This window comes from Roseateles sp. (assembly GCF_047654805.1).
In the GTDB taxonomy this organism is placed as follows: domain Bacteria; phylum Pseudomonadota; class Gammaproteobacteria; order Burkholderiales; family Burkholderiaceae_C; genus Pelomonas.
In genome coordinates this window covers 1,145,411-1,593,632 of record NZ_JASGIV010000001.1, presented here as the reverse complement: position 1 = coordinate 1,593,632, position 448,222 = coordinate 1,145,411, and the positions used below count along the sequence as shown (strand labels likewise).

425 protein-coding genes, 7 tRNA genes, 1 pseudogene and 1 riboswitch (2 of these 434 cut by a window edge) are annotated in these 448,222 nt (G+C 67.3%); of the genes and pseudogenes, 191 read left to right on the top strand and 242 right to left on the bottom strand.

The features are described from left to right. The 4 genes in view from rfaE1 to QM732_RS07275 are tightly spaced (at most 1 nt apart) and all read left to right on the top strand, a layout consistent with a single transcriptional unit that may run on beyond the window. Positions 1-424: the 3' portion of a D-glycero-beta-D-manno-heptose-7-phosphate kinase gene (rfaE1, locus tag QM732_RS07290; protein ID WP_415655513.1), read on the top strand. Its footprint begins 512 nt before the window's first position; the window shows 424 of its 936 coding nt (coding positions 513-936); its start codon lies beyond the left edge, outside the window; it ends in the stop codon at positions 422-424. After that, positions 421-915, top strand: coding sequence for an adenylyltransferase/cytidyltransferase family protein (locus QM732_RS07285; protein WP_415655512.1), 495 nt, complete (start codon positions 421-423; stop codon positions 913-915). Before rfaE1 ends, QM732_RS07285 begins: the two co-directional genes overlap by 4 nt. Continuing rightward, positions 915-1,451 (top strand): D-glycero-beta-D-manno-heptose 1,7-bisphosphate 7-phosphatase, encoded by a 537-nt coding sequence (gmhB, locus tag QM732_RS07280; protein WP_415655511.1) that lies wholly within the window; start codon positions 915-917, stop codon positions 1,449-1,451. The genes QM732_RS07285 and gmhB overlap by 1 nt, the downstream gene beginning before the upstream one ends. Before the next feature lies 1 nt (position 1,452). Continuing rightward, positions 1,453-2,553 carry a glycosyltransferase family 4 protein gene (locus tag QM732_RS07275; RefSeq protein ID WP_415655510.1) on the top strand — a complete coding sequence of 367 codons (1,101 nt, stop codon included), beginning with the start codon at positions 1,453-1,455 and terminating at the stop codon, positions 2,551-2,553. Here the strand turns inward: QM732_RS07275 and QM732_RS07270 are convergent. Together QM732_RS07270 and QM732_RS07265 are read right to left on the bottom strand one after the other, a co-directional pair. Continuing rightward, positions 2,550-3,563, bottom strand: a complete 1,014-nt coding sequence (locus QM732_RS07270) for a glycosyltransferase family 9 protein (RefSeq protein ID WP_415655509.1) — start codon at positions 3,561-3,563, stop codon at positions 2,550-2,552. The genes QM732_RS07275 and QM732_RS07270 overlap by 4 nt on opposite strands. Then, entirely contained in the window at positions 3,560-4,588 is a 1,029-nt protein-coding gene (locus QM732_RS07265; protein WP_415655508.1) for a glycosyltransferase family 9 protein, read from the bottom strand. Before QM732_RS07265 ends, QM732_RS07270 begins: the two co-directional genes overlap by 4 nt. Positions 4,589-4,714: 126 nt before the next feature. On the opposite strand from QM732_RS07265, the gene QM732_RS07260 reads away from it, so the two are divergent. After that, on the top strand, positions 4,715-6,448 hold the full coding sequence (locus QM732_RS07260; RefSeq protein WP_415655507.1) for an ABC transporter ATP-binding protein: 1,734 nt from the start codon (positions 4,715-4,717) through the stop codon (positions 6,446-6,448). 175 nt (positions 6,449-6,623) lie between these two features. Here the strand turns inward: QM732_RS07260 and QM732_RS07255 are convergent, their stop codons facing one another. Genes QM732_RS07255 through dnaE form a run of 3 tightly spaced genes read right to left on the bottom strand, consistent with a single transcriptional unit; the run spans position 6,624 to position 12,715 of the window. Next, complete coding sequence (locus QM732_RS07255) at positions 6,624-7,832, bottom strand: glycoside hydrolase family 5 protein (protein WP_415655506.1); 1,209 nt, start codon at positions 7,830-7,832, stop codon at positions 6,624-6,626. Continuing rightward, positions 7,832-9,133, bottom strand: a complete 1,302-nt coding sequence (locus tag QM732_RS07250; RefSeq protein ID WP_415655505.1) for a patatin-like phospholipase family protein — start codon at positions 9,131-9,133, stop codon at positions 7,832-7,834. Before QM732_RS07250 ends, QM732_RS07255 begins: the two co-directional genes overlap by 1 nt. A 27-nt stretch (positions 9,134-9,160) precedes the next feature. Continuing rightward, positions 9,161-12,715, bottom strand: coding sequence for a DNA polymerase III subunit alpha (gene dnaE, locus QM732_RS07245; RefSeq protein ID WP_415655504.1), 3,555 nt, complete (start codon positions 12,713-12,715; stop codon positions 9,161-9,163). 57 nt (positions 12,716-12,772) lie between these two features. On the opposite strand from dnaE, the gene QM732_RS07240 reads away from it, so the two are divergent. Continuing rightward, a complete protein-coding gene (locus tag QM732_RS07240; RefSeq protein ID WP_415655503.1) occupies positions 12,773-13,894 on the top strand; it encodes an HD-GYP domain-containing protein in 1,122 nt (373 codons plus the stop codon). Positions 13,895-13,909: 15 nt separating this feature from the next. Here QM732_RS07240 and QM732_RS07235 read toward each other — a convergent pair whose 3' ends face one another. Beyond that, positions 13,910-14,923: a GGDEF domain-containing protein gene (locus tag QM732_RS07235; RefSeq protein ID WP_415655502.1), complete on the bottom strand. Its 1,014-nt coding sequence runs from the start codon at positions 14,921-14,923 to the stop codon at positions 13,910-13,912. Positions 14,924-15,137: 214 nt separating this feature from the next. Here QM732_RS07235 and QM732_RS07230 point away from each other — a divergent pair, with 214 nt between their 5' ends. From QM732_RS07230 to QM732_RS07215, 4 genes are all read left to right on the top strand, one after another. After that, positions 15,138-16,358: an NAD(P)/FAD-dependent oxidoreductase gene (locus QM732_RS07230; RefSeq protein WP_415655501.1), complete on the top strand. Its 1,221-nt coding sequence runs from the start codon at positions 15,138-15,140 to the stop codon at positions 16,356-16,358. Positions 16,359-16,513: 155 nt separating this feature from the next. Then, positions 16,514-16,726, top strand: coding sequence for a 30S ribosomal protein S21 (gene rpsU, locus QM732_RS07225; protein WP_012346814.1), 213 nt, complete (start codon positions 16,514-16,516; stop codon positions 16,724-16,726). Positions 16,727-16,832: 106 nt separating this feature from the next. After that, entirely contained in the window at positions 16,833-17,279 is a 447-nt protein-coding gene (locus tag QM732_RS07220) for a GatB/YqeY domain-containing protein (RefSeq protein WP_415655500.1), read from the top strand. A gap of 10 nt (positions 17,280-17,289) precedes the next feature. Next, positions 17,290-17,637 carry a TIGR01244 family sulfur transferase gene (locus tag QM732_RS07215; protein ID WP_415655499.1) on the top strand — a complete coding sequence of 116 codons (348 nt, stop codon included), beginning with the start codon at positions 17,290-17,292 and terminating at the stop codon, positions 17,635-17,637. A 5-nt stretch (positions 17,638-17,642) separates the two neighbouring features. Here QM732_RS07215 and QM732_RS07210 read toward each other — a convergent pair whose 3' ends face one another. From QM732_RS07210 to pmbA, 6 genes are all read right to left on the bottom strand, one after another. Continuing rightward, positions 17,643-18,359, bottom strand: a complete 717-nt coding sequence (locus QM732_RS07210; RefSeq protein ID WP_415659347.1) for an ABC transporter ATP-binding protein — start codon at positions 18,357-18,359, stop codon at positions 17,643-17,645. Positions 18,360-18,361: 2 nt separating this feature from the next. After that, entirely contained in the window at positions 18,362-19,135 is a 774-nt protein-coding gene (locus QM732_RS07205; protein ID WP_415655498.1) for an ABC transporter ATP-binding protein, read from the bottom strand. A 1-nt stretch (position 19,136) separates the two neighbouring features. Next, positions 19,137-19,991, bottom strand: coding sequence for a branched-chain amino acid ABC transporter permease (locus QM732_RS07200; RefSeq protein WP_415655497.1), 855 nt, complete (start codon positions 19,989-19,991; stop codon positions 19,137-19,139). Positions 19,992-19,994: 3 nt separating this feature from the next. Beyond that, the gene (locus QM732_RS07195) at positions 19,995-20,876 is read right to left on the bottom strand and encodes a branched-chain amino acid ABC transporter permease (RefSeq protein WP_415655496.1); all 882 of its coding nucleotides are present in this window, start codon (positions 20,874-20,876) and stop codon (positions 19,995-19,997) included. Positions 20,877-20,941: 65 nt separating this feature from the next. Beyond that, positions 20,942-22,093 (bottom strand): ABC transporter substrate-binding protein, encoded by a 1,152-nt coding sequence (locus QM732_RS07190; protein ID WP_415655495.1) that lies wholly within the window; start codon positions 22,091-22,093, stop codon positions 20,942-20,944. Between the two features lie 34 nt (positions 22,094-22,127). Beyond that, complete coding sequence (pmbA, locus tag QM732_RS07185) at positions 22,128-23,495, bottom strand: metalloprotease PmbA (RefSeq protein WP_415655494.1); 1,368 nt, start codon at positions 23,493-23,495, stop codon at positions 22,128-22,130. Between the two features lie 273 nt (positions 23,496-23,768). Between pmbA and yjgA the strand changes: the two genes are divergently transcribed. The 3 genes from yjgA (at position 23,769) to QM732_RS07170 (ending at position 25,611) form a co-directional block, all read left to right on the top strand. After that, the gene (gene yjgA / locus QM732_RS07180; RefSeq protein ID WP_415655493.1) at positions 23,769-24,305 is read left to right on the top strand and encodes a ribosome biogenesis factor YjgA; all 537 of its coding nucleotides are present in this window, start codon (positions 23,769-23,771) and stop codon (positions 24,303-24,305) included. Then, complete coding sequence (gene mog, locus QM732_RS07175; RefSeq protein WP_415655492.1) at positions 24,298-24,867, top strand: molybdopterin adenylyltransferase; 570 nt, start codon at positions 24,298-24,300, stop codon at positions 24,865-24,867. The genes yjgA and mog overlap by 8 nt, the downstream gene beginning before the upstream one ends. Before the next feature lie 195 nt (positions 24,868-25,062). Continuing rightward, positions 25,063-25,611 carry a hypothetical protein gene (locus QM732_RS07170; RefSeq protein ID WP_415655491.1) on the top strand — a complete coding sequence of 183 codons (549 nt, stop codon included), beginning with the start codon at positions 25,063-25,065 and terminating at the stop codon, positions 25,609-25,611. Between the two features lie 77 nt (positions 25,612-25,688). On the opposite strand, the gene QM732_RS07165 is transcribed toward QM732_RS07170, so the two are convergent. Then, on the bottom strand, positions 25,689-26,315 hold the full coding sequence (locus tag QM732_RS07165; RefSeq protein WP_415655490.1) for a BON domain-containing protein: 627 nt from the start codon (positions 26,313-26,315) through the stop codon (positions 25,689-25,691). A gap of 193 nt (positions 26,316-26,508) precedes the next feature. On the opposite strand from QM732_RS07165, the gene QM732_RS07160 reads away from it, so the two are divergent. Then, entirely contained in the window at positions 26,509-27,039 is a 531-nt protein-coding gene (locus QM732_RS07160; protein ID WP_415655489.1) for a hypothetical protein, read from the top strand. Positions 27,040-27,065: 26 nt separating this feature from the next. Here QM732_RS07160 and QM732_RS07155 read toward each other — a convergent pair whose 3' ends face one another. Genes QM732_RS07155 through QM732_RS07145 form a run of 3 tightly spaced genes read right to left on the bottom strand, consistent with a single transcriptional unit; the run spans position 27,066 to position 28,483 of the window. After that, positions 27,066-27,497 (bottom strand): response regulator transcription factor, encoded by a 432-nt coding sequence (locus QM732_RS07155; protein ID WP_415655488.1) that lies wholly within the window; start codon positions 27,495-27,497, stop codon positions 27,066-27,068. Further along, complete coding sequence (locus tag QM732_RS07150) at positions 27,490-28,026, bottom strand: ferritin-like domain-containing protein (RefSeq protein WP_415655487.1); 537 nt, start codon at positions 28,024-28,026, stop codon at positions 27,490-27,492. The genes QM732_RS07155 and QM732_RS07150 overlap by 8 nt, the downstream gene beginning before the upstream one ends. Beyond that, entirely contained in the window at positions 28,019-28,483 is a 465-nt protein-coding gene (locus QM732_RS07145) for a BON domain-containing protein (protein ID WP_415655486.1), read from the bottom strand. The genes QM732_RS07150 and QM732_RS07145 overlap by 8 nt, the downstream gene beginning before the upstream one ends. Positions 28,484-28,805: 322 nt before the next feature. On the opposite strand from QM732_RS07145, the gene QM732_RS07140 reads away from it, so the two are divergent. Beyond that, the gene (locus QM732_RS07140) at positions 28,806-29,441 is read left to right on the top strand and encodes a response regulator (RefSeq protein WP_415655485.1); all 636 of its coding nucleotides are present in this window, start codon (positions 28,806-28,808) and stop codon (positions 29,439-29,441) included. Positions 29,442-29,703: 262 nt separating this feature from the next. Here the strand turns inward: QM732_RS07140 and QM732_RS07135 are convergent, their stop codons facing one another. Beyond that, on the bottom strand, positions 29,704-30,072 hold the full coding sequence (locus QM732_RS07135) for a DUF2970 domain-containing protein (RefSeq protein ID WP_415655484.1): 369 nt from the start codon (positions 30,070-30,072) through the stop codon (positions 29,704-29,706). Here QM732_RS07135 and QM732_RS07130 point away from each other — a divergent pair. After that, positions 30,071-31,507 carry a PLP-dependent aminotransferase family protein gene (locus QM732_RS07130; RefSeq protein WP_415655483.1) on the top strand — a complete coding sequence of 479 codons (1,437 nt, stop codon included), beginning with the start codon at positions 30,071-30,073 and terminating at the stop codon, positions 31,505-31,507. The genes QM732_RS07135 and QM732_RS07130 overlap by 2 nt on opposite strands. Before the next feature lie 266 nt (positions 31,508-31,773). On the opposite strand, the gene QM732_RS07125 is transcribed toward QM732_RS07130, so the two are convergent. After that, entirely contained in the window at positions 31,774-31,950 is a 177-nt protein-coding gene (locus tag QM732_RS07125; protein WP_331176587.1) for a hypothetical protein, read from the bottom strand. 92 nt (positions 31,951-32,042) lie between these two features. Next, on the bottom strand, positions 32,043-33,065 hold the full coding sequence (locus QM732_RS07120) for a VTT domain-containing protein (protein ID WP_415655482.1): 1,023 nt from the start codon (positions 33,063-33,065) through the stop codon (positions 32,043-32,045). Here QM732_RS07120 and modB point away from each other — a divergent pair. From modB to QM732_RS07075, 9 genes are all read left to right on the top strand, one after another. Continuing rightward, the gene (modB, locus tag QM732_RS07115; RefSeq protein WP_415655481.1) at positions 33,064-33,747 is read left to right on the top strand and encodes a molybdate ABC transporter permease subunit; all 684 of its coding nucleotides are present in this window, start codon (positions 33,064-33,066) and stop codon (positions 33,745-33,747) included. The genes QM732_RS07120 and modB overlap by 2 nt on opposite strands. Then, entirely contained in the window at positions 33,744-34,490 is a 747-nt protein-coding gene (modA, locus tag QM732_RS07110) for a molybdate ABC transporter substrate-binding protein (protein WP_415655480.1), read from the top strand. The genes modB and modA overlap by 4 nt, the downstream gene beginning before the upstream one ends. Beyond that, positions 34,487-35,245, top strand: coding sequence for an ABC transporter ATP-binding protein (locus QM732_RS07105; RefSeq protein ID WP_415655479.1), 759 nt, complete (start codon positions 34,487-34,489; stop codon positions 35,243-35,245). The genes modA and QM732_RS07105 overlap by 4 nt, the downstream gene beginning before the upstream one ends. After that, a complete protein-coding gene (locus QM732_RS07100; RefSeq protein WP_415655478.1) occupies positions 35,242-35,694 on the top strand; it encodes a hypothetical protein in 453 nt (150 codons plus the stop codon). The genes QM732_RS07105 and QM732_RS07100 overlap by 4 nt, the downstream gene beginning before the upstream one ends. After that, entirely contained in the window at positions 35,691-36,491 is an 801-nt protein-coding gene (locus QM732_RS07095; RefSeq protein WP_415655477.1) for a TOBE domain-containing protein, read from the top strand. The genes QM732_RS07100 and QM732_RS07095 overlap by 4 nt, the downstream gene beginning before the upstream one ends. Before the next feature lie 94 nt (positions 36,492-36,585). Beyond that, positions 36,586-37,596 (top strand): sulfate ABC transporter substrate-binding protein, encoded by a 1,011-nt coding sequence (locus tag QM732_RS07090; protein WP_415655476.1) that lies wholly within the window; start codon positions 36,586-36,588, stop codon positions 37,594-37,596. Positions 37,597-37,761: 165 nt separating this feature from the next. Next, positions 37,762-38,631, top strand: coding sequence for a sulfate ABC transporter permease subunit CysT (cysT, locus tag QM732_RS07085; RefSeq protein ID WP_415655475.1), 870 nt, complete (start codon positions 37,762-37,764; stop codon positions 38,629-38,631). After that, positions 38,628-39,509 carry a sulfate ABC transporter permease subunit CysW gene (gene cysW / locus QM732_RS07080; RefSeq protein ID WP_415655474.1) on the top strand — a complete coding sequence of 294 codons (882 nt, stop codon included), beginning with the start codon at positions 38,628-38,630 and terminating at the stop codon, positions 39,507-39,509. The genes cysT and cysW overlap by 4 nt, the downstream gene beginning before the upstream one ends. Further along, the gene (locus QM732_RS07075) at positions 39,509-40,567 is read left to right on the top strand and encodes a sulfate/molybdate ABC transporter ATP-binding protein (protein ID WP_415655473.1); all 1,059 of its coding nucleotides are present in this window, start codon (positions 39,509-39,511) and stop codon (positions 40,565-40,567) included. The genes cysW and QM732_RS07075 overlap by 1 nt, the downstream gene beginning before the upstream one ends. On the opposite strand, the gene QM732_RS07070 is transcribed toward QM732_RS07075, so the two are convergent. Next, complete coding sequence (locus QM732_RS07070; RefSeq protein ID WP_415655472.1) at positions 40,564-41,514, bottom strand: hypothetical protein; 951 nt, start codon at positions 41,512-41,514, stop codon at positions 40,564-40,566. The genes QM732_RS07075 and QM732_RS07070 overlap by 4 nt on opposite strands. A 385-nt stretch (positions 41,515-41,899) precedes the next feature. On the opposite strand from QM732_RS07070, the gene QM732_RS07065 reads away from it, so the two are divergent. The 3 genes from QM732_RS07065 to QM732_RS07055 all read left to right on the top strand — a co-directional run bounded on the left by QM732_RS07065 (position 41,900) and on the right by QM732_RS07055 (position 43,929). Further along, positions 41,900-42,838: a hypothetical protein gene (locus QM732_RS07065; protein WP_415655471.1), complete on the top strand. Its 939-nt coding sequence runs from the start codon at positions 41,900-41,902 to the stop codon at positions 42,836-42,838. Positions 42,839-42,850: 12 nt separating this feature from the next. After that, positions 42,851-43,384 (top strand): hypothetical protein, encoded by a 534-nt coding sequence (locus tag QM732_RS07060; RefSeq protein WP_415655470.1) that lies wholly within the window; start codon positions 42,851-42,853, stop codon positions 43,382-43,384. 209 nt (positions 43,385-43,593) lie between these two features. Further along, positions 43,594-43,929, top strand: coding sequence for a hypothetical protein (locus tag QM732_RS07055; RefSeq protein WP_415655469.1), 336 nt, complete (start codon positions 43,594-43,596; stop codon positions 43,927-43,929). Positions 43,930-43,972: 43 nt separating this feature from the next. Here QM732_RS07055 and QM732_RS07050 read toward each other — a convergent pair whose 3' ends face one another. The 16 genes from QM732_RS07050 to flgB form a co-directional block, all read right to left on the bottom strand. Beyond that, positions 43,973-44,404 carry an adenylyltransferase/cytidyltransferase family protein gene (locus tag QM732_RS07050; protein WP_415655468.1) on the bottom strand — a complete coding sequence of 144 codons (432 nt, stop codon included), beginning with the start codon at positions 44,402-44,404 and terminating at the stop codon, positions 43,973-43,975. Beyond that, complete coding sequence (locus QM732_RS07045) at positions 44,404-47,826, bottom strand: CDP-glycerol glycerophosphotransferase family protein (RefSeq protein ID WP_415655467.1); 3,423 nt, start codon at positions 47,824-47,826, stop codon at positions 44,404-44,406. The genes QM732_RS07050 and QM732_RS07045 overlap by 1 nt, the downstream gene beginning before the upstream one ends. 159 nt (positions 47,827-47,985) lie before the next feature. Beyond that, complete coding sequence (locus QM732_RS07040; protein ID WP_415655466.1) at positions 47,986-48,870, bottom strand: flagellin; 885 nt, start codon at positions 48,868-48,870, stop codon at positions 47,986-47,988. Between the two features lie 187 nt (positions 48,871-49,057). Then, positions 49,058-49,579, bottom strand: a complete 522-nt coding sequence (locus QM732_RS07035; RefSeq protein WP_415655465.1) for a hypothetical protein — start codon at positions 49,577-49,579, stop codon at positions 49,058-49,060. Positions 49,580-49,608: 29 nt separating this feature from the next. After that, positions 49,609-50,667 carry a hypothetical protein gene (locus QM732_RS07030; protein ID WP_415655464.1) on the bottom strand — a complete coding sequence of 353 codons (1,059 nt, stop codon included), beginning with the start codon at positions 50,665-50,667 and terminating at the stop codon, positions 49,609-49,611. Further along, positions 50,667-51,557: a flagellar hook-associated protein FlgL gene (gene flgL, locus QM732_RS07025; protein ID WP_415655463.1), complete on the bottom strand. Its 891-nt coding sequence runs from the start codon at positions 51,555-51,557 to the stop codon at positions 50,667-50,669. Before flgL ends, QM732_RS07030 begins: the two co-directional genes overlap by 1 nt. Before the next feature lie 23 nt (positions 51,558-51,580). Next, positions 51,581-52,951, bottom strand: a complete 1,371-nt coding sequence (gene flgK / locus QM732_RS07020; protein ID WP_415655462.1) for a flagellar hook-associated protein FlgK — start codon at positions 52,949-52,951, stop codon at positions 51,581-51,583. Between the two features lie 22 nt (positions 52,952-52,973). Next, positions 52,974-53,315, bottom strand: a complete 342-nt coding sequence (locus QM732_RS07015) for a hypothetical protein (RefSeq protein WP_415655461.1) — start codon at positions 53,313-53,315, stop codon at positions 52,974-52,976. A 2-nt stretch (positions 53,316-53,317) separates the two neighbouring features. Continuing rightward, on the bottom strand, positions 53,318-54,427 hold the full coding sequence (locus tag QM732_RS07010) for a flagellar basal body P-ring protein FlgI (RefSeq protein WP_415655460.1): 1,110 nt from the start codon (positions 54,425-54,427) through the stop codon (positions 53,318-53,320). An 11-nt stretch (positions 54,428-54,438) separates the two neighbouring features. Further along, positions 54,439-55,098 (bottom strand): flagellar basal body L-ring protein FlgH, encoded by a 660-nt coding sequence (gene flgH / locus QM732_RS07005; RefSeq protein ID WP_415655459.1) that lies wholly within the window; start codon positions 55,096-55,098, stop codon positions 54,439-54,441. Position 55,099: 1 nt separating this feature from the next. Continuing rightward, complete coding sequence (gene flgG, locus QM732_RS07000; protein ID WP_415655458.1) at positions 55,100-55,888, bottom strand: flagellar basal-body rod protein FlgG; 789 nt, start codon at positions 55,886-55,888, stop codon at positions 55,100-55,102. Between the two features lie 20 nt (positions 55,889-55,908). Further along, complete coding sequence (locus QM732_RS06995) at positions 55,909-56,646, bottom strand: flagellar basal body rod protein FlgF (RefSeq protein ID WP_415655457.1); 738 nt, start codon at positions 56,644-56,646, stop codon at positions 55,909-55,911. 12 nt (positions 56,647-56,658) lie between these two features. Further along, positions 56,659-57,864 (bottom strand): flagellar hook protein FlgE, encoded by a 1,206-nt coding sequence (locus tag QM732_RS06990; protein ID WP_415655456.1) that lies wholly within the window; start codon positions 57,862-57,864, stop codon positions 56,659-56,661. 33 nt (positions 57,865-57,897) lie between these two features. After that, on the bottom strand, positions 57,898-58,578 hold the full coding sequence (locus QM732_RS06985; protein WP_415655455.1) for a flagellar hook capping FlgD N-terminal domain-containing protein: 681 nt from the start codon (positions 58,576-58,578) through the stop codon (positions 57,898-57,900). Positions 58,579-58,580: 2 nt separating this feature from the next. Then, complete coding sequence (gene flgC / locus QM732_RS06980; protein WP_415655454.1) at positions 58,581-59,006, bottom strand: flagellar basal body rod protein FlgC; 426 nt, start codon at positions 59,004-59,006, stop codon at positions 58,581-58,583. A gap of 20 nt (positions 59,007-59,026) precedes the next feature. Then, entirely contained in the window at positions 59,027-59,389 is a 363-nt protein-coding gene (gene flgB, locus QM732_RS06975; protein ID WP_415655453.1) for a flagellar basal body rod protein FlgB, read from the bottom strand. Between flgB and flgA the strand changes: the two genes are divergently transcribed. Continuing rightward, the gene (flgA, locus tag QM732_RS06970; RefSeq protein ID WP_415655452.1) at positions 59,388-60,077 is read left to right on the top strand and encodes a flagellar basal body P-ring formation chaperone FlgA; all 690 of its coding nucleotides are present in this window, start codon (positions 59,388-59,390) and stop codon (positions 60,075-60,077) included. The genes flgB and flgA overlap by 2 nt on opposite strands. A 2-nt stretch (positions 60,078-60,079) precedes the next feature. Here the strand turns inward: flgA and QM732_RS06965 are convergent, their stop codons facing one another. From QM732_RS06965 to QM732_RS06885, 17 genes are all read right to left on the bottom strand, one after another. Continuing rightward, positions 60,080-60,769: a glucosaminidase domain-containing protein gene (locus QM732_RS06965; RefSeq protein ID WP_415655451.1), complete on the bottom strand. Its 690-nt coding sequence runs from the start codon at positions 60,767-60,769 to the stop codon at positions 60,080-60,082. Continuing rightward, positions 60,756-61,187 carry a flagellar export chaperone FlgN gene (gene flgN, locus QM732_RS06960; RefSeq protein ID WP_415655450.1) on the bottom strand — a complete coding sequence of 144 codons (432 nt, stop codon included), beginning with the start codon at positions 61,185-61,187 and terminating at the stop codon, positions 60,756-60,758. Before flgN ends, QM732_RS06965 begins: the two co-directional genes overlap by 14 nt. After that, complete coding sequence (gene flgM / locus QM732_RS06955) at positions 61,184-61,471, bottom strand: flagellar biosynthesis anti-sigma factor FlgM (protein ID WP_415655449.1); 288 nt, start codon at positions 61,469-61,471, stop codon at positions 61,184-61,186. The genes flgN and flgM overlap by 4 nt, the downstream gene beginning before the upstream one ends. A gap of 33 nt (positions 61,472-61,504) precedes the next feature. Further along, entirely contained in the window at positions 61,505-62,527 is a 1,023-nt protein-coding gene (locus tag QM732_RS06950; RefSeq protein WP_415655448.1) for a flagellar motor protein MotB, read from the bottom strand. Next, complete coding sequence (gene motA / locus QM732_RS06945; RefSeq protein WP_415655447.1) at positions 62,517-63,446, bottom strand: flagellar motor stator protein MotA; 930 nt, start codon at positions 63,444-63,446, stop codon at positions 62,517-62,519. The genes QM732_RS06950 and motA overlap by 11 nt, the downstream gene beginning before the upstream one ends. Positions 63,447-63,463: 17 nt before the next feature. Then, positions 63,464-64,195 (bottom strand): FliA/WhiG family RNA polymerase sigma factor, encoded by a 732-nt coding sequence (locus QM732_RS06940; protein ID WP_415655446.1) that lies wholly within the window; start codon positions 64,193-64,195, stop codon positions 63,464-63,466. Next, on the bottom strand, positions 64,192-64,671 hold the full coding sequence (locus QM732_RS06935) for a flagellar basal body protein (RefSeq protein WP_415655445.1): 480 nt from the start codon (positions 64,669-64,671) through the stop codon (positions 64,192-64,194). Before QM732_RS06935 ends, QM732_RS06940 begins: the two co-directional genes overlap by 4 nt. A 28-nt stretch (positions 64,672-64,699) precedes the next feature. Further along, positions 64,700-65,833: a flagellar hook-length control protein FliK gene (locus tag QM732_RS06930; RefSeq protein WP_415655444.1), complete on the bottom strand. Its 1,134-nt coding sequence runs from the start codon at positions 65,831-65,833 to the stop codon at positions 64,700-64,702. Next, the gene (locus QM732_RS06925; protein ID WP_415655443.1) at positions 65,830-66,132 is read right to left on the bottom strand and encodes a hypothetical protein; all 303 of its coding nucleotides are present in this window, start codon (positions 66,130-66,132) and stop codon (positions 65,830-65,832) included. Before QM732_RS06925 ends, QM732_RS06930 begins: the two co-directional genes overlap by 4 nt. A gap of 4 nt (positions 66,133-66,136) precedes the next feature. Next, entirely contained in the window at positions 66,137-66,523 is a 387-nt protein-coding gene (gene fliS, locus QM732_RS06920; protein ID WP_415655442.1) for a flagellar export chaperone FliS, read from the bottom strand. A gap of 2 nt (positions 66,524-66,525) precedes the next feature. Next, positions 66,526-67,902 (bottom strand): flagellar filament capping protein FliD, encoded by a 1,377-nt coding sequence (gene fliD / locus QM732_RS06915; RefSeq protein ID WP_415655441.1) that lies wholly within the window; start codon positions 67,900-67,902, stop codon positions 66,526-66,528. 76 nt (positions 67,903-67,978) lie between these two features. Next, positions 67,979-68,407, bottom strand: coding sequence for a flagellar FliJ family protein (locus QM732_RS06910; protein WP_415655440.1), 429 nt, complete (start codon positions 68,405-68,407; stop codon positions 67,979-67,981). Beyond that, the gene (gene fliI, locus QM732_RS06905) at positions 68,404-69,714 is read right to left on the bottom strand and encodes a flagellar protein export ATPase FliI (protein WP_415655439.1); all 1,311 of its coding nucleotides are present in this window, start codon (positions 69,712-69,714) and stop codon (positions 68,404-68,406) included. Before fliI ends, QM732_RS06910 begins: the two co-directional genes overlap by 4 nt. Then, complete coding sequence (gene fliH / locus QM732_RS06900; protein ID WP_415655438.1) at positions 69,711-70,385, bottom strand: flagellar assembly protein FliH; 675 nt, start codon at positions 70,383-70,385, stop codon at positions 69,711-69,713. The genes fliI and fliH overlap by 4 nt, the downstream gene beginning before the upstream one ends. Beyond that, positions 70,382-71,410, bottom strand: coding sequence for a flagellar motor switch protein FliG (locus QM732_RS06895; RefSeq protein ID WP_415655437.1), 1,029 nt, complete (start codon positions 71,408-71,410; stop codon positions 70,382-70,384). The genes fliH and QM732_RS06895 overlap by 4 nt, the downstream gene beginning before the upstream one ends. Further along, complete coding sequence (fliF, locus tag QM732_RS06890; protein WP_415659346.1) at positions 71,403-73,088, bottom strand: flagellar basal-body MS-ring/collar protein FliF; 1,686 nt, start codon at positions 73,086-73,088, stop codon at positions 71,403-71,405. The genes QM732_RS06895 and fliF overlap by 8 nt, the downstream gene beginning before the upstream one ends. A gap of 10 nt (positions 73,089-73,098) precedes the next feature. Continuing rightward, a complete protein-coding gene (locus QM732_RS06885; protein ID WP_415655436.1) occupies positions 73,099-73,452 on the bottom strand; it encodes a flagellar hook-basal body complex protein FliE in 354 nt (117 codons plus the stop codon). A 544-nt stretch (positions 73,453-73,996) separates the two neighbouring features. Then, positions 73,997-74,094: riboswitch (cyclic di-GMP riboswitch) on the bottom strand. Positions 74,095-74,492: 398 nt separating this feature from the next. Here QM732_RS06885 and QM732_RS06880 point away from each other — a divergent pair. From QM732_RS06880 to QM732_RS06840, 9 genes are all read left to right on the top strand, one after another. Next, positions 74,493-75,317: a FliM/FliN family flagellar motor switch protein gene (locus tag QM732_RS06880; RefSeq protein WP_415655435.1), complete on the top strand. Its 825-nt coding sequence runs from the start codon at positions 74,493-74,495 to the stop codon at positions 75,315-75,317. A 132-nt stretch (positions 75,318-75,449) separates the two neighbouring features. Further along, entirely contained in the window at positions 75,450-75,815 is a 366-nt protein-coding gene (locus tag QM732_RS06875) for a FliM/FliN family flagellar motor switch protein (RefSeq protein ID WP_415659345.1), read from the top strand. Beyond that, complete coding sequence (gene fliP / locus QM732_RS06870) at positions 75,812-76,567, top strand: flagellar type III secretion system pore protein FliP (RefSeq protein ID WP_415655434.1); 756 nt, start codon at positions 75,812-75,814, stop codon at positions 76,565-76,567. The genes QM732_RS06875 and fliP overlap by 4 nt, the downstream gene beginning before the upstream one ends. A gap of 106 nt (positions 76,568-76,673) precedes the next feature. Continuing rightward, entirely contained in the window at positions 76,674-76,943 is a 270-nt protein-coding gene (gene fliQ / locus QM732_RS06865; protein WP_415655433.1) for a flagellar biosynthesis protein FliQ, read from the top strand. Continuing rightward, positions 76,943-77,734, top strand: a complete 792-nt coding sequence (locus QM732_RS06860) for a flagellar biosynthetic protein FliR (protein ID WP_415655432.1) — start codon at positions 76,943-76,945, stop codon at positions 77,732-77,734. Before fliQ ends, QM732_RS06860 begins: the two co-directional genes overlap by 1 nt. Beyond that, positions 77,727-78,866, top strand: coding sequence for a flagellar type III secretion system protein FlhB (gene flhB / locus QM732_RS06855; RefSeq protein WP_415655431.1), 1,140 nt, complete (start codon positions 77,727-77,729; stop codon positions 78,864-78,866). Before QM732_RS06860 ends, flhB begins: the two co-directional genes overlap by 8 nt. Beyond that, positions 78,863-80,962 (top strand): flagellar biosynthesis protein FlhA, encoded by a 2,100-nt coding sequence (locus tag QM732_RS06850; RefSeq protein WP_415655430.1) that lies wholly within the window; start codon positions 78,863-78,865, stop codon positions 80,960-80,962. The genes flhB and QM732_RS06850 overlap by 4 nt, the downstream gene beginning before the upstream one ends. Positions 80,963-81,198: 236 nt before the next feature. Next, a complete protein-coding gene (locus QM732_RS06845) occupies positions 81,199-81,417 on the top strand; it encodes a TOBE domain-containing protein (RefSeq protein ID WP_293503888.1) in 219 nt (72 codons plus the stop codon). Between the two features lie 3 nt (positions 81,418-81,420). Then, complete coding sequence (locus tag QM732_RS06840) at positions 81,421-82,008, top strand: RBBP9/YdeN family alpha/beta hydrolase (protein WP_415655429.1); 588 nt, start codon at positions 81,421-81,423, stop codon at positions 82,006-82,008. Between the two features lie 27 nt (positions 82,009-82,035). Here QM732_RS06840 and QM732_RS06835 read toward each other — a convergent pair whose 3' ends face one another. Then, positions 82,036-82,917 carry a dienelactone hydrolase family protein gene (locus QM732_RS06835; RefSeq protein WP_415655428.1) on the bottom strand — a complete coding sequence of 294 codons (882 nt, stop codon included), beginning with the start codon at positions 82,915-82,917 and terminating at the stop codon, positions 82,036-82,038. 117 nt (positions 82,918-83,034) lie between these two features. Here QM732_RS06835 and QM732_RS06830 point away from each other — a divergent pair, with 117 nt between their 5' ends. The 4 genes from QM732_RS06830 to QM732_RS06815 all read left to right on the top strand — a co-directional run bounded on the left by QM732_RS06830 (position 83,035) and on the right by QM732_RS06815 (position 87,888). Further along, positions 83,035-83,994 carry a CysB family HTH-type transcriptional regulator gene (locus QM732_RS06830; RefSeq protein ID WP_415655427.1) on the top strand — a complete coding sequence of 320 codons (960 nt, stop codon included), beginning with the start codon at positions 83,035-83,037 and terminating at the stop codon, positions 83,992-83,994. A 76-nt stretch (positions 83,995-84,070) separates the two neighbouring features. Then, positions 84,071-85,075, top strand: a complete 1,005-nt coding sequence (locus QM732_RS06825) for a sulfate ABC transporter substrate-binding protein (protein WP_415655426.1) — start codon at positions 84,071-84,073, stop codon at positions 85,073-85,075. Between the two features lie 97 nt (positions 85,076-85,172). After that, on the top strand, positions 85,173-86,690 hold the full coding sequence (locus QM732_RS06820) for a DUF1800 domain-containing protein (RefSeq protein ID WP_415655425.1): 1,518 nt from the start codon (positions 85,173-85,175) through the stop codon (positions 86,688-86,690). A gap of 4 nt (positions 86,691-86,694) precedes the next feature. Then, positions 86,695-87,888: a DUF1501 domain-containing protein gene (locus QM732_RS06815; RefSeq protein WP_415655424.1), complete on the top strand. Its 1,194-nt coding sequence runs from the start codon at positions 86,695-86,697 to the stop codon at positions 87,886-87,888. Here QM732_RS06815 and QM732_RS06810 read toward each other — a convergent pair. Then, positions 87,885-88,445, bottom strand: a complete 561-nt coding sequence (locus tag QM732_RS06810) for a flavodoxin family protein (RefSeq protein WP_415655423.1) — start codon at positions 88,443-88,445, stop codon at positions 87,885-87,887. The genes QM732_RS06815 and QM732_RS06810 overlap by 4 nt on opposite strands. A 34-nt stretch (positions 88,446-88,479) precedes the next feature. Next, complete coding sequence (locus tag QM732_RS06805; protein WP_415655422.1) at positions 88,480-89,202, bottom strand: pirin family protein; 723 nt, start codon at positions 89,200-89,202, stop codon at positions 88,480-88,482. A gap of 99 nt (positions 89,203-89,301) precedes the next feature. Here QM732_RS06805 and QM732_RS06800 point away from each other — a divergent pair, with 99 nt between their 5' ends. The 8 genes and pseudogenes from QM732_RS06800 (at position 89,302) to QM732_RS06765 (ending at position 95,399) form a co-directional block, all read left to right on the top strand. Continuing rightward, positions 89,302-90,273 (top strand): LysR family transcriptional regulator, encoded by a 972-nt coding sequence (locus QM732_RS06800; protein WP_415655421.1) that lies wholly within the window; start codon positions 89,302-89,304, stop codon positions 90,271-90,273. A gap of 2 nt (positions 90,274-90,275) precedes the next feature. Next, positions 90,276-91,145: a tRNA glutamyl-Q(34) synthetase GluQRS gene (gluQRS, locus tag QM732_RS06795; RefSeq protein ID WP_415659344.1), complete on the top strand. Its 870-nt coding sequence runs from the start codon at positions 90,276-90,278 to the stop codon at positions 91,143-91,145. Next, a pseudogene (locus QM732_RS06790) lies at positions 91,142-91,486 on the top strand (FKBP-type peptidyl-prolyl cis-trans isomerase); the annotation flags it as partial. The gene gluQRS and the pseudogene QM732_RS06790, both read left to right, overlap by 4 nt. A gap of 30 nt (positions 91,487-91,516) precedes the next feature. Then, complete coding sequence (locus tag QM732_RS06785; RefSeq protein ID WP_415659343.1) at positions 91,517-91,864, top strand: FKBP-type peptidyl-prolyl cis-trans isomerase; 348 nt, start codon at positions 91,517-91,519, stop codon at positions 91,862-91,864. A 93-nt stretch (positions 91,865-91,957) separates the two neighbouring features. Further along, a complete protein-coding gene (locus tag QM732_RS06780; protein ID WP_415655420.1) occupies positions 91,958-92,374 on the top strand; it encodes a PilZ domain-containing protein in 417 nt (138 codons plus the stop codon). 89 nt (positions 92,375-92,463) lie between these two features. Further along, positions 92,464-93,213 (top strand): MgtC/SapB family protein, encoded by a 750-nt coding sequence (locus tag QM732_RS06775; protein WP_415655419.1) that lies wholly within the window; start codon positions 92,464-92,466, stop codon positions 93,211-93,213. 12 nt (positions 93,214-93,225) lie between these two features. Beyond that, complete coding sequence (locus QM732_RS06770) at positions 93,226-93,648, top strand: DUF1801 domain-containing protein (RefSeq protein ID WP_415655418.1); 423 nt, start codon at positions 93,226-93,228, stop codon at positions 93,646-93,648. Between the two features lie 101 nt (positions 93,649-93,749). Continuing rightward, positions 93,750-95,399: a peroxidase family protein gene (locus QM732_RS06765; RefSeq protein ID WP_415655417.1), complete on the top strand. Its 1,650-nt coding sequence runs from the start codon at positions 93,750-93,752 to the stop codon at positions 95,397-95,399. On the opposite strand, the gene map is transcribed toward QM732_RS06765, so the two are convergent. Beyond that, a complete protein-coding gene (gene map / locus QM732_RS06760) occupies positions 95,396-96,193 on the bottom strand; it encodes a type I methionyl aminopeptidase (protein ID WP_415655416.1) in 798 nt (265 codons plus the stop codon). The genes QM732_RS06765 and map overlap by 4 nt on opposite strands. Next, complete coding sequence (locus QM732_RS06755; protein ID WP_415655415.1) at positions 96,190-96,438, bottom strand: ParD-like family protein; 249 nt, start codon at positions 96,436-96,438, stop codon at positions 96,190-96,192. The genes map and QM732_RS06755 overlap by 4 nt, the downstream gene beginning before the upstream one ends. 84 nt (positions 96,439-96,522) lie before the next feature. Between QM732_RS06755 and QM732_RS06750 the strand changes: the two genes are divergently transcribed. Then, positions 96,523-97,032, top strand: coding sequence for a hypothetical protein (locus tag QM732_RS06750; protein WP_415655414.1), 510 nt, complete (start codon positions 96,523-96,525; stop codon positions 97,030-97,032). A 9-nt stretch (positions 97,033-97,041) separates the two neighbouring features. Here the strand turns inward: QM732_RS06750 and QM732_RS06745 are convergent, their stop codons facing one another. Genes QM732_RS06745 through QM732_RS06725 form a run of 5 tightly spaced genes read right to left on the bottom strand, consistent with a single transcriptional unit; the run spans position 97,042 to position 103,474 of the window. Continuing rightward, positions 97,042-97,479 (bottom strand): acyl-CoA thioesterase, encoded by a 438-nt coding sequence (locus QM732_RS06745; protein WP_415655413.1) that lies wholly within the window; start codon positions 97,477-97,479, stop codon positions 97,042-97,044. After that, positions 97,479-98,651, bottom strand: a complete 1,173-nt coding sequence (locus QM732_RS06740; protein ID WP_415655412.1) for a hypothetical protein — start codon at positions 98,649-98,651, stop codon at positions 97,479-97,481. Before QM732_RS06740 ends, QM732_RS06745 begins: the two co-directional genes overlap by 1 nt. Further along, entirely contained in the window at positions 98,638-101,463 is a 2,826-nt protein-coding gene (locus tag QM732_RS06735; protein ID WP_415655411.1) for an ATP-binding protein, read from the bottom strand. Before QM732_RS06735 ends, QM732_RS06740 begins: the two co-directional genes overlap by 14 nt. Beyond that, positions 101,463-102,173 carry a hypothetical protein gene (locus QM732_RS06730; RefSeq protein ID WP_415655410.1) on the bottom strand — a complete coding sequence of 237 codons (711 nt, stop codon included), beginning with the start codon at positions 102,171-102,173 and terminating at the stop codon, positions 101,463-101,465. The genes QM732_RS06735 and QM732_RS06730 overlap by 1 nt, the downstream gene beginning before the upstream one ends. After that, complete coding sequence (locus QM732_RS06725; protein ID WP_415655409.1) at positions 102,170-103,474, bottom strand: hypothetical protein; 1,305 nt, start codon at positions 103,472-103,474, stop codon at positions 102,170-102,172. The genes QM732_RS06730 and QM732_RS06725 overlap by 4 nt, the downstream gene beginning before the upstream one ends. Positions 103,475-103,638: 164 nt before the next feature. Between QM732_RS06725 and QM732_RS06720 the strand changes: the two genes are divergently transcribed. After that, positions 103,639-104,511 (top strand): lectin-like domain-containing protein, encoded by an 873-nt coding sequence (locus tag QM732_RS06720; protein ID WP_415655408.1) that lies wholly within the window; start codon positions 103,639-103,641, stop codon positions 104,509-104,511. A 74-nt stretch (positions 104,512-104,585) separates the two neighbouring features. Continuing rightward, positions 104,586-105,386 (top strand): DODA-type extradiol aromatic ring-opening family dioxygenase, encoded by an 801-nt coding sequence (locus QM732_RS06715; RefSeq protein ID WP_415655407.1) that lies wholly within the window; start codon positions 104,586-104,588, stop codon positions 105,384-105,386. 12 nt (positions 105,387-105,398) lie between these two features. Here the strand turns inward: QM732_RS06715 and QM732_RS06710 are convergent, their stop codons facing one another. After that, positions 105,399-106,328 (bottom strand): Gfo/Idh/MocA family protein, encoded by a 930-nt coding sequence (locus QM732_RS06710; RefSeq protein WP_415655406.1) that lies wholly within the window; start codon positions 106,326-106,328, stop codon positions 105,399-105,401. A 96-nt stretch (positions 106,329-106,424) separates the two neighbouring features. Between QM732_RS06710 and QM732_RS06705 the strand changes: the two genes are divergently transcribed. Beyond that, entirely contained in the window at positions 106,425-107,108 is a 684-nt protein-coding gene (locus tag QM732_RS06705) for a hypothetical protein (RefSeq protein ID WP_415655405.1), read from the top strand. Here QM732_RS06705 and QM732_RS06700 read toward each other — a convergent pair. Continuing rightward, complete coding sequence (locus tag QM732_RS06700; RefSeq protein WP_415655404.1) at positions 107,086-107,670, bottom strand: DUF1294 domain-containing protein; 585 nt, start codon at positions 107,668-107,670, stop codon at positions 107,086-107,088. The two genes, QM732_RS06705 and QM732_RS06700, sit on opposite strands and share 23 nt — an antisense overlap. Continuing rightward, positions 107,667-108,554: a LysR family transcriptional regulator gene (locus tag QM732_RS06695; protein ID WP_415655403.1), complete on the bottom strand. Its 888-nt coding sequence runs from the start codon at positions 108,552-108,554 to the stop codon at positions 107,667-107,669. Before QM732_RS06695 ends, QM732_RS06700 begins: the two co-directional genes overlap by 4 nt. Positions 108,555-108,654: 100 nt before the next feature. On the opposite strand from QM732_RS06695, the gene QM732_RS06690 reads away from it, so the two are divergent. After that, positions 108,655-109,296, top strand: a complete 642-nt coding sequence (locus QM732_RS06690; RefSeq protein ID WP_415655402.1) for an NAD(P)-dependent oxidoreductase — start codon at positions 108,655-108,657, stop codon at positions 109,294-109,296. Here the strand turns inward: QM732_RS06690 and QM732_RS06685 are convergent. Together QM732_RS06685 and QM732_RS06680 are read right to left on the bottom strand one after the other, a co-directional pair. Continuing rightward, positions 109,290-109,790 carry a GNAT family N-acetyltransferase gene (locus tag QM732_RS06685; protein ID WP_415655401.1) on the bottom strand — a complete coding sequence of 167 codons (501 nt, stop codon included), beginning with the start codon at positions 109,788-109,790 and terminating at the stop codon, positions 109,290-109,292. The genes QM732_RS06690 and QM732_RS06685 overlap by 7 nt on opposite strands. Before the next feature lie 29 nt (positions 109,791-109,819). Continuing rightward, complete coding sequence (locus tag QM732_RS06680) at positions 109,820-111,556, bottom strand: DEAD/DEAH box helicase (RefSeq protein WP_415655400.1); 1,737 nt, start codon at positions 111,554-111,556, stop codon at positions 109,820-109,822. A gap of 426 nt (positions 111,557-111,982) precedes the next feature. On the opposite strand from QM732_RS06680, the gene QM732_RS06675 reads away from it, so the two are divergent. Next, positions 111,983-112,600: a DUF2087 domain-containing protein gene (locus QM732_RS06675; RefSeq protein ID WP_415655399.1), complete on the top strand. Its 618-nt coding sequence runs from the start codon at positions 111,983-111,985 to the stop codon at positions 112,598-112,600. Here QM732_RS06675 and QM732_RS06670 read toward each other — a convergent pair. Together QM732_RS06670 and orn are read right to left on the bottom strand one after the other, a co-directional pair. After that, positions 112,580-114,367: a chorismate-binding protein gene (locus tag QM732_RS06670; protein ID WP_415655398.1), complete on the bottom strand. Its 1,788-nt coding sequence runs from the start codon at positions 114,365-114,367 to the stop codon at positions 112,580-112,582. The genes QM732_RS06675 and QM732_RS06670 overlap by 21 nt on opposite strands. A gap of 59 nt (positions 114,368-114,426) precedes the next feature. Next, positions 114,427-114,984, bottom strand: coding sequence for an oligoribonuclease (gene orn / locus QM732_RS06665; RefSeq protein ID WP_415655397.1), 558 nt, complete (start codon positions 114,982-114,984; stop codon positions 114,427-114,429). A 50-nt stretch (positions 114,985-115,034) separates the two neighbouring features. Between orn and QM732_RS06660 the strand changes: the two genes are divergently transcribed. The 4 genes from QM732_RS06660 to QM732_RS06645 all read left to right on the top strand — a co-directional run bounded on the left by QM732_RS06660 (position 115,035) and on the right by QM732_RS06645 (position 118,303). Further along, the gene (locus QM732_RS06660; protein ID WP_415655396.1) at positions 115,035-116,306 is read left to right on the top strand and encodes a M48 family metallopeptidase; all 1,272 of its coding nucleotides are present in this window, start codon (positions 115,035-115,037) and stop codon (positions 116,304-116,306) included. Beyond that, positions 116,303-116,638: a 4a-hydroxytetrahydrobiopterin dehydratase gene (locus QM732_RS06655; protein WP_415655395.1), complete on the top strand. Its 336-nt coding sequence runs from the start codon at positions 116,303-116,305 to the stop codon at positions 116,636-116,638. Before QM732_RS06660 ends, QM732_RS06655 begins: the two co-directional genes overlap by 4 nt. Positions 116,639-116,720: 82 nt before the next feature. Further along, the gene (gene rsgA / locus QM732_RS06650) at positions 116,721-117,626 is read left to right on the top strand and encodes a ribosome small subunit-dependent GTPase A (RefSeq protein WP_415655394.1); all 906 of its coding nucleotides are present in this window, start codon (positions 116,721-116,723) and stop codon (positions 117,624-117,626) included. Continuing rightward, a complete protein-coding gene (locus tag QM732_RS06645) occupies positions 117,626-118,303 on the top strand; it encodes a DUF3047 domain-containing protein (RefSeq protein WP_415655393.1) in 678 nt (225 codons plus the stop codon). The genes rsgA and QM732_RS06645 overlap by 1 nt, the downstream gene beginning before the upstream one ends. On the opposite strand, the gene QM732_RS06640 is transcribed toward QM732_RS06645, so the two are convergent. The 5 genes from QM732_RS06640 to QM732_RS06620 all read right to left on the bottom strand — a co-directional run bounded on the left by QM732_RS06640 (position 118,304) and on the right by QM732_RS06620 (position 123,772). Next, positions 118,304-118,570 (bottom strand): hypothetical protein, encoded by a 267-nt coding sequence (locus tag QM732_RS06640; protein WP_415655392.1) that lies wholly within the window; start codon positions 118,568-118,570, stop codon positions 118,304-118,306. A gap of 19 nt (positions 118,571-118,589) precedes the next feature. Next, entirely contained in the window at positions 118,590-119,315 is a 726-nt protein-coding gene (locus tag QM732_RS06635) for an SDR family oxidoreductase (protein ID WP_415655391.1), read from the bottom strand. A gap of 45 nt (positions 119,316-119,360) precedes the next feature. Further along, positions 119,361-121,730, bottom strand: coding sequence for a penicillin acylase family protein (locus tag QM732_RS06630; protein ID WP_415655390.1), 2,370 nt, complete (start codon positions 121,728-121,730; stop codon positions 119,361-119,363). Positions 121,731-121,749: 19 nt separating this feature from the next. Further along, positions 121,750-122,538 carry an SDR family oxidoreductase gene (locus QM732_RS06625; RefSeq protein WP_415655389.1) on the bottom strand — a complete coding sequence of 263 codons (789 nt, stop codon included), beginning with the start codon at positions 122,536-122,538 and terminating at the stop codon, positions 121,750-121,752. 121 nt (positions 122,539-122,659) lie between these two features. Then, complete coding sequence (locus tag QM732_RS06620; protein WP_415655388.1) at positions 122,660-123,772, bottom strand: ABC transporter substrate-binding protein; 1,113 nt, start codon at positions 123,770-123,772, stop codon at positions 122,660-122,662. A gap of 207 nt (positions 123,773-123,979) precedes the next feature. On the opposite strand from QM732_RS06620, the gene QM732_RS06615 reads away from it, so the two are divergent. Further along, a complete protein-coding gene (locus QM732_RS06615; RefSeq protein ID WP_415655387.1) occupies positions 123,980-125,599 on the top strand; it encodes a sensor histidine kinase in 1,620 nt (539 codons plus the stop codon). Here the strand turns inward: QM732_RS06615 and QM732_RS06610 are convergent. From QM732_RS06610 to QM732_RS06570, 9 genes are all read right to left on the bottom strand, one after another. After that, on the bottom strand, positions 125,593-125,805 hold the full coding sequence (locus tag QM732_RS06610) for a hypothetical protein (RefSeq protein ID WP_415655386.1): 213 nt from the start codon (positions 125,803-125,805) through the stop codon (positions 125,593-125,595). The genes QM732_RS06615 and QM732_RS06610 overlap by 7 nt on opposite strands. A gap of 190 nt (positions 125,806-125,995) precedes the next feature. Next, a complete protein-coding gene (locus tag QM732_RS06605) occupies positions 125,996-127,675 on the bottom strand; it encodes an MFS transporter (protein ID WP_415655385.1) in 1,680 nt (559 codons plus the stop codon). Between the two features lie 246 nt (positions 127,676-127,921). After that, entirely contained in the window at positions 127,922-128,581 is a 660-nt protein-coding gene (locus QM732_RS06600) for a 2-hydroxychromene-2-carboxylate isomerase (protein ID WP_415655384.1), read from the bottom strand. After that, a complete protein-coding gene (locus tag QM732_RS06595) occupies positions 128,578-128,805 on the bottom strand; it encodes a DUF1289 domain-containing protein (RefSeq protein ID WP_415655383.1) in 228 nt (75 codons plus the stop codon). The genes QM732_RS06600 and QM732_RS06595 overlap by 4 nt, the downstream gene beginning before the upstream one ends. Next, a complete protein-coding gene (locus QM732_RS06590) occupies positions 128,802-129,305 on the bottom strand; it encodes a YbaK/EbsC family protein (protein WP_415655382.1) in 504 nt (167 codons plus the stop codon). The genes QM732_RS06595 and QM732_RS06590 overlap by 4 nt, the downstream gene beginning before the upstream one ends. Positions 129,306-129,335: 30 nt before the next feature. Next, positions 129,336-129,731: a hypothetical protein gene (locus QM732_RS06585; protein ID WP_415655381.1), complete on the bottom strand. Its 396-nt coding sequence runs from the start codon at positions 129,729-129,731 to the stop codon at positions 129,336-129,338. Between the two features lie 13 nt (positions 129,732-129,744). Beyond that, a complete protein-coding gene (locus tag QM732_RS06580; protein ID WP_415655380.1) occupies positions 129,745-130,137 on the bottom strand; it encodes a DUF3224 domain-containing protein in 393 nt (130 codons plus the stop codon). Further along, complete coding sequence (locus QM732_RS06575) at positions 130,134-131,375, bottom strand: cyanophycinase (RefSeq protein ID WP_415655379.1); 1,242 nt, start codon at positions 131,373-131,375, stop codon at positions 130,134-130,136. The genes QM732_RS06580 and QM732_RS06575 overlap by 4 nt, the downstream gene beginning before the upstream one ends. A gap of 116 nt (positions 131,376-131,491) precedes the next feature. Further along, entirely contained in the window at positions 131,492-132,949 is a 1,458-nt protein-coding gene (locus QM732_RS06570) for a cyanophycinase (RefSeq protein WP_415655378.1), read from the bottom strand. A gap of 164 nt (positions 132,950-133,113) precedes the next feature. Between QM732_RS06570 and QM732_RS06565 the strand changes: the two genes are divergently transcribed. Then, positions 133,114-135,852, top strand: a complete 2,739-nt coding sequence (locus tag QM732_RS06565; RefSeq protein WP_415655377.1) for a TonB-dependent receptor — start codon at positions 133,114-133,116, stop codon at positions 135,850-135,852. On the opposite strand, the gene QM732_RS06560 is transcribed toward QM732_RS06565, so the two are convergent. From QM732_RS06560 to QM732_RS06550, 3 genes are read right to left on the bottom strand one after another with little or no spacing between them, the layout of a single operon-like run. Beyond that, on the bottom strand, positions 135,845-136,264 hold the full coding sequence (locus QM732_RS06560; protein WP_415655376.1) for an acyl-CoA thioesterase: 420 nt from the start codon (positions 136,262-136,264) through the stop codon (positions 135,845-135,847). The genes QM732_RS06565 and QM732_RS06560 overlap by 8 nt on opposite strands. Continuing rightward, a complete protein-coding gene (locus QM732_RS06555; RefSeq protein ID WP_415655375.1) occupies positions 136,261-136,905 on the bottom strand; it encodes a YceH family protein in 645 nt (214 codons plus the stop codon). Before QM732_RS06555 ends, QM732_RS06560 begins: the two co-directional genes overlap by 4 nt. Further along, the gene (locus QM732_RS06550; RefSeq protein WP_415655374.1) at positions 136,905-137,687 is read right to left on the bottom strand and encodes an SDR family oxidoreductase; all 783 of its coding nucleotides are present in this window, start codon (positions 137,685-137,687) and stop codon (positions 136,905-136,907) included. The genes QM732_RS06555 and QM732_RS06550 overlap by 1 nt, the downstream gene beginning before the upstream one ends. Positions 137,688-137,817: 130 nt before the next feature. Between QM732_RS06550 and QM732_RS06545 the strand changes: the two genes are divergently transcribed. The 4 genes from QM732_RS06545 to QM732_RS06530 all read left to right on the top strand — a co-directional run bounded on the left by QM732_RS06545 (position 137,818) and on the right by QM732_RS06530 (position 143,876). Next, on the top strand, positions 137,818-139,494 hold the full coding sequence (locus tag QM732_RS06545; protein WP_415655373.1) for an electron transfer flavoprotein-ubiquinone oxidoreductase: 1,677 nt from the start codon (positions 137,818-137,820) through the stop codon (positions 139,492-139,494). A 144-nt stretch (positions 139,495-139,638) separates the two neighbouring features. Continuing rightward, a complete protein-coding gene (locus QM732_RS06540) occupies positions 139,639-140,676 on the top strand; it encodes an IS110 family transposase (RefSeq protein ID WP_415654893.1) in 1,038 nt (345 codons plus the stop codon). A gap of 334 nt (positions 140,677-141,010) precedes the next feature. Continuing rightward, on the top strand, positions 141,011-143,026 hold the full coding sequence (locus tag QM732_RS06535) for an alpha/beta hydrolase family protein (protein WP_415655372.1): 2,016 nt from the start codon (positions 141,011-141,013) through the stop codon (positions 143,024-143,026). 37 nt (positions 143,027-143,063) lie between these two features. Further along, positions 143,064-143,876, top strand: coding sequence for a DUF72 domain-containing protein (locus QM732_RS06530; protein ID WP_415655371.1), 813 nt, complete (start codon positions 143,064-143,066; stop codon positions 143,874-143,876). Between the two features lie 28 nt (positions 143,877-143,904). Here QM732_RS06530 and QM732_RS06525 read toward each other — a convergent pair whose 3' ends face one another. Further along, on the bottom strand, positions 143,905-144,522 hold the full coding sequence (locus QM732_RS06525; protein ID WP_415655370.1) for an FMN-binding negative transcriptional regulator: 618 nt from the start codon (positions 144,520-144,522) through the stop codon (positions 143,905-143,907). Positions 144,523-144,719: 197 nt separating this feature from the next. Between QM732_RS06525 and QM732_RS06520 the strand changes: the two genes are divergently transcribed. Then, positions 144,720-147,296 (top strand): chemotaxis protein CheW, encoded by a 2,577-nt coding sequence (locus QM732_RS06520; RefSeq protein ID WP_415655369.1) that lies wholly within the window; start codon positions 144,720-144,722, stop codon positions 147,294-147,296. 30 nt (positions 147,297-147,326) lie between these two features. Continuing rightward, entirely contained in the window at positions 147,327-148,115 is a 789-nt protein-coding gene (gene fdhD / locus QM732_RS06515) for a formate dehydrogenase accessory sulfurtransferase FdhD (protein WP_415655368.1), read from the top strand. Here the strand turns inward: fdhD and QM732_RS06510 are convergent. The 3 genes from QM732_RS06510 to QM732_RS06500 all read right to left on the bottom strand — a co-directional run bounded on the left by QM732_RS06510 (position 148,106) and on the right by QM732_RS06500 (position 152,469). Next, entirely contained in the window at positions 148,106-150,151 is a 2,046-nt protein-coding gene (locus QM732_RS06510; protein ID WP_415655367.1) for a diguanylate cyclase domain-containing protein, read from the bottom strand. The genes fdhD and QM732_RS06510 overlap by 10 nt on opposite strands. Then, positions 150,148-151,110: a tripartite tricarboxylate transporter substrate binding protein gene (locus tag QM732_RS06505; protein WP_415655366.1), complete on the bottom strand. Its 963-nt coding sequence runs from the start codon at positions 151,108-151,110 to the stop codon at positions 150,148-150,150. The genes QM732_RS06510 and QM732_RS06505 overlap by 4 nt, the downstream gene beginning before the upstream one ends. Positions 151,111-151,548: 438 nt before the next feature. Beyond that, entirely contained in the window at positions 151,549-152,469 is a 921-nt protein-coding gene (locus tag QM732_RS06500; protein WP_415655365.1) for a LysR family transcriptional regulator, read from the bottom strand. A gap of 113 nt (positions 152,470-152,582) precedes the next feature. On the opposite strand from QM732_RS06500, the gene QM732_RS06495 reads away from it, so the two are divergent. From QM732_RS06495 to QM732_RS06465, 7 genes are all read left to right on the top strand, one after another. After that, positions 152,583-153,773 carry a serine hydrolase domain-containing protein gene (locus tag QM732_RS06495; protein ID WP_415655364.1) on the top strand — a complete coding sequence of 397 codons (1,191 nt, stop codon included), beginning with the start codon at positions 152,583-152,585 and terminating at the stop codon, positions 153,771-153,773. Beyond that, the gene (locus QM732_RS06490) at positions 153,770-154,942 is read left to right on the top strand and encodes an MFS transporter (protein ID WP_415655363.1); all 1,173 of its coding nucleotides are present in this window, start codon (positions 153,770-153,772) and stop codon (positions 154,940-154,942) included. The genes QM732_RS06495 and QM732_RS06490 overlap by 4 nt, the downstream gene beginning before the upstream one ends. A 206-nt stretch (positions 154,943-155,148) precedes the next feature. Next, positions 155,149-157,662 carry a family 20 glycosylhydrolase gene (locus tag QM732_RS06485; protein WP_415655362.1) on the top strand — a complete coding sequence of 838 codons (2,514 nt, stop codon included), beginning with the start codon at positions 155,149-155,151 and terminating at the stop codon, positions 157,660-157,662. After that, positions 157,659-160,424, top strand: a complete 2,766-nt coding sequence (locus QM732_RS06480; RefSeq protein WP_415655361.1) for a TonB-dependent receptor — start codon at positions 157,659-157,661, stop codon at positions 160,422-160,424. Before QM732_RS06485 ends, QM732_RS06480 begins: the two co-directional genes overlap by 4 nt. Before the next feature lie 2 nt (positions 160,425-160,426). Continuing rightward, positions 160,427-161,125: a GDSL-type esterase/lipase family protein gene (locus QM732_RS06475; RefSeq protein ID WP_415655360.1), complete on the top strand. Its 699-nt coding sequence runs from the start codon at positions 160,427-160,429 to the stop codon at positions 161,123-161,125. Further along, on the top strand, positions 161,118-162,215 hold the full coding sequence (locus QM732_RS06470) for an acyltransferase family protein (protein ID WP_415655359.1): 1,098 nt from the start codon (positions 161,118-161,120) through the stop codon (positions 162,213-162,215). The genes QM732_RS06475 and QM732_RS06470 overlap by 8 nt, the downstream gene beginning before the upstream one ends. A gap of 5 nt (positions 162,216-162,220) precedes the next feature. Next, positions 162,221-163,543 (top strand): sugar MFS transporter, encoded by a 1,323-nt coding sequence (locus QM732_RS06465; RefSeq protein ID WP_415655358.1) that lies wholly within the window; start codon positions 162,221-162,223, stop codon positions 163,541-163,543. Here the strand turns inward: QM732_RS06465 and QM732_RS06460 are convergent. From QM732_RS06460 to QM732_RS06450, 3 genes are read right to left on the bottom strand one after another with little or no spacing between them, the layout of a single operon-like run. Next, complete coding sequence (locus QM732_RS06460; protein WP_415655357.1) at positions 163,540-165,036, bottom strand: ATP-binding protein; 1,497 nt, start codon at positions 165,034-165,036, stop codon at positions 163,540-163,542. The genes QM732_RS06465 and QM732_RS06460 overlap by 4 nt on opposite strands. Further along, the gene (locus QM732_RS06455; RefSeq protein ID WP_415655356.1) at positions 165,026-165,742 is read right to left on the bottom strand and encodes a response regulator; all 717 of its coding nucleotides are present in this window, start codon (positions 165,740-165,742) and stop codon (positions 165,026-165,028) included. The genes QM732_RS06460 and QM732_RS06455 overlap by 11 nt, the downstream gene beginning before the upstream one ends. After that, positions 165,739-167,076 carry an ABC transporter substrate-binding protein gene (locus tag QM732_RS06450; RefSeq protein WP_415655355.1) on the bottom strand — a complete coding sequence of 446 codons (1,338 nt, stop codon included), beginning with the start codon at positions 167,074-167,076 and terminating at the stop codon, positions 165,739-165,741. Before QM732_RS06450 ends, QM732_RS06455 begins: the two co-directional genes overlap by 4 nt. 666 nt (positions 167,077-167,742) lie before the next feature. On the opposite strand from QM732_RS06450, the gene QM732_RS06445 reads away from it, so the two are divergent. The 13 genes from QM732_RS06445 (at position 167,743) to QM732_RS06385 (ending at position 181,670) form a co-directional block, all read left to right on the top strand. Then, complete coding sequence (locus tag QM732_RS06445) at positions 167,743-169,677, top strand: ATP-binding protein (RefSeq protein WP_415655354.1); 1,935 nt, start codon at positions 167,743-167,745, stop codon at positions 169,675-169,677. Next, positions 169,674-170,372: a response regulator gene (locus tag QM732_RS06440; RefSeq protein ID WP_415655353.1), complete on the top strand. Its 699-nt coding sequence runs from the start codon at positions 169,674-169,676 to the stop codon at positions 170,370-170,372. Before QM732_RS06445 ends, QM732_RS06440 begins: the two co-directional genes overlap by 4 nt. A 309-nt stretch (positions 170,373-170,681) precedes the next feature. Then, positions 170,682-171,377, top strand: a complete 696-nt coding sequence (locus QM732_RS06435; protein WP_415655352.1) for a response regulator — start codon at positions 170,682-170,684, stop codon at positions 171,375-171,377. A gap of 297 nt (positions 171,378-171,674) precedes the next feature. Further along, entirely contained in the window at positions 171,675-172,946 is a 1,272-nt protein-coding gene (locus tag QM732_RS06430) for a methyl-accepting chemotaxis protein (RefSeq protein ID WP_415655351.1), read from the top strand. 8 nt (positions 172,947-172,954) lie between these two features. Then, entirely contained in the window at positions 172,955-173,323 is a 369-nt protein-coding gene (locus QM732_RS06425; RefSeq protein ID WP_415655350.1) for a response regulator, read from the top strand. Beyond that, positions 173,320-173,616, top strand: coding sequence for an STAS domain-containing protein (locus QM732_RS06420; RefSeq protein ID WP_415655349.1), 297 nt, complete (start codon positions 173,320-173,322; stop codon positions 173,614-173,616). The genes QM732_RS06425 and QM732_RS06420 overlap by 4 nt, the downstream gene beginning before the upstream one ends. Beyond that, a complete protein-coding gene (locus tag QM732_RS06415) occupies positions 173,613-175,760 on the top strand; it encodes a chemotaxis protein CheW (RefSeq protein WP_415655348.1) in 2,148 nt (715 codons plus the stop codon). Before QM732_RS06420 ends, QM732_RS06415 begins: the two co-directional genes overlap by 4 nt. A gap of 30 nt (positions 175,761-175,790) precedes the next feature. Continuing rightward, positions 175,791-177,458, top strand: a complete 1,668-nt coding sequence (locus tag QM732_RS06410) for a methyl-accepting chemotaxis protein (RefSeq protein ID WP_415655347.1) — start codon at positions 175,791-175,793, stop codon at positions 177,456-177,458. A gap of 9 nt (positions 177,459-177,467) precedes the next feature. Next, positions 177,468-177,983 (top strand): chemotaxis protein CheW, encoded by a 516-nt coding sequence (locus QM732_RS06405; RefSeq protein ID WP_415655346.1) that lies wholly within the window; start codon positions 177,468-177,470, stop codon positions 177,981-177,983. Positions 177,984-177,995: 12 nt separating this feature from the next. Beyond that, entirely contained in the window at positions 177,996-178,811 is an 816-nt protein-coding gene (locus QM732_RS06400; RefSeq protein WP_415655345.1) for a CheR family methyltransferase, read from the top strand. Then, positions 178,808-179,335, top strand: a complete 528-nt coding sequence (locus tag QM732_RS06395; protein WP_415655344.1) for a chemotaxis protein CheD — start codon at positions 178,808-178,810, stop codon at positions 179,333-179,335. The genes QM732_RS06400 and QM732_RS06395 overlap by 4 nt, the downstream gene beginning before the upstream one ends. Further along, positions 179,302-180,597, top strand: coding sequence for an EAL domain-containing protein (locus QM732_RS06390; RefSeq protein ID WP_415655343.1), 1,296 nt, complete (start codon positions 179,302-179,304; stop codon positions 180,595-180,597). The genes QM732_RS06395 and QM732_RS06390 overlap by 34 nt, the downstream gene beginning before the upstream one ends. Further along, the gene (locus QM732_RS06385) at positions 180,594-181,670 is read left to right on the top strand and encodes a protein-glutamate methylesterase/protein-glutamine glutaminase (protein WP_415655342.1); all 1,077 of its coding nucleotides are present in this window, start codon (positions 180,594-180,596) and stop codon (positions 181,668-181,670) included. The genes QM732_RS06390 and QM732_RS06385 overlap by 4 nt, the downstream gene beginning before the upstream one ends. Before the next feature lie 590 nt (positions 181,671-182,260). Here QM732_RS06385 and QM732_RS06380 read toward each other — a convergent pair. Together QM732_RS06380 and QM732_RS06375 are read right to left on the bottom strand one after the other, a co-directional pair. After that, positions 182,261-183,400: an ABC transporter substrate-binding protein gene (locus QM732_RS06380; RefSeq protein WP_415655341.1), complete on the bottom strand. Its 1,140-nt coding sequence runs from the start codon at positions 183,398-183,400 to the stop codon at positions 182,261-182,263. Between the two features lie 125 nt (positions 183,401-183,525). Further along, a complete protein-coding gene (locus QM732_RS06375) occupies positions 183,526-183,984 on the bottom strand; it encodes a MarR family winged helix-turn-helix transcriptional regulator (RefSeq protein WP_415655340.1) in 459 nt (152 codons plus the stop codon). Positions 183,985-184,107: 123 nt separating this feature from the next. On the opposite strand from QM732_RS06375, the gene QM732_RS06370 reads away from it, so the two are divergent. Beyond that, complete coding sequence (locus QM732_RS06370; RefSeq protein ID WP_415655339.1) at positions 184,108-185,346, top strand: flavin-dependent oxidoreductase; 1,239 nt, start codon at positions 184,108-184,110, stop codon at positions 185,344-185,346. A 63-nt stretch (positions 185,347-185,409) separates the two neighbouring features. Here QM732_RS06370 and QM732_RS06365 read toward each other — a convergent pair whose 3' ends face one another. After that, positions 185,410-187,056: a sigma-54-dependent transcriptional regulator gene (locus QM732_RS06365; RefSeq protein WP_415655338.1), complete on the bottom strand. Its 1,647-nt coding sequence runs from the start codon at positions 187,054-187,056 to the stop codon at positions 185,410-185,412. 327 nt (positions 187,057-187,383) lie between these two features. Between QM732_RS06365 and QM732_RS06360 the strand changes: the two genes are divergently transcribed. The 3 genes from QM732_RS06360 (at position 187,384) to QM732_RS06350 (ending at position 188,856) form a co-directional block, all read left to right on the top strand. Further along, positions 187,384-187,698 (top strand): hypothetical protein, encoded by a 315-nt coding sequence (locus QM732_RS06360; protein WP_415655337.1) that lies wholly within the window; start codon positions 187,384-187,386, stop codon positions 187,696-187,698. Positions 187,699-187,705: 7 nt separating this feature from the next. Continuing rightward, positions 187,706-188,041 (top strand): hypothetical protein, encoded by a 336-nt coding sequence (locus QM732_RS06355; protein WP_415655336.1) that lies wholly within the window; start codon positions 187,706-187,708, stop codon positions 188,039-188,041. Positions 188,042-188,092: 51 nt separating this feature from the next. Beyond that, positions 188,093-188,856, top strand: a protein-coding gene (locus tag QM732_RS06350; protein WP_415654614.1) for an IS5 family transposase whose coding sequence is annotated in 2 segments (ribosomal slippage) — positions 188,093-188,408 and positions 188,408-188,856 — 765 coding nt in all. Because the reading frame shifts where the segments join, the coding sequence is not laid out codon by codon here. Here QM732_RS06350 and QM732_RS06345 read toward each other — a convergent pair. Then, positions 188,816-190,294, bottom strand: coding sequence for a protein kinase domain-containing protein (locus tag QM732_RS06345; protein ID WP_415655335.1), 1,479 nt, complete (start codon positions 190,292-190,294; stop codon positions 188,816-188,818). The genes QM732_RS06350 and QM732_RS06345 overlap by 41 nt on opposite strands. A gap of 432 nt (positions 190,295-190,726) precedes the next feature. On the opposite strand from QM732_RS06345, the gene QM732_RS06340 reads away from it, so the two are divergent. Beyond that, positions 190,727-191,002, top strand: coding sequence for a hypothetical protein (locus QM732_RS06340; protein ID WP_415655334.1), 276 nt, complete (start codon positions 190,727-190,729; stop codon positions 191,000-191,002). Here QM732_RS06340 and QM732_RS06335 read toward each other — a convergent pair. Both QM732_RS06335 and QM732_RS06330 read right to left on the bottom strand, forming a co-directional pair. Continuing rightward, on the bottom strand, positions 190,989-191,156 hold the full coding sequence (locus tag QM732_RS06335) for a hypothetical protein (RefSeq protein WP_415655333.1): 168 nt from the start codon (positions 191,154-191,156) through the stop codon (positions 190,989-190,991). The two genes, QM732_RS06340 and QM732_RS06335, sit on opposite strands and share 14 nt — an antisense overlap. Before the next feature lie 38 nt (positions 191,157-191,194). Then, a complete protein-coding gene (locus QM732_RS06330; protein WP_415655332.1) occupies positions 191,195-191,380 on the bottom strand; it encodes a hypothetical protein in 186 nt (61 codons plus the stop codon). A gap of 418 nt (positions 191,381-191,798) precedes the next feature. Here QM732_RS06330 and QM732_RS06325 point away from each other — a divergent pair, with 418 nt between their 5' ends. Further along, positions 191,799-192,026: a hypothetical protein gene (locus QM732_RS06325; protein ID WP_415655331.1), complete on the top strand. Its 228-nt coding sequence runs from the start codon at positions 191,799-191,801 to the stop codon at positions 192,024-192,026. Here the strand turns inward: QM732_RS06325 and QM732_RS06320 are convergent. Further along, a complete protein-coding gene (locus tag QM732_RS06320; protein ID WP_415655330.1) occupies positions 192,017-192,904 on the bottom strand; it encodes a LysR family transcriptional regulator in 888 nt (295 codons plus the stop codon). The two genes, QM732_RS06325 and QM732_RS06320, sit on opposite strands and share 10 nt — an antisense overlap. 70 nt (positions 192,905-192,974) lie before the next feature. On the opposite strand from QM732_RS06320, the gene QM732_RS06315 reads away from it, so the two are divergent. Beyond that, positions 192,975-193,175 (top strand): DUF1127 domain-containing protein, encoded by a 201-nt coding sequence (locus QM732_RS06315; RefSeq protein ID WP_415655329.1) that lies wholly within the window; start codon positions 192,975-192,977, stop codon positions 193,173-193,175. Positions 193,176-193,557: 382 nt separating this feature from the next. On the opposite strand, the gene QM732_RS06310 is transcribed toward QM732_RS06315, so the two are convergent. The 7 genes from QM732_RS06310 to QM732_RS06280 form a co-directional block, all read right to left on the bottom strand. Continuing rightward, positions 193,558-194,904 (bottom strand): heavy metal sensor histidine kinase, encoded by a 1,347-nt coding sequence (locus tag QM732_RS06310; RefSeq protein ID WP_415655328.1) that lies wholly within the window; start codon positions 194,902-194,904, stop codon positions 193,558-193,560. After that, positions 194,901-195,584 (bottom strand): heavy metal response regulator transcription factor, encoded by a 684-nt coding sequence (locus QM732_RS06305; protein WP_415655327.1) that lies wholly within the window; start codon positions 195,582-195,584, stop codon positions 194,901-194,903. Before QM732_RS06305 ends, QM732_RS06310 begins: the two co-directional genes overlap by 4 nt. 67 nt (positions 195,585-195,651) lie before the next feature. Beyond that, entirely contained in the window at positions 195,652-198,828 is a 3,177-nt protein-coding gene (locus QM732_RS06300) for a CusA/CzcA family heavy metal efflux RND transporter (protein WP_415655326.1), read from the bottom strand. A 14-nt stretch (positions 198,829-198,842) separates the two neighbouring features. Continuing rightward, a complete protein-coding gene (locus QM732_RS06295; RefSeq protein WP_415655325.1) occupies positions 198,843-200,456 on the bottom strand; it encodes an efflux RND transporter periplasmic adaptor subunit in 1,614 nt (537 codons plus the stop codon). A 26-nt stretch (positions 200,457-200,482) separates the two neighbouring features. Further along, entirely contained in the window at positions 200,483-201,787 is a 1,305-nt protein-coding gene (locus QM732_RS06290) for a TolC family protein (protein ID WP_415655324.1), read from the bottom strand. Between the two features lie 105 nt (positions 201,788-201,892). Continuing rightward, positions 201,893-202,273: a cation efflux protein, CzcI family gene (gene czcI, locus QM732_RS06285; protein WP_415655323.1), complete on the bottom strand. Its 381-nt coding sequence runs from the start codon at positions 202,271-202,273 to the stop codon at positions 201,893-201,895. Positions 202,274-202,418: 145 nt separating this feature from the next. After that, complete coding sequence (locus QM732_RS06280; protein WP_415655322.1) at positions 202,419-202,766, bottom strand: CzcE family metal-binding protein; 348 nt, start codon at positions 202,764-202,766, stop codon at positions 202,419-202,421. A gap of 365 nt (positions 202,767-203,131) precedes the next feature. Between QM732_RS06280 and QM732_RS06275 the strand changes: the two genes are divergently transcribed. Beyond that, positions 203,132-203,485, top strand: a complete 354-nt coding sequence (locus tag QM732_RS06275; RefSeq protein WP_415655321.1) for a cupin domain-containing protein — start codon at positions 203,132-203,134, stop codon at positions 203,483-203,485. On the opposite strand, the gene QM732_RS06270 is transcribed toward QM732_RS06275, so the two are convergent. The 5 genes from QM732_RS06270 to QM732_RS06250 form a co-directional block, all read right to left on the bottom strand. Further along, on the bottom strand, positions 203,475-204,662 hold the full coding sequence (locus QM732_RS06270) for a M20 aminoacylase family protein (RefSeq protein ID WP_415655320.1): 1,188 nt from the start codon (positions 204,660-204,662) through the stop codon (positions 203,475-203,477). The genes QM732_RS06275 and QM732_RS06270 overlap by 11 nt on opposite strands. Beyond that, complete coding sequence (locus tag QM732_RS06265) at positions 204,656-205,018, bottom strand: helix-turn-helix domain-containing protein (RefSeq protein ID WP_415655319.1); 363 nt, start codon at positions 205,016-205,018, stop codon at positions 204,656-204,658. Before QM732_RS06265 ends, QM732_RS06270 begins: the two co-directional genes overlap by 7 nt. A gap of 114 nt (positions 205,019-205,132) precedes the next feature. After that, positions 205,133-205,552 carry a RidA family protein gene (locus QM732_RS06260; RefSeq protein ID WP_415655318.1) on the bottom strand — a complete coding sequence of 140 codons (420 nt, stop codon included), beginning with the start codon at positions 205,550-205,552 and terminating at the stop codon, positions 205,133-205,135. Positions 205,553-205,595: 43 nt separating this feature from the next. Next, positions 205,596-206,921: an NAD(P)/FAD-dependent oxidoreductase gene (locus QM732_RS06255; RefSeq protein ID WP_415655317.1), complete on the bottom strand. Its 1,326-nt coding sequence runs from the start codon at positions 206,919-206,921 to the stop codon at positions 205,596-205,598. Between the two features lie 46 nt (positions 206,922-206,967). Beyond that, positions 206,968-208,050, bottom strand: a complete 1,083-nt coding sequence (locus QM732_RS06250) for an alanine racemase (RefSeq protein ID WP_415659342.1) — start codon at positions 208,048-208,050, stop codon at positions 206,968-206,970. 182 nt (positions 208,051-208,232) lie between these two features. On the opposite strand from QM732_RS06250, the gene QM732_RS06245 reads away from it, so the two are divergent. Beyond that, positions 208,233-209,138, top strand: a complete 906-nt coding sequence (locus tag QM732_RS06245; protein WP_415655316.1) for a LysR substrate-binding domain-containing protein — start codon at positions 208,233-208,235, stop codon at positions 209,136-209,138. A gap of 6 nt (positions 209,139-209,144) precedes the next feature. Here QM732_RS06245 and QM732_RS06240 read toward each other — a convergent pair whose 3' ends face one another. The 8 genes from QM732_RS06240 to QM732_RS06205 form a co-directional block, all read right to left on the bottom strand. Then, positions 209,145-210,563 carry an aldehyde dehydrogenase family protein gene (locus QM732_RS06240; RefSeq protein ID WP_415655315.1) on the bottom strand — a complete coding sequence of 473 codons (1,419 nt, stop codon included), beginning with the start codon at positions 210,561-210,563 and terminating at the stop codon, positions 209,145-209,147. Positions 210,564-210,601: 38 nt separating this feature from the next. Then, positions 210,602-211,792, bottom strand: a complete 1,191-nt coding sequence (locus QM732_RS06235; RefSeq protein WP_415655314.1) for a DUF1624 domain-containing protein — start codon at positions 211,790-211,792, stop codon at positions 210,602-210,604. Positions 211,793-212,047: 255 nt separating this feature from the next. Then, positions 212,048-214,189: a TonB-dependent siderophore receptor gene (locus QM732_RS06230; protein ID WP_415655313.1), complete on the bottom strand. Its 2,142-nt coding sequence runs from the start codon at positions 214,187-214,189 to the stop codon at positions 212,048-212,050. A 74-nt stretch (positions 214,190-214,263) separates the two neighbouring features. Continuing rightward, positions 214,264-217,410, bottom strand: coding sequence for an efflux RND transporter permease subunit (locus QM732_RS06225; RefSeq protein ID WP_415655312.1), 3,147 nt, complete (start codon positions 217,408-217,410; stop codon positions 214,264-214,266). Positions 217,411-217,425: 15 nt separating this feature from the next. Continuing rightward, the gene (locus QM732_RS06220) at positions 217,426-218,559 is read right to left on the bottom strand and encodes an efflux RND transporter periplasmic adaptor subunit (protein WP_415655311.1); all 1,134 of its coding nucleotides are present in this window, start codon (positions 218,557-218,559) and stop codon (positions 217,426-217,428) included. After that, positions 218,556-219,083: a hypothetical protein gene (locus QM732_RS06215; protein ID WP_415655310.1), complete on the bottom strand. Its 528-nt coding sequence runs from the start codon at positions 219,081-219,083 to the stop codon at positions 218,556-218,558. Before QM732_RS06215 ends, QM732_RS06220 begins: the two co-directional genes overlap by 4 nt. Positions 219,084-219,127: 44 nt before the next feature. After that, positions 219,128-220,342, bottom strand: coding sequence for a TolC family protein (locus tag QM732_RS06210; RefSeq protein ID WP_415655309.1), 1,215 nt, complete (start codon positions 220,340-220,342; stop codon positions 219,128-219,130). A gap of 86 nt (positions 220,343-220,428) precedes the next feature. Further along, the gene (locus QM732_RS06205) at positions 220,429-220,866 is read right to left on the bottom strand and encodes a hypothetical protein (protein ID WP_415655308.1); all 438 of its coding nucleotides are present in this window, start codon (positions 220,864-220,866) and stop codon (positions 220,429-220,431) included. A gap of 260 nt (positions 220,867-221,126) precedes the next feature. On the opposite strand from QM732_RS06205, the gene QM732_RS06200 reads away from it, so the two are divergent. Continuing rightward, entirely contained in the window at positions 221,127-222,452 is a 1,326-nt protein-coding gene (locus tag QM732_RS06200; protein ID WP_415655307.1) for an NAD(P)/FAD-dependent oxidoreductase, read from the top strand. Between the two features lie 123 nt (positions 222,453-222,575). Here QM732_RS06200 and QM732_RS06195 read toward each other — a convergent pair whose 3' ends face one another. From QM732_RS06195 to QM732_RS06165, 7 genes are all read right to left on the bottom strand, one after another. Next, complete coding sequence (locus QM732_RS06195; protein ID WP_415655306.1) at positions 222,576-222,947, bottom strand: hypothetical protein; 372 nt, start codon at positions 222,945-222,947, stop codon at positions 222,576-222,578. Positions 222,948-222,963: 16 nt separating this feature from the next. Further along, positions 222,964-223,836, bottom strand: coding sequence for a DUF4198 domain-containing protein (locus tag QM732_RS06190; protein ID WP_415655305.1), 873 nt, complete (start codon positions 223,834-223,836; stop codon positions 222,964-222,966). A 19-nt stretch (positions 223,837-223,855) separates the two neighbouring features. Beyond that, positions 223,856-224,350: an Lrp/AsnC family transcriptional regulator gene (locus tag QM732_RS06185; protein WP_415655304.1), complete on the bottom strand. Its 495-nt coding sequence runs from the start codon at positions 224,348-224,350 to the stop codon at positions 223,856-223,858. Positions 224,351-224,394: 44 nt separating this feature from the next. After that, positions 224,395-225,798 (bottom strand): aspartate aminotransferase family protein, encoded by a 1,404-nt coding sequence (locus tag QM732_RS06180; RefSeq protein ID WP_415659341.1) that lies wholly within the window; start codon positions 225,796-225,798, stop codon positions 224,395-224,397. A 409-nt stretch (positions 225,799-226,207) separates the two neighbouring features. After that, the gene (locus QM732_RS06175) at positions 226,208-227,245 is read right to left on the bottom strand and encodes an IS110 family transposase (protein WP_415654893.1); all 1,038 of its coding nucleotides are present in this window, start codon (positions 227,243-227,245) and stop codon (positions 226,208-226,210) included. Between the two features lie 147 nt (positions 227,246-227,392). Continuing rightward, positions 227,393-228,058 (bottom strand): haloacid dehalogenase type II, encoded by a 666-nt coding sequence (locus tag QM732_RS06170; RefSeq protein ID WP_415659340.1) that lies wholly within the window; start codon positions 228,056-228,058, stop codon positions 227,393-227,395. A gap of 151 nt (positions 228,059-228,209) precedes the next feature. Beyond that, positions 228,210-229,121 carry a GNAT family N-acetyltransferase gene (locus QM732_RS06165; RefSeq protein WP_415655303.1) on the bottom strand — a complete coding sequence of 304 codons (912 nt, stop codon included), beginning with the start codon at positions 229,119-229,121 and terminating at the stop codon, positions 228,210-228,212. 87 nt (positions 229,122-229,208) lie between these two features. Between QM732_RS06165 and QM732_RS06160 the strand changes: the two genes are divergently transcribed. From QM732_RS06160 to QM732_RS06125, 8 genes are all read left to right on the top strand, one after another. Then, the gene (locus QM732_RS06160; RefSeq protein ID WP_415655302.1) at positions 229,209-229,583 is read left to right on the top strand and encodes a hypothetical protein; all 375 of its coding nucleotides are present in this window, start codon (positions 229,209-229,211) and stop codon (positions 229,581-229,583) included. A 400-nt stretch (positions 229,584-229,983) separates the two neighbouring features. Beyond that, on the top strand, positions 229,984-231,273 hold the full coding sequence (locus QM732_RS06155; RefSeq protein ID WP_415655301.1) for an NAD(P)/FAD-dependent oxidoreductase: 1,290 nt from the start codon (positions 229,984-229,986) through the stop codon (positions 231,271-231,273). A 28-nt stretch (positions 231,274-231,301) separates the two neighbouring features. Continuing rightward, positions 231,302-232,921, top strand: a complete 1,620-nt coding sequence (locus QM732_RS06150) for an ABC transporter substrate-binding protein (RefSeq protein ID WP_415655300.1) — start codon at positions 231,302-231,304, stop codon at positions 232,919-232,921. Between the two features lie 3 nt (positions 232,922-232,924). Beyond that, a complete protein-coding gene (locus tag QM732_RS06145; protein ID WP_415655299.1) occupies positions 232,925-233,881 on the top strand; it encodes an ABC transporter permease in 957 nt (318 codons plus the stop codon). Positions 233,882-233,892: 11 nt separating this feature from the next. Next, positions 233,893-234,741, top strand: coding sequence for an ABC transporter permease (locus QM732_RS06140; protein WP_415655298.1), 849 nt, complete (start codon positions 233,893-233,895; stop codon positions 234,739-234,741). After that, positions 234,741-236,372 carry an ABC transporter ATP-binding protein gene (locus tag QM732_RS06135; RefSeq protein WP_415655297.1) on the top strand — a complete coding sequence of 544 codons (1,632 nt, stop codon included), beginning with the start codon at positions 234,741-234,743 and terminating at the stop codon, positions 236,370-236,372. The genes QM732_RS06140 and QM732_RS06135 overlap by 1 nt, the downstream gene beginning before the upstream one ends. Before the next feature lie 19 nt (positions 236,373-236,391). Next, positions 236,392-237,468: a tartrate dehydrogenase gene (locus QM732_RS06130; RefSeq protein WP_415655296.1), complete on the top strand. Its 1,077-nt coding sequence runs from the start codon at positions 236,392-236,394 to the stop codon at positions 237,466-237,468. Beyond that, the gene (locus tag QM732_RS06125) at positions 237,468-238,931 is read left to right on the top strand and encodes an NAD-dependent succinate-semialdehyde dehydrogenase (protein WP_415655295.1); all 1,464 of its coding nucleotides are present in this window, start codon (positions 237,468-237,470) and stop codon (positions 238,929-238,931) included. Before QM732_RS06130 ends, QM732_RS06125 begins: the two co-directional genes overlap by 1 nt. Before the next feature lie 143 nt (positions 238,932-239,074). Here the strand turns inward: QM732_RS06125 and QM732_RS06120 are convergent, their stop codons facing one another. From QM732_RS06120 to QM732_RS06100, 5 genes are all read right to left on the bottom strand, one after another. Beyond that, a complete protein-coding gene (locus QM732_RS06120) occupies positions 239,075-242,473 on the bottom strand; it encodes an EAL domain-containing protein (RefSeq protein WP_415655294.1) in 3,399 nt (1,132 codons plus the stop codon). Between the two features lie 113 nt (positions 242,474-242,586). Further along, positions 242,587-245,007 (bottom strand): PAS domain-containing protein, encoded by a 2,421-nt coding sequence (locus tag QM732_RS06115; RefSeq protein ID WP_415655293.1) that lies wholly within the window; start codon positions 245,005-245,007, stop codon positions 242,587-242,589. A gap of 89 nt (positions 245,008-245,096) precedes the next feature. Continuing rightward, complete coding sequence (locus tag QM732_RS06110; protein ID WP_415655292.1) at positions 245,097-245,924, bottom strand: ABC transporter substrate-binding protein; 828 nt, start codon at positions 245,922-245,924, stop codon at positions 245,097-245,099. Further along, positions 245,921-246,706 (bottom strand): HD-GYP domain-containing protein, encoded by a 786-nt coding sequence (locus QM732_RS06105; RefSeq protein WP_415655291.1) that lies wholly within the window; start codon positions 246,704-246,706, stop codon positions 245,921-245,923. The genes QM732_RS06110 and QM732_RS06105 overlap by 4 nt, the downstream gene beginning before the upstream one ends. Before the next feature lie 9 nt (positions 246,707-246,715). Then, positions 246,716-247,090, bottom strand: coding sequence for a response regulator transcription factor (locus QM732_RS06100; protein ID WP_415655290.1), 375 nt, complete (start codon positions 247,088-247,090; stop codon positions 246,716-246,718). A 99-nt stretch (positions 247,091-247,189) separates the two neighbouring features. Between QM732_RS06100 and QM732_RS06095 the strand changes: the two genes are divergently transcribed. The 5 genes from QM732_RS06095 (at position 247,190) to QM732_RS06075 (ending at position 251,973) form a co-directional block, all read left to right on the top strand. Next, the gene (locus QM732_RS06095; protein WP_415655289.1) at positions 247,190-247,819 is read left to right on the top strand and encodes an excisionase family DNA-binding protein; all 630 of its coding nucleotides are present in this window, start codon (positions 247,190-247,192) and stop codon (positions 247,817-247,819) included. Beyond that, on the top strand, positions 247,816-248,541 hold the full coding sequence (locus QM732_RS06090) for a response regulator (protein WP_415655288.1): 726 nt from the start codon (positions 247,816-247,818) through the stop codon (positions 248,539-248,541). The genes QM732_RS06095 and QM732_RS06090 overlap by 4 nt, the downstream gene beginning before the upstream one ends. A 118-nt stretch (positions 248,542-248,659) precedes the next feature. After that, positions 248,660-249,205 carry a chemotaxis protein CheW gene (locus QM732_RS06085; RefSeq protein WP_415655287.1) on the top strand — a complete coding sequence of 182 codons (546 nt, stop codon included), beginning with the start codon at positions 248,660-248,662 and terminating at the stop codon, positions 249,203-249,205. Between the two features lie 25 nt (positions 249,206-249,230). Further along, positions 249,231-250,919 (top strand): methyl-accepting chemotaxis protein, encoded by a 1,689-nt coding sequence (locus tag QM732_RS06080; RefSeq protein ID WP_415655286.1) that lies wholly within the window; start codon positions 249,231-249,233, stop codon positions 250,917-250,919. A 163-nt stretch (positions 250,920-251,082) separates the two neighbouring features. Then, on the top strand, positions 251,083-251,973 hold the full coding sequence (locus QM732_RS06075) for a diguanylate cyclase domain-containing protein (RefSeq protein WP_415655285.1): 891 nt from the start codon (positions 251,083-251,085) through the stop codon (positions 251,971-251,973). Positions 251,974-252,006: 33 nt separating this feature from the next. On the opposite strand, the gene QM732_RS06070 is transcribed toward QM732_RS06075, so the two are convergent. Then, positions 252,007-252,807 carry a response regulator gene (locus QM732_RS06070; RefSeq protein ID WP_415655284.1) on the bottom strand — a complete coding sequence of 267 codons (801 nt, stop codon included), beginning with the start codon at positions 252,805-252,807 and terminating at the stop codon, positions 252,007-252,009. A 4-nt stretch (positions 252,808-252,811) separates the two neighbouring features. Beyond that, positions 252,812-254,707, bottom strand: a complete 1,896-nt coding sequence (locus tag QM732_RS06065) for a PAS domain S-box protein (protein ID WP_415655283.1) — start codon at positions 254,705-254,707, stop codon at positions 252,812-252,814. Positions 254,708-254,954: 247 nt separating this feature from the next. Here QM732_RS06065 and QM732_RS06060 point away from each other — a divergent pair, with 247 nt between their 5' ends. Further along, the gene (locus QM732_RS06060; protein WP_415655282.1) at positions 254,955-255,215 is read left to right on the top strand and encodes a hypothetical protein; all 261 of its coding nucleotides are present in this window, start codon (positions 254,955-254,957) and stop codon (positions 255,213-255,215) included. 72 nt (positions 255,216-255,287) lie between these two features. Here QM732_RS06060 and QM732_RS06055 read toward each other — a convergent pair. The 33 genes from QM732_RS06055 to scpA form a co-directional block, all read right to left on the bottom strand. Next, positions 255,288-255,364 (bottom strand) — tRNA-Asp (locus tag QM732_RS06055). Positions 255,365-255,416: 52 nt separating this feature from the next. Further along, a tRNA-Glu gene (locus tag QM732_RS06050) sits at positions 255,417-255,492 on the bottom strand. A 51-nt stretch (positions 255,493-255,543) separates the two neighbouring features. Continuing rightward, positions 255,544-255,619, bottom strand: a tRNA-Ala gene (locus tag QM732_RS06045). Positions 255,620-255,694: 75 nt separating this feature from the next. Beyond that, a tRNA-Asp gene (locus tag QM732_RS06040) sits at positions 255,695-255,771 on the bottom strand. A gap of 52 nt (positions 255,772-255,823) precedes the next feature. Next, positions 255,824-255,899: transfer RNA gene (locus QM732_RS06035), tRNA-Glu, on the bottom strand. 50 nt (positions 255,900-255,949) lie between these two features. Beyond that, positions 255,950-256,025, bottom strand: a tRNA-Ala gene (locus tag QM732_RS06030). 76 nt (positions 256,026-256,101) lie between these two features. Then, positions 256,102-257,505, bottom strand: a complete 1,404-nt coding sequence (gene gltX, locus QM732_RS06025) for a glutamate--tRNA ligase (RefSeq protein ID WP_415655281.1) — start codon at positions 257,503-257,505, stop codon at positions 256,102-256,104. After that, complete coding sequence (locus tag QM732_RS06020) at positions 257,502-258,740, bottom strand: O-succinylhomoserine sulfhydrylase (protein WP_415655280.1); 1,239 nt, start codon at positions 258,738-258,740, stop codon at positions 257,502-257,504. The genes gltX and QM732_RS06020 overlap by 4 nt, the downstream gene beginning before the upstream one ends. Positions 258,741-258,753: 13 nt before the next feature. Next, positions 258,754-260,265, bottom strand: coding sequence for an amidophosphoribosyltransferase (gene purF / locus QM732_RS06015; protein ID WP_415655279.1), 1,512 nt, complete (start codon positions 260,263-260,265; stop codon positions 258,754-258,756). Positions 260,266-260,276: 11 nt separating this feature from the next. After that, complete coding sequence (locus tag QM732_RS06010; RefSeq protein WP_415655278.1) at positions 260,277-260,810, bottom strand: CvpA family protein; 534 nt, start codon at positions 260,808-260,810, stop codon at positions 260,277-260,279. Positions 260,811-260,820: 10 nt separating this feature from the next. Then, positions 260,821-261,630: an SPOR domain-containing protein gene (locus tag QM732_RS06005; protein WP_415655277.1), complete on the bottom strand. Its 810-nt coding sequence runs from the start codon at positions 261,628-261,630 to the stop codon at positions 260,821-260,823. A 15-nt stretch (positions 261,631-261,645) separates the two neighbouring features. Beyond that, positions 261,646-262,956, bottom strand: coding sequence for a bifunctional tetrahydrofolate synthase/dihydrofolate synthase (folC, locus tag QM732_RS06000; RefSeq protein ID WP_415655276.1), 1,311 nt, complete (start codon positions 262,954-262,956; stop codon positions 261,646-261,648). Positions 262,957-263,015: 59 nt separating this feature from the next. After that, the gene (accD, locus tag QM732_RS05995) at positions 263,016-263,888 is read right to left on the bottom strand and encodes an acetyl-CoA carboxylase, carboxyltransferase subunit beta (RefSeq protein WP_415655275.1); all 873 of its coding nucleotides are present in this window, start codon (positions 263,886-263,888) and stop codon (positions 263,016-263,018) included. Between the two features lie 2 nt (positions 263,889-263,890). Further along, on the bottom strand, positions 263,891-264,694 hold the full coding sequence (gene trpA / locus QM732_RS05990) for a tryptophan synthase subunit alpha (RefSeq protein WP_415655274.1): 804 nt from the start codon (positions 264,692-264,694) through the stop codon (positions 263,891-263,893). Continuing rightward, on the bottom strand, positions 264,691-265,953 hold the full coding sequence (gene trpB / locus QM732_RS05985; protein ID WP_415655273.1) for a tryptophan synthase subunit beta: 1,263 nt from the start codon (positions 265,951-265,953) through the stop codon (positions 264,691-264,693). The genes trpA and trpB overlap by 4 nt, the downstream gene beginning before the upstream one ends. 11 nt (positions 265,954-265,964) lie before the next feature. After that, on the bottom strand, positions 265,965-266,594 hold the full coding sequence (locus tag QM732_RS05980) for a phosphoribosylanthranilate isomerase (RefSeq protein ID WP_415655272.1): 630 nt from the start codon (positions 266,592-266,594) through the stop codon (positions 265,965-265,967). Beyond that, a complete protein-coding gene (truA, locus tag QM732_RS05975; RefSeq protein WP_415655271.1) occupies positions 266,591-267,373 on the bottom strand; it encodes a tRNA pseudouridine(38-40) synthase TruA in 783 nt (260 codons plus the stop codon). Before truA ends, QM732_RS05980 begins: the two co-directional genes overlap by 4 nt. A 57-nt stretch (positions 267,374-267,430) precedes the next feature. Beyond that, a complete protein-coding gene (locus QM732_RS05970) occupies positions 267,431-269,905 on the bottom strand; it encodes a FimV/HubP family polar landmark protein (RefSeq protein WP_415655270.1) in 2,475 nt (824 codons plus the stop codon). Between the two features lie 276 nt (positions 269,906-270,181). Continuing rightward, complete coding sequence (gene asd, locus QM732_RS05965; protein ID WP_415655269.1) at positions 270,182-271,294, bottom strand: aspartate-semialdehyde dehydrogenase; 1,113 nt, start codon at positions 271,292-271,294, stop codon at positions 270,182-270,184. A gap of 94 nt (positions 271,295-271,388) precedes the next feature. Beyond that, a complete protein-coding gene (leuB, locus tag QM732_RS05960) occupies positions 271,389-272,483 on the bottom strand; it encodes a 3-isopropylmalate dehydrogenase (protein ID WP_415655268.1) in 1,095 nt (364 codons plus the stop codon). Position 272,484: 1 nt separating this feature from the next. Beyond that, a complete protein-coding gene (gene leuD / locus QM732_RS05955) occupies positions 272,485-273,132 on the bottom strand; it encodes a 3-isopropylmalate dehydratase small subunit (RefSeq protein ID WP_415655267.1) in 648 nt (215 codons plus the stop codon). Positions 273,133-273,194: 62 nt separating this feature from the next. Then, complete coding sequence (gene leuC, locus QM732_RS05950; protein ID WP_415655266.1) at positions 273,195-274,607, bottom strand: 3-isopropylmalate dehydratase large subunit; 1,413 nt, start codon at positions 274,605-274,607, stop codon at positions 273,195-273,197. Continuing rightward, positions 274,604-275,497, bottom strand: coding sequence for a LysR family transcriptional regulator (locus QM732_RS05945; RefSeq protein WP_331174092.1), 894 nt, complete (start codon positions 275,495-275,497; stop codon positions 274,604-274,606). Before QM732_RS05945 ends, leuC begins: the two co-directional genes overlap by 4 nt. Positions 275,498-275,578: 81 nt before the next feature. Then, on the bottom strand, positions 275,579-276,919 hold the full coding sequence (locus QM732_RS05940; protein WP_415655265.1) for a hypothetical protein: 1,341 nt from the start codon (positions 276,917-276,919) through the stop codon (positions 275,579-275,581). A 207-nt stretch (positions 276,920-277,126) separates the two neighbouring features. After that, positions 277,127-277,597: a VOC family protein gene (locus tag QM732_RS05935; RefSeq protein WP_415655264.1), complete on the bottom strand. Its 471-nt coding sequence runs from the start codon at positions 277,595-277,597 to the stop codon at positions 277,127-277,129. 8 nt (positions 277,598-277,605) lie between these two features. Beyond that, entirely contained in the window at positions 277,606-278,802 is a 1,197-nt protein-coding gene (locus QM732_RS05930; protein ID WP_415655263.1) for an FAD-dependent oxidoreductase, read from the bottom strand. Further along, entirely contained in the window at positions 278,795-280,840 is a 2,046-nt protein-coding gene (accC, locus tag QM732_RS05925; protein ID WP_415655262.1) for an acetyl-CoA carboxylase biotin carboxylase subunit, read from the bottom strand. Before accC ends, QM732_RS05930 begins: the two co-directional genes overlap by 8 nt. Before the next feature lie 11 nt (positions 280,841-280,851). Continuing rightward, complete coding sequence (locus QM732_RS05920; protein WP_415655261.1) at positions 280,852-281,142, bottom strand: helix-hairpin-helix domain-containing protein; 291 nt, start codon at positions 281,140-281,142, stop codon at positions 280,852-280,854. Continuing rightward, positions 281,139-282,671, bottom strand: a complete 1,533-nt coding sequence (locus QM732_RS05915; RefSeq protein ID WP_415655260.1) for an acyl-CoA carboxylase subunit beta — start codon at positions 282,669-282,671, stop codon at positions 281,139-281,141. The genes QM732_RS05920 and QM732_RS05915 overlap by 4 nt, the downstream gene beginning before the upstream one ends. Positions 282,672-282,687: 16 nt before the next feature. Continuing rightward, on the bottom strand, positions 282,688-283,077 hold the full coding sequence (locus tag QM732_RS05910) for a VOC family protein (protein ID WP_415655259.1): 390 nt from the start codon (positions 283,075-283,077) through the stop codon (positions 282,688-282,690). After that, positions 283,074-284,042 (bottom strand): methylmalonyl Co-A mutase-associated GTPase MeaB, encoded by a 969-nt coding sequence (meaB, locus tag QM732_RS05905; RefSeq protein ID WP_415655258.1) that lies wholly within the window; start codon positions 284,040-284,042, stop codon positions 283,074-283,076. Before meaB ends, QM732_RS05910 begins: the two co-directional genes overlap by 4 nt. Then, positions 284,039-284,467: a GNAT family N-acetyltransferase gene (locus QM732_RS05900; protein WP_415655257.1), complete on the bottom strand. Its 429-nt coding sequence runs from the start codon at positions 284,465-284,467 to the stop codon at positions 284,039-284,041. Before QM732_RS05900 ends, meaB begins: the two co-directional genes overlap by 4 nt. Next, on the bottom strand, positions 284,467-286,650 hold the full coding sequence (gene scpA, locus QM732_RS05895; RefSeq protein ID WP_415655256.1) for a methylmalonyl-CoA mutase: 2,184 nt from the start codon (positions 286,648-286,650) through the stop codon (positions 284,467-284,469). The genes QM732_RS05900 and scpA overlap by 1 nt, the downstream gene beginning before the upstream one ends. Before the next feature lie 94 nt (positions 286,651-286,744). On the opposite strand from scpA, the gene QM732_RS05890 reads away from it, so the two are divergent. Further along, positions 286,745-287,395: a GntR family transcriptional regulator gene (locus QM732_RS05890; RefSeq protein ID WP_415655255.1), complete on the top strand. Its 651-nt coding sequence runs from the start codon at positions 286,745-286,747 to the stop codon at positions 287,393-287,395. A 27-nt stretch (positions 287,396-287,422) separates the two neighbouring features. Here QM732_RS05890 and QM732_RS05885 read toward each other — a convergent pair whose 3' ends face one another. Then, a complete protein-coding gene (locus QM732_RS05885; protein ID WP_415655254.1) occupies positions 287,423-287,932 on the bottom strand; it encodes a DUF1993 domain-containing protein in 510 nt (169 codons plus the stop codon). An 81-nt stretch (positions 287,933-288,013) separates the two neighbouring features. Here QM732_RS05885 and QM732_RS05880 point away from each other — a divergent pair, with 81 nt between their 5' ends. Genes QM732_RS05880 through QM732_RS05870 form a run of 3 tightly spaced genes read left to right on the top strand, consistent with a single transcriptional unit; the run spans position 288,014 to position 290,122 of the window. Continuing rightward, entirely contained in the window at positions 288,014-289,021 is a 1,008-nt protein-coding gene (locus QM732_RS05880) for a D-2-hydroxyacid dehydrogenase family protein (RefSeq protein ID WP_415655253.1), read from the top strand. 7 nt (positions 289,022-289,028) lie between these two features. Continuing rightward, complete coding sequence (locus QM732_RS05875; RefSeq protein WP_415655252.1) at positions 289,029-289,583, top strand: chromate transporter; 555 nt, start codon at positions 289,029-289,031, stop codon at positions 289,581-289,583. After that, on the top strand, positions 289,580-290,122 hold the full coding sequence (locus QM732_RS05870; protein WP_415655251.1) for a chromate transporter: 543 nt from the start codon (positions 289,580-289,582) through the stop codon (positions 290,120-290,122). Before QM732_RS05875 ends, QM732_RS05870 begins: the two co-directional genes overlap by 4 nt. Positions 290,123-290,131: 9 nt before the next feature. On the opposite strand, the gene QM732_RS05865 is transcribed toward QM732_RS05870, so the two are convergent. Beyond that, the gene (locus QM732_RS05865) at positions 290,132-291,127 is read right to left on the bottom strand and encodes a GlxA family transcriptional regulator (RefSeq protein WP_415655250.1); all 996 of its coding nucleotides are present in this window, start codon (positions 291,125-291,127) and stop codon (positions 290,132-290,134) included. 96 nt (positions 291,128-291,223) lie between these two features. On the opposite strand from QM732_RS05865, the gene QM732_RS05860 reads away from it, so the two are divergent. Next, a complete protein-coding gene (locus QM732_RS05860) occupies positions 291,224-291,826 on the top strand; it encodes a DJ-1/PfpI family protein (RefSeq protein WP_415655249.1) in 603 nt (200 codons plus the stop codon). Further along, a complete protein-coding gene (locus tag QM732_RS05855) occupies positions 291,823-293,001 on the top strand; it encodes an acetylornithine transaminase (protein ID WP_415655248.1) in 1,179 nt (392 codons plus the stop codon). Before QM732_RS05860 ends, QM732_RS05855 begins: the two co-directional genes overlap by 4 nt. Before the next feature lie 145 nt (positions 293,002-293,146). Here QM732_RS05855 and upp read toward each other — a convergent pair whose 3' ends face one another. From upp to QM732_RS05835, 4 genes are read right to left on the bottom strand one after another with little or no spacing between them, the layout of a single operon-like run. After that, on the bottom strand, positions 293,147-293,773 hold the full coding sequence (gene upp / locus QM732_RS05850) for a uracil phosphoribosyltransferase (protein ID WP_415655247.1): 627 nt from the start codon (positions 293,771-293,773) through the stop codon (positions 293,147-293,149). A gap of 33 nt (positions 293,774-293,806) precedes the next feature. Next, on the bottom strand, positions 293,807-294,571 hold the full coding sequence (gene rlmB / locus QM732_RS05845) for a 23S rRNA (guanosine(2251)-2'-O)-methyltransferase RlmB (protein WP_415655246.1): 765 nt from the start codon (positions 294,569-294,571) through the stop codon (positions 293,807-293,809). A gap of 16 nt (positions 294,572-294,587) precedes the next feature. Then, positions 294,588-295,379, bottom strand: a complete 792-nt coding sequence (locus QM732_RS05840; RefSeq protein WP_415655245.1) for a polysaccharide deacetylase family protein — start codon at positions 295,377-295,379, stop codon at positions 294,588-294,590. A 12-nt stretch (positions 295,380-295,391) separates the two neighbouring features. Further along, the gene (locus QM732_RS05835) at positions 295,392-296,093 is read right to left on the bottom strand and encodes a DUF1624 domain-containing protein (protein ID WP_415655244.1); all 702 of its coding nucleotides are present in this window, start codon (positions 296,091-296,093) and stop codon (positions 295,392-295,394) included. Positions 296,094-296,251: 158 nt separating this feature from the next. On the opposite strand from QM732_RS05835, the gene QM732_RS05830 reads away from it, so the two are divergent. Continuing rightward, positions 296,252-297,328: a S1C family serine protease gene (locus tag QM732_RS05830; RefSeq protein WP_415655243.1), complete on the top strand. Its 1,077-nt coding sequence runs from the start codon at positions 296,252-296,254 to the stop codon at positions 297,326-297,328. A 127-nt stretch (positions 297,329-297,455) separates the two neighbouring features. Then, a complete protein-coding gene (locus tag QM732_RS05825) occupies positions 297,456-298,169 on the top strand; it encodes a YebC/PmpR family DNA-binding transcriptional regulator (RefSeq protein ID WP_415655242.1) in 714 nt (237 codons plus the stop codon). Here the strand turns inward: QM732_RS05825 and gcvA are convergent. Continuing rightward, a complete protein-coding gene (gcvA, locus tag QM732_RS05820) occupies positions 298,166-299,098 on the bottom strand; it encodes a transcriptional regulator GcvA (protein ID WP_415655241.1) in 933 nt (310 codons plus the stop codon). The genes QM732_RS05825 and gcvA overlap by 4 nt on opposite strands. A 141-nt stretch (positions 299,099-299,239) precedes the next feature. Between gcvA and QM732_RS05815 the strand changes: the two genes are divergently transcribed. From QM732_RS05815 to QM732_RS05800, 4 genes are all read left to right on the top strand, one after another. Further along, positions 299,240-299,488 carry a DUF2917 domain-containing protein gene (locus QM732_RS05815; RefSeq protein ID WP_415655240.1) on the top strand — a complete coding sequence of 83 codons (249 nt, stop codon included), beginning with the start codon at positions 299,240-299,242 and terminating at the stop codon, positions 299,486-299,488. Beyond that, entirely contained in the window at positions 299,485-300,039 is a 555-nt protein-coding gene (locus tag QM732_RS05810) for a GNAT family N-acetyltransferase (protein ID WP_415655239.1), read from the top strand. The genes QM732_RS05815 and QM732_RS05810 overlap by 4 nt, the downstream gene beginning before the upstream one ends. A gap of 72 nt (positions 300,040-300,111) precedes the next feature. Then, complete coding sequence (locus QM732_RS05805; RefSeq protein WP_415655238.1) at positions 300,112-300,990, top strand: alpha/beta hydrolase; 879 nt, start codon at positions 300,112-300,114, stop codon at positions 300,988-300,990. 32 nt (positions 300,991-301,022) lie between these two features. Next, positions 301,023-302,015, top strand: a complete 993-nt coding sequence (locus QM732_RS05800; RefSeq protein WP_415655237.1) for an LLM class flavin-dependent oxidoreductase — start codon at positions 301,023-301,025, stop codon at positions 302,013-302,015. On the opposite strand, the gene QM732_RS05795 is transcribed toward QM732_RS05800, so the two are convergent. The 7 genes from QM732_RS05795 to cyoA are packed head-to-tail and all read right to left on the bottom strand — an operon-like array spanning position 302,008 to position 308,756. Beyond that, complete coding sequence (locus QM732_RS05795; RefSeq protein WP_415655236.1) at positions 302,008-302,571, bottom strand: response regulator transcription factor; 564 nt, start codon at positions 302,569-302,571, stop codon at positions 302,008-302,010. The genes QM732_RS05800 and QM732_RS05795 overlap by 8 nt on opposite strands. Further along, positions 302,555-303,919 carry an ATP-binding protein gene (locus QM732_RS05790; protein WP_415655235.1) on the bottom strand — a complete coding sequence of 455 codons (1,365 nt, stop codon included), beginning with the start codon at positions 303,917-303,919 and terminating at the stop codon, positions 302,555-302,557. The genes QM732_RS05795 and QM732_RS05790 overlap by 17 nt, the downstream gene beginning before the upstream one ends. Next, a complete protein-coding gene (locus tag QM732_RS05785) occupies positions 303,916-304,623 on the bottom strand; it encodes an SURF1 family protein (protein ID WP_415655234.1) in 708 nt (235 codons plus the stop codon). Before QM732_RS05785 ends, QM732_RS05790 begins: the two co-directional genes overlap by 4 nt. A gap of 10 nt (positions 304,624-304,633) precedes the next feature. Beyond that, complete coding sequence (gene cyoD, locus QM732_RS05780; protein WP_415655233.1) at positions 304,634-305,020, bottom strand: cytochrome o ubiquinol oxidase subunit IV; 387 nt, start codon at positions 305,018-305,020, stop codon at positions 304,634-304,636. Continuing rightward, positions 305,020-305,643: a cytochrome o ubiquinol oxidase subunit III gene (cyoC, locus tag QM732_RS05775; protein WP_415655232.1), complete on the bottom strand. Its 624-nt coding sequence runs from the start codon at positions 305,641-305,643 to the stop codon at positions 305,020-305,022. The genes cyoD and cyoC overlap by 1 nt, the downstream gene beginning before the upstream one ends. 15 nt (positions 305,644-305,658) lie before the next feature. Next, the gene (gene cyoB / locus QM732_RS05770) at positions 305,659-307,677 is read right to left on the bottom strand and encodes a cytochrome o ubiquinol oxidase subunit I (protein WP_415655231.1); all 2,019 of its coding nucleotides are present in this window, start codon (positions 307,675-307,677) and stop codon (positions 305,659-305,661) included. 8 nt (positions 307,678-307,685) lie between these two features. Beyond that, a complete protein-coding gene (gene cyoA, locus QM732_RS05765; protein ID WP_415655230.1) occupies positions 307,686-308,756 on the bottom strand; it encodes a ubiquinol oxidase subunit II in 1,071 nt (356 codons plus the stop codon). 114 nt (positions 308,757-308,870) lie between these two features. On the opposite strand from cyoA, the gene QM732_RS05760 reads away from it, so the two are divergent. The 4 genes from QM732_RS05760 (at position 308,871) to QM732_RS05745 (ending at position 311,762) form a co-directional block, all read left to right on the top strand. Continuing rightward, positions 308,871-310,202 carry an MFS transporter gene (locus QM732_RS05760; protein WP_415655229.1) on the top strand — a complete coding sequence of 444 codons (1,332 nt, stop codon included), beginning with the start codon at positions 308,871-308,873 and terminating at the stop codon, positions 310,200-310,202. 114 nt (positions 310,203-310,316) lie between these two features. Further along, positions 310,317-310,991, top strand: a complete 675-nt coding sequence (locus tag QM732_RS05755; protein WP_415655228.1) for a glutathione S-transferase family protein — start codon at positions 310,317-310,319, stop codon at positions 310,989-310,991. A 4-nt stretch (positions 310,992-310,995) separates the two neighbouring features. After that, a complete protein-coding gene (locus tag QM732_RS05750) occupies positions 310,996-311,307 on the top strand; it encodes an ArsR/SmtB family transcription factor (protein ID WP_415655227.1) in 312 nt (103 codons plus the stop codon). Next, positions 311,304-311,762 carry an SRPBCC family protein gene (locus QM732_RS05745; RefSeq protein WP_415655226.1) on the top strand — a complete coding sequence of 153 codons (459 nt, stop codon included), beginning with the start codon at positions 311,304-311,306 and terminating at the stop codon, positions 311,760-311,762. The genes QM732_RS05750 and QM732_RS05745 overlap by 4 nt, the downstream gene beginning before the upstream one ends. Here QM732_RS05745 and purL read toward each other — a convergent pair. Continuing rightward, positions 311,759-315,724 (bottom strand): phosphoribosylformylglycinamidine synthase, encoded by a 3,966-nt coding sequence (gene purL, locus QM732_RS05740; protein WP_415655225.1) that lies wholly within the window; start codon positions 315,722-315,724, stop codon positions 311,759-311,761. The two genes, QM732_RS05745 and purL, sit on opposite strands and share 4 nt — an antisense overlap. Positions 315,725-315,932: 208 nt before the next feature. Between purL and QM732_RS05735 the strand changes: the two genes are divergently transcribed. The 4 genes from QM732_RS05735 (at position 315,933) to QM732_RS05720 (ending at position 321,881) form a co-directional block, all read left to right on the top strand. Beyond that, on the top strand, positions 315,933-317,486 hold the full coding sequence (locus QM732_RS05735) for a sialate O-acetylesterase (protein WP_415655224.1): 1,554 nt from the start codon (positions 315,933-315,935) through the stop codon (positions 317,484-317,486). Between the two features lie 164 nt (positions 317,487-317,650). After that, positions 317,651-318,154, top strand: coding sequence for a gluconokinase (locus QM732_RS05730; RefSeq protein ID WP_415655223.1), 504 nt, complete (start codon positions 317,651-317,653; stop codon positions 318,152-318,154). Positions 318,155-318,157: 3 nt separating this feature from the next. Next, the gene (locus tag QM732_RS05725; protein ID WP_415655222.1) at positions 318,158-319,504 is read left to right on the top strand and encodes an MFS transporter; all 1,347 of its coding nucleotides are present in this window, start codon (positions 318,158-318,160) and stop codon (positions 319,502-319,504) included. Positions 319,505-319,508: 4 nt separating this feature from the next. After that, entirely contained in the window at positions 319,509-321,881 is a 2,373-nt protein-coding gene (locus QM732_RS05720) for a GH36-type glycosyl hydrolase domain-containing protein (protein ID WP_415655221.1), read from the top strand. Here the strand turns inward: QM732_RS05720 and QM732_RS05715 are convergent. From QM732_RS05715 to QM732_RS05665, 11 genes are all read right to left on the bottom strand, one after another. Next, positions 321,841-322,604, bottom strand: a protein-coding gene (locus QM732_RS05715) for an IS5 family transposase (RefSeq protein ID WP_415654614.1) whose coding sequence is annotated in 2 segments (ribosomal slippage) — positions 321,841-322,289 and positions 322,289-322,604 — 765 coding nt in all. Because the reading frame shifts where the segments join, the coding sequence is not laid out codon by codon here. The genes QM732_RS05720 and QM732_RS05715 overlap by 41 nt on opposite strands. Before the next feature lie 51 nt (positions 322,605-322,655). Then, complete coding sequence (locus QM732_RS05710) at positions 322,656-323,681, bottom strand: LacI family DNA-binding transcriptional regulator (RefSeq protein ID WP_415655220.1); 1,026 nt, start codon at positions 323,679-323,681, stop codon at positions 322,656-322,658. A gap of 10 nt (positions 323,682-323,691) precedes the next feature. Beyond that, positions 323,692-325,002 carry a TRZ/ATZ family hydrolase gene (locus QM732_RS05705; RefSeq protein WP_415655219.1) on the bottom strand — a complete coding sequence of 437 codons (1,311 nt, stop codon included), beginning with the start codon at positions 325,000-325,002 and terminating at the stop codon, positions 323,692-323,694. A gap of 21 nt (positions 325,003-325,023) precedes the next feature. After that, on the bottom strand, positions 325,024-325,944 hold the full coding sequence (locus QM732_RS05700; protein ID WP_415655218.1) for a ribokinase: 921 nt from the start codon (positions 325,942-325,944) through the stop codon (positions 325,024-325,026). 63 nt (positions 325,945-326,007) lie between these two features. Next, positions 326,008-327,318, bottom strand: a complete 1,311-nt coding sequence (locus QM732_RS05695; protein ID WP_415655217.1) for a citrate synthase — start codon at positions 327,316-327,318, stop codon at positions 326,008-326,010. A 28-nt stretch (positions 327,319-327,346) separates the two neighbouring features. Next, positions 327,347-327,622, bottom strand: a complete 276-nt coding sequence (locus tag QM732_RS05690) for a succinate dehydrogenase assembly factor 2 (RefSeq protein ID WP_415655216.1) — start codon at positions 327,620-327,622, stop codon at positions 327,347-327,349. An 11-nt stretch (positions 327,623-327,633) separates the two neighbouring features. Beyond that, positions 327,634-328,335, bottom strand: coding sequence for a succinate dehydrogenase iron-sulfur subunit (locus tag QM732_RS05685; RefSeq protein WP_415655215.1), 702 nt, complete (start codon positions 328,333-328,335; stop codon positions 327,634-327,636). Positions 328,336-328,352: 17 nt separating this feature from the next. After that, complete coding sequence (gene sdhA / locus QM732_RS05680; protein WP_415655214.1) at positions 328,353-330,122, bottom strand: succinate dehydrogenase flavoprotein subunit; 1,770 nt, start codon at positions 330,120-330,122, stop codon at positions 328,353-328,355. Continuing rightward, the gene (gene sdhD, locus QM732_RS05675; RefSeq protein WP_415655213.1) at positions 330,122-330,481 is read right to left on the bottom strand and encodes a succinate dehydrogenase, hydrophobic membrane anchor protein; all 360 of its coding nucleotides are present in this window, start codon (positions 330,479-330,481) and stop codon (positions 330,122-330,124) included. The genes sdhA and sdhD overlap by 1 nt, the downstream gene beginning before the upstream one ends. Positions 330,482-330,504: 23 nt before the next feature. Continuing rightward, positions 330,505-330,933 carry a succinate dehydrogenase, cytochrome b556 subunit gene (gene sdhC, locus QM732_RS05670; protein WP_415655212.1) on the bottom strand — a complete coding sequence of 143 codons (429 nt, stop codon included), beginning with the start codon at positions 330,931-330,933 and terminating at the stop codon, positions 330,505-330,507. Between the two features lie 93 nt (positions 330,934-331,026). Further along, positions 331,027-331,743, bottom strand: a complete 717-nt coding sequence (locus QM732_RS05665) for a GntR family transcriptional regulator (protein ID WP_415655211.1) — start codon at positions 331,741-331,743, stop codon at positions 331,027-331,029. 80 nt (positions 331,744-331,823) lie between these two features. Between QM732_RS05665 and QM732_RS05660 the strand changes: the two genes are divergently transcribed. The 9 genes from QM732_RS05660 to QM732_RS05620 all read left to right on the top strand — a co-directional run bounded on the left by QM732_RS05660 (position 331,824) and on the right by QM732_RS05620 (position 340,199). Next, on the top strand, positions 331,824-332,810 hold the full coding sequence (locus QM732_RS05660; protein ID WP_331175816.1) for a malate dehydrogenase: 987 nt from the start codon (positions 331,824-331,826) through the stop codon (positions 332,808-332,810). 19 nt (positions 332,811-332,829) lie between these two features. Continuing rightward, on the top strand, positions 332,830-333,609 hold the full coding sequence (tam, locus tag QM732_RS05655) for a trans-aconitate 2-methyltransferase (protein ID WP_415655210.1): 780 nt from the start codon (positions 332,830-332,832) through the stop codon (positions 333,607-333,609). Between the two features lie 154 nt (positions 333,610-333,763). Next, on the top strand, positions 333,764-334,765 hold the full coding sequence (locus tag QM732_RS05650; RefSeq protein ID WP_415655209.1) for an HpcH/HpaI aldolase/citrate lyase family protein: 1,002 nt from the start codon (positions 333,764-333,766) through the stop codon (positions 334,763-334,765). Between the two features lie 121 nt (positions 334,766-334,886). Beyond that, positions 334,887-335,468, top strand: a complete 582-nt coding sequence (locus QM732_RS05645; RefSeq protein WP_415655208.1) for a hypothetical protein — start codon at positions 334,887-334,889, stop codon at positions 335,466-335,468. A 137-nt stretch (positions 335,469-335,605) separates the two neighbouring features. Further along, the gene (locus QM732_RS05640) at positions 335,606-335,863 is read left to right on the top strand and encodes an AbrB/MazE/SpoVT family DNA-binding domain-containing protein (protein WP_415655207.1); all 258 of its coding nucleotides are present in this window, start codon (positions 335,606-335,608) and stop codon (positions 335,861-335,863) included. 76 nt (positions 335,864-335,939) lie between these two features. Then, positions 335,940-336,350, top strand: coding sequence for a type II toxin-antitoxin system VapC family toxin (locus QM732_RS05635; RefSeq protein WP_331175820.1), 411 nt, complete (start codon positions 335,940-335,942; stop codon positions 336,348-336,350). A 37-nt stretch (positions 336,351-336,387) separates the two neighbouring features. Then, entirely contained in the window at positions 336,388-338,979 is a 2,592-nt protein-coding gene (gene acnB / locus QM732_RS05630) for a bifunctional aconitate hydratase 2/2-methylisocitrate dehydratase (RefSeq protein WP_415655206.1), read from the top strand. A gap of 219 nt (positions 338,980-339,198) precedes the next feature. Further along, positions 339,199-339,777 carry a DJ-1/PfpI family protein gene (locus QM732_RS05625; protein ID WP_415655205.1) on the top strand — a complete coding sequence of 193 codons (579 nt, stop codon included), beginning with the start codon at positions 339,199-339,201 and terminating at the stop codon, positions 339,775-339,777. A 32-nt stretch (positions 339,778-339,809) separates the two neighbouring features. Further along, positions 339,810-340,199, top strand: a complete 390-nt coding sequence (locus QM732_RS05620; RefSeq protein WP_415655204.1) for a ribbon-helix-helix domain-containing protein — start codon at positions 339,810-339,812, stop codon at positions 340,197-340,199. Between the two features lie 62 nt (positions 340,200-340,261). Here the strand turns inward: QM732_RS05620 and gdhA are convergent, their stop codons facing one another. Beyond that, entirely contained in the window at positions 340,262-341,605 is a 1,344-nt protein-coding gene (gene gdhA / locus QM732_RS05615) for an NADP-specific glutamate dehydrogenase (RefSeq protein WP_415655203.1), read from the bottom strand. A gap of 551 nt (positions 341,606-342,156) precedes the next feature. Between gdhA and QM732_RS05610 the strand changes: the two genes are divergently transcribed. Next, the gene (locus QM732_RS05610) at positions 342,157-343,629 is read left to right on the top strand and encodes a Fic family protein (RefSeq protein ID WP_415655202.1); all 1,473 of its coding nucleotides are present in this window, start codon (positions 342,157-342,159) and stop codon (positions 343,627-343,629) included. A 304-nt stretch (positions 343,630-343,933) separates the two neighbouring features. On the opposite strand, the gene QM732_RS05605 is transcribed toward QM732_RS05610, so the two are convergent. The 3 genes from QM732_RS05605 to sbcB form a co-directional block, all read right to left on the bottom strand. Then, the gene (locus QM732_RS05605) at positions 343,934-344,206 is read right to left on the bottom strand and encodes a flagellar basal body rod protein (protein ID WP_415655201.1); all 273 of its coding nucleotides are present in this window, start codon (positions 344,204-344,206) and stop codon (positions 343,934-343,936) included. A gap of 112 nt (positions 344,207-344,318) precedes the next feature. Then, positions 344,319-345,251, bottom strand: a complete 933-nt coding sequence (locus QM732_RS05600; protein WP_415655200.1) for a GGDEF domain-containing protein — start codon at positions 345,249-345,251, stop codon at positions 344,319-344,321. 82 nt (positions 345,252-345,333) lie between these two features. After that, positions 345,334-346,767 (bottom strand): exodeoxyribonuclease I, encoded by a 1,434-nt coding sequence (gene sbcB, locus QM732_RS05595; protein ID WP_415655199.1) that lies wholly within the window; start codon positions 346,765-346,767, stop codon positions 345,334-345,336. A gap of 98 nt (positions 346,768-346,865) precedes the next feature. On the opposite strand from sbcB, the gene QM732_RS05590 reads away from it, so the two are divergent. Together QM732_RS05590 and QM732_RS05585 are read left to right on the top strand one after the other, a co-directional pair. Further along, entirely contained in the window at positions 346,866-347,681 is an 816-nt protein-coding gene (locus tag QM732_RS05590; protein ID WP_415655198.1) for a transporter, read from the top strand. 12 nt (positions 347,682-347,693) lie between these two features. Then, positions 347,694-349,232: a methyl-accepting chemotaxis protein gene (locus tag QM732_RS05585; protein ID WP_415655197.1), complete on the top strand. Its 1,539-nt coding sequence runs from the start codon at positions 347,694-347,696 to the stop codon at positions 349,230-349,232. 3 nt (positions 349,233-349,235) lie between these two features. On the opposite strand, the gene QM732_RS05580 is transcribed toward QM732_RS05585, so the two are convergent. After that, a complete protein-coding gene (locus QM732_RS05580) occupies positions 349,236-350,369 on the bottom strand; it encodes a beta-ketoacyl-ACP synthase III (protein ID WP_415655196.1) in 1,134 nt (377 codons plus the stop codon). 93 nt (positions 350,370-350,462) lie between these two features. Here QM732_RS05580 and QM732_RS05575 point away from each other — a divergent pair, with 93 nt between their 5' ends. Continuing rightward, on the top strand, positions 350,463-351,770 hold the full coding sequence (locus QM732_RS05575) for a DUF3422 family protein (protein WP_415655195.1): 1,308 nt from the start codon (positions 350,463-350,465) through the stop codon (positions 351,768-351,770). A 192-nt stretch (positions 351,771-351,962) separates the two neighbouring features. Next, positions 351,963-352,940, top strand: coding sequence for a GMP reductase (locus tag QM732_RS05570; protein ID WP_415655194.1), 978 nt, complete (start codon positions 351,963-351,965; stop codon positions 352,938-352,940). A 113-nt stretch (positions 352,941-353,053) separates the two neighbouring features. Here QM732_RS05570 and QM732_RS05565 read toward each other — a convergent pair whose 3' ends face one another. Then, on the bottom strand, positions 353,054-354,292 hold the full coding sequence (locus QM732_RS05565; RefSeq protein WP_415655193.1) for a phospholipase D-like domain-containing protein: 1,239 nt from the start codon (positions 354,290-354,292) through the stop codon (positions 353,054-353,056). A gap of 87 nt (positions 354,293-354,379) precedes the next feature. On the opposite strand from QM732_RS05565, the gene QM732_RS05560 reads away from it, so the two are divergent. Continuing rightward, entirely contained in the window at positions 354,380-355,870 is a 1,491-nt protein-coding gene (locus QM732_RS05560; RefSeq protein WP_415655192.1) for an amidase, read from the top strand. On the opposite strand, the gene QM732_RS05555 is transcribed toward QM732_RS05560, so the two are convergent. Genes QM732_RS05555 through QM732_RS05540 form a run of 4 tightly spaced genes read right to left on the bottom strand, consistent with a single transcriptional unit; the run spans position 355,867 to position 358,406 of the window. After that, a complete protein-coding gene (locus QM732_RS05555; RefSeq protein ID WP_415655191.1) occupies positions 355,867-356,946 on the bottom strand; it encodes an ATP-binding protein in 1,080 nt (359 codons plus the stop codon). The two genes, QM732_RS05560 and QM732_RS05555, sit on opposite strands and share 4 nt — an antisense overlap. Next, positions 356,943-357,659 carry a response regulator transcription factor gene (locus tag QM732_RS05550; RefSeq protein WP_415655190.1) on the bottom strand — a complete coding sequence of 239 codons (717 nt, stop codon included), beginning with the start codon at positions 357,657-357,659 and terminating at the stop codon, positions 356,943-356,945. The genes QM732_RS05555 and QM732_RS05550 overlap by 4 nt, the downstream gene beginning before the upstream one ends. Further along, on the bottom strand, positions 357,637-357,960 hold the full coding sequence (locus QM732_RS05545) for an ATP-binding protein (RefSeq protein ID WP_415655189.1): 324 nt from the start codon (positions 357,958-357,960) through the stop codon (positions 357,637-357,639). Before QM732_RS05545 ends, QM732_RS05550 begins: the two co-directional genes overlap by 23 nt. Beyond that, complete coding sequence (locus QM732_RS05540; RefSeq protein ID WP_415655188.1) at positions 357,960-358,406, bottom strand: hypothetical protein; 447 nt, start codon at positions 358,404-358,406, stop codon at positions 357,960-357,962. The genes QM732_RS05545 and QM732_RS05540 overlap by 1 nt, the downstream gene beginning before the upstream one ends. A gap of 200 nt (positions 358,407-358,606) precedes the next feature. Here QM732_RS05540 and QM732_RS05535 point away from each other — a divergent pair, with 200 nt between their 5' ends. Beyond that, complete coding sequence (locus QM732_RS05535; RefSeq protein WP_415655187.1) at positions 358,607-361,459, top strand: valine--tRNA ligase; 2,853 nt, start codon at positions 358,607-358,609, stop codon at positions 361,457-361,459. On the opposite strand, the gene QM732_RS05530 is transcribed toward QM732_RS05535, so the two are convergent. After that, positions 361,453-362,412, bottom strand: a complete 960-nt coding sequence (locus QM732_RS05530; protein ID WP_415655186.1) for an NAD(P)-dependent oxidoreductase — start codon at positions 362,410-362,412, stop codon at positions 361,453-361,455. The genes QM732_RS05535 and QM732_RS05530 overlap by 7 nt on opposite strands. 84 nt (positions 362,413-362,496) lie before the next feature. On the opposite strand from QM732_RS05530, the gene galU reads away from it, so the two are divergent. Further along, a complete protein-coding gene (gene galU / locus QM732_RS05525) occupies positions 362,497-363,381 on the top strand; it encodes a UTP--glucose-1-phosphate uridylyltransferase GalU (protein WP_415655185.1) in 885 nt (294 codons plus the stop codon). Between the two features lie 27 nt (positions 363,382-363,408). Here galU and QM732_RS05520 read toward each other — a convergent pair whose 3' ends face one another. The 3 genes from QM732_RS05520 to cysM are packed head-to-tail and all read right to left on the bottom strand — an operon-like array spanning position 363,409 to position 365,076. After that, entirely contained in the window at positions 363,409-363,636 is a 228-nt protein-coding gene (locus QM732_RS05520; RefSeq protein ID WP_331174970.1) for a sulfurtransferase TusA family protein, read from the bottom strand. Between the two features lie 4 nt (positions 363,637-363,640). Then, positions 363,641-364,183: an NUDIX domain-containing protein gene (locus QM732_RS05515; RefSeq protein WP_415655184.1), complete on the bottom strand. Its 543-nt coding sequence runs from the start codon at positions 364,181-364,183 to the stop codon at positions 363,641-363,643. Then, on the bottom strand, positions 364,180-365,076 hold the full coding sequence (gene cysM / locus QM732_RS05510) for a cysteine synthase CysM (protein WP_415655183.1): 897 nt from the start codon (positions 365,074-365,076) through the stop codon (positions 364,180-364,182). Before cysM ends, QM732_RS05515 begins: the two co-directional genes overlap by 4 nt. Before the next feature lie 91 nt (positions 365,077-365,167). On the opposite strand from cysM, the gene QM732_RS05505 reads away from it, so the two are divergent. Together QM732_RS05505 and QM732_RS05500 are read left to right on the top strand one after the other, a co-directional pair. Beyond that, positions 365,168-365,252, top strand: a tRNA-Leu gene (locus QM732_RS05505). Between the two features lie 57 nt (positions 365,253-365,309). After that, positions 365,310-365,891, top strand: coding sequence for a rhomboid family intramembrane serine protease (locus QM732_RS05500; RefSeq protein ID WP_415655182.1), 582 nt, complete (start codon positions 365,310-365,312; stop codon positions 365,889-365,891). Here the strand turns inward: QM732_RS05500 and QM732_RS05495 are convergent. Beyond that, positions 365,888-366,748 (bottom strand): NAD-dependent epimerase/dehydratase family protein, encoded by an 861-nt coding sequence (locus QM732_RS05495; RefSeq protein WP_415655181.1) that lies wholly within the window; start codon positions 366,746-366,748, stop codon positions 365,888-365,890. The two genes, QM732_RS05500 and QM732_RS05495, sit on opposite strands and share 4 nt — an antisense overlap. 64 nt (positions 366,749-366,812) lie before the next feature. Here QM732_RS05495 and QM732_RS05490 point away from each other — a divergent pair, with 64 nt between their 5' ends. From QM732_RS05490 to QM732_RS05470, 5 genes are all read left to right on the top strand, one after another. Then, a complete protein-coding gene (locus tag QM732_RS05490) occupies positions 366,813-367,841 on the top strand; it encodes a CDP-6-deoxy-delta-3,4-glucoseen reductase (protein WP_415655180.1) in 1,029 nt (342 codons plus the stop codon). Between the two features lie 16 nt (positions 367,842-367,857). Further along, positions 367,858-368,586, top strand: a complete 729-nt coding sequence (locus tag QM732_RS05485) for a 2OG-Fe dioxygenase family protein (RefSeq protein WP_415655179.1) — start codon at positions 367,858-367,860, stop codon at positions 368,584-368,586. Between the two features lie 70 nt (positions 368,587-368,656). Further along, positions 368,657-369,712 carry a Leu/Phe/Val dehydrogenase gene (locus tag QM732_RS05480; RefSeq protein ID WP_415655178.1) on the top strand — a complete coding sequence of 352 codons (1,056 nt, stop codon included), beginning with the start codon at positions 368,657-368,659 and terminating at the stop codon, positions 369,710-369,712. A gap of 136 nt (positions 369,713-369,848) precedes the next feature. Continuing rightward, the gene (locus QM732_RS05475) at positions 369,849-371,324 is read left to right on the top strand and encodes an OmpP1/FadL family transporter (RefSeq protein ID WP_415655177.1); all 1,476 of its coding nucleotides are present in this window, start codon (positions 369,849-369,851) and stop codon (positions 371,322-371,324) included. Between the two features lie 13 nt (positions 371,325-371,337). Continuing rightward, the gene (locus tag QM732_RS05470) at positions 371,338-373,662 is read left to right on the top strand and encodes an alkaline phosphatase D family protein (RefSeq protein WP_415655176.1); all 2,325 of its coding nucleotides are present in this window, start codon (positions 371,338-371,340) and stop codon (positions 373,660-373,662) included. Positions 373,663-373,898: 236 nt separating this feature from the next. Here QM732_RS05470 and QM732_RS05465 read toward each other — a convergent pair whose 3' ends face one another. From QM732_RS05465 to QM732_RS05450, 4 genes are read right to left on the bottom strand one after another with little or no spacing between them, the layout of a single operon-like run. Further along, a complete protein-coding gene (locus QM732_RS05465; protein ID WP_415655175.1) occupies positions 373,899-374,621 on the bottom strand; it encodes an ABC transporter ATP-binding protein in 723 nt (240 codons plus the stop codon). A 16-nt stretch (positions 374,622-374,637) separates the two neighbouring features. After that, a complete protein-coding gene (locus QM732_RS05460; RefSeq protein WP_415655174.1) occupies positions 374,638-375,423 on the bottom strand; it encodes an ABC transporter ATP-binding protein in 786 nt (261 codons plus the stop codon). A 13-nt stretch (positions 375,424-375,436) separates the two neighbouring features. Then, the gene (locus tag QM732_RS05455) at positions 375,437-376,519 is read right to left on the bottom strand and encodes a branched-chain amino acid ABC transporter permease (protein ID WP_415655173.1); all 1,083 of its coding nucleotides are present in this window, start codon (positions 376,517-376,519) and stop codon (positions 375,437-375,439) included. 12 nt (positions 376,520-376,531) lie between these two features. Continuing rightward, positions 376,532-377,455: a branched-chain amino acid ABC transporter permease gene (locus QM732_RS05450; protein WP_415655172.1), complete on the bottom strand. Its 924-nt coding sequence runs from the start codon at positions 377,453-377,455 to the stop codon at positions 376,532-376,534. 298 nt (positions 377,456-377,753) lie between these two features. Here QM732_RS05450 and QM732_RS05445 point away from each other — a divergent pair, with 298 nt between their 5' ends. Together QM732_RS05445 and QM732_RS05440 are read left to right on the top strand one after the other, a co-directional pair. Further along, the gene (locus QM732_RS05445) at positions 377,754-379,634 is read left to right on the top strand and encodes a sensor histidine kinase (RefSeq protein ID WP_415655171.1); all 1,881 of its coding nucleotides are present in this window, start codon (positions 377,754-377,756) and stop codon (positions 379,632-379,634) included. After that, positions 379,627-380,967 carry a sigma-54-dependent transcriptional regulator gene (locus QM732_RS05440; protein ID WP_415655170.1) on the top strand — a complete coding sequence of 447 codons (1,341 nt, stop codon included), beginning with the start codon at positions 379,627-379,629 and terminating at the stop codon, positions 380,965-380,967. Before QM732_RS05445 ends, QM732_RS05440 begins: the two co-directional genes overlap by 8 nt. 9 nt (positions 380,968-380,976) lie before the next feature. On the opposite strand, the gene QM732_RS05435 is transcribed toward QM732_RS05440, so the two are convergent. Beyond that, on the bottom strand, positions 380,977-381,894 hold the full coding sequence (locus QM732_RS05435) for an amino acid ABC transporter substrate-binding protein (RefSeq protein ID WP_415655169.1): 918 nt from the start codon (positions 381,892-381,894) through the stop codon (positions 380,977-380,979). An 88-nt stretch (positions 381,895-381,982) separates the two neighbouring features. Between QM732_RS05435 and QM732_RS05430 the strand changes: the two genes are divergently transcribed. Beyond that, positions 381,983-383,971 (top strand): cadherin-like beta sandwich domain-containing protein, encoded by a 1,989-nt coding sequence (locus QM732_RS05430; RefSeq protein WP_415655168.1) that lies wholly within the window; start codon positions 381,983-381,985, stop codon positions 383,969-383,971. Positions 383,972-383,980: 9 nt separating this feature from the next. Here QM732_RS05430 and QM732_RS05425 read toward each other — a convergent pair whose 3' ends face one another. From QM732_RS05425 to QM732_RS05410, 4 genes are read right to left on the bottom strand one after another with little or no spacing between them, the layout of a single operon-like run. Next, positions 383,981-385,330, bottom strand: coding sequence for a replication-associated recombination protein A (locus QM732_RS05425; RefSeq protein ID WP_415659339.1), 1,350 nt, complete (start codon positions 385,328-385,330; stop codon positions 383,981-383,983). 8 nt (positions 385,331-385,338) lie between these two features. Further along, a complete protein-coding gene (gene lolA / locus QM732_RS05420; protein WP_415655167.1) occupies positions 385,339-385,944 on the bottom strand; it encodes an outer membrane lipoprotein chaperone LolA in 606 nt (201 codons plus the stop codon). Positions 385,945-385,954: 10 nt separating this feature from the next. Next, the gene (locus QM732_RS05415) at positions 385,955-388,333 is read right to left on the bottom strand and encodes a DNA translocase FtsK (RefSeq protein WP_415655166.1); all 2,379 of its coding nucleotides are present in this window, start codon (positions 388,331-388,333) and stop codon (positions 385,955-385,957) included. 16 nt (positions 388,334-388,349) lie between these two features. After that, entirely contained in the window at positions 388,350-389,018 is a 669-nt protein-coding gene (locus tag QM732_RS05410) for a Crp/Fnr family transcriptional regulator (RefSeq protein WP_056196243.1), read from the bottom strand. Between the two features lie 163 nt (positions 389,019-389,181). On the opposite strand from QM732_RS05410, the gene trxB reads away from it, so the two are divergent. The 3 genes from trxB to rpmG all read left to right on the top strand — a co-directional run bounded on the left by trxB (position 389,182) and on the right by rpmG (position 390,758). After that, the gene (gene trxB / locus QM732_RS05405; protein WP_415655165.1) at positions 389,182-390,141 is read left to right on the top strand and encodes a thioredoxin-disulfide reductase; all 960 of its coding nucleotides are present in this window, start codon (positions 389,182-389,184) and stop codon (positions 390,139-390,141) included. Between the two features lie 181 nt (positions 390,142-390,322). After that, positions 390,323-390,556: a 50S ribosomal protein L28 gene (rpmB, locus tag QM732_RS05400; RefSeq protein WP_268153841.1), complete on the top strand. Its 234-nt coding sequence runs from the start codon at positions 390,323-390,325 to the stop codon at positions 390,554-390,556. Between the two features lie 31 nt (positions 390,557-390,587). Then, entirely contained in the window at positions 390,588-390,758 is a 171-nt protein-coding gene (gene rpmG / locus QM732_RS05395; protein WP_025564431.1) for a 50S ribosomal protein L33, read from the top strand. Between the two features lie 98 nt (positions 390,759-390,856). On the opposite strand, the gene QM732_RS05390 is transcribed toward rpmG, so the two are convergent. The 3 genes from QM732_RS05390 to QM732_RS05380 all read right to left on the bottom strand — a co-directional run bounded on the left by QM732_RS05390 (position 390,857) and on the right by QM732_RS05380 (position 394,067). Continuing rightward, on the bottom strand, positions 390,857-391,351 hold the full coding sequence (locus QM732_RS05390; protein ID WP_415655164.1) for a DUF3016 domain-containing protein: 495 nt from the start codon (positions 391,349-391,351) through the stop codon (positions 390,857-390,859). A 100-nt stretch (positions 391,352-391,451) separates the two neighbouring features. Next, positions 391,452-392,663, bottom strand: a complete 1,212-nt coding sequence (locus QM732_RS05385) for an acyl-CoA desaturase (protein WP_415655163.1) — start codon at positions 392,661-392,663, stop codon at positions 391,452-391,454. A gap of 141 nt (positions 392,664-392,804) precedes the next feature. Then, positions 392,805-394,067 carry an RsmB/NOP family class I SAM-dependent RNA methyltransferase gene (locus QM732_RS05380; protein WP_415655162.1) on the bottom strand — a complete coding sequence of 421 codons (1,263 nt, stop codon included), beginning with the start codon at positions 394,065-394,067 and terminating at the stop codon, positions 392,805-392,807. 35 nt (positions 394,068-394,102) lie between these two features. Between QM732_RS05380 and QM732_RS05375 the strand changes: the two genes are divergently transcribed. Then, positions 394,103-394,756, top strand: a complete 654-nt coding sequence (locus tag QM732_RS05375) for a DUF1345 domain-containing protein (protein ID WP_415655161.1) — start codon at positions 394,103-394,105, stop codon at positions 394,754-394,756. Positions 394,757-394,950: 194 nt separating this feature from the next. Here QM732_RS05375 and purN read toward each other — a convergent pair whose 3' ends face one another. After that, the gene (gene purN, locus QM732_RS05370; protein ID WP_415655160.1) at positions 394,951-395,583 is read right to left on the bottom strand and encodes a phosphoribosylglycinamide formyltransferase; all 633 of its coding nucleotides are present in this window, start codon (positions 395,581-395,583) and stop codon (positions 394,951-394,953) included. 71 nt (positions 395,584-395,654) lie between these two features. Here purN and trpS point away from each other — a divergent pair, with 71 nt between their 5' ends. The 3 genes from trpS to QM732_RS05355 are packed head-to-tail and all read left to right on the top strand — an operon-like array spanning position 395,655 to position 398,427. Beyond that, positions 395,655-396,656: a tryptophan--tRNA ligase gene (trpS, locus tag QM732_RS05365; RefSeq protein WP_415655159.1), complete on the top strand. Its 1,002-nt coding sequence runs from the start codon at positions 395,655-395,657 to the stop codon at positions 396,654-396,656. Continuing rightward, a complete protein-coding gene (locus QM732_RS05360) occupies positions 396,653-397,087 on the top strand; it encodes a DUF3717 domain-containing protein (protein ID WP_415655158.1) in 435 nt (144 codons plus the stop codon). Before trpS ends, QM732_RS05360 begins: the two co-directional genes overlap by 4 nt. After that, positions 397,084-398,427, top strand: a complete 1,344-nt coding sequence (locus tag QM732_RS05355) for an MATE family efflux transporter (protein WP_415655157.1) — start codon at positions 397,084-397,086, stop codon at positions 398,425-398,427. Before QM732_RS05360 ends, QM732_RS05355 begins: the two co-directional genes overlap by 4 nt. Positions 398,428-398,597: 170 nt before the next feature. Here the strand turns inward: QM732_RS05355 and QM732_RS05350 are convergent, their stop codons facing one another. The 5 genes from QM732_RS05350 to QM732_RS05330 all read right to left on the bottom strand — a co-directional run bounded on the left by QM732_RS05350 (position 398,598) and on the right by QM732_RS05330 (position 404,292). Then, on the bottom strand, positions 398,598-399,998 hold the full coding sequence (locus QM732_RS05350) for an ATP-binding protein (RefSeq protein ID WP_415655156.1): 1,401 nt from the start codon (positions 399,996-399,998) through the stop codon (positions 398,598-398,600). Between the two features lie 10 nt (positions 399,999-400,008). After that, the gene (locus QM732_RS05345; protein ID WP_415655155.1) at positions 400,009-400,728 is read right to left on the bottom strand and encodes a response regulator; all 720 of its coding nucleotides are present in this window, start codon (positions 400,726-400,728) and stop codon (positions 400,009-400,011) included. Positions 400,729-400,819: 91 nt separating this feature from the next. After that, the gene (locus QM732_RS05340) at positions 400,820-401,311 is read right to left on the bottom strand and encodes a Spy/CpxP family protein refolding chaperone (protein ID WP_415655154.1); all 492 of its coding nucleotides are present in this window, start codon (positions 401,309-401,311) and stop codon (positions 400,820-400,822) included. Positions 401,312-401,451: 140 nt separating this feature from the next. Then, on the bottom strand, positions 401,452-403,116 hold the full coding sequence (gene ettA, locus QM732_RS05335) for an energy-dependent translational throttle protein EttA (RefSeq protein ID WP_415655153.1): 1,665 nt from the start codon (positions 403,114-403,116) through the stop codon (positions 401,452-401,454). A gap of 96 nt (positions 403,117-403,212) precedes the next feature. Beyond that, the gene (locus QM732_RS05330; protein ID WP_415655152.1) at positions 403,213-404,292 is read right to left on the bottom strand and encodes a PEP-CTERM sorting domain-containing protein; all 1,080 of its coding nucleotides are present in this window, start codon (positions 404,290-404,292) and stop codon (positions 403,213-403,215) included. 106 nt (positions 404,293-404,398) lie between these two features. On the opposite strand from QM732_RS05330, the gene QM732_RS05325 reads away from it, so the two are divergent. The 7 genes from QM732_RS05325 (at position 404,399) to QM732_RS05295 (ending at position 416,212) form a co-directional block, all read left to right on the top strand. Next, a complete protein-coding gene (locus QM732_RS05325) occupies positions 404,399-405,970 on the top strand; it encodes an ABC transporter substrate-binding protein (protein ID WP_415655151.1) in 1,572 nt (523 codons plus the stop codon). A gap of 175 nt (positions 405,971-406,145) precedes the next feature. After that, the gene (locus QM732_RS05320) at positions 406,146-407,636 is read left to right on the top strand and encodes a DEAD/DEAH box helicase (RefSeq protein WP_415655150.1); all 1,491 of its coding nucleotides are present in this window, start codon (positions 406,146-406,148) and stop codon (positions 407,634-407,636) included. Positions 407,637-407,705: 69 nt separating this feature from the next. After that, positions 407,706-409,628, top strand: coding sequence for a DUF3482 domain-containing protein (locus QM732_RS05315; RefSeq protein WP_415655149.1), 1,923 nt, complete (start codon positions 407,706-407,708; stop codon positions 409,626-409,628). 89 nt (positions 409,629-409,717) lie between these two features. Further along, positions 409,718-411,088 (top strand): MBL fold metallo-hydrolase RNA specificity domain-containing protein, encoded by a 1,371-nt coding sequence (locus tag QM732_RS05310; protein WP_415655148.1) that lies wholly within the window; start codon positions 409,718-409,720, stop codon positions 411,086-411,088. Next, entirely contained in the window at positions 411,088-412,380 is a 1,293-nt protein-coding gene (locus tag QM732_RS05305) for an MgtC/SapB family protein (RefSeq protein ID WP_415655147.1), read from the top strand. The genes QM732_RS05310 and QM732_RS05305 overlap by 1 nt, the downstream gene beginning before the upstream one ends. Further along, positions 412,377-414,245, top strand: a complete 1,869-nt coding sequence (gene mnmC, locus QM732_RS05300; RefSeq protein WP_415655146.1) for an FAD-dependent 5-carboxymethylaminomethyl-2-thiouridine(34) oxidoreductase MnmC — start codon at positions 412,377-412,379, stop codon at positions 414,243-414,245. The genes QM732_RS05305 and mnmC overlap by 4 nt, the downstream gene beginning before the upstream one ends. A gap of 89 nt (positions 414,246-414,334) precedes the next feature. Continuing rightward, on the top strand, positions 414,335-416,212 hold the full coding sequence (locus QM732_RS05295; RefSeq protein ID WP_415655145.1) for a methyl-accepting chemotaxis protein: 1,878 nt from the start codon (positions 414,335-414,337) through the stop codon (positions 416,210-416,212). Positions 416,213-416,287: 75 nt separating this feature from the next. Here QM732_RS05295 and rpiA read toward each other — a convergent pair whose 3' ends face one another. The 5 genes from rpiA to QM732_RS05270 all read right to left on the bottom strand — a co-directional run bounded on the left by rpiA (position 416,288) and on the right by QM732_RS05270 (position 421,483). Continuing rightward, the gene (gene rpiA, locus QM732_RS05290) at positions 416,288-416,947 is read right to left on the bottom strand and encodes a ribose-5-phosphate isomerase RpiA (protein WP_415655144.1); all 660 of its coding nucleotides are present in this window, start codon (positions 416,945-416,947) and stop codon (positions 416,288-416,290) included. A 64-nt stretch (positions 416,948-417,011) separates the two neighbouring features. After that, entirely contained in the window at positions 417,012-418,772 is a 1,761-nt protein-coding gene (locus tag QM732_RS05285; protein ID WP_415655143.1) for a family 16 glycosylhydrolase, read from the bottom strand. 5 nt (positions 418,773-418,777) lie between these two features. Then, positions 418,778-419,398, bottom strand: a complete 621-nt coding sequence (locus QM732_RS05280; protein WP_415655142.1) for a PEP-CTERM sorting domain-containing protein — start codon at positions 419,396-419,398, stop codon at positions 418,778-418,780. Between the two features lie 18 nt (positions 419,399-419,416). Next, a complete protein-coding gene (locus QM732_RS05275; RefSeq protein WP_415655141.1) occupies positions 419,417-420,085 on the bottom strand; it encodes a PEP-CTERM sorting domain-containing protein in 669 nt (222 codons plus the stop codon). 276 nt (positions 420,086-420,361) lie between these two features. Next, on the bottom strand, positions 420,362-421,483 hold the full coding sequence (locus QM732_RS05270; RefSeq protein ID WP_415655140.1) for a 3-deoxy-7-phosphoheptulonate synthase: 1,122 nt from the start codon (positions 421,481-421,483) through the stop codon (positions 420,362-420,364). A gap of 88 nt (positions 421,484-421,571) precedes the next feature. Between QM732_RS05270 and QM732_RS05265 the strand changes: the two genes are divergently transcribed. From QM732_RS05265 to QM732_RS05255, 3 genes are all read left to right on the top strand, one after another. After that, positions 421,572-421,895 (top strand): hypothetical protein, encoded by a 324-nt coding sequence (locus tag QM732_RS05265; RefSeq protein ID WP_415655139.1) that lies wholly within the window; start codon positions 421,572-421,574, stop codon positions 421,893-421,895. 114 nt (positions 421,896-422,009) lie between these two features. Then, a complete protein-coding gene (locus QM732_RS05260; protein WP_415655138.1) occupies positions 422,010-423,323 on the top strand; it encodes a hemolysin family protein in 1,314 nt (437 codons plus the stop codon). A 4-nt stretch (positions 423,324-423,327) separates the two neighbouring features. Beyond that, positions 423,328-423,879: a hypothetical protein gene (locus tag QM732_RS05255; protein WP_415655137.1), complete on the top strand. Its 552-nt coding sequence runs from the start codon at positions 423,328-423,330 to the stop codon at positions 423,877-423,879. Here QM732_RS05255 and QM732_RS05250 read toward each other — a convergent pair. Beyond that, on the bottom strand, positions 423,785-424,711 hold the full coding sequence (locus tag QM732_RS05250; RefSeq protein WP_415655136.1) for a DMT family transporter: 927 nt from the start codon (positions 424,709-424,711) through the stop codon (positions 423,785-423,787). The genes QM732_RS05255 and QM732_RS05250 overlap by 95 nt on opposite strands. Positions 424,712-424,811: 100 nt before the next feature. On the opposite strand from QM732_RS05250, the gene QM732_RS05245 reads away from it, so the two are divergent. From QM732_RS05245 to QM732_RS05220, 6 genes are all read left to right on the top strand, one after another. Then, on the top strand, positions 424,812-425,783 hold the full coding sequence (locus QM732_RS05245; protein WP_415655135.1) for a LysR family transcriptional regulator: 972 nt from the start codon (positions 424,812-424,814) through the stop codon (positions 425,781-425,783). Positions 425,784-426,151: 368 nt separating this feature from the next. Further along, positions 426,152-427,384 (top strand): glycine betaine/L-proline ABC transporter ATP-binding protein ProV, encoded by a 1,233-nt coding sequence (gene proV, locus QM732_RS05240; RefSeq protein WP_415655134.1) that lies wholly within the window; start codon positions 426,152-426,154, stop codon positions 427,382-427,384. Positions 427,385-427,396: 12 nt separating this feature from the next. After that, complete coding sequence (proW, locus tag QM732_RS05235) at positions 427,397-428,554, top strand: glycine betaine/L-proline ABC transporter permease ProW (RefSeq protein WP_415655133.1); 1,158 nt, start codon at positions 427,397-427,399, stop codon at positions 428,552-428,554. Further along, positions 428,551-429,558 carry a glycine betaine/L-proline ABC transporter substrate-binding protein ProX gene (proX, locus tag QM732_RS05230; RefSeq protein ID WP_415655132.1) on the top strand — a complete coding sequence of 336 codons (1,008 nt, stop codon included), beginning with the start codon at positions 428,551-428,553 and terminating at the stop codon, positions 429,556-429,558. The genes proW and proX overlap by 4 nt, the downstream gene beginning before the upstream one ends. A 35-nt stretch (positions 429,559-429,593) precedes the next feature. Next, on the top strand, positions 429,594-430,634 hold the full coding sequence (locus QM732_RS05225) for a quinone-dependent dihydroorotate dehydrogenase (protein WP_415655131.1): 1,041 nt from the start codon (positions 429,594-429,596) through the stop codon (positions 430,632-430,634). A 7-nt stretch (positions 430,635-430,641) separates the two neighbouring features. Beyond that, the gene (locus tag QM732_RS05220; RefSeq protein ID WP_415655130.1) at positions 430,642-431,139 is read left to right on the top strand and encodes an outer membrane protein assembly factor BamE; all 498 of its coding nucleotides are present in this window, start codon (positions 430,642-430,644) and stop codon (positions 431,137-431,139) included. 102 nt (positions 431,140-431,241) lie between these two features. Here QM732_RS05220 and QM732_RS05215 read toward each other — a convergent pair whose 3' ends face one another. From QM732_RS05215 to QM732_RS05190, 6 genes are all read right to left on the bottom strand, one after another. Beyond that, complete coding sequence (locus QM732_RS05215) at positions 431,242-431,739, bottom strand: FxDxF family PEP-CTERM protein (RefSeq protein ID WP_415655129.1); 498 nt, start codon at positions 431,737-431,739, stop codon at positions 431,242-431,244. 199 nt (positions 431,740-431,938) lie between these two features. Then, the gene (gene parC / locus QM732_RS05210) at positions 431,939-434,272 is read right to left on the bottom strand and encodes a DNA topoisomerase IV subunit A (protein WP_415655128.1); all 2,334 of its coding nucleotides are present in this window, start codon (positions 434,270-434,272) and stop codon (positions 431,939-431,941) included. Beyond that, a complete protein-coding gene (locus QM732_RS05205; RefSeq protein WP_415655127.1) occupies positions 434,269-434,922 on the bottom strand; it encodes a lytic transglycosylase domain-containing protein in 654 nt (217 codons plus the stop codon). The genes parC and QM732_RS05205 overlap by 4 nt, the downstream gene beginning before the upstream one ends. After that, on the bottom strand, positions 434,919-435,443 hold the full coding sequence (locus QM732_RS05200) for a GNAT family N-acetyltransferase (protein ID WP_415655126.1): 525 nt from the start codon (positions 435,441-435,443) through the stop codon (positions 434,919-434,921). The genes QM732_RS05205 and QM732_RS05200 overlap by 4 nt, the downstream gene beginning before the upstream one ends. Beyond that, entirely contained in the window at positions 435,440-436,471 is a 1,032-nt protein-coding gene (locus tag QM732_RS05195; protein WP_415655125.1) for a histone deacetylase family protein, read from the bottom strand. Before QM732_RS05195 ends, QM732_RS05200 begins: the two co-directional genes overlap by 4 nt. Further along, positions 436,471-438,453: a DNA topoisomerase IV subunit B gene (locus QM732_RS05190; RefSeq protein ID WP_415655124.1), complete on the bottom strand. Its 1,983-nt coding sequence runs from the start codon at positions 438,451-438,453 to the stop codon at positions 436,471-436,473. The genes QM732_RS05195 and QM732_RS05190 overlap by 1 nt, the downstream gene beginning before the upstream one ends. Positions 438,454-438,606: 153 nt before the next feature. On the opposite strand from QM732_RS05190, the gene QM732_RS05185 reads away from it, so the two are divergent. The 8 genes from QM732_RS05185 (at position 438,607) to QM732_RS05150 (ending at position 445,909) form a co-directional block, all read left to right on the top strand. Beyond that, complete coding sequence (locus QM732_RS05185) at positions 438,607-439,575, top strand: hypothetical protein (RefSeq protein WP_415655123.1); 969 nt, start codon at positions 438,607-438,609, stop codon at positions 439,573-439,575. 116 nt (positions 439,576-439,691) lie between these two features. Continuing rightward, positions 439,692-441,086, top strand: a complete 1,395-nt coding sequence (locus QM732_RS05180) for an amidohydrolase family protein (protein ID WP_415655122.1) — start codon at positions 439,692-439,694, stop codon at positions 441,084-441,086. Positions 441,087-441,100: 14 nt separating this feature from the next. Continuing rightward, the gene (locus QM732_RS05175) at positions 441,101-442,324 is read left to right on the top strand and encodes an MFS transporter (protein WP_415655121.1); all 1,224 of its coding nucleotides are present in this window, start codon (positions 441,101-441,103) and stop codon (positions 442,322-442,324) included. Continuing rightward, a complete protein-coding gene (locus QM732_RS05170; RefSeq protein WP_415655120.1) occupies positions 442,321-442,446 on the top strand; it encodes a hypothetical protein in 126 nt (41 codons plus the stop codon). Before QM732_RS05175 ends, QM732_RS05170 begins: the two co-directional genes overlap by 4 nt. Further along, complete coding sequence (locus QM732_RS05165; RefSeq protein ID WP_415655119.1) at positions 442,446-442,949, top strand: class I SAM-dependent methyltransferase; 504 nt, start codon at positions 442,446-442,448, stop codon at positions 442,947-442,949. Before QM732_RS05170 ends, QM732_RS05165 begins: the two co-directional genes overlap by 1 nt. A 29-nt stretch (positions 442,950-442,978) precedes the next feature. Then, a complete protein-coding gene (dapA, locus tag QM732_RS05160; protein WP_415655118.1) occupies positions 442,979-443,860 on the top strand; it encodes a 4-hydroxy-tetrahydrodipicolinate synthase in 882 nt (293 codons plus the stop codon). A gap of 56 nt (positions 443,861-443,916) precedes the next feature. Further along, a complete protein-coding gene (gene bamC, locus QM732_RS05155; protein WP_415659338.1) occupies positions 443,917-445,095 on the top strand; it encodes an outer membrane protein assembly factor BamC in 1,179 nt (392 codons plus the stop codon). A gap of 34 nt (positions 445,096-445,129) precedes the next feature. Further along, positions 445,130-445,909 (top strand): MBL fold metallo-hydrolase, encoded by a 780-nt coding sequence (locus QM732_RS05150; protein ID WP_415655117.1) that lies wholly within the window; start codon positions 445,130-445,132, stop codon positions 445,907-445,909. A gap of 48 nt (positions 445,910-445,957) precedes the next feature. Here QM732_RS05150 and QM732_RS05145 read toward each other — a convergent pair whose 3' ends face one another. The 3 genes from QM732_RS05145 to QM732_RS05135 all read right to left on the bottom strand — a co-directional run bounded on the left by QM732_RS05145 (position 445,958) and on the right by QM732_RS05135 (position 448,006). Continuing rightward, positions 445,958-446,110: a hypothetical protein gene (locus QM732_RS05145; RefSeq protein ID WP_415655116.1), complete on the bottom strand. Its 153-nt coding sequence runs from the start codon at positions 446,108-446,110 to the stop codon at positions 445,958-445,960. 289 nt (positions 446,111-446,399) lie between these two features. After that, positions 446,400-446,894: a hypothetical protein gene (locus QM732_RS05140; RefSeq protein WP_415655115.1), complete on the bottom strand. Its 495-nt coding sequence runs from the start codon at positions 446,892-446,894 to the stop codon at positions 446,400-446,402. Next, entirely contained in the window at positions 446,891-448,006 is a 1,116-nt protein-coding gene (locus tag QM732_RS05135; protein WP_415655114.1) for a JmjC domain-containing protein, read from the bottom strand. The genes QM732_RS05140 and QM732_RS05135 overlap by 4 nt, the downstream gene beginning before the upstream one ends. Before the next feature lie 40 nt (positions 448,007-448,046). On the opposite strand from QM732_RS05135, the gene QM732_RS05130 reads away from it, so the two are divergent. After that, positions 448,047-448,222, top strand: the start of a protein-coding gene (locus QM732_RS05130) for an FKBP-type peptidyl-prolyl cis-trans isomerase (RefSeq protein WP_415655113.1). 346 nt of this gene lie beyond the right edge of the window; the window shows 176 of its 522 coding nt (coding positions 1-176); it begins with the start codon at positions 448,047-448,049; its stop codon lies off the right edge, out of view.

Below are 448,222 nucleotides of genomic sequence, written 5' to 3'. Positions count from 1 at the left end.
TGCAGGCAAGCCGGTGCTGGTTGATCCCAAGGGGAGCGACTACCGCCGCTACGCCGGTGCCAGCGTCATCACGCCCAACCGCGGTGAACTGGCCCAGGTGGCAGGCACGTGGAAGACCGATGCAGAACTGCGCGCCAAGGCCGAGGCGCTGCGCACCGACATCGACGTCGGTGCCGTGCTGCTGACGCGCTCGGAGGATGGCATGACGCTGTTCGATGACCACGGTGTCACGCACGAACCCGCGCGCGCGCGTGAGGTGTTCGACGTCACCGGCGCGGGCGACACGGTCATCGCGACACTGGCCGTCCTGACCGCCGCCGGCATGCCGCTGCCCGAGGCCATGCGCCTGGCCAACAAGGCCGGCGGCATCGTCGTTGGCAAGTTCGGCACGGCGACGGTCAGCTACGACGAGCTGGCCGCATGAGTTCGCTGCAGGACAAGCTCATCGATGCCGCCTCGCTCGACGATGCGGCGCTCACGGCGCGGCTCGCCACCCTATCCAGGCCAATGGTATTCACCAACGGCGTATTCGACGTCCTGCATCGCGGCCACGTGGCCTATCTACATGCAGCGCGTGAACTGGGGGGCAGCCTGGTCGTCGCCGTCAACTCCGACGCATCAGCCCGCATGCTCGGCAAGGGGCCTGACCGGCCGCTGAACCGCGATGTCGACCGCGCCCTTGTGCTCGCCGGCCTGGCATCCGTCGACGCCGTACTGTTCTTCGAAGAGCGCACGCCCTGCGAGCTGCTCAAGCGCGTGAAGCCGCAGCTCTATGTGAAGGGTGGCGACTACGACATGGAGACGCTCGAGGAAACGCGCCTCGCCAGGTCCTGGGGCGGCGACGCGCTCGCAATTCCTTTCGTCGATGGCTACTCGACGACGGCCCTCGTCAACCGCATCCGGGCGCCGAGTTGATGCGCCCCGCCGCCTTCCTCGACCGCGACGGCGTCATCAACATCGACCATGGCTACGTCTCCCGCTGGGAAGACTTCACCTACGTGCCTGGCGCCGTCGATGCGATGCGCCGGCTGCAGGAGGCGGGCTACGCACTTGTCATCGTGACCAACCAGTCCGGCGTCGCCCGCGGCTACTACGACGAAACCGCCGTGCTGGCGCTGCACGACCAATTGCGTGAAGACCTTGCCCGGCAGGGCGTGACGCTGGACGCCATCGAACACTGCCCTCACCTGCCCGATGGTTCGGTGGCCCGCTACGCCATCGACTGCGACTGCCGCAAGCCGGCGCCGGGCATGATCCTGCGCAGTGCACAGGCCCTGGGCATCGACCTCGCCCGCTCGCTGATGTTCGGCGACAAGCAGTCCGACATCGAAGCCGGCCAGGCGGCAGGCGTGGGACGCTGCATCCGGCTGGCGAAGAACGGCGAGCCGGGCACGTCCGTGGTTGACTTCGTCAGCCTGTCGCAGGCCCTGGACGCGCTCGGCATTGCCTGACATGAGTCGTCCACCCGTCTTTGCCATCGAGGCCACCAACCTCACCGACGAGCGCGGCACCGGCATCGGCCGGTACACGCGACAGCTCATCGAAGCGCTGTCGGCGCTGCAGGTGCAACCGCAGGACGAGTTCGAGGTGCTGCAGCTCTGCAAACGCTCGCGCTGGCCTCTGCGCGAACGGCTGGCACAGGGTCCGCGGCTGTCCAGCCGCATGTGGTGGGGCCCCGTCTGGCCCATCCCGCGCCCGGCCTGCTCATTGCTGCACGTTCCCGACGAACGCCAGCCGCCGTGGCGGGTTCCCGTCGTTGCAACAGTGCATGACCTCTACGCAGCGCTGAACATCAACACCGGCGACGAGAAGAAGCGCCAACGCAAGCTGCGCCACTACGAGCACCTGCGCGATGGCTGCGCGCGGCTGGTCTGCGTCAGCGAGAACACGCGACAGGATTTTCTGCGCCTCGTCGGCGGCGACCCGGCACGGCTCAAGGTCGTGCACCTGGGCGTGTCGCCCGACTTCTGCCCTCGCGAGGCTGCCGAGATCGATGCAGTGCGCACACGCCACGGCATTGCCGGCCCCTATCTGCTGTTCGTCGGCTCCACGCCAAACAAGAACCTCGCACGGACGCTGGAGGCCTTTGCTGCTGGCGGCTTCGCGCGGGACTTCACGCTGCTCGTCTGCGGCGAGCGCTCGCAAGCCCAAGGCGAGGCTCTTGCATCGCGCCTGGCTGCGCTGAACCTGACCGACCGTGTTCGGTTCGTCGGCTTCGTCAGCGACGCGAACCTGCCGGTGCTCTATGCAGGCGCGGCAGCCTACCTCTTCCCATCGCTGTATGAAGGCTATGGCCTGCCCATCCTGGAGGCCATGGCATGTGGCGTGCCGGTGCTGACAAGCAACCGCGGCAGTTGCCCCGAGGCCGCGGCGGGCCATGCCGTCATTGCGGATCCGGAAGACATAGCCGCACTGGCCGCTGGCATCGGCGAAGCGGTGGCCATGACGGAAAGCCGGCGCGCCGCCGCCTTGGCCTACGCGCGAACGCGCACCTGGGAAGCCACCGCCCGCGGCACGCTGGCCATCTGGCGTGAGGCACTGGCAGAGCGCTAGCCGAGCCGGGCCAGCACGCGCGCCTCGACGTCCGCCGCGCTGATGTCCGCCAACTGCGCGGCCTGCAGCAGGTGCACGTGCTCGGGGTCATGCTCCAGTGGCGGGCGCGGGCCGAGCACGACGAAGGCCGGCCGGCCCACCGCAGCGGCGAACTGCACGGCGCCTGTGTCATTGCCGATGCAGGACTGTGCCAGCGACACGGCCGCCACGCTCTCGGCCACCGTGCTGTCCGTCATCGCCAGGACCCGGTCGCGCAGCGCCGGCTCCACGCGCGAACGGATGGCCTGCGCCAGCTCGGCCTCAGCCGACCCGCCCAGCAGCAACACACCGTGGCCGCGCGCTGCCAGCCGGCTGGCCAGCTCGACAAAATTGCCTTCGCCCCATTGCTTGTATGGCTCCGACGCTCCGATGGCCAGCGCATGCAGGGGCTGCGGCAATGCGCCCAGGCGCTCGCGCATGCGGGCCAGCGCGTCCGCACGCACGCTGATGCGCGGCACGATAGGCGCGCGACAGAAGCCCTGCGCGATGGAGAAGTTGGTTGCGTCCTTGTAGCCGGCCACGGCGGGGCCGCGATAGCGGCTGATCCAGGGAGACTTCGTCAGCAACAGGCGCTGCAACCACGTTTCCCCGAAGCCCAGGATGGTGCGGATGCCGGCGCGCCAGCAGACAACGATGGCACGGCCCGGATGGTCGGAAAACAGCACCATGCGGTCGAAACGCTTGGGGGCCAACTCGGCGCCGAAGCGCAGCAGCCCGCCCCAGCCGCTGTGCCGCCCGCGCCGTCGCTCGCTCTTGCGCGGGCGCCGGTCGAAATCGATGACCTCGCGCACCCAGGGCTCGTGGCCGATCAGCTCGCGGGCCATCGTCGTCGGCGCGGCGATGAGACTGATCTGGCCGTCACGGCTTTGCTCGGCCACGCAGCGGAAGTACTGCGCGTGCCAGACCAGGTCGCCCATGCCGTTGAGCTGCAGCTGCACGGCCGTCAGGGGCCGGGTGTCCGGCGTGCTCATGCCGCCTGCGCCAGCGCGATGCGGGCGACGTCCGCTGGCCGGATGTCGCAGAGGCGGGGAGCCGTCAGCATGTGCAGCTTCTGCGGGTCGTGCTCCAGCCGCGGCCGCGGGCCGAGGATCACCCAGGTCGGCGTGCCGACGGCCGCGGCGATCTGCACGCCACCGGTGTCGTTGCCCAGGCACGTCCGCACCAGCGACATGGCCGCCACGGTGTCGGCCACGGAACCGTCGGTGGCGTCAAGGATGCTCGAGCGCAACGCCGGCTCCACGTGCTGCAAGATGGCCTGGGCCATCTCGCGCTCTGCCGGGCCGGCAATCAGCAGCACGCCGTGGCCGGCGCGCGCGAGCTCGGCGGCAAGCACCGCGAAGTTCTCCGTTCCCCATTGCTTGTACGGCTCCGACGAGCCGATACACAGCGCGTGCATGGGCCGGGGCAGCCTCTGCACACGCTCCTGCACGCGCGCTAGCGCCTCGGGACGTACGACGAGACTGGGCACGATGGGTGCATCGCACCAGCCGTTCGCCATGGCGAACATCGTCGCGTCCTCGTAGGCCCCGACGGCGGGGCCGGTGTAACGCTGTATCCAGGGCCCGTGCGACAGAAGTCGGCGCTGCAGCCAGGTCGTTCCGTAACCCAGCCGCTCGGGAATCTTGGCCGCAAGGGCCACCAGCGAGCGGTTCGTGTAGTTGGTGAACAGCACGATGCGGTCAAACTGCTGCTCGCGCAGCTCGACTCCCATGCGGAACAGCCCCAACACGCCGCGGTGGCGGCCCTGGCGACCTTCATGACGACGCGGGTGGCGGTCAAAGTCGATGATCTCGCGCACCCAGGCCTCGTGGCCCACCAACTGCCGCGCGAACACCGTCGGCGACGCGATCAGCGACACCTGGTCACCGAAGCTGGTCTGCGCGACGCGACGGAAGTACGGCACATGCCAGACCAGATCGCCCATGCCGACCCACTGCAGCAGCACCACGGTGCGGGGGCGGGTATCGACAGTGGCGGGCAACTGGGTTGGGGGCATCTGGCAAGGGGGCCGGGGGCGCGGCATTCTATGGCGGCGGCCCGGGCCGCCGCCCTCACGCAACCGGCCCGGACGCAATGTTTCGTGAAGCCGTGGCAGGCCGAACACCGACGACAATCGCGCCCCATGTCTCCCGACAACGTCTCTCCCGCCCGGCGCCTGTTCCAGTACGTCTACCCGCACCGCTGGGGTGCGGCGCTGACGGTGCTGGCCTACGTGGGCGCCGCGGGTACCGAGCTGCTGCTGCCTGAGCTGATCGGCTACGCCTTCGGCGAGGGCTTCGCGAAGAATGCCTTCCCGCTGTGGATGGTGCCCGTGGCGCTGATCGGGCTGTACCTCGTACGCGGCGTGTTGAACTTCGCCGGCCAGTACCTCTTCAACTGGACGGTCACGCGCAGCGTGCTGGACTTCCGTACCTCACTGGTCGACGCATTGCTGCGGCTGGACGCCCAGGTCTACACGCGCATGCAGCCGGGCACGGCGGTCACCAAGGTCGTCAACGATCCGCAGCAGATCCTGCAGTTGCTCGGCGACGTGGGCATGGCGCTGCTGCGCGATGGCCTGCCAGTCATCGGCCTGATGGCCTACCTCTTCCACCTGAACTGGCAGCTGACGCTGCTGAGCCTCATCGTCACGCCGCTGATGGCGCTGGTGATGAAGCAGCTCAACAAGCGCATGCGGCTGATGGCCTCGCGCTCGTACGACTCGCAGCTGGTGCTCGTCAACAAGGTGGACGACATCACCCGAGCGTGGAGAGTCGTGCGCCAGTTCGGCGCAGTGGACCATGAGCGCGCGCGCTTCACGGCCGCGGCACAGGAAGTGCGGCGCTACAACCTCAAGTCGGCCACGGCCGGCGCGCTGGCCCAGCCGGTGTCGCAACTGGTGGCCAGCGTGGGCCTGTCCATCATCATCTGCGTGGCACTGTGGCAGGCGCGTATGGACGGAACCGGCGTCGAGTCCTTCGCCAAGTTCGTCAGCGCACTGCTGCTGCTCACGTCGAGGCTGCGTCACCTGTCGGACCTGGCCGCGCCGCTGACGCGCGCCACCGTCATCGCGCGCAGTTGCTTCGAGCTCATGGACGCGGTCAAGGAAGTAGATGACGGCAGCCGTGAACTCAGCGCCCCCGCGGACGGGGGAATCGCCATGGAATCCGTCAGCCTGACCTACCCCGGCGCTGCCCAGCCGGCACTGGACGGCCTCAGCCTGGCTTTCCCCGCCGGCAAGACGACGGCCCTGGTGGGCGCTTCTGGCGCAGGCAAGAGTTCCATCATCCACCTGTTGCTCGGCTTCGGCCGCCCCGACAGCGGCCGCGTGCTGCTGGATGGCAGCGACATCGAGACACTGACCCGAGCCTCGCTGCGCCGGCAGTTCGCCGTCGTGTCGCAGGACATCGTGCTGTTCGACGACTCCATCGCCGCCAACATCGCCTACGCCCAGCCGCGCGACGAGGCGCGGCTGGAAGCCGCGCTGCGGGCCGCCCACCTGTGGGACTTCGTGCAGACGCTGCCGGAAGGCGTGGAAACAGCCGTGGGCGCCAACGGCAGCAAGCTTTCCGGAGGCCAGCGACAGCGCCTGGCCATCGCGCGGGCGCTGTACAAGGACGCACCCATCTGGATCTTCGACGAAGCCACGTCGGCGCTGGACACCGAAAGCGAGCGCGCCGTGCAGCAGGCCCTGGCCGCCTGGTCGGGCCGCAAGACGCTGATCGTCATCGCCCATCGCCTGTCCACCATCCGTGATGCCGACGCCATCCACGTGATGGGCGCCGGCAAGCTGCTGGAGACCGGCACGCATGCCGAGTTGATCGCACACGATGGCGCCTACGCGGCGATGGTCCGCGCCCAGGCCGGCGAAGCGTGATGAAACGCCGGGCACTGCTGCTGTAGGCGGCCCCGCTCGAATCCCTGCCCGGCATCGGCCCGACCCTTCGAGGACTGGGCCGATCTGGTCCGGCGCGTGCCGGGCATCCGCGCGGCGACGGCAAGGAAGCTGTCCAACACCGGCCTGCAGATGGCCGGCCAGGCCCATGCGCCCGTCAGCGCATCCGACGCCTGATGACGTCCATCAGTGGACTGTCCAGCGGCACCTTGTCGCCCTGGCCCTGCCTGCGCAGCTCATAGACCCGCCCTGCCGGAAAGGCCGGTGGGATCTCGTAGTCCATGCCCTCCCAGACATCCTCGCGGAAGCTGTAGAAGGCCCAGTGCGCACCGCGTCCGTTCAGCGTGTCCAGCACGTCGGCGAGGTAGGCGCCGCAATCCGTCCACACGCGCACGCAACCGAGCTCGCCGGCCACCAGACGGTTGGCTGGCACGCCGTTCGCCCGGGCCCAAGCGAAGGGCTCAGCGAGGAAACGCTGCAGGGCCGACCTGTCGAAGGTCAGCGACTGGCCGCCCCATCGCACCTTCGTGCCCGGATAGGGCAGTTGCGGCTTGCGTTCGATCTGCGGCGCACTGGTGATGGCCCACGGCTCGTACATGTGAAACGCGTACAGCACCTTGCCGTCCTTCAGCGGCGTCCAGTAGCTGAAGCTCCATGCATGCGCGTACCAGCCGCCATCGACCATGACGGGGGTGTCGGTGTCGACTTCCCGGATGGCCGCGATCACCTGCGCGTAGAAGGCCGGCAGATCCCGCGCCATGCCCCGGTGCCTGGCGTACCAGGCCTTGCGAACGTCGGGCGCGGCCTGCTCGTCCAGCCCGGCGTCCTTCTCCGGCGTCGGCTCGTTGAGCAGGTTGTAGCCGGCTAGGGCCGGGTGGTCCTTGACGGCGGCCGCCAGGTCGCGCCAGAAGGCGGCGGATTGCTCCCAGTACTGGCGCTCCCGCCACAGCCTGTCGTCCTGCCGGTCGCCGTTGTGCTGCACCCAGCGGTTGCCTGGCAGCGACAGCGGCACGAGCACCACCCGGATCCCGGCCGCCTGTGCCGCATCCATCGTGGCGCGCAACAGGGCCAGGTCTGGGGTCGGGATGCCCCGGTAGGCGTCGGCATCGCCGATCAGGAAATCCCGGCCCGCACCCTTCCATTTGGAAAACGTCAACCTGGCCCAGGTGGCACCGGTCGCCCTGAGCGCGTGGAAATAGGCCTCGTCGGGCGCCTTCCCGTTGAAGCTGTTGCCGCCGTGGCGCGGGATGTCCCAGAACGCGATGTCGGCCGCCGCGGCCGGCGCCGCCCCCAGCAAGGCGGCAGCGCCAAGCCCCAGCAGCAGCGCCCGCACGGGCCAGGTCATGGCAGCCAGGCCCATCGGCATCAGACTCCTGCGGCAAAACCGGCCGGGCGCGCGCGCCGCAGCGCCGCGGGGTCCATCTGCGGCGCGCGCGCCGGCCAGCCGAAGAAGCGCTGCACCTCGGCCCGCTTGGCCAGCGTGTCGCTCATGCCCAGGTTGATCAGCTCGTTGATGAAGCTGGGCTCGAACAGCAGGTAGCTGACCAGCGCCGAGCCGCTCATGGCCCGCCCCTTGCCGGAGACGCCGAAGGCCCGCAGCATCGCCCGCACCGAATGCGGCAGGCTGGCCTGGTGCTCGCCGGCCAAGTCGTCCAGCCGGCGGCTGGGCGCGACGACGAGCAGCTCGATGGGCCGCAGCGCCGTCGCGGTGCGTGCCTCCCTCGGCAGCAGCGCCAGCGTGCGGTTGATGCGGCGCAGGCGCTCGACGTCCACGGCCAGCGCGTCCAGGAAGATGTTGGACAGCGCATGACCGGCAATCTGGGCCATGCTGGGGTGGATGTCGTTGACGCCGACGCGCCGGCCCTCGGGCTCTTTCATTCGGCCCGCGCCGATGACGAGGACGCGCTCCGCGCCCAGGTGCACCGCTGGCGAGATCGGCGCGCTCTGGCGCATGGAACCGTCCCCGAACCACTCGGGCACCCCCTCCAGCTCCAGCGGCTCGGCGGGGAAGATGAAGGGAATGGCCGACGAGGCCATCAAGTGGGCCAGCGTCAGCCGCGTCTGCACGGCCATACGCTGTTCGCGCAGCCAGGGCACGACGTGGTGATGGGTCTGGAAGAACGTGACGTGCTGGCCCGAGGTGTAGCTTGAGCCGGTCAGCGCCAGTGCGTGCAGATGCTTGCCTTCGAGCATGGCCTCGACCCGGCCCATGTCCAGGTACTTTCCCAGCAGGTCACGCAGCGGCGCGTTGTCGAGCAGGCTCTTCGGGTGGCTGCGGCGCCAGCGTGCAATCGCCCAGCCCAGGCTGAGCATGCTGAGCCAGCGCGCGCCGCTCTTCACCGCCTCGAAGGCGTCCGCGCGATAGATGTTCTCGACATGCAGGCCCTGCCACAGGTGCAGCAGGCCGTCGACGGCACCGTCGAAATCGTCGGCATGGCAGGCAAGCGCGGCCGCGTTGATGGCGCCGGCCGAGGTGCCGCTGATGATGGGGAAAGGGCTGGTCTGCGTGGCGCCGGCATCGCGGCGCAGCTGCGCGATGGCAGCGAGCACACCCACCTGGTAGGCCGCGCGCGCACCGCCGCCGGTCAGGATCAAGCCCGTGACCGGCTGCGGACGGACAAGCCCCTGCAGTTGCGAAGGGGGCTGGAGCGGTGAGGCATGCAGCATCGGCGAAATCATCGCCGATGCCGGGCCTCAGCCAACCTCGTAAATGACCTCGGCCGCCGTGCCCAATTTGACGAGCGCCTCGTCGGCGGGCCAGAAGCGGCTGGCCTCGCCCAGCTCCACCAGCCAGCGCGCACCGACCTGATCGCCCTGCGGCTCGGCCCTGACCGAGACGCGCACCGGCAGGCCCAGCTTGCGCGTGCCGCCCTCCTCCGTCTCCACGTCGCGCGGCGGGAAACGCTCGACGAGATCCTTGACCAGCCCGGCCGCGCCGGCATTGCCCAGCAGCAGGTGGCGCCCGAAACGCGCCCGCGCCGCGGCCAGGCTCCACACTGCCTGCACGTTCATGCGCAGGCCGCCGGAGAAACGATCGTTTTGCACCTTGCCCTGGGCGATGATGAGCTCGTCCTCGGCCAGCAATTCCTTGTTGGCGTTCAGCAACTCCTCGTTGGCCACGGCCTCGATGGCGTCACTCTTGTCGTCGAGCTTGAAGATGGCGACGCGGCCGCGCTGGCCGTTGATGACGCGCATGCCGCTGACGATGCCGGCCACCAGCGTGGGCTCGCGGCTGTCCTGCAGGTCGGCGATCTGGCGCTTGACGATGCGGCGCACCTCGGTGCCGCTCTGGTCGAACAGATGGCCAGACAGATAGAAGCCAATGGCCGTCTTCTCCAGCGACAACCGCTCCTTGATGCTCCACGGCTCGGCGTGCACCAGTTCCGGCTCGGCGGTGGAGGAGGCATGCGAGTCACCGAAGTCGAACAGGCCGCCCTGGTCGGCATTCGCCTCGGTCGTCTCGGCATGCGTGTAGCCACGCCCGACGCTGGCCAGCAGCTTGGAGCGCTCTGGGTTGATGCTGTCGAACGCGCCGGCCTTGATGAGGGCCTCGACGACGCGCTTATTGACCGACTTTCGGTCCACGCGCAGGCAGAAGTCGTAGAAGCTGAGGAAGGGCCCGCCGGCCTCACGCGCCGCGATGATGGCCTCGATGGCACCGCGGCCCGTACCCTTGACGGCGCCCAGGCCGTAGTTGACGAGGCGGCTGGACAGCGGCTCGAAGCGGTACTGCCCTTTGTTGACGCAGGGAGACTGGAACTCGATGCCGAATATCTTGGCGTCATTGAGCAACACCTTGAGCTTGTCGGTGTCGTCCATTTCTATGGTCATGTTCGCGGCGTAGAACTCGGCCGTGTAGTGCGTCTTCAGCCAGGCTGTGTGGTACGACAGCAAGGCGTAGGCGGCGGCGTGGGACTTGTTGAAGCCGTAGCCCGCGAACTTCTCCATCAGGTCGAAGACCTCGTCGGCCTTGGCCTGGTCGATGCCCTTCTCCGCAGCCCCCTTGCGGAAGATCTCGCGGTGCATGGCCATCTCCTCGGCCTTCTTCTTGCCCATCGCACGGCGCAGCATGTCGGCGCCACCCAGGCTGTAGCCGCCCAGCACCTGGGCAGCCTGCATCACCTGCTCCTGGTAGACAAAGACGCCGTAGGTCTCCTCCAGGACCTGGCCCAGCAGCGGATGCGGGTACTCGATGGCCTCCTTGCCGTGCTTGCGCGCGACGAACGACGGGATCAGGTCCATCGGGCCGGGACGGTAAAGCGACACCAGCGCGATCAGGTCCTCGAAGCGCGAGGGCTTGGCATCCTTCAGCAGGCGCTGCATGCCGGGCGATTCAAACTGGAACACGCTCTCCGAGTAGCCCTTGCCGAAGAGGTCGAACACCTTCTTGTCGACCAGCGGCACATTGGCCCAGTCGAAATCCTTGCGGTCGGCGTGGCGGGCGACGATGAAGTCCTTGGCCAGCTCCAGGATGGTCAGCGTCGCCAGGCCCAGGAAGTCGAACTTCACGAGGCCGATGGCCTCCACGTCGTCCTTGTCGTACTGGCTGACCGCCGAGGTGGAGCCCGGCTGCTGATACTGGGGACAGAAGTCGGTGATCTTGCCCGGGGCGATCAGCACGCCGCCGGCGTGCATGCCGATGGAGCGAACCGTGCCCTCCACGCGCGCCGCCATCTCCAGCAGGCCGGCCACCTCCTCGTCGGACTTCTCGCGCTCCTCGATTTCCGGCGATTCGTGACGGGCGTAGACCATCTTCGCCTTGTCCGGGTCGAAGTTGGGTGGCAGCCTGGCCAGCGTCACCGTCTTGCCGGGCGGTGCCGGCACCAGCTTGGCAATGGAGTCCACATGGCCGAAACCCATGCCCAGGACACGCCCGATGTCACGCAGCGCACCCTTGGCGGCCATGGTGCCGAAGGTCGCGATCTGGCTGACGGCCGGCCGGCCGTACTTGTCCTTCACATACTCGATGACGCGGTCGCGGTTGCCCTGGCAAAAGTCGATGTCGAAGTCGGGCATGGAGACCCGCTCAGGGTTCAGGAAGCGCTCGAACAGGAGGTTGTAGCGCAGCGGATCCAGGTCCGTGATCAGCAGCGCATAGGCCACCAGCGAACCGGCGCCCGAGCCCCGGCCCGGGCCCACCGGGCAGCCGTTCTCCTTGGCCCAGCGGATGAAGTCCGACACGATGAGGAAGTAGCCCGGGAAGCCCATCTTGATGATGGTGTCCAGCTCGAAATCCAGGCGTTCGACGTAGCGCGGACGTTCCTTCTCGCGCTCGGCCTCGTTCGGGAACAGATGTACCAGCCTGTCCTTGAGGCCATCATGGCTGAGCTCGCGGAAGTACTGCTCCATGGGCATGGGCGTACCGTCCTCGAGCAGCGGCGTCGGGAAATTGGGTAGTTGCGGCTTGCCCAGCACCAGGGTCAGCGAGCAGCGCCGCGCGATCTCCGTCGTGTTCTGGATGGCACTGGGCACATCCTTGAACAGCTCGCGCATCTGCGCCTGGGTCTTGAAGTACTGGCTGGGCAGAAAGCGCTTGATGCGCTTGGGGTTGGCCAGCGTTTCGCCTTCGGCCACGCAGACGCGCGCCTCGTGGGCTTCGAAGTCGTCCTCGCCGAGGAACTGGATGGGGTGGGTCGCGACGACCGGCAGCCCCAATTCGGCCGCCAGCGGCACGCTGGCCTGTACCAGCGCCTCCTGGCCCGGCAGGCCGGCACGTTGCAGCTCGATGTAGAAACGGTCCGGGAACAGGGCCGACAGCTTCTGCGCCCATTCCAGAGCACGCGCCTTGTCGCCTTGCAGCAGCGCCTGGCCCAGGCCGCCATGCTGGGCGCCCGACAGGCAGATCAGTCCGCCACCCAACTCCTGCAGCCATTCCCACTTCAGGCAGGCCTGGTTGCGCTGCACATTCTGTATCCAGGCCCGCGACAGCAGCTCGCTGAGGTTCAGATAGCCCTGCTTGTCCTGCACCAGCAGCAGCAGCCGCGTCGGCGGCTTGTCGGTCGCGTCGCTCTCCAGCCAGCAGTCCGCGCCAAGGATGGGCTGCACGCCTTTCTTGCGCGCCGCCGAGTAGAACTTGATCCCGCCGAAGAGGTTGGCCAGGTCGGTGATGGCCGCCGCCACCTGCCCGTCCTTGGCGGCGGCATCGGCGGCATCGTCGGTGCGCAGCGTGCCATCCACCACCGAGAACTCGGTGTGCATGCGCAGGTGGACGAAGGGCAGGTCTTGTTGTGCGGTATTCACATCGGGCATCGACACATTCTAGAAAGCCCAGCCACCCGGGAAGATGGGCTACCCTCCCGGTCCGTCATGCGACTGTGTTCCCTGCAATCCGTCACAAGCCATATCGTCATCGGTGAACCGCTGTCCTTCAGCGTTCGCGATGCGAATCACCAGTTGCTGCTTGCGCGCGGCCAGATCATCCACGACGCCGCCCAGCTGGACGAGCTGTTCCAACGCGGCGCGCTCGTGGAGATCAGCGAACTGACGAATGCCGTTCAACCGCGAAGCCGCACGGCCCGGTCGCTGACCACGGCTCAACTCCCCGGTGAATGGGCGCGCCTGGGCGAGGAAGCCAGGCGCTCGCTGGCCGCGCCGGCCGATCGCCTGGCCTCCGGCGTCGACAGCACCACCGACGAGCTGCTTCGCCTCATCGACCAGGCTCCCGGTGTCGCCCTGGCCCAGATCCTGCGCCAGGGCGATGGCCATTACGGCGTCAACCACTCCATCCACGCGGCCACCGCCTGCCACGCCGCGGCGCGCTTCCTGGGCTGGTCACCGGCCGAGCAGCGCCGCGCCTTCCAGGCCGCGCTGACGATGAACATCTCCATGATCGACCTGCAGGCCCGGCTGGCTACGCAGGTCTCGCCACCTACTACGCTGCAGCGCGAGGCGATACAGCAGCACCCCAGGCTGAGCGTGGAGCTGCTTGAGAAGGCAGGCATCACCGACCCGCTCTGGCTGGACGCCGTGGGCCAGCACCACGAGCTGCCCGACGGCAGCGGCTACCCGCACGGGCTGACCGACGTGAGCGAGCTGGCTTCGCTGCTGCGTTTCGCCGACGTCTACACCGCCCGCCTCAGCGCCCGCGCCAACCGGCCGGCCATGTCCGCCCAGCAGGCGGGCCGCGAACTGCACCTGATGGCCGACGCCAGCCCGCTGGCCGCCGGCCTCATCAAGGCCTTCGGCGTCTTCCCACCCGGCTCGCTGGTGCGGCTGGCCTCCGGTGAACTGGCCCTCGTGGTGGGCAACGGCGAGAAGGCCTACCACCCCGTCGTGGCCTCGCTGACCGACGCCCGAGGCGAGCCACGGCTCACCCCGCTGCGCCGCGACACCTCGCGTCAAGGACTGGCCGTCGTCGGCCTGGTGTCATCGCAGTCGCTGCCGATGCGGCTGTCTGACGAGCGCATCGCCGAACTCATTTCAGCGTAGCCGTCGCGCCGGTAACTAGCCGAAGGCGATGGACGCCAGCACCACCTGGTTCCCGCCACGGCGCTGGGCCTCGTGCACAGCAGCTTCGCTGGCCGTCATCAATTCTTCCTGGCGCGACGCCGTGTGCGGGAAGCTGGACACGCCCATGGAGATCGACAGGCCCAGGTCCTGACCATTGAGCACGACGATCTGGGCCGCGCATTGCCGGCGCAGCTGTTCCATGCGCGCATGGGCCGTTGCCAGGCCCACGCCCGAGAGCAGCACGGCAAAGCGTTGCGCGCCAATGCGGCACGCAGAGTCCATGGCCCGCGTGTTGGCGCGCAGCATGCGGCCAATGCCTTCGAGCAGGCGCTGCTGGGCATCGTCGCCCAGCCCGGCGATGGCCGGCGATGCATCCAGCGCGATGACGACGAGCGCGAACTCGCGATGCTCACGCGAGGACAGGTCGATCTCACGCAACAACTGGTCGTCGAACTGCGCACGCATGTACAGGCCCGAGACTTCGTCCCGGCCCGAGCCTTGCTGCAATTCGCGGCGGATCTGCTCGAGGGCGCTCTGCTGCTGCTCGATCTGGGCCAGCGCACGCTGCAGGTGCGCCTCGCGGTGGCGTTCCTCGGTGCGCTCATGCCAGACGGAAAGCAGGAAGTCCGGACCCAGGGCCAGCCGCGTGACGCTGAACTCGCGCCGGCGACCGTTGATCTCCAGCTTGTGCTCGCTGACGACCGGAAAGCGCTGGGCCATGACGGTTTGCTCGACGCGGCGCAGCGCGGTCGTCTCATCGGGCTTGAGCAGTTCGGCGTCGGCATGGCCCACGACCGCCTCGCGTTCGAACATCTGGGCCAGGCCGGCGCTCGCGAACACATAGCGCCCGCTGGCCACCGCCTTGATGGCGGCCTGGCTGCCCAACGGCTCGATCAACGCCACCAGGCCGGCCAGCGCCTCGCTGCCGAGCTCTGCATGTCCGGCCAGCCAATGCGCCAGGCTGCCGGGTTGCGGCTCCATCGCGGTCTGGTCGGCAGTCATGTCCATGAAATCGTTTTGATGCGATCGTGCACTCGCAGCGGAAACCGCGATGCGCCCAGGGTGTCGAGGGAATGTAGTTGGGCCAAAGAGACGCCAGCAAGGCTGCGCCACCCCGCGAATCGGGACTCCCCCCTAGAAGTCCCCTTCGATGCCTGTCGTGAATCCTACCGAGTTTCGCCGTACCCACCCGCGACAATGCCGCCCCATTCACGGGAGGTCTATGCGGGGATTCGATGCGGTGGTGGTGGGCGCGGGCGCGGCAGGCCTGTTCTGCGCTGGGCGCGCGGGTCAGCGCGGGCTCAAGGTGCTGCTGATCGACCACGCGCCCAAGCTCGCCGAAAAAATCCGTATCTCGGGCGGTGGGCGGTGCAATTTCACGAATCGCGAAGCCGGGCCAGCCAATTTCCTGTCCGAGAACCCGGCCTTTTGCCGCTCGGCGCTGGCTCGCTACACGCCGCAGGACTTCATCAAGCTGGTGCAAGGCCACGGCATCGCCTTCCACGAGAAGCACAAGGGCCAGTTGTTCTGCGACGACTCCAGCGAACAGATCATCCAGATGCTGCTCAGGGAGTGCGAAGCCGGCGGCGTGACCCTGTGGCAGCCCTGCACCGTAGCCGATGTGCGCGCGCTGCCCGGGGGCGGCTTCGAGCTGGACACGAGCGGCGGCCTCGTGCGCGCGCCGCGCGTCGTGGTCGCGACCGGCGGCCTGCCAGTCCCCAAGATCGGCGCCAGCGACTGGGGCCTGCGCCTGGCCAAGCGCTTCGAGCATGCCGTCGTCGAACCTCGCCCTGCCCTGGTGCCGCTGACCTTCGACGCCGACACCTGGGCGCCCTTCGCCGCGCTTGCAGGGCTTTCACTGCCGGTCGAGGTGGCCTGCGGCGCTGGCAAGGCGCGCGGTCGCTTTCTGGAAGACCTGCTTTTCACCCACCGCGGCCTCAGCGGCCCGGCCATCCTGCAGATTTCCAGCTATCGCGCGGCCGATGACCAACCGCTGCAGATCAACCTGGCACCTGAGCTGAAACTCGACCGGGAACTCGTCGAGGCCAAGGCCACGTCGCGTCGTCAGCTGGGCAACGAACTGGCCGCACGGCTGCCGCAGCGGCTGGCCGCCGCATGGCTGGAGCGTACCAAGCTGGACGCGGCCCGGCCGCTGCCAGAATGCCGCGACGCCGACCTGCAGCGCCTGGGCCGCAGCGTGCACGACTGGCAGCTGATGCCCAGCGGCGACGAAGGCTGGCGCAAGGCGGAAGTGATGCGAGGCGGCGTCTCCACGCGGGACCTGAGCTCGCAGACGCTGGAGAGCAAGCGCGTTGCGGGCCTGCATTTCATCGGCGAAGTCGTCGACGTGACGGGTTGGCTGGGGGGCTACAACTTCCAATGGGCCTGGGCCAGCGCGGCCGCCTGCGCCGAGGCGCTGGCTACCGCTCCAGCCCCCGCCTGAGCAAATCTTGGCAAGTCCTTGATTTCCCGGCTACAATCCTCGGCTTTGCTGGCAAACCCGCGCGTCGATTCGCAGGCATCGCAAGTTGATGCAGCAATCCGGAACCTGCTGCTGAAGCCCAGCCGCGAACACCGAGCGCAATCTGAAGGAAATACATGACCACCATCCGCGTCAAGGAAAACGAGCCGTTCGACGTCGCCCTGCGCCGCTTCAAGCGCACCATCGAAAAGCTGGGCCTGCTGACCGAACTGCGCGCCCGCGAGTTCTACGAGAAGCCCACTGCCGAGCGCAAGCGCAAGAAGGCAGCTGCCGTGAAGCGCCACTACAAGCGCGTGCGCAGCATGCAGCTGCCCAAGAAGCTGTACTGATCGTCTCTGACGCGACCCGGAGGCTGTTTCAAAACAGTTCCGGTTGACCCCAAAACCCGCCACAGGACGCTGTCGCGGGTTTTTGTTTTTTCATTACTCTCCTGCCATGAGCCTCAAAGACCGCATCACCGAAGACATGAAGGCCGCGATGCGCGCCAAGGAAGCCGACCGGCTGCTGACCATCCGCGGCCTGCTGGCCGCCGTCAAGCAGAAGGAAGTGGATGAGCGCATCACCGTCGATGACGCCGGCCTCGTGGCCATCGTCGACAAGCTGATCAAGCAGCGCAAGGACTCCATCAGCCAGTTTGCCGCCGCCGGCCGAGACGACCTCGTCGCCAAGGAAACTGCCGAGCTGGCCGTGCTGCAGGTCTACCTGCCGGAGCGCCTGTCTGCCGAGGCCGTGGCCGAGAAGGTCGCCGCCATCGTCGCCGAGCTGGGGGCCAGCGGCCCCGGCGACATGGGCAAGGTCATGGCCGCTGCGAAGGCCGCGCTGGGCAACAGCGCCGAGATGAGCACCGTGTCGGCCGCCGTCAAGGCCGCGCTGGCCAAGTAAGGAAGCCACCATGAGCCTGCCCCTGCAAGCGCTGACGCCCGACGTCTGCGTCGCCCCGCAGCTGACGCCCGAGGCCATGGCCGAGGCCGCGGCCATGGGCTTCAAGAGCGTCGTCAACAATCGCCCCGACTTCGAGCACGGCCCCGACCAGCCGACCTCGGCCGCCATCGAAGCCGCAGCCAAGGCCGCCGGCCTGGAATATCGCCACCTGCCGGTGGCCGGCGGCTACCAGTCGCCCGAGGAGATCGCGGCGTTTGCCGACCTGCTGGCCGAGCTGCCTCGGCCGCTGCTGGCCTTCTGCCGCTCCGGAGCACGCTCCACGCGGCTGTTCGTGCAGGCGCAGCAACTGGGCGGCTGAGTTCGCTAGTGACCGAGGTAGGCGGCCTGCACGCGCGGGTCGCCCAGCAGTTCCCGGCCGCTGCCCTGCAACGCGATGCGGCCGTTCTCCAGCACGTAAGCGCGCTGCGCCAGCTTCAGCGCCTGCTTCACGTTCTGCTCGACAAGGAAGATGGTCAGCCCTTCGGCGTTGATCGTCTTCAGCGTGCGGAAGATGTCCTGCACGATGATGGGTGCCAGCCCCATCGACGGCTCGTCCAGCAGCAACAGCCGCGGCTTGGCCATCAGCGCGCGGCCGATGGCCAGCATTTGCTGTTCTCCGCCCGACAGGCTGCCGGCCATCTGGGTGGCACGCTCCGCCAGGCGCGGGAACAGGGTGTAGATGTGGTCGATGCTGCGCGCCCGCTCGGCGGCCCCATCGCGGCGCGTGTAGGCACCCAGCTCCAGGTTCTCGCGCACGCTCAGCGTCGTCAGCGTCGCGCGGCCTTCCGCCACCTGCACCAATCCGCTGGACACGATGCGGTGCGGCGCGACGGCGGAGATGTCCTGGCCATCGAACCGCACGATGCCAGCGGCCTTCTTCACGAGCCCGGACAACGCCATCAGCGTCGTCGACTTGCCCGCGCCGTTGGCGCCGACCAGCGTCGTGATCTGGCCTGCCTCCAGCTCGAGGTCGATGCCGCGCAGCGCCTCTACATGGCCGTAGTTGACGGTCAGGCCACGCACGCTCAGCAGCGGTTGCACGCTCATGCCGTCACCTCCTCGTCATCGTCACGGCCCAGGTAGGCTTCGATGACCTGCGGGTCGTTGCGGACCTGTTCTGGACCGCCCTGCGCAATGATGCGGCCGAAGTTGAGCACGGCGATGTGCTCGCACAGGCCCATGACGAAGTGCATGTCGTGCTCGATCATGAAGATGGTGTAGCCGCGGGCCTGGATGTTGCGGATCTCGTCCATCAGCTCCGCCTTCTCGGCGCCGTTCATGCCGGCCACCGGCTCGTCCAGCAGCAGCAGCCGCGGTTCGGTGGCCAGCGCGCGCGCCAGCTCCAGCTTGCGCTGCTCGCCGTAGCTGAGGTTGTCGGCGATGTCGTCGGCCTTGTGGTCCAGCTTCATCCAGGACAGCAGCTCGCGCGCACGCTCGCGCGCGCCGCGCTCGGCAGCGCGGAAGCCCGGCAGGCGCAGCAGCAGTCCGGCCGGACCATAGGGCAGCCGAGCGTGCATGCCAACGATGACGTTCTCCAGCAGCGTCATCTCCTTGAACACCCGGATGTTCTGGAAGGTGCGCGCAATACCTCCAGTCGTGATGCGGTGCGGCTTGCGGCCGACCAGGCTCGCGCCGTCGAACAGGATGTCACCCGACGTCGGTGGCAGCAGGCCCGTGATCAGGTTGACGACGGTGGTCTTGCCGGCGCCGTTGGGGCCGATGAGGCCGAAGATGCCGCCGGCTGGCACGTCGAAGCTGACGTCCTGGAGCACCTTGAGGCCGCCGAAATGGCGCGAGACGGATTGCAGCTTGAGCATCTCAGCGCCTCCGACCCAGCAGCGCGCGCAAGCGCGCCGGGTCCCACAGGCCGCGCGGCAGGAACAGCACGATGACGACCAGGATCAGCCCGTTGAAGACGTTGCGGAAGTCAGCCAGTCCACGCAGCAGTTCGGGCAGCAGCGTCAGGATGACCGCCCCCGAGATCGGGCCCATCAGACCGTTGATGCCACCGAGGATGGTCATGGTCAGGATCTCGACGCCGCGGTCGAAGCCGTACTCGTTGGGGCCGATGAAGAAGGTCAGGTGCGCGTTCAGCGCGCCCGCGAGTCCGGCCAGCATCGCGCCCAGCACGAAGGCGAGCATCTTGTGCGCGTTGACGTCGATGCCCATCAGGCCGGCTGCGGTCTCGTCCAGCTTGATGGCTTCGAACGCGCGACCGACCTTGGAGCGACGCAGCAGCGCCAGCACCAGGCAGGCCAGCATCAATGCAAGCAAGACATGCCACCATTCGGTGGACGGCGGGATGCCGTTCAGTCCCAGCGCGCCGCCGGTCCAGTCCTCTGTGTTCAGGATGAAGATGCGCACGACCTCGCCGAATGCCAGCGTGGCCATCGCGAGGTAGACGCCGGACAGCCGCAGCGTCGGCCCGCCGATCAGCAACGCCACCAGCGCCGGTGCCGCCATGCCGCCGGCCAGCGCAACCGGGAACGGCATGCCGGCGTTCATCGTCAGCAGGGCCGCGGCGTAGGCACCTATGCCCATGAAGGCGGCATTGGCCATCGCCAGCATGCCGCAGGACAAGGTGAGGTAGATGGACAGTGCCAGCAGCGAGTTGGTGCCCAGCGTGAGCACCAGGTTGCTGTAGACCGCCCAGAAATTGTCGAACGCTTCCATGGCTCAGACCTTGCGTTCGTTCGTGGTGCCGAAAAGGCCCTTGGGCCGCAGCAGCAGCACGGCGAACAGCAGCCCGAAGCCGACCGCGTCACGCATCGTCGAGCCGATATAGGCCACCGACAGCACCTCGGCGAAGCCTAGGAACAGCCCTGCCAGCATTGCGCCACGGATATCGCCCATCCCGCCCAGGATGATGACGGCGATGCCCTTGTGCAGGATGGGCTGGCCCATCAGAGGGAACAGCGCGTTGGAGTACAGGCCGATCAGCACGCCTGCAACGCCACCCAGGCCCGCGGCGAAGAAGCTGGTCAGCATGAACAGGCCGCCCACGTTGATGCCCAGCAGTGCCGCTGCCTTGGGTGACTCGGCAATGGCGCGCAGCGCGCGGCCCAGTTGCGTGCCGCGCAGCACCAGCAGCAGCACCGCCATCAGGCCGAAGGACAGCGCGATGATGCCCAGCTCCAGCACCGTCACGTGCAGGCCGGCGATGGTCAGCGTGTCGTGCGGCAGCACCTCGGCCGGGAAGCGCAGGTTCTCGGCACCGAAGATGCCCTGGGCCAGGCTGTTCAGTGCGATGGCCAGGCCGATGGTGGCGATCATCGGGATCAGGTGCGGCGCATTGCGCGCGCGCAGTGGCCGCAGCACCAGCACATCGATCAGCAGCCCGAGCAGGCCCGAGGCCAGGAAGGCCACCGCGAGCGCGCCGCCCAGCGGCAGGTGCAGTTTCAGCACCGCCTGCAATGCAGCGTAGGCGCCGACCATGAAGACGGCGCCGTGCGACAGGTTGACGACGCCAAGCACGCCGAACACCAGCGTGAAGCCGAGCGCGAACAGCGCATAGACGCTGCCGAGCGAGAGGGCATTGAAGAGTTGCTGTTCGAGCACGGGGCGTTCAGTACAAAAGACAAGGCCCGCGGTACGAGGCCGCGGGCCGCTGCGGCATGGGCCGTTTACTTCTCGATGGCGTAGCGGCCACCCTTGGTGACGCTGACGATGGCGGTCTGGTCGGCGTCGTAGCCTGCCGGCTTGCCGGCCTTGTCCAGCGCGCGGCGGAACGCGAAGCCACCGGTTGCACCGGTCCATTTCACGGCGGGCAGCGCCTCGCGCAACGCAGCACGGTCCTTGGCGAGATTGCCGCTGAGCTTGACCTTCTTCAGCGCCTGCGCGGTGATGTACATCGCGTCGTAGGCCTGGGCGGCAAACTGGTCAGGGGCCGACTTGTGCTGCTTGGTGTAGGCGACGATGAAGGCGCCGTTCTCCTTGGTCTGGTTCTCGATGGACCAGGGCGAACCGATCCACAGGCCGTCGGACGCGCCCTTGGCCAGCTCGAACACCTTCACGGAGTTCATGCCGTTGCCGCCGATGACCGGCACGTTCAGGCCCAGTTGGCGCGCCTGCACCATGACCGGCGCGCCTTCGGCGATCAGCGCTGACAGCACCAGCGCATCAGGGTTGCTGGCCTTGATCTTGGTCAGTTGCGCCTTGAAGTCCACATCGCCCTTGGCGAAGGTCTCGGTCGTCGTGACGGCGATCTTCTGCGCGTCCAGCGCCTTCTTGAAGTTGTCGTAGCCGCTCTTGGTGAAGACGTCGTCGTTGCCGTACAGCACGGCGACCTTCTTGATGCCCAGTTTCTTCACGGCGGTAGACAGCGTCACCGGCAGCACGTCGGCCTCGGTGACCGAGTTGCGGAAGACATGGTCGCCGATGGACGTGATGCCATCGGCCGTATTGGACGTGCCGAACACCACCGTCTTGGCTGCCTGCGCGATCGGGTCGGCGGCCTGTGCGGAATTGGACAGCGTGGGGCCGAACAGCATCAGCACCTTGTCCTGGAAGATCAGCTTCTTGAAGGCGTTGATCGCCTCTTCCTTCTTGCCCTGCTCGTCCTCGACGACCAGCACCAGCTTGTTGCCGTTGATGCCACCGGCCGCGTTGATCTCGTCAGCGGCCAGCTGGAAGCCGTTGCGGATGCTCTGGCCGTACTGGGCAGCCCCACCCGACAGGGCCTCCGCGACGCCAAGCTTGATATCGGCGGCCTGGGCGACGCCGGCCAGCGCGATGAAGGCGGCGGCGGCCAGCGGCTTGAGGGTGCGAATGATCATCTCCAGAGCTCCTGTTGTCGGTTTTCGATGATAGTCAGTTGCCGGCCAGCTTCATGCCCGTGACGAGCATGGAGCCGACTGTCTTGGTGCCCATCGTGTACTCGTCGGCACCGATGCCGACGATGTTGCGCAGCATGTCCTTCAGATTGCCGGCAATGGTCACTTCATGAACCGGATAGGCAATCTCGCCGTTCTCGACCCAGTAGCCGCTGGCGCCGCGCGAGTAGTCGCCGGTCACGTAGTTGACGCCCTGCCCCATCAGCTCGGTGACAAGCAGGCCGCGGCCCAGGCGCCTCACCATGGTGGCGAGATCGTCGCCGGGCGCCGTCGCCCGGCTGGTCATGCGCAGGTTGTGCGAGCCACCGGCGTGGCCGGTGGTCTGCATGCCCAGCTTGCGCGCCGAGTAGCTGGACAGGAAGTAGCCCTGCAGCACCCCGCCCTGCACGACCGAGCGGGCGCGCGTGACGACGCCTTCATCGTCGAACGGCGAACTGCCCTTGCCCTTCCTCACATGCGGGTCCTCGGCAATGTCGATGTGGGCCGCCGTGACCGGCTGGCCCAGGCTGTCGAGCAGGAAGCTGGTACGACGGTACAGCGCGCCGCCGCTGGTGGCCTGCACCAGCGCGCCCAGCAAGCCGATGGCAACTGTGCTCTCGAACAGCACCGGCACCTCGGCCGTGGCCACCTTGCGCGCCTTCAGGCGCGACAGCGCGCGTTCCGACGCATAGCGGCCTACCGCTTCAGCAGAAGCCAGGTCTGCCGCGTCGCGCATGGAGCTGTACCAGGCATCGCGCTGCATGTCGTTGCCCCGGCCGGCGATCGGCGCGACCGAGATCGAATGCCGCGAACTGGCGTAGCCGCCGCGAAAGCCACGCGTGTTGCCCATCCAGAAATGCGATTGCTGGGCCGACACGGCCGCGCCCTCGCTGTTGGTGATGCGCTTGTCCACGCCCAGCGCCGCTGCCTCGCAGCGCAGCGCGATCTCCGCAGCCTGGGCGGCATCGACGGCCCATGGGTGGAAGAGATCCAGTTCGGGCCGAGCGGCGGCATCAAGCGCCAGATCGGCCGCGTCAGGCAGACCGGCGAACTCGTCCTCGGCCGTGAAGCGGGCGATGTCATAGGCCGCCCGCACCGTGTCGCGGATGGCCTGGGGAGAGAAGTCCGACGTGCTGGCATTGCCGCGACGCTGCCCCAGATAGACCGAGATGCCCAGCGACTTGTCGCGGTTGCGCTCGACGTTCTCCAGTTGGCCCAGCCGGGCCGACACCGACAGGCCGCAGCCCTCGGACACCTCCGCGCCGGCGTCGCTCGCACCGAGCCTCTTCGCCTCGGACAAGGCGTCCTCTATCCATTGCTGGAATTGCTCGGGGCTATAGGCGAAACCGTCTTTGGCTTGGGACATGGAAAGCACTGAATTCGAGTGGGCGACAATCATAAGAGTCTGCTCACAGCCAGTTCATAGCGCCGTTGCCCCGCAAGGATGTTGGATGCGAGGCGCAAACCGCAGTCGGGTTCGCTGCCCGGTGACGATTTGCAACGCCGCAGACGCCGCACTGCGGGGCAGCCCGCAGGGCAAGGCACCCCTGGGCCACACTCGTTGTTGCCCGCGTGGGATGCGTTGCGGGCGCCATGAACTGGCTGTGAGCAGACACCCCTCGCCTGATCACGGCCCCCAATGCAAGAAAACATTCCCGAATTCGAAGACGACGACGACTTCGACCGCCCAAGCAAGAGCCAGCTCAAGCGCGACATGACCGCGCTGCAAAAGCTCGGCGAAGAGCTGCTCGCCCTGCCCGAGTCACGGTGGGAGCCGCTGGCCCTGCCCGAGATCCTGAGCGACGCCCTGAAGGCCGCAAAGAAGATCACCAACTTCGAGGGCAAGCGCCGCCAGATGCAGTACATCGGCAAGCTGATGCGCAAGATCGATCCCGAGCCCGTCCGCGAGGCCGTTGCCGCGTTCAAGCTGGGTCACGCGCAGGACAGCCTCAGGCTGCACCAGTCCGAGCGCTGGCGCGAGCGCCTGTTGTCCAGCGACGATGCTCTGCAGGAGTTCCTTGCAGAGCATGCCGACGTGGACATCCAGCAGTTGCGCAACCTCGTGCGCGCGGCGCGCAAGGATGCCTCCGGCGCCCCCGAGAAGCGCAACGGCCGCGCCTTTCGCGAGCTGTTCCAGTTCATCAAGGCCAGCGAGGCCGTTGCCGACAATGAGTGATCCGGTACGCATCGGCATCGTCTCCATCAGTGACCGCGCATCCAGCGGCGTCTATGAGGACAAGGGTCTGCCGGCGCTCAAGGACTGGCTGACGGGCGCGCTGCGCAATCCCATCACGTTCGTGCCGCGGCTGATCCCCGACGAGCAGGCCGGCATCTCGGCAGCCCTGGTTGAACTGGTCGACGCCGAGCGTTGCGACCTCGTGCTGACGACCGGCGGCACCGGCCCTGCGCCGCGCGACGTGACGCCGGAGGCAACACTGGCCGTGGCGGACCGGGTGATGCCAGGCTTCGGCGAACAGATGCGGCAGATCTCGCTGCATTTCGTGCCGACGGCCATCCTGTCGCGCCAGGTCGCCGTCATCCGCGGGCAGGCGTTGATCATCAACCTGCCCGGCCAGCCCAAGGCCATCGCCGAAACGCTTGCCGGCCACGAGAACGCAAGTGGCATCTTCGCAGCCGTGCCCTACTGCATCGACCTGATCGGTGGGCCCTATCTGGAAACCCACGACGACGTCTGCAAGGCCTTCCGGCCCAAGAGCGCGCAACGGCCCAGCACCTAGCCCAGCGCTTCAGGCGCGGCACGAGGCCTTGCATGAGCCGTCGGGACGGTGCTCCGGGCTGCTGAGGTGTTGTCCGACGTCGCCGAAGCCGTGATGCCGACATGGTCCCCATGAGCGGATTCCTAAGCTGAACAGCGTGGCAGCGGCCCCTTGGCGGGCGCAACGCGGCCACCCGTCAAGCCAAAGGAGATCCCCATGACGAAGCAAATCCGCACCTCTCGCCTGCTGTGCACCCTTGCGCTGATCGGCCTTGCCGGCAGCGCCTCGGCCAATCTCGCCAAGCCCGTCTACACGAGCGCCAAGGACGAGGTGAAGGCCATGTTCAAGGCCGATCGCGACAAGTGCGACTCGCTGGCGGGCAACGCCAAGGACGTCTGTGTCGAGCGCGCCAAGGGCCAGGAGACCGTGGCACTGGCCAACCTCGAGTACCAATACACCGGCAAGGAAAAGGATCGCAACCGCTACCTGGAGTCGCGCTTCGAGGCCCGCTACAAGCTGGCCAAGGAGATGTGTGACGACAAGTCAGGCAATGCCAAGGATGTCTGCATCGCCGAAGCCAAGGCCGAGCGCGACAAAGCCAAGGCCGACCTGAAGGCCAACAAGGCAGTCCTCGAAGCCGAGTCCGACGCGCTGGATGCCAAGCTCAAGGCCGACTACAAGGTCGCCAACGAGCGTTGCGATGCGCTGGCCGGCGACGCCAAGGACAGCTGCAGGGCCAGCGCCAAGGCGCGCTACTTCCAGTGACACCCGGTCGCCGGCCAGCCGCCGCCGATCGATGAACGCCGGCCCGTCTTCAGGCGGGCCGGCATTCTTCGGATGCCTCAGCGCGGTGCGGCAGCGGGCGTCTCGGCTTGCGGGCGCGGCACGCCATCGGCCACGGTGACCACGCGAGCCGGCTGAGGCAGCACCAGCCGGTTGTCCACGCCACGCACTCCCTGAGGGGCGCCGGCCAGTACGGTTGCGCGCTCCCGGGCGACGGTGTCTGGCGCCGGGCCATCCAGGCGCACGACACCTCGCTGGGTACTGACGTCGATGCGCACTGCGCTCAGCGCCGGGTCAGCAGCCAGTGCGGTCTTGACCTTGAGGCTGATCGCGCCGTCATCGATGGCCGTGCCGACGCCATCCAGCGCCTGACGCGATGCCTGGACGGCGGCCTGCCGAGAATCGACGACGCTGCGGCCCACCTGGCCGCCCATGCCACGGACCTGGTTCACCGCATCGTCCAGCTGGGTCCCCAGGCTGCGCGGGTCCTGCAGGTTGGCGATCGCCAGCACCGCGAGGGCCGCACCCAGGCCCAAGGCAATGAACCAGCTCCCCGCACGTGCGTGACGTCGCGGCCTGTCGCTGTCCAACTGGCGTGGGGGCGCAGGCGGCGGCTCCGCCGGCTGGCCGTAAGGAGGCAAGTGATCGCGCCAGTCTCCAGCGCGGGGGCTTGCAGCGGGTCTCATGTCGGTCTCCTGATCGGCCTGGCAGGCCTCGCGCAGCAAGTGTGGGCTGCCATCGCGCCATCGCCCGTCGGCGGGCGCAGGCCAGCGCTGTAGGAACACGCGCCGCGGCGCGGGCGCATACATGCGGCCCTCCCCTTGTCCGATAGGGACCGGCGGATCCCGCCGACACGGGCGGCGGCCTCAATCGACCAACATGTACTCCATCACGCTGAAGCTGCGTCGCGCCATGAAGTCCCGCCTGATCATCCCGCTTCTGATCCTGGTCACGGCAACTGAGGTCGATGCCCAGGGCCTGACCGCCTCGCACGGTGGCATGGGCCTGGCAGGCCAGGCCATCGGCCTCACCGCGGCCCCCGACCCCGATCTGAACTGGCGTGATCCGCTGTGGCTGGGCCGACAGCGCGATCGCTCACGCCTGCGCTACCAGTTGGGTCTTGAGCAGCAGCTTCGTTCGCCGGTGCAGTTCGGCCCGCAGGCAGCCGTGCGCGAGGCACTTTGGGCGGGGGTGAGCTACGACATCACGCGCAAGTTCAGCGGGGGCCTGGAGACGCCAGTCTGGCAGCGTGACACGGGATGGGCCTCCCGCATGTCCTTCGAGAAGCCCAAGGGCGAAGGCTTGGCGGGTTTGCGCGGCGCCTTCTCCTATCAGCTGACACCGCAAAGCCGCCTGACGTTGCGGCCCCAGGCGCGACGCGTCATGCTCAGCTACTCGGCGACCTGGTGAGCGCCTGGTGGGGATTTGATGAGCGGCTAGGCAGTCCGCGACTGCTCTTCGCAACCGCAGAGGCCGGAAAGAGCGGCGCAGTAGCTGATCAGCTCATCGAGCTGGCGAGACTTGTCGAACACGCGCTCGGCGCCCAGGCTCGCACAGCGCCGGCGCATCTCGGCGGTGGCGTAGCTGGTAAGCACAATACGCCGCGCTGCCACACCCAGGCGCTGGGCGGCGCTCAACACGCCAAGCCCGCTGCCGGCATCAAGCAAGACGTCGACGATGACCACGTCAGCATGACTGGCTGCCGCGCCGCTCATCCAGTCCACGGCCGATGCTTCGTCAGCCGCACAGCCGATGACCTCGACGCGGGCCAGTTCCTGCAGCGTGCCCGCGAGGTTCTCCCGGATCACCGGGCTGTTCTCGACGATGAACGTGCGCACTGCGGGCATGTCGGCCTCGGCTTCAGGCACGCGCCATCCAGTCCTTCAGCTCGTCAGCATGCTCTTCCTCGTCGGCCAGGATGTCCTCCAGCAGACGCCGGGTGGTGGAATCCTTGTCGCCAACGAGGCCGATCATCTGTCGGTAGCTCTCGACCGCCACGCGCTCGGCGATGAGGTTGGACTTGATCATGGCCTTGAGATCGCCGGCCTCGTCGTAGTCGGCGTGCCCACGCTCCAGCAGGCCAGCCGGATTGAAGTCCGGCTTGCCGCCGAGCTGCACGATGCGCTGGGCAAGACGGTCCGCATGGCCCAGCTCCGCATTGGCATGGACGAGGAACTCCTCGGCGATGCGCGGCGACTCCAGGCCATCGGCCATGAAGTGATGGCGTCGATAGCGCAGCACACAGATCAACTCGGTGGCCAGCGCGCCGTTGAGCAGTCCGACGATGTCGTCGCGCCAGGGCCCGTAGGCTGGCGTGACCGCACCCTCGTCGAGATGCTTGCGCGCCGCATCCAGCCCCGCCTCGTCCAGTGCCAGTGGGCTGCGGTTCTCATCCATTGCGCGCCACCACGAGCTGGTTGTCCACCGACTTGACGCCGTTCACGGCCGAGGCCAGGGTCGTCGCGCGAGCCTGGGAGCCGGCATCGGGCGCCGTGCCGGTCAAGGTCACGCGGCCGTCTTCGGCGCGGACATCGATCTTGGTCGCCTTGAGCCGGTCGTCCGCCATCAACGCGGCATTGATCTTCGTGACGATGGCCGCATCGCTCACGGCTTCCGAGGCCGCCGCGGTGGTGTCCTTCAGCTTGTTCTCGGCCTTGTCCACCGCCTGGCTGGCTTCAGCTTTGGCGTCGGCACCGGCCTGCTTGGCTTCCGCGATCGCACCGTCCAGCTTCTGGCCGGCCGTGCGGTCGTCCTGCTGCTTGCCGCATGCGGCCAGGGCGGCGGCCAGGGCCAGGGCGCCGATCAGCGGTGCGCGGGAGAGGTTGTTGCGGTTCATCATGCGTCCTTTCTTCATCGCGGGAAGCTCGGGGTTGTCGATGTACCAAGTGTTGCGGCTGCGCGCCCAGCATGGTGTTGGCCGCCACGCCGATCGCCTGTCGGACGGCGCCGACTCGCTGCTCCGGAGGCAGGGCGGGGTCTTGCACCGTCCCTCCACCGGCCCGGCAGTCCACATGAACGGAGTTCGCGGAACCCTCAGGCCGAGTGCTGCCGGACGGTCGGCCGAGATCACGTAGGACAAGACGCGGGACATGCCGCTTGTAGGACTGCGCTGATCGCGCGACGTACCTGCGGTTGCTAGGCTTTACCCATCCGCAGCAAATGATTCGGAGCGCAACATGATCCGTATTGGCATCGTCGACGATCACGCCATCGTTCGGTCCGGCCTGCGACAGTTCCTCAGCGAGAACGTCGACCTGCGTATTACCGGTGAGGCCGGCAACGGACGCGATGCGCTGGAGCTTGCGCGAGGGGGCGAGGTGGACGTGATGCTGATGGACATCTCCATGCCCGGCCAGAGCGGCGTGGATGCCTTGTCAGCCATCAAGACACGCTTCCCCGATCTGCCAGTCCTCATCCTCAGCGGCTTCCCGGAAACGCACTACGCGACCGCACTGCTGCGCCAGGGCGCAAGTGGCTACCTGAACAAGGAGTGCGACCCCGAAGAGATCGCCAACGCCATCCGTACCGTGGCGCGCGGGCGGCGCTACATCAGCCCCCAGGTGGCCGAACTGCTGGCCGACGGCGTGGCAGGCGGAGCCAGCGACCGCCCCCCGCACGAATCGCTGTCAGAGCGCGAACTGCAGGTCTTCCTTCGACTGGCCAAGGGCGAGACGGTGGGTGACATGGCCAAGGCCATGTTCCTGAGCGTCAAGACCGTCAGCACCTACCGCACCCGTGTGCTTGAGAAGATCAAGCTCGCCACCAACAGCGACCTGACCTATTACGCGCTCAAGAACGGCCTCATCCAATGACGCGGAGCGCCACGGCACGGCTTCAACCGGCCTGAAGCCCCCCTGCGGAGGCCCAACCGCCGAGCCATCCTGGCTTGAGGCTTCATTACTTCTTCTTATTCTTCGCCTTGTCGTAATGCCACTTGATGGCGAAGAACATGCCCACGCCGAACACGACTGCCTTGAACGTACCAAAGACTATAGGAACCCATTCCATCGTTCGAGTATTTCAGCTGTTACTAGACACCATCTATCGTGAGGATCGCGGCTGAACCGCCCGTCCTCAAGGGCTCAGGGCATGGACGGCGACACTGGCCAGCGTCCAGACCACAACACCGAACAGAGCCGCGATCAAAAGCCCTGCGGCAATCAAGGCACCTGGATTGACCCGCGCCTGTTCCTCGTCGGCACCTGCGCGCCGGCGAATGCCGAAAAAGCTCCACAAGATCATCCGGACGTAGCTCAACACGGGCATTGGCGGCCTCTCTTCCGAGTCGGCACTATGCGCTTGACGGCGCCACAAATACAGATCCAGTTTCTGATAAAAAAACCAGATCAGATCTCTGCGAGAGCGGGATTTCTCAGCAGCCTGGCTCATGCCAATACAGTGCGCCTGTTCCGCGTCGCAGACCATATCAGTGCCCCGCGTCATGAAGCGCTACGAAATCCTTGCCGATGATCTGGCTGCGTCCATCGCCGCGGGACAATTGCGCCCTGGAGATCGCCTCCCCTCGGTCCGAGGAGCTAGCAAGGATCGGGGCGTCAGCCCGTCGACCATCTTCGAGGCCTACTACCTGCTGGAGGCGCGTGGCCTGATCGAAGCCCGGCCGCGGTCCGGCTACTTCGTGAGCCAGGCGGCGATCCCGCACCCGGAACCCGGATCGTCGGCCCCGCGGGCAGAAGAGCGCAGCGTCGAAGTCTCGGAGCTGGTGTTCCAGGTGCTCGGGCTGTCGCGCAACCGGGCCGTCGTGCCGCTTGGCTCGGCATTCCCGAGCCCGACCCTGTTCCCCCTCGACAAGCTGGCACTGGCGCTGGGCAAAGCCGCGCGCGGACTCGACCCGTGGCGCACCGTCGAAGACTTGTCACCGGGCAGCGCCGAACTGAGGCGCCAGATCGGCCTGCGCTACCTCGGCGCCGGCTGCAAGGTCGATGTGGACGAGCTCGTCGTGACCAACGGCGCGATGGAGGCCTTGAACCTGTGCCTGGAGGCAGTCACGAAGCCCGGCGACCTGGTCGCCATCGAGTCGCCGACTTTCTATGGTGCCTTACAGGCGCTGGAGCGACGTGGGCTCAAGGCCGTCGAGGTGGCGACCCATGCGCGCACCGGCGTCGACGTGTCCGCGCTGGCGGCCGTCATCGAGCGCCATCCCGTCAAGGCGTGCTGGCTGATGCCGAATTTCCAGAACCCCTTGGGCAGCCTCATGCCCGACGCGGCAAGGGCAGCGCTGGTTACGCTGCTTGCCGAGCGCCAGATTCCGCTCATTGAAGATGACGTCTACGGCGAGCTGTACTTTGGCGCGCGCCCCCGGCCCGCCAAGGCCTGGGACAAAGCCGGCCTCGTACTGCACTGCAGCTCGTTCTCCAAGTCACTGGCACCGGGCTTCCGCGTCGGCTGGGCGGCAGCAGGCCGGTTTGCCCGCGACGTGAGCCGTCGCAAGCTCATGAGTTCATTGGCAACTCCCGTGCCGATGCAAGAAGGCCTGAGCGAGTACCTCCGGCGGGGCGGCTACGACCGGCACCTGCGGCAGCTTCGTCAGGCGCTCGTCACGAACCGTCAAGCCGTGCTGAGGACCATCGCCAAGTGCTTCCCTGAGGGCACTCGCGTCACCCAGCCTGAGGGCGGCTACTTCGTCTGGGTTGAGTTGCCATCGAACATCGACGCGCTAGAACTGCACAAGGTCGCCCTGTCGCACGAGATCAGTATCGCGCCAGGCCATCTGTTCTCGTCCGACCACCGTTTCACGCATCACCTGAGGCTCAACTTCGGGCACCCTGACAACCAGCAGGTTCAGAGCGCCCTGCGGACTCTAGGCCGGATTGCAAATGCGCTCGTGCACCAGGCAAGCGTCGATCAATGGCTGGTTTGAACGATGAGCACCCGCTCCTCTGCACGTCAGTTGCACGGCATTTCTTCCCGCGGCCTGCATGCAAGGCGAGGGTCGGGCGCAGGCGACGCCATCCGCGTGGGTCGCCCAGGCAAGCTGCCAGGCCGCCGGGTGCATGACCGCCGGTGTCATCGCGCCAAAAACGCACAAAACGCCTTGGATTGCTCCAAGGCGTTTTGTTCTGCAGCCCTCGTCAGCCGTTCCGAGCGGGCCGGCCACGGGAGCGTTGCGGCTCCGCTGGCCGGAGCTCAGCGGCCGATGTTCAACGGCGACATGGACATGTAGGCGCGCGACTGGACAGCGATGCGACGCTCCAGATCGGCGTGGTCGATGGCGTCGGACAGGTAGCGCTCTTCAATGTCGGTCTGGGTTTCCACGCTCAAAGCGCTACGCAGCGAATGCAGGAGGTTCTGGATCAGGCTCATGATGTTCCGGGCTCGTGGCCCATCTCTTTCACTAGGGCAAACCCGATTATAGGGTAAACACCCGTATCAACTCAAGACCCAGGCGAGCGGTCTCAGCCCGCCTCCAGCGCCAGCCCGGCCTCGGTCCAGGCATCGATGCCCCCGCGCAGCACGCGGGCCTGACGTCCCCGCTGCTTGAGCCATTGGGCGGCCCTGACCGCGGAGGCATCGTTGGGGCAGGCGCAGAACGTGATGTATTCGCCCGCCAGCGGCCATCCGTCCAGTGCCGCGTCGCCCAGGGCGGAAAGATCAAGATGGCGCGCACCAGGGATGCGGTTGCTCAGCGGCATGGCCTCCGACATGGCACGCACGTCGACGAGGAAAACGTCCTGGCGCTGGCGCAGCAGCGAGGCCACGTCGGCCGGCGCCAGCCGCTCGAACCGGTTCAGCTCGCGGCGCACCATGGCGCGCCGCCACAGCCGCCAGGCCAGGTATCCAGCCACGGCTGCAAGGGCCAGCAGCACGGCAGCGGCGCCCAGGCTGCTGAGCATGCGCAGCAGGGCGTCAATCTGCGCATGGAAGAGCCGGCCCACCGTGATTGCCACGCCGGCCCATAGCGCCGAACCGAGCAGGTTCCAGCCCAGGAAGCGCCGCACCGACATGCCCAGCGCCCCCGCCAGCGGAGGCGCCAGGATGGACAGGCCCGGCACGAACTTGGCGATCACCAGCGTCAACACGCCGCGGCGGGCGAAGCTGGCCTCGTTCTGCCGCACGCAACTGTCCGGCGAGATGGAGATGCGGCACAGCGTGGCCAGCACCCGCCGCCCAAGGCGGCGCCCGGCCCAGAACCACAGCGCATTGGCCGACTGCGCCGCCAGCGCGGCGGCCACGAACGCTTGCAGCGCAAAGCCCTGGCGCTGCGCCGACTCGACGCCCGCCAGCAGAAGCACGGGCGTCGACGGCAGCGGTGCGCCGAACTGCTCCAGCAGCACGGCCAGAGCCACGGCCAGCAGGCCGTGGCGGGAGAAGAGATCGGTCAGCAAGTCCATGGCGTCGTGTCGAGCCAGCATAGTGCGCCTGCCTTGGCCTCGCAGCGACATGCCCATCGTGATGTAGTCGAGTACATTGCGAATCATGCCCTCTGAACTCTGGACCCAGTTCGACGCCGCGCCACTGGCGCTGACGCTGCGCGTGGCCATCGTCGCCACGCTGCTGGCGCTGGTCCTGGGCCTGGCGCTGGGCTGGGTGTTCGCCCGTACCCGGCTGCCGGGCCGTGGGGTGCTGGAGGCCGTCTGCATGCTGCCGCTGGTGCTGCCGCCAACGGTGCTGGGCTACGGCATCCTGGTGCTGATGGGCAGGCGCAGCGCGCTGGGATCCTGGCTGCGCGAGCACTTCGACTACACGGTCATCTTCAACTGGCATGGCGCCGTCATCGCGTCCACGCTGGTCGCGCTGCCGCTGGTACTCAAGGGCGCCAGCAGCGCCTTCTCGCAGGTGGACCGCAACCTGGAGGCTGCGGCGAGAACGCTGCGCCAGTCAGGCTGGAGCACCTTCCTGCGCGTGACGCTGCCGCTGGCGTGGCCCGGCATCCTGGCCGGCACGCTGCTGGCCTTCGCCCGCGCCATGGGCGAGTTCGGCGCCTCGCTGATGGTGGCCGGCTCCATCCCCGGCCAGACGCAGACCGCGTCCATGGCCATCTACGACGCCGTACAGGCCGGCCGCGACGACCTGGCCCTCATGCTCGCCCTCATCGTGTCGGCCGTCTCGGTGGCCGTGCTCGTCCTGTCCAACCGCTATCTGCAACGTCCCACGCCATGAAAAAACGCCTGCTGCTCTCGCTCGCCCTCGCTGCCCTGCCGCTGCTCGCCTCGGCCCAGCAACTCACGGTCTCGGCCGCCGCCAGTCTGACGGACGCCTTCAAGGAGATCGCCCCGCGCTTCGAGGCGGCCAAGCCCGGCGCGACGCTGCGCTTCAACTTCGCCGCCTCCGGCGTACTGCTGCAGCAGATCGCGCAGGGTGCACCGGTGGACGTCTTCGTCAGCGCCGACCAGGAGACCATGAACCGAGGAGCGGACCAGAAGCTCGTCGCCGCCGACACGCGCCGCGACTTCGCGGCCAACTCGCTGGTACTGATCACGCCCGCTCAAGGAACACCGGCCGTCGCGGCGCTCGCGGACCTCGGCCGGGCCGAGGTCAAGCGCATCGCCGTCGGCAAGGTCGCCTCCGTGCCGGTCGGCCGCTACACCCAGCAGGCGCTGGAAAGCGCCCAGCTGTGGGCTGCCCTGAGCCCGAAGTTCGTCTTCGCGGACAACGTGCGCCAGGTGCTGGACTACGTCTCGCGCGGCGAAGTCGAGGCCGGCTTCGTCTACCGCACTGACGCCCAGTTGCTGAAGGACAAGGTGCGCATCGCGATGACGGTGGGCGGTCATGCGCCGGTCACCTATCCCGCCGCTGTCGTGGCTGACAGCAAGCAGGCCGCACTGGCGCGTGACTTCGTGGCCTTCCTCGGCAGTGCCGAGGCCCAGGCCATCCTGGCCAAGTACGGTTTCGGCAAGCCTTGATCGACGTCCGCCTCCAGCTCTCGGTCAGCGACGCCCGGCGCCGCTTCGACCTCGACATCGCCTTTGCGACGGAGGCCCCCTTCGTCGCACTCTACGGCCCGTCGGGCGCAGGCAAGTCGCTGACGCTGCAGGCGATGGCCGGGCTGCTGCCGGTGCAGGCAGGCCATGTGCGGCTGAATGGCCGCGCGCTGCTGGACACGGCGGCCGGCGTCAACCTGCCGCCCGAGGCCCGCGGTGTGGGCTACCTGTTCCAGCACTACGCCCTCTTTCCGCACCTCAGCGTGCGAGACAACATCGCCTTTGGCCTGACGAGCTGGCGCCGCCGCCTCAAGGCCCAGGACGCGGCGCGGGTGGACGAGCTGATCGATTCCTTCGGCCTGACGGCGCTGGCGCGCAGCCGGCCGACCACGCTGTCCGGCGGCCAGCAGCAGCGCGTGGCATTGGCGCGGGCGCTGGCTTGCAACCCGCAGGTGCTGCTGCTGGACGAACCCTTCGCTGCACTGCACCCGATGCTGCGCGAGCAGCTGCGCGACGAGTTGCGCGCAGTGCGTGAGCGCTGGGGCATTCCCGCCATCATGATCACGCACGACCTCGACGACGTGGTCGCCCTCGCCCACCGTGCCTATCTGGTCGATGGGGGCCGCGTCACGCGCGAAGTGGACCTCGGCGACAGCCGGGGTCGCGAGCTGCTGCAACCGCAACCGCGCCCCGAGGACGAGCGGCGCCGCCACTGGCTGAAGGCACAACTGACATGAAGATCCTGCTCACCGCATGCATCGCACTGCTGTGCGCCGCCGCCGCCCAGGCCCAGCTGCAGGTGCGGCGCCTGGACGGCAGCGTCGTCACGCTGGAGGCGACCCGCCTCGCCGCGCTGCCGCGCGAGACGATCAGGGCGCAGGCGCACGGCAAGGCCATCGAGGTCGACGCCGTGGATGTGCGCGAGGTGCTTCGCGCTGCAGGGATCGAACCGCCGCAGCAAATCCGTGGCGCAGCACTGCGACAGGTGCTGATGGCCGATGCGCGGGACGGCTATGCCGCGGCGTTCTCCTGGGCCGAGCTGGACCCGGCGCTGGGCGGGCGGCGCGTCTTCCTCGTGCAGGACGCGCATGCCGACGAAGGCCCGCTACGCCTGGTCGTGCCGGCCGACAACCGGCCCGCGCGATGGGTGCGCCAGCTCGACAGCCTGCGGCTCGTCGCGCCGTGAGCGCGCAGGACCGGCCGCTGCTGCAGGGCGAGCTGCGCCTCGCCGGCAGGCTTGACGGCCGCTTCTTCGACCTGCTGGCCGCGCTCGCGCTGACCGGCTCGCTGCAGAAGGCCGCCCGCGTGGCCGGCTACAGCTACAAAGGCGCCTGGCTGGTGCTGGACGCTGCTGCGCTGCTGACGCACACGCCACTGCTGGAGCGCACCACCGGCGGCCACGGAGGAGGAGGCTCGCGGCTGACTGCCGAGGGCCAGGCCCTGCTCGCCGCCTGGCGTGCGCTGCAGGCCCGCCACGAGGCCTTCCTGCGTGAACAGGAAACCTGGCTGGCAACCCAACCCGCGCTCGACGCGCTGCTGAAGAGGATGTCCATGAAAACCACCGCCCGCAACCAGTTCACCGGCACCGTCAAGGCCGTCCAGCCCGGCCCCTCCACCACCTTGGTGCGCATGGCACTGAGCGGCGGCGACCCGGACATCAGCATTTCACTGACGACGCCAGCGGCCGAGGAACTTGGCGTCGCCGTCGGCCAGGAGGCCCTGGCCCTGGTCAAGGCCTCGGAGATCGTGCTCGTCAGCGACTTCGCCGGCTATCGGCTGTCCGCCCGCAACCAGCTGGCCGGCACCATCGCCCGCGTCGAGCGCGGTGCAGTGTCCTCACTCGTCGGCCTGACGCTGCCGGGCGGCACCACAGTGACGGCCAGCGTCACCAACGACGCCGTGGACGCGCTGGGACTGGCTGTTGGTCAGCAGGCCAGTGCCTGCTTCAAGGCATATGCCGTCATGCTGGCCGTGCGGGGATGACGGCATGATTTGCATAAGGAAATAAGAAAACTGTACTTCCTTGAATAAGGGAGCTCGGGCAACCTCGCGGCTTTCGTTCATCCGACGGTCTGCCATGCCCATCTTTCTGCCCTCCCGCCGCACCGTTCTCGCGCTGATCGCCGCCAGCACCGCCCTGCCCGCGCTGGCCAGCGATGCCACATTGCTGAACGTGTCCTACGACGTGGCGCGTGAGCTCTACAAGCAGTTCAATCCGGCCTTCGTCGCCGCGCAGAAGGCCAAGGGCCAGACCGTTGTCGTCAACCAGAGCCACGGCGGCTCCAGCAAGCAGATCGGCGCCGTCATCGGCGGCCTGGAGGCCGACGTCGTGACGATGAACCAGGCCACCGACGTGGACCAGCTCGCCAGCGCCGGCCTGACGCCAGCCGACTGGCGCTCCCGTTTCCCCAACAGCGCCGCGCCCTACTCGTCAACCATGACCTTCCTGGTCCGCAAGGGCAACCCCAAGGGCATCAAGGACTGGAGCGACCTGGCCCGCCCCGGCGTGCAAGTCATCATCCCCAACCCCAAGGTCACCGGCAACGGCCGCTACAGCTACCTGGCCATCTGGGGCAGCGTCATCGCCACCGGCGGCAGCGAAGCCCAGGCCCGCGAACTGGTCACCAAGGTGCTGACCAACGTACCGGTGTTGGACGGCGGCGGCCGCGGCGCCACCACCACGTTCACGCAGCGCGGCATCGGTGACGTCCTCGTCACCTTCGAGGCCGAGGTGGAACTGATCGAGAACGAGTTCGGCAAGGGCCAGTTCGAGCAGGTCAACCCCAGCATTTCCATCGAGACCGACGCACCGGTGGCATTGGTCGACAGGGTCAACGCGAAGAAGGGCACGGCCACGCTGGCCAAGGCCTACCTGGACTTCCACTGGAGCCCGGAAGGCCAGGAGATCATCGCCCGCAACAACTTCCGTCCACGCGACCCAGCCGTGTTCAAGAAGCACGCTCAGCGTTTCGCCAACATCAAGCTGTTCACCGTCGACCAGACGCTGGGCGGCTGGGCCAAGGTCAGCAAGCAGCACTTCGCCGACGGCGGCTCGTTTGACCAAGTAATGGCGAGCATCAAGCGTTGACGCAATGCCCCTCGCACAGTTTCGCCAGCTGAACGCGGCGAACCTGATCGGTCCCCCGAGGGGATGGCGGTGCGAGCGGCATTGAGCCGCCCGCACATCGCCCAGGCCGGGCCGGCTTGGGAGCGGCCCGGCGCTCGGCCCGAAATGCAATACCAATAACTCGATATGGCTTCCTTTTCTCTTGGTCGACGGCGTGTGCTGCCCGGCTTCGCGCCGACGCTGGGCTTCACGCTGTTCTACCTGTCGCTCATCGTCCTCGTGCCACTGGCGGCGGTGTTCCTGAAGTCCTCGGGCCACGGCTTCGACGCCTTCTGGGCTGCCGCCACGTCACCGCGTGTGATGGCTTCGTACAAGCTCAGCTTCGGCGCCTCGCTGATCGCCGCCGCCATCAACCTCGTCTTCGGCCTCATCCTGGCCTGGTGCATCGTGCGCTATGAGTTCCCGGGCAAGAAGCTGGTCGACGCGCTCATCGACCTGCCCTTCGCCCTGCCCACCGCCGTCGCCGGCATCGCGCTGACGGCGCTGTACGCCCCCAACGGCTGGGTCGGCTCGCTGTTCGCGGCCGGCGGCCTGCTGGCGCCGCTGTTCGGCGAAGGCGGCGCCAAGATCGCCTTCACGCCGCTGGGCGTGCTGCTGGCGCTGATCTTCATCGGCCTGCCCTTCATCGTGCGCACGGTGCAGCCGGTGCTGGAGGACATGGAGACCGAACTGGAGGAGGCGGCTGCGTCGTTGGGCGCGCAGCGCTGGACCACCTTCCGGTTTGTGGTGCTGCCCACGCTGCTGCCTGCGCTGCTGACAGGCTTCGCGCTGGCCTTCGCACGCGCCGTCGGCGAGTACGGCTCCGTCATCTTCATCGCCGGCAACATCCCCATGGTCAGCGAGATCACGCCGCTGATGATCATCGCCAAGCTGGAGCAGTACGACTACGTCGGCGCCACCGCCATCGCAGCCGTCATGCTGATCTTCAGCTTCGTGCTGCTGCTGGCCATCAACGGCCTGCAGGCCTGGAGTTCGCGCCGGGGGAGCAAGCGATGAGCGCCGCACTGCATCTCGCGCCGGCGCGCGCCCGCGCCAAGTACCAGGACAACCCGGCCACGCGCGAGGCGCTCGGGGTGCGCTTCGCCCTGCTGGTGCTGGGCCTCGGGTTCTTCGCCATCTTCCTCGTGCTGCCACTGGTGGCCGTCTTCACCGAGGCGCTGCGCAAGGGCTGGGAGGTCTATTTCGCGTCGCTGGCCGACGAGGAGACCTTCTCGGCCATCAAGCTGACACTGATCGCCGCGGCCATCGCCGTGCCGCTGAACCTGGTGTTCGGCCTGAGCGCGTCCTGGCTCATCGCCAAGCACGAGTTCCGCGGCAAGCAGTTGCTGATCACGTTGATCGACCTGCCCTTCTCGGTGTCGCCCGTCGTGGCCGGCCTGATGTACGTCCTGATCTTCGGCGCCCAGGGCTGGTTCGGCCCTTGGCTGCAGGCACACGACGTGAAGATCATCTTCGCCGTGCCCGGCATCGTGCTCGCGACCGTGTTCGTCACCTTCCCCTTTGTCGCCCGCGAGCTGATCCCGCTGATGCAGGCCCAGGGACGCGACGAGGAGGAGGCCGCCACCGTGCTGGGCGCCAGCGGCTGGCAGACCTTCCGCCGTGTCACCCTGCCAAACATCAAGTGGGGCCTGCTGTACGGCGTCATCCTGTGCAATGCGCGGGCGATGGGCGAGTTCGGGGCCGTGTCAGTCGTGTCGGGCCACATCCGCGGCATGACGAACACGCTGCCGCTGCACGTCGAAATCCTCTACAACGAATACCAGTTCGCCGCGGCCTTCGCCGTCGCATCCGTGCTCGCGCTGCTGGCGCTGGTGACGCTGGTCATCAAGCAATTCATCGAATGGCGCGCATCGAGCGCGACAAAGGAAGAGTGATGGGCATCCAGGTCCAAAACATTCACAAGAGCTTCGGCAACTTCACGGCGCTGGGCGACGTGTCGCTGGACTTCCCACGCGGCGAACTGGTCGCGCTGCTGGGCCCGTCGGGCTGTGGCAAGACCACGCTGCTGCGCATCATCGCGGGCCTGGAACAGGCCGACTCCGGTCGCGTCCTGCTGGACGGCCAGGACGCCTCCGACACCCATGTGCGCGAGCGGCAGGTCGGCTTCGTGTTTCAGCACTACGCGCTGTTCCGCCACATGACCGTGTTCGACAACGTCGCCTTCGGCCTGCGCGTCAAGCCCAAGAAGCAGCGCCTGCCCGAGGCCGAGATCAGAAAGCGCGTCACCGAACTGCTCAAGCTCGTGCAGCTGGACTGGCTGGGCGACCGCTTCCCGCCCCAACTCTCCGGCGGCCAGCGCCAGCGCATCGCTCTGGCCCGGGCGCTCGCCGTGGAGCCGCGCGTGCTGCTGCTGGACGAGCCCTTCGGCGCGCTGGACGCCAAGGTGCGCAAGGAACTGCGCCGCTGGCTGCGCCGCCTGCACGACGAGCTGCACATCACCAGCATCTTCGTCACCCATGACCAGGACGAAGCCCTGGAAGTGGCGGACCGCATCGTGCTGATGGACCACGGCCGCGTCGAGCAGGTCGGCACGCCGCAGGAAGTTTACGAGCGCCCAGCCACGCCCTTCGTCTACGGCTTCCTCGGTGCGGTCAACCGCTTCGTGGGCCATGCCCGCGGCGGCGTGCTGCACATCGGCGAACACCAGTTGCCGCACCAGGGCGTGCACGGCGACGGCGAGGTGCAGGCCTATGCCCGCCCGCACGAACTGCAAATCGTCACCGACAAGTCGGCTCCCGGCCTGGACGCCACCGTGGAGCGCGTGCTGGCCTTCGGCGCCAGCGCCCGTGTCGAGCTGATCGGCCCGGACGGCCAGCCACTGGAAGCCGAGCTGACACGCGACCAGGCCGAGGAACTGCGCTTGCAGGGCGGCCAGCGCGTCAAGCTCAGTGCCGCCCGGCTGAGCCTGTTCGAGGCAGGCGCCGGCATCTAGCCGGCCTGGGCCTGCAGCACGCGGGCGATCTCGGCCGCCGCGCGGAACAGCGGCTGGCTGGCCGCAGAGGCGAGCCCCTGGGCGCGCTGTGCGGGGCCAGCGTCCGGCAGCGGCGGCGGGCGCAGGCCCAGGCTGCAATGGCGCAGTCGCAGCGGCACGGCGGCCAGCGCCCTCGCGACGGCCGGCAGCCGCGCGCGCAGCCAGGGCAAGGCCTCGGCACGTTCGACGCAGCAATGCAGCAGCAGGCCATGGCGCCACTGCAGCAGCACCAGCACCCACCCTTCGGGCGTGGACAGGTTCAGGCTCAGGCAGACACCCCCCTCGGCCACCTCCGCCTGCGCGCTGCTGCCGTCGTGGGCCGCGTCGTCGTGGCCGGCCGCAGCGGGCCAGAAGCCATTCAGCGGGCTCAGCAGGCGCAGCCACAGCATTTGGCCAAGCCAGCCCGTCAGCTGCACCGGCGCGGCATGGGCTGCCAGCAGGGATTCGGGACCGAGCGCATGCCCAACCGGGCTCTGCGGCGCGCGCAGCTGGTCGGCCAGCAGCTGGGCGCGCCATTGCACGGCCACCTGGGCCGGCAGCCGCGCGTCCTGGTTCAGATGCCAGCGCTGCAGCCGGCCCTGGTCCGGCCGCAAGGCCCGCCAGCCCCACTCGTCGCCCGGCGCCTCCTCGGGCGCGGCGTCGCGTGCCGGCTCGCGCTGCAGCAGCTGCAGCTCCAGCCGTGGTTCGCGCGACAGCACGCGCAACAGCAACGTGTCGCCCGGCCGGGCCAGGCCGGCAGGCAGGCCCAGCTGCAGGCCGTCCTGAGCATCGCCCAGCAGACCGCCATCGGCGGTCTGCGCGACGCGCAGGCGCAGCAGCTCGCCGACCTGCGCCTCACGCCCACCGGCCTGGCGGGGCCAGGCCTCGATGGGGCGCAAAGGCCTCAGGGCGGGAATGGGGGAGTTCATGGGCAGACGAGCTTGCCCAATGGAAAAGCGACCAAAGCCCGAGAAACTTAACTTCTGCACCGGACGCTGGTGCCGAAAGATGCGTCACCGGCACGATACGCGAGCCGCCATCAAGGCCTCCACGGCACGTGTCAGCGGGATGGGCATCGATCGGTACGAAGCCTCACCGTGGACTTGCCGCGCCGCAGTATGTCGTGGCTTGACGGCCGCACGTCCCAGAGGCCAACCGGCCTGCACCTCCACGCACGCCAGCAGTGATCGCAGCACCCCGGCCCGTGCCGGCACAACGCGATTTCATCGATAGTCTTAAGGAGGTGTCCCTTCGCCCACAGGAACATACTGCCTGCCGGATCGACGTCGTTAGCAAGTCCCGGGAGGTGTACGGATGACGACACGGAACCTGGTGCAGCTTGGTCCGACCGGCATCCGGCGCGCCACGGATGCGTTGCGGACAGCATGCCTGCGACTGGCGTGCGGGGTCCTCGCGGCTGTTGCGCTGCTGCTGCCCGTCCATGCCCTGGCCGCTCTGGTGTCGATCGGCCCTGATGCCGATTTCGTGCCGCGCAGCTTGCGATCGCTGTCCTCGCCAGCACCGATTGCGAGCCTCGGCAGCGGTGCCCTGGCATTCAACGGCGGCCTGGTTTTCGATGCCGGCAGCTCGCGCCTCTTTGGGATCGCCAACGACTCGTTCGGAAACTCGCAGCTCTACAGCTTCACCGCCGCCGGAGGCGGGCTGACGGCACTGGGAAGCAGGCTGGGCCAGGGGTTCTACGGCGGCTTGGCGCTGGACCCGCTGACAGGAAACTTCTACGGGGTGGCCGACGACATGCTCGGCGGCGCCACGCTATACGCCATCTCCGCGGCAGGTACCGCGACATCGCTTGGCGCCATCGGCAGCGGCTACTACGGTGGCTTGGCCTGGGCCGACGGCAAGCTCTACGCCATGGCCGGCGATGCGCTGGGCGTACAGCGCAGCGTCTATGCCATCGACATCGCCACCGCCTCGGCGTCGCTACTGTTCTCACTCGGCGATGGAAGCCTTGGGTTCAACGGCGGCCTGGCTTACGACGACGTGGCCGATCTGTTCTACACGATCGGCAACGATAGCTTCGGGAACTCCTCGCTCTACGCCTTCACGGCCGGTGGCGCGGGTGCAGATCTCGCGGAGCTCGGCTCCCCGTTCGGCCAGGGCTTCATCAATGCCGGGCTGGCGATCGTTCCGGCTGGCCTTGTGCAAGAGCCCCTGTCCGAGTCGCCGACATTGCCCCTTGTCGTGCTCGCACTGTTCATCGCCAGTCTCGGCCGACGCACGAAATCCACCTGAAAAGGAGACGCCATGCAGATCAGCCACGCAATCACGACCAGGCCATTGCTCCTGTTGCTTGCCATCGGCGCGGGTCCGGCTGCCGCGCAGTACTCCACGCCCATGCGCGACGTGGACAACCCCGACCGGGCGCCATATCAGGAGAGCGTGTCCTTCACGCTCGACCCGCCGTTCGTGAACGGCTTCGGGCTCTTTCCGACGCCACCGAACAAGCGCTACGTGATCGAGTACGTCACGATTTCCTGCACCAGCACGGGAGCCGGCGACATCTTTCCGCAGGCCTTCCTGGGCGTTCGCAAGATCTTGTCCGCCACGGTGACGACCGGAAACTCGCTGGCCCTGACACCACCGCAGTACTCCGGTCCTTCGCCCTTCGGCGGCAATGTGTATCGCGGCGCCACGCAGCTCAAGGCCTACAGCGACTGGGACCCCTTCGCCGCCGGAGGCCCGGGCGGAACCGCGATCTCCTTGAACGTGTTTCACACGGCTGCAAGCGTGGGGGCCTCCTGCTCCGCCACGATCACTGGCCACACGATCACTCCCTGAGGCACGCTGCAATGGATGCGAGGACTCCCGCACGACGCGGCCGCGCGACCTCTCGGCGGACGTGGGCGGCTGCCCTGATGGGCGTACTCGTCCATGGCAGCGCCTCGGCCCAGGTGGTTGCGCCTTCTCCGGCTGGTGCTGTCGTGCAGGCCGCGCCTCGATCAGCGGTTGCATCGGTTCGTGCGGTTCAGCTGTCCAGTGGCGGCTTCATGCTGGAGCGAACCGATGTGGTCACGCCCTTGCCCGGCATGCCATCTGCAGCAGCCAGTGCGCCAACCGTTAAGGCCGGCCTCGCCGCCAGCCGGCTTGACGCCGGCACCCACGTGCTGAACCCGGACGTGGCAGCGGAAGTACCAGCGAGCCCCGCGCTCCCCGCAGAGCGTCTGGCCCAGCGTGCCGGTGCCGCTGGGCAGCTCGTCCTCGTGCGGACGGACGAGACTCATGCCATGAGCACGCCGTCGGGCCCGAAGCGACGCATCATCGTCCTGCAGCAAGGCAAGTTGCCGAACGTGCCCGAACCCGACGTGCTCTATCGCATGCCCTGACGCCGACAGGCCGTCGGCCAGCGGCCGAGGCAGCCGCCCAGCTCTACGCCCGGATGTGCTGCTTGAGCTTGGAGCTCGACACGCCATGCGTGCGCGGCAGGCAAACCACCTCGCACAACGCCTTGAGCTCGTCAAAGCGGCCTTCCCAGTCGTCCCCCATGACGAAGGCTTGCGCGCCATAGCGCTGGATGTCCCGAGCCTTCTGCTCCCAGCCTTCCTCGGCGATGGCAAGGTCAACGTAGCGGCATGCACGCACGAGCTCGATTCGGTCGGCAAAAGGCACGGCCGAGCGCTTGCCTTTGACTGCGTTGAACTCGTCGGTGGAGACCGCCACCACGAGAAAGTCCCACTGCTCCTTGATGCGGCGGAACAGATTGACGTGTCCGACATGGAACAGGTCGTAGGTGCCGTAGGTGATGGCGACGCTGGGGGCGAGCCCGGCATGTCGGCGGCCGGGTGGCGGGGCGGGAGGCATTAGCGCACTCCGAGGGCTTCGTCGAGTTCCTCGGCGACGAGTGCCACGAGGCGTTCGCCGGCAGCGCCGTCCCTCTGGTCATGCAGCACCTCCAGCAGGCGTCGCCGTGCCTGGCCGGAGGCAGCGCTCTCCTTGGTGGCCTTCAGCAGCTTCAGCAACTCAGCTGTCGTGCTGGCCACGGCGCCCGGAGGGGTCTCCAGCTTGGCGTCGAAGAGCTGGCGGGACTGCGTCGTGTAGGCCGCATGGTCGGGACGGAACAACAGTACGGGGCGATCCAGCAGCAGGTAGTCGAACATGATGGACGAGTAGTCCGTGACAAGCAGGCTCGCCTGGCTCAGCAGCGGATAGACGTCGCTGCGCGCACGCACGAAGCTGACTTGCGGCATCACCTGTGCGAGCTTGGGCACGAGCGGCTGCTCGACCGGATGAAGGTTGACGACGAGCAGGTCGCCGCTCGCGGCGACGGCGGAGGCGAGCTCCGGCAGGCCGGCCTGCAGCAGCCAGCCGGGATTGCCGTCGCGGAACGTAGGCGCGTAGAGGATGACCTTGCGGCCACGGCGCAGGAAGTCCTGGGCGCGGCGGTAGACGTCCATGTCCACGTTGACGAGGTCATGTGCCGTGGGCTCGCGCAGCAGCACATCGTTGCGTGGGTAGCCGATGGGCGCGTACTGCCCGAACGCGAACCAGCGGCGGAACTCCTGCTCCTGTCCCGCCGAGGTGCCGACCAGCCGGCTGAAGGGGCCGCAGGTATGCAGCACGCGGGCGAAATGCGGGGACATGCGCCCTAGCCCGGCGAGGTTGCGCAGACCAATCTCCTTGATGGACACGCCATGCCACAACTGCACCTGGCGGGCGCCGGCCAGCAGCGCGGCTGCGTAGGGGTTGCTATTCAGCAGGTGGTCGTCGATGACGGCCACCGCTGCAGCCAACGCGGTGTGCAGGTGGCCGGCGGTCCAATCCGCAGGCGCCACCGGGAAACAGTTGCCCCCGGTCAGCGCCACCTGCTCTGCCTGCGCCGCATCCATCGGCAGGAACCAGCATTCGGCCCGCAGCGCTTCAGCCTGGGCCAACGCGGCCAGCCAGGCGTACTTCACGTTGTTGCCGAAGTAGGTGCCGCCCACGAAGACGACGATGCGCTCCTTGGGGTGCATGCGCGATACATCGGCCAGGTCGCGGTTGCTGCGCTCCAGGTTCAGCTGGGCCTGCAGTTCCTCGATCCTGGCGTCCTGCTCGCGGCCGCGCTGGTCCAGCCCTCGCAGTTCATCGTTGCGCAACTGCACGATGTTGTCCACCAACGCATCGATGGCGGCCAACAACTGTCCGTTGGATGCCTCCAGCTCGGCCACGCGCTGCCCCAGGCCGTCGATCGGTGCGGCGACGGGAGGTGCCAGCGCGGCGGCGATCTGCTGGTTCAGTGCATCGGTGAGCGAAGACGATGCTGGCGCCGAGGGCGATGCCACCGGCGCCGCGGCGACCGGTGGATGCTCGACCGCAGCCGCCAACGGTTCGGGTGGCAGCCCCGCCTCGGCTCGCGCCCACATGCGCTCCAGCAACGCCGCGAAGTCGCGTGCATAGCGTGGCGCGTCGAACAGCGGGAGCTCAGTGCGTCGGGCGCGCAGCCGGGTCTGCGCGGCGCGCAGCTCGCCCATGTCGCCCTGCGTCAGTGCGACGGCCCGCTCCACATACGCCTGCGCATCGACGCAGACGAAGTCAGGCAGCTCGCAGGCCTGGGCCAGGCTGGCCGCCACCCGCGACGCGAAGGTCTCGCCTGGCACGGTCAGGACCGGTACTCCGGCCCACAGCGCATCGCTGGCCGTGGTGTGCGCATTGCAGGGCCAGGTATCGAGGAACAGATCTGCGGCCTGCAGCCGCGCCACGTTGAGGTCCTCCGCCACTCGCGACGAGAAGATCAGGCGCTCGGCCGCGACGCCGCGCCGGTCCAGTTCGACCACAAGTGCCTTGCTCGCGCTCTCGTTCCAGTTCAGCAGCCACAGCACCGCCCGCGGGCTGCCATTCAGGATCTGTGCCCACAGGTCGGCCATCTCTGCCGTGATCTTGTAGGTCTGATTGAAGCAGCACAACACCGGCACACCCGCGGGCAGGCCCAGCGCGGCGCGGTCCACCGGCGGCAGCGGCGCGCGCTGTCGGTCGTTGGGCTGATAGCTGTGAGGCATCTGCGCGATGCACTCGGAGTAGCCGTCCTGGTGTGCCAGCGGCGTCACCACCGGGTCGCCAATGACGTAGTCCAGGAAGTCGGCGCCGGTGGTGCCCGGATAGCCGAGGAAGCTGAGCTGCACCGGCGCAGGGCGCTGGCTCAGCACCTGCATCCGGCCGTTCTCGGTATGTCCCTTGAGGTCGATGGCGATGTCGATGCCGTCCTCACGCATCAGTCGCGCCACCTCGGCATCGTTGACATTGTTGACGTCGCGGAACTGGTCAGCAGCAGCGCGCATGCGCCGCTGCTGGGCGGATCCATCGACCGGGCTGTGGCAATACAGGAAGACCTCGAACCGCTCGCGGTCCAGCAGCTCGACGAGCTCCACCAGCAATGTCACAGTCGCATGCTTGAAGAAGTCCGACGACAACAGGCCCAGGCGCAGCCTGGGCTTGTGCGTACCGGCTGCCGTGACGGGGGGCAAGGGCCGCAGGCCCCGCGCAAGGCGCTCGGCCTCCAGGCGGCCGGCGTGCAGGTGCTGCGCGCGGCTGGCCGGCAGCGACAGCAACGCGAACGGCGGGATGCCAATGTCCGAACGTGCCAGCCTCTCCAGCAAGCGTGCCCCCTGCTGCTCCAGTTCCTCCCAGCGCGCCAGACGGCCCAGCTGGTGGACCAGCAGGCTTTGCGCCAGCACGCCATATCCCTGCTTGCCGTCTGACGCGAGCAGGCTGGCCGTCTCGAAGCTGATCGCGGATTGCGCGTCCATGCCCAGCTGCTTCAGCGCCAGGCCGAGGCGGTAATGCGTCGCGGCCCGCTTGGGGTCGAGCTGCAGCGTGTCGATGCAGACCTGCACTGCGTCCTTGGGCCGGTGCGCACGAAACAGTGCCAGCGCCTGCTTCTCCAGCGCCTGCGGGTCGCGCCGCAGCGGCTCCGGAAGTTGCTCGCAGGCAGCAGCCAAACCGGCCCAGTTGGCCTGCAACTCCAGGCACTGCAGCAGCAGCAGGTGCGCCTGCGCGTGGGTGGGCGCGAGCGCGATCAGCTGCCTTGCGGCCTGCTCGGCACGCACCGCGTCCCCCATGGTCAGCCCCAGCTCCACCAGGTCCAGCCAGGATTCGGTCGCTTCAGGCGCGAGCTTGGCCGCAGACTCAAAAAACGCGGACGCCTTTTCCCACTGGCGCGCCGCCATCGCCTTGCGGCCGGCCTCGCCGGCTTGCCGGGCCTTCAGGCCCTGACGGGTCGGGGCGGACCGGGGTGCGACAACATTCATACGAGCATCCTGAGCAAATTGGGGCGTGCCGGCAGCGGCATGCCAATCGGCCGCCACTATCCCTGCAAAGCCGGTGCGCGCCACGCGAAGGCCAAAAAGGAAAACCGGGCCTGGGCCCGGTTTTTCACGCTTGCCGGCTTGTCGTGCCGGACCGAGCTATTACTGCAGCAGGGACATGACCATGCCGGACATGCTGTTGGCCTGCTTCAGCATCGACGTGCTGGCTTGCATCAGCATCTGCTTGGTCGTCATGTTGGACGTTTCGGTCGCGTAGTCCACGTCCATGATGCGACCCGTGGCAGCCTTGGTGTTGGTGCTCATGTTCTGCAGGTTGTTGTAGACGTGGTCCAGGCGGTTGGACGCAGCACCCAGGTCAGCACGCAGGGCACCGACCTTGTCCAGCGCGGTGGCCAGGTTGTCGATGACGGAGTTGGCGCCGGCGGTCAGCTCGGTACCCAGGGCCGTGCCGGTGGTGTCCGAATAGCTGGCGGAGATGGTGCTGATGGCGCCAGCCAGGTTGCTGATGCTGGTACCCAGGTCCACGTCCATCGTCTCGGCGGAAGCGGCGCCGATCTGGAAGGTCACGTTGCTGCTCAGCTGGCCGCTCGTGCCGTTCGTCGTCGTGCCGTCGCTGAACAGCTGCTTGCCGCCGAACGAGGTGTTCTTGACGATGTTGGCCAGTTCGCGACCCAGCGCGGCGTACTCGGCCTGCATGGCGGTCTTGTCGTCGGCCGTGGTCGAGGCCGTGAAGGCTTCGGTGGCCAGGTCCTTCATGCGGACCAGGATGTTGGAGACTTCGTCCAGCGCGCCTTCGGCGGTCTGCATCATCGAGATGCCGTTCTGGGTGTTCTTCATGGCCACGGCCATGCCGCTGGTCTGGGCCTTCAGGCGGGTGGCGATCTGCAGGCCGGCGGCGTCGTCCATGGCGGAGTTGACGCGGAAGCCGGTGCCCAGGCGGGACATCGACGTGGACAGGGCCGACTGGGTCTTGCTCAGCGAAGACTGGGTGGACAGGGCCGATGCGTTGGTGTTCAGGCTCAGCATGGGGGGCTCCAATAGGGTGGGTTGATCTGCTTGGCGGGGCAAGCTTTCCTGCCCTCAACAGCACAGGGCGGCAACCTCGGCGTGGAACTTAAGCGCCGTGCACAGCAAATTCGTTTTCTGTGCATTCGCAGCGCCCGACGTGCAATCCATCACGCCTGGCCGGGCCGCCCACGGCCCGTACGGGTTCTCAGCGGTCGGCGGTGGCGCCGCCGAACTCGCCGCGGAGCTCGGCCAGCTTGGCGAGCAGGTCCCGAAGCTCCAGCTCGCCCTGCAGGCCGAGGTTGACGAAGCGGCAGCCGACGTGCAGTTGCTCGCCGATCAGGAAGGAGCGGTGGAAGCGGTAGGAACGAACCTCGAGATCGGCCACCAGAGCCGCATGCCCGGCCAGCACCAACCTAACCTGCGCCAGCTTCTGGCCGACGAAGATGCCCTGCCCCTGGTCCACGGCACCGCGCAGGCCCAGCCCGCCCAGCGACAGGTCATCGACGTTGAAGCTGCGCGGCTTGGCCAGCAGCGTGAACTCGGCGCGGAAGGTCGGGCCGAGCGGCACGTCGCGGCGCGGCGCGGCGCGGCGCTCGCCCGCGGCGGCATCTGCGGCGGACGCGGGGGTTATGGCCTCGGCCTCGCTGCCCGACGGACCTTCCATCGGTCCAACGGCCGTGGCAGGCTTGGCGCGCAAACCGAGGCGGAACAGAGAGAGGCCTTTCACAGCCGGCCCGGATGGCGGTCGCGCCGGCCTCAGGCCGCGTCGACCGCCAGCAGTTGATCCACGCGGGCGCGGTGCACGCCGTACACGGCCGGCAGCAGGGCCGACAGCTGTTCGTAATCCAGCGGCGCGCCCTGCCCCGCCTCGGCGAAGTGCCGGGCCACGCGGGCGACGGCGGCGGTCTCGGCCGCGTCGGGCGCGGGTGCCGCGCTGGAAGCGGCCTCCAGCCGCTGGCCCAGCACCTGACGCACCTGGCCCAGCTGCTGCTGCGCCTGTACCACGCGGGTCAGGCTGGCGCGCTGGGCGTCGGCACCATCCACCTGCCAGCCGGCAGGCTGCATGGCGTCGGGCCGGGCATCCAGCGCGGCGCGCACGAGCTGGCCACTGGGGAATCGGCGGCCGTCGCCGCGCAGTTGCAGGCCGTCGCGCAGGACGGGCCAGCGGGTCTCGGCCACAGCCAGCACCACACCGCCGTCGGCCTGCACGCGGGTCTGCACGCCCAGGCCGGCCAGCCCCTGGGTGACAGCGCGCAGATGACTGTCCAGCCCCTGACCGTCGAGATGGATGCTGAGCGCGCGGCCCTGTCCGGGCAGGGTCAGGCGCAGCGTCTCGGCCCCGGCGGCGGCGAGGCTGTTGCTGTCCAGCCCACGCAGGCTGAACTCGCGCTGCGGCTCGCGGCCCTCGGGCACGGCCTGCATGCGGGCGTCGATCTGGCCCGCCGCCTCGGTCTGGCGGGCCTGCCAGAGGCGGGCGATGCCGTCCACGCGGGCCTGCAGGTCCAGCGCGGTGGCCGGCAGCCCGCGTGCCAGCGTCAGGCTCAGGCCGCTCTTGAGCTGCTGCAGGGAAGCGTCCAGCTTCTGCGCGTAGGCCAGGCCCTGTTGCAGCGCGCCGAGGCGCTGCTGGGCACCCGGCTCGCGCGCGGCTTCGCCGGATGCCGCGGGACGCAGCGGCTGCGCGGCGGCCGGCGCAGGCGCTGGTGCGAGCGCGCGCGGCGCCGTGGCGACAGGCAGCAGCGCCTTGCCGGAGGAGGCACGCCCGGCGGCTCGGGTCGGCTGGTTCTGGAGAGCTGGAATGGCCGGCAGTGCAGGCATCAGAGCACGTCGAACAGGCTCAGGTTGCTGACGCGGGCGTAGGCCTTCTGCGTAGCCTGCACGGCCAGCTCATAGCTGTTCAGCTGGATGGCAGCCTCGGCATAGTCCACCTTGCCCAGGGCCAGCGTGGCTTCCTTGTTGGACAGGCTGACCGCGGCGTGGTTGTCGTCAAGCGTGTTGATGACGTTCTGTCGCCCCCCTTGCTGGGCGATCTGGCTGCTGAGGAAGTTCAGCAGGCCGTCGGCAGCGTCAATCTGGCCACTGGCCGTGGCGCTCGTGTAGGTGCCGCTGCTGAAGGCCGTTATAGCGGCCTGCAGGTCATTCAGGAAAGTATCCAGCGGGTAGTCGCTCAGCGCCACGTTGGCGGCGACGGTCACGCCGTCGCCAACGGCCACCTGCTGGGTCTGGTTGTCGACGCCAGTGCCGAAGCCATAGACACCTGCCGTCAGCGTGAGCGTGGGCGCGCCCGACGCCGTGCCCGAGAACATGTACTGCCCCTCGGCATTGCGTGTATTGGCGCTGTAGAACAGGCTGTCGCGCAACGACTCCAGGGAGGTTGCCATGGCCTTCACGTCCTCCGGCGTGGAGGAGCCGTCTGCCGCCCAGACCATCAGGTCGCGCACCATCATCAGGTCCTCCTGCATGCTGGTCAGCGTGGTCTCGTTGTTCTGCAGCCGGGTGGTCAGCGCCGTGATGTTGCTGCGGTACTGGCTCAGCGCCGCCTCCTCGCGTGACAGGCGTGCCAGTCGCACGGTGGCGATGGTGTCGTCCGATGGCTTGAGGATGCGGCTGCCTGAGGCCATCTGGCTCATCACCTTGGTCAGGCCGGCGTTGGCCGTCTGCAAGGCGGTGTTCATGGTCTGGCTGTACTGGCTGGTGGCGATGCGCATGATGGCTCCGAGGGATCGCGGGCTTAGAAGGCGGCGAGCGTGCTGTCGAACAGCTTGCCGGCTGCGGCGATGACCTTCATGTTGGCCTGGTACATCTGTTGGTACTGCATCAGGTTGATCGCCTCCTCGTCGGTGTTGACACCGCTGGTAGAGGCCCAGTTGGCCTGGGACTGGTCGCGCACGGTCTGGGCGGTGGTCTGGGCTGCCTGGTTCTGCTGGCTGCGCACACCCAGCGTGCCAACGAGCTGGGTGTAAATGTCACCCAGCACCGTCTGCACCGGCGGGACGGCGGGAGGCAAAGCATTGCCCTGCGCGTCGAACTGGGTCAGGGTGATCTTGCTGTCCTTCAGCTTGATCAGCTCGCTCAGGTTGCCGCCACCACCGGCACCCTCGCCCGCCGCGGCGAACGCGAGCGTCCCGGCGGTGATGGTGGTGGAGAGCTCCAGCTGGCTGCCGTTGAGCACGAACAGCGGCGGCCCTCCGACCGCAGCCAGTTGGGTGTTGAACAGCGTGCCAATGCCCGCGGCCAGTTCCTTGACCGTGGTCTGCATGGGCTCAAGCACCTGCTTCTCGTAGTCGATGACGCCGCCAAGCTGGCCACCCAGGCCCTGGCTGGCAACGCCGAAGGTGGTGTTGGCGAAGCGCAGCTCCAGCTGACCATTGTTCTGGCTCATCACTGCGGCGTCGTTGCCCACGACCAGCGGCTGGCCATTGTTCAGAGAGACGTTGACCGTACCGTCGGCCTGGGCGACAACCTGTACTCCGACCAGGGAAGCCAGCGCGTCGATGCGCTGGTCGCGTGCATCCAGCAGGCCCGAGGTGTTCAGGCCACCGGCCTGGGCCGCGGCGATCTGGCGGTTCAGCAGCGCGATGTCGGTCGTGTAGCTGTTGATCTGGCTGACGGCCGCTCCGCGCTGGTCGTTCAACGCGTTGTGCTGCGTCGTGAAGAGCTGCTGCTGGCTGGCGATACGCTTGACCAGCGTGTCTGCGGAGGTGAGGACCTGGGAGCGCAGCGAGGCGGAGTCCGGTTGCACGCTGGCGGCGTTGAGTGACGCGAAGAAGCCGTCCAGGGCGTTGTTGATGTTGGCCGTGTCGTCCGACATCACCGACTCGAGCTGGTTCAGATAGGGTTGACCGGCGTCGTAGCGCCCCAGCTCGGAGGCCGCCTTCCACATCTGCAGCGACTTGTAGTTGTCGGCGAAGCGAATCAGCGAAGACACCTGCACGCCGTTGCCGGCCGCCGTCAGGCCGCCAGCAAGCGCCTGGCGCGACGTCAGCAGCACGCCCTGACGGGTGTAGCCCGGCGTGGCCGTATTGGCGATGTTCTGGCTGGTCGTGTTGAGCGCCGTCTGCGCTGCGATGGCGCCCGACAGGGCGTTGTGGATCATGCTCATGAGGGGTGCCTCGGGTCTGGGCCTACTTCTGTGAAGAAGGCGACGCGGCGGCGGCGGCACTTAAATCTGGTGCCGGAAGTAGCTGCTTGAGCAAAAGGTCGGCGATACCGAAGGCGCGCTGCACCGCCAGCGAATCAGCGACCAGGCCGTCGGCGAGATCGTTCATAGGCTCACTGGTTTTCTTCTTCAGTGGGCTGTCCTCGTCGGCCAGCTCGCGGGTGGCGGCGCGCATTTGCCCCAGCATCTGCTTGATGAACTGGGCTTCGAACTTGACGGCCGCGTCGGTGGCGCGCTGGCGCAACCTGGCATCGGCATCACTGGTCTGGGGCTGGACCTGAGACTGAAGGGCGTTGTCGAGCTTCATGTTCAGATCACCTGCAGTTCGCCGTCAATGGCACCGGCCTGGTCCAGCGCCTGCAGGATTGCCATGATGTCGTCGGGGTTCGCACCAATGCTGTTGATGGTGTCGACGATGGCCTGCAGGCTGGCGCCGGCCGGCCAGCGCAGCATGCGGCCATTGCCCTGGTCCACCGCCACGCGGGACTGAGGAACTACCTGGGTCTGGCCCTGGCCGAAGGCGTTGGGCTGGCTGACCTGGGGCCGTTCGCTGATGACCACCTTCAGCGCGCCGTGCGAGACCGCGGCGGGGCGCACGCGCACGCCCTCGGCGATGACGACCGTGCCGGTGCGGGAGTTGAACACCACCTTGGGCAGCGCGTTGCCTGCCTCGATGCCCAGGCCCTGCAGCTGGGCGATGAAGGCCACGCGCTGGGTGGGCTCGGGCGGCGCCTGTACCTCGACGCTGGTGGCGTCGCGGGTGCTGGCGATGTCGGCGCCGAAGCGCTGGTTGACGGCCTGCACGATGCGCGTGGCCGTCTCGAAACTGGGGCGCTTGAGGCTGAGCGTCACGCTGTTGCCGCTGGCGAGGTCGTTGTCGATCTCGCGCTCCACGGTGGCGCCGTTGGGAATGCGGCCCGTGGTGGGCGTGTTGACGGTAACGCTGGAGCCGCTCTGCCCTTGCGCCGACAGTCCACCGACCACCAGGTTGCCCTGGGCCAGCGCGTAGACCTCGCCATCGGCCGCCTGCAGCTGCGTCAGCAGCAGCACGCCGCCGCGCAGGCTCTTGGCGTCCCCCAGCGACGAGACAGTCACGTCGATGGTCTGGCCGCGCCGGTAGCCGCTCGGGAAGCTGGCGCTGATCATCACGGTGGCGACGTTCTTGGACTTGGGGTCCACGTTGGGCGCCTGCTTGATGCCGAACTGCTTGAGCAGGTTGTTGACAGACTGGCCCGAGAACTTGACCTGCGTGCTGTCGCCACTGCCGTTCAGGCCCACCACCAGGCCGTAGCCCAGCAACTGGTTCTCGCGCATGCCCTCAACGTGCACCAGCTGGCCCAATGCCTGGGCGGCCTGCACGGCAGGGGCCAGCAGCGCCAACAGCAGCGCGGCGGCCGCCGATGCGAAGAATTGCTTCATGGATCCGGTCCTCAGAAGGGCATCAGCGGGTTGACGAACCAGCGCGTCAGCCAGCCCGGCGTATTCGCGTTCGCCAGGTCGCCCTGGCCTGCATAGGCGATGCGGGCGTTGGCGATGCGCTGGGACGAGACGCGGTTGTCGCTGTCAACGTCGGAGGCGCGCACATAGCCACCCAGGCGGATCAGTTCTTCGCCTTGATTGATGTAGAGGCTCTTCTCACCCTGCACCTTCAGCAGGCCGTTGGGCAACACCTCGCCGACGACCACCGTGATGGCGCCGCTGAGCGTGTTCTGCTGGCTGCTGGCTGCACTGCCACTGAAGTCACGCCCGCTGCCGATGCTGCCGCTGCTGCCGATGTTGCGAATGCCCATGGCGAAGTCGGCGCTGCTCTGCTTGCCCAGCGTGGTGTCGGCCTTCTTGCTTGCCTGTGTGGTCTCCTGCAGCACCACGGTCAGCACGTCGCCAGGACGGAAGGCACGCGTGTCCGACGTCAGCGGCGTGGCGCGCTCGGCCACGAAAACACCGCCCGCCCGCGCCCGCGCCGGAGCGGCCGCTGGCATGGCACCCGTCAGGGCCGGCGGCTCCGCACTGGGCAACGGTGCAGGCTGGAACGCCGAGCAGCCGCCGAGCACCAACAAAGCCAACAGGACCGGGGCAAGCAGCAGCTTCATCTCAGCGCACCGCCTGCGCCAGGGTCTGCAGCATGTTGTCTGCCGCGGACAGCACCTTGGTGTTCATCTCGTAGGTGCGCTGCGCAGCGATCATGTCGACCATCTCCTCGACCACCTGCACGTTGGAACCTTCCAGCGCGCCCTGCTTGATCTTGCCCAGGCCGTCCGCACCCGGCACGCCTTCGGCGGGAGCCCCGCTGGCGCTGGTTTCCTGATACAGGTTGTCGCCCAGCGCGAGCAGGCCGGTTGGATTGATGAAGTTGGTGAGGCGCAGCTGTCCCAGCTCAGTCGGCGCGGCAGCGCCCGCCAGCGTTGCCGTGACGGTACCGTTCTCGCTGATCGTCAGCGCCGTCGCATTCGCCGGCACGGTGATCTCGGGCTGCAGCACCAGGCCTTGCGCGTTGGTCAGTTGGCCGTTGGTATTGACCTGGAGCTGGCCGGCGCGTGTGTACGCGGCGCGGCCGTTGGGACCGGCGACCTGCAGGAAACCCTGACCCACGATGGCCACGTCCAGGCTCTGGCCGGTGGTCTGCAGGCTGCCGTTGGTGAACACCTTCTGCGTGCCCACCATGCGCGTGCCGTTGCCGAGCTGAACGCCGGCCGGCGCGGCATTGCCATCGTCGCCCTGCGCGCCGGGCTGGCGCTCGACCTGGTAGAACAGGTCCTCAAACATCACGCGGTCGCGCTTGAAGCCGACGGTGTTGACGTTGGCGAGGTTGTTGGCAATGGCCTGCAGCTTGGCGTCTTGCGCCTGCACGCCGGTCTTGCTGATCCACATGGCGGGATTCATCGTGGGACTCCTTGGGTGAGTTATTCGCGGATGAGGCGATTGCCGGCCTCGGCCATGCCGTCTGCGGATTTGAACAAGCGCATCTGGATTTCGAAGTCGCGCGACAGGCTCATGGTCGTGACCATTTCCTCGACTGCGGACACATTGCTGCCTTCGAGACGCCCGTTGGCCACGCGCACGGTCTGGTCGGCATCCAGCGGCGCGCCGTCGCGAGCCACCAGCAGGCCTTGGTCATCCTTGCGCAGCTGGCTGAAATCGGGCTTGACCAGCTTGAGCCGATCCACGGCTTGCAGCTCCGCCGCGTCGCCGCTGCGCACCGAGATGACACCGTCGGCACTGACTTCCAGCTTCGCGTACGGCGGCAGCGTGATGGGGCCGCCCTCGCCAAGAACGGGGCGTTGGCCCAGCAGCAGGCGACCATCGGCGTCCAGCGTGAAGCCGCCTGCACGCGTGTAGGCCTCGCCGGTGGTGCCGCCCTGCTCCGTCTGCACGGCAAAGAGGCCGGGGCCCTGGATGGCGACATCGAGTTCGCGGCCCGTCTCGCGCTGGCCTCCTTCACGGGCGCTGACGGCGTCGCTGGCCAGCAGGTTGAGGTGGCGTGCGGCATAGCCGGCGCCGTCCACCGCACGGGCGCTGGACACCTCCAGGTTGGCACGGAAGCCCGCCGTATCGGCGTTCGCCAGGTTGTTGGCGTGCACCTGTTGAGCGCGCAGCACCCGCTCGGCGCCGCTCATGGCGGTGTAGATCAAGGCATCCATGGCTCAGCCGCCTCAGATGGCCTGCATCAGGGACTGCATCATCTGGCTCTCGGTCGAGATGACCTTGGTGTTGGCTTGGTAGTTGCGCTGGGCAGACATCAGGTCCACGAGCTGGCTGGTGACGTCGACGTTGGACTGCTCCACCGCACCGACGGACAACGTGCCGGTCATGGACGTGCCGGGACGGGCATACAGCGCGGTGCCGCTGTCCGGTGTGGCCTTCCAGCTGGTATCGCTGATAGCCTGCAGCGCGTAGGGATTGGCGAAGTTGGCCAGCGCCACGGTGCCCAGCGTTTGCTGCTTGCCATTGCTGTAGGTGGCGATGACGCTACCGTCCTGAGCCAGGCTGGTTCCGGTCAGCGTGCCGGCGGCATTGCCGTTGGCGGCGTTGGTCAGCGTCGTGGTGTCGCCAGCGTACTGCGTCGTCCCCTTGTAGTCGACGACCAGGTTGATCGGGTCGACACCAGTCGGCGTGAACGCGAGGGTGTTGGTCGGCGCGCTCGAGAGCGTGCCGTCGGTATTGAACGTCATCGGGAAGCCCGCTGCCGCCGGCACGCTGCCGTCGAAGCTGTAGTAGACGCTGACGGCGTTGCCGCCGGTCTTCACGAAGTACTGGCTCAGCGCGTGCTTGGCACCCTGCGAGTCGTAGACCACCGAGGTGACCGAGCTGTTGTAGCTCGTCGCGTCGGTCATGTCGAAGGGCGTGGTGGCCGGAACGCTCCAGTCCGCCGACAGGTTGCCGTTCAGGTTGAGCTTGTCGCTAGCGACGGCACCGACCTGGGTGCTGCCGACGCGCAAGTCGCCAAAGGCGCCAAGGCCCGCGCCTGCGACCGGCTGGCCGTTGGCGTCAAGCACGGCGTTGTTGCCCTGCAGCTTGCGGCCCAGCGTGTCGACCACGTAGCCGTCCTTGTCCACGTTGAACAAGCCCACCCGGGTGAACAGGGTTTCGCCAGCGGCATCGCGCACGGCGAAGAACCCGCTGCCCTGGATCATCGCGTCCATGCCGCCGCCTGTGTTCAGCGCGCCGCCAGACATGCCCATGCTCTGCGACACCGACGACACCTCGGCGCCGTTGGCGTGCGTACCGGCATACATGGCCGAGAAGTTGGCACGGCTGCTCTTGTAGCCATAGGTGCCGGTGTTGGCGATGTTGTGGCTGATGGTCTCCAGCGAACCGTTGACCGCGGCAATGCCCGAACGTGCGATTTCAAAACTCATGATGGGATCCTTGTCGCTTCTTGGGGGGTGGGGTTAGTGGGTCTCGGTCGCATCGGCGACCAAGCCCTTGAACTGGGTGATGAGGCGCGAGTTGAATTCGCCCAGGCCGCCGAGCTGCACCATGGCGCTTCCGTCGCTGCCCAGGCGCACGCCGCTGATGCGGCCGACGACTTCCGGCGTGACGCTTTGCTTGGATTCGTTCAGCACCGCGATGGAGTAGCTGCCTTCGGCCAGGCCGAGGGCCTTTGGATCCAGCGTGTAGCCATGGCTGCCGACGCCCAGCTGACCGAGGTCGATCTCACGCTTGCGGCCGACGGAGTCGGTCAGCTGCAGCGTTGCCGGCGAGGCGGTGTTCTCCAGCGTGAACACCAGCTCGACGGGGCTGTCTTTCAGCGTCAACTGGCCGGCACTGACATGCACCGTGCTGCCCACCTGGCTGCCCAGGTTCAGCATCTGCAGGCTGGAGAGGATGCTGTTGTTGTAGGCCGTCTGCGTGGTCAAGGCCTGCAGTGACTCGACCTGGCTGAGCTGCGACAGCTGGTTGACGAACTGGCTGGCGTCGGTGGGCTCCAGCGGGTCCTGATACTGGATCTGCGCGACCAGCAGCTTCGTGAACAGCTGCGAGATCTCGGCTGCGCCACCATTGGCGGCCACGGCATTGCTGCCGGCGGCCGTACCCGTGGTGCTACCGTTGGTGGAATTGACGGTGCTCATGTTCAGGACTCCCCGAGGCGCAGCAGGGCCTGCTGCATGGACTTGATCCGGCCCAGCACCTCGACGTTGGTCTCGAAGGCGCGCGAGGCGGACAGCATGTCGGTCATTTCGGCGACCGGATTGACGTTGGGATAGAAGACCTCGCCGTTCTCGTTGGCCAGCGGGTTCTCCGGTTCGTAGACGCGGCGCAGCGGCTCGTCGCTCTCCACCACGTCCAGCACCTGCACGCGGTTGCCGGCGAGCTGCTCGCCGGCCGAGCCGCCGCTGACGGGCAGCGCCGCAAACACGGGCTTCTTGGCGCGATAGGCGCCGTCCTCGCTGCCGGCTGCGGACTGCGCATTGGCCAGGTTGCTGGCGATGGTGTTGAGCCGCGTGGTCTGGGCCGCCATGGCCGAGCCCGCGATCTGGCTGATCTGCTTGAAGGACATCTCTGCGCTCCTGTGCTGGCTTACTGCCCGTTGATGGCCTTGGCCAAGCCCCTGAGCTTCATGTTCAGGAAGGTGAGGCTGGCGCCGAAGTCCTGGGCGTTCTGCGCGAACGCAGCCTGTTCCACACCCAGCTCCACGGTGTTGCCATCCTGTGCCGCATGGAAGGGCACGCGGTACTGCAACTCGCCAGCATCAGTGTCGGTCAGCAAACCGTCTCCGCCCTCGTTGAGCTGGCGCAAGGTCGCGGCAAAATCCACATCACGGGCCTGGTAGCCAGGCGTGTTTTCGTTCGCGATGTTCGAGGCCAGCACCTTGGTGCGCTCAGCACGCAGGCGCAGGGCGTCGGCGTGCTGGCCCATGGCCTTGCTGAAATCAATGCTCATGCTTCGCTCTCCAAGAAATCTGTTGTGGGGCCTGCTGGCCCTGCCCGTGCTGACGCTGGCTGCGGGCCTGGAGGCCCAAGTGCAGGACGCGGCTCGCCGCGCCGTGCTGGAAGCCGCCGACCGCGAGGGCTGGGTGGCCCCCGAACTGCAGTTCGCACCGCAAGCCACCCGGCCTGCTCCTGCGTGTAACGGCGGCTGGGACGTCACGGTGCAAGACGCGCGCAGCCTGTCGCGGCTGCGTCTGGCAGCGCGCTGCCCCGGCAGCCCGGCCGTACCCGCGCAGAGCTTCGTGCTGCGCGCAAGCCTCAGCGCCGAGGTGCTGGTGGCTCGCCAGGCTGTGGCCGTCGGCCAGGCGCTGGCCGATGGTGACGTCGAACTGCAGCGCCGCGACATCAGCCAGACCAGCGATGCGCTGGGCCGGCTGGAAGACGTGCTGGGCCAGGCTCCGCGCAGCAGCCTGCGGCCGGGCCAGATCCTGCAAAAGCGCCAGCTCGCTCCGGCTCAACTGGTGCGCCGCGGCGAGCGCGTTCGCATCGTTGCGCACAGCGAGGGCATCGAGGTCCAAGGCGCCGGCGAAGCCCTGGATGCCGGCGCGCGTGACGCCGTGATCCGCGTGCGCAACAGCGCCAGCGGCCGCGTCATCTCGGCGCGCGTGCTGGACGCTGGCCTGGTGGAACCCGTGCGCTGACATCAACGCCTCCCCTTGCCGATCTGCGCTGCCACTCGGGCCAGCTTGTCGGCGTAGGCCGGGTCGGTGGCATAGCCACCCTGCTGCAGCGCGCGGCCATAGGCCAGCGCGTCGCTACCGGTGCCCAGGGCAGCCTGGTAGCGCGGGCTGCCGCTAAGCAACTGCGAGAAATCGCGGAAGGCGCTGCCGGCGTCAGCATAGGCACGGAAGCCCGCGCGCTGCGACTGCGCCACGCCGCCCTCATATTCGGTGGTCTGCACCTCGGCCACATCGCCGCGCCAGGCCGGCGTAGCCTTCAACGCAAACAGGTTGTGGCTGTCGGTGCCGGATTCGGTGCGGATGGGGCGCTGGCCCCAGCCGGACTCCAGCGCTGCGTGCGCGGACAGCACCTCGGGCGCAACACCCAGCGCGCGGCTTGCCTCCTCGGCCAGCGGCGCGATGTGATCCAGCCAAGCTTGTTGCTCGGCGGAAGGCGCCTCCACGGCTGCGGTCTGCATGCGATGCACCTGCGCTTCGGGGCTGAGGGCGCCGGCCGCGTCACCGCGCTCAATGAAGTTGTTGACCTCGGCGTTGAGCTGACGGTAGAGATCGCCAAACCCGGCGGCAGCGCCCGCGCCGCCATTGGCGCGCGGCGCCTCCTGCAACGCCGGGAAGCCGTCAGCTCCACCGATGCGGAAATCAGGACTCAGCATAGAGCCCCTCCTCCACGCCCATCACGCGGCGCATCAGCGCCTGCTGTTCCGTGATGAGCTGGCAGTTGCGCTGGTTCAGCGCCTTGCATTCGCGCACCTGCTCCTCCAGCGCAGTCCAGATGTCGCCGAGAGCCTGCGAGGCCGTGCTCGGCAAGCGCTGCAGCAGGCGGCTCATGCTTGGCTCGCCCTGCGAACCCAGCAACTTGCGCAGCAACAGGGCACGCTGGCGGGTATGGGCATCCAGCTCGTCCACCAGCGCGACGATCTCGTCAGCCAGCCGCTGCAGTGGCTCCGCTTGGTGGCGCAGCGCCGCCTGGAACTGGGCCTCCAGCAGATCACGCAGCCGCGCGTAGGCCGACCGGTCGGCCTGCAGGTCGCGCAGCAGCGCTGCCAGCGCCTCGGTGCTCTTGCCTTTCACTGGCCAGCTCCGTGGAACCGCTGGATCAGGCGGGCCAGGCGATCGGCGTCGAAGCCGATCTCGCCACGCGCCAACGCCTCGCGCAGCGCGTCGACCTTGGCCTGGTCGATCTCGGGCAGCGCGGCCAGCGCCTCCTGGGCCGGGCCCAACACGCGCGACTCCAGCCCGGCATTGGCCGTGCCCAGCACCGCGGGCGCACCGCCGCCGGTCTTCGCAATGTCCAGCTGCTCGTTGCGGGCTGTGGGCTTGTCCACGGCATGGCCGTTGTTCGCGACGATCTTCATTCGGTCACCTCGTGTCTTGGTTCGCATGGCCGCTCACTCCTTCTCGCCGGGCAGCGCCCGGCGCAGCTCGCGCGCGGCTTCGGCGGACTCGGCGCTCAGCGCGGCCAGGCCCTGCCCACCCGATGCGCCCGGCGCCAGCGGCACGCTCTGCGGCGGCGCGCCGAACATCTGCGAAAGCTGCTGGGTCTGGCGTGGGGTCAGGATCATCAGTTCAATGCGCCGGTTCACCGCCGCGTAGCGGTCGTCCGGGTCCAGCGGTGCGCTGTCGGCCATGCCGCTGACCTGCATGACGCTGCTCTCGGGCATGCCGCCCTCCAGCAGATGCAGCCGGGCCGACATCGCGCGGTGGGTGGACAGCGCCCAGTTGGAGAAAGCGCTGGGGCCGCGGTCTACGTACTGGGACGCATCGGTGTGGCCCACGATGAGCAATTGGTTGCGCATCTGCGCGAACACCGGCCCGAGCTTCTGCAGCAGGGCCTTAAAGCGCGGCGACGGCGAGGCGCTGCCGCGCTCGAACATACCGCTGGAATCGGTGTCGTGCAGCATCACGCGCAGCCCCTGCGGCGTGACCGCCATGCGCAGGTTGCCGCCCAGGCCCTCTTCGGAGCTGACGCGCTCGATGACACGGGCCAGCGCGGCCATCTCGGCCGGACGCTCGTAGGTGGCGCGGCTGCCCGGCGCGACGGGGCCGGGGCTGTCGGGCGCCTTGTGGCTGTAGCTCGACTGGCCCTGGGCGGGCGCCTCGCCATAGGCCGGCACCGGGTGGCGGTCGATCAGGCTGCCACGCGAGCCCGAAGCCAGCGAATTCGTCATGCCGTTGCCATCGTCCAGCATGTTGGCGCCGGCGCTCTTGAGCACCACCTGCATGCGATCCGCATTGCGCGAGGCCAGCAGCCACATCACCAGGAACAGGCACAGCAGCGCCAGGCAAAAGTCGGCGAAGGCGACCTTCCAGGCGCCGCCGTGTGCTTCGTCGTGAGCCTTGCGCGAGACGCGCTTGACGACGGTGGGGTGGTGCTGCCCGTCCGAACGGCCGGGCTTGCCGTTAGGCTGCACTGCGCTCTCCCGACATGCGGTCGCCCGCGCGGCGGCGCGGCTCGTCATCCGGCTCGGCCGGGTCGTTGAGCTTGTTGATCCAGCCCTCCAGCAACGCGAAGCTGGGCTTGATGTTGAGCTGCACCAGGCGGCGGCCGGCGTCGATGGCCAGCAGCGGCGGCTTGCCGGCAACGTGCGTGACCAGCACCACCTTGACGGACTCCAGCGCAGCCATCTCCTCGTTGACCACCTGCTTCATCATGTTGGCCAGCGGATCGAAGAGGCCGTAGCAGAACAGGATGCCGATGAAGGTGCCGACCATGGCCGCTGCCACCATCAGCGCGATCTCGCCGGTGCCGGCACCTTCGGCCACCGAGCTCATCGCGGTCACGATGCCCAGCACCGCGGCCAGGATGCCGAAGCCGGGCATGGCCTCGGCGATCTTGCCCAGCGAGCGGGCCGGCTGGCTCATCTCCTCATGGATGGCCTCCAGCTCCTGCTCCAGCACGCCTTCCAGCTCGTGGGCGTTGATCTTTCCCATGGCCATCAGGCGGAAGTTGTCGACGATGAAGTGCAGCAGCTTGGGCTCGTCCAGGATCAGCGGGTAGCGCTTGAACAGCGCGCTCTCTTCGGGGGCCTCGACGTGAGCGTCCAGCGCCTTCAAGCCACCGGCTGCCGTCTGCAGCAGCTCGTACATCAGCAGCAGCAGCTGGCGCTGGAATTCCTCGCCGTCCTTCTTGCGGCCGACCACCTTCTTCAGCTGCAGCAACATCTCGGACAGCACGTGCTTGGGATTCCCCAGCAGGATGGCACCGAAGCCCGCGCCCAGGATGATCAGCAGCTCGATGGGCTGCCAGATCACGGCCATGTTGCCGCCGTGGATCAGGAAGCCGCCGAAGACGCACCCGATGACGATGATGATTCCGATAAAAGGCTGCATGGATTTCGTCCTCGGCTTCAGGCCTGCTGCAGGAAGGCTTTCATCTTCCCGAGCGCCGCCTTGTTGATCTGGGAAACGCGCGCCTCGGTGAGATCGAGCACGGCGGCGATCTCCTTCAGGCTGGCGTCGAATTCGTAATAGAGCTGGATGACCTTCTGCTCGCGCTCGTTGAGGCTTTGCAGCGCCTGGGTCAGCGAGCGCGTCACCATCAACTGGGCCTCAGGCGTGCGCGCATCGCTGGGCAGATTGCTCAGCTCGGCCACCATCTCGTCGAAGCTGGCCAGCTCCTCGGCCACCTCGTCCTGCTGGAAGGCCTGGTAGGCCTGCGGCGTGATCTTGAGGTTGGACAGGATCTCGGCCTCGGTCGGCTCGCGGCCCAGCTTGCGGGTCAGCGCGCGCAGAGCGTCGCGCAGCTTGTGGCTTTCCTGGCGCACCGAGCGCGGCCGCCAGTCCTGGCGGCGCAGCTCGTCGAGGATGGCACCGCGCACGCGCAACGCCGCGAAGGCGCCGAAGGCCTCGTCCGGCTGGCCGTAGCGGCGTAGCGCCTCCAGCAGACCCATCAGGCCGATCTGCTCCATGTCCTCGCGGTCCATCACGGCGCTGGCCTGGGTGCCGAGCTGACGCACGATGCGCTTGACCAGCGGCGCGTACTGGCGCAGCTGGGTGCGCTCGAAGTCCGGCCCCAGCAGGCTGGCGCCAGGCTGGGCGTACTCGGCGTAGGCGGCGGCGTGCATGGTCGTAGCCGTCACTCGATGATGAGCTTGCCGATCAGCGCCTCGGCGAACGGCGCCTCGCGCCGCTCGGCCGCGTAGCTGTCGCGGTAGGCCTTGTTCAGCACCTCGGCGAACTCAGGCACGGTCATGGTGCGCGCGCCCTCCAGCGTGTAGGCCGACAAGGCCTTCACCGCCACGGTGCGCAGCAGCGGCAGATGCTCCTTGGCGCGCTTCTCCTGCTCGGGCAGGGTCTTGAACACCACGTCCATCGCCAGGTAGTGCGGCACGCTGGCGCCTTCGTCGCTGCGCATCATCACCAGCACCTTCTCCAGCGTGACGTACTTGTAGTCCGGCGCGGGCTTGCCGTCATCGGCGGGGGCGGCGCTCTCGGCCTGTTCACCGCCCTGCGTGGCCCGGGCACCCAGGGTCCACCAAACGGCCCCGCCCGCAACGCCGGCGGCCAGCAGGCCTACCAGCGCGATCACGGCGATCAGTTTGAATTTCTGCTTCATGGTCTTGCTTCCGTTCGCTGGGCCCGCGTCAGGCCTTCATGGACGCGAAGTCGGCCGCGAAGCTGGCGGCCTCCCCGCCGTCCAGGCCGCGTCCCGGGCGACGCTGCTGCTGCTGCTCCTGGCGTTCCTGCTGCTGGCCGTCGCGCGCAGCCTGCTGCTGGGCACCGCCGCGGGCTTCCGCCTCGCGGCCGGCTGCGCTCTGCGCCACCACCTGCACGCTGACCTCGCCGACGTGGCGCTGCACCAGGCTCTGGCGCAGCGGCTCGCTGACCTGCTGGATCTGGCGCGTGACCTCCTCGTTGCTGGCGGCAATGCGCACCTGCAGATCGCCGGCCTGCTGGCGGATGGCGATCTCCACGCGGCCCAGCATGGGCGGCTCCAGCCGGATGACGGCCTGATCACTGCGCGCCGCGATCTGCAGCTGCAGCCGGTCACCCAGCGCCTGCAACAGCGGCTGCTGCCACTGCGTGGTGTCGCCCTTCAGCGCAACGGTGGGCAGAACCAGGGCCGGCGTCGCAACCGGGCGCAGCGGTGCGGCCGTGGGGGCGGCGGCGGGCAGCTCGGTGCCAGCGCTGCCGCGCTCGACCTTCTGCGGTGCAGCGCTCGTCGTCTCGTCCGATTCGGGCACGGGTTCTGCAGCCTTGACGGCGGCGATGGCCGGGGCCGCCGCCGCGGCCGTCTCGGCATCCGCTGCGGCCGGTGCCGACTGAGGCAGTGGCAAGTTTTGCGGCTGCACTGCCGGGGGCGGCCGGGAATCCCCGGGCACGGGCAGCGGCGCGAGCACGCCAGGCAGCACGGACTCTGCGGCCGGCGCGTCGACTTCGCCCGTGACGGCGGACGCCACTGTCTGCAGCGCAACCGGCGCCACAGGCGCCGCCGGCACGGGCAACAGACCCAACGCGGCCATCGCGAACGCGGATTGCGGGTCGAACGGCTCGGAGCCGTCCGCCGTGTCCGCGACGAGCGACGCTTCGGCCGGCTGCGCGGCGGGCGGCGTCGGGATGCTCAGCTGCGCATCGGCGTCCAGGCTGGCCACCAGTGCGGCGAAACCGTCATCCATGGTGGGCGCTGCGGTCTCGGCGGAGGCATCGGACACGCCCAGCGCGCCGCGCTGCGGGCGGGCCGTGGCGGCGGGCGTGGGCAGCAGGGCTGCGGTGTTCATGGCTGGTCCTCCAACTGCTGGCCGCCGTGGGCGGCATAGGCGCGCCAGCGCTCACGGCCCTCGCGCATCTGATTCAGGGTCTGCTCCAGCGACTGCATCTCATCGCGACAGAGCTGGCGGGCCTCGGCATGGGCCGCGCCCAGCGCCTGCAAGGCCTGGCGCTCCTGCTCACTGGGCGTGGCAGACGGCACCCAGTCGCGCAGCGCGGCTCCCAGGTCGAGGTCCAGACGCTGCAGCGCCCGCCAGTCGCGGTGGCGACCGGCCTGACGCAGGCCCTGGGCCAGGCGCAGCAGCTGCATGGCCTTATCCATGGCGGGCCTGCACGCCCTGCCAGCCGTCGCGGATCTGGCCCAGCAGGTTGCGGACCTCGTCGATGATGGCCACGTCGAGTTCAACGCCGGCGCGGTACAGGCGCTCGGCGCAGTAGTCGTAGAGGCGGGCGAGGTTGTTCACGACCTCGCCGCCCGCGTCCATGTCCAGTGCGCTGGACAGGCCGTTGATGATGCCGACGCACTTCTCCAAGCTGGCCGCCTTGAGCTCGAAGCGGCGAGCCTCGATGTGGCCGCGCGCACGCGCCAGCTCGTCGAGCAGGCCGTCCATCAGAACCAGCACCAGCTGCACCGGCGATGCCTGCGCGGTCTGGGCCTTCAGATTGACGGACTGGTAGCTTTGATAGGCGTCGTAGGTCATGACTACTTGGATGAGAAAAGGCTGTCCAGCAGCCCGGAGGTCTGGGACATCTGCTCCTGCATGGCCTGCAGGGCGGAGAACTGCTTCAGGTAGCGCTCGTACATTTGGTCGAAGCGCGCGTCGAGACGGGTCTGGCGGTCGTTCAGGGCACGCTGCTGCGTGGTGATGGCGTCCTGGCGCTTCTTCAGCAGACCGTTGGTGCTGCTGGTCCACTGTTCGGTGGCGTTGGCGAGGCTGCCCAGCAGGCCGCTGCGCGTGGTCAGCGTGGCCTTGCCGAGGAAGTCGTCCAGCGCCTCGGGGGTGCTGGCCAGGGCCTTGGAGAGCTTGGTGTCGTCCAGGCTGAGCTTGCCGGCGCGGTCCAGCGAGAAGCCCAGGTTGCGCAGGTTCACGCCACCGACGTCCTGGCGCAGCAGGCCGGCCAGGCGGTCACGCAGGGACTTCAGGCTGGAATCGCTGGCCAGCGGGCCGGCCGTGCTGCCCTCGCCGCCACTCTTGAGCAGGCTGTCCAGCGTGCTGCGCAGCGTGTTGTAGGCGTTGATGAAGCCGTTGATGTTGTCCTTGGTGGCGCTGGTGTCCTGCGCCACGGTCAGCGTCATGGGGGCACTGCCGGCAGCCTGGGCGGCCTTCAGCGTCAGCGTCACGCCGTCGATGGCGGTGATGGTGTTGCTGTTCTGCTCGATCTTCAGCCCGGTGCCCTGGGCACCCAGCCATACGACGGCGTTGCGGGCGGCGACCAGCTCCTTGGGCGGGGCATTCAGCACGGTGGCCAGGTCCGTGTCGACGCCGCTGTCGGCGCTGACGGTGATCTCGCCGTCGCTGCCGCCCACGCCGGAGCTGAACACCAGGCTGGACTTGCCGTTGACGGTGCTGACCATGGCGGTGACCTTGCCCGCGTTGCCACTGGCGCCGTTCACGGCGCGGGCAATCTCGGCATAGGACAGCGAACCGTTGCCATCCACGTCGGCCATGGCGAGGTCGACATCGAAGCTGTCGCCATTGCCCAGCGACAGCGTGATCTTGCCGGCGGCGTTGGCCGCCGCGGCCGGCAGGTCCTGGAACGCGATCTGCTGGTTGCTGGCCAGCTGTTCGACGAACAGCGAGTAGCTGCCCGGCGCGGCCTTGCTGCTCGCCGTGGCGCTGGCGACGGCGGCGTCGGACGGCGTCGCGCTCATCTTCAGCATGCTGCTGTTGCTGGAGACGGAGCTGAGGGAACTCAGCGAGATCTGGAAGTTCGACAGCGCGCTCTGCAGCTTGCTCAAGGCGCTGGAGGTGGTCGTCGCGGCGGTCTTCTGCGTGTCGATCAGCGACTGCGCGGCCGAGGTGTAGGCCTTGGCCAGCGAAGTGGCGGTGCTCGTCGGATCGTAGGTCGTGGTGGTCATCGGCTGCTCCTCAGGACGGGGATGGGACTACCACCGGACAAGACGACGCGCGCGGCCAACAACTTAAACAAGCCGTTCATGCCCGCCCCCGCAGCCAGACCTGGCCAGCCATATCGTCCTGGCCTTTCTGCTGGCGCCGCTCGTCCTCGACCCGCAGACGCTCGCCCACGCGGTCCAGCAGCTGGCCCACGGCCTCCTGCTTGCGCGCCACGGCCAGCACCGCCTGGCGCTGGGCGGCCACGTCGGCCTCGTGCGCGGCAAGGTTCTGGCGCTGCTGGTCCGCCCATTGCATGACGGCCTGTTTGTAGTCGGCGCCGTTGGCGGCCAGGCTTGGCGAGGACACGCCAGTGGGGCCCAGCTGAGCGTTAAGCGCCTCCAGCCGCTGCACCGTGGCGGCGCTGCGCGCGCGCAACTGCTCCTTGGTGGCCAGCTCGGCCTGGTGACGCTCCAGCTCGCGGCCACGCAGGTCGACGAGGCGGCGCAGGTTCAGCTGCAGTTGCTTCATTGCACGATCTCCGCGAGGCGCTGCAGGGTCTCGTCAAGCCGGGCCGGCTCGCTGACGCCCTGGTGCAGGAAGGCCTCGATCTGGGGGAAAAGCCGCACGGCGCGGTCGGTCTGTGGGTCGGCGCCGGGCACGTAGGCGCCCAGCGGCATCAGCTCGCGCACCTGCTCGAACTTGGCCGCCAGCGCCTTAAGCTCGCGCGCCGCCTGCAGGTGCTCCTTGGCCGCCACCAGGGCCATGCAGCGGCTGATGGACTGCGACACGTCGATGGCCGGATAGTGGCCACGCTCGGCCAGCGCGCGCGACAGCACGATGTGGCCGTCCAGGATGGCGCGCGCGGTGTCCACCACTGGATCCTGCTGGTCGTCGCCCTCGGCCAGCACGGTGTAGATGGCGCTCATGCTGCCTTGCGGGTTCTCGCCGTTGCCTGCGCTCTCCACCAGCTCGGGCAGCACCGAGAACACCGACGGCGGATAGCCGCGCGTTGCCGGCGGCTCGCCCAGCGCCAGCGCGACCTCGCGCTTGGCCATGGCGTAGCGGGTCAGCGAGTCCACCAGCAGCAGCACATGCTGCCCCTGGTCGCGGTAGTGGGCGGCGATGGTGTGGCACAGCTCGGTGGCACGCATGCGCATCAGCGGCGACTCGTCGGCCGGCGCGACGACGACGACGGCGCGCGCCAGGCCCGTCTCGCCCAAGCTGAGGTCGATGAACTCGCGCACCTCGCGGCCGCGCTCGCCAATCAGGCCGACCACCACCACGTCGGCGACGGTCTGGCGCGTGATCAGGCCCAACAGCACGCTCTTGCCCACGCCCGAGCCGGCCATCAGCCCGACGCGCTGGCCGCGACCCAGCGTCAGCAGGCCGTTGATGGCGCGCACACCCACGTCCAGCGGCTCGTGCACGGGCGTCTTCTTCAGCGGGTTGACCTTGGGCGGGCGGCTGGGCAGCGGGTGCTCGCCCGTCAGCCGGCCCAGGCCGTCGATGGGCTCGCCCAGACCGTTGACGATGCGGCCCAGCCAGGCCGGGCCGATCATGGGGGCCCGCTGCTCCGGCGCAGGCAGCACGCGCGCGCCGGTGCTCAGGCCCTCAGGCTTCTTGAACGGCATCAGGTAGGAGACCTCCTCGCGGAAGCCCACCACCTGCGCTGCGATCCATTCGTCGCCAGCACCTTCGATCATGCAGCGCTGGCCGGTGCGCAGCGCACAGCCGGCACTTTCCAGCAGCAGCCCGGAGGCACCCACCAGCCGGCCGGTGGGCGTGGCCACCGGCACCTCATCCAGTTCGACCTTGCGCAGCGCCGCGGCGATCACGACGCATCCTCCGCAGCCGCGTCCAGCAGCTGAGTCTTGACCTGATCCATGCAGGCCTCCAGACGCTGGCGGCAGCCGGCGTCCGCCTCGTGGCCGCCGGCCAGCAGCCGGCATTCACCGCTTTCCAGCTTGGCATCGGGCAGCAGCGTCCAGGCCTGGGCACGCTCGGGCGCCAGATCTTGGATGCGGCGCAGGTCCTCGGGATTCAGGAACACCTCGACGCCCTCGCGGCGCACCGGCATGCTGGCCAGCGTCTCATCGACCAGGGCCAGCAGCTGCGTGGGCTGCAGCGTCAGTTCGGCGCGGATGACCTGGCGCGCGACCTTCTCAACCAGGTCCACCACTTCCTTGCGCAGCGCCGACTGGTAGTCGTGCTGCAGCTGGCGCAGCTCGGCCAGCAGCGCGTCCACGGGGCGCGCCAGCGTGGCGAAGCGCTCCTGCGCCTCGCGCCGGCCCTGCTCGCGGCCCTCCTCCCGGCCGACGGCCTGGGCGGCCTCGCGACCCGCGGCCAGGCCGCTGGCGTGACCTTCCTCGTAGCCCTTGGCCAGGCCTTCCTGGAAGCCTTGGGCCAGCACCTGCTGCAACTGGGCCGGCGAGCTGCCGGCCAGCTCGCGCGCGGCGCTGAGCTGGGCCAGCGGCGGAAAGCGGTGGGGGCGGACGACGGGCTTCACTCGACGGTCGCCTCGGCAAACAGCTGTACCTGGATCTCGCCGGCGTCGACGAGCCCCTTGACCAGGGCCATGATCTCGTTGCGCGACTGCTCGGCGCGCGACAGCGGGATGGGGCCGCTGCGGCGGATCAGGTCCTCGAAGCTCTGCGCCTGGCGGCGCGGCATCGCCGTCAGGATGGCTTTGCGCACCGCGGGCTCGGCGCCCTTCAGCGCGACGGCCCACAGCTCGATCGGCACCTCTTCAATGATGCGGGTCAGCACCGTCTCGCTCTGGCGCGACAGGATGAAGAAGTCGTACATGCTGACCTCGATCTCGCTGACGACGTCGGGGTCCTGCGCGCGCAGCAGCTCCACCATCTGCTGGCGCTGGTCCGGCAGGCGGTTCAGGATCTCGGCAACCTGGCGCACGCCCTCGACGTTGGCACCCTGGTGGCCCAGGCCCGCCAGGCAGCGCTCGACCAGTTGCTCCAGCTCGGCCAGCAGGTCGGCGTCCACCTCGGACAGGCGGGCCACATTCAGCAGCACCTGGTCACGGCCGGCGGCCGGCAGCGCGGCCAGCACGTCGCTGGCCAGCGTGGGCGGCAGGAAGGCCAGGAACACGGCCTGCATCCGCACATGCTCGTCGGCGATGTGGTCGGCCAGCCATTTCGGCGAGGCCCACTGCAGGCGCTGCATCTTGGGGCGGATGGCGTCGCCGTAGATGTTGTTGAGCACGCTGTTGGCGATGTCGCCGCCCAGCGCCATGTCCAGCGAGCGCTTCAGGTAGCTGCGCGACGCACCGTGCACGCCGCTCTGCTCGCGATAGTCGTCGAAGAAGCCCTGCAGCGCGGTCTTGACCCAGTCGACCTTGATGCCGCTCATGCGCGACATGACCTGGGTCACGTCCAGCAGTTCCTCGCGCGACAGGCAGCGCAGCACCGCCGCGGCGGGCTCCTCGCCCATGCTCAGCAGCACGATGGCGGCGCGCTCCACTGGCGTCAGGCCTTCGGCCGTGGTGGCGGGGATGAATTCGGTGGCCTCAGGCATTTTTCTTCTGCACCCATTGCTTGACCACCTCGGCGACGCGCTCCGGCTCCTTGGAGGCGAGGATCTTCAGGTGGTCGACCAGGACATCCACCGGCGAGCCGGGGGGCGGCAGTTCATAGTTCTCCAGCAGCGGCACCACGGACATCGGGCGCTCGGCGGCCGTCTGTCCACCCGGTGCCGGCAGTGCGGCGCCGCTCGGCCCGGCCAGTTCGCCGGCCGCGGCACCACCGCCCAGGGCTGCGGGCTCCAGCGGGTTCAGCCGACCCGGCGCTGCGCCCTGACGCTGCAGCGACTGCTGGGCCAGGCGCAGCAGCGGGCGAGCCAGCAGCAGATAGCCCAGCAGCGCGGCCACCGCCCAGCCTATCCAGCCGCCAATGTCGATCAGGTTGTCGCGCTGCTCGTACCAGGGCGCGGCCGGCACAGGCACCGGGAAGTTCAGCGTCGAGACCACCAGCTTGTCGCCTCGCTGCGCGCTGATGCCCAGGCCGTTGCTCAGCAGGGTCTCGACCTTGCTGATGTCCTCCGGTGTCCAGGCCTTGGCGCCGCCCGGCGCCACCGCGTTGTTCAGCACGACGGCCACCGACAGCCGCGCCAGGCGGCCGCGGCTCTTCTTCACCTGCGTGATGCTGCGGTCGTAGGCGTACTGGCGGGTGGCGGCGTTCTTGCGCGCCTGCGTGGCGTTAGCGTCGCCACCGGCCGCCGACGCGGCAGGATTGGGCGCATTGACGGGCCGGTTGGACAGGGATCCGGGGATGCCCAGCGCCAGCTGGCCACGGTCCTGCTCCTCACGCATGGCCTCGTTGGTCAGCCGCGGCGCATCACCATACTGCTCGCGCGTCTCCTGCACGCGGTCGTTGTCGACCTCGGCGGTCACGGAGACGCGGTAGTTCTCGTCGCCCAGCACCGGCGCCAGCAGGTCACGGGCGTTGCGGCGCGCTTCGTCCTGGAAGTGTTTGGCAGCGTCGGTGACCTGGCTGCCTTCGAACCCTTCGCTGAGGTCCACGCGCGAAGACAGCAGATTGCCGGCCTGGTCCACCAGACTCACTCGCGCAGGGTCCAGGCTGGCGACACTGCCAGCCACCAGATTGATGGCCGCGGCGATCTGTTCGTTGCCCAGCGTGCGGCCGGGCTTGAGCGTCAGCACGACTGAGGCGGAGCTCTTCTGGCCATCCGACAGCACGAAGGACGACGACTTGGCGATGGACAGGTGCACGCGCGCCGACTCCACCGCGTCCAGGCTCATCATGCTCTGGGCCAGCTCACCCTCCAGGCCGCGACGGAAACGCACGTCCTGCACGAACTGGCTGACGCCCAATGGATCGTTCTTGTCCATCAGCTCGAGGCCGGCAGGCAGCTTGGCGACAACGCCCTTCGCCGCCAGCAGCATGCGTACCTTGCCCAGTTGGGCTTCGGGCACCAGCACCTGGCCGGTGTCGGGATGCAAGCGGTAGGCAACGCGCTCGGCATCCAGCACCGCCAGCATCTCGGCGGTGGCGACGCGCTCGCGCTGGCCGAACACCGGCTTGTAGCCAGCCTGGTCGCGCCACATCAGCATCAGCGCCAGTGCTGTACCGGCCAGGGCCAGTCCCACCACCGGCAGCAGGCCGCGGGCCAGCCCGCCCGGCAAGGCCGGAAGGCGGTTCCAGGTAGGCCCCAGCCGGGCCGTCAAGGCTTTCATCATGTCGGCCTCAGAGCGGCAGCTTGATCAGCTCGTCCACGGCGCCAACAACCTTGTTGCGCACCTGCATGAGCATGGAGAAGGACAGGCTGGCCTGCTGGCTGGCGAGCATGGCACCGACGAGGTCGTCGCTCTCACCCGTCTCGACCGCCGCCACACGCTGCGCCGCCTCCTGGTCCCGACCGTCCACGCCACGCAGCGCCTGCACCATGCTCTCGGCAAAGCCGCCGGCGCCGGCAGTGGCGCCGGCCGCCTGCGCCGGCTCGACGTTGGCGGCCAGGCGCTGCGCGTCCTGATCCAGACGGGCCATTTCGGCCAGCATGCCCGAGGTCAGCGGCGGTGCCATGGAGGCGTTGACGGCCATTTTCTATTCCTTCACATCAAAGGGCTGGCCTGCTGCAGGCAAAACCATCCCCTGCCCGGTCAAGGGCATATTCATTCAGCTTTGAATCAGATTGACCCGCCGGATCGCGACTGGATCCCGGCCGGGAATTCTCTTCAGGACAATCTTCGCGAGAAGCGTATCGTCATCTGCACTCCCTCTTTTGCCGATTTTGCTTTCATTGGATTATTTTTGGATATATCGGCAGTATTCACGACTTGAATTCAGGGCCGCGTCACGCAGACGGGCGCGACGGACCTGCGGCGCCTGGCGCGACAGATCCGGAAACGGTAACAACCGGAGGAGAAAGCCGGCCCGCACGGGCGGCGAACGGCCTGCAGCGCTGGCTCGACTTGGACGGCAGCGCAAGCAGGGTGAAGAGGTTCGGCTCGCTCATGGTTGCAATCTCCAACGGGTGAGTCGGTGGCGAGCCCGGCGATTGCTAACGGGTCACAACAGGCCGCTGTGAGCAGCCCGGCAGAAGAGAGCGCGGCACCCGCGCGGCGCGCAGTGCAGCAGACTCAGGTCTGGCAACCCCGCTATCGTGATGCGCAACATGCGCCGCGCACGGTAGACCGGAAGCTTTGCGACCCCGACTTTCGTTCGGGTGTGCCCTGGTGCAACGGACTGTAGCGAGCCCCGGCAGCTGGATACAAGTTCTTTTTGCTGCGCTGCAGTGAAGCGCCCCAGGAGGCGTGATTTTGTGCACATGCAGCATGACGCGAAAGACGTGCCGCGCATTTTTCGCAAGCGGCCGCATCATGTATGAGCGGGGCCGCCCACCAATTTCGGGCGGCTGCTCACCAAAACAGGGCGACTGGCACGGCCGTGGACTTAAATCCCGCCCGGGCCGCGGACACGTGATTTTTTTCGCGGCGATTCCCCTGGGAATTCCTTCGATAGCCGTCAGAGCTTTGCCGGATAATCAAAATTCGCCAAAATCCGCGCAGCCCCATACCCGACCGGCGCTGCCAGAATATGCGCAGAACCGCGCCGCCTCGATATTCACCCGCCACCTGCCCATGAGCACCCCCGCCTCCCCCACCCCCCCCGCCGTGCAGGACCCACGCACGCTGGGCCGGCCGGTGCACCTGCTGCCGCAGTTCACCGGGGAGCTGCGCGAGGCCCTGGGTGACCTGCTGCGCCAGCACAACCGTCGCTACCGCGCCCACTACCAGGTCGGCGACGTCAGCCTCGCCCCCGGACAAGGCGCGGGCGGCCGCTGGCTGATCTGCGATACCGACGTGGGCCGCATGAGCTGCCTGCTCGAACGCAACCTGGTGCTGAGCCTGATGGCCCACCGCTACGGCGGCAGTCTGGCCGACGTGGCCAATGCACAGCAAACCGCCACCGAGGAGCGCCTGCAGGCGCTGCTGTGCCGTCAGGTGCTGGGCTGCGTGCAGCAGGCACTGGGCCTGCCTGCCACGGACTTCACGCTGCAGCACCACCCGCTGTCGGGTCTGGCACCCGGCGGCTGGATGCTGCAGGCCGCCATCGGCGAACCCGAGCAGGGCCTGGCCAGCACCCTCTTCGTCGGTCTGGACGGCGCCTGCATGGACCGGCTGTTGAGGCGCCTGGCCGATGGCCAGCCCCCGCGCGCGCCGCGCCCGCGCACTACGCCGCCCCAGGCGCTGGCACGCCGGCTCGACGTGAAATTGCAGGCGCGGCTGCTGCAGCAGACCCTGTCGCTGGGTGAGCTGCTGGACCTGCGCCCCGGCGACCTCGTGCCCGTGCGCTTGAACCCCAAGGCGACGCAGGTACTGGTCGACGGCTCGTGCCTGTTCACCGCCTCGGTGGCCGAGCACCAAGGCAAGCTGTGCCTGACTTCTTTTGCGGACGCGGAATGATGAACCCCTCGTCCAAAGCCTGCCTTGGCCGGTCCCCCGAAGGGCGGCTCGGGAGTGGCTCGGCGCTCGGCCCGCAAGTTTTCTGCAGCGCGAGCCACGCGGTGCGGTGGAGCAATTGACATGAGCAACCCGATGAACATGAATGACAACCAGGCCATCGAGGCACTGCTGAACGAATTCCCCGAGCAGGACTTGGCGCTGCCGGCCGACGCCCAGCCCGCCGCCCATGCGTCACCGTCGCGCGATCTGCCCAAGCTGATGCGCAAGATCCCGGTCACGCTGACGCTGGAGGTGGGCGAGGCCAAGCTATCGCTGTACGACCTGGCCAACCTGCAGGCCGACAGCGTGGTGGAACTGGACAGCCTGGCGGGCGAGCCGCTGATCATCAAGGTCAACGGCACCGCCATCGGCCGCGCCGAGGTCGTCGTCAGCGGTGAGAACTACGGCCTGAAGATCATCGAGATCGACGGGCTGGACCTGGATTCGCTGCAGTCATGAAACCGTTCAAAGCCCTGGGCCTGACGGCCCTGGGCCTGGGCCTGACGCTGCTGCACCATCCGGTGTTCGCGCAGACCCTCAAGATCGCCGGCGCCCAGCCCGGTGGCGCCGCAGGCGACTTCACGGTCAAGACGCAAGTCCTGATCATCATGACCCTGCTGGGGCTGCTGCCCTCGCTGGTGCTCATGATGACCAGCTTCACGCGCTTCGTCATCGTGCTGTCGCTGCTGCGCCAGGCCCTGGGCCTTCAGCAGGGCCTGCCCAACCGGCTCATCACCGGGGTGGCGCTGATCCTCACCATTCTCGTCATGCGGCCCATCGGCACGCAGATCTGGAATGAGGCTTTCGTGCCCTACGACGCCGAGAAGATCACGCTGACACAGGCGCTGCAGGTGGCCGAGGCGCCGATGTCGCGCTTCATGCTCGCGCAGACCAGCAAGACCGCGCTCTCCCAGGTCGCCAAGCTGGCGGGTGAAGAAGGCGTCACTGAAGCCACGGCACACAGCTTCCCGGTCAAGCTCTCGGCCTTCGTGCTGTCCGAGCTGAAGACCGCCTTCCAGATCGGCTGCATGCTGTTCATCCCCTTCCTGGTCATCGACCTGGTCGTCGCCTCGGTGCTGATGGCCATGGGCATGATGATGCTCAGCCCGCTGGTCATTTCGCTGCCGCTGAAGCTGCTGCTGTTCGTGCTGGTGGATGGCTGGACGCTGACCGTCAACACCCTGGTGTCCAGCGTCAGGATGGTGAACTGATGCCGTTGCGCGAAGACTCGATGCAGCCCGAGCACCAGGCCGCCCCCAGGCCCGGTCGCATCACCCCGGGTGGCCACCTGGCATACCCGTCGGACGAGGGGCGAGCATGAGTCCGGAGATCGCCGTCGACCTGATGGGCGAGGCCGTGCACATCGTCATGCTGCTGGCCCTGGTTCTGGTGCTGCCCGGGCTTCTGGTGGGCTTGCTGGTGAGCTTGTTCCAGGCCGCCACCCAGATCAACGAGCAAACGCTGTCCTTCCTGCCCAAGCTGCTGGTGACGCTGCTGGCGGTGACGCTGACCGGACGCTGGATCGTTGGCTACCTGATGGATTTCTGCGTCTCGATCTTCGAGCGTGCCGCCTCGCTGGTGGGGTGATGGACGTCGTCTTTCCGCAGTTGCTGGCGCTTCTGAGCGGGCTGTGGTGGCCGTTCTGCCGCACGCTCGCGATGCTCAGCGCCGCGCCGCTGATCGGCGAGGCCATGGTGCCCGTCAGTGTGCGTGTGCTGCTGTCGCTGGTGCTGGCCGTGGTGCTGCTGCCGGTGTCGCAGAGCACTGCCATCGCCGGCATCAATCCCTGGTCGCTTCAAGGCGTGGCAGCGGCCGCCGAACAGGCTGTGCTGGGCTTCGTGCTGGGGCTGGCCTTCCATCTCGCAATGGCCGCGATCACGGTGCTGGGCTATCTGCTGTCGTCGCAACTGGGCCTGGCCATGGCAGTCATGAACGACCCTCTCAACGGTAGCTCGTCGGATGTGATCTCGGCGCTGCTCAGCGTGCTGTGCATGCTGGTGTTCTTCAGCGTCGACGGCCACCTTCTGCTGCTGGGCGTTCTAGGCCAGAGCTTCAAGGCGTGGCCGGTGGGTTCGGGTCTGCTGTCCATCTCGCTGGAGACCGTGGCCTACAACGTGGCATGGGTGTTCTCCGCCGCGTTGCTGCTGGCGCTGCCGGTAGTGCTGTCCACCTTCGTCGTGCAGATGGGCCTGGGCCTGCTGAACCGGGTAGCTCCGACGCTGAATCTGTTCTCGCTGGGTTTCGCGGTGGTGACGCTGTTCGGCCTCTTCATGCTGTCGCAGATGCTCAGCTTCGTGCCCGCGCACTACTTGCGCATGACGGAACGCGTGCTGGAGATGATCGGACAAGGCTTGCGAGGCGGAGCAGGCCATGTCTGACAGCAGCAGCGGCGACAAGACCGAGAAGCCATCAGACCAGAAGCTGCGCAAGGCACGCGAGAAGGGCCAGGTGCCGCGCTCGCGCGACCTGTCGATGGCGGTGGGCGTGCTGCTGGGCTTCAAACTGCTCACGCTGCTGATGCCGCTGTACCTGGAAGATTTCCGCCAGCTCTTCACGCTGGGCTTCGCGCTGCTGGACGCAGAGGGTGCGCAGGACAACGTCTGGTCGGCCAGCTTCCTCCACGTGATGAGTCTGCTAGCCAAGATCTGCCTGCCACTGCTGGTGCTGCCGGCAGTGGCGCTGCTGGCGTCCGTCATGCCCGGCGGCCTCGTGTTCAGCTCGTCGCGCTGGATGCCTGACTTCTCACGCATGTCGCCGCTGTCCAACCTGGGGCGGCTGTTCAGCGCCAAGCACTACAGCGAACTGGCCATCTCCATCGGCAAGGTCGCCTGCGTGCTGGCGCTGCTGGTGCACATGAGTCGCAGCATGGGCCCCGAGTACCTGGCGCTGCAGGGACGAAGCCTCGATGAGGCATTGATCGACGGCGCCGGCCTGATGCTGGACGCGCTGCTGTCGCTGGCTGGCGTCCTGCTGTTGTTCGCGCTAATCGATGCGCCCCTGCAGCATTTCTTCTTCATGCGCGGCCAGCGGATGAGCAAGCAAGAAGTCAAGGACGAGCACAAGCAGCAAGAAGGCAGTCCCGAAGTGCGCCAGCGCATCCGCCAGCTGCAGCGCGCGCTGGCACAGCGCGCCGTACGCAAGACCGTGCCGCAGGCCGACGTCGTCATCGTCAACCCCGAGCACTACGCCGTGGCGCTGCGCTATGACGACCAGCGTGCCGAGGCGCCCTTCGTGGTCGCCAAGGGCGTGGATGAGATGGCCTTCTACATCCGCGAGATCGCCCGCCAGCACGGCGTGCAGACACTCTCGCTGCCGCCGCTGGCGCGCGCCCTCTACAACAGCTCCCAGGTTCAGCAGCAGATCCCGGCATCGCTGTACCAGGCGGTGGCTCAGGTGCTGAGCTATGTGATGCAGCTCAAGGCCTTCCAGAACGGCAGGCGCCGCAGCGCCCCACCGCCGCCCACCGACTTGCCGGTGCCCACGCACCTCTCGGACCCGCAGACCCCATGAACTTCCTCAGCCGACTCCAGGCCCAGCTAGGCCCCTACCGCGTCGCCGCGCCGCTATTCCTGCTGGCCATCCTCGGCATGGTCATCCTGCCGTTGCCGCCGGTTCTGCTGGACGCGCTGTTCACCTTCAACATCGTGCTGGCGCTGGTGGTCATCCTCGTCAGCGTGAACAGCAAGCGGCCGCTGGACTTCTCGGTGTTCCCGAGCATCATCCTGGCAACGACACTGCTGCGGCTGTCACTGAACGTGGCGTCCACGCGAGTCGTGCTGCTGCACGGTCACGAGGGCACTCACGCGGCCGGCCAGGTCATCGAGAGCTTCGGCAACGTCGTCATCGGCGGCAACTTCGTCGTTGGCCTGGTGGTGTTCGTGATCCTGATGGTGGTGAACTTCATCGTCGTCACCAAGGGCGCGGAACGAATCTCCGAGGTCTCTGCCCGCTTCACGCTGGACGCCCTGCCCGGCAAGCAGATGGCCATCGATGCCGACCTGAACGCCGGTCTCATCAACCAGGAGAAGGCACAGCAGCGCCGCAAGGAAGTGGGCGACGAGGCTGACTTCTACGGCGCCATGGATGGCGCCAGCAAGTTCGTGCGCGGCGACGCAATCGCGTCCATCCTGATCCTGCTGATCAACATGATCGGCGGCGTCGCCATCGGCGCGTTGATGCACGACCTCAGCCTGGGCGAAGCCTTCCGCACCTATGCGCTGCTGACCATCGGTGACGGCCTGGTCGCGCAGATCCCGGCGCTGCTGCTGTCGGCTGCGGCGGCCATCATCGTCACCCGCGTCAGTGACTCGGGCGACGCCGACGGTGCCTTCGAGGCCCAGATCGGCCACCAACTGCTGGCCTCGCCGCAGGTGCTGTACAGCGCCGCCGGCGTGATGACGACGCTCGCGCTGATCCCGGGCATGCCCACCGTGCCCTTCCTGGGCTTTGCGGCGGTGCTGGCCTATGCCGGCTGGCGAATGACGCAGCGCACGGCCCCGGACGTCAAGCCCGCTCCCCCCATCGAGGCTGCGCTGCTGACCGGCCAGCCGCCTGAGCTGGACTGGCGCGCCCTGCCTGCCGTCGAGCCGCTGTCGGTGGCACTGGGCTACAAGCTGGTGGGCCTGATCTCTCCGGAGCACGGTGCGCCGCTGCAGCAGCGCGTGCGCGGCATGCGCCAGAGCCTCAGCGAAGGCATGGGCCTGCTGCTCCCGGCCATCAACGTACGCGACGACCTGACGCTCAAGCCCGGCCAGTACGCGCTGCTGCTGGACGGTCAGGTGCTGGCCCAGGCCGAAGTGCAGGCCGACCGACTGATGGCCATCGCCTCGCCGCAGGTCTACGGCGAGCTGGACGGAATCCCCGGCACCGACCCCGCCTACGGCCTTCCGGTCACCTGGATCGAGCCTCAACACAAGGCCCATGCGCTGGGAATGGGTTACCAGGTGGTGGACGTGGCCAGCACCATCGCCACCCACCTCTCCAAGGTCGTTCGCGAGCAATTGCCCGAACTGCTGCGCTTTGACGACATCACGGCCCTGCAAGAACGCCTGGCCGCCCAGGCGCCCAAGTTGGCCGCCGCGCTGGACAAGGCCTACAACCACGCCCAGCTGCTGAAGATCCTGCGCCTGCTGCTGGCCGAGGGCGTATCCATCAAGGACATCGTGCCGATTGCCAGCACGCTGGTGGAGCACGCGGAAACCACCAAGGATCCCATCTTGCTGGCCGCCGAAGTGCGCTGCACGCTGCGCCGCCAGCTGGTGGGCCAGCTCGGCGGCCCCACCGGCACGCTGCGCGTGTTCAACCTCGGCAGCGAGTTGGAGAACCTGCTGCTGGCCGCGTTGAACCAGGCCCGCCAGGGCAATGCCAAGGTGCCGCTGGACAGCTATCCCGTCGACCCGCAGCTGCTGGCACAGCTGCAGCTGCACATGCCAAGCGCTCGCGACCAGCTCAAGGCCCAGGGGGCGTCGCCGGTACTGTTGGTGATGCCGCAGATCCGCCCGCTACTGGCTCGCTACGCGCGGCTGTTCGCACCTGGGCTGGCCGTACTGTCCTACAACGAGGTGCCGGAGCAGCGCGAGATCTCGGTGCTGGGATCGTTGGGCTAGAGGGCTGACGCCCCTCGTCCATGGAAGGCCCCCGAACGCTCCCTCAGAGGGGACGGCGCTGTTCGCAGGCATGTCCCTCGCGCGCATCGCCATCGCTAGCCCGCCTTCGGGCGGCCCGGTGCCCAGCCCGAAGACGCGCTGGCCGATATGCGGCATGCGCATGCGCTGCTGCGAATCGCTTCGTTCCGCTGCGAGCGGCTGCCGAGCACACTGGCCTCTCCCAGACAGGAGAGCCCATGAGCATCACCGCCATCAACGTCCGCAACCAGTTCCGCGGCACCATCAAGGAAATCATCGAAGGCCCGGTCGTCTCGGAGGTCGACGTGGTCACGCGCCATGGCGACGTCGTCACCTCGGTCATCACGACGCGCTCGGTCAAGGACCTGGGCCTGGAGGTCGGTCGCGAGGTCGTCGCCCTCGTCAAGTCCACGGAAGTGTCGATCGCGACGCTCTGAGCCATGGCCTACAAGCCGCCGCGCGTCCTCATCATCCCGGGTCTGCACGATAGCGGCCCGGCGCACTGGCAGACCTGGCTTCAGGGCCAGTACCGCGACGCCCGCCGTGTCACGCAGCGCGACCCCAGTCGCCCCGAACTGGAGCGCTGGGCTGAGCGCATCCAGCGCACGCTGGAGGTCGCCGGCGACGGCGAGTGGCTGGCCGTTGCACACAGCTTTGGCTGCCTGGCCCTGGCGCGCCATCTGGCGGACAGGCCCGGATCACCCATCCGCGAGGCCCTGTTCGTCGCGCCGGCCGAGCCGGACAAGTTCGGCCTCGCCGAAGCCCTGCCCCACCAGCGTCTGCCACGCCGCTCGCGACTGATTGCCAGCAGCACCGACCCCTGGATGAGTGCCGCCAGCGCCGCTCGCTGGGCCCACCGCTGGGGTTCGAGCTACAGCAACCTGGGCCCGGTCGGCCACATCAATGCAGAAGCCGGCTTCGGCCCGCTGCCGCTGGCCAAGAGCTGGATCGAGGCGGCTCGCTCGCGCGCCGCCGCCGAGCAGCGGCCTCGCCACGCAGAGTTCCGCGAGTGGGCCTTCGCGGTATAGGGCCTGCCCAGACAGCGGCGGCAGGCGCTAGGACAGCGCCGTCTTGAACGCCGCCAGCGTGCGCTCCCACGCGAGCTGCGCCGCAGCCGGGTCGTAGCGCGGCGTCGTGTCGTTGTTGAAGCCGTGCTGGGTGCCGGCGTAGCTGAACATCTCGTAGCGCACGCCGGCCGCCTTCAGCGCGGCCTCGTAGGCCGGCCAGGCGGCGTTGATGCGCTCGTCGCTGGCCGCGTAATGCAGCAACAGCCGAGCCTTGATGCGCGGCACATCCTCTGCTGCTGGCGCGCCGCCGTAGAACGGCACGGCCACGGCCAGCTCGGGCAGTTGCGTGGCCACATGGTTGGCCAGGCTGCCGCCCCAGCAAAAACCCACCACGCCCAGCTTGCCGTTGGCGTCAGGCAGCGTCAGCAAGCCACGCGCAGCGGCCACGATGTCGGCGCGGGCCTTGGCCGGGTCGAGCTTGGCGAACAGCGCGCGTGCATCGTCCTCGTTCCCCGGATAGCCGCCCAGCGGCGTCAGAGCATCGGGCGCGTAGGCCACGTAGCCGGCGAGTGCGACGCGGCGAGCGATGTCCTCGATGTGGGGGTTCAGACCGCGGTTCTCGTGCACCACCAGCACGGCTGGCAACCGCCCCGCGACGCCAGCCGGCCTGGCCAGGTAGCCCTGCACCTGGCCGGTGCCCTGGGGTGATTCGAAGGCCTGGCGGCGCGCCAGCAGGCGCGCGTCGTCGGGCTTGACCTGCTGGGCCGCCGCGAAATCGGGGCTCAGTGCGGCCAAAAGGGCCGCAGCGCCGGCAGGGCCGCCTGCGAAGGTAGCCGCCTGTTCCAGAAAGCCGCGCCGGCTCAGGTCGCCATGCACGTAGCGATCGAACAGCGGCCAGGCCTGGGCGGGGATGTCGGTGGCGTGCTTCATCGCGGATTCCTTATATGTAGGAGAACCGACTTTAGTGCCCCACCCCTCAAGAACCGAATATCGATATCGCGAATGGTTCGACGACAGAAAGGGCCGTCCTTCGCAGAATCGCAGCGCATGAATTTCCAGCAGCTCCGCTCCGTCCGCGAGGCCCAACGCCGCGGCTTCAACCTGACCGAGGTGGCCCAGGCCCTGCACACGTCGCAGCCTGGCGTGAGCCGCCAGATCCGCGAACTGGAGGAGGAGCTCGGCATCGAGCTCTTCGTGCGCGTCGGCAAGCGGCTGACCGGGCTGACAGAGCCGGGCGAGCAGGTCCTGCCCGTCATCGAACGCCTGCTGCTGGAGGCCGAGAACCTCAAGCGCGCGGCGGACGATTTCGCCAGCGCCGGCAGCGGCCGGCTGCGCATCGCCGCCACGCACAGCCAGGCACGCTATGCGCTGCCGCCGGCCGTACGCGACTTCCGCGCCCACCATCCTGACGTCAGCCTGCACCTGCAGCAAGGCTCTCCCCAGCAGATCGCCCGCCTGCTGCTGGACGGCGAGGCCGACGTGGGCATCGCCACCGAGGCGCTGGCACAGTACCCTGAACTGGTCGCCCTGCCCTGCTACCGCTGGACACATTCGGTAGTCGTTCCACCCGGCCATCCGCTGCTGGACGGTCCGCTGACGCTGGCCCGCGTGGCCCAGTTCCCCATCGTCACCTACGAGCCCGGCTACACCGGCCGCTCCCACATCGACGATGCCTTCGCCGCAGCGCAGCTGACACCCCACATCGTGCTCAGCGCCATGGACGCCGACGTCATCAAGACCTACGTGGAGCTCGGCCTTGGCGTGGGCATCGTCGCGGCCATCGCCTTCGACGAGGAACGCGACCGTCACCTGCGCGCCATCGACGCCCGCCACCTGTTCGAGGACAACATGACGCGCCTGGCCGTGCGACGCAGCGCCTACCTGCGCGACTACGTCTACGAGTTCATCCAAACCTTCGCCTCGCCGCTAAAGCGCGAGGTCGTCGACGCCGCCCGCCACGAGCTGCCGCCGACCGAGCCCGTGCTGGCCTGGTCGAAGGCCGCATGAGCTCCAACGTTCTTCTTCTTTGCCCCCGTCGCCCCTCATCCCTAGAGTGAACCGCTCCCTCACCAACTCGAAAACCATGCGCCGCCTTCTCACCGCCCTCTCCCTCGCAGTTGCCGCCGCCGGCGCTTCCTTCCCGGCTCTGGCCCAGACCTCGCTGCTCAACGTCTCCTACGACCCGACGCGCGAGCTGTACCAGGACTTCAACAAGGCCTTCGCCGCGCAGTGGAAGGCCAAGACAGGCGAAACCCTCAGCATCAAGGCGTCGCACGGCGGCTCGGGCAAGCAGGCGCGTGCCGTGATCGACGGGCTGGAAGCCGACGTCGTCACGCTGGCCCTGGCTTACGACATCGACGCCGTGGCCGACCACAAGCTGCTGCCGCTGGACTGGCAGAAGAAACTGCCGCAGAACGCCTCGCCGTACACCTCCACCATCGTGTTCCTGGTGCGCAAGGGCAACCCCAAGAAGATCAACAACTGGCCGGACCTGGCCCGCAGCGGCGTCGAGGTCATCACGCCCAACCCCAAGACCAGCGGCGGCGCCCGCTGGAACTACCTGGCCGCCTGGGGCTATGCGCTGAAGAACGGCGGCACGCCGGCATCGGCCAAGGACTTCGTCAAGCGCATTTATGCCAACACCAAGGTGCTGGACTCTGGAGCCCGCGGCTCCACGACAACCTTCGTCGAGCGCGGCATCGGCGACGTCCTGATCGCCTGGGAGAACGAGGCTTTCCTGGCCGTCAAGGAACTCGGCCCGGAGAAGTTCGAGATCGTCACGCCCAGCATCTCCATCCTGGCCGAACCGCCCGTGGCCATCGTCGACAAGGTTGTCGACAAGCGCGGCACGCGCAAGCAGGCGCAGGCCTACCTGGACTACCTCTACAGCCCCGAGGGCCAGGAGATCGCGGCCAAGAACTACTATCGCCCCCGCGACGCCAAGGTCGCTGCGAAGTACGCCAAGCAGTTCGCCCCCGTGAAACTCTTCACCCTTGACGAGTACTTCGGTACCTGGCGCCAGGCCCAGAAGGCCCACTTCGACGACGGCGGCGTATTCGACCAGATCTACACCCCCGGCGCGAAGTAACGCCACAGTTGGCCGGCGCCCCAAAATGTGAAGTCTTGTTGCGCTTGTCATCCCGGCCTCGACAACTGGCGTTGAGCGGCCTCATCATGAGGCCGCCATGAGAATCCTCGCGCTCAGCTCCACCCTCCTCCTCGGCTTAGTCGGCTGCGCCAGCCCGCCGCCGCCCACGCCGGCCCACGGTCCAGCCCAAGACACGCTCTGGCTGGACCGTCTCACTTGGGGCGCCAGCAGCGCCGACCTTGCCGCCCTGCGCAGCAGGGGCCGTGAGGCCTGGCTAGATGCCCAGCTACAGCCTCCGTCCCCCGCGACGCTGCCAGTGGCCGCCCAGGCCCAGATCCAGGCCCTGTCCGTCACGCGGCAAGAGCTGCTGCCGCTGGTGCAGTCCATGGAGGCACAGCGCAAGGCGGCCGATGCGCTGAGCGACGACGCCGCCAAGGCCGAAGCGCAGAAGAACTACCAGCAAGCCCTGACTCGGCTGGCCCGCGAGGCCTCCACGCGACAGCTGCTGAACGCGCTGTACTCGCCCAACCAGCTCCAGGAGCAGATGACCTGGTTCTGGTTCAACCACTTCAACGTCCACCAATACAAGAACAACCTGCGCGCCATGGTCGGCGACTACGAGCAGGGCCTGCGCGAACGCTCCCTCGGCCGTTTCCGCGACCTGCTGGGCTACACGGCCCACCACCCGGCCATGCTGCGCTATCTCGACAACGAGCAGAACGCCGCCAACCGCATCAACGAGAACTACGCGCGGGAGCTGCTGGAGCTGCACACGTTGGGCGTGGGCGGCGGCTATGGTCAGCGCGACGTCCAGGAACTGGCTCGCGTGCTGACCGGGCTGGGAGTGAACCTGACTGACAACCGCCCCAAGCTCAAGCCGGCCCAGGAAGCCCAGTACCGCCGTGTGGGCCTGATGGAGTTCAACCCTGCGCGGCACGACTTCGGCGACAAGACGCTGCTGGGCATCACCGTCAAAGGCCAGGGCTATGCCGAGCTGGACGAGGTGCTGGACCTGCTGGCCCGCCACCCAAGCACAGCCCGCTTCGTGTCCCGCAAGCTGGCCCAGTACTTCGTCGCGGATGAGCCTCCGCCAGCACTGGTGGAGCGCATGGCCGAGCGCTGGCAGCAGAGCGATGGCCGCATCGCCGAGGTGCTGCGCGCGATGGTGGGTTCGCCCGAGTTCGAGGCATCGCTGGGCCGCAAGTTCAAGGACCCGACGCACTACGTCGTCTCGGCCGTGCGTCTGGCCTATGCCGACAAGGTGGTGCTGAACACCGGCCCGATGATCGGCTGGCTCTACCGCCTCGGCCAGGCTCCCTACAACCGCCAGACGCCCGACGGCTACCCACTGGACGAGAACGCCTGGGCCGGCCCTGGCCAGATGACCACGCGCTTCGAGATCGCGCGCGCCATCGGCAGCGGCAGCGCGGGCCTGTTCAAGGTCGAAGGCGAGGTCAAGGACAGGCCGGCCTTCCCGCAGGTTGCCCACCCGCTGTACTACGACGGCATCGCGCCGCGCCTGGCCTCCGCCACTCAGCAGGCCCTGGCGCAGGCCACTTCCCCGCAGGAATGGAACACCTACCTGCTCGCCTCCCCCGACTTCATGCACAGGTGATGCCATGAAACGCCGCCATCTGCTCCAACTCGGTCTCGCCGGCTTCGGGACGGCCACGCTGCCCATGCAGCTATGGGCTGCGCCATCGGAGGCACCACGCCTGCTGGTCGTCTTCCTGCGCGGCGCCTACGACGCCGCCAACCTGCTGGTGCCAACCTCGTCGAGCTTCTACTACGAGGCCCGTCCCAACATCGCCATCGCCAAGACAGCAGCCCTGCCACTGGATGCAAACTGGGGCCTTGCACCTGCTCTGGCCGACACCATCCACCCGTTGTGGCTGAAGAGCCAGGCTGCTTTCGTGCCCTTCGCCGGCACAAACGACATCTCTCGCAGCCATTTCGAGACCCAGGACCACATCGAGCTGGGCCAGCCCGACGAGGGCTCGCGCGACTTCCGCAGTGGCTTCATGAATCGGCTGGCCGGCGTGCTGGGCGCCGGAGGGGTTGCCAGCTCTCGGCTGGAAGCCATGGCCTTCACCGACCAGGTGCCGCTGATCTTGCGCGGCGACCTGCCGGTGGCCAACCAAGCATTGCGCGACCTCGGCAAGCCGGCCATCAGCGCGGCACAGGCCCAGGTCATCGCGGGCATGTACGCCAACACCCGCCTGGCTGGCACGGTCACGGGTGGCTTCGAAGTACGCGACGAGGTCTCGCGCGAAATGGCCGGCGAGATGGAGGCCGCCAGCCGAGGCGCCATTGCCGCCAAGGGCTTCGCGCTGGAGGCCCGCCGCGTCGCACGGCTGATGCGCGAGCGCGTGATGCTGGGTTTCATCGACGTTGGCGGCTGGGACACCCACGTGGGCCAGGGCGGTGCAACGGGCCAGCTCGCCAACCGCCTCGGCGAGTTGGGCAAGGGCCTGGCACTGTTCGCCGACGAGATGGGGCCGCAATGGAGCAACACCGTGGTGGTGGTGGTCAGCGAGTTCGGCCGGACGTTCCGCGAGAACGGCAACCGCGGCACCGACCATGGCCATGGCAGCGCCTACTGGGTGCTGGGCGGCAGTGTGAGGGGCGGTCGCATCGCTGGCGAGCAGGTGGAGGTCAAGGCCGCCACGCTGTTCCAGAACCGTGACTACCCGGTGCTCAATGAATACCGGGCGCTGTTCGGTGGCCTGATGCGCCGGATGTACGGCCTGAACGACGCGCAGCTGGCCAAGGTCTTCCCCGGAGCCAGCGCGCGCGATCTCGGCTTGGTTTAGGCGGACTTCACCCAGCGGTCGACGACCGCCTTCACGCGCTCACCGAAGTACTTGGCCGTGGCGATGTCGCCGGGCACCATTTCCTCGGCCGAGGCATCGCTGGGCGTCTGGGTGATGAGGCCTGCGTAACCGCCAAGGTTATTGATGTCGTCACGCGTGGCAGCCTTGTGGTTGGGCGCCTTCGAGCCCATACCCACCCAGATCATGCCGTGCTGCTGGCTCAGCGTGTGCAGGTACTGCATGCTGCCCTGCTTGTCGCCATTGAGCGTGGCCGAGTTGGTGAAGCCCGCTGCGATCTTGTCCTTCCACAGCTGGGCGTACCAGGGCTTGCTGCTGGCGTCTGCGACCTTCTTGAACTGCCAGCTCACGCCGCCCATGTAGGTGGGCGTACCGAAGATGATGGCGTCGGCAGCGGCCAGCGTGGCCCAGTCGGCTTCAGAGATGTTGCCCTCGGCATCGATGGGCATCAGTTGCGCGCCAGCCGTGCTGGCAACGGCCTCGGCGACCTTCTTGGTATGGCCGTAGCCGGAGTGGTACAGAACGACGATCTTGCTCATGGATGCTTCCTTGGGGTGGGGGTTGGAGAGATTCTCAGGCGGCCAGGTCAAACACCAGCACTTCGGCATCCTGCCCAGCCGTCAATGCGAGGCGCGATGTTTCGCGAAGCTGCAAGGCATCACCAGCCGTCAGGTCTTGCCCATTTGCGGTAAGCACGCCGCGCACCAGGTGGACATAGGCCATACGCCCCGGAGCCAGGTCCAGTTCGGCGGCCTCGTCACCATCGAACAGGCCGGCATAAAGCCGCGCATCGGCGTGAATGGTCACTGCTCCGCCAGCGCCATCGTTGGCCGCCAAGAGGCGCAATTGCCCGCGCTTGGAGGCGGTGTCGAAGTGCTTCTGCTCGTAGCTTGGCGCAATGCCACGCACATCCGGCTGGATCCATATCTGCAGGAAGTGCGTCGTCTGGTCCTTGGCATGGTTGAACTCGCTGTGCATCACGCCGGTGCCGGCGCTCATGCGCTGCACGTCTCCCGGGCGGATCACGCCCGAGTTGGCAGCGCCCTTTTCGCCATTGCCCATGCTGTCCTTATGCGCCAGCTCGCCGGAGAGCACGTAGCTGATGATCTCCATGTCGCGATGGCCGTGGGTGCCGAAGCCCGTGCCCGGTGCGATCTTGTCTTCGTTGATGACGCGCAGCGCGCCGAAACCCATGCGGGCAGGGTCGTAGTAGTCGGCAAAGGAGAAGCTGTGGAAAGACTTCAGCCAGCCATGGTCGGCGTAGCCTCGGTCGGCGGACTTGATCATCTGCAGCATGTTCGGTCTCCTTTGCGATTGCGGTGAAGTCAATGTAGGAGCGCTGAGCCTGGTCATCGATGAGCCGCCTGCTAGGCATCATTCAAATAGACTGAACACATGCCGACCTCCCAAGACAAGCGCCGTGCGCTGACCCCCGAGGCCCTGTCCATGATGGACACCATTGCCCGCACCGGCAGCTTCGCTGCCGCGGCGCGCGAGATGGGCCGCGTGCCCTCGGCGCTGACCTATTCCGTACGCCAGCTGGAGGATGCGCTCGACGTGCTGCTCTTCGATCGCAGCTCTCGACAGGCCGTACTGACCTCGGCCGGGCAGGAGCTGCTCCACGAGGGCCGGCGCCTGCTGCAGGAGCTGGATGCGGTCGCCAACCGCGTGCGCCGCATCGCCACTGGCTGGGAGAGCGAGCTGACGCTGGCCGTGGACGATGCCGTCGCCCGCCGAGCACTGTTCGACCTGATGGAGGCCTTCTACGCCGAGAGCATCGACGGCGGCGGGCCGCCGCCGACCCGGCTCAAGCTGCGCGTGGAGGTGCTGGCCGGCACCTGGGAAGCACTTCTGCATGGCCAGGCCGACGTGGCCATCGGCGTGCCGGCACAACAGCTGCCCAGCAGCAACATCCATTGCGAGGTCGGCGGCGAGCTGGAGTTCGCCTTCTGCATCGCGCCCCACCACCCACTGGCCGCTATGCCCGACCCGCTGAGCGCCAGCCAGATCGCGGAGCACCGCATCATCGCCGTCGCCGACAGCGCTCGGCTGCTGGCGCCTCTCACCGTCGGCCTGCTGCCGGGCCAGGACGTCCTGACCGTGCCGTCGCTGGCCACCAAGCTGGAAGCCATGATGCGCGGCCTGGGCTGCGGTTCATTGCCCGAGCCCATGGTGAGGCGCCATATCGAGGCCGGCCGACTGGTGCGCAAGGCCACCTACGAAGGCCGGCGCGCCAGCCTGATGCACTACGCCTGGCGCGACACGGGCCAGACACCCGGCAAGGCGCTGGCCTGGTGGATAGACAAGCTGCGTGGTCCCGCCACGCAGCGAGCCTTGCTGGAACAGCACGAAGGCCTGCTCCTGTGACGATGTACCGGGGCCGGTTCGCGCCATCGCCCACTGGCCCGCTGCATGCCGGCTCGCTGGTGGCCGCGCTGGCCAGCTGGCTGGATGCCCGCGCGCATGGCGGCCAGTGGCTGGTGCGCATCGAAGACGTCGACGGCCCACGCTGCCCGCCGGGCATGGACGAGGTCATCCTCGACCAGCTTGGGGCGCTGGGCCTGGCTCCGGACGAGCCGCCCGTCTGGCAGTCCCGCCGCGGCGACCGTTATCAAGCAGCGCTGGATCGGCTGGTCGCCTCAGGCCAGGCCTACGGTTGCGCCTGCACCAGAGCGGAGATCGCCGCCGCAATCGGCCCGCGCGCCAAGCATGGCGAACTGGTCTACCCGGGCACCTGCCGCCACGGCACGAACGGGCGACCCGTGCGCGCATGGCGCTTTCGCGTCGAAGGTCGAGTCGACTGGCAGGACCGCCGCCTTGGTGCTCAGTCCCAGGATCTGGAAACCGAGGTCGGCGACTTCGTGCTCCAACGCGCCGATGGCCTGTGGGCCTACCAGCTCGCCGTCGTCGTCGACGATGCCGAGCAGGGCATCACCGACGTCGTCCGCGGCGAGGACCTGGCCGACAACACGCCGCGCCAGATCGCTCTGCAACGCGCACTCGGCCTGCCCACGCCTCGCTACCTGCATACGCCGCTGGTGCTGGCGGCGGACGGACACAAGCTGTCCAAGCAGAACGGCGCGGCGGCACTGGACCTGGGCGCGCCGCTGGCTCGCCTGCGCGAGGCCGCGGCCCAGTTGGGCTTGCATCTGCACACGGCCGAACCACTGGCCGAAGCCGTCCCGCAATGGCGAGCAGCGACAATCCCCGCATTCACCAATCTTAAGGATTCCCCATGAACACCACGCCCAGCGGCCTGCAGTACGAAGACAGCATCGAAGGCGACGGCAAGCAGGCGGCAGCCGGCCACGACGTCACCGTCCACTACACCGGCTGGCTCTGGGTCGATGGCGCCCGCACGACCAAGTTCGACTCCAGCCTCGACCGCCGCGATCCCTTCGAGTTCGAGCTGGGCGCCGGCATGGTCATCCGTGGCTGGGACGAAGGCGTTCAGGGCATGAAGATCGGCGGCAAGCGAACGCTGATCATCCCGGCCCAGCTCGGCTACGGCGCGCGCGGCGCTGGCGGCGTCATCCCGCCCAACGCCACGCTGTGCTTCGAGGTCGAACTGCTGGGGCTGGCTGGCGGCCCCGAGCCCGTGGAGCTGAACCTGCACACCGCGTCCAGCGGCCTGCAGTACGAGGACCGTACCGTCGGTGAAGGCGCCGAGGCCGTCAAGGGCCAGCGCGTGTCGGTGCACTACACCGGCTGGCTCTACAAGGACGGCATGAAGGGCAAGAAATTCGACTCCAGCAAGGACCGCGGCCAGCCCTTCAAGTTCAAGCTGGGTGGCGGCGAGGTCATCGCAGGCTGGGACGAGGGCGTGCAGGGCATGAAGGTGGGAGGCACGCGCATGCTGGTGCTGCCGCCCGAGCTGGGCTACGGCGCCCATGGCGCCGGCGGCGTGATCCCGCCGAATGCGACGCTGCTGTTCGAGGTCGAACTGCTGGCGGTTTGACCGAAGTCAATTCCGGGGACGGCGCCGCTGCTGACAAGCGCCTGTCATTCGCGGATGCTCTGATCCGGCCCTTCAACGCACCGCGAGCACCTCATGTCGATTGACCAGCGCCGCTTCCCCCGCGTCGAATTCTTCCTCGTGCCTGACGAGCACGAGCAGTTGCCGGTGTGGGTCATCAAGCCCGAAGGCCTCTCGGCAGCGCGCGGCGGTGTCGTGGTCAACCTCAGCGAGGCCGGTCTGCAGATTCTGGCGGCGGCTGAACCGGCGCTGGATGCGCAGCACTACGAGATGCGCCTGCTGCTGGGTGAGGATGAAGGCGTACCGCTGTTCAGCGCTGACGTGCGCCGCGTCTGGACGCGGCCACTGAGCCGCATCGTGCAGCTCTGCGGCTTCGAGTTCGAGACCCCCAACTCGCAGGCCGAGGAGTTCCTGCTCGCGCAGACCGTGCAGATCACCGCCAGAAAATGGGTGCGCTGCGTGCTTGTCGAGCGCATGGCGGCACTCGCCTAGACGGTCGGGACCGGGGTAGCGCTGGCGCCCCGCAGGGAACTGGGTTAGCGTGCGCGCGGGGCCGACCGGGCCTCGTCTGCCACCCTTCCATGATCGAAACCGAGCAGTTACTGCGTTACTGGACCCTGCCGCAGTGGCAGGCCAATCTGCTGGTGCTGATGCACCTCGTCGGCGCCGGGCTGTTGGGCCTCATGCTGGGCTACGAGAGGGCCTTCCACGGCCGCGCGGCCGGCATGCGGACCTATGCCCTCGTCTGCATGGCGTCCGCTGCCGTCATCGTGCTGCTTGGCCTGCCCCACCAGTGGTTCGGCGGCAGCGGCGAAGCCATCGTCGCGCCGCTGATGGACCCGACTCGCGTCATCCAAGGTGTCGTCACAGGCATCGGCTTCCTGTGTGCGGGCGTCATCATGCGCGAGGGCATGAACATCTCCGGCCTGACCACGGCGGCCTCCCTCTGGGCCGCTTCGGCCATAGGCATCCTGGTGGGCATGGGTTTCTATTTCGCCGCCATCGCGCTGACGTTGCTGTGCGCTTCGCTGATGATGTGGGGCTCCAAGCTGGAGGCTGCCCTGCCCTCCCATCCGGCCATCGCCGTCCAGTTGCAGGGACGGCCGGGGCGCAGCTTCGAGCAGGCCGAACTGGTCGCCTTCACGGCGGCGCTGGGCTACGACTTCGCACCAGGTTCGGTCAGCATCGAATGCACGGCCGACTGCCAGGAATGGCGCTTTGTCTGCACCGCGCGGCGCAACTACCACGGCGAGACGCTGTCGCGCTTCGCGAGCCGGCTGCCCGAGCTGCCCGGCCTGGCAAGCTACCGCGTGACTCACGCTCGCAACTGAGGCGCGCCGGCCATGATGCGCCCGCTGATGCGTTTCCCCTCGGCGGTCCGACGGGACCCGGTCGTGCAGGCGTGGCTTGACGCCCATGCCGACGCGCTGGGTGCCATAGCCCGGCAGTGGTTCGAGGCGCTGCGCCGCTGCGGCGGCGATGTGCGGGAGTTGCTGCACGACGGCATGCCCACCGCCTGCGTGGGCGATGCGGCCTTCGCCTACGTCAACGCCTTCAGGGCCCACGTCAACGTCGGCTTCTTCTGCGGCGCCGAGCTGCCGGACCCTGCGGGGTTGCTGCAAGGCACAGGCAGGTTCATGCGCCACGTCAAGCTCAGGCCGGACACCGCCATCGACGAGGCGGCGCTGACCAGGCTGATCGAGGCCGCCCATGCCGACGCTAAGGCGCGCCTGCAGCTCGAGGACGCCATGCCGCACTCAGGCTGACCGCCAGCTGTCGCTCTCCATAACAGTTGGGATGCGAGCGACTTGTGCACCGAGCACATTGCTGACGTTGCAACGTGCAACGCATGCTCGGGAGAACCGCAATGGCAGGACATGGATCGCGGCCGCTGCGCGGCCTTGAAAGCACTGGACAGTCAAGTGCCGGCACGGCCAAGTTCGGCCGGATGTTCCGCTGGCTGGAGCCGGCCGCCTTGCCGCAGAGCCCGATGCAGGAGCAGGAGCTGCGCGAGACGCTGACCGAGCTGGCCGGGCTGATGGTGACCTCGGAGTTCCAGAACAACATCGACAAGGGCGAACCGCCAGACGCACCCATCACGGAACGGGAGCCCGAGGACGAAAGCCCTGACATCCCCGCCGGCTACACCTATCTTGGCCAGTTCGTCGACCACGACATCACCTTCGACCCTGCCTCCTCACTGCAGCGCACCAACGACCCGGATGCGCTGGAAGACTTCCGAACGCCACGGCTGGATCTGGACTGCCTCTATGGACGCGGCCCCGCCGACCAGCCCTATCTCTACGAAAAACCGAGGCGGGGCAAGTTCATCCTCGGCCGCAACGTCGGCGTCTCCGGGATGGAGCGCCCTGACCTGCAGCGAACTGCTGACAACACGGCGCTGATCGGCGACAAGCGCAACGACGAGAACAAGATCGTCTCGCAGATCCAGGCCCTGTTCCTGAGGTTCCACAACAAGGTCTACGACCGGATCGGCCCGAACTTCAAGCCCGGCGAGGAGGACGCGCACTTCAACGAAACCCAGCGCATCGTGCGCTGGTGCTACCAGTGGATCGTGCTGAACGACTTCCTGCCCAGGGTCTGCGACGCCGGGATCGTCGAGTCGCTGATGCCCCTCCCCGACAGGCGCGGGCCCCGTCTGCAGTTCTATCACCCGCATGAGGGCACCGCCTACATCCCGGTGGAGTTCTCGGTGGCGGCCTACCGCTTCGGCCACTCGATGGTGCGGCCGAGCTATTCGCTCAACGACCGGATCATCGCCGGCAGCAGCGGTGGCTTCGCGGGCAAGCAGTTCAGCCGGATTCCCATCTTCCCCTTCCCGCTGCGCGATCCAGCCACCGACAAGCCGCTGAAGCACCAGCCCACCGACTCGATGGCCGGCTTCGGCGAACCCCTGCCTGACGACTGGGGCATCGACTGGAAGTTCTTCTTCGGCACGCCCAATCAGCAAGCTCCCGGCCAGAAGCAGCTCCCGCAACCCAGCTACCGCATCGACGCCTTCCTGGTCGATCCGCTGAAGGACCTGCCCGAGTTCGCCGGCGAGCCCACGCCCTTCGGCTCCCTCGCCTTCCGCAACCTGCAGCGCGGCGTCAGCATGGGCTTGCCATCTGGGCAGAGCATCGCGCGCATGATGGGCGTCGCACGTGACCGCATCCTGAACGACGAACAGCTCTGGACCGTTCGCAACGAGGGTGACGAAATCTCGCCTTGGGCAGACGGCGCAGCCTTCTTTGCCAAGGCGCGCAGCCAACGCTGGCTCACCGGTGCCGCGCCGCTTTGGTACTACATCCTGAAGGAGGCCGAGATCATGGAGAACGGCCGCCACCTCGGCGAGGTGGGCAGCCGCATCGTCGCCGAGACGCTGATCGGCCTGGCATGGAACGACCACTACAGCTATCTGTTCCAGATGCCGCTCTGGAATCCCTCGGAGGAGCTGTTGGGCCTGCCCGCCAAGCTCGACATGCTGGCGCTGGCGGAGTGGATTGACGCGCCTTAAGCGTCGGCGATGGCCGGATAGTCCCCCAGGCCATCCGGCCACGGCGTGAGGATCTCGAAGCCATCCCTGGTGACGGCAACCATGTGCTCCCATTGGGCCGACAGCGAGTGGTCGCGCGTGACCACGGTCCAGCCATCACTGAGCTCGCGGATACCGGCCCCGCCCGCGTTGATCATGGGCTCGATCGTGAAGATCATGCCCTCCTGCAGCTTCAGGCCCTCACCAGGCCGGCCGAAGTGGTTGACGTGCGGATCGTCGTGATAGATGTCGCCGATACCGTGGCCGCCATACTCGCGCACGACACTGAAGCCGGCCGCGTGCGCCACCTTCTGGATGGCATGGCCCACGTCACCGAGCGTCGCACCCGGGCGCACCTGGCGTATGCCGGCCCGCAGGGCCTCGTAGGTCGTCATCACCAGCCGGCGCGCCAGCACGTTGGCCTCTCCGACGATGAACATGCGGCTGCTGTCGCCGAACCAGCCGTCCTTGGTGAGCGTCACGTCCACGTTGACGATGTCACCCTTCTTCAGCTTCTTGTCCCTGGACGGGATGCCGTGGCAGACGACATGGTTGGGCGAGATGCAGGCCGTCTTCGGGTAGCCGTGGTAGCCGACGTTGGACGGGATGCACTTCAGCGTGTTGACGATGTAGTCATGGCAGATGTCGTCCAGTTCCTCCGTCGTCACGCCGGGCACCACGTGGGGCTTCAGCATGGCCAGCACCTCGGCGATCAGATGCCCGGCGGCACGCGCCTTGGCGACTTCGTCGGGCGTGCGCAGCTTGATGCTCTTCATGCACGCGCTCCCTTGGCCTTGGGCAGTTGAACCCAGCCCGCCAGCCGCGCAAGGTCCAACCCGCCCTCCTGCTCGGCACGGATCAGCAACTGGCACAGCTCGCTGTGGCTCAGCTGCGGATGCAGCTCGGCCAGCATGCCGATGCGCATCCAGTGCTCGGCCTGGGCATTGATGGAGCGCGACAAGGCCTGACTGGCTACGCGCAGACTTTCGTGCAACGGATCGGAGATTTTGACGATTCCCATGCCGCCACTATATACGATTTGTATATGAAACGTATAACGGTCGCATCCATTGAACCGGACACCAAACCCCTTAGAGTCGCCATCATGCGTGCCGCCCCTGTCTTCACCATCTGCTTCGTACTGGCCTTGTCAAGCGCGCTCGCCGCGCAGCCCTTGCCCTCGCGGGTTCGCGCCATCGTCAATGCCATGAACGCAGACTGCCAGACCGCGGGAGGCAAGCCAGGCGCCTCACCCGGCATGGTGAGCATCGTTGATGTGGACGGTGACGGCCGGGACGATCACGTGATCTACACAGGAGCCTTCGAATGCGAAGGTGCGGAGTCCTTGTTCAGCGGCGCGGGTGGCGGATCGGTACAGGTCTTCCTCAGCGCGGCGGGCGCCGACGCCAAACCGGCGTTCGAGCATGGCGCCGAGGGCATCCGGCTGGAGCAGCGCAGACTTTGGCTGGCGGTGGGCGGCCCCCTCTGCGGCCAGAAGGTCACCGAGGACATGCCGCGCAGCGAGATGCAGGCCTGCTGGCGTCCTCTGCAGTGGAATGCCGGCCGCAAGACGCTCGACTTCGGCCCGCTGTCCAGCGTACGTCCCTACAAGTGACTGCCCGGCTCAACTCACCACAGCGGCCTCATAGACGGCCACGAACTCAGCCGGCATGCGCCGCGGCTTGCCGCTGCTGATCTCGATGCAAACCAGCGCCCAGCGCCCCCGCATCAGCGTGACGCCATCGCTTGCTCGACGCAACTGGAAGCGCCGCTCCATCGCCAGCCTGCCATCGCTGGCCGTCAGCCAGGTGCTCAGCAGCAAGGCCTCGCCCTCGAAGGACGGCAGCAGGTAGTCGTAATGCCCCTCGCGGATAGCCATCGCGCGGTCCAGCCGGCGGTAGTCGTCAAGCGACAGCCCCAGCGCCTCGGAATGCGCCCAGCCGGCCTGTTCGCACCACTGCACGTAGACGGCATTGTTGGTGTGGCCGAGCCCGTCGATATGCTCCGGCGCAGGCACCAGCGCCAGCGTGAATGGCGATGCATAGTCCCAGTCATCGGACATCACAGCCAGCCCTCCTGTTCTGCCTTGACGCCGCGTTCGATCAGCGCCTCGCGCAGTGCGACCAACGCGGGTGGCAAGGACTGCGTCGCCAGACGCTCCAGCACCGCACGGTCATAACGGCCCAATGGCAGCAGGCCAGCCCGCTCCAGCCGGACCGGTTCCATGGCGATCGCCTCCCAGGCCAGGCCAGTGTCCACCCAGGGGCGGGCTGCGGCCAGCGCGATCTCGATACCGGCGGGATCGGCATCCGCGCTGACGGCGGCCGGCGCCGGCGCGAACGTCAGCAACCGGGCCATGGCCTCCAGCCATGCCCGCGTGGGGCGGCCAGCGATCCAGACCAGCGCATCCCCAGGCGCGCGCCGCGCTGCCTGCTTCTCGAAGCTTGCGCGGTTCTCGATCAGCCACCACCGGACAGGCGGGGCCACAACCCCTTGCAGATTCTGCAAAGCCTGGGTCGGCAGCGTATGGAAGGCCGCCATGCCCAAATCCAGCCGTCGGCCACTCGCCCCCAGCAGGCTGACATCGCCGGCCATCGTCAGCGTAGGTGCAAAAGCCTCGATTCCAAGCGACGGCAGGTCGAAATGCCGCTCCAGCCACTGCCATTCGCCCTCGGAAACTGCCTTGGTATGGCCCCGGGACAGCGCAAAGTCGCGGCGCAGTCCTCGCTCGCCCGCGCGGACCCATCCGGACAAGGCTTCGAGCAGCGCTGTCCGCGCCTCAGCCGGCGCTGCGGCCATGCGCGACTCGGCGAGGATCTGAGCGGCTTCACCCACCACTGCATCGTCCATCAACGCCTCGAGCCGCGCCGCCAGCGCCTGGCGGCGCGCATCACGTTGGCTCTGCGTGGGCAGGCCAAGCGCCTGCTGCTGCGCCTCCAGTTCGACCCATTGCACCGCCACGCGCTGCCAGCGCCCACGGACGAACTGCTCGCCCACGGTGCACAGCCCAGCCGCCAGCGCCTTGTCGGCAAGGCGTTCCGCCAGCTCGATGCGCGCCGGCCCCGCCACTTCAAGCAACGCCTGCCAGCGACGGCTGTCGGCACTGCCGCGCAACCAGTCGGTCAGCAGCTCACGCTCATCTACATCAAGTCTCGGCAGAGCAGCAGGCCATGCGGGCTCGGCTGCTGCCAGTTGCCGACGTTTGCGGTCGGCGCTGAGCTCACGCGTACTCACTGACCTCAGGCCTGCGTGCCAGCACCGCGATCGGCGGCGCCCAACGCTCGCCGCGCGGCTTCTTGCTGGTGACCAGCGTGATCTCGCTGGGCTCGAACACCTCGACGTTGTGCGTGATGGGCGTCGTCAGCAGGTACTGCGCGCGCGTGCTGCGCAGGAAGTGGCCGACAAGTTGGATGTTGCGCACGTCCAGGTGGGCGAAGGGCTCGTCGATGAAGACGAAGCCGCCTGGCGTCTCGTCGTCCTTCATCAGGCCCACGAGCAGGATCAGGCTCTTCAGCACCTGCTGACCGCCCGAGGCTTCGCCGTCGTTCAGGCCCACCTCGCCCTTGCCGTCGAAGTTGAACTTCACGTGCAGGCCCGCCTGCGCCAGCACGGTGTCGTCGTTGTCCAGGTGCGGCAGCTGCGCCTCGGCGACGACGCCGGCCAGTTCGCCCAGTTCGGCGACGTTCTTCTTGTAGCGACGCACGGTGGCTTTGAGCACGTCAATGTAGCGCTCGCGGGCGTTGCTCGCTGCCGTGGCGGCCAGCGCGTTGCTGGCCTTGCGGTCGGACAGCTGGTGTGCCTGCTCGCGCACCTGCAGGTCCATGCGGGTGTGCCGGTCGACCACGCTGGCGTCGGTCTCCCACACGCCGCTGGCCAGCTCCTGGTCCACATGGTGCGAACGGATCTCGGCCTGGCGGGCGTTCTCGAACTCGTTGCGCAGCGCCGTGATGGCGATGGACGTGATCCAGCGCGGCGGGAACTTGGCGCCGGCCTCCCGCGACGTGACTGCGGCCTGGCTCAGCCCGGCGCGGCGGGCGGCATGGTCGCGCGCGGTCTGGGCCTGGCGGGCCTCGCCGTCGGCCAGCTCCTGCTGGGCGCGGTTGTAGCCGTCCTCGCTGCGCGCCGAAGCCTTGACGAGACGGTCATGCTCCGACTCCAGCCCCTGCATGCGCGTGGACGCTTCGGCCCGGGCGGCTTTCAGTGCAGGCAGGCGGGCACGCGCCTCGGCGAACTCATCGGCACGCTCGGACAGTTCCTGGGCGGCCTTGTGCCCCTGGGCAGCGCGCTGTGCGTCCTTCAACTGCCGGTCCACCTCGCCCTGCGCCTTGACGACGCGGGTCAGCTCGGCGTCCAGCCGCACCAGCTCGGCCTCCAACGACTGGCGCCGCGCGGCCACCGCGTTCGCGCCGAACTGGTGATCGGCCGGCGAGATGAAGACGCTACGGCCGCCGCGACCGTCACGGTAGTAGGCATCGGCCGTGATCCACTCGCCGCCCACGCCTGCCCCCTCCTCGGTGCTGGCCACGCAGCGGATGCCGTCGAGCTGGCGTGCGAGCCAGGTCGGCAACGCGGCGCTGACCTTGAGCGCAGCCAGCAGCGAGCCGGGCCGGGCCTGGCCGGTCTGCGAAAGGGGTGCCGCGTCGGAGACGACATAGTGGCGGTACTTCAGTCTGGCCGCGATGGCGAAGGCGCGCGCCTCATCGCTGCGCTGCTTCAGCACCACGACCCAGCGCGAACCACGCAGCACGCCCTCGGCGGCAGCGCGCCATTGCTCATCGGCGATATCGATGCTGTCGGCGACGACATGGTGAGCAATGCCCGCCTCATCCAGCGCGCGGCGCAGCGGCGCCACCTCGGGCGGGGGCGGCGGCAGGCGCTTGTCCTTGAGCTCGCCGATCAGACCCTGCACATGCTTGAGCTTGTCGTCGGCGCGGGTGTACTCGCCGCGCAGCCTGTCCTTGTCGGCGGCCAGCGCCTGGGTGCGCGCGGCCAGCGCGGCGGCATCGGCCTCCACGTCGGCCAGCGCCTTCAGCTCGTCCTCGCGCTTGACGGTCAGCTCCACCGGCTTCTCGGCCTCGCGGGCGGCATCGAAGGCGCCGCGTGCGTCGCGGCGCTGGGTGTCCAGCTCGACGAGGCGAGCCTTGGTAGCTTCGTGCTCGGCAAACAGCTCATGCAGCTTGGAGCGCTTCATGGACAACGCGCGCGCGTCGGCACTGGCGAACAAGCGGGCGCGATGCAGCTCGCGACCATCACGCGCCAGCCGTTCACGCGACTCGCTCCATTGCATGACCGGCAGCACCTCGGTGGCCAGGCGCTCGCGCTCCTCGATCTTGAGCTGCCATTGACGGTGGCTCGTCACCCGGTTGGCCAACTCGCTCAGCTGCGCCTGAGTGCGCGACAGCTCGCCTTCAGCCGCCTCCACTTCCTTGGCCAGTTGTTGCTGGTGCGAGCGCGCCTGCTCGTAGCGGTCCAGCACTTCCTGGTCACCAAAGACCTCGAAGACCAGGCGCAGCAACTCGCGCGGATTGAGGTCGCAGAGCTTGTCGGTCTGCCCCTGCTCCAACGCCAGCACCTTGCCGATGGCGCGCGTCAGGCCAGCGGCCTCCAGGCGGCGGCGCCAAGCCTCGATGCCCAGCCAGTCTCGCTCGCTCTTCTCGGCCAGCTGCTCGATCTCGTGCACACCGTCCAGCATCAGATAGCGGCGCGTCCAGTCGCCGCCCTGGCGCTCGATGCGGCAGGCAAGCGTCACCTGGTCGCCATAAAGCAGCGACGACGCGAAGGGCCGGCTGCTGTTCTGGCGACCGCGCGGACGGTTGTCCACCAGCGCGCGCAACCAGGCCGTCTCGGCGTTGGCGTGACGGGCATAGGTACGGAAGGTGCGGCCACCCGAGCATTCAAGCCCCAGCAACGTACGCAACGCGTCCAGCAGCGTCGTCTTGCCCGAACCATTGGGGCCTGCAATGGTGATGATGGCGCCGTCCAGCGGCAGGCTCACGCGCTGGCAATAGTCCCAGTGCAGCAGTTCAAGGGTTTGCAGATGGAACATCAGTCTTCGCTCGGCTCTTCTTGTTCCTGGCGGGCGGCCTGGATCTCGGCCAGGGCCGGCGCGGCCAGCGGGTCGGTGGCACGCGCCAGCACATCGGCCAGCGCACCGTCGAGGATGCGCGGCGCGAGCTGGTCGTAGTCCAGCAGCAGGTCCAGCAGCGGCCCCTCGGCGATGTCCTCGCCACGGCGTTGGATAAAGCCGTGACGCTCCAGCAGCTTGAGATTGGCATCGATGCGCAGCTTCTTGCCGAGCTGGTCGCCGAAGTCGGCCAGCAGGCTGCGATAGCTCAGGGTGGGCGACACGCTGGCGGCTGCCGGCACAGGCTTGGTACTGCCGAACATCTCGCCTTGCTCGTCACCCCCGGCATCGGCGCGGCTGATCTGGCGCTGGCGCTTGGGCAGCACGATGAGGCTCCAAAGCACCACCAGCAGCGACACGCCGTCACGCGGCAGCTCCAGGTTGTTGTTGGCGTTCAGGCCCACCTCGCCGAAGACGGCGCTCTCGGCCGGACGCAGCAGCGCGACGGCCACCTGATCGGCATAGACGTTGTCAACCACGCGCAGGCCCACGCCAGCGAGGCGCCGGCCGAGTTCGGCCCACAGCTCGGCATCGATCAGTGCCCGCTTCATCAACGGATGGCTGCGCGGCAGCCAGCGCCGCGCCAGCAGTTGGGCCGCAAGGCTCGCGGCGTCGTCCAGGGTGGAGCTCATTCGGTATCGGATTCGGAAAGGGTGTGCAGTTCGCCGCGGCTCATCCACGCGACGAATTCGTCAGCGATCTCGCCCTGCTCGGCGCTCCAGCGCACCCGCCAGGGCTGGCGCGCCATGTCGCCGGTGGCGCCCTTCAGGTGGCGGGCCTGGACGTCGCCCAGCAACGGCAGCAGCTGCGCGCGGTAGGCAGCCGACGCATAGCTGCCGCCCAGCACGGCCGGCCCCACGGGCTGCGTGCCCTGGCCCTCGGCCGTCCAGCCGTTCAGCAACGCCTGCAGCGCATCCAGCTCGGGAGGCAGGCTGAGTACCTCCAGCCGGCCGTCCGGCGCCGAGCGGGCCTCGGGCAGTCCGGCCGCTTCGGGCTTGGCAGGCCTGTCGCGCTCGAACTCGGCCTCGGCGCCATCCACCAGCTCCTGCGCAGCCACCATGACGGGCTGCACGCCGGTAGACAAGGCCTCGCCAAGCAGCGCATGCAGCTCGGGCACCCGCTGCAGCCACTGGCGCACGTCGGTCGTCGTCACGCCGGTAGAGCCCAGCGTGACGCGCTGGCGGTCGGCCTGCTGCAGCGCCCGGTTGAACTGGCTGGCCATGACCAGCAGCCCCGCCTGGGCACTGCCCAGCTCGCGCGCCAGCCGCTCCAGCCGGCCGTCGCCCTGCGCCTGCTCGATGATGGCCTTGAGGGCCTCGCCGGCCCGGTCGACCAGCGCCAGTGCGCGCTCGAAGCGGGTACGGGCACGGCGCAGCTGGAATTCGCTGCCGCTGGCCATCGCGTCCGCGAACTCCTCGCGCAGCCGCTGCAGCTGAGCCTGGAGATGGCGCAGCTGCTGCGGCTGCAGCAAGCCGAGCTGGTGGGCGCCGGCCACACCGGCCAGCAGGGCCGCAAGGTCGGCGTCCTCGCCGGCGTCCTCGGCGGAAAGAGGCTGCAGCATGCCAGCGAGTTGCTGGGCCACAGGCGTGATGGCGTAGGTCTGGCTGGAGGCATCCCAGAGCAGCAGGTCCGCCTCGCGCAGGCGCTTCAGCACCGTCTCCAGCGCATCCTCGCGCAGCTGGTGGAAAGCCTGGTTCAGTGCCTCGCGAGTGAGCCGCGCGGCCGGCAGCGCCATCAGCTCCAGGAAGACCCAGACGCGCAGCCTCACCCAGCCCGCCTCGCCGCCAAACAGCGCACGCTGGGCGGCAATCAGCGCCTCCTGGCGCTCCAGCTGCCACCACAACAGCGAATCGGCCGGCGCGGCGCCATCGCGGAAGAAATCATCGGCAGGGCGCGGGTCGTCGGGGATAGGCGTGGGGCGGAGCTCGGACATGGGGCGAGGATTATCAACGCCCGCCAAAACTCACTAACTAGGGATGTCGGAGACTTTGACAGTCCCCCCGCGACATCGCTGCTCCGGCTGGCGCCGCCCCAAGGAGAAGCAGCATTGGCATCGAATATGCATAAGTGACTGCATCAACCCGGAGGAGCTCAAGAATGATCCGTCGCACATGGTTCGCCGCTGCAGCCCTGGCACTCGCCGCGGCCCCCTTCCAGGCCCAGGCCGGGATCGTCATCGACTACGCCAGCGGCTTCAGCGGAGCCTGCGGCAGCGGGCTGACCTGCGTGGGAGACACGTCCGTGAATGGCAGCGCCCTGCGACTGACGCCAGCAGGGATTGGCCAGGCCGGCGCGGGCTACAGCACCACGGCCATCACGCTGGGCGCGGGTGCCACGTTCAGTACCAGCTTCCAGTTCCAGCTGACCCAGCCCGGCGGCATCGCCCCCGCCGACGGCATCACCTTCGTGCTCGCCCAGGGCACCTCGGGCCTGGGCGGCGCTGGCGGCGGCATGGGCTACCAGGGCGTCGGCAACAGTGTTGCCATCGAGTTCGACACCTACTGGAACAACTTCGACCCCAACAGCAACCATGTCGGCGTGGACAGCAACGGCTCGCTGAGCAGCTCGATCTGGGCGAGCCCCTACGGTGTCACCAACTGCGACTTCGGCTCCAACAGCTACCTGGCCGATGGCTGCATGAGCAACGGCAAGGTCTGGTCAGCCTTCATCAACTACGACGGCACGACCCAGAAGCTCAACGTCAGCGTCCAGCAGCAGGGCATGGCGCTGGTCCAGCTGATCACGGACTACAGCATCGACATCGCCAGCATCCTGGGCACCACCGACGCCCATGTCGGCTTCACGGCCGCGACCGGTTCCGGCCTGGAGAACCATGACATCCTGAGCTGGCAACTCGCCAACGACACCTCCATCGTCGGTCCGGGCACCGTGCCCGAGCCAGCCGACCTGGCCTTGCTGAGCCTGGCCGGGGTCGCCGCGCTGTGGGCAGGCCGCCGCCGTCGCTCTTGACGTTCGGTTTTTGCGAATGCCGACGTCAAGCCGGCTGAAACCAGGCCCGCGCAAGCGGGCCTAGTCTTTGGGGCATGCAAATCCCTCGCCTGCCCACCTTCTTCGTCTCCCACGGCGGCGGCCCCTGGCCGTTCATGGAGGGCGAATACCGTCGCGCCCACGCCCGGCTGGAAGCCTCGCTGCAAGCCCTGCCGGCTTCGCTGCCGACGAGGCCCAAGGCCATCCTCATGATCTCGGCCCACTGGGAAGAAAGCGCCTTCACGGTGATGAACTCGCCCGCGCCCGGAATGCTCTACGACTACGGCGGCTTCCCGCCCCATACCTACGAGGTGGTCTACCCCGCGCCCGGCGACCCGGCGCTGGCAGAGCGTGTCGTCGCGCTGATCCAGGCCGCCGGGCTGCCCGCCGCGCGGGACACACAGCGAGGCTTCGACCACGGGGCGTTCTGCACGCTGGTGCCCATGTACCCGGGCGCTGAAATGCCGGTCGTGCAGCTGTCGCTTCGGCGCGGCCTGGCCCCGGCCGAACACCTGGCGCTGGGCCGCGCGCTTCGCCCGCTGCGCGATGAGGGCGTGCTCATCCTCGGCAGCGGTTTCAGCTTCCACAACCTGCGCCTGTACGGCCCTGCCGGCCGCGATCCGTCAGCAGCCTTCGACGCCTGGCTGCAGACCGCCCTGCCCTCGCCGGATGGCCGTGCCGAGCGCCTGCAGGCCTGGGCACAGGCGCCCGCTGCCCGCCTGGCCCACCCGCGAGAGGAACATTTGCTGCCGCTGATGGTGGCCGCGGGCGCCGCCGAGGGCGAAACCGCGAGCTGCAGCTACCACGAGACCGATTTCCTCGGCGGCGTGACGGCGTCCAGCTTCAGGTTCGGCTGACGCGGCCCCGGCTCAGACCTGGTGGGGCGCCACGATGCGGCGCTCGCCAACCAGGAAGGCGTCAGCCACCAGTTGGAAGGGCCGCCAGTCGACCTCGGAGCGCCCCATCGCGCAGAGCTCAGCGAAACGGGCATAGAGCCGTGGGTACTCGCCGGCCAGGGCCGCATCGGCGGCCACGGGCCGACCGTCAATCTCCAGCACGCCGCCCCCCTGGGACAGTCGCAGGCTGCCCGTGGTCGTGAGCAGCTCGATGTCCCAGGTCTGCTCGCCCTTCTGGCGGAAATCGAAAGCCGCCTGAACGCTGACGCCAGTTGGCGTGCGCAGGTCCAACTGGGCGGCAATCGGCGCCTGCTGGTTCTCGGGGAACTCCAGCACCGCCTTGTGGACGACCGCATCCTCCGCCAGCACCTCGGTCAGCACCGACAGGGCGTTGATGCCCGGATCGAAAACGCCCAGGCCGCCCGCGTCGAAGATCCATTGCTGGCCCGGGTGCCAGTGATGCACGTCCTCCTTCCAGGTGATGGTGCCTCCAGTGAGCGTGCGGCCACGCAGCCAGTCGCGCGCCGCGTCCACGCCCGCGGCGAAGCGAGAGTGCCAGGTCTGGAACAGCGTGCGCCCCTGCTGCGCCGCCTCGGCCTGCAGCAGGGCGATCTGCCGCGTTGTCGCCGCGGGCGGCTTCTCCAGCATGACGTGCTTGCCGGCCCGCAAGCCAGCGACGGCGGCCTCGAAGTGCGCCTGCGGCGGCGTGCAGATGGAGATGGCGTCCAGCTCCGGCACCTCGGCGAGCATGGCTTCGACGCTGGCAAAGCAAGCCACGCCGTCCACGCGCGCATTGCGGCTGGCCGTGGCCACCAGTTCAAAGCGCGGATCGGCGGCCAGCGCCGGAATGTGTTGATCACGGGCGATCTTGCCGATACCCACCAAGCCCAACTTCAATGCCATGCTGTTCCCGCAAAATGCTGTCAGGTGGCGCGCCTTGCGCCACCACATCTTCATCTTAGGGTCCGCCGACGCGGACATTCCAGCCCCAGTCCCCGCATGGCCGCAACGATCGAAAGCTTGATTCAAACCCTGTCCGCCTGCCACCGCGACGGCAGCCGCCTGCGCGCTGCCGACTGGGTCGACAGCGTGCGAGACGAGGCCGACGCCTACGCGGTGCAGGACGGCGTGGCGCGCACGCTGGGCTGGACACTGAACCGCTGGAAGTCCGGTGGCGCAGGCCCGCAAGGGCCGTTCACCCATTCACCGGTCAATCCGGTGGCCGGCACGGCACTGCTGGGTGTGGAGGCCGAGGTGGCGCTGCGCCTGGACGCCAGCGGCGCACCGGAGGCGATGTGCATCGCCGTGGAGCTGGTCGCCTCGCGCTGGGAGGAAGGCATGGCTGCACCGGACCTGCTGCGCATGGCTGACCACCAGTCCAACGCCGGCTTGCTGCTAGGCCCCTGGCAGCCGTTGCGCGCACTGGAGTGGGCGCAGCTTGAATGGCGCCTGGCCCTGCCCGGCCGGAGCGACATCGTGCATCGCGGCGGCCATTCCCTGGCCAACCCGGCCGGCGTGCTGCCCGCCTGGCTGCGCCACGCCACGCGGCATGGCGCCACCGTGCAGGCCGGTACCGTCGTGACGACGGGCGCCTGGGGCGGCCTTCATCCCTGGACCGGCGAGGCCCGCGGCACGCTGTGTATCGAGGGCCTGGGCGAATTCAGCTTTTCAGCAGCGGCGTGAACATCGCGATGAACGCAGAGACGTTGGCCGCCACGGTCACCCAGTAAAGCCGCCGAAAAGCCGGCTTCACGCTCTTGTGGCGCAGCAGCCGCTGGGCCAGCAACGCCCCCGGCCAGCCGCAGGCCAGTGACAGGCCATGCAGCGTGCTTTCGGCCACACGCCAGTCGCCGCGCGCCGCGGCGCGCTTGTCCAGCACGTAGGTGATGAAGGTGGCCAGGCTCATGGCCGAATAGATGCCCCACAGCCAGTTGGGCACGCCCCAGATCAGGTGGACGGCCAGAACGAGGCCGGCAAAAGCGGGAATCAGCAGCAGCACGCCGCTACCGTCGCGCCGGGCGGGCGCTGGCTGCGCGGCTCGCGGCGCGACGCCCTGCACGTCCAGCGCACGGCGCTTGCCTTGCGCGTCCTGGCCTTCACGATAGCTCAGCCGCTCGCCGACAAAGGGCCGGTGCGGCCGCAGGCCGAACGCCTTCACGTGGACGAAGACCTTCGCGCCGCCACCATCTGGCGTGATGAAGCCATAGCCCTTGGCGTCATCCCACTGCGTCAGCGTGCCCTTCACGCCGCGACCTCCAGGTGGGCTTTCAGCGCTGCGATCGCGTGGCGCACCTTTGCAGGCTGGCCGGGGTTGCCGTCATGACGCTGCGGCGTCATGGCCCAGATGGGCAGGTCGGGCAGCTCAAGCGTAGTGGACAGGCGCAGCAGCCGCCCCGCTGCCACCGCTTCGGCCACGTCCTCGTCGCCCAGCCCAGCGAGCCCCAGGCCCGCCTCGCAAAGCTGCTGCAGCGTCAGCTGGTTGTTGCTGGTATGGCGCGGCTGCACGCTCAGCGCGGTGCCGGGCAGGCGGCGGGGATGGTCGGTACCGTCCTGCAGCATCAGCCAGTCGGCATCCCGCAAGGCCTCGGGTGTCGCGGGCACGCCGCGCTGCGCGAGGTAGGCCGGCGCGGCATACAGGCTGCTGTGCATGACACCGATGCGCTGGGCCACCCAGGGACTGTCGGGCAGCCGGCCGAAGCGGATCGCAAGATCGATACGGTGCGCCACCAGGTCGGTGAATCCGTCCTCCACCTGCAGGTGCAACCGCAGGCCCGGATGGGCCGCCAGCAGCGGCGCCAGCGCCGGACCGATATGCCGGCCGAAGCCCACCGTCATCGCGATGCGCAGCTCGCCCTCGGGCGCGTCGCGCAGTTGCTGGAGCTGGGCCTGGGCGGCTTCCGCGGCGGCCACCATGGCCGCACAGCCGGCGTGGAACCGTTCGCCGGCCGGTGTCAGGCTGAGCTTGCGCGTGGAACGGTGCAGCAGCGTGACCCCCATGTCTTTTTCCAGCGCCCTCACCTGCTGGCTGACGGCCGAGGTGCTGGTGCGCAGTTGCCGTGCCGCCGCGGCAAAGCTGCCGTGGCGCACCACGGCCGCAAGGACGGCCATGCGTTTGAGTTGGTCGAGCATGAAGTTTTTCTAAACAGTCTGCGTTGTCCATGCAGGCTTATCAACGAATTGTGAAGCCGAAACAATAGGACCATCGCAAACACGTTGTTGGAGCAACACCATGAACATCGCCCTGATCGGCGCCACCGGTTTCGTCGGCGCCGCCCTGCTGGAAGAACTGCTGAGCCGTGGCCATCAGGTGCGCGCGTTGCAGCGCGACACTGCCAAGCTGGCTGCCCGCCCCGGGCTGGAAGTTCGTGCGGTGGACGTGCTGAACAGCGGCAACCTGGCAGCCGAGCTGAAGGGCGCGGATGCCGTCGTCAGCGCCTTCAATGCCGGATGGAGCAACCCCAATCTCTACGACGATTTCCTGCGTGGCAGCGACGCCATTGCCAACGCGGCACGCCAGGCCGGCGTGCGGCTGATCGCAGTAGGTGGTGCAGGCAGCCTGTTCATCGCGCCTGGACAGCAGTTGGTGGATTCGCCGGCCTTCCCGGCCGAATGGAAATCGGGCGCGCTCGCGGCCCGCGAGATGCTGACCCGCCTGCGCGCCGACCGCAGCGCGCTCGACTGGACACTGGTGTCACCCGCCATGCACCTGGAGCCCGGCGAGCGCACAGGCGCTTTTCGCCTCGGCGGCGAGGAGCCGGTGTTCGACGCCAAGGGCGAAAGCCGCATCAGCGTGGCAGACCTGGCCGCGGCCATCGTCAACGAGCTGGAAGCACCGCAGCACCGCCGTGCCCGTTTCACCGCTGGCTACTGATCACGGTCCATGAAGCGGGCCTGAGCGCCAAAGCTCGCGAGCTTGGCGCTCAGGCCTGCAGACAGCTCGGCCGGCTCGGCAAAGCCCTGTCGCTGCCAGTAGGGTACCGAGCCCTGCACGGCCACAAGGCCCAGACGCGCCAGGCCCAGCGCCCGCGCCCGCTCCGCCAGCCGCGACAGCAGCCGCGCCGCCAGCCCCAGCGAACGCGCCTCCGGCGCCACGGCCATGTCGTGCAGATAGAGCAGCGTCGGCGCTGCAGAGCGCTCGCAGTGCAGCGCATCCAGCGCCGGCAGCGTCTCGTCGCAGACCGGCAGGCTGACGGCATAGGCTAGCGGCATGCCACCTTCCGAGGCCGGCCGGCGCGCAATCCAGCAGCACTCCAGCCCCGCGGTCACGGCCAGCTTGGCCGCGAACGCTTCGCGACGCTCCAAAAAGCCGACGCCGTAGCAGCGCTGTTGCAGCGCCAGTACGGCGTCGAGATCGGCTGGAGTCATCGCGTGGAGTTCCACGCAATCCATCTCAATCAGCGGCCGAAGCCACCCTTGCGCGGGCCGGCCGGGCCACGGCGCTCACCGCCGAACGACGGGCGCTCGCCACCGAAGCTAGGCTTGCCTCCGCCATGGAAGGGGCGGTCGCCGCGCGGCTGGAAGCCCCGCTCTTCACGGGGAGCAAAGCCACGATCCTCGCGCGGCTGGAAACCACGATCCTCGCGCGGCTGGAAACCACGGTCCTCACGCGGTGCGAAACCGCGATTGTCGGGGCGCGGCTGGAAGCCACGGCCTTCACCGCGCGGCGCGAAGCCACGGTCGTCACGGGGTTGGAAGCCGCGCTGCTCATGCTGGCCGCCACCGTTGTCGAAGGGGCGGTTTTCGCCAAAGCGGCGCTCTTCCCAACGACCACCACCTTGATGGCCCTGGTGGCCCTGGTGGCCCTGATGGCCGCCATGGCCGAAGGGCTTGCCGCCGCCGTGGTGCGCGCGGCCACCATCATCGCGGCGGAAGCTCTTGTTGCCAAAACCCGGGCGACCGCCGAAGCGCTCGCCGCCGCGGTCGAAACCCTGGCCTGCGGGACGCGGCGGGAAGATGCGCGGCTCCTGCGTCTTGGGCTCCAGACCGGTGATTTGCTGAACAGGGATGGTCTGCGTCGTGAACTGCTGGATGCGGCGGATCATGGATACGTCCTCGCGCAGACCCAGCGTGATCGCCAGCCCCGAGCGGCCAGCACGGCCGGTGCGGCCGATGCGGTGCACATAGTCTTCCGCCTTCATGGGCAGGCCGTAGTTGATGACGTGGCTGATCGTCGGCACATCGATGCCGCGGGCTGCGACGTCGGTGGCCACCAGCACGCGCAGGTCGCCACGGCGCAGCCCCATCAGCACGCGGTTGCGCTTGCCTTGCGGCATGGCACCGTGCAGCGGAGCCACCGCGTGGCCGATCTCGGCCAGGCGGTCGGCCAGCCAGTCTGCGTCACGCTGCGTGCTCGTGAAGACGACGGCCTGCTCCAGCTCCGGCGTGGCCAGGATGGCTTCCAGCAGCTGGTCCTTGTGGTGGGGGTTGTCGGCCCAGTGCAGGCGTTGCTCGATGTTCTCGTGCGTCTCGGTGTGCGAGGCGACCTCGATGCGCTGCGGATCCTTCAGCAGTTGCTGCGCCAGGCGTCCGACATGGCCAGCGAAGGTGGCGCTGAACATCACGGTCTGCTTGGTTTCGGGCGTGTGGCTGGTGACGACATTGATGTCATCGATGAAGCCCATGTCCAGCATGCGGTCGGCCTCGTCCAGTACCAGCATCTCGACGTTGGACAGCACGCACTTGCCGCTCGCCAGGTGGTCCAGCAGGCGGCCGGGCGTGGCGATCAGGATGTCCAGCGGGCCGGTCAGCTGGCGAATCTGCAGCGGATAGGGCATGCCGCCCAGTACGGTGGCGACCTTCAGGCCAGGGATGTGACGGCCGTAGGTCTGTGCGGCCTTGGCGACCTGCATGGCCAGCTCACGCGTCGGAGCCAGCACCAGCACGCGCGGGCCGTAGATGACGCCCTTCTCGCGGCGCTTCGTGTTGTCGCCGCGCGCGGCCAGGATCTTTTCCAGCGCCGGCAGGATGAAGGCAGCCGTCTTGCCCGAGCCAGTACGCGACGAGACCATCAGGTCCTTGTTCGCGATGGCGGCGGGAATGGCCTGCGCCTGCACGTCGGTGGCATTTTCATAGCCGGCGTCCTTGACGGCTTGCAGCACGGCGGGGCTCAGGCCCAGGGTCTCGAAACTCATCGTTCGTTCTTTCGTTCAGGGTCACGCCGCGCAGGCAAACGCGCAGCGCCGAGGGGCATGCACAAGCCCTCGGAATCACATAAGTCGCTGGGAGATAGATCAGCTCGCGTCGTGCGGCTCGGGCATGTACATCAGCCCGGGTGCGGCGCGGGGGAACAGTCAGTCAAAGCGACGGCTTCATCGCCGCCGACCGATCCGTGTTCGGAGTCCGATGCCCGCTGGGATGCGTTTGATCGAACGAGGTCAGAGGAGACGTGGAACTCCTGGAGCACGCCCCAGGTGAAGCTGCGACTCTAGCACGAATCAGGGTTTTCACCAAATTTCCGTCGGTTCTGGCACACTTGCGGCCCGGGTCGGCAGAACACCCAGGCCTTGCCGCGCGGCGCACGCCGCGAGCTGAACCTGCCATGAAACGCCTCCGTTCACGTGAACCCCACGCGTGCGCCCTGGCTGCAAGCCGGCAAGCCCAGCCTCTTCACCGTTGGCGTGCGCATGGAGTGCCCCGTGCCCCGTGAATCCCTGCCCCTCGTCGTGGACGACCTGTCCACCTTCGCCAAGTCCTTGCGCGCCCAGTTGCTCATGCACGAAGCGCCGCAACCACCCGGCCACCAGACCCTGCTGAACATGCTGGCCCGCGCGGCCGGGCACCGCAATCTGCAGACGCTGCAAGCCAGGCCGCCCGCACCGCGACAGGTCACGCCCCCCGCCACTGCCGAGCACAGCGACATCGTGCGCCGCACGCTGCGGCTCTTCGACGATCAGGGCCGGCTGACGCGGCTGCCCGTCAAGCGTTCGCTGCAGCTGATGGCACTGTGGGGCCTATGGATGCGCTTTGACGCCAAGCGGCCCTACCGAGAACGCGAGGTCAACCAGATCCTGACCGCCTGGCACAGCTTCGGCGACTACTGCATCCTGCGACGCGACCTTGTCACGCAAAAGCTGATGGCGCGCACGCCGGACAGCTCGATCTACACCAAGCTGCCGGCCAGGCCCGGCGAGGACGCGATGGCGTTGATGCGGGCCCTACGCCAGCTCGGCGTCTAGCCAGCCGCGCAAGCTGTTGAAGAAGGCCAGGCCCTCGGCGCGCGCCAGATCGGCGCGCGTCAGCCGCGCCTCCCTGACGCGGCCCTGGGCCAACAGTTCGGCGCGCAGAACGCCCGGCAGCAGGCCGGCGGCCAGCGGCGGCGTCAGCCACTGCCCGGCCAGCCGCACGGCAAGGTTGCCGAAGCTGCATTCGGTCAATTCGCCAGCCTCGTTCCAGAGGATGACGTCGAAGGCCTGCGCCGGCTTGCTGAAGTCGTAGAGCTCGCGGCGCGTCGTCTTGTGGACGAGGAACTCTGCACGGGTGCCAAGCGTCGGGATAGGGCCGTCGGCCAGCGCGAGACGCACGGGCTCGGGCGTGGGCGCGAAGGCAGCCAGCGCATGCGTGAAGCGGCCGTTGGCATCGCAGGTCAGGCGCAGCCGCCAGTCGCCTTCGGGCTTTGCAACGGCAATGTCCTTCAGGTAGGTGCGCGCCTGCGCCAGCGAGAAGCGCAGGCCGAAATGCCGCGCCGTGCGCTGCATGCGGGCCAGGTGAGCTTCGCCGCGCTGCGCCACCCCGGCTTGCAGACGCAGCGTCTCCAGGGCCTCGACCGGCGCCTCGGCGCGAGCGAGAAAGCGCGACTTCGCCCGCCATTCGGCGATCTCGGCAGCAGGCTCGCTGTCCAGCGTGATCGCGCTGCCGATGCCACAGACCAGCGCATCGTCATGGAACTCCACGGTTCGTATAGGCACGTTGAATGTCGCCACGCCGCCCGGCTGGATCAGTCCCAACGCGCCACAGTACCAGCCTCGCGCCATGGGCTCGAGCTCGCGGATGACCTGCATCGCACGGACCTTGGGCGCGCCCGTCACCGAGCCGCAGGGGAATAGCGCCGCGAAGGCATCGGCCAGCGTCAGCCCGGCACGGCTGACTGCCGTGACGGTGGACGTCATCTGCCACACCGTGGGCAGCGCATGCAGCTCAAAGAGCCGCGGCACCCGCACCGTGCCGAGCTGCGCCACGCGGCTGAGGTCGTTGCGCAGCAGGTCCACGATCATCAGGTTCTCTGCACGCTCCTTCTCGCTGGTTCGCAGATGCTGCTGGGCAGCCTCGTCGTCGACGCGGTCGCGGCCGCGCGCGGCAGTGCCCTTCATCGGCTGGGCGGCCAGCAGCCAGCTCGCCTTGGCGCCAGGCACGGGGCGCCAGTCGAAGAACAGCTCGGGCGATACGCTGGCCGCGCCCGCCCCGCGCAGGAACAGGCTGAATCCGCCCGGTTGGCTGGCGTGCAACGCGAGGAAAAGCTGCGCCGGGTCCAGCCCACGCGCAGCCGCGCGCAGCCGCGTCGTCAGGTTGACCTGATAGCAGTCGCCTGCACGGATGTAGTCACGGATACGCTCAATGGCAGCGGTCGCATCGGGCGCCTCGTCCTGCCAGCCAAGAAGACCGGTGTACTCTGCGCCGACCTCGTTCCAGGGCTCGGGCGCCGTGTCGTAGACCGCGAACTCGGCCAGCGGAGCCTGACCGGCATGCGCGGACTGCACTGCATCGAAGGCTGCGGCCGCCTCGTAGCGCAGCCCGCCCAGCACCCAGGCGCCGCCGCGCGCGGCCGCCTCGGCCTCGGCGACGACACCGCGCACCTCATCCAGCCGAGTCGCCCGCAGCCAGCGCGCCGGCGGCACGCTCCAGCAACCGCGCAGGCGCTCGCCGTCCTCGCGGGCCAGTGGATGGCGGGGGAAGTCGAAGGCGGCGTGAAGGGACTTGTCCCCTCGACCGCCCTGTCGTTCGGTCAATCCCCCAAGGGAATCTCGGGCCGGCTCGGGAGCGGCCCTGCGCTCGGCCCGCGGCGCCATCAGAGCGCCAGGAAGTGCGTGCGGTAGTGCACCAGCTCGTCGATGGACTCCTGGATGTCCGCGAGCGCCGTGTGCGCTTGCGCCTTCTTGAATCCCTCCAGCGCCGCCGGCTTCCAGCGCTTGGCCAGTTCCTTGAGCGTCGACACGTCAAGATTGCGGTAGTGGAAGAAGTCCTCCAGCTCGGGCATGTAGTTGGCGAGGAAGCGCCTGTCCTGGCAGATGCTGTTGCCACACATCGGGCTCTTGCCCTTGGGCACGTACTGCTTGAGGAATGCGATGGTCTGGGCAGCAGCCTCGGCCTCCGAAATGGTGGAGGCCTTGACGCGGTCAATGAGGCCGCTCCTGCCATGGGTGCCCTTGTTCCAGGCGTCCATCGCGTCCAGCGTCGCGTCACTCTGGTGGATGGCGAAGACAGGGCCTTCGACGCGCTTCTCGAGCAGTGGGTCGGTAACGACGACGGCGATCTCGATGATGCGGTCCTTGTCGGGGTATAGACCCGTCATTTCGAGGTCGATCCAGATCAGGTTGCTGTCGCTGATGGCAAGGGTATCGGACATGGTGGAGCTCATTCTGAAGAGGGCGAATTCTCGCAGCCTAAAATTTGCGCATGTCCCCCACGCTGTTGTCCCTTGCTTTCGCTGTCGCGCTTGCGGCCTCGCTGCTCGTCAAGTTCTGGCTCTCGTCGCGCCAGGTGCGCCACGTCGCCAGCCACCGCGGCCAGGTGCCTGCGGCCTTTGCGGGCAACGTGACGCTGGCGGCCCACCAGAAGGCGGCCGACTACACCATCGCGCGCAGCCGCTTCGGCCTGCTGGCCCTGGCCTTCAACGCCGCAGTGCTGCTGGGCTGGACACTGCTGGGCGGGCTGAGCGCGCTGAACGGCTGGGTGCTGGACGCCAGCCTTGCATTGCCCGAGAGCTGGCAGGCCATGGGCTACCAGTTGGGCCTCGTCGCTGTCTTCATGCTGATCGGCGCGCTGCTTGATCTGCCCTGGGAGCTCTGGTCCACGTTTCGGATCGAGCAGGCCTTTGGCTTCAACCGCACGACGCTCGGGCTCTTCTTCGCCGACATGCTCAAGGGCCTGGCGCTAGGCGTGCTGCTGGGCCTGCCCATACTCGCGCTGATCCTTTGGCTGATGGGCGCCGCCGGCCCACGCTGGTGGCTGTGGGCCTGGGGCGCGTGGATGGGTTTCAACCTGCTGGTGATGGTCATCTACCCAAGCGTCATCGCGCCCCTGTTCAACAAGTTCGAGCCGTTGGCCGATGCCGCGCTGAAAGAGCGCGTCGAGAAGCTGATGGCACGCTGCGGCTTCGCGGCCAAGGGCTTGTTTGTCATGGACGGCAGCCGGCGCTCGGCCCATGGGAACGCCTATTTCAGCGGTTTCGGCCCGGCCAAGCGCGTCGTCTTCTTCGACACGCTGCTGGCCAAGCTCAATGGAGCCGAGGTCGAGGCCGTGCTGGCGCATGAGTTGGGTCACTTCAAGCACCGCCACATCACCAAGCGCATCGTGCTGATGTTCGCGATGAGCCTGGCCGGGTTCGCACTGCTGGGCTGGCTGATGCAGCAGCCGGCCTTCTACCTGGGCCTGGGCGTGGTGCCCAATCTTGGCGCCCCCAACGACGCCCTCGCGCTGATGCTGTTCCTGCTCGCCGGCCCGGTGTTCGGCTTCTTCGTCACGCCCCTGGCCAGCCACTTCTCGCGCCGCGACGAGTTCCAGGCGGACGCCTATGCCCGCGCCCAGGCCAGCGGCCACGATCTTTCTTCGGCCCTGCTCAAGCTGCACGAGGACAACGCCGGTACGCTGACGCCTGACCCGGTCTACGCCCGCTTCTATTACTCGCACCCACCCGCGGCCGAACGGCTCGCGGCGCTTGCCTCATGAACGATCTGCTGCTCGCCCAGTGCGACCCCAAGGCCCCGCTGCTGGACGCAGACACGCGAGCCCGCGTGCTGGCCACCCTGCCCGGCTGGCAGCCCGACCCCGAGGCCAAGCTGATCGCACGGCGCTTCGGTTTCGACAACTTCTATCAGACCATGGCCTTCGTCGACGCGGTCGCAGAGATTGCGCACGCGCAGGACCACCACCCAGAGATGCTGGTGGGCTACAACGCCTGCACGGTAAGCTGGAGCACGCATTCGCGCGGGGGGCTGACGCTCAACGACGCGATATGCGCGGCCCAGGTGAGCTCGCTGCCCGAAGCCTCGGGCTCATGAGGGCCAGGCGCGGGGGGGCCTCAATGGCGGCCCGCATCCCCTCGGGACATCGTTCGCTGCGGCCATCGAGCGAGGGGCTCCGGTGAGCAAGTTCCAGGCGCTGGACCTGGGACTGGTGGTGCGCGGCCACGGCCGGCACTACATCGTCGAGGACGCGGAAGGCCGGCGCTTCGTCTGCCACCCGCGCGGCAAGAAGAGCGATGCCGTCGTTGGCGACCAGGTGCGCTTCGCCGAGGCCAGCGCGGACGAGGGTGTCATCGAGGCCGTCGAGCCGCGCCGCAACCTGCTGTTCCGCCAGGACGAGTGGAAGACCAAGAGCTTCGCGGCCAACCTCGACCAGTTGCTGGTGCTGGTGGCCGTCGAGCCTGTGTTCAGCGAATCGCAGTTGGCGCGTGCGCTGATCGCCGCCGAATCGGCCGGCATCCGCGCAGCCATCGCGCTTAACAAGACCGACCTGCCTGGCACCGACACCGCCCGCGAGCGCCTGGCCCCCTACCGCGCCATGGGGCTGACGATGTTCGAGGTCGCGCTCAAGGCCGACCGCGAGGCCTCGCGTGCCACGCTGCAACCATGGCTGGCAGCTCAGCGCACATTCGTGCTCGGGCCCAGCGGCACGGGCAAGAGCACGCTGATCAACCTGCTGGTGAAGGATGCCCAGGCCCAGGTCGGAGAGATCTCGCAAGCCCTGAACTCCGGTCGCCACACGACCACCACCACGCAGTGGTACTGGACCGACGAAACGCGCGCGACGGCGCTGATCGATTCGCCCGGCTTCCAGGAGTTCGGCCTGCGCCAGATCGAGGCCGCCGAACTGTGGCGCTACATGCCCGACCTGCGTGAGCACGCTGACTGCCGCTTCCACAACTGTTCACATATTCACGAACCGGGCTGCGGCGTGCGCGCCGCAGTTGATGGGGGCTTGATCAGCGCCAGCCGCTACCGCATCTACGGCGAGATCCTCGAAGAACTCCAACGCAAGACCTGGTGATGCGCCGCTTTCTGAACTTCTGCGCGCTGGCCCTGCTGGCCGGCTGCGCGACCACCGTCACGCCCCCACCATCGGCCGAGGGCTGGCAGTCGATGAAGCTGCCCGGCAAGCCGCTGACCCGCTACAGCTGGACCCAAAAGGATGGCCGCCCCGCGCTGGAAGCCGTCTCCGAACGCTCCGCCAGCCTCTGGCGCAAGCGGCTGGACCCGGCGGTCGCCGACGTCGGCGAGGTCGACTTCTCCTGGTGGGTGCAAGGCCTCATCCCTGGCGCCAGTGTCGCCGACGTGCAGCGCGAGGACGCTGTCGCACGCGTCATCTTCGGCTTCGACGGAGACGTCGACACGCTGCCGCTTCGCACCCGCATGAAGTTCGAGCTGGCCCAGACGCTGACGGGCGAGACCCCGCCCTATGCAACGCTGATGTATGTCTGGGACAGCAAGCTGCCGGTAGGCACGGTCGTCGTCAACCCTCGCAGCGACCGCATCCGCAAGATCGTTGTCGACTCCGGCCCTGCCGAACTGGGCCGCTGGCGCGACCACCGCCGCGACCTGGCTGCCGACTTCCGCCTGGCATTCGGCGAGGCGCCGGGCCCGTTGATCTCCATGGCCGTCATGACCGACAGCGACAACAGCCGCGCGTCGGCCCACGCCTGGTACGGGCCGGTCGAGCTGCGCTGATCAGCGCTGTTCAGGTGGCTGCAGCGGCAGCGGCTTGACGTCGCGCACCTCGCGCGCCTCGACGTCCACCACATCCCCGGCAGGCGCCCTGCGGGCAGCCCAGGGATTCTTGTTGACACGGAACTGCAGGTTGGGCTTGCGGCCGGTCAGCAGGCTGAACAGCAGGAAGCCGAGGAAGGCGATGACGGCAAACAAAAAGAGGCCCAGGCCGACGATGGCGCCAAAGACGATGAGCAGCAGACGGATCAGGAAGCGAACCAGGTTCATGCCTCGATTCTGAGCCCCTTCAGCCGCGACCGACAAAAGGCATGTCGCGCGCCATCACGGTCAGGGTCTGCACGTTGGCCGACAGTGGCAACGAGGCCATGTAGACGACGGCACGGGCGACATCCTCGACGTCCATCCGCGGCTCCACGGCCATCTGGCCGCCGGCCTGCAGCACGCCCTGCGCCATCCGCTCTGTCATGTCGGTCGCGGCATTGCCGATGTCGATCTGGCCGCAGGCGATGTCGTGTGCGCGCCCGTCCAGGCTCAGCGACTTGGTCAGGCCGGTGATGGCGTGCTTGGTGGCCGTATAGGGTGCCGAGAACGGCCGCGGCGCATGGGCCGAGATGGAGCCGTTGTTGATGATGCGCCCGCCACGCGGCAGCTGCGTCTTCATCAGCGCGAAGGCCGCGCGGGCGCACAGGAAGCTGCCGGTGAGGTTGGTGTCGACGACAGCGCGCCACTGCGCCACCGTCAGCTCGTCCACGGGTACAGACGGCGCGCCGATGCCGGCGTTGTTGAACAGCAGGTCCAGCCGGCCAAAGCGCCGGTACAGCGTCGCGAAGGCCGCTTGCACCTGTGCCTCGTCGGCCACGTCGGCAGGCAGATGCAGCGCGCTGTCCAGGGTCTCGCGCAGCGGCGCCACGCGGCGCCCCATCAGGGCGAGGGTCCAGCCGTCTGCGGCAAGGGCGCGGGCGACGGCACGGCCGATGCCAGAGCCTGCACCGGTAACGAGAGCAACTTTCATTGGGCACTCATGGCGTGAGGAGGGCACGCCATTCTGCCCACACGCTCAGGGCCGCAGCACGAGCCGGTGCCTCGCCTCGCCGGGCAGGAAGGGCAGCGGCTCGCCGGCCAGCCAGGCGGCATGGTCGCTGCGATAGAAGGGCGACATCGGATGGCCGCTCTGGCCGCCCGGGATGACGAGGATGCCGCGTTCCTCGTGGCCGGGCGAGACCACCATGCGCTCACTCTGGCCGTGGCCGTGGTTGTGCACGCGTGGCATGTGGCTATCGCCGGCCATGCCTTGCGAGGCCTGGTCCAGCCAACCGGAAAGCAGTGGCAGCGCAGCGCTCATCGGGTGGCGCATGCTGGTAGTGTTGTCAGCGCCCCAGGTCGAGCCCGCCACACTGCCGTACTTGCCGAGCAGTTCCTTGCGGCTGTCCAGCACGGCGCGCTGCAGCAGTTCGGGCCAGCTCTTGAAGCCTTCCGGCAGCGTGTCCGGCCGGCCGGCCTGGATCAGTGCCCAGCCAGGCGTCTCAGGGACCATCTTCAGGTCGCCGAGCTTGAGCTCCCGGGCCTCGAGCAAACCAGCCAACGGCGCGAACAGGCTCTTGAGTGCCTGCAGACGGAAGGAACGCACCAGCAGATAACCCACCGCATCGGGACGCGCTGCGTCGGCGCTCTTCTCGACCTCGACACGGTAGTCTGCCAAGCCGTTGGCAGCGACGAAGTCGGGCGTCAGCACCTGCGTCAGCAGCAACTGGCGCCAGCGCTGATGGAACAGCGCGCGATGGTCGAGCTGAATGGCATGCAGGCCGGCCTCGTCGAACTGGTCCTGCGCGCGCAGGCTGTCGCGGATCTGCTGACCACGGGCGCCGAGGTCGTAGCCGCCATTGCCCAGGGCCTTGAACGCCGAGCCGCCGACCATGCGCGAATTGGCCGTCCACAACCGGCCATCCGCGGGGTCCACGATTCGGGGCTGCTCGGCCGCGCCCAACCAGCCTTGCCAGCGCGGGCGGCCGTCACTCCAATCCTGCGGCCGGTCCATGTCACCCGGGTCACTCAGACCAGTGCGCCGAGGCATTGCGCCGACGACGGTCCAGGCGATACGTCCGCCGGCATCGGCCACGACGAGGTTCTGAGCCGGCATGCCGGCGCCCACCGCCAGTCTTACCGCGTCGTCGACGTTGGCCGCTGCCTCCATGTGCATCAGGCGCAGGTTCATGCCCTCCCGATCATGCGCCACCCAGCGCAGCGCATAGGCCTGGCCAGCCGGGGCCTTCTGGGGCATCACGGGGCCCCACTCGCTCTCCAGCACGACGTGGTCGACGGCCGCCTCTCCCGCGACTTCGATGCGCTCCACGGTCTGCAGCAGCGGCTTCTGCGCGCCACCGGCCAGATAGTGCGTGCCCGCCGCGTTGAGCTTGAGAGCGACGACGTCGGCCCAGTCCGAGGTGGTGTTCGTGAAGCCCCAGGCGATGTGGCCGTTGCTGCCCGCAATGAGCAGCGGCGTGCCAGGCAACGTCACGCCGGCCACGTCGTGGTTGCCGGCAGCATCCTTCCACTTCATGCGCGACTTGAACCAGGTGCCGGGGGAGCGCAGGCCCAGGTGCATGTCATCGGCCACGATGGCGCGGCCCTCGGTGCCGTGCGCGGCCGCAACGGCGAAATTGTTGCTGCCAAGGTCGCGCGCATCACGCAGGCTGCAGTCGCTGCAGGCCGTCTTGACGGTGCGAAGCGCGTCCGGCAATGGGCTCGCCGGCAGCGGCACGGGGTCGACGCGACTATCGTCCATGGCAGCCTGCCAGTCGGCACTTTGCTGGGTCAAGAAGGCGTACCAATCGGCTGGGACGGCGTCGTGCAGCAGACCGGTGGCGATGTCGTCGCGCCCCTGCGAGGCCTGCAGGTCGAGGTACATGCCGTAGGCAACCAGCACCGTGTCGGCCGCGGCCCAGGGACGGGGCGCCTGGCGCAGCAGCAGGTATTCGGGCGGGCGGTTGGACAACGCGGCAAGGCCCGCGTTGACGCCGCTGACATAGGCATCCAGCAGCGCTCGCTCGTCGGCCGGCAGCGCCGCGATGGCCAACTCGGCGCGGTGGCGAAAGCGGTGTGTGCGGCGCGCCTTGTCCAGCGGCAAGGCCTTGGCGCCGAACAGTGCCGACAGCTCCCCGGCCGCGTTGCGGCGCATGAGGTCCATCTGGAAGAAGCGCTCCTGGGCATGCACGAAACCCAGGGCGCGCGCCACGTCGAGCCGGTCCTCGGCTGCAATGCTCAGGTAGCCGCGCACATCACGCAGCACCTCGACGGGTGCCCCCAGGGCTGGCAGTGCACGTTCACCGTCCAGCTGGGCGAGGCTGCCGCGCAAGGCCAGCCACAGCGCCAGCGCGACAAGGAGGATCAGCAGCAGCAGGCCGCCAAGGATGCGCTTCAACCACTTCATGAGTTGCCTCTGGTCTGGGTCAGAAGGTGCCGGGGTAGCTACCCCCGTCAAGCAGGATGTTCTGGCCGGTCAGATAGCCGGCATGCGCGCTGCAGAGCATGGCGCAGATCGCGCCGAACTCGGCCGCCGTGCCGAAGCGCTGCGCCGGAATGGCTGCGCGGCGCCGGGCCACCAGCTCGTCGAGCGGCATGGCGGACTTGGCAGCGGCGCCGGCCATGTTCTTGCGCAGCCGGTCAGTGTCGAAGGCCCCGGGCAGCAGGTTGTTGATCGTCACGTTGGCACCGGCCAGCCGCGGCTGGCGGGCCACGCCAGCAACAAAGCCGGTCAGCCCCGAACGCGCGCCGTTGGACAGGCCCAGAGTGTCAATGGGCGCCTTGACGGCGCCAGAGGTGATGTTGACGACACGCCCAAAGCCGCGCGCAGCCATCGCGTCCACGGTGGCCTTGATGAGCGCGATGGGCGCCAGCATGTTGGCGTCCAGCGCCGCGAGCCACTGCTCGCGCTCCCACTCACGGAAGTCGCCGGGCGGCGGACCGCCGGCGTTGTTGACGAGGATGTCGACTTGCGGGCAGGCCGCCAACGCCGCCGCGCGCCCCTCGGGCGTGGCGATGTCGCCGGCCACTGTGCGCACATCGACGCCGGGGTTCAGCGCACGCAACTGGGCGGCCGCGGTGAAAAGCTCGGCCTCGCCACGCGCGGTGATGACGACGTTGACGCCCTCGCCCACCAGCGCCTCGGCACAGCCGCGCCCCAGTCCCTTGCTCGCTGCGCATACCAGCGCCCAGCGACCTTTCAATCCCAGATCCATACGACTCCAAGCATTCGCCACGGCCATGCGCAGCACACAGCATCATCGCGCGACTGCAGCGGAACCGGCCGCTGGCAGGCCCCCATGAGGGGCGGCAGTCAAGCCGTCAGGGGCGAGCCAATCATCGCCAGAACTTTCCGTCGGGACCGACGATGGAGACGTCGGTGAACTCCAGACCGCCGTGGTCCTTATCGCTGTAGTGCACCTGCAGGCCGCCGATATCGATGCGGGCGCCGTCCAGGGCCTTGGCGAAGCTCTCGCGGCCGATGTCCTTGCCGCCGGCCCGGCGCAGCGTTTCGACGACAAGCTTGGCCGCCGCAAAGCCCTCCAACTGGGCCGGCGTCAGCTCGCTGCGACCGGCCGCCTTGGCCAGGCCCAAGGCCTCACGCACCAACGGGTTGGCGGTGGAGCGTTCATAGGGAAATAGCTGGGTCACGATGACGCCACGGGCGTTGTCGCCCAATTGCTTCACGAAGTCGCTGGAGGCGTTGTTTGACAGCGTCGCGACATGCGCTGTCGAGCCAGCCGCACGCAGCGCATTGACGCCCTCCACGACGGCATAGGCCGGCCCGATCAGCACGACGGCCTCGATGCCGGCCTTGGCGATGGCTTGCATCGTCGGTGCCAGTTCGGGCTTGTTTCGGTCGAAGCGCAGGTGGGACTGCGCTCGCAGCTTCACATCGTCCAGTCCCTTGATGGCACCCTTGCCGGCGTCGTTGCCGAAAGGGTCGTTGACTTGCACGATGGTGATGCGCTTGACGCCAATGCTGGCAAGGTGCTTGACGGCGCGCTCGGCCTCGCGCTGGTAGCTCGCGCGCAAATGGTAGACCCAGGGCTGGAGAGGCTCGCGCAGGCTGCTGGCACCGGTGGCCGGCGCGATCAGCGGCAGCTTGCTGTCCTTGAGCACCGGCAGCATGGCCTCGGTGGGGCCGGTGCCGCGGCTCAGCATCAGCGCGAGCACGCCCTGACCGGCCAGGACTTTTGCGGCCGCGGCGGCCATCGCCGGGTTGTACTTGTCATCCTGCGTGACCAGTTCGATGTTCTGGCCCTTGATGCCGCCCTGAGCGTTGATGGCATCGAAGTACAGCCGCGCACCTTCGACACTCTCCTGCACGATGCCGGCCACCGGCCCGGAGAACCCGGCCACCATGCCGACGCGCAAGTTCTGCGCTAACGCTGCATTCGTACCGATGCATGCGGCGAGCCATGCCGCCAGGCCAACCCAACGCTTCATTGTTTTTCTCCAGGCCAAGCGCCCCCCGGGGCGCTTTTCTGGCGGCGGATTGTGGCGCCAGCCCCCCCGCCACCAGCAGCCCCGTCGCCCCGGGAAAAACCCGGGCGTCGTCAGGGCCGAATGCGCATTTGCACCGCTTTTGGCGGACCTACACTCTGGCCGCTTCGCCCGCACCCTTTCGCGCGCCCGCCCATGCCGGAAAGCCCCTTGCCGCCGCCCGCCACCGTCCTGCCCCAAACGCCTGCGTCCCTGTTCGGCTGGCAACGCAATTCACTGACCTTCGCCGTCGTGCTGGCCTTGCTGCTGGGCCTGCTTCTGCCGACGACGGCCGTGCTGCTCTACGACAGCCAGAAGACGCGCGCGACGGCCATGGAGGACCTCAAGCTTGACCTGGCCCGCGTTACCGAGGTGATGGCGCTGTCGCTGGCCGAGCCGGTCTGGCAGGTGTCGCCCGACCTGGCGGATCCCATGGTCAAGGCGCAGATGGACGACCCACGCTTCGTTTCCGTGGAGGTCGTCGAGCCGGCCTCGTCAGCGCCTTTCCTGTCGCAGCAGCGCGCGGGTGACACGACTGACGACGACCTGGTGCTGAGCCAGACCCGCCCTATCCAACGCGACGGACGCGAGATTGCCAAGCTGACGGTGCACATGAGTGCCGCGCCGCTGCTGGAGGCCAAACAGGCCGAAGTGTGGCGCACCGTCTGGCGCAGCGGGCTGACGCTGACACTGTCTCTGGTGCTGATGCTGTGGGTGCTGCAGCGCTACGTACTGCGGCCCATGACGGAGCTGACGGGTGCAGCCGAAGCACTGGCCGCCGGCCGGCTGGAGCAGCCGCTGCACGTCGGCGGCGCGGACGAGATCGCGCGCGTGGGCGTCGCGATGGAACGAATGCGCCAGGCCCTGCTGTCGGCCTTCGAGGCGCTGCGCCAGCACAACCTCAACCTGGAAGAGACGGTGACCCAGCGCACGGCTGAGTTGACAGCCAGCAACGACGAGCTGTCCGAGGCACTGCAAACGCTGCAGAAGGCCCAACGCGAGCTGGTCGAATCGGAGAAGCTCGCATCGCTGGGCCGGCTGGTGGCCGGTGTTGCTCATGAACTGAACACGCCGCTGGGCAACGCATTGACCGTCGTGTCAGCCCTGGACGACCGCTACAGGCAACTCGAGGCCATGCTGGGTGGCAGCGCGCAACTGCGTCGCAGCACGTTGGAGGAACTCGCTCGCGACACGCGGCGCGGCCAGGACATCCTGCAGCGCAACGTCCAGAAGGCGGCAGACCTGGTACGCGACTTCAAGCAGGTGGCCATCGACCAGACGGCCGACCTGCGGCGCGACTTCGACCTGGGCAAGGTCGTCGAGGACGTGCTCGTCATGGTGGAGCCCAGCTTCAAGCACACGCCGTTCGTCATCGACACCGACCTGTGTCGCGGACTGGCCATGAACAGCTATCCCGGCGCGCTGGGCCAGGTGCTGACCAACCTGCTGATGAATGCGCTGCTGCACGGCTTCGAAGGCCGGACACAGGGCCGCGTGAGCGTGCATTGCGCCCGGCTGAGCGACACCGAGGCCGAGCTGAGCGTCATCGACGACGGCCGCGGCATGGAGGAGCCGGTGCGCCGGCGCATCTTCGATCCCTTCTTCACGACCAAGCTCGGCACCGGCGGTTCCGGCCTTGGCATGCACATCGTGCACAGCATCGTGACCAATGTGCTGGGCGGCCAGATCGAGGTGAAGTCCGCGCCCGGCCATGGCACGCAGATGCTGATGCGCCTGCCACTGATCGCGCCACAGCGCGCCGGCGGCGAGGCAACTACGGCGACTTACTGAGACGCGGCGGAAGTCGGGCCGGAAGCGGCCTCCACGGCCGAAGAAGCAGGGCCGGAGGCGGCCTCCACAGTCGCCGAAGCCGCCGGCTCATGGCCTGCGGTCACGTCATGCTTCTCGCCGCTGAGATCGATGTTGCCGCCACTCTTGGTGAGGATATACAGCGCCAGCGCGGCAAAGGCGATGAAGCCAACGATCAACTTCCACATGCTCAAGTCTCCTTGGGTTTGAACTGGGCAGGATTCTGCGCAGCGAGGCTGACGCTCAACTGAAGGGTCATATGAAAGAAAGAAGCCGGCGACTGCCGGCTTCTTTCTTTCACACATGCCAAGCGGCTTGCACGCCGTTTGGCCTTGATCCGCAGTCGGACAGGCCCGAAGGCCCGTCCTCGGCGCAGGATCAGTCCTTCGCGTAGATGTCCACGTCCTTGGTCTCGCGGACGAAGAGCACGCCGACGACGAAGCTCATCGCAGCGATGACGATGGGATACCAGAGACCGTGGTAGATGTTGCCGTTCTGGGCCACCATCGCGAACGTGATGGAGGGCAGCATGCCACCGAACCAGCCGTTGCCGATGTGGTACGGCAGGCTCATCGAGGTGTAGCGGATGCGGGTCGGGAACAGCTCGACCAGCATCGCTGCGATCGGGCCATAGACCATGGTCACGTACAGCACCAGCACGAACAGGATGGCGATGACCATCGGCACGTTGGCCTTGGACATGTCAGCCTTGGCTGGGTAGCCGGCAGCCTTCATCGCATCGGCCAGGTCCTTCTTGAAGGCGGCGATGGCTTTGGTGCTGGCTTCGTCGAACTTGTGCTCGGTCAGCTTGGTCGCCGTGGGAACAGCGATCTCCTTGTCGCCGACGCGCACGATGGTCGCGGCACCGGCTGGAGCCTCGACGGTCTCGGAGCTGGCCGAGGACTGGGCCAGGGCACGCTTGGCGATGTCGCAGGCGCTCGTGAAGTCGACTTCACGAGCCGTGGGGCTGCCCTGGAAGGAGCAGCTTGCCAGGCTGGTGCTCAGCGTGACCTTGGAGGTCTCCTGGGCGCGGGCCAGATCAGGGTTGGCCGCGGCGGTCAGCGCCTTGAACAGCGGGAAGTAGGTCACCGCGGCAAGCAGCAGGCCGGCCATGATGATGGGCTTGCGGCCGATCTTGTCCGACAGCGTGCCGAAGATGACGAAGAAGGGCGTGCCCAGGATCAGCGCGATGGCGATCCAGATGTTGGCGGCGGCAGCGTCGATCTTGAGCACCGACGTCAGGAAGAACAGCGCGTAGAACTGGCCCGAGTACCAGACCACGCCCTGGCCGGCCACGAGGCCGAACAGCGCCAGCAGCACGATCTTCAGGTTCTTCCACTGGCCAAAGGATTCGGACAGCGGAGCCTTGGAGGTCTTGCCCTCGGCCTTCATCTTCTGGAAGGCCGGCGACTCGTTCATCGACAGACGGATCCACACCGAGATGCCCAGCAGCAGGATGGAGACGATGAACGGAATGCGCCAGCCCCATTCGCCGAATTCCTTCTCGCCCAGCGAGGTCCGCACGCCCAGGATGACCATCAGCGACAGGAACAGGCCCAGCGTCGCCGTGGTCTGAATCCACGACGTGTAGGCACCGCGCTTGCCGTGCGGCGCGTGTTCGGCCACGTAGGTGGCTGCGCCGCCGTACTCGCCTCCCAGGGCCAGGCCCTGCAGCAGGCGCAGGCCGATCAGGATGACCGGGGCTGCGGCACCAATGGTGGCGTAGGTGGGCAGCACGCCAACGATGAACGTCGACAGGCCCATGATCAGGATGGTGACCAGGAAGGTGTACTTGCGGCCGATCATGTCGCCGAGGCGGCCGAACACCAGCGCGCCAAAGGGGCGCACGATGAAGCCGGCGGCGAAGGCCATCAGCGAGGCGATGAAGGCTGCACCGGGCTCAAGTCCGGCGAAGAACTGTTTGGCGATGATGGCCGCCAGAGAGCCGTAAAGATAGAAGTCGTACCACTCGAACACCGTGCCCAGCGAAGAGGCGAAGATGACCTTCTTCTCTTCGCGGGTCATCGGCGTCGAGGCCGTTGAAGTCGCAGTTGCCATTGAAAAGTCTCCGTCTGTTGTCGGTCCGCCCCACAGGCTTTCCTCGGCGTGACTATTCACACGGCCTCTGACCGTGTTCTGACGCCAGTCTGAATCGAGGCTGACAAACTCCGCAGGAACCCGCAGTTCGCATTTCTCAATGCGAGATCAAAAGGGGCTCGCGGGTAAATCCTGAGACGGTTTGCGTCAGCCTGGGACGGGGCCTGCGCCGGGCTGGTACGCCGCCCTGAGAGCGCCTCGACGCCCTCAGTGCTTGCGTGTGACACCGGGGCGCGGCTGGGCTGCCGACTCCCAGATGCCACTGCGAAACCAGGGATCGCCGTCCAGCGCCCCGCGCAGCATGGGCAGCGCGTCCTGCCCCCAGAACAGGCGCCCCTCCAACTCCACCGTCGGCACGCCAAAGACGCCCAGCGCCAGCGCAGCTTCGGTCTCGCTACGCAACCGCTGCTTTACCGCTTCGCTCGCCGGATCCTGCACAGGCGCGAGTCGATCGGCCAGCTCGGCCAGGCGCGCCGCGTCGTTGGCATCGGCGCCGGCCCCGCGCCAGACATGATGGAAGAGCTGCTCGACCACCCAGCGGCCCGGCGTGTCACCCGGCTGCCCCTGCGGCGCCGCACAGGCCCAGGCCAGGCGCAGCAGCGGCAGCGGATTGAAGGGGTGCTGGGCCGGAGGGTCCAGCACCACCCCTTGGCTGTGTGCCAGCCAGGCCACCTGACGGAAGGTCCAGCGACGCTTGGCCTCGATCTCGGCCGGACCTTTCTGCCCCAGTGCCTGCAGCAGGGCCGCGAAAAGGATGGGGCGATAGACGACCTCGATGCTGTGTCCCGCGAGCGCCTCTGGCAGGGCCTCGAAGCCCAGCGCCGCGTAGGGCGAGATCGGGTCGAAGTAGAAGGTCAGCCGCTTCATCGATCCTGTTCCTCCGAATGCGGCCAGGGGCCGAGCCACAGCCCGTGGCGATGCATCTCTACGCGGCGCTCGGGCAACTGGTCCAAGATGTGGCGCTGCACGTCCGCAGGCGCGCCGCCCCAGCCGGCGATCTCGTTGATGCTGCGCGCGCAGCCGCGACACCAGCCGGTCGCCGCGTCCATCTGGCAGACGTTCACGCAGGGCGAGACGACAGCGGATTTCATGACTGGACGACGTCGATGACCGGCGCGCCGGTCAACCTTTCCAGCTCGCTCGGTGTCAGCTTGAAAACGCCGTTCGGATGGCCGGCCGCAGCCCAGATGATGTCGAAGCGAAACAGTTCGCGGTCGATGAAGAGCTGGGGCGCCGCAAAGCCGTCCGCCGGGGCGAACCCAGCCGGCGACACGCCGCCTATGGAAAATCCAGTGCGGGCCTTGACGAAATCAGCATCGGCACGGCCCAGCGCGCCGGTATGGGGCTTGAGCTTCACCTCATCGACGCGCTTGTCACCCGAAGTGATGACGAGCACCGCCGAATCGTCGGCCTTGCGGCGAAAGACGACGGACTTGGCGATCTGGCCCAGCGTCACGCCCAATGCGTCGGCGGCTTCCTGGGCTGTACGGGCCGCGACGTCAAGCCACAGCGGCCGGTGCGGGTGGGCGAGCGTCGCCAGCGCGGCGCTAACGCGCTGGAAGCCTTCGGGTCGGGAGTCGGTGTCAGCCATGGCCGCGATTGTGTCGCGACCGGCCCGTCCTCAGTCGCGGTCCTTGCCGTGCCCCTTGCCCTTGCCATGCTTCCTTCCGCGGTCCTCGCCCTGGTCGTTGTCGTTCTGCGGCCGGGCATAGCGCTGCTGGTACCAGTCCTCGCGAACGAAGTAGACCGGCACGTCGCAGGCGTTGTAGCGGGCGCAATGCTTGGCCCAGTGCTTCTGGTGGCCGGGCGGGATGCGCATGTAAACGGGCTCGACATGCACGGGGCGGCGCTGAACCCAAACGGGCTGCGCCACCACGACGGGCGGCGGAGCGACGTTGCCGATGTCGATGCGGCCGTAGAACCCCGGCTGACCGATCTGCACGGAGACGCCGACATCGGCGGCCTGTGCTGCGCTGGCGATCAGCGCGAGCGCAACGAGAGGGAGTATCTTCTTCATTGCTGTTCCTTCTTCAGGGGGTGGGCAGCGTGAACTCGAAGTCGTAGAAATGCTGGTGGCCTTCGACGCGGATGTTCATGCGGCCCGCGATGCCGGCGAGCGCGCCGGTGCCGGAGTCGGGTACGACGGTGATGATGAGGGTCGGATGGCCGCGGTCCATCTGGCCGTGATGGACCAGGGCGAAGCTGCCTTCAAGGCCCTGCAGCGTGCCGGTCACCGTCTCCAGCGCCACGTAGGCCGCCGAGCCTGCGACGCTGCCGTGCGTGGCCAGCATCTGGCCGGCACCGCGTGCCTCGAGCGCACCGCGATATTGCTTGTCCAGCAACATGCGGCCGACGGCAGGACTGGCGCCCTCCGCATCACGAGCCGTCATGCCGACGCTGAATTCGCCGCTGATCGAGGTCATTGCCGTTCTCCTTGGAGCCGCAGAGCCGATTCGACCACGCGCGGTGGCTCCGCGACCAGCGGCGTGAAAAGTGGATGAGCCACGCGCACGGGCACGACGTCCAGCCGGGCACCAAGCACCGTGTAGTCGTCGCCGCCGCGGTGTGCGCTGCACCAGCCGACGAGTCCGGGGCCGCGACGCAGCCGGAACTCGAAGCCGATATCCGGCTTCGGGTCGCCGGGCCGGGGGTTGGCCCGGTAAGCCAGGCCGCGCACCTCGGGCGCGGGACCATCGAGCAACTGGGTCAGCGCCTGAAGGATGCAGCCATCGCCCAAGATGTCGAGGAAGTAGCGGTCAACCTGCTGGCGGGGCTCAAAGCCGGGTGAAGCCGGATCGATGCGCGGTTCGCGCAGCTTGTGCGCGGCAGGCAGGGTTTCGCCGCTGGCGAGGTCATGGCGGTCGCCATGGTCCAGATAGGCCAGGCGCGCGCCGCGCAGGTTGAAGGCGGGCAGTCCGGCGTCGTGGGTGGCTTCGCCGAGGTCGACGAGAATTGCGCCGCTACCGCCGATGACCTCAAGCCGCGGCCCCTGGATGACGACGGCCGCGTTCTCGTCCACGCCGAGACCGAAACGGCAGCCCAGGGACTGCAGCGCCGGCAGCATCCGGCCGATACGGCCGCGCTTGAGGAAATGCTGGTCGACGAGGAGTTCGGAGAGCACGAAGCCGAAGCCATGGTCGTATTCGCGGCCCGCCCGCCAGCGGCCGCGCAGTACGGCCAGATTGTCCATGGCGTCACGGAACATCAGCCGGCTCATGACCGCCGCACCTGCGCTGGTACCGGCGATGACGCCACCTGCCGCGAAGACGGCCCGGATTGCCCCCAGCATCGCGGTTGGCCGGCCGCCGGGCTGCAGCGTGTCGACCAGGTATTCCTGCGCGCCGCCTGAGAAGAACACTGCCTTGCAGCCGGCAACGCGCGCGATCAGTTCCGTGTCGTTCAGCGTCGCGGCCAGGTCCACGCCTTCGAGGTGAGGCGCGAGCGGCACGGCCTCCGCGCGGGCGCCGCAGCGGTTCAGCGACGCAACGATCTGGGCGGCGATACGTTCGGGCTCATGAGCCGCCGTCGGGAACACCGCGATGGGCGCACCAGCGCCGCCGGCCTCGTCGACGATGCGCTGCCAGACGGTATCGCTGTCAGTACTGAGCGCGCCGCCGATGACGATGACGGTTCCGCCGCCGGCTTGGGAAGGGCTGTGCAAGATGGTTGCCGCAAGGCAGGAGTCGCAGTCCTGTCATCTTGGCAGGACTGCGCTCGATTGGACAACGGGTCAGGCCCGAGGAAACGCAACGCTTGTGACCAAGCGCTGCCGGGAACTCATTGCTCGGCCGGAGCCGACGTCGGCGGCGCCGACGCGGCAGCAGCCCCGCCGGCAGCCGGCTTCAGCGGCCCGGCCCAGCCGCCATACAGCGGCATCGGCAGGCGCACGGGGCTGATGTCCAGATAGAGATTGGTGACGGTGAACTGCTCGCCGCCGAACTCCTCTGTGCTCCAGCCCAGCGAGTCAGAGCCCTTGTAGACGCGGAACAGGAAACCCAGCTCGGCCAGCGGGTCGTTGGTGCGCGGCAGCGCGTCAAACGCCAGGCCCTTGAACTCGCGACGGTAGCTGTCGATCAGCCGCGTCATCATGTTGGAGATGGTCGAGTCGCCCAGCATGTCCAGGGACAGGAAGTCATCGGTGTAGTAGGCGCGGAAGTTGGGCGACTCGGCATCGTGCAACTCGCCACGCAGCTTGGGCGCCGACGGCGTCGTCGAGCGGGCGCGCAGATGGTAGCGGTCGCCGTGCTCCAGGTAGCTGATCCGCGCACCCCGCACATTGAAGGCACCCAGTGTGGGGTCGGATTCGGCGTCGGTCAGGTCCACCATCAGCGCGCCCCGGTCGCCAATGACCTCGATCTCGTCGCCGCGGATGATGGCTGCGGTGTTCTCGTCCACGCCCAGGCCCAGCTTGTAGCCCTTGGCCATCATCAGCGGCACCATGCGGCCGATACGGCCACGCTTCAAGAAGTGCTGGTCCACGAACAGCTCCGGGCCGACGAAGCCGAGCCCGCGGTCCACCTGCTTGCCATCGGCGATACGGCCCTTGAGGATATTGATGCTGCTGGGCGCATCACGGAACATGATGGTGCTCATGATGGCCGCGCCGGCCGAGGTGCCGGCCACGACGCCGCCCTTGCGATAGACGTCCCAGATGGCCTCCAGCATTGGTGTGCTCTGGCCGCCGGGCTGAAGCACGTCGACGATGCGCTCCTGCGTGCCGCCGGTGAAGAACACGCCCCTGGCCGCCTTGACCTTGGCGATCAGCGCGGGGTCGCGCACGACCTTGTTCAGGTCCACCCACAAGAACTTGGGTGCAACCGGCAGGGCCTCGGCCACTGCGCCGCGGCGCTGCAGCAGGTCCACCACCTGCTTGGCGCTGGCTTCGGGATCCTCGCTGGCAGTGCCGAAAACGACGAAGCGTGCGCCCTTGCCGCCAGCCAGTTGCACGATGCGCTGCCAGACCTCCTCGTTGTCCGCTTTCAGCGCGCCGCCTATGGGCACGGCATAGCCGCGGATGGCGGGTTCGGATTCAGGCAGGGGCAGCAACGCACCGGATGGGGCCGCGGGCTTGGTCGGCGCTGGCGCCGCCGCCCGTGGCTGGGTGCCCGTGACCGACGTGCGCTGCTGCTTGGCGCCCTGTGCCGCATTCGTCGCCGGTGCTGTCGTCGGGGGGGCCGCCCGTACGCCCATGGCCATCGCCATTGCCGCCACGCCAGCCCATATCCATGCCCTCATGCCTACAACCTCCTTGATCAGATCGCCATCATGACAGAGCGCCGATGACGCCTCGTCCCTCATTAGAACGGCGCCAGCGTGGCGCGGGCGAGACGAATCCCTCCGGACAGGCTGGCAGCTACCGGCACCATGCCTAGACTCGCGCGAAACCCGGAGACCACATCATGAAAACCCCCTGCCCTTCCCGAATCGCCGCCGCCGCGGCCCTGGTTGCCCTCAGCTGTGCCGCCCAGGCCCAGTCCTCGCTCGAGCGCGTCGAGATCACCGGCACCGCCATCAAGCGCATCGAAGGCGAGACGGCACTGCCGGTGCAGGTCATCACGCGCAACGAGATCGACAAGGCAGGCGTGACGACGGCGGCCGAACTGATCGCCCGCATCAGCGCCGGCACCAATAACCTGACGGACGGCGTCAGCATCGGCACGGGGGGCTTCCGCGACCAGATGGGTTTCAACGCAGCCAACCTGCGCGGCCTGGGCGTGTCGTCCACGCTGGTGCTGCTGAACGGCCGGCGCATGGCCAACTTCGCCTCCCCCGGCGACTCGGCAGGCGTGGACCTCAACAGCATCCCGGCCGCGGCCATCCAGCGCGTCGAGATCCTGCTAGACGGCGCTTCGTCGCTGTACGGCTCCGACGCCATTGGCGGCGTCATCAACTTCATCACCCGCAAGGACTTTCAGGGCGTGGACATCAGCGCGCTGGCAGGCAACACATCCGAAGGCGGGGCCAACAAGCGCTCGGCAACGCTGGCCGGCGGCTTCGGCGACTATGGGCGCGACGGCTTCAACATCATGGGCGTGCTGGACGTCCAGAGCACAAGCAAGCTCAATGCCAACCAGCGCAAGTTCATCAAGGAGCTGGACATCCCCGGCAATCTGCCTGACCAGCTTTCCAGCTACAGCTTCCCTGGCAACATCCGGCTGACCAACTACCAGCGCAACCTGCTGGCCGCTGACGGCTTCAAAACCAACGGCAAAGACGTCATCAGCTCGCGCACCGTGAACCCGGCCGCTGCAACGGGCTGCGCTCCGGACAACGGCAGCCTGTACCTGCCCGCAGGCATCGGGGGAGTGGATGGCTGCACCTTCGACTTCATGCGCGACATCGAGCTTTACCCCAAGTCGCGCAAGGGCAGCCTGTTCTCGCGCGGCGTGTTCAACCTCGGCGGCGGCCACCAGCTGTTTGCCGAGGTATCGCTGGCCCGTGCCCGCACCTTCTACTCCGGCACCCCCAACCGCATGGACGTTGACCTGAACGTCTCCATGGTGCCGGCCCTTCGGGGCAGTGCGCTGGACGACCCGGACCTGGACGAGGAAGACCGCATCGTCACGATGCGCACCCGCCTCGTCGAGGCCGGCCTGCGCACCAGCGAGCTGGTCTCCACGGCCAACCGCTTCGTCGTCGGCACACTCGGCACGCTGGCCGGCTGGGACTACGAGTGGGCCTACAACCACAGCACCAGCAAGGTGTCCGACCGCGACAGCCAGGGCTACCTGAACGAGCAGATGATCACGGACGGCTTCAACGCCGGCACGATCAGCCCATTCGGCCCGTCCAGTGCCGCCGGCCTGGCGCTGTACGAGAAGGCGCAGATCCGCGGCGAAGTGCGCCGGGCCACCGGCACGATGGACAGCCTGGACTTCAAGATGTCCAAGGGCCTGATGCCTCTGGCTGGCGGTGATCTGGCGCTGGCGCTGGGCGGCGAGCTGCGCCGCGAAAAGCAGAACTACCACCAGTCGGATGCGCTCAAGGCGGACAACATCCTCGGCGAGACCTCGCAAGGCCCCGACTCCGATTTCGGTCATTCACGCAACGTCAGTGCCGTCTTCGGCGAGATCAGCGCCCCCGTCACCAAGCAGTTGGAGCTGCAGGCAGCGATGCGCTACGAGCGCTACCAGGTCAGCGGCGGAGCGCTCAGCCCCAAGGTGGGTCTGAAGTACGTGCCCGCGCCTGAGCTGCTGCTTCGCGCCTCGCTGGGCAAGGGCTTCCGCGCGCCGAGCATGTCCGACCTGTACCGCCCGCTGTCGCTGGGCAACGCAGCCGTCGTGACCGACCCCGTGTGCCTGGCCGCCGACCCCGAGAACACAGCGACCGACTGCTCGGAAGGCTGGGGCACCTACAACTACAGCAACGCCAAGCTCAAGCCCGAGAAATCCCGACAGTTCTCCGCGGGTGTCGTGTTCGAACCCAAGCGCGGCGTCAGCATGAACGTCGACTACTGGAACATCCAGAAGAGCAACCTGATCAGCACGCTGGGCGTGGACGTGATCCTGTCCGACCTGAACAAGTATGGCTCCCTGGTGCACCGCTACTGGGACACCAAGCTGCCCGCAGACTGCGAGAGCGGCTACGACCCCGAAGACTACGCCATCTGCGGCATCGACCTGATCAAGGAGAACCGCGGCAAGCAGAAAATCTCCGGCCTGGACTTCGGCCTGACGCTGAGCGGCCTGAAGACCGGCGTTGGCGAGTTCGGGCTGCGCTTGAACGGGACGCTCACGCTGCAGTCCAAGCAGCAGACCGGCGACGGCGACCCCTTCGTCAGCAACCTGGGCCGCTTCGTCAACGACGGCGTGGTGCAACGCTGGCGGCACACTGTCAGCGCCGACTGGGCGCTGGGCCCCTACTCGCTGATGCTGTCCAACAGCTACCTGTCGGGCTACACCGACCAGCACGACATGGCCAAGGCCGACCGCAAGGTCGCCGCCTACTCGCTGTGGAACATGTCCGCCGCGTGGGAAGCCACCAAGTCGCTGACGCTGCGCGCCGGCGTGCAGAACCTCTTCGACAAGGCGCCGCCTTACTCGCAGCAGGCCTACTTCTTCCTGGTCGGCTACGACCCCAGCTACACCGACCCGCGCGGCCGCTACGGCTACGTCAGCCTGCGCTACACCTTCAAGTGACGATGTCGCGTACCCAGTCCGGCAAGGCGATGGCCTTGTCGGTCTGGGCATCGAACCACAGCGTCGTCGCGCCGCCCTCGGCGTAGATGACGCCGGGCTCGTCCACACGCTCCAGCGTTATCCAGGTCTCGAAGGCGACACGGCCGGGATCGCTCACGTAGTGTTTGGCGATCAGCTCGCCCGGCGCCTTGAGCTGGCGGTAGAAGTTGCAGAACGCATTCACGATCACCGGCCCCTGCCCGCCCGGGTTGGGCGGCGCGCCGATGGAGGCCAGCCAGTCCACGCGTGCCATCTCCAGGTAGCGGAAATACAGCGTGTTGTTGATGTGGCCCATCGCATCCATGTCGCCCCAGCGCATCTGGATACGCAGCTCGAAGGTCAGCTTCTTCTCGGCGGGGACGGTGTATCTCATGGAGCGATACCCAGTTCGGCCGCCATGCGGTTGACGAGGCCTCGCAACGCGGCGACCTCAGCCTTCAGCGCAGCGAGCTCAGCCTTCTGAAGCGCCACTTCTTCATCGCGCGGCGCCACAAGGGCGGCCGCCTGCTCGACGGAGGACACGGGACCGCACAGCAGATGCGCCCAGCGCGCCTCGCGGGCGCCCGGCGCCTTGGGGCATTTAACTGCGAAAGGCGGCTCACGCACGGCCAGCTCGTCCAGGAAGCCCTCGACGGAGGATACGTCGGCGAAACGGTGCAACCGCTCAGTGTTCTGCCTCAACTCGGCGGCCGTCTGCGGACCGCGCAGCATCAACTGCGTCAGCAGCGCCACCGCCGCGCCCGGCACACCCAAGGCTCGTGCGAAGTTGTGCTCGTAGCGCACAACACGGCTGCCGCTGACGGTATTGACGAGATGCAGCGCCTTCAGCTCCTCCACCGTCGCCAGCACCTCGGCCTCGGATACTTCCATGACCGGGTCACGCGCCGTTTTCTGGTTGCAGCCAGCGGTCAGAGCATTGGCCGACAGCGGGTAGCTGTCCGGCACGGTGGACTCCTTCTCGACGAGGACGGCCAGCACACGGGCTTCCAGCGGGGTCAGGTCTCGCTTGTGCATCAGACGCCAAACCCGTCATCAGCCTGGATCACTGCGCCATTGATGAAGTGGCTCTCGTTGGCACACAGCATCAGCAGCGCCGTGTCCAGGTCCTGTGGCTGACCCACGCGCTTGCGCGGCAGCAACTCGACCAGCTCCCTGCCCCGCTCCGTGTCCCACATGTGATGGTTGATCTCGGTGTCGATGTAGCCCGGGCAGATCGCATTCACGTTGATGCCGTACTTGCCCCACTCCAGCGCCATCGCGCGCGTCATGTGGATGACGGCAGCCTTGCTCATCGCATACACGCCAATCTGGCCAAGCACGCGCAGCCCCGCCATGGAGGCGATGTTCACGATACGCCCGCCGATGAAGGTCCCCGGCGCAGCGCCGCGCGCGCGGGCAAGCATGCGCTTGCCCACTTCCTGCGCGACGAAGAACGCGCCGCGCGTATTGGTGTCCATCACGTAGTCGTAGTCGTTCTCGGTGACGTCCGTGAGACGCTGCGTCGTGCCAACGCCGGAGTTGTTGATCAGGATGTCCAGCGTGCCGACCTCGGTCTCGGCATGGGCCACGGCAGCGCGGATGCTGGCCACGTCCGTCACGTCCAACTGCACGACGTGGGCATCGCCGCCCCTGCCTTCGATCTCGGCGCGCAGGTCCTTGAGCCGCTCGACGCGCCGGCCCGCCAGCACGACGCACGCGCCGGCCTGAGCCAGGGTCTTGGCGAACTGCGCGCCCAGGCCGCTGGATGCACCGGTGACGAGGGCCACGCGGCCTTCGAGATTGATGGAGTAACTCATGAGACTGCCTTCTGAGTGGGTTGCAGCCATCCTACCGGGCTAGAGCTCACGCACTAAAAAAGCACGATCGTTCGATTCATCATCCGCCCTCTCTAGAATCGCGCGCAATTCAATACGGTCGGAGACCCACATGACGCCCGAAGAAATCCTGGCCCAGTTCGGCCCCCGAGAGTCCATGGAGTACGACGTGGTCGTCGTCGGTGGCGGCCCGGCTGGCCTGGCCACGGCCATCCGCCTGAAGCAGATCAAGCCCGACGCCAACATCGTCGTGCTGGAAAAGGGCTCGGAGCCTGGCGCCCACATCCTCTCCGGGGCCGTCATGGACCCGCGCGCCATCACCGAGCTGTTCCCGAACTGGAAGGAACTCGGCGCACCGCTGAACCAGGCAGTGTCCGGCGACGACGTGCTGTTCCTCAGCGAGGCCGGCAGCCAGCGCACGCCCGACTGGCTCGTGCCGCGCAACTTCCACAACCACGGCTGCTACGTCATCAGCCTGTCCGACGTCGTCAAGTGGATGGCCAGCCAAGCCGAGGCGCTGGGCATCGAGATCTTCCCCGGCTTCGCGGCCGCAGAGGTGCTCTACGACGAAGAGGGCCGAGTCAAGGGAGTGGCCACCGGCAACATGGGCCTGGGCAAGGACGGCGAGCCCACCGACCACTTCCAGTTGGGCATGGAGCTGCTGGGCAAGTACACCGTGTTCGCTGAAGGCGCACGTGGCCACCTCGGCAAGCAGTTGCTGGAAAAGTTCAAGCTCACTCAAGGCAAGGACACGCAGACCTATGCCATCGGCATCAAGGAGCTGTGGGAGGTTCCGGCCGACAAGGCCCAGCCCGGCAAGGTCGTGCACACCGCTGGCTGGCCCATGGAAGGCGACACCTTCGGTGGCGGCTTCCTGTACCACCTGGCAGATAACAAGGTCACGCTGGGCTTCGTCATCGGTCTGGACTATGACAACCCGTACCTGAGCCCGTTCGAGGAGATGCAGCGTTGGAAGGCCCACCCTGCCATCCGCGCCCACATCGAGGGTGGCAAGCGCATCGGCTACGGCGCTCGCGCGATCAACAACGGCACGCCGCAGGCTCTGCCCAAGACGGTGTTTCCTGGCGGCTGCCTGGTCGGCTGCGATGCAGGCTACCTCAATGCCGCGCGCATCAAGGGCAGCCACGCAGCCATCAAGAGCGGCATGCTGGCCGCCGAGGCCCTGGCTCCGGCCCTGGACGCCGGCCGCGCGCAAGACGAGCTGACGGCCTACCCAGAGGCCTTCGACAAGAGCTGGCTGAACGAGGAGTTGCAACAGACGCGCAACTTCAAGCTCTGGTTCAAGAAGGGCAAGACCACGGGCCAGCTGATGACCGGCATCGAGCAGTGGCTGCTGCCCAAGCTGGGTGTCTCCAGCCCGCCATGGACGCTGCACAACCACAAGGCCGACAACGCCGCGCTGCGCCCGGCCGCCGAATGCGCGCCCATCACCTACCCGAAGCCGGACGGCAAGCTGACCTTCGACCGCCTGTCGTCGGTCTTCATCTCCAACACCAACCATGAAGAAAACCAGCCCGCCCACCTGACGCTCAAGAACGACACGGTGCCGGTGCAGGTCAACCTCGCGAAGTACGCTGGCCCCGAGAGCCGCTACTGCCCGGCCGGCGTCTACGAGTTCGTGCCCAACGAGGGCGGCAGCGGCGAGCGGCTGCAGATCAATGCGCAAAACTGCGTGCACTGCAAGACCTGCGACATCAAAGACCCGACGCAGAACATCGTCTGGGTCACGCCCGAAGGCGGCGGCGGCCCCAACTACGCCGGCATGTAGACTGCCACTCGCAAGCCACAAGCCAGCACCTGCCTACGGGCGCGTGCTGGCTTTAATGAGATGGTCACCCCCATCTCCGTGTTTGCCCCGAACACCCCGGTGACATAAGTTGCCGGGGTGTTCTTCTATGTGGCGGAGGTCATCATGGACTCTGTGACGCTGGTCGGCATCGACCTGGGCAAGCATTCGTTTCACCTGCACGGCCAGGACCGCAAGGGCCTGGCCGTGTTCCGCAGGAAGCTCAACCGCAAGCAGTTGGTCGAGTTCTTCGCCAAGTTCCATCCCTGCACGGCCGTGATGGAGGCCTGCGCCGGCGCGCACTACCTGGCGCGCAAGTTCATCGCGATGGGTCACGAGGTCAAGCTGATCTCGCCCCAGTACGTGCGTCCGTTCGTGAAGGGCAACAAGAACGACTTCATCGACGCCGAGGCGATCTGCGAGGCCGCCTCGCGGCCCACCATGCGCTTTGTCGTCCCCAAGACCGAGGCACAGCAGACGCTGTCCATGCTGCACCGTGTGCGTGAGTCACTGGTTCACGATCGCACCAAGACCGCCAACCAGATGCACGGCTTCCTGCTGGAGTTCGGCATTGGTCTGCCTGTCGGCTTCGCCGTTATCAAGCGGCTGCCGGCGCTGTTGGCCGAGCATGAGGATCTCCCGCCACAGTTCGTGTCAGTGTTGGAGCGTCTTCACGAGCACTTCAAGTACCTCGACGGGCGGATCGCCGAAGTCGAGAAGCAACTGAGCCAGCAAGTTCACGAGGACGACCTGGGCCAGCGGCTCATGACGCTGCCGGGCGTGGGGCCCATCACCGCCAGCGTGCTGGCCGCCAAGATGGGCGACGGGCATCAGTTCGCCAGCAGTCGCGACTTCGCGGCCTCGCTCGGGCTGGTGCCGCGCCAGTACAGCACCGGCGGCAAGGCCACGCTGCTGGGCATCAGCAAACGCGGCGACAAGAACATGCGACGGCTGCTCGTGCAGTGCGCCCGGGTCTTCATGCTGTGCATGCATAAACACCCGAGCCCGCTGGCCGACTGGGTGCACGCGCTGCTCACGCGCCGTCACTCCAACGTCGTTGCCTGCGCGCTGGCTAACAAGCTCGCGCGCATGGCCTGGGCGCTGGCGCGCGGGCACTCGGTCTATGAGCCGGGCAAGTTGCGACCAGAACCGGCAGCCGCCTGAACTCCAGCTCCCTTCTGCTCTTCAACCCCAACCGGGGCACCCAACAGGTTTTGCGACCGCTGTAGCAGTGATGACGTGAACGGCCCATTCGGCCTGGCAGGCATCCAGATCGTAAAAACGGCGACCAACGCCGAGGCTTTTTTAAGGACTGCCAGGTGCGACTCTCATCGTGGCGCAGGGATCAACGATCCCTATCCAGACGCCGGATAGATTTACGCAAACCATCTTCACCTCAACCTGCATTCAGCCCTTGCAAAAACGGGGGTGACCATAGATTTTGTGAGCCGACCGGCCGTAGAGCCGGCGAGCACCGCCCATCGCTGTCATCCGAGCAATGCGTCCGACCTTCCTTTCACTGCTGCTGGCCGCCATGCTGGCGTCCCCGCTCGCCAGTGCCGAGGCAGCCCCGCAACCGGCGTTGCCGCCCCTGACCGCCAGCGAAGCCTTCTCAGCGCCCGACTTCATCTCGCCGCGGCTCTCGCCCGACGGCCTGCACCTGGCGATGCTCACCCGCATCGACGGCCGCATGCACCTGGCCGTGCTCGACCTTAGCAAGGGTTCGTTCGAATCCCGTGTCGGCTATGCAGACGCCGACGTCTCGCAACCCACCTGGCTCGGCACCGACCACCTGGTCTACACACTGGCCCAGCACGGCCAGAGCCGCAAGACGCTGGCCCGCCAGGGCGGCATGTTCGTCACCACGCGGGACGGCGCCAGGCAGCGCAAGGTCTACAGCACGCTCAACGACCAGTGGGCCAGCAACGCACGCCGCTACACGCGCATGTGGCCGGTGCAAACGCTGCCAGGCAACAGCACGGAACTCATCGTCGGCTGCGACGACGTCGACAAGTACAGCATCGACCTCTACCGCATCGACGTGACGACCGGCAAGCGCCAGTGGCTCACGCGCGGCCGGCCGGAGCGCGTGCGTGACTGGGTACTGGACGCCAAGCAGGAGCCACGCATAGCGATCGGCGGAGTGCCGGAATCCACGGAGCAGATCGTCCACTACCGCGACCCGGACGGCAGTTGGCGAGAGCTGTGGCGCTACCGCGTGGGCCGCGACGACATACGCCGCCCAGTCAGCGTGGAAGCCGACGGCAAGTTGCTCGTCGCCACCAACGCGGGTCGCGACACGATGGCACTGCGCGAGTACGACCCGGCGAGCGGCCAGTGGGGCGACCTGCTCGTCGAGCACCCGCAGTACGACGTCGCGGTCGATGCGCTCGGCGACGAGGTCGGAGAGTTGCTGCGCGACGAGCTGAGCGGCGAGTTGCTGGGCGTACGCATCGACGCGGCCCGGCCGCAGTTCGCCTGGATGGACACGCGGCGCCAGTCCGTGCAGCGCATGGTCGATCTGGCGCTGCCCGGGCGCGTCAACCTGCTGCAGTTCTCGGCCTCGCCACGAGTGCTGGTCAGCTCGCGCTCCGACACTGAGCGGCCGCGCTGGTATCTGCTGGACCGCAGCAGCGGCACGTTGACACCGGTGCTGGACGTGCAGGGCCGGTTGGACCCCCGGCGGGTACCGACCACTGAAAGCGTGACGCCGCGCAGCCGCGATGGCCAGGCGTTGCCGGGCTATGTGCTGCGACCGCCGCAAGCCACCGCCGGCGCGCCGCTGCCCACCGTTGTGCTCGTGCACGGCGGGCCGTGGACGCGCGGTGCCGTCTGGGGCGATTCGGGCGGCGACATGAGCGAGGCCCGTTGGCTGGCCTCGCGCGGCTACCTCGTGCTGCTGCCCAGCTTCCGCGGCAGTGCCGGCTTCGGCAAACGCTTCATGATGTCGTCGCGCGGCCAGTACGGCATGGCGATGCAGGATGACATCGACGACGCGGTCGACGCCCTCGTCCAGCGCGGCGATGCTGACCCGCAGCGGCTGTGCATCATGGGCGCAAGCTACGGCGGCTACGCGGCGCTGATCGGCGCAGCCCGCGCGCCGGAACGCTACCGCTGCGCCATCGCGGGCTTCCCCATCAGCGACCTCGCAAGGCTGCTCAGCTCCGACTGGAGCGACCTGTCGCGCAACAAGGATGCGCGACCCTTCCTCGTCGACATGATCGGTGACCCGGTAAAGCAGCGCGCCGCGCTGGACGCTGTCTCGCCGCTGTTCCTCGCGTCGCGCATCAAGGCCAAGGTCATGATCTACGCTGGCGTTGATGACCCGCGCACGCCGCTGGAGCAAGCCGAGCTCATGCGCACGGCGCTGGAGCGCGCGGGCAACCCGCCGGTGTGGATGGCCAAGTACGGTGAAGGGCACGGCTACAGCGTCGCCGCCAACCAGTGGGAGCTGCTGGACCTGCTGGAGCCTTTCCTTGCCGAGCAGCTTGCGCCTGCGCAGCCCCGCCGATAGACTGTTTTTTCATACAGTCAATGCCCCGGAGGGCAGCGTGAACCAAGGCACGATCAGGGTCGGTATCGGTGGCTGGAACTTCGAGCCCTGGCGCGACAACTTCTATCCCAGGGGCTGGCCGCAGGCGCGCGAGCTGGAGTACGCCAGCCGACGGCTCACAGCCATCGAGATCAACAGCACCTACTACGGTGCGCAGAAGCCGGCCACATTCGCCAAATGGCGCAAGGAGTCGCCCGAAGGCTTCATGTTCTCGCTCAAGGCCATCCGCTTCGCGACACAGCGCCGCGTGCTGGCCGAGGGCTCGGAGTCGATCCGGCGCTTCATCGCCAGCGGCATCGCAGAACTCGGCGACAAGCTTGGCCCCATCGTCTGGCAGCTGGCGCCAACGCACAAGTTCGATGCAGCAGACATGACAGCCTTCCTGGAGCTTCTGCCGACCGAGGTCGATGGTCTGAGACTGCGCCATGCGCTTGACGTGCGCCATGCGAGCTTCCAGTGCACCGAGTACCTGGACCTCGCCAGAAAGTACAGGACCGCGACGGTGTTCACCGAATCCGATGATTACCCGCCCATTGCCGAGGCGACGGGCGACTTCGTCTACACGCGCATCATGCGCACGCACCCGGACGAGCCTCTGGGCTGCAGGCCCGAAGTGTTCCCGCAACTCGCCGCCTCGGCGCAGGCCTGGGCCGACGGCGGCGAGCCTGACGGCCTGCCGCGCATCGAGCCGCCCTCCCCCGAGACAACGGCGCGCGACGTCTTCATCTACTTCATCAGCGGCGCCAAGGAGCGCGCTCCTCACGCAGCGATGGCACTGCGGCGGGCGCTGGGCGAGGACGTGCCGGCCTAGGGGCCTGTTCACGCGCCGGTGGCAGGCACTAGCCTTCCAACCGCGCCATCCACTCGGCAGTGGCGCGGTCTTCGGCCCGATCGGAAGCAGCCAGCGTCTCGCGGATGCGCTGGCGCTCCACGACAGCACGGTTCTGGCTCATCTTGAGCTTGAGCTCCCACCGCGTCACCCGGACGCGAAAACCGACGATGGCACCGAGCAGCTTGTACTGGTAGTCCTCGGGCAGGCCACGCCACTGCTCGGCGTAGTCGGGTTCGAAGCGGCCGATCAGTCGCTTGAGCAGCGCGTCCTTGTCGGACTGCCCGTCGATCAATTCGATGTCACCGTAGGCATGCAGGGCGGCGTAGTTCCAAGTCGGAACGTTCTTCGACGACTCGTAGTGCCTCGGGCTCACATAGGCACTCGGGCCGCTGAAGACCGCCAACACGTGCCGCTGTTGCGACAACCAGCCCCAATGCGGGTTGGCCCGCGCCATGTGCCCCTCCAGCCACAGGCCGTCGCCGTCGGGCAGGGCCACGAGCGGCAGGTGGCTGCCGAATCCCTGGCCCTCGGCGTCCGGGCCGACCAGCAATGCCAGCGGATGTTCGGCGACGAGGCGTCGTGCGTGCTCCAGGTCGTTGGAGGCGAAATGCGTGGGCAGGTACACGACGGAACTCCCGGATCAGACACAAAACAGGGCACGATCATCGCGCAGCGCGCCCCACATGGGGGCGCGATCCAGGCCCGGCAAGGCGCCCCACGCTGGCGCCGCCCCGTCGGCAGGCAGCACCATCCGCAGGCACGCCAATTGCGAGACTGCCCGTTTTTGGGCTCTGCCCATGGAAACGTTTTCCAAGAGATGCGATGAACAAAGTCTGGCACAAGGGTCTGCCCTTCAGCGCCGAAGTGGCACCCTATCTGCGGCGCATGGCGCTGGTCGATGAACACCGGGAGGCACTGCTGAGACTGCAGGGCGTCTGGGACAGCCTCGCGCTACTGGGCCAGATGAGCGGCACAGCCGCCGACATCGCGCAGACACGCACCGCCTTCCAGGACCTCACCACCACGCTGCTAGACAGCCTCGCGCGGCGGCTGCGCACGCACGCGCTGGCACGCATGGACGGCCGCGCCCGCGTGGCCATCGACATCCTCGTGCGCAACCTTTTCGAGCGCACGGCGGACGTGGGCTTCCTTGCTTCGGACGGGCCCTTGTGCGCGCACGCCGCACTGGATCCCGTCGCCCCCGGACATGCCGCCAGTCGTGCGGCGCTGCAGGCGCGTTTCGCGGCCTACACCGCCAAGTACTCGGTGTACGACGACGTCATCGTGCTGTCGCCCAGCGGCGAAGTCCTGGCACGACGGGACGACGGCATCGCGCTGCCCGCCTGCGACGAAGACTGGATCGCCGATGCGCTGGCCTCGGGCGCGCCTTACGTGGAACGCTACGGCCCCACTGCACTGCTCGGTGGCCGCCACGGACTGATCTACGCTCGGCCCCTGCGTGCGCGAGATGGCGTCGTTGGCCTGCTCTGCCTGTCCTTCCGCCTGGACGACGAGATGGCGACCATCTTCCGCCAGTTGCTTGCCGACCAGGACCAGCATGCCGTCATCTGCCTGCTCGACAGCGGACATCGCGTGCTGCAGAGCTCCGACCCCTGGCAGATCCCACCTGGCGCACAACTGCAGCCTCAGGGCGAGCGCCTGCTGTTCGCCGGCCGCGACTACCTCTGCGCCACCGCACGCGCGAGTGGCTACGAAGGCTACTTGGGTCCTGCAGGCTGGATGGCCTGCGTGCTGACGCCGCTGGAGTGGGCCTTCGAGGCCGAGGACGACCGGGCGCTGGACGAGGAATTGCGCCGCCTGGGCGAGACCGTTGACACCCGGCAGCTCTTCGACGCCGAGTTGCAGGGCATCCCCCTGGAGGCGCGCCGCATCCAGCGCAACCTGTCGCGCACGCTGTGGAACGGCAAGCTGCACAGCCACGCTCGCGCCGGCCAGGGTGGCGCCGGCTTCGCAACTACGCTGCTCAATGAGGTGCAGCGCACCGGGGGGCAACTGCGGCAGGTGTTCGAGCAGGCCATCGCCAAGCTGCAGAACTCCGCGCTGGCCGAGATCTACGAGGGCACCCTGTTCCAGGCACGACTGGCCATCGACATCATGGACCGCAATCTCTACGAGCGCGCCAACGACTGCCGATGGTGGGCACTGGACGTGCGGCTGCAGAGCGCCCTGGCCGAGCAGACGGCCGGACGCGACACACCGCAGGCCCAGGCTGCAGCGGCCGAGGCCCAGAAGGTTCTACAGCACATCAACGGGCTCTACACCGTCTACTCGCTGCTGCTGGTGTTCGACCTGCAGGGCCGCGTGGTGGCCGTGTCCGATCCGGCGCAGGCCCACCATGTCGGCCAATGCCTCGACGCGCCCTGGGTCAGGGCCGCACTGGGCCTGCGCGACCCCGAGCGCCATGTCGTCTCTCGCCACGAGCCCAACGCGCTTTATGGCGCAGCGGATGCAGCCGGCCGGCCCACCTACGTCTACGCCACCTCGCTACAGCATGAGGGCCAGGTCGTGGGTGGCATCGCGATCGTCTTCGACGGCGAGCCACAGTTCGCGGCCATGCTGAGGGATGCCCTGCCCACCGCCACGGCCGGCACGCCCGCGGCGACGGGGCTTTTCGTGACGCGCGACGGCCGCGTCGTCGCGAGCTCCGACCCACGCTGGCAGGCTGGAGATCCGGCTCCGCTGAAGCCAGCCACGCTGGCCAACCTTGCCGCCGGTCAGACGCTGCACTGCGAACTGGACATCGCCGGCATGGTCTATGCCGCAGGCGTCGCCATGTCGCAGGGCTACCGCGAATACCGGCACGGGCAGGCAGCAACCAGCGAGGACGTGGCCGCCGTACTGCTGCAGCCGCTAGGCCCACGGGTGCCCAGCCTGCCAGCCATAGCCGATGCAGGCTTCTTGCCGCCCCCCACGCAGGCCACCGGGCAAGACCTGGACATCGCCGCCTTCAGCGTGTCCGGCGAATGGCTGGGCCTGCCTGCGGAGCTGATCGTCGAGGCGCTGGAGCAACCGCGCCTGACCGCCCTGCCCAACGCCCCCCGCGCGCTGGTCGGCATGCTGCAGCACGGGGGGCGCATGCTGCCGGTGCTGGACCTCGGCCTGGCTTTGTACGGCCGCGCGACCGACGCGCGCGATACGCCTGTCGTCGTCTGCCGCAACGATGCCGGGCAAAGCCTTGCGCTACGCGTGGAAGAGCTCGGGCCTGTATTCAGCATCGCCGCGGCCCAGGCCTTGCCCAGCCCGGGCAATCGTGCCCGCCTGGTGCGCGGCGCCGAGGCTTCGCCCCACCGCATGCTGACGCTGCTCAGTGCCGCGGACCTGTGGGTCCATGTCGGACTGAGTGTCGAGCCAGGCCAGGCCGCGCTGCCGGCCCCCTGAACGACGGCAGGCGCCTCCTATGATGCCGCGATGCCCCCTCCCGATGCCGAAGCCAACCCCGCCAGCGGCGCCCTGCTGAGCCTGCGCCCACCCGGCGGCGCTACGGACGAAAGAGTGGCCGTCGAGATGCCTGTGGCGTTGACGGTCAACGGGGTTTCGCAGGCCGTCATGCTGGCAACGCCGGCAGACCTGGAGGACTTCGCACTGGGATTTGCGCTCAGCGAAGGCTGGATCAGGTCGAGCCAGGAGCTGCTGGACGTGGAGGTACTGACGCAGCCCGACGGCATCGAGCTGGCACTGCGGGTGACGACGGCCCGCGAGCAGCAGCTCAAGGCGCGCCGTCGCCTGTTGGCTGGCCGTACCGGATGCGGACTGTGCGGACTGGAAAGCCTGGCCCAGGTGAGCGCCGTGAAGCCCGCGCCAGTGCAGGCGCCGGTGCTGGCCGATGGTGCGCTGGACCGCGCTTTGGCCGGCCTGCATGCGGCCCAGGTGCTGAACGCGCGCTGCGGCGGCCTGCATGGCGCGGCGTGGTGCCTGCCCGGTGGCGAGCTGCTGCTCGCGCGCGAGGACATCGGCCGCCACAACGCGCTGGACAAGCTGACCGGCGCCCTCGCCCGCCACGGGGCAGACCCTCGCGACGGCTTCGTGCTGATGTCCAGCCGCGCAAGCTACGAGCTGGTCCACAAGACAGCCATGGCTGGCGCGGGCCTGCTGGCCTGCATGTCTGCGCCCAGCAGCCTGGCCATAGCAATGGCCGACCGGGTGGGCCTGCAGCTCTGGGCCTTCGTGCGCGAGGGGCGCGCGACGCGCTACGCCTGAGGCCCGGCCGGTAGCGCCTCGCCCTCACCGGCGAGGAAGCAGTGCGCGACGATCTGATCGCGGCCGGCCCGCTTGGCTTCATACAAGGCTTCATCCGCCGCGGCGTACATCGCCTCGGGCGTGAGCCCGGATGTCGGCGCGGCCCACCAGGCGACGCCGAAGCTGGCCGTAACGATTCGATGGGGACTGTCCGCATGCGGGACCGCCAGCGCATGGACGGCAGCGCTGAGCCGGCCGACAAACTGGCGGGCCACGGCGGCCGAGGACGCCGAGAAGATGACGCCGAACTCCTCGCCGCCGAGGCGGAACAGCGCATCGGTGGAGCGCTTGAGGCCGTTGTTGAGCGTCTGCGCGAAGGCTCGCAGCACTGCATCGCCGGCCTGATGGCCATAGCGGTCGTTGTAGGCCTTGAAGTGGTCGATGTCCAGCATGCACAGGCCGACGGCCTGGCCGCGCTGGGCGCTGGCCAGGCAGATGTCATCGAAGTGGCGTCGGTTGAAGGCGCCGGTCAGCGCGTCCAGGATGGCCAGATCGCGCAGCTGGCGGTTCGCGGCCTCCAGCGCACGGGCATCGTTCAGCAGGCGCTGTTCGTCGGCCTTGCGACGTGAGATGTCCAGGTGCGTTCCGGCCAGCCGCAGCGGGCGATCGTCAGCGTCTCGCTCGAAGACACGGCCGCTGCTCTGCACCCAGACCCAGTGGCCCTGTGCGTGGCGCATGCGGAACTCAGCCGCGTAGCGCTCCTCCTGGCCACCAAGGTGACGATCAAGGGCCTGCCGGGCCTCGACGAGGTCGCCGGGATGACACAGCCGCTCCCAGGTCTGACCACTGATGGGCTCCAGTTCAGCGCAGGTGTACCCCAGCATCTGCGCCCAGCGTTCGTTGATCGCAAGGCGATCGCTATCCAGACGCCAGTCCCAGGTACCGGCGGCGGTGCCATCGATCACGTTGCTCAGATGCTGCCGGTCCTCCGCCAGCACGGTCTCGGTGCGCTCCAGATGGCGCCGAACGACGAGGCTGCGCCCGACGGCCAGCGCGACAAGCAGCGTGGCCAACCCACCCGCGGCCAGGGCCAGTAGCGGCGTGCGATCGACCGCATTGCCGAGCGCGCCCGGCCGCGGTCGGAGCACAAGCTGCCAGGGGCGGCCGCCGACATCGACGCTCAACGCCATGCCGCGCTCGTCTACACGGGATGGCTCGCCGGAGGCGGACGCATAGATGAGGCGGTGGTCCTCCTCCTGGTCGAAGACGAAGACATCCAGGCCGTTGGCCTCCGCCCGTACCAACGCCTCCGACATCAGCGAGGGCAGCTCGACGACGCCAGCCAGGAAGCCGCGCAGCTCGCGCCGGCGCGCCTCGGTGCCCACTGGGCGCGGCACGCGGTAGACGGGTGCCGATACGGCAAAGCCGCTGCGGGCCCCGCCCGGCTGGCCACGATGGATCACCGTGAACACCTCGGACGCGATGGGCACGCCGGTGTCGCGGGCCAGCAGCTTGGAATGCATGCGGCGCGGGTCGAAGGCCATGTCCACGCCCACCGCCGCGCCGCTTTCGGGCCAGGAGTAGTGCACCGGCACATGGAACTCGCGCGGCCGCGCGGCCACAAAGCCGCCGCCCCGGTCGTCGGGTGCCGGCTCGACGACCAGATAGCCTGGCTGCTCGCGCGCCGCCTGCCTCTCGAACGCGGCCAGTTGCTCATGCGGCACGACAGGCTGCCATTCCAGCAGCGTCAGGCCCGATGCGTCGCCAACGAGGCTGGCGCCATAGCGCATGAACTGCTCGCGTGTCAGATCGGTCTGGGCCGACAGCATCTGCCCAGCAGCCTGCAGCGCCTCCACGACCCGCATCAGCTGCCGGTCGAAGGCACCAACGACGCTCTGCCCCATGGCATTCAATTGCTCGCGCTCCTGCGCCGCCGCCTTCAGCGACAGCGAGCGGTAGGCGCCGAGGCTGCCGGCCAAACCCACCACCAGCACGAGCGCCACCAGCGCCACGTCCACGAACGAAGGCCAGAGTTCGCGTCGCTGTCGGGTGCTCATGGCCGGGCCTCGAGCGTGCTCACGAGGCGCTCGTAGAACTGGGCCTGCTGGCGCAGGAACTGCGCCGGGTCCTGGGTGGCAGAGATCCGGGCCGACGCGCCCAGGGCCTCGGTACCGGCCTGCCACTCGGCGTCGGCAGCCACCTTGTCGAGGACTGCCCTCCAATGGCCGACGGCTTGCGCCGACATGCCCGCCGGCCCGAGCAACGCCGACCAGCCCTGCAGTTGCTGCATGTCGCGCCAACCCAGTTCGCTGGCGTTTTGCAGACGCGGCAGCGAGCGCAACCTCCCCTGCGCCGTCGTCATCAGGCCGCGCAACATGCCGGACTGCACGGCCGGCACGATGCTGCGCGCGTTGTTGCAGCTGAAGTCAGCCTCGCCCCTGAGCAGCGCCTGTGTCGCTTGCGAGCCCTGGCCGACATGCAGCGGTCGGGCCGCGTCGTCCGGCAGGCCGTTCAGCGCAAACAGGTAGCGCACCGCCAAGCTCTGCAGCGAACCTGCGCCGGCCGTGCTGTAGCGCAACTGCCCCGGCGCCGCGGCGATGGCAGCGAGCAGCTCGTGCATGGACCTCATGGGCGAACCACTGCGAACGGCACAGATGAGCGGTGCCTCGTCAAGCACGGCAAGCACGGTGAAGTCGCTCGCCGGCACTGCCGTGCGCGGCGAAAGCGCCGGCTGGATGGCAATGTTGCCGACCCGCCCAAGCAGCAGCGTCTGGCCGTCCGGTGCGGCCATCTTGACGGCGCGAGCTGCTGCTGCCCCCGACTCGGCCGTGAGGTAGCTGATCTCGATTGCGATGCCTGCGGTCCGCGCGGCGCTGCGCGCAAGATTGCGAGCAGAACCGTCCGCCTCGCCACCAGCCACGAATGGAACGAACAGCCTGACTGGCGACGGCACAGCGGGCACCAGCAGTTCGCCAGCAGCCACCGGCATGCCGCCCAGCAAACCACCGGCCAGCATCCACAAGGCGCCCCAACGACAGGTTCTATTTCTTGTCTTTATCAACACGCAATTGATCATAAATGACCAATTCGCATGGAGTTTCGAGAAATTTTGATGGAATCGGGCAATCCTTGACGAACTGAGCGGAGGCCTGGGAGCAAGCCGCTCAGCGCGAGGCTGGCGCGGCTTTGCGTGGCCCGTGCTTCAGCATGCTCTAGCCGAACCTGGGATCGACCTCAGCACAGCATGGACGACAGCGCATCCTGTACCAGTTGGTGCTGGTATGGCCGCCCATCCACATCGACCCACTATCGAACGCGGAAACAGCCAATCATGACCGGCACGTCTTGCGAACCCTCACGTGTGCGGATGCACCGACTGCATTCGCGTCAGCCCAAGCACCCTCCGCGGCGCCAAGAACTCGCATCTGGCACGCCAGGCGACCAAGGTGACGCGTCAGTTGCCGCGCGCGGCTGACTGCCCTGCATCGCTGGATGGGAACACCCGGGCGCAAAGAAAGTCGACGAAGGCACGGACTTTGGGCGAAGGGTGCTTGCTGGCGGGCCAGAGGACGTGGAAGACGCCTGTGCGTTCCACGTGGTCAGCCAGCACGGCTTCCAACCGTCCGTCCGAAAGAGGCTCCCGGATCGAGAACTCCGGCAGATAGGCGATCCCCAAACCCTGCAGTGCAAAGCACACGCGCGTCTCGATGTTGTTGCAGATCATCGAGGTGGGCAGCGGCAACTCGGCCACATCGGCAGTACGGCGCAATGCCCATGCCTCCAGCTTGCCACTGTTGGGAAACCGGTAGTGCAGGCAGGCGTGCTGCAGCAAGTCTGCAGGCACCTTGGGTGTGCCCCGCCGCGCCAGATAGTCGGGCGAGGCAACCAACATCGATCGGAAGGCGCCAAGCCTGCGCGCCGACAGGCGCGAGTCCGTTGGATCACCGGTCCTGACCACGGCATCGAAACCCTCCTCGATCACATCGACCAGGCGGTCGGTGAAGTCCAGGTCCAGCTCGATGTCCGGGTACTCACGCATGAACTCGCCGAGTACGGGCAGCACCAGCGAACTGACCAGGGGCAGACTGACCCGCAGGCGGCCCCGCGGCGTTGCGCTCGCCTGTGACAGCTCCTGCTCCGCCGCTTCAATCTCGGCCAGGATGCGGCGGCTGCGCGCCAGGAACAGCGTGCCCTCGGCCGTCAGCGTGACGCTGCGCGTGCTGCGATGGAACAGGCGCACACCGAGCTTCTCCTCCAGCCGCACCACGCTCTTGCCGATGGCGGACGCAGATACGCCCAGCAGCCGACCGGCGGCAACAAAGCTGCGTGTCTCGGCAACCTGCACGAACACCATGAAGCCATTCAGGCTTTCCACTGGACTCCATTGCGGACAAAAAGTTCCGCTTAAAACGGAACTCTACCCGGCTTTTTCTTTAATCCGAGGATTCCTATCGTGACGGACATGTTCATTGATGAGAACAGGTCCCTATGACGACTCCCGCATTTCCTTCGCCCTCTGGCATCCCATCCGGGCATCTGTCCGCCCCCATCCAAGCCGCCATTCAACTGGCGCTGGATGAACAGCGCCTGGTGGGCGCCGTGGTCCTGGTGGTCCACAACGGCACAGTGATTCACCGGCAGGCGGCAGGCTGGGCCGACCGCGAAAGCCGTCGGCCCATGACCGTGGATGCGATCTTCCGCCTGGCATCGGCAAGCAAGCCCATCGTCTCGGCAGCGGCTCTGGTGCTGGTCGCACAAGGGCGGCTCAATCTGGACGACGGCATCGATTGCTGGCTACCCGAGTTCCGACCGCGGACGGCCGATGGTCGGGCTGCGCGGATCACCGTGCGGCAGTTGCTCAGCCACACGGCCGGGTTGGGCTACCGCTTCTTCGAGACCGCTGCGGATGGTCCCTATGCACAGGCCGGCGTTTCGGACGGCATGGATACATCGACGCTCAGCTTGGCAGAGAACCTGCGACGCATCGCCGCAGTGCCATTGCTGTATGAGCCGGGAACAGCCTGGGGCTATTCGCTCGCAACCGACGTGCTCGGCGCCCTGATCGAGAAAGTCCACGGCGCGCCACTGGAGTCAGCCGTACGCCAGCTCGTGACCGGCCCGCTCGGCATGGCCGACACATGCTTTGTTGCGCAGGACGCGCAGCGCGTTGCGACCGCCTACGTGAGCGACACCCCCCGACCGCACCCATTGACGGAGGGCGAAACCGTTTCGCCATTTGAGGGGGCAGTCGGGATCGTCTACAGCCCGGAGCGCATCTTCGATCCAAAGGCGTTTCCCTCTGGCGGCGCGGGCATGGCGGCAACGGCTGAGGACTTCATGCGGCTGCTGGAAGCCTTGCGCCAGGACAGTCCGCTTCTGCCCCGCGGGTTGATTGCGGAAATGGGCCGAGACCAGACGGGCGGTCAAGATCTGCCCAACGTGCCAGGTTTCGGCTTCGGGCTGGGGTTCTCGGTCATGCGCGACCCGACGCTGGCTGCTTCGCCTGAATCGGAAGGCACCTGGCGCTGGGGAGGCGCTTACGGGCACTCCTGGTTCGTAGATTGCAAGCGAGGGCTCAGCGTCGTGGCGTTCACCAACACCTTGTACGAGGGCATGTCGGGGCGTTTCGTCACCGACCTGCGCGACGCGGTCTACACCGCCCTGGAGGCAGGGCGATGACCTCGGCAGCGAAAGATCGCATGCCTGTCGGCTCGCTGCTGGCGCTATCGATGGCGGCCTTCGTCACCATCCTGACCGAAGCGCTTCCAGCCGGCTTGCTGCCCCAGATGGCGCAAGGGCTGGGCGTCTCGCAAGCATGGGTCGGCCAGACCGTCACGCTCTATGCAATAGGTTCCCTGGTCACCGCCATCCCGCTGACTGTCGCCACGCGAGGGATTCGCCGCCGGCCGCTGCTGCTTGCCGCCATAGCCGGCTTCACCATCGCCAACACAGTGACGGCGCTCTCTGCAAGCTATGTGCTCACCATGGTGGCACGCTTCCTGGCGGGCGTTTCGGCGGGCTTGCTGTGGGCGCTGCTGGCCGGCTATGCAGCGCGGATGGTGCCTGAACATCAAAAGGGCCGCGCCATCGCCATCGCGATGGCAGGCACGCCGCTGGCGCTTTCGTTGGGCGTGCCTGCCGGCACCTTCCTGGGCCATCTGGTGGGTTGGCGCGCTTGCTTTGGCAGCATGAGCCTGCTGGCGCTGGCGCTGATGGTCTGGGTGCGCCTGAAAGTGCCTGACTTCGCGGCGCAGGCTGCCGAGGAACGCCTGCCGTTGCTGCGGGTGTTCACGCTCCCGGGTGTTCGCCCAGTGCTGTTCGTGGTGATGGCCTTCGTCCTCGCACACAACATTCTCTACACGTACATCACCCCGTTCCTGCTTGAGGCCGGCCTGGTGGACCGCACGGATCTGGTGTTGCTGGTCTTCGGTACCGCATCACTGCTAGGCATCTGGGTCATCGGTGTACTGATAGACCAGCATCTGCGCGCGCTGACGCTGGCGAGCACGGCCTTGTTCGGACTCTCGGCGATGGTGCTGGGCCTGGCAGGCACCGAGGCCAACGCCGTCTATGCAGCGGTGGGGGCATGGGGACTTGCTTTTGGTGGCGCCGCGACCTTGTTCCAGACCGCATTGGCCAGAGCCGCCAATGGCGCCACGGATGTCGCGCAATCCATGTTGGTCACAACCTGGAACACGGCAATTGCCGGTGGCGGCATCGTCGGCGGCGTGCTGTTGGACAACCTCGGTGCAGGGGCCTTCTCACCTGCGCTGCTGGCGCTGCTGCTGGCAACACTTCTGGTGGCGGGCTCTGCCAGGCGCCATGGCTTCCCCGCCCCGGCGGCCTGAGTACTGACCGATGGACGCTGTTGAAGCGCCGGCCATACGGGTGAGAACCCTGACGTTTTACCTTGCAAAACCTTGCAAAAGCTCCCGCTGCATGACACAGCCTGGAGATTGGTTGGAAAGGGCGAAGAACCGGCCCTGAAGCATGGGTTCCCCTAGGGGCACATGGCATCCTCGCGTCGACCCAAACACGGGAGGAGACGAGGTTTATGGCCGACATGCGGCACATCCTTTTTGCCGCTGCGGCGGTCATCGTGGCTGGCTTGGCTCGGGCCGAGCCGCCACGCCTGGACCTGAGCTGGACGCTGGAGCGCGCGGGCGTCAGCAGCGGCGCACCCGACGGGCAGACCCAGGCCGTGCTGGCGCTACGCAACGCGGGCGCCGCGCCCCTGCCGGTGCAGGGCTGGTCGCTGTACTTCACCGTGCTGGCTGGCCTGGAGTCGGGGGCCATGCCCGGGGGCATGCGCGTTGAACAGGTCAAGGGCACGCTCTACCGCCTACGGCCCGCCGAAGGCTTCCCAGCGCTCGCACCCGGCGCCGAACAGCGCGTGACGCTGCGCCACCCAGAGATCCTGTGGCAGCCCGCCAAGGCGCCGCAGTCCCCCTTCGTGGCTGAAGACGCGCATCCCGACGCGGCCGTTCCAGCGCAGGCCTGGCGGCTCATGCCCATCGACCGGTCGCGCATTGCACTACCCGCGGACACAGAGCCATTGGTCGACGCCGGGGCGCTGTATGCACGCTACGAGACGATGCAGCCCGTGGACCGGATCGAGCTGCCACCGGTCTTCCCCAAGCCGCTTCAATGGCAGCGTGCGGCGGGCGAGTGGCGCCTGCAGGCTGCGCCGCAGGTCGTCGCGCCGCCGCAGTTGGCTTCGCAGGCCCGCCAGCTGCAGGGCTGGCTCGATGCGGTGCTGGTGCACCAGCCGAGGAACGGAACCTTCAGGCTGGAACTCGGCCGCGTTCGCGGCCAGAGCAGTCCCGAGGCCTACGAGCTGCGCATCACGCCGCAGGGGGCGACGCTGCGTGGTGCGACACCTGCTGCCGTCGCATTGGGCCTGCAGTCGCTGCGCCAGATGCTGCCTACCGGCAGCCCGGCACCCAGCCTCGCGCTGCCGGCGCTGCACCTCGTGGATGCACCTCGCTTCGCCTACCGCGGCCTGCTGCTGGACGTGGCGCGCTCCTTCATGACGGTGCAAGAAGTCGGCCGCGTGCTTGAGCTGATGGCACGACTCAAGCTCAACACATTGCACCTGCACCTGTCCGACGACGAGGGCTGGCGGCTGGAGATCGCGGCACTGCCCGAACTGACCGCCGTCGGCGCAAAGCGCGGGCTCTCCGCCGACCCGCTGGCGATGCTGCCACCGGCCTATGCCTCAGGGCCGAAGGCAGGCACGCCTCCAGGCAGCGGCCACTACAGCCGTGCCGAGTTCATCGCGCTGTTGCGCCAGGCGGCGGACCTCGGCATCACCGTGATTCCAGAGTTCGACCTGCCCGGGCACGCGCGCGCCGCCGTTGTCGCCATGGAGGCACGCCACGCTCGGCTGGCCGCCAGCGATCCGCAGGCAGCCGACGCCTACCGGCTGCGCGACCCCGCCGACCGCTCGCGCTACCAGTCCGCGCAGCAGTACGACGACAACCTCATGGATCCGGGCCTGCCATCCACGTACCGCTTCATCGACACCGTCGTCGGTGAAGTCATCGGCCTCTATCGCGAAGCCGGCGTGCCGCTGCGCCGCCTACACCTGGGCGGCGACGAGGTACCAGCCGGCGCCTGGCAACAGTCGCCTGCCAGTCTCGCACTGATGCAGCGCGAGGGCCTGAAGGACGCGCCAGCGCTGTGGAGCCATTTCTTCGACCGCATCCAGCGCCTCGTCGCTTCCCACGGCGTTCTGCTGGCCGGCTGGGAAGAGATGGGCATGCGGGCCGGAAAGCCCGACCCGGGGCTGGCTGGGCGCGGTGTCTCGCTCTACGTCTGGAACACGACGACCGGTGCCGAGGACCTCGGCCTACGCCTGGCCAACGCCGGCTACCCGACGGTGCTCGCCTCCGCTCGCCATCTCTACTTCGACATGGCCCACTTGCGGGATCCCGCCGAGCCGGGGCACGACTGGGCGGCCCTGGTCGATCTGGACGAGGTCTTCGGCTACGTGCCGCTGGACCCGGCGCGCCAGGGAGCAGTTGCCTCGCAGGCCAAGCTTGAGCGGCTCACATCGGCAGGCCGACGCAACGTGCTCGGCCTCGAGGCAACGCTGTTCACCGAGACAGTGCAAAACGCCACGCGCGCCGACTACATGCTGATGCCGCGCCTGCTGGCCATGGCCGAGCGCGCCTGGAGTGCCAACCCGCCCTGGGCCACCGCCTCACCGGCCAAGGCCCCTGCGCTCTACCGCGCCGACCTGGCGCGCTTCCTGGCCCAGGCCGGCACGCAGGTGCTGCCACGGCTGGACGCCGAACGCCCCGACCTGCTCTACCGCATCGCGCCGCCTGGCCTGATGCGCGACCCACGGGACAGCGGCCGCGTTCTCGTCAACTACCCCTGGGCTGGCCAGCCGCTGCGATACACGACGGACGGCAGCGCCCCCACCGCCGCCAGCCCGCTAGTCGCCGGCCCCATCGTGAGCCACGGCCCCGTGCACGTGACCGCCTTCGACAGCCGCGGTCGCCCTGGCCGCAGCAGCCAGCTTCCCGCCTTGAACAACGACAACGCCAAGGAAACTCCATGACTTCTCGCAAGACCCTGCGTCGCTTCGCCACCCCGGTTGCGCTGGCCTGTGCCACGCTGGCCGCGCAAGCCCAGACGCAGCCTCAGCCCCAACCGCAGAGCACCGAGCCGGCAAAGCTTGAACAGGTGCAGGTCAGCGGCATCCGCAGCGCCATCGAGAGCGCCATCGGGCTCAAGCGCAATGCCGACTCCATCATCGAGGCCATCAGCGCCGAGGACCTCGGCAAGCTGCCCGACACCAGCATCGCCGAATCGCTGGCGCGACTGCCGGGCCTGGCAGCCCAGCGCGTCAACGGCACGACGTCAGCCATATCCATCCGCGGCATGGCGCCCGGATTCGGCGTGACGCTGCTGAACGGCCGCGAGATGGTCAGCGGCGGCTCTGACCGCTCAGTCGAGTTCGACCAGTTCCCCGCCGAGCTGCTGTCCGGCGCCACCGTCTACAAGACTCCCGATGCCGCCCTCGGCACTCAGGGACTGTCCGGCACCGTCAACATGCTGACGGTGCGTCCGCTGGACTTCAAGCACAGCCAGGGCAACGTCAACGCGCGCCTGGAGGCCAGCTCCAACAGCGAACAAATCCCCGGCCTCAGCAACAAGGGCAAGCGCCTGAGCGCCTCATACATCGACCAGTCCGCCGACCGCAAGTTCGGCTACGCCATCGGGGTGGCCCACCTCGACAGTCCCGAGCAGCAGCAGCACTACTCCAACTGGTGGTTCGCCAATACCGCCCGCACCGACATCTACGACCCCGCCGCCAACGGCTGCGATCCCGACTGTGGCATCCCAGGGCTGGACCGTGACGCCGTGTCGCTGCAGGCCTTCGAAGCCACGGCCTTCGCGACCAGCCAGGTTCGCAACGGCGTGATGGGCGTCCTCGAGTACAGGCCCAGTGACAGCGCGCACACGGTGCTCGATCTGTACTACTCCACCTACCGCAAGAAGTTCGAAGGTCGCGAATTCCAGGGCGGCATGAGCGTCTGGGCCGGATCGTCCTACCGCAACCCGGTCTATGCCGAGCACGGTGGCGACAAGGTCGTCGTGGGTGGCGCCATCGACAACATCGATGGCAAGGTGGTGTCTCGCGCCAACATGCGCCGCGACAAGATCGCCGCCATCGGCCTCAACCATGAGCAGAAGCTCGGAGACGGCTGGAGCGCCGTGGGCGACTTCTCCTGGTCACGCGCCAACCGCGACGAGAGCACCGCGGAAATGTACGCCGGCCCGGGACGCCCGTCCGGCTTCACGAGCACGGACATCTCGATGACCGGCTTCTCGCACTTCGTCCCTTCGGTCGACTGGGCAGATCCGTCGCTCGTCAGCCTGCAGGGCTACTGGGGCCAGATGGGCGAGTCGCGCATCTTCCGCGTGCGCGACGAACTCAAAAGCGCGCGTATGACGGCTCGCAAGAGCCTGGACTGGGGCGCGCTGCAGCAACTGGAGTTCGGTCTGAACTACGTGCAGCGCAGCAAGGACTACAGCGCCATCAAGTACGCCTACGACCTGAAGTCAGGCGAGAACAGCCTGGCCTTCCCGGCCGGCATCCTGAAGGCGCCTGCAACGCTGGGTTTCGGCAGCCTGCCGTCGGTTGCCAACTTCTTCGTCGGTGACCTGCTTGCGACGGGGTTGTTCAACTCGCGTCTTGACGACCTCAGCTCTGCACCTGATCGTCAGTGGGCGGTACGCGAGAAGGTGGCGACCGCTTTCGGCAAGCTGGATCTGGACTTCGACATCGGCGTGCCGGTGCATGGCAATGTCGGGCTGCAGGTGGTGCGCAGCCGCCAGGAGGGCCGTGGCCTGGCCTGGATCGAGGAGGACGAAACCACCGTTCCCGTCAATGGTGGCAAGAGCCGTACCGACGTGCTGCCCAGCCTGAACCTGGCAGCCGACCTCGGTGCGAGCACGACGCTGCGCCTTGGCCTGGCCCGCGTGCTGGCGCGGCCCAACATGGAAGACATGCGTGCCGGAGTCTCGGGCATCGCGCGCTCGACCACCGGCCAGGGCCTGTGGTCTGCCTCGGGTGGCAACCCGCGCCTGGATCCATGGCGTGCCGATGCCTTCGACCTGTCGCTGGAGAAGTACTTCGACAAGCACAGCTATGTGTCGCTGGCCGCTTTCCGCAAGAACCTGAAGAGCACGATCTACGCCCAGCGGATCGCCTGGGACTTCACTGGCTATCCCGACCCGCTCAAGGGTGACCCGCGCTACCCCGTCCGCACGTACGCCGGACAGCTCGACACAGTGGCCAACGGCAACGGCGGCCACGTGCAGGGCACCGAGCTGACCGTGTCCATGGACGCCGGGCGGCTGACTCCACTGCTGGACGGCTTCGGCGCCACGCTGTCACAGTCCAACACGCGCAGCAACATCCACCAGAACAACGACCTGAACAACCCGCTTGAGGGGCTCTCCGGCACGGTGCGCAGCCTCGTCTTCTACTACGAGAAAAACGGATTCGAAGCACGCATCGCGCAGCGCTACCGCTCGCGCTACATGGCCTCGGTGCGCAACATCTGGGGTGACATCGGCTACACCACCATCGAGCCTGAGCGCATTGCAGACCTGCAGCTCGGCTACAACTTCGAGGCCGGACCACTCAAGGGGCTGTCGATCAACTTCGAGGTCAACAACCTGACCGACGAGCCCTATCAAAACCGCATGACGGTGGATTCCAATAGCGGCAAGGTGCCGGGCGTCTTCTATCCCGGCGTCTACGAGAAGTACGGCCGACAGTACCTGCTCGGCGTCAACTACAAGTTCTGATGATGAGCCGGCAACTGAGAACCGCAGCGCTGGCCGCTCTGCTGGGGCTGGCCGCAACGCTCGCCTGCGCGGGTGACGCTGACGACTGGGCCCAGCTGGGGCGCTACCGTTCGGCCAACGCGACGCTGCAGGCCCGGCCAGCAGATGCCGCACGCGTGGTCTTCATGGGCGACTCGATCACCGAGGGCTGGGGCGAGCAGCCTGCGGGTCCGTTCACCGACAGCCACCACGTCAACCGCGGCATCAGCGGCCAGACCACCGCACAGATGCTCCTGCGCTTTCGCCCCGACGTGCTGGCGCTCAAGCCCCGCCTCGTGGTGCTGCTGGCCGGCACCAACGACATCGCCGGCAATACCGGCCCGATGAGCCCCGAGGCGATCGCCGGCAACGTGCGATCGATGGTGCAGCTCGCGCGCGCCGAGGGTGTGGCCGTCGTGCTGTGCGCGGTGCTTCCCGTGAAGCGCTACCCCTGGGCACCGGATATCCAGCCGGCGCCGCAGGTCGTGGCGCTGAATCGGTTGCTGCATGCGCTGGCGCGCGAGTACCGCACTGGCTGGGTGGACTACCACGCCGCACTGGTGGACCGCGATGGTGGCCTGCCAACGGCCTATTCCGGCGATGGCGTGCATCCCAACGCGGCCGGCTACGCCGTGATGCGCAAGCTCATCGAGCCAGCACTGCGCGAGCAACGTCATGACTGAGCCTGGCCGCTCGCTGGCTCTGGACGTGTTCCGCGGCGCCACGCTCGCGTTGATGATCATCGTCAACATGTCGATCAGCGAGGCACTGTCCTTTGGCCCGCTGCTGCACGCGGCCTGGGACGGGCTGACCCTGACCGACCTGGTCTTCCCCAGCTTCCTGTTCGCCGTGGGCAACGCGCTGTCGCTGACGCTGCCGGGCTACCAGTCGCTCGGCACGGCGGCCGTGCTGGCCAAGGTCGCGCGGCGCGGTGCGCTGCTGTTCCTGCTCGGCGTGTTTGTCAGCAACTTTCCGTTTGGCGCGCTGGTCGACGGAGGCTGGACGTGGCTGCCTGCCGAGAAGCTTCGCATCTTCGGCGTGCTGCAGCGCATCGCGCTGTGCTGGGTTGGAGCGGCGCTGCTGCTGCACTTGTGTCGCCCGCGCACGGTGGTTGTCGTAGCCGTGGCCTGCCTGATCGCACACGGCCTCACGCTGCAGTTCGGCGGTGACCTCAGCCTGGCAGGCAACGCCGCACGGCGCATCGACCTGTGGGTGCTCGGCGCCACGCACCTCTATGGTGGCGAGGGCCTGCCGTACGACCCCGAGGGGCTGCTGGGCACGTTGCCGTCGCTGGTCAATGTGCTCGCCGGCTACGCGGCGGGCGAGTGGCTGCGGCGGGGCGGACGGCTGGGGCCTCTGCTGGCAGCCGGCGCCCTCGCACTTGGGGCAGCGCTGCTTTGGAGCTGCTGGCAGCCCGTCAACAAGAAGCTGTGGACGGGGTCTTACGCGCTGCATTGCATCGGCGTGGACCTGCTGCTGCTGGCCGCCTTGCGCGAGCTGCTGGACCGACGGGGATGGCGCCTCGGCACCACGCCGTTCGTTGCACTGGGCCGCAACACGCTGTTCATCTACCTGGTCGCCGAGCTGCTGATGTCGCTGCTTTGGACGCTGCCCCTGCAGGGGCAGCCCGCTTTCGAGTGGGTCTTTGCCCACGTCTTCCAACCCTGGGCCGGAGACAAGACCGGCTCGTTGGCCTTCGCCCTCGCCTTGCTGGCGTGCTGCACGGCGCTCGCGCTGTGGATGCAGCACCGCCGCTGGTTTGTCCGAGTCTGACCCTCATGCTATCCAACACCACTCCCTCCGGCCGCGACGTGCTGCTGCCGATGTTCTTCATCGGGTTGATGTTTTTCATCCTGGGCTTCGTCACCTGGCTCAACGGCTCCCTGATCCCGTTTCTCAAAATCGTCTGCGAACTGAGCAATTTCCAGGCGCTGTGGGTCGCGTTCGCGTTCTACATCGCCTATACGGTGATGGCACTGCCGTCAGCGGCCATCCTCGCGCGCACCGGCTACAAGCGCGGCATGACGATCGCGCTGGGTGTCATGGCGATGGGCGCGCTGCTCTTCATCCCGGCGGCGCGCACGGGGCTGTATCCGATCTTCCTGATCGCCCTGTTCACACTGGCCAGCGGCATGACGCTGATGCAGACGGCCATCAACCCCTACATCGTCTGCATCGGCCCACGGGAGAGCGCGGCGCTGCGCATCTCCATCATGGGGCTGTTCAACAAGGGCGCCGGCATCGTCGTGCCGTTGGTGTTCACGGCACTGATCCTGTCCGGCATGGAGCATGTCTCCGAGGCCAGCCTCGGCGCCCTGGATGCGGCGGCGCGCGAGGCAATGCGCAACGACCTGTCGCAACGCCTAGTGTTCCCCTACGCTGTGATGGCTGGTGCACTGCTGCTGTTCATGGGACTGATCCACGTCTCGTCGCTGCGCGAGCCGGTGCTGGACGCTGCCGATGCGCCGGCCGATGCCGCCCCCCGCCAAGGACTGCTTCAGCACCCGCAGCTGGTGCTGGGCGCGATCACGCTGTTCGGCTACGTGGGCGTTGAGGTCATCGCCGGCGACACCATCGCGCTGTACGGCCACCAGCTCGGCGTCGCCCACTACGGCGTGCTGACTTCGTACACGATGGGCTTCATGGTGCTGGGCTACGCACTGGGTGTGCTGCTGATCCCGCGCTGGCTGTCTCAGCGCGCGGCGCTGGCCTGGTCGGCCGGGAGCGGCCTGCTCTTCGCGCTGGGCGTGGCGCTGGGCTCGTCCGGCGAAAGCACCTGGTCGCAGGCTTTGCTAGGTTGGGCCGGCGTGCCAGCCGTGCCCGACACCGTGCTGTGCCTGGCGCTGCTGGGCCTGTCCAACGCGCTGGTCTGGCCGGCTGTCTGGCCGCTGGCGCTGGAAGGCCTTGGCAAGCACACGGCCGCCGGCTCGGCGCTGCTCATCATGGCCATCTCCGGCGGCGCGCTGCTGCCCATGCTGTACGGCCACTTGGCCGACGTGAGCGGCCCGCAGCGCGCCTACTGGGTTCTGCTGCCCTGGTACGCGCTCATTCTCTTCTATGCGCTGGCAGGCAGCCGGCTGCGGCGCTGGAGCGTCGCCTAAACCGGGCTGGCCGGCAACGTCACGCGCGCCTCGAAGCCGCCCTCGGGGTGGTTGCGCAGCGCCAGGCTGCCGCCGTGGTCGGCGACGATGTCGCGAACGATGGACAGGCCCAGGCCCAGGCCGTCCTTGCGCAGGCGCTGGGCCGCGTCAAGCCGCGTGAAGGGCTGCCCCAGCCGCGCCAGTGCCGCCTCAGGCACACCGGGGCCATGGTCACGCACGGTCAGCTCCAGGCCTGTCATGCCGGCATCCATGTGCAGCTCGATGGGGCGGCGTTCGCCGCCATAGAACACCGCGTTGTCCAGCAAGTTGCCCAAGGCGCGCTTGAGCGCCAACGGCTTGCCCTGCACCTGCATGGGCAGCGCCTGCAGCTCGACCGGGTGCCCGGCCAGCTTGGCGTCGCGCGCCAGCTTCTGCAGCACAAGGTCGATGCGCACCGGTACGCGGTTCTCGTGAATGTCGGCGTCCTTGACGATCTGCAGCGCCGTCTTGACCATCAGATCCAGCTCGTCGAGGTCTTCGTGGAATGCGTCCTGCACGTCCGGGTCGTCGAGCAGCTCGCTGCGCAGGCGCAACCGCGTAATCGGGGTACGCAAGTCGTGGGAGATCGACGCGAACAGTCGTTCGCGGTCGCTGATGTAGAGCCGGATGCGCTCCTGCATGTCGTTGAAGGCCTGGATTGCGCGCCGTACCTCGGCCGTGCCGCTGACTCGCAGCGGCCGCGGCGCGCTGCGCCGCCCCACCCGGGCGGCGGCACGCGACAGACCGGCTAGCGGGCGCGTCAGCGCGCGCGCGGCGATCAGCGTCAGCAGCACCGCCAGCGCGAGCGCGAGCAGTTGCGGCGTCAGGCGCTGCCAGGTAAAGAATTCCAGCTGCTCCAGAAAATACGGGTCAGGCAAAGGGCTGGTCAGGTAGAGCCATTGGCCGGGCTCGGCTTCGACCTGCACGACCAAGAAGGGGGCGGGCCGGTCGGCGGCGAGCAGCGACGGGTCGACCCAGCTCTCGGGCAGCTCGTCCAGCAGCGCACCATCAGGCGACACGGCCAGGCCCTGCGCCGAGGCCAGGTCCACGCGAAGCGCGGCGCCCGGCGGCAGGCGGCGGGCCAGCTCCTGGCGCGCAAGTGCTTCCAGTTGCCGGGCCATGGGCTGGTCGGCCAGCGGGCGCACCGGCACGGCACCGCGGTTGACGAAGACGAGAAAGCGCGTTCCACCCATGGTGCGCAGCTGCTCGATCAGCAGCGGCCGATAGGCAGGCGGCAGCTCGCGCAGCGCGCGCACCGCGTTCAATGCACCGCTGGCGACATGGTGGGCGGCCTGCTCGGTCTGGCGACGCACGCGCTGCTCGATCTGGCTGTACCAAAGCAGGTTCACCAGCAGTTGCACCAGCGCCAGGCTGGCCAGCATGGCCAGCATGAAGCGGCCCTGCAGGCTGTCGAACAGGAAGCTGCGCAAGCGCCGCAGCCCGGGGCGCGGCACGAGCACGGCGTCAGAGGGCATGGCGCGGCGTGACCGTCGTCGCGAACACGTAGCCGGAGCCGCGCACCGTCTTTATGAGAGCGGGCGACTTGCCGTCGTCCTGCAGGCGCTGGCGCAGCCGGCTGATCTGCACGTCCAGTGAACGGTCCATCGGCCCGAGGTCACGCCCACGCGTGGCCTCGGCCAGCCTTGCGCGGTCGATCACTTCGCCCGGGTGCTCGACGAGCAGCTTCAGCAGCTGAAAGTCCATGCCCGTCAATGGTGCGGCCTGGCCCTGCGCGTCGATGAGGCGGCGCTCCAGCGTGTCCAGCGTGCAGCCGTTGAACTGGTAGTAGCGCGGCAAGGCCGGCTTGTCCTGTCCGGTGCGCCGGCCTATGGCCTTGATGCGCGCCAGCAGCTCGCGCGGGTTGAAGGGCTTGCCGAGGTAGTCGTCCGCCCCCAACTCCAGGCCAACGATGCGGTCCGTCTCGTCGGCGCTGGCAGTGAGCATGATGATGGGAACGTCCGAACGGCGGCGCAGTTGCTGGCACAACGCGAAACCTTCGGTATCGGGCAGCATCACGTCGAGGATGCACAGCCCGATGTCGTCGCGGTGGCGTTCGAACTCGGCCGTGAAGCTCGCACCGTCGTGGGCAAGCAGCACCTCGAACTGGTTCTTCTCCAGGTAGGTCTTGAGCAGGGTACGGATCTTGTGGTCGTCGTCGACGATGAGGATCTTGCGGATCATGGCGATGATGAGGCTGCCGCCCCGGCCCTGGGGCCGATGGCGCGCAGCAGTCCCTGCAGCCGGCGCTGGGCGGCGGCGGGCGTCTGGTTGGGGTTGAGGGCGAACTGGTGCACGGTCTCGACGATGGCGCTCTTGCCCACCTCGCTGACCGCCATGCGGTGCACGAAGCTGGGCACGCGTGGCGTCGCCGGACTGGCGAACAGCGCGAAGCTGGCCTGGGCGCAGGGATCGAGTTCATCGACGGGCACGTCGCGGCGCACCGGGACGGAGCCTTTGATGCGGTTGTAGCCGAGCTGCAGCGTCGCAGTGCCGAGCAACTCTGCCATCTTCTCCTGGTCGGCGCGCGAGCCGTCGCTGAGTGTCAGCATGGCCAGCGTGTCGATGCTGTAAAGATGCATGCCGGCCGTGCCGGGTACTGCACGGCATTCGAAGTCACGCCCGCCCTCCAGCGCCAGCGTCCCAAGCTCGCCACGCGCCCAGTCGCCCATGATGAAGAAGGCGGCGCGCCCCTGGGCAAAGTCGGCGACGGCATCCGTCCACGGACGCTCAGCGTTCGGCACTGCACCCGGCGCCAGGGGCTGGGCCAACTGGCGCCAGGCGCGCAGCCGCAGGAGCGCGCGCTCCAGCGCCGGGTCCTCGAAGGCCTTGGGGTCGTGCTGCACCAGCATGCGCCGGTAAAGCGCCGGGCCGGCTTCGCCCAGCAGCAAGGCCTCGAATACCGTCGCCACCTGCCAGGGCTCGTCGCTGAAGGCTACCGGCACCACGCCGGCCGCGCGCAGCTGTGCTGCGCTGCGCAGCAAGCCGTCCCAATCGGCAGGCGCCACGATACGGTGCCGGCGCAGCAGGGCGGTGTTGACGTAGAGGTTGTTGATGCGGTGCACGCCCAGCGGTGCGGCCACGATGTGGCCGTTGGCGCGCAGTTGGGCCATGACGGTCGGGAACATGACCTTGGCCCAATGGCGCCGCGCTGCCACGTCGTCCAGGTTCAGCAGCAGGCCCATGTCGGCCCATCCGTTCATGGACTGGCCGATGAGCTGCGCAACCTTGGGCGCCATGCGGCGCAGGATGCGCTCGTTGAGCACCTTGACGGCGGCCGCTCCGCCCCCGCCGGCCACGGCACCGTCCACCCACTTGAGACCGTTCTCGGCCATGCGCGCGGCGACGAGGTCAGCCGCCGCGCGCTCGCTGGCCGAGGTCCACCAGTGCAGCACGTTGAGCTCACCAGGCTTGTCGGCGGCGCCAGCGGCCACACCGGCCAGCGCCAGCAAGCCAATGCACAGCCGTGAGGCCCAGGATCGTCGACAACGGAAGGGGAAGCGGGGTACTGCGAACAAGCCCGTATTTTGCGAGCGAGCCGCGCAGCCTGGGCTCAGGGTTTGCCGCTCAAGCCGTGAAGTCGCATCACGCTCCCGCCGCGCACCGACTCGCCCGCCTTCAAAGCATCCCAGACCGTCCCCGGCGGTTTCGATCGTCGCCGCGACCTTGCCCGCAGCACAGCTGTCCAGTGACACTGCGCACACTGCCGTCGCAAGGCTCCATACGGACGCCGTCGGCAGACATGAACACGCCAACGAGCCGTTCAGCAACGATCATCTGAATGGCGACTGCTTGCCGCCGCAGTGCTCCAGGCCCCCCGAAGATCTTGTCGCTAGCAAAAGGGCGCAGTGCATATCACGCACACGGTCGCCGCACCACCAAACGCCAGCACTTGAACAACAACCCGACCGGGTTCAGCGACGAGGACTCGGGGGCACTTTTGTCAACCGGTAGCCACACTGGGGCACGGGTCTATTGTGATCAGGACACCGAAACTCAAGGGCGCGCACCGAGGGCCGCGATCTGCAAACCGGTCGGCGCGCACGCGTAAGTCATCCCTGTTCGCGCCGTTCGGCAAAGCTACGCTGGAAGGCAATTCATCACTTGTTTCTGCCGCTACAGTCGCGCCTCTCGAAACGCTACCGTGCTTGGGAAGATCTGCACGCCGGGGCGGAGTCAATGACTTGCCCTACCAACCGATGTCCGCCTGCCGTCAAATCATCGCTTGCGTGCTGCCGGGTCAAAACCCCTGGACCATAACCACCCTGGCACTGGACAAAGCAAAGGCCCTGGATGCCGCCTGCTCAGTCCTGGTCCTGACCCGTGCGGGCGCTACCGACGACGCGGGCGCAGCAGAGGCTCTTGCAAAGGCCCGCGCAGCAGGTGCGGTAGCACAACGGATAGAACTAGACAGGACGACGCCCGCGACAGTCCTGAATGCGCTGCGCCCTTGGCTGGGCCTGCGGCAGCGGGCCGTACTGATGCTGCAGCGGCAACCTGATGGGTTTCTCGGCACCAGTTCCTTGTCATCCCGCCTGTCCACGCTCTGCTCGGACCAATTCCCTCATATCCGCATTCATGTCGTACCCGCAGCTATCCAACAGTGGCAACTGCGCTGGACTCGCTACGGACTGTCCACCAGCTCCCTGAAGGCCTGGGGGCAGACACTGCTGACTTTGCTGGCCTGCACTTTGGTGGGCGAACTGATGCGGGGCCGTTTCGAACCGGCCAACACCATCATGATCTATTTGGCCGGCACGACGTTGGTGGGATTGCGTGCCGGCATGCATCAGGCAGTTGCCTTTGTGCTCGGCAGCGTACTGCTGTATGACCTAGTTCTGCTCCCGCCCTACTGGAGCATCGTCAAGATTGAGCCTCAGTACTACTTCACTTTTAGCGTAATGCTGGGCGTGGGCTGCTTGATCAGTTGGTTGGTATCGAGCGTCCGCGCGAAAACCGCAGAATCAGAAGCTCGCGAGAAACGTGCGCTGGCGCGCAATGACCTGTCTTACGATTTGGTGCGCGCATCCACATCTCAGGACGTGCAGGCAGCGCTGCGAGTCGCCGTTGACAGCAGCCTGGAAGGTTGGGGTGAGTTGCTGCTGCCCGACGATGAGGGCCACCTGCTCCCGGTAAGCGAGCGCGATCCGACAATCGCCGATGCAGGCACGGCTGCGCAGGTCTTCGAGACAGGGCAGCAGGTCACGGTGACGAGCCTCCATGGCCCCGTTGTTTTGCATCTGGCTTTGCAAGGCAGCAGCGAACGGTTGGGCGTTCTGGCAGTTCGGCTCGATGCGCCTTTGCTGGAGGGATCGGGCGATACCAACTTGCTGCGAGCCTTTGCCGACAAGGCGGCCGTCGTTCTGCAACGCCTGAAGCTGGAATCGACAAACACTCGCTCAGCCCTTGAGGCCGAAACCGAGCGCGTGCGCAACACGCTGCTTGCCGCGATTTCGCACGATTTCCGCAGTCCGATGACAACGATCGTTGGCTCAGTTAGCAGTCTGCTGGAACAGCGCGACGGGATCACCCCGATCCTGCGCGACCGACTGCTACGCGGGGTGCTGAGTGAGGCTCGCCGCGTCCATGCGTTAATGAACAATCTGCTCGACCTCACGCGAATCGAGGGAGGCGCCATGCCACTGAACCTGGAGTGGTGTCCGGTGGACGAACTCTTCTCTGCGGCACTGGTCGCCCAAGGCACCGCACTTTCGGAGCATCGTGTCAGCACGACTTGTGACCCGGACGCCCTGCTCTGGTGCGATCCACGACTGATTGAACAGTTGCTGGGCAACGTGCTCGAAAATGCCGGCCGCCATGCGCCCGCAGGCTCTCGAATTCATCTCAGCTTTACAGCCGAGTCAGCGGCCGCGTTGCTGATGGTTCAGGACGACGGCCCTGGTTTTCCGCCCGGCCGGGAACAGGACATGACAAAGAAGTTCATGCGGGGGGGGCAAACATCGAGTGGCGGGACCGGCCTGGGACTGGCCATCTGCGCCGCTGTGGCCAAGTTGCATGGCGGCCGGTTGGAATTGCGCAACCAGTCCGGTGCGCAGGTGATGCTATGGCTACCCCAGCCGGCCTGCGCACTCTTCACCGACGAGGACAGCGTGCCGTGAGTCGCGATACTTGCGCGGCCCTGGTGGTCGAGGACGATCCGGCCATCCGTTCCATGCTGGTCGGCGCGCTGACTGCGGGAGGCTATCAGGTCCACGAAGCCGATTGCGCCACCACGGGCGAGACTCTGGCGGGCAACCGTCGCATCGACATTTTCCTGATCGACCTGGGCCTACCTGACAGGGACGGGCTAGAGCTGATCCGCGGCTTGCGCCGCTGGACGCAACGGCCCATCATCGTGCTCTCTGGACGCACGCAAGAGAGCGAGAAGGTTGAAGCCCTCGACAGTGGCGCAGATGACTATCTCATCAAGCCCTTCGGCGTCGCTGAACTGCATGCCAGGTTGCGTGTAGCACTGCGGCATGCTGCCCAAACCAACCAGGCCGGACAAACATCGTTGCGCCTGGGCTCCGTCGTCATAGATCTTGGCGCCAAGATGGTCACCCGCGACGGCCAGGCCATCCATCTAACCGGCACCCAGTGGCGGCTGCTTGCAATCCTAGCCAAGCACGCAAACCGCGTCGTAACGACGCGGCAATTGCTGCAGGAGGTCTGGGGACCTGGACAGTCGGAGCACGCCCACTACCTGCGCGTCTACATCCACCAGTTGCGCCGCCGCCTGGAACCGGATGCAAATCCACCAACGCGACTGTTGACTGAAACTGGCGTTGGATATCGTCTAGTTGTAGACGACTAGAGTTTTTACGCGGACTTTACTCAACAAGCGTTATGGTGCGGGCTGGGTCGCCTACGCCAGACGCAGTGGCCCGCGTTGGATCCAACGCATTGGCGCCTCGCTGCCCGACGGCGATCCTGTCCGCACTCGCGCCTCGCAGTCAGCCCAGGCTCCCATCGCGGCTCCGATGCCCGTCGCGCAACCTTCATAGCTTGATAGACCCCCGGACGACATGGCGGGAGACCTGCCCTACCCCCCACCAGCCCCCAGCCGGCCCGATGGCGCGCCACGCTCGGCTCGCCGAGCCCGTCTGGCAGCCAAGGCAAGCTGATGCCTCCCGGCTATCGCCACACGGTGCTGGTCGTCGAAGACGAAGCTCCGATCCGCCAGTTGCTGGTCACGACATTGGCTGCCGAAGGCTTCCTGGTCCATGAGGCCGGATCCGCTACTGAAGCCCTAGCCGCCGCCGCCGCCCGACGCATTGACCTGTTCCTGGTCGACCTCGGCCTCCCGGACCTAGATGGCCAACTGCTCGTCCGGCGGCTACGCGCCTCGTGCCAGCGGCCCATCATCGTGTTGTCCGCCCGCTCTAATGAGGCCGACAAGGTCGCAGCGCTAGACGCTGGCGCCGATGACTACCTTGTGAAGCCATTCAGCGTCCCTGAGTTGCATGCACGCCTGAGAGCCTCGCTACGCCGCGCAACGCGCAACGACTCAGGCCAGCAACTGCGCATCGGTGAAGTGCTGGTAGATCTGGACGCAATGACAGTAACACGCGCCGGTACGCCGGTGCAGTTGACTGCGACGCAATGGCGGCTGCTTACCGTGCTCGCCAAGTCGGCCAACCGTGTCGTGACCTCGCAGGCCTTGCTGCGTGACGTCTGGGGTCCCCACCAAGTCGAGCAGGGCCACTATCTGCGCATCTACATGCGCCAGCTACGTCAAAAGCTTGAGGCAGACGCCACGCAACCGCGTTACCTGCTGACCGAGCCCGGCCTGGGCTACCGGCTGGTCATAGACCCCTGAAAGACTCGGCTGCGGAGAGGGTCACGCCTGCGCATCGAGCCAGGCAAGCATCCCCCGTAACGACGCGGGACTCGCATTCGCGAGCGGCCCGCACAGGAGCGCGGAACGTGAACCTCGTCGCAGGTTGCTCACAACCGTTGGTTATGGACGGTGAATTTTTATGCGGCGTTAACGCCGCCCTGGATAGCCTGCGCCGCATGTGCCTGTCCAGAGCCTGCCGTTCTCGGCCAGCTCGCTAGACGATCAAGTAAGTACGGGGCAGTGCCAACCCGTTACCGCCGCGATCGAGCGCATGCAATGCCCCTTGCCCTGGCGCCGATTCGTCCGGGGCCCGACGAACTACCGACTCGCCTTCATGTCCAAATGATGACATCGATACCCCTATCCGCCGTCCTGCGGCGCGCCACGCCGACCGAACGCCGCATGACGGCAGGCATGCTGGTAGGGACCGCGCTGGCCGCAGTTGCCGCTGCCGCGGGTCCGGCGCTGCCGCCCGTGATCCGGTTGACGCTGGCTGCGTCGCTGGCGATCGGTGGCCTGTGGTTGCTGTGGACTTGGCTGGCGGTGCTACGCCATGGGCAGAGCGAGTTGCAGCGCTACGTCGACAGTCACCGCGACTTCAGCGCGGCGCTCGCTCCGGTCTGGTCGCGCCAGATCGGCATGTCACGCGGCCAGATGGAGGCCGCTGTCACCGAGCTCAGCACGCGTTTCGGGGGCATCGTCGCCAAGCTAGATCAGACGCTGGCCATCACCGCATCCAGCTTGCAGCCCACAGATCGCGCAGATACAGGAAGCCCTGCGGTGTTCGCGCTTTGCGAGCAACGCCTTGTTCGGCTGGTCGACTCCATTGAGGAGGCCATGCAGGGCAAGGCGACGCTTGTCGCACAGATCGGGGAACTAACGGCGCTGGTCACCGAACTGCGCGACATGGCTAACCAGGTAGCGAAGATCGCGGCACAAACCAACCTGCTGGCAATCAACGCCGCGATCGAGGCTGCTCACGCCGGTGAAACGGGCCGCGGCTTTGCGGTGCTTGCCCAGGAGGTCCGCAAGCTCTCGGCGCTGTCCGGCGAGACCGGCTCGCGCATCGCCGCCACCGTGTCGCGAGTCACCGACGGCATCGCCGCAACGCAGCTGGCGTCCGAGGCATCGAGACGCGATGACCAAGCCGCAGCGCAAACGTCACGCACAACCATCGCCGCCGTAATCAGCGAGTTGCGCGGCCTGACCGACGCGATGGCGGACGCCACCCGTCAGTTGCAGCAGGAGAGCGCCGACATCCAGGGGGAGGTGTCCGAAGCACTGGTCCAGCTGCAGTTCCAAGATCGCGTGAATCAGATCCTCGCCCACGTGCAGCAAAGCATCGAGCGGCTACCCGAACAAATGTCCGGCGCAAGCGACGACTACGAAAGCCGCGGGCGTCTTGAGCCGGTTAGTGCTGCCGAGATGCTGGATGAGCTTGAGCGCAGCTATGCGATGGCCGAGGAGCGCAATCGCGTCAGTACGCCCCCAGGCGGCAGCAAGGCAGTCGCCGCGCACCCAGCCGACAGCGAAATCACTTTCTTTTGAGGACCGACATGGCCAAAACCATCCTCGTCGTCGACGACTCTGCATCTCTGCGTCAGGTCGTTGGCATCGCCCTGCGGGGTGCCGGCTACGACGTCATCGAGGCCTGCGATGGGCAGGACGCACTGAACAAGCTCACGGGCCAGAAGGTCCATCTCATGATCAGCGACGTCAATATGCCCAACATGGACGGAATCAGCTTCGTAAAAGCCGTCAAACAACGCCCCGCCTATCGCTTCACGCCCATCGTCATGCTGACGACGGAGTCGCAGGAGTCAAAGAAGGCCGAAGGCCAAGCAGCCGGCGCCAAGGCCTGGGTCGTCAAGCCTTTCCGGCCCGAGCAAATGCTGGGCGTCGTGCAAAAACTGGTGCTGCCATGAGCACACCACCTCTTTGCATCGCCGGCGAGCTGACGATCTACCGAGCCCTTGAGCTGAAGCCGCAAATCATGGACGAGGTCACGCAGCGATCCCGCCCCTGCATCGATCTGTCCGGCGTCGAAGAAGTCGACACCGCTGGCGTGCAGTTGCTGCTGCTGGCCCAACGCGAGGCTCTGGCCCGTGGCGTGGAGCTTCAGCTGCTGAGCCCGAGTGCGCCGGTGTGCGACGCACTTGCCCTGCTTTGGCTAAGCCCCCGGCTGGAGGCCCCACTTGTGTCCGGAGTCGACGCATGAACATCGATCAAGCGCTTCAGACCTTCATCGCAGAGAGCCATGAGCTGCTCGACGACATGGAGTCTGCGCTTCTGTCAATCGGCGCGGCCAACCCAGAAGAGCGGTCCGAATCGATCAACGCGATCTTTCGTGCGGCACACACCATCAAAGGCTCGGCTGGCCTGTTCGGTCTGGACCACGTCGTGGCCTTCACCCACGTCGCGGAAAGCGTACTCGACGAAGTTCGCTCCGGAAGACTCGAGCTCGACGACGCTCTGGTCGCCCTGCTGTTGAATTGCGCCGACCACATGCGCAGCCTGGTCGACGTGATCGCGGCTGGACACAACGAGCCCGACACTGGCCTGGAGGCCGACGGCTTGCCGCTGCTGACGGCGCTAAGCGCTCGTCTGGGCGGTTCTGCGGAGTCCTCTCTGGAGGCTGACATTCCGACACGCGCCGCAGTACCAGCCAGCCCGGGATGCTGGCATCTGTCGGTGCGCTTCGGGCCTAGCGTCCTGCGCAACGGCATGGACCCAATGTCCTTTATCCGCTACCTCGGAACGCTGGGCCGCATAGTGCGCCTCATCACCGTGCCGGATAGCCTACCGGCGGCCGCGGACATGGACCCGGAATGCTGCTACCTGGGCTTCGAGATCGCGCTGGAGGCCGATGTCGACAAGGCCGCCATCGAGAACGTCTTTGAGTTCGTGCTCGACGACTGCGAGTTGCGCATCCTGCCACCCGCATCGCTCATCGATGAGTACGTGACGCTGATCCGCGCCTTGCCCGAGGAGCCATTCCGACTCGGAGAGATCTTGGCCAGCTGCGGCAGCGTGACCCTGCACGAGATTCGCCAGGCGCTGCAGGTCCAAGACCAAAGCCGCGATGGCGACAACGAGCCGCGGCGGCTCGGTGACCTGTTGGTCGAGCAGGGAGGCATCCAGCCCGCCGTCGTCGAAGCAGCACTAAGCCAGCAGCGAAAGGTGCGCGACGCGCCGGGGCGTGAGCGGCAATCCGTGCGGGTCGACGCAGAAAAGCTCGACAGCCTCATCGATCTGATCGGCGAACTCATCATCGCCCAGGCCAGCGCTAGCCTGGCGGCGCGGCGCACGGTGGATGCCGAACTGCACGAGGCTCATTCGACGCTGACTGCACTGGTACAGGCGGTGCGCGACAGCGCCCTTCAACTTCGCATGGTCAAGATCGGCGCAACGTTCAGCCGCTTTCAGCGTGTTGTCCACGACGTCTCGCGCGAGATCGGAAAGCAGATTGACCTCGTCATCAGCGGGGAAGAAACCGAACTCGACAAGACCGTCGTCGAGAAGATCGGTGATCCACTGACCCACCTGGTTCGCAATGCGATGGACCACGGGATCGAGATCGCCGAAGTCCGCGCGGCGCGCGGAAAGCCGATGTCCGGCAGCATCCGCCTAAACGCCTATCACGATGCCGGCAGCGTCGTCATCGAGGTCGAGGACGACGGCGGCGGCCTCGACAGGGAACGCATCCTTGCCAAGGCAGCCGAGCGCGGCCTGATCGAGGCTGGACGCACCCTCTCGGACACCGAGGTTTTCGGGCTGATTTTCGAGCCCGGCTTCTCTACCGCCGAGCAGGTCACCAACCTGTCGGGCCGCGGCGTCGGCATGGATGTCGTCAAGCGCAACATCACGGAGTTGCGCGGCCATGTTTCCGTCGCCAGCAAACCAGGCGTCGGAACGACCGTCACGGTTCGCCTGCCGCTGACGCTGGCCATCATCGACGGCTTTCAGATCGAGGTCGGCCGCACTGTCTTCGTCGTGCCGCTTGAGTCCGTCGAGGAGTGCATGGAGTACCGCGGCGGGGAGAGCGATTGGATCGACCTTCGCGGTGAAGTGCTGCCGTTGATCCGGCTGCGGCAACTCTTCGAGATCGACGGCGCGCCGCCTCCTCGACGCAACATCGTCGTGCTCCGCCAGGGGCGCGACCGACTGGGCCTCGTTGTCGACACGCTGCTCGGCGAGGCTCAGACGGTCATCAAGCCCTTGTCCCGCGTCTTTTCCCAAGCCAAGGGCATCAGCGGCTCCAGCATCCGCGGCAACGGGGATGTTGTCCTCATCCTCGACGTGCCTGCGCTAGTCCAGCAGGCCTGCCAGCGCACAACCCATTCCGACTCCCTCGTCGCCTGAGGGCGGCGCCCGACTTCCCAGGAGAGATACATGTTTTCCAACCTCAAGATTGGTGTCCGGCTGATTGCAGGCTTCCTGTTGGTCGCCTCCATCAGCATCGTCGTCGGCGTCATCGGCCTGCGCAACGCAGGACAGATCAACGACCTCGCCTCCAACATGTACCAGCGCGAGCTCATCGGGCTCTCGACGATCAAGGAAGCCAACATCGAGCTGATCTACATCGGCCGCGCACGCGCCAACTACCTGCTGTCGACATCCAACGAAGAACGGGCCCGCCACATGGCGTCCATCCACAAGTCCAGCGCCGCAGTCAAGGACTATATGGCCAAGGCACGCCCACTTTTCTTCAGTGAGCGCGCCAAGGAGATCTTTACCAGCTTTGACCGCCAGTGGGAGGTCTACCAGAACGAGATGCAGCGTGTGCTGGCGCTGGCCTCGATGCAGAAGCTGCAGGAACGTGACGAAGCACTAAGCCAAGGCCTGGCCAGTGTCCGCGAAAAAGCCAATGCGATGGACGACATACTCACCGAGCTGACCAAGCAGAAGGAAGAGCGTGCCAGCAAGGCAAACGACGAGACGGATCAGCTCTACGCGGATAGCCGCCACCTGCTGATCTTCATCATTGCTGGCGGCGTGCTGCTCGGCGTAGCGCTCGGCTGGTTCATCAGCCGTAGCGTCAGCCGCCCTATCCGTGAAGTAGTTGATGTTGCGAATCGACTTGCCGAAGGTGACATGACGGTCAAGATCGAGAGCAAGACACGCGACGAAGTCGGCCAGTTGCTCAGCGCGATGCAGCACATGACTCAACGCCTGACCCAAGTGGTGGCAGAGGTGAATGCCGGCGCCGAGGCACTAGCCGGCGCGTCCGAGGAAGTCAGCGCCACCGCCCAGTCACTCGCGCAGGCCGCCAGCGAACAGGCTGCTGGTGTTGAGGAGACTAGCGCTTCGCTCGAGCAGATGACCGCATCAATTGCGCAGAACACTGAAAACGCCAAGGTCACCGATGGCATGGCCTCGCAAGCCTCCAGCCAGGCCGTCGAGGGCGGCGAGGCCGTCAAGTCAACCGTGGAGGCCATGAAGCAGATCGCCGGCAAGATCAACATCATCGATGACATTGCCTACCAGACAAACTTGCTCGCGCTGAACGCTGCCATCGAGGCTGCCCGCGCTGGTGAGCATGGCAAGGGGTTTGCAGTCGTAGCAGCAGAGGTGCGCAAGCTCGCGGAACGCAGCCAGATTGCAGCACAGGAGATCGGCGAAGTGGCATCCAGCAGTGTGCAGCTGGCTGAGCGCGCCGGCCGCCTGCTTGACGAAATTGTCCCGAGCATCCGCAAGACCTCGGACTTGGTGCAAGAAATCACTGCCGCAAGTGAGGAGCAATCCTCCGGCGTCGGGCAGATCAACGCGGCCGTCAGTCAGCTCAGCCAAACCACACAGCAAAACGCCAGCAGCTCTGAAGAGCTGGCAGCCACGGCTGAAGAAATGAGTTCACAAGCGGAGCAACTGCAACAGGCCATGGGCTTCTTCAAGCTAGGCGTTCCGCCGGGCGCCACGAGTCCCGCTCGCTCGAGCCAGAGCGCTCGCCGCCAGGCTGCCAAGCCGACTTCCCCGCGTCGCAGCAAGCTCAGCCATTCAGCACAGGCCACGGCGGGCGATGACGATCTGGGCATCGACGAGTCTCAGTTCGCTCGCTTCTAAGGAGCATTCATGAGTCTGCCCAACAGCGCAGCCTCGGGGCTGCCCTCCCAATACCTGACCTTCAGCCTGGCTGGCGAGACCTTCGCCATTGGAATTTTGTCCATCAAGGAGATCATTCAATTCCGCGGGTTGACCGAGGTACCGATGATGCCGCGCGCCGTGCGCGGCGTGATTAATCTCCGTGGCGCCGTCGTTCCGGTCATTGACCTGGCACTGCGCTTTGGCAAACCAGCCAGCGCCGCGGGCCGACGTAGCTGCATCGTCATCGTCGAGGTCAGCGACGGGGGCGACAGCCCGGTACTCGGCGTCATGGTCGATGCTGTCAGTGAGGTTATCGAGATTCCGCCGAGCGAAATCGAAGAAGCGCCCAACTTCGGTGCCTCGATCAGGCGCGAGTTCATTGCCGGCATCGGCAAAGTCCGCGGCAAGTTCGTTTTGCTTCTCGACGTCTCTCGGACCTTGTCGCTGGATGAGTTGGCAGAGCTTGCACTGCCCCCCCAGGAGGGTGTCCTAGACGCCGCCTGACATAGATTGGCCATGACCGCAACGATTACCGACAAGGAGTTCACGCGCTTTCGCGACTTCATCTTCGAGGCGGCCGGTATCACGCTGGCGGACTCGAAGAAGGCCCTAGTGAGTGGTCGCTTGTCCAAGCGACTGGCTGCACATGGCTGCGACAGCTTCTCGAACTATCTGGACCTGATCCTTGGTACGCAGGCACCCGGAGAGCTGCAAGTGGCAGTGGATCTGTTGACCACCAACGAGACCTACTTCTTCCGTGAACCCAAGCATTTCGAACTGCTGCGCAAGCAGGCGCAAAGCTCCGCAAAGGCACGACGACCACTTCGCGTGTGGAGCGCTGCCTGCTCGAGCGGAGAGGAGGTCTACAGCATCGCCATGGTGCTGGATGATGTCATGGGCACGCAGGGTTGGGAGGTCATGGGCTCCGACATCAGCACCCGCATGCTCAGACGCGCCCGCGCTGGTCACTATCTCCTTGAACGCACGCGTCAGGTGCCGTCGGACTATCTGCGCCGCTACTGCCTGCGAGGCTTTGGCGACCATGAGGGTTCACTGCTTGTCCAGCGCCAACTGCGCGACAGGGTGCAGTTCTGCCATCTCAACTTGATGGACTCGCTGCCCCGGGCAAGCAGCTACGACATGATCTTCCTGCGCAACGTGATGATCTACTTCAACGGAGACACCAAGCGGCAGGTGGTCTCGCGCGTGCTCAGCGTACTCAAACCCGGTGGCCACCTGCTGATCGGCCACTCGGAGAACTTGAACGGCATCAACGACCAAGTAATGGCCGTGGCGCCCTCGGTCTACCGCAAGCCCGAAGGTCAGCCGTGAAACGCCGACTTGTCCACCTCGCACCAGGCGACCACTTCGTCGGCGACGCGCGCCACCGCGTCCGCACCCTGCTTGGCTCGTGCGTGTCCATCACGCTATGGCATGCACGCTCTCGCATCGGTGCAATGTCGCACTTCCTGCTCGCTGACCGTCCTGAGAACAGGGCCGACCGACGCAAGGCGCCACTGGATGCGCGCTACGGCACCGAGGCGCTGCTGCTGATGCTGCAGGATCTGGGCCGACGCGGCATAGAGCCGCGAGACTGCGAGGCCAAGGTTTTCGGTGGTGCCCATATGTTTCCGGGCTGGTTCGATATGCGCCAGCAGGTGGGCCAACGCAACGGCCATGCGGCGCTACAGCTGTTGCAGGAGTTCGGCATAGAGCTGGTTTCGAGTTGCCTCTACGGCTACGGCCATCGGGTGATCCTGTTCGACATCGCTTCCGGTGACGTCTGGGCCCGCCAGGCCAAGATGGCGTCAACACCGCCGGGATGGATCCACCCATCGCAACTGGAGGAAGCATGATGGGGAGCCTCGAAGGCCGAGTCAGGAGCGTGCTCATTGTGGAGGACAGCAGCGTCCAGCGCGCCCACCTTGCTGGACTGCTTTCGCTGCTGGGCGTTCGCCTGGTGCATCAGGCGGCCAACGGCGCAGAGGCCCTCGTGCTGCTGGATTCGCTAGCGACGCCACCTGACGCCATGGTCATCGACCTCCATATGCCGGTCATGGACGGGATTGAGCTGATTCAGCATCTCCAGTCCCGCGACATGAAGGTCCCCATCGTCGTCGCATCAACACGCGAATCGACCCTTGTCAGCGCCGTGCTGGAGATGGCACGCGCCAATGGCCTACAGATATCGCGCGCAGCACACAAGCCGCTCACGCTGGACGTACTGAGCGAAGCGCTGATGGGCTGCCTGCAGGCTCCTGCCGATCGACGCGCCCCGGAATCGATCTATGTAGAACCGTCTCAACTGGCATCAGCCATTGAGAACGGTGCCATCCAGCCTCACTTCCAACCGAAGGTTGACGTGCGCAGCGGCTTGATTCGTGGTGTGGAGGCGCTCGCACGCTGGACAGATGACGCGGCCGGCCCGATAGCACCGGACCGTTTCATCCCAGTGGCGGAAGCCGAAGGCCTGATCCATCCACTGACCTTGTCCATGCTGCAGCAGGCCACCACGCAGTTGGGCGCCTGGCTTGCCCGGGGCTTCACGCTGTCCGTCGCGGTCAATCTTTCACCCAAGCTGCTTGATTCCAGCCGGCTGGTAAGCGAGATCGACGCCATAGTCCAACGCGCTCGCATCCGACCGGAGCAACTGGTGCTCGAAGTCACCGAGAACGCACTAATTAGCTGCGAAGGCGTCGCCCTGGGCACGCTGGCACGCCTGCGCATGGCTGGCTATGGCCTATCCATCGACGACTACGGAACAGGCTTCTCCTCCATGCAACAGCTGGCACGCGTGCCATTCACGGAGCTGAAGATCGACCGCAGCTTTGTACATGGTGCACATGCAAATGAACAACTTCGCGTAATGCTCCAGTCCTCCATCGAGATGGCCGCGCGCCTGGGGCTGACCAGCGTGGCGGAGGGCGTTGAGACACTCGAGGACTGGATCTGGCTGCAACGCTACGGATGCAACGTCGGGCAAGGGTGGCTGATTGGGCGCGCACTACCCGGTGACCAACTGCCGGCTTGGCTGCGTGGTCACCAGACACGCTTGGCGAGGCTGCGCACCGTCCATCCAGTCCATCCGCCGGTAGACCCTGACCCCTCCTCCACATGAAACCCATCCGAACCCTGGTGGTCGACGATTCGGCTGTCGTTCGACAAGTCGTTTCTGGACTGCTTGACCGAGCGCCAGGCATTGAAGTCATCGCCGCATGCGCCGATCCACTACTCGCAAGAGAGCGCATGCGATTGAGCTGGCCCGATGTGATCGTGCTTGACGTCGAAATGCCGCGCATGGACGGAATCACCTTCCTTCGTCAAATCATGGAGGAGCGGCCGACGCCCGTCGTCATCTGCTCGACGCTCACCGAACAAGGCGCACGGACCACCATCGAGGCCATGGCAGCAGGTGCTGTAGCCATCGTCACCAAGCCACGCATCGGTCTCAAGGAATTTCTTCTCGAGTCGGGTGACGAGCTGGTCGCTGCGGTGCGGGCCGCATCACGAGCCAACGTGCGGCACCTCGCTGCCCGCGCTGCCGGCCTCACAGCCAAGGCGACCCAGAAGCTCAATGCCGACGTCATCCTGCCCCCAAGCTCACCAAGCGCGATGGTCAAGACCACGGAACGGATTGTCGCGATCGGCACTTCCACCGGAGGCACCCAAGCCCTTGAACAAGTACTGACGGGCCTGCCGCGAGTTTGCCCCGGCATCGTCATCGTTCAGCACATGCCAGAGAAGTTCACCGCCGCCTTTGCTGCTCGGCTGGATAGCTTGTCCGAGATCGTCGTCAAGGAAGCGGCCTCCGGCGACCGAGTCATGCCAGGCTGCGCCCTGATTGCTCCCGGCGGGAAGCACATGCTGCTGAAACGCAGCGGGGCCCAATACCACGTCGATGTGGTTGACGGTCCACTCGTCAACCGCCATCGACCTTCGGTGGATGTGCTGTTTCGTTCGGTAGCGCGCAACGCAGGCGCAAACGCACTTGGCATCATCATGACGGGCATGGGAGACGACGGTGCGGCCGGACTGCTGGAGATGCGCCAAGCCGGCGCCCAGACGCTTGCCCAAGATGAAGCCTCCTGCGTTGTTTTCGGCATGCCCAAGGAAGCCGTCAAGCGAGGCGCCGTCATGCGCCAGGTCACGCTCGGGCAAATCAGTACCGAAATCGTTGCGCAACGCCGCTAGGGTGGCAGTCGACCAGGGCGCCACTGCTTCACCACCAGAAGCTCCAGTTGTCCATTCGGCCTTGGCTGAATGAGTGCCCCGAGGAAAGAGACTCCAGAGGCCTCAGCTACTCCCTCGGCGGAAGTGAGTATGCGCGCCGAGTCAGCAGCGTACTGAGAATCCGACCACGACCGCATGGCCGGACACCAAGACGGGCGGCGCGCGCACCAGGCGACTGCTGACGGATGCAGCCTGGAACTACCGGGGCCCTGCGAGGATGAGCCTCACCCTCCGAGTGCACAACCAGGTGCCGCAGCTGCAACGCGAGGCGTCCAGCACAGCAAGATTTGCATCGCCAAGACTCGAAGGCGCCCCACTCCGAAAGGGCGATCGCCTGCCAAGCCGCGCCTACTTTGAACTGAACGAACACAGGCGGACTATGGCGATTCGTGCAGCTTCACAATTGGAAGCGCCCCCAACCGAGCTGCACGCGGAAAACCATCGTCGGCCCGACGGATATCAGCTTGATCCATCATCACCGCAGACTGTGTGCAGTGTCAGCCCGGGCTGCTTGCGTTCAACATCGAAATGTCTGACCAAAAGCGGCCATATCAGTCCGCCAGCCTCCAATCACCCTTCTCTATCGTCAGCAAGACGCGTGCGCCGTCCTCCAGGCCCCAGTGATCCTTTGCGGAATAGCGGATCACGCCTTGCGTGATCGTCACACCCTTGGTGTTCTCCAGCGCATCCTTGAGCGCCGCCCGGAACTCCGGCGTCCCCGGCCTGGCCTTCTTGAGCGCAACTGGCACCGCCGCCTGCAACAGCAGGTGCGCGTCGTAGCCATGCGCTGCAAACTGATTGCGGGTGCCTGCGCCAAACTGCTGCTCGTAGCGCTCGACGAACTCCGTCGCCAGCTTCTTGGAGGGATGCGATGCCGGCAACGATTCCGGCATCACCGCCAGTCCCGCCACGACGATCGATCCGTCCACGTCCTTGCCCCCCACACGAATAAGGTCGCGCGAGGCTGCGCCATGGGTCTGGTAGATCCTGCCCTTGTAGCCACGGGCCACGATGGCCTTGTGCGGCATCGCAGCACCGCTGCCCGACGCACCGATCAAGATGGCATCCGGCTGCGCCATGGTGATCTTCAGGGCCTGCGCCGTTACGCTGGTATCGGAGCGAGCGAAGCGCTCCGTCACCAGGGACGTCAGTCCGGCCTTCGCCGCCTGAGCGTCGAAGGACTTCAACCAGGTCTCGCCATAGGCGTCGGAATAGCCAAGATAGGCATAGGTCTTGACGCCATTCTTCTTCATGTGCTCCACGAGCGCCGATGCCATAAGCGGCGTGGACTGCGCCACGCGGAAGGTCCAGGCGTCCTTGCCTGCGGGAAGATCGACCGGTGAGGTCGAGATCTGCACGGTGCGGCCTTCTAGCGCCTCAACGGACAGGGCAAGCGATGCCGGTGTCGCGGTCGAACCGACGATCACGTCCACCTTGTCCTCGGCAACGAAGCGGCGTCCGTTCTTGACGGACTGCGTCGTGTCCGAAGCGTCGTCCAAGATGATGAGCTTGACCTTTTCGCCCCCGATGGTTTCAGGCCACAGCGAAATGCCGTTCTTGGTCGGGATGCCGAGGGCCGAGGCCGGGCCTGTCAGCGGTAGGCTCACGCCAACAGTGATCTCGGCATGTACAGCGCCGACAAAGAGCGCGCCCATGAGTGCTGCAACCGACGGGTGGATGAACTTCTTCATGATGTCTCCTGGCTGGATTGAACTAGCTGCACGTCACACGGCCCGCCTCGCGCCTGACCGAGATAGATCTCTCTCGCGGATTTCTGGACGACACGGTCGCCGTGCGCCTCATGGCGATATCGCCTTCAACCTGAGCACAACTTGCGCAGCAGCGAACGCAACTGCTCCTTCTCCGCCCCGGTCAGCGCGACAGAGATGCGTTCGTCGTGCACCTTCACCGCCTGCTTGTAGCGCTTGAGCTGGCGGGCACCCACCTTAGTCAGCAGCAGGCTGTGGGCGCGACGGTCGCCCGAGGCTTGGCGCTCGACCAGCCCCTTCCTCTCGAAGGTGTCGATGATGGCCACGACGCCGGAACGCGCGATGCCCATCACCTCGGCCAGCCGCGTCTGTGAGATGCCAGGGTTGTTCTCAACAATCACAAGCGCCGAGAACCGCTGTGGCGTGACCTCTTCCGGATCCATGGTGGCAGCGAAATCCTCGTATATCGACAGCTGCGCACGGCGCACCGCATACCCGACCAGCTCGTCGAGCACGTCGTACTCCACACCTTCGATACGGGCGTTGAAATGAACACGCTGGGACAAACAGTCTCCTCATCCGCGCGGATCCTGCGCTTGTGTTCTTAAATATGACTGTTATAGGCTATAACAATTCGGCGCGCATGTCATCTGGCGATGCAGCATCGGGAAGACGAACTGGAGATCGGCGTGAAAGTGACGATTGCAGGAGCCGGCATCGGCGGGCTTACCTTGGCACTGATGCTGCATGAGCGCAGCGTCGAGGTGGAAGTGTTCGAGGCCGTCAGCGACATCAAGCCTCTCGGAGTAGGCATCAACCTGTTGCCGCACGCCAGCCAGCAGCTGTGCAGGCTTGGCCTGGAAGACGACCTGGCGGCCTGCGCGATTGAAACGTCCACGCTCGCCTACTTCAACAAGTTCGGCCAGGAGATCTGGCGTGAAGCGCGTGGTCGTGCAGCCGGCTACGACTTCCCGCAGTTCTCCATCCACCGCGGCGAGCTCCAGATGAAGCTGCTGGCGAAGGTGCGGGAGCGCATCGGCAAGGAAGCGGTGCGCTGCGGCCACGCCTTCGACTCCTTCGAGCAATCCACCGACCGGGTCAATGCCTGGTTCAAACGCCGTGGGGACGGCGTCCTTGTGCAGTCCAAATGCGACGTGCTGGTTGGCGCGGACGGCATCCATTCAGCCGTGCGCCGATTCCTCTATCCGCACGGCGATCAGCCCCGTTTTTCCGGTCGCATGCTGTGGCGCGCAGTGACTGAGGCCAAGCCATACATGGACGCTCGCACCATGTTCATGGCCGGCCATCAGGATCAGAAGTTCGTCTGCTATCCGATCTCGGAGCCGCTGCGCCGGGAGGGTCGATCGCTGATCAACTGGATCGCCGAGTTGCGTGTACCAAACAGCGAGTTGCCCAGCACCGACTGGAACCGCAAGGTTGACAGGTCCGTCTTCGCGAAGTGGTTCGAGAACTGGCAATGGGATTGGATCGACATCCCCGCCATCATCGAAGGTGCCACGGAGATTTACGAATTCCCGCTGGTCGATCGGGATCCGTTGCCGCGCTGGACGTTCGGTCGCGTCACGCTGCTGGGCGACGCTGCACATCCCATGTATCCGATAGGCTCAAACGGCAGTGCGCAAGCCATCCTTGACGCGCGCTACCTGAGCGACTGCCTGAGCGACGATCCAGATACTGGTTATGCCTTGCGGGAGTACGAAGCTGAGCGCCTTCCGAAAACTACGGGCATCGTGCTGCGCAACCGCATGAACGGGCCGGAGCAGGTCATGCAGCTGGCCGAGTCGCGCGCGCCGCAGGGCTTCCAGAACATTGATGACGTGATTCCGCGTCACACGCTGGAAGCCATCTCGCTGCGCTACAAGCGCTTGGCGGGGTTCGACAAGGACACCCTGAAGACGAAGGCATGAACTGATTCGCATGCTTTTCCATCATGACACCTCTGCCAAGCCCCGGCTTGAGGATCGAAGGCTCTACCAGGCCCGGGACGATTCAAGCGGAGAGTTTCCTGTGCTCGCAGCGGATTGCTCCCGAGTCAGGCAACCATCAGCCTGCAGTCGGTCCATGCGACGCCGCAGGGCCTCCTGCGGGATGCGCAAATGGACAGCCAGATCGGCCAGATCTGTATGGCCGGCCTCTAAGGCTGCAACGACTTCAGCGGGCTGCAGACTCTCGGCGCTTCGCAACTGGGCGTGTTTGCGAATCAGGTTGTAGAGCGATGGTCGTGAGATGCCCAGCCCTTCCGCAGCCTGACTGAGTCGCCAGCCGGCCGCGTCAAGTGCTGCGATCAGCTCCTGCTCAGAAACGCTGGACGGTGCACGAAAGCTTCGACTGGCAGGCAACGCTGCGCCAGCGCCAAGTGGGGCAGGCACACGCGTCGGCACCGGATCGTGCGCCGGCACGCCAGCCACGGCCATCGAAGATACACGCACGTCGCCACCCAGCAGTTCATGCACCGAAGGCCAATCCATGCCCTGCCCTCGCTGCGCTTGCAAAGCAACACGCCGCATCGCGTGCATGAACTGGCGCACATTGCCGGGCCAGTCATGCATGCACAACGCTCGCAGCAAGGCCTGAGGCAACCTGGGCATCTCGGTGAGCGGGCCCTCCTCCTGAAGAGCCAGCAAGGCCAACAAACCGAGATCCTCGCGGCGCTGGCGCAGCGGCGGGGTGCGGATGACAAAGGCTTCCAGCCTGCGCAGCAGTGGCTGGTTGAAGCTGCCGGACTGCAGGTCTCGGTCGGTCGCGGCAATCAGGCGCACATCGGCACGCTCATCACGACAGGCACCGAGCGGCCGGAACTCGCCGGACTCGATCGCGCGCAGCAGCATGGGTTGCACCAGGGCTGGCGTGTCGCCTACCTCATCGAGAAAAAGCGTGGCGTCGTGCGCTTCACGCCAATAGCCGGCACGAGCAGTCTGCGCCCCCGTGTAAGCGCCGCGTGTAGCGCCGAACAGGTCGGATGCCGCAAGCGACTCCGACATGGCGGCCATGTTGACCGTGATCAGGCGCGCGTCGCGGCGCCGGCTCTGCGCGTGCACAGCCTGGGCCACCAGTTCCTTGCCCGTGCCCGACTCTCCCAGGATCAGGACCGGCAGCTCGGTGCTGGCCACCTGGGCGATCTGGCGACGAACACTCACCATGGCGCTGCTCAACCCAGCCAGCTCGCCAAGTGCCAGGCCGTCGGGCAAGCAGCGCACACGATGCAAGCAAAGGGCCACTATGCCGCCGAATATCAGCACGGCACCACGCTCGATAGCCTCGGGCGATACCTCAAACTCTCCATGGAGTTGCTGCCCGTCGAGCTCGCAATGCATGGCCGTATCCGGCAGGCAAAGACGCAGCCCACCGCCCGGCGTCTCCAGCAGTCGCGTAGGTCTGCGCGAGACGGCTGCATGACCGAGCGCCTCCACCTGTGTCTGCTCCACCAGTCGGAAGGGTGTGCTGCGACTCAGGCTTGCAGCCACGCCAGGTGCCGGCAGCACACACTGGGCCCCAAGGAGCATGGGCCGCGGATGCCAGATCACCGTCAACGCCAGCAGGGCGGCGCCATCGGAATGCTCACCGAATCCGGGGGACGAAAGTGTTTGCTCGTCGGCGTTGGGCAGGCCAGGATCCATCAGCAGGTCTCGGTTGCGACGGAGAGCCGCATTCTCAGCCCATGACGCGTCAAACGCGTCAATCGCATGCCTGACGCGTCAGCGCGACCTCTGACGCCGTCATGATGCGCGCATGTAGGCTTTCCGACGCGGCGCAGCGCCTGGCACGGAGCTTGATGTGCGGTGCCTGCTGGAAGCGCCGTCGTTTCCCGCATTCAACCTTGAAGGGAACCCGCCATGCATACGCGCACCTCATCCCGCCTGCTGCTATGTGCCGCCGCACTTTGGCTGACAGGCTGCCAGACCTCACCTGTCGCGAAAGCGCCGGACATTGATCCTCCCTGTATCGTGACACCTGCCGCCCTCGCGCACATCCAGGCCCGGCATTGCGCGCTGGTCCCACCGCCCGGCGCCAACCAGTTCGTCCCGATCTACTGCACACCAGCTGGTGCACAGAACTTCTGCGCCATGGTCCAGAACGCGCCGCTCAAGTTCCGCGTCGTGCAGCCGGATGCGCGTATCCGCTACGACGCCAACCTCGACCCCACCGTGGTCGGCACGGCCGGCGAGAAATGTGGTCGCATGGTGATGGAGCCCAATGGCAACGTGGTCACCCAGTTTCCGGAACTTGGGGGTGCCCCCACGCCGCCGGCCTGCCACTGAAGAGCTGATGCGACAACTGCTTCTGAGCGAGCGCGCCACACCCGACGTCATCGTCGAGATGCTGGGCATGGAGGAGTCCGTCTGGGAAGACGGCCATGCCCGCGTGATGCTTTTGGGCCCGGGCCGGCCACTGGCGGCGTTCTGGCTGCACTACTACGGCAGCTCGGCCGAGATGTTGCTGACGCCCGAGCAGCTGCCCCGCTTGCTCGAGGACATCGACCATCTGCTACGCGATACCAGACTCCCGCCGCAGATGACGAGCTTCCTGCGCAGGATGCGCAACCTCTGCGCGCGTGCGCTGCAAGCAGCGGCGACGATGCAGTTGTCCGTCATCGCCGACTAGGGCCTGTTAACACTAATTGCACCAAAGCAATTGGGCTGCGACAGTGAGTGCATGGAGATCACAGCAGCCCAATTCGCGCAGATCGAGCACTGCTTGCCGCTGCAACGCGGCAACGTCAGCCTGTCGAATCTGCAGGTGTTGAATGCCATCCTTTACGTTGCTGAGCACGGCTGCAAATGGCGCGGCTTGCCCAAGCGCTTCGGCAACTGGCATACGATCTACACGCGCATGAGCCGCTGGGCAAAGTCGGGCGTTTTGGACCGGACCTTCGAGCAATTGCAGCAGGCGCAGATCGTGCAGATCAAGATTGAAGCGGTGTCGCTGGACAGCACCAGCGTCAAGGTGCACCCCGATGGCACCGGCGCGCCAAAAAAAACGGTCCGCAAGCTATCGGCAAATCCCGTGGTGGGTGGAACACCAAAATCCATCTCGTCGCGGCGGACGCGCGCACGGCCATAACCTTCTCGCTGTCACCAGGGCAGGCGCACGATGCTCCCGAGGGGCGAGCTCTGCTGAAGCGGCTCGGTGCGCCCAATCGGCCTTTGCATCTGTTGATGGATCGCGCCTACGAGGGCAACGAAACTCGGCAGCTCGCACTCGACCTGGGGTTCATCCCTGTCGTGCCGCCCCTGAGCACGCGCATCGAGCCCTGGGAGTACGACCGCGAGATGTACAAGCGCCGCAATGAAGTCGAGCGCCTGTTCCGCCGCCTCAAGGGCTATCGCCGAATCTTCTCCCGCTTCGAGAAGCTCGACATCATGTTCACCGCCTTCATCAGCTTCGCTCTGATCGCTGACGGATTGCGTTTGTGTTAACAGGCCCTAGCCCATTGAGGAACACCGGTTCGTCCGGATACCTACCCAACGCGCGCTGGAAGACGGCCAGCGCTGCATCGGCACGCCCCTGCCGGATCAACAGCTGCGCTTGCCCATTGAGCGCATGGAAATCGTGGGGATCGAGACTCAGTGCGTGCGCGTACTCGCGTTGCGCCGCGTCCAACTGCTCCTGCAGCTCCAATACCCACGCCTGAGCCGTATGGGCCAGAGCCAGTTGGTCCTCGGTCCTGAGGGCGAGTTGGGCGCTGGCCGCCGCACGGTCCAGCCAAACCGGATCCCGGCCATTGCCGGCGTAGCGCAGGCAATAGGCGACGGCAAGCAGCGCAGCCACTCGAGCCGGAGGTGTGTGCTCAGCGGCCAGCACGGCCTCCAGCGTAACGATGGCCCGATCAATGCCCACGGTGTCGTCCGGCAGACGCAGGCTGCGCTCCGCAGCAGCTACGTCCCGGGGCGCGATGGGTACTCCATCGGGCCGCAGCAGAATCCCGGCGCCCACCAAAACCAATGCGACAACCAAGAGTCCTGCGGCTCTCCACGCACGCAACGCGGCCCTCCGGGGGGCAACGGCCGGCGGGGCATCTGCACCGTTGAGCCGACACAAGCGCGCCGCCACGACACCCAGCTCGGTCAGCCGCATGGCCGGATCACGTCTGGTCATCTCCTGAAGCAGCTCCAGAAAGCGGGAGTCCACGCCCGCGGCCACCAACTCCAGGTCCTGCGCCAGACGCTGGTGAGCGAGCGCAAGTGTGCTGGCCGGCACGCGACCAGGGCCGGCCACGATGCGGTACAACGTCAGGCCCAGGGAGAAGACGTCGCTTGCGGTGCTTGGCGGTGCGCCCAGCAGCAGCTCTGGTGCCATGTAGGCCAAGGTGCCGGCGTTCTCGCCCAACGCCGAGAGGTCCTGCGTCGCGCAGGGATCGCGGGTCGTTGCCAGCCCCAGATCGAGAATGCGCACCTGCCCCTGGGCATCGACCATCAGGTTCGATGGCTTGATGTCACCGTGCACGACACCGCCTGCATGGGCGGCATGAATGGCCACGGCCGCCTCCCAGGCCCAGCGCTGCGCAATGTCCGTCGACACCGGCCCGTCTGCAGTGATCTCGCTGAGCGTACGGCCGTCGATCAGCTCCATCACGAGGAAAGTGCGGCCCTCATGGTGGAGCAGTTCGTAGATCGTGACGAAGGCCGGGTGTTTCACGCGCGCGGTCATGCGCGCCTCGTGCAGGCTGCCCTGAGGGCCGCGCTCGGCACGCAACAGGCATTTGATCGCCACGGCCCGGCAAAGGCGAGCATCCCAGGCCTCGTAGACGATGCTGAAGCCTCCTCGCCCCAACACGCGTCGTAGCTCGTAGTGCGACAGGAAACGGGGAAGTTCCGTGCCGTCCTCAAGCCTCGAAATGGCCGTTTGCCCAGGCATCCATCCGTCCTGCCGTATTGAGCCGTCGCGATGGTAGTCGGACGGGGCACCTAGATTCCTGGCACCTAGCATGATTACCAGGGAGAAGGTTGAACGGAGCAGGGGCGACCGCCGGAATCGGCCTTTCGTCAGCGATGCCGAACGAGCCTGTCCTACGGCGATGCAATGGCCTCACGGACTATCTGGCCCATAGACGGGGAAAGGATGCCTGGTCCATTGACTGCGAGCAGCAATCGGCCATCTGTTAGTCGAGCGCCGCCCTGACGAGATTGAAGCTCCGTTCCAGCGCGCGGCGGAACAGCACCCCCGATTGCGTGGCCAGGTTGGCGGCACCAACAAGGTTCCCAGGTCCGTCGTCCCGAATGCCCGGGCCGTGGCATTCAATCCTGCGCTGGCTCATCCTGTGAGCCAGATCGCTCGCAGGATTGCCGCATGACTCCAGCACCTGAACGCATCACCCCTCCGCTCCCCTCCCATGCTGACAACGGAATCCTTGGCCGCGTGCCTGGTCAGCACATTGCACAGGCCAGCAAGTCCTTGCCCGACCCCGCCTGCGCGGTCGACGATGAAATGCTCGTCGAGATCGACGCCGGTTGGGTGGGTCGTGTGCGCCTGACTTTCAGGAAGCAGCGCTACAGCAGACCCCGCAGCAAGACGTCCTACGTTGCCTGGTTCTGCCGCCACGCCGAGGCCGTCAGCGGTCGTTGAACTCAGCCACTGTGTCCTGCCACTCCTGCCAGCCGCTGTCCTTCACCTCAACGGCACACAGGAACTCCAGCTCGAAGCGCCTGGCCTGCGCCTCGCGCCGGCGGCGAGCGCGCTCGTCGGTCATCTGGGCGTGCTCCACGAACCAACGGGGCATCCTGGCCAGGAGTGCCTGGACACCGACCGGGCCGCGCGTCACAGCGCCGTCCTGCGCATATCGATCTCGGTGTCCTCCCAGGCCTCCTCGTCGGCCTTCGGCACGACGACGCCCTGAGCGGCCTCAGCCTCCCAGGCCCGGAGCTGGGCAAGGGTGACGCGCATCAGATCGCTGTCCGCGATGCGCAAGGGCTTGGGGGTGGGCGGCGCGGCCTGAGATGACATGCTGGCTCCTGTTTCGACGGAGCCAGTCTCGGGGCCGGCCTGCGTGGAAGGAATCGCCCCGAAGAGGGAACGCGGAGGGGATCAAGGTCTCGCATCCCCCTCATATCCCCCAAATGGGGGGCGCCTCGCACTCGGTGAGGCGTTCATGCGGCCCACATCGCCGAGGTAGTAGATCCGACGGGAACTTCTCGTTGGAGCAGGCGTGGGTAGTTACCTTCAATACGGTCGGTGACGCCGACTGGTCGACCGCCGAGGTGGCGCGGACAGCAGAGACGCCATCCCTGCTGGCACCCCGGGAGCATCGCTGCCTATGGGGAGTTCAGACCAGCGATACCGTCTACGTGCCGCGTCGCGCGGTATCGCGGTGAGAGGCGCCGCCAGCTGGTCGCACCTGGTTGTATGGTTCAGTGGCGTGCCTGTGACTGCTGAGCAGGCGCTGGCTGATGAAGCGCGGCATCGAGGCGTCCGCGTGCATGCCATCAGCCCGCTGTATCACCCGAGCACTTCAAGGCAGGCCGCGATTCGTTCAGCCGGACTGGTTATGGGCTACGCGCTGCTTGAGCGGGCCTTCATCGACGAAGGAATTCGTCGCCTGGCGCAGGCTGTTGCTGCCCTCGTTCGGAGTTCAGGCTCGCATCACCACTGAGCGATCTGCTTGAGAGTTTCGAGCAACTTGAGAGTTGCACCGTCGACCACCGGCAGTGCTCGATGGACGATCCAGGTCTCTCTCCAGAGAACCGGATTCAGCGGTGCCATGCGGATGCCTGGAAGGGCCGCGGCCGCGGTGGGGCCTTCCACGGGAAGGATCGCTGCCCCGTAGCCGGCCGCCACCAGGCTCTTCATGGCCTCTGTGTAGTTCATCTCGATCCTAGGCTGCGGGACGACACCACCGGACGCGAACCATTCGACCGTTTGCCGGTGCAAGATCGTGGTTGCGTCGTTGGCGATCAATGGCTTGCCTGCCAGCCATCGCGGCGTTACGCGCCTCGGAGGCATCCAGGATTCGGGCATGAACGCCATCATGGGGTCGCGTCTCCAGCGTCGAACAACCAAGTCGTCGGGAACTTCCTGGGTGCCTACCAATGCCACATCCAGGTCGCCACGCGTCACACTCGAAAGCGCATCGAAAGTCCCGACGATGCGGATGTCGACGTCGATGTCTGCGTGGTGGACCTCCATCGAACGCAGGACCTCGGGGAGCAGAAATGTGACGATGCTGGTTGTGGCGCCCAACCGGACGCGGCCTGCGGTGCCGGCCGCATGACGGCGAATTGCCTCGACGGCCTCCTCCGCATCGCGCAGCAGTGACCTGGCCCGCTGCACCAGCAAGAAGCCTGCACCGGTTGGTTTCACGCCCCCACTCCCGCGCAGCAACAGGCGAACGCCAAGCCGTTCTTCAAGTTCAGCCACATGCAGGCTGACCGTAGGCTGCGACAAGTGCAAAGCAGCCGCAGCGGCAGAGAACGTTCCGAGGTCCACGGCGGAAACGAGAGTCCGTAGCTGGTCAAGGTTCAGTTCTCTCATCAGCTTTCCTGATATTAGTTATCAGAACAACAAACTTCCATGATAGTTCGGACACTGCAACCATGTGGCCATGAGCATCAATGCATTGCGAACGGCGTACTTCCAGATGGCGGCTCGCTTCCGGCGCTGCCTCGGCCGGCGACGTCACGTCTCAGGCGAGGCAGAACTCTTGGCCATGGATGATCGTGAGCTGCGAGACATCGCAATCGGTCGCGGTGAGATTCCGTACTTCCTCGCCAAGGAAAGGCAGGCACCCCGTTCAAGCAGCTAGGCTGGAACACGGCTTGATGTCTGGAGGCCCCAGCGTCGAACCTCGAACGCCAGCTTCTGGCCGACTGGAAAGCAGTGCTTCAGTGCTGGCGGTGAACCTTCTGCCTGGTACCGCTTCAGCGTGCTCTTGTCCGACTCAATGCGCTACCAAACGGCGACCGTTTCTGACGGCTTCGTGGACAAGGGGCATTCAAAGGCCGGGCAACCGCACACGGGACTGGGGTCCCTGCGGGCCACCGCGTTTCTCGGCAGGCCCAAGACCGTCCGAGAGCCCCCTTGAATTCGCCCGGCTCACGAGAGAATCTGGTCCAGCGAATCCCGGTGACAAGCCCGGGATCGCGCCGATTCGTGACCTGCCACTTCGATGCGGCGTCGCTGGCGCTCTAGACGGCACCCTGGTCCTCGAGCGTGAAATGGATACAGGTTCCCTTGTCCGTCGACTCCGCACGAGCCAGTCCCCCATGCATGCGCGCGATGGCCGCGACGATGGCCAACCCGAGGCCGTGGTTGCGGTCGGCATTGCTACGCGACGGGTCGATCCGATAGAAGCGATCGAACAGGCGCGGCAGGTGTTCGCTGGCAATCCTGCCACCCCGGTTGTGCACCCCGATGGACACATGCCTCGTGCCAATCCTGACTATCCTTATCTCGACGAGCGAACCTCGGGTCGCGTAGCGAGTGGCATTGCTCAGCAGGTTCGAAATCGCCCGGCGGACCAGCCCCGCATCGACGGCCGCGTGCGCGTCGCCAAGCACCTCCACCCGCAAGTCGGACTCCTCGAGCACGGCCTCGAAGTAGTCGACGACTTCCAACGCTAGGTCGGCCATGCTCGTCGCCAACGACCGCCGCGCCGGGACGCCCCGCTCCGCCCGGGACAGGAAGAGCATGTCCGCCACGATCCCGGCAACGCGTCGCAGTTCCTCCAGGTTGGACGTCAGCGTGTCATGCAACTCCGGAGCGGAGCGCGGCCTGCGCAACGCCACCTCGCAAGAGCCGATCAGGATGGACAGGGGGTTGTTCAACTCATGCGCGACGTCGGCGTTGAAGGCTTCCATCTGCAGGTAGGCGACCTGCAGCCTGTCCAGCAGGGCATTGAACTGAGAGAGCAGCGACTGAACCTCCTCGGGTTGTCCAGCGGCATCCAGCCTCTGATCCAGCCGGCTCGCGTCCAGTTCCGACGTGCGGCGCGCAAGGGCATTCAGCGGCGCCAACCCCTTGTGAACCAGAAGGAATCCTGTCGTCGACACCGCGAAGGTGCCGACGATGGCCGCGGTCAGCAGCGTCCACCAGAGGCGGGTTAACAGCGAGTCGTCCTTGCGGAGGTCATAGATGAGTTCGGCGCGCCCGGCCCCACCGAGTTCCTCGGGCAGACGGACGTCGAATGCCAGGTGCTTGCCCATGGCTCTCGGTCGGCTCGCATCATCCTTCTCGAAGACCGCAAGTCCGCTTTGCTGCCTCACGACCAGCGACAGGTCGTCGTGGCCGGCGAGGAAGTCGCTCAGCAGATGCTTGATTCCTGGGATGTCGTGGATCTCGCGCCCTTCGCCGAGAAGCCGCTGGACGGCAACCCGCTTCTGCAGGAGGGTGTCATCCTGCCGGCTGGACAGAGTCAGCGCAATCACGAGGTAGACCGAACCGCAGACAAGGCTGAGCCCGACCAGGGTCTGGAGCGCGAACTGCCGCGAAAGGCGTGCACGCAGGCTGGGTGCACGCCCCGGGGAGACGGTCATGGCCGGTCCTCAAGCACGTAGCCCATGCCGCGGACCGTATGCAGCAGCGGCTTGTCGAACGGTTGGTCCAGCTTGGAACGCAGCCTCCGGATGGCGACCTCGACCACGTTCGTCTCGCTGTCGAAGTTCATGTCCCAGACCTGCGCAGCGATCTCCGTGCGCGACAGGACATGCCCCTGACGCTGCAGCAGCAGGATCAGCAGGCTGAACTCCTTGGGCGTAAGCTCCAGTCGCCGCCCGGCACGCGTCGCCCTGCGGCGCACGGTGTCGACCTCCAGGTCCGCAACGCGCAGCGACAACGCTTCTGCCTCCATCCGGGGGCCGCTCGAGCGGCGAAGCAAGACCTGGATCCTCGCGACCAGTTCCGAGAACGCGAAGGGCTTCACGAGGTAGTCGTCCGCCCCGCCCTGGAGGCCGCGCACCCGGTCCTCGATTTGGCCGCGCGCGGTCAACATCAGGACTGGCACTGATCGCATGTGGCGCAGCGCCGAAAGGACCGCCATACCGTCAACGCCCGGAAGCATCCAGTCGAGGATCACGAGGTCGTACTCATTGACGGACGCCATGTGAAGCCCGTCGACGCCGCTATGGGCCACCTCGACCTGGTAGCCCTCCTCGGTCAGGCCCTTGCGCAGGTATGCGGCCGCCTTGACTTCGTCTTCGACGACCAGCAGCTTCATGAAGCTCTGCGCCGGGCCGTGGTGCGCCGGCCTCGCAGCCTGCACACTGCGGCAAGCGACATCGGGTTCATGCAGCTACCTCCCGGTCCGGTTCCGCTCGGGGCGCTGCAGACTCCTCCTCCTCGTCCTTGCGGTGCGCAATGCGATAGAGCACGGGCAACACCAGGAGCGTCAACGCCGTCGATGACAAGATGCCACCGATGACCACGGTAGCCAGCGGGCGCTGCACCTCGGCACCCGTGCCAGTGGCGATCGCCATCGGCACGAAGCCCAGGGAGGCGACCAGCGCCGTCATCAGCACAGGGCGCAACCGGGTGATGGCGCCTTCGAAGATGGCCTCGTCCAAGCTCCGGCCCGATTCACGCAGGTTGCGGATGAAGGCAATCATCACCAAGCCGTTCAGCACTGCCACGCCGGACAGCGCGATGAAACCCACCGCCGCGGAGATGGACATCGGGATGTCGCGCAGCCACAGGGCCGCGATGCCACCAGTCAAGGCGAAGGGGATGCCGGTGAACACCAGCAGGCCATCCTTCACGTTGCCGAACATCACGAAAAGCAGCGTGAAGACCAGCAGGAGGGACACCGGAACGACGATCTTCAGGCGGTTTGTCGCCGACTGCAGGTTCTCGAACTGCCCCCCCCAGGTCATCCAGTAGCCCGGGGGCAACTTGATCTGTTGCTGGATGGCCTGCTCAGCCTCCGCCACGAAAGTCCCGATGTCACGGTCACGCACGTTGGCACTGACCACCACACGACGCTTGCCGTTCTCGCGGCTGACCTGGTTGGGGCCGGGCGACAACGACATGTCGGCTACCTCGCTCAACGGGATGAACTTGCGCGCACCGGAGGCACTGGCAGGCAGCGGCACCGGCAGGCGCTTGATGGCCTCCAGGTCGGAACGCACCGACTCCGGCACACGCACGACGATGTCGAAGCGGCGGTCACCCTCGAACATCGTTCCGCCTTGCCTGCCACCGACGGCCGTGGCAAGCGTGTCCTGCACGTCCTGGATGTTCAAGCCGTAGCGCGCGGTCTTCTCGCGGTCGATCTGTACGCTCAGCATCGGCAGCCCGGTGGTCTGCTCGACGTTCACCTCCGTTGCCCCGGGGATGCCGTTGAGCACTGCGGCGATGCGACCCGCGGCGTTGTTCATGACATCCATGTCGTCGCCGAAGACCTTGACGGCCACGTCGGAGCGCACGCCTGAGATCAACTCGTTGAAGCGCAGCTGGATGGGCTGGGAGAACTCATAGTTCTGGCCCGGTAGCTTCTCGACTTCGGCTTTGACCAAGGCGGCCAGTTCCTCGCGGGTCTTGCGGGGCTCCGGCCACTCCGATTGCGGCCTCAGCATGACGTAGGCATCCGAGATGTTGGGCGGCATCGGGTCCGACGCGATCTCCGCAGTGCCGGTACGCGCAAATACGCGCTCGATCTCAGGGAACCTGTTCTTCAGCGCGGCTTCGAGCTGCTGCTGCATCGCGACGGACTGGGACAGGCTGGTGCCCGGGATCCTCAGCGTCTGGATGGAGAAGTCGCCCTCGTTCAGGCTGGGAACGAACTCGCTGCCCATGCGGGTGGCGAGCAAACCGGACAGGAACACCGTCACGAGAGCGAAGGTGATGACCAGTGGCTTGGCGTTCATGACGCGCCGGAGCGCCGGCTCATAGGCGCGACGTGCCCAACCCATCAGGAAGTTCTCCTTCTCGGCGACCTTCTCGCCGATGAACAGCGCGACCGCTGCTGGCACGAAGGTCATGGACAGGATCATTGCGCCCACCAGCGCGATCACGACTGTGAACGCCATGGGGTGAAACATCTTCCCTTCGACACCAGCCAGGGCGAAGATCGGCAGATAGACGATCATGATGATGAGCTGACCGAACAGCAGCGGACGGCGCGCCTCCTGGGACGCGAGGAATACCTCGTGGAATCGCTCGGATCGCGTCAGTGGCCTGCCTTTGTGCTCCTGCGCATGCGCCAGGCGGCGCACGCAGTTCTCCACGATCACCACCGCGCCGTCGATGATGATCCCGAAGTCCAGCGCTCCGAGACTCATCAGATTGGCGCTGACCTTCTGCTGCACCATGCCCGTGAACGTGAAGAGCATGGAAAGCGGGATCACCATGGCGGTCAGCACGGCCGCTCGGATGTTGCCCAGGAACAGGAAGAGGATGACGATGACGAGGATCGCGCCTTCCAGCAGGTTCTTCTTGACGGTGCTGATCGCCTTGTCGACTAGCGTCGTGCGGTCATAGACCGTCACCGCATGCACGCCCGCGGGCAGGTTCTTGTTGATCTCCGCCATCTTCTTGTCGACGGCTTGCGAGACGGTGCGACTGTTCTCGCCGATCAGCATGAAGACGGTTCCCAGAACCACCTCCTTGCCGTTGTCGGTTGCAGCGCCGGTGCGCAGCTCGCGGCCCAGCTCGACGCTGGCCACGTCCTTGATGCGGACGGGAACGCTGCCCTCATTGCGCAGCACCACGTTGCCGATGTCGGAGACCGATTGGACCTGACCAGGGGCCCGAATCAGGTACTGCTCGCCACGGCGCTCGATGTAGCCCGCGCCAACGTTGGCGTTGTTGCGCTCCAGCGCGTTGACGACATCTGCGAGCGTGATGCCGTAGGACGCCAGGCGGCCCGGATCCGGTGCGACGTGATACTCCTTTGCGTAGCCGCCGATCGTGTTGATCTCGGTAACACCAGGCACGTTGCGCAGCTGGGGTTTGATGACCCAGTCCTGGATCTCACGCAGGTCGGTGGCGGTGTAAGGGTCGCCGTTGGGCTTCTTCGCGCCGGGCTGCGACTCGACCGTCCACAGGTAGATCTCGCCCAGCCCGGTGGAGATCGGCCCGATGTTCGGCTCCACACCGGCCGGCATCTGGCCACGGGCGCCCTGGATGCGCTCGTTGACCAGCTGGCGGGCGAAGTAGATATCGGTGCCGTCCTTGAAGATCACGGTGACCTGGGACAGGCCATACCGTGACAACGAACGGGTCTGTTCGAGACCCGGCAGGCCGGCCATCACCGTCTCGATCGGATAGGTCACTCGCTGCTCGGTCTCGAGCGGGGAGTAGCCAGGCGCCTTGGTATTGATCTGGACCTGTACGTTGGTGATGTCGGGTACCGCGTCGATGGGCAGCTTCTGATAGCTGAAGACGCCGAGCGCGGCCATGCCCAGCACGGCCAACATCACGAGCCATCGGTGTTCGATGGCGAAGCGAATGATGCGTTCAAACATGTCGACGCCTCTTCTCAATGCTCATGGCTGGCCGAGGCCTTGCCCGCTTCGGACTTGATGACGAAGCTGCCCGATGCCGCATACGGCGCCCCCGCCTTCAGGCCTGCGGTCACTTCCGTGCGCTTGCCGTCACTGCGGCCCAACTCGACCGGGACCGGCGCGAAGCCGCCAGGTGTGCGGACGAAGACGACTGACCTGCCCTCCATGGTCTGCACAGCCTCTGCGGCCACCGACACGGGCACGCTCGAGTCGCCGGAAGAGAGTTCCACATTGACGAACAGGCCCGGACGCCAGGCCATGCTCGGGTTGTCGACGACGACACGAGCCTGCGCAGTGCGCGTTTGCTCGCCGATGAGTGCACCGACGTACGCCACCTTGCCCACCGCCTTCTGTTCAAACGCGGTAGATCTGATGACCACGTTCTCGCCGACGCGCACCTGGAGCAGGTCACGCGCGGGGACGTTGATCTGGGCCCAGACCGATTTCAAGTCAGAGACGGTGAAGACACTGGAGTCCTCGCGCACCTGCTCGCCCAGGGCGATGTGCTTCTCCACGATGACTCCGTTGAAAGGCGCTCGCAGCTCGAAGCGGTTGAGTGCCGACGAGTCAGTCGATGCGCCGATGGCCTGCAGCTTCTGACGGGCGTTGGTGACGGCGATCTCTACCTCGCGCATGGCTTGCTCGGCCTGCTGGACATCTTGCTGGGGCGAGATGCGCTGTTCGAACAGCTGTTTCTCGCGTTCGTAGGTGGTGCGGGCGAGCTGCAGGCGCTTCTGGGCATTCTGCAGTTCGGCACGCTGATCCGAGACGCTCGGGCTGCTGATGGTGGCCAGCACCTGACCTTTCACGACCTGCTGGCCCAGAGACACGGCGACCGACTCGACGACACCAGCCACGCGCGGCACCACATGCGCGGTGCGGTCTTCGTTGAAAGCGATTTCTCCCGGCAGTTGCAGGGACGAGCGGATGGTCGCTGCCGCCGAGGTGTCGATGGCGATACCGGCGGCCTTGATCTGGTCGGCGTTCATCGTCACGGCGCCCTCGTCCCTCGCGAACGGAAACTGCAGGACACCACCCGCCGCCTGAACTTCCACCTTGCCCTTGAACAGGTGCGGCTCGTCAATGGCCTGAGCGCTGACCAGCGCGCCGCCTTTGACGACAAAGGCGATCTTCTGGGGATCCTGGCCTGGCCGCTCCAGCTCCACGGACACCTGCTGTGCGCCGGGCTGCAGCAGCTTGCCATCCCTGGTCAGCCACAGCTTGATGCGCGGCGATCCACCTTGGTCAGCCAGCATCAGCTCGACGGTGACGTCCTTCTGGCTGCCGATGACGTCGCCGCCGTTCGCGCCCTTCCCGGCTTCCTCATGGTGCTCGCCATCACCATGGTCGTCTGCGTCCTTGTGACCCTTGCCGCCTCCAGCCTCGCCATGGTGTTCGCCATCATCGTGCCCCTTGGCTTCCTCATGGCCATGGCCGTGCCCCCCTTCGGCGGCGGGCGAGCTGCCACCCATGCGGAGGATCCCTACTGCGCCTGCGGCGCCCAGCGCCAATACGGCGGCGATGGCAATCAGTTGCTTCTTTCCCAGGCCGTCACGCAGTCGATCGAGCGTGTTTTGCTTGTCGTTCATCGTCAATCTCTTGTTGGATATGCCCGTCAGGGGCGGTCGGTCGTGGCGCCGAGCTGGCGGTCGATCTCTGCGGCCGTGCGATGGACTTGCGCCACGGCGGTGTAGTACTGGCTGCGGACCTGAAGCCAGGTGCGCTGGGCATCGAGGGCGTCCAGGAAGCTGAACTTGCCGAGCTCGAAGCCGGTTCTCGCAGCTTCATAGGCGGCTTGTGCGCCGGGCAGAACCTCGCTACGGAGGGTTTCAGCTTCCTCCTTGCGGGCCTGAAGGAGGTCAGCCATCTGCAGCAGCTCTGAGCGAAGCCGCAGCTCCTCCGCCTGCGCCGTGGCCTGCGCCGCATCACGGCGACGCAGGGCTTCGAGCTGCCCTCCCTGGTTACGATCGAAGAAAGGGAGTGGCACCGACACGCTCAGGAGGGCTTGCGTGCGACCCGTTTCCTGGGCACGCCGGGCACCGACACCCACAGTCACGTCGGGAATGCCCGTGGCGCGCGCCAGCGTGTAGCCGGCATCGGCGCGCTGCACCTCGAGCAAGGCCCGCCGCACGGCTGGCGCTTCGGACAAGCGAGCCATGATGTCTGGCGCCGACGGGGCCACCGGGAGCACGCCCACGACTCCATCCACGCGCTGGACCGAGCCCTCGGGCGCGCCCATGACCGCGGTCAGTGCGCGCAGGGCGGCCGAGCTCTCCGCCTGAGCCTGGCGCAGATCGATGCGGGCGGTCGAGGCGGCCACCCGGGCGCGCGTCTCTTCAGTCGGCGACACCTTGCCGGCCGTCACCCGGCGCACAGCCGCATCCACGCCGCTGGCTGCGATGCGCAGCGACTCCTCGGCAACCTTGACGCGCTCCTGAGCCGTTAGCGCGTCAAAGAACGCCTGAATGGCCGTGGCACGGACGTCGGCCCGACGGGCCAGCAACTCCAGCGCCGCGATGTCCTTGCCGCGTTGCGCCAGCTCGACACGGGCGGCACGCTTGCCGCCGGTCTCCAGCGTCTGGCTCAGCTGCATCGTCGTGACGCGGGCTCCCGACTTGACGTCCTCCTGGTCCACGCCAAGGACGGGATTGGGAACGAGGCCGGCCTGGCGGACGGTGCCATCGTTGGCGTCCAGCTCGGCGGCGGCTGCGCGGAGCTGTGGGTTGTGCGCCAGCGCCGTCTCCACCGCGGAGCGCAAAGTCAGCGGCGCGGCTAGCGCTTGTACGTCAGCGCGTGCCGGATCAGCCGGCTGCGATGCCTGGACTTCTGCGGGAAACCGCGGGGCGGACACAGGCAACTGGGCCTGGGCCAGGGACGAGATGAGTGCCGCGCATGCCAGCGGCACGAAAGTTCTGCGCATCGAAAACTCCAGGGTTGCAGGGACAACACGAGGGTTTCGGCGAGTGCAGTGCTGCGGTCAGGGCCGCAAGGGACGGAAAGGGGGAAGGAAACTGCGCTCGCCGATTCAGGCGACGCGCCAGTTGGGTCGTTCGAGCACGTCAGGCCCACGCGAACGGAAGGCCTGGCTGGACGCAGTGTCCACAGTGAAGACCGCGTTGGAATCGAGCTGCAGCGTGACAGGCACAAGGGGCTTGGCAAAGCTCAGCTGGCAATAGCCACAGTCGTTGTCACCAAGCAGCTTGCCGCCCTTGGAGGATGACTGGTTGTCCAGGTGCTTGCCGGACACCTTGGATCCAGCGTCCCCGGCCACACCGTGCTCGTGGGCATGGTGGCCGATGTGCGCCTTGGCAGGGACCTGCTCGTGCTGGCAATAGGCCGCCGCTGCCGACCAGGCGAACTGGACGGGCAGGATGAACAGCAGCAAGATGGTCAGCCAGCGACGCATGACCCGGATTGTGTCCTGAATGCGTGAACCACGGATGAATCGGGCTTTGCGGATCCAGTGAAGTCGTTCGCAAAGCGCAGGCTCTTTGAGGCAGCAGTCCTCGGCCCGAGATCCGTTGCCGGCCGCGGGCCGGGGGTCAGCACGATCAGGCGCCTTCCGCGTCGTTCCTGGATACGTAGACCATCAACTTCTTGTCACTGAAGCCCTGGGGAGCGATCTCACGCACGTCGAGGGCCCGGTGGGCGGTGGAGTTGAACTTCCACGTGAAGCTCTTGCCGGCGCTTTGGAAAGTCACCACATCGCCGCAATTGACATTGATGGCCTTGCCAGCATCGACGTTGACGACACGGGCGTTCGGCGTAGCGGCAGCCACTTCACCGTGGATGGACTTGCCATTGGCCATCCGATCGCTCGAGGGGACGCCGGCGTGGACCGATGCAACGGCAAACAGCAGGCTGGCGGTCAGGGTGGTGGCACGGATGGAGCGGTTCATGAGAGGTCCTTCTTCGGCGGACGAGTCGCTCGGGAGAGCCACCTGGAACGTCCACCATGGAAGGAACTGTAGAAATCCGACCCCGACGGGACACCTGCCCGGTGCATTACAAATCTGTCATGTCGGCGCCACCCGGCGTCCAAGGCCTCGCGGTGCGGGATCAAGGGGAGCACACCCGTTGCCCCCTCGGGTCCACCCGCGCAATGTGGCGGCAGCCCGCAAGCCATCAACTTCGGAAGATTACGCTGCATGCATCGCCTATCCCGCATTTGCCACTGCCATCGGCACGGAGTTCAGCATCCACGCAAGAGTGCCTCTGCTTAGCATGTCGGCGTTGTCCAATTCCGCCTTGAGAGGCCGCCTCCATGTCTAGTCTGCTCGTTTCCTTCAAGCTCGATCAACTGGGCGAGCCTCGCGAATACCGCCCCCCCGCCGATCGCGTGATTGAAGGCGACATCGTCTGCCGCAACTGGGACGTCGACAGCGCCAAGGACGGCAAGGTGCGCGCCGGAGTGTTCGAGTCGACGCCAGGCATCAACCGCTCCATCAAGGGTGAGACCTGGGAGTTCTGCCTGATTCTCTCGGGCGTCGCCGAGATCACGGAGGATGGACACGCACCGGTCACCTACCGCGCCGGCGACTGCTTCATCATGAAACCAGGCTACACCGGAACCTGGCGCACCCTGGAAACCGTTCGCAAGGTGTGGGTCACGGCCTGAGACGGCCCGGCTGCAGCGCCATCTCGGCAACGGCGACAAACCAGCTTAGCCCCAGGGGAAGCAGCCGGTCATTGAAGTCGTAGCAGGGATGGTGCAAGGGCCGGTAGCCGCCGTCATCGGCGGCGCGAGGTCCCTGGCCCAGCCAGAGATAGGCGCCTGGCCGTCGCTGCAGCATGAAGGCGAAGTCCTCGGATGTGAAGGCTGGCCGCGGCGCCTCGCTAGCCTCCAGCCCGACAGTCGCTGCGGCGTCCAGGGCCAGCATGGCCTCGGCAGCACTATTGATGGTTGCGGGGTAGTAGCGCAGGTACTCGACCTCGACATCACAGCCGCCCGCCAGGCCCACACCTGCCGCGCAGTCCTTCAGCGCCGCCTCGATGAGATCCTGGCTGACCGCATCGAAGCTGCGCACGGTGCCGGTGATCTGCACTTCAGCCGGCATCACGTTGTGCGAGCTGCCGCCCTGGATGCGCGTCACCGACAGCACCGCCGACTCGGTGGGGTCAATGCGCCTAGCGACCAGGGTGTTTAGCTGGCAGACCAGTTGGCTGGCCGCGAGGACCGCGTCGGGTGTCCGGTGCGGCTGGGCTGCATGCCCACCGCGGCCACGTACCGCGATGTCGAAGCGGTCGGCCGCGGCCATGATGGGGCCGGCGCGGGTCTGGGCCTGGCCCAGCGGCAGGTCAGGCCAGTTGTGCAGTGCGAAGACGGCATCGCAGGGGAAGCGGTCGAACAGGCCTTCCTGGACCATCGCGCGGGCACCGCCTCGGCCCTCCTCCGCAGGCTGGAAGATGAAATTCACCGTGCCGTTGAAGCGCCTTGTGCGGGCGAGATGCCGAGCCGCGCCAAGCAGCATCGCCGTATGGCCGTCGTGCCCGCAGCCATGGTGGACACCTGTGAACAGGCTCGCGTGGGGGAGCCCGCTCTGCTCGGCCATCGGCAGTGCATCCATGTCAGCCCGCAGGCCGACGCTGCCACCTTCGCCATTGCGCAGCACCCCCACGACGCCAGTGCCGCCGATGCCCTCGTGGACTTCGAGGCCCAATGCGCGCAGCGCATCGGCAACGATGCCCGCCGTGCGGTGCTCGGCAAAAGCCAGTTCTGGATGGGCATGCAAGTCGCGCCGAAGCGCGACAAGGTCCGGCAGCAGGTCGGCAACATCGTTGTCGGTCGTCAGCATGCGGCACTCCTGCTTTGCTGGTACTCGCGCGGTGTCATGCCGCATTCACGCTTGAAACGGCGGTTCAGATGGCTCTGATCGTAGAACCCCACCTCACTGGCTGCACGCGCCGCCGGCACACCCTGGCTGAGCAGCTTCTGGGCGTGCTGGATGCGCAGCGCGTTGACATAGCGGCCGGGAGAAACGCCGACGCGCTCCCGGAACACCCTCGCGAAACGCCACAGGCTCAGGTCGCACAGGGCCGCCAGAGCTTCCAGGCGCAGTGGCTCGCTCAGATGTGCCCGGATGTACTCCAGCGCCGGCTCCAGCGAACGGCGCCGAGAGACGGCCTCGACACCTGTGAATCGATCTTCCATGCCGGATAGCTTAGGGCCGGGCGCTCCACCGATTCGGCCGTTTGACCTCACCCGCGCCACAGCAAATTGCGCTTTGCGCCAGCACGGGCACACAACCTGCCGCCACCGACCCCGTCAGGATGGCACCGACACGCCGCCGGGGTGGCTGCGCACCGCAATGGCGTCGACCTCCAACAGGTAGCCATGGTGAAGCTCATGGACGGGCACGACGGTGCGCGCAGGCCTGGCCGGGCCCATTACCGACGCGTAGACGGCGTTGAACCGGGGCCAGTGTTCGACGCCGACGATGTAGGCCGTCACCCGGACCACGCTGCCCAGATCCGCGCCGGCCGATTCAAGCGCCAGGCGCAGGTTCATCAGCGTCTGGCGCACCTGATCCTCGAAGGGCAACTCGGCAGTGTGCGTGCCGTCCGGCCTGACGCCAAGCTGGCCGGATATGAAAGCCAGCCCGCCATGGCAGACGGCATGGCTGTAGTGGCCGGCCGGCGCAGCCATGCCAGCGGCGACGGGAGGGATGATGATGCGCGGGTCCATGTCGTTAGATGAAAGAGGCGAGCCAGATGGGGCGGGGAGCCGGCTAGAACTCCGCGACCTTGCCCCATGCGGAGGCCAGGAAGCGGTCTGGGTGATAGGGTCCGGGTGCAACGATGGGCGTCGCGCCGCTGACGATGTCGGCGATCAGGTGGCCCGCGCCGGGCCCTATACCGAACCCATGTCCGCTGAAGCCAGCTGCCAGCACCAGGCCTGGCAGCCCGCTCATCTCGCCGATGCCGGGCACGCCGTCCGGCGTGCTGTCGATGTAGCCCGCCCATGCCCCCGTGACCGCACGTTCCCGCAGTGCAGGAACGAGTTCGAGCGCGCGGCTGTGGGTCAGTCGCACGACCCTGCGGTCCACCGCCGGATCCAGGATACGCATGCACTCCATCGGCGTTGGCCGGTCAGTTCGCCAGCGCGCCAGGCTCTCGTGGCCGGAACGCACGCCTTCCAGTCCGCCAGGCGACAGGCTGCGCCAGCGGCGCAGGAACATCGGCAGGAACTGGGGCGCGAAGCGCAGGAACTGCGGCGTCGGGTCGACACGGGCGCGCCCGCTGATCGCCAGCAGGTAGCCGCCGTCCCCACGCCGTGTGATCGAGACCCTGGCGGTGTGTAGCGTCGCAGGGAGTTCGGTGGCCCCCGGAGCCACCGCCATCACGGTCTGTCGGATGGTGGCCTGCGGGAAGCGCAGGCCGTACTGGCGGCAGAAGGACGAGGCCCAGGCCCCCCCCGCCAGCACGGCGGCCCGGGTGCGGATGGTGCCTTGCTCGGTGACCACCGCCGAGAGCCGACCAGCCTCGGTCTCGAGCCCCCGGGCCGCGCAGCCCTGATGAACGCTGCCGCCGAGCCGCTTGAGCGCACGCGCTACTGCCGGGGCGGCACGCGAGGGGTCCGCCGTGCCGTCGGTCGGTGAAAGGACGCCGCCCTTCCAGGGCTTGCCGGTCACCCGCCCGTGCTCAGCCGCAGCCGCGGTGCTCAGCATCTGCGTCTTCACGCCCGCGCCGCGGGCGAACTCGCCCCAGCGCGCCCACCCGGCCAATTCTGCGTCGTCGTTGCTGAGATACAGCAGACCGCAGCGCCTGAAACCGGTGTCCTCTCCGGCCTCGGCGGCGAACTGTTCCCAGAGGTCAAGAGCCTTGGCTGCCATCGGCAGCTCGCGGGCGTCGCGATTCTGCTGTCGGCACCAGCCCCAGTTGCGGCTGGACTGCTCCGCGCCGACACGCCCCTTCTCCACCAGCGCGACCTTCAAGCCGCGGCGCGCAAGATAGTAGGCGCTGAAAACACCGACGATGCCGCCGCCGATGACGACGACATCGGCCTGATCCGGCAGCTCGGGAGTCGATTCAACGAGGGTCAGCGGAGCAGGCATTCTTGGAGTCTCGTGTAGCTGCGGACGAAGAAGGAAGCGTGGAACATCACCAGCCCCCAAAACGGGGCCACTCGGCCTGTACCGCCATGTCGGCGCCACGCACCACGTGATAGCTGCGGTGCTGTGCGCCGGTCGCGCAGGCATGGTTGGGCAGGATGCGAACGCGGTCGCCAATCGCCAGACCCGGCAGGCTGGCCGCCGAGCCGGGACGCACGGTCACGATGCCATGCTCCTGGTTCGCATCGGCCAACAGGAGGTCGGGATAGGCCTCGCCGGCCAGGTTGCAAACGAGGCCGTAGCCCTGGTTGACGGCCTGCTTCGACGTGCCCCGGTCCTGCGACATCGCCATCCAGCCCGCATCAACGAGGATCCACCCCTTGTCGCGCTGGTGGCCAATCACCGTAGCCATGACGGACAGTGCAATGTCCTCGATGCGGCAGACCCCGATGCCCGCCATGACGAGGTCGAAGAAGACGAACACGCCGGCCCGCACCTCGGTGACACCCGTCAGGTCAGCCGCGCTGTGGGCAGTCGGCGTCGAGCCCAGGCTCACCACCGGGCAAGGCAGGCCGGCTCCGCGCAACACGGCGGCGGCCTCGACCACGCCGCGCCTCTCTTGCTCAGCACATTGTCGAAGCGCCTCGTCGCCCCGCGCGGCGTAGCTACCTCCGGCATGGGTCAGCACTCCGCGCAGCTCCGCCCCCTGCTGGAGCGCCCGACCGATCGCCAGGAGGTGTTGGGCATCGTCTGGCCGAACTCCCGAGCGATGGCCATCGCAATCGATCTCGATCAGCGCTGGAATGGAAGTACCCGCCTCGCGCGATGCCGCCGCCACGGCCTCTGCCTGCGCCACGGTATCGAGCAGCACGGCGAGGTCGACACCCCTGCCCCTCAGCGCCAGCACCTGCCCAAGCTTGGCCGGCGTGATGCCCACCGCGTAGATCATGTCGCGTACTCCTGCCGCCGCGAAATGCTCGGCCTCCTTGAGCGTGGAGACCGTTGCGGGGCCGGCGGGTGAGGCCATCACTCGGTGCGCCACCGCCACCGACTTGCAGGTCTTCAGGTGAGGCCGCATCCCGACACCAAGCCCGGCCAACCTTGTACGCAGCCGCGCGACGTTGCGCTCCATGCGATCCACGTCAAGCACCAGGCAAGGCGTCTCCAGGTCCTGCAGCGTTACTACAGCGGTTCTTGGCGCGGTCACGGCCTCGGTCACAGCGATCTCCTCATCAGTTGGCAGATGTCATTGTGTGAACCAACGTGTAAGTCAGCAATTTACGATTAGTACATTTGAAGATAAGCTTGAACTTAATGATTGGCTCCGACGATCTCGCCTTCTTCGCCGTTCTGGCGGAATCGGCCTCGCTGGCCGAGGCAGCACGCAAGCTCAATGTCACGCCACCCGCCGTGTCGCAGCGCCTGCAGGCTCTGGAGGCACGCGCCGGGGTGCGCCTGATGGATCGCACAGGGCGCCACACCACCCTGACCGATGAGGGAGCGCTGGTCGCAGCGCATGGGCGGCAAGTGGCCGCCACGATGGAAGCGCTGGCAGAGGCGCTGGCTGACCGGACCCACAAGGTCAGCGGCCACCTGCGCGTGGCAGCTCCCTACGGCTTCGGCCGGCTGCACGTCGCGCCGGTCGTGGAGGAGTTCGCCCGCGAGCACGGCGGCGTGACTATCTCTCTGGATCTTTCGGACCATCCCGGCGCCCGGCTGATCGAGAGCTGCGACGTGGTCATCCACATCGGACCGCCAGGGCCGCCAAACCAGATCGTCACGACACTGGCGCCGAACCGACGCGTGCTTTGTGCAAGCCCGGCCTACCTCAGGCACAACGAAGCCATCACAACGCCAGAAAACCTGACCAGACACCGCTGCCTGGTGGTGCGGGAGAACGACGAGGACGTCACGCTGTGGCGTTTCAAGCGGCGGCGCGGCCGCGACGTCGCGACGGTGCGCATCCACCCCGCGATGTCGAGCAACGACGGAGCGGTCGTGCGCGACTGGGCGCTGGCCGGCATGGGGGTGGCCATCCGCTCCGAATGGCACGTGGCCGACGATCTGGCGCGAGGCCGGCTGTGCGTCGTGCTGCCCGACTGGGAGGCACCGTCGGCCGACGTGGTGGCGATGCTCGGCTCCCGGCACGGCCGCAGCGCGCGCACCACCGCCTTTCTGGCAAAACTGCGGCAGGCGCTCAATCCGGCGCCGTGGCGCTGACGGCCTTCAGTAGCCGAGGATGGCCTTGGTCTCCAGGTACTCTTCCAGGCCGTGGACACCGTACTCGCGTCCGTTTCCCGAACGCTTGTAACCGCCGAACGGCGCATGGGCGCTCCAGGACGGATAGTTGATGAGCACCTGGCCGGCGCGAATACGGCCCGCCACGCGCCGCGCTCGATCGATGTCGCCCGACTGCACATGGGCCCCGAGACCGTAGATGGTGTCGTTGGCCAGCGCGATGGCCTCCTCCTCGTCGCGGTAAGGCATGATCACCAGCACCGGGCCGAAGATCTCCTCGCGGGCCACTCGCATGTCGGGCGTCACGTTCGAGAAGATCGTCGGCTGCGCGAAGAACCCCTCAGCCAGGCCGGCGGGGCGACCGGGACCGCCGCAGACCAGCGTTGCACCCTCGTCGATGCCGACCGCGATCATCTCCTGGACTCGCCTGAACTGCGCGGCGTTGGCGATGGGGCCCATGGTGGTCTTTGCATCATGGGGGTCCCCGACCTGGATGCTGGCCACTGCCCGCGCGGCCAGGGCCTCCACCTCGGCCATCCGGGAGGCCGGCACCAGCATTCGCGTCGGCGCGCTGCAGGACTGGCCCACATTGCGCATGCCGGCCAGAACGCCTTTCGCGACGCCTTGCTCGAAGTCGGCATCGTCCAGGAAGACGTTGGGCGACTTGCCGCCGAGCTCCTGCACCACGCGCTTGACCGTCACCGCGGCAGCCTGTGCCACCAGCACGCCGGCGCGGGTCGATCCGGTAATGGAGATCATGTCGACCTCCGGATGCTCGGACAGCGCCGCACCAACGACCTCCCCAGTGCCTCCGACCAGGTTGAACACCCCGGCCGGCGTGCCTGCGTCGTGCATCACCTGCGCGAACAGTTGCGCGCTGTAGGGCGACAGCTCGCTGGGCTTCAGCACAACGGTACAGCCCGCGGCGATGGCGGGAGCCACCTTGGCGGTGACTTGGTAGAGCGGCCAGTTCCAAGGCGTGATCAGTGCGCACACTCCGATCGGCTCCTTCACCGTGGCGATGCCGCCCGCGTTCGACAGGAAAGCGTAGCGCTGCAGCACCTCGATCTGCGCACGTACGTGAGCAATGCCGAAGGGGACATGGGACGCGCGTGCGAAGCTGATCGCGGCTCCCATCTCAGCGACGATGGCCCGGGCAAACAGCTCGGCGCGCTCCTCCAGCAGCGCGAGGACGCGCTTGAGCAGGGCCAACCTTTGTTCGACCGTGCTGCGCGAGAAGCTTTCAAAAGCGCGCCGCGCAGCACGCACGGCCAGGTCGACGTCGGCCGCCGAGCCGGCGGCCACGTGGCCCACGACACGTTCGGAAACGGGATCGACCACCGCGATGCGGGGTGCTTCGGGACGATCGACCCACTGGCCATCGATGTAGAAGCGGGTGTCGTTCATGACTGCCATATCAAGTCTCTTCCGATGGAGCCCGTGGCTCAGAAATACTTCACCCAGCCGATGCTCGTGCGCCGCTTGAACTCGCCGTAGGCCTTCACTGGGAAGTAGAGCAACGCAGTCACCGCCAGCCAGACGACCCAGACGATCCAGAACGAATCGACATCAACCCCAAAACGCGTGCCCTGGTTGGGTCCGACGATGGCGAATGCGATGCGATAGCTGACCATCAGCACATAAAGGTGGACGATGTAATAGAACATGGGGGCACCACCAAAAGTCGTGCAGACCTTGGTGAAGCCGTTGTCGGCGAACTCCAGCGCCGCCAGCATGAGCAGCCCCCCGCCGAGCGTCATCAGCAAGAAGTCCAGCGACGGCGGGTACTTGGTGAAGTTCAGCCACACCTTCACCGTCTCCAGCGTCGTCGACTGAGGTGTCCACGGCGCGTTCTCACCGTAGATGTTGAAGCCACGCAACACGAGCAGGACGGCCCAGCAGGCAAGGCCGGTGACGATGAGCGTACGGCGGCGCTTCAACGCATCGACGGCTGACGAGAACAGCGGCGCAAACGTGTAGCCCAGCAGGATGACGCCGACCCAGGGCAGCGCCGGATAGCTGAGCTTGACCTTGACCACCCCCTCGGCCACCAGCCAGCCGCGATGCAGCATCAGCGTCCACAGCGGATACCACGGGCTGTCGGCCGGCACGACATAGCCTGCCACCGCGTTGTGGCCGCAAACGATGACGAAACCAAGCGTCGCCAGCAGCCAGCGCGGCAGCCCCGACAGAAGGGCCAGCACCACCATGCTGAAGCCGATCGCCCACATCACCTGAAGGTAGAGCACCTCGTACTTGCCTTGCCAGGCGAAGTTCACCACCGTCAGCTCCAGGGCGATCAGCAGCAGCCCGCGCTTGAGCAAGAACTCGCGCACATTGCGCGGCGTGCCACTCGGCGGATTGGCGTAGAGCCAGGCCGAAAGGCCCGTCAGGAACACGAACACCGGCGCGCAGAAGTGCGCCGCCAACCGCGAGAAGTACAGGTCGGTGGGCGTGCCAGGCACGGTCATCGGGTCGGTGACGTTCAAGTGCAGGTACAGGTGCTCACGCACGTGGTCGAGCATCATCACGATCATCACGAAGCCGCGCAGCGCGTCGATGGATGTAATGCGCGACTTGTGCACGGCAGTGCTGCTCGGCACCGCGATGCGTGGCAGGGTGGTGGATATGGACATGATGGACTCGCTGTAATTGACTTCCAGATCAAGAAGAGATGCGCCCCGGGTCGACGACCGGCGCCAGCCACGGCAGCCTAGCCATCAGCAGGGCTGCCATAGCCAACGCCCTGCGCGTTGCCGCTCCGGATGCAGCGGCAACGCTGTGGCGAGGCCGTCCCGGCTCAGGGCCGGCCCGGAGATGGCCAGGCCACGCCCGCTCCAGTGATGCAGGAGCATCATGGACTGCGGGGATGGCCGTGGCGGTCACCGACATCAGAACTTGTACTGACCCGCCAGCGTGAACTTGCGGCCATTGCCGGGGAAGACCCACATCTGGCTGTAGGAGCTGCTGTAGTAGGTCTTGTCGAAGACGTTGTCGACGTCAAGCGAGAACTTCCAGGACTTGCCGACGGCATAGCTGCCGATCAGCTTGACGCTCGTGTAGGCCGGCAGCTTGAAGTCGTCGGCCGCCACTAGCGGCGCCACGGCGCCCTCGCGCTGACCGACGTAGTTCAGGCCCACGCCTGCCGTCGCTGCATTGCCCCCCAGCTTGAACGCCTGCACCAGCATCAGATTGGCGCTGTGACGTGGCACATTGGCGAGTTGGCGCCCGACCAAGAAGGTATTGTTGTCCTGCGTGACCTTGGCATCGGTGAAGGCATAGGCCGCCGACAGACGCAGGCCAGCCGCGACCTCGCCGCCCAGGTCAAACTCGATGCCCTTGCTCTGCACCTCGCCGGCTGCGATGGAGAAGTTGTTGGGATCCACGGGGTCGGGTGTCAGCACGTTGTTCTTGGAGATCTTGTAGATCGCCAGCGTGCTGCTGATCTTGCCGTCGGCCGAGTCGTACTTGGCGCCGACCTCGGTGGACTTTCCCTTCTCGGCCGGGAAAGACTCAAAGGCGCGGCTCACGCCGCTGTTGGGGCGGAAGCTCTTGGACGCCGTGGCATACAGGGAGACGGTCTTGCTGGGTTGATAGACCAGACCGGCGCGCGGCGAAGTGGCGCTCAGCGACTGCTCCACCGTCTTGCTGCTGTTGCGGTTCAGAACAGACTGGTCGTAGCTGTCGTAACGCACGCCCAGCAGCAGCTTCCACTGCGCCGACAAGTCGATCTGGTCCTGACCGTAGACCGACTTGGAGCGCTGCTCCTCGTGCGTCCAGGTCAACGGCGTGGCCGGGAAGGCGGGTGGCACATTGCCGTAGACGGGGTTGTAGATGTCCAGTTCAAGCGCCGGCACGTTGCGCACGCGGAACTGCAGGCGGTTGTCGGTGAACTTGTAGGCATCGACGCCGAACAGCAGGTTGTGCTGCATGCCGGCCGCGCGCACCTTGCCCAGCAACTCGAAACGGCCCGACACGTCCAGTGCCTGGTTGTCGCGCGTGCGGCGCTGGCGGTTCACGACGCTGGTGCTGCCGGCCTTGAATGCACTCACCTCGGTCGAGATGCCCTTGATGGAACTCTCGCGGTAGCTCACACCGGTCTGAATGGACCAGTCGTCGTTGAAGTAGTGCTGCAGGAAGACCTGGTTGCCGGTGGTCTTGATGACGTGCGGGCCGTCGTTGGCCTCGCCGAAATAGCGCGAGCGTGGTACGACGTCCAGCTTGCCGTTCACGGCCACCACGCCGCGGTCGAAGCTGGCCTCCTGCTTGGAATACTCCAGCTCATAGGACAGTGTCGTGTCCTCACCCAGCATCCACAGGAAGGACGGCGAAACAAGAGTGCGCTCGGACTTGACGAAGTCGCGGTAGCTGTCGCCCTTCTCGTGCGCGGCGTTCAGGCGGTAGGCGATCTCGGAGCTGATGGGCCCGCTGAGATCGGCCGTCTGGCGGAAGGTGGAGTAACTGCCGCCCGACAGGCCCAGCGTGTACTCGGGCACGAACAGCGGCTTCTTGGTCGTGATGTTGACCGTACCACCGGGCTCGCCGCGGCCGTACAACGCCGATGCCGGCCCCTTCAGAACCTCCACCGAGGCCGTGTTGGCCGAATCGCGCACGCCGTTGTAGCCACGGCTGTAGTTGAAGCCGTTGACCATGTAGTCGGAACCGAAGTTGGGGTCGCCGGTGAAGCCGCGCATTGCATAGCTGTCCCACAGGCCGCCGAGATTGCTCTGCTTGGAGATGCCGCTGCCCAGGTCCAGCGCATCGGCCAGCTTGGTGATGCCGGCATCGTCAAGGATGTCAGCCGACAGCACGCGCACGCTCTGCGCCATGTCCCGGACCGGCGTGTCCGTCTTCATCGCGCCGGTGGCCGACAGCGTCTTGTAGGGCTGTTTGACACCCTGCACCTTGACGACGTCGAGCTTGTTCGCCGCGCCCTCCGCGGCGGGGTCGCCGTCCGCGGCCCACAGGGCCGGGCTGCAGACCATCAGGACAGCCGCGGGAATCGCGGCGCGGGACATTTGTTTTTGAGACATCGCGAGAACTCCTGTGAAAACGAGCTAGGAAAGGTGAAGGGAAATCCGGATCTGGAGAGAACGGGTGGCAGGTGTCAGAAGGCCTCCTGAGTGGCGGGCCCCTGGGCTTCGACCTCTGCCTCCCGGGCCTCAGCAAGCAGGCGCTGCGTCGGCCGCTCGCCGACCAGCCAGAACATGACGGGAGTCAGCAGCGAGTCCAGCAGCGTCGAGCTGATCAGGCCGCCGAAGATGACGACCGCCACCGGGTGCAGGATCTCTTTGCCAGGCTTGTCGCCCGCCAGCAGCAGCGGAGTCAGCGCAAAGGCCGCGACCAGGGCCGTCATCAGCACCGGCGTCAGTCGCTCCAGCGAGCCGCGCACGATCATGGGCTGGCCGAAGCGCTCGCCCTCGAAACGGCACAGGTTGATGTAGTGGCTGACCTTGAGGATGCCGTTGCGCGTCGCGATGCCGGCCAGCGTGATGAAGCCCACCATGGACGCAACCGACAGCGTCACACCGGCCAGCCACATCGCCACGACGCTGCCGATCAGAGCCAGCGGGATGTTGGCCATGATGACGCCCGCCAGCACGGCCGAGCGGTAGCGCGTGTACAGCACCAGGAAGACCATTGCCAGCGACAGCAACGACAGCACGGTGATGAGCCGCGTAGCCTGCTCCTGGGCCTGGAACTGCCCCTCCAGGCTGATGAAGTTGCCCTCCGGCAGACGCGTCGCCGCAAGGATTCCGCGAATATCGGCGATGACCTGGCTCATGTCCCGGCCATCGGTGTTGGCGTAGACGACGATGCGCCGGCGACTGTTCTCACGACCGATCTGGTTGGGACCGTCGCCCTCCTCCACCGTTGCGATGGCGGACACCGGCAGCCGGCCAGCGGGCGTGTCGATCAACGTCCGTGCCAGGTCCTGCGGGCTGCGTTGCCCGTCAGGCAGGCGCAGCACCAGGTCGTAGCGACGCTGGCCGTCGACGATCTCGGCGCCGTGCGCACCATCGGTCAACGCCTGCAGCGTGCGCATGGCTTCGCCGGGCGACAGCCCCACCTGCGCCGCCTTGCGCTGGTCCAGCCTCACCGTGATCTGCGGGATCAGCACCTGCTTCTCGACGGTCAGGTCCACCAGGCCCGGCACGCCAGCGAGCTTGCCGCGCATCTGCTCGGCCAAGCCGCGCAGAGTGTCGATGTCGTCGCCAAAGATCTTCAGCGCGATCTGCGCGCGCACGCCCGACAGCAGGTGGTCCAGCCGGTGCGAGATGGGCTGCCCAATGGCCACTTGGGCCGGCAGCACCGACAGCTTCTCGCGGATCGCCGCCATCACCGCCTCGCGGCCACGCTCGCTGGGCTTGAGGTCGACATCGATCTCCGACGAATGGACGCCCTCGGCATGCTCGTCCAGCTCCGCGCGGCCAGTGCGGCGCCCCACTTGAGTGACCTCGGGCACCTCGCGGATCAGGTCCTCGGCAACCTTGCCCAGCCGGTTCGCCTCGTCCAGCGACGTGCCTGGGTTGAACATCATGCCCAGCACGAGCGAGCCCTCATTGAATGCGGGCAGGAAGGCGCGCGGCATGAAGGGCACGCTGGCTCCCGCGGCCGCAACGGCCACCGCCGCCACGGCCACCAGTACCTTTGCGCGCGGGAAGGACCAGGCCAACAGCGTGGCGTCGCGGCGCTTGAGCCAGCGCACCAGTGGGCTGTCCTCGTGCTCCAGCCTCTTCATGCGCGGCAGCAACCAGGCGCACAGGACCGGCGTCAGCGTCATCGAGACGACCATGGAGGCCAGCACTGAGGCGATGTAGGCCACACCCAGCGGCGAGAACAGTCGTCCCTCGATGCCCGGCAACGCGAACAGCGGCACGAAGACGAGAACGACGATGGTGGTCGCGTAGACGATGCCCGAACGAACCTCGACACTGGCCCGGCGGACCACCTCGCGCACCGACAGCGGATTGCCCGCGGCGCGGTTCTGCTTCAGGCGGCGCAGGATGTTCTCCACATCCACCACCGCGTCGTCCACCAACTCGCCGATGGCGATGGCGATACCACCCAGCGTCATCACGTTGATCGACTGGTCCAGCAGCCTGAACACCAGTGCCGTGACCGCCAAGGACAAGGGGATGGCCGTCAGCGAGATCAGCGTCGTGCGCGCCGACAACAAGAAGGCGAACAGCACGATGGCCACCATGATGGCACCGTCGCGAAGCGCCTCGGTGACGTTGCCGATGGAAGCCTCGATGAAGTCGGCCTGTCGGAATAGCACCTTGGGCGCAGCGATGCCGGTCGGCAGCCCGGCCTTGAGCTCGGCCAGTGCGGCTTCGATCTGGCCGGTCAGGCGCACGGTGTCGGCACCCGGCTGCTTCTGCACGCTGACGATGACGGCTGGCGCACCGTTGTAGCCCGCGTCGCCGCGCTTCATCGCGGGCGCGACACGCACGGTTGCCACCTGGTCCAGCAGGATGGCGCGCCCGTCCTTCCAGCCCACTGCCAGGCCTTGCAGGTCCTCGATGCGGTTGGTGCGCGCCATGTGGCGGATCAGGTACTCACGGCTGTTCAGGTCGATGAAGCCGCCACCGGCATTGCCAGCAAATCCCTTGAGTGCCGCCTCGATCTGCGTCAGCGACACACCCACCTGGGACATGCGCGCCGTGTCGGGCTCGACGCGCAGCGTGCGGACATCTCCGCCGATGGGAATGACCTGGGCCACACCGACGATGGACAACAGTCGCGGCCGCAGCACGAAGTTGGCGTACTCGCGCACCTGCATGGGCGATGCCGCCTTGGGGTCGCCGGGTCGCGTGGGTAGCGCGATCAGCATGACCTCGCCCATGATGGAAGACACCGGCCCCATGATGGGAGTGATGCCGGCGGGCAGTTGCTCGCGCACCAGCGCCAGGCGCTCGCCAACGATCTGGCGGTTGCGATAGATATCGGTCCCCCAGTCGAACTCGGCGTAGTGGATGGCCAGGCCCACGCCCGAGGTCGAGCGCACGCGGGTCACGCCAGGCATGCCATTGAGCGCTGTCTCGATGGGGATGGTGACCAGTTGCTCCACTTCCTCGGGCGCCATGCCGCCGGCCTCGGTCAGCACCGTGATGAGGGGCTTGTTCAGGTCGGGGAAGACGTCGACCGGCGTGCGCCACGCGGTGGTGGCGCCGTAGACCAGCAGCATGGCCGCGAAGGCCAGCACGAAGAGCCGGTTGTGCAGGCTGAAACGGACAATCCAGTTGAACATGGTTGCCTCGCCCGTTCAGCGGATCTGCGCAATCAGCGCCGCGCCCTGCACGACGACGCGGTTGGCTTCGCCCAGGCCCTGGGTAACGACCACCGAGTTGCTGTCCAGCGGCCGGTAGACGACCGGCTGCGGGATGTAGCGCTCGGCGCCGGACTTGATCCAGACGATGGCCTCATTGGCCGGGTTGCGCACCACGGCCGAGGCCGGCAGCACGAAGCCCTTGAGCTGGGTGTCCAGCGTGACCACCACGCCCAGCATCTGCCCGACGGCCAGCGGCAGCGCGGCGTCCTTGCCACCCACCTCGGCATGGAAGGTCAGCGGCAGCAGGCCATCGCGCAGCATGCGGCCGGCGCCCGCCAGCCTGAGCTTGACAGCTGCCAGATTGGCATCGCCCTGCGCCAGCAGGCGGGCGCCGCTGATACGCGGCACGATGCCGGGGTCGGCCGTGCTGGCCTCGACCAGCACATGTGCCGGGTCGACGATCTCGAACAGGACATCACGCGGCTCGACGACCTGGCCGGCCAGCGCGCTGGTACTGGCGACGACACCGTCCACAGGCGCCACCAGTGCCTCGCGCGCCTGCAGGCTGGCACCGATGTCGCGCTCGCGCGCCGTGAGGCTCAGCAACTCTGCCTCGGCAGCCTCAATGTCCTTGCGCGGCACACTGCCTTCCAGCGATCGCAGCCGCTGCACGCGCTGGGTGGCGACGGCCCGGTTTGCCTGCAGTTCCGCCAGGGCGGCCTGCTGGTTAGCCTTGGCGAAGGGCTCGCCATGGAATCGCACGTAGGCCAGCACCTCGCCGCGCCGTACGCGCTGGCCGGCCACCGGCAAGCCCTTGGGTCCGGCCTCAACGCGGCCGCCCTGCACGGTCTGCACGCGTCCGCTGGCGTTGGGATCGACGACCACGCGGCCGGGCAGCTGCAGTGCGGCCGGCGCGTCAGTCAGCGGCACGAAACGCGTCAGCAGGCCCATGCGGCGCTGCGCAGGCACGGGCACCTGCACGCTGCCGTCAGGCAGCCGTGCCAGGCCATCGACCTTGGCCGCGGCGGGGCCGTCAAGGTGTTCGCCGTTGGGACCATGGGCACCGGGCGACGCGAGTGCTGCGGTGGCGGCGAGGAGCAAAACGAGAGAACTCAGCAGCCGCTTCATTGCGCGCCTCCGAAGGTGGTGGAACGACGGCGACGCAGCACCGCTACGGCCAGGCCAACGAGCGCGAGCCCGCCGACAACGGCGCCCGTGGTGCGCAGGTTCAGGCCACCAGCCGCGTGGCCGTGGTCGTCGTGCGCGGTAACAGCCAGCGTGCCGTCCAACAGGTCGCTGTCGGCACCGGCCGTCAGCGTGAAGACGAGCGCATGGCTTCCCGCGCGATGCAGGGCCTCTATGAACTTTGCATCGGCGACGCGGTAGCTCCCCCCCTCCGATTGGAAGGCTGCAGGCGCCTTCAAGGTGCCGAACTCGACGTCCAGCTTGGCGCCGAGCACGGCTTCGTTGGTTTCATAGCGGCTTACGTAAAGCACGAGGTCGCTGGCACCAAGGCGGCCAACGATCTCGAAGGCTTCGGAATGGGCCTCGATGCGGGGCAGGCCAGTACCGACCGCTGCTGCGGCCGGCCCGTCCAAGTGCTCGCCGTTGGGGCCATGGGCGCCGGGCGACGCGAATGCGGTGCCGGCCATCAAGACAAGCGCGCCGACAAGGCCGCGGAGACAGGAAAGAAGGTTCATGGGATCACCCCGAAAGCTTGAAGGAGGCGAGCGCGGGCCTGGCCCAGCGCAGCCTGTTGACGGGCCAGAGTGGCGTCGGCCTGGGCGGCGGCCTGCACGGCCAGCAGCAACTCAGGCAGCGCGGTCTCGCCAGCACGGAAGGAGGTGTCGAGCAGCGTCGCGCGCTGGCGCAGCAGGCCGGCCCGCTCACGCTGCATGGCAGCCTGCGAATCTGCCGACTGCAGCTCACTGCGGGCGATCGCCAGCTCGGCAGCAAGCTCCAGCCGGCTACGGTCCTGCTCGGCCAACGCCTGGTCCAGCGCACCCTGGGCCGCGGCGCGCAGCGGCAGATTGCGTTGCGCCGTTCCGAATGGGATACGCAGCCCGACGGTGACGCTGCCACGGCCAGGCTGCCCATGAGCATCGCGCTCGTTGCGGTAGCCGACGCTCAGCTCGGGCGCGTCGGCCAGGTCGCGGCGCGTCGCGTCGAGCTGGCGACGTGCGGCCTCGGCGGCCTGCGCCAGCTGTGCCAGCTGGGGGTGGCCGTCCAGCTCACGGTCGGGCGTCTGCGGCTCGGTGGCGTCGACCTCATCGGCTGCCAGGCCCGTGAGCGCCGTCCAGCGCTCGCGCTCGGCCTGCAGGCGCTGCGTGGCGGCGAGCAGCTCGGCCTCATTCGCCAACCGTTCACCCTGCGCCGCGAGGGCGTCCGTGCGAGCCAGGTCACCGGCCCGCACACGGCGCTCCACGTCGGCTGCCAGCGCCTGCAGGTAGCGCTGCTGGGCCTGAAGACTGGCACGTTCGGCCCGCAGGCCGGCCAGGTTCCAGGCCAGCTCGCGCAGTTGACCCGCAAGGCGCAGGCGCGCCAGATCGCCGCCGGCCGAGGCCGACCGCAACTCGGCCTCGGCGGCCGCCTGGCGGGCGCTGCGCTGGCCCGGCAGCCACAAGGGCAACGCAACGCCGATCTCGCGCTCACGCACACCGGCGTTGTCCTGCCAGCGGTCACTGCGCTGCGACAGCTGCACGGCTGGCGGCGCCGCAAGCAAACTGGCCGCAGCGTCGCGCTCGGCCTGCGCCCGCAGCACCTGGGCTTGCGAGGCTGCGCCGGCCTGGGTGCGCTGCCAGGCTGCATCGACGGCCCGCGCCAGCGTGACCGGTTCGGCCCGCGCTACGAGCGCGCAGCCACCGAGCAACGCCGCAGCGACACCCCAACGAATCCTATGAATGGGTTTCAATCTTCACCTGCCTGTGTCTAGCCGCCAGGATCTGTGCGTGAGCCTGGCTGCGATGAGGTCAGACTGCCGGGAGGCAGCCGCACGGATCAGGAGATCCGTCTGGGCGGGCGGCGCAAGCCGGCGAGGAAGGGATCGGGAATTTCTGCCAGCGTCAGTAGCGCTGGCGGCGTGTGCGCCGCCAGCGCAAAGCTGCTGCTCAGGCCTGCGGGGATGGGGCCAACGGCACCTAGGCAGGCGTCCTGGCCGATGTGGTGGTTGGAGTCGGCCGAGAAGTCCTGGTGGAAGCCCTGGTGAGGACCTCGCTCCAGCCCCAGCGACTTCTCGAGAGCCACAAAGTCGGCGTCGTCATCTGGCAGGGCCTGGCTGAACTGATGCTCATGATGGTGGGCAATGCCCGACCAGTGCAGCACGGCGTGCATGGTCTCGGCCGACCCACTGTGGCCCGGCCAACGACCGCCCAGCGACATCGTCTGCAGCAGCAGCGACAGCAGCAGCGCGTAGATGACAAAGGGGTGACGGCTCATGCGACGGATTGTGGAAGTGGGCTCTCGCGGCGCGCTGCCGTTTGCGGGCATTTGCACGCAATCTCCTGTCGAATTGGCGGGCAGAAAGCAGCACAGTCTGCCGGCGCACCAGCAGGCTACGGGGTTGCACCAATGTGGACGGCACATCGTGCGGCGCAGGCACCAATCGGAATCGGGATATGTCGTTGGCGGCACGCATACGCAGCCCTATGCGGCGAGGCTGCTTCTAGACTGGATCGACTCCGCAACCCCACCGACCGATGACAGCGCCTCTGCAAGTTCTCGACACCCCGGACACCCTGCCCTCCCACGCCGACTGCGTCGTCATCGGCGCTGGCATCGTTGGCGTCAGCGCCGCATACTGGCTCGCGCGCGCGGGCCAGCGCGTCGTGCTGCTTGAGAAGGGCCGCGTCGGCGCCGAGCAGTCCAGCCGCAATTGGGGCTGGTGCCGGCAACAGAATCGCGACGCGCGCGAGCTGCCGCTGTCCACCAAGAGCCTGGCACTGTGGGAGGACATGGCGGCCGACATCGGGGACGACATGGGCTTCTCGCGCTGCGGCCTGCTCTACCTCTCCAACGACGACAAGGAAATCGACACCTGGGCCACCTGGGGCAAGTTCGCCCGCGGTGTCGGCGTGCAGACGCAGATGCTCAGCCCGGCCGAAGCGGCCCAGCGCGGCCAGGCCACGGCAAAGGCCTGGAAGGGAGGCGTCTGGTCGCCAACCGATGGCATCGCGGACCCGTCGCGCGCCGCCCCCGCCATCGCACGCGGCGTGATCAAGCATGGCGGCGTCGTGCTGCAAGGTTGCGCCGCGCGTGGCATCGAGCGCGAGGCCGGCGCCGTCAGCGGCGTCATCACGGAGCGCGGCGTTATCCGCACACGACAGGTGGTGATGGCCGGCGGCGCCTGGGCGGCCAGCTTCCTGCATCAACTGGGCATTGGCTTCCCGCAAGCTGCCATCCGCAGCTCCATCCTCAGCGTGGCACCCGGTGCGCAAGGCCTGCCAGCTGCGCTGCATACGGCCGCGGCTTCCGTCACCCGGCGCTCGGATGGCGGCTACACGCTGGCCATCTCGGGCTTCGGCAAGGTCGACCCCACGCCCGGCATGCTCTACGGTGCCAAGCATTTCGTGCCCATGTTCGCCAAGCGTTGGCGCATGCTGTCGCCTGGGAATCTGCAGGCATGGCGCGCGGGCTTCGAGACACGCCGCCGCTGGGCCATGGATCAACCCACGCCAATGGAGGCCGTACGCATCCTCGACCCCAGGCCCTCGCACGCGACGCTGGCGCAGACTCTGCGGCAGGCACGCGAGCTGCTGCCCGGCCTGACGCAGGTGCCGGTGCAGGCACAGTGGGCGGGTTACATCGACTCGACGCCGGACGGCGTTCCTGTCATCGATGCAAGCATCGGCGTGCCGGGCCTGCTGCTGGCGGCAGGCTTCTCGGGCCACGGTTTCGGCATCGGCCCTGGCGCCGGCCACCTGGTGGCCGATATCCTGCTCGGGCGCACACCCATCACCGAGATTGCCCAGTACCGGCTGGCGCGCTTCGGCCAGGCGCAGTGGGGCAAGGTGTCAGAGTTCTGAGAGCCCAAGGGGTGGGCTGTGGCCGCCCCGCCTCCGTGCGAGTCAGCGAGATTCGGGACACCGCCCGGCGCGCAGAGTCCGAGCGTGCCTGGCGCGGCGGGCAAAGCCCGCCGCGCGACGCCGTCACTTGATGACGAAGCGGGCGCTGCTGTGCTGCTGGTCTTCGGTGGTGACCAGAGCCACCACCTTGTCGCCCTTGACCAACTTGACGCCCTTTGCGACGAGCTTGTCGCCGGCAGCAGGCTCCAGCTTGGCTTCGGACTTGGCGCCGCCGCTGAGCACGGTGATCTTTCCGGTGAGCTTGGCAGTGGGCACGGTCTGACCGTGGTCGTCGAGATACAGCTCAGCCGAGTCCGGTTTTGCAACCAGCTCGAACTTGATCTCGCCGGCCATCTGCACCAGGCCGCCATGGCGCGCGGTGCCATCACCATGGGCATGGGCCACACCCCCGCACAGCAGTGCGGCGCCCAGGATCAGGGTAGAGAGTTGTTTCATGAAAAATCCTCGAGGTTCATTCGGGTTCGTGGGGCAGGACGAAGGAGAGCGAGGCCAGGTTCTCGACGGCATTGGTCTTGGTGGCATCTTCGGGCGCAGACTTGAACACTGCGACGATGACATTCAAGCCCTGGTTGCGCACCTTGACTGTGACGCTGCCGTCCTTGCCGGTGAACACGCCCTTGGCGTCGGGGTCATTCACCCAGTCGGACAGCACGCGGGCGCCGGCGACGGGCTTGCCCTGGTAGAGCACCTTCAGTTTGAGCGGCTGGCCGGCCTTGATCGGCAGCGGCGTCTTGGCCGGTACGATCTGAAGCGTCTGGTCCGGCAACAGCGGCATCGGACCGGTCAATTCGCGGCGCAGGTGGACACCGTACTTGTAGTTTTTCTCGCTGATGATGGCGCCGGGCACTTCGTCCTTGCCCTTGCTGTGCCACTTGCCGTCGGGCGTCTTGCTCCAGATGCCGTAGTCCATGACCGCCGCGACGAAAGCGGGCTGATTGTCGATATCGACAGTGACGAGTGGGCCATTCGTGAGGAGCTTGCTCGGCACCGCCTGGCCGTCCTCGTCGTAGGCGCCGAAGTGGGTGACCTTGGGCAGGCGCTTCACCACGTCCAGGTCATCTGCACCGACGCCGAAGACCATGGCCAGCGAGTTGGCGCGCTGCGCGAACCAGAAGCCATGGGCCTGCGCGCCACTGGAGAACAGAAAGCCAGCCGCGAGGGCCGCCGAAGTCAAAACCTTGCCAAGTGCCTTCACATCGATGCTCCTAAAAAAGGGGGAACTGGGAATCCAACAAGCACGCGGAAGTGTTGGCCAGAACACGCAGAGGAATGTGCCGTTTACCGTGGTCGCCGAAGAAGGATGCATCGAATGCCACGCCTGCAAGAGCACGTTGGCTGGCGGCTCAGGACTCCTGCGGGAAGAGCCGCTCGATCGGGTAATGAGTCTTGATGAACGGCGACTTGATGACGATGAAGCTGAAGTACTTCTCGATGCCAATGTTGCGCTCGAGCAGGCCTTCGATGATGGACTGATAGTGGTTGACGCCGCGCGTCATGAAGCGCAGCAGGTAGTCATAGCCGCCGCTGACCAGATGGCATTCGAGGATCTCGTCCACCTCGCGGATGGCAGCCTCGAAGCGGGCGAAGTCCTCGCGATGATGGTCCGACAGCGTCACTTCGGTGAAGACCGTCAGCGTGTCGCCCAGCTTCTCCAGCCGCAACTGCGCGCCATAGCCGGAGATGTAGCCCGCCTGCTCCAGGCGCTTGACGCGGATCAGGCAGGGACTGGGAGACAGGCCCACCGCATCGGCCAGGTCGACATTCGTGATGCGCCCGTTCTTCTGCAGCTGGCTGAGGATGCGCAGATCGAGCCGATCGAGCTTGAGAGGTGCGGACACGGTGTTTCGCCAAGAGAGTGCTGGAGAGCGGATTCTGTGCCGACTCAGCCGCGCTGCGCGAGTGCGGCGCGCACATCAGGCGCAGCGAGCAACTCGTCGAGCGTTTTCTTCAGGCGCTGGCCCATTTGCGCGAATTCGTCCTCGGTGAAGCAAAGCGCCGGCGCGAAGCCAAGGATGTGGTCGCCGAAGGAGCGGAACACCAGGCCGTTGCGATAGCCGGCCTCGAACAGCCGGTCGGCCAGTCCCAGTCGCGGGCTGAACCCTCGCTTGCTGGCCTTGTCGCTGACCAGCTCCAGCGCGCCCAGCAGGCCACGATAGCGCACGTCACCCACCAGGGGGTGATCGGCCAGGCCGTCCAGCACAGCCGCGAAATGCGGAGCCACCCGCTGGCCATTGGCGAGGATGCCGCCTTCCTCATACAGGCGCAGCACCTCCAGCGCCACGGCGGCGCTGACCGGGTGCGCCGAGTAGGTCGCGCCATGCCCGATGGCCGCGCCGGCGGGCGCACCGTCGGCGATGCCGGCATAGACCCTCTCTGACATCAGCATCGCCCCCATGGGCGCATAGCCCGCCGTGAGACCCTTGGCCATCGTCATCAGGTCGGGCTCCACGCCTTCGGCCTCGCAGGCGAACATTGGCCCCGTACGGCCGAATCCGGTGATGACCTCGTCGACAACGAAGAGGATGTCCAGCTCGCGTGCGGCCTCACTCATGGCCTTGAGCCAGCCCTTGGGCGGCACGATGACGCCACCCGAGCCCTGAATGGGCTCGCAGAAGAAGGCCGCCACATGATCGGCGCCCAGCTCGGCCACCTTGGCCCGCAACGCGGCCACGGAAGCCGCAATCAAGGCCTCGTCGCTCGCATGCTCGCTGCGATAGCGATAGGGCGAGGGGATGTAATGCTGCGTCGGCAGCGGCAGGTCGAAGCCGCGGTGGAACAGCGGCAGCGCGGTCAGGCCCGAGCCCGTTGACGACGAGCCGTGATAGCCGCGTTCCAGCGAAATGAAGTGCTTCTTCGCCGGACGGCCGGTGTTGTTGTAGTACTGCGTGATCAGGCGGATCGCAGCATCCACCGCTTCTGAACCACCCAGCGTCAGGTACACACGGGTCAGGGATGCCGGCGTGATCTCGACCAGCTTGGCCGCCAAGCGGATCGCCGGCTCGCTGCCGAAGTGGAAGTAGCCCGTGGCATAAGGCAGCTTGCGCATCTGCTCGGCGGCCGCCGCGACGACGCTCTCGTGGCCATAGCCGATGTTGACGCACCACAGGCCTGCGAACGCATCCAGCAGCTCGTGGCCGCTGGCGTCGCGCAGCCAGGCGCCCTGCCCTGATTCGAGCACTGTCGCGCCGCGCTGCTCATGCTTGCGCCAAGGCGCCACCGGGTGGATGAGGTGTTCGCGGTCCAGCGCAACGAGCTGGTCGAGATGAGGATGGGCGGCGTTCTGCATGGCTTGCGAAACATGGAGCTTGGACACGCGGTCAGCTTAGGTGCGGGATCACGGCGGGTGGTGCCGAAACACCCGCGACGGTCGCGATGAAGCTGCGTTGTTCGCGCGTCCACGGCAGAAGATGCGGCGCAAAATCTATGGTCACCCCCGTTTTTGCAAGGGCTGAATGCAGGTTGAGGTGAAGATGGTTTGCGTAAATCTATCCGGCGTCTGGATAGGGATCGTTGATCCCTGCGCCACGATGAGAGTCGCACCTGGCAGTCCTTAAAAAAGCCTCGGCGTTGGTCGCCGTTTTTACGATCTGGATGCCTGCCAGGCCGAATGGGCCGTTCACGTCATCACTGCTACAGCGGTCGCAAAACCTGTTGGGTGCCCCGGTTGGGGTTGAAGAGCAGAAGGGAGCTGGAGTTCAGGCGGCTGCCGGTTCTGGTCGCAACTTGCCCGGCTCATAGACCGAGTGCCCGCGCGCCAGCGCCCAGGCCATGCGCGCGAGCTTGTTAGCCAGCGCGCAGGCAACGACGTTGGAGTGACGGCGCGTGAGCAGCGCGTGCACCCAGTCGGCCAGCGGGCTCGGGTGTTTATGCATGCACAGCATGAAGACCCGGGCGCACTGCACGAGCAGCCGTCGCATGTTCTTGTCGCCGCGTTTGCTGATGCCCAGCAGCGTGGCCTTGCCGCCGGTGCTGTACTGGCGCGGCACCAGCCCGAGCGAGGCCGCGAAGTCGCGACTGCTGGCGAACTGATGCCCGTCGCCCATCTTGGCGGCCAGCACGCTGGCGGTGATGGGCCCCACGCCCGGCAGCGTCATGAGCCGCTGGCCCAGGTCGTCCTCGTGAACTTGCTGGCTCAGTTGCTTCTCGACTTCGGCGATCCGCCCGTCGAGGTACTTGAAGTGCTCGTGAAGACGCTCCAACACTGACACGAACTGTGGCGGGAGATCCTCATGCTCGGCCAACAGCGCCGGCAGCCGCTTGATAACGGCGAAGCCGACAGGCAGACCAATGCCGAACTCCAGCAGGAAGCCGTGCATCTGGTTGGCGGTCTTGGTGCGATCGTGAACCAGTGACTCACGCACACGGTGCAGCATGGACAGCGTCTGCTGTGCCTCGGTCTTGGGGACGACAAAGCGCATGGTGGGCCGCGAGGCGGCCTCGCAGATCGCCTCGGCGTCGATGAAGTCGTTCTTGTTGCCCTTCACGAACGGACGCACGTACTGGGGCGAGATCAGCTTGACCTCGTGACCCATCGCGATGAACTTGCGCGCCAGGTAGTGCGCGCCGGCGCAGGCCTCCATCACGGCCGTGCAGGGATGGAACTTGGCGAAGAACTCGACCAACTGCTTGCGGTTGAGCTTCCTGCGGAACACGGCCAGGCCCTTGCGGTCCTGGCCGTGCAGGTGAAACGAATGCTTGCCCAGGTCGATGCCGACCAGCGTCACAGAGTCCATGATGACCTCCGCCACATAGAAGAACACCCCGGCAACTTATGTCACCGGGGTGTTCGGGGCAAACACGGAGATGGGGGTGACCATCTCATTAAAGCCGACCGGGTCGCCCGCGGTCGGCTGCTGCAGAAAGAAAGGGGAGCCGGCTTCTCAGAGGCCCACAAGGCCGGCCAGGCCGCCGATATCGGAGATCTCGGCGTACTCGTAGCCCGGCGCGCCCGGCTCGTGCTTGCGGTTGACGAAGGCCTTGTCCTTGATACCCATGTCGCGCGCCGACATCAGGTCATAGCGCATGCTGGACGACACGTGCAGGAAGTCCTCGGGCCTGGCGTCCAGTTGCTGCACCATGTACTCGAAGGCACGCAGGCGAGGCTTGTAGGCCTTGGCCTGCTGGGCCGTGTAGACGCGGTGGAAAGGCACCTCCAACTTCTCGACGTTGTGCACCAGCTGGTGGTCCATCGCATTGGACAAGATGACGAGCGGGATCTTTCCAGCGATCTTGCTCAGGCCGGCCACGGTGTCGGGATGCGGCCCCCATGTCGGCACGGCCGCGTAGATCTCGGCCACATCGGCCTCGCGGAAGGGAACGCGCCACTTGTTGGCCGTACGCAGCACGGCGTTGTAGACGACGTCGTAGTAAGGCTTCCAGTCACCCAGCACCTCATCGAGCCGGAAGGCCGAGAAGTCTGCGCAGAACTGGTCCATCTGCTCAGGCGCGATGCGGTCGGCGAAGAGCCGACGCGCCCACGGCGCCATTTGGAAATGAATCAGAGTGCCGTAGCAGTCGAAGCTGATGTACTTGGGTCGGAAGACGATGGACACGATGGACCTTTCCTGGTGCCTTGGAACTGCGAAAAAGTGTAGTGAGCGGCCCGCAAAATGATCTGTGCTTGTCGCCCCGCGCGGCGGGACGAAATCGTGATTTGGCAAGGCACGCGGCATGCCATGCGGCAAGCCAGCATGGCTTCTAGCCCAGGGCCTGAGTCACCAGCACGAACCCACGCACGCCCGGCGTCGCGACCAGCGCCGGGCCTCGCACCATCGCAGTTGGGTTGTCGACGCGCATCAGGCCCAGGTCCTCCAGCCATTCGGTCAGGCCGCTGTCGAAGTCGATGTCCAGGCGCACGAACTTGCCTGCACTCACGCCGACCAGGTGCGCGATCAACGCCTTGGCCCCCAACGCGTCAGGTGCGACGACTGGGCCGATGATGAGCCCGCGACCGAAGCGTCGCAGCATTGCAAAGCCCCGGCGCTGGCCCTCGTGGTCCAGTACGACGGTGTCCGCGGCAGCCAACAACTCGCGCATCAGCGCCGCACGCGGCATCCCACGCGCGGCCGCGTCAAGCTCGATCAGCGCTTCGGCGTCTGCATGATCCGACGGGCGCAGGCGCCAGCCGGCGTCGAGCGCGACCAGTGGCGCCGACGGGGCCTGGCCCTGGTGCTGCCTGACCTCGCCTGCGCGCACAAAGCCCAACCTCTCATACAGACCGCGCCCCTCGGCCGTCGCGTGCAGCAGCACACTGCGCTCGCCCAGCTCAGCCAGCAGCGCCTGAACCAGCCGAAAGCCGATGCGCCGCCCCTGGCACTTGGGATCCACGATGACCAACCCCAACGTCGCGTGCGACGATCCCCAGTTCCAGCTCAGCGCACAGCCCACCACGCCACCATCGCGCTCGGCGACCAGCCCACGCCCCAGGCCGAAGGCGAACTGCCAGTCGGCCAGCCGGTGCGGCCAGTGCACGGCCTGCGAGAGGGACAGCGCGGCCTCGAGATCGGTCTCCCGCATTTCGCGCAAAACAATGCCGTCGGTCGACGGCGCCACGGCAGGGGTAACGGTATTCAAGCTGGGCTCCAAGGAAGGAGAAATTCTCGTGTCCATCCTGGCAAGCCCTGACGACCAACGCTAGGACGATCTTGCCGTTTGCCAAGAACCGCAGCTTGCACCGCCGGAAGTGCCCGTCACGCAATGATCTGCGCCGCCCGGCGCGCCAACAGGGCCAAATTTCAGAGCACGCTCCCTAGCATCGTCGCCCACGCCAGGCCCGGACGGCAAGGCACACTTTTGCAAGCTCTCGATACCAATCAACGTCAAGCGCACTGCGAGGGCTTCAATCTTGGCCGGGTCGTCGCCAGCAGCGCCGCGACGCCGGATGTGCACCACGGCCTGGTGCCCGCACTTGTCGCCAACTACGCCGACAGGCTCGCCGTGACCATCATCGAACCCGATGAAGCGGTCGGCGTCGTGATGTCGGCCGGCGCGCGTGCAGGCCGCTTCAACGCCGCACCGTGCAACGCCCCATCAGCGCGGCGCCGACGCGCCATTCGGGGATCACAAAGATGACCTTCACCGCATCCACCGCCGAAGGCGTCACCGTAGGCGCGCCACGCCCCGCACGGCCCCAGGCCGGTCGCGCCAGAGTCGGGCGACAAGGGCCTGCAACTGGTGTTCAACAACACATCAGCCCCAGGTCGTCCGCAACACCAGTCCGGCACCAGCATGGGTGCTTCGCTACCAAGCCGAGAAGCCGAGCACGCTCATCAAGAGCGTGCCGACCGACTTCGTCACGCCGGGTTGAGGTGCACGGCCGCCTCGCTCCGGTGCAGGCCGCAGCCTATGCCGAGCCGGGGGGTCAAAAAGGCAGTTTCATGTGCCGCCAGCCCTCACAAGCCCGCATTTTCGTTGGCCTCACATGCTTCAATGAAATCCTCATGATGCGCACCGCGATCCAGGGCAACAAGCCGTGAAACTCGACTCCTACTGGACCGATTCAGCCGAGGCATTCCAGCCGCAAGCCGCAGAGCTGCCGGCGCAGGCCGACGTGGTCATCATCGGTGCCGGCTTCACCGGCCTGTCTGCCGCACGCACGCTGGCGCAACGGGGTCGGCACGTCGTCGTGCTGGACGCCTGCGATCGCGTCGCCAAGGAGGCCTCGGGACGCAACGGCGGCCACGTCAACAACGGCCTGGCGGTGGACTATGTGGCCGCAGCCCAGCAGTACGGCGTCGAGCAGGCGCGCTCCTGGTATCACGAGTTCGACGCCGCCGTCGACACAGTCGAGCGACTGGTGCACGAAGAAGCCATTGCCTGCGACTTCCAGCGCAACGGCAAGCTCAAGCTGGCCACCCGCCCGGCCCATTATGAGGCGCTAGCGCGCAGCTGCGAGCGCATGGTGCGCGAGGTGGACCCCGACGTCGAACTACTGGACGCCCGAGCCGTGCGCGACGAGGTTGGCAGCGAACGCTTCGTCGGCGGCCTTCTGCAGCGTAAGAGTGCGCAGATGCACATGGGCCGCTTCGCCACCGGGCTGGCAGCAGCTGCCGAGAAGCGCGGCGCGCAGATACTGCTGAGCACGCCAGCGCTGCGCCTGCAGCGCCTGGGCCGCGGTCACGAACATCTCGTGCACACGCCGCGCGGCCCCATCCGCGCCCGTCAGATACTGCTGGCCACAGGCGCCAGCCTGCACGGTGGCTATGGCAGCTTCGGTTGGCTGCGCCGGCGTATCGTTGGCATCGGCAGCTTCATCATCGTCACCGAGCCGCTGGGGGCGGAACGTGCTGCCGCGCTGCTTGCGGCCAGGCGCACCTACGTCACCATCGCCAACATCCACCACTACTTCCGGCTGACGCCGGACCACCGCCTGGTCTGGGGCGGGCGGGCGCGCTTCGCGATCTCCAGCCCCACGTCGGACCGCAAGAGCGGTGACATCCTGCGCGAAGGCCTGGAGCAGATCTTCCCGCAACTCAAGGGCGTGGGCATCGACTACTGCTGGGGCGGTCTCGTCGATATGAGCCGCGACCGCTTGCCGCATGCCGGCGAGCGCGATGGCATTTTCTACTCGCTGGGGTACAGCGGCCACGGCACGCAGATGTCGGTGCACATGGGCCAGCGCATGGCCGAGACCCTGCTGGGCAACGCCGCCGCCAACCCCTGGCGCAACCGACCCTGGCCTGCCATCCCGGGCCATGTGGGCCCTCCTTGGTTCCTGCCGGCCGTGGGCCTCTACTACCGCCTCAAGGACAGGATGTCCTGAGGGAACAGAACTTGCGACTGGAGACAGCATGAACGAACACAGCAAGCTGCAAAATCTCATCGGCCCGCGCGACAGCGTCGAACTTCTGGACGCGCTCAAACGCGGCGCAACACGGCGCGACCTGCTAGCCATGCTGGCAGCCGGCGGCATGCAGCTCGGCCTGGCGGCCGGCGTTGCAGGCACGGCTATGTCGGCACATGCACAGACGCCCCGGCGCGGCGGCCGCCTGCGAGTGGCCGGCGCCACCGCCGCCATCAGCGACACGCTGGACCCGGCCAAGATGGCCAACCAGACCGACTATTCGCGCGGAACCATGCTCTACAACGGCCTCACCGCGCTGGACGGCAGCCTGACGCCGCAGCCGGCCCTGGCCGAGTCCTTCACCACCAAGGACGCCAAGACCTGGGTCTTCAAGCTGCGCAAGGGCGTCGTCTTCCACGACGGCAAGCCGCTGCAGCCGGCCGACGTCGTCTTCTCCATCATGCGCCACAAGGATGCGGCGACGGCCTCCAAGGCCAAGGCCCTGGCCGACCAGATCGACAGCGTCAAGGCCAGTGGCGCTGGCGAGGTCACGATCACGCTGACGCAGCCCAACGCCGACCTGCCCGTCATCCTCGGCACATTCAACTTTCTGATCGTCAAGGATGGCACGACGGACTTCGCATCGGGCGTAGGCACCGGCCCCTTCAAGCTCAAGGAGTTCAAGCCCGGCGTGCGCTCCATCGTCGTGCGCAACGACGCCTATTGGAAGCCCGGCCAGCCCTATCTGGACGAGATCGAGTTCGTCGGCATCGGCGATGAAGGCGCGCGCGTCAACGCACTTCTGTCCGGCGACATGGACCTCGTGGCCGCCGTGAACCCGCGTGCCGTCGAACGCGTGCGCGGAACACCGGGCTACGCCATCTTCGCGACGCAGTCCGGCCAGTACTCAGACCTGATCATGCGCAAGGACGTCGGTCCCGGCGCCAACCCGGACTTCGTGCTGGCGATGAAGTACCTGTTCGACCGCGAGCAGATGCGCAAGGCCATTGCGCTGGGCCATGCCGTTGTTGCCAACGACCAGCCCATCGATCCGAGCAACCGCTTCCATTTCGCCGGCTGCCCCAAGAGGCCCTACGACCCAGAGAAGGCCAAGTTCCACCTGAAGAAGGCCAATGTCGGCAGCGCACGCATCCCGGTCGTGACGTCTCCGGTCGCGATGTACTCGGTGGAAATGGCCCTGGTGCTGCAGCAGGCGGCCCAGCGCGTCGGTCTGAACCTGGACGTGAAGCGCATGCCAGCCGACGGCTACTGGTCGAACCATTGGCTCAACAGCCCGGTGGGGTTCGGCAACGTCAACCCGCGCCCCAGCGCCGACGCGCTGCTGACGCAGTTCTTCAAGTCCGACGCGGCCTGGAACGGCTCGCGATGGAAGAACCCGAAGTTCGACCAGTTGCTGCTCGCTGCCCGCGCCGAAACCGACGTGGGCAAGCGCACGCAGATGTACGCCGACATGCAGGTGCTCATCCACGACGAGGCAGGCGTTGGCATCCCGATGTTCCTGGCCAGCATCGACGGCCATACGAGCAAGCTCAAGGGCCTGCGGCCCATTCCGCTGGGTGGCCTGATGGGCTACTCCTTCGCCGAGCATGTCTGGCTGGACGCCTGAGCGATGAACCTGCTGATCCTGCGCCTGCTGGCTGGCCGCGTCGCGCTGGCGCTGTTCTCGCTGCTGGTCGTTTCGGCCATCGTGTTCGCGATCACTGCCGTGCTGCCGGGCGATGCCGCCGAGGCCCAACTGGGCCAGGACGCCACTCCGGAGTCGTTGGCGGCATTGCGACACCAGATGGGCCTGGACGTGCCCGCTCCGCTGCGCTACTGGCAATGGCTGCGCGGCCTGCTGGCCGGGCAGCCAGGCCTCTCGATAGTCAGCGGCGTCCCGGTGTCCGACATGATCGCCAGCCGCCTGCCCAACTCGCTGCTGCTGGCTGGCCTCACTGCGGCGATCTCGGTGCCGGTTGCGCTGCTCCTGGGCATCGCCTCGGCGATGTGGCGCGGTAGCTGGTTCGACCGCATGGCCAGCTCGGGCGCAGTGGCTGTGGTGTCGGTGCCGGAGTTTCTCGTCGCGACGCTGGCGGTGCTGGTATTCGCCGTGCAGTTGCGCTGGTTGCCGGCGCTGTCTTCGGCGCCCAACATCGACTCGCTGGCTCAGATGCTGCGTACCTTCGCGATGCCTGTATTGACGCTGTGCTGCGTGACCGTTGCGCAGATGATGCGCATGACCCGCGCCGCCGTCGTAGACCAGCTGAAGGCTCCCTACATCGAGATGGTGTTGCTCAAGGGCGCGTCGCCAACCCGCATGGTTCTGGCCCATGCGCTGCCGAATGCCATCGGTCCGATCGCCAATGCTGTCGCGCTGTCACTGTCCTACCTGTTGGGCGGCGTCATCATCGTCGAGACCATCTTCAACTACCCCGGCATCGCCAGCCTGATGGTCGACGGCGTGTCGCAGCGGGACATGCCCCTGGTGCAGACATGCGCCATGCTGTTCTGCGCCGTCTACTTGCTGCTGGTCACGCTGGCTGACCTCTGCAGCATCGTCGCCAACCCGCGGCTGCGCCATCGCTGAACGAGGCCCCCATGTCCAGCACCGCTTCCTTCCCTACCTCCGCGCGCCGCCGGCTCGCGATGCCCTGGCCCGGCCTGCTTGGCGGCGCCATCCTGCTGCTATGGCTGCTCGTCGCCGCCTTCGGCCCGGCCCTGCTGGGCCAAGATGGCTCCGACATGGGCAACGCCGACGTTTTTGCCCCCATGAGTGGCCACCACTGGCTAGGCACGGACTACCTGGGCCGCGACATGCTCGCCCGCGTCATCCAGGGGGCCCGCTACACGGTGGGCATCGCACTGCTGGCCACGCTGCTGGCCAGCAGCATCGGCACCCTGCTGGCCCTGCTGGCGGCGGCCAGCGCCCCGTGGGTCGACGCTGCCTTGAGTCGGGGAATCGACACACTGACATCCATCCCTTCCAAGATGCTGGCGCTCATCATGGTGGCGGCTTTCGGCTCCTCGCTGCCGATGCTGATACCGACCGCGGCCCTGATCTACGTGCCCGGCGCCTTTCGCATAGCCCGCTCGCTGGCCGTCAACATCAATGCGATGGACTACGTCACCGTCGCCCGCACGCGCGGCGAGGGCCGGCTTTACATCATGCTGCACGAGATCCTGCCCAACATCGTCAACCCCATGCTGGCCGACCTGGGCCTGCGCTTCGTCTACGTCGTGCTGCTGCTGGCCTCTCTGAGCTTCCTGGGCCTGGGCGTGCAACCACCGGACGCTGACTGGGGCTCGCTGGTGCGCGAGAACATCGGCGCCCTGGCTGACGGCGGCGCGGCCATCGTCGCGCCGGCGCTGGCCATCGCCAGCCTGACCATCGCGGTCAACCTGCTGATCGACAACCTGCCGGGCCGCGGCGCCCGCGGAGACCACTGATGGGTGCGCAAGTCCAGGTCCAAGGCCTGCACATCGTGGCGGGAACGAAGGATGCCGAGCAGACCATCGTCCACGGGCTGAGCTTTGCCATCGCGCCCGGCGAGGTGCTGGCGCTGATCGGTGAATCCGGTTCCGGCAAGACAACGACGGCCCTCGCGCTGATGGGCTATGCACGCAGCGGCTGCCGCATCGCCGGCGGCAGTGTACGCATCGGCGAAACCGAGGTGCTGGCGCTCGACGAGGTCGGCCAGCGCGCGCTGCGAGGCCGCCGCGTGGCCTATATCGCGCAAAGCGCGGCGGCCTCGTTCAACCCCTCGCGGACCATCATGGACCAGGTGGTCGAGCCAGCGTTGATCCACGGCACCGCCAGCCGCGCTGACGCCGAGGCCAAGGCGGTCGCGCTGTTCCGTGAGCTGGCCCTGCCCGCGCCCGACACCATTGGCGCGCGCTACCCCCATCAGGTCTCGGGCGGCCAGCTGCAGCGACTGATGGCCGCCATGGCGCTGATTACGGACCCCGAGCTCGTCATCCTCGACGAGCCGACCACGGCACTGGACGTGACGACCCAGATCGAGGTGCTGCGCGCCTTCCGCCGAGTCGTCCGCGAACACCGCACGACGGCCGTCTACGTCAGCCACGACCTCGCCGTCGTCGCCCAGATGGCGGACCACATCCTGGTGCTGCGCGACGGCCAGATGCGCGAGCTGGGCGCCACCGCGCAAATCCTGGCAGCGCCCTCGCACGACTACACGCAAAGCCTGTTGGCAGCGGCACGGCCCAAGCTGCGCGAGGCGGGCGCAACCGGCACCGCAGACGCCCAGACTCCGCTGCTGGAGGTGCGCCAGCTGTCGGCCGGCTATGGCCCGCGTGACCGCGAGGGCCAGCCCAAGGCCCTGATCCTCGAGGACATCAATCTCAAGCTTTATCGCGGCCAGGCCATTGGCGTCATCGGCGAATCCGGCTCGGGCAAGACCACGCTTGCGCGCGCGATTGCCGGCCTGATCGCACCCTGCCGCGGCGAGATGCTGTTTGATGGTCGGGCGCTGCCTGCGACGCTGCAGCAACGCAGCAAGGAAGAGTTGCGACGTGTGCAGATCGTCTTCCAGATGGCCGATACGGCATTGAACCCGTCTCAGACCATCGAGCGCATCCTGGCAAGGCCGCTGCAGTTCTACCGTGGCCTGTCCGGCGACGCGCTGCAGCGCCGCATCCGCGAGCTGCTGGACCTCGTCAGGCTGCCGGCCGCGGTCGCTGGGCGCCTGCCCGGCGGACTGTCAGGCGGGCAGAAGCAGCGCGTCAACCTCGCGCGTGCTCTGGCTGCCGAACCCGAGCTCATCCTCTGCGACGAGGTCACGTCCGCGCTGGACACCGTGGTCGGCGCCGCCGTGCTGGACCTGATCGCCGAGCTGCGCCGCGAACTGGGCCTGTCCTATCTCTTCATCAGCCACGACCTGCACACCGTGCGCTCGGTCTGCGACGAAATCGTCGTCATGCAGCACGGTCGCAAGCTGGCCCAGGTCGCCCGCGCCGACTACGAGCGCGGCCCCCACCACCCCTATTACGAGCTGCTCGCCCGTTCGGTCCCCGAACTCCGCCAAGGCTGGCTCGACGAGCAGGCTGCCACGGCCTGATCCCAACCGGGACTCCAACATGACCAAGAAGACTTTCAAGATCGCCGTGATCCCCGGCGATGGCATCGGCAAAGAAGTGATGCCCGAGGGCCTGCGCGTGCTGCGGTCCGCCGCGGCACGCTTCGGCATCAACCTGCAGCTCACCACCATCGAATGGGCCAGCTGCGACTACTACCAGGCTCACGGCCAGATGATGCCGGATGACTGGAAAGCCCAGTTGCAGGGCCAGGACGCGCTGCTGTTTGGCGCTGTCGGCTGGCCGGCCACCGTGCCCGACCATGTCTCGCTGTGGGGGTCGTTGCTGAAGTTCCGCCGCGAGTTCGACCAGTACATCAACCTGCGCCCGGTGCGCCTGTTCGAAGGCGTTCCGTGCCCGCTGGCCGGCCGCAAGCCGGGCGACATCGACTACCTGGTCGTGCGCGAGAACACCGAGGGCGAGTACACCAACCTCGGCGGCGTCATGTACGCCGGCACCGAGCGCGAGATCGTCATCCAGGAGTCCGTCTACTCGCGCTTCGGCGCTGACCGGGTGCTGCGCTACGCCTTCGAGCTGGCCCAGGCCCGCGAGCGCAAGCACCTCACCGTGGCAACCAAGAGCAATGGCATCGCCATCAGCATGCCTTGGTGGGACGGCCGCGCCGATGCGGTGGGCGCGAGCTATCCGGGCGTGACCGTCGACAAGCAGCACATCGATATCCTCAGCGCGCGCTTCGTCATGCAGCCGACACGCTTCGACGTGGTCGTCGCGTCCAACCTGTTCGGAGACATCCTGTCCGACCTGGGCCCGGCGACAACCGGCACCATCGGCTTGGCACCGTCGGCCAACCTGAACCCGGAGCGCAGTTTCCCGTCGTTGTTCGAGCCCGTGCACGGCTCGGCCCCGGACATCTACGGACAGAACATCGCCAACCCGGTCGCCATGATCTGGTCGGCCGCGCTGATGCTGCAGTTCCTCGGCGCGACCGAGGCTCACGACGCCATCCTGGCCGCGATCGAGCAGGTGCTGCGCAGCGGCCCGCGCAGCCGCGATCTGGGTGGCACGGCATCAACGGCCGAGATGGGCCAAGCCATCGCCGCACTGGTGGAGGGCCGGTGATGCCGCTGACCTTGCAACGCGCCGATCTGCAGCGCGGCCAGAACTTTGTCGCCGGCCGCTGGTGCGATGCCGCCGAAAGCCGCCGCTTCCCGGTCATCGATCCGGCGCTGGACTCCGACTTCGCCAGCGTGCCGGACAGCGGCGCCACTGACGCGCTCGCTGCCGTGGACGCGGCCCATGCCGCCGGCCCTGCCTGGCGGGCGCTTCCTGCCAAGCAGCGCGCCCAGATCCTGAAGCGCTGGAACGCACTCATCCTGGCGCACCAGGAGGATCTCGGCCGGCTGATCTCGCGCGAGCAAGGAAAACCGCTGGCCGAAGGCCGCGGCGAGGTGGCCTATGCGGCCAGCTACGTCGAGTGGTTCGCCGAGGAGGCGGTGCGCGCCTATGGTGACCTCATCCCGGCACCGGTCAGCGGACGCCGCATGATGGTTCTGAAGGAGCCGGTCGGTGTCGTCGCGGCGATCACGCCGTGGAACTTCCCGGCCGCCATGATCGCTCGCAAGATCGCGCCGGCGCTGGCCGCCGGCTGCACCGTCGTCGCCAAGCCGGCCGAGGATACGCCGCTGACTTCGCTGGCCCTGGTCAAGCTCGCCGAGGAGGCCGGCGTACCGGCCGGCGTTCTCAACATCGTCGTCGCGTCGCGCGAGCGGGCTGCCGAGGTGGTTGACGTCTGGCTCGCCGACAGCCGCGTGCGCAAGATCACCTTCACCGGGTCGACGCCGGTCGGCAAGCACCTGGCGCGCGAATCGGCCGGAACGCTGAAGAAGCTGTCGCTGGAGCTGGGCGGCAACGCGCCGTTCATCGTCTTCGAGGACGCCGACCTCGACAAGGCGGTCGACGGACTGATGGCGGCCAAGTTCCGCAACGGCGGCCAGACCTGCGTCTGTCCCAATCGCGTTTTCGTGCACCGCGACGTGCACGACGCCTTCGTCGAGAAAGTCGCCCTGCGTGTCTCTGCGCTGAAGGTCGGGCCTGCCAGCGACCCCGATTCGCAGATCGGCCCGATGATCAACCAGCGCGCCGTCGACAAGATCGAGCGTCACGTGCAGGATGCCCTGGCCCGCGGCGCCCGCATTGCCACCGGTGGCGGACGTTCTGGCGCCGGGCCCAACTACTTCTCGCCGACGGTGCTGGTCGGCGTCGATACCGGCATGGCGTGCAGCCAGGAAGAAACCTTCGGGCCTGTCGTGCCGATCACCTCCTTCGCCGAGGAGGCCGAGGTCGTTGCGGCTGCGAACGACACGCCCTTCGGTCTGGCCGCCTATTTCTTCTCAAGGGATGTCCAGCGCATCTGGCGAGTTGCGGAAGCCCTGGAGACCGGGATCGTGGGCATCAACGAAGGCGCGCTGGCTGCCGAGACCGCGCCGTTTGGCGGTATCAAGGAGTCAGGATACGGACGAGAAGGCTCGCGCTACGGGCTCGACGACTACCTGCACACCAAATACCTCTGCCAAACCCTTTAGGGCCGCAGAGCTCCTTTCTGGAGCATTTGGAGCAAGGCACCACCGGGTGCGGCCCGTCCCCGCGAAGGCACGCTCCCGAGCAGGCTCGTCCATCTCTGCACAAAGCCTCCATGAACCCGCAACAGCAGTCGGCTACCTGTCGGCTACCGTTGTGCTGCGGATCGAGCGTCGGACGCGTCCAGCACGTTCTCGTTCGGCGTTCTCGCCTCGCGCCCGCGCCGCCATTCTTGAAACTCCGACGCCGGCATGGGACGTGCAATGAAGTAGCCCTGGGCCATGTCGCAGCCCCAGGCCATGAGCTGCTCCCAGTGCTGCCGCGTTTCTATGCCTTCAGCGACGATCCGCCGGTCAAGGTCGTGCACGAGGTCGATCGTTGACCGGACGATCGTTGCACTCTCCCGGTTGTCGAGCATGCTGCGCACGAAGGACTGATCGATCTTGATGTAGGCAACAGGCAACCGCTGCAGATAGCTCAGCGACGAGTAGCCGGTACCGAAGTCATCCACGTACAGCGGGATGCCCAGCGCACGCAGCCCCTGCAGCACGCCCAGCGCATGTTCGGCGTCTTCCATGACCGTGCTCTCCGTGATCTCGAGCTCGAGCAGGCCTGGTGTCAGCGCAGCGTCCTCCAGCATCCTGCCTATCTGCTCCAGCAGCTCCGTGTCCCTCAGGTTCCGAGCCGACAGGTTGACAGCAATAGGCAGGGCGATGCCTTGTGCGACCCATTCGCGGTTCTGTGCCAGCACTGCGTCCAGCACCCATTCCGTCAATGGCTTGATCAACCCGGTGCGCTCAGCCAGCTCAATGAACTCGGCCGGCGGGATCAGACCCCGCTCGGGATGCTGCCAGCGAACCAGCGCCTCGGCCCCGCAGACGCGGTCGGAGGACATGTCGACCTTGGGCTGAAGGTACAGCCTCAACTGCTCGCTATCGATGGCGCGGCGCAGTTCAGAGGCCATGCTGAGCCGGTCCGGTCGATCTGCATTCTTCACAGGATCAAAGACGGCCTGCCGTAGCCCGCGTTCACGCGCCTCATGAACGGCCATGTCCATGCGCCGGAATAGGTCGTGCGGCGTGCGGCCGTGATCGGGAAAAAGTGCGACGCCAGTCTTCGAAGTGACGTCCAGCGGGATATCCGCCACGAGAAATGGCGCGGCAAGAACCTCCGACACCTGACGTGCAAAGGCCAGCGCGGCCGTGCGATCGCTGTCAGGCACCAGGATTGCGAACTCATCACCTCGAAGCCTTGCCACCATGGCGCGATCGGGTGCGACTGCCCGCAACCGGGCGCCGAAGTCGCGCAGCACTGCGTCGCCCTGGCCGAAGCCGAGCTCGTCGTTGACCTCGCGCAACCTGTCGATGTTGATTTGCAAGGCGGCGAACGGTGCGCCTGCCGGCTGCCCCCGCTCGATGGCCTCACCCAGGGCTTCGGCAAAGCGCGCCTCGTTCGGCAGGCCGGTGAGCGCGTCGAAATGGGTCAACCGATACAGGTCCTCGCGAGCCCGCTCCTGCTCCGCCTTGGCGCGCAGCGTGGCAATGCCGAAGGCGAGGTCGCCCGCGGACTCGGTCAGCAACATCACTTCGTGCGAGTCGAAGACATCGGGTTCGACGTCATAGATCGCCAAGGCACCAACGACCAGCCCATCCACGCGCAGCGGGCACGCCAGCACCGAACGCTGTCCTGCCAGATGCCGCTGCCACGGCCTGTACTCCGGGCTGGAAGCCATGTCGGCGACGACAGTGATCTCCCCGCTGCGAATGGTGCTGGCGGCCGCGCCGCCACTGAACTCCCCGCTCGCCCAGCTCACCTTCAGGAGCCGCAACGCGGCAAGCCCGCCTGGATAGCGGCGCTCTGCCACCGGCGACAAGGTCCGAAACTCATCATCCCGCCGGTACCAGACGATGGCCATGCCATATCCGCCGTTCGCGACGATGGCTTCGCACATGCCGTCAATCAGTTCCTCCTCGGACACTGCACGCAACATGATGCGATTGCCGGCGCTGAGCGTGCGCAAGGCACGACTGGTCCGCTCAAGCTCATGCACCCGCTGCGCGAGCTCGCCGTTCAGGGCCTGGATGTGCGCCTCCGAACGCTTGCGCTCCGTGATGTCCGCACCCAGCACGTAGTAGCCAGCCACGCCCCCCGCCGAATCCCGCTGCGGCACGTAGCTGATCGCCTGCCAGACATCCGGGAAAGGTTGCCAGTCGTAGCTCTGCGGCTCCCCTTCAAGCACCTTCGCAATGATGGGCTCCGCAACGGCATACCGCGCCTCGCCGAGAACCTCGCGCACCGTGCAACCCACGATGTCGCCACGCTCCGGCGCAAAACGCATGTGGTACTGCTCGTTGACATAGACGTAGCGCTGCTGCTCGTCGACGTAGGCGATCATCGCTGGCACGTTGCTGGTGACGCTGCGCAGGTGAGCCTCGCTCTGCCTCAACTGCATCGTGCGTTCCTGCACGCGCTCTGCCAGCTGGCGGTTTTGCGCCTCGATCGAGAGCTTCGCCTGCCGCTCGAACGTCGTGTCACGAAACACCAGCACCGCCCCCCGCACCTGCCCCTGCAGGTCGCGCTTGGGGGAGGCGCTAAGCGCGACGGGGCAGGTCGCCTCGTCGCGACACTGCAACACGAGGTCGTCATAGGACTGCGGCTCGCCAGTCTCCAGCACTGCGAGTGGTGAGCCTGGCAGCGGCGCGTGGCGTGACTCGGACAGCAACTGCAGCACGATGTCGACATGCTTTCCGACAGCCTCGTCAGCCGGCCAACGCGTGATCCTCTCGGCGGCGGGGTTCATGCGTGTGATCAGGCCATCGACATCGGTGGTCACGACGCCGTCGGTGATGCTGCGCAGCGTGATCGCCAGCCGCGTCTCGCTGTCCTCGAGCCGACGGCGACCAGACTCCGCGTGTAGCAGCTGACGGCGCATCAGCCGATAGGTCGCCACCAGCATGCCCAGCCACAGCAGGGCCGCGCTGCCCCCGGCAATGCGCAGCAGCAGGAACTCGCGCTGCTGCTCCGAGATGCGCAACTCCAGCCGTCGACGCTCGTCCGCCTCCATCGCGTCCATCAGGCGTTGCGAACGGGCGCGCGTTTCCTGAAGGGGCGCAGCGGCCACAAAGGCATCGGCGGCCTCCCGCCCCTGGGACTTGCGCAACGCCTCGACCTGTCGCGCCAAGGCGAGCCGCTGCGCCGTCACCTCGCGCAGTTCAAGCCAGCGCGCTTGCTGCGCCGGCTCATCCGCAGTCTGCTCTCCAATCAGCCGAAGAAGCTGCTCTCTGCGGCCAATCGCGATGTCACGCGTCGCCAGGTGGCCGGCGTCTCCGGTCACGCGGTAGCTCTGCGAGCTCAGTTCGATCTGAAGCGTGGCAGTGCGTGCATACGCCAATCCGCTCAGCACCTGCTGGGCACGCATGACTTGGCGAGCTGCCTCCGTCGCATCGTTGACGATGTCCCAGCTGATGGCGGATAGCCCCGCCACCATGGACAGAGCCGTGCCGAACGCAAGTAGCACCTTCGCTTCGGAGCGCTTGATCGCTTGCATGGAGTCCCCCCCCTTGCATCTGTGGGGTGGACGATCTCGTTCCTTCTTCCCCAGGCCGTCATTATTTGCCGGCTGACGACAATTCTCCAACCCCGTTCGCAAGGCCAATGGCGTTAGGCCAACGATGCAATTTGAGAGTCAACGGACGAGCGCAGCGGAAGGAGGATGTGGAAGCATGAACCGCCACCGCTGCGGTTTTCCGCAAAGATACGCCCGCCGTGGATCTCGACGATCTTGCGGCAGATGGCCAGGCCAAGGCCCGTACCGCCTGAGCCATCCTTGGTCTTGCTGGACTGGATGAAGGCGTCGAAGATCTTCTCGAGCTCCGCGGGCGGGATGCCCGGGCCTCGATCGGCCACCTCGATATGGATGTCCTGCTCGTCCTGGAACCCTGCTCGCAGCTCAATCACACCGCCCTCGGGCGAGAACTTGATCGCGTTCGCGAGCACGTTGCGCAACACCTGGTGGATTCGCTGCGGATCAACCTTGGCCGTCAACGGTACGTCCGACAGGTGGCAAGACAACTCGAGGCTGCGGCGCGCCAGCAATGGATCGAGCTCCTGGATGACCGGCGCGATCAATTGGCGCAGATCACACCGCTCCAGGTGAAAAGTACCCACCGCACTCTCGATCTTGGAGACGTCGAGCAGGTCATTGACAAGGGCCAGCATCCGCACGCCTGAAGCATGGATGTCGCCAAACATCGCTGCCAGCTTCGGGCTCGCCTGCCCGCGCGCCACGCCTAGCTCCGAGAAACCGAGGATCGATTGCAGCGGAGTGCGCAACTCATGGCTGATGTTGGCAATGAACTCGGACTTCGCGCGCGAAGCCTCCTCCGCCGCGTCCCGCGCCAGCCGGGTGGCGCGCTCTGCCGCGCGGAACTCCGTCACGTCGGTCAGCGTGCACAGCACGCCCGAGAACCCGCCTTGCTCGTCCGGCACCGCGACCTTGCTCAGGTGGACGTCACGCTGCTCGCCATCACGATGCAGCAATTGCATCTCGTAGGCCATCCTCCCCCCGCTTGCGATCAACTCCATGTCCTGCTTGCGCTGCGCGTCGCGCGCAGCGGCCGGCATGAAAAACCCCATCGGCCGGCCGATCACCTGATCGCGATGCCTGCCGGTGAAGTCTTCCCAAGCCTGGTTGACGACGACGTAGCGCCCCTGCGCATCGATCATCGAGATCGGTTGCGGGCTGACCTCCAGCAGCAGACCGCTGAATGCCAGTTGCTGGCGCAGGCGCTGCTCGGCGACGACACGCTCCGTGACATCGACGGCACTGCCGGCAAAGCCAAGCAGTTGACCCTGGCCATGCAACGGCACGACGGCGATCTGGAAGTGCCGCAACTGCCCGTCGCCGGTGCGCAGGTGTGCCGCCGCGGTACGTGCGCCGGAGCGGTCATCACGATCGAAAAGCGCCGCAACGCGGGCACGATCCTCCGGCTCCACGAGGTCGGGCACAGATCGCCCGATCGCCTGCTCGATGCCCTCCCGATTCAACGCCCCCCAATGGGCATTGACGAAGTTCAGGCGCCCATCGGTATCTGTGCGGAAGATCAGCTCCTGGACGCTCTTGAACAGCACACTCAGCTCGCGCTCGCGCAATGCCACCTGCTCGTGCGCCTTGTCAAGCTGGCGGCGCGTGGCCTCGCGCGCCTTCAGGTTGAGCAGCAGCATCGCGGCGGCGCCAACGATCAGCGCCAGCACGGCCGCACCGGCCGCCGCCAGTTGCCACAGGCCATCGCGCCAGTCCTTCAGCGCCGTCTCCAGCCGCTCCTCGACCAGCACGACCAGCGGCCGACTGCGCGAGGCCCTGTAGGCGACGATCTGCGAGCCCGATTCCAGCCCAGCGCCGATGTAGCTGCCGTGCTCTCTGCGCGCAAGCTGCTCGCGGAACACCGGATGGCCGGCGAGTGAGCTCCCGAGTGCGGCCCGGACCTGCGAGGTGGCTGCGAGCAGCTGACCGTCATAGCTCAGCAGAGCGCCACGATCGCCCGGATCGTCGCCAATCGCGGTCTGCTGGTAGTTGGCCAGCGCGTCGGGATTTATCAGGGCCAGCAGCAGGAGTTCGCGCCCCTCGGGCGTGCGCACGCGGCGGGCCAGCGGCAACAGCTGGACGGTGGACCGAGCCTCCGCCGGTAGGGCGAGGCTGCGCAGGCTCCGGCCCGGCCGCATGGGAAGCAGCGCATCGCGCCCCACGGCCGGCAACTGGCCCAGGCGTGCCAGATCCACGCTGAGGCCTCGGTCGCGCGGATCGGAACTGAGGAGCACTGTGCCCTTGTCGTCGAGCACCGCCAGTCCACGCAGGGTGGCATGGCCGGCGAGTGCCTGCGCCAGCAGCGGCTGGACACGCCCGAGGTCCGCCCCCGGCAGCAAGGTTGCCTCCTCGGACACGGTGCGCAGCGCCAGTGCCACGGACTCGACGCCTCGGGTCGCCTGATCCTCCAGCACGCGAGCCAGCAATTCCAGTCGGTCGCCGCCATCCTTGAGTGCCGCCAGCCGCTCGCTCCACGCGACGGCGGCAATCGATGCCATGCTCGCGATCACGAGCGCCGCAGCAGCAAGGTAAACGCTTCGCGCCAGACGCCGGCTCTGTTTCAGAGACAAGGGCATGGCGCGCGGACTCAGTTCACCACGATCGCTGCCAAGCCATTGCGCGCAGCCGCCGCCTTGAGGCGACCGTCGCGCTTTATCGCCGCGACAAACTCGTCCAGCCGCGCCAACCAGGCCTGTTCGCCCTGGTGAGTGGCGTATGCGTAAGGCAGGACGTGAAAGGGCTGGGGCGGCGCCACGAGCTGCGCCCAGTCGGCGTTGTCCAGCAGTCGACGACTGTACGGGTAGTCCGTCATGAACACGTCGATGCGCCCTGCCTCAAGCTCGCGCTCACGCGTGGCCGGTGGCTTGACCACCACCATCTCTGCTTGCTTGAGCGCATTGCGCATCACCGGCTCCATGAAAGTGCCCGCTTGCACACCGACAGCAACGCCAGGGCGGTCGATGTCCGCCCATTGCCGCACAACCCGGTTCGAGCGCGTAGTGACCGCATAGATGTCACTTTGCAGATAAGGCTGGGTGAAGGCAAGCCTCGCCTGACGCTGTGGCAACACACCCACGGCGAACATCGCTACGTCACAGCGTTGGCCGGCCACATCATCGATCAGCTGCGTGAACGACGATTCGACGTACTCGAGCTTGACGTCCAGGTCGCGCGCCAGTGCTGCCGAGAGTTCGATGTCGATGCCACCAAGCCGGCCGGTGTTCGGGTTGCGGAATGTCACGCCGTAGTAGTCGGGCCATATGCACACGCGGAGCTCGCCACGTTCGCGGATGCGCCGCAGAGTCGGGCTGTCAGCCTCTGCCGTCGCGGGCGCGCCTACTGCGGACGCGGCAACTGCCCCGGCGCAGCCCAACAGAGTCAATGCACGGGCCCATCGGACAAGGTGCGATTTCATTGCAACGTCCTCCATTCGCCGTTCGGCCCGTTGTCCTCGGACAACTCCTCGAAGCTGGGCGGCTGCGCGTTGATGCGGTCACGCAGCGCCAGCAATGCCGGTGCATGGGCCAGGAACAAGTCGACAAGGCGCGGATCGAACGCCGCACCACGCTGCTCGGCCAGCATCTGCAAGGCCTTCTCATCCGAGAACGCCTTGCGATAGCAGCGATCCATCGTCAGCGCATCCATGTAGTCGACTACAGCCACGATGCGCGCCGATAGCGGAATCTCCTCCCCCGCCAAGCCACCAGGATAGCCCGAGCCGTCCCAGCGCTCGTGATGCCCCAGCGCAACCTCGGCGGCAAGCCGAAACAACGGCACGCGTGACCGGCCAAGGATCTCTGCGCCCATGCGGGGATGCTCGTTCATGACAGCCCGCTCCTGCGCGTTGTAGGCGCCCGGCTTCTTCAGCACATCGTCAGGGATGCCAATCTTGCCGATGTCGTGCATTGGCGCAGCACGGCGCAACATGCAGGAGAACTTCTCCGACTCACCCAGCAGCCGCGCCAGCGCCTCGGCCAGATAGCCGATCCGCACGATGTGCACGCCCGTGTCATCGTCCTTGAAGTCGGCCGCCAGCGACAGCCGCAGCAGCGCCTCATGGTGCGCCCGCGCAACCTCGCGCAAGGCTTCGTTGCGCTCCTGATACATGCGGCCCAGGTCCTGCACCAGGCGCTCCATCTGGGCAGCGGCCGCATCGCTGAACATCATTTCTTCCGTGCTCACGTCAACCGAAGGCATGGCAACTCCTCAGGCAAGAGCGGGCAAGCCCGCCAGGCACTCGATCAGCTGCAAGGGGCTGAACGGCTTGACCAGGTAGGCATCTGCGCCGGCCTGCAGACCCGCCTCTCGGTCGCTGGCCTGACCGCGAGCGCTCAGCAACAGCACGTGTGCCTTGTGCCCCTGATCGCCGGCCCGGATGCGACGGCAGACATCCAGGCCGTTCAGCGGCCCCGGCATCATCACGTCGAGCAGGACCGTGTCGGCATGCCGCTCAGCCAGGAAGCGCAGCGCCGCCTCGCCATCGCCCGCCTCAAAGATCTCGTAGTCCTCGAACTCAAGGGTCATGCGGAGCAGGCGCCGAATGTCGGCGTGGTCGTCAACGATCAGGATGGTCTTGGGCATGGTGCTCTTCTCGCTGTTGATGTCCCATTATCGGAAATATCATTTTTATCATCCACGCCCTAGCGCAAGCTGTAGCGCAAAAACCGGCAAAATTGCGCAATGCCCAGAACAGCCAAGCCTCTCGTCCCCCCTGCCGATGCCTCCGACTACAGCACGCTCGACGTCGCACGGCTGCTCGGCCTGGCCGTGCGTTCCGTGCAGCTGATGGTTGACCGCGGCGAACTGGAAGCCTGGAGGACGCCAGGCGGCCACCGTCGCATCTCCAGGGCCTCCGTTGAGGCCGCGTTGGCCGGGCGTGGGCAGCCAGGTGCAGGCCGCCAGGAAGAACCTGCCCCGAAGCTGCCGCAGGGCCGCCGCCGCGTGTTGCTGATCGAGGACTCGGTCCACTATCAGAACCTGATCGCACTGCTGCTGAGCCAGGAGTTTCCTGAGCTAGAGCTGCACACCGCGTCCGACGGCATCGTCGGCCTGGCGATGTACGGCCAGTTGCAGCCCGAGCTGCTCCTGGTGGACATCCTGCTGCCCGGCATCGATGGCGCCAGCCTGATCACGAGCCTGCGTTCGCAACCCACGTTTGCCGGCAGCCGGCTGATTGTCGAGACCTCGCTGGACGAGGCCCAGCGCACACCCTACGCCTTCGCGCTCCAGGGCGTGCCGATCGTGCACAAGTCCCGGATCGTGACCGAGTTGCCGCCGCTTATCCGCCAGGCGCTGGGGCTCGCCTCATGACCGGCTGCGCGTCACCGCCGCGCTTGCTGCTGGTGGAGGACGACTCCTCCTTGCAGCGCTTTGTTGCCATGGCGCTGGAAGATGCCGGCATCGAGCTGGTGACGGCGAGCTCGGTCGACGAAGGCTTGGAGCAGCTGCGCTCCGGCCCCTTCTTTCTCGTCATCACCGACCTGATGCTCCCGATTCGCTCGGGTTTCGAGCTGATCGACACCCTGGCAGCCGAGTCGCAGCTGCTCGGGTCCGCACGCCTGGCCGTCTTCAGCGCCGGGCTCAATCCCGAGACGCGCCAGCGCCTGAGCCGCCCTGAAGTCTGGCGGCTGCTGCCCAAGCCCTGCAGCGTGGCCGAGTTGCTGGGCTGCGTGCACGACGCCCAGGCGCACACCTCCCCCTTGCAAGCGGCAACAGACAGCGCGCCTGCCGCCGAGCAAACAGCCATCGCCCGCTACTTCGGAGGCAACACCTCGCTGTACCGAGCCTTCCACGACAGCTGCCTGCAGCAGTTCCCCGCCGATATTGCTACCGGCGAACGCGCCTTCGCGGCAGGAGACCTGGTGGCCCTGCGGCATCTTGCGCACAGCCTGAAGTCCGTGCTGCTGACGCTGGGCCGGGACGACGACTCGGCGCTGGCGAAGTCGCTTGAAGACGCCTGCGCCAACGGCGACGCCCACCAGGCAAGCCTGCTTTGGCCGACGCTTGGTCACCGGCTCGGCGTCCCGAAATGACGCTGAAACGACTTGCTTCGTGATCGAGTTAACACCAGAAATATCATAAGTATCATTTTGATCATTTAAGATCTGCTCCATCGATCACTCAACACGCCCACAACCGGGCCGCGATGCGATGGACACCACACCGAACACCCTCTCCTTCCCTGCGCTGGACACCCTGACGCCAGACACCCTGGTCCGCGCCGCCGAACCCGGGGCCGAGCCTTTCGTGCCGGACGGCCCCATCGAACTGCTGTGCCTTCGCGTCGGCGGCCAGGAATACGGGTTGCCGCTGCCTTCCATCCAGGAGATCCGCCGCTACCAGACGGCGACACCACTGCCTGGCCAGGCCACGGCCGTACTTGGCGTGATGGAGTTGCGCGGGCAGGTGATCGCGTTGCTGGACCTGCGCCGTCTGCTGAACCTCCCCGACATCGCCAAGGACGACGGCCTGCGCGCGGTGGTTGTGCTGGTGCGCGACGGCAGCCTCCTAGGCCTGGTCGTCGACGAGGTCCTCGATGTGCTGCCCACCGAGCCGGAACAGTTCCGAGCGTTTCCGACCCTGCCCGGGCCCCTGACCCGCCGTCACCTGATCGGACTGGTCTCGGCGGGCGAGCGCCGCGTGCTGCGCCTGCGGACCGACGACTGGTTTGCCGCTCATGCCACACAGGCCGCCTAACTCTCCAGCCACAAGGAATCCAATCATGTTCACGAAAAACCTGAACCTGCGTTCCAGGCTGCTGCTGGCCTTCGGGGCTGTGCTGTTGCTGACCTTCGTGCTGGCACTGTTGTCCGTCTGGCAACTCCACTCGATCAAGGGCAATGCCGACGAGCTGTCCAGCAACTGGCTGCCCAGCGTAGCGGCGACTACGGAAATCAAGGCGGCGCTGGAAGCCGTGCGCGTGGACGACATCCAACTGCTCACCACCCACAGCGACGCAGAACGAGCGCAGCACCTCGCAGCGCGGAGCCGGGACATGGACCTCCTGGACAAGGCGATTGCCACCTATCTGCCGCTGATCAGCAGCGACGAGGAGCGCCAGCTTGCGGAGCGCATGCAGGAAGAGGCTCGCACCTTCCATCTGCAGTCCGACGAAATGCTGCGCCTGATCCAGGCCGGGCGGCTCGACGATGCAGAGGGTTACAACACCAGCCACATGCTCGAGCAGGGCGCGAAGTTCCGCGAGGCGACCCAGCAGCTGGTCAAGCTCAACCGCGATGGCGCCACCGCAGAGATCGCACACGCCGAGCAGGTCTATCGCCAGTCCCTGATCAGCGTGGGCGTCGCCACGGCGCTGTCGATCGGCATCGGCCTGGCGCTGGCTTGGAGCATCGCTGCCGACATGCGCCGCCGCGTCGGCCAGGCTGCCACCGCAGCCGAACGATTCGCTGCGGGCGATCTGACCCATCAATTCGAGCTCAGCGGTGGGGACGAGGTGACGCAGATGCTGCAAGCCATGTCCGCCATGCGAGGCCAGCTGTCCGGACTCGTCCACGGCGTGCGGCAGAACGCGGAGAGCGTGGCCACCGCCAGTGCCGAGATCAGCCAAGGCAATGCAGACCTGAGCTCACGCACCGAACAGCAGGCTTCGTCGCTGCAGCAGACCGCGGCCTCCATGGAGGAGATCAACAGCGCCGCGCAGAACAACGCAGACAACGCAGCCCAGGCCTGCCAGCTTGCCCAGCAAGCCTCGGGCGTGGCGGACCGCGGCAGCAGCGTCGTCGGCGACATGGTGCAGACGATGCGCCAGATCGAGCAAGCCTCGCGCCAGGTCGAGGACATCATCTCCGTGATCGATGGCATCGCCTTCCAGACCAACATCCTGGCCCTGAACGCCGCCGTCGAGGCCGCCCGCGCCGGTGAGCAAGGCCGGGGATTCGCGGTCGTCGCCAGCGAGGTGCGCTCCCTGGCCCAGCGCTCGGCCGAAGCGGCTCGGCAGGTCAAGCAGCTGATTGCGAGCAGCGTCGAACGGGTTGCCAGCGGCACGACGCTGGTGGATCAGGCCGGCAACACCATGCTGGAGGTCAAGGCCGCCGTGCAGCGCGTCAACGACATCGTCGGCGAGATCGCGGCGGGCAGCCGCGAGCAGATGCTGGGCGTCGGCCAGGTCAGCGAGGCTGTTGCGCAGATGGACCAGGCAACGCAGCAGAACGCGGCGCTGGTCGAGGAGAGCGCGGCAGCCGCGGAGAGCCTGCGCCAGCAGGCCGATGCGCTGGTCCAAGCCGTCACGGTCTTCCGCGTCAAGGCCGGTGACATGGCCGACGCCGCCCCGGCCCCCCGCTCGTCGCCGATGGCAAGCCGCCATGCACAGTCTCCCGTGCGCCGACCAGCCCCCCACAAGCTGGTGGCTTCATCACCGTCCACCGGCGACGGCCAGTGGACGAACTTCTGAGGCCAGCCTTCCCTCGCGACACAACACAGGAGACGTCATGCGATCCGGCGCTCTCAAGCTCAATGCACCGCAGCGGCCCGCCCCCGCTCCATCGGCCGCCGAAGCTTCCTTTGGCAGCGCAGCCATCCTGAACCGGCTGCTCCCGGCGGCGGGCGCCGCCTGCATGGCCCTGCTGACGCTGATGGCCGCCGCTGGCGGCCGGGGCAGCGGCTTCTGGGTGATCTGCGCCATCGGTGGCTGCGGCCTCGCGGCGGTCATCGGTATCAGCGCCTTCGCCTACCGAACCGCCCGCCAACTGGCGTCTGGCATCGATCGACTCCGCCAGGGTGTCCTCGCACTCGCCGCGAACGACACTGCAGTCCGCGTCGAGCCGCTGGACGGAACGAATCCGCTCGCCGGACTGGTGCGCGATTTCAACGACATGGCCGACAAGGTCGGGCAGACCCGCAAGGTGCTGCAACAGCAGGCGGAGCGCGCGACGAAAGCCGCTTGCCAAGCGGAGTACCTTGCGCGCACCGATCCGCTGACGGAGTTGGCCAATCGCTCTCAGTTGACGAAGCTGATGGCGCGGGCGCTCAGCCACGCTGCGCTGGAAGGCCATGGCGCCGGACTCCTGTTCATGGATATCGACGGATTCAAGAACATCAACGACACACTGGGGCACGACATCGGCGACGCCGTGCTTCGCGAGATCGCCGATCGGCTTCGCACGCACCTCGATGCCGAGACACCGGTTGCGCGCCTGGGTGGTGACGAGTTCGTGATCCTCGTACCGCAGTGCAACGCGACCCCATGGCTGCGCAACATCGCGCATCAGGTCCATACCGCGCTGGCAGAGCCATTTCGCGTTGGCGGCCAAGACCTTCATGTCACCTGCAGCATCGGCATCAGCACGTTTCCACGCGACGGCACCGAAGAACGGGCCCTGATGAAGAGTGCGGACATCGCTCTCTATCGCGCCAAGAACGCGGGCCGCGACGGTTTCGCCTTCTTCTCGACCGAGCCCAGCGCCATCGACGCAGGTCCTGCCTGCGCGGCAACAACGGCGCACTGACGATCCGGCCATCCAAAAGCGCGGCGCGAATCGTCAGGGGTGCATGCTGGCCTCGATCTCCGCGAGCAGCAGTGCTGGCTCCATCGGGCGCAGCAGGTACCGCACGGCCCCGAGCTCCAGCCCGAGCACGCGCGAGGCATCGTTCCAGTGAGTGGACGACAGGAAGATGAACGGAATGTCGCGCAGCACCGGGTCGGCTTTCACCGCACGGATGAAGTCGAAGCCGCTGCCTTCGCTCATTCCGACATCCGAGATGATGAGCGCCGGCAGGCGATCTCGCGCAATGCGCAGCCCATGCGTGGGCGTCAGCGCCGTCAGCACCTCGTAACCATGCGGCTGCAGCAGATCACGTTTGAGCTGAAGGTTCATCGGCGAATCGTCGACGACCAGGATGCTCGGCGCCTGCGCAGGTGCCGTGGACGCCTCCAGCGGCACAGAGCCGGCGGCATCCTCCTGACGGCGCAGACTCGTGGGGAGCAGCTGATTGACTGCCTCGATGAAACTCAACGGCTCGAGGGGCTTGGAGATGTACCCGTCAAAGCCGTGGCCCATCATGCGCTCGCGGTCACCCACCATCGCGAACGCAGTCACCGCCACCAACGGCACGCTGCGCAGCTCCGGATCCGCCTTGGCAAGACGGGCGAACTCGATCCCGTCCATTTCAGGCATCTGGATGTCGCACAGGATCAGGTCTAGCCTCTCGCGCCGCGCGATGTCCAGCGCGATACGCCCATCCACCGCCGTCAGCGTCTCGAAGCCGAACGCACGCAGCAGGTAGTCCATCAGCTCGCGATTCATCGCGTTGTCTTCGACGATCAGCACGCGTGCACCCATGCCCTCAGCCCCTTTCCGTGTCGGGCAGCACCAGCGTGAACCGACTGCCTCGGCCTGGCTCGCTCTGCAACTCGATGAAGCCGCCCAGCAGCTCGGCCAGTTTTCGGCTCAGGTACAGCCCCAACCCCGTTCCCTCGGTGCGAGCCCGCACCGTAGTCGTGCCGACGCGCGTGAAGGCCTGGAACAGCGTTGCCTGGTCCTGCGCGGAGATGCCTGCGCCGGTATCCGCGACAGCCAGTTCGACACAGCGGCGCTGCTCCCGCTCGGTCAGGCTGACCTCCAGCAAGACCGAGCCGGCCTCGGTGAACTTGATGGCGTTGTTCACCAGGTTGAGCAGGATCTGGTGCAACGCGCGCCGATTGGTGTGCGCCTCGATGGCGCCATCGGGCATTCGCACCAGCAGGCGCAGGCCCTTGCCCTCGGCCGCCGGGCGCAGCGTGGCCACCACCTCTTCCACCAACGCGCGGCAGCCCACCGGCATCAGCTTCATCTCCACATTCCCGGAGTCGATCTTGGCGAGGTCGAGCAGATCGTTGATCAGAGACAGCAGGTGCTTGGCGCTTGACTGCACCATGGTCAGCTGCTTTTCCTGATCTGCCGTCAGCGGCCCCGGCAGCTTCATCAGCAGCAGGCCCGTGAAGCCGATGACCCCATTCAACGGTGTACGCAACTCGTGGCTCATGGTGGCCAGGAACCTGTCCTTGGCTTCATTGGCACGCGCCAGTTCGATGTTCTTCTCCTGCAGCGCATGCTCGACCCGGCGGCGTTCGGAGATATCACGGATCGAACTGCTGACAAGCGTGCCCTCCTCCGTCTCCAGTGGGCTCAGGCTGATCTCGACCGGGAACTCAGAGCCGTCACGGCGTCGCCCGAGCAGCTCCAGCCCCTCGCCCATCGGCCGCACATTCGGATCGGCGATGAATCGCGTCCTGTGCTTCGGGTGCTTGTCACGGAAGCGCTCGGGCACCAGGATGTCCACCGATTGCCCCAGCAGTTCGGTACGTGGGTAGCCAAAAAGCCGCTCGGTCTGGGTATTGACCAGCACGATGTCGCCTTGCCGGTCCACGATGACGATCGCATCTGGCGCTGATTCAAGCAAGCTGCGGAATTTCTGCTCGGCCTTGCGCCGATAGGTCATGTCACGGATCGCGCTCATGCCCATGCGGCCAGCCTCTGTCTCCAGTGGACTCAGGCTGATTTCGACTGGGAACTCTTCGCCGCTCTTGCGCAGGCCATACAACTCCAGACCCAGGCCCATCTCTCGCGTCCGCGACCGCGACTGCGTCATGTAATGCAGCCTGTGCCCGACATGCGCATCGCGGAAGCGCTCCGGCATCAGCATCTCCAGCGGCCACCCCGTGACCTCGTCGCGACGGTAGCCAAAGACGGCCTCAGCCTGTCCGTTGGCGAAAACGATGCGACCGATGCCATTGACGATCACGATCGCATCCGGCATCGATTCGAGCAGGTCGTGATAGCGCGAGGCGATCAAGCCGGCATCACGCTGCACCCTCATCGGCGTGATATCGACCATGCGATGTGCTCGACTGCCAGCGCCTCCGTCAGAGGTATCTAACTGACGTACCGAGGCCAGCACGTAGATCATGGAGCCGTCCTTGCAGCGGCGCACGACCTCGGCGCTACGCCCGTCGCTCGCCATCTCGCTTTGCCCCGAAGGAGTCAGCAACTCCTCCAGACGCTGGCCCATTGCCTCATCACGCCGGTAACCGAACATTGCTTCGGCCGCAGCGTTCCACCACACGACACGCCCGTCCAGCCCGGTAGCAACCAGTGCATCCGGCGACTCTTGCGCAAGCCGTGCGGCCAACAGTTCGGCTGCTCCTGTCATGGCGAGTCCTCCCACACAACGCTCGAACGGCGTGGCGATCACGTGCAGCACAGTTGCCGTGTTTGCAACTACGGCATTGGGCGCCTTACTGAAGGGTTATGCAAGCAGTCAGTCGGCGCCAAGGATCGCCCCCTCCCCCGCCGCTCGCTGCCTGTCTGGGCTTCCACGGTCGACCGCGTCCCGCCCAACCGCAATTCATCCCCGGGAAACCGCAATTCGTCGCGCGACGCTGGTTCGGCAGCCTCGACTGCTGAACACTGCAACGTGTGCCTTGCTGTCCGCGAGGCGGGAGGTGACGATGACGCGACTGCTCAGAGGATGGATCAGCCTGTGCCTGGCGCTTGGCCTGGTGGCTGGGGGGCTGCCCGCACAAGCCAGCGAAGTCGTCAAGCTGGCGCGCCTGGTCGTCAGCGGCAAGCGAAGCACCGCTGAAGCACCACGCACCACCCCCACCGAATCGCGCCCGGCCGCTGGCACGACCAGCCCGCAAGCCCATGGCAGCGGCGGTGGAAGTGACGACGCAGGCACGGCGCCGGCACCCTCACGCGGCGTCTCCTGACGTCCAATTCCCCGCGCAGCCAAAAAACAAAATGCGCCGAATCCCGCGAGGGCTTCGGCGCATTGCTATTTATGGCGGAGTGGACGGGGCTCGAACCCGCGACCCCCGGCGTGACAGGCCGGTATTCTAACCAACTGAACTACCACTCCGCGTGGGATGAATTCAATATCGTCTTTCGACAATATCCAAGCTCATCAAACTTGGCGTCCCCTAGGGGATTCGAACCCCTGTAATCACCGTGAAAGGGTGGTGTCCTAGGCCTCTAGACGAAGGGGACTGAATTTTTAAAACCTGAACTGCGTGCCACTCAACACCCTCAAGAGGATATTGGTGGAGGTAAGCGGGATCGAACCGCTGACCTCTTGCATGCCATGCAAGCGCTCTCCCAGCTGAGCTATACCCCCGGCGCAAACCGGTCGCAAAAAACAAACGGCCAATAAATTGGCCGTTCGCTTATCGGGCGGACCCGATGGAATCCTTGGCGGAGTGGACGGGGCTCGAACCCGCGACCCCCGGCGTGACAGGCCGGTATTCTAACCAACTGAACTACCACTCCGCGTGGGATGAATTCGATACCGTCTTTCGACAATATCCAAGCTCATCAAACTTGGCGTCCCCTAGGGGATTCGAACCCCTGTAATCACCGTGAAAGGGTGGTGTCCTAGGCCTCTAGACGAAGGGGACTAAACCTTCGCGACTTGAACCGCGCGCCAATCAGAATCTTATAAGGACTCTGGTGGAGGTAAGCGGGATCGAACCGCTGACCTCTTGCATGCCATGCAAGCGCTCTCCCAGCTGAGCTATACCCCCGTGTTTTCGATTCAACCGCTAGCGGCTTCTTCGTTAACAGCGCTGTTCAAGCGAGACCAAGAGTATATGACGAAAATCAGAGCGTTTGCAAGCGTTCGAGGACTTTTTTCTTGTCGAAGTGTTCGAGCACGGCGTCCAGGCTCGGCGTCTGCGCGCGACCGCACACCAGCACCCGCACCGGAACGGCCAACTGCGGCATCTTGAGTCCGGCGGCGGCAAGGGTTTCCTTCAGCGCCTGCTGGATACCGGCCTTGCTCCAGTCGGTCAGGCCTGCCAGCCGCAGTTCGAGCATGGCGATGGCCGGGCGGACGGCATCGGTGACGTGCGTCGCCAAGTCCTCGGCCGCCGGCGTGATGGGCGCGAAGTACATCGACAGCCAATCAGCCAGCGCAGCCACCGTGGCGCAGCGGTCCTTGAACAGGCCAACCTTGGGCCGGACCTGGTCGACGTTGGCCACAATGCCTTTGGCCGCCAGTTGCGCCACGACCAGTTCGGCCAGCCGCCCCTCGTCGATCTGCTTCACGTAGTGGCCGTTGACCCAGTCCAGCTTGGCCGGGTCCCACTGCGCCGGGCTCTTGGACAGATGGGAACCGTCGAACCAGGACACCATCTGCTCAGCGCTGAAGAGCTCGTCGTCGCCATGGCTCCAGCCCAGGCGCGCCAGATAGTTCAGCATGCCCTCGGGCAGGTAGCCGTTGGCGGCATAGTCCATGACGCTGACGGCGCCACGGCGCTTTGACAGCTTCAGGCCATCGTCACCCAGGATGATGGGCAGGTGGCCGAACTGCGGCAGTGGTGCCCCCAGCGCATTGAAGATGTTTATCTGCCAGGGTGTGTTGTTGACGTGCTCGTCGCCGCGGAACACATGGCTGATGCGCATGTCCCAGTCGTCGACGACGACGGCGAAGTTGTAGGTAGGCACACCATCGGTGCGGGCGATGATGAGATCGTCGATCTCACGGTTGTTGATGGTGATCCGGCCCTTGACCAGGTCGTCCCAGCTCACGTCGCCTTCGACGGGATTGGCGAAGCGCACGACGGGCTTCACGCCCTCGGGCGGCGCCGGCAACGTCTTGCCGGCCTCGGGGCGCCAGCGGCGGTCGTACAGCGTCTTCTCGCCGCGGGCTCGCTGGGCCTCGCGCATGGCGTCGAGCTCTTCCGGCGTCGCGTAGCAGCGGTAGGCCTTGCCTTCGGCAATCAGTTGCTCGATGACCGCCTGGTAGCGCTCCAACCGCTGCATCTGATAGATCGGGCCCTCGTCGTAGGAGAGGCCCAGCCAGTTCATCGCCGCGATGATCTGGTCCACCGAGTCCTGCGTGGAGCGGGCCACGTCGGTGTCCTCGATGCGCAGCACGAACTCGCCACCATGATGGCGGGCATAGGCCCAGGAGTACAGGGCCGTGCGGGCCGTACCCAGGTGCAGGAAGCCGGTCGGCGATGGCGCGATGCGCGTGCGGACCTTGTCGAAAGTGGAAGTCATCGGGTCGTCAGAGTGGAAAGGCCGCGCAGCAGGTCGTCGCAGATGTCGTCGACGTGCTCGAGACCGACGGCCAGGCGGATCAGGCCCTGGCCGATGCCCGCGGCCTGACGCTGCGCCTCGGTGAGGCGGCCATGCGAGGTCGTCGCGGGGTGGGTGATGATGGTCTTGGTGTCGCCCAGGTTCGTGGCGATGGAGACGACACGGGTGCTGTCGATGACGTGGAAGGCCGCGGCGCGCGCAGCCTCCGGCCCATCATCTCCACCCTGGCCCTTCACGTCGAAGGACACCACCGCCCCGCCCTGCCCGCTTTGCTGGCGCATGGCAAGTTCGTGCTGCGGGTGGGACGGCAGCCCCGGGTAATGCACACGCGCGACTTCGGGTCGGCCCTCCAGCCAGCGCGCGATAGCCAATGCCTGCTCGCTCTGCGCCTTCATGCGCAGCGACAGGGTCTCCAGCCCCTTCAGCACCACCCACGCGTTGAACGGCGCCAGCGTCATGCCCACAGTCCGCAGAATGGGGCCGAAGACATCACGGATCAGCTTGTTCGGGCCGCACAGCGCGCCGGCCATCACGCGCCCCTGGCCGTCCATGTACTTGGTGGCCGAATGCATGACGATGTCGGCCCCCATCTGGGCAGGGCGCTGCAGCGCCGGCGTCGAGTAGGTGTTGTCGACCGCCAGGATTGCGCCTGCGCCGTGAGCGAGCTCGGCCAGCGCGCGGATGTCGCAGATCTCGGTCAACGGGTTCGTGGGAGTCTCGGCGAAGAAGAGCTTGGTCGTCGGCTTGATGGCCGCGCGCCATTCGGCCAGGTCCGTCTGCGAAACAAAAGTCGTCTCGACGCCGAACTTACCGAACTCCTTGGCGAACAGGTTGATCGTCGAGCCGAACACCGAGCGCGAACAGACAACGTGGTCGCCAGCCTTCAGCACGCCCATGCCCAGCAGCAGGATGGCGCTCATGCCGGTGGAGGTCGCGATGGCTGCCTCGGTGCCTTCCATCGCGGCCAGGCGGGCCTCCAGGCTGCGCACGGTGGGGTTGCTGGTGCGCGAGTAGGTGAAGTCCTCGGAGTTGGAGAACTTGCGCGCCGAGGTCTCGGCGTCCGACTGCACATAAGCGGTCGTCAGGAACAGCGCCTCGGAGTTCTCGCCGTGCTGGCTGGGCGCCAAAGCCGTGCGTACGGCCAGGGTCTCGGGCCGCAGGCCTTCAGGCAGGGGGCGGTGGACGTTGTCGCTCATGCGTTCAGCCCCTTCACGGCTCGCTGCCGCTTTGCAGCGCCAGCCGGCTGCGCGCGTCGGCATCCTCGTCGCCCGGCTGACTGGTGCGCTGCTCACGCATGGCAGCGAAGTCCGCCAGGCTGACGTCGCCAGTCACGTAGTGGCCGTCGAAACAGCTTGCCTCGAACCCGGCCAGGCCAGGGTGCAGCGCAGCGACGACGCGCTTCATAGCGTCTACATCCTGGTAGATCAGCGCATCGGCGCCGATGTACTGGCGGATCTCCTCGATGGTGCGACCGTGAGCGATCAGCTCCTCCTGCGTCGGCATGTCGATGCCATAGACGTTGGGGAAGCGCACGGGCGGCGCGGCCGAGGCCAGGTAGACCTTGCGAGCGCCGGCGTCCCGCGCCATCTGCACGATCTCCTTGGACGTCGTGCCACGCACGATGGAGTCGTCCACCAGCAGCACATTGCGGTTCTTGAACTCCAGCCCGATCGCATTGAGCTTCTGGCGCACGCTTTTCTTGCGCGCGCCCTGCCCCGGCATGATGAACGTGCGGCCCACGTAGCGGTTCTTCACGAAGCCCTCACGGTAGGGCTTGCCGATACGGTGGGCCAGTTGCATGGCCGACGGGCGGCTGCTCTCAGGGATGGGGATGACGACGTCGATCTCGTTGGGCGGCATGGTCGAGATGACGCGCTGCGCCAGCGTTTCGCCCATGTTGAGCCGCGCCTGGTAAACCGAGATGCCGTCCATCACCGAGTCCGGACGCGCCAGGTAGACGAACTCGAACATGCAGGGATTGAGCGCGGGGCTGTCGTTGCACTGCTCGGTGTAGAGCTGACCTGCCATGTCGATGAACAAGGCCTCGCCAGGCGCCACGTCGCGCTCCAGCTGGTGGCCCGTACCTTCCAGGGAGACGCTCTCGCTGGCTACCATGAAGTCGCCGTTCACCGAACGACCGAAGCACAGCGGACGGATGCCGAATGGGTCGCGGAAGGCAAGCAGGCCGTAGCCGGCGATCAGCGCGATGACGGCGTAGCTGCCCTTGATGCGCTTTTGCACCGCGCGCACCGCGGAGAAGATCTCCTTGGGCGTCAGCGGCAGGTCGCGTGCGGCCTGCTGCAGCTCGTGCGCCAGCACATTGATCAGCACCTCCGTGTCACTCTCTGTGTTGATGTGACGGTGGTCAACGGCGAACAGCTCTTCCTTCAATGCGTGGGCATTGGTCAGGTTGCCGTTGTGCACCAGGACGATGCCGAAGGGCGCGTTCACGTAGAAGGGCTGAGCCTCCTCCTCGCTGTAGGCGTTGCCGGCCGTCGGGTAGCGAACCTGGCCCAGGCCGATATTGCCGGGCAGCGCGCGCATGTTGCGGGTGCGGAAGACGTCGCGCACCATGCCGCGCGCCTTGTGCATGAAGCACTTGTGGCCCTGCATGGTGACGATGCCGGCCGCGTCCTGTCCACGGTGCTGCAGTAGCAGCAGCGAGTCGTAGAGCAACTGGTTGACGGGAGAGGCAGCGAGAGTGCCGACGATGCCGCACATGGCAGGGGTCCTTATTCGGTCGATTCCGCCTCAGATGGGGTCATCGAGCGGGAAATAAAACGGGCAACGGGTTCGGGCAGCAGCGGCCCGATGTCGTGCAGCACGCCAGTCAGCACCGGCGCGGCGCGCGAGGCCTGCCAGGTGGTGGACTGGGCCAGCGGCGACGCGCCGATCACCAGCACCAGCAGCAGTGCGATGAATACGCCACGCAACGCCCCGAAACCGGCGCCACCGAGGCGGTCCAGCACGGACAGCGGCGTGGCATGGATCAGCATCTTGACGAGTCGCGTGGCCAGGCTCCAGACAATCAGGACGAAACAGAAGGCCAGCACCAGCGCAACGAGATGCAGCGCCGCCGGGCCGAACTTGCCCTCGGGCAGCATGGCCTCCACGACGGGCGCCAGCGGCGGCGCGGCGAAATAGGCGACGACCCATCCGGCCAGCGACATGACCTCGAACACGAGGCCGCGCCACAAGCCGATGCCGATGGAGATCAGCAGCAGCGCGAGCAGCGCGAGGTCGACCCAGCTCAGCGCGATGTCCACGACCGCATCCTTACAGCGTCAGGATGGCGCCGGGCAGGCCCGCACCCTTGAGCTTGGCGGCAGCGCGCTCGGCCTCGTCGCGGCTGGCAAAAGGCCCCAGCCGCACGCGCACGCGGCGGCCGTCGGCCGTGTCTACGGCCTGGGCGTAGGTCTTGAGGCCCAGCTTCTCGACCTTGTTGCGCATGTCTTGCGCGGCCTTGTTCTCACCGTAGGCCCCCACCTGCACGATGAAGCGACCAGCCGCGGCAGGCGCAGCAGCGGGTTCCCTGCCGTCCAGCAGCGCCTGGGCACGGGCGCCGTCGGCGGCATGGGCCTTGGGCTTGTCGGCCGGCTTCTCGGGATGCTTCTCGGCGACCTTGGCAGGCGGCTTGTCCTGCGGCTTCTCGGCCACCGGCCTTTCTGTGCTCTTCTCCACGGGCTTCTCGACCGGCTTCTCGACCGGCTTCTCGACCGGCCTTTCGACGACTTTCTCGGCCGCTGGCGGACGAGCCGTGGCCGCCACGGACTCCGGCGTCGACGCCGGCTCAGTCTGCACCAGCGGCTCGCGCGTGGGCACGGCCAGCGGCGGCGCGGTTTCCTTGCGCGGGATATCGATGGGCAGGTCCACGGGAATAGGCCGCGGCTGGCTCTCGAAAATCAGCGGGAAGCCCACCACACCGGCCGCAACCAGCACGGCCGCGCCGATGAGGCGGCGGCGGGCACGGACGCGCAGCACCTGCACGTCGTCGGCTGCAGGAGCCTTGGCGCCGGACTTGGCCGACTTCTTAGGCGCCGCCGCGGCGGCGGCGTCATCGCGCTTGAGGAAGGAAAACAGGCCCATCGGCGGCGTCTGGCTTCAGTGGAGGGTGGGAGGCTTGGGCTCGACGGCGCCGGCTGTCACGCGCGGGATGCCCTGCTGCAGCACGCCTCCCACGGTGTAGAAGGATCCAAAGACCAGGATTCTATCGGCCGTGGTAGCCCCGGCCGCCGCAGCGTGCAGGGCTTCGAGAGGGCTTGCATGGGTATGCGTCGTCACATCTGGCGGCGTCTTGAGGCCGGCGCCGAGGAAGGACGCCTCCAGCTGAACGGCCGTGGCGGCGCGCGCTATGGGCAGGTCGGTGAAGTGCCAGACATCCACCAGCGGCGCAACCCGGGCCAGGATGCCGGCCAGGTCCTTATCTGCCATCGCACCAAAAACAGCGTGCGTGCGCGGGAAGAAGCCCATCTGGTCGAGGTTCTGCGCCAGCGCGGCCACCGCATGCGGGTTGTGCGCCACATCCAGCACCACGGCGGGCTGGCCGGCGAGCACCTGGAAGCGCCCCGGCAGCTCCACCAGCGCCAGACCCGTGCGCACGGCCTGGGCACTGATGGGCAGACGCTGCGCCAGCGCCTCGAAGGCGGCCAGCACACCGGACGCGTTCAGCAGTTGATTCACGCCGCGCAGCGCCGGGTAGGCCATGCCGGAGAAGCGCTTGTCGCGCCCCGCCCACTGCCATTGCGTACGGTCGCCGCTGAAGCTGAAGTCGCGGCCCAGTTGGCGAAGCTCAGCGCCTATCTCCAGCGCGCGCTCAGCCAGCGAAGCGGGCGGCATGGGGTCGCTGACGACCACCGGCCGGCCGGTACGCATGATGCCGGCCTTCTCACGGCCTACGCTCTCACGGTCCGGGCCAAGGAACTCGGTGTGGTCCAGGTCGATGCTGGTGATGATGGCGCAGTCCGCGTCGATGACGTTGACCGCGTCCAGCCGGCCACCCAGGCCCACTTCGAGGATGACCAGGTCCAGTGGCTCATGCTGCAAGCGCCGCATGATGGCCAGGGTCGTGAACTCGAAATAGGTCAACGTGATATCCCCGCGCGCCGCTTCGACGGCCTCGAAATGCGGCTCCAGCGACTCCGCCGCTACGGGTGCGCCGCCCACGCGGCAGCGCTCCTGGAAGTGCACGAGGTGGGGCTTGATGTAGAGGCCCACGCGGTAGCCGGCGTGCAGCGCGATGGACTCCAGCATCGCGCAGGTCGAGCCCTTGCCGTTGGTGCCCGCGACGACGACGGTGGGACAGTCGAAGGCGATGCCGAGCCGCTCCTTCACCGCCTTGACGCGGTCCAGCGTCATGTCGATGGTCTTGGGATGCAGGCGCTCGCAATGGGCGAGCCAGTCTTCAAGCGTCATGGCGAATCAAAAAACAAAAGCCAGGCACGGGGCCTGGCTTGGAACTGTCGTGACGAGGGTCAGGCCACCGCGTCGGCGCTCTGGCGCTGCAGCATGGCGAGCTGGCGCGCAATGGTCTCGCGCAGCTGGCGGCGGTCCACGATCATGTCGACGGCGCCCTTCTCCATCAGGAACTCGGCACGCTGGAAGCCCGGCGGCAGCTTCTCGCGCACGGTGTTCTCGATGACGCGCGGGCCTGCGAAGCCGATCAGCGCCTTGGGCTCGGCCAGCACGATGTCGCCGACAAAGGCGAACGAGGCCGACACGCCGCCCATGGTCGGATCGGTCAGCACGCTGATGTAGGGCAGCTTGGCCTTGGCCAGGCGCGTCAGCGACGCGTTGGTCTTGGCCATCTGCATCAGGCTCAGCAGGCCTTCCTGCATCCGCGCGCCACCGGTGGCGGTAAAGCAGATGAAGGGCGTCTTCTGCTCGATGGCCGTCTCGACGCCGCGCACGAAACGCTCACCGACGACGGACCCCATGGAGCCGCCCATGAAGTCGAACTCGAAGCAGGCCGCGACGACCGGCACGCTCATGATGGCGCCACCCATGACGACCAGCGCGTCAGTCTCGCCGGTGGTCTCCAGCGCTTCCTTCAGGCGGTCGGGATACTTCTTGCTGTCCTTGAACTTCAGCGCGTCGACGGGCAGCACCTCCTGGCCGATCTCGTAGCGGCCCTCCCCATCCAGGAAGGCGTCAAGGCGCGCACGCGCGCCGATGCGGTGGTGGTGCGAGCACTTGGGGCAGACGTTGATGTTCTGCTCCAGGTCGGTCTTGTAGAGCACCGTCTCGCAGCTCGGGCATTTGATCCACAGGCCTTCCGGCACCGTGCGGCGGTCCGCCGGATCGCCCTGCTGGATCTTGGGCGGGAGCAGTTTGTCGAGCCAACTCATGGTCAGTCCTTTTTGTCGAGTGCAGCGCGGATCTCTCGGATGAAGGCCGCGCCGGTCAGGGCAACATTATCGGCTGGCTGGCACTCCAGCAGTTCGACCAGCTTGGAGCCGATGACGACCGCGTCCGAGACGTCCGCCACAGCCCGTGCCGTAGCGCCGTCGCGGATGCCGAAACCGACCCCAACCGGCACGCTGACGTGCCGACGGATACGCGGCACGGCCTCGGCCACGGCTGCCGTGTTCAGGTGGCCTGCGCCGGTCACGCCTTTCAGCGACACGTAGTAGACATAGCCGCTCGCGAGCTGGCCGACCTGGGCCATGCGCGCCTCGGTGGAAGTGGGCGCGAGCAGGAAGATGGCATCCATGCCCGCCGCGCGAAGCTTGGCCGCAAACTCCTGGCACTCCTCCGGCGGGTAGTCAACGATAAGCACGCCGTCCACGCCGACCGCAGCAGCATCAGCCACGAAGGCATCCAGCCCGTAGTGCTCGACCGGGTTGGCGTAGCCCATCAGCACCAGCGGCGTTGTCGGGTTGCGAACACGGAACTCGCGCACATAAGCCAGCACCTTGCGCAGGCCGATGCCGTTCTTCAACGCCCGCTCGCCAGCCCGCTGGATGACGGGACCGTCGGCCATGGGGTCGGAGAACGGCACGCCCAGCTCGATGACGTCTGCGCCTGCCTCGGCCATGGCCAGCAGCAGCTCGACGGTCGCGCCCGGATGCGGGTCGCCGGCGGTGACGAAGGGGATAAGCGCCTTGCGGCCACTGGCCTTCAGCGCATCGAACGTTGCCTGGATACGGCTCATTGCGCGCCTCCCTTGACCTTTTCGCCGGCCTGAGACGGCCGGTCGAAATAGGCGGCGCCCGACAGGTCGGCGACGGTACCGATGTCCTTGTCGCCGCGACCGCTCAGGTTCACGAGCAGCACCTTGTCCTTGGACAGAGTCGGCGCTAGCTTGATCGCGTGCGCGACGGCATGACTGGATTCGAGTGCCGGGATGATGCCCTCGGTGCGGCACAGCCGATGGAAGGCGGCAAGTGCCTGCGCGTCGGTAATGCCGACGTACTCGGCGCGGCCGATGTCTTTCAGATGGGCGTGCTCAGGGCCGACGCCGGGATAGTCCAGGCCGGCGGAGATCGAGTGCGTCTCGATGATCTGGCCATCCTCGTCCTGCAGCAGATAGGTGCGGTTGCCATGCAGCACACCAGGGCTGCCGGCCGTCAGCGTCGCGGCGTGCTTGCCGCTGGCGACACCCTGCCCTTCGGCCTCGACGCCGATGAGGCGGACGTTCTCGTGCGGGATGTAGGGGTGGAAGATGCCGATGGCATTGCTGCCGCCGCCCACGCAGGCAATGACAGCATCCGGCTGGCGCCCGGCAAGTTCGGGCATCTGCTCCAGGCATTCCAAGCCGATGACGCGCTGGAAGTCGCGCACCATCATCGGATAGGGGTGCGGGCCGGCCACGGTGCCGATGATGTAGAAGGTGTTCTCGACGTTGGTGACCCAGTCGCGCATCGCCTCATTGAGCGCGTCCTTCAGCGTCTTGCTGCCGGACTCCACCGGCACGACGGTCGCACCGAGCAGCTTCATGCGGTAGACGTTGGGAGATTGGCGCTTGACGTCCTCGCTGCCCATGTAGACCACGCACTCCAGACCGTAGCGCGCGCAGATCGTGGCGGTGGCCACGCCATGCTGGCCCGCACCAGTCTCGGCGATGACGCGCGGCTTGCCCATGCGCTTGGCCAGCAGCGCCTGGCCGATGACGTTGTTGATCTTGTGCGCACCGGTGTGGTTGAGGTCCTCACGCTTCAGGTAGATCTGCGCGCCGCCCAGTTCGCGGCTCAGACGATCGGCGTGATAGATCGGGCTCGGGCGGCCGACGAAGTGCTTGAGCTCCTTCTTGAACTCGGCGAGGAACTCGGCATCGTGCTGGTAGTGCGCGTACGCGTCCTTCAACTGGTCCAGGGCATGGACGAGGGTCTCGGAAACAAAGCTGCCGCCATAGGTTGGCGTTCCGGCATGGCGGAAATGCCCGGTCGCGTCGGGCTGGTCATAGGTGAACATGGTTGGTCTTCCTAGCGGGTCAGTTCTGCATCGGCGCGTCGCACTGCGATGCAGAACTCGTGGATCAGGTCGGCGCTCTTGATGCCCTTGGACACCTCGACGCCGGAGCTCACGTCAACGGCCCAGGGCCGCACCCGCGCGATGCCATCGGCTACGTTGGCAGCACTCAACCCACCAGACAAAACGAGGCGAGAGCTGACGCTTGGAGGAACGAGTGACCAATCAAAGACCTTGCCGCCGCCGCCATAGCCGTCGACGTGAGCGTCGAGCAGGATGGCCTGGGCATTGGAGAAACTTGCAGCGAAGTCTAGCAAATCGACCCCCGGCGCCATGCGAGCGGCGCGCAGATAGGGGCGCTGGACACGGTCACAGTCGGCGGGCGCCTCGTCGCCGTGGAACTGCACCAGCATGTTGGGCAGCGCAGCCAAGCCCGCCTGTAGCTCGGCATCGGTCGCGTTGACGAACAACCCCACCGGCGTGACGAACGGCGGCAACAGACGCGCCAGCGCCCTCGCCCGCTGCGGCGTCACGGCGCGCGGGCTCTTGGCATAGAAGACGAAGCCGATGGCGTCCGCACCGGCCTCGATGGCGGCTTCAACATCGGCTTCACGGGTGAGGCCGCAGATCTTGATTCGGGTCATGGGAGCCAGTCGAGCGCGGCCACATGCCGCGGGATGTCCAGCTCGGCATCGTAGGTCGGGCCGAGGAAATAGAGCCCGTCAGGGGCAAAGGTCGGCGCAGCCACCTTGCGGTCGCGGGCCGCCAGCACCTCGCTGACCCAGTCCGGCGAGCGGGTGCCGCTGCCGACGGCAAGGAGGCAGCCCATCAGGTTGCGCACCATGTGGTGCAGGAAGGCACTGGCCTCGAATTCGAAGCGCCAGTAGACGCCGCGGCGCTGCACCCTGATCTCGCGCAGCGTCTTCACCGGCGACGCGGCCTGGCATTCGGAGGAGCGGAAGGAGGAGAAGTCGTGCTCGCCGATCAGACGCTCGGCGGCCGCCTCGAGCGCCGCCTGATCCAGGGGCCGGAACACCCAACCGCACTGGCCGGACTCAATGGCTGGTCGCACCGCCGACTCCAGCAACAGGTAGGCATAGCGCCGGCCACGTGCCGAGTTGCGGGCATGGAAGTCGTCACCCGGGAAACGGCACCACTGAATGGCGATGTCCGGCGGCAGATAGCGGTTGCTGCCACGCACCCACGAGAACGGCTCGCGGTCGACCTCGGTGTCGAAGTGCACGACCTGGTTGATGCCGTGCACGCCGGCATCGGTGCGGCCTGCGCAGAGGGTGCGGACCGGCTGGGCTGCAAACGCGGACAGGCCTTTTTCAAGCGCATCCTGCACGGTGCGGCCGTCGGGCTGGCTCTGCCAGCCGTTGTAGCCGCCACCGCGGTAGCTGACTCCTAGTGCGACTCTCATGGGCTCCCAAGTAAAAACGCCCGGCCAAGGCCGGGCGTGGAAGTATCGCGGCTGCGTTCAGCGCAACTCGTTGAGCATGGCCTGCGCCTTGTCACGCAAGGGTCCGCTGGCACGCTGGATCAGCTCCTGCAGCACCTCCCGGGCACCCTCCGTGTCGCCGATCTGGCGGAACTCGTCGGCCAGCTCGAGCTGGCGCAGCAGCGGGTCACCGTCGTCATCGCCGAGCACGTCCAGTGATTGGGCCAGGTGGTCCGTGCCAGCCTCAGCAGGCTGCAAGGCATCGCCGAGATCGAAGTCCAGGTCAGTCGACGCAGCAGCCGGCGGCGCAGCGATGACCGGCAGGTCGCCCATGCCGCTGAGGTCGAAGTTCAGGTCCGGCGCTGGCGGCGCCGTGCGAGTGCCGCGGGCCGAGATGTCGAAGTCCATCGTCATCGGCGCCTGCTCGACCGATGCCGGCATGGCCTGGGTCGCGGCCATGGCCGTCGGCGACACCGGCTCGGGCGCGTCGAGGTCCAGGTCCAAGGCCAGGTCGAAGCCGCTCACGGGACCCGTGTCGGGGCCGCCGCGCATCACGTCGGTCGCCAGATGCGCCGCGGTCGCGGCAACCGCGGCGCCGGGCGGCAGGGCCGTCTGCGGCAGCGTGCTGGCATTCATCGGCTCGGGGCGCAGCTCAGGGCCGTCCTCGACATGGGCGGGCGCGCCACCGGGCTGGTAGAGCGGGTTGTCCGGGTCGATACCGCGGCCCAGCTCCTGGGCCTTGGCCCAGTCCTCGCCCGTGCCCTTGGTCTCGGCATAGAGCTGCACGGCGAGCTGCTCGAAGCCCTTGGTGTCGCGGCGCTTGGCGTAGACCTCCAGCAGCTTCAGGCGGATGGCCAGGCGCGTCGGATTGGCGCGCAGCGCTTCCTTGAGGATCTCCTCGGCCTGCAGGTCACGCCCATAGGCCAGGTAGACGTCGGCCTCGGCGACCGGGTCCACGTCGCCAATGGCGTCGAGCTGGCTCAGCGAGTAGCTCATGGACGACTGACCACTGTTCTGGCCATCCCGTGTGTCGACTCGCTGGCCACCGGTGCCGCCGAAGAACGAATCCGGCTGCAGGCGGCTCTCGTGGAAGCCTGTCTCAGGCGCGCTGACCGCGCGGCGCGACCGCAGGCGGTAGAGGCCCAACCCGCCCAGCACAGCGACGAGAACGCCGGCCAGCGGCAACACGATAGGACTGTCCAGCAACTGCTCGAGGAAGCCCGGCGGCTCGGCGGCCGGCGGCGGCGCCAGGGGCGCACTGGCACGGACGGCGGGCCGCGACGCGGGGGCACTGGCGGCGGTCGCCGCCGAGGCAGCCTCGACGGCCGCAACCACCGGCGCCGGGGCCGGCAACACCGGGGCCGACGTGGCGGCGCCAGGCGCGGTCGGCTGGGCGGCGCTGGAGAGCTTCTTCAGCTCCTCGACGTTGCGCGTCAGCTCGGCCACACGCGCAGCGGCGTCCTTTTTCTCGGCGTCCTTGGACAGCTTGGTCTCGGCGGCGCTGGCGGCACCACCGCCGGCCTTGCTGAGCGTGAGCTTGTCCGGTGTCGGCGCGGCAGCGGGCTTGCGGTCCTCGACGGCAGCCTGCACCTGACCCTTGGACTGTCGCTCGCTCTCGGCGTTCTGCAGGGTGGGGGCAGCAGAGGCGAGGCGCTGGCGGTAGGCCGAGAAGTCGGCGCTCTGGGCCACGATGATCTGGCGCGCCTCGCCATGGGAGATCGCAGCCAGCGCATCGCTACCCGGCACTTGCAACGTCGAACCGGCCTTGAGCCGATTCATGTTGCCATCGATGAAGGCGTCGGGGTTGTTGCGGAACAGGCCGACCAGCATCTGGTCCAGCGAGATACCGCTGACCTGGGTCCGGGCCGCGACCCTGGACAGCGAGTCGCCCGAGCGCACCGTGTACTGGGAACTGGCGGTGACGGGCGGGCGCACCGGCTCGGCGGCCGGTGCCGGTGCCGGTGGACGGGCGGCGGCCGGCGCTGCGGCATTGCGTGGCAGCGCCGCCGTGACGGCCGGCGCCGGCGCAGGCACGGCCTCGCTGGAGGCGGCCATGGCAGGCGCAGGCGCGGGTGCCGCGGCGATGGCCGGCGGCGCGGTGATGACGGGAGCCGGCTTGGGCAGGCCCGGCGGGTCAAACAGCAGCGTGTACTCGCGCACCAGGCGGCCGCTGGACCAGCTCAACTCGAGGATGACGTCGACGAAGGGCTCCTGCACCGAGCGGTCGCTGCTGACGCGCAGTACGGTGCGGCCGTTGTTGCGCACGACCTGGACGTGGGTCGAGGTCAGCACCGGGTTGTACTCGACGCCGGAAGCACGATAGGAATCAGGAGGCGCGATGCGTGCCTTGAGCGTGGCGGCCTCTTCGGCCGTCAGGCTGGTGACGTCGATCTCGGCGCGCATGGTCTCGCCGAGGCCCGACTGCACGTTGAGCTTGCCCAGGCCCAGGGCCTGCACGCTGCCGCTGGCCATGAGCAGCGCAGCCAGCGCGATGTGATGGCGAGCAAAGCCCATGGGTCGAACTCCCTCGAATGCGTCGCGGATGTGGTCTTTCAAGGCATTCCCCAAAGCAACAAGGCGGGGCTGTTGAGGGCCCCGCCTGTCTCGATCTTCAGCACGCGCTGCATGAACTTGGTCTGCACGGTGTGACATGCGTCGAGTTTCGAATCAAAAACACAACGGTATCAAGCATATACGCTGAAATGCTCACGCGATACCTCATGTGTAGTTTGGTTTCAATATCGACGCCCGGGTGAACCCTAGGTCCAAGCGTAAAAGACCGTAAGCGATTTACCGTTCCAGCAGGATGCGCAGCATGCGGCGCAGCGGTTCGGCGGCGCCCCACAGCAACTGGTCGCCGATCGTGAAAGCGCCCAGGTACTCCGGCCCCATCGCCAGCTTGCGCAGTCGGCCAACGGGGATGCTCATCGTGCCAGTGACGGCCACAGGCGTGAGGTCACGAATCGTCGCCTCCCGTGTATTCGGCACGACCTTCACCCACGCGTTGTCGGCGGCAATCATGGCTTCGATGTCGGCCAGCGGCACGTCCTTCTTCAGCTTGAAGGTCAATGCCTGGCTGTGGCAGCGCATCGCGCCGACGCGCACGCAGAACCCATCGACGGGGATGGCACCAGAGCCGAGGATCTTGTTGGTCTCGGCCATGCCCTTCCACTCTTCCTTGGACATGCCGTTGCCCAGGTCCTTGTCGATCCATGGGATCAGCGAACCGCCCAGCGGTACGCCGAAGTTGGCCGTTTCCTCCGCAGACAGCGAGCGCTGCTTGGCGATGACCTGACGGTCGATCTCGAGGATTGCGCTCTTGGGGTCGTCCAGCAAAGGCTTCACCGATGCGTTCAGCGTGCCGTACTGGGTCAGCAGTTCGCGCATGTGCTGGGCACCGCCGCCGGAAGCCGCCTGATAGGTCTGGGTGGACATCCACTCGACGAGGCCGGCCTTGTACAGCGCGCCTACACCCATCAGCATGCAGCTGACAGTGCAGTTGCCGCCGATCCAGTTCTTGCCGCCGCTGCTCAGCGCCTCGTCAATGACGGGGCGGTTGACTGGATCCAGGATGATGACGGCGTCATCGGCCATGCGCAGCGTCGAGGCGGCATCGATCCAATGGCCGGTCCAGCCTGCGGCGCGCAGCTTGGGATAGACCTCGGTCGTGTAGTCGCCGCCCTGGGCGGTGATGATGATGTCGCAGCGCTTGAGCTGTTCGATGTCGAAGGCGTTCTGCAGCGACTTCTCGTTCTTGGCCTGAGCCGGGGCAGCGCCTCCGGCATTCGAGGTCGAGAAGAACAGCGGTTCGATCAGGTCGAAATCGCGCTCGGCGGTCATGCGCTCCATGAGCACCGAACCCACCATGCCACGCCAGCCTACGAGGCCTACCAAGGTCGTCATCTTCAAATCCTTTCGTCTGTACTGTCACCAAACCCCATCCACTTCGGGCCCCGGCTCGTTCGCCGGGTTTGGAGGGGCGAGACGAGACGGAGCTTTAGCTCTTAATGGTTTTGGTGGTCGTGATGGCTTTGACGACAGCGTCGCCCATCTCGATGGTGGAAACCTTCGAGGTGCCTTCACTCCAGATGTCGGCGGTGCGCAAGCCTCCGGCCAGCACCGACTGCACGGCCGACTCGATACGAGCGGCAGCGTCGGGCAGGTTGAGGGAGAACTTGAGCATCATGGCAGCGGACAGGATTGTAGCCAGCGGGTTCGCAATTCCCTTGCCCGCGATGTCCGGCGCGCTGCCGTGGCTGGGTTCGTAGAGGCCCTTGTTGTTCGCATCCAACGAGGCGGACGGCAGCATGCCGATGGAACCCGTCAGCATCGCGGCTTCGTCGGAAAGGATGTCGCCGAACATGTTGCCGGTCACGACAACGTCGAATTTCTTGGGCGCCTTGACCAACTGCATCGCCGCGTTGTCCACGTACATGTGGTCCAGTTCCACGTCGGGGTACTGGGCATGGACCTCGATGACGACGTCCTTCCAGAACTGCGAGGTCTCCAGCACATTGGCCTTGTCAACGCTGGTCAGGCGCTTGTTGCGCTTGCGCGCGGCCTGGAAGGCGACGTGGGCGATGCGCTCAACCTCGGGGCGCGAGTAGCGCATCGTGTCGAAGGCCTCGTCGGCACCGGGGAAATGGCCGTCCACGGCCGTGCGACGACCGCGCGGCTGGCCGAAGTAGATGTCCCCGGTGAGCTCCCTAATGATCAGGATGTCCAGACCGGCAACCAGCTCGGGCTTCAGCGAGGACGCGTGCGTCAGTTGCTCGTAGCAGATGGCCGGACGGAAATTGGCGAACAGCCCGAGCGCCTTGCGCAGGCCCAGGATGGCCTGCTCGGGTCGCAGCGCACGCTCCAGCTTGTCGTACTTCCAGTCGCCCACCGCGCCAAACAGCACCGCGTCGGCTTCCTGAGCCAGCTTGAGCGTGGCCGGCGGCAGCGGGTGCCCGCTGGTCTCGTAGGCCTTGCCGCCCACGTCCGCCCATTCCAGCTGCAAGGGCAGGTCCAGGGCCTTCAACACCTTGACCGCCTCGGCCATGATCTCCGGGCCAATGCCGTCGCCCGGCAGTACTGCAATCTTCTTCATTTCAAATCACTCGATTGTTGAGCCAGGGCTTGGCGGCGATGCGGGCGGCCTCATAGGCGCGAATCTTGTCGGTGTGCTGCAACGTCAAGCCGATCTCGTCCAGGCCGCCCAACAGGCATTCCTTGCGGAAGGGCTCGATGTCGAAGGGGATCTCGGCACCGTCGGGCTTGACGACCACCTGGCGCGGCAGATCGATGGCCAGCTGGTAGCCGGGGAAGGCCTTCACCTCGTCGAACAGCTGGTTCATCGCCGACTCCGGCATGACGATGGGAAGCAGCCCATTCTTGAAGCAGTTGTTGAAGAAGATGTCAGCGAAGCTGGGCGCCAGAATGGCCCGGAAGCCGTATTGCTGCAGCGCCCACGGCGCGTGCTCGCGGCTGGAGCCGCAGCCGAAGTTCTGGCGCGCAATCAGCACGCTGGCACCGGCATAGCGCGGCTGGTTCAGCACGAAGTCGGGGTTGGGTCGGCGGCTGGCCGGGTCCTGGCCGGGCTCGCCATGGTCCAGATAGCGCCACTCGTCGAACAGGTTGGGGCCGAAGCCCGAGCGCTTGATCGACTTCAGGAACTGCTTGGGGATGATCGCGTCGGTGTCGACGTTCTCGCGGTCCATGGGCGCGACCAGGCCCTTGTGAAGGATGAACTTGTCCATAGGTCTCAATCAGTTGGGGACAGAGCTGCTCGCTTCGCTCGGGCGGTCCGTCCCGCAAAACATTAGGAAAGCGTCCGGACGTCGACGAAATGGCCGGTCATCGCGGCCGCCGCGGCCATCGCAGGGCTGACGAGATGGGTGCGCCCACCGGCGCCCTGGCGGCCTTCGAAGTTGCGGTTGCTGGTGGACGCGCAGCGCTCGCCGGGCTCCAGCCGGTCGGCGTTCATGGCCAGGCACATGGAGCAGCCCGGCTCGCGCCATTCGAAGCCCGCGGCCTTGAAGACCTGGTCCAACCCCTCCGCCTCGGCCTGCGCCTTGACGAGGCCTGAGCCCGGCACCACCAGCGCCAGCTTGATGTTCCTGGCGACACGGCCGCCCACGCGGCGCACGATGGCCGCGGCCTCGCGCATGTCCTCGATGCGGCTGTTCGTGCACGAGCCGATGAAGACCTTGTCGACGTGGATGTCGCTGATGGCCTTGTTGGGCTCCAGTGCCATGTAGGTCAGCGCGCGCTCGATGGCGCCGCGCTTGACGTCGTCACGCTCCTTGTCAGGGTCGGGCACGCGATCGTCGATGGACAGCACCATCTCGGGCGACGTACCCCAGGTGACCTGGGGACGGATCTGCGCGGCGTCGATCTCGACGACTTTGTCGAAATGCGCACCGGCGTCGGAGTGCAGCGTACGCCAGTAGGTGACGGCCTGCTCCCACTCCACACCCTGCGGGGAGAAGGGGCGGCCACGCACGTACTGGATGGTCGTGTCGTCCACGCCGATCAGGCCGGCGCGGGCGCCAGCCTCGATGGCCATGTTGCACACTGTCATGCGGCCTTCCATGCTCAGCGCACGGATGGCGGACCCGGCGAATTCGATGGTGTAGCCCGTGCCGCCTGCTGTGCCGATCCTGCCAATGATGGCGAGGACGATGTCCTTGGCGCCACAGCCAGCGGGCAGCTTGCCCTCGACCTTGACGAGCAGGTTCTTGGCCTTCTTGGCCGACAGTGTCTGCGTGGCAAGCACATGCTCGACCTCGCTGGTGCCGATGCCATGCGCCAGCGCGCCGAAGGCGCCGTGGGTGGACGTGTGACTGTCGCCACAGACCACCGTCATGCCGGGCAGCGTGGCGCCCTGCTCGGGGCCGATGACATGAACGATGCCCTGGCGGCGGTCACTCATCTTGAACTGCGTGATGCCGAAGCGGTCGCAGTTCGCGTCCAGCGTGTCCACTTGCAGCCTGGAGACCGGATCGGCGATGCCGGCGCTACGGTCCGTCGTCGGCACGTTGTGGTCGCTGACCGCCAGGTTGGCACTCAGGCGCCAGACCTTGCGGCCTGCCAGGTCCAGGCCTTCGAAGGCCTGCGGGCTGGTCACCTCATGAACGAGGTGGCGATCGATGTAGAGCAGCGCCGTGCCGTCGGGCTCGGTATGCACGACATGCTCATCCCAGAGCTTGTCGTAGAGGGTTCTGGATGTCATTGCTTATCTCGTGGAATCAGCGTGTCGACGAAGCGCTGCACCACCGTCGGCAGCCGCTGCTGGCGCAACACGCCAAGTACATACTCGCGCTCGGCCCAAGGTTCTTCCAGGCGCAGGCAACGCACGCCGAAGACGCGTGTGAAACGCTCGGCCGGTTGCTCGGGCAGCACGGCCACGCCAAGGCCCGCCTCGACGAGCTGGGCGATGGCATCGAAACCACGCACCTGCCAGCGCGCGTTCAGCGTCTTGCCGCGTGCCGCGGCCTGCTCGCGCATCAGCTCCTGCGCGCTGGCGCCGGCATGCAGGCCAATGAGGTCATAGGCCAGCAGATCGTCGAACCTCACCTCTTCACGCTGGGCCAGCGGGTGCTTCAGCGGCACCAACGCAGCCAGCCGGCCATGGGCGAAGACCCAGGTCTGCAGCCGGTTGTCCAGCAGCGGCGGCGAGAAGACGCCCACGTCGGCCCGCCCCTCGGCAACCGCGGCCTGGGCCTCGGCGCTGGTGAGGTCTTCCAAGCTGATGCGGATCTGCGCGTGGGCCTGCGAGAAGCCCACCAGATGCGGCGGCAACGCCTCGGTGATGGCACTGCTGTTGGCCGCGATACGCAGATGGCCCTTGATGCCGCGCGAAAACTCCATGACCTCGGTCTCGAGGGCATAGAGCGACGCATGCAGCGAGCGGATGTGACGCACCAGCGCCCGCCCCGCCTCGGTCGGTTCGACACCACGCGCGCGCCGCTCGAAGAGCTGCACGCCGAGGCGGCTTTCCAGGTCCGAGAGGCGCTTGCTGGCAGCGGCCAACGCCAGGTGCTCCTGGGCAGCGCCGCGCGTGATCGAGCGGGTCTGCTCGATGGCCAGCACGAGGTTGAGGGTGGTGAGGTCGTGTCGCATGATGAGTCGGACTCCAGCATAGCCTTCGCGAATCAGGCCATTCTGCGCCAGAAAGCGACTTTTGTTTCGTCGCTCACGAATTCATTGTGGAATCCGAGCGGCCTTCCTCAACAGCCCGCGCAAGGCATTGCGACTATGGGCTCCGAAGTGACCCAGCAGCTCCGCGACGGCCCGGTGCAGGCCCTCGCGCTGCCCCTGCAGGTCATGCGCAAGCTCAGGGCCGAAGCGATCCTCGTTGGCGGCGAAGTCGAAATGGGGGTCGGTGACGAATTTCGCCGGCGCGCCGACGACGACGGCGGCATCCGTGGCCGGGCCGGCATGGAAGGCCTCGGCGGCGACGGTGTCGCGTACGTAGCCCGCACTCCAGGCCGGGTAGCCCCCGTCGCGGGCCGCGTCGCGCAAGGCCAGCTCCAGCGGCCCGTCGCGGCGCTGGCGGGCTGCATCGATGATCCAGCGGGTCTGGAATTCCTCAAGGACGAAGTGGCGGTTACCCTGCAGCACCACCAGGCCCTGCCGGTCCGCCGGCATGCCGAGCTGCGCCTTGAGGTTGACCCACATCATGCGGCCCAGCGTCGCGCCCGGCGCAGCGCTGGCGTGATACGGCTGGGTCAGGTCCTCGACATGATGCAAGGCCATGCCGGCAAAGCGCCAGCCCCAATAGGCGTGGCCAGTCTGCCAGGCCAGGACCGCCAGACCGCCGTACTGCTGCACCCGAAGTTCGGTGAACGTGCGCGCGAAGCTCGGCGCCAGCGTGTTGAAGATGAAGCCCTGATGGAAAAAGCCCATGTGGAAGGGTGCCTGCGAGCCGATGGCCACGGCCGGGTTGCCGAAGGGCTGCTTGCCGAACCCATAGGACGGATTCTCCGGATGACCCGGGTTGTCGTCGAAGAGGTTGAGGTCGAGGCCATAGTCGGGCTCGTCACAGGCCGAAGCCACCACGGCCAGAGCCGCAACCGCCTCGCCAGGCTGCAAGGCGGCGAAGCGCTGCGTAGCGCCGGCCCCCGGCTTCACTGCGGTGACGAGGCTCGCATCAATGGCGGGCCGCGTCGGCGTGACATCGCGCGCGTCGGGTTGCAGATAGAGGGCCAGTCGGGACTGCGGGGACAGCCGCAACGCGCGCAAGAAGGCGACGCGGCGGTCAGCGTCGCTGCGCTTGGCATCGGGAACAAAGCGCAGCGCATCGGGTCGCGCGGCGTGGCCTTTCAGGTGCTCGCGCGCCCAGGCCTCCTGGGCGTCCAGCTCGCGGGCTATTGCGCCCTCCTGGTCGCGCAAAAAGTCAGCCAGGGGCTCGGCCTTCACCGGCGCCGCGTTCGCGACTTCGGGCATGCGCTCGAAAGCGCGATAGCACAGCGGCGTGTGGTTACCCCAGGCCTGCGCAAGGGCAGGCAGCAGCACGGCGGACAGGGCGAAGGCAAGGCGCATGGGGCGGCTCGAGAATCGAAGGCGCCGATTCTGGCCCGCGCAAAGCCTTGCGACCGGATCTACGAGACGGCTTGTGGCCGCCCCGCCTCCCGGTGTGCCAGGGGCCGGTCAGCCCAGCGAGGCACGCGCAAGTTTTGCTGCGTGCAGGTTACGCATGGGTACGGTTTCCCGGAAGCGGCGATTCGGGAAGCAGTGCTTCGCGAACGATCAAGCCGTCAGCGCGGCAACGACCTCAGGCGGCGCCTGCACCAGCTCGATCAGCACGCCCTCACCGCCGAACGGGAACTGCTCGTTGCCCTTGGGATGAACGAAGCAGATGTCATGGCCCGCGGCGCCCCGGCGGATACCGCCCGGAGCGAAGCGCAAGCCCTGCGCCTCCAGCCATTGCACGGCCACCGGCAGGTCGTCCACCCACAGGCCGATGTGATTCAGCGGCGTCGTGTGGACGGCCGGCTTCTTCTCGGGGTCCATCGGCTGCATCAGGTCGACCTCTACGGCATGGGCGCCCTGCCCCAGCGTGCAGATGTCCTCGTCGACGTTCTCGCGTTCGCTCCTGAAGTTGCCGGTTACGGGCACGCCCAGCAGATCCACCCACAGGTGGCGCAGCTTGCCCTTGTCCAGAGCGCCGATGGCGATCTGCTGCAGGCCAAGAATGCGAAAGGGTCGGGTATTGCTCATGATCGTCGTCACAGTTTGAGCCGCCCCCACAGCCAGCCGGTCTTGTAGCCAGCCAGGGTGGCGATGGATTGTTGATGGATATAGGGCAGCCGGCCACCCCAGCCGAAGAAACGGTCTCGCAGCCAGGGGGCGACGACGGCATGGGACTGGAACATGGGCGTCAGGCCCTTGCTGGCCTGGCCATAGAAGCGCAGGTGGGTGCGGCGGCGACGCGTGTAGCGCTGGAAGACCTGGGGCCAGTCACCAACGGCCTCGGCAGCGAGTTCGTGTGCATCGATGAGCGCCATGTTGGCCCCCTGCCCCAGCTGCGGGCTCATGCCATGGGCGCAGTCGCCGATCGCCAGCACGCGGCCGTCATGCCAGCGCGCCATCCAGACATCGGCGTAGCGCGCCTCACGCAACTGGGCCGGGTCTGTCAGCCCTGCGATCAAAGGTGCAACGTCGGGGAAGAGTCCCGCCATCTGCTGCTTGAGCCGGTCCAGGCCCATGCGCGTCGACCAGTCCTCCAGCTCGGCCACCGGAAGGCTCCAGAACAGGTTGATGCCGCGCTGAACGTCCGCGGAGCTTGCCCTGCCGACCGGCATCAGGCCCAGCATCTGCGAGGCCGAGCGAAAGCGCTGGCGCAGTTCGATCTGCGGAAAGCCCGCCGGCGCGGGCAGCACCGTCCAGACAGCTCCCCAGGGGAAGAGGCGCGCATGCTGGCGCACCTTCAGCCCCTGACGCAGCTTCGAGAAGCTCCCGCTGGCGAGAATGAGGGCCGCGTGACGGGACGTGCCGCCGTCGGCCCGACTGAGCGTTACACCCTGGTTGTCTTGCTCGAATCCCTCCACCGCCGCACCGCAATGCCAGCGCACGCCAAGCTCGCGCAGGCGGCCCCACAGCAGTCCCATCAGCGCGCCACGCTGCAGCCCCAGTCCGTAGGCCTCGGGATGGAAGCGGCGGTAGCTCATGTCCAGCACGGTCCGACCTGCAGGCGTGTCGCCGAACAGCCGGTCCACGCGCGTGCCTAGCGCGAGCGCCTGGTCCAGCAGGCCCATGGCAGCCAGCACGTGCTGACCGGTGGGCTGCAGCAGCAGGCCGGCGCCGACAGGCCGAGGCTCCGGCACGGCCTCGTAGAGGTCGACCTGCACGCCGCGCTCGGCCAGCCGGATGGCTGCCGCCGCGCCGGCGACACCCGCGCCGACGATGGCAACGGATTCAGGCAAAGCGCAGTATGGGCTGGTCCACCGACAGGCTTTCGCCTGGCTTGGCCAGGATCTCCGCCACGGTCACGTCCTGCTGGGCGGTGAGGATGTTCTCCATCTTCATGGCCTCGATGACCGCCAGTCGCTCGCCAGCCTGCACGGTCTGGCCCACCTGAGCGGCCAGATGCACCAGAAGGCCCGGCATTGGCGACAGCAGCAGCTTGGAGGTGTCGGGCGGCGCCTTGTAGGGCATCAGCGCCTGCAGCTCGGCCGCGCGCGGGCTCAGTACCGTCAGCTCGATGGAGCGGCCACCGTGCTGGATACGGTAGGCCAGCGGGTTCCTGGCCGTGCCGCGCTCGGCCTGGGCCGTGAACACCAGACCGTTGACAGTGCCGGTAATGCGGACGTCGTTCAGCCGCGAGCTGGAGACGATGCGGTAGTCCTTGTCGCCCACCTGCACGCGAGCCTCACCCAGGGCGCCAGCGAACTCGCTGATACGCAAGGCATGCTGCTCGCTACGCCCACCACCCAGGTTCACGACGGCGACGTAGTCGTGCTCGATCTGCACTTCGTGGCCACGCAACTGGCCGCTGATGCCGGCCTCGCGCTCGCGCGCCTTGCGGCGGATGAAGCCCGCCAGCGCGACCAGGAACAGCGGATCCTCGTGCGGCACGTCCTCGGCCTTGAAGCCGCCGGCGTAGTGCTGGGCAATGAAGCCAGTGTTGAAGTTGCCGGTCGCGAAGTCCGCATGTCCCAGCAGCGCCGCCTGGAAGGGGATGTTGCTGGACACGCCGCGAATGACGAAGCCGTTGAGTGCCTCGCGCATCTTGGCGATCGCCTCAGCGCGGTCCTTCCCGTGCACGATGAGCTTTGCGATCATCGAGTCATAGAACATCGGGATCTCGCCGCCCTCGTAGACGCCGGTGTCCACGCGCACACCGAAGCGGCCAGGTTCGGCCTGCACCATGCTGGTCTCCGGCGGCTGGTAGCGCACCAGGCGGCCAGTGGACGGCAGGAAGTTGCGGAAGGGATCTTCCGCGTTGATGCGGCATTCGATGGCCCAGCCGTCGCGCTTGATGTCAGCCTGCGTGAAGGGCAGCGGCTCGCCCGCGGCGACGCGGATCATCTGCTCCACCAGGTCCAGCCCGGTGATGCATTCGGTGACCGGGTGCTCCACCTGCAGCCGGGTGTTCATCTCCAGGAAATAGAAGTCCTGGTCCTTGCCGACGACGAACTCCACCGTGCCGGCGCTCTGGTACTTGACGGCCTTGGCCAGGGCCACGGCCTGCTCGCCCATCGCGCGGCGCGTGGCTTCGCTGATGAAGGGCGACGGAGCCTCCTCGATGACCTTCTGGTGGCGACGCTGGATGGAGCACTCGCGCTCCCACAGATAGACGACGTTGCCTTGCGAGTCGCCCAGCACCTGGATCTCGATGTGGCGCGGCTGCTCGACGAACTTCTCCATGAAGACGCGGTCGTCGCCGAAGCTGTTGCGCGCCTCGTTGCGGCAGGACGTGAAGCCTTCAAAGCACTCCTTGTCGTTGAAGGCCACGCGCAGGCCCTTGCCGCCGCCGCCCGCGCTTGCCTTGATCATCACCGGGTAGCCGATGCGCTTGGCGATCTCCACCGCCTCTTCCGGCGCCAGGATGGGCTCGTTGTGGCCGGGGATGGTGGAGACCTTGGCCTCGTTCGCCAGTTTCTTGGACGCGATCTTGTCGCCCATGGCTGCAATGCTGTGGTGCTTGGGACCGATGAATACGATGCCCTCCTCTTCACAGCGGCGCGCGAAGTCTTCGTTCTCCGACAGGAAGCCGTAGCCCGGGTGCAGGGCCTGGGCTCCGGTCTGCTTGCAGGCGGCAATGATCTTGTCGGCCACGAGGTAGCTCTCGCGGGACGGCGCCGGGCCGAGCAGCACGGCCTCATCCGCCAGCTCGACATGGCTGGCGTCCTTGTCGGCCTCGGAATAGACGGCGACGGTCTTGATGCCCATCTTCCTGGCGGTCGCAATGACCCGGCAGGCGATCTCACCCCGATTCGCAATGAGGATTTTGGTGAACATGCAGTGCCTCGTTATTTCGTTTTCGCGAGCAGCTTCTTGCGCTGCTCCGTGAAGTTCCACCACGGCTGGGCAGGCCCGCCGTTCATGAAGTCGTGCGCGGCCATGAAGGTGTCCAGCACGCAGGGATCGTGGCGCAGTCCCATGGGATCGCGCAGGCGGTCATAGGTCTCGAAGGGGTCCATGCGCTTCACGTCCGCCGGCGTCGTCAGCCCCAAGCCGATGAGATCCGCCTCCATCGCCTTGCCGATGTTGGGGATGTCGGTGAGCCGCTTCACTTCGGCGGCGCAACTGGCCTTGCTCACAGCGGGATGTTCCCGTGCTTGCGCCACGGGTTCTCCAGCTTCTTGTCCTTCAGCATCGCCAGCGAGCGGCAGATGCGCTTGCGCGTCTCGTGCGGCTGGATGACATCGTCGATAAAGCCACGGGCACCAGCCACGAAGGGGTTGGCGAAGCGGGCCTTGTACTCGGCCTCGCGCTCTGCCAGCTTGGCCGGGTCCTTCTTGTCCTCGCGGAAGATGATCTCCACCGCGCCCTTGGCGCCCATGACCGCGATCTCGGCGTTGGGCCAGGCGAAATTGACGTCCCCACGCAGGTGCTTGGAGGCCATCACGTCGTAGGCACCGCCGTAGGCCTTGCGCGTGATGACGGTGATCTTGGGCACCGTGCACTCGGCGTAGGCGTAGAGCAGCTTGGCGCCGTGCTTGATGATGCCGCCGTACTCCTGCGAGGTCCCAGGCATGAAGCCAGGCACGTCGACGAAGGTGATGACGGGGATGTGGAAGGCATCGCAGAAACGCACGAAGCGCGCGGCCTTGATGCTGCTCTTGATGTCCAGGCAGCCGGCCAGCACCAACGGCTGGTTGGCGACGATGCCCACCGTCTGGCCCTCCATGCGCGCGAAGCCGGTGACGATGTTCTTGGCGTAGTCGGGCTGCAGCTCGAAGAAGTCGCCGTCGTCCACGACCTTCAGGATCAGCTCCTTGATGTCATACGGCTTGTTGGGGTTGTCGGGCACCAGCGTGTCCAGCGACAGGTCCAACCGCGACGCCGGGTCACCACTGGGACGCACGGGCGCCTTCTCACGGTTGGACAACGGCAGGTAGTTGAAGAAGCGGCGCAGCATCAGCAGCGCCTCGACGTCATTCTCGAAGGCCAGGTCGGCCACGCCGCTGCGGGTGTTGTGCGTGGTGGCGCCGCCCAGCTCTTCGGCTGTGACCTCTTCGTGCGTCACGGTCTTCACGACCTCGGGGCCGGTGACGAACATGTACGAGCTGTCCTTGACCATGAAGATGAAGTCGGTCATGGCTGGCGAGTACACGGCGCCACCGGCGCAAGGACCCATGATCATGCTGATCTGCGGTATGACACCCGACGCCATCACATTCTTCTGGAACACGTCCGCGTAGCCGCCCAAGGAAGCCACGCCCTCCTGGATGCGCGCGCCGCCCGAGTCATTCAGGCCGATGACGGGAGCACCGACCTTCATGGCCTGGTCCATCACCTTGCAGATCTTCTCGGCATGGGCTTCGCTCAAAGCGCCTCCGAAGACGGTGAAGTCCTGGCTGAAAGCAAACGCCAGACGGCCGTTGATCATGCCGTAGCCGGTCACGACGCCATCACCGGGGATCTTGTTGTCGGACATGCCGAAGTCCACGCAGCGGTGCTCGACGAACATGTCCCATTCCTCGAAGCTGCCCTCATCGAACAGCAACTCCAGCCGCTCGCGCGCGGTCAGCTTGCCCTTGGCGTGCTGCGCGGCGATGCGCTTGTCGCCGCCGCCCAGCCGCGCGCGGGCGCGCTTGGCTTCGAGTGCTTGCAGGATGTCATGCATGGTGTTGACGCTTTCGTCAGAACGGGAAATTGATCTCCACACCGTTGCCGGCGGGATCGGAGAAGAAGAACTGATGCTGGCCGGTCACGGCAGAACGGCTCTCGTGGAAGCGCACGCCAAGCCGGCCCAGGTGCACAGCCATCGCGGCGGCATCGGTAGCGGCGAAGGCGGCATGGTCGTAGGTGCTCGGTGCATCCGGATCGACGGGGCCGCGCGGCACCTCGCCCGGCCGCTGCTCGGACAGGTGCACGATGGGGTGGCCGCCGGCATAGAGCCAGTAGCCCGGACTGCCGAAGTCCGGCCGTGGACCGACCTCCAGACCCAGCACGTCGCGGTAGAAGTCGCGCAGCGCCGCCAGCAGCGGCGCCGGCGCACGCAGGTTGATGTGGTGCAGGCCGGAGATCAAGCTGGGCTCCCGGGCTGGAAGACGGCAAGCAGCTGGCGTGCGGCCGCGGAGGCGGGCGTGCGGCCCTCGCGCACGGCGGCTGTCGCGGCATCGAGCTGAGCACGGACACCCGAATGGGCGACGAAGGCCTGCTTCAGTCCGGACTGAATGCGATCCCACATCCACGCCAGCGACTGCTCGCGCCGTCGGGCGTCCCATGCACCACTGGCCTCGCGCTCATCGCGCAGCGCCGTCAGCGCGGCCCACACTGGCGCGATGCCGTCGGACTTCAGCGCGCTGACCTTCATCACGCGCTGCGAAGCATGGGCATGGGCCGGCATCAGCCGCAGCGCGGACGTGATCTGCGCCTGCGCGCGCGTTGCGGCCGCATCGTCCAGGTCCGCCTTGTTGATGACAACCAGATCGGCCAGCTCCATGACGCCCTTCTTGATGGCCTGCAGGTCATCACCCGCATTAGGCAACTGGAGCAGCAGGTAGAGGTCGGTCATGCCTGCCACGGCCGTCTCGCTCTGGCCCACGCCCACGGTCTCGACGATGACGACGTCATAGCCGGCCGCCTCGCACAGCAGCAGGGCCTCGCGCGTCTTCTCGGCCACGCCTCCCAGCGTGCCGCCGCTGGGGCTTGGGCGGATGAAGGCGCGCGGGTCCATGGACAGCCTCTCCATGCGCGTCTTGTCGCCCAGGATGGCGCCGCCGGAGACGCTGCTGGATGGATCGATGGTCAGCACGGCCACGCGGTGGCCATGCTCCAGCAAGAAGACACCGAAAGCCTCGATGAAGGTGCTCTTGCCCACCCCCGGCACGCCGGAAATGCCCAGTCGCAGCGCCCGGCCGGTGGCGGGCATCAATTCGGTCAGCAACGCGTCGGCCTGTTCACGATGGTCGGCCCGGGTGGACTCGACCAGGGTGATGGCCTTGGCCAGCGCGCGGCGCTGGCCAGCCTTGAGCGGCTCGGCCAGGCTCATGCCGCCGCCTCCCAGCGGTATTCGATGTCGAAGTCGCCCTCTTCCACCATACGAAAGCCATGGCGACGGTAGAAGTCGTTGGCGCGGCTTTCTCGCAGCGCAGCCAGTGTGATCGGCTGGCCTTGCGCCTTGAGCCGCTCCAGCACCCAGGCGCCTATGCCCCGACCTTGCGCCGACGGCTTCAGGTAGAGGTGATGCAGCCGCAGTTCGCGCTCGCGCGGCTCGACCGTGAAGTAGCCCACGCGTTCTCCGCCCACGACGAGATGCTGCATCCATTCGGGCCGGAACTGGCTTTTCAGCCGGGTGCGCGCCACCTCGGGGCTGAAGCGACCCAGCCGCTCCAGGCTTTCACGCAACGCCTCGATGCGCAGCGCCAGCATGGCCTCGAAGTCCGCCTCGGCGACGGGCGCCAGCGTCGGCATCATCAGGCAGGCACTCCCGCCAACTGAGCCTTGATCGCCTCCAGCACTCCCTTGGCGCTCGCCGGGATGGGCGTGCCCGGGCCGTAGATGCCCTTCACACCAGCGTCATACAGAAAGCCATAGTCCTGCTGCGGGATGACGCCGCCGACGAAGACGATGATGTCGTCCGCACCCTGGCGACGAAGTTCGGCAATGATGGCCGGTACCAGCGTCTTGTGGCCTGCGGCGAGGGTGGACACGCCCACCGCATGCACGTCGTTCTCGATGGCCTGGCGTGCGCATTCCTCGGGGGTCTGGAACAACGGACCGATGTCCACGTCGAAACCCAGGTCGGCGAAGGCGGTAGCGACGACCTTGGCACCGCGGTCGTGGCCGTCCTGACCCAGCTTGGCGATCATCACGCGCGGACGGCGCCCCTGTTCGTCGCCGAAGGCGGCGATCTCGCCCTGCAGCTTGGCCCAGCCCTCGGCGGAGTCGTAGGCGGCCGCGTAGACGCCGCTGACCTTGTGCGTATCGGCACGGTGCCGGCCGAAGGCGGACTCCAGCGCGTCCGACACCTCGCCCACCGTCGCACGCAGCCGCATGGCCTGGATGCTGAGGTCCAGCAGATTGCCCTCGCCGTTCTCGGCCGCGCGCGTCAGCGCGCCCAGAGCCGCCTGCACGGCGTCCGCGTCGCGCGTGGCCTTGATCCTCTTCAATCGCTCGATCTGCGCCTCCCGCACCTTCACGTTGTCCACGTCGAGGATCTCGATCGCGTCTTCCTTGGCCAGCTTGTACTTGTTGACGCCCACGATGACGTCCTGGCCCGAATCGATGCGCGCCTGCTTCTCGGCGGCGCTAGCCTCGATCTTGAGCTTGGCCCAGCCGGAGTCCACCGCCTTGATCATGCCGCCCTGGGCGTTCACCTCCTCGATGATGGCCCACGCCTTGCCGGCCATGTCCTGGGTGAGCTTCTCCATCATGTAGCTGCCTGCCCAGGGATCCACCACGTTGGTGATGTGGGTCTCTTCCTGGATGATGAGCTGGGTGTTGCGCGCGATGCGGCTGCTGAACTCGGTGGGCAGTGCAATGGCCTCGTCCAGCGAGTTGGTATGCAGGGACTGCGTGCCGCCGAACACGGCGGCCATGGCCTCGATGGTGGTCCGCACGACGTTGTTGTACGGATCCTGCTCGGTCAGGCTCCACCCCGAGGTCTGGCAGTGGGTGCGCAGCATCAGGCTCTTGGGCGATGTGGCGCCGAAGCCCTTCATGATGCGGCACCACAGCAGGCGCGCAGCGCGCATCTTGGCGATCTCGAGATAGAAGTTCATTCCGATGGCCCAGAAGAACGACAGCCGCGGCGCGAAGTCATCAACGCTCAGGCCCTTGGCCATGGCCGTCTTCACGTACTCCTGGCCGTCGGCCAGCGTGAAGGCCAGCTCAAGTGCCTGCGTCGCACCCGCCTCCTGCATGTGATAGCCGGAGATGGAGATGGAGTTGAACTTGGGCATCTCCCGTGCCGTGTACTCGATGATGTCGCCGACGATGCGCATCGACGGCTGCGGCGGGTAGATGTAGGTGTTGCGAACCATGAACTCCTTGAGGATGTCGTTCTGGATGGTCCCGGCCAGCTGTTGCTGGCCCACGCCCTGCTCCTCCGCCGCGACGACGTAGCCCGCGAGCACCGGCAGAACGGCGCCATTCATGGTCATGGAGACGGACACCTTGTCCAGCGGGATGCCGTCGAACAGGATCTTCATGTCCTCCACCGAATCGATGGCCACGCCGGCCTTGCCCACGTCGCCGGTCACGCGCGGGTGGTCGCTGTCGTAGCCGCGGTGGGTGGCCAGGTCGAAGGCCACCGACACGCCCTGCCCGCCGGCCGCCAGCGCCTTGCGGTAGAAGGCGTTGCTCTCCTCGGCGGTGGAGAAACCGGCGTACTGACGGATGGTCCAGGGCCGCGCCGCGTACATCGTGGCCTGCGGGCCGCGCAGAAAAGGCTCGAATCCGGGCAGCGTGTCAGCATGCGGCAGGCCCGCCGTGTCTGCCGCGGTATAGAGCGGCTTTACCGTCAGCCCCTCGGGCGTGACCCAGTTCAGCGCCGTCACGTCGCCACCCGGGGCGGACTTGGCGGCGGCCTTGTTCCACTGCTCCAGCGTGGCGGTCTTGAACTCCGGGGCCTCCCCGGCGCGGCTGGCATCCGACATCGAAACTCTCCTGTAACTGGCCCAGCATCATAGCGGTCCGTCATTCATAATTATGAATTCAGAAGCACTACACTGAGCTGACATTTACCTCGCCATGCCAGACCAAACCGCCGCCCCCCTCACTTCCACTGCCCTGTACGAGCAGGTGGCCGACCGGCTGCGCCAGCGCATCCTGGCGCGCGAGTTGGAGCCGGGCGCGTGGATCGATGAGCTCAAGCTCAGCGGCGAACTGGGCATCAGCCGCACACCGCTGCGCGAGGCTCTCAAGGTGCTGGCCGCAGAAGGCCTGGTGACAATGAAGCTGCGCCGGGGCGCCTATGTAACCGAGATGAGCGAGCGGGACGTGCGGGAAGCCTATCAACTGCTCGCACTGCTGGAAAGCGACGCCGCCGCGCGGGTGGCCACCGGCGCCAGCGACGCCGAACTGGCCGAACTGGACGGCCTGCACCAGCAGTTGGAAGCCGCCCTACCCGACCGCGACGAGTTCTTTGCTGCCAACGAGCGCTTTCACCTGCGTATCCTGGAGCTGGAAGGCAACCGCTGGCGCCAGCAGATGGTGCACGACCTGCGCCGCCTGATGAAGCTGAACCGCCACCACTCGCTGTTCCGCGAGGGACGGCTGGCCGAATCCCTGGCCGAGCACCGCGACATGCTCGCGGCGCTGCGCGCACGCGATGCCGAGGCCTGCAGGCGCCTCGTCATCGCGCATTTCGACAACGGCCTGGCTGCGACGGCCACGTCCTGACCGGAGCTGACTCCAGGTCGCGGCGGATCAGCCGCCCAGGTAGTCGCCCTTGCCCAGCGGCACGCCCGCGTGACGCAGCAGCGCGTAAGCCGTCGTGGCGTGGAAATAGAAATTGGGCGTGGCGTAGTGGCGCAGATAGCTCAGGCCGTCGAACTTCAGCGGGTCGCCCGAGCGGCGCGGGATGGTGATCTCGCGGTCCTCGCTACCCGCGAAGGCCTCGGCGGGCACCGACAGCACGTAGTCGCGTGTCTTCCTGATACGTTCGGCGAGCTCGTCCAGCGTCGCCTCGTTGTCCTCGTACTTGGGGATCTCCCGGCCGGCCAGTCGGGCTACGCAGCCCTTGGCGGCATCGCTGGCGATCTGGATCTGCTTTGTGAAAGGCAGCATGTCGGGTGCCAGACGCAACGCAAGGTAAGCATCTGGCGCGAACTTTCTGGCCTCGGCATGGGCCTTGGCGGCCTCCAGCCAGTGAAGCATGTTGCCCAGCATCCGGGCGAAGGCCGGTACGCTGGCTGCGTGCATGGAAATCGTGGTCATCGGGTGCTCTCCATTGAGGGAAACCGATGGTAGCCAGCATGCCGGCCACGCGTGGCGCCGCGGGGCACAATGCCCCCAGCCATGAATGTGATCATCCTCGACGACTACCAAGATGCTGTCAGGAAGCTCCGCTGCGCCACCAAGCTGGAACCGCTGAACGCAAAGGTGTTCACGAACACGGTCAAGGGCATCGGCCAGCTGTCCGTGCGGCTGCGCGATGCCGAGGTGCTGGTACTGATCCGCGAACGCACGGCCTTCCCGCGCCAACTGCTCGAGAAACTCCCCAAGCTCAAGCTGATCTCGCAGACCGGCCGGGTCGGCAGTCATATCGACGTCGACGCCTGCACACGGCTGGGCATTGCCGTGGCCGAGGGCGTGGGCAGCCCGGTGGCGCCGGCAGAGCTGACCTGGGCCCTGATCATGGCCTCCATGCGGCGGCTGCCACAGTACATCGGCAACCTCAAGCATGGCGCCTGGCAGCAGGCCGGGTTGAAGGCGGCTTCCATGCCAGCCAACTTCGGCGTGGGCATGGTGCTGCGCGGAAAGACGCTGGGCGTCTGGGGCTACGGCAAGATCGGCCAACTGGTGGCCGGCTACGGCCGCGCCTTCGGCATGCAGGTGATGGTCTGGGGCAGCGAGGCCTCGCGCCTCAGGGCCGAGGCTGATGGCTACCAGGCCGCGGCCAGCCGCGAAGCCTTCTTTGCCGAGGCGGACGTGCTGTCCGTCCACCTGCGGCTGTGCGACGCGACGCGCGGCATCGTCACGGCAGAGGACCTGGCGCACATGAAGCCGACGGCGCTGTTCGTGAACACCTCGCGCGCCGAACTCGTCGTCGAGAACGCGCTGGTGTCGGCGCTGAACCGCGGCCGCCCCGGCATGGCAGCCATCGACGTCTTCGAGAGCGAGCCCATCCTGCAGGGACACCCGCTGCTGCGGCTGGAGAACGCCGTCTGCACGCCCCACATCGGCTATGTGGAGCAGGACAGCTATGAGATCTACTTCGACGCGGCCTTCGACAACGTGCTGAACTTCATCCAGGCCCAGCCGACGAACATCGTCAATCCCGAGGCGCTGAAGGTCCACCGCTGAAGCTTCCGTGTCGAGCCGCCCGCAGTCCCTCACCCAGCTCTATCTGGCGTTCGCGCGCCTGGCCCTGCAGGGATTCGGGGGCGTACTGGCGGTGGCCCAAAGGGAGCTGGTCGAACGCCTGGGCTGGCTGAGCAAGGAAGAGTTCGTCGAGACCCTGGCCATCGCCCAGGTGCTGCCGGGGCCCAACGTCGTCAATCTGTCGATGATGATCGGCGACCGCTTCTTCGGCCTGCGCGGCGCCGTCGTCGCGCTTGCCGGCATGCTGCTGGCACCGGCCGCCGTCGTGCTGGGCCTGGCCGCCGTCTATGGCGAGATCGCCCGGCACCCCGTAGCTGTGGACGCATTGCGAGGCATGGGCGCCGTGGCGGCCGGGCTGATCCTGGCCACCGGCATCAAGCTGCTGCCGGCACTGAAGGCCAGCCCGCTGGGCCGGCCAACGGCCCTGGCCCTGGCTCTGCTGGCGTTCGTGGCGATCGGGCCGCTGCGCTGGCCGCTGATCCACGTGCTCGTGGTGCTCGGCGGCGGCGGCATGGCACTGGCTTGGTGGAGGCTGAAGCAGTGACGACGCCGGTCGATCTCCTGGCCCTCTTCCTTCATTTCCTGACGCTGTCGCTGCTGGCCATTGGCGGCGGCATCACGACCGTGCCGGAAATGCACCGCTATCTCGTCGACAAGACGGGCTGGCTGACAGACACCTCGTTCACCGCCTCCATCGCGCTGGCCCAGGCGGCGCCCGGACCAAACATCCTCTTCGTGGCGGTGCTGGGCTACAACATCGCCGGCCTGCGCGGCGCCGCAGCCTCCATGGCCGGCATGATGCTGCCGTCCAGCGTGCTGACGCTGACGGCCACGCGCTGGGCTCGCAACAACCGCGAGCACATCAGCCTGCGCGCCTTCTCGGCCGGCATGACACCGCTGACGCTGGGCCTCGTCATCGCGACCGGCTGGCTGCTGGCCCAACCGTTCCTGAAGGTGGAGGCGCACCGCTGGAGCACGCTGGCGCTGATGGCCGTGACCGTCGCTCTGGTACTGAAGACGCGGTTGGGCCTGGTCTGGATGGTGCTCGCCGGCGGCGTTCTGGGGGCGCTGGGGCTGGTCTGACGCTCCGGGTCAGGTCGTCCGCGCCGCCTTGCCGCCCGGACGGAAGGCCGCGGGCGGTCGCCCCAGCAGGCGCTGGAAGGACCGCCGCATGCGCTCAGTGCTGCCAAAGCCCGCGTCTTCGGCCACCCGCACCACTGAGGTCGCGCCGTTCTCCAGGGCAGCTCGAGCGGCCTCCACACGCAAGCGCTCCACAGCCTGCGCTGGCGTGGCTCCAGTCTCCGAGCGAAAGCAGCGTGCGAAGTGCCGTGGGCTCATGCAGGCCCGCGCCGCCAGAGCCTCCACGCCGTGGTCGAGCCCCAGGCTGCCGCGCACCTCGTCCAGCAGCGCACCAAACCGCCCTTCGGGGCGCTGCAGCTCCAGCAGGGGCGAGAACTGTGACTGCCCGCCGGGACGCCGCCGCTCCACGACCAGTTGCCGCGCCGCCTCACGAGCCAGTTCCTCGCCATGATCGCGCGCCAGCAGCGCCAGGCAGAGATCGATGCCGGCCGTCATGCCGGCACTGGTCCAGAGCTCCGGCTGCTGCCGGCCGCGCAGCGCGGGTTCGCGCACATAGATGCGGTCAGGCTGCAGCCGCACGGTTGGGAAATCCGTCGCGAACTGCCGGCTGCGCGACCAATGCGTCGTGGCCGTCCGATGGTCCAGCAGACCGGCTGCAGCCAGCACCAGGCTACCGCTGCAGATGCTGGCGATGCGCGCCCCCGAGATCGCCGCCCGCCGCAGCCAGGCGATGAGGCGAGCGTCACGGCAGGCCGCGTCCACGCCATCTCCGCCGATGACCATGACCAGATCCTGATCGTCCAGCCGGCGCGGCAGGGCCTGCACTGGCCAGGCTATGCCGGCCGAGCTGCGCACTGCCGGCGGCGCGCTGGCCGCCAGACGCCAGTCATAGCTGCCGGGCCGCGCCAGGCGGGCCACCTCGAATACGGCCATTGGCCCCGCCAGGTCGAGCTGCTGGAAGCCGGGGAAAAGTATGAAGACGATGCGACAGGCCACGCGACGCATCATGGCAGAAAAGGTGGGAATCGCGTCATTGCAGCCATCTCCAGCACGCCCCACACTGCTCGGCATCAGCAAGCAGCGGCGGCAGGAGGCCGTCTTCCAATGAATATTGGCATCCTGGTTTTCGACGACGTGGAACTGCTGGACATGGCCGGCCCCTACGAGGTGTTCACCACCGCGGCCCGCGTACATGGGCGCAGCCAGCCCGCCGGCGCCGCACCGCTGTTCACCGTGACGGCCATTGCGCGCAGCCTCGCGCCGGTCCGCGCCCGCGCCGGCTTGCATTTGCAGCCCGACGCCACGCTGGGCGAGCATCCGCCCCTGGCCTGCGCCCTGGTGCCCGGCGGCGTCGTGGACGCCGAGCTCGGCCGCCCCGAGCTGCGCGACTGGATCGCAGCCCAGCGGCGCTCCACACGGCTGCTCGCCTCGGTGTGCACGGGCGCCCTGCTGCTGGCCGATGCCGGTGTGCTGGATGGTCTGGCCGCCACCACGCACTGGGAAGACCTGGACGCGTTGCGCGCGCTGCGGCCGGCGGTGCAGGTGCGCGATGGTGTGCGCTGGGTGGATACAGGCGAGGTGGTCACGTCGAGCGGCATCTCGGCGGGCATGGACATGAGCCTGCACCTCGTTCAGCGCCTGCACGACCGCGAGCTGGCATTGCGCACCGCACGTCAGATGGACTACGACTGGAAGGAAACGCCTTGAACCCTGGACAGGATCTCATCACCATCACGCAGCGCCCCGACGCGGTGTTCAACGTGGGCCAGGGGAGCTGGCTCACCGACGAGAACGGCAAGCGGTACCTCGACCTCGTACAGGGCTGGGCCGTGAACAGCCTGGGGCACAGCCCGGCGCTGATCACGCAGGCGCTGCTGGCCCAGTCGCAGCGCCTGCTGAACCCCAGCCCGGCCTACTACAACCGGCCACTGCTGGACCTTGCAGGACGACTGGTGAGCCTGAGCTGCTTCGACCGCGTATTCCTCGCCAGCTCGGGCGCCGAGGCCAACGAAGGCGCCGTGAAACTCGCCCGGCGCTGGGGCAGCCGCATGCGCGGCGGCGCGCACGGTATCGTCAACTTCGAACAGGGCTTCCACGGCCGCACGCTGGCGATGATGAGTGCGTCCGGCAAGCCGGGCTGGGACCGCATCTACGCACCCATGCCGCAGGGCTTCGCGAAGGCGAAGCTGAACGACATCGCCTCGGTCGAGCGGGCCATCTCGGCGGACACGGTGGCGGTGATGGTCGAGTTCGTGCAGGGCGAGGCCGGCGTGGTCGTGGCCGACCGCGGCTTCGTGCGCGAGCTGCGCGCGCTGACGGCCGAGCGTGGCGTGCTGCTGATCGCCGACGAGGTGCAGACTGGCGTGGGCCGCTGCGGCACGGCGTTCGCGTACGAGCACTTCGGCATCGAACCCGACGTGATGACGCTGGCCAAGGGCCTGGGCGGCGGCGTGCCGATCTCGGCGCTGCTGTGCAAGGAGGCGCTGAACTGCTTCGAGCCCGGTGACCAGGGCGGCACCTTCTGCGGCAACCCGCTGATGGCGGCGGTCGGCCTGGCGGTCGTCGGCGAGGTCTGCACGCCCGAGTTCCTGGCCGGCGTGCAGGCACGCGCGGAACAGCTGTCGGCCGGGCTGCAAGCCCTTGCCCGCGACCTGGGCCTGGTCGGCGAACGCGGGCTGGGCCTGCTGCGCGCGCTGGAGCTGCCGCTGCCGGTGGCCGATCAGGTCGTCGCAGCAGCCCAGGCGCTGGCGCCCGTGGGCCTGCTGCTGAACGCGCCGCGCCCTCACCTGATCCGGCTGATGCCGGCGCTGAACATCGGCGCGGCCGAGGTGGACGAGGGGCTGGCCCTGCTGCGCCGCGCGCTGACCACCGTGCTCAGCTGACCGGCTTCGCCGGCCGAGCGCCGGGCCCCTCCCAGGGCGCCCCCTGGGGCGAAGTGCTTGCGGCTCAATGCCGCAAGCATCGCCATCCCTCGGGGGATCGGCTGGATGCGCCCGCGTTCAGCGCGGCGCAACCAGACGAGGGGCCTCAGTTCGTCCCGAAGATCTTGTCGCCTGCGTCGCCCAGGCCCGGGATGATGTAGCCGACGTCGTTCAGGTGGCTGTCGATGGCTGCGGTCCAGCAGCGCACCTCGGGATGAGCCTGCGTCAATGCCTTCACGCCCTCCGGCGCCGCCACCAGCACCAGCGCCCGGATGTCCTTGCAGCCGCGCGCCTTCAGCAGATCGATGGTGGCGATCATGCTGCCGGCCGTGGCCAGCATGGGGTCGATGATGAGGGCCGTGCGGGCCTCGAGGTTGCCGACGAACTTCTCGAAGTAGTTCACCGGCTTGAGTGTCTCGTGGTCACGCGCAAGGCCCACGACGGAGACCTTGGCATTGGGCAGGATGTCCAGCACGCCATCCAGCATGCCAAGGCCGGCGCGCAGGATGGGCACCACGGTGACCTTCTTGCCGGCGATCTGGTCCACCTCGGCAGGACCGCTCCAGCATTCGATGGTGACCTTCTCGGTCGCGAAGTCGGCCGTCGCCTCGTAGGCCAGCAGGCGCGCAATCTCGCCCGTCAGCTCGCGGAACTTCTTCGTCGAGATCTCAGCCTCGCGCATCAGGCCGATCTTGTGCTTGACGAGGGGATGCTTGACTTCGATGACGGCCATGGCGGATTTCCTATTTTTTCTGAATAGTCAGAATTATCGACTGCCCGATACGGAATGCCGGTCTGAACGCTGACGCAGAGCCTCGTACAGGCACACGCCGGAGGCAACGGAAACGTTCAGGCTCTCGACGGCACCGGCCATCGGGATGCGCACCAGTTCGTCGCAGGTCTTGGCCGTCAACTGCCGCATGCCCTCCCCTTCGGCGCCCAGCACCAGGGCCACGGGGCGCTTCAGGTCGAGGTCGTAGATGGAGCGCTCAGCGCGGTCGGACGTCCCAACGACCCATATGTCGCGCTCCTTCAGCTCATTCAGCGTGCGGGCCAGGTTGGTCACCATCAGGTAGGGCACGGTCTCGGCGGCGCCGCTGGCCACCTTGGCCACAGTCGCGTTCAGGCCCACGGCACGGTCCTTGGGCGCGACGACGGCATGGGCGCCGGCACCATCGGCCACACGCAGGCAGGCACCCAGGTTGTGTGGGTCGGTCACGCCGTCCAGCACCAGCACCAGCGGCGGGCCTTCCACGGCGTCCAGCACGTCGTCCAGCGAATGCGGCTGGGCAATGGCGGCCACGCGGGCGACGACGCCCTGGTGGCGCGGGCTGCCAGCCAGTTGGCTCAGGCGCTCGTCGCTGCTCTCTACCAGCTTGGCGCCAGCCTCCCTGGCCCGCTCGATGAAGGCGCGCATGCGCTGGTCACGCCGTGCCGGGTCGAAATGCACCTCTGCAACGGAGGCGGGATGGGTCTTGAGGCGGACGGTGACGGCGTGAAAGCCGAACAGGACGGACTTGGGGCTGCTCATCACGTGCATTGTCGGCTCAGCGGCCGGCTTGTCTGCGCGCGTTCTCCATGATGTTCACGAAGCTGTCGGTCCAGAAGCGCGCCTTGTTCCTGGCCAGGTGATCCAGCAACTGGTCATGGGCCTCGCGCGTGACGCTCAGGTGCTCGGCGCCCACGCCGTGGAAAAGCAGCGACACCAGTGCGCCCTGGGAGGCCGCCTTCTCCACCAGGGCGATCAGTTGCTCGCCGGTCCAACCTTCCACGAAATAGACCGGCATCGCATAGGGATCGATCTGGGCGGTGTCGGCCACCAGGCCGGGCCCGGCCGCGCGATAGGCGACGAACTGCGGACGCAGCGCGGCGACGTAATCCTGGCCGCCAGCCTGCAGGTCCAGGCAGGGGGGTGTGAACGTGCGGCGCACACGCCCGTCCAACGCCTGGAGCCAGGTGTTGGCTGCGATCACCTGCTCCTGCACCTGCGCTGCCATCTGCCTGTCCAGGTCGCGCTGCGGCAGCACCCATTCGCGCCCCGGACCCTTGGCGGAGCAACCATGGAAAAGGCTGTGGTTGCCCAGTTCGTGGCCGGCCGCCGCCGCGGCCTTCCATGCGTCCTGGCGGCCGGGCAGCGTCGGACCGTTGATGGGCACGTAGAAGCTGGCCCTCAAGCCACGCCGGTTCAGCTCGGGGATCACGTGGTCGAGCTGGCTGTCCAGGCCATCGTCATAGCCCAGGCTGACGGCCGCCTTCGCGCCACCCGGCCAGGTGAAGGGCGCTGCCGAAGCCGCCACCGCAACGAAAAGGCCAAGCACGGCCACGAGCATCTGTCGCATCACGTCGTCTCCTCAACGCAGGAACTGGATCGCCATCAGCACGCCGATCAGCACGGGCTGGTGGAGCATGTAGAAACTCAGCGACCACCGCCCCAGCACGGCCAGCGGCCTGGGCGCACCACCGGCCCAGATCTGCGGCCGCGCTCGTGTCGCGACGAAACCGACCAGCGTGATGCCCAGCCAGGGCAGCACCGGCACATAGTCCTCAGTGATGGGCTTGTGCGTGATGAGGCCCACCCAGTTGGTCCAGCGCGTGTCAAAGAACGCATCCTGCACGAGTCTCGGCGCTGCGATGGCGAGCACTGCCAGCACGAGCAGGGCCACGTTAGGCAGCCGGCTCATCCCCAGGCGCAGCAACAGCAGCATCACCGCGATGCCGTGCAGCACGCCGAAGCTGATCCAGCTGTTCGGGAACATGAACCACGAGCCCGCCGACACCAGCAGCGCGCAGCCGGCCACCTGGACCCAGCGCTTCCAGAAGCGCCCGGCCCCCTGCTCCGCCAGCACGGCAAAGGCCTGGCCGCCGCCGGCGCAGAACAGGAACAGGCTGACGATGCAGGTACGCTGCCAAGTCCAGACCGGGTCGCGGTAGAAGTCCTGGCGAATCCAGCCGAAGTGATTCAGGTCGAAGCCGAAGTGGAAGACCGCCATCCAGACGATGGCCAGGCCGCGCAGTGCATCGAGGCGGTCGTAGCGGGGAGATGACGCGGACATCGGTCAGGGGCTGGGCGTGAACGCCGGATTCTGGCCCCTGCGTGGCGACAGCCGGTTACGGCACGGCCTCGTTGTGTTGGCATTGCGCTGGCAGGGCGGCGGGTCGACGCAGTCGCCCACCAAAATAGGCCCCATCACACCGCTTCCCTGCTCGGTTCATGTCCAAGCATCTACTGACACTCGCCCTCCTCCTGGGGCTGGCCACCGGGCAGTCCCCGGCCCAGACCAACGCCCAGCCCCGCTCCATCAGCCCGCGCGCTGCGCTGGACGCCGAGGAACTGAACAACATCGGCGTCTTCAAGCGCGTCAGCCCTTCGGTCGTGCACATCACGACGCTGGCCGTGCAGCGTGACTTCTTCTCGCTGCGTACCAGCGAGCAGCCCAGCGGCACGGGCACCGGCTTTGTCTGGGACGAGTCCGGCCACATCGTCACCAACTTCCACGTCATCCAGGATGGCGACCGCGCCACCGTCACACTGGCCGACCAGAGCAGCTTTCCCGCAAGGCTCGTGGGCGCCTTTCCCGACCGCGACATTGCCGTGCTGCGCATCGAGGCGCCGCGCGCCAAGCTGCCGGCGATTGCCGTTGGCAGCAGCCGCGAACTGCAGGTCGGGCAGAAGGTCTATGCCATCGGCAACCCCTTCGGGCTGGACCAGACGCTGACCACCGGCATCGTTTCGGCATTGAACCGCGAGATCGAGTCGGTCACGCGGCGCACCATCAAAGGCGCCATCCAGACCGACGCGGCCATCAACCCGGGCAACTCGGGCGGGCCGCTGCTGGACTCGGCGGGACGGCTGATCGGCGTCAACACCGCCATCTACAGCCCCAGCGGCGCGAGTGCGGGCATCGGATTTGCGATTCCAGTCGACGAGGTGAATCGCATCGTGCCGCGACTGATACGCGACGGGCGCTTCATCCGGCCGGCGCTGGGCGTCACATCGGGATCGGCCAACCTGGCACGGGCGCTGGGCGCCCCCAAGGGCGTGCTGCTGGTCAACGTGGCGAACAACAGCCCCGCCGCTGCCGCGGGCCTGCGGCCCTACGGCCGTGATCGCAGTGGCCGCATCGTGCAAGGCGACGTCATCACGGCCGTCGACGGCCAGGCGGTGGCGGACCTGGACGACATGCTGTCACTGATCGAGACACGACAGATCGGAGAGAAGGTGACGCTGACCGTATGGCGCAACGGGCAGACGAGAAAGGTGGCGGCGACGTTGGGCAGTTCGGATTGAGGTGAGGCGCGCACCATGCCCGTCAATCAGGGGCTGGTGCTTTGGCGGGGCCCGCCTGCACGTAAAGTAGCGCCCCGCCCATGGTGCCTGGACCGCGCCGGGCCCCACTCGACTGACAGGACACCTCATGGGCGCGCAATGGAAAGCCAAGCACAAGGACATCGCCGCCAACGCCAAGGGCAAGCTGTTCGGCAAGCTCGCCAAGGACATCATGATCGCGGCGCGCAACGGCGCCGACCCCAAGGACAACGCCAAGCTGCGCATGGCCGTCGAGGCGGCGCGCAAGGTGTCCATGCCAAAGGACACGCTGGACCGCGCCATCAAGAAGGGCGCCGGGCTGACCGGTGAGACCGTGCATTTCGAGCAGGTCATCTACGAAGGCTTTGCGCCGCACCGCGTGCCGGTGATGGTGGAGGTGCTGACCGACAACACCAACCGCGCAGCCTCCGACATGCGCGTGCTGTTCCGCAAGGGCCAGCAGGGCACGCCGGGCTCGGTGAGCTGGGACTTCGACCACCTGGGCCTCATCGAGGCCGAGCCCGCCACGGCCGGGGCCGACGCCGACATGGCCGCTATCGAGGCCGGCGCGCAGGACCTGCTGCCGCCGGACGAAGACGGTGTCACCGTGTTCCTGACCGATCCGACCGACCTCGACCTCGTCGCCCGCGCGCTCCCCGCGCAGGGGTTCACGGTGCTGAGCGCGAAGCTGGGCTACCGGCCGAAGAACCCGGTCGACCCGACGAGCCTGAGCGCGGAGCAACTGGAAGAGGTGGAGAACTTCCTGGCCGCGATGGACGACAACGACGACGTCCAGCACGTCTACGCTGGCCTGGCGGGCTAAGTCTCGCCGCCCGACTGGGCGGCGCACTGCGCCAGCAGCCAGCGCTCGAAAGCCTTCACCGCCGGTCGCGACCTGGCTGCCGGGTCGATGATGAGCCGGTATGCCCGCGCCGACGCGATTCCGGCGTCAAAGGGCGTGACGAGTTGACCGCTGGCCAGCAGCGCATCCACCAGCGGCCTGCGTCCCAGCGCCACGCCCTGCCCTGCGACTGCGGCGGCAATCGCCTCGGAGTAGCTTGAGAAGCTCAGCCGCGCCACTGGCCTCAGGTCGCTCAGCCCCCAGGCGCTCAGCCAGGGCTCCCACTCGGCCGGCATACCGGCGCTGTCGCCGTCCATGGCCAGATGCAGCAACGTGTGCCTGGATAGGTCCGCCGGCTCGCGCAACGGCAAGCCCAACTCGCCCACCAGGCGTGGGCTGCAGACGGGCAACATGGCTTCGGCGAACAACTGGGCGCCCTGGGCGGCCCCCACCGGGCTGTAGCGGATGGCGAGGTCGAAACCCTCGCTGGCCAGGTTGCGGTTACCCAGCCCTGCGTCCAGCCGCACGTCGATGCCCGGATAGGCACGCGTGAACGCCGTCAGCCGCGGGATCAGCCACAGCGAGGCAAAACCCGGCGTCGTCGTCAACGCCAGCACCTGGCGCTGGTGTGGTTCACGCACGGTACGCACGGCAACGCGCAGCGTGTTCAGCGCGGCGGAGCAGGCCGAATACAGGCGCTGACCGTCCTCGGTCAGCGCCAGCGCGCGGTGGCGGCGCTCGAACAACGTCACGCCCAACTCTTCCTCCAGCGCACGCATCTGCCGGCTCATGGCGGACTGCGTGACGAAGCGCTCCCCAGCTGCCTGCGTGAAGCTGAGGTGGCGTGCCGCCGCCTCGAAGGCGGCCAGCAACGGCAGCGGCGGAAGGTGGTCAATCGGCTTGTTTGACATGCGCTGGAAGAATGCGAATCCTTCCGAATCATCGTTTGTCGGCGGAGTGCCAAGCCGCCACTATCCGTGCCGGACGGCTCCAGTGCAAGCATGCCAACCCGGCATGCAATCAGCACTCAGGACCGCTCCGAGGAGCGCACCATGCTGATCGACATCCCCCAAACCCGCCTGTTGCTGCAACGCGGCCAGATCTCACGCCTGCCCGAGGCGCCAGCCACCCACCTGTGCAGCGCCGCCGGCACGCTGTGGATCACCATCGACCACGACACCCGCGACATCGTGCTGGAGCCGGGTCAGTGCTTCACCGTGCACAGCCGCGAGGCAGTCACCATCAGCGCACTGACGGGCCCGGCGGTGCTGGATCTGCGGCCGGCCGAGGCGCGCCCGTGAACACCCTGCTGGCGCCGCCACACGCGCTGGCACCGGCCCCGGATGCCGTGTGGGCGTTGTCCGGCGCCCGTGCGGTCCGGCTGCGCCCGATTGCGGCGGCGGACGCCAGCGCCGAGCAGGCTTTCTTCCGCAGCCTGTCGCTGGACTCGCGCCACAAGCGCTTTCACGTCGGGTTGCGCGAACTGAGCCCGCCGCTGCTGAAGCTGCTGACCGAGGTGGACCAGAGGATGCACATCGCCTGGGTGGGCGAGGCGCTGGAGCCTGCCCTCCCCGTCGTCGCCGATGCGCGCTATGTACGCGAGGCCGAGCATCCCTGGCGCGCGGAGTTCGCCGTTGCGGTGGCGGACGACTGGCAGGGCCGCGGCCTGGGGCGGCGCCTCATCGGCCACCTGGCCGAGCATGCGCGGCTGCATGGCGTGCAGCAGCTGTACGGCGACGTGCTGGCTGACAACCGGCGAATGCTTGCACTGATGCGCGACCAGGGCGCCCGGCTCACACCCCACCCGGACGGGCCGCAGTTGGTGCGCGCCGTGCTGGACATCGCTGCCTGAGCGCCTGAGCGCGTGGGCGCGTGGGCGGTGGGCGCGTGGGCGCGTGGGCGCGTGGGCGGTGATCATGTCACCATGCGTCTCACCTTCATCACCATCTTGCTGCTGTTGGCTCTGGCCTTGCTGATCCTGCTGGTCATGGGCGTGATGGCAGGCGAATGGCTGTCCCGCCCAGCCCGGGCGGCCCTCGGCCCGCCACCTGCCGAGCTTTCGGCGCAGGCGGTTCGCATCCCCTACGGCAACAACCAGCAGGTCAGCGGTTGGTTCCTGCCAGGCCGCGCTGGCGAAGGCGCCGTGCTGCTGTTGCATGGCGTGCGAGGCAACCGGCTGCAAATGCTGGCCCGTGCCCGCTGGCTGCAGCGAGAAGGCATCGCCAGCCTCCTGGTCGACCTGCCTTCGCATGGTGAGAGCAGCGGCGAGCGCATCACCTTCGGGCGCCACGAGGCACCAGGCGTGCAAATCGCACTGGACTGGTTGCGAGCGCGGCTGCCGGGTGAGAAGCTGAGTGGCATCGGCGTGTCGCTGGGTAGTGCCTCGCTGCTATTCGCTGACAGGAGTCCCGAGCTGGCAGCCCTGGTGCTGGAATCGGTCTATCCAACCATCGACGAGGCGGTGACGGACCGCCTGGTTGCGCGGCTGGGCCCGGCCGGCGCCTGGGCTGCGCCTGTGCTGTTGATGCAGTTCCCGCTACGGCTGGGCTTGGGCACGCAGGACTTGCGGCCGATAGACAGCATCCGGGCGCTGCGCGCACCGCTGGTGGTCAGCGCCGGCACGGAGGACCAGCACACCCTCTGGGCCGAGACGCAGCGGCTGTACGCCGCCGCGCCCGGGCCCAAGGCGCTGTGGCCCGTACCCGGTGCCGGCCATGTGGACCTGCACGATTTCAACGCTGTGGCCTACCAGGCGCGCCTGCTGCCCTGGTTGCAATCACACCTGCGCAAAGCCCCGGGCTGACAGGGCCAACCCACGCCCGGCAAGATGCCGCCATGTCTGCACTTCCCCCGCTCTCCATCCTTGATCTGGCGCCCGTCGTCGAAGGCGCCACCACCCGCGACGCGCTGCTGAACAGCCTGGACCTCGTGCGACTGGCCGACGAGCTGGGCTACACGCGCTACTGGGTCGCCGAGCACCACAACATGGAGGGCGTGGCCAGTTCCGCCACGGCCGTGCTGATCGGGCAACTCGCGGCTGCGTCCAAGCGCATCCGCGTCGGCGCGGGCGGCATCATGCTGCCCAATCACGCGCCGCTGACGATTGCCGAGCAGTTCGGCACGCTGGCCGAATTGTTCCCCGGCCGCATCGACCTGGGCCTGGGCCGCGCGCCCGGCACCGACCGACCCACGATGCGCGCGCTGCGCCGCAGCCTGGAGAGCACGGGCGAGGACGCCTTCCCGAACGACGTGCTGGAGCTGCAGGCCTACCTCGCACCGGGGGCCGACAACGCGGCCGTGCGCGCCGTGCCCGGCCAGGGCACCGAGGTGCCGATCTGGCTGCTGGGCTCCAGCCTCTACGGCGCCCAGCTCGCGGCCTACCTGGGCCTGCCGTTCGCGTTCGCGTCGCACTTCGCGCCGGAGATGCTGATGCAGGCGCTGCAGATCTACCGCACGACCTACAAGCCCAGCATTCGCCACCCCAGGCCGCATGCGATGGTGGGACTGAACGTCGTCGTGGCGCCGACCGACGAGGAGGCCCGCCTCCTCTTCACGTCGGCGCAACAGCGCTTCCTTGGCATGGTGCGCGGCCAGCGCGGCAAGCTGCCTCCGCCGGTGGCAAGCATGGAGACGCTGTGGAATCCGATGGAGGAAGCCCAGGTACAGCGAATGCTGTCCGAATCCATCGTCGGCTCACCGCAGACCGTGCGAGCCCGCCTGGCGGCGACGCACGAACGCACTCAGGCAGACGAGCTGATCGTCGCCTGCGCGGTTCACGACCACGCGCTGCGCCGGCACAGCTACGAGCTCTTGGCCAGCCTTACTTGACGCGCTGCTTCTCGAGCTTGCGTGCCAGTGTGCGCCGGTGCATGCCCAGGCGCCGTGCGGTCTCGCTGATGTTGAAGCCGGTCTCGGCCAGCACCTCGTGGATGCGCTCCCACTCCAGCGTCTTGATGGAAGCTGTCTGGCGCTCGGTCACCTCCACGTCGGCGTCGCCCTGGCGGCGCGCGAAGGCGGCCTCGATGTCGTCGGTGTTGGCCGGCTTGGCGAGGTAGTGGCAGGCGCCCAGCTTGATGGCCTCCACGGCGGTCGCGATGCTGGCGTAGCCGGTCAGCACGACGATGAGCACCTCCGGGTCCCAGGCGTGCAGGGCCTGCACGCAGGCCAGGCCCGACGCGCCGCCGGCGAGCTTGAGGTCCACCACGGCGTGGCCCAATTCCTCATCCTCGGGCAGCGCATCGAGCAGGTTCTTCATGTCGTCCAGGCCAGTGGCACGCACGACGCGCCAGCCGCGGCGCTCAAAGGAGCGCGTCAGCGTGCGGGCAAAGCTGTCGTCGTCCTCGACGATCAGCAGGAAACGGTCTTCTTCAGCGGCGGGGAGCATCGGGCGGGGATTGTCGAGGCAACAGCGATGCCAGCGGCAGCGTGAGGATGACCTCGGCGCCGCCACTTTCTCCTTGGTCATTGCGGTTGCGAGCCTGCAGCCGGCCGCCCAGGGTGCGTGCGACATTGACCGACAGGAACAGGCCCATGCCGCGGCCGGGCTGGCCCTTGCTGCTCTGGTAGGGGTCGCCAAAATGCCTGAGGCGCTCGTCGTCGAAGCCGGGGCCTTCGTCCAGCACGCTCAGCGTCAACGTCTGCTCATCGGGACAGGCTGCGACCAGTGTCAGCGGCGTGCCTGGAGCGGCCTCGGCGGCATTGTCCAGCAGGTTGCCGATGACCTGCTGCAGCGCGCTGTCCGAGATGATCTGGGCCTCGGGCAGGCGTTCACAGCGCACCGCCAGCTCGGCCTGCGGATGGGCTGCACGCCAGCTGTCGGCCAGGCCATCGATGAAGGCCTGCAGCGTCGTGAGCTGCGGCGCTTCACCGCGCATCTCGCCGGCCGACATCAGGATGCCGGTCACGATGGCCTTGCAGCGCAGGATCTGGCGCTGCATCTCCTCGATCTCCTCGCGCAGCTCTGGCTCGGCCGCGAAGGGCGCCATGTGGGCCCAGTCGCCGAGGATGACGCTGAGCGTGGCCAGTGGCGTGCCGAGTTCGTGCGCCGCGCCGCTGGCGAGCAAGCCCATGCGCAGGATGTGCACCTCCTCGGCAGCGCGCTGCTGCGCATCGGCCAGTTCGGCGTCACGCTGGCGCAGGTTGCGGTTGATGCGCACGATGAAGACGCTGAGCAGGCCTACATTGAGCACGAAGCACAGCAAAAGTCCACCCAGGTAGTTGGGCGACAGCGTCGTCGGCGCCGTGGCATCCAGCAGCAGCGGACGGTGCCATTGCATCAGCAGCACGAAGCCCGAGACCGTGCTGACGATGACAGCCAGCAGATAGCCCGGCCGCAGCAGCACTGAGGCGACGGCAACCTGCAGCAAGTAGAGGTAGATGAAGGGGTTGTCGCTGCCGCCGGCCAGGTAGAGCTGGCCGGTCAGCACGCCGACATCCACCAGCAGCGCCACGCACAGTTCGATCTGCGAGACCGGCTGCGCGAGTCGGTTGCGCCACAGGCTGAACAAGTTGAAGGCCGCGAGGATGCCCAGCAGGCTGAGCATCTCCGCCCAGGGCAGCGAAATGCCCAGGCCGGCATGCACGACAAGCACCGTGGCGAGCTGGCCGCCGACGGCCAGCCAGCGCAGCTCGATGAGCTGGCGCAGATTCGCCTGTCCGGCGCGACGCTCGGGGGCGACGACGACGGGTTCGGCGGCAGATTCGCGCAGGACGGTGGCAGGCGTGATGTTCAAGACGGCGTTCGCCGGCGCTCCTCGCGGACCAGATAGACGGCCGCGGCGGCGGTCATGACCGCAAGCGCCAGCCAGGTGATGGCATAGACGGCGTGATTGTTGGCGAAACGCAGCACCGTCAGGCCGGGGCGCGGCCAACGCTGGGGCTGGGCGGGGTCAGCAGACTCGTCGACAAAGTACGGCGCGACCTGGCCGGCCACGCCCAGCTGGGCAGCCATCCCCGCCACGTCGCGAGAGTACCAACGCCCCTCGGCGGGCACGTTCTTGCGCAGCGGACCACCGCCGGTCTCGGTCAAGCGCAGCAGGCCGATGAGTTCGACGGGGCCGGTCGGTGCGGCATGAGACTCAGGCGCGTGCTGCCCGGGCGGCACGAAGCCGCGGTTAACGAGGACGACGCCACCGCCATCCAGCCGCAGCGGCGCGATGACCCAGTGGCCGCCGCCCAACTCGGTGGTGGCCTGCACCAGCACCTCGCGCGGCTCGAAGCGGCCGGCGAGGCGCAGGCGACGGTACTCGTCGGCCTTGGAGACGTCTGCAGATGCCGGTGGTGGCGCGACGGGCTCGGCATGGACCTGGCGGTCGATGCGGGCGATGAGATCCTGCTTCCAGGACAGCCGCTGGACCTGCCAGGCGCACAGCGCCAGGAAGCCCAGGCTGGCCAGCGCCGCGCTGACGATCAGCGTGAAACGTGCGGCGCGGCCCATACCGCTTCTATCAGGGCATGTTGCGCATCGCCGCGGGGTCGGGCGTCGGCATCATGTTGGTGTTCATGTGATACATGACCCAGACCGAACCAGCAAGCATGATGAAGACCAGGGCCACCGTGAACAACAGCGCCAGCATGGACCAGCCGCCTTCGACCTTGGCGTTCATGTGCAGGAAATAGATCATGTGCACGACCATCTGCACGGCCGCGAAGCCGAGGATGACGAAGCCTGTCATCTTGGGGCTGGGCAGCACCTTGGCCATGACCAACCAGAACGGGATCGCCGTCAGGATCACCGACAGGATGAAGCCCGTGAAGTAGCCCTTGTAGCTGACGTGGAAGTCTTCCTCGCCGTCGAGGTGGTCGTCGTGACCGTGAGTGTGGTTGGCCGCCATCACAGCACTCCCATCAGGTAGACGAAGGTGAAGACGCCGATCCAGACGACGTCCAGGAAGTGCCAGAACATCGACAGGCACATCAGGCGGCGGCGATTGGCCGGCGTGAGGCCGAGCTTGTTCACCTGCACCATCAGCGTGACCAGCCAGATGCAGCCGAATGTGACGTGCAGGCCGTGCGTGGCCACCAGCGTGAAGAAGCTGGACAGGAAAGCGCTGCGACCCGGGCCTGCACCCTCGTGGATGAGGTGCTGGAACTCATAGAGCTCGATACCCAGGAAGCCCAGGCCCAGCAAGCCCGTGACGGCCAGCCAGGCCAGCACCTGGCCCTTCTTGCGGGCCTGCATCGCGATCATCGCGAAGCCATAGGTGATGGACGAGAACAGCAGCAGCGCGGTGTTGGCGGCCACCAGCGGCAGGTCGAACAGGTCTGCGCCGGAGGGGCCAGCCGCGTAGGAGCGGCCCAGCACGGCGTAGACGGCGAACAGCACCGCGAAGATGAGGCAGTCGCTCATCAGGTAGAGCCAGAAGCCCAGCATGGTGCTGTTGGGCGGATGGTGCTCGCCGCTGTGGTCGTAGTAGACCGGCGCGCCGTTCACGTGGGTGGCAATGGTTGCAGACATGTCAGGGGCTCCCGGTCAGGCTGCCGCGCCGAGGGCACGCGTGCGCTCGTCTTCGGTGCGGGTCACCGCGTCGGCCGGGATGTGGTAGTCGCGGTTGTAGTTGAAGGTGTGCACGATGGAGGCGATGACGGTGGCCGCGAAGGCTGCCGCCGCGATCCAGTACATGTGCCAGATCAGGGCGAAGCCCATGGCCGTGGCCAGCATGCCGATGACGAAGCCGGCGCCGGTGTTCTTGGGCATGTGGATGGCCACGAAGCCCTTAGTCGGGCGCTCTGCGCCGCGCTGCTTCATGTCGTGCCATGCATCCAGTTCGTGGGCGATGGGCGTGAAGGCGAAGTTGTAGTCCGGCGGCGGCGAGGAGGTGGACCATTCCAGCGTGCGCCCCCCCCAGATGTCGCCGGTGGTGTCGGCCAGTTGCTTGCGACGCAGGATGCTGACGCCGATCTGGATCAGGAAGGCCGCGATGCCGCAGGCGATGATGGCGCCACCGATGGCAGCGATCACGAACCAGATCTGCAGCGACGGGTCTTCGAAGTGGCTGACGCGACGCGTGACACCCATCAGGCCGAGCACGTACAGCGGCGTGAACGCGACCCAGAAGCCGATCAACCAGCACCAGAACGACACCTTGCCCCAGAACTCGTCCAGGCGGAAGCCAAAGGCCTTGGGGAACCAGTAGTTGATGCCGGCGAACACGCCGAACACCACGCCGCCGATGATGACGTTGTGGAAGTGCGCGATCAGGAAGAGGCTGTTGTGCAGCACGAAGTCCGCCGCGGGCACGGCCAGCAGGACGCCGGTCATGCCGCCGATGACGAAGGTAACCATGAAGCCCACGGTCCAGAGCATCGGCACCTCGAACTTGATGCGACCACGGTACATCGTGAACAGCCAGTTGAAGATCTTGGCGCCCGTCGGGATCGAGATGATCATCGTCGTGATGCCGAAGAACGAGTTCACGCTGGCCCCCGAACCCATCGTGAAGAAGTGGTGCAGCCACACGAGGTAGGACAGGATGGTGATGACCACCGTCGCATAAACCATGGAGGCGTAGCCGAACAGCTTCTTGCGGCTGAAGGTGGACACCACTTCCGAGAAGATGCCGAACACCGGCAGCACCAGGATGTAGACCTCAGGGTGGCCCCAGATCCAGATCAGGTTCACGTACAGCATGGCGTTGCCGCCAAGGTCGTTAGTGAAGAAGTTGGTGCCGAGGTAGCGATCGGCCGTCAGCAGCGCCAGCGTAGCGGCCAGCACGGGGAAGGTTGCGACGATGAGCACGTTGGTGCACAGCGAAGTCCAGGTGAAGACGGGCATCTTCATCATGGTCATGCCGGGCGCGCGCATCTTGATGATGGTCGCGATGAGGTTGATGCCGGACAGCGTCGTGCCCACCCCCGCGATCTGCAGCGCCCACAGGTAGTAGTCCACCCCCACGTCCGGGCTGGCGAGGATGCCCGACAGCGGCGGATAGGCCAGCCAGCCGGTCTTGGCGAACTCGCCGATGAACAGCGAGACCATCACCAGGATGGCGCCGCCGGTGGTCATCCAGAAGCTGAAGTTGTTCAGGAACGGGAACGCCACGTCGCGCGCGCCGATCTGCAGCGGCACGACATAGTTCATGAAGCCCGTCACCAGCGGCATGGCGACGAAGAAGATCATGATGACGCCGTGGGCCGTGAAGACCTGGTCGTAGTGGTGCGGCGGCAGGAAGCCGGCGTTGTCGCCGAAGGCCATAGCCTGGTGCGCGCGCATCATGATGGCATCGGCGAAGCCGCGCAGCAGCATCACGATGCCCAGCACCATGTACATGATGCCGATCTTCTTGTGGTCGATGCTGGTGATCCAGTCGCGCCACAGCGGGCCCCACAGGCGGAACTTAGTCAGCAGGGCCAGGACGAAAAGCCCCCCCAGGGCCACGGCGGCGAAGGTGCCGACGAGGATGGGCTCGTGGTAGGGAATCGCGTCCCAGCCGAGGCGGCCGAGGACGGGGTGGAGCTGCTCGACGGCAGCCTGGTGTTGTGCAGTGGACATCGGCGGACTCAGTTCTTCGGCGTGGCGGCAGAAGCCGTCTCGATGGGCAGGCCCAGCGGGTTGGTGGGCGTGCACAGCCCGGCAACGACGATGCGTTCGCGCTGAACGCCATCAGCATCGCGCCAGGGGCTGCGCATCGTGCTGGCCACGCCACCCTTGCCGGCACCGCCGGCGGCGTCGATGGCCATCATCTGGCTGGCGCACATCTTCTTGCCGTCGACGCAGCGGTCAACGATGGCACTCCACAGGCCAGGCTCCACATTGGCGAAGCGGCGCACGGGTTCCCCGGTACTGGGCTGCTCAAGCTGCAGATAGTCGGCGCGGGTCAGCGTGTTGCCCCCGGCCTTGTTGTTGTCGACCCAGCGCGCGAACTCCTCGTCGGGCAGGCCGTGGAACTTGAAGCGCATGCCCGAGAAACCCGCGCCGCTGTAGTTGGCCGACAGGCCGTCATACACGCCCGCCTTGTTGATGACGGCGTGCAGCTGCGTCTCCATGCCCGGCATCGTGTAGATCATGCCGGCCATTGCGGGCACGTAGAAGGTGTTCATCACCGACGTGGACGTGAAGCGGAAATGGATGGGGCGATCCACTGGCGCAGCCAGCTCGTTGACGGTCGCGACACCCTGCTCCGGGTAGATGAAGAGCCATTTCCAGTCCATGGACACCACGTAGACCTCCAGCGGCTTCACGTCGGCGGCCAACGGCTTGTCCTCGGAGATGCGGTCCAGAGGGCGGAAGGGGTCCAGCTTGTGGGTACTGATCCAGGTGATGGCGCCCAGCGCGATGATGATCAGCAGCGGCGCGCCCCAGATGATGAGCTCCAGGCGGGTGGAATGGTCCCAGTCCGGCTCGTAGGTCGCCTCGGTATTGGACTGCCGGTAACGGTATGCAAAGAACAGCGTCAGCGCGATCACCGGGACGATGATCAGCATCATGAGCAGTGTCGACGTGACGATGAGCTGGGCCTGTTGGTTCGCAATGTCGCCGTGGGGCTTCATGACGATCCAGTCGCAGCCGGCCAAAGCGAAGCTGGCGGACAAGACCAGGGCGCGTGTGAGGAGAGACTTGTTGGGGTACATCCTTAGAGGCGCGCGAGGGTTAACGATCTTGCGTGCAGCGACGGAATGTAAGTTGATTGAGCCAAATCAACGATTGGACATTTTGTCCTAGGCACAGACGGAGACAAGCCCGCCATGGCAATTGCAAGCAGTACCCTTCCCCGCCCCCAATCCGGCCCCGCAACCCCCCGCACGGATGAGGATCTGGCCCCTGGCGACATTGCCGTGGGCGTCATCATCGGCCGGGCGTCCGAGTATTTCGACTTCTTCGTCTTCGGCATCGCCTCGGTGCTGGTTTTCCCACAGCTGTTCTTCCCCTTCGCGGATCGGCTGACCGGCACCCTCTACGCTTTCCTGGTCTTTGCCCTGGCCTTCGTCGTCCGACCGGTCGGTACGCTGATCGGCATGTCCATCCAGCGCCATTTCGGCCGCTCGACCAAGCTGACCGCCGCCCTCTTCCTGCTCGGCTGCTCCACGGTAGGCATGGGCCTGCTGCCGAGCTACGCCGAAGCCGGCAGCACGGCCATCGTGCTGCTGGCGCTGGCCCGCGTAGGCCAGGGGTTGGCGCTGGGCGGCTCCTGGGACGGCCTGCCCTCACTGCTGGCCCTGAACGCTCCAGCGGACCGCCGCGGCTGGTACGCCATGCTGGGCCAGCTGGGCGCGCCGCTGGGCTTCTTCGTCGCCTCCGGCGTGTTCCTGTACGTCTACGGCAGCCTGGACAGCAAAGACTTTTTGTCCTGGGGCTGGCGCTTCCCGTTCTTCACAGCCTTCGCGATCAACGTCGTCGCGCTGTTCGCGCGGCTGCGCCTGGTGGTCACCCACGAGTACGAAAAGCGCATGGAAGAGCATGAACTGGACCCGGCCTATCTGCGCGAACTGCTGCCGGCCCAGGGACAGCACATCGTCATCGGCGCCTTCGCCGCACTGGCCAGCTACGCCCTCTTCCACCTGGTGACGGTGTTCCCGCTGTCTTGGGTGGCCCTGTTCGCCGACCAGGGTGTCGAGGACTTCATGAAGATGGAGCTGCTGGGCGCCGCCTTCGCGGCTGCAGCCATGCCCATGTCCGGCCTCATCGCCGACCGCATCGGCCGGCGCAGCTTCCTGGGCACGCTGGCCGTCGCCATCGGCGCGTTCGCGCTGTTCGCACCCTTCATGCTGGGCGGCGGAAAGCCCGGCCAGGCCGCGTTCATCCTGATCGGTTTCGTGCTGCTGGGCCTGTCCTACGGCCAGGCCGCGGGCTCGGTGACGTCCAACTTCCTGCCCCACTTCCGCTACACCGGTGCGGCGCTGACGGCTGACATGGCCTGGCTGCTGGGCGCGGCCTTCGCGCCGGTGGTCGTGCTCTTCCTGTCCTCGCGCTTCGGCCTCGGGTCTGTCAGCATCTACCTGCTGTCCGGCGTGGCCTGCACACTGCTGGCGCTGCGGGTCAACAAGCGGCTGCAGGCCGCAGCGGTGGTGCAGGACTGAGCAGCCCTTCGCCCAGATCGCTGGCGGGCCGTTGGCCCGCCTTTTTTTGCCTCAACAGTTTCCTTTCACTGAAAGTCTCCTACACTTAGCCATTGAGGAAACTTTAGGGCCACCATGCCTCTGACACTCCACTACCACCCGCTGTCTTCCTACTGCTGGAAGGTCTTGATCGCGCTGCATGAGAACGGCGCGCCGTTCGAGGCCCTCCATGTCAACCTGGGTGACCCGGCCGAGCGCATGGCCTATGCCGGGCTCTGGCCCACGGCCAAGATCCCGCTGCTGGTCGACGGCGAGCGGATCGTGCCCGAGACCTCCATCCAGATCGAGCACCTGGACCACCACCACCCCGGCCGGCTGCGCCTGCTGCCCCAAGACTTTGACGCGCGTCAGGAAACACGCCTCTGGGACCGAGTCTTCGACCTGTATGTGATGACGCCCATGCAGCGCTTCGTCGCCCAGCAGTTGCGCCCACAGGCCGAACGCGACGCCGCCACCTTGACCGGCGCCGTCAATGACCTTGGCATGGCCTACGACCTCATCGAGAGCCGCCTGGGCGACCACGCCTGGGCCGCGGGAGACGCCTTCACGATGGCCGACTGCGCCGCCGCGCCGGCGCTGTTCTACGCCGCCGTCGTGCGCCCCTTCTCGCCCGGCCACCAGAAGCTGGGCGCCTATTTCGAGCGCCTGCTGGCCCGCCCCTCGGTCTGGCGCTGCATCGTCGAGGCCCGCCCCTTCTTCCAGTACTACCCCTTGCGCCATGCCCTCCCTGCACGCTTCCTCGCCGACTGAGCCGTTGGACCGTCTCTTTGCCGCGCTGGCCGACAGCAACCGCCGCGCCATGGTGGACCGGCTCAGCCACGGCCCGGCCTCGGTGAGCGACCTTGCCCGGCCGCTGGACATCGCGCTGCCCTCCGCCGTCAAGCACCTCGCGGTGCTGGAAGCCGGCGGCCTGGTCCTGTCGGACAAGGCCGGCCGCGTGCGCACCTACCGCATCGCACCGGACGCCTTTGGCGGCCTGGAGGCCTGGGTGGCCGAGCGAAAGGCCATGTGGCACCGCCAGTTCGAGGCCCTCGATGCCCTTCTCGAAGCACAGGACAAGCCGTGACAACATCCGCAGTGCACACCAGCTTCGTGCTGGAACGCTCCTTCAAGGCTTCGGCCGCCCGCGTCTTCGCTGCCTGGGCAGACCCGGACACCAAGCTGCGCTGGAATGACTGCCATGCGCAAACGCAGGTTCCCGAGTTCAGCATGGACTTCCGCCCCGGCGGCCATGAGATCTACCGCAGCGCGCTGCCGGACGGCACGAGGCTAGCCGTCGACAAGGTCTTCCTCGACATCGTCGAGAACGCTCGGATCGTCTTCGCCTACTCCATGGCCGCGGACGGCCGCTCGCTGTCCGCTTCCCTCGTCACCGTCGAGCTTGCGGACACACCCGGCGGCTCGGCGCTCAAGCTCACCGAGCAACTGGCCTACCTCGACGGTCACATGGACATCGAGCAGCGCCGGCGCGGCACCGAGGAGGGCCTCGACCGGCTGATGCTCGAGGTCGACGCCGCCTAGCCCAGCGCCTTGCGCGCGTTCTGGAACATGCGCAGCCAAGGGCTGTGCTCGGCGCGATTGCCCGAGGTCCAGCTCATCTGCACGTTGCGGAAGACCCGCTCCGGATGGGGCATCAGCGCGGTGAAACGGCCATCGGCCGTTGTCACCGAGGTCAGACCGCCCGGGCTGCCATTGGGGTTGAACGGGTAGGCCTCGGTCGCCTGGCCGTGGTTGTCGACAAAGCGCATGGCGCTGATGACCTTGCCGGCATCGCCCTGGCGGGCGAAATTCGCAAAGCCCTCGCCGTGGGCCACGGCGATGGGAACGCGACTGCCGGCCATGCCCTTGAAGAAGACGCTGGGCGAATCCAGCACCTCGACGAGCGCCAGGCGCGCCTCGTACTGCTCGCTCAGGTTGCGCGTGAAGCGCGGCCAGGCCTCCGCGCCCGGGATGATGGGCGCGAGGGCCGCCAGCATCTGGCAACCGTTGCAAACGCCCAGCGCCAGCGTGTCAGGGCGCGAGAAGAAGGCGCGGAACTGCTCAGTCAACACCGGATTGAACATGATGCTGCGCGCCCAGCCTTCCCCCGCGCCCAGCGTGTCGCCGTAGCTGAAGCCGCCGCAGGCGACAAAGGCCGCGAAGCCATCCAGCTTCACCGCGCCGGACTGCAGGTCGCTCATGTGCACGTCGAAGCTGTCGAAGCCGCCCAGCGACATCGCGTAGGCCATCTCGACATGGGAGTTCACGCCCTGCTCACGCAGGATGGCGACCTTGGGGCGCGCGCCGGCGCTTACGAAAGGCGCCTCGGGCGTGAAGGTCAGGTGGACATGCAGGCCGGGATCGTCGGCCTTGCCGGCGGCGGCGTGCTCTGCATCTGCACAGGCCGGGTTGTCACGCAGCCTGGCAATGCGCCAGCTCACCTCATCCCAGGTCTGCTGCAACGCGCCGAGGTCGGCGCCGAAGACCCTCTTGGCATCGCGCCAGACTTCCATCTGGCGCGCCGCATTCGGCTTGGCGACGACGTGCGAATGCCTGGACAGCCCATGCGCGCGCAGAACCTGCATGACGGCGTCTCGGTCGGCGGCGCGGACCTGGATCAGCGCACCGAGTTCTTCGGAGAACAGCGCGCGCAGCGTCAGCTCGTCACGGCGGCCGCTAACCTGGGCCGCCCAATTCTTGGAATCACCCGCATCGGCGCGGCTGTCGCTGATGCCATCACCTTCGGTGACCAGCATGTCCACGTTCAGGCTCAGGCCGGTCTGGCCAGCGAAGGCCATTTCGCAGGCGGCGGCCCACAGGCCGCCGTCGGAACGATCGTGATAGGCCAGCAGCTTGCCGGCGGCGCGCAGTTCGTTGATCGCATGGACCAGGGATACCAGCAACTGCGGGTCATCCAGGTCCGGCACGTCGCTGCCGAACTGGTTCAGTGTCTGCGCCAGGATGGAGCCAGCCATGCGGTGCTGGCCCTGGCCGAGGTCGATCAGGATTAGCGCCGAGTCTTCGCGCTGCCACTCGGGCGTCAGCGTACCGCGCACATCGTCGATGCTGGCGAAGGCGCTGACGATCAGCGAAACGGGCGCGGTGACTTGCCGGTCATCCCATTTGGTGCGCATCGACAGCGAATCCTTGCCGACCGGGATGGACACGCCCAGCGCCGGGCACAGCTCCATGCCGACAGCCTTCACGGTGTCGAACAGCGCAGCGTCTTCACCGGCTTCGCCACAGGCGGCCATCCAGTTGGCGCTGAGCTTGACGCGCGGCAGCTCGAACGGCGCCGCCAGCAGGTTGGTGATGGCCTCTGCCACGGCCATGCGGCCCGAGGCAGGTGCATTCACGGCGGCCAGCGGCGTGCGCTCACCCATGCTCATGGCTTCGCCGGCAAAGCCCTTGAAGTCGGCCAGCGTGACGGCGCAGTCCGCCACGGGCACCTGCCAGGGGCCGGCCATCTGGTCGCGATGGTTCAGGCCGCCCACAGTGCGGTCACCGATGGTGACGAGGAATCGCTTGTTGGCCACGGTCGGATGGCGCAGCACGTCGAAGGCGGCCTGCTCCAGCTTCACGCCGGTCAGGTCCAGCGCACCGCCATCACGAGCCACGCGGGACACGTCGCGGTGGGTCTTGGGCGGCTTGCCGAGCAGCACGTCCATCGGCATGTCGATGGGGTGGCCCGCCACTTCGGCGTCGCCGTCGACGAGCTTCAGCTCGCGCTCCTGCGTCGTCACGCCGACGACCGCGAACGGGCAGCGCTCGCGCTCGCAGAAGGCCTTGAACTGTTCCAGGCTTTCCGGTGCGATGGCCAGCACATAGCGCTCCTGGCTCTCGTTGCACCAGATTTCCTTGGGCGCCAGGCCCGACTCTTCAAGCGGCACCTTGCGCAGGTCGAAGCGCGCACCGCGGCCAGCATCGTTCACCAGTTCCGGGAAGGCGTTGGAGATGCCGCCAGCGCCCACGTCGTGGATGGCAAGCACGGGGTTGTCGGCGCCAAGGCCCCAGCAATGGTTGATGACCTCCTGCGCGCGACGCTCAATCTCGGGATTGCCTCGCTGCACGGAGTCGAAGTCCAGGTCGGCGGTGTTGGTGCCTGCGGCCATCGACGATGCGGCACCGCCGCCCATGCCGATGCGCATGCCGGGTCCACCGAGCTGGATCAGCAGCGTGCCGGCCGGAAACTCGATCTTCTTGGTCAGGTCCGAGCGGATGGTGCCCAGACCGCCGGCGATCATGATGGGCTTGTGATAGCCGCGACGCAGGCCTGCAACGGTCTGCTCGAAGACCCGGAAGTAGCCCGCCAGGTTCGGACGGCCGAACTCGTTGTTGAAGGCCGCGCCGCCCAGCGGGCCGTCGATCATGATCTGCAGCGCGCTGGCAATGTGCGCCGGCTTGCCGACGGGGTTCTGCTCCCAGGGCTCGTTCAAGCCCGGCAGGTGCAGGTTGGACACCGAGAAGCCCGTCAGGCCGGCCTTGGGCCTGGACCCGCGGCCCGTGGCGCCTTCGTCTCGGATCTCGCCGCCCGCGCCGGTGGACGCCCCCGGATGGGGCGAGATGGCCGTCGGATGGTTGTGCGTCTCCACCTTCATCAGCACCTGCGCCTGCTCCGCGCGGGCCACATAGGCCGCGCCCGGCTGGGGTGCCGGCATCCAGCGCTCGATGGCATGGCCTTCCATGACGGCCGCGTTGTCCGAGTAGGCGATGACCGTGTGCTGCGGGTTCAGCTTCTCGGTGTTGCGGATCATGCCGAACAGCGACAGCGGCTGCACCTCGCCGTCGACCGTGAACGACGCGTTGAAGATCTTGTGCCGGCAATGCTCGCTGTTGGCTTGCGCGAACATCATCAACTCGACGTCGCTGGGGTTACGGCCCAGCTTCTTGAAGTTGGTTTCGAGGTAGTCGATTTCGTCGGCCGACAGCGCCAGGCCGAACTCGACGTTGGCCTCTTCCAGCGCAGCGCGGCCGGCGCCCAGCACGTCCACGTGGGCCAGCGGCTCCGCGGTGCGCTCATCGAACAGGTGCTGGGTGTCCTCGCGGCTGAAACAGGCGGACTCGGTCATGCGGTCATGCAGCAAGGCGGCGCAGGCGTTCAGCTCATCCTGGCCCAGCGGCTTGGCACCGCCCAGCAGGCCGCTCTTGGTCGCGATGCGGTACTCGACGACGCGCTCGACGCGCCTGAGCAGCAGGCCACAGTTGCGCGCGATGTCGGTGGCCTTGGAAGCCCAGGGGCTGACAGTGCCGAAGCGCGGTGTCACGACGACCAAGTCGCCTTCCGTCCCTGCCACGGCCGGCTCGCCGTAGGTCAGCAGCGCGGCGAAGCGCCCATGGGTCTCGGCATCGAGCGGTGAATCCGTCCAGACCCAGTGCACTGCGCGGGCGCTGATGCCGGTGATGCGGCCACTGACCTCTTGCAGCCGGGCCAGCAAGGCCTGGGCGCGGAAATCGGAAAGGGCGTTGCCGCCCTCGAAATAGGTCAGATGCGGGGTCAGGGCCATGGAATCCGGGGAGGCTGGGCGCGGGCGGACGCGCGGGTCTCGGAAGGCACGGCCCCAACGGCGAAGGGCAGCGTGCGGAAGCACGGGATTCTACTGAGCCCCCTCGCTCCCAGCACTTCTTCCCACCGGCCGAGCCCTTTTCATTCGCTCAAGTTGCTGATCGGCCTGGCCGGTTGCCACCGACTGTGGCTGACAGAATCTGCTGCCCATGATTGCCCCGCTCCAACGCCTGGCCCTGGCGATGCTGACATTCCTCACCACCGCTGCCCATGCCCAGGATGCTGGCCTGCCGCCGGAGCGGCTGCACATCTACCTGCTGATGGGCCAGTCCAACATGGCCGGCCGCGACACCCGCGACCTCGCCGCGCAGGTGGACGATCCGCGCATCCTGGCGCTGACCGCCGACGGCCGCTGGGCCGTGGCCCGCGACCCCATCCACGCCAAGACCGGCCGCGCCGAGCCCGGTGTCGGCCCCGGCATCGCATTCGCACGCGAACTGCTGGGAGAAGACCGGACGCGCGCCGTCGGCCTCATTCCGACGGCCGTGGGCGGCACGCCGCTGCGGCGCTGGGTCAAGGGCGGAGATCTGTATGAACAAGCCCTCAGCCGTGCCCGCGAAGCTTCGAGGACGGGCGTCATCCGCGGGGTGCTGTGGCACCAGGGCGAGACCGATGCAGAGAACCCGGCCAACGCCGCCAGCTACGGCGCGCGGCTGGCCCGGATGTTCCAAGACCTGCGCCAGGACCTCGGCCGGCCCGAGTTGCCCATCGTCGTCGGTGAGATGGGCCGGTTCACGCTGCCTGCTCGCCTGCCCGAGGCCACCACCGTGCGCGGCGCGCAACGCCACATGCGCGCGGCATTGCCGAACATCGGCTTCGCGGATTCGACCGACCTGGGCCACCTCGGTGACGACCTACATTTCTCGGCCGACGCCGCCCGAGAACTGGGTCGCCGCTTCGCCCACGCCATGCAGGCCCTGCAGGCACGGCAGACCGTCGCGCTGTGGCCCGCCGGCCGCATGCCCGGGCCTTCCACGCCGCAGGCTGAGACCCGCCAACAGCCCGAAAGACGCGACGCCACGCGCATTGCCCATGTCAGCCAGCCGACGCTGACGATCTACCCCGCCGCGACCAACGCCCGCCCTGCGCCTGCCGTCATCGTGGCACCGGGTGGTGGCTACCAGTACGTCGTCGTCGACAAGGAAGGCAGCGACGTCGCCGCCTGGCTCAACGCACAGGGCTTCACTGCACTGGTGCTGAAGTACCGGGTGCCCGGCAACCGCGACGGCGCCCTGGCCGATCTGCAACGCGCCATCGCCCTTGCCCGCACCCACGCCGCCGAATGGCAGATCGCCCCCGGCCGGCTGGGCGTCGTGGGCTTCTCGGCCGGCGGGCATCTGGCGGCACGGGCCAGCACCGCGTTCGACCGTTGCACTGGCCAGGCCGGCGATGCATCGGACACACAGTCCTGCCGTCCCGACTTCGCGCTGCTCGTCTATCCGGCCTACCTAGACGAAACCGGCGGACCGGCTCAATCTCGACAGATCGACGTGCCACCGACCCTGATCGTCCACAGCGAGGACGACAGCCGCTTCGTCGTCGGCAGCCGTGCCTACCAGGCGGCGCTGGCGGCGACCGGAAAGAACCACCAGATGCTGCTGTATGGCACCGGTGGCCACGGTTACGGGCTGCACAGCACGGGCGAGGCCGGCCGCTGGCCACAAGACGCCCTGCCCTGGCTACGCGCACAGAGCCAGCGCTAGGGTTCACCAGGGGCTGCTGCGCGTTCGTCGGGGCAGGGGCAGCGGGAAACTACGCACCGCATAAGCACTTCCACTGGATAGGATAGCGCTATCCAATCTCGCCGGGCGCACCTGGGCCGGCCTCGGCCGGGCGCCTCGTTCCACCGTTTCACCCATACGCTTGCATGAATCCGGTCGCCCCCGCCTCGCTGGTCGTCATGGGTGTCGCCGGTTGCGGCAAGTCCACGCTGGCCATGGCCGTGGCCGAGCACCTGGGGCGCACCTGGCTGGAAGGCGACCGCTTTCACAGCGAAGCCAGCCGCTGCAAGATGGCCGAAGGTGTGCCGCTGACCGACGAGGACCGGGCGGGCTGGCTCGCCAGCCTTTGCGAGCAGTTGCGGCAGGACCCGGGCGTGCTGCTGACGTGTTCGGCACTCAAGCGCACCTACCGCGAACAGCTCCGCGCAGCCTCGCCAGGCCTGCGTTTCGCCTTCCTAGACATCGACAGGGCGCAGGCCAGCCGACGCGTGTCCGCGCGCGCCTCGCACTTCTTCGCCGCCAGCCTCGTCGACAGTCAGTTCGAGACGCTTGAATCCCCGATCGGTGAGCCTGGGGTACTGCGGCTTGACGCGCTGCGACCGCTGGGCGAACTGCAAGCGCAGGTCAGCGACTGGCTGCGCCAGGCCTGAGCCATGACCGGGAGCCGCCTCACCCCACGCGAGATCGTCGGCTACGGGCTGGGCGACATGGGGTTCAACTTCTACTGGACCAACATCTCCACCTTCCTGCTGATCTTCTACACGGACATCTTCGGCATCACGGCGGCGGCGGCCGCGACCATGCTCTTCGTCGTGAAGATCTTCAATGCCTTCACCGATCCGCTGATCGGTGCGCTCGCCGACCGCACGCGGACGCGCTGGGGCAAGTTCCGGCCCTATCTACTCTTTCTGCCCCTGCCGCTCGCCATCGTCGGCGTACTGACGTACTCCACACCCGATTTCGGCCCGACCGGCAAGCTGGCCTGGGCGTATGTGACCTACCTGCTGCTGATGACGGTCTACACCGGCATCAACCTGCCCTACAGCGCGCTATCGGGCGTCATCACCGGTGACGCGCGCGAGCGCAACGCGATCAACGCATCGCGCTTCGTCGCCGGCTTCGCGGGCGGCACGATCGTCACCGCCGCATCGCCCCGCCTGGTGCCCTGGCTGGGCGACGGAGACCCCGCACTCGGCTGGACGCTGACCATGGCGTGCTGGGGCGTGGCCGCCGCGGCCATCTTCGCCATCACCTTCCGCACGACGACCGAGCGCGTGCAGTCGGTGCAGGCCAAGCCGTCCAGCGTGCGGCAGGACCTGCGCGACCTACGCACCAGCCTGCCCTGGATCCTGCTGTTCTTCCTGGCGCTCATCATCATGGGCAGCATCACGCTGCGCATGAGCAGCGCGGCCTACTACTTCAAGTACGTGGTCAACCGGCCCGAGCTGTTGGCCACCTTCGTGCCGGCCTACCTGCTGGCCGCAGCCGCGGGCACGGCCTGCACGCCGCTGCTCACACGATTCATCGACAAGCGCAGGCTGCTGATTGGGCTGATGCTGCTGTCCACCGCGCTGTCGGCCGCTTTCCTGCTGGTGGAAGCCGACCAGATCTGGCTGATGTATGCACTGCAAATCGCGCTGGGCCTGGCACTCGGGCCGAAGTCGCCGCTGAGCTTCTCGATGTTGGCCGACGCCGCCGATTTCAACGAATGGCGCAATGGCCGCCGTGCCACGGCCATGACCTTCGCTGCATCCTCCTTCGCGCAGAAGCTGGGCACGGCAGTCGCCGTCGGCGTCATCGGCGCTCTGTTCACGTCGCTGGGCTACGTGCCGAACGCCGCTCAGTCGGCTGCCTCACAGGCTGGCATCGTCTGGCTGATGTCCGTGATCCCGGCCGCCTTCACGCTGGCAGCTGCGGCCCTCATGGTCTTCTACACGCTGGACAACCCGACGATGGCGCGCATCCAGGCCGACCTGGCCGCCCGCAAATCCCTTCCCTGACGCCATGCTCAATCACCTCGACGGCGGCGCACGCTGCGAACTGAACAGTCCGACCGCGATGCCCCTGGCCGGCGGCTTCCTGTGGAACCGCCGCATGATGATCCAGGTCACCTGCCGCGGCTACGCCACTGCGCAGTTCATGCAGCCCGAACCAGCCAAGTACGCGCATGCACCCAACCTGGAGGCCAGGACCTTCATGCAACCGGAGCAGGCCTACTACGCCCACCATCCCGGGCGCTTCGTCTACGTGAAGGACGAGGACTCGGGCGAGCTGTTCTCGGCCCCCTACGAACCGGTGCGCGCCCCCCTCGACAGCTTCCGCTTCACGGCCGGCCGGCATGAGCTGGGCTGGACCGTGGAGCACCTGGAGCTGCGCGTAGAGATGACGCTGGGCCTGCCCACCGACGACGTCGTCGAACTGTGGGAACTGCACGTCACCGACCTGTCGGGTCGCGCACGGCGCCTCAGTGTCGTGCCCTACTTTCCCATCGGCGCCATGTCTTGGATGAACCAGTCTGCCGAATGGCGGGGCGACCTCGGCGGCATCGTGGCCAGCAGCGTGACGCCGTATCAGAAGGTGGCGGACTATTTCAAGAATCTGCAGCTCAAGGACAAGACCTACTTCCTCTGCGAGCGAGCGCCCGACGCCTGGGAAGCCAGCCAGGCAGCGTTCGAAGGCGAAGGCGGGCTGCATGCGCCCGCCGCGCTGCAGGAGGAACGGCTGGCCGATGGCGATGCCCGCTACGAGACGCCGGCGGCCTGCGTGCAGTACCGGCTGGCGCTGCAACCCCACCGGCGCGAGACCTACCGATTCCTGTTCGGCCCCGCTCTGGACGACGCGGAGATCGCCCGGATGCGCAGCACCTACCTCAGCGAGGCCGGCTTCGCCCGCACCCGCGCAGCCTACGCGGACTACATCGACGGCGGCCGCGGCTGCCTGCGCATCACGACACCGGATGCCGACTTCGACCGCTTCGTCAACCACTGGCTGCCGCGCCAGGTCTTCTATCACGGCGACGTCAACCGCCTCAGTACTGACCCGCAGACTCGCAACTACCTTCAGGACAACCTGGGCATGGCCTACATCGCGCCGGCCGTCACGCGCGGCGCGCTGCTGCATGCGCTGGGCCAGCAGCATGACAACGGAGCCATGCCCGACGGCGTCCTGCTGATCGAAGGTGCTGAGCTGAAGTACATCAACCAGGTGCCACACACGGACCACTGCGTGTGGCTGCCCGTCTGCCTGCAGGCCTATCTCGACGAAACCGGCGACTTCGCACTGCTGGATGAGTCGGTGAACGGCCTTACGGTCGCTCAGCGCCTGGATGCCGCCATGGCCTGGCTGCACCAGGATCGCGACGCACGCGGCCTGAGCTTCATCGCCCAGGGCGACTGGTGCGACCCAATGAACATGGTGGGCTACAAGGGTCGCGGCGTGTCCGGCTGGCTGACGGTGGCCGCGGCCTACGCCATGAAGCTGTGGGCAGGTCTCAGTGCCGACGCGGGCCGCACCGAAGGCGCTGGGCGTTGGCGCACCGCCGCGCAGGAGCTGAACGACGCTGCCAACCGCCACCTGTGGGACGGCGACTGGTTCGCGCGCGGCATCACGGACGACGGCGTCAAGTTCGGCATCAGCACCGACACCGAGGGTCGCATCTACCTGAATCCACAGTCCTGGGCCCTGCTCAGCGGCGCGGCCGACGATGAGCAACGCCGGAAGATGCTCGCCGCCATCGAGGCCCAGCTCGACACGCCGCACGGCGTGGCGATGTTCAACCCGCCCTACTCCCGCATGCGCGACGACGTGGGCCGCGTCACGCAGAAGCACCCGGGTTCGGCCGAGAACGGCGCCGTCTACAACCACGCAGCCAGCTTCTACGTTCATGCCCTCTATGACGCGGGCGAGGGCGACCGCGCGTGGCACGCTCTACGCCGCATGATTCCGGGACCGGAAGAGGCCGACCTGCTGCGGCGGGGGCAACTCCCCGTCTTCATCCCCAACTACTACCGGGGCGCGCACCGCCAGTACCCGCGCACGGCCGGGCGCTCCAGCCAGCTGTTCAACACCGGCACGGCGGCCTGGGCCTATCGCAGCGTCATCGAGGGGCTGTGCGGCCTGCGCGGGTGCGCCCAGGGACTGCTGGTGCGGCCGCTGCTGCCGTCAGGATGGGACCGGCTCAGCGCCGAGCGCGAGTTCCGGGGCGCTCGCTTCTTGCTGCTGGTGCGCCGCACAGGTCAGGCCCGTGTGCTGCTGGACGGCCAGCCACTGCCCGACGGCCTGGTGCGCGGTATCGAATCCGGCCGCGAGTACCGCCTGGACGTCGAGCTAGGGCCTGTTAACACAAACGCAATCCGTCAGCGATCAGAGCGAAGCTGATGAAGGCGGTGAACATGATGTCGAGCTTCTCGAAGCGGGAGAAGATTCGGCGATAGCCCTTGAGGCGGCGGAACAGGCGCTCGACTTCATTGCGGCGCTTGTACATCTCGCGGTCGTACTCCCAGGGCTCGATGCGCGTGCTCAGGGGCGGCACGACAGGGATGAACCCCAGGTCGAGTGCGAGCTGCCGAGTTTCGTTGCCCTCGTAGGCGCGATCCATCAACAGATGCAAAGGCCGATTGGGCGCACCGAGCCGCTTCAGCAGAGCTCGCCCCTCGGGAGCATCGTGCGCCTGCCCTGGTGACAGCGAGAAGGTTATGGCCGTGCGCGCGTCCGCCGCGACGAGATGGATTTTGGTGTTCCACCCACCACGGGATTTGCCGATAGCTTGCGGACCGTTTTTTTTGGCGCGCCGGTGCCATCGGGGTGCACCTTGACGCTGGTGCTGTCCAGCGACACCGCTTCAATCTTGATCTGCACGATCTGCGCCTGCTGCAATTGCTCGAAGGTCCGGTCCAAAACGCCCGACTTTGCCCAGCGGCTCATGCGCGTGTAGATCGTATGCCAGTTGCCGAAGCGCTTGGGCAAGCCGCGCCATTTGCAGCCGTGCTCAGCAACGTAAAGGATGGCATTCAACACCTGCAGATTCGACAGGCTGACGTTGCCGCGTTGCAGCGGCAAGCAGTGCTCGATCTGCGCGAATTGGGCTGCTGTGATCTCCATGCACTCACTGTCGCAGCCCAATTGCTTTGGTGCAATTAGTGTTAACAGGCCCTAGGCTGAAGCACGCCGCACGACCCGGAACCCCAAATCCAGGTGCGGCGTCTGCACCGGCTCGCCGCGCATCAGCTTCATCAGCATCTGCGCCGCCTGCTCGCCGACCTCGCGGCGCGGAGTGGCCACGGTGGTTAGCGGCGGCACCATCTGATCGCTGCCGGGCAGGTCGTTGAAGCCGGCTACCGCCAGACGTTCTGGCACCGCGATGCCCAGCCGCAGCGCTGCCAGCAGCGCCCCCTGAGCCAGGTCATCGTTGCAGAAGAAGATGGCATCGGTGTCCGGCGCCTCGCGCAGCACACGCTCCAGCATCGCGCAGCCCAGCGCCATGGACGAGGGCTCGGCACTCAGCACCTTGTGCACGTGGTCCGCGAGGCCCATATGGGCCAGCGCCGCTTCATAGCCCTCGCCGCGCTCAAGCGTGCGCGGGTCCAGCTGGGCGGCCACATAGGCGATGCGACGTCGGCCGCTGTCCAGCAGCTGTTGCGTGATGGCCCGGCCGGCATCCCGCTGCGAGAAGCCCACGCTGTAGCCCCCGGCCTCCTCGCCCACTTCCATCACTCGAACGCAGGGTACGCCGCTGCCTTCGATCAGGGCTGTTGCCGCCGGGCTGCGATGGCTGCCGGTGACGATGAGGCCGGCCGGCCTGTGGGCCAGGAAGCTGCGCAGCGCCGCCTCCTCCTTACCCGCGTCGTAGTGGGTAATTCCGATCAGCGTCTGGTAGCCGGCCGGTACCAGCGCGTTCTGCACCGCGTCCAGCAACTCCACAAACAACGTGTTGCTGAGCTTGGGGATGAGCACCACCACGAGGCTGCTGCGGCTGGAGGCCAGTGCGCGGGCAGCCGAGTCGGGCACGTAGCCCAGCGCCGCGGCAGCAGCGTGGACGCGGTCGCTGAGCTCGGCCGCGACGGCGCGCTCGCCGCGCAGGGCCCGCGACACGGTGATGGGACTGACGCCCGCGGCCTGAGCCACGTCGGCCAGCGTGACCCGGCCGGTAGCCCGCCTGCGGTGCGCGGGACTGGGCATGGCGGTGGCGTCAGCCGGCTTGCATGCGACCGACGACTTCGCGCACTTCGGCCAGCAGCGCGGGCACGTCGATGGTGGTGGGCAGGCGATCCCGCAGCAGTTGGCGGCCGCCGACCCAGACATTGCTGACCTGCTCGCGACCGGCCACGTAGACCAGCTGCGCGGCCGCGTTGTAGACCGGCTGGCACTCGATACTGTCCAGGGAGACGGCGACGATGTCGGCCAGCTTGCCCACTTCCAGGGAGCCCAGGTCGTCGGCGCGGCCCATCGCCTTGGCGGCGCGGATGGTGGCCATCTCCAGCGCCGTTCGGGCCGAAGCCACGGTCGGGTCGCCGGTGATGCCCTTAGCCAGCAGAGCCGCCGAGCGGATCTCGCCGAACATGTCCAGACGGTTGTTGGAGGCTGCACCATCGGTGCCGAGGATGGTGTTGACACCAGCCGCCTCCAGCGCCTTCAGCGGCATGACGCCGGAGGCCAGCTTCAGGTTGGAGTTGGGGTTGTGCACGAGGTGCACGCCCTTCTTCGCCATCAACTCGATTTCGGCTTCGTCGAGGTGGACCATGTGCACGGCGATCATCCGCTCGTTGAACAGGCCCAGCTTGTCCAGGCGGGCGATGGGACGCACGCCATGGGCCTTGAGGCCATCAGACACCTCGCCTGCCGTTTCGTGGATATGGCAGTGCATCTGAATGTCCAGCTTCTCGGCAAGGTCGCGCAGCTTGACGAAGGTCTCGTCCGAGACCGTGTAGGGTGCGTGTGGCGCACTGGTCCAGTCCAGCAGCTTCTCGCCCTTGTACTGCTCGTAGGCGGCGACGCCCTTGGCGATGTAGTCGTCCGGACCCGACGCATAGCCGGTGGGGAAGTCGATGACGTTCATCGACACGGCGGCACGCACGCCCGAGTCGACCGCGGCGCGGGCCATCGCGGTCGGGAAGAAGTACATGTCGTTGATGTAGGTCGTGCCGCTGCGCAGGCCTTCGGCGGCAGCCAGCTTGGAGCCCAGATAGGTCCAGTCCTCGCTGACCCACTTCTTCTCCAGCGGCCAGATGTGGTTCTGCAGCCAGTCCATCAGCGGAACGTCGTCGGCGACGCCGCGCAGCAGCGTCATGGCCGAATGCGCGTGACCGTTGATGAGGCCTGGAATGAGGATCTGCTCGGGCAGCTCGATGCGCTGGGCCTGCGGGTACTTCGCCAGCAGGTCGACCCGCGGGCCGATGGCGGCGATGCGCTCGCCATCGATGAGCAGCGCATGGTTCTCCAGCGTGTTCTCGCCGGCCTTCATGGTCAGCAGCCAGCGGGGCAGCAGCAGGGTCTGGGACATCTCTTGTTCTCCTGGTGGGATTCAGTTCTTGATGAGCAGCTTCTCGACTTCGGCGCGGCGCGGCATTGCATCCTGCACGCCTGAACGGGACACGGCCAGCGCCGCGGCTGCCTGGGCAAAGGCCAGCGCGTTGGCGATGGGCCGGCCTTCGGCCAGCGCCGTAACGAGAGCGCCGACGAGGGTGTCGCCGGCACCGACGGTGTCGACGGCCTTCACGGGCAGTGCAGGCACGCTCAGCGTGCCTTGCGCATCGACCCAGCACAGGCCTTCGGCGCCCAGAGAGACGAGCACGGCCGCCGGCCCCTTGGCACGCAGGGTGCGGGCCAGCGTCTCTGGATCGGCCGCACCGCCGCCCAGCGTCGTCACCAGGGCCTGGGCTTCCAGCGCGTTGACGACCAGCAGGTCGACATGCGGTAGCAGGGCCTCGCAGCCAGGGCGAAAGGGCGCTGCATTCAGCAGGGTCTTCACGCCGGCCGCATGGGCACGCTCGAACGCGCGCGCCACGCTTGCCAGCGGCAACTCCTGCTGAGCCACCAACCAGCAAAGGCCGTCCAGCTCCAGTGCCTCCACCTGCTCCAGCGGCAGCGTACCGTTGGAGCCAGCGACGGTGACGATCTGGTTCTCCGCATCCTCGGCGCCGACGACGATGAGGGCCACGCCGGGCACCTCGTCGGCGGGCTGTGCGATGGCTCGCACGTCGACGCCCTCCCCCGTCAGCTGCGCCACCATGGCCGCGCCGTTCTCCAGCAGGCCCACACGCGCCGCCAGCGCCACGCGGGCACCGAGCCGTGCCGCGGCCACTGCCTGGTTGGCACCCTTGCCACCGAGGCACGAGCCAAATCGCTGGCCGCGCAGCGTCTCACCCGGCAGCGGCAGGCGCGGCGCATGCACGATGAGGTCGCGGTTGACGCTGCCGAGGACGAGGATCTCAGGTGCGGTCATCCAGTCTCCAAATGAAAGAACCCCTCGGGGAGACCGAGGGGTTCGCGATGAGGCGAGAGCCGATCAGCGCTGGGCGATGGGCTTGACGTCGCGCGGGGTGGCGCCGACGAACAGCTGACGCGGACGGCCGATCTTGTACTCGGGGTCGCCGATCATCTCATTGAGCTGGGCAATCCAGCCGACCGTGCGGGCCAGCGCGAAGATGGCGGTGAACAGCGGCACGGGAATGCCGATGGCGCGCTGCACGATGCCCGAGTAGAAGTCCACGTTCGGGTAGAGCTTGCGGGCGACGAAGTACTCGTCTTCCAGCGCGATCTGCTCCAGCTTCATGGCCAGCTCGAACAGCGGGTCGTTCTGCAGGCCCAGTTCGGCCAGCACCTCGTGGCAGGTCTCGCGCATCAGCTTTGCGCGCGGGTCGTAGTTCTTGTAGACGCGGTGGCCGAAACCCATCAGCTTGACGCCGGAGTTCTTGTCCTTGACCTTGCTGATGAAGTCACCGATGCGGGCCACGCCGCCCTGCTTCTGGATGTCGCCCAGCATGTTCAGGCAGGCCTCGTTGGCACCACCGTGCGCGGGGCCCCACAAGCAGGCCACACCAGCCGCGATGGCCGCGAACGGGTTGGTGCCCGACGAGCCGCACAGGCGCACGGTCGAGGTCGACGCGTTCTGCTCGTGGTCGGCGTGCAGCGTGAAGATGCGGTCCATCGCGCGCACCAGCACGTCGTTGGGCTTGTACTCCTCGCAGGGCGTGGCAAACATCATGCGCATGAAGTTGCCGGCGTAGCTGAGGTCGTTCTTCGGGTAGATGTAGGGCTGGCCGATGGTGTACTTGTAGGCCATGGCCACCAGCGTCGGCATCTTGGCGATCAGGCGGATCGCCGCGATCTCGCGGTGCTCGGGGTTATTGATGTCGGTGCTGTCGTGATAGAAGGCCGACATCGCACCCACCAGGCCAGTCATGACGGCCATCGGGTGGGCGTCACGGCGGAAGCCGCGCAGGAAGAACTGCATCTGCTCGTTCACCATGGTGTGACGAGTGACCTTGTCCTCGAAGGCCGCCTTCTGGCTTTCGTTGGGTAGCTCTCCGTACAGCAGCAGATAGCAGGTTTCGAGGTAGTCGCAGTTCACCGCGAGCTGCTCGATGGGGTAGCCGCGGTACAGCAGCTCGCCCTTGTCGCCATCGATGTAGGTGATGGTGGAGTTGCACGACGCCGTGCTCAGGAAGCCGGGGTCATAGGTGAACTTGCCGGTCTGGCCATAGAGCTTGCGGATGTCGATGACATCCGGACCGATCGTGCCCTTGTACAGGGGCAGGTCCATCGAGGGGCTGCCGTCGGAGAACGACAGGGTGGCTTTGACGTCGGACGGGGTCATGGTTCGGTCCTTTGGGTTTTGAAAAGCATCAGGTGCGCAGGTCGGCTAGGACTTCGCGCACGGCAGCGGTGTCGATTTCACCACTGGGCTCCTTGCGGCGCAGCAACAGGTCCAATAGGTCGTTGTCGGCCAGGTCCATCAGCATCGTCAGGCCTTCGGCTTGCGTGACGCTGATGCCCGAGCTGGCGTGGCGCGCAAAGAATCGTTCGATGAAGAGATCGTTCTCCAGCAGGCCCCGACGGCAACGCCAGCGCAGCTTGGACAGCGCACGCTCGTCGATCAGGGCCGCGGCGACTTCACTCATCGTCATCAGACTCAGACCGCCCGGCGGACCATCAGTTCCTTGATCTTGCCGATGGCCTTCGTGGGGTTCAGACCCTTGGGGCAGACATCCACGCAGTTCATGATGGTGTGGCAGCGGAACAGGCGGTAAGGATCCTCGAGGTTGTCCAGGCGCTCGGCCGTGCCTTCGTCGCGGCTGTCGGCGATGAAGCGGTAGGCCTGCAGCAGGCCGGCCGGGCCGACGAACTTGTCGGGGTTCCACCAGAAGCTCGGGCAGCTCGTTGAGCAGCTCGCGCAAAGAATGCACTCGTACAGGCCGTCCAGCTCCTCGCGCTCGACGGGCGACTGCAGGCGCTCCTTCTCGGGCGGCGGGTTGTCGTTGACGAGATAGGGCTTGATCGAGTGGTACTGCTTGAAGAACTGCGTCATGTCGACGATCAAGTCGCGCACGACAGGCAGGCCCGGCAGCGGCTTGAGCACGATGGTGCCCGGCAGCGTGCGCATGTTCGTCAGACAGGCCAAGCCGTTCTTGCCGTTGATGTTCATCGCGTCGGAGCCACAGACGCCTTCACGGCAGGAACGGCGGAACGACAGGCTGGGGTCCACGGCCTTGAGCTTGACCAGGGCGTCCAGCAGCATGCGCTCATGGCCGTCCAGCTCGACCTCGAGGGTCTGCATGTAGGGCTTGGCGTCCTTGTCGGGGTCGTAGCGGTAGATCTGGAAGGTGCGCTTCATGTCTTGGCCTCGATGCTTTAGAAGGTGCGGACCTTGGGAGGCACCGATTCAACGGTGAGAGGTTGGAGATTCACAGGCTTGTAGTCCAGGCGATTGCCTTCGGAGTACCACAGCGTGTGCTTCATCCAGTTCGCGTCGTCGCGGTTCGGATAGTCGTTGTGCGCATGGGCGCCACGGCTTTCGGGTCGGGCGGCTGCGGAGATCATCGTCGCCTGGGCGGCCTCGATGAGGTTCTCGACTTCCAGCGCCTCGACACGCTCGGTGTTGAAGACCTTGGACTTGTCCTTCAGGCCGATGCCGCCGACACGCTTGGCGACTTCCAGGATCTTCTGCACGCCTTCGTCCATGCTTGCCTGCGTACGGAACACGCCGGCATGCTTCTGCATGGTGGCGCGGATGTCGTTGGCGACGTTCTGCGCGTACTCGCCGCTGGTGGACGACTCCAGGCGCGCCAGGCGGGCCAGGGTCTTGTCGGCGGCGTCCTTGGGCAGGTCCTTGTGCGACTTCGTCTTGAGGTTGAAGTCGACGATGTGGTTGCCCGCGGCACGGCCGAAGACCACCAGGTCCAGCAGCGAATTGGTACCCAGGCGGTTGGCGCCGTGGACCGACACGCAGGAGCATTCGCCGACGGCGTAGAGGCCGTTGATGATGTCGTTGTGCTTGCCGTTCTTGGGCACGACCACCTGGCCATGCACGCTGGTCGGAATGCCACCCATCTGGTAGTGGATGGTGGGCACCACGGGAATGGGCTCCTTCGTGATGTCGACGTTGGCGAAGTTGTGGCCGATCTCCAGCACCGAGGGCAGACGCTTGGCGATGGTGTCGGCACCCAGGTGGGTCATGTCCAGCAGCACGTAGTCCTTGTTGGGACCGCAGCCGCGACCTTCCTTGATCTCCTGGTCCATGGAGCGGGACACGAAGTCACGCGGCGCCAGGTCCTTCAGCGTGGGGGCATAGCGCTCCATGAAGCGCTCGCCGTTGCTGTTGCGCAGGATGGCGCCCTCGCCGCGGCAGCCTTCCGTCAGCAGCACGCCCGCGCCGGCCACGCCGGTGGGGTGGAACTGCCAGAACTCCATGTCTTCCAGCGGAATGCCAGCACGCGCCGCCATGCCCAGGCCGTCGCCGGTGTTGATGAAGGCGTTGGTGGAGGCCGCGAAGATGCGCCCCGCGCCGCCGGTGGCCAGCAGCACCGTCTTGGCGTGCAGGATGTGCACGTCGCCGGTTTCCATCTCCAGCGCGGTCACGCCGACGGCGTCGCCTTCGGCGTCGCGGATGATGTCCAGCGCCATCCACTCCACGAAGAAGTTGGTGCGCGCCTTGACGTTCTGCTGATACAGCGTGTGCAGCAGCGCGTGGCCGGTGCGGTCGGCCGCGGCGCAGGCCCGCTGCACGGGCTTCTCACCGTAGTTGGCGGTATGACCGCCGAAAGGACGCTGGTAGATGGTGCCGTCGGCATTGCGGTCGAACGGCATGCCGAAGTGCTCCAGCTCGTAGACGACCTTGGGCGCCTCACGGCACATGAACTCGATGGCGTCCTGGTCACCCAGCCAGTCCGAGCCCTTGATGGTGTCGTAGAAGTGGTAGTGCCAGTTGTCCTCGCTCATGTTGCCCAGCGACGCACCGATACCGCCCTGGGCGGCAACGGTGTGCGAGCGGGTCGGGAAGACCTTGGACAGCACGGCCACGTTCAGGCCGGCCAGCGACAGCTGCAGCGAGGCCCGCATGCCGGAGCCGCCGGCCCCGACGATGACCACGTCGAACTTGCGGGTCGAAATCTTTGCCGTCATCACAGTCTCCACAGCACCTGGATTGCCCAGCCGGCACAGCCAAGCAGCCACACGATAGAAAACACTTGCAGGGCCAGTCGCAGGCCGACCGGCTTCACGTAGTCCATCCAGATGTCACGCACGCCCACCCAGGCGTGGTAGGCCAGCGCGAGGATGGCGACGAAGGTCAACACCTTCATCCACTGCGGCGCGAAGACGCCGTACCAGTGGTCGTAGCCCAGTTCGCCGGGCATCAGGAAGCGGATCAGCACCGCCACGGTGAACAGGGCCATCAGCACGGCGGTGACGCGCTGGGCAAGCCAGTCGCGCAGGCCGTAGTGCGCGCCGACGACGAGGCGCTTGGAGCCGAAAGTGCTCATTGTTGTTGTCCTTGCAGGTTGGCTCAGTACAAACCGAACAGCTTGGCACCCAGCACCACGGTCAGCGCGATGCTCAAGCCCAGCGTGAAGACCGCGGAGCTGTGGCCCTGGGCCTTGCTGACACTGTGCGTGGCGTCCATCCACAGGTGGCGCACGCCGGCAATGAAGTGGTGCAGATAGGCCCAGATCAGGCCCAGCACGACCAGCTTGACAAACCAGGCCGGCAGCCCGGCCACGCCGGCCACGAAGACGTTGGTGAAGCCGTCATAGGAGATTTCCGAGCCCAGGCTGGCGTCCAGCATCCAGACCACGAAGGGCAGCAGCACGAAGATCAGCAGCCCGCTGACGCGGTGCAGGATGGAGACGATGCCGGCCGGAGGCAGCCGGTAACCGACGATCTGCGTGATGTGAATATTTCGGTATACGGGTCTTGTTTTGGCGCTATCCGTCATGGTCGAGCCTGCGTAATCGGGGTGAAACCAAACGATTCTAGGCCCAAGTGTTAACCCGAGCCGGCGCCATGCTGCACTGCGCCATCGTCAGCTTCAGTTCAAGTCGTTGCGGTAATGGTCGGCATCGGTGTGGTACAGGCCGCGCCTCAACTCCACCGGCCGGTCGCCATAGGTGAAGGCCAGACGCTCCACGCTGAGCAGGGGCTCGCCCTCGGGCACGCACAGCAGGCGCGCGGCCTCGGGCGTGGCAGCCACGGCGCGCAGCTTCTCCTGAGCCCGCACCATGTGCACGCCGAAACGCGCCTCGAAGAGTGCGTAAAGCGCCCCCGGATGGCCCTCGATCACTTCCGCCGTCAACCCCTCGAAATGCCGTTCCGGAAGCCAGAGTTCATCAAGCACGACAGGTCGCCCGCGCCGATGCAGCAGCCGGCGGACTTCGATGATGGGCTCCGAAGTGCGCAAGCCCAGCGCCCGGGCAATCTCGGCCGTGGCACGCAGGCGCCGGCAGCCGAGTAGCTCACGCGTGAAGCCTCCGGCCTCGTCATCGGCCACCAGGCGCAGGAAGCGGAATTGCTGGCGCGGTGCCGCGTGTGTGGCCACGAAGGTGCCGCTGCCCTGGCGGCGCTCGACGAGGTTCTCTGCGGCCAGCTCATCCAACGCCCGGCGCACGGTGCCGGTACTGGCACCAAAGCGTTCCGCCAGCGCCGGCTCGCTGGGCAGGGCATCACCCGGCCGCCACTCGCCGGCCGCGAGAGCCGCGACGATCAGCTGGCGGATTTGCTCGTACAACGGCGCAGGGGTCTTGGGCATGGGTGCATTGCAGCACAGGGTATGCCCGTACACTCAGCGGGATTCGCCCAGCTTTTTCAACTGCCCCTTCGGAGACCTCCATGAGCAAGAAACCCGTTCGCGTCGCCGTTACCGGCGCTGCCGGCCAGATCGGCTACGCCCTGCTGTTCCGCATCGCCTCCGGCGAGATGCTGGGCAAGGACCAGCCCGTCATCCTCCAGCTGTTGGAGATTCCCGACGAGAAGGCTCAGAACGCGCTGAAGGGCGTGATCATGGAACTCGAAGACTGCGCCTTCCCGCTGCTGGCCGGCATCGAGGCCCACAGCGACCCGATGACCGCCTTCAAGGACACCGACTACGCCCTGCTCGTCGGCGCCCGCCCGCGCGGCCCCGGCATGGAGCGCGCCGACCTGCTGGCCGCCAACGCACAGATCTTTACCGTGCAGGGCAAGGCACTGAACGCCGTGGCTTCGCGCAACGTGCGCGTGCTGGTCGTCGGCAACCCCGCCAACACCAACGCCTACATCGCGATGAAGTCTGCCCCGGACCTGCCGGCCAAGAACTTCACCGCCATGCTGCGCCTTGACCATAACCGCGCCGCCTCGCAGATCGCTGCCAAGACCGGCAAGGCCGTAGGCTCCATCGAGAAGCTGGCCGTGTGGGGCAACCACTCGCCCACGATGTACGCCGACTACCGCAACGCCACCATTGATGGCCAACCGGTCAAGGCCCTGATCAACGACGAGCAGTGGAACCGCGAAGTCTTCCTGCCCACCGTCGGCAAGCGCGGCGCGGCCATCATCGCGGCCCGTGGCCTGTCCTCGGCTGCCTCGGCCGCCAACGCTGCCATCGACCACATGCGCGACTGGGCCCTCGGCACCAACGGCAAGTGGGTGACGATGGGCATCCCGTCGGGTGGTGAATACGGCATTCCCAAGGAAGTCATGTTCGGCTACCCCGTCACCTGCGAAGGCGGCGAGTACAAGATCGTGCAAGGCATCGAGATCGATGCGTTCTCGCAAGAGTGCATCAACAAGACGCTGAAAGAACTGACGGACGAGCAGGACGGCGTCAAGCACCTGCTGTAAGCCTTTCGAGCGCGGCGGCATGAAGGACTGGAATCCGGACCTCTACCGCCGCTTCGAGGACGAGCGCACCCGTCCAGCCCGCGACCTGCTGGCACGGGTGCCGCTCCAGGCCCCACGCCGGGTCGTCGACCTCGGCTGCGGCCCCGGCAACTCTGCGGAGCTGCTGGTTCAACGCTTCCCCGATGCCGAAGTCATCGGCATCGACAGTTCCGCCGCCATGCTGGAGAGCGCCCGTGAGCGCCTGCCAGGCTGTCGCTTCGAGCTGGCGGACATTGCGGACTGGACGCCGCAGGACGCGCCCGACCTGATCTACGCGAACGCCTCGCTGCAATGGGTCGGCGACCATGAGAGGCTACTGCCTCGCCTGCTCGGCCTGCTGGCCCCGGGCGGCGTGCTGGCCGTGCAGATGCCGGACAACCGCGACGAGCCCACGCACCGCGCCATGCGCGAACTGGCTGCTCAACCTCCGTTCGCTGCGCTGATCGGCGACGCTAGCCGGCTGCGCACCGAGTTGCTGGGGCTGGATGGCTACTACGACCTGCTGGCGCCAATCAGCGCCTCGCTGGACCTTTGGCGTACCGCCTACCAGCATCCGATGGACTCGGCCTCCCGCATCGTCGAGTGGGTGCGCGGCACCGGGCTCAAGCCCTTTGTCGACCCGCTGCCCGAGCCCGAGCGCACACAGTTCCTAGCCGACTACGAACAGCGTATCGCCAGCAGCTACCCGCAACGTGCGGATGGCCGGCTGCTGCTGGCCTTCCCACGCCTGTTCTTCGTCGCAAGCCTCTCAACCGCGTGAAGCCGGCAGCCGCAAGGTTGCCGCCGCCTGCGCGAGCGGCTGGGCCCGCAGCCCATCCGCCGCGGCCCTCGCAGTCGCGTGCATGGATGCTGGCACGTCACAACATGCGCAGGCACAGCGGTTTGCATGGCCCCATCCTGGGTACAGTGACGCCATGAGCGCGCTCCTCCATCCCCGCGTGGCCCTTTTCGGCCATGAAGCGTCCCGCACAGCGCTACCTGTCGTCGACCACTATTGCGGCGTCGAAGCGCGCATGAGGAAGAGTCTGGCTCTGCAGGCCGAACTCGGCCCCGTCTTCGACATCACACTGGACGCCGAGGATGGTGCCCCCGTCGGCGGCGAGGCCGAGCATGCGCTGCTGATCGCCGAACTGGCGACAAGCGCAGCCAACCGCTTCGGCCGCGTCGGCGCCCGCGTCCACCCCTGGGGCCACGCCGCCTTCGAGGCCGATGTGGACACACTGATCGCCAAGGCCGGCGGTCGCCTGGCATATCTGATGATTCCCAAGCCCGAGGGCGCCGACGACGTGGATCGCGCCGCCGCCGCGATCGACGCCGCCTGCGAGCGCCATGGTCGCCCAAGGCTGCCGCTGCAGGTACTGATCGAGACCCACGGCGCGTTGCGCGAGGTGTTCCGCATCGCCGCCCATCCGCGTATCGAGTCCCTGTCCTTCGGCCTGATGGATTTCGTCTCCGCCCACGGCGGCGCCATTCCCAAGACAGCGATGGAGCTACCCGGCCAGTTCGAGCATCCGCTGGTCGTGCGCGCCAAGCTGGAGATCGCCGCCGCAGCCCACGCTTTCGGCAAGACGCCTTCGCACTGCGTCGTCACCGAGTTCCGCGACGCTTGCGCACTCGCCGCCGCCGCCCGCCGAGTCGCACGCGAGTTCGGCTACACACGCATGTGGAGCATCCACCCTGACCAGATCCGCCCCATCGTCGACGCCTTCGCACCTGCGGCCGAAGAGGTCGCCGAGGCCGCCGAACTGTTGCTCGCCGCGCAAGCCGCCCGGTGGGCGCCGATCCCGTTCCGTGACCGATTGCACGACCGTGCCAGCTATCGCTATTTCTGGACCGTGCTGGAGCGTGCCGAGCGCACCGGCCGCCCGCTCCCCGCCGAGGCACGGCAAGCGTTCTTCCCAGCATCCATCGGGTAAAGCACGGGCCTGGGCATGGCATGAGGCACCGGACAATCCTCACACCTGCTCACCCCTGGCCGCGCTCGCCTCGGCCATGATGCGCCGCCCCAATTCCCCCCTCTTTTTCCGCCCCACCTCGATGCCGTACCCCACGCTCCGCGGCTGCGCCGCCGCCCTCATCCTTTGCGCCGCACTGCCCGCCCTGGCCCAGACACCGCCGGCCAAGGCTGGCGTCAAGCCTGTCGCCAAACCCATCGCCAAAGCCTCCCCCAAGACGCCTGTAAAGAAGACGCCTGCACCGCCACCCGAGCCCGTGCTGACCGACGCTGACGAACCTCAGCTCGCAGCCGCCGAACGCGCCTACATCGGCGACTACGCCTGCGAGTTCAAGGAGCGCGTGCACATCGACAAGCACCCCAAGGTGGCCGGCTACATCAATGTCGCCTGGAAGAAGCAGGTCATCACGATGAAACCCGTGCTGTCGTCCACCGGCGCCCTGCGCCTGGAGGACGTGACCGGCCGCACTCTGATGATCCAGATCGCCAACAAGTCCATGCTGCTGGACACCAAGATCGGCCAGCGCCTGCTGGACGACTGCGTCCATCCCGAGCAGGAGAAGCTGATCGCGGCCGCCAAGGCCGCCAAGATCGCCGACCCCGAAGCCGAGGCGGCCGAGCAGGCCCGCAGCGGCCTCGGCATCACGCCCGTGGCCGGCAAGTGAGTCGTCTCGATTGAAACCTCCGGCCCAGGTATGTAGAATGCATGCATACTTTCTGATGCATACCTGAGCCGCCGGCCTGCCGCCGGCCTGCCGCCGGCCTGCCGCCGGCCTGCCGGCGGCCAGCCGCTGGAGGCCCCATGGAAGCCACCGTTGCCGAGCGCGGGCAGATCACGCTGCCCAAAGCCGTCCGAGACGCTCTTGGCCTGACCAAGGGCACGACGCTCAAGGTCGAGCTGGACGGTGGCCGCATCATCCTGCGCAAGGATGTCGGCGATGCGCTGTCCAAGATGCGAGGCCGCATCAAGCTGCCCGAAGGCACGACCACCGACGACGTGATGCGCGAGCTGCGTGGCCGCGCGCCGGGTGATCCCTACCCGCCGCCGGAGGAAACATGAGAGCCCCCGCGCGCACCTTGCAGGCTGTCCCCCACGTAGGCTTCGCCCCCCTGGGGATGGCCCGACGGAAAGCGGCATGATTGCCGTCGACACCTCCATCCTCGTCGACTACATCGGCGATGGCCCGTCCGCGGACGAGGCCGAGCAGTTGCTGCGCAGCGCGCTGTCGACCGGCCCGGTCGTGGCCTGCGAGGTGGTGGTCAGCGAGGTGGTGGCCGGCCTGGGCCACAGCGACATCGTGCTGGAGACGCTCGAAGCCATTGGCATCGGTTTCTCGCCGCTGGAGTTGCGTGCCGCCCTGCGCGCCGGCGAGATGCAGCGCCGCTACCGCCAGCGCCTGCCGGCCAGCGCCGACGCCAAGCGCAGCGTTCCCGACTTCCTCATTGGCGCGCATGCCCTGCTGCAATGCCAAGGGCTGATCACCCGCGACGCCGGTTTTTTCCGCGACTACTTCAAGGGCCTGCGCGTCATAGCGCCCAGGTCCTGAGTCTTTTTCATCCCCGTTCCGTTCCAGGAGTTCCCAAATGCTCACCGCCTACCGCCAACACGTCGCCGAACGCGCCGCCCTCGGCATCCCCCCCCTCGCGCTGGATGCCAAGCAAGTCGCCGAGCTGATCGAGCTGATCAAGAACCCGCCGGCCGGCGAGGACGCCTTCTTGCTGGACCTGCTGACGCACCGGGTGCCCCCGGGCGTTGACGATGCCGCCAAGGTCAAGGCCTCGTTCCTGGCCGCCGTCGCCCATGGCGACGTCAAGGTGGGCCTGATCTCCCGGTCCAAGGCCACCGAGCTGCTGGGCACCATGGTCGGTGGCTACAACGTGCATCCGCTGATCGAGCTGCTGGATGACGCTGAGGTCGCTGGCGTGGCTGCCGAGGGTCTGAAGAAGACCCTGCTGATGTTCGACTACTTCAATGACGTCGCCACCAAGGCAAAGGCCGGCAACGCCAAGGCCAAGGAAGTGCTGCAGTCGTGGGCCGACGCCGAGTGGTTCACGAGCCGCCCCGAAGTCGAGAAGAAAATCACCGTCACCGTCTTCAAGGTGCCTGGCGAGACCAACACGGACGACCTGTCCCCCGCACCCGACGCCTGGAGCCGTCCGGACATCCCGCTGCACTACCTGGCGATGCTGAAGAACACCCGCTCCGACGCGGCCTTCAAGCCCGAGGAAGACGGCAAGCGCGGCCCGATGCAGTTCATCGAGGACCTGAAGAAGAAGGGCCACGTGGTGGCCTACGTCGGCGACGTGGTCGGCACCGGCTCCTCCCGCAAGTCCGCCACAAACTCGGTCATCTGGGCCACCGGCGAAGACATCCCCTTCGTGCCCAACAAGCGCTTCGGTGGCGTCACACTGGGCGGCAAGATCGCGCCCATCTTCTTCAATACGCAGGAAGACTCCGGCTCGCTGCCCATCGAGGTGGACGTCTCGAAGCTGGAAATGGGTGACGTCATCGACGTGCTGCCCTACGACGGCAAGCTGGTGAAGAACGGCGAGACCGTCGCCGAGTTCAAGCTCAAGAGCGATGTGCTGTTCGATGAAGTGCGCGCTGGCGGCCGCATCAACCTCATCATCGGCCGCTCGCTGACCGCCAAGGCCCGCGAGTTCCTCGGTCTGCCCGCCTCCACGCTGTTCCGCCTGCCGCAGCCCCCCGCCGCCTCGACCGCCGGCTTCACGCTGGCACAGAAGATGGTCGGCCGCGCCGTGGGCCTGCCGGAAGGCCAGGGCGTGCGTCCCGGCACCTACTGCGAGCCCAAGATGACGACTGTCGGCTCGCAGGACACCACCGGCCCGATGACCCGCGACGAGCTGAAGGATCTGGCCTGCCTGGGCTTCTCGGCGGACCTGGTCATGCAGTCGTTCTGCCACACCGCCGCCTACCCCAAGCCCGTGGACGTGAAGACCCACCGCGAGCTGCCCGCCTTCATCAGCAACCGCGGCGGCGTGGCCTTGCGCCCGGGCGACGGCGTCATCCACAGCTGGCTGAACCGCCTGCTGCTGCCCGACACGGTCGGCACCGGCGGCGACTCGCACACCCGCTTCCCCATCGGCATCAGCTTCCCAGCCGGCTCCGGGCTCGTGGCCTTCGGCGCCGCCACCGGCGTGATGCCGCTGGACATGCCGGAGTCTGTGCTGGTCCGATTCAAGGGCGAGATGCAGCCCGGCGTGACGCTGCGCGACCTCGTGCATGCCATCCCGCTGTACGCAATCAAGGCCGGTCTGCTGACTGTCGCCAAGGCTGGCAAGAAGAACGTGTTCTCTGGCCGCATCCTCGAAATCGAGGGCCTGCCCGACCTGAAGGTGGAGCAAGCCTTCGAGCTGTCCGACGCCTCCGCGGAGCGTTCGGCCGCCGGCTGCACGATCAAGCTGAATCCGGCACCGATCAAGGAGTACCTGACCTCCAACATCGTGCTGATGAAGAACATGATCGCCGATGGCTATGCCGACGCGAAGACGCTGCAGCGCCGCATCGAGAAGGTCGAAGCCTGGCTGGCCAAGCCCGACCTGCTGGAAGCCGACAAGGACGCCGAGTACGCCGCCGTCATCGAGATCGACCTGGCCGACATCAAGGAGCCCATCCTCTGCTGCCCCAACGATCCGGACGATGCCAAGACGCTGTCTGACGTGGCCGGAACCAAGATCGACGAGGCCTTCATCGGCTCGTGCATGACCAACATCGGCCACTTCCGCGCCGCGGCCAAGCTGCTGGGCGGCCAACGCGACATCCCGGTCAAGCTGTGGGTTGCCCCGCCGACCAAGATGGACCAGAGCGAGCTGATCAAGGAAGGCCACTACGCCGCCTTTGGCACTGCTGGCGCGCGCACCGAAATGCCGGGCTGTAGCCTGTGCATGGGCAACCAGGCCCAGGTGCGCGAAGGCGCGACCGTCGTGTCCACGTCGACCCGCAACTTCCCCAACCGCCTGGGTAAGAACACCAACGTGTTCCTGGCCTCGGCCGAACTGGCCGCCATCGCGTCCAAGCTTGGCAAGATCCCGACGGTGGCCGAGTACCACGAGGCCATGGGCATCATCAACAAGGATGCTGCCAGCGTGTACCGCTACATGAACTTCGACCAGATCGAGGAATACGCGGACACCGCCAAGGGCGTGGCCGCCTGACGGCATAGCCCCTGAAAGCCCCCGCCGGCTCGCGCCGACGAGAGCTTTACAGAGATGGTCACCCCCATCTCGTGTTTGCCCCGAACACCCCGGTGACATAGGTTTCCGGGGTGTTCTTCTTTGTGGCGGAGCCTTTCCTGTTCGCGGCACAACGGGCTGTTACCCACCGCCCGCAGCAGCTTCCCAGAATCAGCGCTCCACCAACTCAAGGAGACGAACATGGGCAAGAAGCTGCTGCTGCTGGCGGGTGACTACGTGGAGGACTACGAGATCATGGTGCCCTTCCAGGCGCTGCTCGCCGTGGGCCACCAGGTTGACGCCGTCTGCCCAGGCAAGAAGGCGGGCGACTTCGTATTCACGGCCATCCACGACTTCGAGGGCGCCCAGACCTACTCCGAGAAACCCGGCCACCGCTTCGTGCTCAATGCGAGCTTCGATGCCGTGCAGGCCGCCGACTACGACGGCCTGGTGATTCCCGGCGGTCGCGCCCCCGAGTATCTGCGCACGGTGGCCGGCGTGCTGCCGCTGGTGCAGCACTTCGCCCAGGCGGGGAAGCCCATCGCGGCCATCTGCCACGGCGCCCAGCTGCTGGCGGCTGCAGGTGTCATCCGCGGCAAGAAGGTTTCGGCCTACCCGGCCTGCGCGGCTGAAGTGGAGCTGGCCGGCGCCAGCTATGCCAGCATCCCGGTGGACCAGGCCGTCACCGATGGCAACCTGGTCACGGCGCCAGCCTGGCCCGCCCACCCTGCCTGGATCGCGCAATTCCTGGCCGTGCTGGGCACGCGCATCAGCCACTGAGCGACGCGCACAATGACGCCAGGAGGTGTGCCATGTGCCAGGTCTTCATCAGCGCCAACCCCGAGTCCTACGAGTCGCGCACGCGCTCAGTGCGCCTGCACGGCGTGGTCACCAGCATCCGGCTTGAAAACCTGCACTGGGAAGTGCTGGACGAGATCGCCGCGCGCGATGGCATGGCTGTCACGCAGTTGATCGAGAAGCTGTACGACGAACTGGTGCAGGCTCGCGGCGCGGTGGGCAACTTCGCGTCCTTTCTGCGCGTCTGCGCGCTGCGCTACATGGCGCTGCTGGCGCGCCAGCGCATCCCGGCCGACCTGGGAGTACCCATACGTTCGCTGGACCCGGCCGCCGTCCTGGCGGACCTGCCGCCCAGTTGGGCGCGCACGCCGGGCCGTGTGGAACTACCACGCGCCGACGCCTGAGAACAGCGCTGGGGCCGCACGGCCCCAGCATGCTGGTCTTGAGGCGTCCTGGGGCGCCGTGTTCACACCACGCCCTGGGCCAGCATCGCGTCGGCCACCTTGACGAAACCGGCAACGTTGGCGCCATCGATGTAGCTGACGCCGCCACCGGCCCGCGCGCCGTGCTTCAGGCAAGCGGCATGGATGCCCTGCATGATCTGCAGCAGCCGGGCGTCCACCTCCTCGCGCGTCCACGACAGACGCATCGCGTTCTGGCTCATCTCCAGACCGGAGGTCGCCACGCCGCCCGCGTTGCTCGCCTTGCCAGGCGCGTAGAGCACACCCGCCGCCTCAAAGGCCTTGGCGGCCTCGATGGTGGACGGCATGTTGGCCCCCTCGGCGACGCACAGCACGCCGTTGCCAATCAGCGTGGCGGCGTCACGCGCGTCCAACTCGTTCTGCGTGGCACACGGCAGCGCCACGTCCACCGGCACATGCCAGGGACGCACGCCGGCCTCGAAATGCGCGTCGGTGCGCCGCGCGTAGTCGCTGACGCGGCCGTAGTGGTGGTTCTTGACGTCCATCAGGATGGCGAGCTTCTCCGGCGTGAAGCCGGCATCGTCAATGACCGTGCCGCTGGAGTCGGACACGGTGACCACCTTGGCTCCCAGCTGCATCGCCTTCTCGACCGCGTACTGCGCCACGTTGCCCGAGCCGGACACCGACACGCGCAGCCCCTCGAACGAGCGACCTCGGGTCTTGAGCATCTCCTGCGCGAAGTAGACGGTGCCATAGCCCGTCGCCTCGGGGCGGATCAAAGAGCCACCAAAGGACAGGCCCTTGCCGGTGAACACGCTGGCTGCGCTGTTGGCCAACTTCTTGACCATGCCGGCCATATAGCCTACCTCGCGGCCACCCACACCGATGTCGCCGGCCGGCACATCTGTGTCCGGGCCGACATGGCGGAACAGCTCCGTCGCAAACGCCTGGCAAAAGCGCATGATCTCGGCCGGGCTCTTCCCCTTGGGATCGAAGTCCGAACCGCCCTTGCCGCCGCCCATGGGCAACGTGGTCAGCGCGTTCTTGAAGGTCTGCTCGAAGGCCAGGAACTTCAGCACCGACAGATTCACCGACGGATGGAAGCGCAGGCCACCCTTATAGGGTCCGATGGCCATGCTGTGCTGGATGCGATAGCCGCGGTTGACGTGCACGTCGCCATGATCGTCAAGCCAGGAGACGCGGAACATCACGATGCGCTCGGGCTCCACCAGCCGGTCCAGCAGGCCCTGCTCCGCGTAGCGCGGATGCGCCTGGATGAAGGGCCACAGGCTTTCCATGACCTCGGTCACCGCCTGCAGGTACTCGGGCTGGCCGGGGTTGCGCTGGGCAACATGCTCGAGGAATTGACCTAGGGACGCGTATTTCATGGGCAGCAGCTCTCGGAACAGGCGTGGCGGAAGATCGCCACGGCAGTCCGTCATGTTAAAAAAACATGAACCCATGCACCATCTTGGGTTGCAAAGTCGGCGTTCGCACCAAAACAAGGCAACCAGCCGGCGTGACGCCGGTGTCGAAAACCATTCAGTTCTGAACTTCGCTCACTCAGTTCTGAACTTTTTGGATGGGCGCCCTGGCGGGCGTGTCTAGGACACGCGGGTGAGGGGCAGAACGTCGCCTGCAGGGCCGTTTGCAGCCCGCGGCATGGCGTCGCGCGCTGCACGCATCCGGCAGCTCAGCGGCGTGTCGCAGATGAGTTGCTTGTCGTGAGTGGGCCCCGCTCGGGCGATGGCCATGGCCGCGCCGCATATGGCCTGCTGCCCGTGTCGCTGCTTTCGCAGCAAAGCATGCGCAATCACGGCCAGCGCCAAGGCCTTGATCCGTTGGGAATGCCGGATGGTGCGCTCGTGCGCGAATCGACTGAGGCGAATGTGCGCTGCATTGCCTCACCATTTGAGGCGAACGGAGTACGATACGCCTCATGAGTACTTGGATCTGGTCGCAGCCGAACTGGCCGCACTTCGGCTATGACGCCGCACGCGCGGCGCCGGAGCTGGCGGAGGCCTACACCATGCATGGCTTGGTGTCGGGCAAAGCAGCAGCAATCGGCCTGGGAAGCACGAGCCAGGTGGCGCTCGACGTGTTGAGCGCTGAAGTGATGTCCACAGCCGCCATCGAGGGCGAGAGGCTCAACGCCGATTCAGTCCGCTCTTCAGTCCTGCGCCGGCTTGGGTTGGCCAACACCGGGTCCGGTGACCGCCATGTGGACGGCCTGGTCGACGTGATCAGCGATGCCATGATGAACTTCAAGCAACCGCTGACAGAGGACCGCCTTTGCCGCTGGCAGTCGGCTCTATTCCCGGGCAGCACCACCAGCATTCGCCGGATCGTCGTCGGGCGCTACCGCGACCACGAAGACCCGATGCAGATCGTCAGCGGGCCCATGGGGCGGGAGAAGGTCCACTACGAAGCCCCGCCCTCGGTGGACGTTCCAAAGCACATGGAGAGCTTCTTGAAGTGGTTCAACAACACCGCGCCGGACAGCCCCAGCGGCCAACGCCTTGACGGCCTGGCGCGGGCCGCCATCGCCCACGTCTGGTTTGAAAGCATCCATCCCTTCGAGGACGGCAACGGCCGCCTCGGACGGGCCATTGTGGACATGGCAATGATGCAGCACCTCAATTCGCCTGTTCGCCTGATCAGCCTCTCGACGCAGCTGGAGAAGAACCGCGGCGCCTACTACGAGGCGCTCAACCATGAGCAGCGCGGGGAGGGCGACGTGACCAAATGGGTGCAGTGGTTCGCCAGCCAATGCTCTGCCGCCTATGAGCGCACGAACGAGATCATTGATCGAGCCATTGAGAAGCGGCAGTTCTGGGATGCCCATGGCAAGGGCCTGGCTGAGCGCAAGAGCAAGGTTCTGCAGCGACTGTTGGACGAGGGCAATGGAGGCTTCCTGGGCGGCCTGAACGCTGACAAGTACATCAAGATGACTGGCGTGTCGCGGGCTACGGCCTCGCGAGATCTCGCTGAGATGGTTGCCGGCGGCCAGCTCTGGAGCGTGGGTGCAGGCAAGGCCATCCGCTACTACGTGAACGTGCCTGGTTGGACGCACGGAATTGACCGTGACGGCGCGCAGCAGGCCTCAGGGCCAGCCGGACAAAGTGTCGAGTCTGATGGGGCGCCTCTGACGGATCTGCAGGCGAGGCTGGAGGAGGCCGGCTTCACCGTCGGCCCCATCTCCGGCGACAAGGACCGCCAATACGTCGGGCCGGTTGTCGCGGTCACCGACCTCTACGCGGCTCAAGATCTAGGGCGGCGGCAGGTTGTCATCCACGACCTTAAGCGGCTGGACCGTGTGCCCGAACTCGCCGAACGTCTGGAGGTCACTTTCAAGGGTGGCCAAGGCCAAGTCACTGTCTTGGCAGGGCCTCGCAAGGACTTGGGGCGGTGAACCCGAAGGAGCTAGTTTGAAGCAACCCACCCAGCTCGGCCCGTGGCCATTGCGGCGATGGTGCTGCTGGGTTTGGCCAGGTAGCCGGTCAGCCAGGCGTAAAAGCTCAGAGTTGAAAGAATGAAACCCCTGAAAGTTCAGTCTTGAATGAGCGCGCGGTTCAGGACTCAATGAGCGCAGCTTCCGCAAGGCCTTGATCCAGCTCGTAGGGCGAGTTCGGGAGGTGTGCGGTTTCCGACAGCCGGCCCAAACAAAAAGCGGCCCGAGTTGCCTCAGGGCCGCTTGCGCGCCGGTTGGATGATGTTCAGGCCTTGATGTCCAGCAAGGCGCCGGTGGTGTTGAGTTGCGTCTGCAACACCTTCAGGTTCGCGACGAAGGCGTAAGCGGCCGACTGCTGCTCGACCACCTCGTTGGCCGGATTGATCTCGCGCTCCGGCACCTTGTCGACATTCGTCGGTTCCGGGCTCAGACGGTCCTGGTTGCTGGTTGCCAGGTTCGCGATATTGGCCGCCGACGCACGAAGCCGCTCGTTGGCGGACGACATGCCGGACAGGGCGGTTGAGAAAGCGACGGTCATGGCTTCAGTCCTGGGCTCTTCGACCGCTACATCGGCCGGGCTGAGCCGAACTTTAGAACATCCAGCGAAAAATCCCGCATTTCCGGGGATCACCCCGCCCGAAAGCGTGATTTCAGCCCGCCAGTTCCTCGTAGCCGCCGGCGGACACGAAGACCCGCACGCTGTCGCCACCCGCCGCCTTGGCCTCGGCGCAGGCCAGTGCGCCGGCGCCCAGCACCGCCTCCACGGTCGTCAGCGCCGGCTGGATCTGAACAACCCCCAGCGACGCCTTCACCCTCGTGCGGTGCAGGCCCCAGCGCAGCCGGTAGCCGGCAACGGCGGAGCGCACCTTCTCGGCGATGATCTGCGCGTAGTGCTGGTCGCAGTCAGGCAGCAGGATGGCGAAATGGTCGTCCTCGAGGCGTGCGACAAGGTCGGAGGCTCGCACCTTGCCGATCAGCATCTGGCCCAGGCCGTAGAGGAAATGGTCCCCCACCTCGGCCCCCATGTCCTTGACGACCTCGCCGAACCTGTCGACGTCGAGCCACAGCACCGACACTGGTTCGCTGCGGCGGCTGCCGACATGCTCGGCCAGCCGGCGCTCGAACTCCCGGCGGTTGGCCAGCTCAGTGACCGCGTCGTGCTTGGCCGTCCAGGTCGGCTGCAGGCGCTGCGCCCTGGCCGTCGTCACATCCTCGACGATCCACAGCGCCTCGTCCCCGGGAGCTTCCCAGTGCACCGGCGTGGCCTGCAGCCGGCCCCAGAAACGGTGGCCGTCCCGCTTCACGTACTCGATCTCCTCGTCCAGCGGCCGGCCAGCGGCAAAGGCCGCTGCGGCGCGCTCGTTCAGCCCTGCGTGAGCCAGGTCGGTCGTGTGGACCACCCGTGTCCCCTGGCCAGCCAGGTCGCTGTCGTCGCCAAAGCCGAACAGGTGGTTGAACTCCTCGCTGACGACCTCAAAACACTGGCCGCGGACAAAGGCGACCGCCATCGGCGCGCGCACCAGCAGGGCGCGAAGGCGGGCGGCGGTGGTGTCCTCGTTGCGGGCGGGGGCGGCGCTGCTCATGAAGTGTCTCCGGATCGATCTTCAGGCCCAACTATCGCAGGACTGCAGGCTTTAGACCATGCAGCCGATCACGGGATCGGCCTCAGGGTGCGATCTGCTCGGCGTAGTCGTACAGCGCAGACAGAATCCCCTCCCCGCGCTCATCCGCCGTCTCGCCCAACTGGTCGATGCGCTCCATGAAGGCCGACAGCGTCTGGGCACCACCCTCGCCTTCGTGCAGCCTTGCACTCAGATGCGCGTGCCAGCGCTCGGCCTCCTCGGCAGACAGCGCCTGCGGGAAGTTGCGCGCCCGCCAGCGGAACACCAGCTCGTCCAGCCTCCCGTCCTGGAAGGCCAGCTTGCCCTGGGCCGCGCGCTCGGTGAGTTGCTCAGGCGGCGTCGTGCGCACGCGGTTCAGCGCGCGGCGGTCTTCATTGCCGATGAAGCCGCCGTAGAGGTCCTCGTCCACATCGGCAGCCTGGAATGGCTCGCGCTGGAACACCTCCGCCCACAGGCCGTCCAGCAGCCGCCCCTTCTCGGCCAGCAGCCCGGCGCTCGCGAGCTGAGCCTCGACGTCATGGCCCCAACGCTGGGCCATGGCCGGGCTGAGCGTCTTCAGGTTGCCGATGACGATGGGGCTCTTGTTGACGTGAATGGTCTTGATGGGCAGCCGCGTGACGCCCTCGGGCAGCTCATCCTGCTTCGTGAACATGCGCTGGCGGATAGCCTCGGCGTTCAGGGTCAGCAGTTCTTCGGGCGAGACACTGCAGTCCCAGACGATCAACTCGTTCTTGTTCGTCGGGTGCGGCGCCAGCGGCCAGACCATGGCGATACAGCCACGTTCCGGACCATACATGCCCGAGACGTGCAGGAAGGGTTTGCCCACACCGATCTCGTCCCACACGGCCTGCTTGCTGCGCAGCTTCACGCAGAAGTCCCACAGCTTGGGTTGTGCCTGGCGCAGCTTGCGCGCCAGCGCAACGGTGGCGCGCACGTCCGACAACGCATCGTGCGCGGCCTCGTGCGCCACCCCGTTGGCCACTGTCAGATGCTCCAGCTTGAAGCTGGGGCGGCCGTCCTCGTGCCGGGGCCATTCCATGCCGTCGGGCCGCAGCGCATAGGCGCAGCGCACGACATCCAGCAGGTCCCAGCGGCCGCAGCCGTTCTGCCACTCGCGACCATAGGGGTCGATGAGGTTGCGCCAGAACAGGTGCCGCGTCACCTCATCGTCGAAGCGAATGCTGTTGTAGCCCACGCCCACGGTGCCAGGCAGGGCAAGGACCGTCTCGATGGCCGCAGCGAACTCGTGCTCCGGCACGCCGCGCTCAAGGCAATGCTGGGGCAGGATGCCAGTGAGCAAGCAGGACTCGGGGTCGGGCAGGTAGTCGGGGGCCGGCTGGCAGTAGAGCATCAGCGGCTCGCCGACCTCGTTCAACTCGGCATCGGTGCGCAGGCCGGCGAACTGCGCCGGCCGGTCGCGGCGCGGCACGCGGCCGAAGGTCTCGTAGTCATGCCAGAAAAAGCTCAGGTCGCTCATGTTGTCACGATAGCGCAAGCCCTGGAGGACGCCCCGTCGCCAAGCCGGATGGCCTCCGCTAGAGTGGCCCGAACGTCGCAAAAGGATGGGAGCCGGCCTTGAAGACCCACGCAGCACTGCTTGACGCTTGGCCGGCCCTCGCACTCGTGACGGCATTGGCGGGGATCACCGGCCAAGCCAGGGCCGACGACGACACCATTGCCACCGACCGCCCGGACTTCGTGGAATCCAGCGACGTGGTCGGCAAGGGCCGCTTCCAGCTCGAGACCAGCATGGCCTTCGAGCGGGATCGCCAGGGCGGCGTGAGGACGCGACTGGCCAGCACCCCCACGCTGCTGCGCATCGGCGTCGCCGAGGCCTGGGAGCTGCGCTTCGAGACCGACGGCCGACTGCGGCAGCGGACGGATGCCGCCGGGCTCACGACGCGGGAGAACGGCTGGTCTGACCTGTCGGTGGGCGTCAAGTGGCATCAGCACGATGGCGACGAGGAGGCCGGCACGCCTGGGCTGGGCTGGCTGCTGCACGTGGACGTGGACAGCGGCTCGGGCAGCTTCCGCGGCCAGGGCTTGCGACCTTCGCTGCGCTTCGTGGCCGAATGGGAGTTCGCGGGCGGCTGGTCATTCGGCGTCATGCCGGGCCTCTATCGCGACCGTGACGAGGGCGGCCGGCACTTCGTCGGCGCCATCCTGGCCGGCGTCGTCGGCAAGTCGCTGACCGATAGGCTGCGCGGCTTCGTCGAGGTCTCGGGCCAGCAGCTCGCTTCCAACCGCCATGGGGGCAGCGTCGTCACCTTCGACACCGGCCTGGCCTATCTGCTCGGCCGCGACTTGCAGGTGGACGTAGCCCTGTTCCGCGGTATCAGCAAGAACGCACCCGACCTGGCCTGGACGATCGGCCTGTCCGCCCGCTTCTGAGGAGACGCAGCGATGAGCCTCACCATCCGCCAGCGCCTGCTGGCCCTCAGCCTGCTGGGCCTGTTCTTCGTTTCCCTCGTCGGCGTAGTGGGCTATCTGGCCCTGGGCACGCTGTCCAGCACGGCTGAGTCCGTGGCGCGCTCCAACTCGGCGCTGCGCTCGCAGCTGGAAGCGGACATGATGCACGACGCGCTGCGCGGCGACGTGCTGCGCGCGGTGATGGGCGGTCTCAAGGGCCAGGCGGCCGAGGTCACCGATGCGCAGAGGGACATCAGCGGGCATACGCGGGCGTTCCGCGAACACATGGACGAGCTCAAGTCCCTGGAGCTCAGCCCTGCGATTTCCGCCGCGATCGGCAAGACCCAGACACAGCTCAACGCCTACATCGAAAGTGCCAACGAGGTGGTTGCGCTGGCCGGCAGGGACCTGGCTGCCGCGGAAGCACGACTCCCCGTCTTCGGCAAGGCCTTCAAGGCGCTGGAGGCGGAGATGGAGCAGCTCAGCGACCTCATCGAGGCCTTCGCCAAGGAGACCGACGCGACCGGCGCGGCCTCGGCATCGCGCGCACGGCTGCTGCTGGTCGCGGCTGCAATCGTCGGTGCGGCGCTACTGCTGGGCTTCAACCTCGTTGCGGCACGCCGCATCACGCTGCCGCTGCAGCAAGCCGTCAGTCATACGCAGACGGTGGCGGCCGGCGACCTCAGCCATCACGTCGAAGGTCACACCCGTGACGAGACCGGCCACCTGCTGCTGGCGCTGGAGCAGATGGGCACCAGTCTGGCCCATATCGTCGGCCAGGTGCGATCCAGCGCGGACTCGATCGCCACCGGCTCGGCCGAGATCGCCACCGGCAGCGCCAACCTCAGTCAACGCACCGAGGAGCAGGCCAGCAGCCTGGAGGAGACCGCCTCCGCCATGGAAGAGCTGACCGCGACGGTGCGCAACAACGCCGAGACCGCGCAGCGCGCCACCGAGCTGGCGCGCTCGGCCGCCGGCGTCGCCGAGCGCGGCGGCACGGCGGTGGGCGAGGTCATCAGCACGATGGGCGAGATCTCGGCCAGCTCGCGGCGAATCGCGGACATCATCGGTGTCATTGACGGCATCGCCTTCCAGACCAACATCCTGGCGCTGAACGCGGCCGTGGAAGCTGCCCGGGCCGGCGAGCAGGGCCGCGGTTTCGCGGTCGTGGCCGCGGAGGTACGCTCACTGGCACAGCGCTCGGCGACTGCAGCACGTGAAATCAAGGACTTGATCGGCAACAGCGTGGCGCGCGTCGAGGCCGGTGCCCAGCAGGTGGGCCGGGCGGGCGAGACCGTACAGAGCATCGTCGCCGAGGTGGGCAAGGTCAGCGACCTCATCGCCGAGATCAGCTCGGCCAGCCATGAGCAGAGCCAGGGCATAGGCCAGGTGGGCTCGGCCGTCGCCGTGCTCGACCAGATGACGCAGCAAAACGCGGCCCTGGTGGAACAGAGTGCCGCGGCGGCAGAGAGCCTGAAGGATCAGGCAGCCCGGCTGGCCGCGCTGGTGGCGCAGTTCAGGCTGCCGCGCTGAGGCTCAGCGTTTCCTGACGACCACGCTGCCGATGGAATAGCCGGCGCCGAAGGAGCAGATGACGCCCGTCTCGCCAGCCGTCAGGTCGCCATGGTGCTCATGGAAGGCGATGATGGAACCCGCCGACGCCGTATTGGCGTACTCGTTCAGGATCAGCGGCGCGACCTCGCTGCCAGCGTCGGCGCCGACCAGCTTCTTGATGACCAGCTGGTTCATGCCCTGGTTGGCCTGGTGCAGCCAGAAGCGGCGCATCTGCGTCGGCTCCAGTCCCAACTTGGCCAGGTGGGCCTCGATGTGGGCGGCGGCCATGGGCACCACTTCCTTGAAGACTTTGCGGCCCTCTTGGTAGAAGGTCAGGTCGCGGGCATTGGGGTCGCGGTCCTCGGCGCGGTTCATGAAGCCGAAGTTGTTGCGGATGTTGCTGCTGAACTGCGTGGCCAGTTGCGTGCCGAGAATCTCCCACTGGTCGGCGCTGGTGGCCGTGTCGGCGCGCTCGACGATGAGGGCCGTGCAGACATCGCCGAAGATGAAGTGGCAGTCGCGGTCACGCCATTCCAGGTGGGCCGAGGTGATCTCGGGGTTCACCACCAGCACGCACTTGCTCGCGCCCGAGCGCACCGCGTTAAAGGCCTGCTCCAGCGCGAAGGTGGCCGACGAGCAGGCCACGTTCATGTCGAAACCGTAGCCGCCAGCACCCAGCGCCTGCTGGATCTCCACGGCCATCGCCGGGTAGGCTCGCTGCATGTTGGCACTCGAACAAAGCACCGCATCGATGTCGGCACCCGTCTTGCCGGCCACCTGCAGCGCCTGGCGGGCCGCGTCCACGGCGATCTCGGCCATCAGCGAAATCTGGTCGTCGGGACGCGGCGCGAAGCGCGGGTACATGCGGGTCGGGTCCAGCACGCCGTCCTTCTCGATGACGTAGCGCTGCTTGATGCCCGACGCCTTCTCGATGAACTCGACGCTGGAATGCGTCATGGCCGCACGCTCGCCGGCGGCAATGGCCCCGGCATGCTCGGCGTTCTGCAGATCGGCGTAGCGGTTGAAGGCCTCGACGAGCTCGGCGTTGGTGATGACGTGCGGCGGCCGGTACAGGCCGGTGCCGCTGATGACCACGGCCGGGAATGAAGCTTGCATAGAGTAGCCGGGCGATGCCGCCTGCCGAAGTACGAAGGCTCGAATCTTACTGAGCCACGCTGGTGCCATCACTCCGCACTACTCTGGAGCGCCATGCACGAAGACAGCCTGCTTCCGCCCGACGACGGCCTGCGCCTGGCGCTGCACAACGAGGTGCACGCGCGACCGCCGCCGCGTATCCGGCTGCCCGCCGTCATCATCCACGTCGCGGTGCTGAACGATGGCGTCAGCCGGGCTGACGAACATGCCCACCTGCGGCAGTTGCCTGGCCAGCACGCGCTGGCAGCAGACGCGCTGAACGCCAACTTCCTGCGCCTGCGCTGCGGCGAGTTCTCGCTGAAATGGGAACGTCACGCCGAGTTCACGCGTTACGCAGTGGTGCAGCCGCTGCCGGCCGACGCGGAGCCCGGCGCGCAGACGCTGGACGCACTGCCGCTGCGCGTGGACGCTGCCTGGCTGGGCCGCATTCCAGGGCGCACCATCGCGGCGATCAAGCTGGTCATGGCCGAGCGGCCGCTGACCTTCGCGCCCAGCGCGCTGGCGGAGGCCCAGGCATGGTTTGGCGCCCATGCCGTCGTCGCCTCCACCATGGGCGGGCATTCACTGGTCGTCACCGACTTCTGCCTGCGTGCGACCGGCTTCGAGCACATCGTCGTGCTGGCCGAGCCCGGCACACCAGAGACCCGCGCCGGGCGCATCTGCCAGCGCCTGCTGGAGCTGGAGACCTACCGGCTGATGGCCTTGCGCGGCCTGCCCGCGGCCAAGTCACTGGGTGCCACGCTGGCCGAGGTGGAAGCGACGCTCGCCGGCATCACGGCACGGCTGGAACGACGCGGCGCGTCCGAGGCGGAGCTGCTGGACGACCTGATTTCCACCGCCGCCCGCGTCGAGCACGCAACGGCCGAGCACCAGTACCGCTTCGCAGCGACCGAGGCCTACCAGGCCATCGTCGCGGCGCGGCTGGATGAGCTGCATGAGGGCAAGGTGGCCGGCACGCAGACGCTGGGCGAGTTCATGCAGCGCCGGCTGTCTCCGGCCATCGCGACGGTGTCGGCAACCGCGCAGCGACTGGACGCGCTGTCGCGGCGCATCGAGCGCGCCAGCGCACTGCTACGTACGCGGGTAGACATCGCAACGGAGGTCCAGAACCAGCAGCTGCTGGCCCAGATCGGCGACGGCCAGCGCACGCAACTGCGCATGCAGGCCACGGTGGAGGGCCTGTCGCTGGCGGCCATTACCTATTACGTCGTCAGCCTGCTGCTGTACTTCTTCAAGGCGCTGAAGACCGAAGGCTGGCTGCCGGTATCGCCAGAACTTGCGGCCGGTGCCGCCATCCCCGTCGTGTTGACTGGCGTCTGGTGGACGACCAGGCGGATCCACCGTAAATTCTTCGGCCACTAGAATCGGCCACCGGGCCCAAATTTTGTCTTCGGTCCGGCGCGTCGCGTCTTGACTTCGCAAGCGAAGTTGGACTGCGATGTGACGGCCTCCCGGCCGTCGAGGGTGCCAGCCCTCTTGCCGAAGCAAGTCAAGCGCTCGCAGCCCAGGTCGCGCACTGCACGAACGCGCGCCGCAACTGTGAACACCATTGACATGGAAATCTTCGACTACGACAACATCTTGCTGTTGCCGCGCAAGTGCCGCGTGGACAGCCGCTCCGACTGCGACACCTCCGTGCAGTTCGGTCCGCACCGCTTCAAGCTGCCGGTGGTGCCGGCCAACATGAAGACCGTGGTGGACGAACCCATCACCGAGATGCTGGCCCGCGAGGGCTACTTCTACGTGATGCACCGTTTCGACCTCGACAGCCTGGCCTACGCCAAGGACATGCGAGACAAGGGCTTGCTTGTCTCGCTCAGTGTGGGTGTGAAGCCGGCTGACCATGAGCTTGTCGACAGGCTCGCGGCCGAGGGCGTCGGTGCCGACTACCTGACCATCGACATCGCGCACGGCCACGCCGAAAGCGTGCAGCGCATGATCGCCCACATCAAGCACAAGCTGCCCGAGGCCTTCGTCATCGCAGGCAACGTCGGCACGCCCGAGGGCGTCATCGATCTGGAGAATTGGGGCGCAGACGCGACCAAGGTCGGCGTCGGCCCGGGCAAGGTCTGCATCACCCGGCTCAAGACCGGCTTCGGAACGGGCGGCTGGCAGCTGTCAGCGCTGAAATGGTGCGCCCGCGTGGCCACCAAACCCATCGTGGCCGACGGGGGTATCCGCCACCACGGCGACATCGCCAAAAGCGTGCGCTTCGGCGCGTCCATGGTCATGATCGGCTCGCTGTTCGCCGGCCATGAGGAGTCGCCTGGCAACACGGTCGAGGTCGACGGCAAGCTCTACAAGGAGTACTACGGCTCGGCGTCGGACTTCAACAAGGGCGAGTACCGGCACGTAGAAGGCAAGCGCATCCTGGAGCCGGTCAAGGGCAGGCTCGGCGACACGCTGCGCGAGATGCAGGAAGACCTGCAGAGCTCGATCTCCTATGCCGGCGGCACGCAGCTGGCCGACTTGAAGAAGGTCAACTACGTGATCCTGGGCGGAGAGAACGCGGGCGAGCACTTGTTCATGTGAAACGCGTCCGTGGGGCGCCGTGCGCCGAGCAAGTCAGCACGAGCCCCACGATGTGACGCGCCTGCAGGGGATGCAGCCGGAACGCGGGTGAACAGCTACACCTGTGACCAGGCTCAGGGCTCACCCTTGGATGGCTTGGGGTACTGGCGGTTGATGTCCAGAGGCTCCGCATACGGCGAACTCCAGGCCAGCTCATGCAAGGCAGCCAGCCGCCCGGCCATGGCTGCGTCACGCAGCACCACCTCCAGGTTGCGCGACTTGTCCAGATAGCCGCCGGCCCAGTTGCTGGTTCCCACCCATGCGACCTCGCCGTCGATGCTCATCGCCTTGGTGTGGATGACCCGCGCAAAGGGGATGAAACCGGTACTGGCGCGCGGCAGCGTCACGACGCGGATCTCGATGCCTGGCAGCAGTGCCAGGCTCTTCAGGTGATGGATGGCCGGCTGCTCGGTGTTCCAGCTCGACACCATCAGCTTGATCTTCACGCCGCGAGCTGCGGCGGCCCGGATTGCGTTGTCGATGACGGGGTAGAAGGGCCGCTGCCCGGGTGCGTACGACAGCGGCGCATAGTCCAGCAACTGCACCCTCACTTCGCTGCGCGCCTGGGCCAGCAGGCGCGGCAGCACCTCCTCGGAGTCGCCCACGCCAGGCGGGTTCCAGGCGCGCGGACTGGACAGCAGGAAGGCCTTGCGCGCGATGTCGAACGGTGCCGCCGGCTGCACCAGCGCGGGCACGACCTGGCCGGCAGCCACCAAGGCCTGGGCCTGCCAGTCCTGCTCGAACACGGCCTGCACCTCGGCCACCAGCGCCGGGTCCGTGATGCGCAGGCCTGCCTCCTGGATGTGCTTGAGCGAACGCCAGTCGAAGTTCTGGCTGCCCACATAGGCCTCACGCCGGTCGACGACGAAATACTTGGCGTGGATGATGCCGTTGCCGCTGATCTTGCTGTAGTCCAGCAGGCGGAACTCCAGCCCGGGAATGCGTTGCAGCCGCGCCAGCGTCGCCGGCTCGGACAGGCGCTGGCCCTTGGCCTCCATCAGGAAGCGCACCTTCACGCCACGGGCCAGCGCAGCCTCAAGGCGGGTTATCAACAAGTCCAGTGCCTCGCCGTCGCGGCCAGCGACGTAGAACTGGCCGATGACGATCTCCTCGCGGGCGGCATCGAACATTTCTCGCCAGACCTGCACGGGCTCGCGCAGGTCTGGTGCTGTCAGGCGTGTTTCGGCCGGGGCGGTGTAGACCAGTTCGTAGCCCGGAATCGAAAACTCGGCCCGCGCCGGCGGGGCGTTCAGGCAGGCGAGGCTGGTCAGGACGCCCAGTGCCAAGGCGGGCAGGCGGAGGAAGGTGTTCATGGCGGTGTATTCAGCAAAAAGCGCCCGCAATGTAGCCGTCGCGGGGCCGACGGACAGAATGACGGTTCGCGCCCGACAGGACACGCCATGGATTTCAACGACTACCGTCGCCACGATGCCACCGCCCTGGCCGCCCAGGTGGCCACCGGCAGCATCCGCCCCGAAAACCTGCTGGAGCTGGCTCTCGCCCGCTTGGCCTCCGTGCAACCGCAGCTGCGTCCGGTCTGCCGGCTCATGGAGGCCGAGGCCCGCGCCCAGTTGGCGCGCGGCATCGGCAACGGCCCGCTGGCTGGCGTGCCCGGCCTCATCAAGGACGTGGCCCAGGACTACGCCGGCGTGCCCACGAGCTGCGGCAGCCGCGCCTATGCCCGCCTGCCGCCACCGCGCGAGCATGCCCATGTCGTGCGGAGGTTGCTGGATGCCGGCCTCGTCGTCTTCGGCAAGACCAACGCGCCTGAACTGGGCCTCAAGGGTGTCAGCGACCCGCAGGCCTTCGGCCGCAGCAGCAACCCCTGGGACGTCGGCCGCACTCCGGGTGGCAGCAGCGGCGGTTCAGCCGCAGCCGTGGCGGCGGGCGTCGTGCCGATGGCCGCCGCCAACGATGGTGGCGGCTCCATCCGCATCCCGGCAGCCTGCTGCGGGTTGGTCGGGCTCAAGCCCTCGCGGGGACGCATCTCCGCCGGTCCGGGCGCGGGCGAGGTCTGGTTCGGTGCCTGCAGCGAAGGCGTCATCTCGCGCAGCGTGCGTGATACGGCACTAGCGTTGGACGTCCTCGGAGGCCCCGAGCCAGGTGACACGGTGGCGCTGGCCACGCCGGATACGCCGTTCGTTGCACAGTTGCGCACCCCGTTGCGGCGCCTGCGCATCGCCTGGAGCGCCGATTCGCCCATCGGCGAGCCGGTACACGACGAAGCCCGGCTGGCCGTCGAGCGCACGGTCGCGCTGCTGCGAGGCCTCGGGCATGCCGTCGAGCCGGCCCGCCCGGACCTCGACGGCCGCGCGCTTGCCAACAGCTACCTGCACATCTACTTCGGCCAGGTACCGGCCACACTGCGCCAGGTTGTCGCGGCTGGCGGAAGCGAAGCGGATTTCGAGCCGCTGACCCGCCTCATCGCAACGCTTGGCCGTGCCACCAGCGCCGAGCGGCTGACGCTAGAGCTGCTGCGCTGGAACGACTACGCCCGCAGCCTCGCCGCGCTGCATTCGCGCTACGACGTCTACCTGACACCCACGCTGGCCTCACCTCCTATTGCACATGGCACCGGCGATCCGCCAGCCCTGCAGCTGGCCGCGTTCAACGCGCTGCGGGCCTCGGGCGTGCTGGGCCTTCTCAAGCGCGCCAGCCTGCTGGACGGCATCGTGCAACACATGGCCGCAGACAACCTGCGCCATGTCCCCTTCACCCAGCTCGCCAACCTGACCGGCACGCCTGCCCTCTCGCTGCCACTGCACTGGACGGCCGACGGCCTGCCACTGGGCGTCCAGTTCAACGCGGCCCCGGGCGAGGACGGGTTGCTGCTGCAGTTGGCCACCGAACTCGAAGCCGCCCAGCCCTGGTTCGACCGCATCCCGCCCTAGCCGAAGCGCACCGAAGCCTCGAAGCCCGGATCGGCGTTGCGCAGTTCGAGCCGGCCACCATGAGCCTCGGCTACCAGGCGGCACAGGCACAGTCCCAGGCCCACACCCCCACCATGGCGGGTGCGCGCCTCGTCCGGCCGATAGAAGGGCTGGCCCAGCTGAGGCAGCGCCGCAGGCGGCACGCCCGGGCCGAAGTCGCGCACCGTCACCCGCACACCCGCCCCCTCCCGGGCCAGGCTGAGCTGCACGGTGCCGCGTGCCGCATCGTTGTGGCGCAGCGCGTTCTGAACCAGATTGCGCAGGCACAGCTGCAGGCGCAGCCGGTCCAGTTGCAACACTGGCAGGTCAGGGTCGATGCGCAGTTCCAGCCCGGGCTGCGCCTGCTCGCGTGCAAGCACGGCGAGATCGCAGTCGGACAACTGCAGCGCACTGTGCCCGCTACCCAGCCTTTCGCTTTCCAGCAACGCCGAAATGAGGTCGCGCATCTGCGCGAGCTCCTGCAGCAGCGCATCGCGCGACTCGCCCTCGCCGACCAGCTCGGCGTGCAGCCGGGCACGCGTCAGCGGGCTGCGCAACTCATGGCTGATCGCCAGCAGCAACGCGCGCTTGCCGTCCAGCATGGCCTGGATGTCAGCGGCCATCTGGTTGAAGCGAAGCGCCAGGTCGCCGATCTCGTCACCGTGAATGATGGGGACGCGATGCGAGAACTCGCCGCGCCGGAAAGCCTCGGCACCGATGGCCAGCGCATGCAGCGGGCCGACCATGTGCCGGATCATGCCAAAGGCCGCACCCGTGACCAGCAGCAGGGCTGGCACGGCCCACAGCAGTCCGTAGGCGCTGCCCATGGACAGCCACAGGATGGCGCTGCTGAGGCAGGCCAGAATGACGAAGATGGCGATCAGCCGCGCGCCCAGCGAGTGCTTGAAACGCGCGTGCTGGTGATGCCAGCGTTGGTGCCAGCGGTGGCGGACCCGCCATCGGTACTCCCAGTCGCGGCTCATGCGCCTGGCACGCTTGGCCTTCTTGCGCTCCCAGCGCTCGCGCCAGCGGTGGTCGTAGGGATGCTGCGACCTCATGAGATCTTTTGCGGGAGCGCGAAGCAGTAGCCCGCATTGCGCAGCGTCTTCAGTGCCGCCAGAGGCTCCAGCTTGCGCCGCAGCCGGCTGACGAGGATGTCCACGGCTCGCGTGAACAGCTCCGCCTCCTGGCCGCGAAGCCGGTTCAGGATGTCGTCGCGCGAGAACACCCTGCCCGGCTCACGCGCCAGCATCAGCAGCAGCTCATACTCCGTGCCGGTCAGCTCGACCAGGCCACTCGCGCACTTCACCTCGCGGCGCGCGGTATCGATCTCCATGCCCTCGAAGCGGAGCTTGACGGCTGGCTGCGGTACTGCGGTCGCAGCCGCTGGCGGCGCGAAGCGTGTGCGGCGCAGGATGGTCTGCAACCGCGCCGCAAGCTCGCGCGGCTCGAAGGGCTTGGGCAGGTAGTCGTCGGCACCAAGCTCCAGACCCACGACGCGGTCGGTCAGGTCGCCACGCGCCGTCAGCATCAGGACGGGCATGTCGCGCCAGGCATCGCTGCCCCCGCGCAGACGCTTGCAGAACTCGAAGCCATCCATCTCGGGCAGCATGCCGTCGAGGATGAGCGCATCGAAACGCTCAGCGGCCAAGCGCTGCAGCGCAACGCTTGGCCGGGTGACGGCTTCGAGCTGGAGGTCGAAGCGGGCAAGGTATTGCGTCAGCGGCCCGGCGAGGGCCTCGTCGTCGTCAATCAACAGCAGTCGATGCATGGCGCGATGGATTCTGCCCGGCCCGCACCAGCGTGATGGCCCGCTCGGGACAGGCACTGACGCAATGGCCACAGGCCTCGCAGGCCTGTGCGTTGGGCGTGAAGGCCTGCTCCCAGCCGTGCGCCATGCCACGGAGCTTGCCGAACAGGCTCAATGCTCGGCGCTGTTCGGGTGGGAGCTTGCCCAGCGTGAACACATTGAAGGGGCAGACGGCCATGCAGCCGCCCTTGCCTTCGCAGCGATTGCGGTCGATGACGGGCACGAAGCGGCCACGCGGCTGCTTTGCGCAGTGCACGTCCATCACGCCGCGTCCCCATGCCGGCGCGAATGGCCGAAACGCCGCATCATGAAGCGCAGCATCTGGCGCTGCTCACTGTCCAGCGAGTCGAAAAAGTCGGCAAAGCTGCCGAGCAAGCCAGGACCGGCGGCCCGCAGCGCGTCCAGCTTGGCATCTAGCAGCTGCTGGGCTGACTCGCGCGGGAACTGCTCCCCCGCAATCAGTCCGACGAGCTCAGGGCCGCGCGCCAGGCCTTTGAGCGCGTCGCGCTGCTGCTGGAGCTGGTCGAACCAGGCCTCGAGGCGGCGTTGCTGCCCATCGTCGAGGTCCAGCTTGGCACCCACACGTGCGAGGAGGTGTTCGACGAAGCCGTCAGCGTCAGTGTGATGGCTGAAACGATGGCCATGAGAGTGGTGGCCAAAGTGGTGGCGGAACTCGTGGTGGGCGTGCCAGCGGCGAAAAAAGTTCATGGTGTGCGTCCATGGGCGCTCGAGGCCCTGTCGTTGGGATGGCACTCATGATTCCGGCAGCCCCTCGGAAGAGCATCTCGACGCGGTATCGCCGGGTTTCGTTTTGTATCGGGGGTGACCCTTAAAATCGCGGGTTCCCTCCCCTGACGACAAGCCCCGTGAAGCCCCCAGGCCCGCGGGGCGCCAGCCGAGACCCACCCGTGACCGAACTCGCCAAGTCCTTCGAACCCGCCGCCCTGGAAGCCCACTGGGGCCCGACCTGGGAGGCCGCCGGCCTGTACGAGCCGACCCTGGACACGGCCAAGCCCTCGTTCAGCATCCAGTTGCCTCCGCCCAACGTGACCGGCACGCTGCACATGGGCCACGCCTTCAACCAGACGGTGATGGACTCCCTGACGCGCTACCACCGCATGCTGGGCCACAACACCCTGTGGGTGCCTGGCACCGACCATGCAGGCATCGCGACGCAGATCGTCGTGGAGCGCCAGTTGCAGGCCGCCGGGCAGAACCGCCACGACCTGGGCCGCAAGAACTTCGTCGCCCGCGTCTGGGATTGGAAGCAGGAGTCCGGCAACACCATCACCAGCCAGATGCGTCGCCTGGGCGATTCGGTGAGCTGGGGCCACGAGTACTTCACGATGGACGAGAAGCTCTCGAAGGTGGTTGTCGAGACCTTCGTTCGCCTCTACGAGGAAGGCCTGATCTACCGCGGCAAGCGCCTGGTGAGCTGGGACCCCGTCCTGCAGTCCGCCGTGTCCGACCTGGAGGTCAGCTCGGAGGAAGAGGACGGCTCGCTGTGGCACATCCGCTACCCGCTGGTGGATGGCGACGGCAGCATCAAGGCTGCCCTGGGCATCGACTCGGTCGTCGTGGCCACCACGCGGCCCGAGACCATGCTGGGCGACGTGGCCGTCATGGTCCACCCCGAGGACGAACGCTACGCCGCACTGATCGGCAAGCTCGTCAAGCTGCCGCTGACCGACCGCGAGATCCCCGTCATCGCCGACGACTACGTCGACCGTGAGTTCGGCACCGGCGTCGTCAAGGTCACGCCGGCGCATGACACGAACGACTACGCCGTCGGCCAGCGCCACGGGCTGGACATGATCTCGGTGCTGGACCTGCAGGCCAAGATCAACGACAACGCGCCCCAGACCTACCGCGGCCTGGACCGCTTCGTCGCGCGCAAGCGCATCGTGGCTGACCTGGAGGCACTGGGCCTGCTCGTCGAAGTGAAGAAGCACAAGCTGCAGGTGCCTCGCTGCGAGCGCACCGGCCAGGTCGTCGAGCCCATGCTGACCGACCAGTGGTTCGTCGCCACCACCAAGCCCGGTGCGGACGGCAAGAGCATCGCCGACAAGGCCATCGCTGCCGTCGACACCGGGGCCGTCAAGTTCCATCCCGAGCAGTGGGTCAACACCTACAACCACTGGATGAACAACCTGCAGGACTGGTGCATCTCGCGCCAGCTGTGGTGGGGCCACCAGATCCCGGCCTGGTACGGCGCGGGCGGCGAGCTCTTTGTCGCGCGCAGCGAAGAGGAGGCACAAGCACGTGCCAAGGCTGCCGGCTACGTCGGCGAGCTGACGCGCGACCCCGACGTGCTGGACACCTGGTACTCGTCGGCCCTGGTGCCGTTCTCGACGCTCGGCTGGCCCGAGAAGACGCTGGAGCAGCAGCTGTTCCTGCCGTCGTCCGTGCTGGTGACGGGCTACGACATCATCTTCTTCTGGGTTGCCCGGATGATCATGATGACGACGCACTTCACCGGCCAGGTGCCGTTCAAGGACGTCTACATCCACGGCCTGGTGCGCGACTCGCAGGGCCAGAAGATGAGCAAGTCCGAGGGCAATGTGCTGGACCCAGTCGACCTCATCCAGGGCTGCGACCTGGAGACGCTGACGAAGAAGAGCACCACCGGCCTGCGCAAGCCCGAGACGGCCCCCAAGGTGGCGGCCCGCGTGAAGAAGGAATTCCCTGACGGCATGCCAGCGTACGGCGCCGACGCGTTGCGCTTCACGATGGCCAGCTATGCAACGCTGGGCCGCAACATCAACTTCGACACCAAACGCTGCGAGGGGTACCGCAACTTCTGCAACAAGCTCTGGAACGCGACGCGCTTCGTGCTGATGAACACGGAGGGCCAGGACTGCGGTCTTGCACATGAGCAAGGCGCCTGCCCGCCCGGCTACAACGTCTTCAGTCCCGCCGACCGCTGGATCACCAGCGAGCTGCAGCGCGTGGAGGCCGCCGTGGCGCAGGGCTTTGCCGAGTACCGCCTCGACAACGTGGCGAACGCCATCTACAGCTTTGTCTGGGACGAGTATTGCGACTGGTACCTGGAGATTGCCAAGGTGCAGATCCAGAACGGCGACGAGAGCCAGCAGCGTGCCACGCGCCGCACGCTGATTCGAGTACTGGAAACCACGCTGCGTCTGCTTCATCCCATCGCGCCCTTCATCACTGAAGAGCTGTGGCAAACCGTAGCCCCCGTGGCCGGCCGCAAGGCCGTGGCCTACATCGGCCAGGCACCCTACCCGGTCGCCCAGCCGGAGCGCATCGACGCCAGCGCCGATGCCTGGATGGCTCAGCTCAAGGACGTGGTGGGCATCACGCGCAGCCTGCGTGGCGAAATGGCGCTGAGCCCCAGCGACCGCGTGCCGCTGCTGGTGGGCGGTGACCTGTCATTCCTGACCGAGGCGGCCGCCGTGCTCAAGGTGTTGGCCAAGCTCAGCGCCGTCGAGCTGATCGCCGACGAGGCCGAGTTCGCGAAGCAAAGCGCCACGGCGCCCGTGCTGGTGCACGGTGCGGCCAAGCTGGCACTGAAGGTCGAGATCAACGTCGAAGCCGAGCGCGCCCGCTTGACCAAGGAGGCCACGCGCCTGGAGGGCGAGATCGCCAAGGCCGAGGCAAAGCTCGGCAACGAGAGCTTCGTCGCGCGTGCCCCGGCCGCCGTCGTCGAGCAGGAGCGCGGCCGCGTGGCCGGCTTCAAGGAAACGGTGGCACGCCTGCGCGAGCAACTGGCCCGCCTGCCGGCCCAACCGACTCAGTAATAGTCGGCGGCCTTGGCCGCGATCTTGTCGGCGGACTTCTTTTTGCTGCCCGGCACGGTGCCCAGCAGCTCGTCGAGGCCGCGTGCAACCGCCCAGGCAGCACGCACGCGCGACTCGCGCGTGGTGCCAGCCAGCCGTGGCGTGACCTGCAGCGTCGTGGCGCCGTGCAGCGGCCGCCCGGCTTCGAGCCATCCTGGCTCCAGGCTATCGAACCAGGCCGCACGCAGCTTGCCGGTACGCAAGGCCCGCCCCAGCGCCACCTCATCGACGAGGCCGGACTGGCTCAGGCCGACGAGTACCTGGCCAGCGCGCGCGCGCTCCAGCTGGCGCTCGCCGATGAGGCCACGAAAACGCTCGAAGTAGGACAGCAGCAGCACCAGGCCATCGCTCTGCTCGACAAGCTCGCCCAGACTCACGGGCTCGATGCCCCAGCGCGCCCAGGTCGCGTCGCTGGGATGCAGGCCAGGGTCATAGCCCACGACGCGCGATCCGAAGGCGTGCAGCAGCTGGGCCAGCACCTGGGCCGCCGGTGCAAGCCCGAGCAGACCGATGGTCGAACAGCCCAGTTCACGGCCCACCTTCAGGCCATCGCTGCCCTCGACGGGAACGCGCCGGAGCAAGCTGAGCAACGCACCGACGGCGAACTCTGCCTCCGCGCTGGCCGTCGAGCGCTGCGAGCGCACGACCTCCACGCCCGCCTTGCGGCAGGCCTCGACATCGATGTTCTCGGCGCCTCCGCTGGCGCGACCGATGGCGCGCAGCACCGGCGCACCTTGCAACAGCTCCGCGTCGACACGCACCTCGGGCGGCGCGATGAGGGCCCGCGAGTCCCGCAGGGCCGCGCGCAGGCCGCGCGCGTCGCCGACGAGTTCGGGAGCAAAGCGGGCGTCGTGGCGCTCGGCCAGCCACTGCACCACGTCGGCTTCCAGCGGTTCCAGGATCAAGACTGTCATTGCTTGTAAGAGCCCGACTCAAGGGGCGGCCCGTCACAACCCCGTGACACAATCTTCGCGACCCCGCCAATCCAGTGTATGCCCATGGCCGCCTCGCCCAAATCGCCGATCACCAAAGCCATCTTCCCGGTCGCCGGCCTGGGCACCCGCTTCCTGCCGGCCACCAAGGCACAGCCCAAGGAGATGCTCCCGGTCGTCGACAAACCGCTGATCCAGTACGCCGTCGAGGAGGCCTATGCTGCCGGCGTGCGCGAGATGATCTTCGTGACGGGCCGCCACAAGCGCCCCATCGAGGATCATTTCGACATGACCTTCGAGCTGGAGGTGGCGCTGGAGCAGGCAGGCAAGCAGGAGCTGCTCGACGTGGTGCGCTCGGTCAAGCCCGACGACATGGAGTGCATCTATGTGCGCCAGCCCCAGGCGCTGGGCCTGGGTCACGCCGTGCTGTGCGGCCAGCGTCTGGTGGGCAACGAGCCCTTCGCCGTGCTGCTGGCTGATGACCTGATGGTTGGCGAGACTCCCATCCTGAAACAGATGGTCGAGCAGTTCGCGGACTGGCGTGCTTCGATACTCGCCGTGCAGGAAGTGCCGGCCGAGCACACGCGCCGCTACGGCATCGTCGCCGGCACGCAGGTCAATGACCAGTTGATGGACGTGAACCGCATCGTCGAGAAGCCGGCACCCGAGGTGGCACCGTCGCGCCTTGGCGTGGCCGGCCGCTACCTGCTCACGCCGGGCGTCTTCCACGAGATCGCCAGCCAGCCACGTGGCGTGGGCGGCGAGATCCAGCTGACCGATGGCATCGCCGGCCTGCTGCGCCGCGAGAAGGTGTTCGCCTACCGCTACGAAGGCAAGCGCTACGACTGCGGCAGCAAGGAAGGCTTTCTGCAGGCCAATGTTGAGCTGGCGCTCGCCCATCCACAGCTGGGCCCCGGCTTCAAGGACTTCCTGAAGGGCCTGGATCTGTAATCCGGAGGCCCCGAGCAGGGGGGCGCGTCAGCGTCGCCTGAGAACGTGGAAGAACTCGTCACCCGACGAGTTCTGCTCCACCAGCTCATTGCCCGTCTGGCGAGCGAACGCCTGGAAGTCCCGCATCGAGCCGGGGTCGGTTGCCACGACGCGCAGCAGCTCGCCGCTGAGCATCTCGGCCAAGGCCTTCTTGGCCTTGAGGATGGGCAGGGGACAGTTCAGGCCCCGGGTGTCAATCTCGCGTTGGACGTCCATCGGCTCATTCTCGCTTCATGTCCGCCAGGTCCAGCCATTGCGGCTCCACGCCCCTACGGCGCAGCCAGGTCGCCAGCGCCTGGCCCGTGCCCTGGGGCCAGCAGCGTACCGCTTCGGGTGCGAACAACTGGTACTCGGCCAGCTCGGGCGACAGGCGGATCTCGCCGTGCGCCTCGGCATGGTAGGCAATGATGATCTGGTTCATGCGCTGGAAATCCCAGACGCCCAGCAGGCTTAAGCGATCGACCTCAAGCGAAGTCTCCTCGGCGATCTCTCGGCGTATGCCCTCCTCGGGCGACTCGCCGGCTTCCATGAAGCCAGTGATCAGTCCGAAGAAGCGGCCCGGCCACGCCGCATTGCGGGCCAGCAGCACCTGACCATCGCGATCCGTGCATTCGATGACGGCTGCCAGCACCGGCGTCGGGTTGTTCCAGTGCGTGAAGCTGCAGGCCGTGCAACGCAGGCGCTCCTTGTCGCCCCCGTCCTCGGCCTGTGTGATCAGGGCCAGCTCGCTCGCGCAGAGCGGGCAGAACCTGTAGGTCGTCATGCAGGAAAGACGCCCGTCGACAGATAGCGGTCGCCGCGGTCGCAGACGATGAAGGCAATGGTCGCGTTCTCGACGCGCCTCGCTATCTGAAGCGCAACCCAGCAGGCCCCCGCCGCCGAGATTCCGGCGAACAGCCCCTCCTCACGGGCCAGGCGGCGCGCCATGTCCTCCGCATCGCTCTGGCCGACCAGCACCAGCTCATCGACGCCACTGGGGTCGTAGATCTTGGGCAGGTAGGCCTCGGGCCACTTGCGGATGCCCGGAATGCGCGAGCCTTCGGCCGGCTGGGCGCCGACGACACGCACGGCCGGGTTCTTTTCCTTCAGGAAACGCGACACGCCGGTGATGGTGCCCGTCGTACCCATCGCGCTGACGAAGTGGGTAATCTGGCCGTTCGTGTCCTTCCACAGCTCGGGGCCAGTGGTCTCGTAGTGCACGCGCGGGTTGTCGGCGTTGGCGAACTGGTCCAGCACACGGCCCTTGCCCTCGCGGGCCATCTGCTCGGCCAGGTCGCGAGCGTATTCCATGCCGCCGGTGCGCGGCGTGAGGATCAGCTCGGCGCCGAAGGCCTTCATCGTCTGCGCGCGTTCGATGGACAGATCCTCCGGCATGATCAGCACCATGCGATAGCCGCGGATGGCGGCCGCCATTGCCAATGCGATGCCGGTGTTGCCCGAGGTCGCCTCGATCAAGGTATCACCCGGCTTGATCTCGCCGCGCTCCTCGGCGCGCTTGATCATGCTGATGGCGGGACGGTCCTTCACGGAACCGGCCGGGTTGTTGCCTTCCAGCTTGGCCAGTACCACGTTGCCGCGCGTGTCGTCGCCCAGCAGCCGCTGCAGGCGCACAAGAGGCGTGGCACCGATGACATCTTCGAGGGTCGGATAGCTCATGGCAGCGATTGTGGCAGCGGCTGCCAAACACTACGCTTGACGAGTGCATAATCCGCCCCTCGCTTCACAAGCGAGCAGCTGTTTCCGACGGGCCCGGGTGGCGAAATCGGTAGACGCAGGGGACTCAAAATCCCCCGCCGCAAGGTGTGCCGGTTCGAGTCCGGCCCCGGGCACCAGGCGAAACGGCGACCCCATCCTCCTTGAGCGCCTCACCGGCGTACAGCCGCGACCTCATGCCTCCGTTGCCTTCGGTCACCAAAGCCTTCCTGCTGGCCTGCGTCGGTTTCTTCTGCTTCTTCGAGCTTTTCCCGCGCCTGGCCTTCTGGTTCGAACTCTGGCCACTGGCGACGGGTGCCTTCCTGCCTTGGCAGGTGGTGACCTACGCTTTCTTGCACGGCGACTTCACGCACCTGCTGTTCAACATGCTCGGCCTGTGGATGTTCGGCGGCGAGCTGGAGCGCGTCTGGGGACCGAAGCGCTACACGCAGATCCTCGTCGCCAGCACGCTCAGTGCGGCCATCGTGCAGCTCATCTTCACCTGGGCCATCGGCTCGGGTTCACCGACGGTGGGCGCCTCGGGCGCCATCTTCGGCCTGCTGCTGTCCTTCGGCATGCTGTTCCCCAACCGCATCATCGTGCCGCTGATCCCGCCCATCCCGATGAAGGCCAAGTACTTCGTCGCGATCTTCGGCGGCCTGGAACTCATCCTCGGCTTCAGCCGCTCCAGCGGCATCGCCCACTTCGCCCATCTGGGCGGCATGCTGGGCGCCTGGCTGCTGATCCGTCACTGGCGCTCGCCGCGCCGGCGCGGCTAGAGGCCTTCCCGGGGCGTCGGGTAGCGCAGCTTCAGCCGCAGCTCCCCCTTCAGCCGCGCATTCGCCAGCCGGCGTGACTCGCTCCAGAAGCTCAGCTGCATCGCGCCCAGGCGTTCGACAGCCTCTGCGCGTGTGATGCGCTCGGGGCGCGGCAGGTGCCCCAGGTCAGCGGCCAGCTCGAAGTAGTCACCCATCAGCATCTGGCTGTCGTCGCAGACGTTGACGGCGCGCTGCGGCAGGCCGCGCAGCAAGGCCAGCATGCAGGCGCGGGCCAGGTCGTCGGCATGGATGTGGTTGGTGAAGACGTCATCCTCGCGGCGCAGCACCGGCGTGCCGCGCTGCAGCCTCTCACGCGGATGGCCGCCCTCGCGGTCACGGGCGTAGATGCCCGGGATGCGCAGCAGGGCCACCCGCGTGCCGTGGCGGCGACCGAAGGCGCGCAGTTGCGCCTCGGCATCGACGCGTCGGCGCGCCCGGTCCGTCGCCGGGTTCGGCGCACGGGTCTCGTCAATCAACGCCCCGCCACAATCGCCGTAGACACCGGTCGTGCTCGCATAGACCAGCGCGGCCGGCGGCCGGCGCGCCAGCGCTGCCAGAAGGTGCCGGGTGCGCATGTCTGCATCACCGTCCCGCCCGGGCGGCGCCAGATGCAGCACCCGATCCGCCAGGCCCGCCAGACGCGCGAGCGTCTGCGGGTCGTCGAGGTTGCCTACCAGCGGCACGGCGCCGGCAGTCCTGAGCGCCGCCGCGCGCTGGGGGCTGGACGTCAGCGCGAGCACGCGCCAGCGGCCTGCCAGGAGCTTCAGCACGCGCAGGCCGACATCGCCGCAGCCAATGATGAGCAATCGTGGAGCCATGGGACTGTCGGGCAAAATGGCGCGCAGTCTACGGCCCAGTTCGGGCCGATTGCTTTTTGTGCCCATGTCCCACCAGATCACCATCCAGCCCGCCGGCCGCGTCTACCAGACCGAAGGCGACGACACGATTCTTGCCGCCGCCATCCGCAACGGCGTCGGCCTGCCCTATGGCTGCAAGGACGGCGCATGTGGCTCCTGCAAGAGCAAGCTGCTCGAAGGTGCCGTCATCCACGGCAACCACCAGCCCAAGGCGCTGTCGGCAGAGGAAGAGGCCGCCGGCTTCGTGCTGACCTGCTGCGCCCGGCCGCAGACGGACTGCACCATCGAAGCGCGAACGGTACCCGGCGCCGGCGAGTTCCCGGTGCTGAAGCTGCCCAGCCGCGTCGCCGCCATGCTGCGCCCGGCACCCGACGTGGCCGTGCTGACCATGCAGCTCGCCGCCAACCAGAACTTCCAGTTCCGCGCCGGCCAGTACGTCGAGTTCATCCTGCGTGACGGCGCCCGCCGTAGCTACTCCATGGCCAATGCGCCGCACACGCTGCCGGGCCAGATCGAGCTGCATATCCGCCACATGCCTGGTGGCAAGTTCACGGACCATGTCTTCGGGGCGCTGAAGGAGAAGGACATCCTTCGCATGGAAGGCCCGTTCGGCAGCTTCTTCCTGCGCGAGGACAGCAGCAAGCCCATCGTGCTGCTGGCCAGCGGCACCGGGTTCGCGCCCATCAAGGCCATCATCGAGCGCGCCCACCACATCGGCTCCACGCGGCCCATGGTGCTGTACTGGGGTGCGCGCAAGCAGGCCGACCTCTACCTGAACGACTGGGCCGCCCGGATGGCGGCCGAGTGGCCGACGCTGAACTACGTGCCTGTGCTGTCCGAGCCCGACGCCGGCTGGGTGGGCCGCACCGGCTTCGTCCACCAAGCCGTGATGGCCGACCTGCCGGACCTGTCCGGCCACCAGGTTTATGCCTGTGGCGCGCCCATCATGGTCGAGTCGGCCCAACGGGACTTCGTCGCGCAGTGCAAGCTGCCGGACGAGGAGTTCTACGCCGACGCCTTCACGTCCGAAGCTGACAAGCACGGCAACGCCTGACACCCCATCAACCACGATGTTCGAGCCTCCCTGGACCGATCCTGCCGACCTCGTCAGCGCGCTCAGGCGTGACGGCGAAGCTGTCCTTGCCCCGGGAGCGCTCGGCACGCTGGGCGTGTCCGCGGCCGAGCTCGATGGCCTCAAGCACTGTTGGGACGACCTGCCACCCGATGGCTATCTGCGCGACGGCGGACGCTACCGCTTCCGCCGCCATGGCTGCTTCGTCGCTGATGGCGGTACGCTGACGCTCAGCCCCCACCGCGCCCACTGGCAGCCACTGGACTACAACGCGCTGCACGGCGGCATCCAGCGCTGGTACGTGCCGCTGGCGCAGGAAATGGCCGCGTCGCCCGCCTGGACGGCCCTGCTGCTGGGCTTGGCCCGGCTCGCCTGCGCGATGAAGGGCGAGCAGCCCTGGTTCATCGAGGCCCACCCCTTTCGCATCGACACCAGCGACGGCATAGGCCGGCCCACGCCCGAGGGCGCGCACCGCGATGGCGTGGACTTCGTGGCCGTGCTGCTGGTCGGCCGCCATGGCATCAAGGGCGGAGAGTCGCGCGTCTTCGAGGCCGACGGCCCGGCCGGCCAACGCTTCACGATGACGCAGCCGTGGACCACGCTGCTGCTTGACGACGCTCGCGTGATCCACGAAACCACGCCCATCCAGCCCCTCGCCGCGGGTGAGCGCGGCTGGCGGGACACGCTGGTCATCACGCTGCGAAGCGGTGGCTTCCAGGGTCCGTAGAATTCGAGGCGGCCCCGCCAAAAGCGGGGCCGTTCTCTTATTTACTGCGGCGCCACAAGCGCGATAGACCATGACCCCGACGTCCCTCTTCGGCCTGCCCGAGCAAGCCCCCCATGAGCGCGTGCTGCTCGCCACCGACCCGGCCACCGGCCTGAAGGCCATCCTCGCCGTGCACAGCACCGCCCGCGGCCCCGCTTTTGGCGGTTGCCGCCTGTGGCACTACGAGTCCGACGCCGCGGCGCTGAACGACGCGCTGCGCCTGTCCCAGGGCATGAGCCTGAAGAATGCGCTGGCCGACCTGCCCTTCGGTGGTGGCAAGGCCGTCATCCTGAAGCCCGAAGGCGCCTTCGACCGCCCTGCCCTGTTCGCCGCCTTCGGCCGCGCCGTGCAGTCGCTGGCCGGCGCCTACATCACCGCCGAGGACGTCGGCACGACCACGGCCGACATGCGCGGCATGCAGGCGCAGACGCCCTTTGTCAGCGGCATCCCGCGCGAAGGCGCCTTCGGCGGCGACCCCAGCCCCAAGACGGCCTGGGGCGTTTTCGTTTCCATCCAGGCTGGTGCCCGCATCGTGCTGGGCCGCTCGTCGCTCGAAGGCGTGCGCGTCGCGCTGCAGGGCCTTGGCGCGGTGGGCTGGCATCTGGCCGAGTTCCTGCACCAGGCAGGTGCAAAGCTGGTCGTTGCCGACGTCGATGTCTCCAAGGTGGAACGCGCCGTCACGCAGTTCGGCGCCACGGCCGTGAACGTGGCCGAGATCCTGGCAGCCGACGTGGACGTGCTGGCCCCCTGTGCCCTGGGCGCCGCGCTCAACGAGCAGACCGTGCCGGCCATCCGGGCCCGGCTGATCGCCGGCGCAGCCAACAACCAGCTCGCCACGCCTGCCGATGGCGACGCGCTGCAGCGCCGCGGCATCTGCTACCTGCCCGACTACCTGGTGAATGCGGGCGGCATCATCAGCGTCGCCCGCGAATACCGCAACGAAGGCGAGGAAGCCGCAGTGATGGCCGAGGTGAGCCGCATCGCCGGACGCGTCGAGGAGTTGCTGCAGCGCGTGCAGACGGCCGATTCCACGCCCGCGCGCGTGGCCGACGACTGGGCGCGCTCCAAGCTGGTTCGGCCAGCCTGAGCCCCCGGGTTGGCTGGGTGGTTGCGCCCAGCCAACACTAGAGAGGCCTCTCAAGTCCAGGGTTTGTCTTGTCCTACGGCCGACACAGCCGTTGCGCACAATCGCTGCGGTTACGCAAGATTACGGAGACACCCTCATGAGCAATCCTCGTCCCGCGGGCGCCCTGCGCCCGCTGCTGGTCGCCCTTGCGCTGCTGCCGCTAGCCCTCACGGTCGAGGCCGCTGGCTACCGTTTCGGCACACAGAGTGCCGCGGCCGAAGGCACGGCCAATGCCAATGCCGCCGAAGCGGCTGACGCCAGCACGCTGTTCGCCAACCCCGCCGGCATTACGCGGCTGTCCCCGGGCTGGAACTTCTCTGGCGTGCTGGACTACCTGGACGCGAAAGCCCGCTTCACCGATGCGGGCTCCACCATCTCGCTGCCCGGCTCCGGCCTGGCGTCGCGCCCCATCAGCGCGGTTGGCGACACGCTGGACTTCACCAAGCCGGTCGTCGTTCCCCATGCCTACCTGAGCTACAAGGACTCCGATACGCTGGCCTACGGCCTGGGCGTGTTCGTGCCCTGGGGCACCAAGCTGAACTACCGACCCGACTGGGGAGGCCGCTACAACCTGCAGAAGGTCGAATTGCAGTCCCTGTCGATCAATCCCAACATCGCCTTCAAGCCCAGGGCCGACCTGTCGCTGGCGGCCGGCCTCAACCTGGAGTACATGGACGGCAAGCTGCGCCGCGCCGTACCCTATGCCTCGGTCTACGCGGCCGGCCTGCTCAACGCCGCCCACCAGGCGGCCGCCGGCGGCGCTCCCGGCCTGGCACTGCAGTTGCAGCAACAGGCCGCGCAGATCTTTGGCGACCCGGCCTATGACGGATCCATCGCCATCAAGGGCAAGGACTGGGGCCTGGGCTTCAACCTCGCCCTGCTATGGGAGCCCATGGCAGGCACGCGTCTGGGGGCAGCCTACCGAAGCGGCGTCAGCCACAAGCTCAAGGGCAGCGCTGACTGGACGCAACCGAACAACCTGCCCGCCAACGTGCTGGCCGCCATCACGGCATCGCCCTACAACGGCGTCTCGGCGCTGGACCACAACGACTCCGATGCGAGCCTCTCTGTGCATACGCCCGAGTCGCTGTCGCTGCACGGCTTCCACCAGCTGACGCCCACCATCGCAGTCATGGCCGACTTCACCTGGACGCGCGACTCGCGGCTCAAGCAGCTGCGCATTGACTTCGCGAATTCAACCGCCGACTCCATCACCGCCGAGCACTGGAAGGACAGCAGCAAGGTCTCCGTCGGCGCGCAATGGCGTGTGATGCCGGCACTGCTGCTACGGACGGGCTTCAGCATGGACCGCTCGCCCGTACCCTCCAGCACCCGCAGCCCGGCCCTGCCCGACGCCCACCGCACCTGGTACGCACTGGGCGCCAACTGGGCGCTCACCGACAGCGCCAGCGTCGACCTCTCCTTCGGCCATGTGAAGCTGAAGGATGCGGCCATGGAAGCCACCGACGACGGCGACGGCGAAACGCCCTGCAACTGCGCCTACTCCACCGCGCGGGGCAACTACACCACCAAGGCCACCATCGTCGGTGTCCAGTTCAACTACAAGTTCTGAGGAGGCGAACACCATGGATCGCCGCAATTTCCTACGCCGCAGCGCCGCCCAAGCGGGTGCGCTGATCACCGCCTCCACGGCGCTGTCCAGCCTGGTCGGCTGTGGCGGCGGTGACGCCGGCACGCCCATCCAGCCGCTGCCAGCCACCTTCCCCGGCAGCAGCACACCGTTGCCAGCCACCCCTGCTGCCAGCGGCGCCTACAAGTTCCCGCAATCAGTCGCCTCGGGCGACCCCAAACCGGACGGTGCCGTACTGTGGGCCCGGGTCGTGCCGAGCACGGCCGATGACGTTGCCAGCGCCGGCGGCGCCGGCAGCTACACGGTCAAGCTCACCATCAGCAGCGCCGCCGGCAATGCCGCCCTGCTGGGCACGACCACTGCCCTGACCGGCACGGCCGACGCCACCGCCGACGTGCCGGTCTATGAGTTCTACGACCACACGCTGCGCCACCGCATCAGCGGCCTGAAGGCCGAGACGGTCTACTACTACCAGTTCACCGCCGGCAGCAACACCTCGCGCGTAGGCCGATTCAAGACGGCCCCGGCCGCCGAGACCGACAACAACGCGCTGAACTTCGCCTTCATCTCCTGCCAGGACTGGAGCGTGAACCACTGGGCCGGCCTGGACACGCTGGCCCAGGAGAACATCGACTTCGTCGTCCACCTGGGTGACTACATCTACGAGGCCGTCGGTGCCGACTACCAGGCCGGCGGCGTCGAGAGCGCCCACGTCGCGCTCAGCCTGCCCAACGGCACAACACTTCCCACCGGCGGCAAGTACGCGACAACCCTGGCCGACTATCGCTATCTCTACAAACGCTACCGCACCGACCGCCGCCTGCAGAACCTGCACGAGCGCTTCGCCTTCGTCGCCATCTGGGATGACCACGAGTTCAGTGACGATTGCTGGCAGGACCGCGAGACCTACGACAACGGCACGTTCAACGCAGCCACCGGCGTCGGCGACAACACCGCACAGACCCCGCGCCGCCTGGCGGCCAACCAGGCCTGGTTCGAGAACATGCCGGCCGACATCAGCTTCACGCTGGATCCCGGCCAGGGCATCACCGGCATCCGCATCTACCGCGACCTGAAGTTCGGCAAGCTGATGCACCTGGTCATGACCGACCAGCGCCTGTACCGCGCAGATCACCTCATCCCCGAGGCCGCGCCCAGCCCGTTGACGGGCCAGCCGGTCGGCTCCATCGGCGCGCGCTACCTGGTTCCGCAGGCGACGCTGACCAGCGTCGAGGCTGCCAAGCTGCAGGCCGGCGCCGCACTGCCCGACCCGCTTGCCCTGGTCAGCGTGCTGGGCGGAGCACAGCGCCAGTGGTGGGTGCAGACCATGACCACCTCCACCGCGCTGTGGAAAGTCTGGGGCAACGAGGTCTCGCTGCTGCGCATGGGTATGGACGGCAACCAGATCCCCACTGCACCGGCCGCCTTCAAGGCCAAGTTCGTGCTGAACGCCGACCAATGGGACGGCTTCAACGCAGAGCGCAAGTACCTGATGGGCCAACTCCTGGCCAAGGGTGTGAAGAACGTCGTCGCGGTCACCGGCGACATCCATGCCTTCTACGCCGGCGTGGTGATGGCCGACTACGACGCGGTGACCCGGCTACCCGCCATGGTCGACCTCGTCACGGCAGGCGTGTCCAGCAATTCCAACTTCAGCTATTTCTACAGTGCAGCCACGCAACCCGCCTTCGCGGCGCTCAAGCCCCTGGTGGCTACCAGTGAGTTCGAGGCGGAGGCCATCGCCATCCAGATGCTGAGCGCCGCCATCGCGATGGCGGCGGGCGTGAGCGACCTCGGCAACACCGCCGCCATCCAGGCCGCCGTACAGGCAGCCATCCTCGCCGGGAAGGTGCCGGCCGCGGCCTTCGCACCAACGGCCACGCTGTCCCGCGCCATCGTCAATACATTCGACGAGACGCAGAACGGTGCGATGGGGACGCTGGTCGCCAGCCTCATCGCCAACCTGGCAGCTACAGGCAAGTCCGTCGCGGCGATGACGCTCTATGGCCTGATCCAGCAGTCGCTGGCCACGGCCCTGGGCATCCCGGCCAATCTCGTACCGTCGTCAGAGATCGTCAAGCGCCTGAACCCCTTCGCCAACTCGACGACGGGCGCCGCACCGCCGGTCAACAATCCCTGGATCAAGCACGTCGACAGCGACGCCCAGGGCTATGCCGTCGTGTCGCTGAGCAAGACCGAGCTGGTCTGCACCTTCAAGAAGATGGCGCGCCAGGTCGGCGGCGTGGCGCCAGCGACGCCGGTGGCCAGCGTCAGGACCGCTCGCGTCGCAGCCGGCGTGACCGATGTGACCGTGGTCTAGGACGAGCCGCTCCAAACACAAGCGCCCGGCATTGCCGGGCGCTTGTTTGTCCAGCGGGTGTTTGCCGCTCGAATGGCGCAATGGGCCTCGACGGCTCCGGACGTCCAGAGCGGCCCGTGCACCGGGTCCCCTCAAGAGGCTGAGGCCGGACACAAAGAACCCCGAGGGCGCCTTGTGTCCACCTCAGGCCAAGGTCGCCGGCCCTTGCACGGTGAAGCCGGCAGGCAGCGGGCCGACTATTCGCCGAGGTAGGCCGCGCGGACCTTGGGGTCGTTCAGCAGGGCCTGCCCCTCGCCGTCCATCGTCACCTCGCCCGACTCCATCACGTAGCCGCGATTGGCGAGTTGCAACGCGCGGCTGGCGTTCTGCTCGACCAGCAGGATGGTGACGCCTTGCTGGTGGATGTCGTTCACGACCTCGAAGATCTTGTCCACCATGATGGGCGACAGGCCCATGGACGGCTCGTCCAGCAGCAGCACCTTGGGACGGGCCATCAGCGCACGGCCCATGGCCAGCATCTGCTGCTCGCCGCCGGACATGGTGCCTGCCAGCTGCTTGGCGCGTTCCTTCAGCCGCGGGAACAGGCCGAACACCTTGTCCATGTCGGACTCGATCTCGCCATCGTTGCGGTTGTACGCCCCCATCTGCAGGTTCTCGACGATGGTCATCCGCGTGAACGTGCCACGGCCCTCCGGCACCATGACCAGGCCCTTCTTGGCCAGGTCCCAGGCGCCCTTGCCCTTGATGGACTCTCCCAGATACGTCACCTCTCCGGCCGCCACGGGCTGCAGTCCGGTGACGGCCTTCAGCGTGGTTGTCTTGCCGGCGCCGTTGGCGCCGATCAGCGACACCAGTTCGCCCTCGCGCACCTCGAAGCTCACGCCCTTGACGGCCTGGATGCCGCCATAGGCCACCTTCAGGCCGCTGACCTTGAGCAGGGTTTGCTTTGCTTCTGCCATATGGTTCGTCCCTCGCTCAATGCGGCTTGTGGCCGGCACCGAGATAGGCCTCGATGACCTTCTCGTTGTTCTGCACCTCGGCCGGCGTGCCCTCGGCGATCTGCTTGCCGTAGTCCAGCACCGTGACGCGATCGCACAGGCCCATGACCAGCTTCACGTCATGCTCGATCAGCAGGATGGTGCGGCCGTCGTTGCGGATGCGGTCGATCAGCTCGCGCAGCACGACCTTCTCGGTCGCGTTCATGCCCGCGGCAGGCTCGTCCAGCGCGATCAACTGGGGATCGGTGGCCAGGGCCCGGGCGATCTCCAGGCGACGCTGGTCGCCGTAGCTCAGCGTACGGGCCTTGAAATCCGCGTACTTGCCAATGCCGACGTAGTCCAGCAGCTCCTGGGCGCGTGCCTTGATCGCGGCCTCCTCGGCCTTGAACCCGGGCGTACGGAAGATCGCGCCGATCAGGCCGGACTTGGTGCGGATGTGGCGGCCCACCATGACGTTCTCGATGGCCGTCATGTCGGCAAAGAGGCGGATGTTCTGGAAGGTGCGCGCGATGCCGGCCTTGGCAACCTGGTGCACGGCCTGCGGCGTATAGGGTGTGCCGCCCAGCGAGAAGCTGCCGCCGTCGGGCGTGTACAGACCGGTGATGACGTTGAAGAAGGTCGTCTTGCCGGCGCCATTGGGGCCGATCAGGCCGTAGACCTGGCCGCGCTGGATCTGGATGCCGACGTCGGACAGGGCCTGCACGCCGCCGAAGCGCTTGGACGCGCCGCTGACGTTGAGAACGATGTTGTCGTGGGTGCTCATGGTCGGTCCCTATTCACTTGGCGGCGACGGGGGCAGCCTTGCCATGCTCCGGCGCAGGCCACAGGCCGCGCGGACGGACCAGCATGATCGTGATCATGGCCAGCGCAACCAGCAGTTGGCGCAGGATGGAGGCGTCGATGCGGCCGCCGGTCATGCTCTGGATGTCACCTGCCACGTAGCGCAGCACTTCCGGCAGGGCCGCCAGCATCAGCGCACCCAGGATGACGCCGGGGATGTGGCCGATGCCGCCCAGCACGACCATCGCGACGATCATGATGGATTCCTGCAGGCTGAACGACTCGGGCGAGACGAAGCCCTGGAAGCTGGCGAACATCGAGCCGGCCACGCCGCCGAAAGTGGCACCCATGCCAAAGGCCAGCAGCTTCAGGTTGCGGGTGTTGATGCCCATGGCCTTGGCGGCAATCTCGTCCTCGCGGATGGCCATCCAGGCGCGGCCGATGCGCGACTGCTCCAGGCGATAGCAGATGACGACGCTGCCGACGACGAGGGCCAGGAAGAGGTAGTAGTACAGCGTCACCGAGGGCAGCGTGTAGTCGCCGATCTGCAGCGACTTGCCAAGGCTGACGCCAAAGAAGTGGAAGGAGTCGATCTGGCCGATGCCGCGCGGGCCGTTGGTGATGTTGAGCGGGTACTCCAGGTTGTTCAGGAAGACGCGGATGATCTCGCCGAAGCCCAGTGTGACGATGGCGAGGTAGTCGCCGCGCAACTTGAGCGTCGGCGCGCCCAGCACGACGCCGAACAATGCCGCGATGCCGGCGGCCAGCGGGATGACGATCCACAGCGGCGAGTGCAACCCCTGAGGGAACGCTGCCTGGAAGGCCTCGAAGTTCTCGCTCAGGTGCGGGCTGGCCAGCAGCGCGAACATGTAGGCACCCACCGCATAGAACGCGACATAGCCGAGGTCCAGCAGCCCGGCATAGCCGACGACGATGTTCAGGCCCAGTGCCAGCAGCACGTAGAGCAGGGCCAGGTCGATGATGCGCACCGGGCCGTTGCCGAACTGCTGCGCGAACAGCGGCACGACCAGCAGCCCCACGGCGGCGATCAGGAAGGTGATGAGTTTCTTGGCTTGCATTGCGTTCCTCCGTCAGGCGCGATCGGCCACGCGCTCGCCCAGCAGGCCCGAGGGACGCAGCGTCAGCACGAGGATGAGGGCGATGAAGGCGAAGATGTCCGCGTAGTGGCTGCCCAGCACGCCACCGGTCAGATCGCCCAGGTAGCCCGCGCCGATGGCCTCGATGAGGCCCAGCAGCACGCCGCCGACCACGGCACCGGCGAGATTGCCGATGCCTCCCAGCACCGCGGCCGTGAAGGCTTTCAGCCCCGGCATGAAGCCCATGGTGTGCTGCACGGTGCCGTAGTTGGCCGCCCACATCAGGCCGGCCACGGCGGCCAGTGCAGCACCGATGACGAAGGTCGTCGAGATGATGAAGTCCGGCTTCACACCCATCAGGCCGGCCACGCGCGGGTTCTCTGCGGTGGCCCGCATCGCACGGCCCAGCTTGGTGTAGTTCACGAGGTACATCAGCCCGGCCAGGATGCACACGGTGAGCCCCAGGATCAGGCACTGCGTGACCGTGATGACGGGACCGCCCAGGTCGAACGGAGTCGTGGGCAGCAGCAGCGGGAAGGGCTTGGGATTGGGTTTCCAGATGATCATCGCGAGCACCTGCAGCAGCAGCGACATGCCCATTGCGGTGATCAGTGGTGCCAGCCGTGGTGCGTTGCGCAGCGGCCGGTACGCGATCTTCTCGACCGAGAAGTTCAGCACCGCGCAGACGACGACGGCGCATGCCAGGCCGATCAGCATCAGCAGCCACCCGGGCAGGCCAGCGTCGCCCAGCGCCGTGACCACCGTCCAGCTGACCATGGCGCCGACCATCAGGATCTCGCCATGCGCGAAGTTGATGAGGTTGATGATGCCGTAGACCATCGTGTAGCCGAGCGCGACGAGGGCATACATGCTCCCGAGCACCAGGCCGTTGATGATCTGTTGAATCAGAGTCTCCATGAGGGCTCCAGGATTTTGTTGGGGCGCAGCATGCGCCAACGGACCCGACTCAAATCGCAACCCTCGTGCCAATCACGAGGTTTCAAGGGTATTCACCGACGGTCCGAAACGGCCGACCGTTCGATCCGTCCCTCGGGAGCGGTACCGGTCAGATTTCACGAGTGTGTGCCACGGAAAACCGGGCGGAAATCCGCACAAACCGCACACACGGCGGGCGGTTCTCCGCCAGCCCCGAAAAAACCCTCTCAAGGCCTGTCGGCGCCCACCTGGCATGGGCACACTAGACGGCCCTTCTGCCATGGTTGTGCTCGACTCCCCCCGCCCGCGCGCGCTGCACCTGCTGCGGCTGCTGAGCCGTCCGGGCTTCCATCTCTTCCTGGCCGGCCTGCTGATGGTGCTCGGTTTCGTGCTTGCGCACCGCTTGAGTGAACGCAGCGGCCGCGAGCAGCTGTCGGCCCTCAGCACCGAGAGGCTGGAGCTCTATGCCAGCAACCTCGCCGCGGAGCTGGGCCGGCATGCCTCGCTGCCCAGCCTGCTGGCCATAGACCCGACATTGCAGGCGCTGCTGCAGGCTCCCGATGACGAGCAGGCCCGCCGAGCGGCCAGCCGCATGCTGGCCCGCGTCAACGTGCGCGCCGGCACCCACCAGATCTTCGTCGCCACGCCCCAGGGCGAGGTGCTGGCCGCCAGCGAAGCACTCAGCGCCCCGGCCCGCCTCGCCGAAGCCCTGGCCCAGGGCCGCGTGCACTTCTTCGCCGCCGATCCCGGCACCGGCAGCACCGACTTCTATCTGCTGCACCCTTTGCGCCAGGCCGGGCAGCCGGCGGGCGTCATCGTGGTGCGCTTCAACCTCGCGCCGCTGGAGGCGACCTGGGTGGACCTGGGCCTGCGCTCCCAGGGCGAGCGCATCCTCGTCGCCGACGACCAGGACGTCGTCATCATGAGTTCGGTGCAGGCCTGGAAGTACGCCGTGCTGGACCACGCCGACCCATCGCGCCGCCAGGCCCTGCAGGCCAGCGCGCGCTACCCGCAGGCCATCGGCCCGGACCTGGACCTGCCGGCCTCACTGGAGGTTCATCAGGGCCAGCAGGTGAAGCTGCCGCTGCCCGGCTCCGGTGCGGCCTCGGGCGCGAAGCCCATGCTGGCTCAGCAACGACAGATCGTCCCGCTGGGGCTGCGCCTGGTGGCGCTGTCCGACCTGACCGAGGTACGGCAACGCGCCCAGTACGCGGCCTGGGGTGGCGCGGCCTTCGGCGCGAGCATCGGTCTGCTGGTGCTGTACCTGTCGTCACGCCGGCGCGCACTGCGCCAGCTCACCCAAGCCCAGGCCGCGCTACGCCAGACCCATGCGCAGCTGGAGCAGCTGGTGGACAGCCGCACGGCGGAGCTGCGCCAGACCAACGCCGCACTCAAGACCCAGATCGAGCAGCGCCTGCAGACCGAGGGCGAACTGTTGCAGGCCAGCAAGCTGGCCGTGCTGGGGCAGATGTCGGCGGGGCTGTCGCATGAGGTCAACCAGCCGCTGACGGCGCTGCGAGCGCTGGCGCGCAACTCGATCCGCCTGCTGGAGAGCGGCCGCCAAGACGCCGTGAGCGCCAACCTGCAGATCATGGACGACATGGTCGAGCGCATGAGCCGCATCACCAGCCAGCTCAAGAGTTTTGCGCGCAAGGCCGACGAGCAGGTGGCCGGCGCTGTCGCGCTGCTGGACTGCGTGCACAACGCCCTGCTGCTGCTGGAGCACCGCAGCCGCACCATGGGCCTGCAGGCCGAGGTCGACGTGCCTGCGGGCCTGCGCGTACGCGCCGAGGCCAACCGGCTGGAGCAGGTGCTCGTCAACCTGTTCGGCAATGCCATCGACGCCATGCAACAGGAAACCGAGCGCCGGCTGCGAGTGCGGGCCGTCGCGCAGGAAGGCGGGCGGCGCGTGCTGGTACAGGTGCAGGACAGCGGCTCCGGTGTCGGCGAAGAGGAACTGGCGCATCTCTTCGAGCCCTTCTTCACCACCAAGCCGGCTGGCGAAGGGCTGGGGCTGGGCCTGGTCATCTCGGCCAAGATCGTGCAGGAGTTTGGCGGCACGCTGCGGGCCGAGCGCCTGGGCAATGGAGAACACGGCATGAGTTTCGAGTTCGACCTCGCTGTCGACACATGGGAAGCGCAGGAGAAGGCCAATGTTTGAGGGTTACAAGGTCGTGTTCGTCGAGGACGACCTGCCGGTGCGAGTCAGCCTCACGCAGACGCTCGAGCTGGAAGGGCTGGCCGTCGTGCCCTGCCGCAGCGCCGAGGAAGCCCTGCCTCACATCCAGCCCGGCGCACAGATCATCGTCATCACCGATGTGCGCCTGCCCGGCATGGACGGCCGCGCGCTGCTGGCCCACGTGCAGGCCACCGACCCCGCCATCCCCACCATCCTCATCACCGCCCATGGCGACGTGGCCATGGCCGTGCAGTCCATGCGCGCCGGGGCCTACGACTTCATCGAGAAGCCCTTCGCCCCCGAGCGCCTGCTGGACGTGGCCCGCCGCGCGCTGGACCTGCGTACGCTGCGCCATTCCGCCGACGAACTGCGCGCCCAGCTGCAGCGCGCCAGCGGCATCGAGGCCGCGCTGCTGGGCCAGTCTCCCGCCATGCAGCAACTGCGCCGCCAAGTGCTGAACCTGGCCGGCACGTCGGCGGACGTACTCATCGTCGGCGAGACCGGCACCGGCAAGGAGCTGGTGGCACGCTGCCTGCACGACCAGAGCCCGCGCCGCGACCGGCACTTTGTTGCCATCAACTGCGGGGGCCTGCCCGAGGCATTGTTCGAGAGCGAGCTGTTCGGTCACGAACCCGGTTCATTCACGAGCGCCGCCAAGCGCCGCATCGGCAAGATCGAGCACGCCAACGGTGGCACGCTGCTCCTGGACGAGATCGAGACCATGCCCATCGCGCTGCAGATCAAGCTGCTGCGTGTGCTGCAGGAGCGCCGAGTCGAGCGACTGGGCTCCAACGAGGAACTGCCGGTGAACGTGCGCTTCATCGCAGCCAGCAAGTCCGACCTGCGCGAGCAGTCCAATCGCGGCGAGTTCCGCAGCGACCTCTACTACCGCCTCAATATCGCGACGCTGACCCTGCCGCCACTGCGCGAGCGTCGCGAGGACGTGCCGCTGCTGTTCGAACATTTCGTCGCGCAGGCCTGCGACCGCTACGAGCGCACGGCGCCTGAACTGACGTCAGACAAGCTGCGCGGTCTGATGGCGCATGACTGGCCAGGCAACGTGCGCGAGATCCGCAATGCCGCCGATCGCTTCGTGCTGGCACTGGACGACCTCGACCCGCAAGCCGCGTTGCAGGCCGTGCCAAGCCTCAATCTCGCGCGGCAGATGGACGTCGTCGAGAAGGCCTTGATCGAGCAGGCGCTGCGTCGCACCCAGGGCAAGGTGCCTGCCGCGATGGAGCTGCTGGGCACGCCGCGCAAGACGCTGTACGACAAGCTGAACCGGCATGGCATCCAGCTGGACGCCTTCCGCTGATCGGCCGGATCAGCGGTAGCGCTCTGGATCCGGTGAATCCGTCGGGTTCGCGATCACGCGGCGGAAGGCTGCGCTCATCGGCAGCTTCAGGTTCAGCCCCTGCGACGGCAGTGGCGACTCGAACCAGCGCCGATAGATGGCGTGGATCTCACCACTGCGGTACAGCCCTGCCAGCACCTCGTCGACCAGGGCCTTGAACTGCGGATCACCCTTGCGCAGCCCGATCGCATAGGGCTCGATGGTCAGCGCCTGGTCGGAGAGACGGTAGTCGTCCGCCCCGGGGCCCTGCTGGGCCAGCAGGCTGCGCAGCACCACGTCGTCCATCAGGAAAGCCGCCACGCGTCCGCTGCGCAGCAGTTGGAAGCCCTCAGGATCGTCCAGGCCGCCAAGGATCCGGATGCCGAGGTTCTGCTGCTCATTGACCTTGGCGAGGTGCTGGATGCTGGTCGTGCCTATGGTGGAGGCGACGGGCCTGCCACGCAGGTCCGCGAGGCTCTGCACGCGATCGCTGGCGCGCGCCAGCAGCCGCGTCTCGGCGACGAAGATGGTCAGCGAGAAGGACTGGCTGCGCGCGCGCTCTGCAGTGTGCGTCGTGATGCCACATTCCATGTCGAGCGTGCCGTTGATGACCAGCGGCATGCGCGTCGCCGAAGCCACCTCGACGCGGCGCACCTCCAGGTCGGGCAGGCCCAGCTTCTCGCGCACGGCCGCGATGACACGCTCACACAACTCAACCGAGTAGCCCGTGGGGCGCAATTGCGCGTCAAGATAGGAAAACGGCAGCGAGGCCGGCCTGTAGCCGATGACGATGACGCCCGTTTCGCGCACGCGGCTGAGCGTCCCTCCCTCGGTGCCGCCCGCTGCGGCCGCCGGGATCAGCCAGGCCAGCACGGCCAGCCAGATTGCAGCGCCTCTCCACCATGCCATCGGGCAGCCTCCGGGACACCAAAGCGGAGATTGTTCCATGCGTCCGGGATGGGTGCGCTTCATGTCGGGCCCGACACAAAGCTCACAAATGCCGGACAGCTTCGCGGGCCATGCTGCGCACCACCCCTCCAAGACCGCAGGCTCACAGATGACCACCATCCCTCCTTCAACCGCCCGCCCCGCCAGGCGCCAGGCCCTGGGTGCACTGAGCATGCTGGGCGCACTGACTCTGCAGGCCTGCGGCGGCGGCTCCAGTACCGCCAGCGGCAACGCAACGCTGCTGGGACTCAGCCTGTCCAGCGGCACGCTGTCCCCGGCCTTCACGAGTGACACGCTCAACTACACGGCCTCGGTGAGCAGCACGACAGCCACGCTCACGCTGACGCCGACCGCTGCGGACAGCGGCGCGACCATCCAGGTCAATGGCACGGCGGTCACGAGCGGCGCAGCCAGCGGCAGCGTCGCACTCAACGTCGGCAGCAACACGGTGTCGGTGGTGGTCAGCGCCGCGAACGGCAGCAGCCGCACCTACACCGTCATCGTGACGCGGGCGGCCCTTGCTGCCTCCTCGGACGCCAGCCTGTCGGCGCTCAGCCTGTCGGCCGGCACGCTCTCGCCCGCGTTCGCGGCTGGCACGCTGTCCTATTCGGTGGGCGTAGCCAACGGCGTCAGCAGCCTGACCCTGACCGCCACGACTGCGAGCAGCACGGCGACGCTGCGCATCGGGGGCGTCACCACCGCCAGTGGCTCGGCCAGCGGAGCGCTGTCACTGGCCGTAGGCACGACGACGATCACGGTGCAGGTGACGGCCGGGGACGGCAGCACCACGCGCAACTACACGGTGGCGGTCACCCGCGCCGCAGCCTCGGTGTCCAGCGACGCGACCCTCAGCGGCTTGCTGCTATCCGCCGGCACGCTGAGCCCGACGTTCGCTTCCGGCACACGCAACTACACGTCTTCAGTCGCCAACAGCGTGGGTACCCTGACCGTCACGCCAACGGCCACCGTAGCCGCCTCGACGATCACGGTGAACGGCATGGCGGTGACCAACGGCAGCGCGTCCACAGGCGTCGCGCTGGCCGTGGGCAGCAACACGCTCACCGTGGTGGTGACGGCCGAGGACCTTGCCACCACCAGCACAACGACCATCACCATCACCCGGGCCGCGGCGACCGTCTCCAGCGATGCCAGCCTGTCCGCCCTGACGCTGTCCTCCGGCAGCCTGTCACCTGCCTTCGCCGCGGCAACAACCAGCTACGCCGCAGCCATCGCCAACACCGTCACCAGCATCACCGTGACGCTGACAGCCAGCAGTTCGGCCGCCAAGGTGCAGGTAAACGGCAACACCGTCGCCAGCGGCGGCACCTCGGCATCCATCGCGCTCACGGCGGGCGCCACGGCCACGCTGTCCATCGTCGTCACGGCCGAAGACGGCGTCACAACGCGCACCTACACCGTGCTGGCAACGCGAGCCAGCACCGGCACCTGCACACTGACCCCGACCGAGACCGAAGGCCCCTACCCGTTGCTAGCCATCCTGTCGAACTCGGCCATGGTGCGCAGCGACATCCGCGAGAGCAAGACCGGAGTCCCGCTGAAGATCAAGCTCACCATCCAGGACCTCAGCGCAGGCTGCGCGCCCGTCAGCGGGGCGGCCGTCTACATCTGGCATTGCGACAAGGATGGGCTCTACTCGGGCTACAACGTCTCGAACAACGCTGGCCAGACCGGGCAGACCTACCTGCGCGGCATCCAGGTCACCGACACCAACGGCCAGGTCACGTTCACGACCATCTACCCGGGCTGGTACGCAGGACGTATCACGCACGTGCACTTCCAGGTCTACCTGAACAACAACCTGAACGTCACCGCGACGGCAACGTCGCAACTGGCCTTCCCGCAGGCCACCACGCAGACGGTCTACGCCACGTCCCTCTACACCAAGGGCCAGAACACGTCGGTGACCAGCTTTGCCGCAGACAACGTGTTCAGCGACGGCACCACCTACCAGATGGCCAGCATCAGCGGCGACGCGACGAGCGGCTACACCGCGGAATTGGTGGTGACGATCGCCTAAGCCCCGGGCTCAGGACGATCCGGACAGCGGGCCGTCCGCCTCCTCGTCCAGCCGGCGCAGGAAGGCCAGCTTCTCGGCGATCTTCGCCTCCAGCCCGCGCGGCACGGGCTGGTACCAGCCAGGTTCGGGCATGCCGTCGGGCAGATAGGTCTCGCCGGCCGCATAGGCATGCGGCTCGTCATGCGCGTAACGATACTCGTGCCCGTAGCCCAGTTCCTTCATGAGCCGGGTGGGCGCATTGCGCAGGTGCACCGGCACCTCGCGGCTGCCATCCTGCTTAACGAAGGCACGGGCGGCGTTGTAGGCGTTGTAGCCGGCGTTGCTCTTGGGAGCACAGGCCAGGTAGATGACGGCCTGCGCCAGCGCCAGCTCGCCCTCCGGACTGCCCAGCCGCTCGAACGTGGCGGCCGCATCGTTGGCAATCTGCAGCGCGCGCGGGTCGGCCAGGCCGATGTCTTCCCAGGCCATGCGCACGATGCGGCGCGACAGGTAGCGTGCATCGGCCCCACCATCCAGCATGCGGGACAGCCAATACAGCGCACCGTCGGGGCTGGAGCCGCGCACCGACTTGTGCAGCGCGGAGATCTGGTCGTAGAAGTTGTCGCCGCCCTTGTCGAAGCGCCGCACATTCAGGCTCAGCGAACGCGTGATGAAGGCGGCGTCAACGGCCGTGATGCCGGCCGCGAGCGCCGCCGTGTGGCATTGCTCCAGCAGATGCAGCAGACGGCGAGCGTCGCCGTCTGCATAGCCGACCAGTGTGGTGAGCGCCGCCTCGTCCAGCGACATTGGTTGCAGCGCTTCACGCAACGCGCGCGCCGCAAGTTGGCGCTGCTCGTCCTCGCTGAGGCTCTTCAGCACGTAGACCTGGGCCCGCGACAGCAACGCCGAGTTGACCTCGAACGACGGGTTCTCGGTGGTCGCACCAATGAAGGTGAACAGGCCCGACTCGACATGCGGCAGCAACGCGTCCTGCTGTGCCTTGTTGAAGCGGTGGATCTCGTCGACGAACAGGATGGTCCGCTTGCGCTGGGCCGCGTACTGCTGCGCGCGCTCAACAGCCTCTCGGATGTCCTTCACGCCAGACAGCACGGCCGACAACGCGATGAACTCGCAGCCGAAGGCACTTGCCGTCAGCCGCGCGAGCGTCGTCTTGCCAACGCCGGGCGGCCCCCAAAAGATCATCGAGTGCGGCTTTCCGGACTTGAACGCCAGCTGCAGCGGCTTGCCGTCGCCGAGCAAGTGGCTCTGGCCGATCACCTCGCTCAGCTGGCGTGGCCGCAGCAACTCGGGCAACGGCACCACGGGCGGCGCGACGCCACCAGCCGCAGCGGGCTGCGGCGCCGGCTCGTCGTCGAACAGCGAAGCGCTCACTGCTCGATCAGGTCCGCCCCGGCCGGCAGCTTGAACTGGAAGCGCTCGGCCGGCACAGCCACGTTGGCCTGCACCACACTGAAGTCCAGCCGCGACCGCTGGCCGAAACCGTCGACGATCTCCATGGCCGCCAGCTCCCTGCCCTTGAACCCCAGCTTGAGGGACTGGATGGTCGATTCCGCCTGCTTCGGGCTGGCCTGTACCCAGTCCAGACCGGCTTCCGCCGGCAAGGCCTTCAGCGCGAAATCGCGCTCGAGATTCGTGCCGGCCAGCAGCGCCGCGGGCGTGGCGCCCAACGCGTCGGCCAGCTTGCGCGAACTGGCCTGGTTCAGGTCGGCGTCGTAGATCCAGACCTTGTGGCCGTCGGCGACGATGACCTGCTCGAAGGGCTTGGCATAGGCAAAGCGGAACTGGTTGGGGCGCTGGAACTCGAACGACCCGGACGAGACCTTCTTGCGCTTGCCATCGGGCGAGGTGACGGTCTGCGTGAAGTTGGCCTTGCCGCTCTTCACGTCGCGAGCGAAGTCGCGCAACGCATCAACGGCATCGGCATGGGCTGCGGCGGTGAACAGCAGCGTCAGGGACAGCAGGAGTTTCTTCATTCGTCTCGCGTCACTCGTCGCGTTTGGGAACAATCAATTCGCGGCTGCCGTTGGACGCCAGCGCCCCGACAAGGCCCGAGTTCTCCATCTGCTCCAGCAGCCGCGCGGCGCGGTTGTAGCCAATGCGCAGATGGCGCTGCACCAGCGAGATGGATGCCTTGCGGTGCTGCAGGACGATGGCAACGGCCTGGTCGTACATGGGGTCTTGCTCGCCACTGGATTCGCCCGGTGCCGGTGCCTCGCCGCCCATGTCGTCGAGCACACCGCCTTCCAGGATGCCTTCGATGTAATTCGGTTCGCCTTGCGACTTGATGTACTCCACAACGCGGTGGACCTCGTCGTCGCTGACAAAGGCACCATGCACGCGAATGGGCAGGCCGGTGCCGGACGGCATGTACAGCATGTCACCCATACCCAGCAGCGCCTCGGCGCCCATCTGGTCAAGGATGGTGCGGCTGTCGATCTTGGAGCTGACCTGGAAGGACAGTCGCGTCGGGATATTGGCCTTGATGAGGCCGGTGATGACGTCCACCGACGGCCGCTGCGTGGCCAGGATCAGGTGAATGCCGGCCGCACGCGCCTTCTGCGCCAGGCGCGCAATCAGCTCCTCGATCTTCTTGCCGACCACCATCATCAGGTCGGCCAGCTCGTCGATGACGACGACGATGAAGGGCAGCCGCTCCAGCGGTTCCGGCTCCTCCGGCGTCAGGCTGAAGGGGTTCGGGATGCTGACGCCATTGGCCTTGGCCTCGTCGATCTTCTTGTTGTAGCCGGCGAGGTTGCGCACGCCGACCTTGGACATGATCTTGTAGCGGCGCTCCATCTCGCCGACACACCAGTTCAGCGCATTCCCGGCCTGTTTCATGTCCGTCACGACGGGCGCCAGCAGATGCGGAATGCCCTCGTAGACACTCATCTCCAGCATCTTGGGGTCGATGAGGATCAGGCGCACGTCGCGGGCCTCGGCCTTGTAGAGGAGGCTAAGGATCATCGCGTTGATGCCCACCGACTTGCCTGACCCGGTCGTGCCGGCGACAAGGCAGTGCGGCATCTTGGCGAGGTCGGCCACGACCGGCAGGCCCACGATGTCCTTGCCCAGGCCCATGGTCAGCTGGGACGCGGCGTCGGCATAGACCTGCGAGCCGAGGATCTCGGACAGGCGGATGGTCTGGCGGCGTGCATTGGGCAGCTCCAGGGCCATGTAGTTCTTGCCCGGGATGGTCTCGACGACACGGATGGACGTGAGGCTGAGCGAGCGCGCCAGGTCCTTGGCAAGGTTGACGACCTGTGAGCCCTTCACGCCCGTGGCCGGCTCGATCTCGTAGCGCGTGATGACCGGGCCGGGCGACGCGGCCACGACGTGGACCTCGACGCCGAAGTCCCGCAGCTTCTTCTCGATGAGGCGGCTGGTCATCTCCAGCGACTCGGGCGTGACCGTCTCCTGGCGGCCTGGTGCTGCGTCCAGCAGGTCCACCTGCGGCAGCTTGGCATCGCCGGCATCGACGAACAGCGTCTGCTGGCGCTCCTTGGCAACGCGCGTGGACTGCGGCACCTCGACGACCGGCGTCTCGATGACCAGCGGCGCGTGCTCGGCCTCCACCTGGCGCTCGATCTGGCGCTCGACCTCGACCTCCTGCTCGCGCTCCTTCACCGCCTGCTCGCCGGCCTTCTGGTCAGCCTTGATCTCACGGCGTTCGATGCGCTGCTCGCGCAACTGCTCGATGCGCTCGCCGATGGACTCGGCCACATGTCCCCAGGAGAAGCGCAGCGCCCAGGACATGCCGGTCAGCAGCAGCACGATCCAGACAACGCCCGAACCCGCGAAGCCCAGGCCCTTCATGCCCAGCGGCCCAAGCGTGTAGCCCACCAATCCGCCTGCGTGTCCCGGCAGGTGCGGCTCGACGGCGTAGAGCCGGCTCCACTCCAGCGCACAGCTGGCACCGATCAGCAGCAGCACGCCGCCCAACCAGCGCAGGCGCCGGCCCCAGCGCACGGGCTCCGGCTCGTCGTGGCGCAGCAGGCCCGCCAGGCCGCGCAGCCAGGCACGCAACGCCAGCAGCGGCAGCCACCAGGCCGAGAAGCCGAACAGGAAGAGCAGCCCGTCCGACACCCAGGCACCCAGCCCCCCGACACGATTGCCGACGAGATCACGCTGGCCGCTGGTCGAGAAGGCGGCATCGCGCAGGTCGTGGGTGGCCAGGGCCAGCACCAGCAGGGCCAATGCAAGGGCCGTCAAGGCCAGCCACAGCGGCGTGCGCAGCAGCCGCGATGCGGTGGAAGGCGGAGCCGCGTCGCGCTTGGGCGCTTGGCGGCGGGCGGGCTTGGCGGGGGCGGCAGGTTCGCTGGCGGCAGCGTCACCGCCCAGCAGGGAACCGAGGGGAAAACTCATCCCCGCATTGTGCCGCTCAGTCGTGAGTCAGGCGCTCCTTGATGACCACCGAACCGTTCTCAAGCGTTTCGATGACGCCGCGCTCTTCCAGGTCCTTCATGACCCGGCTGACCATCTCGCGCGAAGCGCCGACGACCTTGGCCATGTCCTGGCGCGACACCTTGCCGCGGATCAGCTTGATGCCCTTCTCGTCCTCCGACATGTCCAGCAGCGTGCGCGCGACGCGGCCGTAGACGTCCAGCAGCGCGAGCGACTCGATCTGGCGGTCCGCATTGCGCAGCCGCGCGACCAGGCCGCGCAGGATGCCGTAGGACAGGCTGCTGCTCTCCGGCAGGCAGCGCGCAAACTCCAGCCGGCCAAGCACCAACATGTCGGTCTGCACCTCTGCCCGCACGGTGGCGGAGTGGGGCTCGTTGTCGATCAAGCTCATTTCGCCGACGTAGTCGCCTGACTGCAGGACGGCCAGGATGACCTCGCGGCCACGATGGTCGGCGGTCAGCACGCGAGCACGGCCATTCAGCAGGATGAAGAGCGCGTTGGACTTTGTGCCCTGCTCGACGATCAATTCACCGCGCTTGAAGCGGCGCTTGACGACGCTGTCAGCGATGGACTGGGCCTGATCGGTGGTCAGCATCGAGAACAGCGGAACCCGGCGGATCAGGTCCAGGTTGGAAATCATCGCCATTTGTAATCTCCAGGTTTGGGGCGCAGGCCGGCGCCCGAAAAATGCGCCTGCCTAAAATGGCGTGCATTTTGCACATGTGGCAGGGCTTGCCTCAATGGTTGATGTCGGGGTTTTCACCCCAAAGCCGACTTGCAAGCCCTGTCACAGCCCCCAACTGCCCGCCATGACCGCCACCACCCAACACCACGGACTGCTCATCCTCGGCTCCGGCCCCGCCGGCTACACGGCCGCCATTTATGCCGCCCGCGCCAATCTGAAGCCCACGCTGATTACTGGCATGGCCCAGGGTGGTCAGCTCATGACGACGACCGAGGTCGACAACTGGCCGGCCGACGTGATGGGTGTGCAAGGCCCTGAGCTCATGCAGCGCTTCCAGCAGCACGCCGAGCGTTTCCAGACCCAGATCGTCTTCGACCACATCAACGCAGTCGACTTCTCCAAGCGCCCCTTCACACTGACCGGCGACAGCGGCGTCTACACCTGTGATGCGCTGATCATTGCGACCGGCGCCTCGGCCAAGTACCTGGGCCTGGACTCCGAGCAGGCCTTCATGGGCCGCGGGGTCAGTGGCTGCGCGACCTGCGACGGGTTCTTCTATCGCGGCCAGGAAGTTTGTGTCGTTGGCGGTGGCAATACGGCCGTCGAAGAGGCGCTGTACCTGTCCAACATCGCCAGCACGGTCCACCTGATCCACCGCCGCGACAAGTTCCGCGCCGAACCCATCCTGGTCGACAAGCTGATGGAGAAGGCCGCCGCCGGCAAGATCAAGTTGCACCTGTTCCAGCAGCTCGACGAGGTGTTGGGCGACGACTCGGGGGTGACCGGCGTACGCACGCACAACGTACAGGACGGCAGCAAGGCCGAGATTCCCGTGCATGGCTGCTTCATCGCCATCGGCCACCAGCCGAACACCGACATCTTCAAGGGCCAGTTGGAGATGAAGGACGGCTACATCCTCACCAGGAGCGGCCTGAACGGTTTTGCGACGATGACCAGCGTACCGGGCGTGTTCGCCGCAGGCGACGTTCAGGACCATGTCTATCGCCAGGCGATCACCAGCGCCGGCACTGGGTGCATGGCCGCGCTGGACGCGCAGCGCTTCCTGGAGCAGGAAAACGGCTGATGCCGCAGGGGCCGCCATGGCCCTTCCCGGCTCCCGGGTTTTCCGCTATACTCGCGGGCTTGCCTGCCGGATGGACCGCACCCAGCCCTTTTTGGGGTGGGTTTAGCAGGCATTTGCGGTCAAAGGGCTGCCCGAAGGTGTTTTGGGCAGCTGGTCAGAGAAGTCAAACCGGAGAAGCGTCATGGCACGCGTCTGTCAAGTCACGGGCAAGAAGCCCATGGTCGGGAACAACGTTTCCCACGCCAACAACAAAACCAAGCGTCGGTTCCTGCCGAACCTGCAATACCGCCGTTTCTTTGTGGAATCGGAAAACCGCTGGGTGCGTCTGCGCATCAGCAATGCCGCTCTGCGTTTGATCGACAAGGTCGGCATCGACCAAGTCGTCGCCGATCTGCGCGCCAAGGGCGAGCTCTGATCGTCATCTGACCCACTAAAGGAACACGACCATGGCATCCAAAGGCGGCCGCGAAAAGATCAAGCTGGAGTCCACCGCGGGCACCGGCCACTTCTACACGACGAACAAGAACAAGAAGACCACGCCCGAGAAGCTCGAATTCATGAAGTTCGACCCCAAGGCGCGCAAGCACGTCCTGTACAAGGAAATCAAGCTGAAGTGAGGCGCCAGGCGGCTTGACCGCCCTGCCCCAACAGCAACGAAAAACCCGCCAGCCGCAACGCTGGCGGGTTTGTTCTTTTGGGCGCTGGCCGGCAGCTTTCAGTGGGTCGACGCCGCCGCTACGGCCGGGCTGAATTCGCGCTGCATCCAGCGGTCGATCATGCGCTTCTCGTAGCGCAGCGAGTCGCCGCTGTAATAGGCGTTGAAGCCATCCTGGTAGTTCATGTCACGCAGGCGCGTCTTGCCTTGCTGGACGACCTTGTCGCCCTCGCGGACCTCGTAGCTCAGCTCGATGGACGGCGACGTCACCGTGCGCATCACACGCAGCCACTGACCTCGCCACATGAAGGGCTCCACCTCGCCGGCGAGATCCACGTCCGAAACATCAACACGGACATCGCGGCCGGGCAGGCGCTTCTCGAACTGCGCCACCAGATGCGCCTCAATGTCCTTGAGCACCTCGGCATCGCGGAAGCCGTTGTTGTCCTTGATGTCCGAGAACTTCTCGGAGTGGACGAAATTCACCTTCACATCCGCCTGCGCGGCGGCAGATGCAACGGCCATCACGGCCAGGGCAATCCAGCGGGTCTTCATGGCAAACCTCCAGTTCAACGGTGACTGCATACCTCAAGTCTAGGGCAGCCCAGGAAAAAGGGCGCCCCAAAGGGCGCCCTTTACGCGGGGAAACGCCAGGTCAGGCGTGGACGGCGCGCAGGCGCATCGAGAAGGCCCGCAGTTCGGCGATGCCGCTTTCCTCGGCACGACGGCACCAAGCCTGGAGATCAGCCACCAGCTGCTCGGCCGACACATTCGTGCGGGTCCACATCTGGCGCAACTCCTCGCGCATCGTCACCAGCTTGTCGATAACCGGACTCGCGGCACGGGCATTGGCGAGATCGCCGTGGACGGCCACCGGAATGCGCTCCTCGTCACGATGCAGCCAGCGCTGGGCCTGCTTGAACTGCGCGAAGCGCTCGCTGTGCTTGCCGCCCTCGGCCTGGATCTTGGCCAATTCGGCCGAGCAGGCCGCCTTCAGGTCGCGCGCATAGCTGGCCATGACCTCGTAGCGGTTGGCGATCAGCGCCTCCAGCGTGCGGGCGTCAGCCGGCTTCATCTCGCCCAGGCTCAACTTGGGCGCCGTCTTGCGGACCTTGGCCCAGCCAAGCATCTCCAGGCCTCGGATGTACATCCAGCCGATGTCAAACTCGTAAGGCTTGACCGAGAACTTGGCCGACGTCGGATAGGTGTGATGGTTGTTGTGCAGTTCCTCGCCGCCAATGATCAGCGTCCAGGGCGTCAGGTTGGTCGAGGCATCGGGCGCTTCGAAGTTGCGATAACCCCAGTAGTGGCCAATGCCGTTGACGACACCCGCCGCCCAGAACGGGATCCAGGCCATCTGGATGGCCCAGATGGTGGCGCCGAGGGCACCGAACAGAGTCACGTTGATGATGAGCATCAGCGCCACACCCTGCCAGCTGTACTTGCTGTAAAGGTGGTTTTCGATCCAGTCGTCGGGCGTCCCACGGCTGTACTTGGCGATGGTCTCGGCGTTCTTGGCCTCGGCACGGTAAAGCTCGGCGCCTTCGGCCATGACCTTCTTCAAGCCGCGGGTCTGCGGGCTGTGCGGATCCTCTTCGGTCTCGCACTTGGCGTGGTGCTTGCGGTGGATGGCCACCCACTCGCGGGTGACCATGCCGGTGGTCAGCCATAGCCAGAAACGGAAGAAGTGCGAGGGGATGGGCCCGAGGTCCAGCGCGCGGTGAGCTTGCGAACGATGCAGGAAGATCGTGACCGAAGCGATCGTGATGTGGGTCACAACCAGCGTGTAGATCACCAATTGCCATGCGCTGAAGTCTGCAAGGCCGTTGGCCAGCCAGTTCAGCAGCGCGTTCAGGAAGTCGTTCATGCGTCCAGGACCTCGGCCACAACGGCCATGCGAAGGAACTCCAATTGTAGAGGAGCGCCCCAAAATTCAAGGGAGCCACCGTACCGCATTCGGGCGGACACGTGCGAATCAGCGCGTTCCTTGATCGCCATCAAGCCGTTTTCAGGCAGCGCGCTCCCAGGCGACGGCGAAAAACCCGTCCATGGCATGACGGTGGGGCCACAGCCTGAGCGCGCCGTTCTCCACAAGCTCGCCGGCACGCTCGACCTGCACCTTCGCCAGCGCCTCATCCGCGGCCAGCGGCTTGAAATCGGGATGGGCGGCAGCGAATTCGGCTGCGATGACCTCGTTCTCGGCGTCGAGCAGGCTGCAGGTGGCATAGACCAGCCGGCCGCCCGGCTTCACGAGGCGGGCGGCGCTGGCCAGGATGGCGCGCTGCTTGTCCTGCAGTTCGGCCACGCCTTGCGGCGACTGGCGCCATTTCAGGTCCGGATTTCGGCGCAGCGTACCCAGGCCCGAACAGGGCGCGTCGACCAGAACGCGGTCAATCTTGCCGGCCAGGCGCTTGATGCGGTCATCGCGCTCATGGGCGATCTGCGCCGGGTAGACGTTGGACAGGCCGCTGCGCGCCAGACGCGGCTTGAGCGCGTCCAGCCGATGGCCAGACACGTCGAAGGCGTACAGCCGGCCGGTGTTGCGCATCGCCGCACCCAGGGCCAGCGTCTTTCCGCCGGCGCCGGCGCAGAAGTCCACCACCATCTCGCCGCGCTTGGGCGCCAGCAGCAGCGCCAGCAGCTGGCTGCCCTCGTCCTGCACCTCGATGCAGCCATTGGTGAACAGCGCCATCTTGTTGAGCGCGGGCTTGCCCTCCACTCGCAGGCCCAGCGGCGAATACGGCGTCGGCGTGGCCGCGATGCCCGCCTCGGCCAGCTGCTCCAAGACTTCCTCGCGCTTGAGCTTGAGCGTATTGACGCGCAGATCCAGCGGCGCAGCCTCGTTCAACGCCGTGGCGAGCTTCCAGAACTCGTCCTCGCCCAGTCGCGCCATCAACGGCTCGGCCAACCAGTCGGGCATGTTGTGGCGCAGCTTGGGCGCCAGGCTGTCGGGCGCGATGGCCTGCACCTGCACCAGCCATTGCTGCTCCGCCGGGCTCAGCGCGCCGCGCAGGAAGCTGTCGCTGCCGCGCCAGGCCAGGATGGCCAGGCGGCGCGGCATGGGGCCGCTGCCGCTCTGGGCCAGGTTCTGGAACTTCAGCCGCTCGCGCAGCAGCGCATAGACGGTTTCGGCCAGGCTGGCACGCTCGCGCTGGCCGAGGTTCTTGTGTTGACGGAAGAAGGCCGAAACAGTGGCGTCGGCAGGCGCGTCGAGCTTGTTGACGGCGGCGATCAGCTCGGCGCACAGCTCCAGCAGGGCATTAGGATGCATCGCGCCATTATCCCAAGCGCCTTTCGCCACCCCGCATGAACTTTTGGTCCCAAGTGCGCCTGCGCCCCCGGCTGCTGTTCGCCATCCTGTGCGGCAGCGTGCTTGCAGTCCTTTGGCCGGGCCAGTTGCCGCTCACGGCGCGGCTGCTGCTGGGCTGGGACCTGACCCTGTGGATCTACCTGCCGCTGGTGCTATGGATGATGCTGGGCCGCAGCGGCTCGGTGAACGTGCAACAGCGCGCCAGCGCGCTGACCGAAGGCGTGCCGGTGATGTTGCTGTTGGCCGCCACTGGCGCACTGGCAAGCTTTGGCGCCATCGCGCTGGAACTGGGCAATGCCAAGCAGGCTCATGCAGCCGGCGGGCCGGCCCTGATGTTCGCGATCGCCACCGTGTGCAGCTCCTGGCTGCTGCTGCCGGTGGAGTTCGGCATCGCCTATGCGTCGCTCTACCACGGCGACGGCAGGGCTGCCCATGGGCTGGAGTTCCCTGGCGACGAGGACGGGCCGCCGGACTACGGCGACTTCCTGTACTTCTCCATCACCGTGGCAGCCACCTCGCAGACCTCCGACGTCGTCGTGAACTCGCGCGCCATGCGCCGCCTGGTCCTGATCCAGGCCCTGCTGGCCTTCGTCTTCAATACCGGCGTGCTGGCGCTGACGATCAACATCGTCGCCGGCTTGATCAGTTGATCTGAAAGACCCCTCGCCCGCCCTTGCCGCGCCGGGGAGGGACGGCCCGGCCAGCTTCCCAAGGAACGGTGGCGCTTGCGCCGTCGAGCCGCAAGCACATCGCCCGCGCGCCTGTTCGGCGCCTCAACGGACTGCTTGTGCCAGCGCAAGGCGTTGCGCCTACGGCCAATGGAAGGCCCAGAGCCCGGCCGCGACTAGCTGAGGAAGAGTTGCTGGGCCACCCCGTCGCGATGGCTCACGACCTCGCCGTTCCAGACCAGCGCTCCCTCGACGAACCAGCGCACCGACTGCGGATAGATGCGGTGCTCCACCGTCAGTACGCGCGCCGCCAACGCCTTCGCATCGTCGCCCGGCTGCACCGGCACCACGCCCTGCATGACGATGGCACCATGGTCCAGCTCCGCCGTAACGAAATGCACGGTCACGCCGGCGACCTTGCATCCCATCTCCAATGCCCGCTCGTGTGTATGCAGGCCCGTGAAAGCCGGCAGCAGCGACGGATGGATGTTGAGCATGCGGCGCGCATAACGGGCCGTGAAGCTGGGAGTCAGGATTCGCATGAAGCCGGCCAGAACGACCAGATCGGGCGTGAAACTGTCGATGACACGGGCCAACTCGGCGTCGAAGTCCTCGCGGCTGGCAAAGGCCTTGTGGTCCACAACCGCCGTGGCGATGCCGTGCCGGGCGGCGAACAGGAGACCGCCCGCATCGGGCCGGTTGCTGATGACGGCGGCGATCTGCGCCGGCCAGCCCTCGGCTTGGGCGGCCTTCACGATGGCCTCCATGTTGGAGCCCCGCCCCGAAATCAGAATCACCAGTCTCTTCATGGGCCAGCAGTGTAGGTCGCCACCCCCGTCGTTAGGCAGGCTCCGTCCCCTTGAACGACAATCCGCGCCCCATGTCGACACCAGCTCTCAACCGCCCGCGCGTGCTTTCCGGCATGCGCCCCACCGGCGCTCTGCACCTCGGCCACTATCACGGCGCCATCAAGAACTGGGTCGGGTTGCAGGACACGCACGAAGGCTTTTTCTTCGTCGCCGACTGGCATGCGCTGACCACCCAGCGCTCCAGCGGCGAGGCGCTGACGCGCCATGTCTACGAAATGGTCACCGACTGGCTGGCCGCCGGCATCGACCCCGAGCGCTGCACCCTGTTCCTGCAGAGCCGCATGCCCGAGCATGCCGAGCTGTTCACGCTGCTGGCCATGTGCACGCCGTCCAGCTGGCTGGCCCGCATGCCCAGCTACAAGGACCAGGTCGCCGCCGACCCAGAGCTGGCGACCTACGGCTTCCTCGGCTACCCGTTGCTGCAGGCGGCCGACATCCTGCTCTACAAGCCCGCCGGTGTGCCGGTCGGCGAGGACCAGGCTGCTCACGTGGAAGTGACCCGCGAGGTCGCGCGCCGCTTCAACCGCCTCTACGCCGAGGCGGCACCCATCTTCGTCGAACCCCAGGCGCTGCTGACCGAGACCGCCCGCGTGCCGGGGCTGGATGGCCAGAAGATGAGCAAGAGCCTGGACAACGCCATCGCAATGCGCGACGAACCCGAGGTGACGGCCGCAAAGATCCGCACCATGCCCACGGACCCGCAGCGCGCGCGCCGCACCGACGCTGGCGACCCGGCGCGCTGCCCCGTCTGGCCACTGCACCGGATCTACAGCGATGACGCAACCCGGGCCGCCTGCGACACCGGCTGCCGCACCGCATCCATCGGCTGCCTGGATTGCAAGCAGCCACTGGTCGAGGCCATCCAGAAGGAGCAAGCCCCCTGGCGCGAACGCGCCGCAGCGCTGGACCCGCAGCAGGTGCAGTGGACGCTGGAAGTGGGCACCGAGCGCGCCCGCGCCGTCGCGCGCAAGACGCTGCGGGAGGTGCGCGCTGCGATGGGGCTGGTGGCTTGACTTCAAGAATCCATGTCACCGACCTCGAGGCCGCCATCAACTGGTGGCGCGAGCGCTCGCCATCGCCCGACGGCATCAGCGCCGCACCCGAGGTGCGCGCGCTGGCGGAGGCCTACGCGCTGCTGGCTTGGCAGCGCGCCAACGAGCTGGACGTCGATGCGCTCAGCGACAAGGCGCTCGGCGCCTGGCTGACCTGGTACGAGACCACGCCGGATTCGCCCTGCATCGCCATCTGCTCCACCGCCCAGGGTGACCCCATCTGCAAAGGCTGTGGCCGCAGCTTCGACGAGGTGCAGCAGTGGCCGGCGCTGGACCCGTTCGAGAAGCGCATCGTCTGGCACCGCATTACCCTGGAGGCCACGGCCTGGCGCTTCAACCGCTACGCCGAACGCAGCGGCAAGGCCGCCCCCAGGGGCGAGGGGGCGGCATGAGCCGCATCCGCTTCATCGACAGCGCCCGCCGCCTCGTCCCGCTGGCCTGGCCCGTCCTCGTGGGCCAGATCGCGGTGATGATGTTCAGCACCATCGACACGCTGATGATGGGCCGCGTCAGCCCGGAAGACCTGGCGGCGTTGGCCGTCGGCTCGGCAGCCTACGTCTCCATCTTCGTCGGCCTGATGGGCGTCGTGCTCGCCGTCGGGCCGATCGCGGGCCGGCAGTTCGGCGCCCAGGACCTCGCCGGCGCCGGCAGCAGCTTCGTGCAGGCGCAGTGGCTGGCGCTGCTGCTGTGCATCCCGGGCTGCCTGGCGCTGTGGTTCCCCGACCCCTTCACGGCCTTGGCCCAGTTGGATGCCGTCCAGGCCGCCAAGGTGCGCGCCTACACCCGCCCCGAAGCCTTCGCGCTGCCGGCCGCCCTGCTCTTCACTGCTTTCCGCGGCTTCTCGACAGCCGTCAGCCGGCCCAAGGCCGTCATGGCGATGCAGCTGACAGGCCTGGCCGCCAAGGTGCCGCTGAACGCCGTCCTGGTGTTTGGCTGGGGGCCGATCCCGGCGATGGGCGTGGCGGGCTGCGGCTGGGCGACAGCCATCGCCCTGATCGGCCAGGCCGCCGTCGCAGCGCTGCTGCTCAGGCGCGACGCCTTCTACCGGCCTTTCCGAATCCCGCCGCTGTGGCGGACCCGGCCGCACTGGGGCGAGCTCGCGGCCCTCGTAAAGCTGGGCCTGCCCATGGGGGGCTCCATCCTCGTTGAGGTGACAGGATTCACCTTCATGGCCTTCTTCATCGCGCGCCTGGGCGCGACGCCGGTGGCCGGCCACCAGATCGCCGTCAACCTCGTCGCAATGATGTTCATGATCGCGCTGGCGTTCGCGACGGCCGCCGGCACCCTGGTCGCTCAGCATCTCGGCGCCCAAGAGAAGCGCGAGGCGCGCATCGTCGGCAGGCACGCCATGTCGCTGGCCGCACTGACCGCCGCGGCCGTCGGCGCCGTCGTCGCGATCGCGCGCGAACCCATCATCGCCCTCTACACCAACAGCCCAGCGACGGCCGCCGCCGCGTTGCCACTGCTGGTGTGGGTCTGGTTCTTCCACCTCGGCGACGCGCTGCAGACGGTGGCGGCCTACGTGTTGCGCGCCTACCAGGTCGCAACGTTGCCGATGATCATCTACGTCGTTGCACTGTGGGGCCTGGGCATTGGCGGCGGCTACTTCCTCGCCTTCGGCCGGGACGGCGTAGGCGCGGTAGGCTTCTGGCAGGCCGCGACAGCGGGACTGATGATGGCCGGATTGCTGCTCAGCCTGCTGCTCAAGCGCGTCTTCGACGAAAACCGCTAGACAGCGGAGCCCCTTGTCCAACCGCGCATCGCTGAGTACGGTGCTCAGCCCGGTCCGCCGAGAGGACGTCGGCGCTTGCGGCATCTAGCCGCCATCGCCATCGCCGTTGCCATCGCCGGGCTGGCTCGGTGAGCCGGAGTCGGCCCGGACTGCCTACTTTCGTACAAGTGTCAGCGGCTTGCTGAGGGCAGGAAGAGCACGAAGCGGCTGCCGCCGCCATCGCGCGCCAGGCAGCGCACGCTGCCGCCGTGGCGTTCGGCGATCTGCTTGACCAGGCTCAGCCCCAGGCCCACACCGCCCGCCATCTCGGCATGGCCAGGCAGGCGATAGAAAGGCTCGAAGATGCGCTGGCGCAGCTCGGCAGGCACGCCGGGGCCGCGGTCGGCGACGACGAACTCGTAGCCGCCAGCCACCGGACGCAGGACCAGTTCCACATCAGGACCACCGTAGCGGCGGGCGTTGTCCAGTAGATTGCGCAGCGCGCGGCGCAGCAGCCGCTCCTGGCCGTCGATGTGCGCAACATCGGTCTCTGGCTCGAAGACACCTTCGGCACGAGCAGCCTCCTCGGCGCCCAGGGCCAGCAGGTCGACCGGATGGGTCTCCCCTACCGCACTGCCAGCCTCTAGCCGGCTGGCCAGCAGCACCTCCTCGACGAGGGCATCCAGCTCGGCGATGTTGACATCGATTTCATGCGCCAGGCGCTGGCGCTGGGCCGGACCGGCGTCCTCCAGCATCGCGAAGGCCATCTTCAGGCGCGCCAGTGGAGAGCGCAGCTCGTGACTGGCGTTTGCCAGCAGGGTCTGGTGGGAGCGCAGCAGGGTCTCGATGCGCTCTGCCGCCTGGTTGAAACTGGCTGCCACGGCCGCCACCTCGTCGCGGCCGCTGTCGTCCACCCGGTGGGCCAGCTGACCCGCGCCGAACTGCTCGACGCCGCGCTTGAGCGCCTCGAGACGCCGAGTCAGCCGGCGCACCACTGGGTAGGCACCGGCGGCCACGCCGACGAAGAGCAGCACCAACACGACGGCCAGCGTCGACACGGTTGGCGCACCCGGCGAAACGGGACGGTGCAGCCATGGCCCGGTCCAGGGGCCTTCATCCAGCCGTGGCGGCCGGGGTGCAACGCCACCCGCCCCCTCGCCCGGACGCACGGGACCGGCCGGCCCGGAAGCCACGCCCTGCGGACTGGGCGGTCGGATGGTGCGCACCATCTCCAGGCTGCGCCCGTCACCAAGGCTGGCACTGACGATGATGGCGCCTGGATCATCTGCACGGCGCTGGAACATCTGCGTCGTGGCGATGCGCTTGCCGTCGGAGTCTTCCAATGCAAGCGGCATGCGCAGGCGCTGGCCCCAGTCGACGAAGACCTCGGCCTGTTCGTCACGCGAAGCCGTGGCGGGTGGCAGGGCGAGCTTGAGCAGACCGGCCATCGCATTCAGGCGCTCGCCGGCCGCCAGCTCCACATTGCCGCGCTCCTGCTCGATGTGACGCTGAAACAGCCAGGCCGAGCCGAACGCGAAGGCCAGCAGCAGCGCGACCAGTGTCAGGTAGATGCGGACGTAGAGGGATTTCAAGCCGGGGCGTTCATGCGGCGTCCGCGTCGGCGTCCTGCTTGCGGGCAAAGACATAGCCGGCTCCACGTACAGTCAGCACGCGGCGGGGGTTCTTGGGGTCGTCCTCGATGACAGCACGGATGCGCGAGATGTGCACATCGATGGAGCGGTCGAAGGCCTCCAGCGGGTGGCCCTTGAGCGCATCCATGATCTGGTCGCGCGACAGCACGCGGCCCGGGCTCTGCGCCAGCACCACCAGCAAGTCGAACTGGTGGCTGGTCAGGTCGCAGATCTTGCCGTCCAGTCGCGCCACGCGAGCGGCCAGGTCGATCTCCAGGCGTCCGAAGCGCAACACCTCGTCGCCGTCCAGCTTGGGCTCCAGCCGACGCAGCAGCGCCTTGATGCGGGCTTGCAGCTCGCGCGGCTCGAAGGGCTTGGCGAGGTAGTCGTCGGCGCCAAGCTCCAGGCCCAGGATGCGGTCCATGGGTTCGCCGCGCGCGGACAGCATCAGCACCGGCTGGTGGCGCCAGCGCGCGTCGCCACGCAGCCAGCGGCAGAAGTCCAGGCCATCGCCATCGGGCAGCATCAGGTCCAGCACCAGCAGCTCGAAGCGGCCATGGGCCAGGGCCTCACGGGCCTGGGCCAGGCTGCCGGCCGTGCTGACTTCGAAGCCGGCAGCACGCAGATAGTCGCCCACCATGCCGGTCAGGCGGACATCGTCATCGATCAACAGAAGTCGTGCGCTACTCATCACCGGACCGAGAGAAGAAAAAGGAGGCCGGCGCGTTTCGGCGCCGGCGGAACGGGGCTCAAGCATCGCAGAACTCCTCGCCGACGGCCAATCAGCCTGCCTTGCGCTGGGCCATGCGGGCCTGACGCTTCTTCATGAGCTCGCCAATCTTGGCACGCTGCTCGGGCGTCAGCACGCGCGCGGCGTCGATGCTGGCCTGGCTGAGGCGCTTGGAAGCCGCCTCGTGCTGCGCACTGATTTGCACGCGCACGGCCTCGATGGCTGCGGCATCGATGTTGGTGGCCGTGTAGAGCGCGGCCATCTGCTGATGCAGCTTCATGCCGGTGTCGCGCTGGCCGGAAAGATCCTGGCGTGCGGCCTTGAAGATGGCGTCGATCTGGCTGCGCTGGGCGTCCGTCGCGTTGACCGCGTCAAGCAGATGCTCCATGTGGCCACCGAAGAGGCCTCCTGGCGCCATCATGGCGGGGCCGCCGCGATGGCCGGGGCCGGGGCCGGGCTGGGCCTGGGCGGCAACGCCACCGACGGCCAGGGCCGCCGCCACGGTGGCAACGCGCAACAGGTTCTGGATCTGGAAGGCTTTCATCAAAGGTCTCCTGGAAGAAGAGGGCGTGAGGTCATCTTCCAAGCGGCCTGTGAGGGGTCTTTGGGGGCGGGGTAAAGAACTGTGAAAGCAAACAGGGTCTGTTTTGCTTTTGTTGAACCGCCCCGCCCGGGGCTGCCGGCCTACTTGATGGGCTTGAAGCGCATGCGCTTGGGTCGAGCGCCCTCCTCGCCCAGGCGCTTCTTCTTGTCGGCCTCGTACTCGTGGAAGTTGCCATCGAAGAAGAACCACTGCGAGTCGCCCTCGCAGGCCAGAATGTGCGTGCAGATGCGGTCCAGGAACCAGCGGTCATGGCTGATGACCATGGCCGAGCCGGCAAACTCCAGCAGCGCTTCTTCCAACGCGCGCAGCGTTTCGACGTCCAGGTCGTTGGACGGCTCGTCCAGCATCAGCACGTTGCCGCCCTGGGCCAGCGTCTTGGCCAGATGCAGCCGGCCGCGCTCACCGCCGGACAGTGCGCCGACCAGCTTCTGCTGGTCATTGCCCTTGAAATTGAAGCGGCCCAGATAGGCGCGGCTGGGCATGACGAACTTGCCGACGACGATGTTGTCCAGACCGCCAGACACGTCTTCCCACACGGTCTTGTCGGCCGCCAGGCTGGCGCGGCTCTGGTCCACGAAGGCCAGCTTGGCCGTCTTGCCGATCTTGACGTTGCCCGAGTCCGGCTGCTCCACGCCCTGGATCATGCGGAACAGCGTCGACTTACCCGCGCCGTTGGGGCCGATGATGCCGACGATGGCGCCGGCCGGCACCTTGAAGCTCAGGTTGTCGATCAGCACGCGATCGCCGAAGCTCTTGCTGACGTTCTCGAACTCGATGACTTCATTGCCCAGGCGGTCCGCCACAGGAATGAAGATCTCGTTGGTCTCGTTGCGCTTCTGGTATTCGACGTCGCTCAGTTCCTCGAAGCGGGCCAGACGCGCCTTGCTCTTGGCCTGGCGGCCCTTGGCATTGGAGCGCACCCACTTGAGTTCTTCCTTCATCGCCTTGGCGCGGGCGTCCTCGGACTTCTGCTCCTGCTCCAGGCGACGTTCCTTCTGGTCCAGCCAGTCGGAATAGTTGCCCTTCCAGGGAATGCCATGGCCGCGGTCGAGTTCAAGAATCCACTCCGCGGCGTTGTCCAGGAAGTAGCGGTCGTGGGTGATGGCCACGACGGTGCCGGGGAAACGCTGCAGGAACTGCTCCAGCCACTCCACGGACTCGGCATCCAGGTGGTTGGTGGGCTCGTCAAGCAGCAGCATGTCGGGCTTGGACAGCAGCAGGCGGCACAGCGCCACGCGGCGCTTCTCGCCGCCGGACAGCACGCCGATGACGGCATCCCACGGCGGCAGGTTCAGCGCGTCGGCGGCCAGCTCCAGCTGCAGATCGGTGTTCTCGGAGCCGGCGGCCGCGATGATGGCTTCCAGCTCACCCTGTTCGGCGGCCAGCGCGTCGAAATCGGCGTCCGGCTCAGCATAGGCCGCATAGACCTCGTCCAGGCGCTTCTTCGCAGCCAGCACGCCGCCGATGCCCTCTTCCACGGCTTCGCGAACGGTCTGCTCGGGGTTGAGCTTGGGCTCCTGCTCCAGGTAACCGATCTTGATGCCCGGCATCGGGATGGCTTCGCCCTCGATCTCCTTGTCGACGCCGGCCATGATCTTGAGCAGCGTGGACTTGCCGGAGCCGTTCAGGCCCAGCACGCCGATCTTGGCGCCGGGGAAGAAGGACAGCGAAATGTCCTTGAGGATGTGGCGCTTGGGGGGAACCGTCTTGTTGACACGGTTCATCGAAAAAACGTACTGGGCCATGGCGCTGCTCCGAGACAAAAACAACGCAGGCCCCGACGGGATCGGGGCCTGCGCATCAATGGGTTTGGGTGGATTGTCGCCGATGCCGGCGCAACCTCAGTTTCGGCGGCGCACGCGCAGACCCACGGCGGTCAGGCCAAGCAGCCACAGGGCCAGCACGGCCGGCTCGGGCACGGGCGTCAGCAAAAAGGCCTGCGACTGCCCCTCGGCGACCACATAGCTTCCAACCAGCCACCCGGCGTTGTTGATGCCTTCGAGGAGGGTATTGCTGCCATAGGCGAAGGTCTGGAAGGAGGCCGGCGTGCCGGCGAAGCCCAGGCTCGTCTGATCCAGGGTAACGAAGCCAGCCACCAGGCCCGCATCGTTGATGTCGCGGAAGACTGATCGCTCGGTACCCGGCAGAGTCTGGTTGACCCGCACGCCGGTCGCCAGGTCGAAGATGAACGACGTCCGCGTCAAGGTGGTCGAAACCGGATCGAAGACACGCTCGTCACCCACCACCTGGCCCAGGTCGTTGATGCCCTGGAGAACGGTCCACGCATCCGCCCCGCGGCTGCCCACGAACATGACATGACCGGTAGTTCGGTCCAGCACGAAACCGGGCGACCCGCCATTGCTGAAGGTTGCGCTGCCTGAAACGTAGCGCCCGTCCGGCGAGATGCCACGTAGCAAGGTGGCCTCGGCACCCGGGAGGTCCAGGCGCGTATAGACGCCGCCCTGAAAAATGTATCCACGCCAATTGCCGAGGACCATGCCACCAGTGCCGTCGGCCACCTGGCTGTCGATATAAGAACCCACGACAACCCCGGAATCGGACACGCCGAGCGCGCTGGTGCTCAACGCCCCTTCCGGCCCCGCCAGCGTCGTGAAGACGCCTGCACTCCACAAGTAGCCGCGTTCATTGCTGAAACCGTCTGAGCTGTAGGAGCCCACGACTTGACCGAGGTTGTTGACGTCCCAGGCGTCGGACGACGTGGCACCGGATGGGGTCAGCGCCGTGTAGTTGTAGCCAGCAGCCTGGACGAATGTGCTGGCGACCAGCGCAGCCGCGGCAAGCGCGAAACGCACGGAAAGCATGTAGTCTCCCTGAATCAATGCACCGCTACCACGCATCGAGGCGTTAACGGGCATCGCGGACTGTAGCCACGCCAACTGCGGCGGGCCGATAGGATCCATCCCTCGGGTGGGGGACGGCATTCATGGGCCGACGGCCCGGGAGAACCCGCAGCCAAGGCACCTTCCCCCCTCCGAAAAGCTGCCTGCCAGTTCCCACGGAGCCCCGATGTACCGCTCAACCATCCTCGCCTTGATGGCCTGTCTCGTCAGCCTCGCCCAGGCCCAGACCCTGCGCTGGGCCAGCCAGGGCGACATGCAGACGACCGACCCGCATTCGCAGAACGAGGTCACGACCAACAGCCTGAACAGCCAGGTCTATGAGACGCTGACTCGACGCATGCAGGACATGCGCATGGGGCCGTCACTGGCCACCGAATGGACGCAGGTGTCGCCGCTGCTGTGGCGTTTCAAGCTGCGCCCGGGCGTGAAGTTCCATGACGGCACGCCATTCACTGCCGACGATGTCGTGTTTTCCATGCAGCGCCTGCGCGACCCGAACGCGCCGCAGCGCGTCTACGCCAACGCGGTGGGCATCCCGAAGGCGGTCGGCCCGCTGACCGTCGAGTTCACGCTGGACAAGCCCAACCCCATAGTGCCCGAGATGCTTGGCAACCTCTACGTGATGAGCCGGCGGTGGTGCGAGGAGCACCGCGTCACACGCCCCTTGAACTTCAAGCAGCAGGAGGAGTCCTACGCCAGCCGCAACGCCAACGGTACCGGCCCCTTCATGCTGGTCAGCCGCCAGCCCGGCGTCAAGACGGTCTTCAAGCGCAACCCGAACTGGTGGAACAAGTTCGAGGGCAACCTGCAGGAGTTCGTCTACATGCCAATCTCCAACGACGCGACACGCACCGCGGCGCTGATCTCGGGCGAGGTGGACTTCGTGCTCGACCCGCCGCCGCGCGACGTGGCCCGCCTGCGCACCCTGCCGCATCTCAAGGTGCTGGACGGCGAGGAGAACCGCCTCGTCTACATCGGCATGGAGCAGACGCGCGACAAGCTGCTCTATGGCCGCTCGCCCGATGGCAAGAATCCGTTCAAGGACCTGCGCGTGCGCAAGGCGCTCTATCACGCCATCGACGCCGAGGCCATCAAGGCCAAGCTGATGAACGGCTACGCCCTGCCCACCGGTGGCCTGACCCCGTCGCCGCGCGGTGCCTATGGCGACGCCAGGCTGGAGACCCGTCTGCCCTACGACGTCGCGCTGGCGAGGAAGCTGCTGGCCGAGGCCGGCTACGCGGACGGCTTCGACGTCACCATGGACTGCCCCAACAACCGCTACGTCAACGACGAGCGCATCTGCATCGCGCTGGCCAGCATGTGGGCCCAGGTCAAGGTCAGGGTCAAGGTCAACGCCATGCCACGTACCCTCTTCTTCCCCAAGATCGAGAAGTTCGACACCAGCCTCTTCCTGACGGGCTGGGGCGGCGGCTCCACCGACGCCGAGATCATGCTGACGCCCGTCCTGCGCAACCGCGGCGAGCAGGGCGTAGGTACGGCCAACTATGGCGGCTCCATCAACAACGACGCCGACGCACTCGCGGCCGCATCCACCGCAGAGACCGATCCCAAGAAGCGCGAGGCCCTCGTCAAGTCTGCTCTCCAGGCCTTTCGCGAGCAGGTCAACATCATCCCGCTGCACCGACAGGTCATTCCCTGGGCCATGAAGCGCGAGGTCAGCATCCCTCACTCACCCAACAACTGGGCCAACATGGACTGGGTCACGATCTCGAAATAGAACGGCGCGGCCACAGCCGCTAGAATGCCCGGACGCCGCGCCTCTCAGTCTTGCGCGGCGTTTCACTTTTCTGCAGCCCCGCACGCGGCCTGGCTTGCCCGAAGACTGGTGACGCCGCCCCGGCGTCACGGCGAGCCCCGGTGATTGTTGGCGTGCCCTCCCCACCTTGGATTCGATGAGTTTCGACACCCTCGGCCTGGCAGCTCCGCTGCTCAAGGCCATTGCCGACGCCGGCTACACCACTCCCACGCCCATTCAGGCCCAAGCCATCCCCGCCGTGCTGAACGGCGGCGACCTGATGGCCGGCGCACAGACCGGCACCGGCAAGACCGCCGGCTTCACGCTGCCCATGCTGCACCGCCTCGCCACTGGCGAGAAGCTGCTCAACAAGCGCGGCAAGATCGCCATCCGCGCCCTCGTGCTGACGCCCACCCGCGAACTGGCCGCCCAGGTCGAGGAAAGCGTGCAGACCTATGGCAAGTACCTGCCGCTGAAGAGCATGGTCATGTTTGGCGGCGTCGGCATGCAGCCGCAGATCAACAAGCTGCGCGACGGCGTGGACATCCTCGTCGCCACGCCCGGGCGCCTGCTGGACCACGCCCAGCAGGGCACGCTGGACCTGAGCCAGGTGCAGATCCTGGTTCTGGACGAAGCCGACCGCATGCTGGACATGGGCTTCGTGCACGACATCAAGAAGGTGCTCGCGCTACTGCCCGCCAAGAAGCAGAGCCTGCTGTTCAGCGCCACCTTCAGCGACGAGATCAAGAACCTCGCCGACCGGCTGCTGAACCAGCCCGCCCTCATCGAGGTGGCCCGCCGCAACCAGACCAACGACCAGATCGCGCAGAAGGTCCACCCCGTGGGCCGCGAGCGCAAGAAGGAACTGCTGGTGCACCTCATCAAGAGCGGCGACTGGCACCAGGTCCTGGTCTTCACGCGCATGAAGCATGGCGCCAACCGCCTGACCGACTACCTGAACGACCAGGGCATCAGTGCCATGGCCATCCACGGCAACAAGAGCCAGGGCGCGCGCACCAAGGCGTTGGCTGACTTCAAGTCAGGCGATCTGACCTGCCTGGTGGCCACCGACATTGCCGCCCGCGGCATCGACATCGACCAGTTGCCCCACGTCGTCAACTTCGAGCTGCCCAACGTGCCCGAGGACTATGTCCACCGCATCGGCCGCACCGGCCGCGCCGGCGCCCAGGGCGAGGCGGTCAGCCTGGTCTGCGTAGACGAGAACGGTTTCCTTCGCGACATCGAGAAGCTCATCAAGCGCGAGATCCCCAAGGAAGTCGTGGCCGGCTTCGCGCCTGATCCCAATGAGAAGGCCGAGCCCATCGTGCTGGGTCGCACCGTGCTAAACCCCAACGGCAGCCGCGGCCGCAATCCCAACCCGCCGCAGCATGCTGGACGCGGGGGCCGTCCGGGCGGTGGCGGCGGTGGCGGCGGTGGTGGCGGTCGGGGCGGCGACAGCCGTGGCGGCTCGCGCGACGGCGGCCGTCCCTCGGCCAAGCCGCAGGCCCACGCCGGCCATGGCGGCGCCAAGCCGGCACCCAAGCCGCACGCCCAGCATGCGCCGCGTTCGGCCTCCAGCCAGCCCGGCCGCGACGGCGGCGCCCCGCGGCACAACAACGGCCCGCGGCTGACCCAGCCCAAGCGCTGACTGCCCCTGTTCCGCTGAGAGCCCGCTCCCGCCCGGAGCGGGCTTTTTGTTGCCTGCTCTAATCCGCGCATGGCCCGATCCAAGACCGACGCCAGCCTCACTGCCGCCGAAGCCGACGCCCGCCGCGTTGCCCTGCTGGACTGGGCCGAGACCCGTGACGTCGGCGCGCTGTGGTCCACCGACGATGCCCGCTGGGCCACTCAGCAAGCGCGCGCCGAGGGCGGCACCGACTTCCGTATCGCCCGCGCACGCCACGCCGCCCGGCGACTGGGCGAGCGCGACGAGCGCCTCGCGCAGTTGGTCGAGCGGCGCCGCTGGTCAACTGGGTGGGTAATGGGGGCGGCGCTGGCCGGCCTGGTGCTGGGCGTCGCGGCCGACCGCCTAGGAGGCCAGTTGCTGAACCTGCTGGCGCTGCCGCTGTGGCCGCTGCTGGGCTTGCAACTACTGGCCTATGCCGTGCTTCTGGCGTTCGCGCTGCGTTCGCGCCGCGCTACGCGCGCGCCCGACCTGCTGCTTTGGTTGGGTCGGCGGCTGCTGACGCCCGGCCAACGCGGCCGCGGCCGGGCAGCGCAGGTCCAGGCGCACTGGTGGCGGCTCAGCCTGCCGCTGCAATCGGCCCGCACCGTGCTGTTGTGGCATGCAGGCGTACTGGGACTGAACCTCGGCCTGATTGCGGGGCTGTACCTGCGTGCGCTGGGGATGGAGGTGCTCATAGGCTGGGAGAGCACCTACCTCGACGCGGCCCAGGTGCAGCGGCTGGCCGACCTCGTGCTGGCGCCGGCCGCGGCCATGACCGGCATCACCGTACCCGACGTCGCGCCGCTGCGGCATGCCGCCCTGCAAGGGCCTACCGCGTCGGCCGCCGACTGGCTGCATCTGCTGGCGGCCACGGTGGGCCTGGTCACGCTGCCGCGCCTGCTCCTGCTGGTCTCCGCCGCGACACGCAGCTGGCGGCTGGCACGCGCTCTGCCGCTGCCCGCCGGTAGTGCACCGGGCGATCTGCGCCTGCTGTTGATTGGCTCGTTGGGCCGTCTGGCGGGCAGCCTGCTGGGCGAGGCCGGCGAACGCCTGGCCAGCCCCGAAGGCGACCGTCTGTTGCTGACACGGGCCGATGCGACGCCTTCGCTGCCAGTGTCACGCTGGCCGGTGCGGGTATGGAGCGGCCTTGCCCCCGCTCCCGCGCTGGACACTGGCTTCGACGCCAGCGTGGCCGCTGAAGAGCTGCCACCCGGCGCACCCGGCTGGCCGGCCCAGCGCCGCCAACTGCTGGCGCTGGGCCAGCTGTGGCCGCAGTCGCGGCAGCCGGTATGGCAGCGCCTGCTCAACGCCTGGGAACGGCCGATGCTCGAGCGAGAGGAGAAGGCGAGGGAGCTGCTGGCCGACACGTTGGCCGGCCTGTGCCTGCAGCCCGTGCAACTGCCCGAGGGCGCTCAGCCGCAGGCACAACTGCAGCTGGCCGTACAGCAGCAGTTGGAAGTGCTGGCCGCGCGGCTGGAGACGCTCTACGGCGCACCGCCCGCGAGCATGATCATGCCCGATGCTGCCCAGCGCTGGGCGCACCAGGTCGTGCGCCCGTATCCGGTCGCGCGCAACTCCGTGCTGGGCGGCGCGCTGGGCGGCGCGGCCACCGGCCTGGGCGCCGACCTTGCCGCCGGAGGGCTAACGCTCGGCGCTGGCGCCTTGGCCGGCGCCGTGCTGGGCGGCGTCGCGGGCAGCGGCCTTACCGGCTGGCTGAACCGGCGCGAGGGACGGCAGACGAGCACGTTGCAGATGGCCCCGACCGCCGCGCCTGCACTGCTCGCCGAAGTGCTGGGCGTGTGGCTGGCGCAGTTGGGCGTTCAGCTGCCGGCCGCGCAGGTCGCCGCCCGCGCCGCGGCGCTGGACTGGAGCACCACGCTTCACGGCGATGTCGCTGCGGCGCGGCGCGAGCTGGCGGCGCGGATCGACGAGGCCTGCGCAGCGCTGCTGAGGGATGCCGACACGGCGTCGTGAGCAAGAGAGCGTCCGCGGCTTGCGCTGACGCAACGCCGGGCGGCGCGGAAGGTGGTGCAATGCGGCACCCGCCCCCCATCACCCGCTCCATGAAACTGACCTTTCTCGGCGCCGCCGACACCGTCACCGGCTCGCGCCACCTGCTGACCCTGGGTGAGCAGCGCCTGCTGCTGGATGCCGGCCTGTTCCAGGGCTACAAGGCCTTGCGCGAACGCAACTGGATGGCCCTGGGCGCGCCCGCCACGCAGCTCGACGCCGTACTGCTGTCGCACGCCCACCTGGACCACTGCGGCTACCTGCCGGCACTGCGCCGGCAGGGCTTCAAGGGCCCCATCTACGCCACCTCCGCCACACGCGACCTCTGTGACGTGCTGCTGCGCGACAGCGCCCACCTGCAGGAGGAGGACGCCCGCCGCGCCAACAAGGACGGCAGCAGCCGCCATGAAAAGGCTCTGCCGCTGTACACCGTGCGCGAAGCCGAGGCAACGCTCAAGCAGTTCGCGGCGCTACCGCGCGACGGCAAGCTCAGGCTGGGCGCCACCGACGTGCGCTTCACGCCGGCCGGCCACCTGCTGGGTGCGTGCAGCATCCACGTCAGCCAGGCCGGCCGCTCCCTGCTGTTCTCGGGTGACATCGGGCGCGTGGGCGATCTGCTGATGCCCGTGCCCCAGGTGCCGGCCGCGGCCGACGTGGTCGTCATCGAATCCACCTACGGCAACCGCCTGCATCCAGCCCAGGACGCCCAGGCCCACCTTGGCCAGATCCTGCGCAACACCTTCAAGCGTGGCGGCTCGGTGCTGCTACCCAGTTTCGCCGTCGGCCGCGCACAGTCCCTGCTGCTGCTGCTGCAACGCCTGCGCAACGCTGGCGAGCTGCCGCTGGACGTGCCGATCTGGCTGGACAGCCCCATGGCCGAGCAGGCCACCGAGCTGACCGTCAAACATGCTCGGCTGCTGCGCATCTCGGCCGCCGAAGCGCGTGGCCTGACCGACCGCGTGCACTACGTGACCAAGCAGGCCCAGAGCCAAAAGCTCGCCGCCAGCCTGGCGCAGCCACGCGCCAAGCCGGCCATCGTGATCTCCGCCAGCGGCATGGCCACGGGTGGGCGCGTGCTGAACTACATCGAGACGCTGGCGCCCCAGGCCCGCCACCACATTGCCTTCCCCGGTTTCCAGGCTGGCGGCACGCGCGGCGCGCGCATGGTGGCCGGCGAGCGCGAGATCAAGGTCCGCGGCCGCTGGGTGCCCGTGAACGCCGAGATCAGCCAGCTCGAAGGACTCTCCGGCCATGCGGACGCCGACGGCCTGCTGCAGTGGCTGCGCGCCCTGCCCCGACCACCCGAGCAGGTCTACATCGTCCACGGCGAGCCGGCAGCGGCCGACGCGCTGCGCTGCCGCGTGCAGGACGAGCTGGGCTGGGCCGTGCGCGTGCCCCAGCACGGCGAGACCGTCGCCTGGTGATGGACGGCCTGGGCCAGGCCTTCGGCGTCCCCGACGAGCTGATCGTCGGGCTCACCGCCGCCCTCGGCAGCGGCCTGCTGGTCGGGCTGGAGCGCGAGCGCGCCAAGCAGCGCGGGCCGCATCGTGAACCGGCCGGGCTGCGAACCTTCACGCTGGCCGCCATGGGCGGCGCGCTGGCACAGGCGCTGCAACTGCCCGGCCTGGTCGCCGTCGGCGCCCTGGCCATCGCCGCGCTGGCAGCAACGGCCATGCTGCGCCACCGTGGCCGCGACCCGGGACTGACGACGGAGATCGCGCTGCTCGTCACCTACCTGATCGGCGCACTGTGCGTGACAGCACCACTGCTGGGTTCGCCCGCCGCCGTCGTGCTGACCGGCCTGCTGGCGGCGCGCACCCGGCTGCATCGCTTCGCCACCCAGGTGCTTCGCGAGGAGGAACTGCACGACGGCCTGCTGCTGGGCGCGCTGGCGCTGGTGGTGCTGCCTCTGATGCCGCAGCAACCCCTGCCCTGGCTGGCCGGCATGAAGATGCACTCGCTGCTGGGGCTGATGCTGCTGCTGCTCATGCTGCAGGCGGCCGGCCACGTCGCGCTGCGCCTGGCCGGGCCGCAGGCTGGGCTGGCCGTGTCGGGCCTGCTGTCCGGCCTGGTCTCCAGCACAGCCACCATCGCGGCCATGGGTGCCCGCTCGCGCGGCCAGCCCGGCCTCGCGCTGGCCTGCGCCGCGGGTGCCGTGCTGTCCACCTGCGCGACCTGGCTCCAGGCCCAGGCCATGCTGTTCGCGATGGCGCCCGACGCCGCACTGGCGCTGCTGCCCATCAGCCTGCTGGGCATGGCACTGTGTGGCGGCCTGGGACTGCTGCTGGCGCGCCGCTCGCGGCGGGTCGAGCAGGCGGGCAGTGCCACGGCCCTCCCCGGTGGCCGCCGCGGCCCGCTGCGGCTGCGCGAGGCACTGCTGCTGTCACTCATCCTCAGCGCCGTGGCCGTGGCCGTGAGCTGGGCGCGCAACCACTTCGGTGACACCGGCCTCTACGGCGCCGTCGCCCTGGCCGCCTTCGCCGACGTGCACGCGCCCATTGCCTCGCTGGCCGGCCTGCAGGCCGCCGGCAGCATCGACATCCACCAAGCCTTGCTGGGCGTTCTGCTGGCCTTCGCCTGCAACAGCAGCACACGCAGCATCACGGCCGTTGCCGCGGGTGGCTGGCGCTTCGCGGGCTTCGTCATCCCGGCCCTGGCACTGCCGCTGCTGCTGGGCGGCGGTCTGGCCGTCTTGCTTCATGGCGGCCTCACATGAGCCTGGCCCTACCGCCGGCCGAGGTGGACTTCTCCGATCCCAACGCACCGGCTGCGCCAGCGTATGGCGACGTCTACCACTCGCGCGCGGGCGCCCTGCCTCAGGCCCGCCACGTCTTTCTCGGCGGCAACGGCCTGCCCGGCCGCTGGCAGGGGCGCGACCGCTTCGTCGTCCTGGAGACCGGCTTCGGCCTGGGCAACAACTTCCTTGCGACCTGGGACGCCTGGCGGCAGGATCCGGCGCGCTGCGGGCGCCTCGTCTTCGCCAGCGTGGAGAAGCATCCACTGCGCCGCGAGGACCTGGCCCGCGCCCACGCGGCCAGCCCTCTGGCTGACCTGGCGCAGCAACTGGTCGAGCGCTGGCCGCCTCTGACCACCGGCCTGCACACGCTGAGCTTCGAGGGCGGCCATGTCGAGCTGCTGCTGGGCCTGGGCGAGGCGCGCGAGCTGCTGCGCGAACTGGTGCTGTCGGCGGATGCGCTCTACCTCGACGGTTTCGCACCCCAGCGCAACCCCGAGCTGTGGGACGACTGGCTGCTCAAGAGCCTGGCCCGCCACGCGGTACCCGGCACGACGGCCGCGACCTGGAGCATCAATCGGCCGATGCGCCGCGCACTGGCCTCGCTGGGCTTCGAGGTCGGGCTGGCACCGGGCTTTGCCAACAAGCCGGAGATGACGGTCGCCCGCTTCGCGCCGCGCCACGTGCCGCAACGCCCGGCCGGCCGCGAAGCCATCGCGCCGGGAGTGCGCCGCGCCGTCATCATCGGCGCCGGATTGGGCGGCGCGGCCTGCGCGCTGGCGCTGTCGCGCGCTGGTCTGGCCTGCACCGTCGTCGACGCCCTGGCCGCTCCGGCCCAGGCCAGCTCGGGCAACCCGGCCGGCCTGTTCCACGGTACTGTCAATCCGGACGACGGGCCGCATGCCCGCTTCAACCGCGCCGCGGCCCTCGCCACCCAGGCACTGCTGGCCGAGCTGGGCCTGCCGCACCAGCGCGGCCTGCTGCGGCTGGAGACGCGGCTGGCCGCCAGCGCGATGCAGGGCGCGCCGGGCTACGTCGAGGCGCTGTCGGCCGAGACCGCGTCGGCGCTGGCCGGTATTCCCCTTGCCCATCCGGCCTGGTTCTACCCTGGAGGGGGTGCACTCGCACCGGCCGACTACACGCGAGCGATGCTGACCGCCAGCGGCGCCGAGCTGAGGCTGGACGCCACCGTTGCCGCGCTGCGGCAGCATGCGGACGGCTGGCGATTGCTCGACTCAGCGGGCGGAACCATCGCCGACGGCCAGCTCGTGGTGCTGGCCGGCGGCCATGCTCAGCTGCCTTTGCTCGGCGAACTGGCCGGGCATCTCGTCGTGCAGCGCGGCCAGATCAGCCATCTGCCTGCCGCGCCCTGGTGCCCGGCCGTGCCCATCGCCGGCGAGGGCTATGCGATTGCCGACGGCCGGGGCGGTCTGTGGTGCGGCGCCACCACGCAGGACGGTGACCTCGACCCCGCGCTGCGCGAAGCCGACCAGGCCGACAACCTCGCACGCTACGCCCGCCTGGCCGGGCTGGCCGAGGCACCGCGCGCCGCATTGGCTGGGCGGGTCGGCTGGCGGCTGCTGACGCCCGACCGACTGCCGTTGATCGGCGGCCTGGCGATGCCTGGCCCACTGGCCGATCAGTTGCGCTTGCAGCCACGGCAGGCCGGCCTGATCGTCTGCACCGCCTTCGGTTCGCGCGGCATCGGCTGGGCCGCCCTGGCGGGGCGCCTCGTCGCCGCCCTGGCCTTGGGCTCGCCGCGGCCCCTTGAGGCCGACCTGCTGGACGCCGTGGACCCGCTGCGCTTCGCACTGCGGCGCGCTCGGCGTGCAATAGCAGCGGTTTAGGCGTGGTTTCGCAGCCCTGAAGTGCCATTCAGACCGGGACGCGCGGGCACACTCGCCCGCTTGTCGCAGAGGCACACAGAGGAATTGCCATGTTCAACGGTTTGCTGGGATCGCGCAGCATTGCGCAACGCCTTACCCTCGTGCTCGGGGTGGTGTTGCTGATTTCATTCATCGGTTCGGCCATCGGCTTCTTCGCGCTGAGCCGCGTGGCCGCGCAGTCGTCCACCATGTATGACGACTACCTGCTCGCCGAGCGCAACGCGACGGAGTACTACCGGCTGGTCAGCGGCGGCGAGGTGCGTTCGATGGCCATCGCGCTGTCGAGCGACCTGACCCTGGGCGACCAGATGGCCGCGCACGCGGCGAAGTCCACGGAAGCCGCCAACGAGATCTTCAAGAAGATCGAGCCGCAGATGGACACAGAGGTCGAGAAGGCCCTGATGAAGACGCTGGACCAGGCTCGCCTGGGCTATCGCGCCGCCCGGGAGTCCCTGACCAAGGCCAAGAAGTCGGGCAACGAGGCCGCTGCCCATCAAGCCTACGAAAACGAATTCAAGCCCGCCGTCAGCAAACTGACCGAAACCACGCTGGCCATCGTGAAATCCCAGCGTGACCAGCTCGACGCTTCCGCCAAGGAGCTGGCAAGCGCCAACACCCGTGCCCGCACCAGCCTGGTCGTGTTCGCGCTGATCGCGCTGGCCCTGGGGGGCTGGCTGGCGCTGGCGCTGGGCGCCTCCATCACGCGCCCGCTGCGCCGCGCGGCCGAGGTGGCCGAGGCAATCTCCCATTTCGACCTGACCCGCGACATCCCGACCGGCGGCAGCGACGAGGTCGGCCGGCTGCTGAATGCGCTGCAGGGAATGCAAAGCGCCCTGCAAAAGCTCATCGGCGAGGTACGCGGTGCAGCCGACAGCATAGGCACCGCCAGCAACGAGATCGCCACCGGCAACCTGGACCTCAGCCAGCGCACCGAGCAGACGGCGAGCAATCTGCAGAACGCGGCGTCGTCCATGTCCGAGCTGACCGGTACCGTCAAGCAAACGGCCGATGCGGCGATGACGGCCAACCAACTCGCCAGCTCTGCTGCCTCGGTGGCCCAGCGTGGCGGCGAGGCCGTGTCCCAGGTCGTCGCGACCATGGAGGAGATCAGCCAGAGCTCGCGCAAGATCAACGACATCATTGGCGTCATCGACGGCATCGCCTTCCAGACCAACATCCTGGCGCTGAACGCGGCCGTGGAGGCGGCGCGCGCCGGCGAACAGGGCCGCGGCTTCGCGGTCGTGGCTGCCGAAGTGCGCTCGCTGGCCCAGCGCTCCGCGGGCGCGGCCAAGGAGATCAAGACGCTGATCGGCGCCAGCGTGGAACGGGTGGATTCGGGCACCCAGCAGGTGCAGGCCGCTGGCGCCACGATGACCGAGATCGTCGCCAGCGTGCAGCGCGTGACCGACATCATCGGCGAGATCAGCGCCGCGGCACGCGAGCAGAGTGAGGGCATCGGCGTCGTCAATGGCTCCGTCGTGCAGCTCGACCAGATGACGCAGCAGAACGCCGCGCTGGTGGAGGAATCCGCCGCCGCCGCAGAGAGCCTGCGCGAGCAGTCGGCCCGCATGGCCGAGGTCATCAGCGTGTTCAGGCTTGGCACCTCGACGCAGCGCGCGCCAGCCGTCAAGCCGTCAGCGCCCGCAACCCTCGTACCGGCGGCACCCAAGCCCGCCCCCGCGAAGCCGGCCTCCAAGGCGAGCGTCAAGCCAAGCGTCAAGGCGGACGTCAAGCCGGCCGCCGCCAAGAAGGCCGCTCCGCCCGCCCCGAGGCCCGCAGCAGCACCCGCACCCAAGATCGTGGCCAGCCCGAAGCCGGCCGCAGCGGTGCCCAAGGCCAAGCCCGCCACGTTCACTGCCGCTCCGCGGCCCGCGCCTGCGCCCGCCCCTGCGTCGACCGCCGACGACGGCGACTGGGAAACCTTCTGACGCACGCGACGGTGCCGCAGCCATGACGAAAGGGGCGCCTCGCGCCCCTCGTCATTCAGCCCGCGAACACCGGGCTCAGAACTTCAGCGTCCTCACCCCGTCTGCATCGCCCAGCAGGCAGACCTGAGCGCGGTGGCGCGCGAACACGCCCACCGTCACGACGCCGGGCCACTGGTTGACCTCGGCCTCGAAAGCCAGCGGGTCGGTGATGGACAGGCCCGTCACGTCGAGGATGTGGCCGCCGTTGTCGGTCACGACGCCCGCGCGCAGCTTCGCGTCGCCGCCGAGCCTGGCGAAGCGGCGCGTCAGCTGGGCCGCAGCCATCGGGATGATCTCCACCGGCAGCGGGAACTTGCCCAGCGTGGCAACCAGCTTGGACGCGTCCGCGATGCACACGAAGGTCTGGGCCAGGTCCGCAACGATCTTCTCGCGAGTCAGCGCAGCGCCGCCGCCCTTGATCATGAAGCCCTGGCCATCGATCTCGTCGGCGCCGTCGATGTAGACGGCCAGGCCCGTCACCTCGGCCGCATCGAGCACCTTGATGCCGTGCTTGAGCAGGCGCTGCGTGGAGCGCTCCGAGCTGGACACCGCGCCGGGAATGGCCACACCGCTGGCCGCGAGGGCGTCGATGAAGCAGTCCACCGTCGAGCCGGTGCCGACGCCGAGGATCTGGCCGGCGGGGACGTAGTCCAGGGCCGCGCGGCCGACGAGTTGCTTGAGCTGGTCTTGGTTCATGCGGCCGATTTTCGCGGATCGGCGGAGGTGGCGTCTCGCCCCCCCCCCGCCGGATCATCCTGCCCTACCTGATCACGGCCGACTTGGCCGCCGAATCGACCGCCAGGCCGCGCGCCTTGTCCCAGGCGGTGAAGCGGTACTCGACCACGTCGCCCTTCTTGAGGCCGCCGGCTGTGTAGCGCCCGGTGGTGCCGTCCTGGCGCATGCGCACGGTCCGGGTCTCGCCGCCGTTGACCGCGTAGTGCACGTCTACCCAGCCCGTCGCCGGGGCGGCGAACTCGAGCAAGGATGCGCCGGTCTGCGTCGCATCCCCCGAGACAGCGGCCGCGGCCTTGGCCAGCATGGGGGCTCGCAACACCACCTGGGCAGCACCCGCAACGCCCGAGTCCCAGATGATGTCGTCGAAGGCGATCTGGAACTGCGCGTTCGGCAAGGCACCGTCGACGCTGAAGAACTGGAACAGGTCCAGCATGGATTGCAGCGCGACCCGCGGGCCAGCGATCTCGGCGACCGGGATGGTGGCAGTCCCCCACTCACCGTTGCGCACGAGGCCGTAGGCCGTGGTGTTGGCCGGGAAGGTCACCGAGCTCTGGTTGGTGTAGGTGTCGTAGATGCCGATGCGGAAGGCGACATTGGCCGGCACCTTGATCTTCAGCTTGATGTTGCCGCCGCGAAAGCCGCTCATGTCGTGCACCTGGCGCGACTGGATGCTGCCGCCAAACCACTGGCCGGGTGCGAAATACTTGAAGGCCAGCACACCGGAACCCTCGTAGGGCGGGATGTCGCCAGCGGTCAGCGAGCCCTGGTTCCAGATGAAGATGTCCGACGAGACGCCCGGCACCTGCTTGTTGTCCACCGGCGTGTCGTCCGTGAACACACCGAACCGGCCGACCTCGGGCTGGGTGCCGACGCCGAGCTTGACCTCGCCCAGGCCATCGAGCTCGTAGACACGCACATAGTCCACGTAGGTGGTGGCCGGCAGCGGCGCCGTGACCTGGGCCGGCGTCGCCGCAGGCGTGAAGTTGCCGCCCACGGCCATATTCAGCAGCAGGTAGAAAGGCGCCTGCAACGCTGGCGAGTTGACGGCCAGCGGCGCCTTGTACATGTCGTACTCGCGACCGTTGTCCAGCACCGTGAAGCGCATCTGCGTGTCCGTCCAGTAGAGGCGGTAGGTCACGAAGCGGTTGGCGAGCGAGCGGCTGGGCGTGTACCAGTTCTTGTTCTGCCAGGCCGTGGAGCCCGCGCAGCTCTCGTTGCCCGGCACGCAGGCGTCTTGCTGGAAGGTGATGACGTTGGCACCAACGAACTGGTCGGGCGAGATCGGAGGCAGCCCGGCCGGCTGGCGGCCGCCCTGCTCCATGAGGTCGATCTCGCCGTTGCGCGGCCACGTCTGCGGGCTGGTGCCCAGCATCCATGCAGCCGGCCACAGGCCGATGCCGACCTTGGGTGTGGCCATGCGGACCTCAATGAGACCGTACTTGACCTGCACCTTGCCGGACGAATCGATCTTGCCGGAGGTGAACTGGTTGCTGCCCACCACCTCGCGCCGTGCCGTGATGGCCAGGGCCCGCGTGCCCGGCTCGAAGGGCACGTTGGCGATGCTGAGGTTGCCGGGGCTGTAGAACTGCAGCTCCTGGTTGCCGTAGCCGCAGAGGTTGACCTGGCAACCGTTGCCGTTGGCGGGCGTCCAGAGGCTGGTGTCCAGGCTGGCACCGTTGAACTCCTCGGACCAGAGCAGCTTGCCGATGACGGGGCTGGTGACGCTGGCCGACGCCACAGCGCTGGCGGCCAGCAGCAGGCCGCCGATGAGATGTTGACGGATCATGGCGTTCACCCCCGGGTGGCGTTGGACTTGCGGCGGGCCGCGGCCGCGACGAGCAGGCCACCGGCCAGCATCAGGCCGTAGCTGGCCGGCTCGGGCACCGCACTGACCGTGATGCGGGCTGCGGGCATGCCGGTGAAGGGCGAGTCCACCGTCGTCCAGTTGCCGCCGGACGAGTAGGCCCAGCTGCCGTTGGGCGTGTCGGTGCCGCTCTGCCACTGGCCGCTGAAGCCGGCATCGGCGACGGCGACGAGCCAGTAGCTGCCGGCAGCCAGCGTCCAGCCGGCGGGCGACAGCAGCGTATTGGCCCAGGGGTCGACAAGGTGGGTGCTGTAGAGCCAGCCGCTGCCATCCGGCAAGGCGCCGGTGCGCGCCACGATGCCGAGCGTCACGCCGCCGACGCCGTCGATGGACGTCAGGATGGACTGGATGTCCGTGGCGCTGCCGATGTCGAAGGCGATGGCGATGTCCTGGCCCTGGAACAGCGGTGTGGGCCAGCCCTCGAGCATGTCGATATCAGGGCCATACGAGTCGAGCACGACGGTGCCGGCTGCGCTGGCGTGGGCGGCCAGGCCGCACAGCAGCAGCGATGCCGCGACCCTGTTGAATGTGTGGATCTGGAAATTCATGGCGAGTCTCCTCGGCTTTCAGGCGCGGCGGCGGCGGACGATGGCGCCGACCACCACCAAGCCGGCAACGAGCAGGGCATAGCTCTGGGGCTCGGGCACGGCCGTGGTCAGCGTGAGCTGGATGTCGTCGATGTAGATGGCGTTGGCGCGACCATCGAGCAGCGGGCCGACAGCGGTGTTCATTTCCAGGAAGACCGAGGTCGTGCCGGCAGGAATGGCTGCGGCCTGGAAGGTGATCAGCGTCCAGCCGTCGGCATTGATGGCTTGGTGGAAAAACTGGCTGCCGCTGTCCACGAGGATGCCGCTGATGCCCATGTAGCGCAGTGCGAACAGGGCGTTTCCAGTGGTGCCGGCATCTCCCTTGGCCCAGAAGCTCAGCACCGGCGTATCGCCGACGTTGGCCGCCGTCAGCGACGGCAGGCCGCCGTGGGCGACCGAATCCTGGAAGAGCGTCGAGGCGCCAAAGCCGGCCGGCACGGTCAGCAGCGCGGAATGGCTACCGCTGTGGGCGTCGCTGGCCAGCAAGGCCGGATTGCCGGTGGGGGCCGCCAGCCAGCCGGCGGCAAAGGACTCCGCGTTGCCCGCTGTCTCAAAGCCGCCATTGGCGATGCCGTTGCTCGTTGCCGCTGCTGCGGCGCCGGTCAGGGCGAGTGCAACCACCGCCACGGTGGTTCTCAGGTTCAGCATGTCGTCTCCTTGGTTTTGCTTGAAGGGAGGTGGTCCCGAACGAGGCGACGACGTACTGCATGCCGGCCGCCGAAACTGAAAGCGCTTTCTGAAAGCGCTTTCAGGCGACGGGACCATAGGGCCGGGAATTCAGGCTGTCAATGTGGAGTGCCCTTGTCCGGCGTAACCCATCCCGGGTTCAAGGACAAGGCCGCGGCGCGGCCCTAAGCCGGCCGCTGGTGTCCGAGGCAGACGAAAGGGGCGGTCGTCGCGGCGACGGCACCGCCCAGGGTGGCGTCAGCCCCGGCGCTTCTGGACAGCGGCTGCGAGCTCGCGCAGCAGCGGCTCCGTCTGGGCCCAGCCCAGGCAGGCGTCGGTGATGGACACGCCGGGCTTGAGATCGGCCCGGGTCTGGCCCTCGGCCAGATCCTGGCGGCCGGGCTGCAGATGGCTTTCGATCATGACGCCCGTGATGCGCGTGTCACCGCCGGCGATCTGGCCAGCCACGTCGCGGCCGACATCCACTTGGCGCTCGTACTTCTTGCTGGAGTTGGCGTGCGAGAAGTCGATCATGACCTGCTCACGCAGGCCCGAGGTCTTGAGAGCCGCACAGGCGGCGTCAACGGAGGCGGCGTCGTAGTTGGGTGCCTTGCCGCCACGCAGGATGACGTGGCAGTCCTGGTTGCCGCGGGTCTCGAAGATGGCCGCCGTGCCCATCTTGGTCATGCCCATGAAGGCGTGGGCGCTGCTGGCGGCCAGCACGGCATCACTGGCGACCTTGATACCGCCGTCGGTGCCGTTCTTGAAGCCGACCGGGCAGGAAAGGCCCGAGGCGAGCTGGCGGTGGCTCTGGCTCTCGGTCGTGCGCGCGCCAATGGCGCCCCAGGCGATGAGGTCGGAGATGTACTGCGGCGACAGCAGGTCCAGGAACTCGGTGCCCGCCGGCAGGCCCAGGCCGTTGACGTCCAGCAGCAACTGGCGCGCCAGGCGCAGACCTTCGTTCATGTGGAAGCTGCCGTCCAGGCGCGGGTCGTTGATGTAGCCCTTCCATCCCACCGTCGTGCGCGGCTTCTCGAAGTAGACGCGCATGACGATGAGCAGGTCCCGGCTGAGCTCGTCACGCGCAGCCTTGAGCAGGCGGGCGTAGTCCATCGCCTGGTCGTGGTCATGGATGGAACAGGGCCCGACGATGACCAGCAGGCGGTCGTCCTGGCCGTGCAGGATTGCACCGATCTGCTGGCGGGCCTGTTCGACCAGCTCCAGCGCCGGGTCCGGCACCGGCAACTCCTCCAGCAGCAGGGCCGGGCTGATCAGCGCGCGCACGGCGCCGATGCGGGTGTCGTCGGTGCGCGTCGTGTCGCGCGTCTCGTCACGGGAGCCAACTTCATGGTCATGGCGGGGATCGTCCAAAGGTTTCATCGCAGGGCTCCAGGCAAGCCTGCGATTGTCACCGCTCGGCAGCGCCCCCGCTCGGGCCGGCCCTGAGGTCCGCCCCTAGAATCATCGCGTGCTTCGCTGGTTCCGACTCCTGGTCATCGCCCTGCTGCTGCCGGCCTACGGTCTGGCGGCCGTCGTTGCCCCGTCGCTCCCGGACAGCGATATGACGGCCCCCTCCAGCCTCACCGAAGAGCCGGCATCGCCCGCCACGGACATCGCCGCGCTGATCGCCGAACTCGGCGACACGACGGACGACATGTCCGACCACTGCCTGCCCCATGTGACCGCCATCGTCGCGGCGCCCCCTCTGGCCGCGCCGGCCAGCCTGGGCCGGCGCCTCGCTGTCGACGCCCCGCTCGCGCAGCCGCTGCGGCCGCCCAGCTCGGGCGCCTGAGGCCGGCGCGGCAGCTCCGCGCCTTCCCATTCTTTCCTGCCCGACTTCGTTCCCGCGACGGAGCCGGTCCGCGTGCGTCCCGATGCCGGACGCCGCTCCTGTCACTCATCCCCCATGGAAATTGCCCTACTGCTCGCCCTCATCCTGATCAACGGCGTCTTCGCGATGTCCGAGATCGGCCTGGTCACCGCCCGCAAGGCCCGACTGCAACGCCTCATCGACGAGGGCGACAGCAGCGCCGCCGTCGCGCTGCAACTCGGCGCCGACCCGACGCGCTTCCTCTCCACCATCCAGATCGGCATCACCTCCATCGGCGTGCTCAACGGCATCGTCGGCGAGTCCGTTCTGGCCGGCCCGCTGGCCGAGTGGCTGCTTGGCCTGGGCATGCCCGCAGCCTATGCCAGCGGCACGGCCACCGGCCTGGTCGTGGTCGTCATCACGTACTTCTCCATCGTGCTGGGCGAGCTGGTGCCCAAGCGCCTGGGCCAGTCGCACCCAGAGCTGGTGGCCCGTCTCGTCGCCCGGCCCATCTCGGCGCTTGCCATCGCCACGAAGCCGTTCGTTGCGCTGCTGGCTGGCTCGACGAATGCACTGCTGCGCCTGCTGGGGGTGCGTGACCAGGGCGCATCCGCCGTGACGGAGGAGGAGATCCACGCGCTGCTGGCCGAGGGCACCAGCGCTGGCATCATCGAGTCGCACGAGCACACCATGGTGCGCAACGTATTCCGCCTCGACGACCGTCAGATCGCCTCGCTGATGGTGCCGCGGGCCGACATCGTCTGCCTGGACCTCGGCCACGACGTCAAGGACAACCTGGCCGTGCTCGCCGCCTCGCACCATGAGCGCTTCCCGGTCGTGCGCGGCGGCCTGGACCACATCGTCGGCGTGGTGAGCGCACGCCAGATCCTGACGCGCCAGCTCCACGGCGAACCGCTGCTGCCCGAGGCCGGCATGGAGGAGCCACTGTACGTGCCCGAGACGCTGACCGGCATGGAGCTGCTGGAAAACTTCCGCGGCAGCAACGTGCACATGGCCTTCGTCATCGACGAGTACGGCGAGATCCAGGGCCTCGTCACGCTGCAGGACCTGGTGGAGGCCATCACCGGCGAGTTCCAGCCGCGCGACCCGGCGCTGGCCTGGGCTGTGCAGCGCGACGACGGCTCCTGGCTGCTGGACGGGCACATCCCCGTGCCGGAGCTGAAGGACCGGCTGGCCCTCGATGCCGTGCCCGAGGAGGAGCGGGGCCGCTATCACACGCTCAGCGGCATGATGATGCTGCTGACCGGCCGCCTGCCGCGCGTTGCCGAGGCGGTGGACTGGGAGGGCTGGCGCCTGGAGATCGTCGACATGGACGGCAAGACCATCGACAAGGTGCTGGCGACGCGACTGCAGGAGGCGGCCGCCGAGCCCGCCGCCAAGGCGGCGTGACGCGATGGCAGTCCTCCTCCACCCCATCGCGAATCGGCTCGCCGCCGCCGCCGCCGCGCTGCTGCTGTGCGCCTGTGACGGCTACCCGAGCGAAGACACCGTGCCACCCAACCCCTTCGACATCGACAACGCCCAGCGGCTGCAGGCGCTGGATGCGCTCGGCGCCAAGGCCTACCGCGGCGAGCGCAGCCGCTTCGCGCTGGACGCGCAGTGCACGCTACGCGTCACCCGCAACGGCGGCCCACAGCGTGAGCGCTTCGAGCAGGCGCTCGCTCCGGGCATGCATGTCGGCATCAGTTTCGACAAGGCCGAACGGGTCTTCGAGGTCCACCTGCTGTCCGACAGCGGACCCGACGCCCGGCGCCTGGGCCTGCTGCTGCGCAGCTCGGCCTGGATGCAGGCCGCCCAGGCGGACCTGCTGGTGCAATTGATGATCCGCGACTGCGCGGGCATCGCGGACCTCAGCGCCGCGACGGTGCCGCCGCCGCCACGCACAGTGCCGACAGCGCAAATCCCGCCAGCGCCAGCGGCGACAGCCGCTCGCCCAATGCGATGAAGCCCATCAGCGCCGACACACCCGGAATCAGGAAGAACAGGCTGGCCACCTGCCCCGCCAGGCCGCGGCGGATCATGATGAACATCAGGCTGAAGGCTCCGATGGAGTTGACCAGGCCAAGCCACAGCCAGGCGCCAACCAGTTCCACCGTCCAGTCGACCGCGAAGTGCTCGCTGGGCCACGCCACGAGCCCGACAGCCAGCGCCGACACGGCCATCTGGATGCCGGCGCCGCTGCGCAGGTCCATATGGGCACAGAAGCGCTTCTGGTACAGCGTGCCGGCGACCAGCCCCAGCAGGCCGAGCCCGGCAGCCGCGTAGGCGGGCCAGGCCCCGCCCATCGGCTTGCCCATCACCACCCAGGCCACGCCCACCAGGCCGCCCAGCAGGCTCAAGGCCTGGCGCAGGTTCAGCCGCTCGGCCAGCCAAAGGTGGGCGCCCAGCGCCGTGGCGAGCGGCATCAGGCCGATCAGCAGTCCGGCCACGCCGGCGCTCAGGCCCCACTGCAGTGCGAAGTAGATGCAGGAGAAGTGCAGCACCTGCATCAGCAGGCCCGCGACGGCCAGGTGTCCCCAGGCCCGCGCGCGGTGCGGCCAGGGAGCACCTGTGGCCAACGCGGCGGCGATCAGCACGACAGCGGCGAGACCGAAGCGCAGCGTCAACAGTGTCAGCGGCCCGGTGTGCGGCAACGCCAGCTTGCCGGCGACATAGCCGCTGCTCCACAACACGATGAAGAGCAGTGGCAGGCTGGACGCGGCAACGGCGGACAGAAGCCGCTCGAACGGGCCGGGCTGGAAGGAACGGGCTGGCAGGCTGGGCGTCAGGGTGGGCATGGCGCAACTCCTTGAGGGGCAGGACGCGACTCTAGAAATCGAAGGATCAGGACACAATCCAGATCAAAGTTGATTCAGAGTTTCCAAACGGAGAACAACCATGGGCCGCCTCGAAGACCTGCAAGCCTTTGCCCGCGTCGTCGACGCCCGCGGTTTCTCGGGCGCGGCGCGGTTGCTGGGCACCACCAAGTCCGCGGTCAGCAAGCAAGTCGTACGGCTGGAGGACCAACTGGGCACCCGGCTGCTTCACCGCACGACCCGCAGCGTCAGTCCGACGGCCGAGGGCCGCGCCGTCTACGACCGGGCGCTTCGGCTGCTGGACGAGTCGCTGGCACTGGAGACGGAGCTGGCGGGGCGCCGCGACGAGCCGCGCGGCGTACTGCGCATGTCGGTCTCCACTGCCTTCGGCAATCTGCAGTTCACCGCGCTGCTGGCCGAGTTCTGCGCCCGGCATCCGCAGCTGGACGTCGTGCTGGGCCTGAACGATCGCTACGTGGACCTCGCGGAAGAAGGCTTCGACGTGGTGCTGCGGCTGACGCGCAAACCCTCCGACGGTCTGGTGGCGCGCCGACTGGCGGCCATCCGCTTCGTGCTGTGCGCCTCGCCGGCTTACCTCCAGGCCCATGGCGAGCCGCAGGCCGTGGACGACATCGCCAGTCACCGTTGCCTGCGCTTTGGCTACCTGCAGTCACCCGACCGCTGGCGCTTCCGCCACGCCGAGCGCGGCGAGGCCGACGTCGAGACCCGCGGCGCGCTGCGCTTCGAGAGCGGCATCACGGCCAACAGCAGCGAGTCGCTGCGCGTCGCTGCACTGGCAGGCATGGGCCTGGCCGTGCTTCCCACCTATGCGGTAGGCGCCGACCTGCGTGCCGGCCGGCTGCGGGCCGTCCTGCCGGACTGGCTGCCGGTGGGCGGCCTGGCCGATGCCGACACGCTCTACGCCGTCTATCTGCCCAGCCGCCACCCGGCGCCCAAGGTGCGGGCTCTCATCGACTTCATGTTGCAGAAGATGGGCGACGTGCCGCCCTGGGACCGGCCCGACGACGTGCCAGAGAATTCCAATCAGTTATAATGAAGGCACTTATTTCGATCAATAAGTCATTTTGATCGAGCCGTGCTACTTGCGGGCCAGCCTCGGCCCCATCGCGGCACGAAGACCCGGGCCCTGCCCGGCAAGCGGCGAGGACTGCGTTCCCGCCACGACCAGCCATGCTCCCGCAGGCAGCGCCCCTCGACCAGGCCCGCTGCGGCGATCAGGAGTTCCGGCGGGTATTGCTTGCGTCATCACGTCGTTCTCAGTGCCCGCCGGCAGCCCTTGGAGGCCTGCACGACGCGCGTGCGCGCTCACAGCCTCCCCGGTTGATGGCATGACGGCCGTCACTGCCTGCAGTGGCGGCGCCCTGTTCACCTGCAGCGTTGCTGCACGAAAGGAGCACGTCCATGGCCAAGGCCATCCTCATCGACCACGTCTTCAAGGTCTTCGGCGACCAGCCCGAACAGGCGCTGGCCCTGGTCCGCCAGGGTCTGTCCAAGCAGGAGATCCTGGCCCGCACCGGCCAGTCCATCGGCGTGTTCGACGCCAGCTTCGAGATCCATGCCGGCGAGGTCTTCGTCATCATGGGTCTGTCCGGTTCGGGCAAGTCCACACTGGTGCGGCTGCTGAACCGGCTCATCGAACCCAGCGCCGGGCGCATCGTCATCGACGGTGAGGACATCAACGCGCACTCCGATGCGCGCTTGCGCGCACTGCGCCGCAAGGACATCGGCATGGTGTTCCAGTCCTTCGCCCTGATGCCGCACATGACGGTACGCGACAACACCGCCTTCGGCCTGGAGCTCGCAGGCACCGCCAAGGCCCGGCGTCTGGCCGCTGCCGATGACGCGCTGGCCCAGGTGGGCCTGGCTGGCTGGGGCGACAGCTATCCGGACGAGCTGTCCGGGGGCATGCAGCAGCGCGTGGGCCTGGCGCGCGCGCTGGCAGCGGACCCGGCCATCCTGCTGATGGACGAGGCATTCTCTGCGCTGGACCCCATCATCCGCGCCGAGATGCAGTCGGAACTGCTGCGGTTGCAGCAGGTGCGCCGCCGCACCATCGTCTTCATCTCGCACGACCTCGACGAGGCCATGCGCATCGGCGACCGCATCGCCATCATGAAGGATGGCCAGGTCGTGCAGGTCGGCACGCCCGACGAGATCCTGCGCCAGCCAGCCGACGACTTCGTGCGCAGCTTCGTACGCGGCGTCGACGCGGCGGCCGTCTTCAAGGCGGCCGACATCGCGCGCCAGCCACTGACTGTCGTCGCCGAGCACAGCGATCGCGGCTGCCGTGCAGCGCTGAAGCAACTTGAGGACCAGGACCGCGAACACGCCTACGTCGTCAGCCCCTCGCGGCGCTATCTCGGCGTCGTCTCGGTCGACAGCCTGCGCACTGCGCTGGACGGCCACGCCGGCCCATTGGGCTTGCAGCGCGCCTTCATCGCATCACTGCCGGAGCTTGCAGCTGATGCTCCTGTCGCAGGCCTTTTCGGGCAGGTGGCGCAGGCGCCTTGTGCGCTCCCGGTGGTTACCGCCGAGGGGCGTTTCTGCGGCGTGATCAGCAAGACCACGCTGCTGAAGTTCCTCGACCGCGACACGCCGCCCATCGAGGTTGCCTCGGCCGCCGAAGCCGCCTGAACTGGAGAACCCATGAACGAGAACGCATTGCCGCAACTCGACGTCGCGCCGGCCCCCGACTACGCCGCCAGCGGCATGGCCGCAGCGCCGACGCAGACCTACGTCGATCCCTGGCAGGCCATGTCGGCCGCGCCTGACGACGCCGCCACCCGTGCCTGGCTGGACGCGCCGGCATCCACCGCGCACCACAGCAACGCGGCCGATGCTGTCGGCCTGCACTGGCAGCAGTTGTGGGATGGCGGGCTGCCGGTCGAGTCCTGGATCAACCAGGGCCTGGGCTGGGTCGTCGAGCACGGCCGCCCCTTCTTCCAGCATGTGCGCCTGCCCATCGATGGCACGCTGAACTGGGTGCAAGGCCTGCTTGGCAGCCTCCCGGCCACTGCGATGATCGGCCTCATCGGCCTGCTGACCTGGCAGTTCGCCGGCCGCAGGCTCGCGATCGGCAGCACGGTGTCGCTCGCGCTGGTGGCGCTCCTGGGCATCTGGCCCGAGGCCATGGTCACGCTGTCGCTGGTGTTGACCTCGCTGCTGTTCTGCCTGTTGGTGGGCCTGCCTCTGGGCGTGTTGCTGGCCAGCAGCGACCGCGCCCAGCGCCTGATGCGCCCGCTGCTGGACGCGATGCAGACCACGCCCGCCTTTGTCTACCTGGTGCCCGTGGTGATGCTGTTCGGCATCGGCAACGTGCCCGGCGTCATCGTGACCATCGTGTTCGCGCTGGCACCACTGGCGAGGCTGACCAACCTGGGCCTGCGCCAGGTGCGCCCCGACCTGATCGAGGCCGCCCGAGCCTACGGCGCGTCGCCATGGCAGATGCTGGTCAAGGTGAAGCTGCCGCTGGCGATGCCGTCCATCATGGCCGGCATCAACCAGGCACTGATGCTGTCGCTGTCCATGGTGGTCATCGCATCCATGATCGCCGTCGGCGGCCTGGGCCAGATGGTGCTGCGCGGCATCGGCCGGCTCGACATGGGCCTAGCCACCGTGGGAGGCCTGGGCATCGTGCTGCTGGCCATCACGCTGGACCGCCTGACGCAGGCCCTGGGCCGCTCGCGCCGTGGCGCCGCCAGGCGGTGGTGGCATGCCGGTCCGGCCGGCCTCGCACTGCGCGGCCTGCGGCACCTGCTGCGCCCTCCGGAGCCCATGCCTCAAAAACAGGGGGTCCAGGCATGAACAAGCTCGCCCGTAACCTCATCACCCTTGGTCTGCTCGCGCTGTGTCTGGCGGGCCGCGCCGAGGTCCTTCCGGGCCGGGGCGTCACGGTCCAGCCGCTGAAGAGCTCGCTGGCCGAGGAAGCCTTCCAGACCCTGCTGGTCTCGCGCGCCCTCGAAAGGCTCGGCTACACCGTGCTGCCCATGAAGGACCTGGAACCCGCCACCGAGCATCTGGCCATCGCCAACGGCGACGCCACCTTCATGGCCAACCACTGGCAGTTGCTGCACGCCGATTTCTACGAAAACAGCGGCGGCGACGCCAAGCTGTTCCGCAGCTCCGGCGCATATGCCGAGGGCGCCGTGCAGGGCTATCTGATCGACCGCAAGACGGCCGAGCAGTACGGCATCACCCGCATCGACCAGCTGAAGGATCCGGTCATCGCCAAGCTCTTCGACGGCGATGGCGACGGCCGGGCCGACCTGACGGGCTGCAACCCCGGCTGGGGCTGCGAGCTGGCCATCGAGCAGCACCTGGGCGCCTACGGCCTGCGCGAACACGTGACGCACCGCCAGGGCAGCTACGCCGCCCTGATGGCCGACACCATCGCCCGCTTCCGCCAGGGCCATCCCGTCCTGTACTACACCTGGACACCCTACTGGGTCAGCGCCGTGCTGCGGCCAGGGACCGACGTGGTCTGGCTGCAGGTGCCGTCCTCGGCAGCACAGGAGGGCACGCCCGACACGCGGCTGCCCAACGGCCGCAACTACGGCTTCCAGGCCGACCGGGAGCAGATCGTGGCCAACCGGGCCTTCATCGAGCGCAACCCTGCTGCGGCGCGGCTTTTCGAGCTGATGAAACTGCCCATCGGCGACATCAACGCGCAGAACCTGCGCATGAGCGAAGGCGAGAACACGCAGCGGGACGTGGAGCGCCATGTCGACGGCTGGATCCGCGTCCACCAGACGCTGTTCGACAGCTGGATCAGCACGGCGGCCCGGGCGGGTGGACACGAGTCGCCCTGAGTTCCGCCCGGCCGCGGTTAGCGACAATCGAGGCCATGCCCCTCGTTCCCTACGCCCTCACCCGCCCCTTCCTGTTCGGCCTTGATCCGGAACAAGCCCACGAATTGACCCTTGGCGCCATCGCCAGGCTGCAGAACACGCCGGCACAGGCACTCTGGTGCGGAGAGCGCATCAGCGACCCCGTCACCCTCGCCGGTCTGCGCTTCCCCAACCGCGTGGGCCTGGCCGCGGGCCTGGACAAGAACGGTCGCTGCATCGACGGCCTGGGCGCGATGGGCTTCGGCTTCATCGAGGTGGGCACCGTGACGCCCAAGGGCCAGCCCGGCAATGACAAGCCTCGCATGTTCCGCCTGCCCGAGGCAAATGCGCTGATCAACCGCCTGGGCTTCAACAATGAAGGCCTGCCGAGCTTCATCGCCAACGTGCAACGCGCACACAGCTTCCGCAAGGCCGGCGGCGTGCTGGGTCTGAACATCGGCAAGAACGCCGCCACGCCCATAGAGAACGCGGCCGACGACTACCTGCTCGGCCTGGAGGGCGTGCACGCCCACGCCGACTACGTCACCGTCAACATCTCCAGTCCCAACACCAAGAACCTGCGCGCGCTGCAAAGCGATGCGGCACTGGACGCGCTGCTGGGCGCGCTGCAGCAGCGCAAACAACAGCTCGATGCACAGAGCGGCCGGCACGTACCCATGTTCGTGAAGATCGCGCCAGACCTGGAGGAGGCCCAGGTCGCCATCATTGCGCAGACGCTGACGGCCAACGGCATCGACGGTGTCATCGCGACGAACACCACCGTCGCCCGTGATGCCGTGCAAGGCCTGCAGCACGCGGATGAGACGGGCGGCCTGTCCGGCGCGCCTGTCTTCGAGGCCAGCAACCGCGTCATCCGCCTGCTGCGCGCAGCCCTGCCCGCCGGCTATCCCATCATCGGTGTCGGCGGTGTGATGAGCGCCGAGAACGCCGGCGCCAAAATCGACGCTGGCGCGGACCTTGTGCAGATCTACACCGGCCTCATCTACAAGGGCCCGGCCCTCGTCAGCGCCTGTGCGAAGGCCCTGGCTCAACGCTGAAACCGCCATGCGCCTCGCCGTCCTCGCCCTGTGCCTCACGCTGCTGGCCGGCTGCGCGACACCGGATCGCGATGCCCGGCTGCAGCCGGGCATCAGCCGCGAGGCCGACGTCATCGCGATCTACGGCCCGCCCGTGCGGGACTGGCCGGAGGCTGACGGTGGACGCACTCTGGAGTACTCCAGCCAGCCCATGGGCCGGCATGCCTACATGGTGCGCCTGGCCGCCGATGGCCGGTTGCTAGGCATATCGGACGGCCTCTCACCCGCCGGCCGTGCGCGCATCGAGCCAGGAATGACGCCCGAGCAGGTCAGCCGGCTGCTGGGCCGTGAGCGCTCCCGGGTGTTCTTCCGCAACAGCGGCGAGGATGTGTGGGACTGGACCGTCGAGCCCGACCAGGCAGGCTATGGCCTGCGCTTCAACGTCCACTTCAAGGACGGCGTCGTCGTGCGCACGACGCAGAGCATGGTATTCCCGAGCCGGCGCTTCCCAGGGCTGGATGACTAGGCACAAAAAGGCCCTGCGAGCGCGGGGCTGGCAGGGCCAGAAGTGACCACTCTAAGGCTTCATGGGAGCGCCACATCGGTGGCCACTCCAACCAAGCCCTGATCAGCGGTCGCGTCGGCGGCGCGAAACGACGAAGCCGATGACGCCGAGGCCGGCGCCCAGCAGGGCGTAGGTCTCGGGCTCCGGCACCGGGGCAGCCGCAGCCGCCGAGTTGATCGAATAGGCCGCCGTGCCGGACGCGAGGCCAAAGACCGAGTAATAGTAGTTGCCGGCGGCCAGCGACACGGAATGCACCGATGGCGCACCGCCAAAGGTCCAGGCCCCGAAGCCGATGTCGTCGGCCGTGCCGACCAAGCCGTCGCCGCCCACGGAGAACAGGCTGTACGTGCCCGCTCCAATCGAGCCCAGCGAAGTCACACTGCTCGCGACGTCCGACTGCACGCCGAGCGCGAAGGAGAAGGTATCGAAGATGACCCCGCCGGCACTCAGGCCGAGGGCGCTTTCGAGCAGATCGTGCTGCCCCCAATCCGTGTCGGCAGCGTGACTGCTCAACGCCGTCAATGCCACCGCGGAGGCGGCGGCGATAGATTTCAATTTCATTGCGTAGCTCCTGACTTGACGGTCAAGCACAACCGCCAGAAATCATTGTGCGGCGCAGCGAAGAACCGGGAACCCGCCCGGCACCCTTCGGCTTAGGGAGGGTTGCCCCCTATCTTGTTGCGGCATGTAAATAGACCGCTAGCAGGTGTCAGTTGTGCGCCAAGTCACGGCTCGCTGACACGTTTTCCGAGCGGATCGTTCAGTCGATCGCCAGCCTGGTCACCTTCTGCAGACCGTCGACGGCCTTGCCCTTTCGGGCGCGCTTGGCCGCATGGGCCGCGAGCGACTGGTTCTTCAGCACTTCCTCGCGCGGCTTGCCGCCTCGGCCGCTGCCGAGCACGCGCAGCTGGGTGGTGAAGCAGGCAATGGACGCGACGCTGTCCTTGGCCTCCAGATCCATCAACATCAGGCCCTTGCCGCCCTTGGGCTGGTGCTTGAGCTCGTCCAGCGGGAAGCTCAGCAAGCGGCCCTGGGCACTCAGCACGCCGAGCTGCAAGGCCACCGCATCGGCCGGCACGACGGCCAGCAAAGGCACTTCACCGTCGTCCAGCGCGAGGAAGGTCTTGCCGGCCTTCTGGCGGCCCACCAGGTCACCCACCTGGGCCATCAGGCCGTAGCCCGTCGAACCCGCCATCACCAGGCGCTGTGCGGACGCTGCGGCGATGTAGTGCGCGATCTGGGTGCCGCTTTCCAGCTCGATCAGTGTCGTGATGGGCTGGCCGTCCCCACGCCCGCCCGGCAGCGCCGATACCGGCACCGAGTACACGCGGCCGTTGCCGCCGACGACGATCAGCGGGTCCACGCTGCGGCAACGGAAATGCCCCCACAACGAGTCGCCAGCCTTGAAGGTCTGGGCGGCCACGTCCACCTCATGGCCCTTGAGCGCCCTCACCCAGCCCTTCTGGCTGACGATGACGGTGACCGGTTCGTCGACGATCTTGACCTCGGCGACGACGCGCTTCTCGGCCTGGATCAACGTACGGCGGTCGTCGCCATACTGCTTGGCGTCGGCCTCGATCTCCTTGATGACGGTACGGCGCAGAGCGGCCGCGGAGCCGAGGATGTCCTCAAGCTTCGCGCGCTCGTCGCGCAGCTTGGCCAGCTCCTGCTCGATCTTGATGGCTTCCAGCCGCGCCAGCTGGCGCAGCCGGATCTCGAGGATGTCCTCGGCCTGGCGGTCACTCAAGCGGAAGTGCTCGATCAGCGCGGCCTTGGGCTCGTCCGACTCACGGATGATGCGGATGACCTCGTCGATGTTCAGCAGCACCAGCTGCCGACCCTCGAGCACGTGGATCCGGTCGTTGACGTGGGCCAGGCGATGCTCGGTACGACGACGCACCGTCGTCTGGCGAAAGCCCACCCATTCCGTCAACACCTCGCGCAGGCTCTTCTGCGTGGGCCGGCCATCCGCACCGATCATGGTCAGGTTGACCGGCGCGCTGCTTTCCAGGCTGGTGTGGGCCAGCAGCGTGTTGATGAGCTCCTGCTGCTCGACCGTGCGGCTCTTCGGTTCGAAGACGATGCGCACCGCAGCGTCCTTGCTGGACTCGTCCCGTACACCATCCAGTACGCCCAGCACGCTGGCCTTGAGCTGCAGCTGCTCCGGCGTCAGCGTCTTCTTGCCGGCCTTCACCTTGGGGTTGGACAGCTCCTCGATCTCCTCCAGCACCTTCTGCGCGCTGGTACCGTGCGGCAGCTCGGTGACGACCAGTTGCCACTGGCCGCGTGCCAGGTCCTCGATCTTCCAGCGCGCGCGGACCTTGAGGCTGCCGCGGCCGGAGGTGTAGGCCGCACGGATGTCCTCTGGCGCACTGATGAGCTGACCGCCACCGGGGAAGTCGGGGCCGGGGATCAGCTCGAAGAGCGCATCATCGGCGAGCTTGTCGTCCTTCAGCAGCGCGACGGCGGCTGCGGCGACCTCGCGCAGGTTGTGGCTGGGGATTTCGGTCGCCAGGCCCACGGCGATGCCGCTGGCGCCATTGAGCAGCACCATGGGCAGGCGTGCCGGCAGCTCGACGGGCTCCTGCTGGGTGCCGTCGTAGTTGAGGCGGAAGTCCACAGTGCCTTCGTCGATCTCATCGAGCAGCAGCCGGGCGATGGGCGCGAGGCGCGCTTCCGTGTACCGCATCGCTGCGGCACCGTCGCCGTCGCGGCTGCCGAAGTTGCCATGGCCGTCGATCAGCGGGTAGCGCAGGGAGAAGTCCTGCGCCATGCGCACCAGCGCGTCGTAGACCGACTGGTCGCCGTGCGGGTGGTAGTTGCCCAGCACGTCACCCACCACCTTGGCGCCCTTGACCGGCTTGGCACCCGAATTGCCACTCCAGCCCAGGCCCTGGCGCTGCATGGCATAGAGGATGCGGCGCTGCACGGGCTTCTGGCCATCGGAGTAGGAGGGTAGAGCGCGGCCCTTGACCACGCTGAGCGCGTACTCGAGATAGGCCTGCTGGGCATAGGCAGCCAGCGTCAGCGCGTTGGTGTCATCGCCACCGCCGTCGGTGGAGCCGTTGAAATCGATCGTGGTCTGGGAACTCATGGGTGCAGGGTCAAACGCTGAGCGCGGGCCGGCTGGCTCTGCTGCAGCAGGGCCCAGTACAGCTCGAGGACGAGATGCACATGGGCCTGGGTTTCTTCGATGTCAGGTATTCGGTTGCCGGCGCGGCGCACGGCACCCTCGCCGGCATTCCAGGCCGCCAGCGCCGCGTCGATGCGGCCGAAACGGCGCAGCAGGTCAGCCAGCATGCGCGCGCCGGTGTGGATGTTGATGCGCGGCTCGATGAGCCGCGCAGCGTCGGCCGGCGTCGCGTAACGCGTGGCCGTTTCAGGGGTGATCTGCATCAGGCCCAGCGCGCCGCGCGGCGACACCGCACCGCGCTGGTAGCCAGACTCCACCGCGATGATGGCCTTCAGGAGCTCGGCGTCCACGCCATGCTGGGCGGCTGCCTCGCGCACCCAGGGCTGAACAGCCTTGACCTCGGGGGCGATGTCCAGCCAGGTCAGCATGTGGGCGCCGGCGTCGGTCTTGCCCGGCACGCGCAACGGGCCGGCGCTGCCCAGCACGGGGGTGTATCGCCCATCGAGCTGGCGCGGCGCGAAGTGGGCAACGCCGGTCGCGTCGACATAGCCCCAGAGGTCGGCGTGGGCCGGCAGCGCCAGCGCCAGCAGCAGGCCCGCGGTCAACCTCATGCTGCCTCCAGCCCCAGCGCAACGCGCGCGCGGTACTCGCGGTCCAGCAGCGACATGACGACCAACGAGTCGTAACCGTCAGCACCATCCAGGGTCACGCGCACGCTTTCGCGCAGCCGCCCTTCCTCGACGAAGCCCTCGCTGCGGTACAGCTCCAGCGCCCGCGCGTTGAGCGCCTTCACGTCCAGCCAGAAGCGATGCGCCTTGAGCTGCATGAAGGCCATAGCCTTGAGCTGGCGCACCGCTGCACGGCCAAGCCCGCGCCCCTTGGGCTGCAGCACCAGCCGCTTGAGCTCGACCGAACCGTTGGGATTGCGGCAGCCTTGCAGGATCACATAGCCGATGCGCTCCAGCTGGTCGCCTTCCTCCACAATGAAATGGCGCGAGTCGGGAAAACGGATGGCGCCCTCGTGCTGCGGCCGCTCCCAGGGAGTGATGAAGGGCAGGTTGGCGCCGTCGCGCTCGACAGAGACCACCCAGTCGAGGTCGGACAGCATGGTCGGGCGCAGTCTCAGGCTCATGCGCCCTCGAACCCCGTCAGCACGGCAACGACATTGCGGCCAATGGCCTCGGTCGCGTAGCCGCCTTCCTGGATGAACAGCGTGGGCGCCCCAAAGGCAGCCAGGCGCCGGCCCAAGCGGCGAAATTCCGGCTCGTCCAGCTTGAAGTGCGAGATCGGATCGCCGCCATAGGTGTCCACGCCCAGCGACACGATGAGCAGTTCGGGCCGGTAGGCCTCCAGCTGCGCAAGTGCCTGTTCCAGCGCTGCAAACCAGTCGTCGTTGGCCACGCCCACCGGAAGCGGAAAGTTGGCGTTGAAGCCAGCGCCATCGCCCGCCCCCGTCTCGTCGGCATGCCCCAGAAAGAACGGAAACTCCGTCTGCGGGTCGCCGTGCACGCTGGCATAGAAGACATCCGCGCGGTCGTAGAAGATGGCCTGGGTGCCGTTGCCGTGGTGATAGTCCACGTCCAGGATGGCGACGCGAGCCAGTCCGGCGTCGCGCGCAGCCTGCGCGGCCACGGCCGCGTTGTTGACGAAGCAGTAGCCGCCGAAGAAGTCCGCGCCGGCATGATGGCCCGGCGGGCGCGTCAGCACATAGACCGAACGCTGCCCGGCCAGCACACCATCCAGCCCCGTCAGCGAGGCCTGGGCACCGGCATAGGCCGCGGCCCAGCTGCCAGCAGTCAGCGGCGTGCCGCTGTCCATGGAGTACAGGCCCATGCGAGCCGCAAAGCTCGCCGGCTCGACATCGCTGCGCAGCGAGCGCACGGGCCACACGGCCGGGAAAGCGTCGCCTTCGCCGCCCAGGACCAGCCATTCGGCATGGGCCCCCTCGATGAAGCGCAGATAGCGGGCCGCATGCACCCGCTCCAGCGGTGCCCTGCCGTGGTCCACGGGCGCCAGCACCTCCCCCAGGCCACAGCTCTGCACGGCCTGAAGGATGTAGTCGGCACGCGCCGGAACCTCGAACGCCGGCACGAGACGTCCGCGGAAGAACTCATGCGTCGCCGCATGGACCGCGTGACCGGCGTTGTAGACCGTCTTCATCAGACGTCGATCTCCACGGCATCGCCGTGCAGCTCCATCAGCTCGCGGCGCGACGCGGCCTCGCCCTTGCCCATCAGCTTGTTGAAGGCATCCACCGTAGCGGCAAAGTCCAGCTGGCCATACTCGACGCGCGACAGGCGGCGGGTCTCGGGGTTCAGCGTCGTGTCCCACAGCTGCTCGGCGCTCATCTCGCCCAGGCCCTTGAAGCGGCTGATGCTCCACGAGCCCTCGCGGGCGCCTTCCTTGCGCAGCTTGTCCAGCGTGGCGGTCAGCTCGCCGTCATCCAGCGCATAGAGCTTGGCGGCCGGCTTCTTGCCGCGCGCGGGCGCATCCACTCGGTACAGCGGCGGGCGGGCCACGAACACATGGCCGGTCTCCACGAGCTTGGGGAAGTGCCGGAAGAACAGCGTCAGCAGCAGCACCTGGATGTGCGAACCGTCCACATCGGCGTCAGACAGGATGCAGATCTTGCCGTAGCGCAGGCCGGAGAGGTCCGGTGAGTCGTTGGGGCCGTGCGGGTCCACGCCCAGCGCGACGGAGATGTCGTGGATCTCGTTGTTCTTGAACAGCAGGTCGCGCTCCACCTCCCAGGCATTCAGCACCTTGCCGCGCAGCGGCAGGATGGCCTGCGTCTCCTTGTCGCGGCCCATCTTGGCACTGCCGCCGGCCGAATCGCCCTCGACGAGGAAGACTTCATTCAGCGTCAGATCACGGCTTTCGCAGTCGGTCAGCTTCCCCGGCAGCACGGCAACGCCCGAGCCCTTGCGCTTCTCGACCTTCTGGCTGGCGCGCTGGCGCGTCTGCGCCTGCTTGATGACGAGTTCGGCCAGTTTCTTGCCGTGGTCCACATGATGGTTGAGCCACAGCTCCAGCGCCGGCTTCACATAGGCGGACACCAGGCGCAGCGCGTCGCGGGAGTTCAGCCGCTCCTTGGTCTGGCCCTGGAACTGCGGGTCGAGCACCTTGGCGGACAGCACGAAGCTGGCCCGAGAGAACACGTCGTCGGGCATCAGCTTGACACCCTTGGGCAGCAACGAATGCATCTCGATGAAGCCCTTGACTGCGCCGAACAGTCCGTCCTTCAGGCCCGACTCGTGCGTACCACCGGCCACCGTCGGGATCAGGTTCACGTAGCTCTCGCGCAGCGGCGCACCGTCCTCCGTGAAGGCAACGCACCAGGAGGCCCCCTCGCCTTCCGCGAAGTTCTCGCTCTCGCCCGCCGTGGCGAACCCCTCGCCTTCGAACAGCGGGATCAGCGGATCCGCCGTCAGCGCCTGGGCCAGATAGTCACGCAGGCCGGCCTTGTACTGCCAGGTGGTGACCTCACCGGTCTTCTCGATCTTCAGCGTGACAGTCACGCCCGGCATCAGCACGGCCTTGGAGCGCAGCAGGTGCACCAGTTCGTGCCGCGGCAGCTCGACGCTCTCGAAATACTTGGCCTCGGGCCACACGCGCACCGTCGTGCCCTGCTTGCGGTCGCCGCTGGCGGCCGGGCGGGCAACCACTGGCTGGACGACGTCGCCATGCTCGAAGGCGATTCCAGCCACCTGCTTGTCACGCCAGACCGCCACCTCAAGCCGCTTGGCCAGCGCATTGGTCACGCTGACGCCCACCCCGTGCAGACCGCCCGAGAAGCTGTAGGCACCGCCCGAGCCCTTGTCGAACTTTCCGCCCGCATGCAAGCGGGTATAGACGATCTCGATGACCGGCACGCCCTCTTCCGGGTGCAGGCCGAACGGAATGCCACGGCCGTCATCGGCCACGGAAATGGATCCGTCGACGTGCAGCACCAGGTCAATGCGCTTGCCATGGCCGGCAAGTGCCTCGTCGGCCGCGTTGTCGATGACCTCCTGGATGCAGTGCAGCGGGTTGTCGGTACGGGTGTACATGCCCGGCCGCTGCTTGACGGGTTCCAGGCCTTTCAGGACGCGGATGGAGGCTTCGCCATAGGCGGCGGGAGAGGAAGACGGACGGCTGGACATAGGGGCGGGATTCTATGCAGGGGGTCCGCAACGACCCGAACGCCCTCCATCCGCGAAACCGGACATCGCCTGCTCGCGCAGTCGCGGGATGGACCCCTGGTGGGACGGCCCCTCCAATCCGGCGCTTTAGGCTTCAGACCGCCGAGCCCCACCATGCCCACACCCACGCTCCACCTGGCCACCCTGACCCTGGTTGCGCTGGCCACCGCGCCGGCAGACAGCCACGCCGCCGACTTCGCCGCCAAGGGCGCCCGCGCCACGCTGAGCGTGGACTACAGCTACGAGGCTGCCGGCAAGAAATCCGACAAGTACGACCTGCGAGAGTGGAAGGTGCTGCGCACGCTGCGCGTGGACGCCCAGCTGACGGCTGGCGCTGCGGCTCCGATGGCGTCGCTGCAACCGATGGACGCCGGCCAGCAGGCGCGCCTGCAGCAGCAGACCGCCCAGATGAACAAGTTCGCCGAGCAGTCCGCCCCGATGATGGCCAGCGCCCAAGCCATCATGCAGAAGTGCGGCGACGACGAGAAATGCATGGAGCGCGAGGCCATGCGCCTGGGCCAGAGCCTGTCTGGCACACCCCAGCTCGATGCCACCCTCAAGGCCGGCAAGGAGACGGCCGCCGTGCTGGCGCCCGGCGCCAACCGCTACCAGGCCTGGCAAGGCCAGAGCCAGGCCGGCAACTACAGGATTGAGGAGAAGCTGCACATCGTCCATGCCGACCCGATCTGCATCCCGCTGCCCAAGCAGCGCTGCACCCGCGACGAGGTCCGCCGCGGTGCCGGGGCGCTGGCGAACACCAAGGGCAGTGCGGCCCTCGTCGAGGTCGACGCCGGCAAGGCCACCCTGACGCTGATGCTGCCCACGGCGCACGAGGTGCTGGGCTACACCGAGACCATCACCACCGACGAGCCCGAGGGCACCCACTCGACACCGACGCCCAAGGGGCCTCAGCAGCGCCAACTGGCGTTCAAGCCGGTCGAGGGCCAGGTTCAGGTGCCCACCTTCACCGTGCCGCTGTCAGGCGGCTGGCGCAACCAGAGCGGCGTGCAGACCTTCAAGTTCACGGGCCCCAACGAGCAGGGCGGCGCCATGACCGTGCGCTGGCGCTTCCAGGTGCAGTGAGCTTGCGCGCCGGAGCGGGACACAAAGTCTGACAAGCGCCTTCCGGGGCGTGGCCGTGGCATTGGCTAGGATGCCCGCCCTGCCGTCCGCCACCGTGGCGGAGACATTTCCTGCCCATGCCCCTGTCCCGTTTTCTCGTTGCACTGGCCGCCCTGCTGACTTCCGCCGCCGGCCTTGCCCAGCCCTACCAGGCCAGCGCTCCGCTGTCCTGGGAACTGAAAAACGCCCGCTGGTTCGACGGCCAGCAGCTGCGCCGCGGCAACCTCTACGTCGAGAACGGCATCTTCGTCGCCAAAAAGCCTGCCCAGGTCAACCGCAAGATGGACCTGCGCGGCCAGCAGGTGCTCATCAGCCCTCTGGCCGAGGCCCACAACCACAACCTCCAGACGGCCTGGGGCTGGGGCCAGTACGCCGACCAATACATCGACGACGGCGTGCTCTACGCCGCCATGCTGTGCGGCGACCCCGCCAGCGTCGCCGAGGTGCGCCCGCTGGCCGCCGCGCCGGCCGCTCCCGAGGTCAGCTTCGTCACCGCCTGCATCACCTCGCCCGACGGCTACCCGCTGGCTGCCGTGCTGCCGCAGGCCAGCGCCGAAGCCGCGGCGGCGCAGAACCAGATCGTGCTCATCGACAGTCCCGAGCAGGCCCGCGCCCAGTGGCCCGCCATCAAGGCGCGCGGCGGCGCCTGGCTGCGCATCGTCCTCGCTCACAGCGAGCGGCCCGAACTGCGCCAGCAGCCGGCCATGTTCGGCCACCTCGGACTGCAGCCGGACACAGCCGCCGAACTGACCCGCCTGGCTCATGCGGACGGGCTGCACGTCGTCGCCCACGTCGAGACGGCGGCCGATTTCGACGCGGCCCTGGCAGCCGGCGTCGACACCATCGCCCACCTGCCAGGCTACGCCAACACGGCGGACGAGCCCCCCGAGCGTTTCGCCATCAGCGATGCCGCGGCGGCACTGGCGGCGCGCCAGCACACGGCCATCATCACGACGACCGCCGCCACCGCACTCTTCAAGCTCGACCCCGCGCCGCTGGCTGCGATGCGCGAGGTCCAGCGCGCCAACCTGGCACGGCTGCAAGCGGCTGGCGCGAAGCTGCTGATCGGTTCGGACGTCTTCATCGGCACCGCGCGAGCCGAGCTGCATGCGCTCGACGAACTGGGGCTGGACCGTGCGACGCTGCTGCGCCTGGCCACGCAGGACACCCCGCGCGCGCTGTTCCCCGGCCGACGGCTCGGCTGCTTCGAGGCCGGCTGTGAAGCCAGCTTCCTGCTGCTGGGCGGCGACCCGCTGGCCGACCTGGCCCAGATCGACATGCCGCTGCTGCGCGTCAAGCAGGGCCGGCTGTTGACCCGGCTCGCCGACGTCGCCGCGTCCAGCTCCCAAGCCAGCGCCTCCACCGCCGACGTGCCCAAGAAGCCTGCCAAGAAGGTGACCAAGAAGCCTGCCAAGAAACCAGCCCCCTCCAAGGCCCAAGGCAAGACGGCAAGCAAGACTCAGCGGCGCTGATTAAAGTGCCCGCGATGAATTCACCCCGCCCCACGTCCACGGGACTGTCCGTCCAGCAGGTGCTGCTTTGCGGCGCCCTCATCGTCACGATGTCGATGGGCATACGCCATGGCTTCGGCTTCTGGCTGCAGCCCATCATCACGGAGCGCGGCTGGACGCGTGAGACCTTCTCCTTCGCCATGGCCGTGCAGAACCTGGCCTGGGGCGCGGCCGGACCCATCGCCGGCATGCTGGCGGACCGCTTCGGCGCCTGGAAAGTGCTGGTGGCCGGCGGCCTCATGCATGCGCTGGGCCTGCTGCTGATGGCCGTGTCGGCCTCCCCTCTGAGCTTCACGCTCAGCGCCGGCGTGCTGATCGGCATCGCCCAGTCGGGCTCGACCTACGCCGTCATCTACGGCGTGCTGGGCCGCACCGTGTCGCCTGAAAAGCGCTCCTGGGCCTTCGGCGTCGCCGCGGCCGCCGGCTCCTTTGGCCAGTTCGTCATGATCCCCGTCGAGACCTGGCTGATCAGCCACCTCGGCTGGCAGGGGGCGCTGTACCTGCTGGCAGGCACGGCCCTGCTCATCGTGCCCCTGGCACTGGGCATCCGCGAGCGCCGGATGGTGAGTGCGGCTGCCGGGCAGCAGAGCATCGGCCAGGCGCTGCGCGAGGCCTTCGGCTACCGCAGCTTCCAGTTGCTGATGCTGGGGTATTTCGTCTGCGGCTTCCAGGTGGTCTTCATTGGCGTGCACCTGCCGAGCTACCTGAAGGATCACGGACTGGGAATCGGCGTGTCGACCGGCGCGCTGATGCTGATCGGCCTGTTCAACATCTTCGGCACCTATGCCGCCGGCATGCTGGGCCAGCGCTTTCCCAAGCGCTACCTGCTGTCGGCCATCTACGGACTGCGCGCGGTGGCCATCGTCATCTTCATCTCGGTGCCGCTGACGCCGCTGAGCGTCTATGTCTTCGCTGCCGTCATCGGCTTCCTGTGGCTGTCCACCGTGCCGCCGACAAATGCCGTCGTCGTGCAGATCTTCGGCGCACAGCATCTCTCGATGCTGGGCGGCTTCGTGTTCCTGAGTCACCAGATCGGCAGCTTCCTCGGCGTCTGGCTGGGCGGCAAGCTCTACGACGCGACGGGCAGCTACGACGTGGTCTGGTGGCTGGCCGTCGCGCTGGGCGTCATGGCCATGCTGGCCAACCTGCCGGTGCGCGAGACCCCCATCCTGCGCTCCCCGCAGGCCCGGCCGGCATGAAACCGCGCCGCTGGATCCTGCCCGTGCTGGCCGTCGCCGTCCTGGCGGCGACCATGCTGGCCTACCGGCATCCGGCGGTCATGATCCAGCTCGGCGAGCAGATCTGGGCGTGCTTCGGATGATGGGCGCACCCTCAGCCTGGCTGCAGCGCTTTGCGCCGTCCCCGCCCGGCACCGCCCTGGACCTGGCCTGCGGCTCGGGCCGCAACCTTGTCTGGCTGGCCGGCGCAGGCTGGCGCACGACGGGCGTCGACCGCGACGCTGCCGCCACGGCGCCGCTGCGCGGCCACGCCGAGATCATCGATGCCGACGTCGAGAGCGCCCCCTGGCCACTGGCCGGCCGGCAGTTCGACCTCGTCGTCGTCTGCAACTACCTCTGGCGCCCGCTGTTCGACACGGTCAAGGCAGCCGTCAAGCCCGGCGGTTGGCTGATCTGGGAGACTTTTGCGGACGGCCAGCAGACCGTGGGCCGCCCGTCACGGCCCGACTTCCTGCTTCAGCGGGGCGAGCTGCTGCGTGTCTGCACGGATTGGCGCATCGTGGCTTACGAAGACCTGTTCGAAGACGGCGTCAACCCGCGCTTCGTGCAACGCGTTGCGGCGATCCGGCCTCCGCTGGCGGCCTAAAATCGCCCCATCCACTCAGAATTCCCACCATGAAGCCCATCCTCGGCAGCATCGTCGCCCTCGTTACGCCCATGAACGAGGACGGCAGCATCGACTACCCGGCCCTGCGCCGCCTGATCGACTGGCATGTCGAGGAAGGCACGGCCTGCGTCGGCGTCGTCGGCACCACCGGCGAGTCGCCCACGGTCAGCATGGAGGAGAACCGCGAGATCATCCGTGTCGCCGTCGAGCATGCCAAGGGCCGCATTCCCGTCCTGGCCGGCACCGGCGCCAACTCCACGGCCGAGGCCATCGAGCTGAGCCGCTACGCCAAGGCAGTCGGCGCCGATTGCACGCTGTCCGTCGTGCCCTACTACAACAAGCCCTCGCAGGAAGGCATCTACCAGCACTTCAAGGCCATCGCCGAGGCCGTGGACATCCCCATGATGCTCTACAACGTGCCCGGCCGCACCGTTGCGGACATGGCGCCCGAGACCGCCCTGCGCTGCGCCGCGCTGCCCGGCGTCTTCGGCATCAAGGAGGCCTCCGGCAACATCGAGCGCGCCGCCCATCTGATCAAGCACGCGCCGGAAGGCTTCCGCATCTACTCCGGCGACGACGGCACCGCAATCGCACTGATGCTGCTCGGCGGCCATGGCAACGTGAGCGTCACGGCCAACGTCGCGCCGCGCCAGATGGCGGAGCTCTGCCGCCTGGCTCTGGCGGGCAATGCCATCGAGGCCCGCAAGGTCCATCTCAAGCTGCTGGGCCTGCACAAGCAGCTGTTCTGCGAACCCAGCCCTGGCCCGGCCAAATGGGCCTTGTCGCGACTGGGCCGCTGCGGCGCCTCGCTGCGCCTGCCCATCACGCCGCTGACGGCCGCCGGCCAGGACAGCGTCGGTCAGGCCATGGTCGAAGCAGGTCTGCTCTAATGCGCGGCTGCGCCGGTTTCAGCCGGCGCCCTTGTTCCCCGGAGATTTCCAGCGTGATGTCTGTTCCCTCGCTTCGCCCCACGGCGACCCGCCTGGCCTGCACGGCCTTCGTCCTGTCGCTCGCCGGCTGCAGCGCCATCGACAGCATGTTCTCGACGGACAAGGTCGACTACAAGGCCGCTTCGCGCCAGACCCAGGGTCTGGACATCCCGCCGGACCTGACCCAGCTTGCCAAGGACAACCGTGCCCAGGTGCAGGGTGGCTCCATCACGGCTTCCGCGCTGTCCGCGGTAAAGCCGGCGAACTCCACCAACGCGCAGTCCCTGGTGGCCGGCAGCGTCGCGGCCAACACGGCCGGCGACGTGCGCCTGGAGCGCAGCGGCACCGACCGCTGGCTGCACACCTCGGCCACGCCCGAACAGCTGTGGCCGCAGCTGCGCAGTTTCTGGCAGGAGCGTGGCCTGGAAGTCATCAAGGAGCAGCCCGAGATCGGGGTCATGGAGACCAACTGGGCCGAGAACCGCGCCAAGCTGCCTCAGGACTTCATCCGCTCCACCATCGGCAAGGTCTTCGATGGCCTGTACTCGACCGGCGAGCGCGACATGTACCGCACCCGCATCGAGCGCAGCCCCACGGGCACGGACATCTTCATCAGCCATCGTGGCATGCAGGAGGTCTACACCACGCAGGGCCGCGACTCCACCGCCTGGCAGACCCGCCCGGCAGACCCCTTCCTTGAAGGCGAGATGCTGTCGCGCCTGATGCTCAAGCTCGGCGGCAAGGAAGAGGCGGCCAAGGCCGTCGTCGCCGAGGCAGGCCAGCCGGCGCCCGCGGTGACCCCCAACCCGCGCAAGGTCGGCGGCGAGGCCCAGGCGCCTGCGCGCCGCGCGCTGTCTGAAGTGCCGGACAGCCTCACCGTCAACGACGGCTTCGACCGCGCCTGGCGCCGTGTCGGCCTGTCGCTGGACCGCCATGGCTTCACCATCGAGGACCGCGACCGTGCGGCCGGCCTCTTCTACCTGCGCTACGCCGATCCCGAGAAGGCCGGCCAGGACGAGCCCAACTTCTTCCAGCGCCTGTTCGGCGCCAAGTCCGCAGAGCCGGTGCGCTACCGCGTCTCGGTCAAGTCCGAGGCCGACAAGAGCACGGTCCGCGTACTGGACGACCGCGGCCAGCCCGTCAGCAACGACAACGCCAAGCGCATCCTGTCGCTGCTGATGGACGATCTGAAGTAATCGGGCCGCGCCTTAGGCAGGGCTGGCGGCCGTGATGCGCTTCTGCAGTCTCGGCAGCGGCAGCGGCGGCAATTCAACGCTGGTGGAGGCCAGCCAGGGCATCACGAGCACACGGCTGCTCGTCGATGCCGGCTTCAGCATGCGCGAACTCGTCAGGCGACTGGCGCGCGCCGGCTGCACGCCCGAGGAGGTCGATGCGATCTTCATCACCCACGAGCATGGCGACCACATTGGTTGTGCGCTGGCCTTCGCCACGCGCTACCGCCTGCCGCTGATCATGAGCCGTGGCACCTGGCGGGCCGTCGGCAATGCCGATTTCGACCCCGCGCTGCTGCGCACCGCCCGCGATGGCGAGGTCATTGCCCTGGGCGACATGGCACTGCAGCCCTTTGCCGTGCCACACGATGCCAACGAGCCTCTGCAGCTGACTCTCGGCGACGGCGCCCGGCGCCTGGGCCTGGTGACAGACCTCGGCTGCGCACCTGACGATGTCGCGGCCGCGCTGGCAGGCTGCCAGGCGCTACTGCTGGAATGCAATCACGACGAGACGCTGCTGCGCAACGGGCGCTATCACCCGGCCTTGAAGAAGCGCATTCTCGGCAGCCATGGCCACCTGTCGAACGCCGCGGCCGCAGACCTGCTGGCGCGCTGCTTGCACCCGGGGCTGGGAGTGATCGCAGCCGCCCACCTCAGCGAGCAAAACAACACGCCGGAGCTGGCGCACGCCGCATTGGCGGCAGTCCTTGGTGGCGGCGCACCGGAGATCCGCATCGCCCATCCCACCCAGGGCCTGGACTGGCTGTCGCTGAACTGAACCGCGCGCCATGGCGCGCGACGCAAAGTTTTGTAATCGCGATGCGAATCAGGGCATCGACGTCACGAAAAAGAAAAAAGCCGCCGCTGCCTGCGCAGCGTCGGCCTTTTTCATTGGGACGAAGCGATTACTTCGAAGCGGCGGACGCGGCGGCGTCAACAGCCGAAGCGCCAGCGTCGACAGCCGAAGCAGCAGCGTCAACGGCGCTGGCGGCTTCCGAGGCGGCGGGAGCCACGACCGGAGCCGGGGCCTCAACCTTGGGTTCTTCCTTCTTGCTGCAAGCGCTCAGAGCAACGGCAGCCAGCAGGGAAGCCAACACGATCGACTTATTCATACTTGTCCTCAAACGTTTAACGACGGTGCACACCATAATTTTGGGGTCGAGCGCCAGTTTCTTACCGACTGCCGACCCCGCTGTACAAGACGCGGAAAACCTCGAGCGCTTCCCTCGCCTAGCCCGCAATTATAGGGGTTTCCATATCGCGGAGACTCATAACCCCAGTGTCGTGGGAGCAAATGAATCGCTGGAACGTTGCGCCAGGGCATCAAACCACTCCAGGCTGCGCAGGCGCTGGGCGGAGTCCAGGCTGACCTCGCCCCGCCAGAGATGGCGATCGAAGAGGCGCAGAGTCACCGTGGACTCGGGTGCAACGGCCACCAACAGGCCTTCGGGCGCGGCTTCCAGGCGAATTTCTGGCTCGACCGCGCGCGCCGTCACGCAATGCGCATAGTCGCGTCGCCAGCGCACGAAGCGCGGATGGCGCCGCACGATGTCGTCGTACTGCAAGGCCAGCAGATGCAACTGACGACCAGGCCTGGCCCATGCAGCCAGCGCGGCCAGGGTCGGGGCGCTGGAGAGCGGCCAGTCGACGAAACTGGCATCCCAGGCATACAACTCGCGGCAGCCCTGATCACCGGCCCAGCTCAGGGCTTCGGTGAGCAGGCGCTCGAAATCAGCGCGACCGGCGAAGCTCTGCGCGTTCATGACGCCAGCGGCTGCACCCAGCCATCCTCGGTCCACTGATCCAGCAGCTCGCGTGCACCCGGCGACAGGCGCGCCACCTCGGCGGCTGTCAACGCGCGCCTGTCGGCCAGGCCACGCATCAGCACTGCGTCGCGACCACTGGCGCGGAAGCTCTCGCCGTTCAGGAAGACCTGGGCGTCGTCGTAGAGCATGCGGCTACGCCGGTCCAGCACGGCGCCTTGCCCCGGCGGCAGCGTCTCGCCCAGTTCGAACCAGACGTTGGCCTTGGGCTCGGTCAACGCCTCGCCCAGCGCCCGCTCCAGTGCCAGCGGACGCTGCACCGCAGCCTCGACGGCCCGGCGGGCGAAATCCAGCAGCGCGGCAGGCACACGGGCCGGCTCGGCCGAGGCCTCCTGGCGTGGGTCGGCATAGAGCTTGCCGGTCCCGTCGATCTCGTCGAGGAAGCGTGGCAGCAACTCGGCAGCCAGACCCTCAGCAGTCGAGGCGCGAAAGCCCACCGAGCCGGTCATGCAGCCGGGACCGACAGCAACGCCGTCATGCGCCCAGCCGGGCGGCAGGTAGAGCATGTCGCCTGGCTCCAGCACGAACTCCTGCTCGGGCTTGAAGTTCGCGATGATCTTCAGCGGCACGTCGTCGCGCAGCACCGCGTCGCGCTGGGCGCCGATGCGCCAGCGGCGCCGGCCGGCGAGCTGGATCAGGAACACGTCATAGGAGTCGAAATGCGGCCCGACGCCACCACCATCGCTGGCAACGGACAGCATCAGGTCGTCCAGCCGCGCATCGGGCGCGAAACGGAACAGGTCCAGCAGCGCGCGCGCATCGGCCAGGTGCTGGTCCAGCCCCTGGACCAGCAGGGTCCAGCCCGGCTTGCTCATCGCCGGCAGGCGGGGAATCGGCCCGTGCTTGAGCTTCCAGGCGCCATCGAAGGCCGTGACGAGGCGGGACTCGACATCGTCACGCGCGGCCAGCGCGGCCAGCTCCTTCAGCGACGCTGGCGGCTGGACGTCGGCAAAGGCCTGGCGCACCACCAACGGCTTCTTCTGCCAGTGCTTGCGCATGAATTGCGCCGGACTCAGGCCGGCGAGCATGGGGGTCGGGAGATCAATCTGCATGCGGGCATTGTGCCGAGGGCCGCGTGCGAAAATCCTTCCCATGCAAGTGACCCGCCCCTGTGTCGTCTCCCTGCGCTGGAGACTCGACGATGCCCAGGGTCAGCTCATCGACGAGCTGGCCGAGCCGATGGAATTCCTGGTCGGAGGGGATGACCTGTTCGCCAAGGTCGAGGCCTCGCTGGAAGGCCAGGAGGCCGGCTTCGAGACCGACCTCGC

Bases quoted from the DNA above. Each gene is read 5' to 3' on its own strand.
- QM732_RS07285 (WP_415655512.1), top strand. From the start codon at position 421: ATGAGTTCGCTGCAGGACAAGCTCATCGATGCCGCCTCGCTCGACGAT.
- gmhB (WP_415655511.1), top strand. From the start codon at position 915: ATGCGCCCCGCCGCCTTCCTCGACCGCGACGGCGTCATCAACATCGAC.
- QM732_RS07275 (WP_415655510.1), top strand. From the start codon at position 1,453: ATGAGTCGTCCACCCGTCTTTGCCATCGAGGCCACCAACCTCACCGAC.
- QM732_RS07270 (WP_415655509.1), bottom strand. From the start codon at position 3,563: ATGAGCACGCCGGACACCCGGCCCCTGACGGCCGTGCAGCTGCAGCTC.
- QM732_RS07265 (WP_415655508.1), bottom strand. From the start codon at position 4,588: ATGCCCCCAACCCAGTTGCCCGCCACTGTCGATACCCGCCCCCGCACC.
- QM732_RS07260 (WP_415655507.1), top strand. From the start codon at position 4,715: ATGTCTCCCGACAACGTCTCTCCCGCCCGGCGCCTGTTCCAGTACGTC.
- QM732_RS07255 (WP_415655506.1), bottom strand. From the start codon at position 7,832: ATGCCGATGGGCCTGGCTGCCATGACCTGGCCCGTGCGGGCGCTGCTG.
- QM732_RS07250 (WP_415655505.1), bottom strand. From the start codon at position 9,133: ATGCTGCATGCCTCACCGCTCCAGCCCCCTTCGCAACTGCAGGGGCTT.
- dnaE (WP_415655504.1), bottom strand. From the start codon at position 12,715: ATGCCCGATGTGAATACCGCACAACAAGACCTGCCCTTCGTCCACCTG.
- QM732_RS07240 (WP_415655503.1), top strand. From the start codon at position 12,773: ATGCGACTGTGTTCCCTGCAATCCGTCACAAGCCATATCGTCATCGGT.
- QM732_RS07235 (WP_415655502.1), bottom strand. From the start codon at position 14,923: ATGGACATGACTGCCGACCAGACCGCGATGGAGCCGCAACCCGGCAGC.
- QM732_RS07230 (WP_415655501.1), top strand. From the start codon at position 15,138: ATGCGGGGATTCGATGCGGTGGTGGTGGGCGCGGGCGCGGCAGGCCTG.
- rpsU (WP_012346814.1), top strand. From the start codon at position 16,514: ATGACCACCATCCGCGTCAAGGAAAACGAGCCGTTCGACGTCGCCCTG.
- QM732_RS07220 (WP_415655500.1), top strand. From the start codon at position 16,833: ATGAGCCTCAAAGACCGCATCACCGAAGACATGAAGGCCGCGATGCGC.
- QM732_RS07215 (WP_415655499.1), top strand. From the start codon at position 17,290: ATGAGCCTGCCCCTGCAAGCGCTGACGCCCGACGTCTGCGTCGCCCCG.
- QM732_RS07205 (WP_415655498.1), bottom strand. From the start codon at position 19,135: ATGCTCAAGCTGCAATCCGTCTCGCGCCATTTCGGCGGCCTCAAGGTG.
- QM732_RS07200 (WP_415655497.1), bottom strand. From the start codon at position 19,991: ATGGAAGCGTTCGACAATTTCTGGGCGGTCTACAGCAACCTGGTGCTC.
- QM732_RS07190 (WP_415655495.1), bottom strand. From the start codon at position 22,093: ATGATCATTCGCACCCTCAAGCCGCTGGCCGCCGCCGCCTTCATCGCG.
- pmbA (WP_415655494.1), bottom strand. From the start codon at position 23,495: ATGTCCCAAGCCAAAGACGGTTTCGCCTATAGCCCCGAGCAATTCCAG.
- yjgA (WP_415655493.1), top strand. From the start codon at position 23,769: ATGCAAGAAAACATTCCCGAATTCGAAGACGACGACGACTTCGACCGC.
- mog (WP_415655492.1), top strand. From the start codon at position 24,298: ATGAGTGATCCGGTACGCATCGGCATCGTCTCCATCAGTGACCGCGCA.
- QM732_RS07170 (WP_415655491.1), top strand. From the start codon at position 25,063: ATGACGAAGCAAATCCGCACCTCTCGCCTGCTGTGCACCCTTGCGCTG.
- QM732_RS07165 (WP_415655490.1), bottom strand. From the start codon at position 26,315: ATGAGACCCGCTGCAAGCCCCCGCGCTGGAGACTGGCGCGATCACTTG.
- QM732_RS07160 (WP_415655489.1), top strand. From the start codon at position 26,509: ATGTACTCCATCACGCTGAAGCTGCGTCGCGCCATGAAGTCCCGCCTG.
- QM732_RS07150 (WP_415655487.1), bottom strand. From the start codon at position 28,026: ATGGATGAGAACCGCAGCCCACTGGCACTGGACGAGGCGGGGCTGGAT.
- QM732_RS07145 (WP_415655486.1), bottom strand. From the start codon at position 28,483: ATGAAGAAAGGACGCATGATGAACCGCAACAACCTCTCCCGCGCACCG.
- QM732_RS07140 (WP_415655485.1), top strand. From the start codon at position 28,806: ATGATCCGTATTGGCATCGTCGACGATCACGCCATCGTTCGGTCCGGC.
- QM732_RS07130 (WP_415655483.1), top strand. From the start codon at position 30,071: ATGAAGCGCTACGAAATCCTTGCCGATGATCTGGCTGCGTCCATCGCC.
- QM732_RS07135 (WP_415655484.1), bottom strand. From the start codon at position 30,072: ATGACGCGGGGCACTGATATGGTCTGCGACGCGGAACAGGCGCACTGT.
- QM732_RS07125 (WP_331176587.1), bottom strand. From the start codon at position 31,950: ATGAGCCTGATCCAGAACCTCCTGCATTCGCTGCGTAGCGCTTTGAGC.
- modB (WP_415655481.1), top strand. From the start codon at position 33,064: ATGCCCTCTGAACTCTGGACCCAGTTCGACGCCGCGCCACTGGCGCTG.
- QM732_RS07120 (WP_415655482.1), bottom strand. From the start codon at position 33,065: ATGATTCGCAATGTACTCGACTACATCACGATGGGCATGTCGCTGCGA.
- modA (WP_415655480.1), top strand. From the start codon at position 33,744: ATGAAAAAACGCCTGCTGCTCTCGCTCGCCCTCGCTGCCCTGCCGCTG.
- QM732_RS07100 (WP_415655478.1), top strand. From the start codon at position 35,242: ATGAAGATCCTGCTCACCGCATGCATCGCACTGCTGTGCGCCGCCGCC.
- QM732_RS07090 (WP_415655476.1), top strand. From the start codon at position 36,586: ATGCCCATCTTTCTGCCCTCCCGCCGCACCGTTCTCGCGCTGATCGCC.
- cysT (WP_415655475.1), top strand. From the start codon at position 37,762: ATGGCTTCCTTTTCTCTTGGTCGACGGCGTGTGCTGCCCGGCTTCGCG.
- cysW (WP_415655474.1), top strand. From the start codon at position 38,628: ATGAGCGCCGCACTGCATCTCGCGCCGGCGCGCGCCCGCGCCAAGTAC.
- QM732_RS07075 (WP_415655473.1), top strand. From the start codon at position 39,509: ATGGGCATCCAGGTCCAAAACATTCACAAGAGCTTCGGCAACTTCACG.
- QM732_RS07070 (WP_415655472.1), bottom strand. From the start codon at position 41,514: ATGAACTCCCCCATTCCCGCCCTGAGGCCTTTGCGCCCCATCGAGGCC.
- QM732_RS07065 (WP_415655471.1), top strand. From the start codon at position 41,900: ATGACGACACGGAACCTGGTGCAGCTTGGTCCGACCGGCATCCGGCGC.
- QM732_RS07060 (WP_415655470.1), top strand. From the start codon at position 42,851: ATGCAGATCAGCCACGCAATCACGACCAGGCCATTGCTCCTGTTGCTT.
- QM732_RS07055 (WP_415655469.1), top strand. From the start codon at position 43,594: ATGCTGGAGCGAACCGATGTGGTCACGCCCTTGCCCGGCATGCCATCT.
- QM732_RS07050 (WP_415655468.1), bottom strand. From the start codon at position 44,404: ATGCCTCCCGCCCCGCCACCCGGCCGCCGACATGCCGGGCTCGCCCCC.
- QM732_RS07045 (WP_415655467.1), bottom strand. From the start codon at position 47,826: ATGAATGTTGTCGCACCCCGGTCCGCCCCGACCCGTCAGGGCCTGAAG.
- QM732_RS07040 (WP_415655466.1), bottom strand. From the start codon at position 48,870: ATGCTGAGCCTGAACACCAACGCATCGGCCCTGTCCACCCAGTCTTCG.
- QM732_RS07030 (WP_415655464.1), bottom strand. From the start codon at position 50,667: ATGCCTGCACTGCCGGCCATTCCAGCTCTCCAGAACCAGCCGACCCGA.
- flgL (WP_415655463.1), bottom strand. From the start codon at position 51,557: ATGCGCATCGCCACCAGCCAGTACAGCCAGACCATGAACACCGCCTTG.
- flgK (WP_415655462.1), bottom strand. From the start codon at position 52,951: ATGAGCATGATCCACAACGCCCTGTCGGGCGCCATCGCAGCGCAGACG.
- QM732_RS07015 (WP_415655461.1), bottom strand. From the start codon at position 53,315: ATGAAGCTCGACAACGCCCTTCAGTCTCAGGTCCAGCCCCAGACCAGT.
- QM732_RS07010 (WP_415655460.1), bottom strand. From the start codon at position 54,427: ATGAAGCAATTCTTCGCATCGGCGGCCGCCGCGCTGCTGTTGGCGCTG.
- flgH (WP_415655459.1), bottom strand. From the start codon at position 55,098: ATGAAGCTGCTGCTTGCCCCGGTCCTGTTGGCTTTGTTGGTGCTCGGC.
- flgG (WP_415655458.1), bottom strand. From the start codon at position 55,888: ATGAATCCCGCCATGTGGATCAGCAAGACCGGCGTGCAGGCGCAAGAC.
- QM732_RS06995 (WP_415655457.1), bottom strand. From the start codon at position 56,646: ATGGATGCCTTGATCTACACCGCCATGAGCGGCGCCGAGCGGGTGCTG.
- QM732_RS06990 (WP_415655456.1), bottom strand. From the start codon at position 57,864: ATGAGTTTTGAAATCGCACGTTCGGGCATTGCCGCGGTCAACGGTTCG.
- QM732_RS06985 (WP_415655455.1), bottom strand. From the start codon at position 58,578: ATGAGCACCGTCAATTCCACCAACGGTAGCACCACGGGTACGGCCGCC.
- flgC (WP_415655454.1), bottom strand. From the start codon at position 59,006: ATGTCCTTCAAGCAGATCAGCCAGATCGCGGGCTCGGCCATGGCGGCC.
- flgA (WP_415655452.1), top strand. From the start codon at position 59,388: ATGCTTCGCTCTCCAAGAAATCTGTTGTGGGGCCTGCTGGCCCTGCCC.
- flgB (WP_415655453.1), bottom strand. From the start codon at position 59,389: ATGAGCATTGATTTCAGCAAGGCCATGGGCCAGCACGCCGACGCCCTG.
- QM732_RS06965 (WP_415655451.1), bottom strand. From the start codon at position 60,769: ATGCTGAGTCCTGATTTCCGCATCGGTGGAGCTGACGGCTTCCCGGCG.
- flgM (WP_415655449.1), bottom strand. From the start codon at position 61,471: ATGAAGATCGTCGCGAACAACGGCCATGCCGTGGACAAGCCCACAGCC.
- motA (WP_415655447.1), bottom strand. From the start codon at position 63,446: ATGCAGCCTTTTATCGGAATCATCATCGTCATCGGGTGCGTCTTCGGC.
- QM732_RS06935 (WP_415655445.1), bottom strand. From the start codon at position 64,671: ATGAAGCAGAAATTCAAACTGATCGCCGTGATCGCGCTGGTAGGCCTG.
- QM732_RS06930 (WP_415655444.1), bottom strand. From the start codon at position 65,833: ATGAACACCGCAGCCCTGCTGCCCACGCCCGCCGCCACGGCCCGCCCG.
- QM732_RS06925 (WP_415655443.1), bottom strand. From the start codon at position 66,132: ATGCAGCTGCTGCGCCTGGCCCAGGGCCTGCGTCAGGCCGGTCGCCAC.
- fliS (WP_415655442.1), bottom strand. From the start codon at position 66,523: ATGACCTACGACGCCTATCAAAGCTACCAGTCCGTCAATCTGAAGGCC.
- fliD (WP_415655441.1), bottom strand. From the start codon at position 67,902: ATGACCACCACGACCTACGATCCGACGAGCACCGCCACTTCGCTGGCC.
- QM732_RS06910 (WP_415655440.1), bottom strand. From the start codon at position 68,407: ATGAAGCAACTGCAGCTGAACCTGCGCCGCCTCGTCGACCTGCGTGGC.
- QM732_RS06895 (WP_415655437.1), bottom strand. From the start codon at position 71,410: ATGCCTGAGGCCACCGAATTCATCCCCGCCACCACGGCCGAAGGCCTG.
- fliF (WP_415659346.1), bottom strand. From the start codon at position 73,088: ATGAAAGCCTTGACGGCCCGGCTGGGGCCTACCTGGAACCGCCTTCCG.
- QM732_RS06885 (WP_415655436.1), bottom strand. From the start codon at position 73,452: ATGGCCGTCAACGCCTCCATGGCACCGCCGCTGACCTCGGGCATGCTG.
- QM732_RS06880 (WP_415655435.1), top strand. From the start codon at position 74,493: ATGAGCACCCCCGCCTCCCCCACCCCCCCCGCCGTGCAGGACCCACGC.
- QM732_RS06875 (WP_415659345.1), top strand. From the start codon at position 75,450: ATGAACATGAATGACAACCAGGCCATCGAGGCACTGCTGAACGAATTC.
- fliP (WP_415655434.1), top strand. From the start codon at position 75,812: ATGAAACCGTTCAAAGCCCTGGGCCTGACGGCCCTGGGCCTGGGCCTG.
- fliQ (WP_415655433.1), top strand. From the start codon at position 76,674: ATGAGTCCGGAGATCGCCGTCGACCTGATGGGCGAGGCCGTGCACATC.
- QM732_RS06860 (WP_415655432.1), top strand. From the start codon at position 76,943: ATGGACGTCGTCTTTCCGCAGTTGCTGGCGCTTCTGAGCGGGCTGTGG.
- flhB (WP_415655431.1), top strand. From the start codon at position 77,727: ATGTCTGACAGCAGCAGCGGCGACAAGACCGAGAAGCCATCAGACCAG.
- QM732_RS06850 (WP_415655430.1), top strand. From the start codon at position 78,863: ATGAACTTCCTCAGCCGACTCCAGGCCCAGCTAGGCCCCTACCGCGTC.
- QM732_RS06845 (WP_293503888.1), top strand. From the start codon at position 81,199: ATGAGCATCACCGCCATCAACGTCCGCAACCAGTTCCGCGGCACCATC.
- QM732_RS06840 (WP_415655429.1), top strand. From the start codon at position 81,421: ATGGCCTACAAGCCGCCGCGCGTCCTCATCATCCCGGGTCTGCACGAT.
- QM732_RS06835 (WP_415655428.1), bottom strand. From the start codon at position 82,917: ATGAAGCACGCCACCGACATCCCCGCCCAGGCCTGGCCGCTGTTCGAT.
- QM732_RS06830 (WP_415655427.1), top strand. From the start codon at position 83,035: ATGAATTTCCAGCAGCTCCGCTCCGTCCGCGAGGCCCAACGCCGCGGC.
- QM732_RS06825 (WP_415655426.1), top strand. From the start codon at position 84,071: ATGCGCCGCCTTCTCACCGCCCTCTCCCTCGCAGTTGCCGCCGCCGGC.
- QM732_RS06820 (WP_415655425.1), top strand. From the start codon at position 85,173: ATGAGAATCCTCGCGCTCAGCTCCACCCTCCTCCTCGGCTTAGTCGGC.
- QM732_RS06815 (WP_415655424.1), top strand. From the start codon at position 86,695: ATGAAACGCCGCCATCTGCTCCAACTCGGTCTCGCCGGCTTCGGGACG.
- QM732_RS06810 (WP_415655423.1), bottom strand. From the start codon at position 88,445: ATGAGCAAGATCGTCGTTCTGTACCACTCCGGCTACGGCCATACCAAG.
- QM732_RS06805 (WP_415655422.1), bottom strand. From the start codon at position 89,202: ATGCTGCAGATGATCAAGTCCGCCGACCGAGGCTACGCCGACCATGGC.
- QM732_RS06800 (WP_415655421.1), top strand. From the start codon at position 89,302: ATGCCGACCTCCCAAGACAAGCGCCGTGCGCTGACCCCCGAGGCCCTG.
- gluQRS (WP_415659344.1), top strand. From the start codon at position 90,276: ATGTACCGGGGCCGGTTCGCGCCATCGCCCACTGGCCCGCTGCATGCC.
- QM732_RS06780 (WP_415655420.1), top strand. From the start codon at position 91,958: ATGTCGATTGACCAGCGCCGCTTCCCCCGCGTCGAATTCTTCCTCGTG.
- QM732_RS06775 (WP_415655419.1), top strand. From the start codon at position 92,464: ATGATCGAAACCGAGCAGTTACTGCGTTACTGGACCCTGCCGCAGTGG.
- QM732_RS06770 (WP_415655418.1), top strand. From the start codon at position 93,226: ATGATGCGCCCGCTGATGCGTTTCCCCTCGGCGGTCCGACGGGACCCG.
- QM732_RS06765 (WP_415655417.1), top strand. From the start codon at position 93,750: ATGGCAGGACATGGATCGCGGCCGCTGCGCGGCCTTGAAAGCACTGGA.
- map (WP_415655416.1), bottom strand. From the start codon at position 96,193: ATGAAGAGCATCAAGCTGCGCACGCCCGACGAAGTCGCCAAGGCGCGT.
- QM732_RS06755 (WP_415655415.1), bottom strand. From the start codon at position 96,438: ATGGGAATCGTCAAAATCTCCGATCCGTTGCACGAAAGTCTGCGCGTA.
- QM732_RS06750 (WP_415655414.1), top strand. From the start codon at position 96,523: ATGCGTGCCGCCCCTGTCTTCACCATCTGCTTCGTACTGGCCTTGTCA.
- QM732_RS06745 (WP_415655413.1), bottom strand. From the start codon at position 97,479: ATGTCCGATGACTGGGACTATGCATCGCCATTCACGCTGGCGCTGGTG.
- QM732_RS06735 (WP_415655411.1), bottom strand. From the start codon at position 101,463: ATGTTCCATCTGCAAACCCTTGAACTGCTGCACTGGGACTATTGCCAG.
- QM732_RS06730 (WP_415655410.1), bottom strand. From the start codon at position 102,173: ATGAGCTCCACCCTGGACGACGCCGCGAGCCTTGCGGCCCAACTGCTG.
- QM732_RS06725 (WP_415655409.1), bottom strand. From the start codon at position 103,474: ATGTCCGAGCTCCGCCCCACGCCTATCCCCGACGACCCGCGCCCTGCC.
- QM732_RS06720 (WP_415655408.1), top strand. From the start codon at position 103,639: ATGATCCGTCGCACATGGTTCGCCGCTGCAGCCCTGGCACTCGCCGCG.
- QM732_RS06715 (WP_415655407.1), top strand. From the start codon at position 104,586: ATGCAAATCCCTCGCCTGCCCACCTTCTTCGTCTCCCACGGCGGCGGC.
- QM732_RS06710 (WP_415655406.1), bottom strand. From the start codon at position 106,328: ATGGCATTGAAGTTGGGCTTGGTGGGTATCGGCAAGATCGCCCGTGAT.
- QM732_RS06705 (WP_415655405.1), top strand. From the start codon at position 106,425: ATGGCCGCAACGATCGAAAGCTTGATTCAAACCCTGTCCGCCTGCCAC.
- QM732_RS06695 (WP_415655403.1), bottom strand. From the start codon at position 108,554: ATGCTCGACCAACTCAAACGCATGGCCGTCCTTGCGGCCGTGGTGCGC.
- QM732_RS06690 (WP_415655402.1), top strand. From the start codon at position 108,655: ATGAACATCGCCCTGATCGGCGCCACCGGTTTCGTCGGCGCCGCCCTG.
- QM732_RS06685 (WP_415655401.1), bottom strand. From the start codon at position 109,790: ATGACTCCAGCCGATCTCGACGCCGTACTGGCGCTGCAACAGCGCTGC.
- QM732_RS06680 (WP_415655400.1), bottom strand. From the start codon at position 111,556: ATGAGTTTCGAGACCCTGGGCCTGAGCCCCGCCGTGCTGCAAGCCGTC.
- orn (WP_415655397.1), bottom strand. From the start codon at position 114,984: ATGTCCGATACCCTTGCCATCAGCGACAGCAACCTGATCTGGATCGAC.
- QM732_RS06660 (WP_415655396.1), top strand. From the start codon at position 115,035: ATGTCCCCCACGCTGTTGTCCCTTGCTTTCGCTGTCGCGCTTGCGGCC.
- QM732_RS06655 (WP_415655395.1), top strand. From the start codon at position 116,303: ATGAACGATCTGCTGCTCGCCCAGTGCGACCCCAAGGCCCCGCTGCTG.
- QM732_RS06645 (WP_415655393.1), top strand. From the start codon at position 117,626: ATGCGCCGCTTTCTGAACTTCTGCGCGCTGGCCCTGCTGGCCGGCTGC.
- QM732_RS06640 (WP_415655392.1), bottom strand. From the start codon at position 118,570: ATGAACCTGGTTCGCTTCCTGATCCGTCTGCTGCTCATCGTCTTTGGC.
- QM732_RS06635 (WP_415655391.1), bottom strand. From the start codon at position 119,315: ATGAAAGTTGCTCTCGTTACCGGTGCAGGCTCTGGCATCGGCCGTGCC.
- QM732_RS06630 (WP_415655390.1), bottom strand. From the start codon at position 121,730: ATGAAGTGGTTGAAGCGCATCCTTGGCGGCCTGCTGCTGCTGATCCTC.
- QM732_RS06625 (WP_415655389.1), bottom strand. From the start codon at position 122,538: ATGGATCTGGGATTGAAAGGTCGCTGGGCGCTGGTATGCGCAGCGAGC.
- QM732_RS06620 (WP_415655388.1), bottom strand. From the start codon at position 123,772: ATGAAGCGTTGGGTTGGCCTGGCGGCATGGCTCGCCGCATGCATCGGT.
- QM732_RS06610 (WP_415655386.1), bottom strand. From the start codon at position 125,805: ATGTGGAAGTTGATCGTTGGCTTCATCGCCTTTGCCGCGCTGGCGCTG.
- QM732_RS06605 (WP_415655385.1), bottom strand. From the start codon at position 127,675: ATGGCAACTGCGACTTCAACGGCCTCGACGCCGATGACCCGCGAAGAG.
- QM732_RS06600 (WP_415655384.1), bottom strand. From the start codon at position 128,581: ATGAAGCGGCTGACCTTCTACTTCGACCCGATCTCGCCCTACGCGGCG.
- QM732_RS06595 (WP_415655383.1), bottom strand. From the start codon at position 128,805: ATGAAATCCGCTGTCGTCTCGCCCTGCGTGAACGTCTGCCAGATGGAC.
- QM732_RS06590 (WP_415655382.1), bottom strand. From the start codon at position 129,305: ATGGCTGACACCGACTCCCGACCCGAAGGCTTCCAGCGCGTTAGCGCC.
- QM732_RS06585 (WP_415655381.1), bottom strand. From the start codon at position 129,731: ATGAAGAAGATACTCCCTCTCGTTGCGCTCGCGCTGATCGCCAGCGCA.
- QM732_RS06580 (WP_415655380.1), bottom strand. From the start codon at position 130,137: ATGACCTCGATCAGCGGCGAATTCAGCGTCGGCATGACGGCTCGTGAT.
- QM732_RS06570 (WP_415655378.1), bottom strand. From the start codon at position 132,949: ATGAGGGCATGGATATGGGCTGGCGTGGCGGCAATGGCGATGGCCATG.
- QM732_RS06565 (WP_415655377.1), top strand. From the start codon at position 133,114: ATGAAAACCCCCTGCCCTTCCCGAATCGCCGCCGCCGCGGCCCTGGTT.
- QM732_RS06560 (WP_415655376.1), bottom strand. From the start codon at position 136,264: ATGAGATACACCGTCCCCGCCGAGAAGAAGCTGACCTTCGAGCTGCGT.
- QM732_RS06555 (WP_415655375.1), bottom strand. From the start codon at position 136,905: ATGCACAAGCGAGACCTGACCCCGCTGGAAGCCCGTGTGCTGGCCGTC.
- QM732_RS06550 (WP_415655374.1), bottom strand. From the start codon at position 137,687: ATGAGTTACTCCATCAATCTCGAAGGCCGCGTGGCCCTCGTCACCGGT.
- QM732_RS06545 (WP_415655373.1), top strand. From the start codon at position 137,818: ATGACGCCCGAAGAAATCCTGGCCCAGTTCGGCCCCCGAGAGTCCATG.
- QM732_RS06540 (WP_415654893.1), top strand. From the start codon at position 139,639: ATGGACTCTGTGACGCTGGTCGGCATCGACCTGGGCAAGCATTCGTTT.
- QM732_RS06535 (WP_415655372.1), top strand. From the start codon at position 141,011: ATGCGTCCGACCTTCCTTTCACTGCTGCTGGCCGCCATGCTGGCGTCC.
- QM732_RS06520 (WP_415655369.1), top strand. From the start codon at position 144,720: ATGAACAAAGTCTGGCACAAGGGTCTGCCCTTCAGCGCCGAAGTGGCA.
- fdhD (WP_415655368.1), top strand. From the start codon at position 147,327: ATGCCCCCTCCCGATGCCGAAGCCAACCCCGCCAGCGGCGCCCTGCTG.
- QM732_RS06510 (WP_415655367.1), bottom strand. From the start codon at position 150,151: ATGAGCACCCGACAGCGACGCGAACTCTGGCCTTCGTTCGTGGACGTG.
- QM732_RS06505 (WP_415655366.1), bottom strand. From the start codon at position 151,110: ATGCTGGCCGGTGGTTTGCTGGGCGGCATGCCGGTGGCTGCTGGCGAA.
- QM732_RS06495 (WP_415655364.1), top strand. From the start codon at position 152,583: ATGACGACTCCCGCATTTCCTTCGCCCTCTGGCATCCCATCCGGGCAT.
- QM732_RS06490 (WP_415655363.1), top strand. From the start codon at position 153,770: ATGACCTCGGCAGCGAAAGATCGCATGCCTGTCGGCTCGCTGCTGGCG.
- QM732_RS06485 (WP_415655362.1), top strand. From the start codon at position 155,149: ATGGCCGACATGCGGCACATCCTTTTTGCCGCTGCGGCGGTCATCGTG.
- QM732_RS06480 (WP_415655361.1), top strand. From the start codon at position 157,659: ATGACTTCTCGCAAGACCCTGCGTCGCTTCGCCACCCCGGTTGCGCTG.
- QM732_RS06475 (WP_415655360.1), top strand. From the start codon at position 160,427: ATGAGCCGGCAACTGAGAACCGCAGCGCTGGCCGCTCTGCTGGGGCTG.
- QM732_RS06470 (WP_415655359.1), top strand. From the start codon at position 161,118: ATGACTGAGCCTGGCCGCTCGCTGGCTCTGGACGTGTTCCGCGGCGCC.
- QM732_RS06465 (WP_415655358.1), top strand. From the start codon at position 162,221: ATGCTATCCAACACCACTCCCTCCGGCCGCGACGTGCTGCTGCCGATG.
- QM732_RS06460 (WP_415655357.1), bottom strand. From the start codon at position 165,036: ATGCCCTCTGACGCCGTGCTCGTGCCGCGCCCCGGGCTGCGGCGCTTG.
- QM732_RS06455 (WP_415655356.1), bottom strand. From the start codon at position 165,742: ATGATCCGCAAGATCCTCATCGTCGACGACGACCACAAGATCCGTACC.
- QM732_RS06435 (WP_415655352.1), top strand. From the start codon at position 170,682: ATGCCTCCCGGCTATCGCCACACGGTGCTGGTCGTCGAAGACGAAGCT.
- QM732_RS06430 (WP_415655351.1), top strand. From the start codon at position 171,675: ATGCCCCTTGCCCTGGCGCCGATTCGTCCGGGGCCCGACGAACTACCG.
- QM732_RS06425 (WP_415655350.1), top strand. From the start codon at position 172,955: ATGGCCAAAACCATCCTCGTCGTCGACGACTCTGCATCTCTGCGTCAG.
- QM732_RS06420 (WP_415655349.1), top strand. From the start codon at position 173,320: ATGAGCACACCACCTCTTTGCATCGCCGGCGAGCTGACGATCTACCGA.
- QM732_RS06415 (WP_415655348.1), top strand. From the start codon at position 173,613: ATGAACATCGATCAAGCGCTTCAGACCTTCATCGCAGAGAGCCATGAG.
- QM732_RS06410 (WP_415655347.1), top strand. From the start codon at position 175,791: ATGTTTTCCAACCTCAAGATTGGTGTCCGGCTGATTGCAGGCTTCCTG.
- QM732_RS06405 (WP_415655346.1), top strand. From the start codon at position 177,468: ATGAGTCTGCCCAACAGCGCAGCCTCGGGGCTGCCCTCCCAATACCTG.
- QM732_RS06400 (WP_415655345.1), top strand. From the start codon at position 177,996: ATGACCGCAACGATTACCGACAAGGAGTTCACGCGCTTTCGCGACTTC.
- QM732_RS06390 (WP_415655343.1), top strand. From the start codon at position 179,302: ATGGATCCACCCATCGCAACTGGAGGAAGCATGATGGGGAGCCTCGAA.
- QM732_RS06385 (WP_415655342.1), top strand. From the start codon at position 180,594: ATGAAACCCATCCGAACCCTGGTGGTCGACGATTCGGCTGTCGTTCGA.
- QM732_RS06380 (WP_415655341.1), bottom strand. From the start codon at position 183,400: ATGAAGAAGTTCATCCACCCGTCGGTTGCAGCACTCATGGGCGCGCTC.
- QM732_RS06365 (WP_415655338.1), bottom strand. From the start codon at position 187,056: ATGGATCCTGGCCTGCCCAACGCCGACGAGCAAACACTTTCGTCCCCC.
- QM732_RS06355 (WP_415655336.1), top strand. From the start codon at position 187,706: ATGCGACAACTGCTTCTGAGCGAGCGCGCCACACCCGACGTCATCGTC.
- QM732_RS06345 (WP_415655335.1), bottom strand. From the start codon at position 190,294: ATGCCTGGGCAAACGGCCATTTCGAGGCTTGAGGACGGCACGGAACTT.
- QM732_RS06340 (WP_415655334.1), top strand. From the start codon at position 190,727: ATGACTCCAGCACCTGAACGCATCACCCCTCCGCTCCCCTCCCATGCT.
- QM732_RS06335 (WP_415655333.1), bottom strand. From the start codon at position 191,156: ATGCCCCGTTGGTTCGTGGAGCACGCCCAGATGACCGACGAGCGCGCT.
- QM732_RS06330 (WP_415655332.1), bottom strand. From the start codon at position 191,380: ATGTCATCTCAGGCCGCGCCGCCCACCCCCAAGCCCTTGCGCATCGCG.
- QM732_RS06320 (WP_415655330.1), bottom strand. From the start codon at position 192,904: ATGAGAGAACTGAACCTTGACCAGCTACGGACTCTCGTTTCCGCCGTG.
- QM732_RS06315 (WP_415655329.1), top strand. From the start codon at position 192,975: ATGAGCATCAATGCATTGCGAACGGCGTACTTCCAGATGGCGGCTCGC.
- QM732_RS06310 (WP_415655328.1), bottom strand. From the start codon at position 194,904: ATGACCGTCTCCCCGGGGCGTGCACCCAGCCTGCGTGCACGCCTTTCG.
- QM732_RS06305 (WP_415655327.1), bottom strand. From the start codon at position 195,584: ATGAAGCTGCTGGTCGTCGAAGACGAAGTCAAGGCGGCCGCATACCTG.
- QM732_RS06300 (WP_415655326.1), bottom strand. From the start codon at position 198,828: ATGTTTGAACGCATCATTCGCTTCGCCATCGAACACCGATGGCTCGTG.
- QM732_RS06295 (WP_415655325.1), bottom strand. From the start codon at position 200,456: ATGAACGACAAGCAAAACACGCTCGATCGACTGCGTGACGGCCTGGGA.
- QM732_RS06290 (WP_415655324.1), bottom strand. From the start codon at position 201,787: ATGCGCAGAACTTTCGTGCCGCTGGCATGCGCGGCACTCATCTCGTCC.
- czcI (WP_415655323.1), bottom strand. From the start codon at position 202,273: ATGCGTCGCTGGCTGACCATCTTGCTGCTGTTCATCCTGCCCGTCCAG.
- QM732_RS06280 (WP_415655322.1), bottom strand. From the start codon at position 202,766: ATGAACCGCTCCATCCGTGCCACCACCCTGACCGCCAGCCTGCTGTTT.
- QM732_RS06275 (WP_415655321.1), top strand. From the start codon at position 203,132: ATGTCTAGTCTGCTCGTTTCCTTCAAGCTCGATCAACTGGGCGAGCCT.
- QM732_RS06270 (WP_415655320.1), bottom strand. From the start codon at position 204,662: ATGCTGACGACCGACAACGATGTTGCCGACCTGCTGCCGGACCTTGTC.
- QM732_RS06265 (WP_415655319.1), bottom strand. From the start codon at position 205,018: ATGGAAGATCGATTCACAGGTGTCGAGGCCGTCTCTCGGCGCCGTTCG.
- QM732_RS06260 (WP_415655318.1), bottom strand. From the start codon at position 205,552: ATGGACCCGCGCATCATCATCCCTCCCGTCGCCGCTGGCATGGCTGCG.
- QM732_RS06255 (WP_415655317.1), bottom strand. From the start codon at position 206,921: ATGCCTGCTCCGCTGACCCTCGTTGAATCGACTCCCGAGCTGCCGGAT.
- QM732_RS06250 (WP_415659342.1), bottom strand. From the start codon at position 208,050: ATGGAGCGCAACGTCGCGCGGCTGCGTACAAGGTTGGCCGGGCTTGGT.
- QM732_RS06245 (WP_415655316.1), top strand. From the start codon at position 208,233: ATGATTGGCTCCGACGATCTCGCCTTCTTCGCCGTTCTGGCGGAATCG.
- QM732_RS06240 (WP_415655315.1), bottom strand. From the start codon at position 210,563: ATGAACGACACCCGCTTCTACATCGATGGCCAGTGGGTCGATCGTCCC.
- QM732_RS06235 (WP_415655314.1), bottom strand. From the start codon at position 211,792: ATGTCCATATCCACCACCCTGCCACGCATCGCGGTGCCGAGCAGCACT.
- QM732_RS06230 (WP_415655313.1), bottom strand. From the start codon at position 214,189: ATGTCTCAAAAACAAATGTCCCGCGCCGCGATTCCCGCGGCTGTCCTG.
- QM732_RS06225 (WP_415655312.1), bottom strand. From the start codon at position 217,410: ATGTTCAACTGGATTGTCCGTTTCAGCCTGCACAACCGGCTCTTCGTG.
- QM732_RS06220 (WP_415655311.1), bottom strand. From the start codon at position 218,559: ATGAAGCGGCTGCTGAGTTCTCTCGTTTTGCTCCTCGCCGCCACCGCA.
- QM732_RS06215 (WP_415655310.1), bottom strand. From the start codon at position 219,083: ATGGCCGGCACCGCATTCGCGTCGCCCGGCGCCCATGGCCCCAACGGC.
- QM732_RS06205 (WP_415655308.1), bottom strand. From the start codon at position 220,866: ATGAGCCGTCACCCCTTTGTCATCTACGCGCTGCTGCTGTCGCTGCTG.
- QM732_RS06200 (WP_415655307.1), top strand. From the start codon at position 221,127: ATGACAGCGCCTCTGCAAGTTCTCGACACCCCGGACACCCTGCCCTCC.
- QM732_RS06195 (WP_415655306.1), bottom strand. From the start codon at position 222,947: ATGAAACAACTCTCTACCCTGATCCTGGGCGCCGCACTGCTGTGCGGG.
- QM732_RS06180 (WP_415659341.1), bottom strand. From the start codon at position 225,798: ATGCAGAACGCCGCCCATCCTCATCTCGACCAGCTCGTTGCGCTGGAC.
- QM732_RS06175 (WP_415654893.1), bottom strand. From the start codon at position 227,245: ATGGACTCTGTGACGCTGGTCGGCATCGACCTGGGCAAGCATTCGTTT.
- QM732_RS06165 (WP_415655303.1), bottom strand. From the start codon at position 229,121: ATGGACACGAGAATTTCTCCTTCCTTGGAGCCCAGCTTGAATACCGTT.
- QM732_RS06160 (WP_415655302.1), top strand. From the start codon at position 229,209: ATGATCTGCGCCGCCCGGCGCGCCAACAGGGCCAAATTTCAGAGCACG.
- QM732_RS06150 (WP_415655300.1), top strand. From the start codon at position 231,302: ATGAACGAACACAGCAAGCTGCAAAATCTCATCGGCCCGCGCGACAGC.
- QM732_RS06145 (WP_415655299.1), top strand. From the start codon at position 232,925: ATGAACCTGCTGATCCTGCGCCTGCTGGCTGGCCGCGTCGCGCTGGCG.
- QM732_RS06140 (WP_415655298.1), top strand. From the start codon at position 233,893: ATGTCCAGCACCGCTTCCTTCCCTACCTCCGCGCGCCGCCGGCTCGCG.
- QM732_RS06135 (WP_415655297.1), top strand. From the start codon at position 234,741: ATGGGTGCGCAAGTCCAGGTCCAAGGCCTGCACATCGTGGCGGGAACG.
- QM732_RS06130 (WP_415655296.1), top strand. From the start codon at position 236,392: ATGACCAAGAAGACTTTCAAGATCGCCGTGATCCCCGGCGATGGCATC.
- QM732_RS06125 (WP_415655295.1), top strand. From the start codon at position 237,468: ATGCCGCTGACCTTGCAACGCGCCGATCTGCAGCGCGGCCAGAACTTT.
- QM732_RS06120 (WP_415655294.1), bottom strand. From the start codon at position 242,473: ATGCAAGCGATCAAGCGCTCCGAAGCGAAGGTGCTACTTGCGTTCGGC.
- QM732_RS06115 (WP_415655293.1), bottom strand. From the start codon at position 245,007: ATGGCATCGATTGCCGCCGTCGCGTGGAGCGAGCGGCTGGCGGCACTC.
- QM732_RS06110 (WP_415655292.1), bottom strand. From the start codon at position 245,924: ATGAAATCGCACCTTGTCCGATGGGCCCGTGCATTGACTCTGTTGGGC.
- QM732_RS06105 (WP_415655291.1), bottom strand. From the start codon at position 246,706: ATGCCTTCGGTTGACGTGAGCACGGAAGAAATGATGTTCAGCGATGCG.
- QM732_RS06100 (WP_415655290.1), bottom strand. From the start codon at position 247,090: ATGCCCAAGACCATCCTGATCGTTGACGACCACGCCGACATTCGGCGC.
- QM732_RS06095 (WP_415655289.1), top strand. From the start codon at position 247,190: ATGCCCAGAACAGCCAAGCCTCTCGTCCCCCCTGCCGATGCCTCCGAC.
- QM732_RS06090 (WP_415655288.1), top strand. From the start codon at position 247,816: ATGACCGGCTGCGCGTCACCGCCGCGCTTGCTGCTGGTGGAGGACGAC.
- QM732_RS06085 (WP_415655287.1), top strand. From the start codon at position 248,660: ATGGACACCACACCGAACACCCTCTCCTTCCCTGCGCTGGACACCCTG.
- QM732_RS06080 (WP_415655286.1), top strand. From the start codon at position 249,231: ATGTTCACGAAAAACCTGAACCTGCGTTCCAGGCTGCTGCTGGCCTTC.
- QM732_RS06075 (WP_415655285.1), top strand. From the start codon at position 251,083: ATGGCCCTGCTGACGCTGATGGCCGCCGCTGGCGGCCGGGGCAGCGGC.
- QM732_RS06070 (WP_415655284.1), bottom strand. From the start codon at position 252,807: ATGGGTGCACGCGTGCTGATCGTCGAAGACAACGCGATGAATCGCGAG.
- QM732_RS06060 (WP_415655282.1), top strand. From the start codon at position 254,955: ATGACGCGACTGCTCAGAGGATGGATCAGCCTGTGCCTGGCGCTTGGC.
- gltX (WP_415655281.1), bottom strand. From the start codon at position 257,505: ATGACTTCCACTTTCGACAAGGTCCGCACGCGCATCGCGCCATCGCCG.
- QM732_RS06020 (WP_415655280.1), bottom strand. From the start codon at position 258,740: ATGAGCGACAACGTCCACCGCCCCCTGCCTGAAGGCCTGCGGCCCGAG.
- purF (WP_415655279.1), bottom strand. From the start codon at position 260,265: ATGTGCGGCATCGTCGGCACTCTCGCTGCCTCTCCCGTCAACCAGTTG.
- QM732_RS06005 (WP_415655277.1), bottom strand. From the start codon at position 261,630: ATGGGCCTGTTTTCCTTCCTCAAGCGCGATGACGCCGCCGCCGCGGCG.
- folC (WP_415655276.1), bottom strand. From the start codon at position 262,956: ATGACGCTTGAAGACTGGCTCGCCCATTGCGAGCGCCTGCATCCCAAG.
- accD (WP_415655275.1), bottom strand. From the start codon at position 263,888: ATGAGTTGGCTCGACAAACTGCTCCCGCCCAAGATCCAGCAGGGCGAT.
- trpA (WP_415655274.1), bottom strand. From the start codon at position 264,694: ATGAGCCGTATCCAGGCAACGTTCGATGCGCTGAAGGCCAGTGGCCGC.
- trpB (WP_415655273.1), bottom strand. From the start codon at position 265,953: ATGTTCACCTATGACCAGCCCGACGCGACCGGGCATTTCCGCCATGCC.
- QM732_RS05980 (WP_415655272.1), bottom strand. From the start codon at position 266,594: ATGACCCGAATCAAGATCTGCGGCCTCACCCGTGAAGCCGATGTTGAA.
- truA (WP_415655271.1), bottom strand. From the start codon at position 267,373: ATGAGAGTCGCACTAGGAGTCAGCTACCGCGGTGGCGGCTACAACGGC.
- QM732_RS05970 (WP_415655270.1), bottom strand. From the start codon at position 269,905: ATGGGCTTTGCTCGCCATCACATCGCGCTGGCTGCGCTGCTCATGGCC.
- asd (WP_415655269.1), bottom strand. From the start codon at position 271,294: ATGACGACCTTGGTAGGCCTCGTAGGCTGGCGTGGCATGGTGGGTTCG.
- leuB (WP_415655268.1), bottom strand. From the start codon at position 272,483: ATGAAGAAGATTGCAGTACTGCCGGGCGACGGCATTGGCCCGGAGATC.
- leuD (WP_415655267.1), bottom strand. From the start codon at position 273,132: ATGGACAAGTTCATCCTTCACAAGGGCCTGGTCGCGCCCATGGACCGC.
- leuC (WP_415655266.1), bottom strand. From the start codon at position 274,607: ATGACATCCAGAACCCTCTACGACAAGCTCTGGGATGAGCATGTCGTG.
- QM732_RS05945 (WP_331174092.1), bottom strand. From the start codon at position 275,497: ATGCGACACGACCTCACCACCCTCAACCTCGTGCTGGCCATCGAGCAG.
- QM732_RS05940 (WP_415655265.1), bottom strand. From the start codon at position 276,919: ATGCGCCTTGCCTTCGCCCTGTCCGCCGTGCTGCTGCCTGCCCTTGCG.
- QM732_RS05935 (WP_415655264.1), bottom strand. From the start codon at position 277,597: ATGAGCAATACCCGACCCTTTCGCATTCTTGGCCTGCAGCAGATCGCC.
- accC (WP_415655262.1), bottom strand. From the start codon at position 280,840: ATGTTCACCAAAATCCTCATTGCGAATCGGGGTGAGATCGCCTGCCGG.
- QM732_RS05915 (WP_415655260.1), bottom strand. From the start codon at position 282,671: ATGCATGACATCCTGCAAGCACTCGAAGCCAAGCGCGCCCGCGCGCGG.
- meaB (WP_415655258.1), bottom strand. From the start codon at position 284,042: ATGAGCCTGGCCGAGCCGCTCAAGGCTGGCCAGCGCCGCGCGCTGGCC.
- QM732_RS05900 (WP_415655257.1), bottom strand. From the start codon at position 284,467: ATGATGCCGACGCTGGCGCCCGTCGCCGAGGCGGACTTCGAGGCCATG.
- scpA (WP_415655256.1), bottom strand. From the start codon at position 286,650: ATGTCGGATGCCAGCCGCGCCGGGGAGGCCCCGGAGTTCAAGACCGCC.
- QM732_RS05890 (WP_415655255.1), top strand. From the start codon at position 286,745: ATGCCAGACCAAACCGCCGCCCCCCTCACTTCCACTGCCCTGTACGAG.
- QM732_RS05885 (WP_415655254.1), bottom strand. From the start codon at position 287,932: ATGACCACGATTTCCATGCACGCAGCCAGCGTACCGGCCTTCGCCCGG.
- QM732_RS05880 (WP_415655253.1), top strand. From the start codon at position 288,014: ATGAATGTGATCATCCTCGACGACTACCAAGATGCTGTCAGGAAGCTC.
- QM732_RS05865 (WP_415655250.1), bottom strand. From the start codon at position 291,127: ATGATGCGTCGCGTGGCCTGTCGCATCGTCTTCATACTTTTCCCCGGC.
- QM732_RS05860 (WP_415655249.1), top strand. From the start codon at position 291,224: ATGAATATTGGCATCCTGGTTTTCGACGACGTGGAACTGCTGGACATG.
- upp (WP_415655247.1), bottom strand. From the start codon at position 293,773: ATGGCCGTCATCGAAGTCAAGCATCCCCTCGTCAAGCACAAGATCGGC.
- rlmB (WP_415655246.1), bottom strand. From the start codon at position 294,571: ATGAGCAGCCCCAAGTCCGTCCTGTTCGGCTTTCACGCCGTCACCGTC.
- QM732_RS05840 (WP_415655245.1), bottom strand. From the start codon at position 295,379: ATGCGACAGATGCTCGTGGCCGTGCTTGGCCTTTTCGTTGCGGTGGCG.
- QM732_RS05835 (WP_415655244.1), bottom strand. From the start codon at position 296,093: ATGTCCGCGTCATCTCCCCGCTACGACCGCCTCGATGCACTGCGCGGC.
- QM732_RS05830 (WP_415655243.1), top strand. From the start codon at position 296,252: ATGTCCAAGCATCTACTGACACTCGCCCTCCTCCTGGGGCTGGCCACC.
- QM732_RS05825 (WP_415655242.1), top strand. From the start codon at position 297,456: ATGGGCGCGCAATGGAAAGCCAAGCACAAGGACATCGCCGCCAACGCC.
- gcvA (WP_415655241.1), bottom strand. From the start codon at position 299,098: ATGTCAAACAAGCCGATTGACCACCTTCCGCCGCTGCCGTTGCTGGCC.
- QM732_RS05815 (WP_415655240.1), top strand. From the start codon at position 299,240: ATGCTGATCGACATCCCCCAAACCCGCCTGTTGCTGCAACGCGGCCAG.
- QM732_RS05805 (WP_415655238.1), top strand. From the start codon at position 300,112: ATGCGTCTCACCTTCATCACCATCTTGCTGCTGTTGGCTCTGGCCTTG.
- QM732_RS05800 (WP_415655237.1), top strand. From the start codon at position 301,023: ATGTCTGCACTTCCCCCGCTCTCCATCCTTGATCTGGCGCCCGTCGTC.
- QM732_RS05795 (WP_415655236.1), bottom strand. From the start codon at position 302,571: ATGCTCCCCGCCGCTGAAGAAGACCGTTTCCTGCTGATCGTCGAGGAC.
- QM732_RS05785 (WP_415655234.1), bottom strand. From the start codon at position 304,623: ATGGGCCGCGCCGCACGTTTCACGCTGATCGTCAGCGCGGCGCTGGCC.
- cyoD (WP_415655233.1), bottom strand. From the start codon at position 305,020: ATGGCGGCCAACCACACTCACGGTCACGACGACCACCTCGACGGCGAG.
- cyoC (WP_415655232.1), bottom strand. From the start codon at position 305,643: ATGTCTGCAACCATTGCCACCCACGTGAACGGCGCGCCGGTCTACTAC.
- cyoB (WP_415655231.1), bottom strand. From the start codon at position 307,677: ATGTCCACTGCACAACACCAGGCTGCCGTCGAGCAGCTCCACCCCGTC.
- cyoA (WP_415655230.1), bottom strand. From the start codon at position 308,756: ATGTACCCCAACAAGTCTCTCCTCACACGCGCCCTGGTCTTGTCCGCC.
- QM732_RS05760 (WP_415655229.1), top strand. From the start codon at position 308,871: ATGGCAATTGCAAGCAGTACCCTTCCCCGCCCCCAATCCGGCCCCGCA.
- QM732_RS05755 (WP_415655228.1), top strand. From the start codon at position 310,317: ATGCCTCTGACACTCCACTACCACCCGCTGTCTTCCTACTGCTGGAAG.
- purL (WP_415655225.1), bottom strand. From the start codon at position 315,724: ATGGCCCTGACCCCGCATCTGACCTATTTCGAGGGCGGCAACGCCCTT.
- QM732_RS05735 (WP_415655224.1), top strand. From the start codon at position 315,933: ATGATTGCCCCGCTCCAACGCCTGGCCCTGGCGATGCTGACATTCCTC.
- QM732_RS05730 (WP_415655223.1), top strand. From the start codon at position 317,651: ATGAATCCGGTCGCCCCCGCCTCGCTGGTCGTCATGGGTGTCGCCGGT.
- QM732_RS05725 (WP_415655222.1), top strand. From the start codon at position 318,158: ATGACCGGGAGCCGCCTCACCCCACGCGAGATCGTCGGCTACGGGCTG.
- QM732_RS05720 (WP_415655221.1), top strand. From the start codon at position 319,509: ATGCTCAATCACCTCGACGGCGGCGCACGCTGCGAACTGAACAGTCCG.
- QM732_RS05710 (WP_415655220.1), bottom strand. From the start codon at position 323,681: ATGCCCAGTCCCGCGCACCGCAGGCGGGCTACCGGCCGGGTCACGCTG.
- QM732_RS05705 (WP_415655219.1), bottom strand. From the start codon at position 325,002: ATGTCCCAGACCCTGCTGCTGCCCCGCTGGCTGCTGACCATGAAGGCC.
- QM732_RS05700 (WP_415655218.1), bottom strand. From the start codon at position 325,944: ATGACCGCACCTGAGATCCTCGTCCTCGGCAGCGTCAACCGCGACCTC.
- QM732_RS05695 (WP_415655217.1), bottom strand. From the start codon at position 327,318: ATGACCCCGTCCGACGTCAAAGCCACCCTGTCGTTCTCCGACGGCAGC.
- QM732_RS05690 (WP_415655216.1), bottom strand. From the start codon at position 327,622: ATGAGTGAAGTCGCCGCGGCCCTGATCGACGAGCGTGCGCTGTCCAAG.
- QM732_RS05685 (WP_415655215.1), bottom strand. From the start codon at position 328,335: ATGAAGCGCACCTTCCAGATCTACCGCTACGACCCCGACAAGGACGCC.
- sdhA (WP_415655214.1), bottom strand. From the start codon at position 330,122: ATGACGGCAAAGATTTCGACCCGCAAGTTCGACGTGGTCATCGTCGGG.
- sdhD (WP_415655213.1), bottom strand. From the start codon at position 330,481: ATGAGCACTTTCGGCTCCAAGCGCCTCGTCGTCGGCGCGCACTACGGC.
- sdhC (WP_415655212.1), bottom strand. From the start codon at position 330,933: ATGACGGATAGCGCCAAAACAAGACCCGTATACCGAAATATTCACATC.
- QM732_RS05665 (WP_415655211.1), bottom strand. From the start codon at position 331,743: ATGCCCAAGACCCCTGCGCCGTTGTACGAGCAAATCCGCCAGCTGATC.
- QM732_RS05660 (WP_331175816.1), top strand. From the start codon at position 331,824: ATGAGCAAGAAACCCGTTCGCGTCGCCGTTACCGGCGCTGCCGGCCAG.
- tam (WP_415655210.1), top strand. From the start codon at position 332,830: ATGAAGGACTGGAATCCGGACCTCTACCGCCGCTTCGAGGACGAGCGC.
- QM732_RS05650 (WP_415655209.1), top strand. From the start codon at position 333,764: ATGAGCGCGCTCCTCCATCCCCGCGTGGCCCTTTTCGGCCATGAAGCG.
- QM732_RS05645 (WP_415655208.1), top strand. From the start codon at position 334,887: ATGCCGTACCCCACGCTCCGCGGCTGCGCCGCCGCCCTCATCCTTTGC.
- QM732_RS05640 (WP_415655207.1), top strand. From the start codon at position 335,606: ATGGAAGCCACCGTTGCCGAGCGCGGGCAGATCACGCTGCCCAAAGCC.
- QM732_RS05635 (WP_331175820.1), top strand. From the start codon at position 335,940: ATGATTGCCGTCGACACCTCCATCCTCGTCGACTACATCGGCGATGGC.
- acnB (WP_415655206.1), top strand. From the start codon at position 336,388: ATGCTCACCGCCTACCGCCAACACGTCGCCGAACGCGCCGCCCTCGGC.
- QM732_RS05625 (WP_415655205.1), top strand. From the start codon at position 339,199: ATGGGCAAGAAGCTGCTGCTGCTGGCGGGTGACTACGTGGAGGACTAC.
- QM732_RS05620 (WP_415655204.1), top strand. From the start codon at position 339,810: ATGTGCCAGGTCTTCATCAGCGCCAACCCCGAGTCCTACGAGTCGCGC.
- gdhA (WP_415655203.1), bottom strand. From the start codon at position 341,605: ATGAAATACGCGTCCCTAGGTCAATTCCTCGAGCATGTTGCCCAGCGC.
- QM732_RS05610 (WP_415655202.1), top strand. From the start codon at position 342,157: ATGAGTACTTGGATCTGGTCGCAGCCGAACTGGCCGCACTTCGGCTAT.
- QM732_RS05605 (WP_415655201.1), bottom strand. From the start codon at position 344,206: ATGACCGTCGCTTTCTCAACCGCCCTGTCCGGCATGTCGTCCGCCAAC.
- QM732_RS05600 (WP_415655200.1), bottom strand. From the start codon at position 345,251: ATGAGCAGCGCCGCCCCCGCCCGCAACGAGGACACCACCGCCGCCCGC.
- sbcB (WP_415655199.1), bottom strand. From the start codon at position 346,767: ATGAGCGACCTGAGCTTTTTCTGGCATGACTACGAGACCTTCGGCCGC.
- QM732_RS05585 (WP_415655197.1), top strand. From the start codon at position 347,694: ATGAGCCTCACCATCCGCCAGCGCCTGCTGGCCCTCAGCCTGCTGGGC.
- QM732_RS05580 (WP_415655196.1), bottom strand. From the start codon at position 350,369: ATGCAAGCTTCATTCCCGGCCGTGGTCATCAGCGGCACCGGCCTGTAC.
- QM732_RS05575 (WP_415655195.1), top strand. From the start codon at position 350,463: ATGCACGAAGACAGCCTGCTTCCGCCCGACGACGGCCTGCGCCTGGCG.
- QM732_RS05570 (WP_415655194.1), top strand. From the start codon at position 351,963: ATGGAAATCTTCGACTACGACAACATCTTGCTGTTGCCGCGCAAGTGC.
- QM732_RS05565 (WP_415655193.1), bottom strand. From the start codon at position 354,292: ATGAACACCTTCCTCCGCCTGCCCGCCTTGGCACTGGGCGTCCTGACC.
- QM732_RS05560 (WP_415655192.1), top strand. From the start codon at position 354,380: ATGGATTTCAACGACTACCGTCGCCACGATGCCACCGCCCTGGCCGCC.
- QM732_RS05555 (WP_415655191.1), bottom strand. From the start codon at position 356,946: ATGAGGTCGCAGCATCCCTACGACCACCGCTGGCGCGAGCGCTGGGAG.
- QM732_RS05550 (WP_415655190.1), bottom strand. From the start codon at position 357,659: ATGCATCGACTGCTGTTGATTGACGACGACGAGGCCCTCGCCGGGCCG.
- QM732_RS05545 (WP_415655189.1), bottom strand. From the start codon at position 357,960: ATGGACGTGCACTGCGCAAAGCAGCCGCGTGGCCGCTTCGTGCCCGTC.
- QM732_RS05540 (WP_415655188.1), bottom strand. From the start codon at position 358,406: ATGAACTTTTTTCGCCGCTGGCACGCCCACCACGAGTTCCGCCACCAC.
- QM732_RS05530 (WP_415655186.1), bottom strand. From the start codon at position 362,412: ATGACAGTCTTGATCCTGGAACCGCTGGAAGCCGACGTGGTGCAGTGG.
- galU (WP_415655185.1), top strand. From the start codon at position 362,497: ATGGCCGCCTCGCCCAAATCGCCGATCACCAAAGCCATCTTCCCGGTC.
- QM732_RS05520 (WP_331174970.1), bottom strand. From the start codon at position 363,636: ATGGACGTCCAACGCGAGATTGACACCCGGGGCCTGAACTGTCCCCTG.
- QM732_RS05515 (WP_415655184.1), bottom strand. From the start codon at position 364,183: ATGACGACCTACAGGTTCTGCCCGCTCTGCGCGAGCGAGCTGGCCCTG.
- cysM (WP_415655183.1), bottom strand. From the start codon at position 365,076: ATGAGCTATCCGACCCTCGAAGATGTCATCGGTGCCACGCCTCTTGTG.
- QM732_RS05500 (WP_415655182.1), top strand. From the start codon at position 365,310: ATGCCTCCGTTGCCTTCGGTCACCAAAGCCTTCCTGCTGGCCTGCGTC.
- QM732_RS05495 (WP_415655181.1), bottom strand. From the start codon at position 366,748: ATGGCTCCACGATTGCTCATCATTGGCTGCGGCGATGTCGGCCTGCGC.
- QM732_RS05490 (WP_415655180.1), top strand. From the start codon at position 366,813: ATGTCCCACCAGATCACCATCCAGCCCGCCGGCCGCGTCTACCAGACC.
- QM732_RS05485 (WP_415655179.1), top strand. From the start codon at position 367,858: ATGTTCGAGCCTCCCTGGACCGATCCTGCCGACCTCGTCAGCGCGCTC.
- QM732_RS05480 (WP_415655178.1), top strand. From the start codon at position 368,657: ATGACCCCGACGTCCCTCTTCGGCCTGCCCGAGCAAGCCCCCCATGAG.
- QM732_RS05475 (WP_415655177.1), top strand. From the start codon at position 369,849: ATGAGCAATCCTCGTCCCGCGGGCGCCCTGCGCCCGCTGCTGGTCGCC.
- QM732_RS05470 (WP_415655176.1), top strand. From the start codon at position 371,338: ATGGATCGCCGCAATTTCCTACGCCGCAGCGCCGCCCAAGCGGGTGCG.
- QM732_RS05465 (WP_415655175.1), bottom strand. From the start codon at position 374,621: ATGGCAGAAGCAAAGCAAACCCTGCTCAAGGTCAGCGGCCTGAAGGTG.
- QM732_RS05460 (WP_415655174.1), bottom strand. From the start codon at position 375,423: ATGAGCACCCACGACAACATCGTTCTCAACGTCAGCGGCGCGTCCAAG.
- QM732_RS05455 (WP_415655173.1), bottom strand. From the start codon at position 376,519: ATGCAAGCCAAGAAACTCATCACCTTCCTGATCGCCGCCGTGGGGCTG.
- QM732_RS05450 (WP_415655172.1), bottom strand. From the start codon at position 377,455: ATGGAGACTCTGATTCAACAGATCATCAACGGCCTGGTGCTCGGGAGC.
- QM732_RS05445 (WP_415655171.1), top strand. From the start codon at position 377,754: ATGGTTGTGCTCGACTCCCCCCGCCCGCGCGCGCTGCACCTGCTGCGG.
- QM732_RS05440 (WP_415655170.1), top strand. From the start codon at position 379,627: ATGTTTGAGGGTTACAAGGTCGTGTTCGTCGAGGACGACCTGCCGGTG.
- QM732_RS05435 (WP_415655169.1), bottom strand. From the start codon at position 381,894: ATGGCATGGTGGAGAGGCGCTGCAATCTGGCTGGCCGTGCTGGCCTGG.
- QM732_RS05430 (WP_415655168.1), top strand. From the start codon at position 381,983: ATGCCGGACAGCTTCGCGGGCCATGCTGCGCACCACCCCTCCAAGACC.
- lolA (WP_415655167.1), bottom strand. From the start codon at position 385,944: ATGAAGAAACTCCTGCTGTCCCTGACGCTGCTGTTCACCGCCGCAGCC.
- QM732_RS05415 (WP_415655166.1), bottom strand. From the start codon at position 388,333: ATGAGTTTTCCCCTCGGTTCCCTGCTGGGCGGTGACGCTGCCGCCAGC.
- QM732_RS05410 (WP_056196243.1), bottom strand. From the start codon at position 389,018: ATGGCGATGATTTCCAACCTGGACCTGATCCGCCGGGTTCCGCTGTTC.
- trxB (WP_415655165.1), top strand. From the start codon at position 389,182: ATGACCGCCACCACCCAACACCACGGACTGCTCATCCTCGGCTCCGGC.
- rpmB (WP_268153841.1), top strand. From the start codon at position 390,323: ATGGCACGCGTCTGTCAAGTCACGGGCAAGAAGCCCATGGTCGGGAAC.
- rpmG (WP_025564431.1), top strand. From the start codon at position 390,588: ATGGCATCCAAAGGCGGCCGCGAAAAGATCAAGCTGGAGTCCACCGCG.
- QM732_RS05390 (WP_415655164.1), bottom strand. From the start codon at position 391,351: ATGAAGACCCGCTGGATTGCCCTGGCCGTGATGGCCGTTGCATCTGCC.
- QM732_RS05385 (WP_415655163.1), bottom strand. From the start codon at position 392,663: ATGAACGACTTCCTGAACGCGCTGCTGAACTGGCTGGCCAACGGCCTT.
- QM732_RS05380 (WP_415655162.1), bottom strand. From the start codon at position 394,067: ATGCATCCTAATGCCCTGCTGGAGCTGTGCGCCGAGCTGATCGCCGCC.
- QM732_RS05375 (WP_415655161.1), top strand. From the start codon at position 394,103: ATGAACTTTTGGTCCCAAGTGCGCCTGCGCCCCCGGCTGCTGTTCGCC.
- purN (WP_415655160.1), bottom strand. From the start codon at position 395,583: ATGAAGAGACTGGTGATTCTGATTTCGGGGCGGGGCTCCAACATGGAG.
- trpS (WP_415655159.1), top strand. From the start codon at position 395,655: ATGTCGACACCAGCTCTCAACCGCCCGCGCGTGCTTTCCGGCATGCGC.
- QM732_RS05355 (WP_415655157.1), top strand. From the start codon at position 397,084: ATGAGCCGCATCCGCTTCATCGACAGCGCCCGCCGCCTCGTCCCGCTG.
- QM732_RS05345 (WP_415655155.1), bottom strand. From the start codon at position 400,728: ATGAGTAGCGCACGACTTCTGTTGATCGATGACGATGTCCGCCTGACC.
- QM732_RS05340 (WP_415655154.1), bottom strand. From the start codon at position 401,311: ATGAAAGCCTTCCAGATCCAGAACCTGTTGCGCGTTGCCACCGTGGCG.
- ettA (WP_415655153.1), bottom strand. From the start codon at position 403,116: ATGGCCCAGTACGTTTTTTCGATGAACCGTGTCAACAAGACGGTTCCC.
- QM732_RS05330 (WP_415655152.1), bottom strand. From the start codon at position 404,292: ATGGATCCTATCGGCCCGCCGCAGTTGGCGTGGCTACAGTCCGCGATG.
- QM732_RS05325 (WP_415655151.1), top strand. From the start codon at position 404,399: ATGTACCGCTCAACCATCCTCGCCTTGATGGCCTGTCTCGTCAGCCTC.
- QM732_RS05320 (WP_415655150.1), top strand. From the start codon at position 406,146: ATGAGTTTCGACACCCTCGGCCTGGCAGCTCCGCTGCTCAAGGCCATT.
- QM732_RS05315 (WP_415655149.1), top strand. From the start codon at position 407,706: ATGGCCCGATCCAAGACCGACGCCAGCCTCACTGCCGCCGAAGCCGAC.
- QM732_RS05310 (WP_415655148.1), top strand. From the start codon at position 409,718: ATGAAACTGACCTTTCTCGGCGCCGCCGACACCGTCACCGGCTCGCGC.
- QM732_RS05305 (WP_415655147.1), top strand. From the start codon at position 411,088: ATGGACGGCCTGGGCCAGGCCTTCGGCGTCCCCGACGAGCTGATCGTC.
- mnmC (WP_415655146.1), top strand. From the start codon at position 412,377: ATGAGCCTGGCCCTACCGCCGGCCGAGGTGGACTTCTCCGATCCCAAC.
- QM732_RS05295 (WP_415655145.1), top strand. From the start codon at position 414,335: ATGTTCAACGGTTTGCTGGGATCGCGCAGCATTGCGCAACGCCTTACC.
- rpiA (WP_415655144.1), bottom strand. From the start codon at position 416,947: ATGAACCAAGACCAGCTCAAGCAACTCGTCGGCCGCGCGGCCCTGGAC.
- QM732_RS05285 (WP_415655143.1), bottom strand. From the start codon at position 418,772: ATGATCCGTCAACATCTCATCGGCGGCCTGCTGCTGGCCGCCAGCGCT.
- QM732_RS05280 (WP_415655142.1), bottom strand. From the start codon at position 419,398: ATGAATTTCCAGATCCACACATTCAACAGGGTCGCGGCATCGCTGCTG.
- QM732_RS05275 (WP_415655141.1), bottom strand. From the start codon at position 420,085: ATGCTGAACCTGAGAACCACCGTGGCGGTGGTTGCACTCGCCCTGACC.
- QM732_RS05270 (WP_415655140.1), bottom strand. From the start codon at position 421,483: ATGAAACCTTTGGACGATCCCCGCCATGACCATGAAGTTGGCTCCCGT.
- QM732_RS05260 (WP_415655138.1), top strand. From the start codon at position 422,010: ATGGAAATTGCCCTACTGCTCGCCCTCATCCTGATCAACGGCGTCTTC.
- QM732_RS05255 (WP_415655137.1), top strand. From the start codon at position 423,328: ATGGCAGTCCTCCTCCACCCCATCGCGAATCGGCTCGCCGCCGCCGCC.
- QM732_RS05250 (WP_415655136.1), bottom strand. From the start codon at position 424,711: ATGCCCACCCTGACGCCCAGCCTGCCAGCCCGTTCCTTCCAGCCCGGC.
- QM732_RS05245 (WP_415655135.1), top strand. From the start codon at position 424,812: ATGGGCCGCCTCGAAGACCTGCAAGCCTTTGCCCGCGTCGTCGACGCC.
- proV (WP_415655134.1), top strand. From the start codon at position 426,152: ATGGCCAAGGCCATCCTCATCGACCACGTCTTCAAGGTCTTCGGCGAC.
- proW (WP_415655133.1), top strand. From the start codon at position 427,397: ATGAACGAGAACGCATTGCCGCAACTCGACGTCGCGCCGGCCCCCGAC.
- proX (WP_415655132.1), top strand. From the start codon at position 428,551: ATGAACAAGCTCGCCCGTAACCTCATCACCCTTGGTCTGCTCGCGCTG.
- QM732_RS05225 (WP_415655131.1), top strand. From the start codon at position 429,594: ATGCCCCTCGTTCCCTACGCCCTCACCCGCCCCTTCCTGTTCGGCCTT.
- QM732_RS05220 (WP_415655130.1), top strand. From the start codon at position 430,642: ATGCGCCTCGCCGTCCTCGCCCTGTGCCTCACGCTGCTGGCCGGCTGC.
- QM732_RS05215 (WP_415655129.1), bottom strand. From the start codon at position 431,739: ATGAAATTGAAATCTATCGCCGCCGCCTCCGCGGTGGCATTGACGGCG.
- parC (WP_415655128.1), bottom strand. From the start codon at position 434,272: ATGAGTTCCCAGACCACGATCGATTTCAACGGCTCCACCGACGGCGGT.
- QM732_RS05205 (WP_415655127.1), bottom strand. From the start codon at position 434,922: ATGAGGTTGACCGCGGGCCTGCTGCTGGCGCTGGCGCTGCCGGCCCAC.
- QM732_RS05200 (WP_415655126.1), bottom strand. From the start codon at position 435,443: ATGAGCCTGAGACTGCGCCCGACCATGCTGTCCGACCTCGACTGGGTG.
- QM732_RS05195 (WP_415655125.1), bottom strand. From the start codon at position 436,471: ATGAAGACGGTCTACAACGCCGGTCACGCGGTCCATGCGGCGACGCAT.
- QM732_RS05190 (WP_415655124.1), bottom strand. From the start codon at position 438,453: ATGTCCAGCCGTCCGTCTTCCTCTCCCGCCGCCTATGGCGAAGCCTCC.
- QM732_RS05185 (WP_415655123.1), top strand. From the start codon at position 438,607: ATGCCCACACCCACGCTCCACCTGGCCACCCTGACCCTGGTTGCGCTG.
- QM732_RS05180 (WP_415655122.1), top strand. From the start codon at position 439,692: ATGCCCCTGTCCCGTTTTCTCGTTGCACTGGCCGCCCTGCTGACTTCC.
- QM732_RS05175 (WP_415655121.1), top strand. From the start codon at position 441,101: ATGAATTCACCCCGCCCCACGTCCACGGGACTGTCCGTCCAGCAGGTG.
- QM732_RS05170 (WP_415655120.1), top strand. From the start codon at position 442,321: ATGAAACCGCGCCGCTGGATCCTGCCCGTGCTGGCCGTCGCCGTCCTG.
- QM732_RS05165 (WP_415655119.1), top strand. From the start codon at position 442,446: ATGGGCGCACCCTCAGCCTGGCTGCAGCGCTTTGCGCCGTCCCCGCCC.
- dapA (WP_415655118.1), top strand. From the start codon at position 442,979: ATGAAGCCCATCCTCGGCAGCATCGTCGCCCTCGTTACGCCCATGAAC.
- bamC (WP_415659338.1), top strand. From the start codon at position 443,917: ATGTCTGTTCCCTCGCTTCGCCCCACGGCGACCCGCCTGGCCTGCACG.
- QM732_RS05150 (WP_415655117.1), top strand. From the start codon at position 445,130: ATGCGCTTCTGCAGTCTCGGCAGCGGCAGCGGCGGCAATTCAACGCTG.
- QM732_RS05140 (WP_415655115.1), bottom strand. From the start codon at position 446,894: ATGAACGCGCAGAGCTTCGCCGGTCGCGCTGATTTCGAGCGCCTGCTC.
- QM732_RS05135 (WP_415655114.1), bottom strand. From the start codon at position 448,006: ATGCAGATTGATCTCCCGACCCCCATGCTCGCCGGCCTGAGTCCGGCG.